The sequence below is a fragment of the Salinibacillus aidingensis genome (assembly GCF_039522525.1).
GTDB classification, from domain to species: Bacteria; Bacillota; Bacilli; order Bacillales; family Alkalibacillaceae; genus Salinibacillus; species Salinibacillus aidingensis.
On the sequence record NZ_BAAADO010000002.1, the window covers coordinates 230,686 to 646,633 of the forward strand.

At 41.3% G+C, this 415,948-nt stretch carries 362 protein-coding genes and 7 pseudogenes; 113 read left to right on the forward strand and 256 right to left on the reverse strand.

Going from position 1 to position 415,948, the window contains the following annotated elements; genetic code table 11:
- Nucleotides 1–45 precede the first annotated feature (45 nt).
- The 6 genes from ABD006_RS04820 to ABD006_RS04845 form a co-directional block, all read right to left on the reverse strand.
- Entirely contained in the window at nt 46–1,407 is a 1,362-nt protein-coding gene (locus tag ABD006_RS04820) for an APC family permease (protein WP_343838237.1), read from the reverse strand.
- Entirely contained in the window at nt 1,408–2,325 is a 918-nt protein-coding gene (locus ABD006_RS04825; protein ID WP_343838238.1) for an acetamidase/formamidase family protein, read from the reverse strand.
- A gap of 80 nt (nt 2,326–2,405) precedes the next feature.
- Complete coding sequence (locus ABD006_RS04830; protein ID WP_343838240.1) at nt 2,406–3,761, reverse strand: hypothetical protein; 1,356 nt, start codon at nt 3,759–3,761, stop codon at nt 2,406–2,408.
- Complete coding sequence (locus ABD006_RS04835) at nt 3,754–4,458, reverse strand: response regulator transcription factor (protein WP_343838242.1); 705 nt, start codon at nt 4,456–4,458, stop codon at nt 3,754–3,756. The genes ABD006_RS04830 and ABD006_RS04835 overlap by 8 nt, the downstream gene beginning before the upstream one ends.
- Nucleotides 4,455–5,198: a sensor histidine kinase gene (locus tag ABD006_RS04840; RefSeq protein WP_343838244.1), complete on the reverse strand. Its 744-nt coding sequence runs from the start codon at nt 5,196–5,198 to the stop codon at nt 4,455–4,457. The genes ABD006_RS04835 and ABD006_RS04840 overlap by 4 nt, the downstream gene beginning before the upstream one ends.
- 725 nt (nt 5,199–5,923) lie before the next feature.
- On the reverse strand, nt 5,924–7,348 hold the full coding sequence (locus ABD006_RS04845) for an amidase (RefSeq protein WP_343838247.1): 1,425 nt from the start codon (nt 7,346–7,348) through the stop codon (nt 5,924–5,926).
- Between the two features lie 503 nt (nt 7,349–7,851).
- On the opposite strand from ABD006_RS04845, the gene ABD006_RS04850 reads away from it, so the two are divergent.
- A complete protein-coding gene (locus tag ABD006_RS04850) occupies nt 7,852–8,187 on the forward strand; it encodes a hypothetical protein (protein ID WP_343838249.1) in 336 nt (111 codons plus the stop codon).
- Between the two features lie 345 nt (nt 8,188–8,532).
- Nucleotides 8,533–8,811, forward strand: coding sequence for a hypothetical protein (locus tag ABD006_RS04855; RefSeq protein ID WP_343838250.1), 279 nt, complete (start codon nt 8,533–8,535; stop codon nt 8,809–8,811).
- Between the two features lie 391 nt (nt 8,812–9,202).
- Here the strand turns inward: ABD006_RS04855 and ABD006_RS04860 are convergent, their stop codons facing one another.
- The 3 genes from ABD006_RS04860 to ABD006_RS04870 form a co-directional block, all read right to left on the reverse strand.
- Nucleotides 9,203–9,862 (reverse strand): restriction endonuclease, encoded by a 660-nt coding sequence (locus ABD006_RS04860; RefSeq protein WP_343838254.1) that lies wholly within the window; start codon nt 9,860–9,862, stop codon nt 9,203–9,205.
- Between the two features lie 118 nt (nt 9,863–9,980).
- Complete coding sequence (locus tag ABD006_RS04865; RefSeq protein WP_343838257.1) at nt 9,981–12,737, reverse strand: hypothetical protein; 2,757 nt, start codon at nt 12,735–12,737, stop codon at nt 9,981–9,983.
- 82 nt (nt 12,738–12,819) lie between these two features.
- Complete coding sequence (locus tag ABD006_RS04870; RefSeq protein ID WP_343838260.1) at nt 12,820–13,014, reverse strand: hypothetical protein; 195 nt, start codon at nt 13,012–13,014, stop codon at nt 12,820–12,822.
- A 709-nt stretch (nt 13,015–13,723) separates the two neighbouring features.
- Between ABD006_RS04870 and ABD006_RS04875 the strand changes: the two genes are divergently transcribed.
- Together ABD006_RS04875 and ABD006_RS04880 are read left to right on the forward strand one after the other, a co-directional pair.
- Nucleotides 13,724–14,269: a competence protein ComK gene (locus ABD006_RS04875; protein WP_343838262.1), complete on the forward strand. Its 546-nt coding sequence runs from the start codon at nt 13,724–13,726 to the stop codon at nt 14,267–14,269.
- Complete coding sequence (locus ABD006_RS04880; RefSeq protein ID WP_343838265.1) at nt 14,247–15,065, forward strand: DnaD domain-containing protein; 819 nt, start codon at nt 14,247–14,249, stop codon at nt 15,063–15,065. Before ABD006_RS04875 ends, ABD006_RS04880 begins: the two co-directional genes overlap by 23 nt.
- On the opposite strand, the gene ABD006_RS04885 is transcribed toward ABD006_RS04880, so the two are convergent.
- The 24 genes from ABD006_RS04885 to ABD006_RS05000 all read right to left on the reverse strand — a co-directional run bounded on the left by ABD006_RS04885 (nt 15,060) and on the right by ABD006_RS05000 (nt 38,612).
- Nucleotides 15,060–15,527, reverse strand: coding sequence for a transposase (locus ABD006_RS04885; RefSeq protein ID WP_343838268.1), 468 nt, complete (start codon nt 15,525–15,527; stop codon nt 15,060–15,062). The genes ABD006_RS04880 and ABD006_RS04885 overlap by 6 nt on opposite strands.
- A 313-nt stretch (nt 15,528–15,840) precedes the next feature.
- Nucleotides 15,841–16,101 (reverse strand): hypothetical protein, encoded by a 261-nt coding sequence (locus ABD006_RS04890; RefSeq protein WP_343838271.1) that lies wholly within the window; start codon nt 16,099–16,101, stop codon nt 15,841–15,843.
- Nucleotides 16,102–16,226: 125 nt separating this feature from the next.
- Nucleotides 16,227–16,745 (reverse strand): hypothetical protein, encoded by a 519-nt coding sequence (locus tag ABD006_RS04895; RefSeq protein WP_343838274.1) that lies wholly within the window; start codon nt 16,743–16,745, stop codon nt 16,227–16,229.
- A gap of 73 nt (nt 16,746–16,818) precedes the next feature.
- Nucleotides 16,819–17,286, reverse strand: coding sequence for a RipA family octameric membrane protein (locus ABD006_RS04900; RefSeq protein ID WP_343838277.1), 468 nt, complete (start codon nt 17,284–17,286; stop codon nt 16,819–16,821).
- Nucleotides 17,287–17,362: 76 nt separating this feature from the next.
- Nucleotides 17,363–17,776: a TIR domain-containing protein gene (locus ABD006_RS04905; protein WP_343838279.1), complete on the reverse strand. Its 414-nt coding sequence runs from the start codon at nt 17,774–17,776 to the stop codon at nt 17,363–17,365.
- A gap of 635 nt (nt 17,777–18,411) precedes the next feature.
- Nucleotides 18,412–19,794, reverse strand: coding sequence for a sugar phosphate nucleotidyltransferase (locus ABD006_RS04910; protein ID WP_343838281.1), 1,383 nt, complete (start codon nt 19,792–19,794; stop codon nt 18,412–18,414).
- A 21-nt stretch (nt 19,795–19,815) separates the two neighbouring features.
- Nucleotides 19,816–20,634: a sulfotransferase domain-containing protein gene (locus tag ABD006_RS04915; protein WP_343838284.1), complete on the reverse strand. Its 819-nt coding sequence runs from the start codon at nt 20,632–20,634 to the stop codon at nt 19,816–19,818.
- Nucleotides 20,635–20,642: 8 nt separating this feature from the next.
- Nucleotides 20,643–22,133, reverse strand: coding sequence for an oligosaccharide flippase family protein (locus ABD006_RS04920; protein WP_343838286.1), 1,491 nt, complete (start codon nt 22,131–22,133; stop codon nt 20,643–20,645).
- A gap of 16 nt (nt 22,134–22,149) precedes the next feature.
- Complete coding sequence (locus ABD006_RS04925; protein WP_343838289.1) at nt 22,150–23,190, reverse strand: glycosyltransferase; 1,041 nt, start codon at nt 23,188–23,190, stop codon at nt 22,150–22,152.
- Nucleotides 23,191–23,273: 83 nt separating this feature from the next.
- On the reverse strand, nt 23,274–24,164 hold the full coding sequence (locus ABD006_RS04930) for a sulfotransferase domain-containing protein (protein ID WP_343838291.1): 891 nt from the start codon (nt 24,162–24,164) through the stop codon (nt 23,274–23,276).
- A gap of 210 nt (nt 24,165–24,374) precedes the next feature.
- The gene (locus tag ABD006_RS04935; protein ID WP_343838293.1) at nt 24,375–24,917 is read right to left on the reverse strand and encodes a transposase; all 543 of its coding nucleotides are present in this window, start codon (nt 24,915–24,917) and stop codon (nt 24,375–24,377) included.
- A 102-nt stretch (nt 24,918–25,019) separates the two neighbouring features.
- Nucleotides 25,020–25,514, reverse strand: coding sequence for a helix-turn-helix domain-containing protein (locus ABD006_RS04940; protein ID WP_343838295.1), 495 nt, complete (start codon nt 25,512–25,514; stop codon nt 25,020–25,022).
- A gap of 158 nt (nt 25,515–25,672) precedes the next feature.
- The gene (locus ABD006_RS04945) at nt 25,673–26,980 is read right to left on the reverse strand and encodes a hypothetical protein (RefSeq protein ID WP_343838297.1); all 1,308 of its coding nucleotides are present in this window, start codon (nt 26,978–26,980) and stop codon (nt 25,673–25,675) included.
- Nucleotides 26,981–27,163: 183 nt separating this feature from the next.
- Nucleotides 27,164–28,402: a glycosyltransferase family 4 protein gene (locus ABD006_RS04950; protein ID WP_343838300.1), complete on the reverse strand. Its 1,239-nt coding sequence runs from the start codon at nt 28,400–28,402 to the stop codon at nt 27,164–27,166.
- Nucleotides 28,403–28,422: 20 nt separating this feature from the next.
- On the reverse strand, nt 28,423–29,541 hold the full coding sequence (locus ABD006_RS04955) for a glycosyltransferase family 4 protein (protein WP_343838302.1): 1,119 nt from the start codon (nt 29,539–29,541) through the stop codon (nt 28,423–28,425).
- A 14-nt stretch (nt 29,542–29,555) separates the two neighbouring features.
- A complete protein-coding gene (locus ABD006_RS04960; protein WP_343838304.1) occupies nt 29,556–30,497 on the reverse strand; it encodes a glycosyltransferase in 942 nt (313 codons plus the stop codon).
- 31 nt (nt 30,498–30,528) lie between these two features.
- Entirely contained in the window at nt 30,529–31,575 is a 1,047-nt protein-coding gene (gene gmd, locus ABD006_RS04965) for a GDP-mannose 4,6-dehydratase (protein ID WP_343838306.1), read from the reverse strand.
- An 11-nt stretch (nt 31,576–31,586) separates the two neighbouring features.
- Nucleotides 31,587–32,537, reverse strand: a complete 951-nt coding sequence (gene fcl, locus ABD006_RS04970) for a GDP-L-fucose synthase (protein WP_343838308.1) — start codon at nt 32,535–32,537, stop codon at nt 31,587–31,589.
- Between the two features lie 11 nt (nt 32,538–32,548).
- Nucleotides 32,549–33,196 (reverse strand): sugar transferase, encoded by a 648-nt coding sequence (locus ABD006_RS04975; protein ID WP_343839012.1) that lies wholly within the window; start codon nt 33,194–33,196, stop codon nt 32,549–32,551.
- A 78-nt stretch (nt 33,197–33,274) separates the two neighbouring features.
- Nucleotides 33,275–34,600, reverse strand: a complete 1,326-nt coding sequence (locus tag ABD006_RS04980; RefSeq protein ID WP_343838311.1) for a UDP-glucose dehydrogenase family protein — start codon at nt 34,598–34,600, stop codon at nt 33,275–33,277.
- 24 nt (nt 34,601–34,624) lie between these two features.
- Nucleotides 34,625–35,503: a UTP--glucose-1-phosphate uridylyltransferase GalU gene (gene galU / locus ABD006_RS04985; protein WP_343838313.1), complete on the reverse strand. Its 879-nt coding sequence runs from the start codon at nt 35,501–35,503 to the stop codon at nt 34,625–34,627.
- 549 nt (nt 35,504–36,052) lie between these two features.
- Nucleotides 36,053–36,826 (reverse strand): tyrosine-protein phosphatase, encoded by a 774-nt coding sequence (locus tag ABD006_RS04990; protein ID WP_343838315.1) that lies wholly within the window; start codon nt 36,824–36,826, stop codon nt 36,053–36,055.
- A 345-nt stretch (nt 36,827–37,171) separates the two neighbouring features.
- A complete protein-coding gene (locus ABD006_RS04995) occupies nt 37,172–37,867 on the reverse strand; it encodes a CpsD/CapB family tyrosine-protein kinase (protein WP_343838318.1) in 696 nt (231 codons plus the stop codon).
- Nucleotides 37,857–38,612: a YveK family protein gene (locus tag ABD006_RS05000; protein WP_343838320.1), complete on the reverse strand. Its 756-nt coding sequence runs from the start codon at nt 38,610–38,612 to the stop codon at nt 37,857–37,859. The genes ABD006_RS04995 and ABD006_RS05000 overlap by 11 nt, the downstream gene beginning before the upstream one ends.
- A 1,136-nt stretch (nt 38,613–39,748) precedes the next feature.
- Between ABD006_RS05000 and ABD006_RS05005 the strand changes: the two genes are divergently transcribed.
- Entirely contained in the window at nt 39,749–41,401 is a 1,653-nt protein-coding gene (locus ABD006_RS05005; protein ID WP_343838323.1) for an aryl-sulfate sulfotransferase, read from the forward strand.
- A gap of 298 nt (nt 41,402–41,699) precedes the next feature.
- Here ABD006_RS05005 and ABD006_RS05010 read toward each other — a convergent pair whose 3' ends face one another.
- From ABD006_RS05010 to ABD006_RS05035, 6 genes are all read right to left on the reverse strand, one after another.
- Nucleotides 41,700–42,692 carry a tagatose 1,6-diphosphate aldolase gene (locus ABD006_RS05010; protein WP_343838325.1) on the reverse strand — a complete coding sequence of 331 codons (993 nt, stop codon included), beginning with the start codon at nt 42,690–42,692 and terminating at the stop codon, nt 41,700–41,702.
- 46 nt (nt 42,693–42,738) lie between these two features.
- Nucleotides 42,739–43,599 carry a Cof-type HAD-IIB family hydrolase gene (locus ABD006_RS05015; RefSeq protein ID WP_343838327.1) on the reverse strand — a complete coding sequence of 287 codons (861 nt, stop codon included), beginning with the start codon at nt 43,597–43,599 and terminating at the stop codon, nt 42,739–42,741.
- A 26-nt stretch (nt 43,600–43,625) separates the two neighbouring features.
- Nucleotides 43,626–44,096 (reverse strand): PTS sugar transporter subunit IIA, encoded by a 471-nt coding sequence (locus tag ABD006_RS05020; protein WP_343838329.1) that lies wholly within the window; start codon nt 44,094–44,096, stop codon nt 43,626–43,628.
- Nucleotides 44,086–45,513: a PTS fructose transporter subunit IIC gene (locus ABD006_RS05025; RefSeq protein ID WP_343838331.1), complete on the reverse strand. Its 1,428-nt coding sequence runs from the start codon at nt 45,511–45,513 to the stop codon at nt 44,086–44,088. The genes ABD006_RS05020 and ABD006_RS05025 overlap by 11 nt, the downstream gene beginning before the upstream one ends.
- A complete protein-coding gene (pfkB, locus tag ABD006_RS05030) occupies nt 45,506–46,444 on the reverse strand; it encodes a 1-phosphofructokinase (protein ID WP_343838333.1) in 939 nt (312 codons plus the stop codon). Before pfkB ends, ABD006_RS05025 begins: the two co-directional genes overlap by 8 nt.
- Nucleotides 46,445–46,603: 159 nt before the next feature.
- Entirely contained in the window at nt 46,604–47,383 is a 780-nt protein-coding gene (locus tag ABD006_RS05035) for a MurR/RpiR family transcriptional regulator (RefSeq protein WP_343838336.1), read from the reverse strand.
- A 697-nt stretch (nt 47,384–48,080) separates the two neighbouring features.
- On the opposite strand from ABD006_RS05035, the gene ABD006_RS05040 reads away from it, so the two are divergent.
- The 7 genes from ABD006_RS05040 (at nt 48,081) to ABD006_RS05070 (ending at nt 54,431) form a co-directional block, all read left to right on the forward strand.
- The gene (locus ABD006_RS05040) at nt 48,081–48,764 is read left to right on the forward strand and encodes a Crp/Fnr family transcriptional regulator (protein WP_343838339.1); all 684 of its coding nucleotides are present in this window, start codon (nt 48,081–48,083) and stop codon (nt 48,762–48,764) included.
- A gap of 15 nt (nt 48,765–48,779) precedes the next feature.
- On the forward strand, nt 48,780–49,526 hold the full coding sequence (locus tag ABD006_RS05045; protein ID WP_343838341.1) for a nucleoside phosphorylase: 747 nt from the start codon (nt 48,780–48,782) through the stop codon (nt 49,524–49,526).
- 21 nt (nt 49,527–49,547) lie between these two features.
- A complete protein-coding gene (locus ABD006_RS05050; RefSeq protein ID WP_343838343.1) occupies nt 49,548–50,150 on the forward strand; it encodes an ECF transporter S component in 603 nt (200 codons plus the stop codon).
- Nucleotides 50,151–50,162: 12 nt separating this feature from the next.
- Complete coding sequence (locus ABD006_RS05055) at nt 50,163–50,939, forward strand: energy-coupling factor transporter transmembrane component T family protein (protein WP_343838345.1); 777 nt, start codon at nt 50,163–50,165, stop codon at nt 50,937–50,939.
- On the forward strand, nt 50,927–51,784 hold the full coding sequence (locus tag ABD006_RS05060; RefSeq protein WP_343838347.1) for an energy-coupling factor ABC transporter ATP-binding protein: 858 nt from the start codon (nt 50,927–50,929) through the stop codon (nt 51,782–51,784). The genes ABD006_RS05055 and ABD006_RS05060 overlap by 13 nt, the downstream gene beginning before the upstream one ends.
- Nucleotides 51,765–52,586 carry an energy-coupling factor ABC transporter ATP-binding protein gene (locus ABD006_RS05065; protein WP_343838349.1) on the forward strand — a complete coding sequence of 274 codons (822 nt, stop codon included), beginning with the start codon at nt 51,765–51,767 and terminating at the stop codon, nt 52,584–52,586. Before ABD006_RS05060 ends, ABD006_RS05065 begins: the two co-directional genes overlap by 20 nt.
- A gap of 966 nt (nt 52,587–53,552) precedes the next feature.
- Nucleotides 53,553–54,431: a peptidylprolyl isomerase gene (locus ABD006_RS05070; protein WP_343838351.1), complete on the forward strand. Its 879-nt coding sequence runs from the start codon at nt 53,553–53,555 to the stop codon at nt 54,429–54,431.
- A 252-nt stretch (nt 54,432–54,683) separates the two neighbouring features.
- Here ABD006_RS05070 and ABD006_RS05075 read toward each other — a convergent pair whose 3' ends face one another.
- The 9 genes from ABD006_RS05075 to ABD006_RS05115 form a co-directional block, all read right to left on the reverse strand.
- On the reverse strand, nt 54,684–56,258 hold the full coding sequence (locus ABD006_RS05075; protein WP_343838353.1) for a phospholipid carrier-dependent glycosyltransferase: 1,575 nt from the start codon (nt 56,256–56,258) through the stop codon (nt 54,684–54,686).
- Nucleotides 56,259–56,297: 39 nt separating this feature from the next.
- A complete protein-coding gene (locus tag ABD006_RS05080; RefSeq protein ID WP_343838355.1) occupies nt 56,298–56,708 on the reverse strand; it encodes a GtrA family protein in 411 nt (136 codons plus the stop codon).
- On the reverse strand, nt 56,689–57,654 hold the full coding sequence (locus ABD006_RS05085) for a glycosyltransferase family 2 protein (RefSeq protein ID WP_343838357.1): 966 nt from the start codon (nt 57,652–57,654) through the stop codon (nt 56,689–56,691). The genes ABD006_RS05080 and ABD006_RS05085 overlap by 20 nt, the downstream gene beginning before the upstream one ends.
- Nucleotides 57,655–57,899: 245 nt before the next feature.
- Entirely contained in the window at nt 57,900–59,474 is a 1,575-nt protein-coding gene (locus ABD006_RS05090; RefSeq protein WP_343838360.1) for an LTA synthase family protein, read from the reverse strand.
- The gene (locus tag ABD006_RS05095; protein WP_343838362.1) at nt 59,458–59,763 is read right to left on the reverse strand and encodes a hypothetical protein; all 306 of its coding nucleotides are present in this window, start codon (nt 59,761–59,763) and stop codon (nt 59,458–59,460) included. The genes ABD006_RS05090 and ABD006_RS05095 overlap by 17 nt, the downstream gene beginning before the upstream one ends.
- A gap of 889 nt (nt 59,764–60,652) precedes the next feature.
- Nucleotides 60,653–61,396 carry a hypothetical protein gene (locus ABD006_RS05100; protein ID WP_343838365.1) on the reverse strand — a complete coding sequence of 248 codons (744 nt, stop codon included), beginning with the start codon at nt 61,394–61,396 and terminating at the stop codon, nt 60,653–60,655.
- A 355-nt stretch (nt 61,397–61,751) separates the two neighbouring features.
- Nucleotides 61,752–62,807: a glycosyltransferase family 4 protein gene (locus tag ABD006_RS05105; RefSeq protein WP_343838368.1), complete on the reverse strand. Its 1,056-nt coding sequence runs from the start codon at nt 62,805–62,807 to the stop codon at nt 61,752–61,754.
- A gap of 620 nt (nt 62,808–63,427) precedes the next feature.
- Nucleotides 63,428–64,888, reverse strand: a complete 1,461-nt coding sequence (murJ, locus tag ABD006_RS05110) for a murein biosynthesis integral membrane protein MurJ (RefSeq protein WP_343838370.1) — start codon at nt 64,886–64,888, stop codon at nt 63,428–63,430.
- 45 nt (nt 64,889–64,933) lie between these two features.
- Complete coding sequence (locus ABD006_RS05115; RefSeq protein ID WP_343838372.1) at nt 64,934–66,127, reverse strand: polysaccharide pyruvyl transferase family protein; 1,194 nt, start codon at nt 66,125–66,127, stop codon at nt 64,934–64,936.
- A gap of 249 nt (nt 66,128–66,376) precedes the next feature.
- Between ABD006_RS05115 and secA2 the strand changes: the two genes are divergently transcribed.
- Both secA2 and ABD006_RS05125 read left to right on the forward strand, forming a co-directional pair.
- Nucleotides 66,377–68,740, forward strand: a complete 2,364-nt coding sequence (gene secA2 / locus ABD006_RS05120; RefSeq protein WP_343838374.1) for an accessory Sec system translocase SecA2 — start codon at nt 66,377–66,379, stop codon at nt 68,738–68,740.
- 13 nt (nt 68,741–68,753) lie between these two features.
- Nucleotides 68,754–69,635, forward strand: a complete 882-nt coding sequence (locus ABD006_RS05125; protein WP_343838376.1) for an accessory Sec system S-layer assembly protein — start codon at nt 68,754–68,756, stop codon at nt 69,633–69,635.
- Nucleotides 69,636–69,812: 177 nt separating this feature from the next.
- On the opposite strand, the gene ABD006_RS05130 is transcribed toward ABD006_RS05125, so the two are convergent.
- The 3 genes from ABD006_RS05130 to ABD006_RS05140 all read right to left on the reverse strand — a co-directional run bounded on the left by ABD006_RS05130 (nt 69,813) and on the right by ABD006_RS05140 (nt 75,547).
- Nucleotides 69,813–71,648 (reverse strand): SH3 domain-containing protein, encoded by a 1,836-nt coding sequence (locus tag ABD006_RS05130; RefSeq protein ID WP_343838378.1) that lies wholly within the window; start codon nt 71,646–71,648, stop codon nt 69,813–69,815.
- A 136-nt stretch (nt 71,649–71,784) separates the two neighbouring features.
- On the reverse strand, nt 71,785–73,917 hold the full coding sequence (locus ABD006_RS05135; RefSeq protein ID WP_343838381.1) for a S8 family serine peptidase: 2,133 nt from the start codon (nt 73,915–73,917) through the stop codon (nt 71,785–71,787).
- A gap of 211 nt (nt 73,918–74,128) precedes the next feature.
- A complete protein-coding gene (locus tag ABD006_RS05140; protein ID WP_343838383.1) occupies nt 74,129–75,547 on the reverse strand; it encodes an S-layer homology domain-containing protein in 1,419 nt (472 codons plus the stop codon).
- A 149-nt stretch (nt 75,548–75,696) separates the two neighbouring features.
- On the opposite strand from ABD006_RS05140, the gene ABD006_RS05145 reads away from it, so the two are divergent.
- Nucleotides 75,697–77,766: a glycosyl hydrolase family 18 protein gene (locus ABD006_RS05145; RefSeq protein ID WP_343838386.1), complete on the forward strand. Its 2,070-nt coding sequence runs from the start codon at nt 75,697–75,699 to the stop codon at nt 77,764–77,766.
- A 118-nt stretch (nt 77,767–77,884) separates the two neighbouring features.
- Here ABD006_RS05145 and ABD006_RS05150 read toward each other — a convergent pair whose 3' ends face one another.
- On the reverse strand, nt 77,885–79,639 hold the full coding sequence (locus ABD006_RS05150) for a phosphodiester glycosidase family protein (RefSeq protein WP_343838388.1): 1,755 nt from the start codon (nt 79,637–79,639) through the stop codon (nt 77,885–77,887).
- A gap of 170 nt (nt 79,640–79,809) precedes the next feature.
- Here ABD006_RS05150 and ABD006_RS17970 point away from each other — a divergent pair.
- Both ABD006_RS17970 and ABD006_RS05155 read left to right on the forward strand, forming a co-directional pair.
- Nucleotides 79,810–79,878: pseudogene (locus ABD006_RS17970) on the forward strand (SEC-C metal-binding domain-containing protein); the annotation flags it as partial.
- Nucleotides 79,879–80,793, forward strand: coding sequence for a cyclin family protein (locus tag ABD006_RS05155; protein ID WP_343838390.1), 915 nt, complete (start codon nt 79,879–79,881; stop codon nt 80,791–80,793).
- Between the two features lie 99 nt (nt 80,794–80,892).
- Here the strand turns inward: ABD006_RS05155 and ABD006_RS05160 are convergent.
- Nucleotides 80,893–81,939: pseudogene (locus ABD006_RS05160) on the reverse strand (ISL3 family transposase).
- Nucleotides 81,940–82,315: 376 nt separating this feature from the next.
- On the opposite strand from ABD006_RS05160, the gene ABD006_RS05165 reads away from it, so the two are divergent.
- Entirely contained in the window at nt 82,316–82,561 is a 246-nt protein-coding gene (locus tag ABD006_RS05165; RefSeq protein WP_343838392.1) for a hypothetical protein, read from the forward strand.
- Nucleotides 82,562–82,666: 105 nt separating this feature from the next.
- Here the strand turns inward: ABD006_RS05165 and ABD006_RS05170 are convergent, their stop codons facing one another.
- Nucleotides 82,667–83,992 (reverse strand): nucleotide sugar dehydrogenase, encoded by a 1,326-nt coding sequence (locus ABD006_RS05170; protein ID WP_343838394.1) that lies wholly within the window; start codon nt 83,990–83,992, stop codon nt 82,667–82,669.
- A gap of 71 nt (nt 83,993–84,063) precedes the next feature.
- Nucleotides 84,064–85,410 (reverse strand): glycosyltransferase, encoded by a 1,347-nt coding sequence (locus ABD006_RS05175; protein WP_343838396.1) that lies wholly within the window; start codon nt 85,408–85,410, stop codon nt 84,064–84,066.
- Nucleotides 85,411–85,633: 223 nt separating this feature from the next.
- Here ABD006_RS05175 and ABD006_RS05180 point away from each other — a divergent pair, with 223 nt between their 5' ends.
- The gene (locus ABD006_RS05180; protein ID WP_343838398.1) at nt 85,634–86,578 is read left to right on the forward strand and encodes a hypothetical protein; all 945 of its coding nucleotides are present in this window, start codon (nt 85,634–85,636) and stop codon (nt 86,576–86,578) included.
- A 798-nt stretch (nt 86,579–87,376) separates the two neighbouring features.
- On the opposite strand, the gene ABD006_RS05185 is transcribed toward ABD006_RS05180, so the two are convergent.
- The 3 genes from ABD006_RS05185 to ABD006_RS05195 all read right to left on the reverse strand — a co-directional run bounded on the left by ABD006_RS05185 (nt 87,377) and on the right by ABD006_RS05195 (nt 90,049).
- Nucleotides 87,377–87,973, reverse strand: coding sequence for a hypothetical protein (locus tag ABD006_RS05185; RefSeq protein WP_343838401.1), 597 nt, complete (start codon nt 87,971–87,973; stop codon nt 87,377–87,379).
- 136 nt (nt 87,974–88,109) lie between these two features.
- Entirely contained in the window at nt 88,110–88,943 is an 834-nt protein-coding gene (locus tag ABD006_RS05190) for a hypothetical protein (protein WP_343838403.1), read from the reverse strand.
- A 467-nt stretch (nt 88,944–89,410) separates the two neighbouring features.
- On the reverse strand, nt 89,411–90,049 hold the full coding sequence (locus ABD006_RS05195; RefSeq protein ID WP_343838405.1) for a hypothetical protein: 639 nt from the start codon (nt 90,047–90,049) through the stop codon (nt 89,411–89,413).
- A gap of 149 nt (nt 90,050–90,198) precedes the next feature.
- On the opposite strand from ABD006_RS05195, the gene ABD006_RS05200 reads away from it, so the two are divergent.
- Nucleotides 90,199–91,302, forward strand: a complete 1,104-nt coding sequence (locus tag ABD006_RS05200; RefSeq protein WP_343838407.1) for an integrase core domain-containing protein — start codon at nt 90,199–90,201, stop codon at nt 91,300–91,302.
- Nucleotides 91,303–91,656: 354 nt separating this feature from the next.
- Here the strand turns inward: ABD006_RS05200 and ABD006_RS05205 are convergent, their stop codons facing one another.
- Nucleotides 91,657–94,263, reverse strand: coding sequence for an S-layer homology domain-containing protein (locus ABD006_RS05205; protein WP_343838409.1), 2,607 nt, complete (start codon nt 94,261–94,263; stop codon nt 91,657–91,659).
- A 756-nt stretch (nt 94,264–95,019) separates the two neighbouring features.
- Between ABD006_RS05205 and ABD006_RS05210 the strand changes: the two genes are divergently transcribed.
- The 7 genes from ABD006_RS05210 to ABD006_RS05240 are packed head-to-tail and all read left to right on the forward strand — an operon-like array spanning nt 95,020 to nt 100,971.
- Nucleotides 95,020–95,901 carry a decaprenyl-phosphate phosphoribosyltransferase gene (locus ABD006_RS05210; protein ID WP_343838411.1) on the forward strand — a complete coding sequence of 294 codons (882 nt, stop codon included), beginning with the start codon at nt 95,020–95,022 and terminating at the stop codon, nt 95,899–95,901.
- A 27-nt stretch (nt 95,902–95,928) separates the two neighbouring features.
- On the forward strand, nt 95,929–97,287 hold the full coding sequence (locus tag ABD006_RS05215; protein ID WP_343838413.1) for an FAD-binding oxidoreductase: 1,359 nt from the start codon (nt 95,929–95,931) through the stop codon (nt 97,285–97,287).
- Nucleotides 97,288–97,331: 44 nt separating this feature from the next.
- On the forward strand, nt 97,332–98,075 hold the full coding sequence (locus tag ABD006_RS05220; RefSeq protein WP_343838415.1) for an SDR family oxidoreductase: 744 nt from the start codon (nt 97,332–97,334) through the stop codon (nt 98,073–98,075).
- Nucleotides 98,075–99,052: a lysylphosphatidylglycerol synthase transmembrane domain-containing protein gene (locus ABD006_RS05225; RefSeq protein WP_343838416.1), complete on the forward strand. Its 978-nt coding sequence runs from the start codon at nt 98,075–98,077 to the stop codon at nt 99,050–99,052. The genes ABD006_RS05220 and ABD006_RS05225 overlap by 1 nt, the downstream gene beginning before the upstream one ends.
- A gap of 24 nt (nt 99,053–99,076) precedes the next feature.
- Nucleotides 99,077–99,499: a divergent PAP2 family protein gene (locus ABD006_RS05230; RefSeq protein ID WP_343838417.1), complete on the forward strand. Its 423-nt coding sequence runs from the start codon at nt 99,077–99,079 to the stop codon at nt 99,497–99,499.
- On the forward strand, nt 99,500–100,003 hold the full coding sequence (locus ABD006_RS05235; protein ID WP_343838418.1) for a hypothetical protein: 504 nt from the start codon (nt 99,500–99,502) through the stop codon (nt 100,001–100,003).
- Nucleotides 99,952–100,971: a hypothetical protein gene (locus ABD006_RS05240; RefSeq protein ID WP_343838420.1), complete on the forward strand. Its 1,020-nt coding sequence runs from the start codon at nt 99,952–99,954 to the stop codon at nt 100,969–100,971. The genes ABD006_RS05235 and ABD006_RS05240 overlap by 52 nt, the downstream gene beginning before the upstream one ends.
- A 92-nt stretch (nt 100,972–101,063) precedes the next feature.
- On the opposite strand, the gene cysQ is transcribed toward ABD006_RS05240, so the two are convergent.
- The 8 genes from cysQ to ABD006_RS05280 form a co-directional block, all read right to left on the reverse strand.
- Nucleotides 101,064–101,861: a 3'(2'),5'-bisphosphate nucleotidase CysQ gene (gene cysQ / locus ABD006_RS05245; protein WP_343838422.1), complete on the reverse strand. Its 798-nt coding sequence runs from the start codon at nt 101,859–101,861 to the stop codon at nt 101,064–101,066.
- 97 nt (nt 101,862–101,958) lie between these two features.
- On the reverse strand, nt 101,959–102,558 hold the full coding sequence (gene cysC / locus ABD006_RS05250; RefSeq protein WP_343838424.1) for an adenylyl-sulfate kinase: 600 nt from the start codon (nt 102,556–102,558) through the stop codon (nt 101,959–101,961).
- Between the two features lie 12 nt (nt 102,559–102,570).
- On the reverse strand, nt 102,571–104,349 hold the full coding sequence (locus tag ABD006_RS05255) for an SLC13 family permease (protein ID WP_343838426.1): 1,779 nt from the start codon (nt 104,347–104,349) through the stop codon (nt 102,571–102,573).
- Nucleotides 104,350–104,364: 15 nt separating this feature from the next.
- A complete protein-coding gene (gene sat / locus ABD006_RS05260; RefSeq protein WP_343838428.1) occupies nt 104,365–105,513 on the reverse strand; it encodes a sulfate adenylyltransferase in 1,149 nt (382 codons plus the stop codon).
- 72 nt (nt 105,514–105,585) lie between these two features.
- Nucleotides 105,586–106,056, reverse strand: coding sequence for a PssE/Cps14G family polysaccharide biosynthesis glycosyltransferase (pssE, locus tag ABD006_RS05265; RefSeq protein ID WP_343839015.1), 471 nt, complete (start codon nt 106,054–106,056; stop codon nt 105,586–105,588).
- Between the two features lie 5 nt (nt 106,057–106,061).
- A complete protein-coding gene (gene pssD, locus ABD006_RS05270; RefSeq protein ID WP_343838430.1) occupies nt 106,062–106,535 on the reverse strand; it encodes a PssD/Cps14F family polysaccharide biosynthesis glycosyltransferase in 474 nt (157 codons plus the stop codon).
- Nucleotides 106,532–107,641: a glycosyltransferase gene (locus ABD006_RS05275; RefSeq protein WP_343838432.1), complete on the reverse strand. Its 1,110-nt coding sequence runs from the start codon at nt 107,639–107,641 to the stop codon at nt 106,532–106,534. The genes pssD and ABD006_RS05275 overlap by 4 nt, the downstream gene beginning before the upstream one ends.
- A 48-nt stretch (nt 107,642–107,689) precedes the next feature.
- Nucleotides 107,690–108,577 (reverse strand): PIG-L deacetylase family protein, encoded by an 888-nt coding sequence (locus ABD006_RS05280; RefSeq protein WP_343838434.1) that lies wholly within the window; start codon nt 108,575–108,577, stop codon nt 107,690–107,692.
- Between the two features lie 197 nt (nt 108,578–108,774).
- Between ABD006_RS05280 and ABD006_RS05285 the strand changes: the two genes are divergently transcribed.
- Nucleotides 108,775–109,590 (forward strand): sulfotransferase domain-containing protein, encoded by an 816-nt coding sequence (locus ABD006_RS05285; RefSeq protein ID WP_343838436.1) that lies wholly within the window; start codon nt 108,775–108,777, stop codon nt 109,588–109,590.
- A gap of 109 nt (nt 109,591–109,699) precedes the next feature.
- Here ABD006_RS05285 and ABD006_RS05290 read toward each other — a convergent pair whose 3' ends face one another.
- From ABD006_RS05290 to ABD006_RS05330, 9 genes are all read right to left on the reverse strand, one after another.
- A complete protein-coding gene (locus tag ABD006_RS05290; RefSeq protein ID WP_343838438.1) occupies nt 109,700–110,692 on the reverse strand; it encodes a sulfotransferase family protein in 993 nt (330 codons plus the stop codon).
- A 39-nt stretch (nt 110,693–110,731) separates the two neighbouring features.
- On the reverse strand, nt 110,732–111,961 hold the full coding sequence (locus ABD006_RS05295; RefSeq protein ID WP_343838440.1) for a flippase: 1,230 nt from the start codon (nt 111,959–111,961) through the stop codon (nt 110,732–110,734).
- A 205-nt stretch (nt 111,962–112,166) separates the two neighbouring features.
- Nucleotides 112,167–113,462 carry a UDP-glucose dehydrogenase family protein gene (locus ABD006_RS05300; protein WP_343838442.1) on the reverse strand — a complete coding sequence of 432 codons (1,296 nt, stop codon included), beginning with the start codon at nt 113,460–113,462 and terminating at the stop codon, nt 112,167–112,169.
- Nucleotides 113,463–113,487: 25 nt separating this feature from the next.
- Nucleotides 113,488–114,366: a UTP--glucose-1-phosphate uridylyltransferase GalU gene (gene galU, locus ABD006_RS05305; protein ID WP_343838443.1), complete on the reverse strand. Its 879-nt coding sequence runs from the start codon at nt 114,364–114,366 to the stop codon at nt 113,488–113,490.
- Between the two features lie 187 nt (nt 114,367–114,553).
- On the reverse strand, nt 114,554–115,906 hold the full coding sequence (locus ABD006_RS05310) for an O-antigen ligase family protein (RefSeq protein ID WP_343838445.1): 1,353 nt from the start codon (nt 115,904–115,906) through the stop codon (nt 114,554–114,556).
- A gap of 240 nt (nt 115,907–116,146) precedes the next feature.
- Nucleotides 116,147–117,253: a glycosyltransferase family 4 protein gene (locus tag ABD006_RS05315; RefSeq protein WP_343838447.1), complete on the reverse strand. Its 1,107-nt coding sequence runs from the start codon at nt 117,251–117,253 to the stop codon at nt 116,147–116,149.
- Between the two features lie 809 nt (nt 117,254–118,062).
- Entirely contained in the window at nt 118,063–121,134 is a 3,072-nt protein-coding gene (locus tag ABD006_RS05320; protein ID WP_343838449.1) for an efflux RND transporter permease subunit, read from the reverse strand.
- Nucleotides 121,135–121,998, reverse strand: coding sequence for an efflux RND transporter periplasmic adaptor subunit (locus ABD006_RS05325; RefSeq protein ID WP_343838451.1), 864 nt, complete (start codon nt 121,996–121,998; stop codon nt 121,135–121,137).
- A 280-nt stretch (nt 121,999–122,278) separates the two neighbouring features.
- Nucleotides 122,279–122,800, reverse strand: coding sequence for a competence protein ComK (locus ABD006_RS05330; RefSeq protein ID WP_343838453.1), 522 nt, complete (start codon nt 122,798–122,800; stop codon nt 122,279–122,281).
- A 223-nt stretch (nt 122,801–123,023) separates the two neighbouring features.
- Between ABD006_RS05330 and ABD006_RS05335 the strand changes: the two genes are divergently transcribed.
- The gene (locus ABD006_RS05335; protein WP_343838455.1) at nt 123,024–123,521 is read left to right on the forward strand and encodes a hypothetical protein; all 498 of its coding nucleotides are present in this window, start codon (nt 123,024–123,026) and stop codon (nt 123,519–123,521) included.
- Nucleotides 123,522–124,028: 507 nt separating this feature from the next.
- Here ABD006_RS05335 and fabZ read toward each other — a convergent pair.
- The 7 genes and pseudogenes from fabZ to spoIIID form a co-directional block, all read right to left on the reverse strand.
- On the reverse strand, nt 124,029–124,451 hold the full coding sequence (gene fabZ, locus ABD006_RS05340; protein WP_343839017.1) for a 3-hydroxyacyl-ACP dehydratase FabZ: 423 nt from the start codon (nt 124,449–124,451) through the stop codon (nt 124,029–124,031).
- A gap of 122 nt (nt 124,452–124,573) precedes the next feature.
- On the reverse strand, nt 124,574–124,738 hold the full coding sequence (locus ABD006_RS18040) for a DNA-directed RNA polymerase subunit beta (RefSeq protein ID WP_464758802.1): 165 nt from the start codon (nt 124,736–124,738) through the stop codon (nt 124,574–124,576).
- Between the two features lie 21 nt (nt 124,739–124,759).
- A pseudogene (locus ABD006_RS18045) lies at nt 124,760–124,906 on the reverse strand (hypothetical protein); the annotation flags it as partial.
- 51 nt (nt 124,907–124,957) lie between these two features.
- The gene (locus tag ABD006_RS05350) at nt 124,958–125,767 is read right to left on the reverse strand and encodes a flagellar hook-basal body protein (RefSeq protein ID WP_343838459.1); all 810 of its coding nucleotides are present in this window, start codon (nt 125,765–125,767) and stop codon (nt 124,958–124,960) included.
- Between the two features lie 13 nt (nt 125,768–125,780).
- A complete protein-coding gene (locus ABD006_RS05355) occupies nt 125,781–126,608 on the reverse strand; it encodes a flagellar hook-basal body protein (RefSeq protein ID WP_343838461.1) in 828 nt (275 codons plus the stop codon).
- Nucleotides 126,609–126,637: 29 nt separating this feature from the next.
- Entirely contained in the window at nt 126,638–127,636 is a 999-nt protein-coding gene (gene mreB, locus ABD006_RS05360; RefSeq protein ID WP_343838463.1) for a rod shape-determining protein, read from the reverse strand.
- A 777-nt stretch (nt 127,637–128,413) separates the two neighbouring features.
- Nucleotides 128,414–128,680 (reverse strand): sporulation transcriptional regulator SpoIIID, encoded by a 267-nt coding sequence (gene spoIIID / locus ABD006_RS05365; protein WP_044162357.1) that lies wholly within the window; start codon nt 128,678–128,680, stop codon nt 128,414–128,416.
- 494 nt (nt 128,681–129,174) lie between these two features.
- Here spoIIID and ABD006_RS05370 point away from each other — a divergent pair, with 494 nt between their 5' ends.
- Nucleotides 129,175–130,839, forward strand: a complete 1,665-nt coding sequence (locus ABD006_RS05370) for an SLC13 family permease (RefSeq protein WP_343838467.1) — start codon at nt 129,175–129,177, stop codon at nt 130,837–130,839.
- Nucleotides 130,840–131,179: 340 nt separating this feature from the next.
- Here the strand turns inward: ABD006_RS05370 and ABD006_RS05375 are convergent, their stop codons facing one another.
- From ABD006_RS05375 to ABD006_RS17975, 36 genes are all read right to left on the reverse strand, one after another.
- Nucleotides 131,180–132,403, reverse strand: a complete 1,224-nt coding sequence (locus ABD006_RS05375; protein WP_343838468.1) for an MFS transporter — start codon at nt 132,401–132,403, stop codon at nt 131,180–131,182.
- 244 nt (nt 132,404–132,647) lie between these two features.
- A complete protein-coding gene (gene spoIIQ / locus ABD006_RS05380; RefSeq protein ID WP_343838469.1) occupies nt 132,648–133,622 on the reverse strand; it encodes a stage II sporulation protein SpoIIQ in 975 nt (324 codons plus the stop codon).
- Between the two features lie 172 nt (nt 133,623–133,794).
- The gene (gene spoIID / locus ABD006_RS05385) at nt 133,795–134,820 is read right to left on the reverse strand and encodes a stage II sporulation protein D (RefSeq protein ID WP_343838470.1); all 1,026 of its coding nucleotides are present in this window, start codon (nt 134,818–134,820) and stop codon (nt 133,795–133,797) included.
- 266 nt (nt 134,821–135,086) lie between these two features.
- Nucleotides 135,087–137,453: a polyprenyl synthetase family protein gene (locus tag ABD006_RS05390; RefSeq protein WP_343838472.1), complete on the reverse strand. Its 2,367-nt coding sequence runs from the start codon at nt 137,451–137,453 to the stop codon at nt 135,087–135,089.
- Nucleotides 137,454–138,059: 606 nt separating this feature from the next.
- Complete coding sequence (gene murA / locus ABD006_RS05395; RefSeq protein ID WP_343838474.1) at nt 138,060–139,382, reverse strand: UDP-N-acetylglucosamine 1-carboxyvinyltransferase; 1,323 nt, start codon at nt 139,380–139,382, stop codon at nt 138,060–138,062.
- A 33-nt stretch (nt 139,383–139,415) separates the two neighbouring features.
- A complete protein-coding gene (locus ABD006_RS05400; RefSeq protein WP_343838476.1) occupies nt 139,416–140,153 on the reverse strand; it encodes a YwmB family TATA-box binding protein in 738 nt (245 codons plus the stop codon).
- Between the two features lie 225 nt (nt 140,154–140,378).
- Nucleotides 140,379–140,609, reverse strand: a complete 231-nt coding sequence (locus tag ABD006_RS05405) for a DUF1146 family protein (protein WP_425542186.1) — start codon at nt 140,607–140,609, stop codon at nt 140,379–140,381.
- A gap of 70 nt (nt 140,610–140,679) precedes the next feature.
- Entirely contained in the window at nt 140,680–142,149 is a 1,470-nt protein-coding gene (gene nuoN / locus ABD006_RS05410) for an NADH-quinone oxidoreductase subunit NuoN (RefSeq protein WP_343838478.1), read from the reverse strand.
- Nucleotides 142,150–142,152: 3 nt separating this feature from the next.
- Nucleotides 142,153–143,628: a complex I subunit 4 family protein gene (locus ABD006_RS05415; RefSeq protein WP_343838480.1), complete on the reverse strand. Its 1,476-nt coding sequence runs from the start codon at nt 143,626–143,628 to the stop codon at nt 142,153–142,155.
- Nucleotides 143,629–143,631: 3 nt separating this feature from the next.
- On the reverse strand, nt 143,632–145,551 hold the full coding sequence (nuoL, locus tag ABD006_RS05420) for an NADH-quinone oxidoreductase subunit L (RefSeq protein WP_425542187.1): 1,920 nt from the start codon (nt 145,549–145,551) through the stop codon (nt 143,632–143,634).
- A 134-nt stretch (nt 145,552–145,685) separates the two neighbouring features.
- Entirely contained in the window at nt 145,686–146,000 is a 315-nt protein-coding gene (nuoK, locus tag ABD006_RS05425) for an NADH-quinone oxidoreductase subunit NuoK (protein WP_343838484.1), read from the reverse strand.
- Nucleotides 145,997–146,503: an NADH-quinone oxidoreductase subunit J gene (locus ABD006_RS05430; protein ID WP_343838486.1), complete on the reverse strand. Its 507-nt coding sequence runs from the start codon at nt 146,501–146,503 to the stop codon at nt 145,997–145,999. The genes nuoK and ABD006_RS05430 overlap by 4 nt, the downstream gene beginning before the upstream one ends.
- A gap of 2 nt (nt 146,504–146,505) precedes the next feature.
- Complete coding sequence (gene nuoI / locus ABD006_RS05435) at nt 146,506–146,919, reverse strand: NADH-quinone oxidoreductase subunit NuoI (RefSeq protein ID WP_343838488.1); 414 nt, start codon at nt 146,917–146,919, stop codon at nt 146,506–146,508.
- A 220-nt stretch (nt 146,920–147,139) separates the two neighbouring features.
- The gene (gene nuoH, locus ABD006_RS05440) at nt 147,140–148,147 is read right to left on the reverse strand and encodes an NADH-quinone oxidoreductase subunit NuoH (protein WP_425542188.1); all 1,008 of its coding nucleotides are present in this window, start codon (nt 148,145–148,147) and stop codon (nt 147,140–147,142) included.
- On the reverse strand, nt 148,147–149,247 hold the full coding sequence (locus tag ABD006_RS05445; protein WP_343838490.1) for an NADH-quinone oxidoreductase subunit D: 1,101 nt from the start codon (nt 149,245–149,247) through the stop codon (nt 148,147–148,149). Before ABD006_RS05445 ends, nuoH begins: the two co-directional genes overlap by 1 nt.
- A 3-nt stretch (nt 149,248–149,250) precedes the next feature.
- Nucleotides 149,251–149,997, reverse strand: coding sequence for an NADH-quinone oxidoreductase subunit C (locus ABD006_RS05450; RefSeq protein WP_343838492.1), 747 nt, complete (start codon nt 149,995–149,997; stop codon nt 149,251–149,253).
- On the reverse strand, nt 149,994–150,512 hold the full coding sequence (locus tag ABD006_RS05455) for a NuoB/complex I 20 kDa subunit family protein (RefSeq protein ID WP_343838494.1): 519 nt from the start codon (nt 150,510–150,512) through the stop codon (nt 149,994–149,996). The genes ABD006_RS05450 and ABD006_RS05455 overlap by 4 nt, the downstream gene beginning before the upstream one ends.
- On the reverse strand, nt 150,503–150,877 hold the full coding sequence (locus ABD006_RS05460; protein WP_343838496.1) for an NADH-quinone oxidoreductase subunit A: 375 nt from the start codon (nt 150,875–150,877) through the stop codon (nt 150,503–150,505). Before ABD006_RS05460 ends, ABD006_RS05455 begins: the two co-directional genes overlap by 10 nt.
- 703 nt (nt 150,878–151,580) lie before the next feature.
- Nucleotides 151,581–151,985: a F0F1 ATP synthase subunit epsilon gene (locus ABD006_RS05465; RefSeq protein ID WP_044162387.1), complete on the reverse strand. Its 405-nt coding sequence runs from the start codon at nt 151,983–151,985 to the stop codon at nt 151,581–151,583.
- A gap of 45 nt (nt 151,986–152,030) precedes the next feature.
- On the reverse strand, nt 152,031–153,446 hold the full coding sequence (gene atpD / locus ABD006_RS05470; RefSeq protein ID WP_343838498.1) for a F0F1 ATP synthase subunit beta: 1,416 nt from the start codon (nt 153,444–153,446) through the stop codon (nt 152,031–152,033).
- Nucleotides 153,447–153,474: 28 nt separating this feature from the next.
- A complete protein-coding gene (atpG, locus tag ABD006_RS05475) occupies nt 153,475–154,335 on the reverse strand; it encodes an ATP synthase F1 subunit gamma (RefSeq protein WP_343838500.1) in 861 nt (286 codons plus the stop codon).
- Between the two features lie 44 nt (nt 154,336–154,379).
- The gene (atpA, locus tag ABD006_RS05480; protein ID WP_343838502.1) at nt 154,380–155,888 is read right to left on the reverse strand and encodes a F0F1 ATP synthase subunit alpha; all 1,509 of its coding nucleotides are present in this window, start codon (nt 155,886–155,888) and stop codon (nt 154,380–154,382) included.
- 17 nt (nt 155,889–155,905) lie between these two features.
- Nucleotides 155,906–156,451 (reverse strand): F0F1 ATP synthase subunit delta, encoded by a 546-nt coding sequence (locus tag ABD006_RS05485; RefSeq protein ID WP_343838504.1) that lies wholly within the window; start codon nt 156,449–156,451, stop codon nt 155,906–155,908.
- A complete protein-coding gene (locus ABD006_RS05490) occupies nt 156,444–156,971 on the reverse strand; it encodes a F0F1 ATP synthase subunit B (protein WP_044162397.1) in 528 nt (175 codons plus the stop codon). The genes ABD006_RS05485 and ABD006_RS05490 overlap by 8 nt, the downstream gene beginning before the upstream one ends.
- A gap of 447 nt (nt 156,972–157,418) precedes the next feature.
- Nucleotides 157,419–157,628 (reverse strand): F0F1 ATP synthase subunit C, encoded by a 210-nt coding sequence (atpE, locus tag ABD006_RS05495; protein WP_343838522.1) that lies wholly within the window; start codon nt 157,626–157,628, stop codon nt 157,419–157,421.
- A 48-nt stretch (nt 157,629–157,676) separates the two neighbouring features.
- Nucleotides 157,677–158,399, reverse strand: coding sequence for a F0F1 ATP synthase subunit A (gene atpB / locus ABD006_RS05500; protein WP_343838523.1), 723 nt, complete (start codon nt 158,397–158,399; stop codon nt 157,677–157,679).
- A 10-nt stretch (nt 158,400–158,409) separates the two neighbouring features.
- A complete protein-coding gene (locus ABD006_RS05505; RefSeq protein WP_044162400.1) occupies nt 158,410–158,790 on the reverse strand; it encodes an ATP synthase subunit I in 381 nt (126 codons plus the stop codon).
- 1 nt (nt 158,791) lies between these two features.
- The gene (locus ABD006_RS05510) at nt 158,792–159,010 is read right to left on the reverse strand and encodes an AtpZ/AtpI family protein (protein ID WP_343838524.1); all 219 of its coding nucleotides are present in this window, start codon (nt 159,008–159,010) and stop codon (nt 158,792–158,794) included.
- A gap of 107 nt (nt 159,011–159,117) precedes the next feature.
- Complete coding sequence (locus ABD006_RS05515; RefSeq protein ID WP_343838525.1) at nt 159,118–161,412, reverse strand: S8 family serine peptidase; 2,295 nt, start codon at nt 161,410–161,412, stop codon at nt 159,118–159,120.
- 281 nt (nt 161,413–161,693) lie between these two features.
- Complete coding sequence (gene wecB, locus ABD006_RS05520; protein ID WP_343838526.1) at nt 161,694–162,812, reverse strand: non-hydrolyzing UDP-N-acetylglucosamine 2-epimerase; 1,119 nt, start codon at nt 162,810–162,812, stop codon at nt 161,694–161,696.
- A gap of 28 nt (nt 162,813–162,840) precedes the next feature.
- Nucleotides 162,841–163,470, reverse strand: a complete 630-nt coding sequence (gene upp, locus ABD006_RS05525; RefSeq protein WP_343838527.1) for a uracil phosphoribosyltransferase — start codon at nt 163,468–163,470, stop codon at nt 162,841–162,843.
- A 329-nt stretch (nt 163,471–163,799) separates the two neighbouring features.
- Nucleotides 163,800–165,038 (reverse strand): serine hydroxymethyltransferase, encoded by a 1,239-nt coding sequence (locus ABD006_RS05530; protein WP_343838528.1) that lies wholly within the window; start codon nt 165,036–165,038, stop codon nt 163,800–163,802.
- Nucleotides 165,039–165,076: 38 nt separating this feature from the next.
- Nucleotides 165,077–165,214 carry a hypothetical protein gene (locus ABD006_RS05535; protein ID WP_343838529.1) on the reverse strand — a complete coding sequence of 46 codons (138 nt, stop codon included), beginning with the start codon at nt 165,212–165,214 and terminating at the stop codon, nt 165,077–165,079.
- A gap of 133 nt (nt 165,215–165,347) precedes the next feature.
- The gene (locus tag ABD006_RS05540) at nt 165,348–165,917 is read right to left on the reverse strand and encodes a TIGR01440 family protein (RefSeq protein WP_343838530.1); all 570 of its coding nucleotides are present in this window, start codon (nt 165,915–165,917) and stop codon (nt 165,348–165,350) included.
- 82 nt (nt 165,918–165,999) lie between these two features.
- Nucleotides 166,000–166,440: a ribose 5-phosphate isomerase B gene (gene rpiB, locus ABD006_RS05545; RefSeq protein ID WP_343838531.1), complete on the reverse strand. Its 441-nt coding sequence runs from the start codon at nt 166,438–166,440 to the stop codon at nt 166,000–166,002.
- 18 nt (nt 166,441–166,458) lie between these two features.
- Nucleotides 166,459–167,007 (reverse strand): hypothetical protein, encoded by a 549-nt coding sequence (locus ABD006_RS17975; RefSeq protein ID WP_425542189.1) that lies wholly within the window; start codon nt 167,005–167,007, stop codon nt 166,459–166,461.
- Nucleotides 167,008–167,104: 97 nt separating this feature from the next.
- Between ABD006_RS17975 and ABD006_RS05550 the strand changes: the two are divergent.
- Nucleotides 167,105–167,249 (forward strand): annotated as a pseudogene (locus ABD006_RS05550) (methyl-accepting chemotaxis protein); the annotation flags it as partial.
- On the opposite strand, the gene ABD006_RS05555 reads toward ABD006_RS05550, so the two are convergent.
- Nucleotides 167,225–167,749, reverse strand: a complete 525-nt coding sequence (locus tag ABD006_RS05555) for a HAMP domain-containing protein (protein WP_343838532.1) — start codon at nt 167,747–167,749, stop codon at nt 167,225–167,227. The pseudogene ABD006_RS05550 and the gene ABD006_RS05555 sit on opposite strands and share 25 nt — an antisense overlap.
- 27 nt (nt 167,750–167,776) lie before the next feature.
- On the reverse strand, nt 167,777–168,367 hold the full coding sequence (locus tag ABD006_RS05560) for a low molecular weight protein arginine phosphatase (protein ID WP_343838533.1): 591 nt from the start codon (nt 168,365–168,367) through the stop codon (nt 167,777–167,779).
- Between the two features lie 80 nt (nt 168,368–168,447).
- Between ABD006_RS05560 and ABD006_RS05565 the strand changes: the two genes are divergently transcribed.
- A complete protein-coding gene (locus ABD006_RS05565; RefSeq protein ID WP_343838534.1) occupies nt 168,448–168,630 on the forward strand; it encodes a hypothetical protein in 183 nt (60 codons plus the stop codon).
- A gap of 277 nt (nt 168,631–168,907) precedes the next feature.
- On the opposite strand, the gene ABD006_RS05570 is transcribed toward ABD006_RS05565, so the two are convergent.
- From ABD006_RS05570 to ABD006_RS05685, 24 genes and pseudogenes are all read right to left on the reverse strand, one after another.
- Entirely contained in the window at nt 168,908–169,453 is a 546-nt protein-coding gene (locus tag ABD006_RS05570; protein WP_343839022.1) for a manganese efflux pump MntP, read from the reverse strand.
- 75 nt (nt 169,454–169,528) lie between these two features.
- Nucleotides 169,529–170,575, reverse strand: coding sequence for an L-threonylcarbamoyladenylate synthase (locus ABD006_RS05575; protein WP_343838535.1), 1,047 nt, complete (start codon nt 170,573–170,575; stop codon nt 169,529–169,531).
- A gap of 269 nt (nt 170,576–170,844) precedes the next feature.
- Nucleotides 170,845–171,288, reverse strand: coding sequence for a GNAT family N-acetyltransferase (locus ABD006_RS05580; protein WP_343838536.1), 444 nt, complete (start codon nt 171,286–171,288; stop codon nt 170,845–170,847).
- Nucleotides 171,289–171,349: 61 nt separating this feature from the next.
- The gene (gene spoIIR, locus ABD006_RS05585) at nt 171,350–171,973 is read right to left on the reverse strand and encodes a stage II sporulation protein R (RefSeq protein WP_343838537.1); all 624 of its coding nucleotides are present in this window, start codon (nt 171,971–171,973) and stop codon (nt 171,350–171,352) included.
- A 121-nt stretch (nt 171,974–172,094) separates the two neighbouring features.
- Entirely contained in the window at nt 172,095–172,970 is an 876-nt protein-coding gene (prmC, locus tag ABD006_RS05590) for a peptide chain release factor N(5)-glutamine methyltransferase (RefSeq protein WP_343838538.1), read from the reverse strand.
- Nucleotides 172,963–174,033 (reverse strand): peptide chain release factor 1, encoded by a 1,071-nt coding sequence (prfA, locus tag ABD006_RS05595; protein ID WP_343838539.1) that lies wholly within the window; start codon nt 174,031–174,033, stop codon nt 172,963–172,965. The genes prmC and prfA overlap by 8 nt, the downstream gene beginning before the upstream one ends.
- Before the next feature lie 550 nt (nt 174,034–174,583).
- On the reverse strand, nt 174,584–175,201 hold the full coding sequence (locus ABD006_RS05600; RefSeq protein ID WP_343838540.1) for a thymidine kinase: 618 nt from the start codon (nt 175,199–175,201) through the stop codon (nt 174,584–174,586).
- A 414-nt stretch (nt 175,202–175,615) separates the two neighbouring features.
- Nucleotides 175,616–175,861, reverse strand: a complete 246-nt coding sequence (locus tag ABD006_RS05605; protein ID WP_044162427.1) for a type B 50S ribosomal protein L31 — start codon at nt 175,859–175,861, stop codon at nt 175,616–175,618.
- 278 nt (nt 175,862–176,139) lie between these two features.
- Nucleotides 176,140–177,420 (reverse strand): transcription termination factor Rho, encoded by a 1,281-nt coding sequence (gene rho / locus ABD006_RS05610; protein WP_343838613.1) that lies wholly within the window; start codon nt 177,418–177,420, stop codon nt 176,140–176,142.
- A gap of 639 nt (nt 177,421–178,059) precedes the next feature.
- Nucleotides 178,060–179,031 carry a class II fructose-bisphosphatase gene (gene glpX, locus ABD006_RS05615; RefSeq protein WP_343838614.1) on the reverse strand — a complete coding sequence of 324 codons (972 nt, stop codon included), beginning with the start codon at nt 179,029–179,031 and terminating at the stop codon, nt 178,060–178,062.
- Between the two features lie 77 nt (nt 179,032–179,108).
- Nucleotides 179,109–180,395 carry a UDP-N-acetylglucosamine 1-carboxyvinyltransferase gene (locus ABD006_RS05620; RefSeq protein ID WP_343838615.1) on the reverse strand — a complete coding sequence of 429 codons (1,287 nt, stop codon included), beginning with the start codon at nt 180,393–180,395 and terminating at the stop codon, nt 179,109–179,111.
- Between the two features lie 105 nt (nt 180,396–180,500).
- A complete protein-coding gene (gene fsa, locus ABD006_RS05625; protein ID WP_343838616.1) occupies nt 180,501–181,142 on the reverse strand; it encodes a fructose-6-phosphate aldolase in 642 nt (213 codons plus the stop codon).
- 94 nt (nt 181,143–181,236) lie between these two features.
- Nucleotides 181,237–181,587 (reverse strand): annotated as a pseudogene (locus tag ABD006_RS05630) (class II fructose-bisphosphate aldolase); the annotation flags it as partial.
- Nucleotides 181,588–181,765: 178 nt separating this feature from the next.
- Complete coding sequence (locus ABD006_RS05635) at nt 181,766–182,131, reverse strand: response regulator (protein ID WP_343838617.1); 366 nt, start codon at nt 182,129–182,131, stop codon at nt 181,766–181,768.
- Between the two features lie 225 nt (nt 182,132–182,356).
- The gene (gene pyrG / locus ABD006_RS05640) at nt 182,357–183,958 is read right to left on the reverse strand and encodes a CTP synthase (RefSeq protein WP_343838618.1); all 1,602 of its coding nucleotides are present in this window, start codon (nt 183,956–183,958) and stop codon (nt 182,357–182,359) included.
- 273 nt (nt 183,959–184,231) lie between these two features.
- A complete protein-coding gene (gene rpoE / locus ABD006_RS05645) occupies nt 184,232–184,741 on the reverse strand; it encodes a DNA-directed RNA polymerase subunit delta (protein ID WP_343838619.1) in 510 nt (169 codons plus the stop codon).
- A 522-nt stretch (nt 184,742–185,263) separates the two neighbouring features.
- Nucleotides 185,264–188,509 (reverse strand): fused isobutyryl-CoA mutase/GTPase IcmF, encoded by a 3,246-nt coding sequence (gene icmF, locus ABD006_RS05650; protein WP_343838620.1) that lies wholly within the window; start codon nt 188,507–188,509, stop codon nt 185,264–185,266.
- A 23-nt stretch (nt 188,510–188,532) separates the two neighbouring features.
- On the reverse strand, nt 188,533–189,156 hold the full coding sequence (locus ABD006_RS05655) for a TetR/AcrR family transcriptional regulator (RefSeq protein WP_343838621.1): 624 nt from the start codon (nt 189,154–189,156) through the stop codon (nt 188,533–188,535).
- A 5-nt stretch (nt 189,157–189,161) separates the two neighbouring features.
- Nucleotides 189,162–190,100, reverse strand: a complete 939-nt coding sequence (gene meaB, locus ABD006_RS05660; RefSeq protein WP_343838622.1) for a methylmalonyl Co-A mutase-associated GTPase MeaB — start codon at nt 190,098–190,100, stop codon at nt 189,162–189,164.
- A gap of 13 nt (nt 190,101–190,113) precedes the next feature.
- Complete coding sequence (locus tag ABD006_RS05665; protein ID WP_343838623.1) at nt 190,114–191,256, reverse strand: acyl-CoA dehydrogenase; 1,143 nt, start codon at nt 191,254–191,256, stop codon at nt 190,114–190,116.
- A gap of 242 nt (nt 191,257–191,498) precedes the next feature.
- Nucleotides 191,499–192,641 carry an acyl-CoA dehydrogenase gene (locus tag ABD006_RS05670; RefSeq protein WP_343839024.1) on the reverse strand — a complete coding sequence of 381 codons (1,143 nt, stop codon included), beginning with the start codon at nt 192,639–192,641 and terminating at the stop codon, nt 191,499–191,501.
- 13 nt (nt 192,642–192,654) lie between these two features.
- The gene (locus ABD006_RS05675) at nt 192,655–193,509 is read right to left on the reverse strand and encodes a 3-hydroxybutyryl-CoA dehydrogenase (RefSeq protein ID WP_343838624.1); all 855 of its coding nucleotides are present in this window, start codon (nt 193,507–193,509) and stop codon (nt 192,655–192,657) included.
- Nucleotides 193,510–193,623: 114 nt separating this feature from the next.
- Nucleotides 193,624–194,811 (reverse strand): acetyl-CoA C-acetyltransferase, encoded by a 1,188-nt coding sequence (locus ABD006_RS05680; RefSeq protein ID WP_343838625.1) that lies wholly within the window; start codon nt 194,809–194,811, stop codon nt 193,624–193,626.
- A gap of 193 nt (nt 194,812–195,004) precedes the next feature.
- Complete coding sequence (locus ABD006_RS05685; RefSeq protein WP_343838626.1) at nt 195,005–197,146, reverse strand: (Fe-S)-binding protein; 2,142 nt, start codon at nt 197,144–197,146, stop codon at nt 195,005–195,007.
- A gap of 186 nt (nt 197,147–197,332) precedes the next feature.
- Here ABD006_RS05685 and ABD006_RS05690 point away from each other — a divergent pair, with 186 nt between their 5' ends.
- A complete protein-coding gene (locus ABD006_RS05690; protein WP_343839045.1) occupies nt 197,333–197,506 on the forward strand; it encodes a hypothetical protein in 174 nt (57 codons plus the stop codon).
- A complete protein-coding gene (cls, locus tag ABD006_RS05695; RefSeq protein ID WP_343839025.1) occupies nt 197,457–198,533 on the forward strand; it encodes a cardiolipin synthase in 1,077 nt (358 codons plus the stop codon). The genes ABD006_RS05690 and cls overlap by 50 nt, the downstream gene beginning before the upstream one ends.
- Nucleotides 198,534–198,938: 405 nt before the next feature.
- Here the strand turns inward: cls and argS are convergent, their stop codons facing one another.
- Entirely contained in the window at nt 198,939–200,612 is a 1,674-nt protein-coding gene (gene argS / locus ABD006_RS05700) for an arginine--tRNA ligase (RefSeq protein WP_343838627.1), read from the reverse strand.
- A 5-nt stretch (nt 200,613–200,617) separates the two neighbouring features.
- Complete coding sequence (locus tag ABD006_RS05705; RefSeq protein WP_343838628.1) at nt 200,618–201,034, reverse strand: YwiB family protein; 417 nt, start codon at nt 201,032–201,034, stop codon at nt 200,618–200,620.
- A 426-nt stretch (nt 201,035–201,460) separates the two neighbouring features.
- On the opposite strand from ABD006_RS05705, the gene ABD006_RS05710 reads away from it, so the two are divergent.
- Nucleotides 201,461–203,515 (forward strand): transglycosylase domain-containing protein, encoded by a 2,055-nt coding sequence (locus ABD006_RS05710; RefSeq protein ID WP_343838629.1) that lies wholly within the window; start codon nt 201,461–201,463, stop codon nt 203,513–203,515.
- A 213-nt stretch (nt 203,516–203,728) separates the two neighbouring features.
- Here the strand turns inward: ABD006_RS05710 and ABD006_RS05715 are convergent, their stop codons facing one another.
- From ABD006_RS05715 to ABD006_RS05730, 4 genes are all read right to left on the reverse strand, one after another.
- Nucleotides 203,729–204,259, reverse strand: a complete 531-nt coding sequence (locus ABD006_RS05715; RefSeq protein WP_425542195.1) for a YwhD family protein — start codon at nt 204,257–204,259, stop codon at nt 203,729–203,731.
- Between the two features lie 163 nt (nt 204,260–204,422).
- The gene (locus ABD006_RS05720) at nt 204,423–206,477 is read right to left on the reverse strand and encodes an ABC transporter permease subunit (protein WP_343838631.1); all 2,055 of its coding nucleotides are present in this window, start codon (nt 206,475–206,477) and stop codon (nt 204,423–204,425) included.
- Between the two features lie 310 nt (nt 206,478–206,787).
- Nucleotides 206,788–207,288, reverse strand: coding sequence for a YwgA family protein (locus tag ABD006_RS05725; protein ID WP_343839027.1), 501 nt, complete (start codon nt 207,286–207,288; stop codon nt 206,788–206,790).
- Nucleotides 207,289–207,300: 12 nt separating this feature from the next.
- On the reverse strand, nt 207,301–208,596 hold the full coding sequence (locus ABD006_RS05730; RefSeq protein WP_343838632.1) for an HD domain-containing protein: 1,296 nt from the start codon (nt 208,594–208,596) through the stop codon (nt 207,301–207,303).
- Between the two features lie 488 nt (nt 208,597–209,084).
- Between ABD006_RS05730 and ABD006_RS05735 the strand changes: the two genes are divergently transcribed.
- The 3 genes and pseudogenes from ABD006_RS05735 to ABD006_RS05745 all read left to right on the forward strand — a co-directional run bounded on the left by ABD006_RS05735 (nt 209,085) and on the right by ABD006_RS05745 (nt 211,466).
- Entirely contained in the window at nt 209,085–209,912 is an 828-nt protein-coding gene (locus tag ABD006_RS05735; RefSeq protein ID WP_343838633.1) for a lipoate--protein ligase family protein, read from the forward strand.
- The gene (locus tag ABD006_RS05740; protein WP_343838635.1) at nt 209,909–210,049 is read left to right on the forward strand and encodes a hypothetical protein; all 141 of its coding nucleotides are present in this window, start codon (nt 209,909–209,911) and stop codon (nt 210,047–210,049) included. The genes ABD006_RS05735 and ABD006_RS05740 overlap by 4 nt, the downstream gene beginning before the upstream one ends.
- A 295-nt stretch (nt 210,050–210,344) precedes the next feature.
- Nucleotides 210,345–211,466, forward strand: a pseudogene (locus tag ABD006_RS05745) (IS4 family transposase).
- Nucleotides 211,467–211,903: 437 nt separating this feature from the next.
- On the opposite strand, the gene pta reads toward ABD006_RS05745, so the two are convergent.
- A complete protein-coding gene (pta, locus tag ABD006_RS05750) occupies nt 211,904–212,878 on the reverse strand; it encodes a phosphate acetyltransferase (protein WP_343838637.1) in 975 nt (324 codons plus the stop codon).
- A gap of 256 nt (nt 212,879–213,134) precedes the next feature.
- Between pta and hemQ the strand changes: the two genes are divergently transcribed.
- From hemQ to ABD006_RS05770, 4 genes are all read left to right on the forward strand, one after another.
- A complete protein-coding gene (hemQ, locus tag ABD006_RS05755; RefSeq protein ID WP_343838639.1) occupies nt 213,135–213,881 on the forward strand; it encodes a hydrogen peroxide-dependent heme synthase in 747 nt (248 codons plus the stop codon).
- Between the two features lie 363 nt (nt 213,882–214,244).
- Nucleotides 214,245–214,667, forward strand: a complete 423-nt coding sequence (locus tag ABD006_RS05760) for a cell wall hydrolase (protein WP_343839029.1) — start codon at nt 214,245–214,247, stop codon at nt 214,665–214,667.
- A 17-nt stretch (nt 214,668–214,684) separates the two neighbouring features.
- Nucleotides 214,685–215,263 carry a spore coat protein GerQ gene (gene gerQ / locus ABD006_RS05765; RefSeq protein WP_343838641.1) on the forward strand — a complete coding sequence of 193 codons (579 nt, stop codon included), beginning with the start codon at nt 214,685–214,687 and terminating at the stop codon, nt 215,261–215,263.
- A 216-nt stretch (nt 215,264–215,479) separates the two neighbouring features.
- Entirely contained in the window at nt 215,480–215,725 is a 246-nt protein-coding gene (locus tag ABD006_RS05770) for a hypothetical protein (protein ID WP_343838643.1), read from the forward strand.
- Between the two features lie 8 nt (nt 215,726–215,733).
- On the opposite strand, the gene ABD006_RS05775 is transcribed toward ABD006_RS05770, so the two are convergent.
- The 4 genes from ABD006_RS05775 to ABD006_RS05790 all read right to left on the reverse strand — a co-directional run bounded on the left by ABD006_RS05775 (nt 215,734) and on the right by ABD006_RS05790 (nt 218,090).
- On the reverse strand, nt 215,734–216,102 hold the full coding sequence (locus ABD006_RS05775; protein ID WP_343838645.1) for a DUF423 domain-containing protein: 369 nt from the start codon (nt 216,100–216,102) through the stop codon (nt 215,734–215,736).
- Nucleotides 216,103–216,135: 33 nt separating this feature from the next.
- Nucleotides 216,136–216,444: a YwdI family protein gene (locus ABD006_RS05780; RefSeq protein WP_343838647.1), complete on the reverse strand. Its 309-nt coding sequence runs from the start codon at nt 216,442–216,444 to the stop codon at nt 216,136–216,138.
- 140 nt (nt 216,445–216,584) lie between these two features.
- Nucleotides 216,585–217,244: an amino acid ABC transporter permease gene (locus ABD006_RS05785; RefSeq protein WP_343838649.1), complete on the reverse strand. Its 660-nt coding sequence runs from the start codon at nt 217,242–217,244 to the stop codon at nt 216,585–216,587.
- A 57-nt stretch (nt 217,245–217,301) separates the two neighbouring features.
- Nucleotides 217,302–218,090: a basic amino acid ABC transporter substrate-binding protein gene (locus tag ABD006_RS05790; protein ID WP_343838651.1), complete on the reverse strand. Its 789-nt coding sequence runs from the start codon at nt 218,088–218,090 to the stop codon at nt 217,302–217,304.
- 475 nt (nt 218,091–218,565) lie between these two features.
- Between ABD006_RS05790 and ABD006_RS05795 the strand changes: the two genes are divergently transcribed.
- The 5 genes from ABD006_RS05795 to ABD006_RS05815 all read left to right on the forward strand — a co-directional run bounded on the left by ABD006_RS05795 (nt 218,566) and on the right by ABD006_RS05815 (nt 223,499).
- Entirely contained in the window at nt 218,566–219,741 is a 1,176-nt protein-coding gene (locus ABD006_RS05795) for a CaiB/BaiF CoA transferase family protein (RefSeq protein ID WP_343838676.1), read from the forward strand.
- Nucleotides 219,742–219,755: 14 nt separating this feature from the next.
- Nucleotides 219,756–220,955, forward strand: a complete 1,200-nt coding sequence (locus ABD006_RS05800) for an acyl-CoA dehydrogenase family protein (RefSeq protein WP_343838677.1) — start codon at nt 219,756–219,758, stop codon at nt 220,953–220,955.
- A gap of 13 nt (nt 220,956–220,968) precedes the next feature.
- On the forward strand, nt 220,969–222,417 hold the full coding sequence (locus tag ABD006_RS05805) for an NAD-dependent succinate-semialdehyde dehydrogenase (protein WP_343838679.1): 1,449 nt from the start codon (nt 220,969–220,971) through the stop codon (nt 222,415–222,417).
- A 249-nt stretch (nt 222,418–222,666) separates the two neighbouring features.
- A complete protein-coding gene (locus ABD006_RS05810) occupies nt 222,667–222,936 on the forward strand; it encodes a hypothetical protein (protein ID WP_343838681.1) in 270 nt (89 codons plus the stop codon).
- Between the two features lie 74 nt (nt 222,937–223,010).
- Nucleotides 223,011–223,499: a hypothetical protein gene (locus tag ABD006_RS05815; protein ID WP_343838683.1), complete on the forward strand. Its 489-nt coding sequence runs from the start codon at nt 223,011–223,013 to the stop codon at nt 223,497–223,499.
- Between the two features lie 169 nt (nt 223,500–223,668).
- Here ABD006_RS05815 and ABD006_RS05820 read toward each other — a convergent pair whose 3' ends face one another.
- From ABD006_RS05820 to ABD006_RS05845, 6 genes are all read right to left on the reverse strand, one after another.
- A complete protein-coding gene (locus ABD006_RS05820) occupies nt 223,669–223,983 on the reverse strand; it encodes a DUF3870 domain-containing protein (protein ID WP_343838684.1) in 315 nt (104 codons plus the stop codon).
- 314 nt (nt 223,984–224,297) lie between these two features.
- Complete coding sequence (locus ABD006_RS05825; protein WP_343838685.1) at nt 224,298–225,485, reverse strand: saccharopine dehydrogenase family protein; 1,188 nt, start codon at nt 225,483–225,485, stop codon at nt 224,298–224,300.
- Nucleotides 225,486–225,521: 36 nt separating this feature from the next.
- Nucleotides 225,522–227,024, reverse strand: a complete 1,503-nt coding sequence (locus ABD006_RS05830) for an aldehyde dehydrogenase family protein (RefSeq protein WP_343838687.1) — start codon at nt 227,022–227,024, stop codon at nt 225,522–225,524.
- Nucleotides 227,025–227,038: 14 nt separating this feature from the next.
- Nucleotides 227,039–228,709: a thiamine pyrophosphate-dependent enzyme gene (locus ABD006_RS05835; protein ID WP_343838689.1), complete on the reverse strand. Its 1,671-nt coding sequence runs from the start codon at nt 228,707–228,709 to the stop codon at nt 227,039–227,041.
- A complete protein-coding gene (locus ABD006_RS05840) occupies nt 228,709–229,884 on the reverse strand; it encodes an LL-diaminopimelate aminotransferase (protein WP_343838690.1) in 1,176 nt (391 codons plus the stop codon). Before ABD006_RS05840 ends, ABD006_RS05835 begins: the two co-directional genes overlap by 1 nt.
- An 83-nt stretch (nt 229,885–229,967) precedes the next feature.
- Nucleotides 229,968–231,551, reverse strand: a complete 1,584-nt coding sequence (locus ABD006_RS05845) for a Na+/H+ antiporter NhaC family protein (RefSeq protein WP_343838692.1) — start codon at nt 231,549–231,551, stop codon at nt 229,968–229,970.
- 190 nt (nt 231,552–231,741) lie between these two features.
- Here ABD006_RS05845 and ABD006_RS05850 point away from each other — a divergent pair, with 190 nt between their 5' ends.
- A complete protein-coding gene (locus ABD006_RS05850; RefSeq protein WP_343838694.1) occupies nt 231,742–232,026 on the forward strand; it encodes a hypothetical protein in 285 nt (94 codons plus the stop codon).
- Nucleotides 232,027–232,170: 144 nt separating this feature from the next.
- Here the strand turns inward: ABD006_RS05850 and ABD006_RS05855 are convergent, their stop codons facing one another.
- Together ABD006_RS05855 and ABD006_RS05860 are read right to left on the reverse strand one after the other, a co-directional pair.
- Nucleotides 232,171–233,568: a Na+/H+ antiporter NhaC family protein gene (locus tag ABD006_RS05855; RefSeq protein WP_343838696.1), complete on the reverse strand. Its 1,398-nt coding sequence runs from the start codon at nt 233,566–233,568 to the stop codon at nt 232,171–232,173.
- Nucleotides 233,569–233,742: 174 nt separating this feature from the next.
- Nucleotides 233,743–233,892 (reverse strand): hypothetical protein, encoded by a 150-nt coding sequence (locus ABD006_RS05860; protein ID WP_162038886.1) that lies wholly within the window; start codon nt 233,890–233,892, stop codon nt 233,743–233,745.
- Nucleotides 233,893–234,199: 307 nt separating this feature from the next.
- Between ABD006_RS05860 and ABD006_RS05865 the strand changes: the two genes are divergently transcribed.
- The 3 genes from ABD006_RS05865 to ABD006_RS05875 all read left to right on the forward strand — a co-directional run bounded on the left by ABD006_RS05865 (nt 234,200) and on the right by ABD006_RS05875 (nt 238,706).
- Complete coding sequence (locus ABD006_RS05865; protein WP_343838702.1) at nt 234,200–236,290, forward strand: peptidase M6; 2,091 nt, start codon at nt 234,200–234,202, stop codon at nt 236,288–236,290.
- 131 nt (nt 236,291–236,421) lie between these two features.
- On the forward strand, nt 236,422–237,291 hold the full coding sequence (locus ABD006_RS05870) for a fructosamine kinase family protein (protein ID WP_343838704.1): 870 nt from the start codon (nt 236,422–236,424) through the stop codon (nt 237,289–237,291).
- Nucleotides 237,292–237,350: 59 nt separating this feature from the next.
- Nucleotides 237,351–238,706, forward strand: a complete 1,356-nt coding sequence (locus tag ABD006_RS05875) for a YjiH family protein (RefSeq protein WP_343838706.1) — start codon at nt 237,351–237,353, stop codon at nt 238,704–238,706.
- A 465-nt stretch (nt 238,707–239,171) separates the two neighbouring features.
- Here the strand turns inward: ABD006_RS05875 and ABD006_RS05880 are convergent, their stop codons facing one another.
- The 6 genes from ABD006_RS05880 to ABD006_RS05905 all read right to left on the reverse strand — a co-directional run bounded on the left by ABD006_RS05880 (nt 239,172) and on the right by ABD006_RS05905 (nt 245,413).
- Nucleotides 239,172–240,413, reverse strand: a complete 1,242-nt coding sequence (locus ABD006_RS05880) for an aminopeptidase (RefSeq protein WP_343838708.1) — start codon at nt 240,411–240,413, stop codon at nt 239,172–239,174.
- A 52-nt stretch (nt 240,414–240,465) separates the two neighbouring features.
- Nucleotides 240,466–240,918 carry an OsmC family protein gene (locus ABD006_RS05885; protein WP_343838710.1) on the reverse strand — a complete coding sequence of 151 codons (453 nt, stop codon included), beginning with the start codon at nt 240,916–240,918 and terminating at the stop codon, nt 240,466–240,468.
- A gap of 98 nt (nt 240,919–241,016) precedes the next feature.
- The gene (locus ABD006_RS05890) at nt 241,017–241,373 is read right to left on the reverse strand and encodes a DUF488 domain-containing protein (RefSeq protein WP_343838712.1); all 357 of its coding nucleotides are present in this window, start codon (nt 241,371–241,373) and stop codon (nt 241,017–241,019) included.
- Between the two features lie 120 nt (nt 241,374–241,493).
- On the reverse strand, nt 241,494–242,594 hold the full coding sequence (locus ABD006_RS05895; RefSeq protein WP_343838714.1) for a PRK06851 family protein: 1,101 nt from the start codon (nt 242,592–242,594) through the stop codon (nt 241,494–241,496).
- 66 nt (nt 242,595–242,660) lie between these two features.
- On the reverse strand, nt 242,661–243,479 hold the full coding sequence (locus ABD006_RS05900) for a TerC family protein (RefSeq protein WP_343838716.1): 819 nt from the start codon (nt 243,477–243,479) through the stop codon (nt 242,661–242,663).
- Between the two features lie 266 nt (nt 243,480–243,745).
- A complete protein-coding gene (locus ABD006_RS05905; RefSeq protein ID WP_343838718.1) occupies nt 243,746–245,413 on the reverse strand; it encodes an acyl-CoA dehydrogenase family protein in 1,668 nt (555 codons plus the stop codon).
- Between the two features lie 516 nt (nt 245,414–245,929).
- Here ABD006_RS05905 and ehuB point away from each other — a divergent pair.
- From ehuB to ehuA, 4 genes are all read left to right on the forward strand, one after another.
- Nucleotides 245,930–246,859: an ectoine/hydroxyectoine ABC transporter substrate-binding protein EhuB gene (gene ehuB, locus ABD006_RS05910; protein WP_343838720.1), complete on the forward strand. Its 930-nt coding sequence runs from the start codon at nt 245,930–245,932 to the stop codon at nt 246,857–246,859.
- A 73-nt stretch (nt 246,860–246,932) separates the two neighbouring features.
- A complete protein-coding gene (ehuC, locus tag ABD006_RS05915) occupies nt 246,933–247,595 on the forward strand; it encodes an ectoine/hydroxyectoine ABC transporter permease subunit EhuC (protein WP_343839031.1) in 663 nt (220 codons plus the stop codon).
- Nucleotides 247,592–248,317: an ectoine/hydroxyectoine ABC transporter permease subunit EhuD gene (gene ehuD / locus ABD006_RS05920; protein WP_343838721.1), complete on the forward strand. Its 726-nt coding sequence runs from the start codon at nt 247,592–247,594 to the stop codon at nt 248,315–248,317. Before ehuC ends, ehuD begins: the two co-directional genes overlap by 4 nt.
- Nucleotides 248,310–249,092, forward strand: a complete 783-nt coding sequence (gene ehuA, locus ABD006_RS05925) for an ectoine/hydroxyectoine ABC transporter ATP-binding protein EhuA (protein ID WP_343838723.1) — start codon at nt 248,310–248,312, stop codon at nt 249,090–249,092. The genes ehuD and ehuA overlap by 8 nt, the downstream gene beginning before the upstream one ends.
- Before the next feature lie 55 nt (nt 249,093–249,147).
- On the opposite strand, the pseudogene ABD006_RS05930 reads toward ehuA, so the two are convergent.
- Nucleotides 249,148–249,279, reverse strand: a pseudogene (locus tag ABD006_RS05930) (multicopper oxidase domain-containing protein); the annotation flags it as partial.
- A gap of 127 nt (nt 249,280–249,406) precedes the next feature.
- Here ABD006_RS05930 and ABD006_RS05935 point away from each other — a divergent pair.
- Both ABD006_RS05935 and ABD006_RS05940 read left to right on the forward strand, forming a co-directional pair.
- A complete protein-coding gene (locus tag ABD006_RS05935) occupies nt 249,407–249,589 on the forward strand; it encodes an SE1832 family protein (RefSeq protein WP_343838725.1) in 183 nt (60 codons plus the stop codon).
- Nucleotides 249,590–250,181: 592 nt separating this feature from the next.
- Nucleotides 250,182–251,864: an EAL domain-containing protein gene (locus ABD006_RS05940; RefSeq protein WP_343838727.1), complete on the forward strand. Its 1,683-nt coding sequence runs from the start codon at nt 250,182–250,184 to the stop codon at nt 251,862–251,864.
- 44 nt (nt 251,865–251,908) lie between these two features.
- Here ABD006_RS05940 and ABD006_RS05945 read toward each other — a convergent pair whose 3' ends face one another.
- From ABD006_RS05945 to ABD006_RS05975, 7 genes are all read right to left on the reverse strand, one after another.
- Nucleotides 251,909–252,088, reverse strand: a complete 180-nt coding sequence (locus ABD006_RS05945; protein WP_343838729.1) for a hypothetical protein — start codon at nt 252,086–252,088, stop codon at nt 251,909–251,911.
- Between the two features lie 58 nt (nt 252,089–252,146).
- Nucleotides 252,147–252,608, reverse strand: a complete 462-nt coding sequence (locus tag ABD006_RS05950; protein WP_343838730.1) for a DUF6884 domain-containing protein — start codon at nt 252,606–252,608, stop codon at nt 252,147–252,149.
- Nucleotides 252,609–252,702: 94 nt separating this feature from the next.
- Entirely contained in the window at nt 252,703–253,896 is a 1,194-nt protein-coding gene (gene nagZ, locus ABD006_RS05955) for a beta-N-acetylhexosaminidase (RefSeq protein ID WP_343838732.1), read from the reverse strand.
- Between the two features lie 76 nt (nt 253,897–253,972).
- Complete coding sequence (locus tag ABD006_RS05960; RefSeq protein WP_343838734.1) at nt 253,973–254,497, reverse strand: acyl-CoA thioesterase; 525 nt, start codon at nt 254,495–254,497, stop codon at nt 253,973–253,975.
- Between the two features lie 257 nt (nt 254,498–254,754).
- Entirely contained in the window at nt 254,755–255,582 is an 828-nt protein-coding gene (locus ABD006_RS05965; RefSeq protein ID WP_343838736.1) for an STAS domain-containing protein, read from the reverse strand.
- A 299-nt stretch (nt 255,583–255,881) separates the two neighbouring features.
- Complete coding sequence (locus tag ABD006_RS05970; protein ID WP_343838738.1) at nt 255,882–256,838, reverse strand: L-threonine 3-dehydrogenase; 957 nt, start codon at nt 256,836–256,838, stop codon at nt 255,882–255,884.
- 175 nt (nt 256,839–257,013) lie between these two features.
- Nucleotides 257,014–258,210 (reverse strand): glycine C-acetyltransferase, encoded by a 1,197-nt coding sequence (locus ABD006_RS05975; protein WP_343838739.1) that lies wholly within the window; start codon nt 258,208–258,210, stop codon nt 257,014–257,016.
- Nucleotides 258,211–258,482: 272 nt separating this feature from the next.
- Between ABD006_RS05975 and ABD006_RS05980 the strand changes: the two genes are divergently transcribed.
- The 3 genes from ABD006_RS05980 (at nt 258,483) to ABD006_RS05990 (ending at nt 261,543) form a co-directional block, all read left to right on the forward strand.
- Nucleotides 258,483–258,725, forward strand: a complete 243-nt coding sequence (locus ABD006_RS05980) for a stage VI sporulation protein F (RefSeq protein WP_343838742.1) — start codon at nt 258,483–258,485, stop codon at nt 258,723–258,725.
- A 191-nt stretch (nt 258,726–258,916) separates the two neighbouring features.
- Nucleotides 258,917–259,603 (forward strand): CPBP family intramembrane glutamic endopeptidase, encoded by a 687-nt coding sequence (locus ABD006_RS05985; RefSeq protein WP_343838744.1) that lies wholly within the window; start codon nt 258,917–258,919, stop codon nt 259,601–259,603.
- A gap of 407 nt (nt 259,604–260,010) precedes the next feature.
- The gene (locus ABD006_RS05990) at nt 260,011–261,543 is read left to right on the forward strand and encodes an FAD-dependent oxidoreductase (RefSeq protein WP_343838746.1); all 1,533 of its coding nucleotides are present in this window, start codon (nt 260,011–260,013) and stop codon (nt 261,541–261,543) included.
- Nucleotides 261,544–261,633: 90 nt separating this feature from the next.
- Here the strand turns inward: ABD006_RS05990 and ABD006_RS05995 are convergent, their stop codons facing one another.
- On the reverse strand, nt 261,634–262,494 hold the full coding sequence (locus ABD006_RS05995) for a DUF421 domain-containing protein (protein WP_343838748.1): 861 nt from the start codon (nt 262,492–262,494) through the stop codon (nt 261,634–261,636).
- A gap of 76 nt (nt 262,495–262,570) precedes the next feature.
- Here ABD006_RS05995 and ABD006_RS06000 point away from each other — a divergent pair, with 76 nt between their 5' ends.
- The gene (locus ABD006_RS06000; RefSeq protein WP_343838749.1) at nt 262,571–262,924 is read left to right on the forward strand and encodes a DUF4363 family protein; all 354 of its coding nucleotides are present in this window, start codon (nt 262,571–262,573) and stop codon (nt 262,922–262,924) included.
- Nucleotides 262,925–262,993: 69 nt separating this feature from the next.
- Here ABD006_RS06000 and ABD006_RS06005 read toward each other — a convergent pair whose 3' ends face one another.
- The 3 genes from ABD006_RS06005 to ABD006_RS06015 form a co-directional block, all read right to left on the reverse strand.
- Nucleotides 262,994–263,200, reverse strand: coding sequence for a DUF1657 domain-containing protein (locus tag ABD006_RS06005; RefSeq protein WP_343838751.1), 207 nt, complete (start codon nt 263,198–263,200; stop codon nt 262,994–262,996).
- Nucleotides 263,201–263,297: 97 nt separating this feature from the next.
- Complete coding sequence (locus tag ABD006_RS06010; protein ID WP_343838753.1) at nt 263,298–264,194, reverse strand: NAD(P)/FAD-dependent oxidoreductase; 897 nt, start codon at nt 264,192–264,194, stop codon at nt 263,298–263,300.
- 84 nt (nt 264,195–264,278) lie between these two features.
- Nucleotides 264,279–264,479, reverse strand: a complete 201-nt coding sequence (locus tag ABD006_RS06015; protein ID WP_044162557.1) for a cold-shock protein — start codon at nt 264,477–264,479, stop codon at nt 264,279–264,281.
- 249 nt (nt 264,480–264,728) lie between these two features.
- On the opposite strand from ABD006_RS06015, the gene ABD006_RS06020 reads away from it, so the two are divergent.
- The gene (locus ABD006_RS06020; protein WP_343838756.1) at nt 264,729–265,622 is read left to right on the forward strand and encodes an FtsZ/tubulin family protein; all 894 of its coding nucleotides are present in this window, start codon (nt 264,729–264,731) and stop codon (nt 265,620–265,622) included.
- Between the two features lie 67 nt (nt 265,623–265,689).
- On the opposite strand, the gene ABD006_RS06025 is transcribed toward ABD006_RS06020, so the two are convergent.
- Nucleotides 265,690–267,927 carry a S8 family serine peptidase gene (locus tag ABD006_RS06025; RefSeq protein ID WP_343838758.1) on the reverse strand — a complete coding sequence of 746 codons (2,238 nt, stop codon included), beginning with the start codon at nt 267,925–267,927 and terminating at the stop codon, nt 265,690–265,692.
- 196 nt (nt 267,928–268,123) lie between these two features.
- On the opposite strand from ABD006_RS06025, the gene ABD006_RS06030 reads away from it, so the two are divergent.
- From ABD006_RS06030 to ABD006_RS06040, 3 genes are all read left to right on the forward strand, one after another.
- A complete protein-coding gene (locus ABD006_RS06030) occupies nt 268,124–269,017 on the forward strand; it encodes an SGNH/GDSL hydrolase family protein (RefSeq protein ID WP_343838760.1) in 894 nt (297 codons plus the stop codon).
- A 93-nt stretch (nt 269,018–269,110) separates the two neighbouring features.
- The gene (locus tag ABD006_RS06035) at nt 269,111–269,728 is read left to right on the forward strand and encodes a YpmS family protein (protein ID WP_343838762.1); all 618 of its coding nucleotides are present in this window, start codon (nt 269,111–269,113) and stop codon (nt 269,726–269,728) included.
- A gap of 260 nt (nt 269,729–269,988) precedes the next feature.
- Nucleotides 269,989–270,159, forward strand: coding sequence for a hypothetical protein (locus ABD006_RS06040; RefSeq protein ID WP_162038889.1), 171 nt, complete (start codon nt 269,989–269,991; stop codon nt 270,157–270,159).
- Nucleotides 270,160–270,243: 84 nt separating this feature from the next.
- Here ABD006_RS06040 and cysK read toward each other — a convergent pair whose 3' ends face one another.
- Nucleotides 270,244–271,173 carry a cysteine synthase A gene (gene cysK / locus ABD006_RS06045; RefSeq protein ID WP_343838765.1) on the reverse strand — a complete coding sequence of 310 codons (930 nt, stop codon included), beginning with the start codon at nt 271,171–271,173 and terminating at the stop codon, nt 270,244–270,246.
- 210 nt (nt 271,174–271,383) lie between these two features.
- Here cysK and ABD006_RS06050 point away from each other — a divergent pair, with 210 nt between their 5' ends.
- Nucleotides 271,384–272,559 (forward strand): MFS transporter, encoded by a 1,176-nt coding sequence (locus tag ABD006_RS06050; RefSeq protein ID WP_343838767.1) that lies wholly within the window; start codon nt 271,384–271,386, stop codon nt 272,557–272,559.
- A 59-nt stretch (nt 272,560–272,618) separates the two neighbouring features.
- Complete coding sequence (locus tag ABD006_RS06055; RefSeq protein WP_343838769.1) at nt 272,619–274,097, forward strand: amidase family protein; 1,479 nt, start codon at nt 272,619–272,621, stop codon at nt 274,095–274,097.
- Between the two features lie 264 nt (nt 274,098–274,361).
- Here the strand turns inward: ABD006_RS06055 and ltaE are convergent, their stop codons facing one another.
- Entirely contained in the window at nt 274,362–275,381 is a 1,020-nt protein-coding gene (ltaE, locus tag ABD006_RS06060) for a low-specificity L-threonine aldolase (protein WP_343838771.1), read from the reverse strand.
- Between the two features lie 130 nt (nt 275,382–275,511).
- Here ltaE and ABD006_RS06065 point away from each other — a divergent pair, with 130 nt between their 5' ends.
- Nucleotides 275,512–275,691 carry an H-type small acid-soluble spore protein gene (locus ABD006_RS06065; RefSeq protein ID WP_343838773.1) on the forward strand — a complete coding sequence of 60 codons (180 nt, stop codon included), beginning with the start codon at nt 275,512–275,514 and terminating at the stop codon, nt 275,689–275,691.
- Nucleotides 275,692–275,729: 38 nt separating this feature from the next.
- Here ABD006_RS06065 and ABD006_RS06070 read toward each other — a convergent pair whose 3' ends face one another.
- From ABD006_RS06070 to ABD006_RS06100, 8 genes are all read right to left on the reverse strand, one after another.
- Complete coding sequence (locus ABD006_RS06070) at nt 275,730–276,062, reverse strand: DUF2680 domain-containing protein (protein ID WP_343838775.1); 333 nt, start codon at nt 276,060–276,062, stop codon at nt 275,730–275,732.
- A 75-nt stretch (nt 276,063–276,137) separates the two neighbouring features.
- Complete coding sequence (locus ABD006_RS17980) at nt 276,138–276,224, reverse strand: BBE domain-containing protein (protein ID WP_425542196.1); 87 nt, start codon at nt 276,222–276,224, stop codon at nt 276,138–276,140.
- A complete protein-coding gene (locus ABD006_RS06075) occupies nt 276,217–277,506 on the reverse strand; it encodes an FAD-binding oxidoreductase (RefSeq protein ID WP_343838777.1) in 1,290 nt (429 codons plus the stop codon). The genes ABD006_RS17980 and ABD006_RS06075 overlap by 8 nt, the downstream gene beginning before the upstream one ends.
- Nucleotides 277,507–277,938: 432 nt before the next feature.
- Nucleotides 277,939–279,504, reverse strand: coding sequence for a BCCT family transporter (locus ABD006_RS06080; protein WP_343838779.1), 1,566 nt, complete (start codon nt 279,502–279,504; stop codon nt 277,939–277,941).
- A 532-nt stretch (nt 279,505–280,036) separates the two neighbouring features.
- The gene (helD, locus tag ABD006_RS06085) at nt 280,037–282,376 is read right to left on the reverse strand and encodes an RNA polymerase recycling motor HelD (protein WP_343838781.1); all 2,340 of its coding nucleotides are present in this window, start codon (nt 282,374–282,376) and stop codon (nt 280,037–280,039) included.
- A gap of 69 nt (nt 282,377–282,445) precedes the next feature.
- The gene (locus tag ABD006_RS06090) at nt 282,446–283,960 is read right to left on the reverse strand and encodes an amidase family protein (RefSeq protein ID WP_343838783.1); all 1,515 of its coding nucleotides are present in this window, start codon (nt 283,958–283,960) and stop codon (nt 282,446–282,448) included.
- 130 nt (nt 283,961–284,090) lie between these two features.
- A complete protein-coding gene (locus ABD006_RS06095) occupies nt 284,091–285,740 on the reverse strand; it encodes a peptide ABC transporter substrate-binding protein (protein ID WP_343838785.1) in 1,650 nt (549 codons plus the stop codon).
- A gap of 83 nt (nt 285,741–285,823) precedes the next feature.
- Nucleotides 285,824–286,753, reverse strand: coding sequence for a fumarylacetoacetate hydrolase family protein (locus ABD006_RS06100; RefSeq protein WP_425542191.1), 930 nt, complete (start codon nt 286,751–286,753; stop codon nt 285,824–285,826).
- Nucleotides 286,754–286,950: 197 nt separating this feature from the next.
- Between ABD006_RS06100 and ABD006_RS06105 the strand changes: the two genes are divergently transcribed.
- Nucleotides 286,951–287,442, forward strand: coding sequence for a CarD family transcriptional regulator (locus ABD006_RS06105; protein ID WP_343838789.1), 492 nt, complete (start codon nt 286,951–286,953; stop codon nt 287,440–287,442).
- Nucleotides 287,443–287,646: 204 nt separating this feature from the next.
- On the opposite strand, the gene ABD006_RS06110 is transcribed toward ABD006_RS06105, so the two are convergent.
- The 5 genes from ABD006_RS06110 to ABD006_RS06130 all read right to left on the reverse strand — a co-directional run bounded on the left by ABD006_RS06110 (nt 287,647) and on the right by ABD006_RS06130 (nt 293,397).
- Nucleotides 287,647–288,813, reverse strand: coding sequence for a M24 family metallopeptidase (locus ABD006_RS06110; RefSeq protein WP_425542192.1), 1,167 nt, complete (start codon nt 288,811–288,813; stop codon nt 287,647–287,649).
- Between the two features lie 49 nt (nt 288,814–288,862).
- On the reverse strand, nt 288,863–289,849 hold the full coding sequence (locus ABD006_RS06115; protein WP_343838791.1) for a cyclodeaminase: 987 nt from the start codon (nt 289,847–289,849) through the stop codon (nt 288,863–288,865).
- Nucleotides 289,846–290,898, reverse strand: a complete 1,053-nt coding sequence (locus ABD006_RS06120; protein ID WP_343838793.1) for a pyridoxal-phosphate dependent enzyme — start codon at nt 290,896–290,898, stop codon at nt 289,846–289,848. The genes ABD006_RS06115 and ABD006_RS06120 overlap by 4 nt, the downstream gene beginning before the upstream one ends.
- Nucleotides 290,899–290,980: 82 nt before the next feature.
- Nucleotides 290,981–292,333 carry an MATE family efflux transporter gene (locus ABD006_RS06125; RefSeq protein WP_343838795.1) on the reverse strand — a complete coding sequence of 451 codons (1,353 nt, stop codon included), beginning with the start codon at nt 292,331–292,333 and terminating at the stop codon, nt 290,981–290,983.
- 128 nt (nt 292,334–292,461) lie between these two features.
- Nucleotides 292,462–293,397, reverse strand: coding sequence for a 1,4-dihydroxy-2-naphthoate polyprenyltransferase (locus ABD006_RS06130; protein WP_343838797.1), 936 nt, complete (start codon nt 293,395–293,397; stop codon nt 292,462–292,464).
- Between the two features lie 175 nt (nt 293,398–293,572).
- Between ABD006_RS06130 and ABD006_RS06135 the strand changes: the two genes are divergently transcribed.
- From ABD006_RS06135 to ABD006_RS06145, 3 genes are all read left to right on the forward strand, one after another.
- A complete protein-coding gene (locus tag ABD006_RS06135; protein ID WP_343838799.1) occupies nt 293,573–294,964 on the forward strand; it encodes a hypothetical protein in 1,392 nt (463 codons plus the stop codon).
- 259 nt (nt 294,965–295,223) lie between these two features.
- Nucleotides 295,224–297,332: a metallophosphoesterase family protein gene (locus ABD006_RS06140; protein ID WP_343838801.1), complete on the forward strand. Its 2,109-nt coding sequence runs from the start codon at nt 295,224–295,226 to the stop codon at nt 297,330–297,332.
- A gap of 23 nt (nt 297,333–297,355) precedes the next feature.
- Nucleotides 297,356–297,694 carry a CZB domain-containing protein gene (locus ABD006_RS06145; RefSeq protein WP_343838803.1) on the forward strand — a complete coding sequence of 113 codons (339 nt, stop codon included), beginning with the start codon at nt 297,356–297,358 and terminating at the stop codon, nt 297,692–297,694.
- Between the two features lie 13 nt (nt 297,695–297,707).
- On the opposite strand, the gene ABD006_RS06150 is transcribed toward ABD006_RS06145, so the two are convergent.
- The 4 genes from ABD006_RS06150 to ABD006_RS06165 form a co-directional block, all read right to left on the reverse strand.
- Nucleotides 297,708–298,433, reverse strand: a complete 726-nt coding sequence (locus ABD006_RS06150) for an alpha/beta fold hydrolase (protein WP_343838806.1) — start codon at nt 298,431–298,433, stop codon at nt 297,708–297,710.
- Between the two features lie 4 nt (nt 298,434–298,437).
- The gene (locus ABD006_RS06155) at nt 298,438–298,977 is read right to left on the reverse strand and encodes a hypothetical protein (RefSeq protein WP_343838808.1); all 540 of its coding nucleotides are present in this window, start codon (nt 298,975–298,977) and stop codon (nt 298,438–298,440) included.
- Nucleotides 298,978–299,147: 170 nt separating this feature from the next.
- Nucleotides 299,148–300,041, reverse strand: coding sequence for a formyltetrahydrofolate deformylase (gene purU / locus ABD006_RS06160; RefSeq protein WP_343838810.1), 894 nt, complete (start codon nt 300,039–300,041; stop codon nt 299,148–299,150).
- Nucleotides 300,042–300,114: 73 nt separating this feature from the next.
- Nucleotides 300,115–302,292, reverse strand: a complete 2,178-nt coding sequence (locus ABD006_RS06165; RefSeq protein ID WP_343838812.1) for a type IA DNA topoisomerase — start codon at nt 302,290–302,292, stop codon at nt 300,115–300,117.
- 268 nt (nt 302,293–302,560) lie between these two features.
- Between ABD006_RS06165 and ABD006_RS06170 the strand changes: the two genes are divergently transcribed.
- A complete protein-coding gene (locus tag ABD006_RS06170) occupies nt 302,561–303,766 on the forward strand; it encodes an MDR family MFS transporter (protein WP_343838814.1) in 1,206 nt (401 codons plus the stop codon).
- Between the two features lie 192 nt (nt 303,767–303,958).
- Nucleotides 303,959–304,390 (forward strand): flavoprotein, encoded by a 432-nt coding sequence (locus ABD006_RS06175; protein ID WP_343838816.1) that lies wholly within the window; start codon nt 303,959–303,961, stop codon nt 304,388–304,390.
- Between the two features lie 86 nt (nt 304,391–304,476).
- On the opposite strand, the gene ABD006_RS06180 is transcribed toward ABD006_RS06175, so the two are convergent.
- The 6 genes from ABD006_RS06180 to ABD006_RS06205 all read right to left on the reverse strand — a co-directional run bounded on the left by ABD006_RS06180 (nt 304,477) and on the right by ABD006_RS06205 (nt 311,818).
- Nucleotides 304,477–305,874 carry a sigma-54-dependent transcriptional regulator gene (locus ABD006_RS06180; protein WP_343838820.1) on the reverse strand — a complete coding sequence of 466 codons (1,398 nt, stop codon included), beginning with the start codon at nt 305,872–305,874 and terminating at the stop codon, nt 304,477–304,479.
- A 3-nt stretch (nt 305,875–305,877) separates the two neighbouring features.
- Nucleotides 305,878–308,025, reverse strand: coding sequence for an ATP-binding protein (locus tag ABD006_RS06185; RefSeq protein ID WP_343838821.1), 2,148 nt, complete (start codon nt 308,023–308,025; stop codon nt 305,878–305,880).
- A gap of 420 nt (nt 308,026–308,445) precedes the next feature.
- A complete protein-coding gene (locus ABD006_RS06190) occupies nt 308,446–309,381 on the reverse strand; it encodes a glycine betaine ABC transporter substrate-binding protein (RefSeq protein WP_343838823.1) in 936 nt (311 codons plus the stop codon).
- A gap of 41 nt (nt 309,382–309,422) precedes the next feature.
- Nucleotides 309,423–310,163, reverse strand: a complete 741-nt coding sequence (locus ABD006_RS06195; protein ID WP_343838825.1) for an ABC transporter permease — start codon at nt 310,161–310,163, stop codon at nt 309,423–309,425.
- A gap of 14 nt (nt 310,164–310,177) precedes the next feature.
- The gene (locus ABD006_RS06200; protein WP_343838827.1) at nt 310,178–311,149 is read right to left on the reverse strand and encodes an ABC transporter ATP-binding protein; all 972 of its coding nucleotides are present in this window, start codon (nt 311,147–311,149) and stop codon (nt 310,178–310,180) included.
- A gap of 3 nt (nt 311,150–311,152) precedes the next feature.
- Nucleotides 311,153–311,818 carry an ABC transporter permease gene (locus ABD006_RS06205; protein ID WP_343838829.1) on the reverse strand — a complete coding sequence of 222 codons (666 nt, stop codon included), beginning with the start codon at nt 311,816–311,818 and terminating at the stop codon, nt 311,153–311,155.
- A 486-nt stretch (nt 311,819–312,304) separates the two neighbouring features.
- On the opposite strand from ABD006_RS06205, the gene ectA reads away from it, so the two are divergent.
- The 3 genes from ectA to ABD006_RS06220 all read left to right on the forward strand — a co-directional run bounded on the left by ectA (nt 312,305) and on the right by ABD006_RS06220 (nt 314,623).
- Nucleotides 312,305–312,808 carry a diaminobutyrate acetyltransferase gene (gene ectA, locus ABD006_RS06210; protein ID WP_343838831.1) on the forward strand — a complete coding sequence of 168 codons (504 nt, stop codon included), beginning with the start codon at nt 312,305–312,307 and terminating at the stop codon, nt 312,806–312,808.
- Nucleotides 312,809–312,935: 127 nt separating this feature from the next.
- The gene (gene ectB, locus ABD006_RS06215) at nt 312,936–314,213 is read left to right on the forward strand and encodes a diaminobutyrate--2-oxoglutarate transaminase (protein ID WP_343838833.1); all 1,278 of its coding nucleotides are present in this window, start codon (nt 312,936–312,938) and stop codon (nt 314,211–314,213) included.
- A 20-nt stretch (nt 314,214–314,233) separates the two neighbouring features.
- Nucleotides 314,234–314,623, forward strand: a complete 390-nt coding sequence (locus ABD006_RS06220) for an ectoine synthase (RefSeq protein ID WP_343838835.1) — start codon at nt 314,234–314,236, stop codon at nt 314,621–314,623.
- Between the two features lie 86 nt (nt 314,624–314,709).
- On the opposite strand, the gene ABD006_RS06225 is transcribed toward ABD006_RS06220, so the two are convergent.
- From ABD006_RS06225 to ABD006_RS06240, 4 genes are all read right to left on the reverse strand, one after another.
- The gene (locus ABD006_RS06225) at nt 314,710–316,323 is read right to left on the reverse strand and encodes a hypothetical protein (protein WP_343838837.1); all 1,614 of its coding nucleotides are present in this window, start codon (nt 316,321–316,323) and stop codon (nt 314,710–314,712) included.
- 5 nt (nt 316,324–316,328) lie between these two features.
- A complete protein-coding gene (locus tag ABD006_RS06230; protein WP_343838839.1) occupies nt 316,329–317,141 on the reverse strand; it encodes an ABC transporter ATP-binding protein in 813 nt (270 codons plus the stop codon).
- 357 nt (nt 317,142–317,498) lie between these two features.
- Entirely contained in the window at nt 317,499–318,728 is a 1,230-nt protein-coding gene (locus tag ABD006_RS06235; protein WP_343838841.1) for an ABC transporter permease, read from the reverse strand.
- Nucleotide 318,729: 1 nt separating this feature from the next.
- Nucleotides 318,730–319,668 (reverse strand): ABC transporter ATP-binding protein, encoded by a 939-nt coding sequence (locus ABD006_RS06240; protein ID WP_343839035.1) that lies wholly within the window; start codon nt 319,666–319,668, stop codon nt 318,730–318,732.
- A 237-nt stretch (nt 319,669–319,905) separates the two neighbouring features.
- Between ABD006_RS06240 and zwf the strand changes: the two genes are divergently transcribed.
- Nucleotides 319,906–321,396 (forward strand): glucose-6-phosphate dehydrogenase, encoded by a 1,491-nt coding sequence (gene zwf, locus ABD006_RS06245; RefSeq protein ID WP_425542197.1) that lies wholly within the window; start codon nt 319,906–319,908, stop codon nt 321,394–321,396.
- A gap of 165 nt (nt 321,397–321,561) precedes the next feature.
- Here the strand turns inward: zwf and gndA are convergent, their stop codons facing one another.
- On the reverse strand, nt 321,562–322,977 hold the full coding sequence (gene gndA / locus ABD006_RS06250; protein WP_343838845.1) for an NADP-dependent phosphogluconate dehydrogenase: 1,416 nt from the start codon (nt 322,975–322,977) through the stop codon (nt 321,562–321,564).
- A 285-nt stretch (nt 322,978–323,262) separates the two neighbouring features.
- Between gndA and ABD006_RS06255 the strand changes: the two genes are divergently transcribed.
- The 7 genes from ABD006_RS06255 (at nt 323,263) to ABD006_RS06285 (ending at nt 335,744) form a co-directional block, all read left to right on the forward strand.
- On the forward strand, nt 323,263–324,264 hold the full coding sequence (locus tag ABD006_RS06255; protein ID WP_343838847.1) for a TAXI family TRAP transporter solute-binding subunit: 1,002 nt from the start codon (nt 323,263–323,265) through the stop codon (nt 324,262–324,264).
- A 180-nt stretch (nt 324,265–324,444) separates the two neighbouring features.
- The gene (locus tag ABD006_RS06260; RefSeq protein WP_343839037.1) at nt 324,445–326,412 is read left to right on the forward strand and encodes a TRAP transporter permease; all 1,968 of its coding nucleotides are present in this window, start codon (nt 324,445–324,447) and stop codon (nt 326,410–326,412) included.
- A gap of 426 nt (nt 326,413–326,838) precedes the next feature.
- A complete protein-coding gene (gene pepT / locus ABD006_RS06265; RefSeq protein ID WP_343838849.1) occupies nt 326,839–328,071 on the forward strand; it encodes a peptidase T in 1,233 nt (410 codons plus the stop codon).
- 341 nt (nt 328,072–328,412) lie between these two features.
- The gene (locus tag ABD006_RS06270) at nt 328,413–331,670 is read left to right on the forward strand and encodes an SNF2 helicase associated domain-containing protein (RefSeq protein WP_343838851.1); all 3,258 of its coding nucleotides are present in this window, start codon (nt 328,413–328,415) and stop codon (nt 331,668–331,670) included.
- A 472-nt stretch (nt 331,671–332,142) separates the two neighbouring features.
- Nucleotides 332,143–333,657, forward strand: a complete 1,515-nt coding sequence (locus ABD006_RS06275; RefSeq protein WP_343838853.1) for a glycine betaine uptake BCCT transporter — start codon at nt 332,143–332,145, stop codon at nt 333,655–333,657.
- Nucleotides 333,658–333,795: 138 nt separating this feature from the next.
- Nucleotides 333,796–334,806 (forward strand): LLM class flavin-dependent oxidoreductase, encoded by a 1,011-nt coding sequence (locus ABD006_RS06280; RefSeq protein ID WP_343838855.1) that lies wholly within the window; start codon nt 333,796–333,798, stop codon nt 334,804–334,806.
- Between the two features lie 644 nt (nt 334,807–335,450).
- Nucleotides 335,451–335,744, forward strand: coding sequence for a hypothetical protein (locus ABD006_RS06285; RefSeq protein WP_343838857.1), 294 nt, complete (start codon nt 335,451–335,453; stop codon nt 335,742–335,744).
- 598 nt (nt 335,745–336,342) lie between these two features.
- Here the strand turns inward: ABD006_RS06285 and rlmN are convergent.
- Nucleotides 336,343–337,422, reverse strand: a complete 1,080-nt coding sequence (gene rlmN / locus ABD006_RS06290; protein ID WP_343838859.1) for a dual-specificity RNA methyltransferase RlmN — start codon at nt 337,420–337,422, stop codon at nt 336,343–336,345.
- A gap of 352 nt (nt 337,423–337,774) precedes the next feature.
- On the opposite strand from rlmN, the gene ABD006_RS06295 reads away from it, so the two are divergent.
- Together ABD006_RS06295 and ABD006_RS06300 are read left to right on the forward strand one after the other, a co-directional pair.
- Nucleotides 337,775–339,517, forward strand: a complete 1,743-nt coding sequence (locus tag ABD006_RS06295; RefSeq protein ID WP_343838861.1) for a BCCT family transporter — start codon at nt 337,775–337,777, stop codon at nt 339,515–339,517.
- Nucleotides 339,518–339,813: 296 nt separating this feature from the next.
- Complete coding sequence (locus tag ABD006_RS06300; RefSeq protein ID WP_343838863.1) at nt 339,814–341,304, forward strand: peptide MFS transporter; 1,491 nt, start codon at nt 339,814–339,816, stop codon at nt 341,302–341,304.
- 162 nt (nt 341,305–341,466) lie between these two features.
- Here ABD006_RS06300 and ABD006_RS06305 read toward each other — a convergent pair whose 3' ends face one another.
- Nucleotides 341,467–342,987 carry a methyl-accepting chemotaxis protein gene (locus tag ABD006_RS06305; protein WP_343838865.1) on the reverse strand — a complete coding sequence of 507 codons (1,521 nt, stop codon included), beginning with the start codon at nt 342,985–342,987 and terminating at the stop codon, nt 341,467–341,469.
- A 207-nt stretch (nt 342,988–343,194) separates the two neighbouring features.
- On the opposite strand from ABD006_RS06305, the gene ABD006_RS06310 reads away from it, so the two are divergent.
- Nucleotides 343,195–344,691, forward strand: coding sequence for a potassium/proton antiporter (locus ABD006_RS06310; protein ID WP_343838867.1), 1,497 nt, complete (start codon nt 343,195–343,197; stop codon nt 344,689–344,691).
- A gap of 100 nt (nt 344,692–344,791) precedes the next feature.
- Here ABD006_RS06310 and ABD006_RS06315 read toward each other — a convergent pair whose 3' ends face one another.
- Both ABD006_RS06315 and ABD006_RS06320 read right to left on the reverse strand, forming a co-directional pair.
- On the reverse strand, nt 344,792–345,568 hold the full coding sequence (locus ABD006_RS06315) for a hypothetical protein (RefSeq protein ID WP_343838869.1): 777 nt from the start codon (nt 345,566–345,568) through the stop codon (nt 344,792–344,794).
- A 75-nt stretch (nt 345,569–345,643) separates the two neighbouring features.
- Nucleotides 345,644–346,261, reverse strand: a complete 618-nt coding sequence (locus ABD006_RS06320; RefSeq protein WP_343838871.1) for an NUDIX hydrolase — start codon at nt 346,259–346,261, stop codon at nt 345,644–345,646.
- 184 nt (nt 346,262–346,445) lie between these two features.
- Here ABD006_RS06320 and ABD006_RS06325 point away from each other — a divergent pair, with 184 nt between their 5' ends.
- Nucleotides 346,446–347,612, forward strand: a complete 1,167-nt coding sequence (locus ABD006_RS06325) for an MFS transporter (protein ID WP_343838873.1) — start codon at nt 346,446–346,448, stop codon at nt 347,610–347,612.
- Between the two features lie 61 nt (nt 347,613–347,673).
- On the opposite strand, the gene ABD006_RS06330 is transcribed toward ABD006_RS06325, so the two are convergent.
- The 18 genes from ABD006_RS06330 to ABD006_RS06415 all read right to left on the reverse strand — a co-directional run bounded on the left by ABD006_RS06330 (nt 347,674) and on the right by ABD006_RS06415 (nt 366,376).
- The gene (locus ABD006_RS06330; protein WP_343838875.1) at nt 347,674–348,171 is read right to left on the reverse strand and encodes an immunoglobulin-like domain-containing protein; all 498 of its coding nucleotides are present in this window, start codon (nt 348,169–348,171) and stop codon (nt 347,674–347,676) included.
- 109 nt (nt 348,172–348,280) lie between these two features.
- Complete coding sequence (locus ABD006_RS06335; RefSeq protein WP_343838877.1) at nt 348,281–348,574, reverse strand: hypothetical protein; 294 nt, start codon at nt 348,572–348,574, stop codon at nt 348,281–348,283.
- Nucleotides 348,575–348,630: 56 nt separating this feature from the next.
- Nucleotides 348,631–348,798: a hypothetical protein gene (locus ABD006_RS06340; protein ID WP_343838879.1), complete on the reverse strand. Its 168-nt coding sequence runs from the start codon at nt 348,796–348,798 to the stop codon at nt 348,631–348,633.
- A gap of 599 nt (nt 348,799–349,397) precedes the next feature.
- Nucleotides 349,398–349,523, reverse strand: a complete 126-nt coding sequence (locus ABD006_RS06345; protein WP_343838881.1) for a hypothetical protein — start codon at nt 349,521–349,523, stop codon at nt 349,398–349,400.
- A 128-nt stretch (nt 349,524–349,651) separates the two neighbouring features.
- Nucleotides 349,652–350,182, reverse strand: coding sequence for an AAA family ATPase (locus ABD006_RS06350; protein ID WP_343838883.1), 531 nt, complete (start codon nt 350,180–350,182; stop codon nt 349,652–349,654).
- Between the two features lie 239 nt (nt 350,183–350,421).
- Nucleotides 350,422–351,738: a S1C family serine protease gene (locus ABD006_RS06355; protein ID WP_343838886.1), complete on the reverse strand. Its 1,317-nt coding sequence runs from the start codon at nt 351,736–351,738 to the stop codon at nt 350,422–350,424.
- A 149-nt stretch (nt 351,739–351,887) separates the two neighbouring features.
- Nucleotides 351,888–352,631 (reverse strand): YfjL-like protein, encoded by a 744-nt coding sequence (locus tag ABD006_RS06360; RefSeq protein ID WP_343838888.1) that lies wholly within the window; start codon nt 352,629–352,631, stop codon nt 351,888–351,890.
- Nucleotides 352,628–353,215: a hypothetical protein gene (locus ABD006_RS06365; RefSeq protein WP_343838890.1), complete on the reverse strand. Its 588-nt coding sequence runs from the start codon at nt 353,213–353,215 to the stop codon at nt 352,628–352,630. The genes ABD006_RS06360 and ABD006_RS06365 overlap by 4 nt, the downstream gene beginning before the upstream one ends.
- Entirely contained in the window at nt 353,208–353,699 is a 492-nt protein-coding gene (locus ABD006_RS06370) for an RNA polymerase sigma factor (RefSeq protein WP_343838892.1), read from the reverse strand. The genes ABD006_RS06365 and ABD006_RS06370 overlap by 8 nt, the downstream gene beginning before the upstream one ends.
- 448 nt (nt 353,700–354,147) lie before the next feature.
- Nucleotides 354,148–354,873 carry an alpha/beta fold hydrolase gene (locus tag ABD006_RS06375; RefSeq protein WP_343838894.1) on the reverse strand — a complete coding sequence of 242 codons (726 nt, stop codon included), beginning with the start codon at nt 354,871–354,873 and terminating at the stop codon, nt 354,148–354,150.
- A 740-nt stretch (nt 354,874–355,613) separates the two neighbouring features.
- Nucleotides 355,614–356,702 (reverse strand): NAD(P)/FAD-dependent oxidoreductase, encoded by a 1,089-nt coding sequence (locus tag ABD006_RS06380; protein WP_343838896.1) that lies wholly within the window; start codon nt 356,700–356,702, stop codon nt 355,614–355,616.
- A gap of 96 nt (nt 356,703–356,798) precedes the next feature.
- Nucleotides 356,799–358,208 carry a HAMP domain-containing sensor histidine kinase gene (locus ABD006_RS06385; protein ID WP_343838898.1) on the reverse strand — a complete coding sequence of 470 codons (1,410 nt, stop codon included), beginning with the start codon at nt 358,206–358,208 and terminating at the stop codon, nt 356,799–356,801.
- Nucleotides 358,198–358,878 carry a response regulator transcription factor gene (locus tag ABD006_RS06390; RefSeq protein WP_343838900.1) on the reverse strand — a complete coding sequence of 227 codons (681 nt, stop codon included), beginning with the start codon at nt 358,876–358,878 and terminating at the stop codon, nt 358,198–358,200. Before ABD006_RS06390 ends, ABD006_RS06385 begins: the two co-directional genes overlap by 11 nt.
- An 81-nt stretch (nt 358,879–358,959) precedes the next feature.
- Nucleotides 358,960–359,511 carry an O-acetyl-ADP-ribose deacetylase gene (locus ABD006_RS06395; protein WP_343838902.1) on the reverse strand — a complete coding sequence of 184 codons (552 nt, stop codon included), beginning with the start codon at nt 359,509–359,511 and terminating at the stop codon, nt 358,960–358,962.
- Nucleotides 359,512–359,838: 327 nt separating this feature from the next.
- On the reverse strand, nt 359,839–361,131 hold the full coding sequence (locus ABD006_RS06400) for a homoserine dehydrogenase (protein WP_343838904.1): 1,293 nt from the start codon (nt 361,129–361,131) through the stop codon (nt 359,839–359,841).
- Between the two features lie 291 nt (nt 361,132–361,422).
- Nucleotides 361,423–363,231 carry a cation:proton antiporter gene (locus ABD006_RS06405; RefSeq protein WP_343838906.1) on the reverse strand — a complete coding sequence of 603 codons (1,809 nt, stop codon included), beginning with the start codon at nt 363,229–363,231 and terminating at the stop codon, nt 361,423–361,425.
- A 249-nt stretch (nt 363,232–363,480) separates the two neighbouring features.
- Nucleotides 363,481–364,647, reverse strand: a complete 1,167-nt coding sequence (locus ABD006_RS06410) for a TraB/GumN family protein (RefSeq protein ID WP_343838908.1) — start codon at nt 364,645–364,647, stop codon at nt 363,481–363,483.
- 397 nt (nt 364,648–365,044) lie between these two features.
- The gene (locus ABD006_RS06415) at nt 365,045–366,376 is read right to left on the reverse strand and encodes a S8 family peptidase (protein ID WP_343838910.1); all 1,332 of its coding nucleotides are present in this window, start codon (nt 366,374–366,376) and stop codon (nt 365,045–365,047) included.
- 244 nt (nt 366,377–366,620) lie between these two features.
- Here ABD006_RS06415 and ABD006_RS06420 point away from each other — a divergent pair, with 244 nt between their 5' ends.
- Both ABD006_RS06420 and ABD006_RS06425 read left to right on the forward strand, forming a co-directional pair.
- Complete coding sequence (locus ABD006_RS06420; RefSeq protein WP_343838912.1) at nt 366,621–366,914, forward strand: AbrB/MazE/SpoVT family DNA-binding domain-containing protein; 294 nt, start codon at nt 366,621–366,623, stop codon at nt 366,912–366,914.
- Nucleotides 366,907–367,317 carry a type II toxin-antitoxin system VapC family toxin gene (locus tag ABD006_RS06425; protein WP_343838914.1) on the forward strand — a complete coding sequence of 137 codons (411 nt, stop codon included), beginning with the start codon at nt 366,907–366,909 and terminating at the stop codon, nt 367,315–367,317. The genes ABD006_RS06420 and ABD006_RS06425 overlap by 8 nt, the downstream gene beginning before the upstream one ends.
- Before the next feature lie 226 nt (nt 367,318–367,543).
- On the opposite strand, the gene brnQ is transcribed toward ABD006_RS06425, so the two are convergent.
- Both brnQ and ABD006_RS06435 read right to left on the reverse strand, forming a co-directional pair.
- Nucleotides 367,544–368,878, reverse strand: coding sequence for a branched-chain amino acid transport system II carrier protein (brnQ, locus tag ABD006_RS06430; RefSeq protein WP_343838916.1), 1,335 nt, complete (start codon nt 368,876–368,878; stop codon nt 367,544–367,546).
- A gap of 123 nt (nt 368,879–369,001) precedes the next feature.
- Nucleotides 369,002–369,730 (reverse strand): GNAT family N-acetyltransferase, encoded by a 729-nt coding sequence (locus ABD006_RS06435; protein WP_343838918.1) that lies wholly within the window; start codon nt 369,728–369,730, stop codon nt 369,002–369,004.
- Nucleotides 369,731–369,900: 170 nt separating this feature from the next.
- Here ABD006_RS06435 and ABD006_RS06440 point away from each other — a divergent pair, with 170 nt between their 5' ends.
- From ABD006_RS06440 to ABD006_RS06450, 3 genes are all read left to right on the forward strand, one after another.
- On the forward strand, nt 369,901–371,481 hold the full coding sequence (locus ABD006_RS06440; RefSeq protein WP_343838920.1) for a Na+/H+ antiporter: 1,581 nt from the start codon (nt 369,901–369,903) through the stop codon (nt 371,479–371,481).
- Nucleotides 371,482–371,728: 247 nt separating this feature from the next.
- On the forward strand, nt 371,729–372,637 hold the full coding sequence (metA, locus tag ABD006_RS06445; protein ID WP_343838922.1) for a homoserine O-acetyltransferase MetA: 909 nt from the start codon (nt 371,729–371,731) through the stop codon (nt 372,635–372,637).
- Between the two features lie 194 nt (nt 372,638–372,831).
- On the forward strand, nt 372,832–373,074 hold the full coding sequence (locus ABD006_RS06450; RefSeq protein WP_343838924.1) for a hypothetical protein: 243 nt from the start codon (nt 372,832–372,834) through the stop codon (nt 373,072–373,074).
- 238 nt (nt 373,075–373,312) lie between these two features.
- Here the strand turns inward: ABD006_RS06450 and ABD006_RS06460 are convergent, their stop codons facing one another.
- Nucleotides 373,313–373,996 carry an HAD family hydrolase gene (locus ABD006_RS06460; protein ID WP_343839039.1) on the reverse strand — a complete coding sequence of 228 codons (684 nt, stop codon included), beginning with the start codon at nt 373,994–373,996 and terminating at the stop codon, nt 373,313–373,315.
- Between the two features lie 438 nt (nt 373,997–374,434).
- Here ABD006_RS06460 and ABD006_RS06465 point away from each other — a divergent pair, with 438 nt between their 5' ends.
- The 3 genes from ABD006_RS06465 to ABD006_RS06475 are packed head-to-tail and all read left to right on the forward strand — an operon-like array spanning nt 374,435 to nt 378,047.
- The gene (locus ABD006_RS06465; RefSeq protein WP_343839041.1) at nt 374,435–375,109 is read left to right on the forward strand and encodes a GntR family transcriptional regulator; all 675 of its coding nucleotides are present in this window, start codon (nt 374,435–374,437) and stop codon (nt 375,107–375,109) included.
- Entirely contained in the window at nt 375,102–376,646 is a 1,545-nt protein-coding gene (gntK, locus tag ABD006_RS06470; protein WP_343838926.1) for a gluconokinase, read from the forward strand. Before ABD006_RS06465 ends, gntK begins: the two co-directional genes overlap by 8 nt.
- Before the next feature lie 39 nt (nt 376,647–376,685).
- Nucleotides 376,686–378,047, forward strand: a complete 1,362-nt coding sequence (locus ABD006_RS06475; RefSeq protein WP_343838928.1) for a gluconate:H+ symporter — start codon at nt 376,686–376,688, stop codon at nt 378,045–378,047.
- Nucleotides 378,048–378,245: 198 nt separating this feature from the next.
- Here ABD006_RS06475 and ABD006_RS06480 read toward each other — a convergent pair whose 3' ends face one another.
- From ABD006_RS06480 to ABD006_RS06495, 4 genes are all read right to left on the reverse strand, one after another.
- On the reverse strand, nt 378,246–379,913 hold the full coding sequence (locus tag ABD006_RS06480) for a ribonuclease J (protein WP_343838930.1): 1,668 nt from the start codon (nt 379,911–379,913) through the stop codon (nt 378,246–378,248).
- A gap of 238 nt (nt 379,914–380,151) precedes the next feature.
- Nucleotides 380,152–381,060 (reverse strand): VOC family protein, encoded by a 909-nt coding sequence (locus tag ABD006_RS06485; protein WP_425542198.1) that lies wholly within the window; start codon nt 381,058–381,060, stop codon nt 380,152–380,154.
- 72 nt (nt 381,061–381,132) lie between these two features.
- Nucleotides 381,133–381,750 (reverse strand): TVP38/TMEM64 family protein, encoded by a 618-nt coding sequence (locus ABD006_RS06490; protein ID WP_343838934.1) that lies wholly within the window; start codon nt 381,748–381,750, stop codon nt 381,133–381,135.
- Between the two features lie 77 nt (nt 381,751–381,827).
- Nucleotides 381,828–382,871, reverse strand: coding sequence for a tellurite resistance/C4-dicarboxylate transporter family protein (locus tag ABD006_RS06495; protein ID WP_343838936.1), 1,044 nt, complete (start codon nt 382,869–382,871; stop codon nt 381,828–381,830).
- Between the two features lie 313 nt (nt 382,872–383,184).
- On the opposite strand from ABD006_RS06495, the gene ABD006_RS06500 reads away from it, so the two are divergent.
- From ABD006_RS06500 to ABD006_RS06510, 3 genes are all read left to right on the forward strand, one after another.
- Complete coding sequence (locus ABD006_RS06500) at nt 383,185–383,397, forward strand: hypothetical protein (RefSeq protein ID WP_343838938.1); 213 nt, start codon at nt 383,185–383,187, stop codon at nt 383,395–383,397.
- Nucleotides 383,398–383,538: 141 nt separating this feature from the next.
- Nucleotides 383,539–384,474, forward strand: coding sequence for a Na/Pi symporter (locus ABD006_RS06505; RefSeq protein ID WP_343838940.1), 936 nt, complete (start codon nt 383,539–383,541; stop codon nt 384,472–384,474).
- Nucleotides 384,475–385,776: 1,302 nt separating this feature from the next.
- On the forward strand, nt 385,777–387,426 hold the full coding sequence (locus ABD006_RS06510; protein WP_343838942.1) for a BCCT family transporter: 1,650 nt from the start codon (nt 385,777–385,779) through the stop codon (nt 387,424–387,426).
- 556 nt (nt 387,427–387,982) lie between these two features.
- On the opposite strand, the gene ABD006_RS06515 is transcribed toward ABD006_RS06510, so the two are convergent.
- Nucleotides 387,983–389,521 carry a malate:quinone oxidoreductase gene (locus ABD006_RS06515; protein ID WP_343838944.1) on the reverse strand — a complete coding sequence of 513 codons (1,539 nt, stop codon included), beginning with the start codon at nt 389,519–389,521 and terminating at the stop codon, nt 387,983–387,985.
- Between the two features lie 198 nt (nt 389,522–389,719).
- Complete coding sequence (locus ABD006_RS06520; RefSeq protein ID WP_343838946.1) at nt 389,720–390,607, reverse strand: LysR family transcriptional regulator; 888 nt, start codon at nt 390,605–390,607, stop codon at nt 389,720–389,722.
- A 149-nt stretch (nt 390,608–390,756) separates the two neighbouring features.
- Here ABD006_RS06520 and ABD006_RS06525 point away from each other — a divergent pair, with 149 nt between their 5' ends.
- On the forward strand, nt 390,757–392,934 hold the full coding sequence (locus ABD006_RS06525) for a malate synthase G (protein ID WP_343838948.1): 2,178 nt from the start codon (nt 390,757–390,759) through the stop codon (nt 392,932–392,934).
- 460 nt (nt 392,935–393,394) lie between these two features.
- Here ABD006_RS06525 and ABD006_RS06530 read toward each other — a convergent pair whose 3' ends face one another.
- Complete coding sequence (locus ABD006_RS06530; protein WP_343838950.1) at nt 393,395–394,789, reverse strand: amidase; 1,395 nt, start codon at nt 394,787–394,789, stop codon at nt 393,395–393,397.
- A complete protein-coding gene (locus ABD006_RS06535) occupies nt 394,786–394,971 on the reverse strand; it encodes a hypothetical protein (protein WP_343838952.1) in 186 nt (61 codons plus the stop codon). The genes ABD006_RS06530 and ABD006_RS06535 overlap by 4 nt, the downstream gene beginning before the upstream one ends.
- Nucleotides 394,972–395,121: 150 nt before the next feature.
- On the opposite strand from ABD006_RS06535, the gene ABD006_RS06540 reads away from it, so the two are divergent.
- Both ABD006_RS06540 and ABD006_RS06545 read left to right on the forward strand, forming a co-directional pair.
- Nucleotides 395,122–397,179, forward strand: coding sequence for a catalase (locus ABD006_RS06540; RefSeq protein ID WP_343838954.1), 2,058 nt, complete (start codon nt 395,122–395,124; stop codon nt 397,177–397,179).
- 177 nt (nt 397,180–397,356) lie between these two features.
- Entirely contained in the window at nt 397,357–399,429 is a 2,073-nt protein-coding gene (locus ABD006_RS06545; protein WP_343838956.1) for a catalase, read from the forward strand.
- 124 nt (nt 399,430–399,553) lie between these two features.
- Here ABD006_RS06545 and ABD006_RS06550 read toward each other — a convergent pair whose 3' ends face one another.
- From ABD006_RS06550 to ABD006_RS06575, 6 genes are all read right to left on the reverse strand, one after another.
- Nucleotides 399,554–400,276 (reverse strand): amino acid ABC transporter ATP-binding protein, encoded by a 723-nt coding sequence (locus ABD006_RS06550; protein WP_343839043.1) that lies wholly within the window; start codon nt 400,274–400,276, stop codon nt 399,554–399,556.
- 2 nt (nt 400,277–400,278) lie between these two features.
- A complete protein-coding gene (locus tag ABD006_RS06555) occupies nt 400,279–400,944 on the reverse strand; it encodes an amino acid ABC transporter permease (protein ID WP_343838958.1) in 666 nt (221 codons plus the stop codon).
- A gap of 73 nt (nt 400,945–401,017) precedes the next feature.
- Nucleotides 401,018–401,839 carry a transporter substrate-binding domain-containing protein gene (locus tag ABD006_RS06560; protein WP_343838960.1) on the reverse strand — a complete coding sequence of 274 codons (822 nt, stop codon included), beginning with the start codon at nt 401,837–401,839 and terminating at the stop codon, nt 401,018–401,020.
- Between the two features lie 267 nt (nt 401,840–402,106).
- Nucleotides 402,107–402,784 (reverse strand): Na-translocating system protein MpsC family protein, encoded by a 678-nt coding sequence (locus ABD006_RS06565; protein ID WP_343838961.1) that lies wholly within the window; start codon nt 402,782–402,784, stop codon nt 402,107–402,109.
- Between the two features lie 95 nt (nt 402,785–402,879).
- Nucleotides 402,880–403,572, reverse strand: coding sequence for a Na-translocating system protein MpsC family protein (locus ABD006_RS06570; RefSeq protein WP_343838962.1), 693 nt, complete (start codon nt 403,570–403,572; stop codon nt 402,880–402,882).
- A gap of 299 nt (nt 403,573–403,871) precedes the next feature.
- Nucleotides 403,872–404,894 carry a PAS domain S-box protein gene (locus tag ABD006_RS06575; RefSeq protein WP_343838964.1) on the reverse strand — a complete coding sequence of 341 codons (1,023 nt, stop codon included), beginning with the start codon at nt 404,892–404,894 and terminating at the stop codon, nt 403,872–403,874.
- 551 nt (nt 404,895–405,445) lie between these two features.
- Between ABD006_RS06575 and ABD006_RS06580 the strand changes: the two genes are divergently transcribed.
- From ABD006_RS06580 to ABD006_RS06595, 4 genes are all read left to right on the forward strand, one after another.
- Nucleotides 405,446–406,594 (forward strand): PLL family lectin, encoded by a 1,149-nt coding sequence (locus tag ABD006_RS06580; RefSeq protein ID WP_343838966.1) that lies wholly within the window; start codon nt 405,446–405,448, stop codon nt 406,592–406,594.
- 105 nt (nt 406,595–406,699) lie between these two features.
- Entirely contained in the window at nt 406,700–407,257 is a 558-nt protein-coding gene (locus tag ABD006_RS06585) for a PadR family transcriptional regulator (RefSeq protein WP_343838968.1), read from the forward strand.
- On the forward strand, nt 407,257–407,742 hold the full coding sequence (locus ABD006_RS06590) for a DUF4188 domain-containing protein (protein WP_343838970.1): 486 nt from the start codon (nt 407,257–407,259) through the stop codon (nt 407,740–407,742). The genes ABD006_RS06585 and ABD006_RS06590 overlap by 1 nt, the downstream gene beginning before the upstream one ends.
- Nucleotides 407,743–408,206: 464 nt before the next feature.
- Entirely contained in the window at nt 408,207–409,028 is an 822-nt protein-coding gene (locus ABD006_RS06595) for an alpha/beta fold hydrolase (RefSeq protein ID WP_343838972.1), read from the forward strand.
- 394 nt (nt 409,029–409,422) lie between these two features.
- Here the strand turns inward: ABD006_RS06595 and ABD006_RS06600 are convergent, their stop codons facing one another.
- Entirely contained in the window at nt 409,423–409,602 is a 180-nt protein-coding gene (locus ABD006_RS06600; protein WP_343839047.1) for a hypothetical protein, read from the reverse strand.
- On the opposite strand from ABD006_RS06600, the gene ABD006_RS06605 reads away from it, so the two are divergent.
- The 6 genes from ABD006_RS06605 (at nt 409,538) to ABD006_RS06630 (ending at nt 413,298) form a co-directional block, all read left to right on the forward strand.
- Complete coding sequence (locus tag ABD006_RS06605) at nt 409,538–409,897, forward strand: DUF454 family protein (protein WP_343838974.1); 360 nt, start codon at nt 409,538–409,540, stop codon at nt 409,895–409,897. The two genes, ABD006_RS06600 and ABD006_RS06605, sit on opposite strands and share 65 nt — an antisense overlap.
- A 254-nt stretch (nt 409,898–410,151) precedes the next feature.
- Nucleotides 410,152–410,661 carry a sigma-70 family RNA polymerase sigma factor gene (locus tag ABD006_RS06610; RefSeq protein WP_343838976.1) on the forward strand — a complete coding sequence of 170 codons (510 nt, stop codon included), beginning with the start codon at nt 410,152–410,154 and terminating at the stop codon, nt 410,659–410,661.
- Between the two features lie 207 nt (nt 410,662–410,868).
- On the forward strand, nt 410,869–411,120 hold the full coding sequence (locus ABD006_RS06615; protein ID WP_343838978.1) for a helix-turn-helix domain-containing protein: 252 nt from the start codon (nt 410,869–410,871) through the stop codon (nt 411,118–411,120).
- Between the two features lie 107 nt (nt 411,121–411,227).
- The gene (locus ABD006_RS06620; protein WP_343838980.1) at nt 411,228–411,725 is read left to right on the forward strand and encodes a competence protein ComK; all 498 of its coding nucleotides are present in this window, start codon (nt 411,228–411,230) and stop codon (nt 411,723–411,725) included.
- 278 nt (nt 411,726–412,003) lie between these two features.
- Entirely contained in the window at nt 412,004–412,867 is an 864-nt protein-coding gene (locus ABD006_RS06625; RefSeq protein ID WP_343838981.1) for a helix-turn-helix transcriptional regulator, read from the forward strand.
- Nucleotides 412,868–412,920: 53 nt separating this feature from the next.
- Nucleotides 412,921–413,298, forward strand: coding sequence for a VOC family protein (locus ABD006_RS06630; protein ID WP_343838983.1), 378 nt, complete (start codon nt 412,921–412,923; stop codon nt 413,296–413,298).
- Nucleotides 413,299–413,591: 293 nt separating this feature from the next.
- Here ABD006_RS06630 and ABD006_RS06635 read toward each other — a convergent pair whose 3' ends face one another.
- The 3 genes from ABD006_RS06635 to ABD006_RS06645 all read right to left on the reverse strand — a co-directional run bounded on the left by ABD006_RS06635 (nt 413,592) and on the right by ABD006_RS06645 (nt 415,835).
- Nucleotides 413,592–414,185, reverse strand: coding sequence for a hypothetical protein (locus ABD006_RS06635; RefSeq protein WP_343838985.1), 594 nt, complete (start codon nt 414,183–414,185; stop codon nt 413,592–413,594).
- Between the two features lie 348 nt (nt 414,186–414,533).
- On the reverse strand, nt 414,534–415,094 hold the full coding sequence (locus ABD006_RS06640) for a hypothetical protein (protein WP_343838987.1): 561 nt from the start codon (nt 415,092–415,094) through the stop codon (nt 414,534–414,536).
- Nucleotides 415,095–415,271: 177 nt separating this feature from the next.
- Nucleotides 415,272–415,835, reverse strand: coding sequence for a toll/interleukin-1 receptor domain-containing protein (locus tag ABD006_RS06645; protein ID WP_343838989.1), 564 nt, complete (start codon nt 415,833–415,835; stop codon nt 415,272–415,274).
- Nucleotides 415,836–415,948 lie beyond the last annotated feature (113 nt).

A 415,948-nucleotide genomic window follows, 5' to 3' on the forward strand; every position in this document is an offset into this window, starting at 1 on the left:
AGAAGTGGTACCAGATACCGATCATACCGGGCAGACCTACAAATTTTACTCTTCCAAGTCCAAAGAAGTATCTTTCCTGGTAACCTTGAGTATGATTAGATATACAATACCAAAAGCTAACCATATAAATCCTAATTTTTTAGATAACGGATCCAAATTCAACCATACATACCCAATAATAGCGAACCCAATTAGAGGTAATACCAAGTGTTTAACATAGTTTTTACTCTTCTGCTTTTTCACGAAATAAATAATGACCGAAACGTGTAAAAATAAAAATGCAGAGAGTGCTCCAAAGTTTACAACAGAAGCTAAAGCACCAATCTTTGAAGCAAAGAATGTCGTTACTATTAAAGATATAGCTGCCACAACTAATGTACTTGCATATGGAGTCTTGAACTTTGGATGAATCTTTGATAAAAACTTCGGCAGTTTACGGTCTCTGGCCATACTATATAGAATACGTGAAATTGCTGCCTGTGCAACTAAGGCATCCGCAATACCCCATGCGAGAGCCGTTGCAAGGATCGTCATCCATTTCATCCATGTACCACCAGCAATTTCTGCAATTTGATAGAAGGCTACATCTACATTTTCAAACGTCGTATAATCTGGCCAAATAAGGGCTGCCACCCAGGTTTGGATAATAAATAGAGTTCCGACCACTAATAATGAAAAGATAATCGCTCTACCTACAGCCTTGCTACCACCTTTTGATTCTTCAGCTAAGGTAGAAATAGCATCAAAGCCAAGGAAGCTTAATACTGCAACGGAAACAGCACCCATCACCATACTCATACTAAAGTTGTCTTCATTATAAAGTGGCTTAAATGTGAACTCCGCTCCATTTACCCCCTGGATGATAGCTGTAACTCCTACTGCAACAAAAATAGCCAATACAATTAATTCTAATACAACAATAATTTTATTTGCTCTTGCAGTAAATTCAATTCCTAATACATTTATGACTGTATTTATACCGATAAAGATAACTAACCATAAAAGTAACGGTATTTCAGGAACGATATCATTTAGAGCTGCGGCACTTACCAAATACAGCAAAGCAGGAACAAAGATATAATCCAATAAGATGAGCCAACCCGCAATGAACCCGGCTGATTCATTAATTCCTCTCTGAGCATATGAATATACAGATCCTGCTATCGGGAAAGCTTCAGACATCCTTGCATAACTGAGTGCGGTGAAAATCATACCAACCATACCAATCAGGTAAGCAAGTGCCACCATACCATTTGAGCCTTGAGCAACCTCACCGTAAATTCCAAAAGGTGCTATTGGAACCATAAAAACAAGACCATATATTAATAGATCCCAAAAGGTTAATGAGCGTTTTAATTCTTGTTTGTAACCAGTACTGGGTTGATTGTTTGTGGATATTTCAGCCATTTACTTTTCCCCTCTTCCAAACAGTATAATATCATAAGCTTCTAAGATTGTTTTAGGTACAAAAAATCTTGCTGTTTTTAGCGGGTCCACAATTTGACTGATTTGAGATTGACCAGCAGCACTCATTAGCATAGTAATTTCTGATAAGGATAGATTCGTATGCGGCTGTAATAAGTCAATCATTTCTTCAACCGCCTGATCTGCAGCATCATCCAATGATTCCTTTGATACTAAGTAAGCGATTCCTTCCTCATTTTCAAGTAAAGGGTAATTTAAGCTATATCCCTTGATAACATCTACAGTAACGGTTACTTTAGCTGGAATTTCAATACCAGACACCCCTACTTCACCATCTCCCATTGCCGCATGCAAATCACCTAAGGCCAAGAGAGCACCCTTTTGAAATACAGGGAAGTTTAACGTTGCTCCAGTAGTGACTAAAGTTGTATCCATATTACCTCCGTGTGCTCCAGGGGTACCGTTGTTGACTGCATCACCTTCAGGGGCAACACCGATTACTCCGATCATGGGGTTTAAGTCTAATTCAAGCTTCTCATCAAAAATCGCTTTATTATTTTTTACAGGGATAATTTTGACACCAAAGTTTTTAATCCTATGCCCCATAACACCGAGTTCCGGACCAACAACCATGACCCCTTTATCTCCCAGTTCAATATTCTCAATCTTTACTTGCAAAATATCTCCTGGTTCTGCCTCTTCTACATATATAGGCCCTGTAGCCGGATTAATCTGGTTCCAATCAATTGAATTAAATTCCGTCTTCTCTGATTGGATTTGATTTTGGAAACAGTCAAAGGTATTAATTTCAACCTGTGAACCAGACTTTACCGTTAAAGCAGGTTCGTTTTCTTTATCCATAGCATACACGTAGGATTCCTCAAACAACTTCTGTGACATATTTATTCCCTCCTAACAATGATTTGAGAACTATTTTACTAGGTTTCTGTTCTTTTTATTTACAAAATTTTATCATTATTTTATAAAATTTTATTTGTTTTCTGATTATTTAGTTTAATAAATACAACCCAAATCATGGATGTAACGATAACAACTATAGGAGAGACCAGCCATATGTCTGAGATCCATTTGGATAATAAAATGCTAAAACCTATCATCAGGGATGTTGTATAAAAGTAAAGTTTTAAATGGGATCGTCTTTTTACATTCATTAAAAACATAGGGATACCAACAGAAGAGTAAAAAGCAATAGCCAATGAAATCCACTCACCTGTGATTTTATAGGTAAACATGACCAGAACCCCGGAGAGGAATGTAACCATCATTCCAAAAAAGTATCCCATCCTTAACAGACGATAAGCAGTCCAATTGTACGTACGACTTTTCAGGATAAACAGGAATATACTTATTATTGAATATAGCTGTGTACTTACACCAAGCGTAATCGATGCTAAAAAAAGGATTGTTAGTAAGCTTAGAAAAGGACCATTCATCTGACTAATTATGGTGAAGAAGGAAAAAACCCCCTTAGAACCAGAAACTGCAAATAAATAAACAGAAAGGACAAAAAATAATAGCAATAAAGCACTCCAGGAAAAAATAGATAATTTTAATGCAGTTAATCTGTGATTTGATTTAATCGATTGAATGGATCGCCAGAAATAAAAACTGGTACACACTTGTCCAAATATAGTCATGATTATCGTGAAGGTGATAAGAGTTATATCAATAAAACTCCCATCAAGAATACTCGCAAAGTTACGGTTAATATGTTCATATACATTCTCTATACCCGTGCGCATATAAACCGTTAATCCAATAAAGACTCCAATAATATAAATACAGAAAAATATCTTTGAGCCAATATAACGTACTCCATAATAACCACCTAAGCCAAAATAGCTAAAAACAAAACTCAGGAATAATAGAAATCCCACTAACAAACTGGTCTTAAAAACCTCATCAAAAAGAAAACCTAATATGGATAGCTCAACTAAGAGTGAAATGAAATTAGATAGCCCAAAAACAATAAGAATATACAAACTGAAATCATTTGTCACATTCTTATCAGTCAAACTAAGAACTTTTTTGTTATTCTCATTTTCAGTAACTTTCACCAATAAGAAGTAAATGGCACATGCACTAATAACAAAAGCAAAAAAACTGGACAATTGAATTTGATTCGTTATATAAATTGGTAGATAGAACACTCCCCCAGTCACGAATTGAATAATTAGCGCATAACTTCCCTCACTTAAACCCGCATCACGATTAAATAAAATATAATGATTTACGCTTTGATGTTCACCAATTTTTTCTATATAAACAATAAGAAGTCCAAAAGCGATAAACAATATAAAATACCAATCAATCATATTTATTCTCCTTAAACTGACTAGGTGTCATCCCTTCTATTTTTTTAAATAGATTGCTGAAATGATTTTGACTGGAAAAACCAACTCTTTCTGCTACTTCAAAAAGTGTCCATTCCGGTTTCTTCAGGATAAATTGTTTCGCTTTCTGAATACGATAATAGTTGAGATACTCTGTAAAATGAATACCTGCTTCTTCTGTGAACTTTTTACTTAAATATGCTGGTGTTACATAAACCCGCTTTGCTATATCGGGGAGTTGTAATTTTTGATTGTAGTCCTCCCGAACAATGTCCAATACTTTATTAATGGTTTCTGATTTTGTTTCAATATCAGGATTACTCTCTAAAAAATGATCGATAACTTGAAAAAACTCACTTTCAATAACAGGCTTAACCAAATAATCCATTACTTCTAACCGTATGGCTTTTTGGGCATAGGAAAAATCCTGATAGGCTGTAATAAGAACAATGCTCGTTTTAATCTCGCATTTTCTAATATACTCACATAGATCAAGTCCAGACTGACCTGGTAAATGAATATCAATTAAAGAAAGCGGAATTTTCGTTTCCTTAAAAATCTGTTTTGCTTCAACTGCATCTTCAGCGGTATAGATTTCCCAATCTGGATATTTGTTTTTTATTAAAAATGACAGTTGTTCAATTTCCAAAGGCTCATCATCAACAACTAAAACATTCATATTCTTCCCTCCGGTGTATAGGGCCAAATAGCTTTTACTTCTGTTCCTTTTTCACTCTTTTTCAGTGATACTTCTGTATACAAATCAAATATTAATTCAAACCTTTTTCTCACATTTTCCAGGCCCATCCCTGTGTTACGGTGATGTTCTGGTTCTGAGTCGCCATTATCAACAACTTTTAAAATTACCCAATCTCCGTGCCTTTTCAGTTTTATCACCAATTGTTTCGTTCCTCTTTTTTTATCAAGCCCATGTTTAAATGCATTTTCAACAAAAGTTTGGAGTGTGTATGGGGGAAGTATACTGTCATAAGCTGCCTGTTCAATCTGATATTCAATATCTAATTTGCTTCCATAACGCATTTTCTGCATGGCCAGATAATTTTTGGTATGATTAATTTCACTTTCAAAGCTAACCAGGGATTCCTTATTTTTACTTTGATATTTTAAAAATGTAGAGAATTTTTCCATCGAAAAAATCAGATCATTATTTCGCTCGAGTCGGGCAAGAGACATCATCGTATTGAGACTATTTAATAAAAAATGGGGTCTGATTTGCTGACTTAACTGAATATATTCCATCTGTTGCACCTGTTTTTCAAGTTGTATTTGTTTATTTTCCATTTGTAAGTAATCAAATTCCTGCTCCAATAATTTTAGAATAGTAAGCACCACCAATGAAACGACTGAAGCTAATAAACATAGAAATATAATGATAGAAAAAATAAGCCCATCATTCATCATTATCAATTCCTTTTCTTGATTAGAATCGCTTAAAACTATCTATAATGAGAACATTTTATCATATAGCCATGGAGAGGTTCCTGTTATTCTAACCTGAAATATTAAGGAAAAATAAGGTTTCTATCAGAGAAGATAATTTAATGAAGAAGAAAAACGAGATACACTACAATTAAGTAAAAAATGGAGAGTAACTAAACTAGAAGAATCTTATCCTATTTCTTTTGTTATATTTGGAGCAGATCTCAATGAAGCAACAACAAGTTGAACGGAAAGGGCTGCAAATTTATTGGATATTACAGTCCCAAAAGTTATAAACCACGCAACAATTACCGGTGCCATTGAAATTGGTCGCCATCCAGGTCTATTACCCCTTACATTTCTTTCTTCTAAAAAATATTTGAAGATAAAGGACTCCTTGCCCTTGACCTGGTTAAGCGACTATATATTAAAAAAAGCGAATCCCATAAATCATTAGTTTTGATTTACGGGATTTATTTACTAAAGTAGGTCAGACTCGTTCATATAAAGTGAAACTTCCATCAGTGAGGTTTTCCATCGCCCACTGATGGTTAGTTGAACTTATCAGGAATTTACTGGCCATTTATCCCCCGCTCCTAGTCTTGTTGTGTGATCCTAAAGACCTGAAGTGGGGGATTACGGACAGTTAATGCGTGATAAAGTATTGACGGAGTTGAACGAAGAAAACTAGAAACCGGGACAGCTCACCTGTCCCCCTGTCCCAACAACCCAGGCACCCGATCTCCCAACGGTTTCATCTGCTCAACTGCATACCCTACATTCAACAGCCGGCTTTCACTAAACTCCGGCCCCATAATCTGTAAACCTACCGGCAATTGCCCATTAAATCCACACGGAACGGACAATGCTGGAATTCCACTAAGATTGGCCGGGCCTGTCAGACGAATAAAGTTGCTTAGTAAATCCACATTTTCCCCGTTCAGATCAACGAGGTCTTCCCCTATATTATTAGGCATGACGGGTAAGGTCGGTGAAATCAGCACGTCTACCTTTGTGAATATTTCCCTAAATTCCTCGATCAGCTGTTCTCTTACTCTTTGCGCCTGGGCATATGCAGTTGAGGAAGGAAAGGCACCTGATAGGAGAAATCCTTGAATATCTTCTCCAAAGTCTTCTGGTCTGCTTAATATACTGTTCATATGAATAACGGAAGCTTCGGATACATTGAACGTAAACATGGCCGATTGTGCATCCTTAAGAGCTGGGATGTTAACTTCCTCTACTCTTGCTCCCTGATCGACAAGAGCCTGAATTGCTGCTCGGGTGGATTTTTCAATATTGGAATCGATGTTGTTGAAAAAGAAATCTTCATTGACCCCAATGACTAAGTCTTTCACATCGCCAGTTATCTTATCTAAGTAGTTTTCGACAGGTGTGTCTGCGGAGGCTGGGTCTTTTTCATCGTGTCCAGCGACAATTTCCAGTAAACCAGCTGCATCTTTGACTGTTTTCGTCATTGGTCCGACATGATCCTGCGTCCATGACAAAGGATACACGCCATGTGCACTCACTCTTCCACGGGTAGGTTTTAAACCGACAATCCCGCAAGCTGCTGATGGAATGCGTACCGAACCAGCTGTATCTGTTCCAATCGAAGCCATACTTGCACCAACGGCAACAGAAGCCCCGGAACCACCACTCGAACCTCCAGGAATTTTGTTAAGGTCCCACGGATTTCTTACGCCCCCATAATGCGGGTTATTACTGGTAATGCTCATCGCATATTCGTGCATATTTAACTTTCCGGTAAAAATCACCCCTGCCTCTCTAAGTTTAGAGACAATGGCTGCATCATATCGGGGAACAAAATCTTTATGTATTTTCGAACCCATCGTCGTTACTTTGTCTTTAAAGTAAATATTATCTTTCAACCCCATTGGAATCCCATGATACATTCCACGGTAATTTCCATTCAATATTTCCTCTTCTGCCTTTTCTGCAGATTCTTCCGCCTCTTTACGATAAATATCTAAGTACGCATTCGTTTTTCCCTGACTCGCTTCCGCACGGTCCAATACCACCTTTGTCAATTCGACAGGTGAAAGTGCCTTCGCTTTCATGAGAGCTGCTAATTCCTCTACTGATTTTGTAAATAGTTCATTTGTCAATGTGATACCCCCATCGTATTTGCTTACCAAAATTGGTATTATTCAGTCTTTTCTGTTCATGGTTATTATAGGCTTTGCGTAACAGGGGTTGTCAAATGAAGTGGCTGGTTGTGAGGTTTTGAAGGGTGGTGTAACTGCTAAACAAAAGTAACTGTTTCTGCCAGATAAGATTGAATACTTGATGGAGCAGCAGAGGTCGACGACAATGACTTGTATATGATTATTAAGCGGTGATTCTGTAAATAATATCTTCTGCCCAGCATCTCTTATAGACAAATGACCAAGTATGTCTTTAACAAAAGGACAATAGTGATCTAAGTGAAGATTTGTTATTAATACCTGATATCACTTATATAAATAGTAACGAGTATAGGGCGTGACTACATGTATTCCGGTTTGATTTAGCTATTTTAAAAAGAAATTGCCAATAAAAGAAGGATTATTCATTGTGTATGTTAAATTGTGTAATTGTTAGTTTAAAAAAACTGATAGGATGGTGAAACATGAGAGTTGGTGATATCTATGTTTTTTATGACCATGATGAAACGTATAAAAAAGTAAAAATAATTAATGTTAGAGGTTATGAACAAATAGAGATGACGGGAATCCAAGAGAAATACGTTGAGGCAGATGTGGTAGACTTTGAATATACAGACTCTAGTACTAGGAAAAAATACGGAAGTGAATTATATCAATCAAAGCGATTTAGAAAAATTGATAGGGAGCCTCATTGTTGGAGTTGTAAAGACAATCTGAATGAAAAAACTGATCATATTTGCCCCACTTGTGGCTGGATTGTTTGCCCTAACGATGGGGGTTGTAAGTGTGATAAACCATAAATCCATAAACCATTGTGATATTAAAGAAATATATTGAATGTTGCAATGTTTATAATCAAGCCCAAGAGGATTATACCCTTGATCCTCATTAATAAACAAACAGAGTCAATTAATGTAGAAGTTCATAAATTATTTAAAAGACTCTGGTAAATTCTTTTGTGGAGAAGATTGGTACTCAGAAATTAAATCAGTTTCGTTTTAAGCTAGTACAAAAACTTGATAACCAAAGTGTTTAGAAATTGAAAAACGAACAGGGATTACAGGAGGAGAAGCTAATAAGTTTTCTTTCATAAGGATATGTCACAGAAGGGGAAAAAGCATGCAGTAAAGCATCATGACCTAACCATGATGAATAAAATTTGGGGCTCACCTGTACTTTGCAGGAAAGCTCCTCATGTACGTCCTTATCTTGAAATCATACGCATAATGGGGTTATTAACTTCTACTGAATTAACTTTAATTGAAAAATACGCGCGTTTTGCAGAAGTACCATTTCAAAACAAGAAAAAAATATATGCGAATCAAATTTTGAAACTTTTAAAAGAAAAAGAACCCCGGGAGCAAATCTTATTTAAGGAAGTTGAGATGATGGGTTTTCAGTGTAAAGCACCTCCTGCAGCGTGAGTATTACTCTGATACCCTATATAACATTCCTTTAAGTTGGTAAAACAAGCTTTTTAAATTCTCTCGTTATTTCAATTTTTCATCCTCCAATAACTAAGGCGCTGAAATCAATCGTCGCAGCTTTCAATTACACTTTCACTTTTGTAAACAAATTAGAGATTTGCCCTCAAGGGTACTACGAATCTTGTAATTAAAAATCTATTTACGATTTTCCAATAATTGGCGAATATCAAAAACATTAATGTATTTTTTCAATTTTTTCTAACCGCCTCCGTCCGTCCAATAATAAACCCAGTTATATTATTCTCATTAATTTCAACACGTACCTGTTCCAGAATTTGGCCAACTCTGATCTCGTTTTACTAGTTTTGTAAAAACATTCGTTTAACAATCACAGGGCTTTTCCCTTTTTCTCGTTCTGCCACTTTACAATATTGTTTTTCACCCAATTCAATTCATAACAGAGCATTTGGTAGTCATCTGCTTGCCTCAAAGCGTCTTTAGTATAGCCGGAAGTGGTTATAAATCGTGATAGTACACATCCCTGATTGCGCTTGGCGGAATGTAGTTCTCTTATTTGGCTTACAGTAATTTGATTTCCTGAGCCTATATAATGTTTGATTTGAATAGCTTCAGCCTCATGGTGTTTATTATAGATGATTAGATCTACACCACCGTCAGCTCCCTCTTTCGTTTCTTTTGGTTTATATCCTTTGGCCTTAAAGTAAAGAAAGCATAATCTTTCAAATTCTCGCCATGACAATTCTTCTAAACCAGAACATATTATATACTTATCTTCTCGCAGCCGATTTGGTGAAATATTATTTAACTTTTTGTTCTTGCCCTTCTTTTTACCTGAACTACTTTTTTTACTTTTTTTGTCTGGCAGAATAGAATATATAATTCTCTCTATTACAGGTGCTGCAATTATCAGACTAAGTAATATGTAGAAATTAGTACTTTTGAAAACAATCCAGTATAAAAATAAACTAACTAATAGAAATAATGATGCAACGGTATTAGAAATTGTCTTTTTATCTTTTTTAGTCACTTATTAACATCCTTTGCCTATTAATCACACTTTTATGGTTATTCATATCTAAGTTATAGAAGGTATTGGCTTTTCTTAGTTCTTATACATAAATCGTATTATAGTATCCGGAATGATATTAGTCTTCCAATTGGTATTTCTGCAGATATTCCTTTCCTTTCTCTCGAATAACATAATTATTGTCTACACTAGCTTTTTGCATCATTAGTTTGGTTATTTTTGGATTAATGACTATTAGCTGATCAAAGTCATTAATAATAGTATTCTTTATATAACCACTATCAAAATCCATAATTTTTGATAACTGAGTTAAAATTGTTTTTTCCGTATTAATAGTTATCATTTGTAGTAATGCTTTAGTGGCGAAGAATCTCACATCATGATTTTTGTCATTACTCATGGATAATACGAACTGCAAGGTCATAAATAAAATATCTTTGTCTATTTTTTCTGCGTACTCATCATTCATTAAATTATTAACCGCTTTTAATGCTTCAATCTTTTCAAAGTCGTCCAGCTCAGTATATCTACTTATGACATAAAACATTGCTCTAAAGTCTACAACTCCACACAGTACCTCCAAAAGCAAATAATTAAATTCAAGCGTAGTAGCTGTATATCTATCAATAAAATCGTTTTTTACATTTTTAACAACTTCCCTATTGTTCACTATCCTTTTATATAGATTATCTTTAATAGCTATGTCATTTTTATATTTTGCGATAAATACAATTAATTGAATTGCGCTTATTTTATCTGAGATTAGTTGTTTTTTATTAAGTAATGTTTCTAACGCAGTCTCAATAATTAAATTTGCTAAGTCCCCTGCTATCTCTAACTTATTGTGATTTATTATATTTAATATCGTCTTATAGGGATCAGAACCGAAGCCTGCATATAGTCCATTTTGACCTTGAGTGTTATTACGTTCTTTTATTTCTTCAATATAATCCAGTATGTGTTTCTCATCATATCCAGAGGAGTCTGTCATTGTTTCTATCTGATAAACTTTTTTACTGTGATCAGGTAGATATTTCATTACATTTTGGTGTAAATCATCACATAACTCTGGTTTAGTGCGGCTAATGGTTATTACTGCATCCAATAATTTATGAACTTTATCACGCTTATCTTCATCCTTTATGATATCGTTAACTAACAATATGATCTGCTTTGAGTTTTGATCACTTACATATTTAAGACCCATACTTGCTAGTAAATCAAATATATCATCGTAAAATCTGTACACTTTTTTTGTTATTGCATTAATACATGTTTCAGCAACTTTATTATTATCCATTCTTAGATGATTGGCCTTTAAGGCTTCAAAAATATGATTACCATTAACAAATACCCGATTTTCTTCCTCAATCCAATCATTGACCATATTTAAAATTTCTCTTTGTATATTTGCATAATCATAATCTGAGAAAAAATAACCCAGGTGCTTAAATGCTTCCAAAGTAGAAATCATTCTCTGGTGCTTTATTGGTTTAGTTTTTGAAAATTCATATATATCTAATGCATCATTTGAGTTCATTTTCCCAAAAACATCATTAAAGGTATTGATATAGCTATTTATTTGCTTTTTGTTCCCTCTGTATATAGCCATCTTCAGTAATAAGACACGGAATTGCCATTCTTCATATTTTTCACTGAGATAAAAAGCAATGCTTTCTAATCTGTCGACTGTAATCAGAATATGTGTAAGTGAACCATTATAAATGGCAATTGCAAAAATACTTGCTACTAATTCAGCAAAGATGTCAATATGATTGCCAAAAGTCACACTGTAAGGAGATTGAGTCCTTTCTTTAATTCTTTGCTTATCAAGCTCTTGATATAAGCTATTTGTGAAACGGTCAAGAATAGGATAAAAAAGTGGTTCACTCATCCCATCTATCTCTTTTTGTGCATCATTTTGTAGAGAATATTGATTCCTCTCTTCACCATAACTTCCTTGAACATTTCTAAGATCAATTAATATATCCTGGATTAACCATTTCGGCAAAGAGTATTCTTTGGCTTTATTTAATGCATCTTTTAAATGTTTTAGACAGCTGGATAAATCATCCTGCCAGTAACTCTGTATTGATTTCCAGCGTAACTTTACAACCTTATGTAAATTACTGCTTTGTTGATTTTCAAGATAGTCAAATAGCAAGGATGTATTAAACTCCCTTATGCTTCGTTTACCAAATACCAGATGTAAAAAGTCCTCACTATAATCATCTAATTCATTTGTTTTTTTTATATCACTTTTAAAGTTAGACATCTGATTTACTATAAAATTCTTTGATTTGTCCAAACCTTTTAGTATACTCTTATTCATTGATTCATCCGCTTGAAATCCGGCTTCAATTTTTACGTCTTCATAATCATCGAATTCTGGATCTATCAGACGGTTTTTGGTGTATAGTTTATATATTTTCACAATATCATTAATCAGACTGTCATAGCCTGTCGCAACAAAGTCAGTAAAATTTTCTACTACATAAAACCGATAACCTTTAGCTCCCATCAGTTCATTTTGAATTTGGGTAGGCGTCTTTTCTTTTTCATTACAAAATAAATATATTGACTTCTTTGATTTTGCCTTTGCACGATTAATTTCATTTACGACAGCTTGCGTAACATCATCTTTATTATCAATAAGAAAGATACACACATCACTGTCATCAATTTCATATAAATATTCCTGTTCAGCAGAAAGAGTAGATCCTTGACGATTTTTTTCAAATAAATATACATTTGCTAATCCTGTTTCTTCTATAAGTTGTTTTAATTTTTCCCTTACTTCATCATATTTCGGAATACCACATTGTGAACTTATAAACACTTTTATTTTATCTGTGACTTCAGTATCAACCATCATTCTCACCTTTTTTAAAAAAATTATTTCGCTCTTTTCTTTCTATCTGCAGCCGACTCTATATGCTTATCTTCCACATTATACTTCATAAATCAAAATACTCACTTGCGTCCTTTTCATGCTCTCCATTTAATATAGGAAAATAATTGTTACACTTATCTATTTCACTAATAAACTGATTTACTTTTGATAAAAAATCATTATCTACTTCAAACCCTTTCCCAATTGCTAAAAACATAGGTCCTTCCAACCAATTGAATTTCAGTAGTGAGTCAATCATATACCTTACCAGTTATTTTGAACACCATTTTCAGAACAGTATATTTTGTGATTCTTTAATTTTTTGTAGATAATGTTTCAGGAGTTAGTGTTAAAATCCTTACCTCTTAAATATAATCAAAGATTCTAATAATAAGTATATTTCTACAAATTTCCGCAAAATCCTTCCCAAAATTTGTATTATTAATCCTTCCTACTATCATTCCTTTCTTCACAATCAATCCCTGTTAATCCCCACCACCTTGTTTATTGCGACCTACAGGTCGCTTGGGACAATGTACCTGTCCCCATGTCCCGCAAAAAAACTCCGTCTTAATTCCAAACGTGCTGTGTCTTGTCTTTATCTCCCAATAGATAATTTAGAAAAAAGGGAGATCGTTTTGACGGATCAGGAATTACAGTTGGTGATTGGTAGATTTCTACGCAGGAGGAGAATGGAAATGGAAAAGGAAATCAATGTTCATTCTATAGAGGAGATCGCTTATCAAGCGTGGATTCATGACAAAAGTTTAGGGAGAATGGAACGGGGAGAGACGATGCCTTACGTATTCAATCTATTCATCTTTCTAAAACCCTGCATATCCCATGGGAATTACTTGATGAGATCAAGAAGAACATGAATTAACCCCATTCTCCTCCTCTTATCCTCCGCACCAGCCTCGAGTTTCGATTTGTTTAACCCCAATTTCCCCACAAAAGGAGTGTCCCCAATGACTGAAATTCTGAGCAACTACCGCATTACCCCCTCCACCATCGCCTTACTGCCCGCCAGACATTTTGACTATGACACCATCGTATTAGAAAAAGGCCGCGAACTTTATATAAGAAAAACCCCCTTGCAGCTAATCAAGAGGGCCTGTCTGGAGGCTGGGTCATCTTATGATGGGAGGAGGCAGTACATTATGTATCAAACGAGCTTCCGTCACAAGGTCCCCATTCCTATTTATCCCGACCAGCAAATTTATGCCTTTCCGACTCATTCCCCTAACGACTTCAACTGCCAATGGATTTTTTATCCCCACATTGACTCGCTTATCTCCAATCACACCGCTTCGAAAAAAATCCATCCATCAATCATCCGATTTAGAAACGGGGATGAACTTCCACTTAAGGAATCTTTTTACCTGCTCGAAAAACAAATCCAGCGAACGGCGATCTGTATGCTGCGCTATCAATCCGCTATTCAAAATCAATTCCCATCCAAAAATGATAGAAACGAAAGGACGATCCATAATGAATTATATTCAAGAGATTAATGCTTTTTATACGTTAGGCGTAACCAATCCTGTCTCAAATTCTGCCGTGAGTCTTTGGCATGCGTTAATGCACATTAACAATCTGACAAGATGGAGGAAAACATTTACGGTCGCTGCTACGGTTTTAAAAACGAAATCCGGGTTAAAGGATAGTGCGTTTAAGCGGGCGCGAAAGGAACTGGTGGACAAAGGGTACATTCACGTCCGATCCCGGGGAGGAAATCAGGCTCCGGAATATCAAATGGTCAGCCTGTTGGCCATTATGGACCACAGCGCGAACCCCAAAGCCGACCACACGATGGACCAGAGTACTGACCAGAGTTTGAACCACAGTGCGGACCCATTAATAAAAGAAAGAAAGACGAAAGAAAACCAAACCAATCCTACAACAACAAATGCAAAAACTGCATCCGTGATTTTCTTTGAGGAAAATGCAGGTGAACTGCCTACCTATATTCAACATGATGTCCAGGAATGGGCTCAGTCTGTTGGTGATGAACTGGTTATCCAAGCTATAAAAAGAGCCTTAGAGCGAAATAAGGCGAACTGGGGGTATGTGAAGAGTATTTTAAAAAGCTGGGAGAAAAAAGGGATTACCAGTGTTGAAGAAGCAGAGGGAGAGGAACAGACTTATCAAAAGCAAAGGTCCAAACCGCGAGTTTCACGGAAAAGAGAAGTGCTGCCGGAGTGGTTTGAAGTGGAGAAGGAGAAAGAAAAGCAGCCTTTAGCTAAGAAAAGTCGTAAGGAGATTGAGGATGAGAAGCAGGAGCTTGCGGGGTTACTGGCTAAGCTATAGATCGTACCCTGTACTCCGCTCCCGATCTACATAATCGAAATAACTGCTCCACTTATAATCATTCAATTCCGATACCATGTTGGCTCGGAGCGGGTTTAAGTGAATATATTTATTTACCTCTAATTCGTACTCTACATTATGTAAATATTCAGAAGCATATCGGCTTTCGAACACATGACCTGTGAATTTATATTTTTTGTTGAAGTATTTGGCATAATTGAGGTGAACCTGCTGAAGGATTCTTCCGGGATGATGTTCATGTGGCTGCATCTGGAGGTGAACATGATTGGTCATAAGGCAGTAGGCATGGAGTGTAAAAGGTTTGGTTTGTTTTACCTCTTCTAAAATCCTTAAGTACTCCAGGAAATCATCGTCCTCATGAAATAAAGTCGTCCTCCTTACTCCACGAGTGGTTATATGCAAATTCGCACCAGGAAACCAGATCCTTTTCTGTCTTCCCAATCTAGCAACCTCCCATGACTGATTTTCAAAACGGTGACGTGATATCTATGTTTCTATCTTATCCAAGAACCCGGTGCTAACTCAAACTAGTAAAATTTAAAATTCTCAGTGGGTAAAAAAACATATTCCAGAGTATTAAAACGATATTTTATCAATCACAAGACACTCAAAATAGAAGTTTGAACTAATTCAATACAAAAAAATAAACTTGCAGGAATTATCCCACAAGCCCTTTCTATCCACCACATAGGGACAAACACCCCTAATTGTCCATTTGTGGTACCGGGTACGGATATCACGCCGCCAATAGTAGTTATTGTTGACAAAAACGGTCAAACTTTGGGTTAATGGCAAAGTTCTGTGTTTTCGATCCATATGAAAAAGTATGTTCAAGTGTAGAAATCATGTCATTATCCACTAAAGTTTGTAATGCATCCCTTACGATTGGCTCACTGTACCCATCTATAGCAGCTGTTGTGATAATTTGATTGATTGACGTTATACGATTTTTGCTAATCACTTTACATAATAAATCAAATAGACCTTTATCAATGTCCTTAATCGAATTATTCACTTAATGTCACTCCTTTTTATCTTCATTACTTTTATTAAATTTATTTTAGATCATTGTTAATACCCAAAGTAGACAAAAATAGTGTAACAACTCCTATCCTAGTAAGAGAAGTAATCTTATATTACCTAATAATATAGTCTTGGTGGTGTACCTTTGCTTTGAACAACCTGCCTAACGTATCCTTTCCATTTCTCCATTATTTGGAGAAATTCAGCACCTTCTAAATAATCCTGTGTATCTTCATTTAAATCAAATTCTGGTAAATAAGTTCCAGTCACACCTTTCTCTCTTAAAATTAGTATGGGAAGTCCTAATTGAAAGGCCATAGCTGGCTCAATATGAGAATACGGGCTAGTCATCCAGACATTTGAAATATCTTTCGAGTCTTGTCCTTCTAGATCAGGCGAATACTTAAACGATCCGTTATTTATGTAATATCGTCTATAAGCAATTGTAATAATTCCATTAGATTCTAGCATTAACCTTCTAATTGCTGTCAGCGGTGCATCCATATCGTAATCTGTAACACCGAGAGTTCTTGGTTCAAGACCACTACTCTTCAAATATTGCTTAATTTCTTCCACAAATTTCTCTTGAACTATTTGATGTGGTTTAGGATAACTTAAAAATACCGAAGTACCCAAAAATATCGCTCCTTATTGTACAATCCGCCTTTTAAGCAATGATTTAAATTGGAATATTATTAAGATAAATCAATTACCAAATTGAAAAAACCTCAAATAAATAATAAAGGGCTATTATTAAATAAGGAAAACCAAGATAAATTGGCACTTTTTGTTCAATCTGAGTTAAACGTGTATAATTTTCTCCGTTTCCTCGTTTAAGGTGATTCCATTCCTCATAAAAACAACAGTAAGGAAGCTGTTTTTCAACCTCATGAATAACTTTAAATCGGCCTGTGTTCAATTGTTTATACGACTTTATATGTACGTACCACGTATAGCATAGTAAACCGCCTAACAAAGAAATAATTAGTATCATTGTGTTTGGAAAGTTATTTTTAATAAAAAGTGATACTATAGCCAATAATCCTGAAAGAACGGTAATATAAAACTTATTTGTGTTCCCTCTTTGCACAGTTGTGTTATCTGTTAGTTGAACATATAACTTATACTGTTCTAGCAAATGTTCTTTATAATTATCACCGTACTCTTCTTCATTCACAAACAACACCTCTTAAATTAAAGTCAAATTAGATAAAATCACTAGCATACTAGTGTTTTATCTAACATACTTTTATTTATCCCAGTTCTTTTATAGCATCAATTATTGATTTTGACTGCCATTTAACAATACTGTCCGCATTATCCTTTACACGTTTTGAAGTCCTTTCTGATGCCCAAGGTTCTACAGCAATAATAGGTTTTGGTACAATAAATTCTGTTTTGCAAATGTCAATCTCTTTATCAATCCACTTGCTGTGACTGGAATAAACACCAGCCAGTATTATAACCACACCGCTAGGACTGACTTTCTTTTTAATTGCTTCATAAAGTTCTTTTTCATTCTTAGCATTATGAATTGGATCATTTTTAGGAACAGAGTAATTTTTATATAAAAAATTATCATCCTTATCAAGCAATTCAATTAAACCATCATATGCATCTGAATATGTCCATGAATGGCTGATAAAAAGATTGTAAGTTTTAGGCATACTAAAAACCCCCTCTGTGTTTTATTTACATATATTAGATAAAAGATGACAAAAATCCTGCAAAATAGCTAAATTAATTCCAAAGAAGATAGCTGTTTCTAGAATTCAGATAATTTATACTTTAGAATAGAAGGCATTCTGTGTTTATGGCAAACTAAAAATGTAGTCTTTGGCAGTTAATTTATGTAGTTCCCAAAAGGGGGGTATATAAATAAAAAACCACTTGCCAACCTCTCAAAATAACTTTAAACTCCTCGTTGGACCAACAACGTTCGACAGGAGGTTATTAAGGAGATGTTAGCAGTGGCTAAAATTGATTATATCAGACATGAGGTAAATCAAAAAGGAGAAACATATGCCAGCGTAGGTGGGAAAATGGGGATTAACCCACACAGTAAATAATTATGCAGAGAGCAAGAGATACATAACCTACATCTGTGTTCACTTTTCTAAACTCAACATTGTGACCAGTTAAAGATTCTTGTGAAAAATCCATAGCTAAAAGAACTGCAAATAATCATTCTCAAGTCTTCACCATATTGCTGAAACAATTCCCGTATTATTGCAATACTTCTGAAAGCATGGCCAAATCCGTAATCAGAAATATAAAAAGCAACAGTTTTCATAAGGATCACCTATGAAATAACTGTTGCTTTTGATTTTTGAAAATGGGCAATAACATCTTCCCATTCGAAATATATACGATTAAAGTCATCATTACTAATACCTGCACCTGTTTGAACTTCTATAAATTCGAGTTCAGAAATAGCTCGTACACCATGTTTTTTACCGGCAGGAAGGTGAATAACATCTCCAGCTTTTACTCTGGTGATCTGGTCATCAAGGGCTAGTTCTCCTTCACCTTTTACAATGGTCCAGACTTCATCTCTTAAATTATGGTAATGGTAGCTGGAATTCTTTCCTTCTTCTATACAAATTCGTTTGGTTACCATCTCTTGTTCATCATCGTATTTCGTATAGTCCAATGTTCTTGACCATCCCCAAATCCGTTCTTCATACATAGGTGGCTGATCAAAATCCTTTATAAGATCCTTAACTTTTGGACTGGATGCTTTGTCGCTAACTAATATGCCATCAGGACTTGCAGCTACTACTAAGTCTTTGCCACCCAGCACTGTAACCGGGATATCCAGTTCATTAATTAAATGAGTATTTACCGAATCCTCACTTACAACACCTTTTCCAATTTGAGTTGTCGCCATTTCTTCGGTTAATGTATTCCATGTACCCAAGTCTTTCCAATAGCCATCATAAGGAAGTGCAACAATGCTATTAGCCTTTTCAACCACTTCATAATCAAAGCTTATTTTAGGTAGATCATTATATTGATCTTTTAGCGATGTGTATTCAGTAGGCAACCCTTTCTCTTTTAATACATCCATCAGATACCCAAGTTTGAATGCAAATACACCACAGTTCCATAACGCATTTTCATTTATTAATGATTCTGCTCTTTCCTCTGTTGGTTTTTCTGTAAAATGGCTAACTTCTACTACCCCATCACTGTTATTCATTTTAGGAACTATATAACCGTATTTTGTAGAAGGATAGGTAGGTTTTACACCAATAAGTCCCAAATCAGCATTAGAAGTGTTAAGTGCATTATCCAAATCTTTCACTCTATTAAAAAAATCATCCTGCACAAATGGGTCTACTGGCAAGACGACTACTGTTTCATCTTCGTTAACTTCTTCAACTGAATATAAATATGATGTTGCTAATGCAATGGCTGGAAAGGTATCTCTTCGGTTTGGTTCAGTTAGCACTGGAACATCCAAGCCTAATTGGTTATGAATCATTTCACGTTGTAGTTTTGATGTCGCTATCATAGAAGAATCTGATAATCCTACAGATTTCAACTGCTCCCATACACGTTCAACCATTGATTGCTTATTACTCTGACTTTCTAATATTCTTAGAAATTGCTTTGATCGTGTATCGTTGGATAGTGGCCACAGTCTTTTTCCTGATCCTCCTGAAAGAAGTAATAATCTCATACTATACCTCCGTTAATAATTCTATTGAATATAACCTAACTTTTTAAGAAGATTACTATATTGTGACTCAAGTATTTCTATCTGTTTTTTTGTCAAATAGTCATTCCACTGACCCTTCTTACCAGATCGAAAGAATTTTATATTTTGGTTTGTATTCTTTAACTCTTCAGCTTTATTCTGAACTTCTACTTCACTTTTTTGTAAATTATCAAAAGAACTTTTCTCTATTGCCATGGTTAATTCCGATTTATTTACATTTAAATCTAAAAAATCACATACCTTAATCATTTCTGAATATATATCTTCTAACATATCTTCATATTTAATTAAGAGGAAGTTTGAATTTCCCTTAGAAGCTCCTAGCCAACTTCCGACGTTTTCACCCCATGTTCCATAATTATCGATATCTCCGGCTAAAAACTGATTATAAAAATCGTTAAACTCTATTGAGGTATTTTTCCTTTTTTGTACATACTGATAGTACGATATGATTACATCCCTAACATCTCTTACAATGTATACTACCTTATTACTTTTATATTTCGTGAATTTAGGCCTAAAATAACTGTGAGTTTTAAAAATATTAATATCATTATTACGTTTAATTTCATTGTTTTTTCGTTTATAAATATCAACTATAAAATCTTCTATATTAGCAAAATCAATCCTCTGTTTACTATAGATTAAATTTGCTAATAAAAATCTCATCCACGTATTTCCCGACTTTGGATAAGATGCTATAAATATGTCGTTTTCCTTCACTTCAAAACCTGTATCGTGATCAATCAATCTTGGCATTATTGATTTAGATAAATAGTTTTTTATACTTTTTTTAAACATATGACCAGCTATTTTCCTTTCTTTAATTTACTTAGAATTTTATTACGCAAAAATGTCTTATCACTAATACTTAAGAACCACCATTCTACTACAGTTACTAGTAATGAAAAGAATAACACCAAAATAAATTGAACTAGAAATGTTATACTCAAATATATTTGGGTAATTAAAAATAATACAAATAGTGCCATTACACTAATTTGAAATTTTGAAATAGGTTTAAACAAAAGTGTTTTTTTTATTTGAAATAATTGAATTATATTAATAACAACCATGGCCATAAATGTCGCAAGTGCTGCACCCACAATATCTAAGTCCATATAATAAATGAAAATGGTATTGGCAATAATATTAATAATGATTGTTGAAGATGTATTCATAAACTCATATTTTGTATTGCCAGTCATAAGTAATGTTGCACCAGTTGGTCCTGCCCAAGAAGAGACAAATTTAATGAAAACTAATAAAGTAAGCACCAAACTAATAGATGAATTAAGATATTGCTCACCATATAATAGTTTAATAATAAGAGGACCAAAGGAGATTGCGAAAATCGCAAAGACAAAATTTAAAAATGTCACTATCTTCACCATAAAGAAATATGACAACTTGATATCTTCATAATTTTTATTTTTATATGATTCAGAAATCATTGGCATTAGTGCATTTTGCATTGAATTTTGTACTACAGAAATAACTTCAACTATAGCTACAATAGCTACATATTGACCAACAACCGTGGCATTATCAAAAAATCCAAGCATCAAACGATCTAACTGGTGATTAAAAAAATAACCCATACTAATTATTGTTGTCTCGGCACCTAAAATAAGCATACCCTTATTGGGAAAAGCAATGGCTGGTAGTTTTCTTATTCTAATTCCATTAAATAAATCCAGTTTTGTAGATTTTATAACTATATATATAAATTGAAAAAACACCACTGTAGTATAAATATATATAACATGTAATAATTTCAATTCAATTACTGTAGTTAAAACTAATAAAATTATAAATTTAAAAAATCCCTCTATTAGTTGTGTATAAAAAACATCTCTTAGGTTCCTTTTTGCTCTATGCAATGAAACTAGGAAGTTTGATACAATAGATACACCAATAATAATTGAAAAGTACTTTAATACTATTTCTAGTTGAGGTTCATCAAAAACATTATTTGCTATTGTAGATGATAATAAAACTACTAATAATGGAATTGAAATTGCAAAAACTAAATTAATCAATATATATTGTGATATTTTTTTATATTGTTCATTATTTACCTTCCCTGAAAAGTCCTTTTGAGCATTTAAACCTAGCCCAAACATTCCTATTTTTTGTGAGAAGTTTTTTACAGTTTGTGCTAAGGAGAATATTCCAAAGTTACTTGGACCTAGGGTTCGTGCTAATAGTACCGATACTAAAAAATTTGATACCCTTTGTAATATATTAATTATAAAATATATACCGCTATTACGTGCTAATTGTTTCTTTTGAGGCATAATATCTTCCTCATATTCATAATATTTTATTATACAATTGTTTATGTTTTTCTAAGAATAATGAAGGCTCTAGATTTTTTTTATACCTTTTTGTCTCAATAGATTGTTGCCAATTTTCTTGGGAGAATTTTTTAATTCTGAAAGATAAATCAGCTGGATCTTCACTTTTAAAAGTATATCCTAGGTTGAATGAATTAATTAAAAATCCTAGATTACCTTCATCTGGCCCTATTATAGGTATATCCCTGTAAACCGCTTCAGTCATTGGACCACTATTACCAGTAAAATCACTTTTATAAGGAAGAACTAATAAATCAGATACTACAATGTTTCTAACAAAATCTTTATTAGCAATAAAATCCAATTCTAATCGACAATCTATGTTATACTGCCTTATTTTTTTTTGTATATATTCTTTAGAGAAAAATTCTTCTTTTCCTACAATATTTAACTTTATTGTTTTTTTTAATGAATCATCTAAATACTTAAAAGCCTCAAGGAGTAAATCCAATCCTTTTTCCTTACGAGTACCGCCTAAAATTGAAACAACAAGCTTATTTAAATCAATGTTATACTCTTTTCGGATAACTTGCTTAGACTCGACTTCAAAATCATTAAAAACTGGATAATCTATAACAATTACATTTTTTATTTTATTCTCTAAAAGTTTTTGTTTTATAAATTTTGAGTGTACTATTATATATTCTAAGTTTTTTGAAAAAAGTTTTAACAGAAACATCTTTTTTCGAGTTTGTGGGTAGTGATGTAAGGTACCAACTATCTTTACCTTTTTATTACCAAAACTAAATGGTCCTATTGTATATAAATTATCCAAATATAGAAGATGTAGAACATCCCCATTATTTATTTTATTTAAGCTTTTTTTAAGGAAATCTCTTCTCTCTTTTATATATCTTTTTATATTTTTTCTATTCGAAGAAAACCTTAATTCATGAGATATATTATTAACATTATCCAATTCATTTAATGTATCCATATATAATTTATGGTGACCACTATAAACATTATCAGCAATCCAAATAGTTCTATTGGTCATATTTAATCTTCCTCATATAAATTTTCAATTTATTTATCTATAATTTAATAATTTCAGTATTTATATCAAAATTCCAACACTGCCTAAACCTTCCAATGACTAAGGTTTATTTTTAAAAGCTTTTCTAGGTTATTTAAATCTTCCTCATAAACACTATAAAGTTTACTTTTGATTTCAAAACTTAGTTCTGGTTTCTTTTCAGAAAATATCCTTTTTAAAACAAGTTCATCAATGCCTCTAAATAAAATTTTTGACAAATTTATTATTGGTCCCGACCTTTGAGTTAACCGAGTATTAGTTTTATTATATTTATATATAATTTTATTTTTTATTTTATTTATTCTTAAACGATTTAGGTTATACATCCCCATATTAGGTTTCTTAGTTAAAGAATTAGGTATATAAGTTTTATTCTGTATTCCTAAAAAATTATATACTCTCTTCAAAGTATTGATAGAATCCATTTTAATATCTTCATCAAACATAACCAATATTTGATTTTTATTAAAATACTTTAAATATAGATCAATATGTTTATAATAATAACCGTATTCTATAATATCCTTAGCTGATTGATATTTCTTGCTTAAAGACCCATTTAATATACTTTTTATTCCTTCTTCCAAAGGTGTTATTGGTAAAAAGCCCATTCTCATATAATGATAGTATGCAGATATAGTTCTGTTTACAGGATTACGTAATACAACTATTAATTTAATATTTTCTGAATAACCCCTGATTCTTTTAGGACATTCCTCTTTAGCTAAATAGTTAGGTCTTTTTATACCTTTTATCGGTGCATTACTATTTTCTATAATAGTTTCTAACTTTTTTAACCCTTCCATGTGATAGTCTGGGTTTTCAAATACAGAGATTTCATCTTGAGGCATATAAACCTCAGGATGTTCTTCCAAACACCTATGAATAAAAGTAGATGCTGACTTTTGTGCACCTATTATCATAAAATCCAGCATGATAAGTGCTCCTTAAATAAAATATTTAAATATGGTTCCTTTTATTGTGACGCCATAACTCTATTAACTTTTTAAATAATATTTTGGCTCTTCGTCATATTCTGTGAACTCGCACATTTCAGGCCTTTCCATAGGTCAGTAGAATCCCTTCTGCGCTTACCAACCATTCAGTTGATGGAGCGCAAGGGTCAAGCGCTTTTGTCTTGATCCTTAAGCGACATCAACTACGCTTTTGGAAGCCGAAGAAGGATGTAACTCTTTGTTACTCTGAGAGCATTCTAGCTTTACTCTAATTCGAAAATGTTCTGGGTTTCTAAATCCGTAAGAAATCCGTTTTCTATTTTTGATTTTATGATTCGTTCCTTCTGTTTTGGCATTTGTATAAGGTAACCGAAAATATTCTAGGATATGAATCTTCCATGTAGCCAACGTTTTTGTATACTCATGAAATGCTAAGAAAGGGCTCATCCTTGCTTGCTCAATCCAAGTATTTAAAAATGCTTTAGCCTCCTCATATGTTGACTGTTCATAGAAGTCATAAAACCATTCTTTTAAGTAATAAGCATGAGCGATTTCTGGTGATTCCTCATGGTATTCTTCCAGCTTTTGATGTTGTTTTTCGGTTAGACGACAAAGGCGCTTTAATAAGGCAAATCTACCCTTTTTAAGTCCTTTAATCTGGGCATTATGAGCTTTTCTGACTTGATCAAAGGCGTGATTCACTTTTTGAACTACATGATTCTTATCAATCACGATTGGGACACCTGTATATAACTATTTGTCAGCTTTATGGAATAGCCGCCACATGTGCATAACAAGGGTTTTTAAACTATGTCTTTCAACATTTCAATAATCTCAAGAGCTGATTGATAGTAGAGCTGATTGATAGTCACGGTCTGCGCCCATTTCATGGACGTTACCCGTTATAATACCTGTCACAACAGTTTCGTAACGGTGAACTTTTCGAACGGCAAATTCATCGATGCCAACTACACTAGAAGTTTGTTCATCTTGTAATTCATTCTTTGCCATTTTGTAATAGATACGTTCGATTGTTTTGTAGCTCATCGCCAATTGACGGCTCACATAACTAATCGTTGTATCACGACATTGTTCAAATATGTGCTCCTGCAATCGATAGGTTTGATGGCTTCCAGATTGTACAGATGATAAAGGTTCACTAAACACTTCCTTGCAGTTTTGACAACGCGATCGTTTGACATGAATGAGTAGATGCAAATTTTTATGAAATAGATTCATATTCCTTACTCTTCGTAGACGTTTGTCGTGTCGTTTAAGGTTTGAAAAACCGCAGTGAATGCATCGATTTGGTGATTCGATCGTTTCCACCTCTAGTAGTATTCTTTTTTTGAATGGTCTGTTTTTAAAATCATAAATTCCGGCAATCCTAGTGGTAAACTTATATTAGCTTTCACTCGCTATTTCCTCCAGTTCATTGATTGGTCCCCATGAAATGAATTGCCAAGAAATAGCGAGTTTTTTCATGTTTATTGTATATTTTTCACAGAAAGTGACGATGAATCAATATTTTTTTGTTCACCTACACTTCCTTTTATAATGTGATGTACAATATTAAAGATTATAAATAATACAGATACGATTAATACTGGTCTAACTAAACTAAGGGGTGTATATAAATACCACCTGGGTACAGAAAATATAATTGTGACCGTAACAATTTTCAGATAGTGATTATTACGGGAACCTAGCTTGTTCAGGATAATTACAACTATTACTGAGATAAGAATAACCCCTAACCACCCAAGCCAAAAATAAAAATGAGAAGGTATTAATCCACCACCGTGATTGTAAAAATAATGTTCCTTAACATAGTGGGTAACATCACCCATATCATTACTTGCTCCTAAAAATATATGACTTAAAAACATAAAAAAGGAGTTAATTTTATCATTAATAGTTACTAGAAGCTCAGCGGCAACATGTGTCGCTGATGCATGATAAGCATAAACTGGTGTATTGAAAACAAAAAAGTTATTTACTAAATTAGTGGCAACACCTATAAGATTAATTGATTCTAACGAGTATTGTTGTCTGTAAACATCAATTAAACTATTAAGAAATATCCCAATACTCCCTCCTAATAAAATTAATTTTACAGATAATCTTTCTAACAAAAATAACATTAAAAATAGTATCATAAGTTGAAGTGATGTTATCCTACCCCCGTAATAAAAATCTTGCAAGATGAATAGAAACATTATCCCAATTAATAAATACCTTCTTATAGATGACTTCCCTGAAAAGAAATATGCAACTAAAAACATAATGGTTGAGTATTCATACATAGGTGTGATGCTTATAGTATATGTTGAAAAATCACCTCTATTAATACCGAATAGAAAAATGTATATTAAGACTAATAATAATCCATAAAATATAATAATGTTATCTCTCGGGATAATTCTAAAGTTATCTATATTTGCTATCCTAGATTTAAAAAATAAAGATACTATACTAGTAAATATTAATAACACTCTTATTGTTAATCCATAAATTTCTGTTGTTTTTATTTCTTCAGTTGGTACACCAAGATTCCCCCCAATAAAGTATTCTCCTACAACGATACTATAATTACAGTAGAAAATGAAGAAAGCAACAATAAACAATGGAACATTTTTTCTGCATTTATACAAAAAAATAAATGAGAAAGTCAAGGATAAGGCAGCTGATATTCTATTTGTTATAATTGTTATATCTAAATACATTGCATAAGTGGTTACAGCGAAAAAGACAATTAATTTGAATGCTAAGCTTGTGTAGTTACTTTTCTTCATAGTATTCTCCTTTAATTTATAACCCATATGAATTATAGACCATCAAATTATTATCTATTTTGGTGGTACTTCTCTAGATATCTGACTAATTTCACAGTATTCTCAGTATAAATATTAACTTTTGAGAATCCACCCACCTCCGGGTTATCAACTAATATAGAGTAATATTACTTGCATACAAATTTATAAATTTTTTAATATTTTCTTATATTTAGTAATTGATAATTCCTTTGTTAAATAAGTTTCAAGATATCTCCGGCCTCTTAAGCCAATTTCACTTCGTTTATTTTTGTTCAGTTTATAAAAGTAGGTTATTTTTTCAACAATTTCATTATATTTATGTGGTTCTACTACTACCCCACTTCTACTTTTGGTTATAAGCCTTTCTGCTTCACTACCCTCTTCAATAACTCCTAAGATAGGTTTTCCAACAGCCATAACCCCATATATTTTACTTGGGACAGATACCCCTTTTATCCCCTTTTGATTAACAACAAGATGAAGATCACCAACATTTAAAGAATACTTAATAAAATCTTTCGGTTGATAAGGTAAAAACATTACATTTTCTAATCTATGATTATTAACATATTCCTCAAGTTCCTTCTTTTTAGCTCCATCACCTATAAATAGAAAGATAATATCCTTTTGAGTGAACTGTTCAGCTACTGAAATAATATTTTCCAAGTCATAATACAATCCAATGTTACCGGAATACATTACAACGAATTTATTTCTTAACCCATACTTTTCTTTGAATTTTTCAATTTCATCAGTATTTTCAGGTAGAGGAGTAACTTCATTTTCATTTATCCAGTTATTAATAACTGTATAATTGGGTACATTCCCTTTTTTGAATCTATTCTTTAAGGTTTCTACCATATCATTTCCAACTAACACTATTTGGTCAGCATACTTACAATTAAGTTTATCTAGCTTTATCGCAAACTTATAAATTAGTTTGTTATTTGTGTAATTAACTGCTTCTGCCTGCTCCGGATTAAAATCCTGAATGTTATAGAGATGCTTCTTTCTTTTGAAGAACTTTCCTATTGTTCCGATTAATCCTCCTAGAATAGGAGGTTGTGATATAGTATATATAATATCAATATTCTTTTCCCTAATAAGTGCTATTAACGCAAAAATAAAATAAGAAGTGATATATTTTATTCGGCTCCATTTTGAAGTTTTCTTAACTGATGGTAATTTGATTCTTATAACCTTTATACCATTCTCCAGATATTCTACTTCGTATCTCTTTTTTGTTTGAACAGTTTCACCAGCATATCCTGGTTGTGCTGCAATAACTGTAATGTCGAAATCTTCAATTAAATCAAAACACAACTCTGTCATTAGTTGCCCAGTTGAAGCTAGATCAGGATAAAAATAATTAACAACGAATGCAATTCTTTTTTTTGGCATGTTCCTCTTCCTTATAAAACTTATATTTGTTGAAAAGTCTTTATTAGTGAATCTATATACTTTTCCTCTGTATAATAATGTTCATAAATATCCCGGCTACTCTTCCCTAATTTCAATTGCTCATTTTTATCATTATACAATTTTTTTATAGCTTCCTTTAAATCCTTAACACTAGGTTGAATTATATAACCACAACCTGCTATCAATTCAGCTATTATTCCTTTATTAGTTGAAATTATAGGTAATCCTGCTGCCATACCTTCTATGATTGACATTGGCTGACCTTCAACTTTATATTTAGTTGGTAAAACCATAACATCAGCACCCAAAAACAAATCTTTCTTTTCATCACCTTTTTTTATTCCACAATAGGTTATATACTTATCAACTTTTTTATTTTCTATATATTGTAGTACTTCATTAAAATCTTCTTTGTTAAAAATACTGCCAGCTAAATTTAATTGAAGATTATAGCCTTCATTTATTAATTCAGTAGTAGCCTTAATTAGATCAATATACCCTTTTTCTTCCATTAAATTACTTAAATAAAGAATGGAAAAAAAGTCCTTGTTTGGTTTTGAATGAATTTCATCCGTTTTAATAAAGTTAAATGGAATACCATTTGAAACAACTTTTACTTTTTGCACTAAACCTTTATAGTTTTTTGATAATTTTTTGCCTAAGACTATGCCAATGTCTACTTTTTTTAAAGTATATGAAATAAATTTATTAAGAAAACCATTTGTTTCATCAATTACATTTGCTAAATTATTTCCATGTAAATGTGTGATCACTTTGCAGTTACCAAATAATTTACACAAAAAAATTATTATACAGTCTCTAAAAAGACCTAGTTTTGTTTGTGATATTGATAAATATATAATAGAATTCCTATAAAGTAGTGATGACATAAAAGCGCGAAAGATATTTGCCATATCCATTATTGTTTTAGAAAGAGTAAAAACCCCAGCATTATCTGTTGTGTGTTTACTTGTATCTATTTTTCTAACATTAAACAGGTCATGTAGTTCATTAGATTTGTATAATGATTCTAAGGCAATACTTTCTCCATGTATTGGAGGAGGCAAAGGCCCAATAAAAATCAGTTTTTTTTTCTTTTTTAAATTTTCCTTGGACAAAGTATCACTTCTCTTTATATAAGACGTATTTTTTTCATTATAGTTTTTATTAATTTATAAATTCCTATTTTCTTTAAAGCTCTTCCAATGTAATTATAGAAGCTTAGATTATACTTTTTTCTAAAATTATTTATTATCTCAGGATCTAATTTTACTCTTTCAAGATTACCTTCGTATTCCTCTGCTAAGTTTACTTGATACTTGCTTTTACCAATAGAACCGTGTGTAGCATCATTATCAAAGCCAATATTAACTACAAATGATTGTCTTGGATAAACTGTTAATTTATTTAATTTAAATTGATTATAGCACCATCTAATAGCCCATGAATCAATAATACCTTTTATCTGATCATCAAGCATTGGTGATAGATCATTACCAGCATAATTAAATAATCTTCTTGACTTACCATTATTTTTAAATTCATGATAATCTTTAATATCCCAATCTATTAGTTTCCATCTATCCTTCCATGTTCCCCATCCCCAAGAACTCGCTCTTGGAGAAACATAGATATTTGATTGATAAGAATCTGGAAAACTAAGGTTAGGTGTATAACCAGATATAGACCATATATCATTATCAAACTTATAAAAGTTTAAAGCTTCATTTATGAAAGTTAAAAAGTTCTTTGATGTTAACAAGTCATCTTCTAACACAATTACTTTATCGTAATTTTTAAATACTTTAGTAACACCATTAATTACTGAATTGGCTAAACCTTGGTTTTCTTCATAACAGTAAATGTATACAGATTTAAAACCCTTAATATCATTAATAATATTTCTAACTTCCTCTACCTTTTTCAAGTCTTCATGTTTCTTTGGTCCATCAGAATAAATATATAATTCACTTTCTTGTGCCAGATTATTATTTTTTAATGCTTCTAATGTCTTCAATGTGTTTTCTGGTCTGTTATATACAAATAAAATAATTGGTGCCCACGAATTATTCATATTGAAATACCTCATTTTTAGTGGATAAGGTTCAGCTTCTGTAATCACTATTATTCATATCAGCCTCGACCATAATCTTAACTAATTCCTCAAATGAAGTCTTGGTTGGATTCCATTTTAAGTTATTCTTTGCTTTAGTAGGATCTCCCAACAATTGCTCAACTTCAGCAGGACGAAAAAAGTCAGGATGAACTCCTACCATAATATCACCGGTGGCCTTGTTCACACCAACTTCTTCAACACCTTCACCTTTCCATTCAATTTCAATTCCCGCATATTTAAATGCCAATGTAGCAAATTCACGTACTGTATGCATTTCACCAGTAGCAATAACAAAATCTTCAGGTGTATCATGCTGTAAAATCAACCACATACACTCTACATAGTCCTTTGCGTAACCCCAATCACGTTTAGCATCTAAATTACCAAGATAAAGCTTATCTTGTTTACCTTGTGCAATCCGAGCAGCTGCTAAACTAATCTTACGTGTAACAAAAGTCTCCCCACGTCGTTCAGATTCATGGTTAAATAAAATGCCATTAACTGCAAACATCCCATATGATTCACGATAATTTTTTGTAATCCAATAACCATACTGTTTCGCAACAGCATAAGGAGATCGTGGATAAAATGGTGTTGTTTCACTTTGAGGCACTTCCTGAACTTTACCGTACAATTCAGAAGTTGAAGCTTGATAAATTCTCGTCTTTTTCTCTAAACCAAGGATTCTAACAGCTTCTAGAATCCTAAGTGTTCCTATTCCATCTACATCAGCTGTGTACTCAGGAGTCTCAAACGAAACTTTAACGTGAGACATAGCTGCTAAATTATAAATTTCATCCGGCTTTATTTCATTAATAAGTCGAATCACATTTGAAGTATCCGTCAAATCTCCATAATGAATATAAAAGTTTTCTGTTGATTTTAATTCCTCAATATATAAATGTTCTATTCTTTCTGTATTAAAAGTTGAGCTTCTCCTAATAATACCATGCACTTCATACCCTTTATCCAATAGAAATTCAGCTAAGAAAGACCCATCCTGTCCCGTGACTCCTGTGATTAATGCTTTCTTCATATTAACCTCCATTACTTAGTAACTCTTGTCCCATTTTCTATATTATTTAAAAACCAATCATAGGTACTCTTCAATCCTTCATCTAAGGAGATTGATGCTTCCCAACCAGTATTACTGAGCTTGGTAACATCAACTAACTTCCTAGGCGTACCATCTGGCTTGTCTGTATTAAAGACAATTTCACCTTCATATCCAACTACAGATTTTATCTTTTCTGCTAATTCCTTTATAGGTAAGTCCTTCCCTACACCTATATTCACGAATTGATTCTCTTCATAATGATTCATTAGATAAACAGTAGCATCTGCTAAATCATATGAATGTAAGAATTCTCTTTTAGGATTTCCCGTGCCCCAGACTTCGACTGTGTGTTTTGAATTGATTTTAGCTTCATGAAACTTTCTTATTAAAGCAGGAAGAACATGCGAAGTCTCTAAATCAAAATTATCATTAGGACCATATAAATTTGTCGGCATCACGGAAATATAGTTAGTCCCATATTGGCGATTATAAGCTTCACACATTTTTATTCCTGCAATTTTAGCAATTGCATAAGGTTCATTTGTTGGTTCTAATTCACCTGTTAACAGCGAATCTTCATTCATAGGCTGTGGCGCATATTTCGGATAAATACATGTACTGCCAAGGAAGAGCAGTTTCTTTACATTATTTTGGTAGGAAGCGTCTATTACGTTCGTTTGTATCATAATATTGTCACGAATGAAATCAGCAGGATACTCATTATTTGCGACAATCCCTCCAACTTTTGCTGCAGCCATAAATACGTATTCAGGCTTTTCTTCTGCAAAAAACTGATCAACCTGAGTTCTGTCTGTTAAATCCAGCTCTTTACTGGTTCTATATATAATGTTTGTATACCCTTTTTCCTTAAGTTTCCTTACTATAGCTGATCCAACTAAACCTCTATGGCCAGCAACATAAATTTTAGAATCTAAGTCCATTTATTTCACCTCTAGTATGCGTCTTTTGAACCGAATAACACTAAAAATGTCCTAAGTATTAATTTCATATCCAACCAAAAGCTTCTATTTTTAATATATTGTAAATCTAGCCGAACCCACTCTTCAAAACTCAAATTACTTCTACCACTAACTTGCCAATAACAAGTAAGTCCTGGTCGAACAGACAATCGTTGCCTTTCATAACTGGTATATTCCTTAACCTCATCTACAAGTGGCGGTCTCGGGCCCACAAGAGTCATTTCACCTTTTAATACATTAAATAATTGCGGTAACTCATCAATACTTGTCCTTCTGATGAATCTGCCAATTCTTGTGACTCTGGGATCTTCCTTAATTTTAAACACAGGCCCTGTCGCTTCGTTTTGTTCAATTAATTTTTCCTTCAACTCTTCTGCATTAGAAACCATTGAACGAAATTTATACATATAAAAACTTGTCTCATCTTTACCTATTCTTTTCTGCTTAAAAATAACCGGTCCTTTAGAATCCTCAATCTTTATTAATAAAGAAACCATCAAAAATAATGGAGATAATATAATAATACCAAAAATCGAACCCAGAATATCTATGGCTCGTTTAAAGAATAAATAAGAAGTTTTATTATTCGTCTGAATCTGTTCATGAATCGAATATTGAATCCTTTTCTCTGCGATTTCTTCCTTTGACTTCGATACTTCCAAGGACCATTCACCTACTTTCCCATCAAGTGAATTAACTTATACATAAGTGCCTGTCTGTACCATTTCAACAGCTGGTCTCCCAACAGAATGATACTCAACCCCACACTCTTTCATTTGATCAAGCGAAAATACATTTCGGCCATCAATCACTAAGGGATACTTCATAGCTTTAAAGATATCCAGATTTATCTTCTTAATTTCATCCCATTCGGTCAAAATTAAAGCTGCATCACTATCTCCAATCGCATCCTCTAAACGATCGGCATACTCAACATTAGAATTAAGGATTGTTTTCGCATTCTCCATCGCAATCCGATCATAAGCCACAACTTCTGCACCTTGCTCAATCAACTTTTCCGTAACAATAATCGATGCAGCCTCTCGCATATCATCCGTATTCGGCTTAAATGCAAGTCCTAAAACAGCAATTTTCTTCCCTTCAATCGAACCAACACGCTCATTCAACTTATCTAAAAGGAGTGACTGCTGTTGTTTATTTACGTCCACTACACCTTTTAACAGCTTGAAATCATACTCAACATTTCCAGCTATTTGAATGAGTGCTTTTGTATCTTTCGGAAAACAGGATCCACCATAACCAATCCCTGCATTAAGGAATTGAGGTCCAATGCGCTTATCCTGCCCCATTCCTTTTGCTACATCTTCCACATTGGCACCGACACGGTCACAGATGTTGGCAATTTCGTTGATGAAGCTGATTTTGGTTGCGAGAAATGCGTTGGATGCATACTTAATCATTTCTGCACTGCGGATATCTGTTTTGTAGATGGGTACACCAAAGGGTTCATTGATTTTTTCTAACGTAGCAGCTGCTTCTTCACTGTCACTGCCGATCACGATTCGATCACCTTCAAAGGAATCCTTAATGGCAGAACCTTCACGAAGAAACTCTGGATTGGATACAACCTCTATTTTGACGTTGTTGTCCAGATTTTTATTGAGAAGGTCTCTTAGTCTATCATTTGTACCAACTGGAACCGTACTTTTCGTTACAACAATCACATCATTCGTTACGGTTTCCGCGATTTGCACAGCAACATTTTTCACAAAGGATAAGTCAGCCGAGCCATCCTCCTTTTCAGGTGTGCCAACTGCAATATATATTACATCTGCACTTTTAAAAGCATCTTGATGATTGGTTGTGAAATCCAGTCGATTCGCATCCATGTTTTTCTGCATTAGTTCATCAAGACCAGGTTCATAAATTGGGGAAATCCCCATCTTTATTTTTGCTACCTTTTCTTCATCAATATCCACACATGTTACATGGTGGCCGATTTCAGACAAAGTAACGCCTGTCACCAATCCAACGTAGCCTGTTCCCACTACGGCTATATTCATGTCTTTGACCTCCAAGTTTATCGATTAAACATTTGCTTTCTCTGATGCCAGCGTCTGGATAATTTCTTTTACCTCATCGCCAATTTCTTCATTCTGCAGCGCAAACTCGATACTGGTTCTGATAAACCCAAGTTTCTCCCCAACATCATACCGCTTCCCCTCAAAATCGTAAGCATAAACAAACTGATGCTCATTCAGCTGCTTAATCGCATCGGTCAGTTGAATCTCACCGCCTGCACCTTTTTCATGCTTATCCAGGAATGGGAAGATCTGCGGGGTTAGGATATAACGTCCCATGATCGCCAAGTTTGATGGCGCGGTTCCTGGCTCAGGTTTTTCCACAAGGTCATTCACCTGATAACGGCGGCCTTCAATCGTATTCGGATCCACAATTCCATAACGATGGGTCTCGTCATTCGCTACCTGCTGCACACCCACAACAGAGCTTTCGGTTTCTTCATACTGCTCAATCAACTGACGGAGGGCTGGTGTGTCGGCTTGTACGATATCATCCCCGAGCAATACCGCAAACGGCTCATTTCCGATGAATTTCCGTGCGCACCAGACCGCATGGCCCAACCCCAGAGGCTCCTTCTGACGGATATAGTGGATATCCACCTGTGCGGGCTGCTTCGTTTTTTCCAGCAGCTCGTACTTGCCTTTTTTCATCAGGTTATCCTCTAATTCGAAGTTGTTGTCGAAATGGTCCTCAATTGCGCGTTTGCCTTTTCCGGTTACGATGATGATATCTTCAATGCCTGATTTCACCGCCTCTTCCACTATGTACTGAATGGTCGGCTTATCTACAATCGGCAGCATTTCTTTCGGCATCGCTTTTGTCGCTGGCAGGAAGCGTGTGCCCAGACCAGCTGCAGGAATAATCGCTTTTTTGACAGTCTTCATCTCGTCTATCCCCTTCCAGATTTTGATTAAATGGTTCACGGAAAACCACATGATGATCATGGCCTTTCGTTGACCATTTATTTCCTCTATATATCTATTCGTCTAATTTTGTGGAAAATTGGGCATCGAACCCGAACCTCACACCATTCCCTTGCGTCGGGCGCTAAGGTGAGGATTTGCTTCACCCACAGAATGGCCGAGTGCCTCCGTTGATAGGGGTAAGGAGACATTACCCGCTTAATGATGGTTTCTTCATTCGTTATGAATCGTAAGTGTTACCATATCCAAATATCCAAAAGAAAAGGATACCCAGGCACGAACAACACACACTCAGGGTGTATGCTGACGGTTGGGTATCCTCGATCAAGCTCATATAGACATAAGGGCTTGCGCTTTTTAGGCAACTCAAAAACCACCTTGAATCGCAGGCAAAACTTTTCCGCTCGAATCCCGTATTCTCCCCAAACGCCTGCTTCTCTGGTGTTAAGTGTCTATATATGGTTTTGGAATGGTATGACGCTAACTTTTTCTCTTTATCTATTTATCTCTTTATTTTTTTAATAGGCCAAAGAATTTTTTCTGTGTGATTCGGTGCGGCTGATCCCCAACAACCGCCTGGCCATCCATTAATCTCTCTGTATTTTCCATTAACTGAAAAACCATTTCATTGCCGAATGTCTTTTTAATCTGCTCGTAAGCTTCCAGTAAGTGAAATCCTCGTGATGTGGTGTTATGAGCATCGGAGGCGACGAAATGGGTCAGGTTTGCTTCTAGAATGTCTTTTGTGAATTTCTGGATCTTTTTGCCGAATTTGCCGGTTGCACTGGCTGCGGTTACCTGAGTGAGTGCGCCGCTTTTGACGAGACTGTATAGCTGATCCGGTTTCTGTATAAGGGCGGAATTCCGCTCAGGATGCACAATCACCGGTGTGTAGCCGGCCACTTGCATATCAAAGAATAATTGGTTGGTATAGTGCGGTACATGATTGGATGGAAGTTCGACAAAGACATATTTACTGGCAGCATTTAATGGCAGGATTTCATTTCTCTCTAATCGTTCCACCATATCCCCATTGATCCTCGTCTCATGCCCGGGGACTATGGTAACTGGTATATTTTCATCCTCAAGTGCTTCGTTTAATGCTTGTACAGCTTCTTCCACTTCATGTCCGGTATTATTATATCTCCCGTCCAGATGATGCGGAGTTGCGACAATGGTGTAAATCCCATCTTTCGCAGCGGTCTGGGCCATTTTCATGCTCTCAGCCACCGATTTCGACCCATCATCGAGATTGGGGAGAATGTGACAATGAATGTCAATCATACACGTTCCCCCTTTCCATTCCAAAACTAAACGTACATTTTAATGAACAGGTACTATTTTACCACCGGTTTCCATAATTTGAAAGGGGAGAAAATTCTGTTGTTTTGTATAAAACGATTGTTTTGTGTCGTTTGTTGTTTTATTTTAACTCTGAATTTAGCGAAAATCATCTCTGAATTCGCGATTTTGATGGATTGTCATAAAACTGTATGAGATTTCCTCCTGATTTAGAATGGAAAAATTAAGATTTTTTCTAAGGCTTATTGTATTTTTTAGAGTGAGAGAATAGTACTAATGAATAAAAAAACCACAGCCTAACGCTTGGATAGGTTATGGTTTTACGTGTTATTTGTTTCCGTAATAGTAATAATAGTTGCTTTCTTTGACTTCCCGGTCGTTTAGGACAACCCCTAAAATTCTCGCCTGTACCTGCTCAAGCTGCTCTTTTGATTTTTCTGCTGCCTCATGTTCAGTTATTTTGCTTCTTACCACAAGCAGCACACCGTCACATTCCTTGGCGAGAATCGATGGATCGGTCACAGCCAATACCGGGGGTGTGTCAAAAATGACGATATCATAGGCTTCCTTCGCTTCTGCTATATATTGCTGCATCCGCTTCGAGCTTAAAATCTCGGACGGGTTGGGCGGAATCGGTCCACAGGTAGCGACATCCAGATTGGGCACTTCCGTCTGTGAGGTTGTCGATTCCAGATCCGCATCTCCGATTAAATAGTTGCTCAATCCGGTAGTGTTATCCACCTGGAACGTGTAGTGCACAGTCGGCTTCCTCAGGTCTGCATCCACTAAAAGGACCTTTTTCCCCTGCTGTGCAAAGACAACAGCCACATTCGCGGTCGTCAGGGATTTTCCTTCCGATGGACCGGATGACGTCACCACGAGTGTCTCGAGGTCACGATCCACCGAGGCGAACTGTAAATTGGTTCGGATGGAACGATATTGCTCGGATATCGGTGACTTCGGATTTTTATGGGCAATAATTTGTCTGATTCGTTCGCTGAATCGTTTCTTTTTACGCGCCAAAGGTTCCACCACGCTTTCTGTCCATTCGCAGGTTTGGTGTTCGTTTGCCTGCCGGCCGAATGTCGCTGTCGGAAATTTGAGCAACAACACCTAATACGGGCAGCTCCAGTGTTCTTTCTACATCTTCTTCGGTCTTGATGGTGTTGTCCAGGTATTCAAGTAAGAAGGCCAGTCCAACACCGATCATGGCGCCAAGCACCAGGGCAATGGCGATGTTTAACATTGGATTCGGTTTGACCGGCTGTGGGTCGGCTTTTATTTGGGCTTCCGATAAAATCTGGACGTTATCCACGTTTAAGAGCACGGGCACCTGATCCTGAAAGACGGATACAATCGTGTTTGCCAGCTGTACAGCTCGATCCGGGTCAGGATCCTGCACAACCACATTCACGACCTGCGAGTTTTCCGCACTGTTCACCTGAATCTTCTGCTCCAGTGCATCGACGGACATGTCCAGGTTTAACTCACTAACTACATTATCCAGAATCGCCGGACTTTTAATGATGACATTATAGGTATTGATAATCTCCACATTGGTCCGAATATCATTAACGTTATATTCTCCCTGTGGATTTTCGGTCTGCTGATTGACAATAAATTGGGATGAAGACTGATAAATCGGTGTAAGAAAATAATAGCTGATAATAGCCGCAATAAATGCAGCGCTGAACGTTATGGATAAAATTAAAAGTGCACGCTTTTTTAACGTCTGATAAATTTCCTTCAATGATATGGTTTCTTCCATTTTAGTGGTTCGCACCTCCGTAATGCGTACTGTGATCTATGTTTATTGGATTTTTTGATAGAGTTTTTTGTTGCATTGTCTAGCGAAAATCTCTGAAACTAAACATTATTACTATATCATTTGGGCTGGTGCCTGTCACCACCCGAATTTTGTCGAATAATCTTGCTGGGCAGCTCCCTCTTTATTTCGGGGACTGTCCCTCGGTTAATTAACGCATTAACGCTTTAAAGCATATGGGGACAGTCCCAAGATAAAGACGTAATGAAAAAGCACATTGAGCTTGTGCGCTTTCATTACGTCTTTATCCATACAATTGATACATACCTCATAAATATTCACACATAATGAAATGGGCATTTAACCCTTCCTCACTCTGCACCCCTGACGACAAGCGTCTAAGGTCGAGAGTCTGATCTCCACCCACAGCACAGCCGAGTAGCTCCATTGATAAAGGTAAGGAGGTATCACCTAAGAAACTCATTTTTATGTAAATATTTTTGGGAAATTTATTATATTATGTATTAATTGCGGATAAATTGCGAGGTTTCTGTCTCCCTTTGTCTTCTTTTGTATTATAACAAGGGGACAAAGGCTTGTCATCGGCCAATAATCTCATGTGCAGGAAATGTATGGAGCATTATCCAGGGGGGAGTGGCTTTTTTAGCGGGGCTTAGGTTGGAGATGGGGAGTTTATAGGAACGGGGAGATCGGTATCGGGCGGGATGGGGCTGGTATCCGTTGGTTTTAGGGTTTTATCGGTCGGCGGATCTGGCATCGGTCGATTTTTGGTTTCTATCAACCTGTTTTGATTTAGTTTCAATTAAATTGGGCTTTTTATCAACTGATTCGGGGCCGGCATCCGCCGGCTTTAACTTTCTATCAATCACTGGAGCTGGCATCAGTCAGTTTGTATATTTTATCAATCAATAAGCGCTCTTTATCAATCAACTCGCCTCTGTTATCCGTCAACCTGAGCTTATTTCAATCATCAGTCCCGACCTCGAGATAAAATCCATATATTTACCTACCATTTTTTCCTTTCCTAATATATAATCCCTTGTCCATGAATGGTATAATACGATTGACTTACGGTTTAAAACAAAAAGTGTAAATTAGATTAATAGAGGGAGAGAGTTATGAAAAAGAGTATAATTTTTATTGTTGGTGTGATTATAGCTGCTGGGGTTGTGTTTTGGATTATGGACCGGGACAATCCGGCACAGGAGGCGACTACCCAGGCGGAGAATTATGAGTACCCGCCTACGGTTGCGAAGGATTTGCTGGACGAGCAGGAAAAGCTGGAGGAGACGATTTTGCAGGAAAGTGAAGGTAGCACGTTTGCAGAGCCTTATGTGAAGCTGGATCCTTACAATCGTTCTCCATTATCCGCGCTGGCGATTTTTTCGACCGAGGAGCCTGCTCAGGTTTCGGTAACAGTTGAGGGAGAAACGGATGATGCGGATATTTCCAATACGTTTGATGGCTACAAGACCTATCACGAAATTCCAATTTTAGGGCTGTATCCTGATGCTGAAAACACAGTTCATCTTACCGTAACCACGGAATCAGGGGAAACTTCTGAGAAAACCTTGAATTTAGAGACCGATCCGCTGCCGGATTACATTCCTACCATTAAGGTGGAGGAAGTGCAGAAGGAAAAAATGGATCTGGCGGACACGAGTTTGACGTTTGCGATTCCTAGTACGAAATATCCCTATGCTTTTGATGCAAATGGGGACATCCGCTGGTACGGTTCTGGCTACAACAGCCACGTGCTGAAGGAATTGGAGAATGGGAATCTTCTCTATTTAGGTAAGGAAGACAATAGCGGCAATGCGTATAACCGCTTATTTGAGACGAATTTTATCGGGAAGCTGTTTAATGCCTTTAAGATTAGCGAGGAGGCGGCCCAGGCGGAGCAGGATGGCATGGAGTCCACGCTGATCCACCACGATATCGCGGAGCTTCCGAGCGGGAATTTACTTTTAACCGTGAATGACGGAAAAGGCAATTATATGGAAGACACGATGATCGAGATCGACCGCAAAACCGGTGAAGTGGTTAAGGTTATTGATCTGAAGGCGCTCGTTCCGGAAGAGATGTACACGGACTACGACAGCACGCCGAAAAAGGATGGGCTGACGGACTGGTTCCACCAGAATTCGGTCGTCTATGATGAAAGTGATGACAGCATAATTATTTCCGGGCGTAACTCGGATACAGTGATGAAAATCGATTACGAGACGAACGAGATTAAGTGGATTCTGGCTGACTCTGAGGGTTGGACAGGCGATTATGCGGATTTAGTTGTGGAAGGCGTTGGTGAGGATTTCAAATATCCAGCCGGCCAGCATGATGCAACGATTATGCCGGACTTCGATAACAATCCGGATACGATAGATCTGCTCATCTATGATAATAACACCGTTGTCACCCGCGGAAATGAGGATCTGTCGAAGGATTACAGCGCCGGCGTTCAGTACCGGATTAATGAGAAGGAAAAGACCGCTGAGATTATCTGGTCCTATGGTGAGGAGCGCGGTGAAGAGCTGTTCACGAATATCGTCGGTAGCGCGAAATATATGGAGGACACCGGCAACCGTCTGCTTGGCTTCGGGCACGTTGCTAAAGGCGAGCGGAGTCATATTATTGAAGTGACTGATGATCAGGATGCTGAGGTTGTGTTTGAGGCAGTGATGTCAGACTTTCCTCAGGGCGCCTGGGTGTATCGCGGTGTGCGGTATGAGCTTTATCCAGGTGGCTGGGAGAAGAATTTTTCGGTTAAATAGTTTTTGGTGGTGGGACGGAGGGACAGGTACGTTGTCCCGATTTTAAATAGTCAGGTTGGACAGGATACTTACTTCCCTACTGTTCCACCTACTTCCCATAAGTATCACAACGAATCATTGATAGATTAGATCAGAATCAACCGATTGAGTTTATAAATTTACTCTACCCGAGCGATACTGCTTTAAAGGACAGTATCGCTCGGGTAGTTTTTGTTACGACCCAACAATTTTTTGAGAAAAAGGGCTAAGCGACCCTGGATTATACAGGTTCGCTTAGCCTTTCATAAATTTATTTAATCTACACTAAAACTGTGTCCCATGGGGTGGCTGTTTCTTCAATGGCCTTGGTTACTTTTTTAAGGTTTTGAACACCTGTAGATTGAAGCCATTCATAATATCTGTCTTTCCCATCTTTTGCAAATGGCTGGACGCCTTCTTTCCAAATGGCCCTTCCACATAGACAGCCATTAAAGGCAGATCCTGAGTCTTTAGCAAAATGCAGGGTATCAATAAACTGTTCATTTGTAACCCCACCACTTAAGTAAATAAACGGTAGCCTACTTCTTTCTGAGCATTTCCTGTAGTAAAACCCTGCTTCCTGCGCTGTAAATACCGGTTCGTAATTTTCGTACTGCTCGTTACCTTCAATATGGAAAACCTGAACGGGTACTTCTACTTTTAATAAATCAATACCATATTCCTCTTTTGAGAATTCTTCCATGAAATATTCAACAATTTGTGGTTTTCGCTTGGCAAATTCGACACCTTTTGAATCAAGTCCATCAGCACTGTATGATACAGGCTCCAGAATAAACAGCACATCATTTTCCTTACATTCATCGCCCACTCGTTTAATTAGAGTTTTCTTTATATTATTATATTTTTCTTCTTCTTCCGTGTCATAATAGACCAATAGCTTGATTGCATCTGCTCCTGAATTAGCCAAATCCTGAACGGCATAAAAGTCTACTAAGTTGGGAAGTCGACCTTTTTCTGACGTATCGTAGCCCGTTTTTTCGTAGGCCATAATGAGTCCTCTTGAGTCCTCCAGTTTCTCAGCCGCCTTCCAACCATATTCAGGATCCAAAAGTAGGGATGAAGATTGATTGCCCAGGACTTCACTTACTCCTACTTTAAAGTTCGTAAGTCCATCTCCATATGAAATGTTTTCATTGAAGGACTTAATCATTTTTCCCAATGAACCGCGCTGGTCCATAGCAGTTGCCAGTACAATATGGTTATGATTGGAGATTGCATCTAATCCTCTTTTTTTACCTGGTGTTAATTTCATTGATTTATCCTCCTCATTTGCATGATGCGCGTACCATGCTCCAAAATTATTCATTATCTAGAAAGCTATGAATAACCCTGGCGACGCCGTTCTGATCATTCGATATGGCAATATAATCTGCTTCTTTCTTGACATAATCCTTTGCATTTTCCATCGCATAACTATGGGAAACAGCCTTGAACATGGAAATGTCGTTTCCGCTGTCACCTATTGCAATAGAATTGTCTAAACTCATGTTCAGCACCTGTGCCAGGTATTTAAGCGCATTTCCTTTTGAGGCTCTAGGGTGCTCTAGCTCAAAATTGTATGGTGATGAGGAAACAAGCGTTACGTCCTTTTCCCCTGCAAAATGATTCCATCCATTTATCCTTTTTTTATCCAGGAAAGAAAAGGCCAGTATGTTGTAAACTTTCTGTTTATCCTGGTACACCTTTTCATTGCTTTCCATGAATACATAACCGGTTTGTCCTACTTGTTTCTCATACGCTTGCTCCATAGATTCCATTTCTATTTTTGAACTGTGAATTTCCAGTTCTTTCAACTCGCTCTTAAGAATCTCTCTCCCTTGAACAGGGGTATAAATCCCGCTTTCACAAAACATTTCATAATAAAAGTTTTGCTGATTCAACCAGTCTGCAATTCTTCTGGTTTGGGCCTCTGGCATTGATTCTGAGAGAATATTAGTTCCAGCAGGAGAGTGGATGGTAGCTCCATTAGCCCCAATTGTGTATAAAGATAGATCGATGTCATCCAGGATCTTCTTAACATCGAATTGCGCTCTACCTGTAGCAATGACAACCTCATGTCCAAGCTTCAGTGCTTTTTTTATTGCCGCAATGTTTTCCTTACTAATTTGATGGTGACTGTTAATCAACGTACCATCCATATCAATCGCTATGATACCCATACTGGGATGACCTCCATCTTTACCTGTTAATTCATATGCTCGTTTAAAAAACCATTGATAATATCATAGATCTCATCCGAACTCTTGGCTTCTGATAATTCTGATCGAACATCGTCATGAATAAGCATTTTGGAAATAGCAGATAATACTTTTAAGTGTGTAGAACCGCCTTCTTCGTCAGGGATCAGCAAGGAAATAAAAAACTTCGCAGGTTCACCGTCCATTGAATCCCATTCAATCCCATTATCATTAACCAAAATCACAATTCCAGCCTTTTTGATAGAATAATCCTTTGTATGGGGGATAGCAAAACCATTATAAAAACCAGTTGTGCTTTCCTCCTCACGTTGAATAAGTCCCTTCACAACAGCTTCTTTATCTGTTGCAATCCCCTGCTTAATAGCAAGGGACGCAATTTGTTCAAACACTTCCGCCTGTGAATTTAAATCAGTGTTATATTGGATTAATTCTTTATCTAATAATTGATTATGCTGCATCTTCAACACCTACTTCATTTTTTAAGTAAGAACGTTTCTTGTAAGCCCCGTAAATAAAGGCAGCTACTAAAGATCCGATTAAAATCGCTACAACCCATAAGATTGCGTTAGTAACAACAGGTAATACCAAGAATCCTCCGTGTGGTGCCGGTACTTGTACGTTAAACAGGTAAGTTAGAATTGCCGAGATAGATGAACCGACCATTAAAATAGGAATGACTACAAGCGGGTTCTTAGCTGCAAATGGTATAGCTCCTTCAGTAATATGCGTCGAACCTAAAATAAAGTTTAGAATACCAGCGTTTCTCTCTTGCTCATTAAAATATTTTCTGAAGAATACGGTTGCAAATGCGATGATCAATGGTGGTGCAATACATGCGGCTGATACACCTGCCATGAAATAGAAGTTTCCGTCTGACAGCAATGCTGTACCTGTAAGATAAGCAGCCTTATTCACTGGTCCACCCATGTCAAATGCACTCATACATCCAACTATTAAGCCTAAAAGAATCGGGTTGGAATCCTGGAAGTTTGAAAGAAAATTCATCATACCTTCGTTTATGGTTGTCATTGGTCCTACAATAATTTTCATCGCTCCACCGGTTAATAATATCCCGATAAGCGGATACAAGAAGATTGCTTTTAACCCTTCTAAAGATTGTGGCAGCGATTTAAAGAGTTTCATCAATAAGACAACAATGTAACCTGCGATAAAGCCGGCAGCAATTCCGCCTAAAAAGCCTGCTCCACCATCATTAGCAATTACACCGCCAACAAAACCAGCAATCATACCTGGCCTTTGTGCGATCGATTGAGCAATGAATGCAGCTAAAATTGGAACCATAAGTCCAAAGGCCACACCACCTGTACTATTCAGAAATGCTGCGAACTCATTATATTGTTCGTGATCTGGATTAGCTGAGTGAATCCCAAATAAGAAGGATAAAGCTATCAGCACACCACCACCAACAACAAATGGAAGCATGTGGGAAACACCGTTCATTAAGTGTTTATAAATGGTTCGGCCTACACCTGATCCTCCTTCAGATGATTCCTCCTCTGCAGCATCAGAACTTGAACTACTTCCATTTCCCTTGTAAGGGAGTGCCTTTCCATCGATAATTTGCTGAATTAAATTTTCAGCATCTTTAATCCCTTGTCCTACCGACACATCGATGGTTGGCTTTCCAACGAATCTGCCTGCATTTACGTCTTTATCTGCAGCAATGATGACACCATCAGCTTCTTGAATCTCAGCTTTGGTTAACTCATTTTCAACACCTACCTGGCCGTGTGTTTCAACCTTGATTTCTACACCTAATTTTTCGGCAGCTTTTTTTAGTGCCTCTTCAGCCATAAATGTATGTGCAATTCCTGTTGGACAGCCTGTGGCACCGACAATTTTAATCTTACTCATGTTTGATTCCCCCTTTTACATTTTCTTCTATTTTAATTTTTTGAACTAGCTCATTCAGGTCGCTTAAATCACTAAGTCCTTTTGAAAAAGCAGTTGAAGCTCCTGCTGCCGATGCATAGGTTAATGCTTTTCCAATAGAGAACCCTGCCTGTAACTTCTGAACAAACATTGCAAGCATTGTATCTCCTGCACACGCTGTATTTACAACGCTCCCATTTACGGATGAGACTTTTACTAAATGGTCATGATCGATATATACTGCACCCTCTTCTCCCAAGCTGATCAATACACGCTGGGATCCTTTATCTAAAAGGTCATAGCCTAATTCAATAACCTCTTCATCTGTTATCGAATCACGGTTATATAATTTTGCCAGCTCCTCTCGATTTGGTTTGATCAGGTATGGATGATAAGGGAGACAGTTTAATAGATTTTTTGAACTAATATCTAAGACTAGGTGTATTCCTTTTTGATCGGAAACCTTTGCAATTTCTTCATAAATGGCTTCATCAACGCCCTGTGGCGCGCTCCCTGATACAAAAAGTATTGAATGGTCCGGTAATTGTTCGATTTTTTGCTTGATTTGATAAATGCTTTTCTGCTCTACCTCCGGGCCTCTATTCACAATTTTATATTCCTCATCATCATTATGAACGAAAATGTTCACACGGGTGATTCCGTCTATTTCTACAAAATCTGTATGAATGCCTAAACGTTTTAACTCATCTTTAATATAAGACCCGGTAAATCCCGCAACAAAACCTAATGCAGTGCTATCAACACCTAACTTTTTAAGCATAATAGATACATTAATTCCCTTTCCATTAGCCTGATAGTCTTCATCATAGGTTCGATTGACCTGATTGGGTTTAAAATTCTCTGTTGCAACAAATAAATCAATCGCCGGATTTAACGTACAAGTATATATCATCCAACCACCTCCTTTATCTTGATTTCATTATCGCACATAATTTAATGTAAAGGTTTTCAGGATGTGTAAAAGGGTTTTCATATATTCAATTCTTTAGGTTTATATAAAAAGAAAACCCAGGAAAGCCTCTATGGAGGACAAATTCCCGGGCAAATATCTCTACGTCATACGAATCACATAGGCATCCAAAATAATTCTTGAGATAACCTGTAACGGAAGTCTCGAGCGAACTTCATAGTCAGGAAAATAGGAGTGAGAATCTTTATAACCTAAAAAGAATAATTCCGATAAAGAAGCTAGGCTAGAGTCCATTTTTGCTGTTAAAGTGATAGTACTTATGTTATTAATGCGTAAATTTTTACAAGCTTCTACTAATTCCTTTGTTTCCCCACTTAATGAAATAAAAATTGCCAGTTCCCTCTGTTTGAGCTTTTTTGACTTTAATCGAATAATATTTGGGTCATTATGCATCTCGCAGTTCTTTTCTAATAGCTGGAGTTTTGTGGTCATTTCGGAAGCTATCATCTCTGAAAAGCCTCTTGCGAAAACATAAATTTTATCAGCATCCTGTATTTTTTGTATCGCATCCTCTATCATGCCGATCGATTGCATTTGAATGGTCTTTACCACTTCATGTTCATTCTTAAAAATTGCCTGTTTGATTTCCATGTCTATATCCTTTAACTCTGATGGTTCATCATCCGGGGTAGAGAGCTTTTCGTGAATGCTGTATTTAAAGGATGTATAGCCATTATACCCAAGCTTTTTCATCAAGCGGACGATTGTAGCTGTTGAGACATTTGCTTTTTCACTTAAATTTACGATAGACATTTTAGAAGTTTCCGTTAAATGGTCATAAATATATTTCAACAAAAACCGTTCAGATTCACTTAACGTCTGGTACTTGTCAGGTGAAATATCAAAAATCATGTCGCTCATAGAAACCCCTGCCTTCTTTTTGAATTCGTTTGTATAGTTCAATAGTAGCATATTTTGGGGTAATGGTGTTCGTACCAAGTGATAGCTGTGTGGTGGCCCCCCCCTATAGAAAGTTAGTCTAGAAGAGCATTTGACAAACCCCCAAGATTCTAAAGAATGGCCGGTTAGAGGGAAGAAGATTATCTCTGCATAAATGTAAGGTATTAAAAATTGAGCGTTTTTTTATTGAATCAAGCGCTTCTTCTTCCATTCTGTCCTATTTAAAAATTTTTCTGTCCGGTTTCAAAATTAATTCGTCCTGTTTATAAAAAGATTAAGCCCTATTTATTGTGATTAAGCCTAAAATGTATTTTATTGATCCCATAGCTCTTTATTAAGCCTGAAATATATTTATTAATCCAAATCTCTACTAATTAAACCTTTAATACATCTATCAATCCACTTTTCTACTAATTAAACCTTAAAAGGGACATGGGACCTGTCCCTCTGTCCCCCCGAAGGAGAATAGCGCCCCTGGGCATACCTGCTCCACTGGGGTGGTGCCTGTCACCGCCCGGATTTTGTCGAATGGGGAGACATTTTTCTCGAAATGGGTTATGATTTAACTGAAATTTCTTTAAATTAGCAATCCTGGGTGGACAGATGTCCTGTCCTCTATTGATCGAATCCTATAAAATAAAAGAAGGAAGTTGATGGGATGGAGAAACTGACAGAGCTGATAGAGGAATATAATCATGTACATGAAATGGTGAAAGAGTGCCCCTATCGATTCCTGAAGAAAATGTCTGTGGATCAAATCAGTCAGGGAGATATTGTTATTTATCAGGGCGATTCAATCCAGCGTTTTTATATCATTGTTGAGGGGACGGCGAAGATTTACGTCACCTCCGAAAACGGCAGGACGTATTCACAGGCGATATATCAGAAAGGGGATTTTATTGGGGAGATTGAAATTTTTGACCAGTATTCTTCTGTTTCAAATGTGAAAGCGTTAACAGATTTAACGTTGATCAGCATCGATAGAAAAGATTTTCTTGAGTGGATGAGTGTAGATCATCATATGAGTTTTTATTTCAACCGGCGTCTGGCGAAATATTTATATAACCTTGCGATGAAGGCGGGGGTCGATAGTCTCTATCCGCTCAAGTATCGTCTTTGTGATTTTATATTAAAGGAAATGGTCCCCTATCAGCGTAATCATTATATTGTGAGAGTCAGCAAGAGCCAGATGAGTGAACTGCACGCGGTTACGTTAAGAAGTGTGAATCGGGTCCTGCGGGAGTTAGCTGAAAAGAACGTCATTAAGTTCAAGGAAGATGGAATTATTGTTCCCCATCCTCAACTTCTGAGTGATGAAAAGGAAAATAGTTTGCTGGAATAGAAAGGGAGATTATTTATGGGCACTGAAATGCAGCCACACCTTCAATTAACCGAAGAAATTCAGGCAAAATATGCATTGCTCCCGGGGGATCCAAAGAGGGTCGATCAGGTCAAAAAGCATTTTCATAACGTGAAAGAATTGGCTTTTAACCGTGAGTATAAAAGCATCATTGGAGAATATAAGGGCATTCCCGTTCTGGTTGTTTCGACGGGGATCGGCGGGCCGTCAGCCGGGATTGCGGTGGAGGAATTGGCCAATATTGGGGTAACCACGCTCATCCGGGTTGGGAGCAGCGGATCGATGCAGAACCACATTCATTTAGGTGACCTAATTGTTGCTACAGGGGCCGTTCGTGATGAGGGTACAACCAATGCCTATATTGAAGCCGGCTTTCCTGCTGTAGCGGATGATCAGCTGGTTTCTGCAATCCGTGCTGCCGCTTCCAAAAAGAATATCCCCTATCATACAGGGATTGTCCGAAGTCATGATAGTTTTTATACCGATAAGGAAGAACAAATAGAGGACTACTGGTCTAGACGAAGAGTCCTCGGCTCCGATATGGAAACCTCCACATTGTTTGTCGTCGGAGCTTTGCGAGGAATAAGGACGGCATCAATTTTAAATGTCGTGGTTCCGTCAAAAGGGAATCTTCAGTCCGGAATCAATGACCTTGTTGATGGGGAAAGCCTGCCAATCCAAGGTGAAAGATATTCCATTCAGGTGGCATTAGAGGCTATTGCTTCTATTCACAATACATTTTAATTTTTAAGGGAGGAACTGGAAATGAGTAAAACGAGTATGTGGTCTTTCAAGCTCTCAACAGCCGCGATTGCTTTAATTCCTGCAGCCATCGGGATTAACTACTTAGGGAAATTATTTGCGGGATTGTTAAAGCTGCCTCTGTGGCTCGACTCGATCGGGACCGTTTTAGCAAGTATGCTGGCAGGACCTATTATTGGTGCTTTATCAGGAATCATTAACAATATTATTTATGGAATCACCGTAGATCCTATTTCCACAGTATACGCCATTACCAGTGGTGCCATCGGTCTGATTGTCGGGGTTATGGCTTATAAGGGCTGGCTGAAAAATGTAAAAACCGCGATTGTCATTGGTTTTGTCGTAGGGATTGCAGCGGCGATCATCTCAACCCCTCTGAATATCATTTTCTGGGGCGGTCAGACCGGCAACGTGTGGGGAGATGCTTTTTATGCCTTCTTAGTATCCAATAACGTCCCGGTATGGCTCGCTTCGTTTGGGGACAGTTTCGTTGTCGATGTTCCTGACAAAATCGCATCCGTCATTATCAGTTATTTCATATTTAAAGGCCTTCCAAAGAACTTCAACACGATTTTCCGCAGCAGTGACAAAATTGAACAACTATAGAGGATGATTCTGATGAGCACAATGACCCTGTACGTAGACAGAAATTCCATTTTACACAATACACATCCGCTAACAAAGCTTTTGTATGTGATGGTGAGCATTGCCATCACATACATCATTCCTGAGGTGACGTTTGTTTTTACCGTTGCCATGATTACATTGATTTTGCTTATTTTAGGAAAGGTTTTTCGCAAAATTGTTCCGATATTAGGCTTAAGTATTATTTTAATTATTTCCATCATTATTGTTCAGGGCTTTTTTCACCCGGAAAATCAAACGGAGCTCTTTTCCCTCGGGTTTCTCACTTTTTATCAGGAAGGATTGAGCTACGCAGCCTTGCTGACGTTGCGGGTGATGAACATGGTGATGTCATTTGGCATTTTAATTTTAACAACCCGGCATGATGAACTGGTGGAAGCGCTGATTAAAAAAGGGCTCTCGCCTAAAATCGGCTATGTTTTGCTGTCCGTTCTGCAGCTGATTCCGCAAATGCGTGCCACCATGGGAAAAATCACGGATGCCCAGCGTTCAAGAGGTATGGAAACAGAAGGAAATCTGCTCGTACGTATGAAAGCCTTCTTTCCGCTAATTGGCCCCGTCGTGCTCAACTCGCTGAACGTGACACGGGAGCGGGCGATTGCACTCGAAGTCAGAGGGTTTAATGCCAATCGTCAAAGGTCCTTTTTAAACGTATCAAAGGAATACCGCTACCAGAAATTGGTTCAGATTCTATTATGGACGGCACTGATAGCAGCCATTGTTTGGAGGATTGTGACATGGGGATCATAAGCGTTGAAAATTTAAAATATAAATATCCGGACACTGATAAGCTCGTGTTAAATGATCTTTCCTTTGATGTGGAACAGGGCGAGTATATCGGTCTGATTGGAAAAAATACAGCTGGGAAGTCCACCCTTTGTTTTGCACTGGCCGGTCTTGTCCCCCACTTTTTTAACGGAGCTTACGGCGGAAAAGTTTTGATCAATGAACTGGAAGTCAGGCAGCATGAAATCGGCGAAATTTCCTCGCATGTCGGGCTGGTATTCGAAAATCCCTTCTCCCAAATGACCGGATCAAAATATACCGTGTACGAGGAAATCGCTTTTGGACTGGAAAATATGGGCTTAGACAGAGAGACGATGATTCATAGAATTGATGAAAGCCTGGAGCTGCTTGACATTACCGGCATTCAGGACAAAAATCCTTTTGACCTGTCGGGCGGACAAATGCAGCGGGTCGCCATTGCCAGTGTGATCGCCATGAAACCCGATATTCTCATTCTCGACGAACCAACATCCCAACTGGACCCTCAAGGAACAGATGAAGTATTTAAAGTGATCGAAAACCTGAGGAAGGAAGGCATCACGATTATTATGGCCGAGCATAAAATCGATAAAATGGCCGGCTATGCAGATAAAATTCTATTCATGCACGACGGCAAATTGATCGATTACAGCAGCCCGGGCGAGGTCTTCTCCCGTGACGATCTGGAGGACTACGGAATGACTGCTCCTGCAGTAACGAGAATCAGTAAATCTCTGGGCATTCAAAATAAACAAAACGGACTGTATCCTGTTACACTCAAGGAACTGTCCCGGGAAATTGGTGATACCTATGAACTCCATCGAAATTAAAAATCTATCTTTTTCCTATACAGCTGGAAATGATGTTTTGAAAGGCATCGATTTGACGCTGAATGGAGCAGCCACCGCTATTGTGGGACAAAATGGTGCGGGCAAATCCACGTTTGTCAAATTGCTTAAAGGGCTGATTGTTCCCACAGAGGGCGAGATCGTCCTTAATGGAAAAAACACTAAGGATTATACCGTAGCCAGCCTAGCGAAGGAAATTGGACTCGTCTTCCAAAATCCAAATGACCAGGTCTTTAAAAATACCGTCATCAGCGAAGTCATGTTCGGACCACTGAATATCGGGATGGATGAGCAGGACGCCAGGGAGAAGTCTATGGAGGCACTGCGGAAAGTTAAACTGGACGAATACGTGGACACGAATCCCTACGATTTAAGCCTGTCCGAACGAAAAATGATCGCCATCGCCTCCATCTTGGCCATGGACCCCAATATTGTTATATTTGATGAACCGACCATGGGACAGGACCATGAAGGAAAGGAAACGCTGAAGGAAATCATTTATGAGCTCCGTAATCAGGGAAAGCTCGTCCTCTGCATCCTTCATGACATGGACTTTGCCGCCGAGGTTTTTGAGCGGACGATTGTATTTAATCAGGGGCGGGTTCAGATTGAGGGCCCGACCCGGGATATTTTCAAACAGAAAGACATCCTGCATCAGGCTTACCTGGAACAGCCTATTGTTGCACAGATTGCTGAAGTGCTCGGGGTGGCAGGGAGTTATGTGACGGAAAAGGAGGTGGTTAGTGCTGCTGGTGCCTGTCACGACCCGAATTTTGTCGAATAATCTTTTGTGTGGCTCCCGCGGGACGGAGGGACAGGTTCCTTGTCCCGGTCTAATGGGACGAGGACGACTCCCCACTTGGTTGACAGGTGGGGGTTTTTATTTTCGGTGTATGGCGTTGCACGGCGGTGGATTGAGCGTGTAATTTAATAATTAAGCCGATTTTCCTTGAATTAAGCGTCCGTGACCGTTATCTGTCCTATTTTAAAAATAATTCATCCTGTTTTCAAATTAATTCATCCTGTTTTCAAATTAATTAAACTTGCTTTTATATAATTAAACCAAAAATTTTATGATCAATCCGCTTTCCTTTTAATTAAACCATAGAGAATTGAGCTGTTTTGTACGGAATCGGTCCGTTCACACGCGTATTAAGCCTGCCTGAAAACATCAAACGCGCAAAAAATCTTTCTTCAAACACCTTCTTACCAGTGTTGAAAGCTGGATCCCGGGATGGGACAAGGGACCTGTCCCCGTGTCCCCCCGTGCTATTCGTCGGATTTCTGAAAATTATATAGAGGTAGTGTAATTTTTTTGGACATCATCCTGACACATTCACCTTGTAAAGTGAGTTTTGTAAGAGATTAAAACATCAAAATAATTCTGTGTTCTAAAGAGGTGATGATAATAAAAGAGCAACTATGTTAATTGGATGGAAAAAGCGAATAGCTAACAAAGGGTTAGATCATTTATTCTTACTGAATTCCCTGATTTACTCAATATAACGAAGAACCATAAGGGTTTTTACCAACTTCATCACACATATATCAAGATTGATTTTGACTTTAACCGCACAACACAAATTTATAAGGTGAAAGTTGACCGAGTTAAGTGGTTACCTCTTAGGAAAATTTTAAATGGTAGATAATAAAACGATTTAATGTAATTTAATTTAATAGAGATAGTCAATGAATGATTTAACTCTGACATCATGAACAAATAAACGTATTAAGAGAGGAGAAAAACATGATGACAAAACCAAAAATGATATATTGGGGTATCGGTTCTATTGTTGCCCTGCTTCTTTTAATTTGGGGCTTTTCATACAACTCATCAACAAAATATGTTGCGGAAATTGATGACACAAAAATTAGTGAACAGGAATTAAATGATGTATTGGTGTCTCAATATGGAGCAGAAGTATTAGATTCATTAGTCACACAAAAAGTAATTGAGATGGAAATTGAAAAGCAAGGTGTGGAAGTATCTCAAGAAAAAATCGATGCTGAAATGGCGAATTATCAGGAATATTATGGTGGTGAGGAAGCCTTTCAGTCCTTACTGGAGGAAAACGGAATCAAGCAGTCAACCATTGAACAAGATATTGAAACGTATCTTGCAACCAATAAATTAGTTGCTGAAGGAATTACCATTACAGATGAAGAACTGCAAACTTATTTTAATGAAAACAAAGACCAGTATAATCAACAAGAAGAAGTGCATGCCAGTCATATTTTAGTAGATGACAAGGAAACTGCAGAAGAAGTAATTGATAAGCTGGAAGCAGGTGAAGAATTTACAAGTTTAGCAAAAGAGTATTCAACAGATGAAGCGAGTCGTGAATCAGGTGGGGACTTAGGAACCTTTGGCAAAGGAGAGATGGTTCAAGCATTTGAAGATGCTGCTTTTTCAATGGAAGTTGGACAAATCAGTGATCCTGTGGAAACGGAAAATGGTTTTCATGTTATTCGGGTAGAGGAAAAATTTGAAGCAAAAGAAGCAAAATTTGAAGAGGTAAAAGAAAAAGTAAGAGAGGATTTAATGGCTACTAGAGTGAACAACGAATATTCGACATGGTTAGAAGAAGTGAAGTCTAAATATGACATTACTACTTCATTAGATGTTTAATCCCCCATTAAACCGCATTAATTCATCAATATATGGTGACTTAATGCGGTTTTTTTATATGAAGTGTGCCATTGATGTGAATTGTAAATTAGGCTGAGCCTCCAAAACTCGCTACAAGTGAGTGGCTAACTCTTACCTGGCAGGTATCCCACCCGCTATATGTCACGACCTTGCTCGGTCGCTCTGCCTGTCACACCGAATTTTGTCGAATAATCTTAGACAGGAGGACAAGGGACCTGTCCCCGTCCCACATTACTGTAAATAATACACGTCTGTATAGGCGTAGGAGCTAAGCTTTTTGTAGCTTATAATTTGTGGAAGCTTATTTACGATATCCTTTACGATAGGGGCTGCTTCTCCATGAACATATAGAACAAATTCGTCGTAATCCGTATTTTGATAAAGGGGATTGAGCTTACTTTTATCATAGAAAGTTACGGTTTTATAGTTCGATAATTCTACGTAGCTTGCCGGGATTTTCCATACCCTGTCGAATATTACTATGCTGTCTTTATCACTGTATTTCTCCGCCAGTTCAATGGCCTCCTCACTTTGAAGCCTTAAATATTCAAAATTGGTTGTATTTACATATCCATTTATCGAAATCAGAACCAGGGCCGCACTAACGATAAACACAGGAGCTCTTTTCGAAAAGTACTGGATGGCATGGTAGAGTAGTGCTGTAAACGTTAATATGATGATGGGGTAAATTGGCTGCATGTATCTTTCTGCTGAATAAACAGCAATTTTTGCAATCAGCAGGAAATACAGGGAACACGTCGTCAACAGATAGACGATATTCCAGATGGATGGCCGATCGAGCACGCTTTGCCTGTCATGGTCAGTCTTCACTATTTTCCGCTTGCGAAGACTTATCATAATCAGCAGGATCCCGATTGCGAACACAGCTATGAGCAGGACGCCTCCGAATAGGGTATTACTGATAATACGCCAAAACCCCTGAATGGAACCCAGATAATCACCCATATTCATTAGGTTTTCCATGGACTCCTGGCCCCGGCTTTCCCCGCCAAAAATATGATCATAAACAGAAGGGAAGATCCCGAGGACAGCAAGAATCGTCAGGATATAGGTTCCAACGTACATCAGCAAGTGCTTGATTTGTTTTTTATACAATAAATAGAATACAAATAATGCACAGACGAAAAAGGTGAAAACGATAAAATAATAATGGGTTAAAGCCCCGCCCAGAGACACCAGGAACAGAGATAGAAAAAATCTGCTGTTGCTGGGGGTTACGTCCTTCATAAACTTAACATGAACATAGGATATCAATAAGCAGAAAAACATCGTCATAATGTACATACGGATAAACATCATGTCCGACATAATTCCCGGATTCACAGCCCAGAACAAGCTGGTCAGGTAAGCTGCTTTTCTGCTGTTTGTAATAAGCATTGAAAACTTATACAGCAGTAAAATAATCAGTGCATTAAAGAAAATATTTATACTAATCCCAATATATTTGGTGAATTCCCCCGGCATAAAGGAACTGATCGTATGAAAGATTGTATAATAAAATGGGGGATGTACATCCTCGGCCTGGTTTTTCCATACATTTTGATAATTGAACCTTGTCTCCCCTGATGGAGTCAGAAAGCTTTCCTGGTGCTTGCCGTATAATTCGTAGGTCTCTCCCGGTTTAATATTAATATAATCGGTTCCGTTCGACAGGCTGTATGTAAGAAGTTCATCCAGATGGTAGTTTATTTTCTGTGTCGACAGGAATAAGGTTATAACCGTAGAAAGCAGGATCATCGCAATCATCAATATATGATGTCTGCTGAATTTCGTTTTCGTTCCCATTTCCAAAACTCCATTTCTATACAAAAAAGATGGTTGATGTCATTCAACTTCTCTTTCCTTTTTTGAAAATACGTGCCATTTGCTTGTGATATAGTTGAAAATCACCACGACGACGTTCGCAATAATTTTCGTTAACAGATCATCTAAATAGAAAAACTCAATTAGAACATACATCACTGCCAGGTCCACGAGCAGGCTGAGTAGACGGTAAAATACAAACAGGAAAAAGCTCTTAAGCGTCTGAATCAGCTTCGTGTAGCGGGCATTGAATACATATTTTTTATTTGTGTAATAAGCAAACAAGACCGAAGCAATCCAGGCAATTACGGTTGCAGTCTTGTAATCAAAAGCCAGGACCTTCGTCAGGAAAATATATGTTAATATGTTGACAAGCGTCGTTAATACCCCAAAAATTGCGTATTTAGAAACTTCATGATTGATGATCTTCATGGATAACAAATTCCTTTTCCCCATTATATTCCTGCACGAGGTACACAGGCCTCTGCTTCGTTTCATTAAAAATTCGGCCTAAATATTCTCCGATGACGCCGAGAGAAAGAAGCTGAATACCGCCAAGAAACAGAATGACGCTCATTAATGAAGGATACCCGGATACAGGTTCACCAAAAAAGATGGTCTTGAAAATAATGACAAACATATAGATGAAAGCCCCAATGGAAATGAAAAATCCTAAATAGGAGGAAAGCTTTAATGGATATGTAGTAAAGGACGTGATCCCCTCTATTGCCAGGTTCATTAATTTTTTATAATTCCATTTGGTTTCTCCGGCCGCACGGGGATCCCTTGTAAACAGGATTTCCTTTTTCTTAAACCCAAGCCAGCTAAATAATCCTTTGGTGTATCTCTGAGACTCCCGGATTTGGCGGAGGGCATTGATACAGCGTCGGTCCAGTAAGCGAAAATCTCCCGTGTCCTCCTGAATGGGTATCGTGGTTGTTTTTTTCAAGAGACGGTAAAACGCTTTGGAAGTCGCTTTTTTCAGCCAGGATTCACCCTGACGATCCCTTCGTTTGGCATAGACGTCATCGTAGCCCTGTTCCCAATAATAAATCATCTCAGCAATTAATTCAGGCGGGTCCTGTAAATCAGCATCTATAATGACAACTGCATCGCCTTTCGCGTAGTCAAAGCCTGCCAGCATCGCCACTTCCTTCCCAAAATTCCGGGACAGGTCTACATAGGATACCCTCTGATCCGTCTCCCTTAATTGTTTAATAATCTCCAGAGTCTGATCCGTGCTTCCATCGTTCACAAATAATAGTTCAAAACGATAGTTACGAATCCCATTAATGACTTCATTGATTCTGCTGTAAAACTGCTTAATCACGATTTCTTCATTATAAGCCGGTACCATAACGGTTATCAGCTTTTCCATATCTGATCACCTCTATCAGTATGCCTCATTAAACATTCCTCCTGAAGATTCTCCTGAGAACGTTTAATGCTTCCATACCAGTATTAACATAAAACAGAGGAAATAGAGCACTCCGATTTGTGTACAATTTATTCTTTATCATGAAACGACTCATGCTGTCAAAATAAAAACCATTTCGGAAAAAAGACTGATTCGATTTCACGTAGCGAATCAGTCTGTATGAAAAAACATGCAAAAGTAAAACCCTATTCTTCTTTCTTTTCTTTCACCTGCTCTTCTTCTGCCTGCTTTAATAGCTCCAAATAATCATCCTGCAAAATGTTTTGATTATAGAAACGGGAATTTACCGCCAGCTGATCGTTCACATGCTTTCTTCCATATTGCTCAAACAATGTCTGTTTGTCTGAAAATAAATTCGTTCCAAGTCCCAGCCTGTCTCCTTCAATGTTCACTCCGATACTGGCCAGAATCGTCGGATACATATCAAGCAGGGAGAATGTGCGATTTTTTGGTTGAACAGGTTTAGTTGTTGTATTTAAAAAGGCATTATAAATCGTTCGCTGATACTCTTTATTGAGGTGAGCAGGAAAGAAACCTCCCCCCTGCATACTCAGATGATCTCCAAGAATCACCAGCGTTGTATTTTCATAAAAGTCCTGCCCTTTTAGCCACGTCACAAATTCCTGCACCTGTTTGGAGGAGTAGGCATAGACATTTTCGTACTGAGTGTCATATTTGTTGCCCGCTCCTTCTTCCAGATAACCGTCTGTGAAATGAGTGTTTGCAGTCAAAAACGTGAAGTTAAAGGGCTGTTCTCCCTGGGCTAAGGTACTGATTTCCTCTTTGGCCCATTTAAATAAGTCCGAATCATCAAAGCCCCACCACACTTTTTCACTTGCCGTCATTTTTCCTTCATGAATAGCCGTATTGACATCAAATACTTTATAGTCGCCATGACTTTTGTAATAATTTTTGCGGCCACCAAATTTGGCATTCGATCCAAACATGGCGGATAACTGGTACCCTTCTTGTTTTAATATATCCCCTAACGCATATGCGCCTGGCATGAAGTCATCGGAGTAACGATACCGGTTTTGACCTACCGGAATTTTTAAGGGAAGTCCAGAAGTTGTTGAAAAAAGGGAGGCTACCGTCCAATCGGTCCCTTGAGTCGGTAAAGGGCCACCTATTTTACCTGTATTTGAAAAATTGATATTTTCCCTTGCGATTTGCTCAAGCTCAGGGATGACTGTATATGGCCAGCCTCCCCCACTCTCCCGGTCAATGAAGGAGTTTTCCATGGACTCCAGGTACAAAATAATAAGGCTCCGTTTTTCTTCCGGGAATGTGATAGATACATCCGTGCCACTTACATAATGATCCTCGATGAAGGTGGATTCAGCATTTAACTGATCTAGGTATTCATCCACTCCAAGCATCTTATAGCATGCAAACAATGCTATAGCCAGCGTAAATAATGCATAAATAAGTCTTAGTCTTCTTAAAGGGAAAATGTGAATATTAAGCTTTTTCTTTCGGATGCTGATTTCTATACGATTCTCCCGTTTTTTGAACTTGATCAATGGCAGAATCAGGAACAATAATATGATTAGAAATGGGATGATACCCTGTTGAATGCCGGTAATAAACACATCATTGGACGTACCCTCTAATCCACTTGTGAGGTAAAAAAGCATTTCATCAATGCCCTGTTCCGGAAAGCTCTGCCTGATATATATCGCTGTTGCCAGTACCAATGCAGTAGTCGCTAATAAAATATAGGTTAATACGGTTATGATGGCTTTAATGATTCTTTTCATCGGCAACTTTCACTTTCACATTCATTTTGATATTTAATTCAACAATTCGATACAATACGGCAATGACTACTGCAATAAACATCGCCAGGATACTGTACTTCATCGTAAATGAAATGCTGAACAACAGGGAATTTCTTTCAAATATAAAAATTAAAATTCCATAGCAAATGGCATTGGTGATTACCATAAATAAGGCCAGGTTACTGAAGAATTCAAACCATGTCAGATCACGCTTCTTCAATTTTGAATAAATCAATAGCCCTATGATTGAAGGCATAATTAATGCCATTACTTCATTAAACGTCACACACCTTCACCCCACAACGTTATTTGACAATCTTCACAAAAGATTTACATAAGCTTAACAAACTATCCTTATTATTACATAAATTCCAGGAAACTCAAAACGGAATTTTGTGGGGGGGAGCGGGGGTGGTCGGGGGTGGTGCTTTCCGTGGGTGGTGCCTCCCGGGGTGGTGCCTGTCACGCCCCGAATTTTGTCGAATTTTCTGCGAGCGGTCACGGATTGAGCCTGTCATTTTATAATTATGCCGATTTCCCCGGAATTGAGCGTCCGAGAGCGTTATCTGTCTTTTTCTGAAAATAATTAATCCTATTTTGAAAATAATTCGTCCAGTTTTATAATTAATTAAACTTGATTTTATATAATTAAGCCAAAAATTTTATAATTAATCCGTTTTTCTATTAATTAAACCCCAGGATAGAGAATTGAGCGGTTTTGTACGGAATCGGTCCGTTTCCAAAAGTATTAAGCCCGACAATATCGAACCCAACAAAAAATACCGCTTCCAACACCTTTTACCAGTGTTGAAAGCGGTACCCCATTACATTTCAATGATTTTTTGTTTATTACATCCGGTTTTGTGCTGTGTATGTAACTTATAAGTTCAGTAGACTCCATAGGGCGTCTGCAACAGATGTAATTTTCCATTCCAACCGATCGCTTCAAAGGTCTGTTTATCTAATCTTTGAAGCACACTAGACTTTCTAGTATTCCCCAATCCAAATATTTCTATATCCACCCATTATATTACAACATCCGATACAAAATTTCAACTAGTTTAATAATTTAATAACTTTTTGTAAGTAACTGGCGAAAGCGTATGCTCCCCCTGCTATTTTGATTGTAAGCAGAGAATACATAGCGTAAATTTCCTTTAGTTCGTTATATATTCACTAATTTTATCAGGCAGAATTTCTGTATCCCTCGGGTGCCAGTACCAAGTTTCGTGGTCATAATTAATTGAATAGGTATTTACAAGCGGCTGGTCTATATAGAGAACCATTTGATGGCGGTCGACTGGTCCCTCTGAATGGTTCGGTGCAAAATCGGTTCTTCTTTCGCCCTTATCCAGCAGGCTGATTAGTGTCTGAATGTCCTTTTGACTGGTAAGCTGGTTCAAAAGTTCAGGCTCCCCTGGAGATTTCTCCTGATAAAATTCCACTTTGCTAATTTTGCCTTTATCCACATCCTTAAAACTCCGGGAAATGTCAGTCTCAGATTTATCCGCCTGATACAGCTGGTAGCCATTTACCTCGTTCGAATCTTTAATGGCAGCAAAGTCAGGCAGATTTTTTACTGCAAATATTTCTGTCCCCTTATCCTGGAACGCAGCATCCCCGTTTTTGACCTGATACTGGGGATTCGACACATTATCCGCTACTTTAAACTCCACTTCACCGATTTTTTCCCCAATCATGGATGGATCTGCGATGACGCTGGAATGCAGGCCGGTGTACTGGGTGTCGTTTATTTTAATAAAATCTACCCAGTCGATAACGACGTGTTCGTTTGTGCCACCTGCACCGTTACCTGCTTCTCCTCCTATTCCGGTTCCGCAGGCCGTTAAGCTGAAGACCGCTGATACCAGGATGAACAGAATCATTAATCTTTTGTTCACTTGTGTTGCCCCCTTTATTATACAGTCGTTCGTTTCAGCACAAACGTTTCAGCCTTTTTCATTTTGGAATCGATCGCCGCTTAATACATCCGTAAACTTTAAAGTCTTTAAATACGATTATTGATAATAATAGAAGATTTCTTTCTCGATTAAGATATTCGATTCGTCATAAGGGTGGAAATTTTCGCAGCAGATTCTGTGAGATGATATCTAGGAGATTGTCTTAGAGCTGTAAACATCAGTGACTGAAAGAAGTATGAGTTCAAAGACTCCCAATCACGTCGCCCAACCTCAGAAAGTGCAGATCATCAACAAAAAAGAGCCAACCTAATGGTCAGCTCTCTATCCAAATAATCTATTGATCTACTCGCTTTTTACCGGCTACGAAATTCAACACCGGCCGGTAATTCTGACTCACCATCCCGGTAATTTCAACCGTAAGCTCAATCAGAACAGCTAATGCTAACAATATCATCATCGAGCCCCACATTGTACTGCGGGTGAAGATAATCGCGGCGATACTAAAGATCCCACTCAGGCCATAGATCATTAGGACTGCCTTCCTGTGACTGTACCCCAAGCGGATGAGGCAGTGATGCAGGTGGGACTTATCTGGCGCACTCAATGGCTTACCCTGTACCATACGGCGGATGATGGCAAAGGTTGTATCGACCAGTGGCACACCTAAAATGATGATCGGCACAATAATGGAGAAAAAGGTTAAATTTTTAAATAATCCCATAATCGATAGAATACCAATCATGTAACCCAGAAAGTACGAACCCGTATCCCCAAGGAAAATTTTTGCCGGATGGAAATTGTAGAACAGGAATCCAAGCGTACTTCCCAATAATAATAATCCAAGTGCTGCAACAAAAATACTTCCCATGGATAGCGCCATGCCGGAAATCGTAATCAGGGCAATGGCTGAGACGCCTGATGCCAGGCCATCCAGTCCGTCAATCAGGTTAATCGCATTCGTGATGGCGACAATCCAAATGATCGAAATCGGAATGCCCCAAAAGCCAAATTCAATTTTTGGACCAAATGGAACGGTAATAAAGTCAATTTGAATGCCGCTGAATACAACAGTAAACGCAGCCAGCAGATGACCGGCGAACTTAATTCCTGCTGAGAGTTGAAAGAGGTCATCCAATACTCCAATGGTAACGATGATGGTTGCCCCGATCATCACCGGCCATATATGAACGCCTTCTGGAGAAAGGATGAGGACTCCCAATAGGAAACTAGCATATATCGCCAATCCTCCCATACGAGGCATCACTTTTTTATGAACTTTTCTTTCATTTGGCTGGTCAACAGCATTTAGTTTTATCGCTAATTTTTTTACAAGGGGTGTTAATACAATCGAAATAGCCAGACATATTAAAACGGCAGCGATATATAGCATTGGGATCCTCCTTTGCGATGTCTAAGGCGTGTATTTTGTTCAATGTCCACATTCACTCATAAAGTCTACGAAACTGGCATAATGTTTATGCCGGTTGCTGATTAAAGATTTTTCATTTTCTTTCCATACAGATACTTACTTCTTCGCGCACAATGAAAACTCTCGTAAATTTAGACGTTATGAAAATCAAAATGGTTTCAATTTATTTTAAGTTTTTCTTTCAAATTCATCTTTTAAACTCACAGTCTATTTGTCCTTTAATAAAGATACTATATATTTAATGGAAATACAATACATTTATCCGTTTGCAATATAATTGTAGAATTTATGTAAAATTGATTTAGGAATGAAACCAAGAGCAATGATAAACTTGAGAATATTTTCTTAAGACTTCCCTCATACGGTTAATCCGGCTTTAATAATGTATGGCCAATGACCATTTAAAGCGTCTTTTACCACACCATATCTAATGAACACACTATATAGACTCTTCAGACACGGTATGCGCTTCTTACCAGACATTCTTACCACATTATAACAAAAGAATGCAGCTTACGAATTCTATGGTAAATCACACAAGAAGGTTTACAAAAGCCCCCCACAACTCATTTGTGAAAGGCTCAGCTTCTAAATCGATAAAATCCTGCTATAATAAAAATCAGCGTAACACCACCACCTGCCAGCAATGAAAAAACAGGTGCCGAAATAGGAATCCATCCACTTAATATGATAAAAAATGTTGAGATACACAGAAATGGAAGCAATTTGCCCATCTCGCGCCAACTACTGACCACTAACCCAAGTTTTCTTTTCGCTAAAATCACTAATAAGAGCAGATTAACCATGGTAGCAATAACCGTCCCAATGGCAATCGCCTTGGCTTCATATTGATCGATAAGCAGCCAGATAACCAGAATGTTGACTCCGAATACGGAAATTACATTAAGCAGAATCGGAATCCAGGAATTTTCCATTGCATAAAAGAATCTGGTCACATACGTGTTCAGGGCCAGACTTAATACTGATAATGAAAAAATCTGCAATAACGGGTAGGTCCGTTCCGTGGAATTCATGCTAAAATTCCCGTACTGAAATATAAATCGGATGATGTCCTCTGCGTACATAAAAATAAAAATAGAGGCTGGAATCAACAGTATAAAGAGCATGCGAAAGCCTTTCTGATAGGCCCGCTTAACTTTATCAAAATCGTTTTCTCCAACTGCTTTGGATAACATTGGATAGACGATGGTTGTCACACTTGTCATTAGCACAGCCTGAGGGAATTGAGTCATTTTTGAGGCGTAATTCATTGCTGAGATGACGCCTTCTTCTAAATGAGAAGCAAACATACGCTGTATCAGGAAATAAAACTGAATAGTCGCTCCTCCAAACATAATCGGAAGGGCAAGCTTTACGAATCTTTTCATTTCCGGGAGCGCGTATAGTCGAAACTTTATCGGAGCCAGCTTTTTTTGAAGTACAAAATAAAGCAAGAATGAAAACATAAGAATTGAACCTATTAAGGCTCCTAATCCATAAGCGTACTCCCCCATAATGAAAGTTAACCCTGCTCCCAGGATTAAAAAGACTGCATTAAATATGAGAGCACCAAATGTACTGATCCGATAATGATCATTCACATTATGTATACCGCTTAAAATCATCGCCATCGTTAAGAAAAAAGTAGCCGGAGCCATCCACCTGAAAAGTTCACTTGTCAGACGAACGGCCTCACCTGACATTCCAGAAAAAAATACATTCATCCAAAATTCCGGAAAAAGGAAAAATACAAGGGTAGCGCTCCCCATTAATAAAGCCAGTCCGGAAAAAATCGTTTGAACAAATGTATCTTTTCGTTCTTTCTCAAGTTTTGTATAAACAGAAATAAAGGCGGTTGTGATCGCTCCGCCTACAACAATATATAAAAAGTTTGGAATGGTAAAGGCGGAGATAATACTGTCCGCGTGTGAGGTGGTTCCATATTGATAGCCAATGACGACTTCCCGTGCAAACCCCAGAAGCCGTGAGATGATATTAATCACCGCAACAGCCCCTAATATTTTCAGAAAACGCGAATGCAATGTACTCGCCTCTTTTCTGGGTGACTAATGGTGTTTCCTATCCTTTTAATCATTCTCCCTGGCATAAGTCAAATCCTGTTCATTCTGGTGGAACTGCTGTTTTACCAGCTCCATACCTTGGTAAGCCATCCCTTTCATATGTTCTGATATTTGTTCAAAACGTTTTTGGGTTTCCTCCCAATTCTGAGCCATATGATGATAAGATTCATAGAAGAAAGACGGTTGTTGATTCAGATCTCCAATCTCAATGGTGTATTCGGTACAATCCATCATTTCCATAAGGTCGTACACTTTATGATGATAGGATACTGAAATAACCGGCGTATTAGATACTAAAGCAAGTATAAGTGAATGGAGTCTTGTCCCAATCACAACATCCTGCTGACTGGCAAATTCTACAATTTCACCATGAGTCATGGCCTGATCACATGTAGAAGTTCTGTCTGAATACTTCATTTTCTTCTGTATATCCTTTGTCACCATCATGTCCTGAGGATATTTAGTTGAAAAGAAATTTATAACAGCATTTGGATACCTGCTCAGCATCATATCCAGGTTTGCAGCCATCCCTTCCACATAATCCACGTACATATTCGTATTTTCCTCTGGCCAGTAAGTGCTGTTATAAAAGGGAACAGCTGTTACTCCAAATCGGATTTTATCCCCTTTCACAGAAGGTTTCTCTATATTCTCAGGGATCGGAACCTGAAAGGCCGGATCGCCAATGACATATACAGGGGATTTAACACCAATGGAGATAAGCAGTTCCTTCGACTTCGGGTCACGAACTGTAACAAGATCTGAAAGGTGTGCCAGTGATTTTAATAATTTCTTTCCCGTGCGTGTAATAATCGGACCAGCGCCAACTCCATATAATACAACGGGAGTCTTTGCTAACTTCGCTATCCATCCATACATCCCATATAAAAATGGTTCTCGTCCATATAAATCCATAAAAATACCGCCGCCGCCAACCAAAAGCAAATCGATTTTTCGAATGGTTTTCCAATTGCGAACCAGCGTATGAAAAAGTGTAGTAAACCCATTTGTCTTTTTGAAATAAAGCTTTGTTGATTGAACGCCATACTTCCTGCTTGTATATTCAGGCTGATTGGAAAATACAATAATATTCTTCCGTTCAATATTATGGGTCTTCTCTAATAAAACGAGAATTCCTTCTAAGATGGATTCGTCACCTTGATTGTTATTACCATAATTCCCCACAATACCAATTACCATGTTATTTTCAATCCTTTTCAGGGCTTATCTCCCCTATACTCAATGAAATTCATTTATATCATGAATGCCGACCGTTTACAACCGATAACCGACCATCAGATAATACATTTTCATTCTATCATTTTAACATGAAGCCCTTGCATAATAAACAACAATATTAGACAGTTTCCCACATTTTCCTTATGATTGGCTATTTCATTCATGTTATAATATTTTTTAGCATAATCCATAATTAAGGAGATTAAACGTATGAGCGTTCTTAATAAACAACCATTTACTAAAGACGATCGTAATATAAAAGGATATAAAAAAACGGTAGAAAAAATCAATTCGCTTGAAAGCCACTTTGAACAATTCACTGATGCCCAGCTTAGATCGAAAACAGATGAATTTAAAAAGGAACTTACGAATGGAAAAACTCTTCACGACATAGCCCCACAGGCCTTTGCAGTTGTACGTGAGGCTTCTAAACGTGTGCTTGGATTACGCCACTATGATGTACAGCTACTGGCAGGTCTGACACTTCTTGACGGGAAAGTGGCGGAAATGGCAACCGGTGAAGGGAAAACTCTTGTAGGCTCCCTGCCAAGCTATCTAGTTGCCTTGGAACAAAAAGGAGTTCACGTAATTACTGTAAACGAGTATTTGGCAAGCCGTGACAAAGAACTCATTGGCCCAATCCATGAATTTCTTGGGCTAAACGTTGGCTTGAATGTACCTATGATGGGTTCAGAGGAAAAAAAAGAGGCCTATAACTGTGACATTACATATGGTGTAGGAACAGAATTTGGCTTTGATTATTTACGTGACAATATGGTGCGTTCCCTGGATCAAAAAGTACAACGCCCTTATCATTACGCTATTGTTGACGAAATTGACAGTGTGCTCATTGATGAAGCAAGAACTCCATTAATCATTGCCGGAAAAGACAAGCCTATACAGAACCTTTATGGAGTATGTGCGAAGGTGATTAAAACACTGAAGCAAGATGAAGACTTTACCGTTGATCGTGAATTAAAGGTTGTTAACTTTACTGACCAGGGACTGAATAAATGCGAGAAGATCTTCAGTATTAATAACTTGTTTGATCTTGAACACAGCTCCCTTTTCCATGCCCTTCTGCAGGCGTTACGTGCCCGAATGCTATTTGAGCGTGATGTCGACTACATTGTGGAAGAGGATGAAGTAAAGCTGGTGGATATGAATACCGGTCGTGTCATGGAAGGGCGCAGTCTTAGTGATGGACTTCATCAGGCGATTGAGGCTAAAGAAGGCGTACCAAATACAGACGAAAACAAAACGCAGGCTTCCATTACCATTCAGAATTATTACCGCATGTACCCAACATTAAGCGGAATGACAGGTACGGCTAAGACAGAGGAGACCGAGTTCAAAAGTGTCTATAACATGGAAGTTGTACAGGTACCTCCAAACAAGCCTAATATTCGTGTGGATCTGCCCGATATGGTTTATTTAACCAAAGAGCAGAAATACGCCCAGCTTGTGAAGGAAGTCAAAAAACGTCATGATAAAGGACAACCTGTATTGATTGGGACCAGAACGATTGTCCAATCTGAACAAATTGCGGATTATTTGAATGAAGCGAATTTGGACTTTGAATTACTTAATGCAAAAAGTGTTGAGCAGGAAGCCAAATTGATTTCCATGGCCGGGCAAAAGGATCAAATTACCATTGCTACCAATATGGCAGGTCGAGGTACAGACATCATGCTTGGGGACGGTGTCGCTGAACTTGGCGGGCTCCATGTAATTGGAACGGAACGAAACGAAGCAAGACGTATCGATAACCAACTGAAAGGCCGTTCAGCACGTCAAGGAGATCCAGGATCAACTCAATTTATTATATCTCTTGAGGATAATCTTTTCATACGCTATGCTTCAGACGAGCTCGAAAGACTTCGGCCAAAGCTGAAATCAGATGAAACAGGCCTTGTCACGAACAAAGGCATTCCTAAGTTTGTAGAAACAGCTCAAAAGATTAGTGAGGGCGTTCACTTCTCGCATCGTGAATTTAACCTTAAACTGGAAGATATTATTAATGACCAAAGTAAAATTATTTATCAGTTTAGGGACTCTCTGCTGGATGCAGAAAGCCCCCTTCAATTTTTACTGGAGCAGACAAAGAATACTCCTAATGATATCATTGCTCATTTTTGTTCCGAGGAAATTGTACCTGAGGAGTGGAATTTAGTAGAGTTGGAGGATTCCCTGAACCATATTCTGTTGCCAACCCTGTCATTCGAAGGGCAGAATTTTGAAACACGGCAAGATGTAGAATCCTTTGTTAAACCCTATATTCAGGGGCATATTGATACCCTTCAGCATTTTGAAAATAAGCAGGATGTGCAAAACACAATACGGAACATTGCATTATATGTCATCGATACTTTATGGAAACGTCAATTGGATGCGATGAACCAACTGAAGGAAGGGATTGGGATTCGTCACTATCAACAAGAGGATCCATTCCGTATCTTCCAAAATGAGGGTTATGATATGTTTGAGGCGATGTATAACGACTTATATTATGAACTTTGCAGCCAAATGAAGAAGTTCTTCCAGAATATTTTAGAAAAGGAACAGAATAACTAAGGGGGATGCGTTCATGTTTGGAAGAAAGAAAAAGAAAGCGGAAGAAAGTCAGACTGTTACAGAAGATATGCTTCAGGACAATCAGGTTGATGATTCTGTCGAAGGGATTGAAACCGAATTGTCCATCCCTGACGAATGGAACATGCGAAATGAAGATCGTTATGTCTATGCCTTCCATAATACTGTGAGCCCTAAATTGAAAAAGAATCAAATCTCTGTTTACGGAATAGAACTAAAGCCATTAATGAATGATGGATATAGTGTGAATACCTTAATTCGGAGTACAGTAAAGAAGCCGATCTCATTTGGGAATACAAACATTTTACTACTGGATCCTGACAAAAATGTCGTTGCACGTAAAGAATTTGATATGAGTAAATTGGGAACCTTACCCCCTAATTCTGCTCGACCACTTAAATTCACCTTCCGGAAAGAGGATCTCGTAAATAAAGTAGATCTATCTGACAATGATGACTGGGCGATAGCTTTTGAATTAAAGAAAAAGCATCAGCTGGATCTTCCGGATTCATGGGAAAACAAGATTCCCGATGAGACAAAAGCAGGGCTTGAGAAAATCGTGGCCAACGCTTCCCCATTAAAGCCAGGTGAAGTGAACTTTATGGGAATCAGTGCAAATCAGACCGATCAAAAGGATTTGTCCGTAACAGTCCTGATTCGTAATGGTTCAGAGAAAAATATCAGCTTTCAGCAAATCCCATTAGCATTTAAAGATGGCAGTAATGAGGTCATTGCCAAAGGGACCTTTAAACTGGAGGACTTTGAGGTTAAGGCAAACACGAGTAAACCATGGACCTTTATCTTTCCATCATCCATGATTCAAACAGAAGAGCTGGATTTATCCAAATGGCAGGTGTTTCCTGTTAATAATCAATAAACCATACCTGGGGACTGTCCCTCACCACTTTAGAGAACTAAAGCAGCGGGAGACACGAAGTCTTGTGGAGAAGCAATCTCTGCAAGGCTTTTTTGTTTAATCATTCTTAATGAACGCTACAAAACTATTTCAAAGCACAAAAAACTGCACCACCTAAGTGATGCAGCTTGTCCAATCTTATAGTTCTTTAATAAAGTCTCCGTGAACCCAGGCTGGTTCGCCATTATAAATAATTTTGTACCAGTCCCCATCCTTAACAAGGTTTCCTTCATCGTTTAGTACTCCAAATACTACTTCCTTGTTTCCAAGAGAACCGACTACGGTGCCTTCAGGTTTTACCCTAACATTTAAGGAGGTGTCGATTTTTATGGTTTGCAGCAGATTGGTAAAGTCAACATATTTTCCTGATACCCAGCCTGTCTGATTGGCTGTTTTCACCTTATACCATCCGCCATTTTCACCTATGACTTCTAATTTTGTACCCTTGCTTAAGGTTGTGATAATGGTTTCGTATGGCGCTTTACGTATACGTAGGTCAGATGTTGATGTTTTTCCTAATGCACCTCTTAAAGTATGATCAATCTGATAGGCTGCTTCTCCTGTTGGCTTTCTTGATGCAGAAGGCTGATTTTTATATTTTGGTACTTCAAACTGGAGTGCTACGTTTTTATGAAGGTCATCATTTTCAAACATGTTCTCCAGATTCTTAGCTTGAATGACTGCCCACATGACGTGAGTAGCATATTGATGATCGCCAGGGTCTCTTGGATTCCATTTCATCTTGTATAATGTATCCTGACCTTGTCCAATGTACCCATTATTAATAAATGCTGCCCCACCAATGATAGCCTCTTCAGGTGTGAACCATCCTTCTTTGTAAGCATGCTCGGAGCCACATTTTATTGGACAGGAATCAAACGCCCTAATTCCGAATACATTGTACGTTGTTTTCTCAGTGACTTCTTTCCCATCTACTTTTGAAACTGGATATCCAGAAGCTAATGCAGAGGTTCCATTCCCTGTTTCATGTAATGCGTGGGCAATTAAGTATAATTCATTTATACTATACTTCTTTGCTGCTTCTATAAATGCATCTGCCGTACCCTCAAGGCTTCCTTTTCCAGCAAGTATTTTGTTATTGATCTCTTCTGCTGACAATCCAGAGGTTCCAGAAAGAACTAAAAATTGATAGTATGCACTGGTTCCTTTTTCAAAGTTTGCTGGATTTGCATAGTATTTTACTAATTCTTCACTAGCTAAAAATTGACCTGCTCCATCTACTTTTGGGGTCTTTTGCATTTGTCTGTTCATAACATCGGAGAAATTTATATCGTAATTCGTTGTTTTATGTGCATTCGGTACCGTGTTATTGTCATCAGGTACAGTTCCATACTCTTCTATTAAATCCAGGGATGTCATGGTTTTATAGAGAAATGTTGCAAACTGGCCCCTGGTGATTGTTTCGCCTGGTCTAAAATCATCTAATTGATTTGTTATCCCATATTGAGCAAGAATCTTTACATTTACTTTATGATCTTTATAGACATTTTTTAAGTTAATCCCAGGATTGGTTCCATTATCCTGTAGATCAAAGGCTTTGACAATCGTAGTCGCCATTTGCTGTCGGGTTAGTTTATCAGTTGGGCCAAACACTCCATGATTCCCTTTAAAAACACCTGGTGTGACTCCGGCAATTTGTTTGGCGTACATACTATCCATGTCTACATCCTCATAGTATTTGTTAAGTACAGCCTGAATTTCTTCGCTAGTATTAGCCTGAATTTCTTTTGCATTTGTGTTCTTAAGAGCTTCATAAAAGAGTACTGCACCGTGCCGACGAATTAATTTTTCCTTATATCCAAATGTACCATCGCCTTTGCCATTGATGACCCCGATATCTGTCAGTTTCATTATAGCTGGATAATGGGAATCTTCTGGACTCACATCTGAATATCTACTGGTTCCATCTGCATGTACAATGAAAGGAAAAAGTACGAGAATGAACATCATCATTAAAGTTATTAAGATTTTTTGGTTCAACCTAATTTCCACTTGTTGTTCCCCTCCCTTCCTGTAAGTCTCTATTACAATATTAAACTAGTTATCCGACAAAATATAGGGTATTTTTTCATGATTTCTTTAAAAATTCTTATTTTTGCTGCTGAATATAATTATAGAGAAAAACAGAGAAATGTTCCCTGCTAACTTTTAGAGAAGGTCTGAAGGTATTGTCTTCATAACCTTTTGTTATCCCGTTTGCTGCCAAGGTATTGATGACGTCATAAGCAAAATAATCCTTCGATACATCAGAAAAGTCCTGTTCCATGGAACCTGTTAAATCGTAAGCATTAACTACGATAGCTGCCATTTGTGCACGGGTAAGATTATCTTTAGGATTAAATTCACCCTTTAAATTTCCATGTACAATACCTAGTTCGGACGCTTTTGCTATCGCTTTATATCCATATGTGTCCGGATCTACATCCTTATACCCGGGATTCTGAACAACTGCATTTTCAAAGTCTATTCCTTTTTCCTTCAAAATCATCTGAATAGCCTGAAGTCTGGTTACCTTAGCCTCAGGCTTGAATGTACCGTTTGAAAATCCACGGATAATTCCTCTATCATGTAATAGCTTGATAGGTTCGACGTAGCGGTCTACATCAGGGAAAACACTCTTGACATCTTGATTTTTTGCCGCATTTGCTGTTCCGGTTATTTCTATCTCATAAGGCTGACTGGACCAGTGATCATAGAAATCATGGACTTTCAGGAAGTACGTTCCCTTTTCAGCCTGAAATTGATATTGTTCCCCTTCTCCAATATGCCCTTGATCCATTTTATAGCGTTTACCGTTATCATCATATACCGTTCCCACTAGATTAAGAGTAGTAGAATGATTATGAATGTTGATTTCCACAGTTGACGAGGAATCTACTTTAAAACTATACCAGTCCTGATCCATAGGATGGTCTACCTTTTGTTTCTCTGAGGAATTGATACTCTTAGCGTCTGCTTGTGTATCCGGGGCATCCTGTGTCCAATCAGGTAAATTGACAGCTAATGACTTATAGCCATTCACAATCCCATAACCATTTACATTTTCCCACTCTTCCCCGGATTCCGCACCAGCTTCAAGCGCCCACTCAATTTCATAGTTTTTCCAGGAAGGGTGTTCGGCCTTTATGAGACCTGCTAAGGCACTGACCATTGGGGCGGAAAATGACGTACCAGCGGCTGTTGCATATCCTCCTTCATAGTAGGTACTAAAAATATTCACTCCTGGAGCTGTTATATCAACATAATTACCATAATTAGAGAAATCAGCTTTACGGTCGTTTTGATCGATGGCCGAAACACTGATGACACCTGGATATGACGCCGGATATTGGGGCGTGATTACATTGTCATTACCGGCCGCAGCCACAAGTACGATTCCAGCATCATATGCGGCCTTAATCGCCTTTTTCTCTATTAAGCTAGGCTGAGTTGAAGAATAACTCATATTTATGACATCAGCACCCTGTTGCATGGCATAATGAATCCCCTCAACAATGTGCTCTATGCTTAACGTTCCTTTTTGATTTCCGACTTTAACGGGAAGAATTTTGGACTGAAAATCCAGTCCAGTCATTCCCTGTCTGTCTGCATTTGCAGCAATAATCCCGGCAATAAAAGTTCCGTGGAAGTGGTCATCATCAGGTAAGGAATCATTATTGACAAAGTCAAAGCCTGGTAATACGCGCCCTTTTAAATCAGGATGGTTTTTGTTTATCCCTGTGTCGAGTACTGCAATTGTTACATCTGAGGAACCTTTTGTCATCTCCCATGCCTCAGACATATCCATGCGATTTGCATACCATTGCTTGGAATAATAAGGATCTGCAGGAACATAAGAGCTTGTTCTTATATAGACAGGTTCAGCAATAGAAACATCAGGGTCCTGATTGATTTCCCGCAGTTTTTTATAAAAATCTTTGCTTTCTGGTACACGGACTACAATAAATTCGTTATTTTTTAAAATTTTATAGGATTCAACGAGAGTAACCCCGTATTTCTTAGGGTTAAACGCTAAATTATCTAAATTATTGACGACTTCTATAATGATTCTCCGGTCATGAACGGTATTTACATCCACTTCTTTTTCAGCTACGTCTATATTATTCTGTTTCGTTAAGGGCTGCTGTTCTTCCAAGGGGGCTGCAAATAGACGAGAAGGAAATAACATCATGGCAATGAGAAATAATAGCGATATTCTTCTGATTGTTTTATTCTGTCTCATTTTGGCTATCTCCCTTTGTGTATGTCTTTTGTTTGTTGTCACATGCACTTTCTTAGCCGATACATTTTTATTGAACAATTATAAGATTAAAAAAAGAACGAGTCTTAACCCGTTCTTTTCAGTTCTACTCATCCCTTACTAAGTTTATTATACGGATTTCGACAAATTCCGCAATGGGAGTTTAAGGGATTTATAAGATTCGTCTATCAGCTTAGAAATCTACCATTGTACGATAGATAAAGATAGCAAATTGTGACCTTGTAATATCTTCATTCGGACGGAATGGATCGGCAACGGTTATGTCATTTTGATAAATTTTATTTACCGCTTCAGAATTCCAAATTTTGCCTTGATCCTTGAATGTATGAGTTTCAGTTGGTTCGCTATAATAAGAATCGAAAGCCTCTGTCATGACCTGGGCCATCTGAGAGCGTGTTAAATACTCATTTGGACGAAGCTCTCCACCGCCACCGAGAAACTTATGGTATTCAACTTCTCTTAGCTGCTCATAATAATCGTTTGTTTTCTTTACATCATCAGAAATCATTTCATAACTATCCGGCGCGGAAAGATTTAAAATATTATCCAGGATAACCGCAACATGCTCACGTCTTAATTTATCTTTGGAGCCAAAGCTGCCATCCTGATATCCTTGCACATAGTCATTCATTGCGGCAAAGGCAAGTGCCGCTGCACGTTTGTCATCAATCGGATCACTGAACATGAGGTCCTTGCTTTCCTTGTTCAAATAGGCTGAGGCTACCTGACCCGTATCCTCTGCACTTTCCACCTTATAGTACACATAATCGTTATCGATATCGTTTAATTCTTGTGGTTCCCCTTTGATTGTTAAAGGTGTATACGGCCAGAGCTTTTTGTCGGGATTACCGTCATATTCTCCTTTATAAAAGCTGACTGACCCATCTCGCTCATCAATATAGACAATATCTCCCTGTTCATACATTTGCTGACTCGGTGTAACTGTCTCTGTTACATAGCTTTTGCCTTCAGGGAAATGCATCCGGTTATCCCCGTCTTCATAATTGATATCAAACTTAGGAAAATCAAAGTATACATAGTCTGGTGACTCATCCCAGAAAATTAATGAAGCACCTTCTATACGTTTATAGACACCAAACTGGTAAGTGTCACCTGAATTGACATTGGGGTCATTGCCACGTGACAGCCCATTATAGGCCGCTATGGCAAAATACCAATTTTCAAGGATATGACGGCTTCCATTATTTATTTTTGGTGTATCCAAATCCCATTTATTATCTAAAACCTTAGCGCCTACCTCAATATTATACCTAATGTCAGTCTTAAGTTTTTCTTCATTAACGGAAAAATCAATGTTGCCTGGTGTTACTTGCATAATCCCAATCCCGCCGTCAGTTGAAATATAAGGTGACCCATCCTCGTTAAACTGCTTATATCCTGTTTCCTCGTAGGCAATCGCCTTTAAAATTTCTGGCGGAATATCATACTCACGGGCAATATCTGAAATGATTTCTTTCTTTTCCTTAATAGATAGATTACCAGCTTCATAATTTTCTGGTACTAAAGTCAATACTGAAATCGCTGTCAATGTCATAATTAACGTTACTAAAAATGCTTTAAACTTTTTCAAATTTATCCTCTCCCCTATGTAAATCTTCCTGATTCTATTATACGGTTTTCTGCCGGAAATGAAAATAATAGAAAATACTCATTCGTTTAAATTCGACATGGACGTGACATACTAAAATGAACATGGTTACCATGATGGAGTGATATTCAATGGAATTTGTTCACTACAGATTAAAGGAAACCGAACATGGGTATGAAATTTATCTCTATGTAGATCCCAATGATAGTGAGTTTGCCAGAGAATTGGGCGACAGACCTGATGAAATGAAGGAAGACCTAAAGGAAAGAGTACATCAGTTTATTAAAAAAAGAATGCGTGGCGTCCGGATCGTAACGGCCAATATTATGATTGGAACAACCCTTTTAATGGCTGTGCCTTTACAGGACGTAAGTGCGCATGATGCGTCTTTTAATATGTCTTATTTATATTTTGGTAGTACACAGCAAAACATACAATCGGTTGAACAGACAAATGGAAATCTAGACGTGATTGCACCTTCCTACTTTGATTTAAATACGGACGGATCCTTGGCGATCACCAGTAAATTTGATAAAACCTTTGTGGATGAAATGCACAAACGTGGCATTCGTGTCGTTCCATTCGTAAGCAACCACTGGGATCGTGAAGTAGGAAGAGCTGCTCTTGAAAACCGAGAACTCCTGTCTGATCAGATCGCAAATTTTATTATTGAAAACCAGTTAGACGGGGTAAACGTAGATATCGAAAATGTAACAGATGCAGACCGTGATCACTATACCGATTTTGTGCGACTGCTTCGGGAGAAATTACCGGTTGATAAGGAAATCTCCGTAGCTGTTGCAGCCAATCCCAATCAGTGGACAAAGGGCTGGCACGGCTCCTATGATAACGAAGAATTAGCTAAATATGCAGATTATTTGATGGTGATGGCTTATGATGAGCATTTCCAGGGTGGTGATCCAGGACCAGTAGCGAGTATATCCTGGGTGGAAAAGACCATCCAGACGATGATTAACGGAGATAACGTCCCCTCAGAAAAAATTGTATTAGGACTCCCATTCTTCGGACGCTACTGGAATGATGCCGAAAGTACTGGGGGATATGGGGCATCGAACACACAAGTGGAAATGCTGATTTCGAAATATAATGGTGCGGTCACCTTTGATGAACAAAGTCAATCCCCTAAAGCCACGTTTACTATTAAAGCGAGCGATCCAGCTACTACAATAGCGGGAAGAACATTGAAACCTGGAAATTATGAGGTCTGGTACGAAAATAATGAATCCATTCATGCGAAAATCGATCTTGTCCATAAATATAACCTCAAGGGTACAGGATCCTGGAGTTTAGGTCAGGAAAACACGTCTGTATGGAATAACTATGGCATGTGGCTGTCAGACCATGAGCATACGCCAGATAACAGCCCGGATGTTCAAACTGCCGACCAGACCAAAGATTTATTACCCTTTAAGGATACCCGGACGCATTGGGCTCATGATGAAATTCTATATACGTATCAAAAGGACTGGTTTCAAGGGCGGACTGACACAACGTTTGCACCAAACGATGGGTTAACCAGAGCTCAGGCCGCAGCACTGTTTGTAAAAATTTTTGATTTAAAGCCTATTGAACCCCTTGGGAATACAGCAACCTTTACAGATGTGGGGACTGATTACTGGGCCTGGGAGGTCATTGAAATCGTTCAGCAGCATGGGGTGTTTAAAGGACGTTTAGATGGTACGTTTCAACCTCGTTCAGAATTAACAAGAGAGCAAATGGCTGCTGTTCTGGATAATGTTCTATCCGATGTTTATGACCCGGCTAAAGCAAATGAACATGTTTCCTTTCGAGATGTCTCCGAGGACAATGGGTTTTATAATGCTATCGTAAATATGAAACAACAGGGCATCTTTGAAGGTTCTCAGGATGGAACATTCAGACCTGGAGACTCTGTCACAAGAGCGCAAATGGCCGTTGTGCTGACGAATTCTGCTGATAAAATTCATGAAGTCAAAGGTGATTCTCTGTTTAATCAAAACCTAAGATCAGGGAACCAGGGGGCTGATGTTACCCTCCTCCAGATTTATTTAAAGCGGATAGGTTTTTTAGGGAATGTAACAAGTACATTTAACCAGGAAACAGAGGATGCCGTCCGTACCTTCCAGCAGAAATATGGTCTGAGTGTAGATGGAATTTCAGGTCCTGTAACAGCAAATAAATTATTAGACGTCCTGAAGTGATGAGAAAATGCTTGAATGATTAAAGAATCATGGCGGAATCATGTCCTTAACATAGAACAGTCATGATTCCGCCATCCATATTTCTATTTAATTTTTCTATAAAACTAAAAAATCCCAGTCACTCCTTAACTGCCTGATAGGAAAGATACAGAAAAGTAGCAAACTGTCCACGGGTGACAGCCTCCCGCGGCCGATAATTATTAAGCTGATTGGTAATGCCTAAATCTGCTAAAATTTGTACATTTTCTTTATGACTCTTGCCGACATTGCCTAAGTTGATGTCTACATGAGAAGCTTGATATTTTTCAAGGTCAAAGGCATTAACAAGGGTGGATGCCATTTGTTGTCTCGTTAAGGACTGACCTGGTAAGAATTCTCCATCTCTCCCTTTGAAGATTCCATTTTTGTCAACTGCATGAATAAACTCGGCGTATGGATGATCTGTGCTGATATCCTTAAACATTGACGTTTCTTTGGTTAGTTCCTCTGTTTTCAAATCCAGTGCTCTGGTAAACATAATAGCCGCATGAGCACGGGTGAGGCTTTTGCCAGGGCCGAATGAACCATCTTCATAGCCCTTAATCCCTTTATCAGATATCCAATGAACACCTTCATAATGCGTGTCCCCTGGTGATATGTCCCGATAATATAATGATTGTGCTGCCGGTTCTGTTGATATTCCCATTAATATGGTAGAAACCCCTCGTTCAGATCCACCGGAAGGAGAATTCACCACACTTATCTTTTCATCACCTAGTTGTCGTACGGCCATGGTAGTGGATCCACCTCCATCCAGATTCAAAGCATATTCAGCACCTAAATCTACTAAATACCTGGCAAATTCTGATAGATTCATCCCCCGGCTGTATCCTGGCTGGCGGCCATCTACGGTGACAAAAAAGACCTTTTCGCCTGTAGCATCAATCGCAACGGCTGTTCTTGGTGCCACTAATGAAGCACGATAGCTATCCGGATTCATACTTAAAGAGACTTCCCCATCCTTCACAAGTCTTGGCCCGCTTGCCAGCATAAATTCTGAGTGCATCCATTCACTATTTATATCAATGGATAGATTAATAGAATCACCAGCTTCCAAGTTTGAAAGAATTGTTCTTCCGTCTCCATTACCTGAAAGGACAAAGCCATTTTCAGGAATGGCTACATCCGTCTGATCCCCTTTTTTATAAATGGCCACAACCTCTCCGTTATATGTCTCCCCAAACTGTAAATCGGGTGCAGCAGTTGTTTTAATCACAACTTCTCTTCCATATGGATTGGTGTCGGCATAGCCATTATGATAGCTTGATGTATATAAAATGAGATTATCTTTTTTTCTTTCTTTATTATGGCTGGTGATTTCATATGTATGCCCCTGATGTTCAAACATCAAATCAAGATCATACTCTGCGATTTTAGCTTGTCCATTTTTATCGATTCCAAAAGCAATGGATTCGTTTACATAGGCTTCATTTGATTCACCCACTTTGCCCGCGCTAATCAGGCGATTATCTTTGGAAATCAGATTCATGGGTTCTCCGTTACGGGTGTAATAAAAACCCCCATTAATCGCACCCGCAACCTGATGTCCATCCTGATGATATTTCATGGCCTGTGACGTTGTTTCCTGCAATGTGGTTAAAGATGATGGATAGCCAACCTCTACATTCGTATATGTATCACTTAAGTCTATTTCCATGACACGCATGGAATTAGGAGAATCCTGTTGACCTACCTGTAATTCCTGATAGTAAGTTCCACTTGATACCTGGTACTCATCCTTTACCGTTGATGCCTGTATATGTATGGCATGAAATGTAAATCCTAAAATTAACAGACAACATATTAGAAGTCTTAACCTGTTCGCTCTTTTCACTATATGCCTCTCCCCTATTACTTATAGTCCTAGACTTATTTTAACAAAAATATCGACAATTTTTTATATTATTTTTAAAATAAACATAGTTAAAACTTGATGTACTTGAAACACAGGATACTTTAAAGCATAATAAACAAGTGATAAATTGAAACGCGAGGTGCCATAATATGAGCAAGATTCAAAGAAATGAACCCTGTCCATGCGGGAACGGCAAAAAATATAAGAAGTGCTGCGGTATGTTCCAGAGCGATGAAGTGAGCCTGATTAATGAAGAACTGACTCACTTGCATCAGAAGTTCATTTCCTTTTCACAAGACCATTATCAGGAAAAAATTGATAAACTCGTGGAATCCTATCTGAGTCCGGAACTAAAGAAACATAGCGACCTGGCTGATATCTTTAGAATGGGGGTTACAATCTGGATTCTCATAAACGTGTCTTCATTTGAAAATCATCGTACTTTATTAAATCTCTTTCTGGAGCAACAGGATGCACCATTACATCCTCAAACGTATAAGAGAATGGAAAACTGGATAAGTCGACAGCCATCTGTCTATAAAATCTTGAGTACTAATAAAGAAACCCATTATGTAACTATCGAGGATTTAAGAGACCATAAGACTTATTCCATTCGTTACTATGAAGGGAATGAATTTATCGAGGGAAGTGTGCTGATTGGTACACTGGTTCCGTTTATCGAGGCTCAGAACTTCCTTTACAGCATGATTAAGTTATATCCACAAGATGAGGAAAGTGTGCCACAGCTATTGCAGGAATATACGGAAAAGGATGGCGGTTTAGCCGAACATTTCCCTGCCTTTTTAAACGACGCTCTCCTGCTTGGTCACGACGGGGGTGAAACAAACCCACAGTATGAAGAAGTGGTCCAAATATTTGCCGATCACATGGTCGATAAGGAGATGAGTGATGAAGTTATCCTAAAAGGGATTTCTCTTTGGAATCAATACAGCCAGAAGGAACATCCATCTTTGAAAAAGCCGGAATCATACGCAGCAGCTTTAGAGTATTATGTGCAGAAGGTTGTATTGAAGAATGAAACGGTTACGCAATCTCAAATTGCCGAGGAATATGGTGTGCCTCATGGGTCGGTGTCTAATAATTATCGGAAATTGTCTAATGTGTTGGCGTGATTGATAAAGGGATGATTACTTGGGGGCCTTATCATCGGCAGGTAGCATACGAATTACAAGTTCCTAAGTCAAATACTGGGGTGAGCACATCGCTCACTCCTAATTTATGCGATCCGAAATGTTATATTTTGACTGATGATGTAATAACACATTTATTCTGAAGCGGCTAAATAGTCTAAAACCAAATGCATTTCTTTTAATCCAACAGGGGCCAATTGCTTCGCTGTTTCAAACCACAAGCATAAAGCTTTCTTTAAGCTCTGTTTAATTCACTTGATTTTTCCCTGTAGTAATTTATGTACCATAACTGCTTGTCGGTTAAGTTCTCATAATGCTTATAAAACACGTGTTGCATTCGTTTACACTTCTTACGATCGTAATCATCAAACTCAATTTGCACCTTCCGTCGAACTCTTTCTAAAGCCCAATAGATATACCGACAAAAGTGAAATCGATCAGCTACTACAATTGGTCGTCCCAGGGCTTGATCAACAGCTGCTTTGAAGGAATGACTCATATCCATGACGACGAACTCAACGTTATCTCCATGTTCTCGTACATAGGCCATTAGTGTCTCTTTTTTTGTGGTCTTTCTAAATCTCTAATGGCTTTCTTTCAACCGAATCGGCAATAACGGTTTGTTACTTTTCGCCACTTGCATCTCCCTTATATTCATCTATCGCAATAACCTAAGGTAACTTCTTTGTTTCACTTAACATCGAAGCACTAACCTGATCAAAACGGCGCATAACCGTTGTAGGAGAGGTGTCGAAGCGATCTGCGGCATCCTTAAAGTTCTTACCATTGATTAACTCACTACCTATCGCCTGGTTAAACTATAGAGACTGCCTATGATAACGCTCCACAATCGAATTATCTTCATAAAACCGTTTACCGCAGTTTTCATTTTCACAAACATACCGACGTTTTTGGTAAAATAAGACTGTTCGTCTACCAAAAATATGATTATGTTTAATCTTTTGTACACGGTAATCATGGACTCGATCCGTAACTTGTCTACAACACGGACATTGGTGAGGTACACGCTCCAACTCCACATGAAGTTGATAGTACGCGGCTTTCTCGAATGTTGGTAATGATAAACTCTCCTAATCCTGGTAAAGAAAAATTAGAATGCAATTGCACGCATCTCCTTTTTGTGGTTGTTTATTGGTCTAAACAAAGTCTAACAAAATTAGGAGATTGCGTGTTTTCTTATGCCCCGAAAAGTTATCAGAAAATTGTCGGCACCCCAACATATATTTTAGAGCCAATTTAAAAGTCTGTAGATTTGGGTGTCTACAGGCTTTTTTGTACAAGTTTTCTTCAATACCCACTTAGTTATATAAAACCTAGAGACGAGCAATCCCAATGTTTGAAAAAGAAGCCCTGCAGAGATTGATCTCCACAAGACTTCCATACATTCCAATTTAGTTCCTTAGAGCGGCGGGGGAACTGACCCCTATATTTAATTTTGCAAATTTGATTAGGCATGAATAATAGCTGCTAATATACCAGGAAAATGGCTACCAATAAATACAAACCATTTAATATTATTCCTGTAATCCCCATCCAAATCATGGAATCAGTACTTCTATTAAACCTTGAAAGTCCGATTGTTGATATTATTAAGCCTGTAAATGGAACAATAACAATAAATGATAAAAATATAGATATAATTCCTAGCGAGAAACCTATTGCACATAATTTATTTACACTTTTATTAGTTGTGTACTCCATGTTTATACCCTTTCTTTTTCACTTTTAACACGAGGAAAGTCCTCCCTTTATGGAGAACACGAAGTCCCTCTAAATGCGGACATTGCCACACTTTCAAAATTCGACAAAATTCGGGTGGTGACAGGCACCGTAACTACAATTTATAATATACTGCCTTTTCTTCTTTCATATTAAGTGCGTTTTTTGTATCGAATATTATATTGGAGAACTTTTTAATTCTATCCAGGTCGAATGTTGAGTGATCTGTTAAGATAATGACTACATCGTAATTACGTAATTGTCTATAGTTTACGTCTTTTACATTGTATGTCTTACTGGCTGACTTTAGAGTTGTGACGTAAGGATCAAAGATATCAACCTGGCCATTATATTCTTCCAGCGTATTTACTAGGTTAAAAATAGGAGATTCTCTTACGTCAGAAATATCCTTCTTATACGTTGCACCTAAAATAGCAATTTTACTATTATTCATCGTAACATCTATATCATTTAAGATACGCATTAGCTTGTTGACAGTATAATCATTCATTTGACTATTTATTTCACCAGCAGTGTTGATAAGTCTTGTATTCACACTATAGTCCTTTGCTTTATAAGTTAAATAGTAAGGGTCTACCGGAATACAGTGGCCACCAATACCAGCAGTTGGATAAAATGCCATGAAGCCGAATGGTTTTGTTTTAGCTGCATCAATTACTTCCCAAACATCAATGTTCATCTTTTCACTGACTTCTGCTAACTCATTAGCTAATGCAATATTTACGAAACGGAATGTATTTTCAAATACTTTTGCCATCTCTGCAACTTTTGTAGATTCTACTACGTGTGTAAGCCCACTAATAAACAGTTCTGCAACTATACCACAATGTTCTGTATGCCCACCAATTACTCTTGGTGTGTTACGTAAGTCGTATACTTTATTAGAAGGGTCAATTCTCTCTGGGGAATAAGCAACAAAGATATCATGACCAACCTCAAAACCTTTTTCTTCTAGTTTATTCACAACATATTCTTCTGTTGTTCCCGGGTAAGTTGTACTTTCAAGAATAACTAAACTACCAGGCCTTACATTTTCAGTAACGTCATTCATTGCAGATTCAATAAACCTCAAGTCTGGCTGCTTATGTTCATCTATAGGTGTGGGTACACATATCGTAATGACATCTACAGTATTCAATTGTGAAGCATCTGCTGTTGCTTTTACCATTCCGCTTTTTACTAATTTACTTAATTCAGACGTTTCTACGTCATCAATATAGCTAATTCCATTGTTAATATTATTAACTTTAGACTCATCTTTATCAAATCCAACTACATTAAATCCATAAGATGCCCGGTGTATTACGTTTGGAAGCCCTACATAGCCTAATCCTATAACACCAACTACAGCCGTCTTTTCTTCAATTTTATCCTTCAGACGATTAAAATAAGCTAATTTATTTGTCATTAAAGTTGACAATGATATTCCTCCAATTTCAAATTAATTATCTGTTGGTTTCTCTATTCATTTAAGACTTCATATACTACTAATTACCTTGTTCCCCAGTTATCTGCTTTTATGGTTAATAATGAAAATACTCGTACTGGGAAAAGGATTAGCATATGCATTAATGCAAAAAATGGTGAGAGTAAATAAACTAACGGATTTCTAAATACATAGTAAATTCCACCAGCCAATGATGATAATGTTAGATAAGCCATAGAATATATTAGGAGAAGATATAGTGCAGTTGTAGATCCAGTTAACAAGGAAACCAAACTGGAAATTCCAAAGATTAGCCACACGAATCCTTCTGCTAATACCCAAAACAGAACGTTTGGTCTCTTCCAGGCAAATTTTAATGTCTCTAACGTATATAAATAAAAGGATTTATTCCATCTAACTTGCTGCTTAAAGAACTTACCTGTTTTTTCCGGTACATCGGTAATACATAGTGCGGTGCTTTGATATTTAGTTTTACCACCATTTTCTAAGGACAGCATGGTTAAGCATCTGTCATCCCCTGCATCCATTTTGATCCCCATCGCAGTTCCTTCTGCAAAACGATCTAAATTATTTAATATAAAGTTCTTTCGATGCATTGATAACGCACCAGAACATACTAATACAGAGTTCGTCACTGATTGTGCACCTCTACCAATTCGAAATGCACTGGTATAAAGGATATCTTGTAATCTAGTAATTAAGCTATCTTTACTATTCCTTGGGTTAATATGACCAACCACAGATGTTACTTTTTTATCTCTAAAAGGTTTTAACAGTTCTCTTACTGCATCTGGATAAATATATCCATCTGAATCACTAAGCATTAAGATATCGCCTTCTGCTCGCTTGAATGCCCAGGTTTGAGCAGCCCTCTTACCCTGATTCTTAGTAAAGCGATGCGCGGTGATTTTAGGTAAATGTGAGTCAGGCTTTTTTTCATTTATAGCTTTAAATTCTTCAGACATTTTTACCGCTGTTTCATACGCTTCAATACTATCACTACCATCATCAATAAAAATTATTTCGTGGACAGGATAGTCTTGATTTACAAGGCATTCAATCGACTTCTTAACACTTTCGGTACCTTCGTTGAAACTAGGTAATACGACAGAAACTTTATGATCAGAAAGTGGATCTTTCTTTACTGATTTATAGAAAAAAGAAATCACAACCTTTAATAAGAAATAGATGAATGATATAGAAGTAAGAAGTCCTATATAATAATCAAAGTCCTTAACAAGGTTGTGATCAATAACTAGTGTCATTAAATATATACAAAGCAAAAATATTGTAATTGCTATTGTCTTTCCTAAAAAACTATCCATAAATAGATTTTGAGTGCTTCCTAGCTGATTGGCAGTTGCATTTGATTTTCGATAATCAAATTGCATTCTATCTCCCCTTTTTTAATATGAACTTCTTTGGTGTCACAAGGATTAATTTTAGTACAAAGGAACTATAAAATCATCAAGTAATTTTTGCTAAAGAAATACATACTAGGATAGGAAAATTCTATTAAAAAATATATACATTTATACGGTATATTGGTAAAATAATGTTAGGCTACCTTGCATTGCTAGCCTATACTTATTTTATAGAAGGGATTAAAACAACATGAAAAAAAACTTTTTTATTACAATCCTATCTTTTATTTTGTCAGTTGTTTCTTTAACCTCATTCGAAAGCGTTTCAGCACAATCAATTGTAAGTCTGTCTTCGATTGATAAGAATAATGAGATAATGAAAGAAAATCAATTACTAGCAACAGAAAATTATCGAACGTGGGTTTGGAATACAAAAGAAGTTATTTACGATAGAGAAGTCTTTCTTCATAACCTATTAAAAGAAAACGTAAATCGCATTTACCTGCAAATAAATCGGGATATTTCAATGCATGATTATCGACGTTTTGTACAATCAGCAACAAATCATGGTATTTCCGTCTATGCATTAGAAGGATCACCCAAATGGTTGGATAACAATAACAATCGGAACTTACTTTTTAAAAAATGGATTAAAAAATACCAGCAACGTGCTCTTCAATCACAACAATTTGAGGGAATTCACCTTGATGTCGAACCTTATTTAAATGATATTTGGGACATAAATCAAAATAAGGCCATAGAAAAATATCAAAATATCTTACATCAATATAAATTTTTCACTGAGCGATTAGACATCAATTTTGATGTGGACATACCATTTTGGTTTGATGGAAGGTTTTATAAATCTGACAAATATGGTGAGGGGCGTCTAAGTGATTGGGTTATTCAAAATACCGATGGCGTAACGATTATGGCTTATCGTAACTTTTCTGAGGGTAACAATGGTATTATTAAGCTCGTTTCGAACGAGTTAGACTTTGCAGAAAGCATTAACAAAAAAGTCGTTATTGGTGTTGAAACTAAACAATCAGGAATTCCATACTTATCCTTTTATAATTCAGGACATGAATTGATGTATAATGTATTTAACGAGGTAACCAACCATTATATGAATATGTCAAGTTTTGATGGTTTTGCTATTCATAGTTATGAGGGTTTACAGGCATTGGAATAATAATCCTAAATAAAATTTTTTATACATAAGTGGTGAGCATTTAGCTCACCACTTATGTATAAAAAACGTTTTTTCTTCAAAATCCCATAATGATTTTCCCAATAGTTATTTATACTCGTTCTTTCTTTTCTCACTTACTATGCTGAAAGGAGACCACAAATATCTCGTGACACAATCAATCTTATAGAGCGTGTATATAAGGAAAATCCATTACTATCGTCCGAAACGATTCATGAAAAACTAAAACTTTTAGGTTTAAAAAATCCTCCAGCACCGCAAAATACTTCCCAGATACCAGTAAGCCGCCTACTCAAAAACAAATACAGTCATGGAAAACATTTTTGAATAATCATCGAAGTGAAATTTGAGCGGCTAACTTTTTAACGATTCCTACATTAAAGCTTGACGTTCTTGATGTGATTATCCAACACAAAACCATTCATTTGCTGTAACAAAAAATCCAAATGCTGAATGACTGAAGCAACAATTTCGTAATGCTACTCCTTTTGATTGTTTATAGCAAACTAAAAATGTAGTCTTTGGAGTTAATTTATGTAGTTACCGAATGAGGGGGCTATAAAACGATAGAAAAGAATACTGTCCTTTCTGCCATGTAAACTTGCAAGGTGATCCAATACCAGAAGAACAACAGCATCACTACGAATCAACACACTTTAGTAGAAAAATCGGCATTTCCAGTATAGAAGAGGATTGGATAGTTAGATGACAGTGTCCTGATTGTGGATGGGAATGGTAGCGCGCGTAATATCCAGTTTTAGGCTTCCAAATTTAAAAACCTTATTTACTTTTCTTTGTCCAAACAATATTGTGCATATTTTCTTTCCTAAGTTGACCACCATGTGAAATAGTGTCATCATGTCTATCCATTTCGGCTAATAATTCATATACATCATCTTCATTAATATTTAAATGCTCAGCAACAGTTTTAGTTTTTGCAACCATTGAGATATTAATGAACTTTAAAGCTTTTTCTTTTAATTTATCTTTTCTACTTACATCATGGTTACCGCCATCGTTATTTATGTTTCCATTATCATCTACCAAATCAGAAAGCGTTTTTAACTTTTCGGAATATTCGTCTTTAAACGCCTGAAATTCATTTAACAACTCAATATTAGATTCACCAATATCCCTCTTACTCTTCTGTAAAATATGGTCTATGTAAACTGCTGCAATTGGTATTAACACACCAACTATTGCCCCAGCCCACTGTCCAATAGCACTAACTGCATCCCAACTAGTTTCGAGGTTCGGAGAGTATGTTATTCTAAACCCAAGAATATATAATACAGACATTAATATCGCTATTACTAAAGTAAGCCAAAAATAAACTGACTTAACCACTTTCATAATAATTTTCTTTATATTGTTCATTTAATCACCACACAGGTTTAAGAGTATCCTCATTATATTTTAATAATTACAGGAAGTAACTTTCCCAATTTAAAAGTTTAATAGATAGATGATCCCAGTTTGTTAATTGGTCAAATCACCCCAGTAATTTTCATTATTACACTTGCCATAAGTACAAGTGTGCCACATCTATTTTGTTATTTATATCAAGAGCTTCACTTGGAATTAGATAAGCCTTTTCACCATAGGTAACTTCATAATCACAGGAAAGACATTCTTTTTCATTTTCGTTCAATCCATATGGTCTCTCGATTAATAAATAACCCTTTTCGATTTTGAAGGTCGAATTTGTAATCCTATATCTAACACTTCGTTTTAACCTTATTTCATTAGATATATCTAGAAGGTTATTGTCACCCAAATCATCTACAAACAACGTAATATTGGCTTTTATATCATCATAATAAGTTCTTCTTATTGACTCCCAGTATAAACTTGTACTCATTGACGGTTTCACGAACTCTAGTATTAATGAATAGATTAATTCCAGACCTAGTTTTGTGATTATTAATTGAAATTTAGTTTTTTTATTAATGTAAGAACAAGTTATTTCATTGTTCTTTATAATAATCGAGTTCTTTGAATGAACCGAAGCATTTCTTAACAATTTTAAGATTCTAAATAGCTGACTTAAAATAAGTTCATCATCATTAGTTTTAGGCAGCCTTTTATGTCGTTGCCTAAATGATTTACCATCTAGTTCCGGATAAAGTAAATCAACTTTTGCATCTAAAATACTAAAAAAGAGCATTATTCCTAAATGGACGTTATCAGAAATGTTTGCAGTATTTACATAAACTACTTCCGAGTCTGACATTAGTAGTGAAGTTGTATTCCCTTCGTATGTAACGGTTCGTGTCTCTGGTGTATGAATGCGGGTATTCGTCCTTTCAAGAAACGATACTGTTTGTTTTATAAAATCATCAATCATATTTTATCACCACTTCCCTTGAGACGATAATTGTTATTTTTAAATACGCACTTTATTAATATTTACTCACCAAAAACCACCCATTCTTTAGTTGCTCCCTATTATAGTAAAACCGCTCATTATCCTCATGCCTCGTCACTATTCCGACTGCTGCTTCAACAATGGCTTGTCCAGCCCAGTTTCCCATTCCATTGTCGGCGCATATCTTGGGTAATAATCTGCTCTTCCTTCTGCAACTAAACAAAACTTGAGAGAACTTCCTGATGAAACAACTTCTACCGTTCCATGCTTTGCTTCTAATTTTTTAATAAATGCTGAGACCTGCTCGCAACGATACGTGTAACCTCATTGTCTTCAACAATAGGCAATCGTTCACACTAATGTCTATTAATTTTTCCTCACTCGTTATGGAGACTTTAGAAGCATTCACTAGCTTATATAAACTGGAAAAAATGTTCTATAACCAATTAGCTATCTATCGTTGTGCTATAATCCAAATTCTCAATAGATTGTATTAATCCATTCACTTGTTTCTCTACTTGCATTGCTTGCTCCATGACTTTTTCCATTTCACCTACTACCTCATCAGTTGCTCTAAATCCATTTGGTTTGATGGAAGCGACATTTGATTCGTGTTCTAGGGTGTATTCTAACGACTGCACCATATCAAATAATCTTACATGAAGTCCTCGCTTTAATTCTTGAATAAGTAATTTATTCGTTAGTTCTACACCTTCCTCTTCATACTGTTCCTTTATTTCATCCATTGCAACTGAGACTGACTCAGACATAAATGGACTATCTGGCTCTAGTTCTTCAACGTTTCTTCTAAACCAGATGGAGTAGAGATTCTTGTTAAATGTAGCAAACACAGAATGGAACATATTAATACTTAGAATCGATGGCAATTCCTCGTCACCTGTCCAACCGTATTCCTTTATTTCATCCTTTAAGGTTTCCTTCATTACTTTCTCAATGTCACCCTTTAGACTCTTAGGTACTTTACCAAAACCTAGTTCTTGTCCGATTTTATTTATATGATCCTCCAACCAATCAGCTAAATCATCGAAGTCCATGATATCTTGTAATTCAAATCCATAACTCATCAAAGAATCTCCTTTATACGTTCTACTATTCTTTCATTATATCATTGTGAGAGAAACTATAGAAACCAAGAATCAGATGGTTTGAGCAGCGTTGTTAAATTCTTTAAAATAAGCTAAAATAATATTCAAAAAATGCGGAGTGATGTCGAATGTTTAATCTTAATGGCAAAGCTTTGTATCAATACCTTAAAGATTGGTTACGTTATTTACTAGATTTCTTTAGACTCTGTTTAACATCAAATTATAAACTTAGAATGGAAGTAATTGCACTAAGAAGCCAATTATCTCTTTACGAACATCACTATGAAACTCATAATCTACCGAAACCTAAATCATCTCCTGCCTTTAGACAGCTTTGGGTCTTGCTTTCAAAGTATTTACCAGACTGGAAATCAATCCAACGCATGTTTAAACCGGATACGATTATAAAATGGCATCGTACAGCTTTTTCCGTTTATTGGGCAAAAAAATCACAGAAAAAAGGAAGACCACAAATATCTCGTGACACAATAAATCTTATAGAACGCGTACATAAGGAAAATCCGTTACTATCACCTGAAAAGATTCATGAAAAACTAAAAATTTTAGGTTTGAAAAGTCCTCCAGCACCGAACACTATTGCAAAATACTTCCCAGATACCCGCAAATCGCCTACTCAAAAACAAATACAATCATGGAAAACATTTTTGAATAATCATCAGAGTGAAATTTGGGGGACTGACTTTTTGACGATTCCTACTTTAAAGTTTGAGGTTCTTTATGTGTTAGTGATTATCCATCATAAAACACGCAAAATCATTCATTATGCTGTAACAAAAAATCCAAATGCTGAATGGCTGAAGCAACAATTTCGTAATGCTACTCCTTTTGATCAAAAACCAAAATACTTAATACATGACAATGATCCTGTCTTTCGTTCAAAGGAATTTCAAGCATTTCTAAGAGCTTCTGGAATTCAATCAAAAGGAACTTCCTTCCATTCACCGTGGCAAAATCCCTATGCAGAAAGAGTGAATGGTACGTTGCGACGAGAACTGCTTGATCATATTATTCCATTAAACGAAAACCATCTGGAGCGTTTATTAAAGGAATACATTGATCAATATTACAATACAGAACGCACACACCAAGGAATCAACGATAAAACACCAGTTCCATCACCTGAATATATACCTATAGATGCGGAGAATATAAAATTAAAAGCAACTCCTATACTGAATGGACTTTACCATAAGTATAATAGAGTTGCTTAAATTGCCAGCACAGCCTAATTGAATATTTTAACTATCCAAGCCTTTTTAAAAACCGGAATTTAAAAGGCTTATTTGTCATGCCATTTTTTATATTTTGCCTTCCTTAATGAAGGCCTCATACGAAACGTTTCTGGAGATTTCCCCTTCTTTTACCGTATTTCAGCATTAAACTTTTACTAATTTGGTAGATTACTAACTACTTTTAGTTACGGATGGACTTTTTGAAGGCGACAGGGATAGGTGTCATCTTATAGATGGATAAATTCTATCTAACTATCATATAACAAAATAAGCAAGGAGATTAACTTCCCCCTGCTTATTACAAACTATTATTTCATGTGAAATAATTTATATTTATTTTTCTACTGAAACAGAATCTCCAGCTTTAACATTGTAATCATTTGTATCTTTAAGAGAATCAGCCAATCCATCATCATCAGATACATCAACAATTTTAGCAGAAAGGTCATTTCCATCTACTACATTTGTCCAGTTTGATTCCGAAGGTGTAACTGTAAGAACTAACTCATTACCAGATGCTTCAGCTGACACTGTATCAGGTATAGAACCACTACCATCCCAGTCAATTGTATCGTTAGTTGATTCAAGAGTTAAATCACTTACATCAAAAGTAGTGTCATCTACACTTTCACTAAACGTGAGTTTAAGTATATTAGATGATACTAGCTCAGCACCTTGAAGTGTTGCAGGAGTGTTGTCAGAAACTAAAACTGAATCTGATGTTGCTGTTACTACATTCCCATCAGCATCTTCTACGCCAGAAACTGAAAGAATGGCATTTGTTCCTGAAGAATCTCCAATATTTACACTGCCCTCTGGCAATTCAATAACAACTACGTGCTTATTAGAACTATCATCTTTAATGTAGATGTCTGCATTGCTTGGTAATGCATCACCATCTAATTTATAGTTTGATAAATTAAGAGCAGATGTTGTATCTAGCTCTACACCAGAACCATCAACTTTATAAGCAATTTCAAATGTATTTGGAGTTGTTCCTGTAACAGTTGCGTTTAACTCAGGTTCCTCTGATTCTTCAGCATCAACGCTTACACTAGTAGTTGCTAATGCATTTTTGTTATTTTCAACTAAGTCAGCAACTGCTCCACTTTCTAAACGGAAAGTGTATGTTCCTGCCTCAAAAGCATTACCAGAAGAAAGTTCTACATCAACTTTTGTATTATCATCTTCGTTTGAAGAAATAGATAAACCTGAAACATTTATACCATCACGGCGTACAACAAATTGTGAATTCTCTTCTACAGTTACACCTTCGCTAAATTCTAATGTAATCGTCTTGTTATCATCAGATACACTTGCACCAGATACTGTTGGAGCAACTGTATCTTTTGTCATTGTAACATCGTGAGAAGATGCATCATTTTTGTTTCCATAAACATCAACTAAACCATCATCAGCAAATACAAGAGATAAATCTTGACTTGTATCATTTCCATAAAGGTCAGCTGACGTGAAGTCAATATCAAATGATTTTCCAGTAGTATCACCAGGAGTAACTCTTACTTTATCAGGAGCAAATGCTGCTCCGTCTTTCATAACTGTTAGAGCACTTCCAAGGTCAGTTTTTGCATCAGCGCTTATGGAACCCAATTTTTTATTAAATACAATTCTTAAGGAGTCTGAATCGACTTGTTCTATGGAGCTAACATCAAGAGCAGATGTGTCTTTTGTAAATGTCACAGAACCATTATAAGATTCTAAGTAATTACTATTATAGTCGGTCGCTCCAGCAATATATAGAGTAGCATTTGAACCAGTTTCTACAGATGCAGGTCTATCAAATGTTAATTCAGTAATTGGTGCTGTTGCAGTGTCAAATGAAACAGGCTTACCATTTACACGTAATACTTCTGGTGTACCGTCAATAGCTTCAGAAAGTTTTACCGTGACTTTATCTGTTGATGCATCATATGATACTTCAGATACTTCTGGTGAAGTTACATCATCTACATTAATGTTATTAATAAATGGTGCAATTGAATCACCTGAAGTTGTTTTAACTGTATCATTAACTGTTACAGTATATTTCCCATCAAAAAACTCTGTACCGTCAGCATTAGTTATTGTGAGTGTTTTTTCGTCCTCACTTAATTTTCCTTCTAAATTAGAAAACGTAATAGATTCAGCTTCAGCGTCACCTTCAATTGAAATAGCAGAAGATAGTAAGGAATAATCATCACTTGCTGCATCAGTAAAAAGTGTATCTCCGTCTACCGCTTGGTTAAACTGAACTTCAATTTGCTTAGCGTTAATCGCACTTACACTCTCAACTTTTGGTTCAGCGTTAAGTACTTGATTAGTCTGATATAAGAAAGTAGCAAATTGTCCACGAGTTACTTCTTCGTCTGGACGGAAATCATCTAATTGGTTAGTGATTCCTAGGTTTGCTAGAATTTGTACACTGGTTTTATGAGTTGGGTGTACATTCTCAAGGTTAACATCTACATCTGCTCCATTGTCTTCAAGACCAAATGCGTTAACGATTGTAGACGCCATTTGTTCACGAGTTAGAGCACGATCTGGTGAGAATTCGTCGTTGCTGTTACCTTTGAATACACCTTGCTCTCCTGCACCAGCAATGTAATCTGCGTAAGTGTGGTCTGAAGAAACATCAGAGAAATAGTCACTTACATCAGATGCGCTTGGCAGATTGTTTTCATAGCCTAGTACTTTAGCGAAAAAGATTGCTGCATGCTCACGAGTTACGGAATCTTTTACACCGTAAGATCCATCCTCATAACCTTGGATCCCTTTTTCTACAACATACTGCACACCATCATAGTGAGAGTCACCTGGTTGAACATCAGTGAATTCACTTGCGTCTGTTGCCGCAGATGCTACAGGAGCGATTGCTGCAACTGCAGCTGTTGCCGCGATGGATGAGGCAGCAAACTTGCGATAAGTCTTTTTGTTTGACATGTAATGTAATCCTCCCTTTAATTACTTGATTTAGTCTATTTGGACCTAGACTACTTTCTATTCAGTTTAGTATGTAAGTCTAGGAAAATAGCTTTCCTAACCTAGAAATAATTGGTTCTTAAAATAGTATAGAGATTAGTAGAATATTTGTCAACAATAATCACCAATAAATCCAATTTCCTGCAAAGTTGGCTGTTTGAAAGGCGAACCTCTTTTCTAGGACAATTACTATTGTACTAGATTTCAGTTTATTTTCAAGTGTAACAATGTGGTAAATTTACTGGTAATATCACCTCCGATAGGTTTTTTTTACCAAATGGAATTAAATTCACCGTAAGTCCGGGGTTATGTGCATGATACACAAATTTTATTTATGAAATGTGCTGTTACTTTCCATTCCTCCTCTCACTCTCTAATGGTTAACTGAAACCTGTATTATGATGCCGGCATTAGTTAAACCTCCTACACAGAACCAAACGCCTTCTGTCGGAAAAGAATCAAAATTACACATAACAAGGTATAGTGAACCATGCTTTCAGTCCACTATACCTGTAGAATCTCAGATGTGTATTTTACTGTTAATGGCATTACGTCTTTTACCACCTGTTCAAACTAATAATATAATGGGAGAAATAAGCAAGGATATATGATTTTTTCACTAATACTAACTTATTAGGTCATCCCCACCATTATGATAACTACAAATATATTCTTATGTGCTATAATAAATGGCGAAATTTGTTTTAAAATGGGGAGATGTCTTTGAAATCAACGTCAACCATATACCTAATCTGGAAACAGCTGAGACCACAGCAATGGTCCAAAAACGTGCTTTTATTTTCAGCATTACTCTTTGCTCAGGAGTATGGGAACATAAATGCTCTCCTTCTATCGGTATTCAGTTTTTTTGCGTATAGTTTAACAGCGAGCAGTATCTATATCTTTAATGATTATAAAGACATTGAGTCGGATCGCAATCATCCTGTAAAGAGATACCGGCCCATGGCTTCCGGTTTACTGAAGCCTAAGCTTGCTTTGGGTATTGGGGCGGTACTGCTACTCGGCTCACTCAGTACTTCTTTTATTGTAAATCCGATTTTCTTCCTTATATTAATCGTCTATTTTGTCACAAATATAATGTACAGCCTGTACCTTAAACATGTGGTTATTATAGATATGATGATCATTGCCTTTGGTTTTGTATTAAGGGCTATTGGCGGGGCTGTAATTATTGAGGTTCCCTTTACACCATGGTTCTTATTATGTGCGATGCTTCTGTCCCTGTTTCTTGCTATCGGAAAACGCCGGCATGAGCTGGTGTTATCCATGGAGGAAAACAAGTCCCATCGTAAGGTTCTGGAGAATTACTCTTTGCCCTTTTTAGACCAGTTAATTAGTATTGTTTCATCTGCGACCATTGTAAGCTATGCAGTTTTTACATTTACATCCAGAAACTCTCCTTATTTAATGTGGACAATCCCCTTTGTGATCTATGGGATTTTTCGCTATCTTTATTTAATCCATATTAAGAAACTGGGAGGTGCACCGGAGAAAATCTTATTAGAAGACAAGCATATTCTAGCCACAGTTATTTTATATACCATGAGTGTGATTGTTATTCTTACTTATTTTTCATAACGTAATGAGAGAAAGGACTTGATGAAGGTGACAAAACCAGTAAAGAAGAAGATATCAGGCTGGGGGAATTATCCGGTTGAATCATGCTTTGTATACCGTCCGGAAAATGAAACAGATATTCACGATATTATAGAAGGCACTCAGGATTTTTCTCACATTGCTTACGGTCTTGGCCGCAGCTATGCAGATACAGCTCTTAATAAGGACCAGGGGGTTATTCGCCTGGAGCAGCTTAATCATTTTCTGCATTTTGATGAGGATCAGAGGCTTCTCACCTGTGAAGCTGGTGTTACATTGAGTGATATTATTGATGTATTTTTGCCCAGGGGCTATTTTCTTCCTGTTACCCCGGGCACAAAACTGGTTACGGTCGGAGGGGCGATTGCCAATGACGTCCATGGGAAAAATCATCATGTGGATGGCTGCTTTTCTGAATTTGTGACCTCTTTTGACTTATTAACCGGAAGTGGAGAGGTTATGACGTGTAGCCGTGAAGAGAATTCGGAAGTGTTTTGGGCAACGGTCGGTGGCATTGGATTAACAGGGATCATCCTTCGTGCCACGATTAGCCTCATACCCGTCGAAAGTGCCTTTATTAATGTGACCTATGAGAAGGCAGGCCATTTAGATGAGGCTTTCGATAAGTTTATCGAAAATGATCAAAACTATAAGTACTCCGTCGCCTGGATTGACTGCCTAAGTTCAGGCTCATCCCTTGGCCGTTCCGTGTTAATGCGCGGCGATCACGCCAAACAAAGCGACTTGCCGATGAACGTGCAGGATCCTTATGCCTTACCCAATAAGTTTCCATTAAAAATGCCGGTTCATGCACCGGGAATGGCTCTTAATTACTGGAGCATATCCGCATTTAATCAACTTTATTATTCCTCATTTAAAGATGAATCTAAGCTGGAGGATTTAACATCGTTCTTCCACCCATTGGATGCGATAGATGATTGGAATAAGCTATATGGAAGAAACGGGTTTGTTCAATATCAGGCTGTCTTTCCTAAAGACCAGCAGCCTAAGGAAGGAATCCGCAAGCTGCTTGAACGGTTAAGCTCGGACAAACGCTCATCCTTTTTAGCGGTTTTGAAGAGTTCCGGACAAGCTAATCATGGAATGCTGTCCTTCCCGATGGAGGGATATACGTTAGCGTTGGATATTCCGAACAAAAAAGGACTGTTTCCTTTCTTAAAAGAATTGGATGAAATTGTTCTTGCCCACGGTGGGCGTGTATATCTGGCTAAGGATGCCAGCCTGGATGAGGAGACCTTTAAGCAAATGTATCCACGCTGGGAGGAATTCCTGAACGTTAAACAGCAAGTGGATCCTAAAGGGGTTTTTCGTTCGTCTATGAGTCGCAGGTTAGGACTTACCGATTAATCCTCTACAAATCCACTTCAACATTAAGATAGGAGGTTGCGTATATGCGCACAATTTTAATATTAGGTGCTACATCAACGATTGCACAGGCTACTGTTCGCAAATTAGCAGCTCGCAGCAACATGAACTTTGTACTGACGGCAAGAAATACAGAGGAGTTAAAACCCTTAAAACAGGACTTGGAAATCCGCTATTCAGCATCCGTTATTTTGAAGTCCTTTGATGCCTTGAATTTTGATCAGCACGAAACCTTTTTTTCTGAGGTTATTGAGGAGGCTGGGGATATTCACGGAGTGGTCCTCATGTATGGGGCAATGACTGATCAAAAGCAAGCAGAAAACGACTTTTCAGCAGCCCGCAATATGATTGATGTGAATTATACATCCGCGGTTTCAATTCTTAACATAGCAGCGAACTATTTTGAGGAAATGAAGCGTGGGTTTATCTGTGCTGTTTCTTCTGTAGCCGGGGATCGGGGACGGAAGAGCAATTATATCTATGGATCAACAAAGGCTGGATTGAGTGTATATCTGCAGGGATTGCGCAACCGTCTCCATGCATCAGGAGTACAAGTACTGACCGTTAAGCCGGGGATGGTGGATACGAAGATGACTTATGGTGTTGTCGAAAACTCTAAGCTGCTCGCTGATCCGAACAAAGTGGCTACTGATATTCAAAATGGACTGGTTAAACGAAGGGATGTTGTTTATACCCCATGGTTCTGGTTTATCATCATGGGTATTATTAAGCTGATTCCGGAAATAATCTTTAAACGGACCGATATATAATGAAAGAATCCGTGAATCAGCCTTTATCTAATCTGGTCTCCAAGCTTATCCTAGGTGTAATCGCGGGGATTATCGTGACGGCTGCTTTTCTGTTCTTCACCGATTTGCAACAGGTCACCAGTCATATTCGTGCCATTCCTGTTGGGTATTTGCTCACAGCTTTTCTCTTAACATTAGGAAGTTACTTGTTACGACTGTGTAAATGGCATCTTTTTTTCAAGTGGTCAGGTTATTCTATCCCCTTGAAATATAATACAACGGTGTTTTTTATTGGCCTGATGATGTCCATAACTCCAGGGAAGGCAGGAGAACTGATTAAATCTTATTTATTACAGCAAAAAGCCGATGTTCCTTACCCAGTGTCGATTTCAATTGTCTTTTTTGATCGATTGACAGACCTTATCGCGATGGCGGCCCTGCTTGGAATCGGCTTGTTTGCGTATCCCTTTGGCGCCACTTCTTTTCTTATTTTTGTTGTGCTCTTAATTTTTTTCTTTGTCGTGGTACGCAGGGAAGGTTTTATTAAGCAAACCATCAATCTGTTGACGAAGCCGGATAAGCTGCGCCGCTTCAGAAAGAGTCTATTAAACTTCTACCAGCAGGTTTATTATCTGCTGCGCTTTCCTCTGTTAAGCTCAAGCTTTTTTATCAGCTTTCTGGCCTGGCTGCTGGAATGCATCAGTTTATATGTTGTAGTAGCCGCCTTCTCACAGGAGTTCTCGCTGGTTCAAAGCATCCTGACCTTCAGTCTCGGGACACTGGCAGGTGCTCTATCGATGATTCCGGGCGGATTGGGAGCGGCAGAAGGAAGTATTACAGGGCTTCTCATCTATTTTGGTATTACCGGTAGTCTGGCCGTGAGTATCGCCCTGATTATCCGATTTGTGACTTTATGGTTTGGTGTAGGTATTGGTATCATTGTCTTTTTCGCATCTGATACCTTCAAATCATTGCGATCGAAAAAAGAGAGTTCATGATGTTTCAATAAGGAGAGAGTTCATATGCCGTATTTTTTAGCACCCTTTGCCGGTTGGCTGGCTTCCGGTTCTCTGAAATTCTTAATCCATTATTTTAAATTTGGAAAAGATGCCCGGCAGCATACCGGTAATGGTGGCTTCCCAAGTACACACACAGCAACGGTTTCTTCCACTGCCTTTTTAATTGGTCTGGGGGAAGGATTTCTCTCCCCTGTTTTCGGATTGGCTGTGACCGTATTATTTATCGTCATTCTTGATGCAACAGGCCTTAGAATTGCCGTTGGAAAACAGGCATTCATTATCAATCGCCTCCATTCAGATGATAGTGGAAAGAAGCTGCGTGAGCGAATGGGTCACAGCCTTACAGAAATTATCGGCGGATTAGTGGTTGGTCTACTGGTCAGTCTTATCCTTTATTACGTATTTCAATGGTGGGGGTGGATGTAGTTGGGGATACAGCTAAAATCAATATTTACAAAAACAAATACAAGTATGCTGGCTATCTATCTCCTGCTGAGCCTTTTTATTCTTAGCCAATCCTACTTGAATCAGGATGGCTATGTCAGCTCAGATTCTGCGCATTATCTGCAAATGGCACTGAATTTATTACACGGAAATGGAATGACTACACCTTCCTATGTTCCGGATATAAGTACATATTTTGCTACCTGGCCGGTGGGTTATCCCGTGCTTATTGCAGGGATATCTTTCCTGACAGGAATCAGTGTGTTTTGGGCTTCCAAGCTTGTAAATCTTATTATGCTGGGTCTTTCGTTTGTGTTAATCAAACGTTTGTTTAAGGCCCGTGCGCCAGTTGTCGTCATGATTTTTTTCATTAGTACATTTACTGTGGATTTTTCCTACACCTGGTCAGAGGTCCCTTTTTTCTTTGGGATGATTTGGCGATTCACTTTGTGGAAACCCAACAGTATAAGTACGGCATCCATATGATGCTTGCCGCTCTTTTTATGTTTCTAATGCGCTATATTGGACTGATCGGTGCCGGAATTGTCGGTTTATTAGGCTTCTATTATCTGTTTAAAAAGCAATGGCGGAACATGGTGATTTGCTGGTTTGCCGGATCTATTCCACTAGTGCTCGCTGGTTTATATCTATTAAAAAATTATGCAGACACAGGTTTAATGACCGGGATGGAGCGTGTTCCATCCATCGAGACTCCTGCTGAATTTCTATACATGCTTTATGAAGGGATTATGGGCGAAATGAACATTTTCTCCACTGATTCCAATATATTTATGCAGGAAAGTCTGATTTTCGTTCTTCTGTCAGTATTTATCTTTATTCGCTGGAAGCATATCAAGTCCTTATTTCAAATTCAGCAGTACCATATTCCTTTTCTGTTCTTATTTACAGGAATGGTTTACTTTATCGTGATTGTTTATATGAGATGGAGTGCTTATTTCGATCCGTTGGGGTTCAGACTCTTAGCTCCAACAACACTAATGGTCTGGTTATTTTTAGTCGGATGGATCGCTCAGGTGAAGGAAGAAGCATGGAGAAGATGGCGCAGTACCCTTATTGTGATACTTGGAGCAGCCTGTCTGTTTAATATTGGTTACAAAAGCTTTACTTCTCTTCAGGATGCGACTCCAACCTATCAGGAAACCATATCTGAGGTTGAAGAAATGTACAATAATCTCCCTGAAGACAGCATCGTTGCGTTTGAAAATATTCACGCCCGATATGTCCGGCCCGATCTTCAGTATATAAAGGTTCATTTTAGACCTTATTTTGCCGAGGATGAAACCTATAAACATTTTATGAATCGTATCACTCCCAACCATGCACAGGGAGTATATTTTGCTGTACCTACTTTCAAAGAGTACCGATTTCATCAGAGTTTTGTGGAGTTGATGGAAAATGCGGAAGCTAGGGAAGACTTTATTAAAGTTGAATAATGGACATCTATAAAAAGCCCAGACCATTTCATATGGTTTGGGCTTTGTTTGATAAAACACTTTTTAAATTTAAGGAAGGTAAATAAATCCTCTTACCTATAAACCAAAAACCAGCCATTCTTCAAATTCTCGCGATTATAATAAAACCGCTCTTCATCTTCATGTCGAATGACCTTACCACCGGCTGCTTCCACAATGGCCTGTCCTGCCCCTGTATCCCATTCCATCGTTGGGGCGTAGCGTGGATAATAATCAGCCTTCCCTTCAGCTACGAGGCAAAATTTCAGGGAGCTTCCCGCTGACACAACATCCACAGTTTTGTTGTCCTCTTTGAGAGAATCAATGAAAGCTTCTGTATCCTCGGACATATGGGAGCGGCTGGCGACAACATGGGTGACATCTGAATAGGTTGTAAGCGGGAGCTGCTGACTCTTTTGAATCAGATCCTCTTCGCTCTGTAATTCTGTCTTGGAAACGTCCTCCAGCTTATAGCCGCCAAGATCCTTCTTACCAAAGTAAAGCGTATCCAGTGCAGGTGCATAAATCACACCCATAGTCGGATATTTCCCTTCAATAAGGGCAATATTGACGGTGAACTCGCCATTTTTCTTAATGAATTCCTTCGTTCCATCCAGGGGGTCCACCAGCCAAAACTGCTTCCAGTCCTTTCTTTCCTGATAGGGAATTTCCGCGCCCTCTTCACTTAAGATTGGAATTTCAGGATAGGCAGCTTCCAACCCATTCACAATTGTCTGGTGGGAGCGTTGGTCAGCAATGGTTAGAGGGGAATCATCGTCCTTCACCTCTACCGTATATTCCTGCTCATAAACATCCATAATTTCCTGTCCTGCTTTTAGGGAAATGCGTGTTAACTGCAGTAAATCAGCCATTTTGAATCATCCTTTCTCTTTGGCGGGGACGGGGACGGAGGGACAGGTTCCTCGTCCCGCTGATGGGTGGGACAGGGAACCTGTCCCCCTGTCCCACTTAGAGATAGCCATTCTCTTTCAGGTAGTCTACAATCTGCTGCACGGATTCTTCCAGGGACTGCTGATCGGTTTCGACAGTGATTTCCGGATTCCCTGGTTCTTCATACGGAGCATCAATTCCAGTGAATCCTTTGATTTCTCCTGCTCGTGCCTTTTTATAGAGTCCCTTTGGATCACGGGCTTCGCAGGCTTCTACACTGGCCTTCACAAATACTTCAATAAATTCACCATCATCAAGCAGTTCCCTCACAGCATCCCTGTCCTCACGGTAAGGAGAAATGAATGCTGTCAGTGTAAACAGGCCTGCATCAACCATCAGCTTGGCTACCTCACCGATGCGGCGGATGTTCTCTTTACGGTCCTCAGGGCTGAAGCCGAGGTTTTTATTTAACCCATGACGAACGTTATCCCCGTCTAATCGATAGGTGTGAACGCCTTGTTTATACAATTCCTTCTCCAGTTCAACAGATACCGTGGACTTCCCGGACCCGGATAGTCCGGTAAACCATAACACCGCACTCTTATGTCCATTCAGCTTCTGTCGTTCTTCCTTTGTAACCTTTGAATCATGCCAGACAATGTTTTCTGATTTTGCCATTGTTTTAACCTCCTAAAACCATACAAAATTTACAATACTTACGGTCGTAAGCATCACGATAATACTTAATGGTGCACCTATCTTTATATAATCGATAAACCGGTAGCCTCCCGGTCCATAGACAATCGTATTCGTCTGATAGCCAATGGGCGTGATGAAGCTGGCTGAGGCTGAAATGGCAACGGTGACCGCAAATCCCATCGGATCTACCTGTAGTTTGTCCGCCATTTCCAGGCCAATTCCAACCATTAACACCGCGGCAGCACTGTTTGTAATTAATTCGGTAAAAATATTGGTGAGTAAGTAAAGAACGAGAATGATTCCAAAAAATCCGAGAGGCTGTCCTATTGCCATAAGCTTGTCCGCGATAAGCTGCGCCAGGTCTGTTTTTGTCATCGCCACCCCTATGCCAAAAGAACTGGCAATGATCAGCAGCACATTAAATTGGACGTATCCTTTTGCTTCCTCTGGTGTAATAATCCTTGTGACTAAAAAGATAAAGACCGCAAGTGCCATGGCCTTGAACATGGATACAACACCAAGGGCCACCAACACAATCATCGCAAGTAATACGGTAATAGAGAACCAGCCTTTTTTCGGATCCTCACTTAGGGATTTCGGTGTATCCAAAGAGGAAACCACATAAAAATCATTCGACTGATGATAGTTCTGAATAAAATCAGGACCAGCAAGCAGTAATAAGGTGTCTCCTGGTTTTAAGACAATTTCCCCGATTTTGCTGTGAATCCGCTCGTTGTTACGGTGAACCGCAATCACCCCTGCGTCATATTTGGAGCGGAAGCGGGATTGCTTAATGGATTTGGACAATAATGATGATTGATGGGACACCACCACTTCCACCAACTGTGAGGTTCCATCCCGTAAATCATCAATTTCGATATTGGTTCCTGTTTCAATGTACAGGCCTTTTTTCTTCTGCAATTCAGCAAGTGTCGAAATCAGTCCGGCGAAAATGAGACGGTCCCCAGCCTGAATCACCGTTGTGGAACGCACAGGTGATATATGATCCTTGCCGCGAATAATTTCTATTAAGTATAAGCCTTCAAGCTCCCTTAGTCCGGCCTGCTGAACACTGCGGTTGATATTAGGGAAATCCTGTCCGACCACAAGCTCAGCAATGTATTCTCTGGATTCCTCCTGTACCTGCTGTTGAATCCCTTTATGCTCCGGTAGTAGTTTATGTCCTACCGTCATGAGGTAGATAATACCTATAAGTGCAATGGGCACACCAACAACAGCTAACTGAAAGAAGGAAAACCCTTCAAGCCCTCTGTTCAGCAGTTCCCCGTGAACAACAAGGTTAGTCGAAGTTCCCATTAGCGTAATCGTTCCGCCTAAAATGGTGACATAGGATAAGGGAATTAAAAATTTTGAAGGGGCAATTTTGTGTTCATCACACCATTTTTTGATTAATGGGGTAAACGTCACAACAATGGGTGTATTGTTTAAAAAAGCAGAGAAAAAAGATGATGGAACGAGCAGACGCAGCATCGATCCGTTTTTGGTTTTGCTCCGGTTGAGCCATGATTTCATAAACTGATCAACTAGGCCGCTTTTCTGCACCGCACCTGCCACAATAAACAGTAAAGCAATCGTCAGCATACCTTGATTGGCAAAGCCTGATAATGCCTCCTGTGTATCCAGTATTCCTGTGATTAAGAAAATAACCAGAACAGAAAAAATCACCATGTCAGGACGGGCTACTTCAAAAAGCAGCCCTGCCAACATGGCCACAACCATGACCAGAACAAATATCATTTCAAAAGTCATGCATACGTGCCCCTTTTATTCTTTCATCCCTTTAATCAATACCTCAGCAACTTCCGGACGAGAGAATTCTTTTGGTGGCTTTTCTCCATTGCGAAGCAATCCGCGAACCTTTGTACCACTTAGATGGACATGATTCTCTTTATCATGTGGGCAGGTTTTTGCCGTTGCCATGTTTTCACATTTCGTGCAGTAGAAGGCATGCTCAAATTTGAAAATGGTAATGCCCAGCTCATCTTCAAATTGGCTGATAAACTCCTGAGCTTCATAAGTGCCATAATAATCGCCTACACCAGCGTGATCACGGCCGACAATGAAGTGGGTACAGCCATAGTTTTTACGGACAATCGCATGCAGGATTGCTTCTTTAGGCCCGGCATAGCGCATCGCTGCAGGATAAATGACCAGGCGTGTACGATCTTCAGGGTAGTAGTTTTTCAAAATCACCTGATAGCTTTCCATACGTACATCAGCTGGAATATCATCAGATTTGGTTTCCCCTACCAGCGGGTTAAGCAGCAGACCATCCACGGCTTCCAGTGCACACTTTTGAATATATTCGTGAGCTCTGTGTACAGGGTTACGGGTCTGGAAGCCAACAACCGTATTCCAGCCAAGATCGGCAAACATTTGACGGGTCTCACTTGGATCCATATAGAAGTTGGTGAAACTACCATGATCTGGGCGATTTAACAAGGTAACCGGACCTGCTAAGTATACATCGCCACGCTCGTACAGCTTTTTCACTCCCGCATGCTCTTCATCAGTGGTGCCGTATACGTTTTGTGCCTCCCGCTTTTTATCGTACGTATACTTTTCCTCCAGCTGGAGAGTGCCGTATATGTAACCATCCTCCCCTTTAAGGGCGATTTTTTCGCTTGTCTGGAAGGATTCTGCTTCCTCTGTGCTTACGGATAGCGTGATCGGGATACTCCAGACGGTTCCATCAGCTAAACGAGTATTTTCGACAACACTTTCATAGTCTTTGGAGCCCATAAAACCTGTGAGAGGACTGAACCCTCCAATTCCAATTAACTCCAGGTCAGAAATGGCCCAGGGAGAAAGTGTTAACGTCTTGAGTGACTCTGCCTCTTTTAAAGCCTCTTCTCTTTCCTTTCCTTCCAATTCACGATTTACAAGTACGCCTCCATGTGCTTCTATTGTCATGGTTTTACCTCCTCTAAATACTCTGAGTTCATCAGTTTTACAAACTAAAGAATATTATATCATGTATTGTAACTAGTTTTCCTCAATAAAATCATGCAAAATCTTCAGCATCCGGTCCTTCCCGGAATGAAACGGCTTCGGCTCAAAATGCTCCGCCTGTTCAATCACATCCTCCAGGCTTTCCCCTTCACTCCAGCTCAGGATATGTCCCTGCTTCTCAAACACATCCACAAGCTCCAGCTGGTGATCATCATTATGCTCTCCGTATTTCTGCAGGCGGGCGGCAGCGATAACTTTTTTGCCTTTCTTCAGACCTGTCGTCACAGATCCAGTCCCTGCGTGAGTAATAATCAATCGGGCCTGCTCAAATAATCTTTCCATTTCATCATAGCTCATAAATGGAATCAGCTTCATATGTTCACTGCTATATCTTGTATTCCCATTCTGAACGATAATCTCATCATCCACCAGACCGGATTGCTTAAGTCGTTCCATCTCATCGAGGAGTCTGGTAAAGGGAAGTTCATGGGTTCCTAAAATCACAAAAATCAATAGATTGACCCCCCGTAGACGGCATTCGGATAAACGTCCTTCATGGATTCCCACTGGACAATAAATAAGTCCGCAATGGGGTAAACCATTTTTCCTGCCATCGTTGGACTGGACGATTTAGCAAAGCTTTCGATAAATACAACCTTTTTGCGAAACAGCTTTGCGATGTAACACATTGGCACCGCTGTATGCACACCGGTTGTAATAATGATGTCAGGCCGTTCGCGGAGAAAAATAAACAAGGACTTTATAATGTTATAAGAAAATTTAAATATGTAGCGAAACGGATAATTTCGTGCCCCATAGACCAAAAACGACATCGGATACTTTTCTCCGAGCTGTTTCGTGATGGCTGATTTCTCCGTTACGATATGATAATCATATTGTTTAAACAGGGACTCTAATTGTAATAATTGGGTTAAGTGGCCCCCTATGGATGAAATAAGAAGCAGCTTTTTCTTCTTTTTCATTGTGCTTTTCCTCCTATGCGGTCATATATGTCCATAAGGTTATCAAGCAGTTTTTCCTGGTCATTTTCCCAGGCTTTTCTTTCACCGTTTTCGATCAGTGTAGCGCGTAATTCCTCGCTATTCATTACCTTTTCGACGGCGTCAGCCAGGGATGCGGCATTCTTCGGCTCAAACGGCACCCCTGCATCCTGCAAGAGGTAGGTTAAGCCCCCGACATCGCTCCCCACAACAGGAGTGTGACAGGACATGGCTTCCAGGGCTACTAATCCAAAGCCTTCCATATGGGATGGAAGCACAAATACATCAGCTGCCGCCATCCAAGTGGCAACCTCGGCCTGATCTTTAGGCGGATGGATATGGACCTCCTTCATAGCTTCCTCATGAATCTTGTGCTTCATTTCATTCATGAATTCCTCATTTTTCACCGGCCCCATTAAGTGCAGCTCCAGATGAGGATTAGTTTGTTTCAGGCTTTTATAGGCCTCAAGCAGCTCCAGTAAACCTTTTTGCTTTATGAGGTTCCCGACAAACAATAAGGAAAATTTCTCCTGGGAGAGTCCAACTGCATCCTTTGCCTGGCCTTTATCCATCGGCTGGAATACCTGACGATTGACCCCCATATTGATGACGGCTGTTTTGTTCTCATCCACTTCAAAGGTTTCTGTAATATCCCTGCGCAGATTTTCTCCAACCGCAACTACATAGTCAGCCTCCTGTAAAATCTGCTTGGTTTTCTTAAAGAAGAAACCGCCTTTTTTGGACATTTTATCAATATCCCCGCCATGTGCCGTTACGACAATTTTCGTGCCAAACCTTTTCTTGAACCATAATGCAAAGAGCCCACTCGGGAATACATAGTGGGCATGCACGAGGTCATAACGACGTCCTTTGGTCAGGAAAACGAGGAGGATACGGATGAGCCATAACAAGTATTTCTTAAGGACAAATGGTTTGCCCATCCGCGGATCATGTACAGCGACAACATCAAGATCCATCCCTCTGTCTTTAATGGCTTCCACCTGGTTTTTGACGAAGATGCCGAATGTTTGACTAATCTTTCCCGGATACATGTTACTTAGAACTAAAACTCTTTTTTCTTTACCCATCTTTTGCTCGGTCCTCCAAGAAATACATAATGCTTGATTGATCCTATATTAATTCAAGCGCTTCTGATATATTTGCTTTTTTAATTTGTAATTTTGATATACTGCCCATAGCAAAGTAGCTGTCCGGTTTGCCTGTTTAAATAATTTCGTATAATCATATCCTTCTTCTTTTAAACGCGAAAACTGTCGGTAGTATGAAGAGGAATCTAATTCCAAAAAGCCTTCAACCGCTGTTATGCTAGCAGTTGCCGCTAATTCTGTTTTTATATAATTCAGTTCGATAAATCCATCGAATGCAATCGCCTGAGAACTGAAAACATCGATGGCCTGCTTTTTATATTTTAGCGTATCGGAAATATCAATAATACAATTAATTTCATCAGGCGGGATGGGGCAATTAATTTCGTAAAGCCGAACCATACATGAATAATTCATTTGTCGTAAAGTATCAGATAGAATCTCACCGGTAGCTACATGGTCAGGATGTGCATCGACAAATGGGGTACAATAGATTAAGTCTGGCTGAATTTTTTCAATTATAGATTTTAATTTCTCCTGAGATTCATTATTACTTTTGACCTTTCCGTCTGGTAAATCCATATAATACACATCTTTAAACCCAATAATCCCCTGCACCTGGTTAATCTCATTTTTTCTTGCAGCTGTTAATTCTGTTTTATCTAAATCACTGACACTGTTTGATCCATCTGTTACGAATACACAGTAGACCTCAGCACCTGTTTGAGTATGTTTATGCAAAGTACCACCCGCACCGATTGTCTCATCATCCATATGAGGGGCTAAAACAAGAACTTTTCGAGCTTTCCCTACTTCTGTTAAAGGCCTGGATGCCTGATAGTGGCGCTTTAGAACAAAACGGGTAATCGGTGTAAGAATGGGCTTGCTTATATTTATAATGAATTCTTTTATACTCAACGTGCTACTCTCCTTAATACATTTATTTGTATTTATTTGCTCAGTTAACCGGATTATACAGACTTGTTATGGAATGCACCTTAACATGTTTATTATACCAGTTTTACGAACAATGAAAATCCATATGTACATTATGTTCCTTCACATATATTTTTTTGATACAATAAAGTGGAATAACGATGTAAGGAGTTAAATCCATGAAAAACCTATTAAGAAAAATTTATCATATCCCCCGAAATATAGAAAGACAAAAGTTAAATAAGCAGGCCACAATTAATCCAAGTCCGTTATTCGTTTTAGGGAACCAGAAAAGTGGTACCTCTGCCATAGGTGCTTTATTAGCTGAGCTCACCAATAAGTCGGTTACCATTGATTTAGTAGGAATTTACGAGCCTAACCAAACAAAATTACATAAACAAGAAATTACCTTCCCTGAGTTTGTGAAAAAAAATAAATATGATTTCTCCAAAGAGATTATTAAGGAGCCTTCTTTAACTTTTCTGTATGATGACATCAAATCCTATTTTGAAACAAATACAAATGTCTTTATTGTCAGAGACCCCCGCGATAATCTAAGAAGCATTTTAAACCGCGTCGATCTGCCTGGTAATGTGGAAGACTTGGCAGAGACATTTCCGACTGAATGGAAAAAGGCCCCTGTCAACTGGAAGCGTGTCATTGACAGCAGATGGCTGGGAATGCCGGGAGATAATTATATCGAATGGATGGCTTATCGCTGGTTAAAGTGCATCGAAATTTATGAGCAAAACAAGGAAGATTTCATTTTAATTAAGTATGAGGATTTCATAGCTGACAAGGAAGGTTCGATAAAAAAATTAGCTGAACAGCTGGATTTACCGGTTCTCAACGACATTTCCAGCAAGGTGGACATACAATATCAGCCTGCAGGGAATCGAAAGGTAAATAAGAAGGAATTCTTCGGAGAGAAAAACCTCAAGCGTATTGAGGATATATGCGGTACCAAAATGAAAGAATATGGATATGAATTTTGATTTCTGATATATATGAAAAGACCTAAGTCGTTTTTATGACTTAGGTCTTCCATTTATCATCACATGGATATGTGCCTTGGGGAGTGGTGCTTCTCCCTGGGCACATCCTTTAGTTCTCTAAAGCAGTTGGGGACTGACCCCAGGTATACCCCATATTCTCCATGAGCTCCCTGCAGTACTGTTCCACGACTTGCTGTTGTTCTTCACTTAAGTTTTTCTTCCACTTTCCAATTGAGCTTGGATTCACCGGTTTATATAAATTGGTATGGTGTGAAAGACGGGTATCCTTTAACTGATCCACACCTTCTACGTGATGCAGCATGGATTCTTCAAATTCAATTCCAAGAAATTCACAAACCTGTCTGAGAACAGGCTCCGGATTACGGACCAGCTCTTCATAGTAAACTTCCATATAACGATTGGATCCAACTTTCTTCCCGAATTTCTGAGCCGTATTTATACTATTAATCCACCGTTGACTGGCTCCCTCTGCATCCTGATAAAGACCTGCCTTGATGTAGGAGCTGACTACATCTCTGGCGTCACGAATCATATGAATAAATTGACTATCAGGGAAAACCTTATCGATAAGCTTTAGGGAGAAGGTGTTTATGGGAGTCTTGTCTCCCCATCTCGTAAAAGTTTCTTTATTTTCCCGCCCGTAAAAGCTGTAAAAACTATGGATGAGAAACTCTAAATTACGATTTTTCCTCTCAATTTTAATGGCTTCCTTATAGAATTCACGAATATCCATGCCCCAGCGCGGAAACCCATGATGACGTTCAAACACCGCACAAAAGACCCCACAAAGGTCTTCCCATTCCATATAGCGGTACATTTTATATTTTCGAATGGCCTCGCCCAGCACAAAGCTTTCCGGTGGTATGACAATTTCATCCTTCTGGGAGAGCATGCTGCGAAACAGTGTATTCCCTGATCGCCCGGATCCAACAATAAAGAATGGATTAAAGTGTTCACTATGATTGATTTTGTGCGATCTCTTCAGGATATTTTTCAGATCGGTTGACCAATCGTACATCGTATACAAAGAAGGATGATTTCCGTAATGCTTTTTGACTGTCTTTTGAATCCTGCTTTTCATACTGTTTTCCCCTTTAACATTGTTAAATTAGGTTCTATATTAAAAGAATTTATAAACCTTTACCTGGAATCTTCTTGAGACGACAATATAGCCAATGGTATTTGTCAGCATAATGGCTATCATACTCGCAAAAGCTGCTCCATTCATCCCGTATTCAGGGATTAACAAGTAGTTTAAGACGACGTTTACTGCAGCCGCTACAAAGTTTGCATACATTTGAAACTTAGGTTTTCCAGTCATGGACAGCATAATCCATACGCTGCCTACTGCTACGTTAAAGAATTGTGCAATGTTCCGTAATAACAGAGCGAATTGACCTTCAACAACTTCCTCTCCGAATACCCATAAGACGAAATCGTCAAAGATGTATAACAGACAGAAATAGGCAAAGGCAAATAAAGCCAGAATTCTCGTTGATTTAATGTAAATAGACCTTAATTCATCCATTTTCTCCTGGTGAAACAGGTTGGAGATTCTTGGCGCAAATACAGTGTTAAACACAAATAGAAACAGAGAAATGGTACTGGAGATCTGAAAGGTGATCTGGTATATCCCCACTTCTTTACTGGTTGCCATATTTCCCAGCATAATAATATCCACTTTATTAATGATGGTTGACATCAACGTAGCAAAAATCAAGGGAAAGGAATATTTTAAATATCCCCAGTCCTTATGAATCCCCTGAAACTTATCCCTCTGATGAAAAATATATATGATATTCGCGATAATAAAGGAAATGTAAACAGCAATGGCTATACTGTATTCGTTTTGTCCGATAAAAAAATAACATGCGACAACGAATGCCACCCGTAGCAGAATAGCTACAAAGCCATTAATGAAATAGTATTCCTTAATTTTACCTTCTGACCGGTATAAGGCAAAAAACAGTTGCTCTGCTGAGGCTAACCATATAAGAGGTAAGGTGAACCAAATATAGGGTTCATTGATAATAAAACCGGCGATTAATGACAAGCCAAAAGCCATTATAAAGTTTACAAGAAAACTAAAGGAAACATGTTTAAATTTATTTTTGGGAATGGAGTACATTAATCCATTGTCAAGTCCGGCCTTTGCCGGAATCATTAATAACGTAACAATTGTAAATGCATATGTATAAACGCCAAAGGTTTCAACCCCATACAAACGGGTACATAGTAATGAGAAGAGCATCGTAAATACTAAATAAGATATTCTCCCAAAAAACGATTCCATTAATTTTTTCAGAAAGGTACTTTGCTTAAATTGATTGATCATTGTTTTAACGGACATCTTACTCCTCCATTACCTTCACCTATTCGGAAACTCATGCCTGATGGTGCTGCTTTGCTCTATATCATTCGAATACGTAACTATCATATAAGGGGTGCATTTATTATAAATAATGCCTGTTTATAAATCAATTTCTTTTACATTGAACAAAATGAAAGCTCCTTTCATCAAAGACAAAAGGAACTTTCACCTTGGAATATCATTTTTATGGTCGTCCAATGGAATAATACTCAAGTCCCGCTTCTTTCACCTTATTAAGAGCAAAACAATTCCGACCATCAAATAAGACCGGCTGATTAAGGTTTTGTTTATATTTTTCCATTGGATACTCTTTGATTTCCTTCCAATCCGTTAAAATAACCGCAAAATCAGCAGACTTTACTGCTTCATCGATACTATCCATGTAGGCAACATCTTTTGGTAAGACTTTTTTCGCGTTTTCCATGGCTACGGGATCGTATGCTTGAATGTTAACCCCTCGTTCAACCAGATCCTTAGATAAAGGAATCGATGGTGCTTCCCGCATGTCATCCGTATTCGGTTTAAATGACAGCCCTAATAGAGCTACCGTTTTGCCCGACAGGTCTCCAAACCTTTGCAGCATTTTGTCTATAATCACTTTCTTCTGCTGCTCATTGACTTCCACCACACTTTGGAGGATTGGCATTTCATAATCCACATTGCGACCAATCGAAACCAGTGCGTTGGTATCTTTAGGGAAGCATGATCCCCCGTAACCGATGCCTGCATTCAGGAAGCTGTTGCCGATACGCTTATCCATACCTATTCCTTCTGCCACGTTTTCTACATTGGCACCCATTCTGTCACAGAGATTGGCGATTTCATTGATAAAGCTGATTTTCGTGGCCAAGAAGGCATTCGCAGCATATTTAATCATTTCTGCACTGCGTAAATCGGTTTTCACAATCGGAATATTAAAAGGCTTATTGACGTCTTCAATTGCCTTTAATGCTTCCTCATTATCCGAGCCAATTACAATCCTGTCACCATTAAACGTATCAAAAACCGCTGAGCCCTGACGAAGGAATTCAGGGTTGGATACTATTTCAATGGAGATATTCTGAGTCAGGTTTTCAGTAATTCTGTTTTTAATATGTTCATTAGTTCCAATCGGCACCGTACTTTTTGTTACTACAATAGCATCATTTTTCAAGTGCTTAGCAATGCTGTCACAAGCTGCATTTATAAAGGTTAAATCTGCTGAGCCATCCTCTGCCTGAGGGGTACCCACGCCAATATAAACCGCTTCTTTTGCTTCTAAACCTTCCTCATAGTCTGTTGTAAACCGTACCGTCTCTTTGGCAATGTTCTTCTCCAAAAGTTCTTCTAAGCCATTTTCATAAATAGGTGACTTTCCATTTTTTAAGGCCTCAATTTTATTTTCATCAATGTCAATACAGGTTACCTGATGTCCTATTTCAGCAAGACACACACCGGTGACCAGACCAACATAACCTGTACCAATCACAGCTATATTCATGTGAAAAACCTTCCCTTATTGAAATTCAAAAATCATTTAGTTTCTGTTTTAAATAGTCTGCTACATCTTCTTTTAAGTCATTACGTGACAATGCAAAATCAATCGACGCTTTCATAAAGCCTAATTTATTTCCAATATCATAACGTTTCCCTGAGAAATTATACGCCAGTACCTTCTGACTTTCGTTAAGAATCTGAATGGCATCTGTCAATTGAACCTCATTCCCTTTGCCAGGAGGAAGGTCTTCCAAAATATCAAAAATTTCAGGTGTCAGGATATATCTCCCCATAATCGCTAAATTTGAAGGGGCTTCCTCAACAGGGGGCTTTTCCACAAAGGATTTTACACCAATGGTATTGGGACCTAAATCTTCCCCATCCAGAGGTTCAACAACCCCATATTTGGATACTTCTTCATCGGATACACCCTGAACTCCTACAATGGAAGATTGATGCTGATCAAACGTTTGTATAAGCTGTTTTAAACATGGAGTATCCGCCTGCACAATGTCATCACCCAATAAGACAGCAAAAGGCTCATCACCAACAAACCTGCTGGCAACAGAAATCGCATGTCCAAGTCCTTTTGGTTCCTTTTGTCTTATGTAATGGATGTTGGCCAAATTTGAAATGGACCGAACCATTTCAAGCATTTCCGTCTTCCCTTTTTGCTCGAGCTTTTCTTCAAGCTCATAAGAAATATCAAAATGATCCTCGATCGCCCGTTTTCCTCTTCCGGACACAATAATTATATCTTCAATTCCTGATTCTACAGCCTCTTCCACAATGTATTGAATCGTTGGTTTATCCACAATAGGCAGCATTTCTTTCGGCTGCGCCTTTGTTGCTGGTAAAAATCGCGTGCCTAGTCCTGCTGCTGGTATAATTGCTTTACGAACTTTCATTTCAAAGCTCCTTTTATTGTTTTCATACTTATTTTCATTCGGCATACTTCCATTTTGATTTTATCATAACCGGTTAAATATAGGCAATTTTACTTTTGGCCTATAAAATGAAACTTCTGTAACATTCATTTTTCAAAATGTATATAGGGCGTAGCCACATAAGTAGATACGCCCCTTTCTCAATAATTTATTTATTTACCTCTTCTTTCATTTCGTCTTTTGGAGCATTCTTATACTTATCTGTGTATACATACAGAAAACTTAACAGTAATGCCAGATAATATCCTGAAGCCGGTGCGGAAAGAATATGACCAGCCGCAAAGGCAATACCTAACCCTAATCCTGCTCCAATCCCAAAAATCATTGTCGTCCGATTTAAAAGGGCGAATTTGCTTTTCCATATATTCCGTAAGATTATAAACCCAATAAATATGAAGGGGGCAAATAAAGTAATGAGTCCGACCACACCAAAGTTGAAAAAGTAATCAAAAAAGTCCATCTCAACCAATTTTGGCATACGCCCCATACCAAATACCTTTTGCATCATGGGTGCATCATCGTAATGCTCCCACTGATTGGCCAGATAATCCCCTCTGCCACTTAGTAACACCTTCCTCACTTCTTCCGCTGATGGCTGTTTCTCAATATTTTCCTTTTCCTGATCTAACCCCTGTTTTTCCGGATTATTAAATTGAAATAAATCAAGAACTTTCGTATCTAAATTATTACCGATGGCTGTATTTGGAATCATAAAGACTGAAAAAACAGCCAGGACACTGACTAAAACAAGATTATGCCATTTTTTTCTGTTCTTGATAAAATCAATCAGGGTGATAACCAAGACCGTTGCCAATACAATTAACATGGCTATTAAACCTACTTTTGTGCCAATGGTAAGCATCGACCATAAAATAAAAAATAAAAAAGGCAACATTATCATTTTTCTCGTTAATACTTTGGAGCTTATAAAATAAAGAAGAATGATTCCAAGTCCCATGGCTAAAATGGCACTTAATTCATTAGCTGAAAAAAACCATCCTGAATGACCTGCTTTAGCCAGGGCATTATAGCTTCGTTTTCCTGTGTCTGTCAGTTCAGCAATTACCATTACAGCACCTATCATGGACAGGGCTATGGAAACATATTTCTGGATGATACGCTGCCAATCTTCTCTTTCGCTAAATGCTTTGAAAATATACGTATAAATCATGACCATCAAAATAACATAAGTGGTTTTAATGATATACTCAATTTCAACTGTTAAGGAAAACTCCTGTCTAAACATGAAGGTAGTAATCAAATTAATGAGCATTAGGAAACCTAAAATAAAGATATAGATCATAGCCTTCTTTTTATGTTTCAAACCAGGTTTAAAAAGTATATAAATAAAACCGATCAGCATAGCTAATGCACGTATTGGTGTGGATAATGGTAAGCCTATAAAAGCTAATAGATCTAATATTGGCTGAAATAAAATAAATATTATAAAAAATAATTCAATTTTTCGATGTATATCAGAATTTTTCTCCAGGATACTCATTATTATGCCCCTCCGCTAATTCTATCTTGTTGTTACGTCTGTTTACGCTGTTTTCATCATTATACAATGGGATAATGACGTTTACTAATGTTTTATTATCCAATATCCCCATAAAATTATGACAATAATTTATTGTAAGATTTGCATATATTCCAGTCAATAATTATCTTGAAAATTAATGTATTTGTAATATGCGGGAAAGTGACAGCTGTTCATGCGACCAGGTAAACAGGAAGTGATTTAGGGCTTTTGCTCCACATCTTTTTCTCTTTGGTAAGTCTTCTCTTTTGCTAACAGCTTCCACAGCATTTTCGTTACAGGCTTTTTCCCTTTTCCCACAATCCCAACAATCTCCGCAAAAATATGAATCAAAATCAGCAATGCGAACATCACCAAGTAAGACACGGTTAAATTCGTTGCCAGCGAAAACAGAATCGCAAGCCCGCCAAACAGCACACTGAATCCATACAAAATCAGGACAGTGGTGCGATGGCTGAATCCGGCGGCAAGAAGCTGATAGTGAACGTGTTTTTTGTCGGGCATCATGATTGGTTCTTTATTGACCATTCTGCGGACAATGGCGAACAGGGTATCCAAAATCGGAACACCCAGCACGATGATAGGAATAATAAAGCTGAATAAGGCAATATTTTTAAATAACCCTAACATAGATATGACTGCGACGGAATATCCAAGAAACAGGGATCCGGTGTCCCCCATATAAATTTTTGCCGGATGAAAATTGTGGAACAGGAAGCCCAGATTACTGCCAATCAGTGACACACAGATATAAACGACGATTAAACGATAATCAATAATCGCCATCACCAAAATGCTTGATATGGCAATCGTGGACACGCCGGCTGCGAGCCCATCCAATCCGTCAATGAGATTAATCGCATTGGTGACGCCTACAATCCAGAGAATTGTAAGCGGAATGCTGAAATAGCCGAGTTCAATGACACCGAAAACCGGCAGTGTGATCTTTTCAATAATAATCCCGTCCGAAATCAGGACCACAGCTGCCAGCAGCTGACCTGAAAGCTTAATGATCGGCCGGATCTGATATTTATCATCAATCATCCCTGTAACAACGACAATTAATGAGCCAAGAGTAATGGCGGACATCTGCGGATGATCCGGAAATATATAGAGCATTCCGAGAACCGTTCCCAGATATATACTAAGCCCCCCTAGTCTTGGGGTGACGCTTGTGTGTATTTTTCGATGATTGGGTACGTCCATAACACCCATTTTCAACGCCAATTTTTTGATCGGATAGGTTAACAACAGGCTTGAAATCAGTGCTATGAAGAAAGCGACAATTAATTCGGTTAGATTAAACATATTATCCCTGCTTTTACGTAAATTCACTCTAATTATCTTACCATAATTTGTCGAGTTTGTGACCAATCTTACCCTTAGTATTAAGTAACAGGGGTGCTTTTATAAGGGGAATGGGGAATCGACAAAAACTGTTATTTTGGGTGGGGTGGCGGATTGATTCGCGGGGTTGCGGGTTAATTTCATTGGTTTTGGATGGATTTGGTTGTTTGGGGATATTCGCAGGTGTTGCGGATTAATTCATCTGTTTGGGGATTAATTCCGATAAATGTAGATTAATTTATTTAAAATCGTAATTATTTCTGAAATGGGTTGAATTATTTTTAAAAGTGGAGGGATTATTTGTAAAATAATCCGGGATGGGGTGGATCAATTGGAAGTATCTCGAATGAATTCAGCAGTTTTCAGACGATAATGCTCTATCTAGGTTTAATTCCCACAACTCTGGATCAATGAACCCTTCTGCGGACTTATCATTAACTTTCTGGATCAATCCTTCAACTTTTGGATTAATCTCTTTCAAAATCGGATTAATTAATTTTAAATTTGGAGGAATTACTTTTAAAACGCGCTTAATCCACGAGTAGCTGGATTAATAATGATAACAATGGATTAATTCCAAATCCACAGGCATAATTCCCCTGTCTCGGCTTATTCTCCCCAAAAGCCGCTGCTCCAAATCATATCCATCAGGCATTACCTGGTACCTCGCTCGAATTTTTATTAAAACAAAAAAGTCTTGCAGAGATATTCTCCACAAGACTTTTTTTAATTTACTTTAGTTCTCTAAAGCGGTGAGGGACAGTCCCTATTTATTTTTCCTTACTAAACCACCCGACAACTTTCCGGGAAAAGTCGTCAAAATAGGTGTAGACGACTGGAATCAGTAACAACGTAAAGATTGCTGAAACTGTAAGTCCAAAGATGATCACAATTGCCAGTGGCTGCTGGGATTCTGAGCCTTCGCCGAGACCCAGTGCCAGTGGGATCATCCCGAGCACAGTTGTTAGGGTCGTCATGAGAATCGGGCGCATTCGGCTTGGGCCTGCGTTCAGGATGGCCTCATACCGCTCCTGGCCGCGATTTCTCAGGATGTTGATATAGTCGACCAGCACAATGGCGTTGTTGACGACGATCCCGGCGAGCATGATGAACCCAATGAAGGCCGGTATGCTTAGCGGCGTCTGGGTGACATACAGTCCGACGATAACCCCGACAATGGTGGCTGGCAGTGAGAACATAATGACAAATGGGTGCAGGAAGTTCTCAAACTGCACGGCCATGACCGCGTAAACCAGGAATATTGAGAAGATTAAGGCTAAGCTTAATTGCCCAAAGGATTCAGCCATATCCTGCGCCTGGCCTCCAACCGAGTAGGAGTAGCCTTCAGGGAATTTCATGGTGTCGAGTTTTTCTTCCACATCGGTCATGATGCTTCCCAGATCTCTGTCGACAATATCACTGCTGATGCTTATCTGACGCTGCTGGTTTTGACGGCTAATGGTGCTTGGTCCCTGAATCTGTTCCAGTTCAGCTACCGTTGAGAGCGGAATGAGTGCTCCTGTCTGAGTCTGAATCGGTAAGGTTTCCAGGTCCTCTATTGTCGTGCGCTGATCTTCAGGCAGCATCACTCTTACGTCCAATTCACTTCCGCCGGTTCGATATCTGGATGCGATTTGGCCGGTGAAGCCCATCTGCACCTGGCTCATAACCTGCTGGTAGCTTAAGCCGTACTGTGCGGCCCGCTCTCGGTCCACATTTACATTCACCTGTGGACTTCCTTCTGATGCTGAGGATTCAGGGTTGTGTATGCCTTCAATATCCTCCATCAAATAGACCACCTGATCGCCCAATTCTTTAAGGACATCATAATCCGGTCCGGAAATTTGCAACTGGACAGGTGAGCCTAAGCCGCCCATGCTGCCTCCCATGGCACTTACGGTGATTTCGGCACCAGGAATTTTTTGCAGGCCTTCATCCATTTGGGTAACGACTTCCGTGGTGGTTACATCCCGATCCTCCTGAGGGACGAGCTGAATCATGTAGCTGGCCTGATTGGACGATCCGCCGCCACCAACCATGCCGCCTGATCCTCCCACGGTGACAAAGTTGGTTTCGATGACATCCTCATAGTTACTGAGCTTTTCATCAACTTGATCCGCTATTCCTTCGGTTGATTCCAAATGTGTTCCTGTTGGTGTGTTGACGTTAATCTGAATTTGGCCCTGGTCCGATTGAGGGATGAACTCAGCCCCAATCATCGGAATTAAGGCCAGGCTTAAAGCAATCGCGGCAATCGTGCCAAATACGGTTGTTTTCCGGTGGCCGAGCACAAATTTCAGAACCCGCCGGTACCCATCATTAATTTTTCCTAATACTTTATCAAACCAGTACCGTCTGCCTTCCTCCTGCATTGATTTTGTCAGCAGCTTGGAGGCAAGCATTGGAATCAGGGTCACGGAAACGACAAGCGACGCCAGCAGTGCAAAGGAAATGGTTAACGCCAGCGGGACGAACATTTCCGCCGCGATGCCTTCCACAAAGATGATTGGCAGGAAGACGACAATCGTTGTAGTTGTCGAGGCAATGACCGCTGGTGCGAGTTCAGATGCCCCCCGCTTGGCTGCTTCTTTCAATGTATGACCCCGCTGCCGGTACGAGACGATATTTTCCAAGATGACGATGGATGAATCGACCATCATCCCGATTCCGAGCGCGAGTCCACCCATGGTCAGAACGTTTACGGTTTCACCTGTAAAGTACATGAGTGAAAATGTTGAAATAATCGCAATTGGAATCGAAAGTCCGATAACAAGTGTTGCCCGGAAGCTTTTCAGGAATAAAAGTAAAACAAGTGCTGAGAAAACTGCTCCCATCAGCATGTTGCGGACAACGGAATCGATGGACATTTTAATAAAGGTTGAATTATCAAAAACAACATCCAGATTGACTCCATCCGGAAGCTCTCCCTGCATATCTTCAACGGCAGCATGCATGGTGTCGGCAACCTCTACCGTATTTCCATCGGTTTTCTTCAGAATGGACAGAACGACAGACGATTTATTATTGACGTAGGAAACCGAGCTTTGATCCTTAGTTTCCCGACTCACATTCGCTATGTCCTCTAAATGGAGGGTTGCCCCATTTGGAGTTTGAACAATCGTTTGTTTGATATCTTCAAGGGACGCATAATCGCCCTGAATACGGATTTGCAGGTCCTGATCCCCTTTGGCAATCACACCGGCCGAGCCTGACTGGTTTGCCGCTCCAATTGCCTGCATAATGCTCTGGGTATTTAACCCATATTGGGCGAGCTTAGCCTGCTTCAGCTCCACCTGAATTTCATCGGTGGTTCCGCCTTCTACTGTTACAGATGCAACCCCGTCCTGTCTTTCAAAATAAGGAACAAGATCATCGTCGGCAATGTTTTGCAGTTCTTTTACGTTATCTCCGGTTAAACCGACCCACATGACCGGCATTTGCTGCGGATCAAAGCGGAGCACATTCGGTTCACCCGCTGTTTCCGGGAGCATGCCCTGCACCGAGGACACCTGCTCCCGAACCCGCAGTAAGGCCGAGTCCAAATCCGCTCCTGTGTTAAACATCATCACCACAAGGGATGACCCCTGGGAAGACTGGGATTGAACCGTATCAATGCCCTCAATGGAGCTTACGGCTGATTCGATTGGTCTTGAGACGAGCTCCTCCACATCTTCCGGAGCAGCTCCTTCATATGTAGTCGCAACAACCGCAATCGGCAATTCGATATCCGGAAAAAGGTCAATGGTTAAATTACGAAGGGACATAATTCCGAGTGCTATGATAGCTGCTACGATCATAACAACGCCAACGGGACGGCGTACTGAAGTATTTACGAGTTTCACTTACTCTTCCCCCTTCATAACTTCCACTTTACCACCATCAGTCAGAGTCAGCTGTCCTTTGGTTACAACCTCTGCCCCTTTCTTGATATCTCCTTTGATGGCTGTGGACTCCGTTTGTGCCCCGAGCACTTCAACCTCTGTATAGTGGGCGGTATTATCCTTAATGACATAAACGTAGCTGGCGTTGTTTTCTTCCACAATCGCCGCTGTCGGGACAATCAGAGCATCCGAAATTTTCTCCTCAGGAATCGTGATTTCCGCAACCATCCCCGGCTTTATTTTATGATCTTCATTTTCAAAGGAAGCTGAGACTGGATAAAGTCCGGTATCATCGGTCTTAACCGCAATGCTTTCAACCGTTGCTGTTACATCCTTTTCGAGTGTGGAGAAATTCAGTGTAACTTCCTGGTCCTCTTTAAATAAATCCAGCTGTTCCTCGGTCACCTGCATACCTGCGTTCAGCGAATCCAAATCAATAATGGATGCTACCGGATTCTGATTGGAAACGAGGGAGTCCTCATTCATCGTCAAATCCTGCACAATCCCGGCAATGGGCGCTTCAATAGCGAGATTCCCCGGTGACGTACGGGCCAGTACCTCATCTTCTTCCACTTCATCGCCATTTTCCACATTCAGCTCAGAGATTTCCCCTGCATTTGTTGGAATCACCTGTGCCATGCGATCAGCTGTCACACGGCCAAAAAATGTCTGCTCAATTGTCAGGGAGCCCTTCTCAACCTGAGCCGTTTCCACAGGCGTAATCAGCTCCTCCTCTTCCTCATCCGCCTGATCGGATTCATTTGTACAGGCTGTCATCAGAAAAGCAGCTGCAAGTAAAACAACCATACCCTTTTTCCACTTCATGACACGTCTCTCCTTTTATGTATCAGATTCTCTAAAATTTATTCGCGATTTATATGTATTACACAGTCCTTAACAATACCAGTATTTTGTACGTATTTAAAGCAAATGGGTTTCATCTTTTTTCCGGTAGGATTCGTTTGTCTATGTGGGATTATACATTGTGGTGCCTGTCACGACCCGGAATTTGTCGAATAATCGCTATGATAGGCATAATTAAAAGCCTCTCGCTTAAGTGAATCAACGAAAGGCTTATCCTCAATCTTTATCTATATGGATCTTATTAACTAGAGGCCTGATCTCTATTCTTCTCTTCTTCGTCATCCTGAACACTGGACCACAGAATGTCCCGGGATAATGCGGCGATCACCGTTGCAGTCACATACATTTGCCGCCTGAAGGTAAAAAATGAAGTATCAATCACTGCTGTTGTACGGTTCGAGAAGACGAGATTGGTTTTATCATTGTTATCATTGGATTTGAGGTACTCTTCGATGTGGTAAAAGGAAAACCAGCTGCAGTTGAACTCCTTTGGTGATTTATTGGGAAAAAAGAATGCTCCCATACCTGGATTGACCGGGATCGGAAGTTTGATATTCGTATTCAGAATATACTCGACCGATTTTCGTCTGCCATCTAGGGATGCACCACCCTCCAGGCAAGCTTTTTCGAGAATCTGCTTTACTGATTTTGTACAAAAAATTTCTCTGCCGGTTTCAATAATTCTGCTTTGATAATCAGGCCCAGAATGAGGAATAATCGCCATCGTTTTCCGATTCACCCGATATGTATCCGTTACATCCATGAAACCTCCTCCTATTCAGAAAAAATGTAGTATGCAGGACAATTGTACTACAAAATCTTCCAAAAGTTAATAAATTTTACAAAATTTTCGTAAAATTTCGTCTGAAAATGTCAAAATATATCTTTTAGCTAAGGATTTAACTCATTTTTCCGATCATACCAAATAACACCTACATGTAAATTCATAAATAATGTCTCCCAAATGAAGAACGCTATATGTAAGCATGGCTTTTCCTGTTTCTTATATTTTGACATATTTTTATAAATTTAAGGAAAAGCTACGCATGATTAACTTTTCATTGAAGGAGGAAATGGATATGTCACAAAAATGGTTATGGAAATTGGGTCTTTCTTTCATGGCCTTTTCCCTTGCAGCAGGCTGTGCTCAAGAGGATAACAACGAACCTGCTGAGGAAGAAACACCAATGGAAGAAGAGGAAAACGGCGGCACTGAGAATGGTAATCAGGGCACAGGAACAGAAAATAGTGGTACTGAGAATGGAACTGAAAATAACGGTACCGACAATGGCAATGGCGAAAATGGTACAGAAGATGACATGCTTCCAGACGAGGAAGAAACGAATGAAAATGGAACTACTGAAAATGGAACTACCGAAAATGGCGGCGAAACTGGCGAAAATGGTACCAACGGCAATGGTGAAGGTTTAAACGAAGGTAATGATGCAGATTTAACCGGAGATGAGGAAGAAGAAGATAAATAAAAATTAAGCTCGAAACCCGTGTCAGCTGATGCGGGTTTTGTGCTGAAAGTTAGGTTCTGCGCTTGACGGTCGTGCTGGCCAGTGAGTGTGCGGTGTTGCTTGTATGGTTTAGGTTAGCAGGAGATTTGCTGAATTAATGAGTTTCTGGATTAAATTCTCAGGTTTAGGATTAATGGACGATGTTTAAGATTAATGAACGGTTTTATGGAATGATTGTCTTTATATTGGCTTGATTGTTTAAGCATCAGATTATTCCTTTCCAAAACCGGATGGATTCTTTTTAAAATTGGACGAATTATTTTAAAATGCGCTCAATTCCGGCTGCGCTGGCTCATTCAAAAGTATAAGGACCCATTCATAAATTTTCAGACGAATAAACTCTATACAGTACTAATTCCCACAACTCCGGATCAATCCCAGCCTGCCAGAAATCGTCCCCGGAAATCTGCCCAAAACACCAAAAAACTACCCCAGCACCAGGAGGTAGTTTCCATTAACCTTCACTATTTACTTCTCAATCGCAAATGTAATTTCTGCTTCACAGGCGACTTCACCGTCTACGGTTGCGGTGCCTTTGCCTTTTCCGATGGGGCCTTTTACCCGGGTGATGTCAACCTCGAGTCTGAGAACGTCGCCGGGTTTGACCTGGCGTTTGAAACGGCATTTATCGATTCCTGCAAGAAAGCCGATCTTGCCCTGATTTTCTTCCTTTTGCAGGATGGATGTGGCGCCTACCTGTGCCATGGCTTCGACGATAAGGACGCCGGGCATGACTGGGTAATCCGGGAAGTGGCCCTGGAAAAAGGGCTCGTTTGCGGATACATTTTTGATCCCGACTGCTTTCTCGCCTGGTGCGACTTCTTCAATTTTATCAACCAGCAAAAATGGGTAGCGGTGCGGGATGACTTCTTTAATTTGACTGTTGTCCATCTCCATCAACTGAACCTCCTTCAGCTTTCCATTGAACATTTTTATGTATGTGAATCACTCTTATCATACCAGAAAATTTCCTCAAACAGAAAAATGGACTTTATCAATGAAAGTCCATCTGGTTATTCCGTCTTGACGATATCAATTATATGCTGCCATGTGGATGGGTCCAAAACATCTGTGGGTTTTCCTTCGCCGATGATGCCATAGCCAACCATTAATCCCCCGGCTAAGGCGATCACGCTCAGAATGGTGATTACGATAATGCGTGCCCATAAGGGGAAAATTCGTTTGCGTGGTTTTTTCGGCTTTTTTTCGGCTTTCTGCGATTTTTGCTTTTTTTGCTCGGCACGTTTGGTTTGTTTTTCTTCTTTCCGGGCTGACCGTTTGCGTTTTCGTGCTTCCTCTTTTGTTTGTGCACGGCTTTTCTTTTGCTCTGTCACCATAGATGAAGCTCCTCGTTCATTTTAAAGATTTATTTGTAATTCACAGGCTGATGAACCAGCTTAGCTCCGGAGCTGATTAATTAGGCCGGCCATCTGATCGCCCATCGAGATGGATTGTGAATTCATTTGGTAAGCTCGCTGCATTTCCAGCATATTGGTCATTTCCTCGCCCATATCCACATTGGACGATTCAAGTGCGCCTACGTGCAGGCCTGGGTCTGGTGCCACTGCGGTCATGCCGGCTGCCGGAACGTTATCCGGAATCCGATACCGATTACCGCCTGCAGTTTCAAGAGAGCGTGGACGATCAATCTCCATCACTTCAAGGGAGGCCTCAACTTGTTGTTGTTCCCCTCTTCTCACCAGAATATTTCCGTTATCTTGAATAGAAATCTCATCCATGTCGCTTTGAAGCACAATCGGCCCATTTTCACCGATCACAGGATTTCCCTGAGCGGTAACCAGGGAGACCTGCTGATTGTTATTGATCGGCTGCAGATAGAAGTTTCCCGCTCGCGTATATTGCGTTTCCGCGGCGCCATTTTCCGTTACCTGCACCTGGAAAAAGTGCTTTTCTCCGCTGAGGGCTACATCCAGAGGACGCTCTGTCTGGGTAATGGTTCCGGCATCCATTCGTACTTTGGTATGCCCCAGCTTAGCACCTGTCCCCTGGCGAAGGCCTTCAGGGGTCTGTCTTGGTGCTTCCCCGTCAATACCGTTTTGATTGATCTGCTGATGAAGCAGGGAGGAAAAATTGGCGGTCCTTGCTTTATATCCTGTTGTACTGGAATTAGACAGATTATGTCCGATTAGATTTAACTTTTGCTGAAGCTGCCCCATCGTTGTGGCTGCAAGATATGAACTACGCATTTAAAATCCTCCTTTAGCGAAGACGCCCGATTTGATTGACGGCCATGTCCATGCTTTTATCATATGCTTTTAATACCTGCTGATTGGCCTCAAAGTTCCGGTAGGTCTGCAGCATTTCCGTCCTCGTCTGCGTGGTATCCACGTTCGACCGTTCAATCATGCCCTGGCGAACTTCAAACGTTACTCCGCCTGCATTACGGGCATTCACCGGTGCTTCACCGTCTTCCTCAAGGTTGTACAGGTCGTTATTTCCTTTAGTAAAATCCTGTGCGGCATTCGGGTGATAAACAATGCCCAGTGGGGTCACTCCGCCATTTGCCTGAATTTCACCGTTTCGGGTTACATTAAACTCATCATTATTGACCTGAATCTGGTTCCCGCCTTCATCAAGAACGTAATGTCCGCTGTTGGTCACGAGAAAACCGTTCGCGTCAATGGTGAAGTTCCCATTTCGGGTATAGCTTGTACCCCCGTCCTGATTCTGAATGGTGTAAAACAGGGAACCCGTGTCATCCGGCATTTGTCCGTTCCAGATGGCCAAATCTGTGGACATGCCTGTTTCCTTTAAATCCCCTTGTCCAAAATCAGGAATCGTCTCCTGCATATAGACACCTGTATTTAAACTCCCAATCAGCTTATTATTCGGGATGTTCACGGAATGATGAACAGGGAGCTGTTTGGAATCGGTCCGTTCAATTAACATTTCAGGAAAAGCCCGCATCGTGGTCTGATCGGCTTTATATCCCGGGGTTAGCGCATTGGCCATATTATTTGAAAGCACATCCTGACGACTCTGCTGTGTCATCATCCCTGATGCTGCTGTATAAAATCCTCTTAACATTATTTCAGCCTCCTGGTGGCAAGTCCATGTTAATTTTTCACATTGGGCAGTTTTTCGATTTGTTCGAGCATAAGGCCTGTCCCTTTTGCCACGCAGAACATTGGCTCCTCGGCAATGATGACAGGTACTTTTAATTCTTCGGATAGGAGCTGATCAAGCCCATTCAATAGTGCTCCTCCACCGGTCAAAATAGCTCCGCGGTCAATGATATCAGCGGAAAGCTCAGGCGGTGTCCGCTCCAGTACAGTTCGCGCAGCTTGTACAATAAGGGAAACCGATTCTTCCAGGGCATCATTGATTTCTTTTGAGTTCACCGTAATCGTGCGTGGCAGCCCTGTGACAAGGTCCCGTCCGCGGATGTCCATTTCCTCATAACGGTTGTCCGGAAATACGGTGGCTACATTAATTTTAATATCTTCTGCTGTACGGTCGCCGATTAACAGCTTGTACTTCCGTTTAATGTGCTGAATGATTTCATTATCAAACGTATCTCCGGCCATTTTTATGGAGGAGGCGGTGACAATATCTCCCATGGACAATACAGCTATGTCCGTCGTTCCACCGCCTATGTCCAATACTAAGTTGCCGCTTGGCTGAAAAATGTCCATGCCTGCACCAATGGCAGCCACTTTCGGTTCTTCTTCAAGATAGACTTTTTTGCCGCCGCTCTTTTCAGCAGCCTCTTTAATCGCCTTCTGTTCGACCTTGGTAATGTTGGTCGGGCAGCAAACTAAAATTCGTGGTTTGGACAGGAAGCCTCTCACATTGATTTTTTCAATAAAATACCTTAACATGGCTTCCGTCACGTCAAAATCAGCAATGACGCCGTCTTTTAACGGTCGAATCGCAATTATATTTCCTGGAGTACGTCCAATCATACGTCGGGCAGCTTCCCCAACTTCCAAAACTTTTCCTGTGTTTCGATCCATGGCAACAACTGCCGGCTCATTTAAAACAATTCCTTTGCCTTTAACATGAATGAGTACATTAGCTGTTCCTAGATCGATGCCAATATCCCGTGAAAACATGAACCATTCGTCCTCCCTGCGTAGCTTTCTATATTACATTTCACCTATTATCCGCAATCGTACTACTCTATTTCTACATTTTAACATAAAAATTGTCATATCGTCTCACATTTTTTCGAAAAAAATATATTCAATATCCGTTGACTGGTGCATGAAGATGCGGATGCAGTGGCGGACTTTTCCTGGTATAGATAAAACTGTCATATTCGGTGCTGCGTCGCTGTACAGGTGCTGTCGTGGCAGAGAGATTTTATGTAACATATGTATTCGTTTTGCGACGTTTATTCTAGCTATGTCCAGGTTCTGCTGCGGCTGCTGGTTCGCTGATTAAAGATAAGCCCGATTATGTTTTCGAACGACCTGGCTCATGTCCATTAAGTATTTCGGGAGAACGCGGCTTGGGGCTGTTCGCTTTGGAATGAGTTCTCTTCGTGGCTGTTTGTAATAGGTGAGCTGGGTTGCTGGAAGCTTTGTTTCGAAGGCATTTGCAGTGGTTTTGTCGTGATGTTTTCATCTTGTTGTTTTTGATATGTTGAGGCTTCGTGCTGTTCTCTTTGGTGTGATTCTACGGTGTTATTTTTTGAATGATTATAGTGGGATTTAAATAACCGATTTTCTCCCATATTGAATGACTTTTAATTTTGAGATTGAATGGAATGTTGTTATTCCATTTAAAATATACTGGATGTCAGATTAGCATTTGGAAGCTGGATCTGCCTGAAAATCTTTTATGGATCGGATGAATGGTTGTTCATCATAAGGAAATAAAAATGACAATTAAACCGGCTCCTTTTTGTCCTCATCATTGTACTTCTGCTTTGTTGCGGCTCCACCACGCAGATGTCGAATCGACTTATGGTAGGTTAATATTTCCTTCACTTCCTTCCAAAGCTCGGGATTGATTTCCGGAAGCCGCTCGGTCAAATCTTTATGGACCGTACTCTTGGAAACCCCAAACTCCTTTGCGATTACGCGGACCGTCTTCCTTGTCTCCACGATATATTTCCCTATCTTGATTGTACGCTCTTTGATGTAATCGTGCACACCACTCGCCTCCCTGAGTTGGATCTCTTAAAGGCGTGAAATGAGACAAGGTGATTTTTCCGGGATACCTGTAGTAAATTTGATTGCCATCCAGAAGTCCGTTTCCTATTCCCTCTAATCCTCTAGCTGCGTCACACACTTTCCCACCTCAAACCTTTCTTTGAACTTGTTTGTAACATTTTATTAACGAAACTGTGCGAATATGCTTAAAATTCAAGTAGGACAAGGTGTTTGTTGGTTTTTTTAAAGGGAGGGACCGGGATTCTTGGGATTCTGAGCTAAGTATTTCGAGGATTAGGCGGGCTTGGGCTGGCGTTTCCGGGATTGAGCTGAGCTCTTTGGGATAGAGCTAAACTCCTCCATAATTATCCAAATAGTTTTTCCTTTAAAATTTTGAAAATTTTTGATAACGTTTGCAGTAATCGAAGTTTTCTCTTCTTTCAAACAACTGCTTTTCTAGCTGGTACTATTTATACGACAAAGGAGATGATGCTATGATGACAGCTGCATGGAACTGGTTATGGGATATGCATAACCAGGCCAAGGATTTGCTGCGTTTTTTTGCCAGGCCCTCTTCATCGAGTCTCGGGTCTGAAGGTACGAATCCAAACACGATTCGGCGCGAGAACAATCGGGGAAATGGAAATAACAATGGAAATGGGGACCGGCTATTTAAACCCGGACAGATGATTGGTCTGATTCTCGGCCCTGCACTGTTCTTTTTAACGTTACAGTTTTTCCATCCGGATGGCTTGTCCGATGCCGGCGTTGCGGTTCTGGCCAGTACGATATGGATTGCGATCTGGTGGATTACGGAGGCTGTGCCCATTCCTGTTACCTCCTTATTACCGATTGTCCTTTTTCCACTCACTGGCGGTCTTGATATCGGGGCGACGACCTCTTCCTATGGGGACGACACGATTTTCCTATTTATGGGAGGCTTTATGATTGCCCTGGCTATGGAAAAATGGAATCTGCACCGGCGGATTGCCCTATCTATCATTTCCGTCATTGGCACAAATTCAGAGCGGATTATTCTTGGGTTTATGGTGGCTACCGGATTTTTATCGATGTGGATTTCCAATACGGCAACCTCTATGATGATGGTTCCAATTGGGCTTGCGATTATTTATCAGGTGGCCGAACAATTAAAAGATGACCATTCGATTGATACCTCTCAAGAAAACTTCGGATTTGGCAAGGCGCTGATGCTGGGGATTGCTTATTCCGCTTCTGTGGGAGGAATTGCGACCTTAATCGGAACTCCGCCTAACACTGCACTGGCGGGTGTGATTAATAATATGTACGATATTGAGATCACCTTTGCCGGCTGGATGCTTTTCGGGGTTCCTATTGCGTGGATTTTTATTTTCATTATCTGGTATTATCTTGTGAAAGTATCCTACCCTCTTAAATTTAAGCATTTGCCTGGCGGACGAGAAGTAATTAAGAATGAAAAAGAGAAATTAGGCAGCGCCTCTTTTGAGGAGAAAGGAGTTATGGTCATTTTCGTTCTGGCCGCTTTTGCGTGGATCAGCCGTTCGTTTTTGCTTACTCAAATCAATGAAAATATTAATGATGCGATCATTGCGATTACAGCTGCGGTGATTCTATTTATCATTCCGTCCAAAAATCGGAAAGGCGATTATCTGCTGGACTGGAATACCGCTGTGAAGCTTCCATGGGGAATTCTGCTGCTATTTGGCGGCGGTCTCGCCATCGCAAGCGGATTCAGCAGCTCCGGACTTTCCGAATGGATTGGAAGTCAGTTAAGCGTGCTGGATGGAATCAATATTTTCCTTATCCTGTTAGCTGTAGCAGCCATGGTTATTTTCCTGACCGAGGTAACCTCCAACACAGCGACTGCCAATATGATGTATCCAATTATGGCTTCACTGGCCGTTGCTCTGGGGATACACCCTTATGCCGTTATGATCGCTGCCGCCGTTGCAGCTTCAAGTGCCTTTATGCTGCCGGTTGCTACACCTCCAAATGCGGTCGTGTTCGGTTCAGGGTACTTACGGATTCCTGATATGGCTAAAGCAGGATTTGCCCTGAACATCATCGGTGTGCTCCTCGTTGCCCTTGCCATTTACTTCTGGCTGCCGGTAGTCTGGGGCATTGATTTAACCGAAATCCCGGCAAGCATGAAAAATTAATAACAAAGGCGGAAGCGCCCGTTTAGCGACGTACGGACTGGACTGAGCCGGAGGAGATAAAGGAAACACGACGAACAGCGTGAGTCGATGTTGACTTATCGGACGGAGGGGAAGGAAGTCACGCTAGTCGCCGGGCGCTGGAGCCGGACGTGGTCACTCAGGATTTCTTATCCACAAAACCGTTTACTTTATCATTTTCGTGGCCGTAAATAAACTGCACCTCAATATGAGCCTGATCCATTCATTGAGGTGCAGTTTTCTTTTTCAAAATCCGCTTCTGCAGGTTATTGGCTTCGGTTTTAGAAGATAGATGCTTTACGGTTATCCATTGACGTTAGTACTATTTCTTTCCGCTGCATTTTGCTTCCTTTTCCTGACAACGGTAAACCGGCTTAATGTATAAAGCACAGGAATACAGCTTAGCGTAATCACAATCCCTGTCCAGCCCATCGCATTCCATAATGGCCCCAAAGCTTGAGCTTCCGAGCGAAACGCCGACATAATAGAATACGAGATAAAGACTGGAGGCACTCCCTTTATGATGGGTGACCTCAAATCCCACTGATGAGGCGGTAATGGAGTGGGCGGTGAAAAAGCCCAGACAGGTGATACAAAGCCCTATCGCGATCATCCATACCGTGGGTGCCAGGGTCATCAGAATCCCCAGTGACATAACGACAATTCCCGCTGCCCGAACGATTAAAATGCCAAATCGCCCTGAAAGCCAGCCGGCAACAGGAGAGCCGACAACTCCGAGTCCATAAGCTAAAAACAGATAGGATATGGCTTCTAAGGACAACGAAAACGGCGGACCTTCCAAATGAAACGGCAAATACGTCCATATCCCGGTAAACGAAAGCTGGATAACAACTCCGATTCCAAAGATCCACAGCAGTCCCGGGTTTTTTAAGTGATACAGAAAGCCTTTCATATCCCGGGAAAAGGTTAATTGGCTGGGTGTAAAAAAACGCGAGTGAGGCAGCATAAATAAAACCGCCACTAACACCACAAACCCCAATCCGCCTAATAGATAAAAAGCCATTTCCCAGGATAAATGGTCCGAAACATAGCCTGTCATTACGCGTCCGACCATCCCTCCAAGCGCATTGCTGGATATATATAGTGCAGTTGCCAGAGGGAGGCTGCTTTTGTCAATCTCCTCCATCAAATAAGCCAACGCGGCAGCAGGAAGCCCGGCTAATGCAAAGCCTTGTAAAAAACGAAAAATCAGGAATAATAAAAAGGAGTCTGATAAAGGAATCAACAGAAAAGGGATCGCTGCCCCTGCCAGTGATAATTTTATAAACATCGTACGCCCATTACGGTCCGATAGAAATCCGAGTACAATTAATCCGATAATCAGTCCAATGATGGTCAGGGACACGGAAAGGGACGAGACGGATACCGAGACATCGAATTCCCGTACAAATAAAGGCAATAGCGGCTGGGTGGAATACATAGCCGCAAAAACAAAAAAAGACGAAACAGCCAGGCTGATGGTAATCAGCCAAAATTGAGAATCCTTTACTGTATATGCGTGCTGGTTGTTTGTTTGCTTTTTCATTTTATGTAGTCTCAACACCCCTTCACTCGATGAATTCGTCTGATCGGCCGGACTTCATTTTATGGCCAATGAGTTGATTTTATCATAAAGTGAAACTTCCATCAGTGGGGGTCTCCATCCCCACTTAGTCTTGTTGGGGTAACTTCAGGACTTGAAGTGGGGGTACTACGGCCAGTTCATGCGTGATAAAAGGGATGAGCCAAAAAAAAGACTGCCTCACTGAGACAGTCTTTTTTATCATTCCTTATGCAGTTGCGGAGGATGCAGAAGATTCAGGCTGTACATCAGTGGAGTCATCTTCTTCACCGTCTGAACCGTTGTCTTCATCACCTGAGTCTCCCTGGTCATCGGTGTTTTCTTCCTGACCAGAAGTTTCTTCATCAGATGCTTCGTCATCGGTTGCTCCGTCTTCAGAAGCTCCATCCTCAGATGCTCCATCTTCTTCGGTGCCATCCTCTTCATTTCCGTCTTCCTGATCTCCATCTTCTTCATTTCCGTCTGAAGGAAGTTTAATTTCACTTAAAGATTTGTTGAAATACTCTTCCGGATCCACGCGGGTTCCGTCTTTACGCAATTCAAAATGTACATGAATACCATTGGCTTGTCCATAAAGGTTTTGACCAGCAGTTCCAATTACGTCTCCCTGCTCAACTTTTGCTCCAGAATCCACGGTTACATCTTCAAGACTTGCATAGTTGGTCGTTACTCCATTTTCGTGAGTTAACTCAACAACCATACCCAGCAACGGATCGTCTTTAACGTCGGTAACCTTACCACTCAATGCAGCTGTTACATCAAATGGCTCTTCATTCGTGGATGCGATATCAATTCCTTTACTTTGGTAATACTTATTATTGTAAAGGACGAGTGCCTGTTCCTGCTCCTTTTCTGATGCATTGTAGTCGTAGAATTTCGTTACAATCTCGGTTTCCTTTGCATTGGCTACAGGCATCATAACTTGCTCATCTTGCTCGATGACTGGAACTGAATCGCCTTCAGGACGTTCACCAACCTGGTCTGTGTTTTCAGAGTCTAGCTGGTCTGTCTGGTCCTGAGCTTCTTCCTCTGGTAAATCAATCGCTGCATTTTGATACCAGAGAACTCCAGTTAAAACCAATGCTGCAAAAGTTAAATAAACTGCTGGATAAAACCACTTTTTGCGTACTAACTTCCTCCATCCGGAATTTTTTGAGTTAGGATTCTTTCCTTCCTCATTCATTTTATCACCACCTCAGCAACCATTCTGAGCAGATTGAGGAAGATATATACCTTATTTTCAAATTTTTTTACACTTATTTTTCGACAAAGTGGATTTTTTTATGCGTTTTTTATAAAAAAAGTTTATATCGGGTGTGGCTACCCAAAACAAAAAACGGACCCGCTAAGGCCCGCTATTCGTTCAACACCATCACACGTTCAGCGTTGGATTCAATTTGGGAAATTTTTGTTCCTTTATAGTAATGTTTAATAATATCTTTATACGTATTGCCTTCCTTAGCCATGCCGTTTGCGCCGTATTGGCTCATGCCGACGCCGTGACCGTAGCCTTTCGTGGTGAAAATGAGGTGCTCATTTTTATGCTGGATTTTAAAGTCGCTGGATCGGAGGCCTAAAGCTTCCCGGACTTCACGGCCAGTGAAATTTTTACCGGCAATTTTAATGGATTCGACTCTGTTGCTGCTGGTACGTTTGATATCCTTTAAAACCGGATTGGAGCTGAAGTTGATTCCCAGTGCTTTTTCAGCTTCTTTAATGGTCACGATTTTCTGATCTTCAAATTTAGGGGACTGCTGATCCCACGGGCTTTCTACACTGACTAAATAAGGGACTGGGTTTTGCCAGTAATCCTCGGCGTTTTCGGTATGGCCGTTGCTGGTTGAAAAAAAGGAAGGGGTAATTGGATTGCCCTTATACGTAATAATTTCGCCTCGGGTGGCATTGACGGCCTTCTTGATCTTCTGCATTTTCCAGGTGAAATCCCCCTTCCATTGCTCCTTCAGTTCGGCCTCGCTCTTATAAACCTGATGCTGAACCGTGTCTGTGATGGGCTCCTGCTTTTGATTCTCTTCTTTATTCAGCACATACTTCACAATATATGTTCTGGCTGCGAGCGCCTGTGCTTTGAGTGCCTCGAGCTCAAATTCAGCAGGCATTTCGGAGGCTACAACTCCCGCGACGTATTTCTCCAGTGGTACATTATCGACCGTTTCTTCCTGTGAGCGGAAAACGGAGACAACGTAGGAATCCTCTTCCGCGGTTGCCTGTTCATCTGGTGAATCTTTTGCTGCTGTCGTTTTCACCTGATAGTTATCGTTGGTTCCCGCACCGATAAAGGGGGTCACAATAGCGGTCGGAATAATAACAACGATGGCAATCATGACAAGTGCGGCGAATATACTGACCTTTTTGATGTTCACTGCATACGGCCTCCTTTCTCAATCTACTAAAATATTTATTCGTGAGGCCGATTTAATAGAACTAAAAAATGAGGAATTGTGTATCTATGGAATAGTAAAGGGAAACTTCCATCAGTGGGGGTTTTCTCCATCCCCCACTTAGTCTTGTTGGGCTATCCTCAAGACTTGAAGTGGGGGTATTACGGCCAGTTCATGCGTGCTAAAAAAATAGACAGGCCCAAAATAGACCTGTCCATCACTTGCTATATTCTCTTCGTATATTCGGATTAATGATCGCGGTTTACAAAATAGGTTAACAGCTGCTTTAAAAATGCGGTATTCCGGGGGACTTCCTGCAAGGCGTCCATGGCCTCACAATAATGATCCCACATTGCTTTTCTGGCACCTTCTACTCCTAAGATGGATACAAAGTTTGAATGGTTGTTCTCAGCGTCGATGCCGGTATTTTTCCCGATTCGCTGCTGATCTCCTTCCACATCCAGCAAATCATCTTTAATCTGGAAGGTAATCCCGAAATGGCGGGAGAATTTTTTCAGTGCACTGATCTCGCTTTCTCCTGCCTGGGCGAGCATGGCTGGAAGGACGAGGGCAACCTCAAATCCAAGACCGGTTTTATAAAAGGAGATGGTATTCATTTCGTCCAGTGTCAGATTTTTTCCTTTAGCGTTAAGATCCATCACCTGACCCTTACACATTTCCTCGGTTGATTTTGTTGAATAGTGAATGACCTTAAGAACGGTGTCGGCGTCAAATGCATCAAGCTTCGTTTCCTCCCTGACCGCCCGCTGCGTCATAAAGAGAGCCGTTAATTCCGCAATACTTGTACGATATACCTGATGCAGGGTCGGCTTCCCTCTGCGGGTCGTTGCATTGTCCTGGGATGGAAGATCATCAAAAATCAGGGAAGCGGTATGCATGTATTCCAAGGATTTGATCAATGGCTCAATTTCTGAACTTTTCAGGCCATATCCATGCACACCCATCATCCAGGTCACAATCGGCCGGAGCCGTTTCCCGTCCCCACTCAGACTGTAATTAGCCGCATCTATAATGGGATCTTGTGGTAATGCATCCTCTTCAGGCATCGTTAACATTTGATTAATCCGGGGATGAATTTTCTCAATGCTTTTGAAAAATTCCTCCTGTTCCCTGCTGCTGTTTCTTAAATCAGCAATCAGCTGATCTCTGATTAATTTATCTAAAAATGCCACATCGTCCACTTTATGACTTATCTTTTGTACCAGGTTGTTGAGCTTCGGAATCCCTGAGGCAAATCGATTCATTAATTCATTATATTTTTCTGTACCAAACTGTGCTCTTAACCGTTTCAGACCATTGATTGCTCGTCCCAGGATGACTTCACATGTTTTTGGGTCTGAGTGATAAATGTTGTGAATCAGGTTATGGGTAACGGCCCAGTATAATTCAAATGGATTGATCAGGTCGGGGCGTTCTTTATGGTGCTTTAAATAATAGGTATATGGAGTTACCGTACCCTCTTTCAGGTCACTGTACATGTCTCTCAGATCATCTGAAAGCTGGTTGTATATGCCGTAATAAAAGGTGTACTGGTCCAGGCCTTCCGTATTTTCACCACTGGTTATCGCATGGATCATTAAACGGGATGAAGCCGATTTAAGTATGACAGGAATGAAGATATCCTCGTTGGTATAGCGGCCATTGAGCAAATCCTTATTCCGGTCTTCCTCCTGTGCTTGGAAAAACACATACGCCTGTTCCAAAAAGTTGTTTTTCGTGCTTTCGGTCTGATGATTTTTGATATATTCAAAGGCTTTTTTCAGTTCTGAATGAGCAAATTGAACCAAATGTCTGTTCTTCCCTTGCCACTTGCCTAAAGCTGGTACCGATCCTGTTACCAAGGTTGTCCGAATGATTTCGGAATAGCGTTTTGCCTCTTCTTCTGATAAAACCTTGCTGTCCAGTAAATCATCAATAAATGGATAGGTCAGACCATAAGCGTAGCCAAGCCTGACAGCTGTATCAAGAGTCCGGGAAAGCTCCTCGGGCGACATCCCCTCCCCCTTTTCCTCCAGCTCATTAATCATCACGCCGGTAATGATTTTAATGAGTTTTAGCTGGGCTTTTTCAGCATCCATTTCTTCGGGGATTACTGAGGAGATTGTCTTCAGTTTCTCGATAAACCAGATCATCGTTGACTCAAACTGGTATTTCTGTGCAATCCGGTACAGCCAGGCAATATTAAATTGCTCAGCATCCAGATCACTTTCTTTTCGTTGGGAAATTTGCTTTTTCAGATGCTCCACGACATTCCGAACCTTTATGCGAGTACCTGCCGAACTTAAGTCCTTGCCCATATCCCTAAGGTAAATATAGGAGACACTCCGCTCTAAATAGTCATCGAGCTTCCCTTTCTGTTCCAGCCATTTAACATAATGGTTATAGCTTTCAGGCTTTTTTCTATGTGATGAAAATAAGGAGAAAAGGGAATGACGATGACGTCGGTGATGACTCCAGGATTTCAGATCTGTTATCAGCGGCGGGATATGCGTCTTCTGGTGGATCTGATCATATAATATATTAAAATAGTCAGCTGCTTTTTCCTCTGCCAGCCAATAGCAAGTATCCGTATTTACGACAATCTCCTCATTCATATAAACATAACCTCAATCTAACGTTTCTATATTTTGTATGAATCATCATACATTTGTAGTACGTCTATATTATCATTCCATATGTCATTTTTCTACAAAATTCGGGAGGTTCATGGGAGATTGATCGATTATTTTGTGATGCGGATCTGGCTGTGTGTTGGGGGGGTGGCGGGGATGTGATGATTGATCCGAAATTATGTGAATTATGCCTGTTTTAGCGGGATTGGTCTCAGTTGGTGATAATTGAGCGGAATTCAATCTTTTTAAGCCCGCATAACCGCTTTTCACGCCTATTTTCAATTCTTTTAATCCATTTCTGAAATGATTTAATCCTATTTTCGTAGTTTTCTGTCCGCTTTTGATATAATTAAGCGGATTTTTATGGAATGAATCCGGCCCACTCCTGATTCAGCATATATTGTCTGTTTTAATCCGGCTTATCTTTAATTGAGCCGGAAAATCCAGGTTTAAGCCAACTTTGCCATTATTCATCCAAAACTCCGGTAATTGAACCTCCTCCGCTATATGCATAAACAAGGGCTCAAAAAAACAGACGAATTGGAAAATCCAACCCGTCTGTTCTCACTTCATCCTATTCCATTCTACTTATAATGAGCTGATTTGGTCATCGGCTTCTGTCATAACTTCTTCTTCCTCTTGTTCTTCAGAGGCATCTCTTACCCGGATAATATCTGCACCCAGTTGTTTCAGCTTACCTACAATGTTTACGTATCCACGGTCCAGATGTTTTAATTCGGTCACACGTGTATAACCGTCAGCTACTAATCCGGCTATGATTAAAGCTGCGGCTGCTCGCAGGTCGGTTGCTGTAACTTCAGCTCCCTGCAGGTCAACTGGACCTTCAACGATTGCGCTTCTGCCTTCGATACGAATATTTCCGTTGATACGTCCGAATTCCTCGACATGCATAAAGCGGTTCTCGAATACCGTTTCACTAATCACACTTGTGCCTTCTGCTTTCATCGCGAGTGTCATAATCTGTGGCTGCATGTCAGTAGGGAATCCAGGGTATGGCAGCGTTTTTACATTGACCGACTTAAGTTCTTCAGGACCTATTACGCGGAGCCCCTCTTCTTCCTCTTCAATAATGACCCCCATCTCTTCCAGTTTTGATATGGTTGAGGTCAAATGATCGGCGACTGCGCCTTTAATATAAACATTTCCACGTGTGATGGCAGCTGCAGCCATAAACGTTCCGGCTTCAATTCGGTCCGGAATAGTTGTGTGTTCAGTTCCCTTAAGAGAGTCTACACCTTCAATTTTGATCGTTTCTGTTCCGGCACCAATGACTTTAGCACCCATCTTATTTAAGAAATTGGCCAGGTCTACAATTTCCGGTTCTCTGGCGCAGTTTTCCAGTATTGTTTTTCCTTCAGCCAGTGCGGCTGCCATCATAACATTCTCTGTGGCGCCTACACTTGGGACGTCTAAATATATTTTTGCACCTTTTAATCGACCGTCTGTATATGCTTCAACAAAACCATTTCCAACATGTACTTTGGCTCCCATTGCTTCAAAGCCTTTCAAATGCTGGTCAATGGGTCTGGAGCCAATTGCACAGCCACCCGGCATTGCTACCTTCGCGTGGCCATAGCGTGCAAGAAGAGGACCTAAAACAAGGACAGATGCGCGCATTTTTCTGACGTATTCAAGTGGTGCTTCTGTTGTTAAAGGTCTTGCTGAATCTATAACGAGTGTATGATCATGAGATAATACATTCACATTCATGTTTCGAATCACTTCACTCATGGTTTCCACATCAGCGAGTGCTGGTACTTCATGAATCACACTTTTTCCTTCACTTGCCATTATACTTGCTGCAATGACGGGCAGGACAGCATTTTTAGCACCGGAGACCTTCACGGTACCCTTAAGCTGCCTCCCACCACTTACGATGATTTTATCCAATACTTTCCCCTCCGCGTCCTCATTTTCACTATATTAATATTCAGTTACAAGGATTGGCGTTCCTATGATGACATTCGATCCATGCGCCAAACCATTTCGTACAGCCATTTGAACATTCATTTTTTCTCTCTGTGATATAGGTATTTCATCTATTGTCCATTTGTGAATATATCCTGATACGGTTTCAAAATTTTTTTCATTCAACGTTTTTAGCTTATCCATGTTCGTCTGTTCCTGAAATTTATCAACCAAATAATTACTTTTAATATTATCACTAGTTTGTGCCCTCATACAAGTGAAAATCGCAGGTATTTTGTCGAATAATTGCAAAACTTGCTGGTTTAATGTTTGTTTTACCATTTTTTCGACATTTTCGTCCCACTTTTTTCCTTTTAGTATATATTTAAATTCAGCTGTAGCAGAATTTTTCTGGTGCACTATGGATAACTGTTCGGTAAAGCCGCCCATTTTATTATGGTTGTTTATTATAATTTTTTCGGCCTGGTTATCCAGCCTTTGAACATCAACGGACGCATCAGGGAATTGACGGTTTAAAATCTGTTCCACACTTTTGGATTTCAGCTTTACCTTATCACGCATCAGGACCTGCCACTCTAAAAGCTCTAATTGCTCATTCTGAAAAAATGAATAGATCTCATTTAATGGTTGCAGATTATGGGACGCCTTAGCCTCGGGGGCAGTCAGATTGAGGTTCATAAAGAAAATTAATAGACTAATAGATATGATTGCTTTTTTATAGATTTTATTCATTAGAAATCCCTCTCCCGTACTTTTTAGTCTTCATTATGGGCAATTGGGAGAAGGTTTAAACGTTGGGAAGTGATTTTTGTGCGGGGGTGATGACTTCGGCGAAAAGCTCGCGTAAAATGACATCTATTTGCCTGGATTCTGTGCCTATTTGCCAGGATTGGAGATTTAAGCCTATAAATAAAAATAGCAGAAGATCAAGCGTCCTCTGCTATTTCCATTGTACCTTTAAAATAAATAGATTAAATCCTGTGCCCAGGAAAGGATATCAAGGAAGAAGTTACTGGCTGTTGTCCCGATGGTTATGCAGACAAGTATGAATAGGATTCGAGCTTCCATGACCTTGCCTTTTTTGAAAAACTGTTCAATCCGCAGTCCCTCGAGAACCTTCCATGTAAGAACAAAAAATACAATATGTGAAACTAAGCCTGTTAGTGCTGTTATTCCGATTGATTCCATGATTTCGACCCTCCTACATTGTCTCTATTTACTTTGCAATAGAAAGGCGGGCGATGTCAATTCGATTGGATTATGAAAAGAAATTCAAGGCTAAAAACGGGAAGATTCCCAGTCCAATAGTGCCAATCAGACAAAGGAGCAAAGGAGTCCATTGCAGCACCGTAATTCGCGGCCTCTCTTCCTCCTGAGGTCTGCGGATAAACATCTGGACGAATATATTGAAATAATAAATATAGGATATCACCGTCATAAGTGCCATCATTCCGGCTAACAGATATTGGGCGGGGTTTGCGATAACCGCTCCTATAAAAATATTCAGCTTCCCAACAAACCCGGCTGTACCCGGAATTCCAGCAAGTGAAGCAAGGAAAATGGTCATCACCACAGCTAATTCGGGAGATTTTTTATATAAACCTGTGAAAATGGATAAATCCTCTGATTCTTTCTGCTGTTCCAGTATGTATACCACCATAAATGCTCCTATCGTCATAAACACATAGGCCAGCAGGTAAAACCAGATATTTTCCAGGGACATCGGCGTTAACGATACAAGCGGAATCAGAATATAACCGGCGTGACCGATGCTTGAATAAGCGAGAAGCCGCTTCATGTTTCTCTGTCTGAGGGCAATGATATTTCCCACCACCATCGTTAAAATCGAAACGGTGGCGACAAACCCAAACATCGCTTCAAACAGTGCCTCATTTTCCGCGGCCACCCCAATTGAATGGAAAAGGTCCCAAAAGAGGCGAATGATAATCATAAACCCCGCTGCCTTGGAAATGACACTTAAAAACGCACTGACAGGAGTGGCGGCACCCTGATATACATCTGGGGTCCACATATGAAAAGGAACGGTGGAAATTTTAAAGCCGAGTCCAATAAACAGAATGATAAAACCTATGAGGGCAACCGGCTCCCCGCTTCCGAGTGAACCGGACATTTCCCGGGAAATATCGACAAGTTTGGTTGATCCTGATACTCCGTAGACGTAGCTCATGCCGAAAAGCGTAAAAGCTGTCGCAATTCCTCCATTTATCACATATTTCAGCGCTCCTTCATTGGAGTGAGCATGCTGTTTCCGCAGCCCGACCATAATGTAGGAGGATAAGGACAGCAGCTCAAGTCCTACAAAAAGAGTGATCAGGTCGGCACTGGAAGCCATCATCATGGTTCCCAGTAATCCCGCCAAAAGTAAGTAGACATATTCGCCTCTGTCTTCAATTTCCTGATGAGCGGTTCTTGATAGAATCATGAGGAAAATCAGAAAACTGCCCAGCAGCAGGATGAATTTAAAGTAAAAGGAAAACGAATCAAAGATATACGTATCATAGAGAATCGACACATCCTGATGCCCAGCCTGAAACCCTAAGAAGAGGATCGAAATTCCAATACTGATGATGGCAAGCCAAGGCAAATGCCCCTTCCACTGTTTTTTTCCAAACAAATCAATCAGGGACAGCAGAATTCCCGCAATTAAAATGGTAAACTCTGGTGCCATCATTCCCCATTCAAAGCTTCGTAATGTTTGTAAATCCATGACTTATCCCCCTATCCCCATAAGTATGGTTTCAAGTGTCTGCTGGATGGTCAGTGCAATCGAGTTCGGAAATACGCCGATACCAATGATACACAGAAGCAAAGTCGCTGCTGAGAGCCCTTCATCCATGTTTAAGTCTTTAAGATTTCCAAAGGTATTTCGATAGCTTCCGAATGTCATATTTAATATGGCTCTAAGGAAATAGACCACGGTCATGATTAATCCGAGTGTTCCTATTACTCCAACTACAGGCATCGTTTCAAAGATTCCGATAAAAACGGTAAATTCACTGACAAAGCCGCTCATTCCAGGCAGTCCAAAGCCTGCTAACGCGGCTGCCAGGAAAAATCCTGCGAGCAGCGGGGTTAATCGGGCAAGGCCGCTCAGTCGTTCCAAACGGGTCGTCTGCGTTCGCACGAGCAAAATCCCTACAAGCAGGAAAAATAATGCAGAAATTAACCCATGCGATACGGCCTGGAAAATCGCTCCCTGAATTCCCGCCTCATTAAGGGCAGCCACCCCGAGGAGAATCAGGCCCATATGGGAAATACTCGAATACGCAAGCACCGCCCGTAACTCATCCTGCACAAAGGCCAGAAAAGCTCCGTACAATAGATTTATTAATCCCAGAATGGCGATCACCGGAGCCAGTTTTCCAAAAGCTTCCGGAAAGAACGCTACCCCGAATTTAATCAGTCCATAAGCTCCGATTTTTAACAATACCCCTGCATGAATCATCACCAGAGCCGGCGGTGCGTGGACATGGACCTTAACCATCCAGGAATGAAGCGGGAAAATGGGCAGTTTGACACCAAAAGCAAGCAATAACGTGATAGCAATCCCCAGCTGAAGACCTTCCTGTTCCCCGCGGCTGAAGTATTCCGCTACGACTGAAAAATTCGTGTTTCCAGCATTCACAAATATAACGGCTATCGCCAGCAGAAGCAGCATGGATCCCAAACCGTTATAAATGATATAGCGAAAGGCTGCTTCCTCCCGATCCGTGCCGCCCCATTTGCCGATTAAAAAAAACATCGGAATAAGGGTAATTTCGAAAAATACGAAGAAAAGGATCAGGTTATCAGCGGAAAACACTCCGAGAATTCCCATTTCCAGAATAAACATGAGGATAAAAAAACATTTTACGTCTTTGTCAATCAGCCACCGTGCTGATAGGATAGCAAGTAACGAAACCACCGTGGTCAGCAAAATCAATACCACACTAAACCCGTCTGCTGCCAGTTCATAATTCAGGATTAACGTCCGCTCAACCACCTGAAAAGTTATCCATGAAACCTGCTCTGTCAGGCTATTTCCGGCCTGAAACTGAACAAATACCAGTATGGAAAGGAGGAGAGGAACAAAGCTTGCCATTAATGCCAATACGTGAGTGCGTTGCTGATCAACCGAATTTCTCGTAAACAGAAAAGCCAGAATCCCAATGACAGGGGAAAATACAAGCAAGGTAAGGATACCCATCTCTTAAAATCCCCCTTTCATCATGTATACAGCCACAAAAACAACCATTCCCAAAAAAGCAACCGCTGTGTAAGTCTGTGTCTGTCCTGTTTGTGATTTAGAACCTGATTTACTTAACGTAGTCACCAGTTCCCGGAAAAAGGAAACCAGGAACCCAACTCCATATCGTTCAACGTAAACGAACATCCGGCCAAGCCATCCTGCACCCTTAACAAAGGAGGCGTCATAAAATTCATCAATGTAGTATTTGCGGGTCAATAAGTTGTACGTTCCCGCCATGGATGACTTCCATGCTTCCTGATTCATCTGTTTCTTTATATAAATCATGTAAGCGAGCAGGATTCCTCCCAACGATACCAGGGTAGCTGCAACCATAACCCATACGGAACTTCTATGATGGGTTTCAGCTAAAGCAGGGCTTTCCCGCAACAACCAGTCTCCCAGAAAGGAACCGAACCAGCTTGTATTGAAAAAACCTGAAGCCACCGCGAAAACAGTCAGAATCACCATCGGAAGTTTCATCATAAATGGGATGGGGCGCACCTGATCGATTGGCTCCCTGCTTTCCCCATGAAATACGAGAAAATATAAACGGAACATATATAGAGACGTTAAGAATGCCGCAATCAGTGCAATTACCCACAGCCCGTACTGTCCATCCGCCCAGACTGCCGATAAAATTTCCTCTTTGCTGAAAAATCCGGAGAAAAGCGGGAAGCCGCTTATGGCCAGAGCACCAATCGCAAAGGTGATACTCGTGAGCTTTAAGCGATGATGAAGACCTCCCATTCTTTTAATGTTTTGGGTATGAACCGCATGAATCACCGCGCCTGCAGCCAGGAATAACAACGCTTTAAAGAAGGCATGAGTAAATAAATGGAATACACCTGCTGTATAGCCTAACGTCCCCATCGCCAGCATCATAAAGCCAAGCTGGGAAATGGTTGAATAGGCCAGCACCTGCTTTATATCATTCTGAACAAGTCCGATTGTCGCCGCATAAATCGCTGTAAATCCTCCGACGACGGCCACTACGATCAGAGCGGTTGTACTGGCCATATAAAGAGGATACATCACAGCAACAAGATAAACCCCTGCGGCGACCATGGTTGCTGCGTGAATCAATGCGGAAACCGGCGTTGGCCCCTCCATCGCATCGGGAAGCCAGGTATGCAACGGAAACTGACCTGATTTTCCAATCGCACCGATAAAAATAAGAATTCCAATCAGGGTAAGCATTCCCCCATCCACCTGACCACCAGAAATCGCGGTAAATATAGCTTCAAACTGGAGACTTCCCGTTTGCCAGAAAATCAGGATGAGTCCGATTAACAGTCCCATATCCCCGATGCGAGTCATAATAAAAGCCTTTTTAGCCGCCTGCTTAGCCCTGTTTTTATAGAAATAAAAGCCGATTAACAGAAAGGAACCGAGCCCGACAAGCTCCCAAAACATGTAAAACTGCAGTAAGTTTGGAGATAAAACAAGTCCGAGCATGGCAGCGGTAAAAAGACTTAAATAGGCGAAAAAGGTCGTCAGCCGCTTATCGTTTTCCATATAACCTATCGAATAAATATGTATACACAAACTGATAAAAGCAACTAAAATCAGCATGAGGCCGTTTAAAGGGTTAAGCAGTGTTCCAAATGAAATCTGAGTGGAACCAATCACAAGCCATGTCCACTCCTGAAGAGCTGTTCCTGTATCCAGCAGCTGAATGAACACAAGAGCAGCTAAAAGAAAGGCCAAAACGGATGACAGTACAGCGATGTAGCCACCTATGTTTTTCATCTTGTCCCTGAAAACGATGAGCAGAATAAACGTAAGCAAAGGTATTATTGGGATCAGCCATGTGAATTCGATCATTTCTAAAATCCCTTCCTTCTGGATAAAGTGAAACTTCCACTGTGGGGGGTTCTCCATCCCCCATTGATGGTTAGCTGAACTTATCAGAATTCATTGACCGTTTATCCCCCACTTTGTCTTACTGATTTACCCTCAACTTGAACTGGGGGTAGGTCAGTTCATGCGTGATAAAGAATTCCTTAACCTGTCTGTCAGCCTTTCAAATCATTTCCGTCATCGATGTTGACACTATGTTTTCTGCGGTACCATGCAATTAAAATAGCCATGCCGACAGCAACCTCAGCGGCGGCAATCGTAATGGAAAACAATGAGAAAACCTGACCCGTAATATCCGGATGGGCCCCGTACTTACTAAAAGCGACCAGGTTTACGTTTACAGCGTTCAGCATGAGCTCAATACAAATAAGAACAATAATCGTATTCCGTTTCGTTAATGCGCCAAACAGACCGATACAGAATAAAATCAGGGCAAGAATAAGAAAGGGCTGCAAAGGGATTGAACTCATTGGTCTTCCCCCTCTCTTCTTCGTGTCAATACGACGGCACCCATGAGAGCAACCAGCAGAACGATGGAAACCAGTTCAAACGGAATGACGTAATGGCTGAAAATACTTTCCCCGACTTTCCGGGTGTTGTCTGCATGCAGCGTCTCTGCCCCCGGTCCAAAATAAAGATTACGGATGCCCGCATATACAGTGAAGAAAAAGATGATTACCCCAAGACCGGCTAATGCTGCCCTGATTCGGCTGGAGACTCTATCCTCCTCTGCCTTGTGATCGGTCAGCATAATGCCAAACGTCAATAAAATCGTAATTGCACCTGAGTAAATGAGGATTTGCACTACAGCAACAAACTCAGCAGACAGCAAAACGTAAATACCTGCCAGACTGACAAAGGTAAGAACAACAGATAACAGCATATGCACGACCTTCTTCAGGTTAATCATGAGGATCCCACCAAGGATGGCTGTACCTGAAAGGATTAAAAAGGCGAGAAATTCCCCATTCATGGTCAATTCTCCTCCCGAATATTTGTATCATTTTCATCCAGCCATTGAAGGTCCTTGAAGTGTTCATCTCTTGAGTAATCCGCCAGTTCAAAATTATTGGTCATCACAATCGCCTCAGTCGGACAGACCTCTGTACAAAGATCACACAGGATACAAATTTCAAAATTAATATCATACGTTTCAATAATTTTTCCTTTGCGATCCGGGTCCGGATGCTTTTTCCCAGTCAGCTGAATGCAGTCAGTCGGACAGATGTTCACACACTGGTTACAGACAATGCATTTTTCCGGATAGAACTTCTGAATCCCCCGAAATCGATCAGGCATGGGGATCGGTTCATCCGGATAGGAGTAGCTCAAATTTTCTTTGGACATATGACGAATCGTATGAGCTAAGCCTTTTGCTAAACCTTTCATGATTCCACCACCTTTAAAAATGTTAAGGATGTTTTTGCACATACCTTATGATACTCTAGCTTACCGCAGTTGAAATACACTTCGCTTTCCGCGGGTGAGCGGTGAGCCTCCTCGCTGCGCTGCGGGGGCTCACCTGTCTCACTCTTCCCGCAGGAGTCTACGTGTATTTCAACTGCTTGTATAGATGTAACCATTGAGTTCAGTTAAATATTAAACACTTTTAAAAGAATAATTCTTTTAAGATAGCAGATAGGAATATATTGGCCATGGCTGCGGGCAATAGTATCTTCCAGCCGAATTCCATGAGCTGATCAGCACGCAGGCGGGGCCAGGTTGCGCGGATCCACATAAATACGTACACAACGATGCTGAACTTAATGCCGAACCAGATAAAGTCGGGGATAAAACCAAGTCCCGGGATGGGATTCCAACCTCCGAGAAATAACACGGTTATCAGCGCTGACATCGCAAATAAGTAGACATATTCGGAGAGCATGAAAAACGCAAAACGAAAGCCCGAATACTCCACATGATAGCCGGCAATTAATTCAGATTCCGCCTCGGGTAAATCAAATGGAATGCGGTTAAGCTCAGCCGTTGCAGAAATAAAAAAGATGATAAATCCGATTGGCTGTAACAGGATATAAGGAACATATTGCTGCTGCTCAACGATTTCAACCAGATTGAGACTGCCAGCAAACAGAACCACTCCGATAAGGGACATCAGAAGCGGGATCTCATAGGAAATCATTTGAGCGGCTGAGCGCATACCTCCCATTAAGGCATACTTGTTATTAGAGGCCCAGCCTGCTGTCAGCATTCCCAAAGTTGATATTCCGGATATGGCAATAAAATAAAGAAGACCTACCCCAAAATCGGCGAAGAGAATCGATTCGGTAAAAGGGATGGCTGCTAGAACCATAAACGAAGGAACAAAGGCTATCACCGGGGCCAACCAGAAGAGTGCCCGGTCTGCCTGTTTCGGCCGTGTATCCTCTTTAATTAAAAGCTTCAAAACGTCAGCTACAGTTTGCAGGAGTCCGAACCTTCCCCCTGTACGATTGGGGCCATAGCGCAGCTGCATATAGCCAAGCACTTTTCTTTCAGCTAAAATGGCATAGGTGACAAAGCCCAGGACAATGGACAATAAAGGCATAGTGATGAGGATAAAAGTAAATAGATTCGAGCTTGCCGGTTCGCTTGCCAGTAATTCATTCATCCATTTCATCAGCCATCCACCTCCCCCAGCACAATATCAACGCCACCCAAAATAGCGATTAAATTGGCCATATTTTCTCCTTCCAGCAATTTGGGCAGGATCTGCAGATTGTAAAAGGAAGGCCTGCGAAACTTCAGCCGGTAAGGTGTTTTCTTCCCATCACTCGCAATATAGCAGCCGATCTCCCCCCGCGGAGATTCAATACGAACATAGACTTCACCCTTGGGCGGCTTAATAATCCGTGGGACTTTCCCCATTGTTTTCCCACCTTCAGGGAACTGATCAACCGCCTGCTCTAAGATTTTCAGGGATTCCTCCATTTCAGACATACGGCATAAGTAGCGGGACCAGGCATCCCCTGTTTCACCCACAGGGACATGAAAGTCAAACCGGTCATAAATCGAATAAGGCTGCTCTTTTCGCAGATCGTAAGGAATCCCTGTACAGCGGAGATTTGCTCCGCTTAAGGAATATTGAATAGCTTCCTCCTGTGTATACTGGCCCACTCCTTTAACACGGTTCAGAAAGATTTCATTGCCTGTAACCAGTTCATGATATCCCTTCACCTGTTCTCTCATGTAAGGAATAAAATCCCGTACTTTGTCAATCCATCCATCAGGAGCATCCCACTTCACTCCGCCAATCCGCATGTAGTTGAACGTAAGACGAGCTCCACAAAGTTCGTTTAGTAGATTTATAATCATTTCCCTCTCCCGAAATGCATACAAAAATGGACTTGTTGTTCCAATGTCCATTAAATAGGTGCCATACCATACGAGGTGGCTGGCGATCCGTCCCAGCTCCATGGCAATGACACGTAAATATTCCGCACGTTCCGGCACTTCCAGATCCATAAGCGTCTCAACTGCATGACAGATCACATAGTTATTTGTCATGGCTGACAGGTAATCCATCCGGTCTGTATAGGGAATAATTTGCGTATACTGCAGATCCTCGGCCAGTTTTTCCGTACCTCTATGTAAATAACCAATGACAGGTGTAGCTTCCTTAATGATTTCTCCATCCACTTTCACGACCAGGCGAAACACCCCATGGGTACTGGGATGCTGCGGGCCAACATTTAACAGCATTTCCTCGGTACGAATCATTCGCTACACCTCCACATCATACGGTTCATAATCCTTGCGAAGAGGATAGCCCTCCCAGTCCTCCCCGAGCATAATCCGTTTCAAATCGGGATGATCCTCAAAGGTAATCCCAAGCAAATCGTAGGCCTCATTTTCCGGCCAGTTCGCCCCCTTCCACAGGGGAACCAGAGATGGAATCACAGGATTGTCCCGGTCAAGCTTTACCTTTAAAGCCACAGACTGTTTTTTTGTCATGGAGTATAAATATACGTAGATTTCCATATGACTTTCATAATCAATTCCGTGTAAATCTGACAAAAATTGAAACTGGAGTTCTTCATGATCTCTAAGGAGTTTGGCAATGGAAAAGTAGCTCTTTGGGGTCGCTGTGATGGTAGGAAGTTCTTTGGATGAACGATTGACGAACGCTTCTTCGATGGAATCGTCCCCGAGGCTGTTTTTTATCATTTTTACATAGTGGTCTAATAATGGCTGATTAGGTGATGGTTCCTGCTTTTCGGGCGGCTGATCTTTTTTCGTGCGTTTTTTCCGTGGACGTTTCGGTTTTTCAGACTTGGAGGTGGTTTCTGATGAATCGGCTTTAGGCGGGCGGTCTGAAGATTGGTTGATTTCATCTGATTCTGCAGTGGGTGCATCTTCCTGGTTTGTGGGTGCTTGTTTCTGATTTTCATGTTCCTTTGGTTTTGCTTCTTCTGATTTTGAACTTATGTCCTCATTTTGTTGTGGTTTGTTTTCATTTTCCTCTGTCATGTATTTGTCACCCGCTTTCCGGTTTTTGCTTCATAGCGGATTTTTTCCTGCAGCTTATTGATCCCGTAAATGAGTGCTGCCGGATTCGGCGGACAGCCAGGAATATAAACATCGACGGGAACGACCTGGTCGACACCTTTGACGACTGAGTAGGAATAAACATAAGGTCCTCCTGCCGTTGCACAGGATCCCATGGCAATGACCCATTTGGGCTCAGGCATCTGATCATAGAGTCTGCGAATAATCGGGGCCATTTTTTTCGTTACCGTACCTGAAACAATCATGCAGTCGGAATGTCTGGGTGATGAACGGAATATGGATCCAAACCGGTCTAAATCATAATGGGAGGCACCGACGCCCATCATCTCAATCGCGCAGCAGGCCAGGCCAAACTGAACTGGCCAGAGCGAGTTGCTTCGTGCCCAGGATTTAAGCTGCTCAAGCGTCATAAAAAAGACATTCCGTTGCATTTCCTCCCGTTCCTGCACTGAAATATCCTCAAGATTCATTTCCATTTAAGCACTCCCTTTTTCCATGCGTAAACTAATCCGAGAAACAGAACGACAATAAAAATCAGCATCTCAATCAGGGCAAAAATCCCCAGTTGTTCATAGGCCACAGCCCATGGATATAAAAAAACCGTCTCCACATCAAATAACACAAACATTAATGCGATCAAATAGTAGCTGACATTAAATCGGACCCTCGCATCCTGAAAAGGTTCAATTCCACTTTCATAGATTTTCCGTTTGGCTTTTGTCGGTTCATGCGGCCGCAACAGTCTTCCTGCTGTTAAGGCCACAATCGGGAGCATAACAGCGATCAGCATAAATACTACAATCATCGTATAGCTGTTCTGATAGACATGAAGAGAGTCCATGGCTTCACCTCTCTTAATCTATTTTCGGAATAATCGAAAATTTTTGTAATCGCTTTCATTGTAGCACTATAACCTGAAATTGTCGATAGCGCAGGGGTTATAGACATGTTCATTTGTTATATTTGTATGCCTTGGGGATCGGGGTCATGCAGGAAAATTGAATGGCGGGGAGATTTGGGAATATGGGTTTAGGGGCATTTGGATTAATTTTAATTAGGCTGGTTTTGGGATAATTCTGGGTGGTTTGGCTTAATTACGGCTGGATTGGATCAATTAGCTATTTACAGGTTTAATTGATTTTTTTAGGGCGATATCTGCCATTTCAGGTTTAAATACTCTCCATCCGGATTAATCTTTTTCAAATCAGGTTTAATTATTTTCCATTCTGGTCGAATTATTTCCAAAATAGGTTTAATTCCGGTGGGGAGCGGATTAATAATTGCTTTTATAAAATAATTAATTTCTTACAGGATTAATTCCAATTGTTTTGGATCTGATCAATTCCCGACCCCGGGGATTGATTCCGCCTGACTAAGATTAATCCCGCATGCCTGGATCAATTCTACCCTTCCCGGATTAATCCCCCATGCATAAGACCAATTCTCCACTTTTCGGCTTAGTCTCAACTGCAAGCCCATCCCTGAATAAACAACAAAAACCGGAATCCCCATCAATAATGAGAATTCCGGTTTTCATTAAACTTTTATTTTCCTGTTCCTGCGATATCCAGACGATTGATCGCGCGTTGCAGGGCTAACTGGGCGCGCTTGAAGTCGATATCGTCTTGTTTGGCATTGAGACGGCGTTCGGCACGTTCTTTGGCTTTGCGTGCCCGTTCAACATCGATGTCACCTGGTTTTTCAGCGGATTGGGCTAAAATGGTGACATTGTCAGGGCGGACTTCCAGGAAGCCACCGCTGACGGCGAGTTCATCCTCGTCTCCTTCTTTTTTTAAACGTACAGAGCTGATGGTTAATGGCGCAACGAGGGGAATGTGCCCTGGCAGGATCCCAAGTTCGCCATTTTCTGCTTTACAGCTAACCATTTCGTACGCATTTTCCAATACAGGGCCATCAGGAGTGACAACACTCACTGTCACTGTTTTCATGGTTAACCCCTCCTTGGGCTTCTAATTAGAAAGTTTGCACTTCCCCTAAGACTCTATTTGTTCAGCTTTTTCAACAACTTCCTCGATGCGTCCAACCAGACGGAAGGCATCTTCCGGAATGTCGTCATATTTACCATCAAGAATTTCCTTGAAGCCACGAACGGTTTCTTCAACTGGAACATAGGATCCTGGCTGACCAGTGAACTGTTCAGCCACGTGGAAATTCTGAGATAGGAAGAATTGAATACGACGGGCACGGGCAACGGTAAGTTTATCCTCATCGCTTAATTCATCCATACCTAAGATGGCAATAATATCCTGAAGCTCTCGATATTTCTGCAGAGTACTTTGAACGTTACGTGCTACTTCATAGTGCTCTTCACCTACTACGTTAGGGTCAAGGGCACGGGAAGTTGAAGCAAGCGGGTCCACAGCTGGGTAAATACCCATCTCTGATAAGGAACGCTCTAGGTTTGTTGTCGCATCCAAGTGAGCGAAAACGGTCGCTGGTGCCGGGTCTGTATAGTCATCGGCAGGAACGTATACAGCCTGAATGGATGTGATAGAACCTTTGTCGGTTGATGTAATACGCTCTTGCAATTGACCCATATCCGTTGCAAGGGTTGGCTGATAACCAACGGCAGATGGCATACGTCCAAGTAACGCGGATACCTCTGAACCAGCCTGTGTAAAACGGAAAATGTTATCGATAAACAACAGTACGTCCTGGCCTTCTACATCACGGAAGTATTCAGCCATTGTCAGACCTGTCAGGGCTACACGCATACGGGCACCTGGTGGTTCGTTCATTTGTCCGAATACCATGGCTGTTTTGGAAATAACTCCGGAATCTTTCATTTCAAAGTAAAGGTCGTTACCTTCACGGGTACGCTCTCCAACACCGGTAAATACGGAAATACCTCCATGCTCCTGGGCAATGTTGTTAATGAGCTCCTGAATCAATACGGTTTTACCAACACCGGCACCACCGAACAGACCAATCTTACCACCTTTTGTATAAGGAGCAAGCAAGTCTACAACTTTAATTCCGGTTTCAAGAATTTCAGTTCCTGTTGACAGGTTCTCAAACTCAGGAGATGGACGATGGATTGGATTACGATCCACTTCTTCGCCAATTTCATCTTCTAAGTCAATTTTATCGCCTAATACGTTAAATACACGTCCAAGGGTTTCATCACCAACCGGAACGGAAATCGGCGCGCCCGTATCCTGAACTTCCATTCCACGTACAAGACCTTCTGTACCTGACATGGCAATGGCACGAACGGTGTCGTCACCTAAATGCAAAGCAACTTCCAATGTAAGATCAATATCAACGCTTGAGTCATCCTGCGCTTCATGCTTAACGACTAAAGCATTATAGATTTCAGGCAGGTTGTCGGAATCAAACTTCACGTCTACTACCGGACCTGTTACCTGAGTGATATATCCTTTGCTCATCCTTTTCCCTCCTTACTGCATTCATGTCCTATTCTAGAGCTGATGCTCCACCAACAATTTCGGAAATCTCCTGAGTGATGGCTGCCTGACGTAAACGGTTATACGTTAAGCTTAAGTCATCAATCATATCGTTCGCATTATCGGTAGCATTCTTCATAGCCGTCATACGTGCGGCATGCTCACTTGCTTTACTGTCTAAAATCGCACCGTATACCAGACTTTCAGCATACTGCGGCAGTAAAACATTTAAAATATCTTCCTGATTAGGCTCGTATTCGTAAGAGCTTGAAGTCTTCTGATTCCCACTGTCTAAATCTGTTAATGGAAGCAATTTCTTTTCGGTCACTTTCTGGGAAATTATGCTTTCAAAATGATTGTAGATCATATAAATTTCGTCAACTTCTTCATTAACGAACAGATTTACCGTCTCGGTCGCCAGTTCTTTAATGTCGGCAAAGTCCGGCTGGTCGTCGATACCTACAACCTCTTTCGCGACAGGCATGTTCCGTTTTCTGCAGAACTCCCGGGCCATTTTTCCGATAGCAATGACCGTATATTCATCTTTTGACTTGTGCTTCGAAAGGTTGTTATTTAATTCCCGAAGTACGTTACTGTTAAAAGCACCTGCCAGACCACGATCTGCCGTAATGACAACGTAGCCGGTCTTTTTCACATCTCTGGACGTCAACATTGGATGATTGGCGTCAGAGTCACCAGAGGCAATGCTGGCTACAACCTCCTGAATCTTTTCCATATAGGGAACAAATGACTTGGCATTTTGTTCAGCACGGTTCAGCTTGGCTGTAGAAACCATTTCCATTGCACTCGTGATTTTTTTCATATTTTTCGTTGAATTAATTCTGCCTTTTATGTCATTAAGGGATGCCACACCATTTCACCACCTTTTTCTGGACTAGCCATTATGCAAATCACTTATTCGGATACAACAAACGTTTTCTTGAAGCTTTCAATCGCATTGTTGAAGTCTTCTTTTTCTGGCAATTGACCTGTTGAACGAATATGCTCCAGAATTTCGGTTGCATTTTTATCCATCCAGTCGAACAATTCGGATTCAAAGCGCTGCACGTCTTCAACTGGGATGTAATCGAGATATCCATTGGTCAATGCGTAAATAATGGACACCTGCTTTTCAACCGGCTGTGGCTGGTGAAGTCCCTGCTTCAGCATTTCAACGGTTCTTGAACCACGGTTCAGTTTATCCTGTGTTGCTTTATCCAGGTCGGAACCAAACTGAGCGAATGATTCAAGCTCACGGAAGGAAGCAAGGTCAAGACGGAGTGTACCGGCAACCTTCTTCATCGCTTTAATTTGGGCGTCCCCACCAACTCGGGATACGGAAAGACCTGCGTTAACCGCCGGACGTACACCGGAGTTAAATAGATCCGTCTCTAAGAAAATCTGTCCATCTGTAATGGAGATTACGTTGGTCGGAATGTATGCAGAAATGTCTCCCGCCTGAGTTTCAACGAAAGGAAGTGCGGTTAAGGATCCGCCACCTTTGTCATCACTAAGCTTTGCTGCACGCTCAAGCAGACGTGAGTGAATATAGAAAACATCTCCCGGGAATGCTTCACGGCCTGGTGGGCGGCGAAGTAACAGGGAAAGTTCACGATATGCAGCTGCCTGCTTGGATAAGTCGTCATAAACTACTAATACGTGCTTTCCGTTATACATGAACTCTTCACCCATAGATACTCCCGCATATGGAGCCAGGTATAAGAGTGGTGCCGGGTCGGATGCACCAGCGGAAACAACAATGGTGTAATCAAGCGCACCATTTTGGCGAAGGGTTTCCACTACCCCACGTACGGTTGATTCCTTTTGTCCGATGGCTACATAAATACAAATCATATCCTGATCCTTCTGGTTAATGATTGTATCTAATGCAATCGCTGTTTTACCGGTTTGACGGTCACCGATCACAAGCTCACGCTGACCACGGCCAATTGGAATCATAGAGTCAATAACCTTCAGACCTGTCTGTAATGGTTCATCAACAGATTTACGATCCATTACCCCAGGTGCAGGTGATTCAATTGGGCGAGTTTTACCTGTTTCAATATCCCCTAAACCATCGATTGGCTGGCCTAGAGGGTTTACAACGCGGCCTTTAAGCTCCTCCCCGACAGGAACCTGCATAATACGGCCTGTACGGCGAACTTCACTGCCTTCACGAATTTCTGTGAAAGGTCCAAGGATGACAATACCAACGTTGTTTTCTTCAAGGTTCTGTGCCATACCCATTACACCATTGGAGAACTCAACAAGCTCACCGGACATGACATTATCAAGACCATGAACACGTGCGATACCGTCACCAACTGTAATAACAGTACCTACATCATTTACTTCTATATCAGATTCATAATTTTCGATTTGCTGTTTGATCAGCGCACTGATTTCTTCAGCATTGATGCTCATCCACTTTCACCCCTATCTTATTTGTTTGCAGAAACCAGCTCACGTTCGATACGCTCTAACTTTCTACTTATCGTACCATCATAGATGCGATTCCCTATTTTGAGCTTCACACCGCCAATAAGGGATGGGTCTACGATATTGGTAATATATAGAGAGTTTTTTCCCAGCTTCTCTGCAAACACTTTTTCTAATGACTGCTTTTCTTCATCCGATAATGCACGAACGGAATATACATCGGCTTCAGCTACTCCCCGAGATTCGTTCGTCATCGATATGAAGGCTCTTGTCATCGCTGGTATTTCCGTTTCACGATGTCTTTCTGTCATAATAAATAAAGTGTTCAATAATTCCTTTGAAACATCTTTAAAAGCATCCTTCAGAAGAGCTTTCTTCTTTTCAATAGAAATGCTTGGAGAACTCAGGAATGTTGTTAAGTCCTGACTTTCGTTAAAAACGGTCTGTACCGCCTGAACTTCGGTTAAAAGCTGATCGAGTGCTAATTTCTCTTGTCCTAGTTCAAAAAGGGCTACGGCATAACGATTGGCAACAACTGAATCACTCATCGTTATCTCCTACCTCTTTTAAATATTCATTGATAAGCTCCTCCTGATCCTTCTCAGAAAGCTCTTTTTCAATAACCTTGCTTGCAATTCTTACGGACAAGGACGCCACTTGATCCTGAAGGGCTGTAATAGCTTTATCTTTCTCCTGCTCGATTTCCTGACGAGCGGTTTCTTTCATACGGTCTGCTTCACTGCGAGCAGCGCTAATAATGGATTGTTCCTGTTCCTTCGCCGTTTGCTTAGCATCTTCAATAATCTTCTGAGCATCCTGTCTGGTGCTCTTAATGTTTTCTTTTGCCTCAGCTGCTAAGCGTTCTGCTTCCTGGCGATTTTGTTCTGCCGTATCGATTTCACTTGCAATATGATCCTCACGCTCTTTCATTACGTTCATTAATGGACCCCATGCAAATTTCTTCAAAAGATATAGCAGAATAGTGAACGTTAGTAAGGAAACAATAATATCTCCACCATTAAAGCTGAACCCACTAGCGTTTAATACGAGAACGCTTGTATCTAACACGCCACACACTCCTTTCGCCAAAACATTTGATATCGGCTTTTCAATCGTCGAACTTGTTTATGAAGCTAGGACAACACCTAATGTTGGATATGCTGCCATTAAGATAGTGCATATAACCCGCTCCGGAAATATACTTCGCTAATGTCATTTGCTGTTTTCCTTATAGCAGATGACCTAGCTTCTTACACTACAAGTTCAGATGGCGAAAAGCTTTTTTCATGCAATTATGGAGGCTAAGCTCCAGGTTAAGGGTTAAACAATCGTTTGTTTGTGAAACGAATAAGCCTGGAGTTTCAGGCCTCCGGTTTTTTCTGAGATTTTACAGTTGATGTTGTCTGATTGGCTCCAAGCCGTCATAAGCATAATCCGCTCCGTGGCCAAAAGCACGCCACTCCGCGTATTCTGCTTATGCGGTCGGAGCTAAGCGGGGCCCTTCCACTTTTAAACCTACATTACCATAAATGCGATTACGACGGCGATGATTGGGAGTGCTTCGACCAATGCTACACCGATGAACATGGTTGTTTGAAGGGCACCGCGGAGTTCTGGTTGACGTGCGATTCCTTCTACTGTACGACTTACGATAAGACCGTTACCAATACCTGCTCCTAATGCTCCTAAACCTACTGCAATTGCTGCTGCTAAAGCTCCTGACATTTGAAATTCCTCCTCATATTTTCGAAATTAGATTTTTTCAATATAACATTAATGGTCCTGACTCACTTTGTGGGACATATAGACCATTGTCAACATTGTAAAGATAAATGCCTGAATTGCTCCTATAAAGATACTGAAGCCTTGCCAAGCTAACATTGGAATAATACCACCTAAGAATCCAACGGCTCCAGTTGTCATGAGTCCTGCCAGCAGAGTTAAAAGAATCTCCCCTGCATAAATGTTACCAAACAGACGAAGACCTAACGTCAACGTGTTGGCAAATTCCTCAATAATGTTAAAAGGTAACATTAGTGGGAGTGGTTCGAAATAGCTCTTTCCATACTTTTTCGCACCTAATGTTTTCACACCATAATAATGGGTTAAAACAATAATCAAAACAGAAAGTGACAATGTAATGCCTGGATCAGATGTTGGGGATTTCCACCATAAATCATGATCAATGGTAATCAGCATGATAACCCCTAAAATATTCGAAACGAAGATGTATGTAATCAACGTCATCCCCAGGGGTAAAAACTGTTTACCCGTCTTCCAATCCATGTTGTCACCAATGATTCCTTTAACAAAATCAATTAACCATTCCATAAAGTTCTGCAGACCGGTCGGTTTTCGCTTTAAATTCCGACTGGCTAAAATTCCTATAATAAATACGATCGTTGCGGCAATCAGCATCATCACCACATTGGAAAGGTTAAAGTCCAGCCATGAAATACCAAATAAATCCTGGTATATCGGTGCCTCGTGATCCAAAATTTTCACCTCACTTCCTAGGGTTTAAATCTTTTAGATGTAGTGCATAATCTATGATAATGACAAAGTAAGATGTCATTAATCCCAATACAACGGGTATTACCTGGAAATATTGCGGGTAGCGGATGGTTATGACCACCGCGAGTGCTGCACTTGCAAAGCGTGAAAACGTCCCGATTGCCCGGGAAGTTACGTTTTTGGATGCAGCATGTCCAACCTGATTAACCTTGCGTTGTATCAGCCAGAGGTTAAAAAAGCTTAAAGAGGAGCCTAAGATCAGGCTTAAAAATATTTTGGGATAAGGCGAAAATCCCCACCCAAGAACAAAGAGGGCCAGTATATAGAGCATCCATTTTCGTTGTCGATTGACCATCACCTTGTATTGCTGCATGTCAGTTATCTCCTGTGTATTTATTGACTAAGTTAATTGTGCCATAAACCCCTGCACCCAAGCCAATAAAAAGTCCAATAATCAGAAAAGTCGGTGATGTTCCAAGCTTCTGGTCAATCCATCTGCCAAAAAAAATGCCCACCAGCGTACTCCCTGACAAACAGGAAACAATCGCACTTGTCAACGCAAAGGCATGAAAAGGCTTTTGATCCTTACCCATGAGGCCACCTCCATGGGTTATTCATTCAAATTCCTTTATGTGAAAACCCTATCATACACCTAGATTAGCATACAATAGTCCCCTTTTTGTGTCAATAATATCACAATTTAAAATTCGGATGGGTGCTGTAAAAGTTGAAAATCTGTCACAATTGAACTGTATTTTTGGCCGTTTAACACCTTGACAAGTGCAAGATAATGATCTTCCCCTACTTCTTTTCTTGGGATAATCCCGTCGATCATCCCCGCTTCTACATCTTTTTCCCGAACAATGGTTTTTATATAGCGCAGAGTTTCCGGATCATAAAGATCAATCGTTAACTGATCCGCACCATCAGGCAGATACATCCGGTATTTTAGCTGATTTTGTTCAAATGGTGAGACTGACAGCTCCAATCCATCAATTTTGGGATAGTCGGCCGTTTTATTGACAAATAAGTAGGGCAGCTTTCTGGGTTTGTTTTCATTATATAGGGTCAGCCAGCCTTGATGCATTCCTTTTTCTAAATTTCCAGAATGTACCCGAAGATTTATGCTGATTTTCTTTTTCTCGCCCGGCTTTAAATAAAAGGTCTGCGGAACATCCCACGTTACCCCCTCTGAATCATCCGGAATCTCAAATCGGAACTTTCTCTTTTGATCTGATCGGTTTTCAATCATCATATTTACCGTTTTCGTTTCATTTCTTTTCGTAACTTTTCCAAACGTAAGCCGGCTTCCATGGATGAGAACTTCCGGGTTAATGCTTTTTTCCGGCTGAATTTCCCCCATCCCCTGTGCAATGGGAGCATATAAGCCCCCCTCTTCATTTTTGAAGGGGATTGCGGTTGAGAGAACAGCTGCCTTCATCCTTTCCGGACTCCAATCCGGATGGGCCTCTTTAATCAGGGCAAGAACCCCCGTAACAAACGGGGCCGCCATACTCGTACCCTGCAGCTCCTGATAGCCCCCGGGAACTGTACTTGCAATGTTTACCCCAGGAGCGAGCACTTCCGGTTTAATATCCCAATTGGCGACAACCGGACCTTTAGAGCTGAAGGAGGCCAGTTTATCCTCCATATGCTTGTAGGAGGTACGAAGCCACAAATCTTTTTCCGCTTTTTCCAGCAGCCATTTCCCATTCTTTTTTGAAACGGCAGCAACCGGAATCGATGGCGGCACGGTCAAGCCACCTTCCAGCTTTCCTTTTTCATTATTATAAATAATCGCTGCGACGGCTCCTGCTTCTTCTGCCTTCTGTACTTTTTCCGTAAAGGGAATGTCACCTCGTTCAAAGAGCACGATTTTTCCTTCTGCATTCTCAACGGGCTCTTTGCCTAAGCCTCCATCCACCAATTTATAGGGTTTTTGAAGATTCCATTCAGGCGCACCCATCATTGGGGTTAAGCCAATTGCTTTATCATCCAGTGGCGCGGTTACATAAGGTATTTTCATTTCTGTAATGGATGCTCCTACAGATAGAGCCTTGACGGATGTGGCAGGTGATGAAACCGTCCAGTTTTCAGGGCCGGAGTTTCCATTGGCAATCACCACCGCTACCCCTTGATCAATCGCTTGATTAACAGCCATACTTGTCGGCCAGTCCGGACTATTAACGGTGCTTCCGAGAGACAGATTAATGATATCCATGCCATCTTCTACCGCCCGCTCTATAGCCGCAATAATCCCAACGGACGAACCCACACCACCCGGGCCGAGCGCGCGGTAGGCATAGATGTCCGCATCCGGTGCCACACCCTTCATCTCCCCATTAGCGGCAATAATACCCGACACATGGGAGCCGTGTAATGTCGGCGGACCTTGGGTTGGGAGGGTTTCCATCGGGTCCTCATCAAATTCCACGACGTCATAGCCGCCGTGATAATTTGCTTTCAAATCCGGATGTTCGTAGGCGATACCAGTATCAATCACACCGACCTTGATGCCTTCCCCGGTATATTCGGAATCTACCGGGCGGTCAGGGGGCTCTATGGCATCAGCGTTTTGCGGACTTTGGTTTTGTTTCGCAGGTGATTCGGAAGCTTTTTCTGCTTCAGAACGGTCTGATTGTTCTCCTTTCTCTGTCTGCTGATTGGATTGCAATGACGGCTGGGGAACTTCATATTTTTGTGCCGGAAACACATGCTGGATAAAATCTTCCTTGTCAATACCATAAACATCCTTCGCTTCCCCTTTAATCGCCAGGGCGTTAAGCAGCGTATCATACACATGTACAACTTCCACGAATGGATGATAGTCTTCTATGTAATCCTTCCATTTATAGGGATCCCCCTCCACTTCAACAATAACTGAAACCTCCTCCTCCAGAGCGGTAACCTTATTTTGGGGATTCATGGGCATGAAAATGGCTGCTGTGACGATGAAAAGAATAATGGTCGTATGAGTGATGGCTTTAATGTTCATTGTTGATACGCTCCCACTTTTTTCTTATTAGTTTTTGCTGTGGGGCCGGGGATTATTCAGATGGTTGCGGTGGGGTATGGCCTGGATTTCGGAATTTAGCCGGGAGAGGCGGTTTTTCGGCCTGGATTTCCGGAATTAAGCCACACTTCCTGTTATTATGCCAACCCACCGGTATTTAAGCCACATCAATCCAGACACAATATAAATTTTCTCAAACCAAAACAAAAACCTGACCCTCCAAAGAGTCAGGTTATACAAAAGCAGTCAGGTCTATCTAATTTTCACTTCTCATTAAAGTGGGATATAATTGCGTCTGCGATTCTTCCGGAGGCCTGTCCGTCACCATATGGATTGGAGGCGCGGGCCATCCGTGCGTGGGCTGCTTCATCCGAAAGCAGTTCATCGGCCATGGTGAAAATCGCCTCTTCCTCCGTGCCTGCGAGTTTCAATGTGCCGGCTTCCACGCCTTCAGGTCTTTCGGTTGTGTCCCTGAGAACGAGGACCGGCACACCGAGGGACGGTGCTTCCTCCTGGACCCCTCCTGAATCGGTCAGGATAAAGTGACTTCTGGCGGCAAAATTATGAAAATCCAGGACCTCGAGAGGTTCGATGAGGTCAATACGGTCATGATCTCCCAGAATTTCCTTTGCCGTCTGCTGAACGACAGGATTCAGATGAACAGGATAGATGACCTGGATATCCTCATGCTTGTCAGTCAAACGTTTGATTGAACGAAACATCTGCTCCATTTTTCCACCCAAATTTTCCCGGCGATGGGCCGTCACCAGTACCAGTCGTTTTCCTTCCGCCTTTTTTAATCCCTCGTGTTTATAATCAGGCCGGACCGTTGTTTTTAAAGCATCAATGGCCGTATTTCCTGTGACGAAAATCTGTTTCCGCTGTTTTCCTTCCTGAAGCAGGTTCTGCTCAGCCTGATGGGTCGGTGCAAAATGCAGATCGGCCATAACTCCTGTTAGCTGACGGTTCATTTCTTCCGGGAAAGGAGAATATTTATTCCAGGTGCGCAGGCCTGCCTCCACATGACCAACCGGAATCTGATTATAATAGGCGGCCAGGCTTGCTGTGAAGGTGGTTGTCGTATCCCCATGGACCAAAACCATGTCAGGCGCGGTTTCCTTCATAACTTGATCGAGACCTTCAAGAGCCCTCGTTGTTATTTCAACCAGTGTCTGCCGCTGTTTCATAATATTCAAATCAAAATCTGGTTCAATTCCGAAAAGGCCCAGGACCTGATCCAGCATTTCCCGGTGCTGGGCAGTAACGGTTACAATGGGTTCAAATTGCTTGTTGCGCTTTTTCAATTCTAAAACCAAGGGTGCCATTTTGATAGCTTCAGGTCTGGTTCCAAAAATCGTCATTACTCGAAGGCGCCTGTTCACTTCTCCCCACTCCCTAACTTTCAAAAAATTACTTCGTGCCGTATAAGCGGTCTCCGGCATCCCCAAGACCTGGAATTATGTAGCCTTTTTCATTTAACTTTTCGTCGAGTGCAGCCAGGTAAATATCAATATCCGGATGCGCTTCTTTCACTGCCTCAACGCCTTCAGGTGCTGCGATCAGACACATGAGACGGATCTGCTTTGCGCCACGTTTTTTCAGGGAATGAATCGCTTCAATCGCTGAACCACCTGTCGCAAGCATTGGGTCAATCACAATCAGTTCGCGCTCTTCAATATCAGATGGTAATTTTACATAGTATTCCACAGGCTGGAGTGTTTCCGGATCACGATATAAGCCAACATGTCCTACTTTCGCGGCTGGAATCAGCTGTAAAATTCCATCGGTCATGCCTAAACCTGCACGTAAAATCGGAATAAGTCCAAGCTTCTTACCCGCTAATACTTTTGATGTTGCCGTCTCCACAGGGGTATCAATGGTGACCTCCTGAAGGGGCAGATCCCGTGTGATTTCAAAAGCCATCAGCGTGGCAACCTCATCAACAAGCTCTCTGAATTCTTTGGTTCCCGTACTTTTATCACGAATAAATGTTAATTTGTGCTGAATCAATGGATGGTCAAATACGTACACTTTTCCCATGAGCCGAACTCTCCTTTATTAAAAGATATATCCTACAAATTGTACTGAAATAAAATCGTCGTTTCAACCGAATCACGGATTTCTGAAAAGTTTCATAATTGTGCCGGCATAATCGTTACAGCTGGCGGGCTATTCTCTGTTGCTGACTGCCGGGATCAGCGGATCATCCCAAAATCCCTCACAAAAAAGACTGGCATCTATCGTCCTTTGCCAGTCTTTCTCTATTCAGCTGCCGGGCATGCTCTGCCCCGGAATCAGCCTCAGCCACAGGTCGCCAGGTCACGGGCTGAGAACGTCCCGCTTTTCCGTGACAGGCCGGCAAAACAAATCTACTCCTCATACAGCGGATATTTCGCTGTTAAGGCTGCTACACGTTGTTTTGCTTCCTTCAGCTTCTCTTCGTCTTCTGTATTTTTTAACGTCAGTGCGATGACAGCCGCAATTTCATCCATCGCCTCCACATCAAAGCCGCGGGTGGTGACGGCTGCGGTTCCAATCCGAATACCACTGGTTACAAATGGGCTTTCCGGATCAAATGGAATCGTATTTTTATTAGCCGTAATTCCTACTTCATCAAGGGCTTTTTCTGCTGTTTTTCCGGTAAGTTCAAGTGGGCGCAGATCGAGCAATAGTAAATGGTTGTCTGTACCACCAGAAACGACTCGGACCCCTTCATTCGTCAGGGATTCACCCAGACGTTTGGCGTTGTCAATGATTTGCTGTGCATACTCCTTAAAGCCTGGCTCAAGCGCCTCTTTTAACGCAACAGCCTTGGCAGCAATAATATGCATGAGTGGTCCGCCCTGAATGCCAGGGAAAACGGATTTATCCAGTTTCTTCGCGAATTCCTCCTGGCAGAGAACCATTCCGCCCCGCGGTCCCCGAAGAGTTTTATGGGTGGTTGTTGTGACAAAATGGGCCTGTGGAACCGGATTAGGATGAAGACCTGTGGCGACAAGTCCGGCAATATGGGCCATGTCGACCATTAAGTATGCGCCAACTTCATCGGCAATTTCCCGGAATTTTGCAAAGTCGATTTCCCGTGGATAGGCACTGGCTCCAGCCACAATAAGCTTTGGCTGTACCTCTTTTGCTTTCGCTAAAACAGCCTCGTAATCAATTTGTTCGCTGTCCTCATCCACCCCATAGTCTACAAAGTTGTAAAGGGTTCCGCTAAAGTTAACTGGACTGCCGTGGGTTAAGTGACCCCCATGGTTTAAGTTCATGCCTAACACGGTGTCTCCTGGTTCAAGAACCGTGAAGTAGACGGCCATATTTGCCTGGGCACCGGAGTGAGGCTGTACGTTGACATGGTCCGCACCGAACAGCTTCTTCGCGCGGTCACGGGCTAAATTTTCGGCAACATCGACATACTCACAGCCTCCGTAATAGCGGCGACCTGGGTAGCCCTCTGCATATTTGTTGGTCATGACGGATCCTGCTGCTTCCATCACGGCTTCCGAGACAAAATTTTCCGATGCAATCAGTTCAATTTTATCCTGCTGTCGCTTTTTTTCCTTCTCAATCGCTTCCAAGATTTCCGGATCTACGTTTTGTAAATGCTCCACAGCTTTCTCCTCCTCACATGATTAATCACATGTATGGTTTAATGAGTCTTGTTCTGATAAAGTGAAACTTCCATCAGTGGGGGGTCTCCATCCCCCATGATTTGGCCAGCTGCGGCTCCCAGGTCAAGGCGGATATAAGCCAAAGCCATTCCGTGGCCAAGCCCATGCCACTCCATGTCTTCGTCTTATCCCGCATGATCTAACCGGTCGCCTCCGCTTTTCTTGTTAGTTGAACTTATCAGGGATTTACTGGCCGTTTATCCCCCACTTATTTTTGTTGGTTTACCCTCAAGCCTTGAAGTGGGGGTATTACGGCCAGTTAATACGTGATAAAGAATAAACCGCCCGCTCGCCTCCGATTAGTTTTGGACGGGTATAGGCGGCTGTAACATGGGCTTCCCCAAGGGTTTTCCGGCTTAACCGCACCGGGACAGCTACAGGCTTTAAGTGCATACCAATAAACGTATCCCCAATATCCATTCCTGCATGGGCCGTGATGGATTCGACCAATACAGGCTGCTCCATATGCTGATACGCATAGGCTGCCATCGATCCGCCTGCCTTTGGTACGGGTACAGCAGACACTTCAGTGAGTGCGTATTTTTCCATCGCCTTCTGCTCCACAACCAGGGAACGATTTAAATGTTCACAGCATTGAAACGCCAGGTGGATACCGCTCTCTTTTTGCAGCCTCTGCATTTCCTGAAAAATAACGCTGGCAATCTCTTCGCTGCCTGAGGTCCCGATTCTTTCCCCGGCAACTTCACTGGTCGAACAGCCCAGGACAAACAGCTGACCTGGCTGTAAATACTCACTTCTGCGCCAATCGTCAACCAGTTCCTTGAGATGACTTTTGATTTCTGTCTGTAAATCAGTCATAGTCCATCACCTGATTCCGCGAAAAGACGGGGCAGCCTGAGCTTGGCGCATGCCCTGTCTCTTCCGTAATTTTGTTAAAAACTTACTTATTCTCGTACTCCGTGATTTTTCCGATGCGGTTTTCATGGCGGCCGCCTTCAAATTCGGTCTCCAGCCATGCTTTTACAATCTCTTTTGCCAATCCAGATCCAATTACACGCTCTCCCATGGCAATCACGTTGGCATTGTTGTGCGCCTTTGTCATTTTCGCACTGAATACATCGTGAACAAGAGCACAGCGGATTCCTTTTACTTTGTTGGCAGAGATGGTCATGCCGATGCCTGTTCCGCAAATTAAAATCCCTAAATCATAGTCTCCAGCTGCAACCTTTTCCGCGGCCGGGATTCCATAGTCAGGATAATCAACGGAGCCTTCACAGTCACAGCCCATATCGTCATACTCTATATTCATTTCCTGCAAAAGACCTGCAATTTCCTGGCGCAGATTGACACCACCGTGATCGGATGCGAGTACAATTTTCATAGCGGTCAGCTCCTTTCTCTATTTTTCGAATTTATGAATTTGCCTATTCAGCTGCTGCGCCTGCTGTTCCAATTGGGCAGCCATTTGACTGATTTCTTCAATAACGGCATTCTGCTCCTGAATCGAAGCACTTACTTCTTCCGTACCAGCCGTCGTTTCCTCGGCAATTGCTGCAACTTCTTGAGATTCCTTTGATGTTGCTTCCATTGTTTCTAGTTGTTTATCCATCAGGTCAGAAATATGTCCGACAGCATCTGCCACCTCGTTGACCGAGGACGATACGTTGGCAATAGCGACGTTGGATTCTTCCCCTTTAGAAGCTTCCTGTCTGGCATAGCTGACCTGACCTTGGATCCGCTCTACCACTAATGTAATAATCTTTTCAACCTCTGTCGCATTATTCTCCAGACGTTCCACCGCTTCCAAAGAGTTTTCCTGGTCTTTAGAGATATTCTGCACACTTGTAACGAGCTTTCCGATAATCCCTTTAGACTGGTCAAGCGTCTCCAGCATCCCCTGTGACAGGGAATGGGAATGCTTAGCCTTTTCCTGGACCTCTCTGGCCAATCTTGTTGCTTCCTCTACTGAATCTGCCGTTTGTAAAATCGATGACGAAGAGTTTTCGGCACCTGAGGCAATCTCCGTGATAGTCTGGGACGGGGAAATTGCTGAACAGACCAATCTTTTAGCCTTAAATGCCTCGATTGAAGCGGCCAGAGCCGGGGAGCATGGCCAGGGCTTTGCGGTTGTCGCCGAAGAAGTTCGTAAGCTGGCGGATGAAAGCTCAAATGCTGTGCAGAATATTTCCGGATTTATTACCAATACTCAAAAGGATGTCAGCAGTGTAAATGGACGTCGCCTGCTGTTCCGCATTCATAGCCGATTCCCTGATGGCGCCCACGGACTGAATGGTCTGATCAAAATTTTTCTCTATATTCGTTATGATACCACGCAAACTGGCCAGCATGGTATTAAATGCTACCCCAAGTGAACGAATTTCATCATCCGATTTTGACACATCGGCATCCTCTGCAATATTGCCGCTCGCTGCTTCTGTGGCAGCATCCTTTAGTTTCAACAATGGTTTAATAATCAGGCCCGCTGCAAAATAAGCCAAAATCCCTGACCAGAAAATCCCGAGCAGTAATACCAGGATTGTATAAACTGCCTCCGATACTCCTAAAAACGATTGCAAAAAGTCACTTAGTACATAAATAAAGAAGGCGCTCGTCCCGTATGTAATAAGAGCTAAAACCGTTATGAAAATGACAAGCTTTACCCTCAAGCTAAAACGGTGCTTTTCTGTCATTCTCGTCTCCCCCTGTTTCCCGATTCCCTACTTATTTCCATTGTCCAACTTTTTTACAAGAAGTTCAATATATTTTTCGAGTTCTTCCAGGGTTTTTCGATAAACGTTCACATCTCCGCCAAATGGATCCTGAATATCCTGACTGTCCATCTGTTTTTCCAGATGATCGATTTTTTCCTGAATTTCTTCTACTTCTTCAGAGAATGCCTGGTTGCTGGAGGATTTGAGAAGTGCTCGATGACTCTCGAGGGTTGCATACGCCTCCTTAAGCTCCTGCCAGATTTTCTGCTGGCTGTCATCCACATATTCCTTTAAAGTAAATACCTTTTCCTCAGCTGCTGGATACTGCATGATGATAGATTGCTTATGATTGGCCGTCATGGTCAGGATCACATCCGACCACTCAACGAGATCGGGAGTCAGGGGCTGGGATTGATGATTAAGCCGGATTCCTTTTTGCGCAAGGATTTCCTCTGTCTGCGGAGATGCAGGTGCTCCCTGTCCGGCAAAAAGACCCGCCGACTTCACTTCAGCATCTTTATATTTATGCTTTAAAAGTGCTTCTGCCATTGGACTTCGACACGTGTTTCCCGTACAGACAAACAGTATATGATTCATGCTGGTACCCCCTCATTTCTTCTTAGCCAAAATATATCATTAAACAGGGAGAGCTGTCACTTTTCGGGTGGATATGGGAGATGGTATGGATAAGTGTTGGTGAGCCTGCCGGAGTATGGTGTGGAGCGGATTGGGCGGGGCGTGGTGGCTTAATCCCGGGGGTGAGCGGATTGATTCCGATTTTTTCCGCTCAAATCCCGGGACGTGCGCCGATAAAAGTGATTGTTAGCTCAATAAATAATATTCCGGATGAATACCTGTAAAATCGGATTAATTCTTATGACATTGGACGAATCATTTTTAAAACAGGATTAATTATTTCCGGAATTGGATTAATTATTTCGAAAACAGGCTTAATCCCGAGCTTGAGCGGATTGATTTTGGATAAAATAGACGAATTTTATAAAAATCGGATCAATTCCACAATTTCAGGACGGATCACCACGGATCACGCTCCACAATTTCAGGCCGAATCACGTTCCATTCCGCCGCCCTCGATCTCAGCAACAGCCTCAGTCGCAACAGCTCCGAATTTACCACTTACAATAACAGCTGTATCCCAAACGCACAGAGGATGCTTCCGCCGAGCACTTCACTGTAGGAGCCAAGCAGACTGGACGCTTTCCGGGCGAGAATAAAGCCGAGCCAGGTGAGCACCATGCTGAAAAAGCCGAACAAAAACAGGGCTACAACGGTCCGGACGCCGAACATGCCCAGACTCAGTCCCACAGAAAAGCTGTCCAGGCTGACGGTGAGAGCAAACAGGAATAAGCCTAACCCTCTTACTAAGTAGGTATTGTTCTGCTCTGAAAAGGAATGGATAAACATTTGGATGCCTAATACAATGAGGAGGATTCCCCCCACATAGATGGCGAAAGATCCGAATTTTTCCGATAAAATATTTCCAAGTACGATCCCGAAAAACGGCATGAAAATATGGAAAATTCCAATTAATATTCCTATAAAAGCGATTTTCCGCAGGCGGAGATTGAGCATTCCCATTCCTAAACTGACTGAAAATGCATCCATTCCGACTGCAATGGCCATTAATGATAAGGTCAGCCATTCTCCGATTACATATGAAATCATGTGAACCCTCCTCGGACATGCTACCTCCAATATATGCGGGGAGGGTTCGGTTTAGACTAGCTGTTTAAAGTCTCACTTTATGATTTTCGTTGCTGCTTTTTCCAGCCGGTTCATCACGGCAACACCTACTCCCTTTTTCGGAAAGGTTTCCCCAAGGATTATATCCACAGAGGAGTCGTTAAAGAATCGCAGGCAATCGTATATTTTATGGGCCACTTCATGCAAATTTTCCTGTGATCCACAGCTTCTGACCGTGGCGCCCTGATACTGATCGGTGTGCTCCTCACTGGCAATGAGACCGACCGTGTGTCCCTCTTTATTCAGGCGATTGATTTCCTGCTGCACTTCATCAACTCCACCCTCAACTAACCAAAAAGGGGCATCCGGGGCATAATGGGTATATTTCATCCCGGGTGCTTTGGGTTGTTCTTTTTCATTTTTAAAATCGGTGGCTGTTTTGACCGGACCAATGACTGCCTCAAGGTCCTCCTTTGTAGCGCCTCCCGGACGAAGGATAACGGCGGTCTCTCCTGTACAATCCACAACCGTTGATTCCACCCCTACTCCAGTTGCTCCCCCGTCTACAACTCCGTAAATTTTTCCGGTTAAATCATCTAATACATGCTTGGCAGTCGTAGGACTTGGCCGGCCGGATTGGTTGGCACTTGGCGCAGCAACCGGAAGCGCGCAGGCCTTAAGCAGCGCCTGGGCTACAGGATGATCCGGCATCCTGATCCCTACTGTGGATAAACCGGCCGTTACATTTTCCGCGGCTGATCCATTACTCTTTAAAATAATCGTTAATGGACCCGGCCAGAATGCATCCATAAGTTTGCGTGCCTGATCGGGAATGTTTTCAGCTACCGTTTCCACCTGCTCACGGGTGGCAATATGGACGATTAACGGGTTATCCCCAGGCCGGCCCTTGGCTTGAAAAATTTTATCCACAGCTTCCGGAGTTGTCGCATCCGCCCCCAATCCATAAACAGTTTCAGTCGGAAAAGCTACCGCCTCCTGACTCTGGATAGCCGCAGCTGCTTCCCGAATGTTTTCGTTTGTTTCCTGAATTTCTTCTTGCTGAACGTTCCAGTATTTTGTCTCGTATGGTCTGTCTGTCATTTCCGGCACTCCCAGATGAATTTTTTCTGTACTCTATTATGGGCTTGTTGAGGGGGCGTTGGCAAGTCAAGTGAAATCTAACGATTGAAGCGGAATGGTTTTGGATTTTTTAAAAGAATATGTTTCGAACTCTACTCCCCTTCCCGAAACACTTCCATCCACTTTTCCACAGATGCTCCTTTACAGACTTAAAACAACCCTCCTTATCCACAAGGGAAGGAGGGTTATGCACAGGTTATTCACGTTATACACAAGTTTTGCACAATTTATCAAGGGGTTTTATCCACATTTGTGGATGATGTCACGGGGGTCATCCACCATTCTCCCTCTTCACTCGGTTTATCCACAGAAATCGGGGGCTTGCCGGTGATTTTTTCGAATCCCCAAGTTTCAAACAGGGTATCTGTTGATAAACGGTGACTGAAGACCATGAGCTGCTGGTAGCCATTTTCAGCTGCTTCGTCTTTGATCCAGTCAATGAGCGTAAGTAATAGACTTGCCTGCAGCTGCTCGGTAAAATACAAGGTTCGCAGCTGGCCGATTCCCTTTTCTTTGGGAACGATCGCATAAAATCCTCTGCGGCCGCCGTTTATTTCTATAAATCTACCATGGGTAAGCAGCTCGTGGCGGTTCGTCTGGCTTGTCCAATGGTCACCAAAAAACGTTTCGACCGTTGTGGCATCATATTTGCTTGCTGGTACTATGTTTAACATAAAAATCACTCCCGCATCTTCATTTCTAGTATTACTCTATGAAAATGGGGAGTAAATTATGTCAGGAAAATAGATTTTTTATCCAGTCTACAATATTATGGAACCAGTCGATGACAAAAAATTTAACTTCGACCTTTTGTTCATCCGGTGTTGGAGTGGCTGATTCTTCCTCGGCGGATGCTACTGTTGTCCCATTTGAAAAGTCGAGAAAACAGAGGGGCGGAAACAGTACGCACCACCAGTTGTCTCCCTTTCCATCACCAATGGTAATTAACAATGCTTCGTAGGTTCCGGCCGGATAGACCTTGCCCCCATACAGTTTGCTCGGGAATTGGACATCGCCAAATTTTAAATCAAATGTTTGTTTAATGTCGTTTTGCTCAAGAACCGTGCCTACAATCTTTTCTATTTCCGGGAGTTTTGATTGAATCAGTTCACGCGCGCCTTCAATATCGTTCAGCTCGTTCACCCATTTCGTAATTTCTGCATTGACCTGATTGCGGATTTCATGCTTTACTTCCTGGTCCTTCTCGCTGTTGGAATGAGCCAATATTCGAAGGCGAATGGATTCGTCCGGGATCACCTGGTATTGTTCTCCCTGATTCCCATCAGCATTTCCGTACCCTATCATTGGATTATAAAAAAATATAAATGCACTTACAAAGATAAAAATCAACTTCTTCATGACTCTTCTGCCCCCTTAACCTTGCGTTCTGGTCACAAGTATGGGCAGCAATCTAGCATTTTATACATCCAATATAAAAATTTTTAGTTTGATAGATTCTGTTTCTATTCTCATCTATCTATCAGACCCATGAATAGACGATTCGATCCTTCTGATTAATATCCTGAACGACTTTTGGCTCAACATTCGGGAAGGTGGATTGGAGCAGATTCTTTACAGCCCCGCCCTGTTTGTCACCAATTTCAAAGGCGACCAGGGCACTGTCTGCCACGACTTTCGGAAGCTGCTCGATGATTCTTTTATAGGCGGCCAATCCGTTATCCTCGGCAAACAGCGCCAATCCGGGATCATGCAAACGGACTACATCGTCCAGGCTTGCTTCATCTTCCGGCGGTATGTAGGGAGGATTGGAAATAATAACTTCTGCCTTTTGCCCGGCATTTATGAATGGTGTTAAAAAATCACCCTTTAAAAATTCAACATCAGCTTCAAGTTCTTGCGCATTTTGCCTGGCCACATTTAAAGCATCCGCTGAGATATCCACACCCTGTACCTGCAGGGATGGATGCTCCTTTTTCAGAGTGATGGCAATAATTCCAGAGCCTGTTCCCACATCGATAACCTTTACAGGCTGCTTGTCCTTAAATTCCTGAGCAATCTGTCCGAGAGCAAGCTGGACGAGCTCCTCGGTTTCCGGACGGGGGATGAGAACAGCCGGGCTTACGGTAAAATTCCGCCCGTAAAAATGGGCATAGCCTGTCAAATGCTGAACCGGCGTACCGTTTTCCACATGTTGATAAATCTGTTTGATAAATGTGTCCTGAACGGCCTGTGGAAAGTCATCCCGCATCGCTGCCAGGAGCTGGGCTTTTGACATCGACATAAGATCCATTAGCAGCAAATCGGCTACGCCTTCTTCACGGTTATGCTCTTTTAAAAAAAGGGAAGCCCAGCGGCGGGCCTCCCAAAGGTTTGAAAATGCTGTCACATTAATCACCGATTTCTTCAAGTCTGTTGGTCTGCTCTTCAATAATGAGTGCTTCCGTAATTTCATCAAGGTTTCCTTGTAAAACCTGATCGAGCTTTTGAATGGTTAAGCCTATACGATGATCTGTCACACGGGACTGCGGGAAATTGTATGTACGGATACGCTCAGAGCGATCCCCGGAACCAACGGCAGATTTACGTGTTTCATCAATTTCTTCCTGTGCTTCCTGTTGGAATTTTTCATAAACACGGGCGCGGAGAACCTTCATGGCCTTCTCCTTGTTTTTAATCTGGGATTTTTCATCCTGACAGGACACCACAATGCCTGTTGGTTCGTGGGTAAGACGGACAGCTGACATGGTCGTGTTTACACTTTGCCCGCCTGGACCACTGGATGCAAACGTATCGACACGAATATCCTTTTCATTAATATCCACTTCAACTTCTTCCGCTTCCGGCAATGCGGCTACCGTTGCAGTCGACGTATGAATACGTCCCCCGGATTCTGTCTCCGGAACACGCTGAACACGATGGGCTCCATTTTCAAATTTTAATTTGGAATAGGCACCGTTTCCGTTTACCATAAAAATAATTTCTTTAAAGCCGCCAACATCTGATTCATGGGACTCAATCACATCAATTTTCCAGCCCTTGGATTCCGCATAACGGGAATACATACGGAATAAGTCTCCCGCAAACAATGCAGCTTCATCACCGCCGGCAGCACCACGAACCTCCATAATGACGTTTTTCTCATCATTTGGATCTTTAGGGATGAGCAGAACTTTCATCGTTTCTTCAAGTTCCTCCTGCTCGGTGGTCAATTCGGAAATTTCCTCCTTGACCATATCCTGCATATCATCATCTAACTGATCATCAAGCATTGCTTTCGCATCAGTCAGCTCATCCTTCACCTCTTTATAACGGCGGTACTTTTCCACAATTTCCTGGAGATCTGCCTGTTCTTTGGAATACTCTCTTAATTTCTTTGTATCATTAATAACTTCAGGATCACTTAGCATTTCATTTAGTTTGTCATAACGATCTTCAATGGATTGTAGCTTCTCTAACATGTTCTCCACCTCTACTTTTCATAAACCATACTTATTATATTATAGGATATGTACAATGGTCAAAATTGGGATGGAGGCAAATAGGGGATGAACGGCTGCTGAAGGAGCTATAAGCGGGGGAATCAACCATAAAATAAGTCTAAAATATTATGAATTCATCCGGCCTGTTTTCAAATATTGAAAAAGAGGCCGGGATATCACTCATTCGCTTCACCTAAACCGAATAACAGGATATCCTAGCGGAGGAAAGATACGTAGACTCCTGGTCGGTTAAAAGCGGCACGTCCTGTGCCAACACCGACACTAGAACGTCCTGTTCGTCGTGGGAGGAGGGCCTAGGTGAGACCCCGCAGTGCGATAGCGCGAGGAGGCTCACCAGCCGCCCACGGCAAAGAAGACACTACGAAAACGACCTTAGGGAGTTTGAGTAGATGTCGCACTTGTGCCCTTGGGTGAAAGCGAAGTATATTTCCGTAGCGGAGGCCAACACCTATCAACAGTTCAGATTTATTCTTAGCGAGAGCACTTTCGTCACAGCCTCTACTCTGAATTATTTAACGGTTGTTTTTTTTAGCTTGTCCACGATTTCCGGTCTGTTTGGCACTTCATGATGGTGTCGGCAGCGGGGCTCATAGGATTCGGATGCTCCGACTAAAATAACAGGATCATCATAAGAAGCCGGTCTGCCATCAATTAATCGCTGAGTTCTGCTTGCTGGTGAGCCGCACACAGGGCAAATGGCGTTCAATTTCGTTACGGATTCGCTTAAAGCCATTAAATCAGGAACCGGTCCAAAAGGCTCACCGCGAAAATCCAAATCGAGGCCCGCTACGATGACACGGTAGCCCTGTTCCGCTAAGTCCTGACTGACAGCAACGACCTGCTCATCATAGAACTGGACTTCATCGATGCCAATGACGTCATCATTTTCATTAATGTGATCATAAATGTTACTGGAGTGTTCGATGGGTCTGGCAATAATAGAATTTCCGTTGTGGGAAACCACCGATTCATCCGAATAACGATTATCTATGACAGGCTTAAATACCTTCACCTTTAAATGACCGTATGTAGCACGGCGAACCCGTCTTATGAGCTCCTCAGATTTTCCGGAAAACATGCTCCCGCATATAACCTCTACCCAGCCGCTTTGCTTCATGATATTCACTGAAGCCTCTCCCCTTTCCATGCATCATTGCTTATCTCAATCGTTACATATTGATGTTCAAGATTCGATGTTTTTTCAATTTAGCTTTTTGTTGAAGCAGGATTAGTGGTCATTCCTACAGCAGTGGATCCTGTAGAACCATGGCAATGATAAGAAAAATAAAAAGATAATATGAATGGCAAATAATCAAAGCTAAGAATTGATGATTTTCTTCCTTAGTTTATACGAATTTGACGAATAAAAAAACAGGCAAATTTAAGCAAGTTTGCCTGTTTTTTTAACTGTACTGCCCTTTCCTTTAAGGGAGAAAAACATAAATAGATTTGCTTTTAAAGAGGAAAAATCGGCTAATCAGCCGATTTTTTTCTCTTATGTCGAGCTAAAGGCCGATACAGCCGCCTTCGCTTTTCTTTCTTACTTAAGATTATATTTTTTCTTAAAGCGGTCTACACGTCCGCCTACTTTGTCGGCTTTTTGCTTACCAGTGTAGAATGGGTGGGATGCAGAGCTGATTTCCACGCGAATGAGTGGGTAAGTGTTGCCATCTTCCCATTCAATGGTTTCATCAGATGATTGAGTTGATCCGCTCAAGAATTTGTAATCTGAACTTGTATCAAGAAATACAACTTTTCTGTATTCTGGATGAATTCCGTTTTTCATGCTTTTCCACTCCTTTTTGCCCTGAATCCTTTGGAAACAGAGTAATTGTCGAAAATCGCAGTTAGACGATTTTAGTTTGAATTTAAGCTCACATGAACAGATTATACCAAGCTGATATTCTTTTTGCAACCATGATTAGAATCGGTCAATTAAATTTAAAATGGCTGCTTAAGCTTAAGAACAATACCACATGTGCCTGTTATATAATAAAGTTTCCCAATGCTGTTATACAAATGCACCCACATCAGGCCTGTGCATAAAAACTTCACGCTATCAAATCAGACCCGCTTCACTTTCCCTTTCATTTCTTTCTCCATCATTTGGAAGAATTCTTCGTTCGTTTTGGAACCTCTTAACCTTCTCAGGAAGCGTTCCAGGAAATCAGGGGAATCCTGCATCGTTTTATGGATGGCCCACATTTTCTCAATATGTGATTTCGGTAATAGCAGTTCTTCTTTTCGTGTACCGGATTTGGCAATATCGATCGCCGGGAAGATTCTCCGCTGAGCCAGACTACGATCAAGGTGTAACTCCATGTTTCCTGTTCCTTTGAATTCCTCATAAATGACATCATCCATACGTGAGCCTGTATCCACCAGGGCAGTGGCTAAAATTGTTACACTGCCACCTTCTTCAATGTTCCGGGCGGCTCCGAAAAATCGTTTAGGGCGGTGGAAGGCTGCCGGGTCAATACCCCCGGATAAGGTTCGTCCACTTGGAGGAATGACCAGGTTATAGGCACGGGCCAGTCTTGTAATACTATCCATAAGGACGACCACATCTTTTTTGTTTTCCACTAAACGCATGGCACGTTCCAGCACAAGCTCTGACACTTTAATATGGTTATCCGGCAGTTCATCAAACGTTGAGCTTACAACATCTACATCATCATGTACGGACCGTTCAATATCGGTCACTTCCTCTGGACGCTCATCAACAAGCAGGATGATTAGCTTCGTGTCCGGATGGTTGACCGAAATACTGTTAGCGATTTCCTTTAAGAGCATCGTTTTCCCTGCTTTTGGCGGGGCCACAATCAATCCCCGCTGTCCATAACCGACAGGGGCCATGATGTCCATAATTCTGGTTGAGAGATTGTTCGGTTTGGTTTCAAGCTGCATTAAACGATCTGGGTATAAAGGAGTTAAGGCTGGGAAGTGAACCCGTTCTTTTGCTGTCTCAGGGTCCTCGCCGTTAACTGCATCAACATGGAGGAGTCCGTAGTAGCGTTCATTCTCTTTTGGTGGTCTTACTTTTCCTGAAACTTTATCCCCATTTCTTAAATCAAAGCGCCGAATCTGTGAGGCTGAAATGTAAATATCCTCTGCACTCGGTGAATAATTGATCGGTCGCAGGAATCCAAATCCTTCTGAAGGGATGACTTCCAGAATTCCGTCCATAAACAGAAATCCGTCTTTTTCAGCCTGTGCTTTTAAAATAGCAAAAATTAATTCTCGTTTTGTTAATTTACTGTAATACGAGATTTTAAAATTTCTCGCCTGTGTATATAATTCTTTTAATGTCATTGTTTCTAGTTGTCCAATTGTAATCGTTGACACAATATCACCACTTTTGCTTTCTATTAATTAAACTTATTTAAAATATAACAATATGAAACCATTAAATAGGAAATCCTTCTGGAGAGAAGAATATGAAGTGATTCTGTTCTGAAGTCACTTTGAACAGGGGGATCTATTATAAAACATTATCATTTTAACCTTATTTGTATAATTTATTCAATACAAAATGTGAAATTCCTTTATTTTGTTTGAACTTATACTTAATCTGAAGAACAATTAGTATAAGTGCTTAACCTGCCGCAGTTGAAATACACTTCGCTTTCCGCGGGTGAGCCTCCTCGCTCCGCTGCGGGGTCTCACCTGTCTCACTTTTCCCGCAGGAGTCTACGTGTATTTCAACTGCTAGTGAAGTTATTGTTATTTTAATAAGAATATTTTTTATTTAGATACCAGGCTTTAAGTTATCTGGATTAGTCAGAGATCTTCCCCTATAGCTGCTATAGCTACTGAATAGGCGATAATGGTCAAAACGCGAGCAAAAGTTAACTAAATCTCCTTCGATACTCAAATAAAGGAATGCATTTATGGATTAAAACTGACCGTTCATAAATACCCCAAAAAACCTTCATATGAGAAGTGCTAAGCAGGATGTTCTCTGCTTAGCACTTTTTCTATTTGTTAGCTATCTTTCATCACAAGGTTTGGTTTTTTCTGCAGGCTGTGATTGCCGTCGATGAATCGTACTGTTCCCGATTTTGCCCGCATGACGACGGTTTCGGTTGTTCCTTTGGAGCCCTTAAACTGCACGCCTTTCAAAAGCTCGCCGTCTGTAACCCCTGTGGCTGTGAAGATGGCATCGTCTCCGCCACAGAGATCCTCCATGGTGAGTACGCGGCTTACGTCATCGATGCCCATCTTCAAACAGCGTTGGTATTCTTCGTCATTCTGTGGAACTAACTTCCCTTGAAGCTCACCGCCTAAACATTTTAAGCCAACAGCTGCTAAGACACCTTCAGGGGCGCCGCCGATTCCAAGCAGCATGTCGACACCTGTATGATCAAAGGCTGTATTAATGGCTGCGGCAACATCGCCGGCTGGAATCAGCTTAATACGGGCTCCGGCCTCTCGAATATCCTCAATAATGCGGCTGTGACGTTCACGGTGCAGTACCGTTACGACCACATCTTCCACATCTTTATTTTTCGCTTTTGCCACAGCTTCCAGATTATCTTTTACCGGAGCATTAATATCAATTTTTCCTACCGCTTCAGGGCCTACTGCGATTTTATCCATATACATATCCGGAGCATGCAGCATTTTGCCCCGATCCGTAACAGCTAAAACGGCTAAGGCATTCCAGACACCTAAGGCAACAATATCGGTTCCTTCCAGTGGATCCACCGCAATGTCCACTTCCGGACCATCGCCACTGCCCAATCTTTCACCGATGTAAAGCATGGGAGCTTCATCTCTTTCTCCCTCTCCAATGACGACTCTTCCTTTCATCGGGATGGTATCAAAAACCTTTCGCATGGCTGTTGTCGCTGCATCATCAGCCTCTTCCTTCTTTCCTTTTCCCATCCATCTGGCAGAGGCTAATGCCGCCGCCTCTGTTACCCGAACGAGTTCCATTGTTAAACTTCTTTCCATGGTTAGTTCCTCCCCTGATTTTCTCTATCTCTTTATCTTTTTATATTTTCTCTCATATCCCATGGAAAACAATGTCATTACGAATTCTGGAATTGTTCAGCTTCTTCCTCCGTCATATTTTCACGCCATACATTTGCACCCAGCTGTTTTAATTTTCCTGTCAGGTCTTCATAGCCTCTGTCAATATGCTCCAGCCCGGCAATTTCCGTGATTCCCTCTGCCACGAGGCCTGCAGCCACAAGTGCCGCTCCAGCCCTGAGATCAGTTGCTTTTACTTTAGCACCTTCCAGCTGTACGGGCCCGGCTACAACAGCTGAACTTCCCTCAACCTTTATATCTGCATTCATGCGCCGCAGTTCATCAATATGCTTCAGGCGTGACTGGTAAATTGTATCCGTTACAATCCCAGTTCCATCTGCCTGAGTAAGCAGGGTTGTAAACGGCTGCTGCAAATCTGTCGGGAACCCCGGATAAACCAGCGTTTTGATATCAACACTTTTCATTCTCTTATTGCCACGAACAATTAATTGATCCTCAACAACATCAATAATGACTCCCATCTCCTGCAGTTTCGCAATAATGGACTCCAGGTGTGTCGGGATGACATTATCAATCAGAACCTCTTCACCAATCGCTGCCGCAATAATCGTATAGGTTCCTGCTTCAATACGGTCAGGAATAATCGTATGCTGACAGCCGCTCAGGTGATCGACCCCTTCTATTCGGATCACATCGGTTCCTGCTCCTTTAATCTTTGCACCCATACTGGTTAAAAGCGTGGCCACATCAATAATTTCCGGCTCTTTAGCTGCGTTTTCAATCACAGTTTTTCCTTTTGCCTTTACAGCAGCAAGCATAATATTGATGGTTGCGCCAACACTAACCACATCTAAATAAATTCTTGCCCCTCTTAATTCATCCGCTCGAAGGTAAATCGCTCCCTGCTCATTGGTCACCTTAGCTCCCAGGGCTTCAAATCCTTTAATGTGCTGATCAATCGGGCGGGGACCCAGATTACAGCCACCAGGAAGACCGATAACTGCTTTTTTAAAACGCCCCAGCATGGCACCCATGAAATAATAGGAAGCACGGAGCTTTTTCACCTTCCCATTCGGCAAAGGCATGGAAATCATAGCTGAAGGATCAACGGTAATATCCTGTCCGGACTGATCCACCTTACCGCCGATTTCTTCAAGCAGGTTTCGTAAAATTTGTATATCCGATATATACGGAAGTCCCTCTATAGTGACGGGGGACTCAGCCAGAATGGTAGCAGGAATCAGCGCAACAGCACTGTTTTTCGCTCCGCTGATTCGCACCTCACCTTTGAGAGACTTCCCGCCCTCCACTAACAATTTTTCCATCTTGATTACGCTCCTCTAACAACTACCAAAAGTTGTAAATGGTTGTATCTATACTTCCCTATAGATTTTATACAATTATTTTTTACCATATCATAAGATTTATGCTTACTTCTGTTGATTCCAATCATTAAGAAATTTCTCAATTCCCTGATCGGTTAATGGGTGCTTCACTAAACTTTTCAGAACCTTCAAAGGGACAGTGGCAATATGAGCACCGTTTGCGGCTGCTTCTGTCACGTGCATAGGATGGCGTATGGATGCTGCAATAATTTCTGTGTGGATATCGTGGATGTTGAAAATGTTAGAAATCTGGGCGATTAAATCAATGCCATTGTGGCCAATGTCATCAAGCCGCCCGAGAAACGGAGATACATATGTAGCGCCTGCACGCGCTGCCAGTAATGCCTGATTTGCGGAGAATACTAAGGTTACGTTGGTCTTGATATGCTTATCACTTAGAGTTTTAACGGCTTTTAGTCCTTCAAGAGTCATTGGAACCTTAATGGTTATATTCGGTGCAATGGCTGCGAGTTCCTCTGCTTCTTTTAACATTCCGTCCGCATCCTCGGAAATGACCTCTGCACTGACAGAGCCGTCAACCTCAGCAGTGATTTCCTTTAAACGATTATGAAAGGAGACACCCTCTTTAGCCACAAGGCTCGGGTTGGTCGTTACCCCTGCTAATACTCCGAGTGCTTTTGCTTCCCGAATCTCCTCTATACTTGCAGAATCGACAAAAAACTTCATGATATTCCCTCCCCTTTAATTTCAGTCATGCATGAAAAGGAAACCATCCCTCAGACGGCTTCCTTTTATAAATGTTATGACTTGTTTGATGAACCAAAGTTTCCTCTAAAGGATAATGAGAGCCGTCGATCATAACGGAGGTGAAGCCCGCCTGAATGGCTTCAGCACATTTCTCAAAACTGGATCCGTGATCAAGATGAATCGCGATAGGTACAGTTGAGCCATAGGAGTCCATCAATGATTTAACGATAGAAACCGCAACATTAAACCCACCCATGTAACGCGCTGCACCCTCAGATACACCTAAAATAGCAGGAGACTTTTCTTCTTCAGCTGCCTGTAAAATCCCTTGTGCATATTCAAGGTTATTCAAGTTAAACTGCCCGACTGCATATCCGTTGTCTTTCGCCTTGTTAAGCATTTCTTTCATGGATACTAACGGCATGACAGAGCCTCCTTTTACACATACGAGCTGTCTTTGAGATAATCCTGACATCCTTACTTTATGTAAATCTTATCACTTTTATAGCATATCAAGACAGACTACCATGTGCAACAAAAGGAGCGCCAACCGCTGTCGACAAAAACGTTCATAAAATGAGTGTTTTAGCCGAATGGACTTCCTAGGAGACATGTTGCTTTAACAGGCTTTTTACTTCAGCTACATCAAAGGGCTTCTCCAAAAATTTCTTTACATTCGATGGGGTTTCCTTTAAATCGGTCTCCTGAATGGAAAAACCACTCATTATACAAACCCCTGTTTCCTCACCGAAGCGTTTTTCCAGTTCTTCAGCAACTTGCCTCCCATTCATTAGAGGCATATTATAATCCACAAAAACAAACGCAGGCTGTCCGGTTTCACATTCCTTCAGCATTTCCTGGCCGTTCTCAAATTCCTTCACCTCATAGCCTGCATCTAAAATAATTTCTTTTAATAATAATCGTATGCCCATTTGGTCATCTACAATGTACATCATTTTTCCTTCCATTAACATCACCCTATGTATAACGTATTTAAACCGTTCACAACACACACACCTTTACATTTCGATATAATCAGAAAAATTCCTCTATATTTTTTACATAATTGGTGATTTTTGAAAGTTTTTGCAGGATGAGAATTGGAAATATGAAAGGGTTAAGTTGAATGCTAACAAAAAAGGCTGATACCAAAAGTGCCCACATGACACTTTCAGATCAGCCTTTGTGCATGGTTAATTTTTATGATTCAGGGATTCTTTGACAAAGTCACGGAACAATGGCTGCGGCTTTGTTGGTCTGGATTTAAATTCAGGATGGAACTGGGAAGCCACAAACCATGGATGATTTTTTAATTCAATAATTTCCACTAAACGACCATCAGGGCTTGTCCCGGAAAATACAAATCCGTTTTCCTCCATTTGCTGGCGGAATTGATTGTTAAATTCATAACGGTGACGATGGCGCTCATAAACGACCTCATCCTGATAGGCTTCGTAGGCTTTCGTTCCTTTTTCCAGCTTACATGGATAAACACCGAGACGAAGGGTTCCGCCTAAATCATCAATGTCTTTTTGTTCAGGTAGCAGGTCAATCACAGGTGCTTTGGTATCAGGTTTAAACTCTGATGAATGTGCGTCCTTCATTCCTAATACGTGACGGGCAAATTCGACGGAAGCAAGCTGCATACCTAAGCAGATTCCAAGGAAAGGAATGTGATGTTCTCTTGCGTATTTGGCCGTGGTAATCTTTCCTTCAATGCCCCGGTCACCAAAACCGCCTGGAACAAGAATTCCGTCTGCCCCCTTTAAAACTTCGGCAACATTTTCTTCATGAACATCCTCGGCATTGATCCATTTAATATCGATGTCTGAATTATAGGTATAGCCGGCATGCTTAAGCGCCTCAACGACGGATAAATACGCATCCTGCAATTCAACATATTTACCAACCAGTGCAATCGTTACGGTTTCCGTCAGGTTTTTTACATTGTCGACAAGCTTATGCCAGTCAGTCATATCAGCGGATTCACAGGATAATCCAAAGTGGTCACAGGTAAGTTCATCCAGCTGCTGTTCTTTAAGCTCCAGAGGAATTTCATACAGCACGTCACAGTCCTTTAACTCAATAACCGCTTTTTTATTGATGTCACAGAACAACGCAATTTTATCCTTCATTCCCTGACTGATTTCCTGCTCTGTTCTTAAGACAATGGCATCCGGCTGAATCCCAAGTGAACGGAGCTCCTTCACGGAATGCTGGGTCGGCTTTGTCTTCAGTTCGCCTGCTGCCTTAATGTAAGGTACGAGTGTACAATGGATGTACATCACATTGTCTTTACCGATATCGCTTTTGATCTGGCGGATCGCTTCTAAAAACGGAAGAGATTCAATGTCGCCAACTGTTCCTCCGATTTCGGTAATGACCACATCGGCATTGGTTTCTTTCCCGGCACGGAGAACCCGATCCTTGATTTCATTCGTAATATGAGGAATAACCTGAACGGTGCCTCCCAGATATTCTCCTTTACGCTCTTTGCGGATAACAGAAGAATACACCTTTCCTGTCGTTACGTTGCTGTATTTATTTAAATTAATGTCGATAAAACGTTCATAATGCCCGAGGTCCAAGTCTGTTTCTGCACCATCTTCGGTAACAAAAACCTCGCCATGCTGGTAAGGGCTCATGGTTCCGGGGTCCACATTGAGATAAGGATCAAATTTCTGAATGGTTACGCTCAGTCCCCGATTTTTTAACAATCTGCCCAGTGATGCAGCTGTAATTCCTTTTCCTAATGAGGAAACAACCCCACCCGTTACAAAGATGTATTTTGTCATTTTCTACCCCTCTTCCATTTCTAAAGCTAAATAGTATAAGTGAAAATTATAGCTGATTCCTAATTGACTAAAAATATGTACGGCCTTAGTTTGACCGATTTAAGTAAATATAACCAAAAGAATACGCGGGTTGTCCCGATTCTTTATAGAGCTTATCATTCTCTATATAAAATACGAAAAGCGCCCCCGACTTATCATCGGGAGCGCTTCAATCCGTTCTAAAGAGCCCAAATAAAATTCTATCCATTTCTTTCAGGAAAGTCAATACTGTTTTTAATCTTCATCTTTATTATCACTGGAGGAGGTGTCTTCACCTTTTTCATCATCAAAGCCCTCATCCAGGTCTTCATCTAAATCTTCATCCAGATCCAGATCCTCATCAAGATCGGCTAAATCATCTTCTATGTTATCTTCCGGGTCATCCTCAGGGGGCGCTTCAGGCAATTCTTCTTTTGGTTCTTCTTTTTTCTTCTTCTTTTTCTTTTTCTTCTTTTTGCCACCTGTATGATGAACATCATCATCAATCTGATCAACTGGGTACCAGCGCTTGGCTCCCCACATATTAGAGCCCACTGTCAGGAATCGTCCATCTATGTTTAATTCAGCATAAAACTGGGAGATATTTTCTTCTTTTTGCTCAGTGGTAAACCCTTTTGCTTCAGCTACCAGGTTATATAGTTCATTGAATTCCATTGCCCGTTTTTCTTCAGCTAATATTTCAATGGCTACATTTAACATTGACATTTCTTCTAATTCTTCTTGAGTGTATGTTTCCAAGCCCATGACCAGCACTCCCTTTTCTATCATTTGCTAACCTAACAACGCTTCACACTTCATGTTTTCCGGTTTTAACCATAGTATACATTATATACAAAAAAATAGCATTTATGCTACTAACTTTCAAGTGATGAGGCGAGATTAAGGTTTGAAAATGGTAGTGTTATATTTTTCATCCTGCAATATAGAGGATAAACGATGAACTCCTGGAGGCGATGATGGCGGGAGAATAAAGGCAACAGGAATCCGCCATCATCGCCTCCATCGGTTCATGCCATCAATGATTATGAATGGATGTAATATCTCTACGTTTTATAGTTTGTTATGATGTCTTCCATTTTATATTCTGCCATTCCAGAATTTCTTTGTCTAGCTGCGGGGCCCAGTCGCCTCCGCTTTTCTGCCTGTCCAGCTGCGGCTCCTAGGCCCAAGCAGTCATAAGCATAACCCCCTACGTGGCCAAAACCACGCCACTCCGGGGGTTATGCTTATGCTGTCGGGCCTGAACAGTCGCCTCCGCTTTTCTGCCTACATATTCCTTCTATATTGGCCTCCTACTTGGTAGAGGGCGTTGGTGATTTGGCCCAGGCTGGCGTGTTTTACGGTTTCCATAAGTTCGGCGAAAATGTTTCCGTTTTCTGCTGCTGTTTTTTTCAGTCGATCAAGTGCTTCTTCTGTTTTGTCTTTGTGCTGGTTCTGGAACTGGCGGAGATGTTTAATTTGCTGATCTTTTTCTTCCTTAGACGCACGGGCAAGCTCCATGGAGTTAATATCGTCTTCGGATACAGGGTTTGGATTCAGATAGGTATTGACACCTACAATTGGCAGCTCTCCTGAATGCTTCTGACCCTCGTAATAAAGGGATTCCTCCTGGATTTTTCCACGCTGATACTGACGCTCCATCGCTCCCAGTACTCCGCCTCGGTCATTGATTCGTTCAAATTCCTGAAGAACCACTTCCTCCACCATGTCCGTGAGCTGCTCAATAATGAAGGAGCCCTGGATGGAGTTTTCATTTTTCGTTAAACCAAACTCTTTATTAATAATCATTTGAATGGCCATTGCACGGCGCACAGAATCCTCTGTCGGTGTCGTAATGGCCTCATCATAGGCGTTCGTATGCAGGGAGTTCGTATTATCCTGAATAGCAATTAACGCCTGCAGGGTTGTGCGAATATCATTAAAATCGATTTCCTGAGCATGGAGAGAGCGCCCGGAAGTCTGAATATGATATTTCAGTTTTTGACTTCGCTCATTGGCTCCATACTTTTCCTTCATCACAATGGACCAGATTCTTCTTGCCACCCGGCCAATCACGGAATATTCCGGATCAAGCCCGTTGGAAAAGAAGAACGATAGATTTGGCGCAAAGTCATTGATATCCATCCCCCGGCTCAAATAGTACTCCACGTAGGTGAAGCCATTGGCAAGCGTAAAGGCCAGCTGTGTAATTGGGTTTGCGCCTGCTTCGGCAATGTGATAGCCGGAAATGGACACAGAATAATAGTTTCGCACGTCTTTATCAATAAAATACTGCTGAATATCCCCCATCATACGAAGGGCAAATTCCGTAGAAAAGATACACGTATTCTGTCCCTGGTCTTCCTTTAAAATGTCAGCCTGAACCGTACCTCTTACGACCGATAAGGTTTTCGCTTTAATGTTTTCATATTCGGATGCATCCGGCTCCCGGCCCTGCTCTTCCTTAAACTTTTTCACCTGCTGGTCAATTGCCGTATTAAAGAACATCGCTAATATAATAGGGGCCGGGCCGTTAATCGTCATTGAAACTGAGGTGGTCGGATCACATAAATCAAAGCCATCATACAGCTTCTTCATGTCCTCCAGTGTACAGACATTAACCCCGCTTTCACCAACCTTTCCGTAAATATCCGGACGTTCATCAGGGTCCTCACCATATAACGTCACGGAATCAAACGCCGTACTTAACCGTTTGGCAGGTTCATCTTTGGATAAATAATGAAAGCGGCGGTTCGTCCGTTCCGGAGTTCCTTCCCCTGCAAACTGACGGGTTGGGTCCTCTCCCTTTCGCTTAAACGGGAATACTCCTGCCGTAAATGGAAAGGCTCCGGGTACGTTCTCCTTCAGCATCCAGAGCAGACGATCCCCCCAGTCGTTATAGGCAGGAAGGGCCACTTTAGGAACCTTTAATCCCGACAGACTCTCCGTTTTCAGATCCATCGTAATTTCTTTGTTGCGTACTTTATACGTTATTTGATCCTGATTATACTGCTCTTTCAGTTCATCCCAGTTTTCCAGCATTTCCGTATTTTCATGATCAAGCTGTTTTTCGTACTCTTCAATGGTCTGATGGAGCTCTTTTACGACCGAGCCCTCTTTGATATCCTCGGCAGCTCCTTTTAGCTGATAGAGCTTTCGTGCGGCCTCTGCCTGCTGTTCCGCCTTTTTATGATAGCCCCTGACCGTTTGGGCTATATCCCGTAAATATTGCTTCCGCTCATTCGGAATAATGAGGTTCTGCTTTTCCACATACTTTGTTTTTTCCAGTGAAGTTGTCACATCCCATTGGTAGTCTTCGTTCAGTTTATCAATTAATGCACGAAAGAGGGTATTGGTCCCCTGATCATTGAACTGACTGGCAATGGTCCCGTACACTGGCATGGTTTCCGGACTTTGGTCGAATAGCATATGACTGCGCTGATACTGTTTGCGAACCTGACGCAGGGCATCCTCTGATCCCTTCTGCTCAAACTTGTTAATGACGATAAAGTCGGCAAAATCAATCATATCAATTTTTTCAAGCTGGGAAGGAGCACCAAATTCACTGGTCATCACGTACATAGATAGGTTGGTTACATCGGTAACGGCCGCATCTCCCTGGCCGATGCCACTTGTTTCTACAATAATAAAGTCATATCCGGCGGCTTTGACCACTTCAATCGCGTCGTGTATCGAATGGGACAGCTCTGTTCGGGACCCCCGGGTTGCAAGCGAGCGCATGTAAATACGGTCATTGAAGATGGCATTCATCCGAATCCGGTCCCCAAGCAATGCTCCACCTGTTTTCTTTTTTGTTGGATCAATGGATAAAATGGCCAGCTTTTTTTCCGGAATTTCATTTAAAAACCGACGAATCAGTTCATCTGTTAATGAGCTTTTGCCTGCTCCGCCTGTACCTGTTATTCCCATTACAGGAACCGTATCGAGGTTATCCCTGGTCGCCTGCTCTAAAAGGGCGGCTGTTTCTTCCTTGTGATTCGTCTGATTTTCAACATAGGTAATCATTTTCGCGACGACCTTGGGCTCTCCAGCTTTAAGACCATCAATATCCACTTCAGGCTGTGTACTCTGGACGGCCTGATCACATTCTTCCAACATGGTGTTAATCATTCCCTGCAGTCCAAGCTCCCGGCCGTTTTCCGGTGAAAAGATGCCCGCTACACCATACTCATGAAGCTCTTCTATTTCCCGCGGGATGATCACACCACCGCCACCTCCATAAACACGAATGTGGCCGGCTCCTTTTTCCCTCAACAAATCCACCATATATTTAAAATACTCCACATGTCCGCCCTGATAGGAGGAAATCGCAATTCCGTTTGCATCCTCCTGAACAGCTGCATTGACGACTTCTTCCACAGAACGGTTGTGGCCAAGATGAACGACTTCCGCTCCACTTGCCTGTAAAATCCGGCGCATAATATTAATCGATGCATCGTGACCATCGAACAAGCTGGAAGCGGTTACAAAACGTATTGGATTTTTCGGCTTATAAACCTCTGTTTTCCCCATCTGTTGTCTCCTCCCTTGCTTTTTTACGATGAACGTTCCGGTAAGTTCAGTGATTGAAACAGAAGGTCAATCTGCTTATCCGTATATTCTTCAATGGTAAACTCCTTCTGCATGAGCCACCGGCGGAATCCCCACATCTGTCCGTGAACAAAAATATTGTTCGCCACAAGCTTCAGGTCCTTTTCCGCTATGGAATAGGGCAGGCTGTTCCCGATTACAACCTCAAGCATATGCACCATGTCCCGTTCCTTCTGCAGCACATACTCCTGAGCGTCTCTGGATAAGGCTTTTACCTCCTGATACATCACCAGCACCTCATCCTGCATCTCATCCATCAGCCTGAAATAAGAGCGTACCGCATCACTTAAGCAGTCCACACTTTTCTTTTCCATATCGAGCACCTGCCCCATCCGTTCTTTTACCCGTTCATAAATATAATCACAGACCAGGAAAAGGACGTCCTCTTTTTTCCGAATATATTCATAGAGGGTTCCGATACTAAAGCCCGAAGCTTCAGCAATTTCTCTCGTTGTTGTACGGTGAAACCCCTTTGCTTTAAACAGGGTCACAGCCCCCTTCACCATCTGATTCCGGCGTTTTTCAATTAAAAACTGGTCTTTAATCGAGGTGGGCACATTTTTTACCATCCTATTCACCCCCTGTACGTTCGTTTCCATTCTGAGAGCCACTGTTCGGCTATTTGATAGGGATCCTCCATTTGCTGAAGCTCCTGCCGTTTGGCCTCATCTGCTTCAATAAATTCGGCAACGTCCTTCCACAATTCCTCACGTATCAGCTCATAGACCTCAAAGCTGAGCTGCTCCTGTCTCTTTTGTTTTCCTTCTTCGGTTTCTGTTAAATACGTTTCATGGGCCCGGCACTTTTCCCAAAGCTTTTCGATGCCTTTATTTTCCGTTGAAATCGTCTCAACGATCGGCGCCTTCCAGCCATCAGGATCCATGATGTGCAGAAAATCCTTTAGTTGACCCCGGAGTTTTCCCACTCCATCCAGGTCTGCTTTGTTAATGATAAATAAATCGGCAATTTCCATAATGCCTGCTTTAAAAATCTGCAGGACATCGCCACTGTTCGGTGTAAGAACCACAGCGGTTGTATCCACAACCTTCATAATATCAAGCTCAGATTGGCCCACGCCTACTGTTTCAACAATGACATAATCAAAACCGTATGCGTCACACACACGTATGGCATCCTTCGTTGAGCGGGCAAGCCCACCGAGACTCCCTCTTGTTGCCATACTGCGAATAAATACACCCGGGTCGGTAAAATGGTGATGCATGCGCACACGATCACCGAGCAATGCCCCACCGCTGAACGGACTCGTCGGATCAACGGCAATGACCGCAACCGTCAAGTCCTGTTCCCTTATATGAGTAACCAGTCGATCGACTAACGAGCTTTTACCTGCACCAGGAGAGCCGGTAATCCCGATGTAATAGGACTGTTTTTTGAGGGAAGCAATATCACTCAGAAGAGACAGCTTCTCCTGGTCATCATTTTCCACCATGGAAATCGCTCTCGCTAACGCCCGCTGATCCTGTTTCTGTATCCGTTCAGCCAGTGAATGCATCGAATCTTCCTTTCTATTCTTTCGTAACCATCCTGCCTATGACAAGACGCTGAATTTCATTGGTTCCTTCATAGATTTGCGTAATTTTCGCATCCCGCATATAGCGTTCCACCGGGTAATCCTTTGTAAATCCGTAACCGCCAAAGACTTGAACAGCCTCAACGGTGGATTTCATCGCTGTGTCTCCGGCAAACAGCTTAGCCATGGCAGACGCCTTCGCATAAGGGAGTCCTTCTGATTCAAGGTACGCAGCCTGGTAGGTCAGAAGTCTTGAAGCCTCCACCTCTGTTGCCATGTCTGCCAGTTTAAAAGAAATCCCCTGATTCTTAGCGATTGGCTTGCCAAATTGCTCTCTTTCCTTGGCATAGTCCGTAGCGGCATCCAGTGCGCCCTGGGCAATTCCTACTGCCTGAGCGGCAATCCCGTTTCGGCCGCCATCAAGGGTCATCATGGCAATCTTAAAACCCTCTCCCTCTTCTCCAAGCAGGTTTTCCTTTGGCACTTTACAATTTTCAAAGATTAATTCTGTTGTAGGAGACGAACGAATTCCCAGCTTCTTTTCCTTCTTTCCAAATGAAAAGCCTGGTGTACCTTTTTCGACAATAAAGGCGCTTACTCCTTTGTGACGTGCATCCGGATCTGTTTTGGCAAACACGACGTAAATGTCTGCAACCCCGCCATTGGTGATCCATACCTTATTTCCGTTTAAAACATAGTGATCCCCTTCATCTGTAGCAGTGGTACGCATGGATGCAACGTCTGAACCTGCGCCCGGCTCGGATAATGCGTAGGCACCCAGCTTTTTCCCGGAGGCAAGCTGCTGCAGATAATGCTTTTTCTGCTCTTCATTTCCATACTTATAGATCGGCCAGCTTGCCAGTGAAATATGAGCGGACAGGGTCACACCCGTGGAGGCACAGACTCTGGAAAGCTCCTCAATTGCAATCACGTAGCTTACAAAGTCGGCTCCAATTCCTCCGTATTCTTCCGGCCAGGGAATTCCGGTTAACCCCAGTTCTGCCATCTTATCAAAAATTTCACGGTCAAAGCGTTCTTCTTCATCCCGCTCGGCTGCAGTTGGCTCTACATCGTTTTTTGCGAAATCCCGGACCATTTTTCGGAGCATTTCCTGTTCTTCGGTTAATTGAAAGTTCATGCGATTTCCTCCCCTTGTTAATCTTAATTTTGATGCTAATCCCGCCGCAGTTGAAATACACTTCGCTTTCCGCGGGTGAGCGGTGAGCCTCCTCGCTACGCTGCGGGGTCTCACCTGCCTCACTATTCCCGCAGGAGTCTACGTGTATTTCAACTACTTGTATAGTTTGTCATCATCTATAATTAGTTTGAAAAAATACATTTAAGCAACAAACTTGTTTAACGACAATCAATTTACTTATGTCAAATTCCCAGTAAATGTTTGCTTATGACTTTATGCTGGATTTCATTGGTTCCTTCGTAGATTTCTGTGACTTTGGCATCCCGGAATAGGCGTTCTGCCGGGTAATCCTTTGTGTATCCATAGCCGCCAAAGATCTGGACGGCTTCTATGGCTGCCTGTCTGGCGGTTTTGGAGGCATACATTTTTGCCATGGAGGCTTCCTTTCCACAGGGTAAGCCTTTAGATTGGAGGCTTGCGGCGTAATAGGTTAGTTGTCTGGCCGCTTCTGCCTGAGTCGCCATGTCAGCCAGTTTAAAAGAGACGCCCTGATGCCTGGCAATGGGTTTGCCGAACTGATGTCTTTCCTTTGCATAGTCTGTGGCGTGTTTTACGGCTGCCTCTGTAATGCCAAGTGCCTGAGCTGCAATACCGATCCGCCCACGGTCCAGATTTGCCATGGCGATTTTAAAGCCTTCTCCTTCTTCCCCCAGACGGTTTTCCTCGGGAACCTCACACTGATCAAAGGTAAGGGTGACTGTGTTTGAGCCGTGCAGCCCCATTTTCCTTTCCTTTTTCCCAACAATCAGTCCCTTCGCATCCTTTTCCACAATAAAGGCTGTGACTCCCTTTGCGCCTTTTTCCGGACTTGTGCGGGCAAACACCACATAAGTATCAGCTTCCCCTCCATTGGTGATAAACACCTTGGAGCCCGTAATAAAATAGTTATCTCCTTTTTTCTCAGCCTTTGTCTTTAACCGGGCAGCATCTGAACCGGCCCCGGGTTCTGTCAAAGCAAAGGCTCCTAAAAATTCACCGGATGCAAGCTTTGGAACGTACCTTTGCTTCTGCTCTTCGGTTCCGAAGTAGAGAATCGGATTGGTTCCCACTGATGTATGAACGGATAAAATCACTCCCAGAGCCGCATTTTCCCTGGCCAGTTCATGAATCGCAATAATGTAGGAGGTGAAGTCAAAACCAGAGCCTCCATACTTTTCGGGTATGGGAATCCCCATCAGCCCCAGCTCTCCCATTTTCTGTACAAGCACCCGGGGGAACCGGTCCTCCTCTTCCATACGCTTAACAGCTGTTGCTACCTCCCGCTGAGCAAAGTCACGAACCATTTTCTGCATCATTTCCTGTTCTTCTGTTAATTGTAAATTCATGTCGTCACCACCGTTAATTGTCATACACGTAAAAGCCCCGGCCGGTTTTTCTGCCTAACCAGCCCGCTTTTACATATTTTCTCAGCAGCGGACATGGACGATATTTGCTGTCTCCAAAGCCCTCATAAAGGACCTCCATTATATACAGACATGTATCGAGGCCGATAAAATCCGCCAGAGTGAGCGGTCCCATCGGATGATTCATCCCCAGCTTCATCACTTCATCTACCGATTCAGGTGTGGCTACCCCCTCATAGACGGTAAAAATCGCTTCATTAATCATCGGCATCAAAACCCGATTGGAAACAAACCCTGGATAGTCATTCACTTCCACAGGGGTTTTGCTAAGGGCTTTTGTGGTTTGATCAATCGTTTGATAGGTTTCATCCGACGTTGCCAGTCCGCGGATCACCTCGACCAGTGGCATAACTGGTACAGGGTTCATAAAGTGCATGCCAATCACCTGCTCCGGGCGATTCGTAGCCGCGGCAATTTCTGTAATCGGCAGGGATGAAGTGTTGGAAGCTAAAATGGTATGCTCCGGTGTGACTTCATCCAGTTCACGGAACACCTTCGTTTTGACATCCATATTTTCCACGACCGCTTCCACAACGAGATCACAGTCGCCGGCATCTTTTAAAGAGGTTGTGGTGGTCAGCTGGTTAAGCACAGACGTCTTATCCTGCTCCGTGATCCGCTCCTTTTTTACGGAACGGGACAGATTTTTATCAATCGTCTCGATCCCTTTGTTCAAGGCATCCTCGGAAATATCATTCAGTTTCACCTGAAAATTGGATTGGGCAAAAACCTGGGCGATGCCTGCCCCCATTTGCCCCGCACCAATGACCATAATTTTATTGGGCTGCATAGAGTTTCCTCCTTTGAACTTGGTTAATAGATTTATATTTTATTTGCTGACTTAGCACCTAACTAACGCTTCCATTATCCTGACAGAGCCAGAACTGTTTAGCCTGCCTGAAAGCTAGGACTTCGGTACATCTACAAGCACGGCATCTCCCTGGCCGCCTCCGGAACAGATGGCTGCGATACCAAGTCCGCCGCCACGCCGCTTTAATTCATAGATTAAGGTTAATAGAATCCGGGCACCACTGGCTCCGATTGGGTGTCCAAGGGCGACAGCGCCACCATTGACGTTGACTTTTTCCGGATCCACATCGGCAATTTTTCCACTGGCAAGGGCGACGGCAGCAAAGGCCTCATTGATTTCGAACAGATCAATATCCTCCAGGGTTTTGCCTGATTTTTTCAGTAAGGAGTTAATGACTAATCCAGGTGTCTGCGGGAAATTTTCGGTTTCCACAGCGACCTCATCATGAGCCAGAATCGTTGCCATTGGGGTATATCCTTCCTGTTTCGCTCGTTCATCCGACATGAGCAGCATCGCACCTGCTCCATCGTTGACGCCCGGGGCATTTCCGGCTGTGATGGTTCCATCTTTATCGAAGGCTGGCTTCAGTTTGCTAAGTTTTTCTACGGAGGTGTCTTTTCTTGGAGCTTCATCGGTGTCCACAACGACAGGTTCACCCTCGCGCTGCGGAATTTCTACGGGGACAATTTCCTCTGCAAGCTTTCCTGCTTCTATCGCCTGGGTAGCTCGCTGGTGACTGCGGTAGGCCCATTCATCCTGGGCTTCACGAGTGAGCCCGTATTCCTGTGCGGTTTTATTGCCATACGTGCCCATGTGAACTCCGGCGAATGAGCAGGTTAATCCATCATGAACCATCATGTCGACAACCTTCTGATCCCCCATTCGCATGCCAAATCTCGCCTTTGGTAAAAAGTAAGGGGCCTGGCTCATGCTTTCCATACCACCGGCTACGATGACCTCTTCATCTCCTGCTCGAATGATCTGGTCTGCTAACGTTACACTGCGGAGACCTGAGGCGCACACTTTGTTAATGGTTTCCGTTTTAACATCCCAGGGAAGGCCTGCTTCTCTGGCTGCCTGACGTGAAGGAATCTGACCCTGTCCTCCCTGAAGTACGCTTCCCATAATGACCTCATCAACGTTTCCCGGCGAAAAGTCGGCTTTTTCAAGTGCAGCCTTAATCGCTGTTCCTCCCAGTTTTGAGGCTGTAAGTGAACTTAAAGCGCCACCTAATTTGCCAAAGGGTGTTCTTGACCCTGACACAATGACGGTTTTTCTCATTTATAAATCCTCCCCCTTAAGTCAATTTGTTAACGTTTTCATAATAGGTTGATTGAACGCTCGCTCAATCAGTATTCAAAAGGCAGGGCCATCCCTGCTTTCGCCTCTCTTTCAAGAGGCACATTCAGGTGATGACCACTGCTTTCACTCCCTGGTTGCATCCTTTACGAATCTTATGTTTTCTTTGCTTCCATTATGAAGCGGTTTTTTCCTCTTTTTCGTCTCCGAAAATGGACTTGGCTAACACTTCAGCTACATCCATTGTGCTTACGTCATCTTCCACTTCTTTTGCCTTCGTACCGTCGCTTAACATCGTCAGACAGAATGGACATGCACTTGCGATGGTATTTGGATCGGTTTCAAGCGCCTGTTCCGTGCGGGCGACATTGACGCGATTTCCGGTTTTCTCTTCTGTCCACATAAGTCCTCCACCGGCACCACAGCACATGGAATTCTCTCTGCTGCGTTCCATTTCCACAACCGTTACACCAGGGATGGCTTTAAGAACGTCACGTGGTTCTTCATAAACCTCATTGTAGCGTCCTAAGTAACAGGAGTCGTGGTAGGTAATACGCTCTTTTACCTCATGTTCAGGGGTTAAGCGTCCTTCTTCCACAAGCTTTGCCAAAAATTCGGTATGATGGTAAACCTCGGCCTCCAAACCGAAATCCGGATATTCATTTTTAAAGACGTTGTATGCGTGAGGGTCTGTCGTTACAATCTTTTTCACGCCATTTTTCTCGAAATCCTTAATGTTTTTCTCTGCAAGCTCCTGGAATAAAAATTCATTCCCCAGACGACGGGCTGTGTCTCCGGAGTTACGCTCTTTGTTACCAAGAATTGCGAATTTCACACCAGCCTTATTCATAAGACGGGCAAAATCCTGGACAATCTTTTGACTGCGGTTGTCGTAGGATCCCATAGCACCAACCCAGAAAAGGTATTCGAAGTCTTCATCTTCCTTCTTAAGCTCTTTTACAGTTGGCACATAAAGATTTTCATCCGCTTCACGCCAGTTCTGACGCTCCTTCTTGGATAGTCCCCAAGGGTTACCCTGACGCTCAATATTCATCATGGCACGCTGAGCATCCGGATCCATTTTTCCTTCTGTTAATACCAGATATCGACGAAGATCAATGATTTTATCCACATGCTCGTTCATCACCGGGCAGGCATCCTCACAGTTACGGCAGGTTGTGCAAGCCCAGAGTTCTTCTTCAGTGATGACATCGCCAATCAGGTTCGTTGATTCCATGGCTTCGATTGTTGCGGCAGCCTCATCCTGGCCGCTGTAGCCTTCTTTTGCCATTTTCGCCAGCTGATTTCCTTCTGTTCCAGCGAATGCATAGGATGGAACCCATGGTGATTTCCCCGTAACCACTGCACCTTTTTCTGTAAGATGGTCTCTTAATTTTACAATCAGGTCCATTGGTGAGAGCATTTTCCCAGTGCCGGCAGCTGGACAAACGTTTGTACAACGTCCGCATTCCACGCAGGCATAAAAATCAATCATCTGAAGCTGATCGAAATCTTCAATTTTTCCAACACCAAAGGAAACGTCTTCTTCGTCTTCTTCATCAATATTAAAGTCGATTTTGGACAGCTTCCCTGGTGGGTCATTACGACTCAGGAACACATTTGTCGGTGCTGCCAACAGATGTGCGTGCTTGGATTGCGGCACGTATACCAGGAATGACAGCAGTGCGATTAAATGGATCCACCAGGATACAAAGAACACAACCGCTGCTGCTGTTGGGCTCATCCAGGCAAATGCTGCGGCTATGCCTGATGCAACAGGTTCAGTCCATGTAAGCTCCTCGCCATGCCAGACAATCTCCATTCCATTTCCAAGTAATACGGACAGCATTAAAGTTCCAATAAAAATGAGTACGAGTCCTGCTTTAAAGCCTCTCTTCAGGCGGACAAGCTTTTCAATATAACGGCGATAAAACGCCCAGATAACGGCAATCAGAATCATTAACGTTACAAGCTCCTGGAAAAAGGTAAAGCCAGGATACAAAAATCCAAGCGGTAAATGAGACCCTGTTGCCAGTCCCTTCCAGATAAAATCAATGGCCCCAAACTGAACGAGAAGGAAGCCGTAAAACATCATAACGTGTATAGTCCCTGACTTTTTATCCTTCAGCAGCTTCTTCTGACCAAACACATTCACCATGACTTTGTTGATGCGTTCCTTCCAGGCCTTGTCAATTTCCACTTTCCTGCCCATCTTGATATAGGCAATTCGGGTGCGAACCACCTGAACAAATAACCCTAATGCGTAAACGGTTACAGCTAAAAATAAAATCCAATTGATGACTTCCAGTGTATTCATCCTCTGCCCCCCAGTCCTATTCTTACAGGTTGTAATTTTGGTTCCATATTTTTTGGAAACGAACTAATTTTCAGACTCTTATAGTACTACTTTAAATTATGAATGAACATTCAGTCAATACCCTGAGAAAATTTATTTTGGTTTAGCCTGTTTCTTTTGCGAGAATAATATAGTGGAGAAAGGAGAATGGACAACATTGATATTTATACTCGTAAGCTTTGTATTTATATTCCTTCTATTTTTTATCTGGCTGGACCTTTATTTGGGTCAAAAAAGTCATTACAAGCATTCACAGTCGCTTTCGTTTCCCCTGTCCAGCGCCCAGGTAAAGCTTTTCCAATCGGGACACTCTTTATATGATGATATGTTCCGCGCGATTAAGGATGCAAAAAAGGAGATTTATCTTCAGTTTTATATAGTGAAACGTGATGAAGTGGGTGAAAAGCTCCTGGCCCTGCTGGAGGATAAAGCACAGGAAGGGATTACCGTGAAACTCTTAGTTGATCGTCTCGGCGGCTACCAATTTGGACGGTCCACCCTTAATCGGCTGCGAAATGCAGGTGTTCACTTCGCTTTCAGTTCAAAACCGGGATTTCCTTATTTACTTTATAAATTGAACCGGCGAAATCACCGGAAAATTGTCGTCATTGATGGGAGTCTTGCCTACACTGGGGGATTCAACGTCGGTCGCGAGTATGTAAGCAAGGATACCAATTTTAATAATTGGCGGGATTATCATTTGAAATTATACGGGAAGGCCGCCCAGCATCTGCAAAAGGTTTTTCAGGCGGACTGGCAGGAAAATGCAGGTCCTTTGGAGGTCTATGAGTTCGAGTTAAAAGACGAGAATCAGGAAGTCAAAATCATGGCAACAGACGGACGTGACCTTGAAAGCACATTTTTTCAATTCCTGAATGCCGCCCGCGAGGAAGTGATGATCGGATCTCCTTATTTTATTCCGAGCAAAACGCTCCTTAGCGGGATCAAGGCTGCACTTAACAAGGGAGTATCCATTAAAATTCTCGTACCGATGAAGGCTGATCATCCACTTGTAAAAGAGGGTGGCATCTCCTATTTGTTTGACCTGAAAAAGGCCGGTGCAGAAGTGCGTTTGTTCGATCAGGGCTTTTATCACGGAAAATTATTTGTAGTGGATGACAAATTGTGTGAAATCGGGACCTCAAACTTTGACCGGCGCAGTCTGTTCCTGAATAAAGAAGTCAATGCGATTCTATATGACCGAAGCTTTATTGAGGAGGTTCGGAGCAAATATATGGAGGACTTTAAAGCAAGTGTGGAGCTCAGTAAAAATTGGTACAGGCAGCTCAGCTGGACGACAAGAAGAGTGAAGATTCCGCTCGCAAGGCTGATGCGGCGATGGCTGTGATGGCTGAGGTGCTGGCATGGGATTGAGCTAAAAAATGACCGATCATGCCACGCTCACGTGCACACCCACAACCAGGCCAGAGCTTAAACTCATATAAAAGAGGCTGGGACATAACTAATTCGCTTGGTAATAAACCGAATGATAGGATGCTTTAGCGGAGGAAATATACGTAGACTCCTGCGGAAGGAAGGCCTAGGTCAGACCCCGCAGTGCGATAGCGCGAGGAGGCTTACCAGCCGCCCGCGGCAAAGAAGACACTATGAAAACGACCTTTGGGAGTTTGAATAGATGTCGCACTTGTGCCCTTGGGTGAAAGCGAAGTATATTTCCGGAGCGGTGGTTCCTACACCTATTCGGATTTACCTTTAGCAAAAACACTTATGTCCCAGCCTCTTTTGTCATGTATTACATCTTCTCCGGTGCGTGCACACCGATCAGCTTCAAGGCATTAGCCAGGGTGATGCGTACGGCTTCAATCAAAGCAAGGCGGGCTTTGCTGAGCTCCATTTGATCGGAGTTGATGACTTTTTCTGCATTATAAAAGCTGTGCAGGTCGGATGCCAAATCATAGATGTACTGGGTTACCCGGTGTGGGGTACGTTTCACCGCTGAATCTCCAACAATCTGCGGGAATTCTCCCAACCGCTTCAGCAGGTCAATTTCTTTTTCCGATTGCAGCAGGCTTAAATCTGCTTCTGCATTTGGTTCGAGGCCTCTTTCTTCAGCCTGGCGCAGCATGCTGCAAATCCGGGCATGAGCATATTGAACGTAGTAAACCGGGTTTTCATTTGACTCGGATGTCGCCAGATCCATGTCGAAGTCCAGATGCGTGTCGTTCGAGCGCATAACGAAGAAATAACGTACGGCATCAAGACCTACTTCCTCGGCCAGCTCCACCATCGTAACTGCTTTTCCGGTACGCTTGCTCATTTTGACGATTTCGCCGTCCTGAATCAGGTTGACCATTTGAATTATGGAAACCTCAAGCTGTTCCGGATTATAGCCGAGCGCTTCAATAGCAGCTTTCATCCTTGGAATATACCCGTGGTGATCCGCGCCCCAGACATTGATGAGCGTATCAAAGCCGCGGTCGAATTTATTCTGGTGATAGGCAATGTCAGGTGTTAAATACGTATAATTGCCGTCCTTTTTCACCAGTACACGGTCCTTATCGTCGTTGAATTCCGTTGTCTTAAACCAGACCGCACCATCCTTTTCATACAAATAGTCATTTTCTTTAAGATAGTCCAAGGTCTGCTGTACTTTTCCTTCTTCATAAAGGGACGTTTCAGAGAACCAGTTATCAAACGGAACACGGTAATCCTCCAGGTCCTTTTTGATGCGATCCAGCAGGAAGTCGAGTCCGTACTGTCTGCAGAATTGAACACGGGCCTCCTCTGACTCCTGAACCCATTTTTCACCGTATTCCTTTGCCATTTTTTCGCCAAGCTCCACGATATCCTTGCCATGGTAGCCATCTTCCGGCATGTCAAAATCAGTATGACCGAGCGCCTGCATATAGCGTGCTTCCACGGATTTTGCCAAATTGTTCATCTGGTTGCCGGCATCATTAATATAATATTCCCTTTGGACATCATAGCCTGCTTTTTCCATAATGTTCGCCAGGGAATCTCCAAATACGGCTCCGCGGGCATGCCCTAAGTGAAGAGTTCCTGTTGGGTTGGCCGATACAAATTCAATCTGGACCTTTTCTCCCTCACCCGTATTTGTTTTTCCGTAGTCTTCCTGATCCTTCAGAATGGTTAGAATTAAGTCGGTTAAATAGGCTGTATCCAGGAAGAAGTTGATAAATCCGGGCCCGGCAATTTCAATATTTTTAATCGACGCTTTTGACTGGTCAAAATTCGCTACGATGTCCTCGGCAATTTGACGGGGGGCCTTTTTCGCGATACGTGCAAGCTGCATCGCCATGTTTGTGGCATAATCTCCGTGTGCCTTTTCTTTCGGTGTTTCAAGAACGACTTCCGGCAGCTGATCCTCTGTTGCAAGGCCGGCCTTCACAACTGCCTGAGCAATTTCTGCTTTTAGTTTCTGTTCGGTTTTTTCGACAATATTCATTTCCTTTACTCCCTTTCATATGTAAGCGTCAGTTTATGTCTTTGGGGTTCCTGCTGATTGAGGCTTAACGAATACGAGATCAAGAGCCTGCCCTCATCTCCGTTCCCGCTTCTGGAAAAATCAATCTGGTTCGTTTTCGTTTCCATATGCATCGTCCCATATGGATGATAATACGTGCTTTCGGTTGCACGGTTTTCCCTGAAGATCTGGTTCATTTTCACAGTGCCCTTACGTTTGATGGTCACTTTATCCGAGGTGATGGTCGTCATATTTTTGACACTGTTCCCATCCTCGTCCTTCTCATTAAAAATTAAAACCAGGGAATCTCCATTGTCATAGCATTTTCCTCTGCCCGTCACATCCATTTGCTCCCGGGCGTTATCATCGGTTATGTCCGTTTTTACTGTTACTTTAACACTCATGGGTTCTGTAGCCAAGATGAATCTCTCCGATCCGTGATGTAGGTCTATCCTATTATAAAGATTTCCGTTCAATTTCTCAAATCCCCCTCATCTGCATACCAGTTCATGCGTAAGAACAAAGGCGGAAGCACCCGTTTAGCGACGTACGGACTGGATTGAGCCGTAGGAGATAAAGGAAACACGACGAACCTTGTGAGTCGATGTTGACTTATCGGACGGAGGTGAAGGAAGTCTCGCTAGTCGCTGGGCGCTGGAGCCGGACGTGGCCTCTCCTGTCTTTATTATCCACAAAGCATTTATTTTATAATTTACTAGAACATAAAAAATTGTCGCACGGGCTGTCATTTTATCGTTTAAAAATATGGTGCTGTTTCCATACTGTTAATAGACTTGCATCTGTGTAACAAAACGAAAGGTGGAACTCGTATGGAACAACGGCGCCGGCGCACCAGAACCAGAAAACGTAAGCAATGGATTATTTATAGTGTTATCAGTGCATTTATGCTTTTTTTACTGGGAATCGGTAGTGTTTTTCTTTTCAGTTATCTTCAGGGGCCTCCCTCTCTGACCAGCCAGCAAAACACGGTCCTCTATTCTGCAGATGAGGAAGTGATTGGAGTCAAACACGGGAATCAAAGTCGTTATTGGGTACCTCTGGAAGAAGTGTCCCCTGATTTAAAACAGGCGTTTCTGACCACCGAGGATGACGAGTTTTATGACCATTTCGGATTTGATTTTACACGTATTTTCGCAGCTATTGGCAAAAACATTATCAATATGGACAAGGTTGAAGGAGCCAGCACCATTACCCAGCAATACGCGAGAAATCTGTTTTTAACCCATGAAAAATCCTGGAGTCGGAAAATAAAGGAAGCATTGTATGCACTCCGGCTTGAAATGTTCTATGACAAGGATAAAATTCTCGAAGGCTATTTAAATACGATTTATTTTGGGCACGGAAACTACGGTGTCGAGGCTGCCAGTCGTTTTTATTTTGATAAACACGCAAATGAGCTGACTGTAGCTGAAGCGGCGATGCTTGCAGGTATTCCTAAGGGGCCCTCTTATTATTCACCCATTCGTCATCCGGAAAATGCCAGGGAAAGGCAGGAAACGATTTTGCATCTGATGGCTAAAAAGGGAGACATCACTCAGAACGAACTCGATAAAGCCCTGCAGGAAAAACTCGCTTTTGCCGAGGAGGATGAACGGGAAGGAAAGCAAATTGCCCCTTATTTTCAGGACGCCGTTATGAATGAAGCCAGCCAATTGCTGAGTATATCCAGAAAGGAGCTTAAAACCGGCGGCTATAAAATTTATACAACCTTAAATAAGGACATGCAGAAAAGTCTAAAACAGACATCTGTGCAGGAAATTGATGAGGCCTCCAAAATCCAGGTGGGCGCTTTAAGTCTGGATCCAAAAACTGGCGGTATTCAGGCACTTGTAGGCGGCCGTGATTTTGAGGAAAGCCAGTATAACCGGGCATTACAGGCGAAACGGATGGCCGGCTCGACCTTTAAACCTTTTTTATATTATGGTGCCCTGGAAAAGGGGGCCACGCCGGGAACCCCGCTGGAAAGTGAGCCGACAAAGTTTAAATTGGCCAATGGAAAGGTCTATGCGCCAACCAACTATAATAATTATTATGCAAATGACGAAATTACTTTGGCACAGGCATTGGCCCTTTCCGATAATATTTATGCGGTCAAAACCCATATGTATTATAAACCGGAAACGTTAGTGGAGAATGCTCGGAAGTTTGGGATTCAAAGTGAGCTGCCCGCGGTTCCTGCCCTCGCGTTAGGTTCTGCCTCTGTATCGGTTCTGGAGATGGCCCGGGGGTATGGAATGCTGGCTAATGGGGGAAAAGCTGTGCATCCACATACCATTACCAAAATTACGGATTCATCCGGTACGGTTTTATATAAGCGAGACAAGCCGTCAGCTAAACAGGTCCTTGATCCCAATACATCCTTTGTGCTTACAGATTTAATGACCGGAATGTTTGACACGTCGCTCAATGACTACAGCCGTGTCACCGGTGCAGCCATTAAAGACCAACTCACCAGGGAGTATGCAGGGAAAACCGGCTCCACAGATAAAGACAGCTGGATGATCGGCTTCAGCCCTCAAGTAGTGACAGCCGTCTGGACCGGCTATGACAATAATAAAGACATTACGAAAGTCGAGGAATACCGGTATGCACGGAACATCTGGGCGGATCATATGGAAACCATTCACAAGGATCTGCCTGAGCGTGAATTTAAACCGCCTGAGGGAGTCACAGCCGTAGCCATGGATCCCCACACTGGAAAACTCGCACATTCAGGCTGCGACGACCGGCGTGTAACGTATTTTCTTGAAGGAACAGAGCCAAAAAACTATTGTACGGTCCACGTACCAAATCCGGAAGAGACCGATGAAAATAAACAAAGAAAGAAAGACGGCCGCTCGATTTGGGACTGGATTGGATTTTAGGGCGTTTGATTGCGGGATTGGATGAATTCCCTTGAATAGAACGCAAAAATAATTCCATAGAAAAAGGGGCGGCATAAACGCCGCCCCTTTTTCTTGTCCTAGTAAACATGTAAAACCCATGTGCCCTTATTTTACAAACTTCCAAACTCAAGCACAAGATATTCATAAAACGTTCACAATTCTTTCATAATTTCCCAATGTTGAATCCGGATTTTATTCACTGGTGCCATCAAAGGCATTCTTTAACTCATCCCTAGAGTTTTCCCACATTTCCGGATTAAATTCACGGAGAAATTTTTCTAAAATACCTTTAGATTTCTCATCCATATGATCGATAACAACCCGGCCTTTCAGGGATTTATCCATATGATTCACATGCTCCGGCAACAGCTTATAACCTCTGCGGATTTCTCTGTCCACCACCAGTTCACTGGCAGCCAGACCATAATAGTAGGCGCCGCTCTCACTGCGTTCAACCGTTGTCCAGGCAATCCAATAGAGTTTTCCATTTGGCACTTCATTGCGATCAGATAAAAATTTAATCCGTTTTTCCACTTTACTTCTCGCGTGCATAGCCCCCATATCAACAAAGGCTTCCTCTTCATTTGGGTCTACTATAATCGGTGACATATTTTCAAGACTAATCGCTCCACCCCCGCTATAGCCAGGGTGACCGTCAATGGGATCATCTTTCATAATCGTAAATTGCTGTGTTTTCTTTGGTTCCTTTTCGTTGGACACGATGTAAACCTCCTTTAATTAAAACTCAGGAAAAGTTTGTCTTTTATTCTAACATATCACAACTGTGCAAAACATGATAAAGAGAAACTTCCATCTGTGCGGGTTTTGCAGCCAGTTAATGCCTAATAAACGACTCTGATACAAGGATAGACAGTATGCCAGGATTTTAAGCAAAATGATCATGATTCCTCACCCGTGTAAAATCCTCAGGTTCTGGCTTAAGCTTCGTCGGCCGCACATCCTTTTTGAACTGCCTGTCTTTTTTCCGCTTCCACTTATAGATAACCCCCACTTTTGCCTGCTGGACCTCTTTGACTCCCTGAATGATGAATTGCATGGCAAAAATCGCGAGCATAAATGCAAGAAGAGGAAAAAGGACAATCCAGTAATGTCCGCTTGAAAGCGACATTTTTGCTGAGCCGAGTAAACCGGACCACTCATAAGTAATCGATCTTGGCGGGTCACCGACGAGACCAAAGCTTCTATTGGTTCCGCCGAAGAAAAAGTCAAAAACGCCGAGATGCATAAAAATGAGTAAAACCTGAATGAACTGCTGACCAAACAAAATGGTTAACCTTGGACCCAGATGAGGCAGAATGTGCTTTTTCAGGATATGAAGCTTACCTCCACCCAGCACTCTGGCACTGGTGATAAATTCCTGCTGCAGCACCCCTTTGATTTCCCGGCCGGACAAGACCGCTGTCAGGGGAACGACCAGAATCGTCAGGATCAGAATTTCGAACATGATCCGTTCTGTAAAGGAATATTGAAATCCCATTGCTGTCTCTATCAGTATCGGCCGAAGCAGGATGTAAGCAATGATACTTAGTGGGAGAAAATGTATGGAGTCGACGATTTTTTCCACCCACTTCTGTCCTCTTGGCTTTAAGCTGAATGCATAAAAGATTCCGGCAAAGAATCCAATCCCAACCCTTAACAGAGCAATGAGCAGCGCAAAGAATAACGTATATTTCGCTCCAATCACAAGCTGATCAAACATACTGAACCCCAATGAGTCCGTGCCAAGTAAATATGGCTCTGGAGGGGAATGAGGGGGTGCACTGATTAATTCACCATCTTCCCCATAAAAGAGCCTGGTCTGATCGATATGGTTATCCGTACCAGCAGAATAAATGACGCTATACGTGATGGCACCAATGAAAAACAGACTTCCAATAGCAAACTTCGGATTTTTCATATGGATAAAAAACAGCTTCAAAGGCGTCCAGACTGCATTCCACGGCTTACGGATCCGCAGAATGCTCCTGCCTGCTTCTCCTGCCAGATCCGCCAGCCATTTCACAGGCTGAAAACGCCCCCTTCCTGACCTTTTTCTGACAATCACCTGGCCATATACCCGCTCCTCATCCAGCCATAAATCAACCCCCTGGAAGAAAAGAAAAAACGGGGTGAATACGAGAATGAGAGAAACTGCAATAACCATCGGCTGCAGACTCTCTGTCATATAATACGTGATTCCGTTAATATTATAGATTCGCTCCACGATAAATAGACTGGACAGGGTTCCCCAGACGATGACCTTGGCATGACGGAATGTACTCGGGGTAATATTTTTCAGAATATGCTGAAGCACGATCACTTTTTGCTTCAGTCCCTTGCTTTTCGCAAAGGTGACATATTCCTTAAGGTACTCCTCTTCTATTAACAGCAGAATGATTTTAAACAGGGCGACCATAGGTATGATGGCCAGTGTAATCATAGGACCTGTAAATACCTTCTCATCCATATATGTAGCTACCCGAAACAGGCGTACATCGGTCGCCTGATAAACCCAGATCACCATCATTTGAAGGAGTATGGCAACGACAAGATCCGGTACCGATTCAAAAATATCAAGTATGCGTTTCAAAGGATTCAATAGAATTTTAGGCAGAAAATTTGCGGTAAATGCTAACAGAAACGCAAGAACAAATCCTAATAATAAAGCACCGACCAGCACCTGCATGGAGTAAACAAAGGGCTCCCATAACGTTTCCAATAATGGAAAGGGCTTTTGTGGGCGCCCATACATGTACACCCAGGAATCAGGGTTGAAAAAATCCACGATAAATGGCCACAGCGTCTGCACATATTCTCCTATATGAAATAGTCCGCCCGCATCAGGCTGCTGTGCCTCCATAAACCTCTTCGGCATGATACTGACACAGAGAATTCCAAAAATCCCTAATATGTAGTAAACAATCGGTTTTAAAAATTTCATGGCGACTCCTTTATTCAAATATCATTTTAGCTTCATCCGACCCGCAGTTAGCAGGCACAGCATGACCTCAAGTGCATTTATCAAGTATAAATAACCAGTATAAAGTGAAACTTCCATCAGTGGGAGTATTACGGCCGGTTAATGCGTGATAAAAGTACTGATTAAATTTTCACTGTCTATGGCAATATTACATAATGATCAGAATTATGTAAATATTAAATACAAATGCACAGGAATTCCCCGTTTTTGGCAGATAAACAAAAAACACCATCCATCCCGCCCGGATAAATGGTGCTTGCCAGTATCATACTTAGTGCTTCACATTCATTTCCGCAATGAATTCCCAAGCTCTCTCAAGCTCTTCCCGTGTATAATTCTGCTTCTTTTTTACTGTAAATACTTTATCCTCGATTTCTTCCTTGGGCCGATTGTCAAAATACAGCATGGTGGCAATCAACTCCAGAAATCTTGAGCTCATCCCCTTCATCTTTTCAATCCACTGATCCATATCCGGCATGTTGATGTTGTAATGAGTCAGGAATTTCTGCCCTTCTTCAGTAATGGAATAACGATATTGATAAAAACCTTTTTTCTTCTCTTTTTCTTCCTCTAAAAACCCTAGATTAATAAGCTCCTGAACGCGTAATGTCAACTCTTCTGAGTAGGGACCATAGAAGTGGAACTGATAGCGTTCGGAAAATGGATAATCACATTTTTTTAAAATATAAATCATCTTCTGCAGTTTTTTTCTTCCGATGAGTTCGTGACACTCCGAAAAAAACGAAACTAGTTTTGCATGATCCTGTAACACAAACGTCATCTCCTATCCTTCTAAAATCTCCAAAATCCGTCTCTTGATCGGACTATGATCTGATAATCCCTCAATAAAGTCTGAAGGGAAGTAAAGCTTATGATCTGTGCGTTTTTTCCCTGAAATCGCCTCGACAATATCCGAATGCCTGGAAAGCTCCTTTAACTCATCGTTTTGCATTAATAAATGAATCGGCAGACGCTCCTCATCCTCTCCCGGACGATAAAAGTCATAGGGTAAATCAGACGAGGAATCCACTTCCAGATAATAATCCGGGTCAATGCCCGCTTCGGTAAAGAGCTGATGCAGCTCCATAAATTGCTCAAACTGGTGGTTCGGATTGAATTCAATATACTTAAATAAATGACGATTGACGAAACGATTGCATAAATCACTCAGTATCGGATCATTCTCCTCTTTCCAGATCTGAAAGTAATAAAAAACAATCGATTCATCCAATTTTAAATAGTCCTCCAGCGTCGGGTTCCCTTTAAAAAAGGATAAAAAATGTGAAGGGGCCAGTTTAAAGTCATAGTTATTTTCATATAAATAACGGGCGCGATGTAAAATTTTGGTCAAAATAACCTCAGAGCTTCTCGTAACCGGATGGAAATAGACCTGCCAGTACATTTGATAGCGACTCATGATGTAATCCTCGACCGCATGCATACCGGTCGCTTTAATAACAACCTGATCATCCAGCGGGCGCATCACTCGTAATATTCGCTCCATATCAAAGTGCCCATAGCTCACCCCTGTAAAATAAGCATCACGCTGAAGGTAGTCCATTCGATCCGCATCAATCTGGCTGGAAATCAGACTGACCACAAGCTTGTTCGAATAGGTTTTTCCAATGACATCGGCTACATCCTGTGGAAAATCAGGATGGACACGCTTCAAAATGGTATTTACATTCGTATCGCCCAGGATAATCTCCCGGGTAAAATCCTCATGATCCAGATCAAATACTTTTTCAAAGGTGTGGGAAAACGGACCATGTCCCAGATCGTGCAAAAGTCCTGCTGTTAAACACAAGAGCCGCTCCTCTTCATTCCAGTCCGGGTGTTCCTTGAAGTTTTCCAAAATCCGCCTGACAATCTCGTACACCCCGAGGGAATGATTAAACCTGCTGTGCTCGGCACCATGAAAGGTATAAAAGGAGGTCCCTAATTGTTTAATCCGTCTTAACCGCTGAAACTCCGGAGTTCCGATTAAATCCCAGATCACCCGGTCCCGTACGTGCACATACCGGTGAACCGGATCCTTAAACACCTTCTCTTCGGTTAATTGTTCATTACGATATTCCATTTTTTCCAACCCTTCTTAAACCTGCCTATTTTGCGCAAAATATACATAAAGTGAGACTTCAATCAGTGGGCCACTGATTGTAAGCGTTACGTATCAGGCCTTTAACGAGCTGTTCAGCCCCACCTTCTTATACGAATGCTGAGCGACAGAATGACAGCCCGTCCATTCGTAAAAAAACCGACGTCTTTACTGAAATCAATACTCAGTAAATGACGTTTAACTCCTTCCATTATATAAAAACTGTCGTAAAAAAACACCACTTGACATTTAAATGGGTGAATTTTTCATGTCGAATTATCTTTACGGGAAAGCAGAGGCGAATGCTCAGGTCCTGTGAGATAGGAAGAAGACAGCGAGTGGCAGGAAGAGGACCAGGGGATTGCTTTGGTCTTTTTCTGCTCAGACGGGTCAGGCGCAATCACGGCAGCAGATGTGGTATAATAGTCAAGGCTAAACAAGTCTAATGTATTTAGTAAAGGAGAAGCCTCATGGAGAATCTTCATCCATTATTACACTTCGACAAAATTCGGTTTATTGATCAATCGATGAATATAGAAACTCCGGCGATGCAGTCCTTTGCCACAGACGATGCCCTTTGCCTTTCGATAAGTAATGGACTGTCCCCGCATGTGGCCCGACTGTGGGTTCATGATCAAACGATTGTATTAGGAATTCCGGACAGCCGTCTCCCCCATATAAATGAGGGAATTTCTTACTTGCAAAAGGCAGGCTACCGTGTAGTGGTCCGCAATTCAGGAGGCCTTGCAGTAGTGCTGGATCAGGGGGTCCTCAACCTGTCCTTTCTGTTTCCGGATGGTAAGCAGCTTGGCATTCATGATGGCTATAAAGCGATGGTATCCTTTATCCAATTTTTATTTGCTGATGAGGACGCTTCGTTTGACGTTTATGAAGTGGAAGGCTCCTATTGTCCCGGCGAGTATGACATGAGCGTGAACGGACAGAAGTTTGCCGGCATTTCCCAGCGACGGGTCAAAAATGGTACAGCTGTGCAAATTTATATGTGTATTGAGGGTTCCGGTTCTGAGCGGGCTGAGGTTGTAAGAAAATTTTATTCGGAAGCCCTTCAGGAGGAGGATGCAAGCTATGACTATCCTGTCATCAGACCGGAAACGATGGCATCTTTAAATGAGCTGTTGGGAACATCCATGACTGTATCGGACGTTCGGGATAAAATTTTATCTAAGTTAGAAGAAATCTCAACGTCGATAACGACCGATCCTCTTAACGGCCAGGAGCTTGAATGGTTTGAAAAGCGTTTGAAGCAGATGAGAGCAAGGAATGAAAAGGTTTTATGATGTTCGTTGAGGCGGACATCTTTTTTGATTACCTGGTTTTTGGTGATGTCGGGATTCAATCTGGGTTGGGATTTGATCGGATTTGGATCGGATTGGACTTTATCGGAATTGGATTAAATGAGCTTTATTTGGCTTAATTGTTATTTTTATGGATTGATTGCTGATATTTTGAATTGATTCTTCCGATTTTGGAATATTTATCCTGAATAAGGAGCAATTCTCTCCAATCCGGACGAATCATCCTCGAAACCGAATTAATTATTTTTACTCAACTTTCGCACCAAGAAATCTGTAGTGAAATCAATACGTGTAGGTGCTTATAGAACTGACATATCATGCTTGACTTTAGTTCAGACATGAAAAAAACACCTCAACGTTGGTATAGTTGATTTGATGAGAATCACATACGATACAGATGAGGTGTCCGCCTATATGATAGCGAAAAACAACTCGAATAATCAACTGCCAAATGAAATAAAATCGACATTCAAAGAATTAAATGTATTGAAGCACTTGCGTAATGCATGCATAACAAAGTCTTTCGGTTTTTCTTGTGCTTCCAGCTAATCTTTTGCCTGATCTTTGAAAACAAAAACTGGTTTCGGACACTTGAAAGTAGGAAAGCTGCGGATGTTCCAGTCAAAGATACCGTATATCGTTTCCTGAACCAATCATCATTCAATTGGCGTCGCTTTCTACTTTCACTTGTCGCTTATACGATTGGGAAGGTCTCAAAGCTAACACGCCATAATCGTCCAAAGGTGTTCATCTTAGATGATTCACCCTATGATCGGAACCGAAACAAACATGTAGAGCTTCTGGCTCGCTGCTTTGATATGCATCACAGAAAATGCGTTTCTACAAAGGTTTTCGCATGTTGATACTGGGCCTGGGCTGGTCTGATGGTGCTACATTCCTGCCAGTTGATATTTCATTATTAAGTTCAGAGAAAAAAGCAGGATAAACGATATATCTGAAAACATTGATAAACGCAACTCCGGTTACAAGCGTCGACAAGAAGCTTTACAGACAGCACCGGAACAGATTCCGGGTATGACTAAACGTGCAATGAACGCAGGCATCGATGCCTCTTATGTTCTCATGGATACATGGTTTACCCAGCAGCCTCTCATCAAAGAACTGACAGAACAAGGCCGGACGTGATTGGCATGGTCATGAAATTAAAGCAGCGTTATCTCGTAAACGGTAAACGCTTTAGCCTCGATGAGTTGTATCGCCTGGCAAAGCCTACTGATGGGAAAAAGAGCAGTCACACAACCATTGTGTTTGCAAGGTACATTGTATTGTCATGGCAAAATCGTTGCAGTTACAGTTGACCGCATACTGGGCGGTATGTTTTATAAATTATGTGATGAAGTTAATGACCTCGATTGGGTTGTGGCTTTACAGCAGTTAATCGAGCTTCTTAAAGATACCCTAAAAAGGACGAATAAGAAAATGCAGCAACTCATCAAAAGTCAACTACAACAATGGATTGCGGATCTGTCCAATTATATCAAGGTATACCTGCCTATTTCAGTCTGCGAAAGTTGAGTTTTTATAAAAGGATGAATTATTTCTAAAATGCGCTTAATCCTATCAGCGACTTGCTCAATTCAGCACATAACCGATGGATAACAATATTTAGGGATGAATCAACAACAAACCAGGATTAATTTCTATGATTGCAGCTTAATTCTGCATCTTTTGGCATTATTTGCTCAAACTCGGATTAGTCCATCACATTTCGAAATAAATTATGTGACTATAGCATCATTTTACCTTTTCCGGCTTAATCCACTCAAATTCAGATCAATCCCCAGCAGCCCGGACCAATTCCCAATCTTTCAGACATGTTCCCGCTCAGTGACCTGCAACTACTCTCCTTCTTTCCCGGAACATAGACAAACAGACAGACACATAAAATTAGCCAGGCGCTCAACTCTAGCACCTGGCTTTTAACATCCTTTATTCAAGAAATAGCGAACCGTTTACTCAAGGGATTGTGCGGCTGTAATCATGGAAAGCTTATAAACATCATCAACGCTGCAGCCTCTGGAAAGGTCGTTTACCGGCTGGTTGAGCCCTTGCAAAATTGGACCGACTGCGTCAAAGTTTCCTAAACGCTGGGCAATTTTGTAGCCAATGTTTCCTGCTTCAAGACTTGGGAAAATGAAGGTGTTTGCATCGCCCTGAATAGGAGAATCCGGTGCTTTTTTCTGTGCAACAGATGGAACAAAGGCTGCGTCAAATTGGAATTCTCCATCGATAACGAGCTCACCGTTTTTCTCTTTCGCCATTTCAATCGCCTGCTCGACTTTTTCTGTTTCCTCTGATTTCGCTGATCCTTTTGTTGAAAAGCTTAACATTGCCACACGTGGGTCAATATTAAACAGATTTGCGGTTTCTGCACTTTCCACCGCAATCTCGGCTAAGTCTTCGTCATTTGGAGCGATGTTAATCGCACAGTCAGCAAATACATATTTTTCTTCATCGCGGACCATGATGAACACACCAGAAGTTTTCTTCACACCTGGCTTTGTTTTAATAATTTGCAGGGCTGGACGAACGGTGTCAGCTGTGGAATGGGCAGCACCACTGACAAGTCCATGGGCTTCATTCATATAAACCAGCATGGTCCCAAAGTAATTTTCGTCCTGCAGGATTTTACGGGCATCCTCTTCTGTGGCTTTTCCTTTTCTTCTCTCTACAAAGGCCTGTACCATCTCGTCAAAACGGTCATAGGAAGCAGGATTGATGACTTCACACTGATCAACTTGAGCCCCTAAATCGCCCGCTTTCTGTTTCACTTCCGCTTCATCTCCAATTAGTACAGGAGTGACAAGTTTGTCTTCTGAAAGCTTGCTGGCCGCTTCCACAACACGCTCATCAGATGCTTCAGGAAGCACGATTTTTATATCTTTATTATGTAATTTTTGTTTTAGATCTGTAAATAAATCACTCATGATTATTCCTCCTAAATTTTCATCTGTTATATATTCTACACCACTTTCTGTATTATTGAAAGGGACACGGGGACAGGTTCCTTGTCCCCGTGCCCCGCCCTCTCGTCCCACCTATCTTTCCTCACACTGAATCTTTTCATTCGATTTGCAACAGAATTGTCGATTTTACGGGAGCATCTGTTTGCAGGTAGAGGTTACAATTATGGTATAGTATACTCGAAATGAAAAACTTGAACGTTTAAAAGGAGCGATATACATGGCTGAAGCAGTTGAAACATTAGATGGCTGGTATTGCCTTCACGATTTCCGCACCATCAATTGGGCAGAGTGGAAAAAAGCAGGCTCCGATGTCCGGAAAGAAGCTATGGAGGAACTGAAAAACTTATACGCACAATGGGATGAAATCGACGAAAACAAAAATGGCAGCTACGGCGTTTACTCCATCGTCGGTCAAAAGGCGGATCTTTTATTCATGCATCTGAGACCTGCAATGGATGAACTAAATGAGCTGGAGACTGCCTTTAATAAAACAAAATTCGCTGAGTTTACTGAACCTGTTTATTCCTATGTATCTGTTGTTGAAATGTCCACTTACATGGCTAAGGACAAGGACCCTGAAACAGATCCGGCGATTCAGTCCAGACTCAAGCCGATCCTTCCAAAAGGCTGGGAGTATGTATGCTTCTATCCAATGGACAAGCGTCGTGAAGTCCATGATAACTGGTACAGTCTTCCTATGGAGGAACGGAGCAAGCTCATGTATGAACATGGGATGACCGGCCGCAAATACGCTGGCAAGGTGCGTCAGATTGTAACAGGCTCCATTGGTTTTGATGACTGGGAATGGGGCGTAACCTTATTTGCCAAAGACGTTCTTCAATTTAAAAAGCTGGTTTATGAAATGCGTTTTGATGAAGTAAGTGCACGGTTTGCCGAGTTCGGTTCCTTTTATATCGGAAAGCGTAAAACCTATGAGGATATCGTGCCTTTATTAGAAGTTTAATAAAAGATTGTGTCCCCTGTCAGCGGTGAATGCTGGCAGGGGATTTTTATTTGTCCAGTTCCATCTCCTAGGTCAAGGCGGATATAAGCAGGGGCCTCCGCTTTTCTATTGTCCAGCTCGGGCTCCCAGGCCCAAGCGGTCATAAGCTGAATCTCCTCCGCTTTTCTTTGTCCCTAAAAACTTCACACATATCCTCATTTTATGCCGCATATAAATTTAGAGAAAAAGAAAGCAAATCCTGTAACCCTCACCCATTTTATTACATAGACTGAGGTGAAACGTCTAGTAGGATAAAAGTCTAACAGGAACCCCTGCTGGCTAATTTTAATTAATGTACATCACAGAAGAAGTGAGGTGAAGGATTTGGCAGTCATTCCTTTTACTGCAGCAGGACAGAAGCTGTTAGCCCGGCTGATGCGTGCAGAGGCCGAGGGTGATGGTAAGTTAGGGATGTTAATGGTAGGAAACACCGGTGTCAATCGGGTTCGTGCCGATTGCCTGGATTTCAAAGACGTTCGGAACCTCAGGGAAATGGTTTTTCAATCCCCGGGAGGCTTCGAGGCTACACAAAAGAGCTACTTCTACCAGCGAGCCAGAGCTAAGGATCTGGATTTAGCTCTGAAAATTTTACGTGGGCGCAGGGAGCATCCTGCAACCAATTCACTATGGTTTTTTCGGCCTGCAGGAAGCTGTCCCGCACAGTGGTTTGGGCAGTGGAATACAGGCAGATATAAATCTCATTGTTTCTTTGCTCCAACACAATCAGAATGTCCTAACATATTTTAGAAAGGAGAGTCTAAATAATGGCGGAAGAACAACCATCATTCGGAATGTCCCCTAACGGAGGTCAAGGTCAGCAAGGTCAGGGACCACAACAGCAGGCGCCATTTAATGCTGCACCAAGCGCACCATTTCAAGGAGGTCAGCAGGGACCTGGTTTTCAGGGAGGTATGCAGCCTCAGCAAGGACCTGGCTTCCAGGGAGGTATGCCATCTGGAGGTATGATGCCAGAGGGAATGGGTCCTGGTATGCAAGGTGGAATGCCTGGTATGATGCAAGGACAAATGGGCCAAATGGGTCAAATGCCGCCATCAGGAGGTCAGATGGCAGGAGCACCTGGAAATGGAATTCCATTAGAAGAACAGTCCTACATTGAAAATATCCTTCGTTTAAACAGAGGAAAAATGGCGACCGTTTACATGACGTTTGAAAATAATGAACAGTGGAATGCAAAGGTATTTAAGGGCATTATAGAAGCAGCCGGTCGTGACCATATCGTTCTAAGCGATCCGGAAACAGGCAGACGTTACCTCCTGTTAATGATTTACCTGGATTATGTAACCTTTGATGAAGAATTGAACTACCAATACCCTTATGGATAACAAAGCGGGAAATGAAAATCCCTTGTCACAGCATAGTTAAGACAAGGGATTTTACTTTACGGCCTTAAGGGACGAGTAGAATATCAGTTAATCACGCATGAACTGGCCGTAATATCCCCACTTCAAGTCTTGAGGGTAACCCAACAAGACTTAGTGGGGATGGAGAAAACTCCCACTGATGGAGGTTTCACTTTATTGTTTGAAAGGAAGTTCAGGATGAGACATAAATCAGAAAAGTACTTTAAATATCAATATCTTTCTATAATTGCCTGTATTCTGCTGGCTGTTTTAGCCATTTGGCAGCAGATACAGATTCTATACCTGCTGTCCTTCTACGCTCTCACCTTAAGTTTTATTTTTGATGGTCTGGGTCATTATATCCGCAATGAACAAGCTGATTTTTACCAGCAGCTGATTCGTGCGTTACTCATTTTTCTTCTGACGACTCTATTTTACTTTTAACCAGCCTTTTAAACATACTTGATAATCGCATAGCCTAATAGAATCCAGCCAATCAGAAATGATACGCCTCCAAGTGGTGTAATCATCGCAAACAGAGTTACACCTGTCGTGGAGTAAATGTAAAGGCTCCCTGAAAATAAAAGGATACCAATAAAGAAAAACCAGCCGGCGCTTTGTAAAGGACCCTGGCTCAGTTTCATCCCGACCAGAGCAGTAATGAACAGCGCCATCGTATGAAACATCTGATACGTAACAGCTTTATCCCATGTATTCAGCATTTTTTCACTTAGTTTTCCTTCCAGGCCGTGTGCCCCAAAGGCCCCAAGCGCAACAGCTAGAAATCCATTAATAGCCCCTAAAATAAGAAATAGTTTCATTCGTGATCCTCCCCTTATGTATTGCGATTCCCATTAAAAGTCAAAGATAGAGTCCCCATTAGCACCATCATGATCAATCGTTGTCTGACGCTGGCCAGTTGACGGAGATGGTGAAGGGGTTGAAGTCTGCTGAGTAGCTGAGCTTTCAGGTACGGACTCCTGAGTGAGCTTTCGCATCACCTCGGTTTCACTTGTGGATGTTTCTTCATCTATAAACAAATCCGTCAGAACCCGGACGGATTTAATATGCTCCTTCATTTTCCCCGGATCATGAGCATTTTCCATTGCCTGATGCACTTCATTCAACATTTTCTTTAATACTTTTCGATCTGAGACAGGCATGCGGCCTCCTCCTTTATGTACATAGTGTCTGTTATTATAACATGATTCGGACGCAGGATGCAGGCTTCTGCTGTTTGCGAGGTTCCGTTACGTAAAAAAGTCCCAGGGATCACAACCCTGAGACTTCTTCCGTACACATTTTATGAAAATTGCACCCATTTTCTTTCTACAACCTGCAGGACATAGGACAGGCCTAAGACGATGATTAAATAGATGATTGCTACGGTAATGTAAGGCTCCCAGACCACATAATGCTGGCCTACTGCTGCATCGCCCCAGTACATCAATTCTTTGGCTGCGATAACGGAAGCGAGAGAAGATTCCTTAATCAGCGTAATAAACTCATTGCCAAGCGGCGGAACCATCCGGCGAACAGCCTGAGGAAGAATGACGTGCCTCATGGTCTGAGCCTTTGACATGCCCAGTGACCTTGATGCTTCCGTCTGTCCCTTGTCAATGGACTGGATCCCTGCTCTGAAAATTTCCGCCACATAAGCCGATGAATTCAGGCTCAGCGTGACTACAGCCGAGGCCACTGCTGTGCCATCCGGATAAATGGCCGGCATAACGGCAAAGTGGAAAATAAACAGCTGAACCAATACAGGTGTCCCACGCAGACAGTTGATGTAAGCCAGAAAAGGAAAGCGAATCAGCTTGTTTGGAGCCATTCTCCCTAAGGCAATAAATAAACCGATTAGAACGCCTAAGAAAATACCAGCTAGTGAAATTCCGAGTGTCAGTAATGTCCCATCAAGGAAAAAAGGTAAATATTCCCCGATAATATCCCATCTAATGTCCATGCTAATGATCCTCCTTGGGTGCTTGCTTTAGCGCTTTAAAGCGTGTGGGGACAGTCCCTAAAATTTATCAGGCTTCTGTCCAAACCATTCTTTATAAATCTCGTCGTAGGTTCCGTTTTCCATAACGGTTTCCATGGCCTGATTGATTTCGTCTACTAAATCACTGCCTTTTGGAAACATAAATCCGTAATACTCTGATTCAAAGGCGTTCTTATCCTTAACAATTTTAATCTCAGCATCAGGATTGTTCTTGAGATATTCTTGTGCAACCGCATTGTCTACGATCACGGCATCCACATCATTCTGCTGCATTGCCATAATGGCCAGTGGAACCTGATCATACTGGTGGATCTGGTCTGAATTTTTACCAAAGATTTTCTGAGCGGCTTCTGCTCCTGTGGTAGAAATTTGTACACCTACATTTTTATCTTTTAAATCTTCAACACTGCTAATCTGTGAATCTTCCGGAACCAGGATTAATTGAGTCGATTCAAAGTACGGCTTGGAAAAATCGTACGTTTCCTTTCGTTCATCCGTGATGGTGATTCCGGCCACCCCTAAATCCGCTTTTTCATTTACGATATTCTGCAGCATTGTTTCCCAGCCGACGTTATCAAAGTTTGCTTTATATCCTGCCTCTTTCAGTACCGCTGTGGCAAAGTCAACATCGAATCCAGTCACTTCGCCTTTGTCCATAAATTCAAATGGCGCGAAGGCTGCATCAGTTGCGATGGTCAGTTCTTTCAATTCTTCTCCACTTGAAGTGTTTGAAGGGGTATCTTCCCCTCCACAGGCTGTTAATAGAATTAAAGATATACCCATAATAAGTGCGACGATCTTTTTCATAGCTTCCATCCCCTTAGTGTTTTGATTTTTGTATATTTATTCATTATATTTTATTATTATACATTTCACTGAATATTTGTAAAGGGGAATTGAATAAAAAATAGAAATAAATGTTTACTTGCTATTCCATCCTTTAACGATGATCATATCCGCTTCGGCAACCATTCCCTTGAAAGCGTTTTACATTTACTGTTTACAAACTTTTCTTAATATTATAAAATAAAGTCAGGTTAAAGCTTGCTGAAACTTTATGCCAAAGTTCTGACCGCAAGCCAACAACCAGATTGTTTATAAAAATGAATGAAAATATAACTGTTTAGTCTGTTCCCAATCCACACCGGAATTGGTCCAGCAGATGAAATGCCAGTTACAATTCTTATCCCGATAAGATTGTGCTGGCATTTTTTAATGGACAACGCGCACGCTTTAGCGCTTTAAAGCATGTGGGGACAGTCCCGAAAAAGGAGGAGAGGCATTGGATGGAATTCGTGTTTTGGATTTATCGAGGGTACTGGCTGGTCCATTTTGTTCGATGATTTTAGGGGATCTTGGGGCTGAGGTGATTAAGGTGGAAGCTCCGGGTGGCAGTGATGAGACGAGACGCTGGGGGCCGCCGTTTAAAAACGGGGTGAGTGCCTACTATTTATGTGCCAATCGCAATAAGAAGAGTGTCACTATTGATCTCAAATCGGCCAAAGGAAAAGAAATCATTGAAAGGCTTGTTCAAAACAGTGATGTAGTGATTCACAATTTTAAAACGGGAACGATGGAGCGGCTTGGGCTCAGTTACGAGGAGCTAAGCAGCATCAACCCGGGCATCATCTATTGTTCCATTACTGGCTTTGGTGAGACAGGGCCGTATAAAACCCACCCTGGCTATGATTTCATTATTCAGGCGATGAGCGGGCTGATGAGCATTACCGGAACCGAGGAATCCGGCCCGCAAAAGGTCGGAGTGGCCATGACCGATGTGTTAACCGGGCTGTATGCCTGTATCGGAATCCAATCCGCCCTGCTGGAACGTCAGCAATCCGGGCAAGGCCAGAAACTCGATCTATCCTTATATGAATCTGCTGTCAGTTCACTCGTAAATATTGCAAGCAACTACTTAATGTCGGGGAATCTTCCAGCCAAACTCGGCAACCACCACGCCAACATTGTTCCCTATCAGACGTTCCGCACAAGTGATGGGGAAATGGTGATTGCAGTTGGAAATGACCGTCAGTTTCAGGCCTTATGCACGATTATTAATCAGCCTGACCTCGCTCACAATCCAAATTTTAAAACCAATCCGGATCGGGTGGAACATCGCGAGGAACTCACGGCTATATTACAGGCGGAATTGGAAAAGCAGCCTACATCCTACTGGCAGGAGCAATGTCATGCCCATAACATTCCCGTGGGTCCTATACAGAATATGGAAGAAATCAGAAACGATCCACAGCTTAACGCCCGAAACTTTTTTCAAACCATTAAACATCCAAAAGCTGGTGCAATGGATATCCTGGGCAGTCCGCTTCACCTTTGCCGGACACCGCCAAAAGTCAGAAGCCATCCACCGGAGCCCGGCGAGCATAATGATGAAATCTTCACATCAATCGGATTGTCACCGTTCGAAATACAGGAATACAAAAATAATCATTGGATATAAAGGAGTCGATACGTATGAATTTTGAATTTAGCGAAGAGCAGAATCTATTAAGAGAAACGGTACGAAACTTTGTTGATAGCGAGATTAACCCCTACATGCAAAAGTGGGAAGAGGAAGGAAAATATGATGAAGGAATTAACCGGAGACTTGGAGAACTGGGTCTTATGGGTGTATGTATTCCGGAACAATACGGCGGCAGCGGAATGGATTATAACTCGCTTGCCATTGTATGTGAAGAGCTCGAGCGCGGGGATACCGCCTTCCGTACAGCTGTATCCGTTCATACCGGACTTAACAGTATGACCCTTCTTCAATGGGGAAATGAAGAACAAAAACAGAAATACCTCACCCCTCAGGCAAAAGGAGAAAAAATCGGGGCCTTTGGACTGACTGAACCTGGAGCCGGCTCGGATGTAGCCTCCATGCAGACAACAGCCAGGAAGGACGGGGATGACTACATTTTATCCGGCCAGAAAACCTGGATTTCCCTATGCGATGTAGCCGATCACTTCCTTGTTTTTGCCTACACAGATAAAGATAAGAAGCATCATGGCATTTCCGCATTTATCGTAGAACGAACGATGCCGGGCTTCTCTTCAAAAGCGATTAAAGGCAAGCACGGAATCCGGGCTGGAAATACCGGGGAGATTTTCTTTGATGACGTAAGAGTACCAAAAGAAAATCTGCTTGGTGAAGAAGGAGAAGGATTTAAAATTGCAATGTCAGCCCTTGATAATGGCCGCTTTACGGTAGCAGCCGGTGCCTGTGGGTTAACGATGGCCAGTCTTGAAGCGAGCGTGAAGTATTGTCATGAACGGAAAACCTTTGGAAAAGAAATCGGGAAGCATCAGCTCGTACAGCAGATGATTGCCAAAATGGAAGCAGGATTGCAAATGAGCCGTCTGCTTGTTTACAGGGCCGGTGAACTTAAGAATCAGGGGAAACGTAATACGCGGGAAACGTCTTTAGCCAAGTGGCAGGCGTGTGATATTGCCAACCAATCGGCCGATGATGCCGTGCAGATCCACGGTGCCTATGGCTATTCAAACGAGTATCCGGTCGAACGCTACTTGCGGAATTCCAAAGCACCCGTCATCTATGAAGGTACACGCGAGATTCATACCATTATGCAGGCAGAATATGTATTAGGGTACAGGAAGGATAAACCACTTAACAAAATGTTACCTGCCTGGAAGCCAGATTCTGAAAATTAAGGGAGAGATGCAAATGGTCCATTTTGACTCAGCCATCCATAGCATTTTTATTGATGGAGAATGGCGCAGTGCCGTATCAAATCAGACTGAGCCTGTATATAATCCGGCTACACTTAAGACAATTACAGAGGTTGCCTATGGCGGACAGAAGGAAACCAATGAAGCTGTGCAGGCAGCTAAAAGAGCGTTTGCCGATTGGTCCCGGCTTTCTCCACGCAAGCGTTCCAATATTCTTTATAAAGCATCGGAATACATGCTGGAGGACGTCGATCGGCTGGGAACCATTTTAACGATGGAACAGGGAAAGCCCTTAAAAGAGGCAAAGGGTGAGGTGAAAGGAGCCGCCGGTTTTCTCCGCTGGTACGCAGAAGAGGCCAACCGGGTTTACGGAGAATGGATTCCTTCCTCCAATACCCGCAACAGGCTGCTTGTCATCCCGCAGCCCGTGGGCGTTGTCGGAGCGATTACTCCATGGAATTTTCCAGCTTCTATGATTACGAGAAAAATTGGTCCTGCTTTAGCTGCAGGCTGTACCGTTATCCTTAAACCTGCTCCGGAGACACCGCTGTCAGCCATTGAAATTATAAAGATTATGGAAAAGGCCGGTATGCCAAAAGGTGTGGTCAACCTCGTTACCGGAAATGCCGAGGAAATCGGACAGGAGTTTTTATCGAATAAGGACGTCCGGATGATTACCTTCACAGGCTCTACGGCAGTCGGAAAATACTTAATGAGAGAAAGCGCCGAGCATGTCAAAAAGGTCTCCCTGGAACTTGGAGGTCACGCACCGATTATCGTATTTGATGACGCCGATTTAGATGTAGCTGCGGAGCTTACATTAGGCAGCAAATTCCGTAACAGCGGCCAGACGTGTATTTGCGCCAACCGTGTCTACGTTCAGCGCTCCATCTGGGAACCATTCCAGCAAAAGCTGATCGAAAAGATTAAAGAGCTGCAGCCCGGAAATGGCTTAGAGGACGGAACCACGATGGGACCTTTAATTAATCAGCAGGCAGTTGAAAAGGTGAAAGACCATTACGATGACGCTACCTCCAAAGGAGCAGAGGTTCTTTATACCGGAAAGACCCAAAAGGACGACTTACAGGGCTACTTTTATCCACCAACCGTATTAGGCAATGTCAATGATGATATGAAGGTGATGAACGAAGAAACCTTTGGACCAATCATACCGATCCAGCCATTTGATGAAGAGGAAACTGCCATTAACTGGGCCAATGATACGGACTACGGATTAGCAGCCTATATTTTCACAGAAGGCTATCGCCGCTCCGTACGTGTATCCGAACAGCTGGATTATGGAATTGTTGGAATCAATGAAGTCTTCCCTGCCCGGGCAGAAGCACCATTCGGTGGGGTCAAACAATCAGGAATCGGCAAGGAAGGCGGACATTATGGAATTGAGGAGTTTGTGGAGCATAAGTATATTGCTTCTTCGGTATAAGGTGAGGCTTCCATCAGCGGGGGTATTACGATAAACGGAAAACGGGTGCAGGGATTTTTACATCCAGCACCCGTTTTTCTTTTCGTTTGTTACACATTTTCTGCTGTAGTCGCTCACTATTTATCGAAAATATTTTAAGATATGAAGGAATTGGGTTACAGTTAAACGAAAGGAAAAAAGAGATAATGATAGAGGATCATTCATACAGATGAAAATCGCTCTCATATTCAAACCAGGGAGATGACCGTCTTGCATATTTATTTGCTGCTTATCATTGTTTTTGTCAGTACTGTTGTTTTCTATCTCATCCTACTCTTTTTCCCGGAAAAGAAACACTATAAATATATCATTCCCTCCATTCTAATTCTATTTGGGATTTGTGCATGGGTATATGTCTGGTCCGGAAAAGGATGGCTGGCATCTGCTATTTACGGAACTGCCGCTCTAATTGTTGGGGCTATTTTGTCTGTGATTGCCGTGCTTTTCGATTTATATGATAAAAAGAGGCGTTATCATTAAGACAAAGTTGACGATCTGAGGACGGCTAAGAATCATAGATTCTCTGGGTGCAAAAAAGGGGGGCAATAATAAAAGTGAAGCATTTGTTTTTTGTAATCATCTTATCCCTGCTGCTTACAGGCTGCAACCAACAAGCGAACTTTGATACGACCTACTTACTGGAAAGTGATGAAATTATGATCACAGCCCGCACCTACCAGGATGGAAAGCGTGTGACGAATATTGGTTATCAGGGAAGATTAACGACTAAAGAAGACATCGAATCCTTTTCCAATCTGGTCAGCGGAATGAACTTTACAGAGATATCTTCCAATCAAGCAGGGAAGATCACTACAAGCAATACATCCGATTCATTAACAGTCGGGACAAAAACAGCTGATCAAACAAAGAAGGAAAACTTGACGATTCTAACCTTTTACAAAGACGGCACCATCCTTGGTATTGAATTCGAAAACGGTACAGGAGAGCATTTCTACCAGGTAAAACCTAAAGATAAGTCTCTATACAGGAAAATCCATAAATGGTACGAAAAAAATAAGGAAAACACTCTTAAAATCCAATAATTCCCCATCATCCTGTCGTTCACACAAACGTCGTAACCAAAACCTGTTTTTAAAATACTTAAGACCGACTCAGGATAGTCGATCTTTTTTCTGTTGCTGCTTTTCTGATTGTGAAAGGTTTTAAAGAATCCTCGCCATTTCCGCTGAATATGTTAGTAATGAATCCCTTTCATCCTTTTACTGCTGATTGCTCATATTGCTTCGCCAGGTCCTTGAGTGCTGAAGCAACGGCATTTCCTGCTTTCCCTAAATAATGCTTTTTTACTTCCTCCACCGGTTCTTCAACGCCATCCTTCAGACTGTAACCCTTAAGAAGTCTTTGGACAAACTCCCGGCCATGCGCTGTGGCTAATGTACAGCCAGCCTCCACAATAACCCCGTATTTTTTGTCCACCTCTGCGGTGATCGTTAGAGTCTCATACATATTCTGAGCTGCCATTCCACCCGGAAGTCTGGCATGACCTGCGACGAAGAATGTATTCATATGCCTTCACCTCAATTTGCTGTTTTTCTGTCATGTTTCCATCTATATCTATGTAAAATTTCGTCATTGGGCGGAGAAGTCCTGCTTTTTTATGAAGGACGATTCTGTTTTATTTGATTGTTATATTGGCCTTCATCGCCACTATGAAGGCCACATCCACAGTATTCAAACATGATTATATCCTTCACAGAGATCAACCCGCTTCAAAAATATCCCATAAAGTGAAACTTCCATCAGTGGGGGTATGACGGCCAGTTAATGCGTGATAAAAAATGGGGTCTGCCCCGTATTCACAGCCCCATTTCCCTATAAAACTATTTTATCATCGATTCATTCTTCGCCTTATCAGTCAATGGCTTCATCGCCTCATGAATATTCACATTACGCTTTGCCATTTCTTCCATATAAACATCACCGGGGACAATGTTTTCCGGTGGATGGACGCCCCGTTTGGTGATGGTCCCGCTGCCGATCATCTGAGCAACAACGGAAATGGTATTCGCGGTCGCTCTGGCCATGGCGGTAACATTGCTCGAACGGTCCTTAAACGTACTCATTTCATATTGATAAAGCGTCCGTCTCCCATCCTTCTTCCCTTCGACCATGACCCGGAGCAGAACAGCATCATCTTTATCTTTAAGGTCCACAATTGGATCGAGCAGTTTTAGCAGGATGTCTCTTGGGGTTACCTTTGTTCCCTTTACATCCACCGTATAATCGTTTCTCGTTAAATTCAAATCAACCAGAAGTTTAAATTTCTGTGCATGACCCGGATATCGAATGGTTTTATATTCCAATGTGTCTAAATGAGGATAGGACTTAGGCAATGTTGAGGTTCCGCCTGACGTATGAAAGGCTTCCAGCGGACCAAATTTATTAAAATGAATCGTTTCGACCTCCGTTAGAGCGGGGACCTCCTGTGGCTGTCCGTTGCGAATGATCAGAGCTTTATCCGTATAGTGATCCATTAACCCCTCCATGGAAAAAACATGATTATATTCAAGAGGCGGCTCAGGCTGAACAGGAATACCACCTACAAAAATACGGATGGACTCAGGCTCATCAAGCTTACTGTATCCGTGACCTGATAGAATATTAATCATTCCGGGGGCAACACCTAAATCAGGGATCACCGTAACCCCTGCAGTTTGGGCATCTTCTTTTAACTGCAGTACCTTATCCGTAATATGACCAATATGCCCTCCCAGGTCTACACTGTGCACTCCAGCTTCAATTGCGGTTTTGGCCACAATCTCATTAAAGCTGTAAAATAAGGCATTAATCACCACATCATATTCTCGCATAAATGCTTTTAACTGTTCCTGATTGCCGGCATCTACCTGATAGGGTTTCAGTTTTTTAGATTTCAGCTGTTCACATACCTGACTGGCACGCGCTTTGTCTACATCCGCAAGTCCAATAAAGTCTACACCATGACTATGAGCAAGGTCCCTTGCCGCTTCCTTTCCCATTAATCCGGCTCCTAGTACACCTATTTTCATAGATATTACCTCCTTGTTTGTCTATTGTGGACCTGTTTATTCCGTATCGATCTGGGCCCTTTGTAATTTTCCGCTGTAATCGACATAGACGGCCTTCCATTCAGTAAAGACATCGAGGGCAGCCACACCCGAATCACGATGCCCGTTTCCTGTTCCTTTCGTTCCTCCAAAAGGCAGATGGATTTCCGCGCCCGTTGTACCGGCGTTCACATAGACAATCCCCGTATCCAGATCACGCTGGGCCGCAAAGACACGATTGGCATTTTGTGTGAAAATGGAACTCGAAAGTCCAAATTCGACACCATTATTGACTTCTATAGCCTCCTCAAAGCTTTTGACAGGAATGAGGGAAACGACGGGACCGAAAATTTCCTCCTGACTGATTCTCATATCCGGAGTAGCATCGGTAAACAATGTCGGGGCAAAATAGTGACCATCCTTATACTGGTTCTGTTCCAGCACATATCCGCCTTTAATAAGCTTAGCGCCTTCCTCCTGGCCAATCTGAATATATTTACGAATCTTTTCCAGTCCCTGAGCGTTAATAATCGGTCCCACTTTTACTGATTCATCCAGCCCATCACCAATGGTCAGGCTTTCCATTTCTTTAATTAACCGCTCTTCCAATTCGTCTTTTACCTTTTCATGGACGATGACACGGCTGCAGGCTGTACACCTCTGTCCGCTCGTTCCAAATGCACTCCATAAAATGCCTTCCACAGCCAGGTTCAGGTCTGCATCATCCATGACGATAACCGCGTTTTTTCCACCCATTTCAAGGGACACTTTCTTGAGCCTCTGTCCGCACTTACTCGCAATCGAACGACCGATATCATTTGAGCCTGTAAACGATATAACTCGAATATCGTCGTGGGCAACCATGGCCTCCCCTACTTCGGAACCTGTACCGAAGACCACATTAAGAACGCCGTCCGGCAAGCCTGCTTCTTCAAAAATTTTCGCGAGCTCATAGGCCATCAGCGGGGTTTCGGTTGCCGGCTTCCATATAACGGTATTTCCTGCCACGATTGCCGGGAAGGACTTCCATGTGGCTATGGCAATCGGGAAGTTCCATGGGGTAATAATGCCCACAACCCCAACAGGTGCACGAACGCTCATAGCAAACTTATCGCCCAGCTCGGATGGAGTCGTGTGCCCAAATAACCGGCGTCCTTCTCCTGCCATATAAAAGGCCATATCAATCCCTTCCTGAACTTCTCCCCTTGCTTCTTCAAGAACTTTTCCATTTTCCATTGTTAAAATGGTTGATAATTTCTCCTTCCGTTCCTTCATCAGCTGACCGACACGCAATAAAATCTCCGCCCGCTGGGGACCAGGGACGAGTGCCCACTTTTTCTGAGCATCACGGGCGATTTTTACCGCATCCTCTACATCTTCCTTTGTGGATAAAGGCACTTGAGCAATGGGTTTTCCATTCGCAGGGTTGATCACATCACGATAGGTTTTACGGTCATCGGACACCCATTTTCCGTTTATATAATTTTTTAATTGCTCCTCCTGAATGAAAGTCTGTGTCATGAAATCATCCTCCTTTATTTGTTATAAGTGATTGATTGCTCACGAATTTGCTGAATGGTTTTTCCCACCGAAATCTGCTCAGCATCACACTTTATGTCAATTACAGCCGGTTTTTCCTGGCTTAACGCCTTTGATAGAGCTGCTTTAAATTCTGTTCCCCCCTTCACCACTATCCCAATCGCTCCCATGGACTCTGCATAGCGGGCAAAATCAGCATCTGATAAGGAGGTGCCCATCACTCTACCGGGATGATGAATTTCCTGATGCATGCGGATCGTTCCATACGACTGATTGTTAAAAACGAGAGCAATGACAGGAATCCGGTATCTCACGGCTGTCTCCATCTCCTGCATCGTCATCATAAACCCACCATCACCTGACAAGGAAATAACCGGGCGATCGGGATGAGCGAGCTTTGCCCCTAAGGCAGCTGGCATGCCATAGCCCATGGCACCTGACGTTGGACCAATGTAGGTATTTTTCTGTCTGAAGGGATAATAGGCATGCAGCCAGCCGGCAAAATTTCCAGCGTCATTCGAAATCATGGCACCCTGAGGTAAGTCCTCGATCAAACTGGAATAAACCTGTTGATAGATAGAGCTGTCTTGAGATGCATGAATGTTTGCAGCTTGCTCATAGGCAGTACGACGCTGAACAGACCAATCTTTCCACTCTTCATTTCCTTTTATCATCTGCAGTCCCTTTAAGGCTTCCTTCGCATCAGCGACAACCCCAATATCCGGAGTAAACACCTTTCCAATGGTTTCTGCATCGATATCGATATGAATCAGCCGCTGACGGGGTTGTGGAAATTGATAATTTTGTGTAGTCACCTCTGATAATCTGCTGCCCAGAACAAACAAAACATCCGCTTCCTGCAGGGTCTTTTTAATCTCCGGGTGGGTTCCAAGCCCTAAATGCCCCATAAACTGTTCATGGTGATGGGGAAAAACATCGTGTCTGCGAAAGGCTGTGAGCACAGGTAAACCGGCTTGCTCGACAAACGATAAAAAGTCATCCTCTGCCCGGGCAGCTTTTACTCCTCCACCGGCAATGATTAGCGGCCGTTCTGCCCCCTTTAAAAGCTTCTCTATCTCTTGAATCTCGCTATCTGCCGGCTTCGGTTTCGGCTTTATTACTTTAGGACCAAAATTCATAACCGCCTTTTCCTTGAGAATATCCTCGGGCAAGGAGATGATTACAGGACCAGGTCTTCCTGTCTGAGCCACTCGAAAGGCACGCTGAACCAGCTCCGGCACCCGTTTTGCCTCGTTGATTTCCACTGCCCATTTTGCTGTATAGCGGAACATTTCCTGAAGGTTGACCTCCTGAAAACCCTCACGCTCCCGGACCTCCCTGGACACCTGGCCAATAAACACAACCATAGGGGTGGAATCCTGATAAGCCGTATGCACACCAATCGACAAGTTGGATGCCCCGACTCCCCGTGTGGCCATCACAACCCCTGGCTTCCCGGATGCCTTTGCATAGCCCTCCGCCATGAAGGAAGCACCCCCCTCATGTCTCGCTGAATACAGAGCGATGTCCGGTTCATCGTAAATCCCATCCAATAAAGGCAGGTAGCTTTCCCCCGGGACACAAAACACTTTGGAGATCTCCTCTATTTTCAGACACTCCACAATTCCCTCAGCTCCGGTCATCAGGGAGGCCTGTGTTTTTTCCATTATGAATCCCCTCCCATGTGCAGTTTTTCTATTCTTTTTACCGCTTCATTTAAACGTTCATCAGGTACAGATAATGAAATCCTGAAATATCCCTCACCCGCCGATCCAAATGCATTCCCTGGTGTTACAATGACCCCCAATTCGGTTAAAAGTCTGTCTGCAAATTCCATTGATGAATAGCCTTGGGGAACGGGAGCCCAGATAAAGAAGGTTCCTCTGGGCTTTGAAGCATGAATACCAATGGATGTCAGAGCATTCAGCATCCTGTCCCGCCGTTGCTGATAAATGGCGTTATGCTCTGAAACGGCGGACAAATCGCTGGTTAACGCAGCGACGGCAGCCTTTTGAACAGGGATGAACTGACTCGTATCCACATTGCTTTTATACGTGGCTAAAGCCTTGATCATCTCCCTGTTCCCGACTACATAGCCGATACGCCAGCCCGTCATATTAAAGCTTTTGGACAGGGAGCCAAATTCCACAGCATATTCCTTAGCCCCGGGAACCTCCATCATGCTTGGTGCCTGATAGCCGTCAAAAGTGGTGAGACTGTAGGCAGCATCGTGCGCAATTGCAAGCTGGTACTTTTCAGCATATGTAACCGCTTTCAAAAAAGTGCTTTTCTGAACCGTTGCCGCTGTAGGATTTCCTGGATAATTCAGGAGCATCAATTTTGAGTCCTGTAACGCTTCATCTGATAATTCTTCAAAAACAGGCTCCCCGTTCTGTTCAGCATTTAAAGGCAAGTCGATGGCATTTCCCCCAGCAAGATGCACCGCCGACCGATAGACAGGATATCCGGGATTCGGTACCAGTACCTTTTCACCCTGGTTAATGACAGCCGGTATAAAATGAGCAATTCCTTCCTTTGAGCCGACTAAGGCAAGCACCTCTTCATCCGGATCCAGCTTCACCCCATACTGCTTTTGATAAAAATGAGCGACTGCCTGCCGAAATTCATCAGTGCCTGTGTAAGAGGAATAACGATGGTTTTCCGGCTTCTGCACCTCATTGACTAACGTATCGATAATAAAGGATGGTGTCGGTAAATCCGGTGCACCGATTCCTAAATCAATGATGTCCTTTCCCTCTTTTTCCAGCTGCTTTTTCCTTTTTTGAATCCGGGAAAATAAGTACGGAGGCAATGCTTTTATTTTTTCTGACACGAAGTCCATGCTTCCTTCCCCCTTCCCCTTCAAATATATGACGGATGAAATTTCAATATGAATGAACGTACAGATGCACCGGTACAGGCTATTTAATCCACAGCAGTCCCATCATTAACGGGGACTTCCTCGGGTCTCTGCAGCAGAAAATAAAACACCAGCAGACCAATTAGGACTGTGCCCAGACCCATCCAGGTATTGTTCGTTAAGCCAAAAACCATGTAGCCGGCGAAAGTAATGACAGCCGCTGACAGGGCATACGGTATTTGCGTCATCACATGGTCAATATGGTGACAGCTGGAACCTGTAGCCGAAAGTATAGTCGTATCTGAAATGGGTGAACAGTGGTCTCCAAAAACGGCTCCCGCCAGAACCGCCGCAAGCATCGGCATAATGAGTGAAACATCGGTAGCGGAGGCAATCTGACCGGCAATCGGCAGCAGTATACCAAAGGATCCCCAGGACGTACCCGTGGAAAAGGCAATAAAACCTGCGATGACAAACAGAATGCCCGGTAAAAAGGCCGCATTTAAATTCGCCCCTTCTACAAGTCCGGCTAAATACGTTCCCGTGCCTAACTGGTCGATTAAGGTAACGATGGACCACGCCAAGATCAGAATCATAATACTGGATATCATGGATTTCGTTCCCTCTTTCAGACCGAGCAAGAAGTGGGAAGCGTTCATTTCCCTGTGCTTTGACTGCTGAGCGAAGAATAAGGCAAACGTTAGAATTAAACCACTGGCACCCCCAATAATTAGCGATAAGGTAACATCGGCATTCCCAAAAATGTTCACCAGCGTCTTCGCTTCTTCGGTTGCCAGGTAACCCGTCCAGACCATCGCCCCAACAGTCGCCACAAACAGAACGATAATCGGCAGCATTAAATCACGTACTTTTCCTTGTTCACTGGAAGGAAGCTTACTTTCCGTATCAATTTGATCCTTAAACTCCGGATTAACAACCTCACCAGTTTGTACGGCTCTCTCCTCATGCTTTTTCATCGGTCCAAAATCCACTTTACGCAGGGCAATAACCAGCACAACACCGAGAGCTGCCCAAACATATAAATTCATGGGAATCATTTGCATAAACGCATTAAAAGCACTAATTTCCGTCAGACCTTCAGCAGCAAATACCGTCCCCAATATCCCTATAATGTACGCACCCCAGCTTGATACCGGAGAAACAACACAAACGGGAGCAGCCGTAGAATCAATAATATAGGAAAGCTTGGCTCGGGAAATCTTATGCTGGTCGGCCATTGGTCGTGAAACCTGCCCAACCGTTAAACTGTTAAAGTAATCGTCAATAAAGATAATAACCCCAAAAATCATCGTCATAATCTGCGCCCCAACCCTGGACCGCACACGACGAATCATCCAGGTCCCAAACGCCCGTGAACCACCCATCATGCTGACAAACGCAGTCAGAATTCCAAGCATTAAAATAAACAGTAAAATATAAACATTCCACGTGTTTAACGATCCACCGTCAACAAATACCCCCTTAAACGATTCCCAGATTGCTGAAACCGTTCCCTTAAATTGAAACCCTGATAAAAGAATCCCGGCAGAAAGAATCCCGATTCCCAGCGAAATTAACACCCTTCTTGTTAACAGCACCATAACAATGGCAATAATCGGCGGAATCAGGGAATAAACCGTCTCCTCCACATTCATCCCTCCCTCGGTTTTTCAGCATTCACTTATTTAAATGCTTTGTTGCTGTTTTTCACCTCCCTGGTAAAGATATTTATTTTCAAATTATTCATACTATTCTATAAACTATCTTCAAACCCTTTTTTATTGGGGAAATTTATTTTCAGATGAGGTTCCGGGTTTTATAGATGGGGGTTCGTTAATATTGGATGCTGGTGGGTGGCATTTTGGGGATGAGGATGAATGGGGGCTGGTGGGAATCGGTCGATTTGATGGATTTATCAATCGGGAACCAGATTATATCCATCAATTTCAATGGTTTATCAACCAGCAGGTGAGGGCGTTCGTTTTTATCGATCAATTTGGTGCTGGTATCCGTCGGTTTATGGCTGGTATCGGTGGTTTTCTTCATTTATCCGTTTATTTGCCGTTGGTTTCATTCGATTTTCGGCATTTATCAATCCTGGTGGAGCTTATCCACCAATCTTGAGCATTTATCAATCAATTCCCATGATTTATCCACCAAATTCGAGCACCTATCCACCAATCGCACGCACAAATCCGCCCCCGCCACAAGGATCCCATCTCTGAACACTTCAATAAAAAAGGCCCTGCTTCAGCAGGACCCTAGCCCCTATAAATCAAACAAAAAGGGAGCGGCGAAAAACAGCACTGCCGCCACTCCTGCGGCAATTAAAGCGGGTTTTAATTTAAATTTTGCATATTGCATCGGATTTAAATCCAGAATCCCTGAGGTCGTGTTGGTGTCGTCACTTAATGGGGAGGCAAACGCACCAAATGTACCGCTGGCGAAAACGGCGCCGATGACAAAGGCTAAGTCTGTGCCGGAAACCAAAGCCAGAGAAACACCGACTGGCATCAGGATTCCCCAGGTTCCCCATGAGGAGCCGATAAAATAGGAAAGTCCGCAGCCCACAACAAACAGAAGCCCACCGACAAGTGATGGTGGAATCCAGGATAAGGAGGAGGATACAATATCCGCAAAGTTCAACGCCTCTGATCCGACGCTTAACGCCCAGACGAGTGTAAGTAAAACAATGACGTTCATCATGTCATTGCCGCCATCAATAAAATTTTGCATGATGGCCTTCAGTTTAAAATCCTTTAGCAATAGCAGGAACAGCCAGACGATCGTAAATAACAGCCCCAGTACCATGGCATCCAGAACATTCGCCTCAAGCAGCACTTCTAGCCCTCTTGAGCCGCTTTCCAGGCCAAGCATGTACATAAAAAAGAAGGTAGATACGATAATGCTGATCAGCGGCAGAATAAGATTCAATGGTTTGGCCGGAAGATCCTTGGCAACGGACGGATGACAATCGACCCAATCGTCATGCTGCTCCTTATCCTCGTCCACCTTTTCCGGCTTGTCGATATTATGAAAAAAGGCAAAATATACCCCTGTGGCCAGCATCGCGAACGCAAAAAAGTTAAACGGAATACTGTTCAGAAATAAACTGTAGGCATCCTCCTGCACATCGGATGAATGTATGGAAAGCTCAATTACCGATGTCATGTAGCCCACAAAGGCTGTGGCAACAGGGATTAATACAATCAACGGGGATGCTGTTGTTTCAATAATAAAGCCGAGCTCCTCCTTGGTCATTTTCACCTTTTTCCGCATTGCCTTCATCACCGGCGCAATCGTAACGATACGAAAGCTCGGCGCACTAAAGGTTCCCAGTGCAGATGCCCACGTAAGGAAAATGGCACTTTTCTTCCCCTTCACTTTATCGGAGGCTGCTTTCACAAAGCCTTTAATCCCCCCGGACATTTTCATAACGCCCACCAAGGCGGAGAAAAGATATAGAAAGATGATGATTTTTAAATTATTGGGATCAGTCAGACTTTCAATGACAAATTTCAGTGTTTCGGTTAACCCGTTTAGCCAGTGAGGCTCCGATAGATAACCCGCAGTCAGAACGCCCAGAAATAAACTCGGAACCACCTGTTTGGTCCAAATTGCAAAAATAATGACTACCACAAAAGGCAAAACCGCTAACCATTCCATATGCATTTTCCTTTCTATCGAAGCATCGTCTCCTGTTAGCTTATGTGAATAGGCTACAGTTATACAGAACCGTGGTGCTGAAGCTGATTGTGCTTATCACGGTGGTTTCAGGATATTTGGGGAATGCAGGAAAAAAATACACCTTGCTATAAAAACAAGGTGCTCCCGTATGTATCAGTTTACCTGATACTGGTCAAATTCATTTTCCTCCAGGTACTTTAAATATACCCAAAATAGAAAGTCCTTTTCCTGTTGTTTAAGGTTACGGTTTAACTGTTCCTCAAACTCCTTAACAAGAAATTGGAAATTTGTGATGGTATTCATGTCCTTCCCCCTTACAAAAATACCCATATTTTCATTATACTATGTTTTTTTCTAAATGTTGATAAAAATCATCATAATTTTCAAAATTTTATTTGAAAAAATTCCATTTTATGTCCGTCTTTTTCGAAATCAGTACAAATTCCTTATATTCTCCCGCTGATTTAGTACTATTTACCTGGTTATATATGCGAAATAAGTCGTGAATATAAGTTGAATTTACCATTCAAAATCTTGTGAAAATTTGAAATGATAGAAAACGTAATAGATTTAATTTTTTTACTATAATAGATAAATAGGAGGAGAATGGATGAAGAAAAAAGCAGTTTCCTTATTATCCGTGGGTGCCTTAACGCTCGGATTACTGGCACCAACAGCAGCAGCACAGACCACATCTGATTCTGAAGTTGCATCCAAGTATCAGAACTTTGATACGGAGAGGTATACGGACCGGGTAGATGTGGATGGTTACTTGGACAAATTGGCAAATGATGAAGAATTCCAGAAGAAAGCAAAGAAGAAGATTAAGGAGAACGCTGAAGACGTCAACTTCAATGAAGCAGAAGGTGAAGAGTCAGAAAGCTCCGATGGAAACTTCACTTATAATGGTGGAACCAAGCAATTTTTAGATTACGAGCTTGGGTTTAAAGAGTTTACCCTTAGAAGTGAAGGAGATCATGTTGAAATCTGGGTCGCCAATGATTTATCTTATCCTGATGATCGACCGGATCCTGTTGTCACCCAGGAGCAGGTAGACAAGCTTGCTGAAGAATTCGACAGTAACATTTATCCAACTGACACAGGATTTTTTGGTACACCAGATAGTCATGATGGAACAAATGCTTTACTCGAGGACTTAGGAATTGTTCCAGAAAACTACTATAAAGGAGACGGCGATAAAATCATTATGCTGGTGGATAACGTTAAGGATGAAAACTATTATGATCCTACTTATCCATTCTTCGTAGCCGGCTTCTACTGGGGTACGCTTGAACAATATACGGACCGTAACATCATTACCATTGATACCAACAATTGGGAGGAGCGTCTGGAAAGCACGTTCTATGGTACGACTATCCATGAACTGCAGCACTTAATCCATGACGACAACGACAGTGATGAAACCACATGGGTAAACGAAGGCATGTCCACCTTCTCTGAATTCCTCGGTGGTTATGGTTTAGATACGGGATCGATTAATTTCCTGCTTGATCATCCGGAAAACTCCTTAACAGCTTGGGATGAACATGTAAATGCAGAAACGGGTCCGGAAACGATTGCGGACTATGCACTTGTTCAGCTATGGACTCTTTATAACTATGAGCAGTTTGGACAGGAATTCATACGTGAAGTGGCAACAAGTCCAACAAATAGTATTGACAGCTATAATGAAGCACTGGAAAACAACGGCATTAACATGGACTTCCAGGATGTTTACAAGCGCTTCTCATCTGCCCTGTTACTTGATGACGATAAGCGTAAAGGCGGAATTTACGGCTTTGAGAATATTGACTTAAAAGATATTCCTGTAAGCGGCCAGGACGAGCCACGTGGAAAAACGGTAGACTTTGAGTCAGCTAAAGTTTATGAAAAAGAAGGTGTCCCTGCCTGGGGTGGAGACTATAAGAAGCTTGATTTCGATCAAAAAATTGATACGATTGAGTTTTCCGGACAGGACTTCTTTGAAACCAAATGGCAATCAGTTGACGATCCACTGGGCTCCGGTAACCAGGTATTCTGGGGCAATGAAGGTAATGAAGCTGACCACAACATGATTCTTGAGGCAGATTTAAGCAATGTCTCCGATGCTACGTTAACCTTTGACAACTATATCGATATTGAAGAGCAGTGGGACTTCGGTATGGTTCAGGTTTCAACGGACGGCGGTCAGACTTGGACTTCCCTTGAAAATGAAAATACACGCTCTGATGTGGTAGACAATGGGTATCCAAAAATCAAGGACAATGTTCCAGGGTTTACAGGTACGTATGAAGGCTGGAAAAAGGAAACCTTTGACCTCAGTGAGTATGCCGGACAGGAAGTGCTCGTTTCCTTCCGTTATCTAACCGATTGGGGAACCAATAATTCCGGATGGTTCGTTGACAATATCGAAATTCCGGAAATTGGCCTATCCTATGACGGTTCCAGCGTGGACGAAATGCAATCCTTAAGTGAAGTTCAACAGGAATATGTTGAATATGGGGTATCCTTCATTAACAAGAAGGAAAACGGCAATTACAAGGTTATCCACGTCGATCCATTCAATGTAACCGAAGAAGATGCACTTAAGCTTCGTCAGCTGTTCAGAAAGGGAGAAAACTATATGCATACGTACTATGCAGCTCCACAGGACAGCCTGGATTCGGTTAATTTTGAGTATGAAGTGAAGTTTAAGAAATAACGAAAGAGTATATTCACAAAATAAATAAATATTGCGAAAAGGGTATCTTTTTAAGGTACCCTTTTTCTTTTGCCATGAGCTTGCTAGAATGAATAAAGACTTTTGCAGATGATCGATGGGAGGAATTTTTTATGGAGCAATTTTTCGCTGAGATTCTTCAGGACCATAATCTGCCGGGGGCTGTGCGCGGCAGCAAACCGATTTCGGGCGGTTCCATCAATCATGCCTATCGTGTGGAAACGGATAAGGACAGCTATTTTATTAAAACCAATACCGGTATTCCTGCTCACTTTTTTGAGGTGGAAGCAATTGGTCTGGAACACATAGAAAACTCCCGGACGATTGCAGTGCCTCATGTTTATGGGTATAACCGGCCGGGAAAGGGAGAAACCGGTTATCTTATTCTGGACTGGATTGAGGGAAACCCTTCTCCTTCAACTGCTGAAGAGCTCGGGCGTTCTTTGGCCGGCATGCACAAAACAAAGGGTGAAGCATACGGGTTTAAACAGGATTCCTTTATCGGTGCCCTCCCTCAGCCCAATGATTTGTTTGCAGATTGGTTGACCTATTACCGGGACCGTCGTCTGAAGCCCCAATTCGAACAGGGCCTGGAAACAGGGAGAATGTCCGGTTCCAGAAAAAAGAAAATGGAAGTCCTGCTTGAGAATCTGGACAACTGGATCCCGGAAAACCCAGGATCATCCCTGCTCCACGGGGATTTGTGGGGTGGAAACTGGATGACAGGTCCTAAGGGGACGCCCTATGTAATCGATCCGTCTGTTTTATATGGCGATCATTTATTTGAAATGGCCTTTACTGAAGTGTTCGGAGGCTTTTCCGCTGATTTTTACCAAGCCTATCAGGAAGTCCTTCCCCTCCCTGACTACTATGTGGACGTAAAGCCACTGTATCAGCTATACTATTTACTTGTGCATTTAAATCTATTTGGAGAAGGCTACGGGGGAAGTGTGGATAGAATTTTAAACCGCTATATCGGGTAAACTGTAGGTGCGAGTTATATTTTTCCATTTTTTGTGCGTGAAGAAAGGTCTGTTCTATAATGAAACATTATTCTTTGATTGATCATTTGAAATTTATTGTGCCGTCGTTGCTTGGAATCTTTCTATTTATGATTCCTTTTTCTTATAAGGATCAAGTGACGATTCCTATCGCTATTCTTGCCAGCTGGCTGCAGAATCAGATAGGGGATTATCTGACCGGTATTATGACGTTTATCATTGTACTGACTGCATTTATGACACTCCTGTACAGATGGATTTTAAAAAGGAATCCAGAGGCCCTATCCTTTTCGCCCTTTTTCATAGGTTTATTCCATGTCACTACGTTTTGGGCCGCTGTGCGGGTTGTGGGTGCTGTTCTTGCACTGTTAACATATTTCCAGGTCGGACCTGAAGCCATTTATTCCGAAAATACAGGAGGCATGCTGCTAGGCGATTTGCTTCATATTCTGTTTTCGGTATTTCTATTTGCCGGACTGCTTTTGCCCTTATTATTAAACTTTGGATTGCTGGAACTGTTTGGTACGGTTTTAGAAAAGGTGATGCGCCCGCTATTTACCCTGCCAGGGAGGTCTTCAATCGATAATCTCGCATCCTGGCTGGGTGACGGAACCATTGGGGTGTTACTGACAAGTAAACAGTATGAGCAGGGGTACTACACAAAGAGAGAAGCGGCGGTTATTGGCACCACCTTCTCCGTGGTATCCATTACGTTCTGTATTGTTGTCATCGAACAGGTAAATTTAGAACACCGGTTTATCCCTTTTTATTTAACCGTTTTAGCTGCCGGGCTGGTTTCCGGGATTATTATGCCCCGTATTCCACCGCTATCACGTTTTAAAAATCAATACAATAACGGTGAAGAGCAAGTGCGTGAAAAGGAAAACGTTGGGAAGGAAAAATCCAGATGGCGCTCTGGCTACGAAAAGGCTCTGGATAAGGCTTCTAAGAGCAAAGGGCTTCCCCATTATGTAAAAGAGGGCAGTCAAAATGTGCTGGATATGTGGATGGGCGTGGCACCCATTGTCATGACATTCGGTACGCTTGCCCTGGTGTTAGCGACCTACACTCCTGTGTTCAGCTGGCTCGGATACCCGTTCATCCCAATCCTCGAGCTCATGCAGCTGCCAGAAGCCGAGGCTGCATCCGAAACTCTTTTAATTGGTTTTGCCGATATGTTTCTGCCGGCCATACTGATTGAATCGGTTTCCAGTGAATTGACCCGCTTTGTGATCGCCTGTCTGTCGGTTTCCCAGCTGATTTATATGTCAGAGGTTGGCGGTCTGATTTTAGGTTCAAAAATTCCCGTTCGTTTTATCCATCTGATTGTGATCTTTCTGCTTCGTACGGTCATCTCACTGCCAATTATTGTGGCGATCGGGCATTTGATTTTTTGATTGGACTGGGGAGTTTGATGCGGGGGATATTTTTGGATTTGGAAGCGTGGGATTAGTCCTGAGATCTGGGAAATAAGCCGCTTTGCATAGAATTCGTCCAGTTCAATGATTTTTAAGAAAAAACTCTGCTTATTGAGCCTGTTTTAAAAATAATTGATCCAGTTTTAAAACTTTTCTGTCGTATTTTAAAAATAATTAAGCCGATTTTTACTTTATTCGTCCTGTTTACAAAGAAATGAGCGTAAAGTAACGGAATTCTACCTTTCATACCATAATTGCCTATGAAAGCTAACCATTCGTCCAGTTACACCTGTATTCATCCAAAAAAATCCTTATTAAGCCCATTTTCAGCTTTATTGACCCAGCAGACTAAAATAATGCCGTTTTAGATATAACCCGGCCAACAAAATCACTGCAACCAGCGCCATTACGCAAAAAAGCTGCCCATAACGGCAGCTTTTTTCATTACCCCAAATCGATCGCCCATTCTCCATTTCGGAAAATCGGCTCTGTTTTTCCGTCCTTCGTTACAGCATCAATATCCAGCTCTGCTGAACCAATCATAAAGTCCTCATGATTCAGGCTGGTGTTGACTCCGCGTTCTTTCAATTCTTCCTGTGACATTTCCGCTCCACCTTCAATATTGGTTGGATAGGCCTCACCCAGAGCAATGTGGCAGGAAGCATTCTCATCAAAGAGTGTATTAAAGAACACCAGGTTTGACTGGGAAATTGGAGAGGAATGCGGCACCAGAGCCACTTCACCTAAACGTTTCGAGCCTTCATCTGTTTCCAGCAATTGTTCTAAGACGTCCTGGCCTGCTTCAGCCTTGTAGTCTACTACTTTTCCATCTTTAAAGGTAAGCGTGAAGTTTTCAATTAAATGACCATTATAATTCAACGGCTTGGTGCTGGTTACCGTTCCGTTTACACCCTCGCGATGGGGCATGGTGAAAACTTCCTCTGTTGGGATGTTTGGATTAAAAGCGGCGCCTGTTTCAGCTACGGCTGATCCTCCATGCCAAACGTGGTTTTCCGGCAACTCTATCGTTAAATCGGTTCCAGGGGCTTTATAGATAAGTTTCTTATACTGCTTGTCATTAAGAACCTCTCTGGCACGACGGAGCGTTTCGTTATGGGCGTTCCATGCTTCAATTGGATCTTCATGGTCAACACGTGTAATACTGAAAATCTGTTCCCACAACTTTTCAGTGCCCTCCTCTACATCATCCTGAGGGTAAACCTTCTTGACCCACCCTTCAGTCGGAATCGCAACGATGGACCACTGAATACGATCGTTCATCATGTAATCGCGGTATTCGGTCAAGGCCTGGCCTGCCGCCTTGTTTGCAGCAGCCGGTTTCTTGGGATCAATCCCTTTTAATAGTTCCGGATTGGGAGCGTAAACCTGAAGAATGGCTCCTCCATTTTTTACGTGTTCGGTCATTTTCTGTACACGCCAGTCGGGAAAACCTTCCAGGACTCTCATAGGCTCATTCTCGTAGCTTAATCGGGTCAGCACTTCATCGTTCCATTGCACCTGTACATTTTCGGCTCCGGCAGCATAGGCCTCCTCTACAACCTTATGTACAAAATCAGCCCCTTCAATGGGAGCATTAATAATCAGTGCCTGTTCTTTTTGAATATTTACTCCTGTTTGAATGGCAAGCTTTGCGTATTTTCTTAAAACGTTCTCGGATGGTTTCATTTATTTTCTCTCCTTTTTATTTTCTATTATTCTTATTCCACACTTTCACCCTTCAGTCCTTTTGAATCGTTAATGAAGGTTGGAGTTCAAGCTCTACATTTCCTTTAATGGCTCGGGAAATCATACAGCTTGTTTCCGCTTTTTCAGCTAGCTTCCTGAGCTTATCCAAATCCTTATCTGTAGCATGTGCCTGCAGACTTACAGTTGGTTTATGAATAATCTTTTTATAGGTGAATACGCCATTTGTGACATCCACAATGCCCTCTGATTCCATATCCATTTCATGCAAGGGTAAGTCTGCCCGCTCAATCATAGCGGCTAAAGTGATAATATAGCAGGTTGCTGCTGCCCCCAACAGCATTTCATCAGGATTTGTCCCCTCTCCAGGTCCATCCATTTCATGCGGGATGGAGATTTTCGTCTTTAGGTTGCCAGCATCTATTTGCCCTACATTGTTTCTGCCTCCAGGCCAGTCCGCTTTTAAATGAAATGTGTGTTCTGCCATCATTGATTCACTCCTTTATATAAGTTGAGACTGTTTTGGTGCTGCTCGAGCGATTGCAATTGACTTACAGCCGGTTCATCCTTCAGGCACACGACTCCCTATTCCTCTTCCAGGTATTCCTTCAGAACTTGAACATGATTATGTACAGGGTCCTTTGCTGCGTATAGCAATGTTACCTTTTCCTGCTCTGCTAATTCCCGCACATAGGCAACAGCTTTTATTTTTTCAGGGTGGGTGGCTAATTCCTTTTGAAACTCTGTTTTGAATTGCCCAAACTTGTCCGGATCATGTCCAAACCATTTTCGTAAGTCGGTGCTGGGAGTGATGTCCTTCAGCCACTCGTCCAGCTGTGCCTTCTGTTTGGATACGCCTCGTGGCCAGACACGATCGACCAGGACTCGCCTTCCATCGCCTTCCTCTGCTGCTTCATAAATTCGTTTTACCTCAATCGCCATTTTTACCCCTTCTTTTCCTTTTCTCTATCATCAGTATATTTTTATGCAATTGGAAATGTAAAGAAAAATCCATCAACAGGATGGGGCCCACTGATGGATCTTTCACTATATGATTCCTGTTTAAGAGGTAAAATGCTGCTCCCACGCTTTGATTTCCCGTTCCAATTCAGCCTGTTTTTGTTCAATGATCGTAAAGTCAACCGCATCGATATAGTAGGATTCCAATTGGTTTCGGAATCGATTGCTGTCCTTCAGTTTTGCGGTTGCCTGCTTCATTTTTTCCTGATATTGCTGTGACAGAGCTGTTATTTCATTCTCATATTTTTCATCCGTACCTGGCTGGATGATTTCCTCATACATATCCACAATTTCATCCCCTTCCCTGGAAGGAAAATGCTCATGTGGACTGGTGCTGTCAAAAATAGCAACGCCAAGCTCCCGGAAAATCAGCATATCCAGGCTATTTGGATCAAAGCCGCAATGATAAACCTCCACTTCAAAGCCTCTGTCTTCTCCCTCGGCGGCCAGCTGTTTCAGCATAGTTGATTTACCGGTACCCGGACGTCCTTTGATAAACAAGCGCTGCAGGATGTCTTCGGTTAAATTCTGAATAAAATCTTTCGGCCCTTCCGGAGTGGCAGCCCCGAGAAACCGGTGAAGCTGAGATCCGCTTTTATCAAGGGTGTCCTCATCGAATATTTCTGTTGTGAGACGGTCTGTTAAATTCCGTGCTTTCTCCGGACTAAGGTTTTTAATATAAATACGTTCCCAATCATCATGTATGCGCAGGGCCTCTTCCATTAAGCTATAAGCATCATCATAACAAGCCTTTATTTGTTTCTTCACCTGAAAAATCTCCTCTTTGTACTTGCGCAACTGCACCGAGTCCCAGGCATCACCCAAATTGACATATTCATCGATCACTCCGGGATATTTAGGTTCTATCACATGAGGCGCCGTACCATCGACAATGCCCAGCTTTAAGTCAGGGATAATCACCCCATCGATGGAGCCATAGTCTGCAGAACAGTGAATATATTCAAGATCATACGCAGAACCCCAGGCCTCCCCGATTTTTTTCATTAGGGTGGACTTCCCTGTACCCGGGCCACCTTTAAGAATATAAATACGTTCCAATCGATTCAGGGTTTCATCAAACAGATTATAAAAGCCCTTAGCCGTATTTCCACTTGCATAATAGTTATAAATTCGCTTACCCAAAAAATCACCTCTTTATGATTTTGGCCACAGAATAATCTATGCAAGTGGAGTGAAATAGGTGAATGCCTATTCTTCTAATTGTTCGGTAAGCTCTTCAACATTTTCATCATCTTCCTGATCCTCATTCTTGCCACCCAGGAACCAACCGGCTACAAGAATGGCCACTAAAACAATATAGAAGGTGAGCTTCCAGCCTGTGGAATGTGGAAAATGCTCATCAATAATACCCACATTTTCATGTCCTAACGTAATAACGGCCAATTTCACACCGACCCAGCCTACAACAATAAAGGCTGCTGTTTCCAGCCCCGGACGCTGGTGCAGCAGTTTGACAAAGAAGGAGGCGGCAAATCTCATAATGATTACACCGATTAAACCTCCGGCGAGGACCACAGTAAACTGTCCTGCATCCATTCCGCCAATTTCTCCAAGGGCGGTTTCAGGAAGAGCGACAGCAAGAGCGACAGCAGCCAGGATAGAATCTACCGCAAAGGCAATATCGGCCAGTTCAACTTTAAGGACTGTCATCCAGAAACCAGACCCTTCCTCAGCTGTTCCTGCTTCTCCCTCTTCGTTCTCATCCTGTTCATCCTGTTTTTTCACATATTTCTTAAACAAATGATTTAAGGCAAGAAATAGTAAATACGCTGCACCGATCGCCTGTACCTGCCATACATCAGCTATAAAGGAAATTAAAAATAGCGAACCTGCTCTTAAAATAAATGCTCCCAATAAACCGTAAAACAGGGCCTTCTTTCTTTCTTTTTCCGGCAGATGCTTCACCATAATCGCCAGTACCAAAGCATTATCTGCCGCTAAAATTCCTTCTAGTGCAATGAGCACAAGTAATACCCATCCATATTCCAATAGTAATGCCTGCTCCATAACCTACTCTCCTTTTTTCTGAATCATGATCTGCCATCTTTTTAAGTACAAAAAAGAGCCTTCACCAAACTGGTAAAGGCCCAAAAAAAGACCTTTACGAATAGTGTACCCGTAAAGGTCTCGCTAACAACTTTTGTTGCCAATAAAGCCGGAGAAAAAAATTTTTTCTCGAAATGACGACTTTATTGAGAAGCTACTCCCCTTTAATCAAACGCTCTTTTATTGTGCATACTTTATAGTACCGGCATTCCTGTTAATTGTCAACGTTAAACGTTCAGTTTCATTTTCTGCGGATTCATGATTTCATCAAAGTGTTCAACCGCTATCCTTTCATCATCCAGCCCCTGATAATGAAACAAGCCATCCATAAATAAGGCAGCTATCTTTTGATCCCGATCTGTTTGTGACCGTTTCAGAGCATGGGTGGCCAGGTAAATATCTGTCATAAATCTGGCAATTCTCCGGCTGTGGTAGGTTTGCACCGATTCATTCTTACCCTGAATATAGGCAATCATATTCTTTAATTCCTGCAGAGAATGTCCTATTCGTTCTTTATATTTCTCTTCTGCCTGCACATTAGATAAATGATGCTCCACTTCTCGTATAAATATTTCGTGTACCCGGTATTTATGCATTAATCGCAAAACTTCCAGGGACAAAATATTGTCTGTTCCTTCCCAAACGGTAAGAACCTGGGCATCCCTCAGCAGACGAGGTGTAACAAAATCCTCAATATAGCCATTTCCACCATGAAGCTCAATCGACTCATGGCTAAAGTCAATCGCCTCTTTTGCTGTACGAGCCTTCAACAGTGCAATCAGCAGGCGATTCATGGCCACTTCTTCTTCGGTCCTGCTGCCTCGGTCCCGCATCACCTGATCAAAGAGCTCAATGGATTCAAATAAGGCGGATAATTGAACTTCAAACCTTGACTGAAGATTCGCCAGGGTTTCCTGAACCATAGGGTACTGAATGATTTTCTGACCAAAAGCCTCCCGCTCATCTGCATATGCATAGCCTTCCTTCAGAGCACGCTTCATAATCCCGAGTGAAGCTGTTGCGTTACATACCCTTGATAAATTCAGGGCTTCCATCATATAGTAAAAGCCCTGATCCGGTTCGCCAACCAGGTACGCTTCCGAACCTTCCAATTCAATTTCAGCGGAAGGCACCGCACGTACACCGAGCTTATCCTTTAACCGGCGTACTTTTATATGATTCGTTCGGCCATTGTCTCTTTTCCACGGGACCAGAAACAGACTGAGACCCTTTGTACCGGCCTTGCTTTCTTCCGTTCGTGCAAGCACAGCTGCGACTCCGCACTGTCCGGAATTGGACGCAAAATACTTTTCTCCATATAATCGGTAATGATCCCCATCTCTGACTGCCTTCACTTCATTCGCGCCCACATCCGATCCGCCCTGCCGTTCCGTTAAAAAGGTTGCTCCTTCATATAATTCCTCATTTCCGGTTGAAAGCACGTGGGGAAGAAACCTCCTTTTTAAGTCCTCATCTGCATACTCATCAATCAGGTAGGCCACTGCCATTGTAAGCGTGACTGGACAGTAAAATCCCGGTTCCACCTGGGAAAGCAAGTAGCCCTGGGCATAAGAATACAAATAATTTCCCTTTCGGCCTAAATCAGGGATTGGCTTGTGAACATATCCAACAATACCTGTGTTATAGGTATCCTCGACTGTTTTTTTATAGCCTTCATTCACCCAGATTTCAGAAACATCCTCCCCATAGCGATTGTATTTGATTAGTCTGGGCTGACCTTCCCGATCTGTGTGTACGGCTCTCGGATCAAATTCCTGATAACACTTATGATAAAACTCTTCCAATTCTTTTTCTGCATACTGATATAGCTCAGGGTCCAGCTTTTCCTTAAGTATTTTCAACAATAAATACTCCTGTTGATGAAAATCTTTCATTTCATCCACCCTCTCCTCTTTATATCCGTTTTAATAAAATTTTCTGAATATTTAAATTATAGCATTTCCTTATGAATTTTTTAAGGTTCCAGCTCCGAAAACTTCCAATCTTAATTTTTTCTTTCATGGCAGCATTTTTGTAGGACAAATTGCATAGATTTGTAATGACCTAATATTCAGATTATTTGGAATAACAGACTATTCCGCAACTTAAAGAAGTAATACTCAGCATACTCAAGCTTAACTCGTCTCAGTTGTTTATCTCCAAATATTTACTAATTAATAAAGTTATATCCAATTTGAAGAAACAAAACCTTGAGTATAAAGTAATTTATATAGGCGAAAAACGACTGCATCTACAATTTGCCAGCGCACTTTATGCTCACTTCTGGAGGTGGTACATAAACATTTGCAAGTCGCAAATTAGTAGATTGGCAGTACAGCAACAGGCACTATTCATTATAGAAACATTTAAAAGTTTATTTAAAAAATCTTTTGGGAGGGGTCAATAGACCAATGAAAAAACTATTATCAATTTTTGCTTTAGTACTGACTGTATTCTTAATAACAGCATGTGGGTCATCTAGTGAAACTGATGGAGACACAAGCGGTGATAATGGAAATAGTGGTGAACAATCCAGTGATGAAGGTTCAGGAGAAGCCAGTGGCAAACTTGCTGAACTAAGAGAAGCTGGCGTTGTAAAAATTGGTTTTGCGAACGAAAAGCCATACGCTTATCAGGATGAAAATGGTGAACTTAAAGGGGAAGCCGTTGCGATTGCAAAGGCTGTTTTTAAAGAGTTAGGTGTTGATGAAGTAGATGGTCAGTTAGCTGATTTCAGTCAATTAATCGCAGGTGTGCAGGCTGGTAAGTTTGATGTTGCTACAGCTGGTATGGCGATTACACCTGAACGTTGTAAGCAGGCAGACTTTGGTGAGCCTGAAATCCAATATGGTGAAGGTTTGATTGTTCAAGAAGGGAACCCATTAGATCTTCATAGCTACTCAGATATTGCAGATAACCCAGATGTAACGGTTTCTGTAATGTCCGGTGCTACTGAAATTGGTTTCCTGAAAGAAATGGGAGTAAGTGAAGATCAAATTAGTGAAGCTCCGGATATTCCGGCAACGTTCGCAGCCGTTCAATCCGGAAGAGCAGATGCAACGACTGGTACGGAAATGACCATTAAAATGGCATTAGAATCTTCTGATCAGGATGCACTTGAGTTCGTTGAAGACTTTGAACAGCCTGATATAGAAGGCGTGCCAAGCTATGGTGCTGCCGTATTCCATCAAGACAATGACGATTTGAGAGAAGCTTACAACGAAGTACTTCAACAAAAGAAAGAAGACGGTGAAATATTAGATCTCATTACACCATCTGGTTTCAGTGAACGTAACCTCGTACCTAATGATCTAACCACCGAAGAATTATGCCAGGGATAATGGGGAAATAAAATTACTTTAACAGACCCCCTATTCAGGGGGTCTGTTTTCTAATAGGAAAGGGTGAAAAGCGATTAGTACCATAATTGAAATTTTTGATGTTTTACTTCGTGGAATTAACATCACTATCACTGTACTGCTTGCATCGGCCGTATTATCCTTTATCATCGCCTTTCTCGCCGGGTTCGGCCGAATTGCCAAGAACCCCATCATTCGCAAGTTTACAGGATTTTATATAGAAGTATTTCGTGGTACTTCTTTAATTGTTCAGTTATTCTGGTTTTACTATGCTTTACCAGGTTTATTTGGAATTGATTTAGGTACAGATTTCTGGGCAGCAGTCGTAGCCATATCTATGAACTACGGCGCTTATATGTCTGAAGTCGTTCGAGGATCTATTCTTTCTGTATCCGATGGTCAGAAGGAAGCAGCGACTGCCCTTAATATGTCCAGATTTCAACGTATGAGATTGGTTATCTTACCTCAGGCCGTACGTATGATGCTACCGGAATTCGGTAACTACCTTATTCAAATGCTGAAGGCAACTTCACTTGTCTCTCTCATCGGTTTAACCGATATTTTATACCACGGCGATATATTCAGAAGTACAAATCTATCGCTGGCACCTACAGTTTACCTTTTAATTCTCGTCTTTTACTTTATTTTAGCCCTTCCTCTAATCTGGTTAACACGTTGGGCAGAAAAGCAATCATCGAAGGGAGTGGCTACTGAATGACTTGGAGCTGGAATTATGTCTGGGAATCACTCCCATTAATTTTTGAGGGAATGTGGATTACACTGGGACTGACCATTGGCTGTTTTGCCTTTGCCATGCTCTTTGGGTTTGTATGGACTTTTCTACGACGCATACCATGGACGTCTGTTCAAAAGCTTGTAGGATTTCTATTGGAGTTTATCCGATCCACGCCTCCACTCGTACAGCTATTCTTTCTATTTTATGCATGGCCGATGGTACCTTACGTTGGGGTAACACTTGATCCAATATCCTGTGCAATTTTGGGATTAGGCGGACACTTTAGTACGTATATTTCAGAGATTTACCGGTCTGGCATTGAGTCCGTTGATAAAGGACAATGGGAGGCTGCAAAAGCATTAAATCTATCAACAGGTAAAAAATGGACAAAAATTATCTTACCACAGGCGATACCTCCAACCATTCCAATGTTAGGGAATTACCTCATTATTATGTTTAAAGAGGTTCCATTAACAGCCACAATTGGAGTTACCGGTATGCTTCATGCTGCTGAATCCTTTGGAGCCCAGACGTTTGCATACGTAGAGCCCTTAACACTAGTGGCGTTGTTCTTCCTTGCTATGAGTTATCCATCAGCTGTTCTCATAAGGAAGCTGGAGAAGAAATTTAACCGTCGCTTTGATAAAAAGAATCCGACTGGTACGAATAATAATATGGATAAAGGAGTGGCAGTAAATGGCTGATCCCATTGTACGATATAAAGATGTTCATAAATCATTTGGCGAGGTTGAAGTATTAAAGGGCATTGACCTTGATATTGCCCCTGCCGAAAAAATTGCATTGATTGGTCCAAGTGGTTCCGGAAAAACCACGATTATTCGAATGCTTATGACCCTTGAGGAGCCTACTTCCGGAGTTATTGAGGTCGATGGACGCCCGCTTTGGCATATGGAAAAGGAAGGAGAACTTGTCCCTGCGAATGAAAAGCATTTGCGTGAGGTTCGAGGAGACATCGGAATGGTGTTTCAGCACTTCAATCTCTTTCCACACATGTCTATTTTAGATAACTGTATGGTTGCTCCTGTTCATGTAAAAGGAGAGCCAAAGGATGAGGCCAGACAGCGTTCCATTGAAATGCTGGAGAAAGTTGGTCTGGGAGATAAACTGGATAACTATCCAAGCCAGTTATCCGGCGGACAAAAGCAGCGTGTCGCAATGGCCAGAGCACTTGTTATGCGTCCAAAGGTGATGCTATTTGACGAGGTAACCTCTGCTCTTGACCCTGAGCTTGTAGGAGAGGTTCTGGAGGTTATCCGGGACATTGCAAAGGAAGGGGAAATGGCCATGATACTCGTTACACACGAAATGGAATTTGCCCGTGACATTGCTGATCGTGTTCTGTTCCTTGATGAAGGGACGATTGCAGAAGAGGGATCTCCTGAAGAAGTACTGGAAAATTCCAAGAGTGAACGTTTACAGTCCTTCCTCAGTCGTTTCCGTTCTTCATCACCATCTTAATAAGAACGTTATAAAAGGGATGCCAGCTGTCTGCTGATCCCTTTTATATTCTAATCTATTCCGTTACTTCAATTAATCCCTTAGCACCCTTAGTTGCGTGATTGAATTGGTGAGTTACGAATGGGAAGGTTCCTTCTTCGGTTACCGTAAATTCTACGACTGCTCCTCCACTGGCTGGAAGCATGACAAACGCTCATCTATGTCCGAATTGTGAATAAATGATCTGAAGTACAGATAACCCTTTCCCTCGCTTCCTCCTTTGTATCATGGTAAACTCTAAGAAAATGAATTTTTAAAGGGGATGAGAGAAAATCATGGCAACAAAAAAGGAAATTGAACAGGAGATTGAACAGCTTAAAATGGATTACATACGCATTCAGGGTGATTTAGATAAGCTGGAGGCTACAGGCGGAAGAGTTTCTCCACTCGAAAAAACCCTGGAACGAATGGAACAGCAGCTGGCCGATCTGAGAAAACAACTGGAAGATGCAAAATAATAGAATGAAGAGTTCATTGCAACTATGCAATGAACTTTTTATATTTTATAGATTAGAATATATAAAGTGAAACTTCCGTCAGTGGGGGGCTCCATCCCCCACTGATGGTTAGTTGAACTTATCAGGAGTTTACTGGCCGTTTCCCCCCACACTTAGTCTTGTTAAGGTACCCTCAAGAATTGAAGTGGGGATTACGGCCAATTAATACGTGATAAAGCTGATGGCTGTGGATAAGATTTCAGAAAGAGGTTATTCCGCATTTGTGCTATAACCGACATCATTCGCCATTAATTTACATTTTTCCAAGACTATTCGATCACCCTACCGTAGCCCATATCTCCTATTCCCCATCAGATAGCCTTTATAGAATTTTCTTTAAAAAATAAACATGATATGATGAAACCGAATGCAACATTTTCCGACAGAGTTAAAATAAGGATGACATCCCTTTTATTCTCACTAGATTTCATCAGGTTTAAAGTGAATCTTCCATCAGTGGGAGGATTACGCCAGTTAATGCGAGATAAACTGGCTTTTTCCCTAAATCTGCTGACGGGATAGCGCCAGTCATTACACGATAAAGGTGGTACATATGTCAAACCAGGAAAATCATTATATGTTCTTTAATGAAGAGGAGATGTTTCAGCTTTTTACATCTTTATTCGATATTGTATTTTTAATGAAATATGAACCACCTGATCAATTCCGCTATCTAAAAGTAAGCCAAACAGCGAAAAAGCTGGCCATGCTTCATGATGAAGATATTGGGAGAACGATAAGAGAGATCTTTCACCAATCCGTGGCTGACCACTTGATCGGATATTATCAACAAGCTGTTACGACAAATAAAAAAATAACCTTTCGTGATCGTATGAATATTAATTCAGAAAATCGCTATGGGGAAACCATATTAATTCCGTTTACTTACGAGAATGTGACCTATGTGATTGGGCTTACCCGTGACATTACACATGTGGTCAATTTAGAAAACAATCAGGGAAATGATCCGATTACGGGACTTCCTTTTGTTGACAACTTTATAGAGCGGTTAGAGACTACACAGCACACGAAAAAGTTTGAGGGGTCCGTATGGTACCTGTTTTACATTGGTATTAATCAGCTGTCCTTTGTTCAGTATTCGAACCAGAACGTGGAGACCGATCTGCTAAAGGAAATCACCAATCGGCTGCAGCGCTTCCTGAAAAATGAGGACCAGCTTAGCCGGGCTTCAGGAAATGAGTTCATCATCGCCGTCCGATCCACTAGTCATAATAAGTCTGAACAGCTTGCCAGCCAGATATATGAAGCCATTCAGCATCCCTATCAAACCGAAGAATTCGAAGTTGTTGTTCAGCCTTCCATCGGTGTTGCTAAAATGTCACCTGAGGACTACAATGTACAGCAGACGGTTACCGATGCCTTTCATGGAATGCTTCAGGCCAAATCAATAAAGGATCGGCAAATCTTTATTACATTCGCCCAGACTCATATTGAAAGCAATTTACGGCAGAAAACCCTGGAGCAGGATCTGGCCTATGCTCTCCAGCACAACGAACTGGAAATATACTATCAGCCAAAGCTTGATATTCGGAGTAATGAGTTCAGTCTTGAGGCCCTGCTGAGATGGAATCATGCTAAATATGGACTGATCCCCCCAAATGAGTTTATCCCGATCGCCGAAGAAAACCATTCGATTCAATCCATTGGGCGCTGGGTGCTGAAACAGGTCTGTCAGGATATGCATTTACTAAAGAAGGTTATACCAAATATTCGTGTTGCTGTTAATATATCTCCTGTACAGTTGAACGAATCAGCCTTTGTTGATTATATAAAAGAAACCGTTGCCGGATATCAAACGAACCCTGAAGACATTGAGTTGGAGATTACAGAAAATGATCTGTTGAACCTGGATGCAGCACAAAAACAATTTGAAGAGTTATCAGATGCAGGTTTTTCGATTGTGCTCGATGATTTCGGGACGAACTATTCTTCCTTAAATTACCTGAAGGAGCTTTCGGTGCAAAAAATTAAAATTGATAAATCCTTTATTATGAATATGGATTACCATCAAAAAGACCAGCAGATTGTGCAAATGATCATTAAGCTGGCCAAAAACCTGGAATTGGAGGTTACAGCGGAAGGGGTCGAAAAAAGAAAGCATATCGACATGCTTTCAAAAATGGATTGTACGGAAATTCAGGGATATTACCTGAGCAAACCCCTTCCTCTTCAGGAAATCATAAAGAAATTAGAGAGTAAGCAAATGGAACTGTGAAAAAATAGTGGGTATGCCTGTTATTTCGGCATACCCACTTTTGTTTACCTTTTATCTGTTCCTCTTATTCCTTTCCCTTTTCTTCCCTGTTTGGAATTCCGGTTAAATCCCTTCATTGGGTCTTCATCCGTATATTCCGCAGAGAACTCCATATCAGGGGTACTCTCCGCCGGTGTCTGGTTCGTTTTCTTTGCAGCTTCATAAGCCGTTTTTCGTTTTGTCATGGGATACCCTCCTTTTTACGATTTAGTTTTTGATAAATCGCAAAAAGGATACGTAACGTTACAGCATCCTTTTATTGTTAATAGCATCCTTCAGGCTCTTCTGCATAGCCCCAATTCCCTTTGAGCCGTGTAAAGGATAGTGTAAAGAAGCCTGAGGAAAAAGCTGCTCCATAATCGGCTTAAACTTTTTCCCGCCCAGCATCACGACCCTTTTTGCATCTGAAAGGCCCTTTTCACTAAGCTGCTGGCTCATGCGTTCTACAGATATGACATCAGGATTCTTTTTCATACTGAAGGACAAATTATAGGTTTCCGGAACAAACTCATCGGGATTCAGAATTCCATATTTAGGCGAAATAATAACCCAATGAACATTGATCATTTCTACATACTGCTGCAGCAATCGATGAAAGGTTCCTGTATAGGCCTCACAAGCCTTCACACTGCCAAGCTCCGGCTTATGGTCCCAGATTTTCGGTTTCCCGGAAGGAATGACATATAGCTCATTCAAATTCTCCAATACTTTCCCCTGCTTTCCTTAAAACAGTCTCTTTTATTATATCAGACATGTTTTCTCCTGATATTCCTTATCTCCCTAACGATTATTTTAAAGTTCAGTTGCTTGCTTCCATGTTTATCAAGAGCTCTTTAATTTTCTGGTTGATCTGGCTTATATCAGCCCGGGAATGCTGATCATTATGGATATTGAACTGACGCTTTTTATCTAGTATCCGATAAACACTTTCGTTAATGCGTTGTTCGGATAAATCCCCTGTCTTTACCGCCTGCTTCAGTTTTTTGAAGGTTTCCGCGACATTTTCCTTTTGATGAGCGATTAACAGGATATCACTACCTGCTTTTACCGATTGTACAGCTGCATCAGCCACTGTATATTGATTGGTGATTGCCTTCATCGTTAAATCATCCGTGATTACCAGGCCTTCAAATCCCATTTGATTACGAAGCAACCCCTGAATCATCCTCTTAGATAGAGAAGCCGGATACTTATTATCAATGTTGGGTACGGATAGATGTGCCATCATTACAGCATCGGCATTCCGCTTAATCGCTGCTTTAAAAGGCTTAAGCTCTAAATCCTGAAGCTCCTCTAATGATTTGCTTACGACCGGAAGTTCCTCATGGGAGTCAAGGGATGTATCCCCATGTCCCGGAAAATGCTTTACAACCGGAATTACTCCCGTGGCCCGTATACCGTTCATTACAGCCAACCCGTGCTTTGTTACTTTTTCTGCTGTGGAGCCAAACGCCCTTCTCCCGATAATTGGATTTTCCGGATTCGTATTAATATCAAGAACAGGGGCAAAATCCATATTAAAGCCGAGGGGCTGAATCTGATTAGCCAGCATATTTCCGTATTGAAAGGACAGCTCCGGCTGATCCACTTCACCTACTTCCCTGGCATCAGGAAGGGCTTTCAACTCATCAGGGACCCTGCTTATTTCCCCACCTTCTTCATCAATCCCCAAAAATAGAGGAATTTGTCCCTTATTCTTATGCTTTATATGATTTAACAGCTTTGTAGTCTGCTCTACATCGAGGAGATTTTCTTTAAATAGAATGAGTCCCCCTACGTGATAGTCCTCAATATAAGCCTTCACTTCCCCGTTCAAACGGGTCCCCTCAAAGCCGACAAGCAGCATCTGACCAATTTTCTCGTCCAGACTGAGGGACTCAATCTGCCGTTCAATATCATCAGGATGTTCTTTTGGATCGCTGCTCCCAATTGTATAAGGGAAAATAATCATGACAATAAAAATAAAAGCATACAGCCACGCTTTTTTAAGCATTACAACACCTCGGTTGAATGTAATAAGGGTTATTCCTGTTGTTTCTCAGTTTAATCATACTCGTACAATAGAGACGTTATGCTCTGAACCATGGCAAATCTGTTCCAAATTTTTCTGCCATATCCTTGGAATCCTTTTTTCTTCCCTTCCGATAATCCGCCCGTTTTTCCGCACCCTGATGGAGCCACTGTTCCTCTTCTGTTTCCGGATAAACCTGCGGGACAGGGGCAGGCTTACTATTTTCATCAATGGCTACCATTGTAAGGAATGCCGTTGCACAAATATTTCGCTCCCCCGTAAGAAGATTCTCCGTTACAGCCTTTACGAATACTTCCATAGACGTTTTGTGTGTATAAGTGACAAAAGCTTCCAGACAAATGGTATCCCCCTCATGTACAGGGGTAAGAAAATCCACTGAATCCGTAGAAGCCGTCACAACCGTTTTTCTGGCATGACGTGATGCGGCAATAGCTGAAACATCATCAATATAAGCCATGAGCTTCCCGCCAAAAAGTGTTCCATGAGCATTCGTGTCTGGAGGGAGCACATGCGAAGTTTTCACTGTTAACGAATGTTTACAAGGTTTTTTTTCATTTTCCATTATTGCTTTCCTCTCTTCCTTTATTCAATCTTTCCTAATTCTTAGTTTTCCTGTTTCTATTAAATTCATCCATAACGGGGTGAATGATAAAGTGAAACTTCCATCAGTGGGGGGCTCCATCCCCCCACTTAGTCTTGTTGGGTTACCCTCAAAACTTGAAGTGGGGGTATTACGGCCAGTTAATACGTGATAAACTAATTTATATCAAAGAAGTAGGCGGATGGTCAAAAAGAGCAGCTTGCCTGTTTGGCAGCTGCTCATTGAGAAAATTCACTCATATATTCACTTAATGTTTGCTGTAAGGTTGCTTTGGTTTCGACGTCCAGTTTTCCGAAATTCATAAATTTACGGACCAGTTCCGGACGAATGCCTGTAAGCAATGGTTTACATCCCATCATCTTAACCCCATCAATTACCTTTAAAATTTGACTGATGGTATCTTCCTCCATATCCACGACTCCGGAAAAGTCCATAATTAACGTTCCAATACGGACTTTGCCAATTTCCATCAATACCTGCTCTTCGATAATGCTGGCCCGGTTATAATCAATGGTTCCAATTAAGGGAAGAACGCTTATGGTGGAGGTAATCGGAATAAGTGGAACTGATAATTTTTCTACCAGCCGCTTATGTTTCTCAATCAGTTCATCCTTATACCTTGAATAGCTTATAAAAAAGGCGTTCAAAAACTCATCCATTTGATCATTAATTTGTTTTTCCTGCGTATAGAAGTGATCAATCGTCGCCTCTTTATTATGCTTCTGATCATATTGATACAGGAAAAACCACAACGTTCTTCGGATTGCATTTACCCATTCCAGCTTAAAAGCTACGGTTAAAGAGTGCTTGGCCCAGGCTATGCCTTCCTGTCTGGCAAATGCCACAACCTCTTCGTGCTGCTCTTCAACAATATATAACACTAGTTTATGAGCATTATTAATTAAATTAATATTACCGATGCGATGAATTTCATCAATTTTATCCCGTACATTGACCGCTTCTTCCAGCAAATACTCTTCAAATTGATCACGATTATTGACTAAAAAGCTTTTCATATCCTGTCCTTCTTGAAAATTCAATTCCAAAGAACATCGCTCCCTTAGCTACTAAGTAAGTTAAAATAAAATGATTAAAAAATGCCTATGTATAAAAAAAAGGTATAATTAGTATAGCAAATTTCTAATATTTAGTCATCGTGTTTTCTATATATACAGTTACAATCATGCAAATAGGGGTTGTAAAGTTGTATCTGCTCATTCGTATACGTGGCATGGCCAATTTCTACGTAAAATAGCATATCAACCAAACAGTGGGCTGATATGCTATTTCCACTTTCATCGTATTCCTCGGGTATACTACATTTATTTTTTCATATCCAGGATTATTACGCTTCGTTTGTTGCTTTTAAAGAAATTTTCTCAAGCATATCCTTCGTCATCGTTTGTAAATCATAGTTTGGCTTAAAGCCCCATTCGTCCTTCGCTGCACGGCAGTCAATGGAGTCCGGCCAGCTTTCGGCTATAGCCTGACGGGCGGGATCTACATCATAGGTCAACTGAAAGTCAGGGATATGATGTCTGATTGCTTCAGCAAAATCCTCTGGTGCAGCGCTTATGGCCGATACATTAAACGCATTTCGGTGGACCAGGCGGCTGCTGTCGGCTTCCATCAGTTGAATAATCGCCTGAATCGCATCTGGCATATACATCATATCCATATACGTTCCGGCTCCAATATAGGAAGTGTAGGCTCTTTTTTCCTTTGCTTCATAATACATTTCTACAGCATAATCAGTTGTTCCGCCTCCAGGCTTGGTAACATACGAAATTAGGCCGGGAAAGCGAAGGCCACGGGTATCCACCCCGAATTTTTCATAATAATAGTCACACAATAGTTCTCCGGAAACTTTATTGACTCCATACATCGTGTTCGGGCGCTGGATGGTATCCTGAGGGGTTTGATCCTTTGGGGTTCCCGGACCAAAGGCACCTATCGAACTCGGCGTAAAGAATTGGGTGTTCATTTCCCGCGCCACCTCCAACGCGTTCACAAGCCCTCCCATATTAATGTTCCAGGCCAGCTGTGGGTTCGCTTCTGCTTTTGCTGACAAAAGAGCTGCCAAGTGGATAACGGTGTCCACATTGTATTCCTTCGCTAAGGAAGCAAAATGTCCAGCATTCTGAACGTCTAATATTTCAAAAGGACCGGAATGAACGACCTCACAATCCTGTTTACGAACGTCCGTCGCAACAACAGAAGCATCTCCATATTCCTGCCGAAGCTTCATGACTAACTCAGAGCCAATTTGCCCCAGCGCTCCGGTAACCAATATTTTTTTCATTGTCGTTCCCCCTGCTTCTCCTCGTTGTTTCATAATAAAGTGAAACTTCCATCAGTGGAGGGGTTCTCCATCCCCCACTGATGGTTAGTTGAACTTATCAGGAATTTACTAGCCGATTACCCCTCACCTGCACATTTCGTTTCAGGAATGCTTAAAGGCAGGGGATTACAGCTTGTTAACGTGATAAAATTCCCAATTCTTTACCAATCTTCTCATACACCCCAAGTGCCTGATCGAGCATCTCTTTTGTATGAGCCGCTGTAGGCATATTTCGAACTCTTCCTGTACCTCTTGGAACGGTAGGGAATACAATCGATTTGGCGTAAACCCCTTCTTCAATCAGCCGTTTACTGAATGTCTGCGTTGTATTTTCATCACCAATGATGACCGGCGTAATCGGTGTCTCACTATGACCAATATCATAACCGAGCTGCTTCAGACCATTTTTGAGATACTCACTGTTCTCCCACATTTTCTGCTGAAGCTCCTCACTCTCCATAATCAAATCAATGGCTTTAATCGTTGCAGCCGCATCTGCCGGGGTCACTGCTGTGGAGAATAAAAATGGACGGGAGCGAACCTTCAGCCAGTCAATGAGATTTTGTTTCCCGGCTACATAACCGCCAATAACGCCAATTGCCTTTGACAGCGTCCCCATTTGGAAATCAACTTTATCCTGAAGACCAAAGTGTTTAACCGTTCCTGCTCCCTTTCCAAGCACACCGGATCCGTGAGCATCATCCACATAAGTCATAAGGTCAAACTCTTCGGCAATTTCTACAATTTCAGGAAGTCTGGCTACATCTCCATCCATGGAAAATACCCCGTCGGTTATAACCATAACTTTATTATATTGACCGGATTCCACCGCTTCCTTCGCTTTCGCACGAAGATCATCCATATCCGAGTGATTAAAACGAATAATTTTGGCACGTGATAACCGGCAGCCATCAATAATCGAGGCATGATTTAATTCATCGGATAAAATCGCATCATTTTTGTCCATAACAGCAGAAATGGCTGCCATGTTGCAGTTAAAGCCTGACTGATAGGATATCGCGGCTTCGGTTCCTTTAAATTGTGCCAGCTTTCTCTCCAGTTCATTATGCAAATCCAGCGTCCCGTTAATTGTACGTACGGCACCTGCTCCCACACCATGGGATTTAACGGCCTGAACGGCTTCATCCTTTAAACGCTCATCCGTTGCCAATCCTAAATAATTGTTGGATGAAAGATTGACAAGTTCCTTTCCATTGATGGTAATGACAGGCCCATTGGCTCCTTCTACCGTATCAATCTCGTTGTACAATCCCTTTGTTTTTAAGTCTGCTAAATGTTCATCTAAAAAGTGCTGCAGCTTTTGACTCGTCATCATATCCCTCCTCAGCATTTTCCTGTATATACATTTGTCTATATGATGTGTACATTATGTTTAAGTTAAAGCTTGCTATTACAATTTTATTATAGCATATATTTTATCTATGTTCATTTCAAAAGGACAACAAAATTCTACATATTTCCTTTTTGCAACTAGTACACCTTCATCATTTTTTGCCATACTCCGGCAGCCGTCTATGCTCAAATGAAAATCTTGAATAGGATGATAATGGACAATGGATGATTACGTGCTAAGGAGGGAAGCAGATGGATCGAGGCTTTTTCCAGAACGTAGAGAAATCTACCGGTGTAAAGCAGGATGACATTATGAGACTCGTAAAATCCGTGCAAAGTGCAGATTTAAGTAATGAAAGAACCGTACGAAAATTGATTCACCAGGTATCCAAAATGGCCAACAAACCAGTATCTAAGAAAACAGAAGATCAATTGGTGCGTTCCATTATGAATAAACAGATTCCGAGCATGAATGATTTGAAGAAAAAATTTTAAGGCAACGGATTCGTGGGAGATTTCCTTCATGATCTCCCACTTTTCATTTGTTTGATGAATGGATCCCTGACAAGCTGCTGTGTGGTCTGAGATTCATAGTTCATAGATTCTGTACATTCCGCTCAAGAACTGGGGAAAAATCCCCGCCATGCCTTTCCATTTTTGCTATACTAAACCCAGGTGATAAAGCTATGAAGCGAAAACATGTATTTACCCTTATATTCTTATCCCTCATCAGTTGTTTTCTGATGTTCATGATTGAGCAGGTCTTTAAAGCAACATACGTGCCGAAATCATCGGCCAAAATATTTCTGTTTTTATTCGCCCCTCTGCTGGTCATTCGGTTGATCTGGAAGCAGCGTATCCTGGTTTTTCTAAATCTAAAGGAAATCGACTGGAATCGCTTAAAAGGCGGATTCGGACTGGGAATTGCTGCATTTATTATTGTTTTATTGAGCTTTATTCTGCTTAAAGACTATATCAATATGGACGGAATTACAGGGGATTTAAGATCACGATTGAACATTACACTTGAGACGTATATTTTTGTAGCGATTTACATTACATTTGGCAACTCATTGCTGGAGGAGTTCTTTTTCCGGGGATTTATCTTCTTAAAGCTATACCAGGCGAATTACAAAACGTTTGCCTATTTATTCTCTTCTTCCCTTTTTGCTATTTATCATATGGCAATCTTTGCGACGTGGTTCAATATTTGGCTTATCCTGCTTGCCATCGTCGGACTTTTTACCATTGGAATCATTTTTTGCTGGTTAAACACAAAGTCCAACAATTTTTTAAACTCCTGGATTCTGCACATTTTAGCTGATATTGCTGTGGTTTCGCTTGGATTTTACTTATTTCAGACAACATCATAATTTTATTTTCAGAGAACGGATGCCTCCGTTCTCTTTTTCTTTGTTATGTGATAAACATGACTAATTCGCATGGTCATAAACTGGACGATAGGATACCTTAGCGGAGGAAATATACGTAGACTCCAGCGGGAGGAAGGCCTAGGTGAGACCCCGCAGTGCGATAGCATGAGGAGGATCACCAGCCGCCCCGGCAAAGAAGACACTACGAAAATGACCAAAGGGAGTTTGAGTAGGTGTCGCACTTGTACCCCCTGGGTGAAAGCGAAGTATATTTCCGGAGCGGCGGTTCTACACCCACGCCTCGCTGACCTGATCGATCAGTTGCCTCCGCTTTTCTTTTCCGTATGGTTTTGCTTTATTTGGAAAAATTAGTATTAGTGCTATGAATTGTAAAGGAGGAAAAGTCTATGAAAAACCAAATGCCTTCCTTTCCGGAGCCTTTCTGGAGAGATTCTGTTGAATTTGATCGTTATGACTCTCTTGATAAGGATACAGAGGCCGATGTTGTCATAGTTGGCGGAGGGATAACCGGGATTACAGCAGGCTACTTACTGCAAAAAGAGGGTATGAATGTCGTTATTCTTGAGGCCAGCAACATTTTAAATGGGACCACCGGACATACAACAGCAAAAATAACGGCTCAGCACGATATCATTTACGATGAGTTGATTAATCATTTCGGTCTGGAGAAGGCCCACGACTATTATGAAGCGAATATGAGAGCCAAAACATTCATCGAGGACATAATTAAAGAGCACGATATTGATTGTGATTATAAAGAACAGGACGCCATCATCTATTCTACGTCTGATCAGACACAAATGAATTTGGAAACCGAATGGAAAGCCTATGAACAGCTTGGGATTGAACGGGATTTTCTCGATGATGTTCCCCTCCCTATTGATGTAAAAGGGGCTCTCGTTATGAAATACCAGGCTCAATTCCATCCATTAAAATACTTAAAGCACCTGGTGGATGATTTTCTTCAGAATGGCGGAACCATTTACGAAAAAACCACCGCCGTGGATGTACAGGAAGAGGCTCGCCCTAAAGTCATTACGAGGCCAGGACATAAGGTAGCTGCCCAATATGTCATCTCTGCTTCCCACTTTCCTTTTTACGACTTCAAAGGGGGCTATTTTTCCAGAATGTATGCCAGCCGTTCCTATGTGCTCGGAATTAAAGCAAACAAGGAATTCCCCGGCGGCATGTATCTCAGTGCCGATCAGCCCACCCGCTCATTAAGATCCGCTTCTTATAACGGCGAGGAAATGATTATTGTAGGGGGTGAAGGACATAAGACCGGTCATGGCACCAATACGATGAAGCATTATGAAGCTCTGCAGGATTTTGCCAACAGAACGTTCGGCATTCAGGAGTTTCTGTATCGCTGGTCTGCCCAGGATTTGACCACATTGGATAAAGTTCCTTACATTGGGCGATTCAAAAGCAATGAACCAAACATCCTGATTGCCACCGGATTCCGCAAATGGGGCATGACGACAAGTACTGCAGCCGCTCAACTTTTAACAGATATTATTTTAAAGAAGGATAATCCTTCTGAAGAGCTTTACCGCCCATCACGATTTAATGCAGATCCAAGCCTTCGCAAATTTGTCGGTCAAAATCTGGATGTAGCCGGTCATTTTGTAAAAGGAAAAGTCGGAATGACATCGAAATCCATTGATGACCTTAATCCTGAGGAAGGTGCTGTCGTTAAAGTGGACGGGGAAAGAGCCGGAGCCTATAAAGATAAAAATGGAAAGCTGTATGTTGTCAATACAACCTGCACCCATATGGGCTGTGAGCTGGAATGGAATAACGGTGAGCACACCTGGGACTGCCCATGTCATGGTTCCCGTTTTTCCATTGAAGGGGATGTAATCGAAGGCCCTGCTGAACGGCCATTAAGTCAGATTGATGTGGAAGATGGTTCTTAAAAGCTGCTGATACCCACTTTCCCACCAGCGTGGATAATTGGTCCTGCAATAAAACGAACCCATAAGCTAAGCAAAGCTTATGGGTTCGTTTCATTTTAACAGCGGATTTAAATCATTAATTAACTGCTGCAGCTGCTGAGATTGTTCATAATAAAGCTGTTTCGTTTCCTTATCTTTGGTCTGTAAAGCAAAGCCTTCGAGGTCCGCCTGAATTTTTCTCAGCTGGGCAGCGAGCAATGGTTTCTGTTGAATTTGCTGATCATCCGTATCATCTACATATAAGTCAACATAAACATTTCCCTTTGAATCAATTTGAGCCAGAAAGACATCCGAAAAGTTTTGAGCTCCCTGCTTGTTAATCTCTCCCAGCAGCCATTCTTTCGTATAGCCGTATTCCTTTAACTTCTTTTCAATTAATTTACCGTCGATAATAACGATTTGCGGCCGGTGCTCTTCTTCTACCATCATGCCCATTGTTTGTGGGGTCAAAGGCTGCATCCCACTCTTCATCATGACACTTACCTTTCCGTCTGTCTCAAGAACGGCCAGCTCGACATCAGATACTTTAAAAGCATTTTTCTCCCTCAGCTTGATTAGCAAATCATCAAACGTAAAACGGACCTTCTTTAAGTTTTCTTCCAGTATCTTACCATTTTCTACTAAAACCGTTGGCGATCCTTCCACAATATCCCGAAAAGCTAAGGATTTAAGGGCTATGTAGGAAATGATAAATAAGAAAATCGTTAAATAGATAAGCGCCAGAATTCCATTTGTAATTTTGACCGCTTCGTTAATCGCAATCGTTGCAGAAATACTTCCTATTGTGATTCCTACAACATAATCAAAGAAGGTAAATTGAGAAATCTGTTTTTTGCCCATAATTCGCGCCAATATTAATAACACAGTAAAAGCAATAAAGGTCCGTACCAATATTAATAAAAGGTCCGGCATGTGAAAACCCTCCTATCCATACATATTTTCTCCATTTCAAGAGAAAATATGAGCAGAAATGTCAGAAAGGAAGTGAATGATGGTTAAAAAGCTGATTTACATGACGTTAATTCTATGTATTATAACAGGCTGCTCGGCTACACAGGAAACAACTAAGAAATTTAATGAATATTTGAACCAGCTGGAAATGTCTATCCAAACAAACGATTGGAAACAGGCAAATAAGCAGGTGAAAAAGGTAAAAAAACAACATGATAAAGAATTATGGAAGATGCAATTGCTTGGAGAAGACCGAATTTATGATAACATTCAACTTTCAATTAGTCATCTTAAAGCTGCGGTAAAAGCCGAGAATAAAAAAGAAATTATAAAGCAAACGGAAACAATCAGATTCTATGTTACAGAAATTTTTGGAAAACAAAAGGATTGACGTTTATTTTATAATTTCCTAAACAGTTAAAAAACCCTTGCCAGCAAATACTGACAAGGGTTTTTTTACTTAAAATCCTTTATATTCAGGCTCTTCCTGTTCAATTTGCTGCACGCGGGGCTCAAGGGTCTGAATTAAGGATTGCGTTTGCTGAGCCGCGTTATTATATACCTGCTTTGCTTGTTGGTCCTGTGTTTGAAGTGCGAATTGTTCCAGGCTTGCCTGTGCACTTTTCAGGCCTGCTACCGTCTGTTTTACCTGGGCTGATACAGTCATTCGCATTCCCTCCCTTCAAATAGGCGGTACATCTTTATTATCTGCTCCATTACGCTCCTTATAAATGGGGATTTTTGTTACTTTAAGAAAATTCAGCTCAGCTTTCCTTAAGCAAGGTTTTATGCATCCAGATGGCTGCCTGTGACCCCTCTCCCATCGCAATCGTGACCTGTTCCGAATGGGCGACCACATCTCCCGCGGCCCAGACATTGGGTACACTTGTCATTTTCGTGCGGGGATTGACAACAATATGGCGATTCTCCAGCCGCTCTGCTCCCAGCTGTTTTCCAATATCGGATCTCACTTCATTCCCTCCAAATGCGATAAATCCTTTTTCGGCTTTAATCTCCTGACCATTGTCCAATTTAACCCCACCAAATTGATTTCCGTCTGCCAGCACGTCTGTTATGGACATCTCATAATAGGAAATACGTTGTTTCTCAAGCTGCTTCCTTTTTACATCATCCACATCTGTGCGTTCGTGATTGACATAGATCAAATCATCGGTCCAGTAAGATAGGGTTAAAGCCATATTTGCGCCAGGATTTCCAGAGCCTAAAACCATGGTCCTTTTATTCCGAATCTCATGACCATCACAGTCCGGACAGACATAAATACTTTTTCCGAGACATGGATAAATGGCTTCAAAAGGAGGGAAACGATCCATTACACCTGTCGCTATTAATAACAGCTTCCCCTTATATTCTTCACCCTCTTTTGATTGCAAAAGGAAATAATTCTTTTCATTATGAGCGACTTCAATCTGATCACCAGCAAAATGTACTCCCAGATCACGTGCTTGTTGCTGTCCAATCTCCCGCAGATATGGACCACTGACTCCATCCGGATAGCCCAGTATATTGTGATAGCTTCTGCATAACGTCGATCTTCCGTGGTTCGAATCGATGACTAAGACATTGTGTTCATATCGGCCTAACTGTATAGCAGCCTGAAGACCTGCTATACCTCCACCAAGGATAATGGCATCATACATATACGGATCACTTCCTATGGCTCAAACATATTTAGTAGAAAAAGAAAGGTTCTAACGATTCGCTCGTTAGAACCTCTGTTTACGTTACTCCTTTGTAACGTTTGCGGCTTGTGGACCCTTTTGGCCCTGCTCTACATCAAAAGAAACGGTTTGACCCTCTTCCAAGGTCTTAAAACCCTCTTCCTGTATTGCAGAATAATGAACGAATACATCGTCCTGACCTTCCACTTCAATAAATCCATAGCCTTTTTCTGAATTAAACCATTTTACTGTTCCTGTTGCCATTTCGATCCTCCTGAATAAAGCTTTACTTATGTGATACTCATCAATATCACTACATTTATAATATGTGTAAAAATCCAAAATCCATACAAATTCCCTGAAAAAAACACAAAAGTAGTCACGACTTTATGACAGTGGATGACATCATTTTCAGAGCTTGTCCAGTATAATGGACATAACACGGCTTGAAACATCAGGAGTCTTTAAAGATCAGCAAACCGGAAAAAAAGACAAAGTGGTGAGCAAAATATGGTGAACAATGTAAAGATTTACAAGCTAAAGCATAATGAGTTTGAAACGGATTATTATCAATATGCCCCTCATATGAATCAGGACGATTTCTGCTTTTATCAATTTGTCGGCGGTAATCCCAACCAGACGGAGCAGTTAATTGATCAGCTGCACACAATCAAGAATGAAAAAGCAATGTTAGTCGGAATTTTCCGCTTTCCCTTTCAATTTGAAGGGAAAAAGCGCTTTGAAACAGCCATAGATCAGTACTATCATATGAAGGAAATTTGCGATTCCGTTGCCTTTTTCCACGGAGAGGGTATGCTTGATATGATTCATTCTGACACGACTGTGGTTGAGGCAAACAACTACTTCAGTTCGCTGGAGGATGAACTTGTGGATGCTCTAGAGAACATGGTAAGTGTACCTGGCGAAATGAACATCGATGTCCAGGATATTAAGCATTTTATTAAACAAAATGATGGACCCTTATTTTTGCACACCATAGAATCTGATTCCTTTGATCAGCCCTTAAAAAATATGATTTCAGCCCCTTATCTGCCGGATAATTATGCCGACGGAAAGCAGATGATTCTAAATATCGGTTATACTCGAGAAGTGGATATGGAAGCCTATCGTCAAATCAATCTTCGCCTTCACGATATGTTTCATAAGGCTGACTTAGTTAAATTAGGCTCCTATTTTATTGACAGGCCCGGGAAGAAATTTAAAATTACGCTGCTTGTCAATGGCATTGAGGATCCCTTTCCTCAACCGGAGCATTTTTCCAAAACCTCTTCAAAGGCTTTAAAGTTTAAGAAAAAATGGGAGAATTTATTTAAAAGAAGCCGGGAAGGAAGAGCATCCCAGTCAAAATCAGCCCACACCTCTTTCTCCCAGGAGCGCCATCCTTAGTCATGTGGAGAAATATAATTTTTGGTTTACAAATTTTTTAACGAGTTCCTGCACAGGAGCTCGTTTCTTATTGAAGTGCCTGTATTTTTGCACGAATTTCTATAGGAATGACTCCGTATCCACCTAAAAACACAACCTTACTTTCGTTAAGGTTTAAAAGCCATTCCTTTAATGGAACACTTAGGTTGTTTTTTGGATTTGCTAATAATATAGGATTCTGGGACATTGCAGCCAGAGGTGATCCGGACAAAGCATCAATAAAACTGGTACCACTCGCAAAAAAGACCTTTGATAAGTCAAAGTCATGAGTATACCTTTTTACAATTTCCACACTGGTTTGATAACGATCTGGACCCGCAACCCTTTCAATATCCTTTACTCCCATTTGTTTTAATTGTTGAGCTACATTTGAAGACACAACACCTTCTCCTCCAATGATGGTTACTTTTGTAATTTCTGCATTCTTTATAAAACGAGAAACTTCATCAGGCAATGTATCATATCGGGTTAACAAAATAGGTATTTGCTTCATTCCCGCATACGAAGCAATGGATAAGGGGTCTGGAGACGTTTCTTTACCCGTAACTAAAAATACTTCTGACACTTCCTGATTTATATGAGAAGCAACATCTACAGCTGTTCCGTATCTCGAGGTTCCATAAATACGATGGACTTCATACCCCTGCCCTTTCAAATGGGATTCAATCGATTTTGAAACTGCACCCTCACCTCCTAATAAGTAAATCTTTTGCGGGTTCAGTCTTTTGATCTCTGTCTTTATAATGTTCGGGATTTCAGTTGACTTTGTTAATAATAAAGGAGCATTATACTGTTTTGCGATAACACTGCCCGTTAAAGCATCGATTGGTATATCACCTCGTCCTAAACATACTACTGTTGATCCTTTTCCCCAGCCATACCTGGATATTTTTACACCCGTTTCATATCTTGTTGCCCCATGAAGACTTAATCCATAAGCTGTTTGAATGAGGCCGTATCCATAATTTGTATCCCTACCTGGTTCACCAAGGTCTAAAACATTTGTATTTAACATTTTGCGGATATCACTACTCGAAAGGTCTGGATTTGCTTGTTTTATCAAAGCTAAATTAGCTGCTACATACGGAGTGGCCATAGATGTCCCACTCATTGTCCGATACGTGTTATTGAGATATGTGCTATATATTGATTGTCCAGGCGCCGCAACTTCTGCAGTGTTGCCAACGGAAGAAAAACCAGCTCGTGTATTCGCATTTGTTGTTGCCATTACCGCAATTACTGATGGGTAACGAGCTGGATAAGCTATAGTATCACTAGTTGCTGCTCCTTCATTTCCTGCAGCTGCACAAATAAGAATTCCTTGGTCATTCGCCTTATCCACAACCATTTTTAGAGAACGAGACGCATATTCAGCACCAAGACTTAAATTAATAATATCCATTTCATTTGCAATCGCCCAGTCTATAGCAGATATCACATCAGATTCATACCCATCCCCATTGGAATCTAAAACCTTTAAACTATAAATAGTAGCATTATGGGCTAATCCTACAGAACCTATTTGATTATTTTCAGCTCCAATAATTCCCGCAACGTGAGTTCCGTGACCGTTCTCATCAAAATACTGTTCCGGACTTCCTATAAAGGAGTGACCACCAGCAATATTGAGATCTTCGTGTGGATAAATGCCTGAATCGATAACGGCAATATCGACACCTTCACCTGTATAATTAGACTGCCAGGCTAAATGCCCGTTAACCTTTTCTATTCCCCAATCCTCTTGCTGTGCCGCTGCTTTTACAACCTGGTCTTTTTCAACTGAAATAATTCCTGTTTGCTCATTAGCCAGTCTTTTTACCTCCTCTTCAGGTAACACAGCTGTAATAACAGGAATAGATCTTGCTTCATTTAGAACAACACCATCCACATTTTCAATTGCCTCTTCATCAGGTTCATTTTGAAAAAGAACATTGACAATTGTCCCTTCTTGAGTGGATAATATTTCACCGGTATCGGTATCAATCTTGGCATGATATCCTAATACTGATCCATCATTTGTTTTTGCTTTATAAGTAATTTCATATTGATTATTGGTATTTGTATGAGATTGACTGACAGAATTGCCCCCTGTACTGCTAAGATTCATATACTTATGATTGCTTTGAACCACTTTCTGTTGCCATTGTTGAAAGCTTCTGTCATTCTCAACCTTATTCAGAATGTGATGAAATGACCATTGATTTGTTTCATTATTTACACATGCCGCTAAAATCAAGAAAAGAAGCAGTATAAGTATTTTTCGCACAGAATATCACCTTTAATAATTTTTTCGTATTTAGCTTACCCAAGAAACTCCTTCATACTAGACAAAAAAATAATGAATATAATACAAAATAGATGCGTTACGATTAAACTTTAACGAAATGAATCTGTTTCTTCTTAAATAAAATTGGGAAACGTATAAAGAGAATTAAACCAGTTCATTGACAGGTGTGGATGATATGAGAAAAATACTAGTGACGGTTTTCATGCTGTTATTGGTTGTCGCAATCGGCTTTGTGATCTATCCGCCAGGCAGCGGGGATTTCCAGTCAAACGGAAACCTGTCGCAGAATAGAGAGCCTGGAGCGGAACAGTATGAATCAGAGTCAACCATAAAAAATGAAGAAGATACTATTTCCGATAAGGTATCACAAACGGTAACGGATGTCGTCGAAAAAACGATTGACTTTTTTGTACCTAAAACGCTAAAAATTGCAGCGATTGGGGATTCTCTCACACAAGGCGTTGGTGATGAAACGGAAAATGAGGGATATGTAGGGGTATTAAGAAATCGCCTGCAAAATAGTAATGTTGACGAGCTGGTTATTGATAATTATGGAAAAAGAGGGAACCGAACGGATCAGCTGCTTACCCGTTTAAAAGAAAATGAGGATATAATCAGCTCAGTAAAAAATTCGGATGTTGTCCTGATCACCATTGGGGCAAATGATATCATGAAAATTGTAAAGCAGAACTTCACCTCGTTATCCTATGAAATGTTCAGAGAAGAACAGCCCGCTTATCAGAAACGTCTAAAGGAGATTTTTGAGACCATTCGCCAATATAACAGCGAAGCACACATTATGCTTGTTGGTTTATTCAACCCCTTTGCACAGTACTTTGAAGATATCCCTGAATTAGATAAAATCATTATGGACTATAACTTTATTGGGCAGCAGGTCGTGGCGGATTACAGTCCGGCTACCTTCATACCCATAAAGGATCTATTCATTAACTCAGATAAAAACCTCTTTGCCGACGATCACTTTCACCCGAATTCACAAGGTTACGAGTTAATGGGTGAGAGGATTTTATACTACGTCAAGCAAGTGTATGAAATTGAACAGAATTGAATAATAACCGCTTTATTACTTTAAATATGATGTCCTGCAGATATATTTATTACCTGAAGCAGGCGGAAATGATTGGGGATTGGAGAATCGTTTATGTTTAAGTCGAAAAATAAATGGAAAACCTTGTTTTTCGGAATAGCCGGAATCAATCTGTTGATTCTAATCTGGCTGATTTTATTAATCTTTCTGCCGATCGCTGGGGAAACAAATCCTTTTACAGACAAAAAGGAAGTGGACAAAGGAGATGCTGAATTTACTATATCTTCCACTAAAGAAAATCTAAATAAATTAGTCAATACCTATTTAGATGAATTATCCAAGCATACAGATATTGAATACAGCGTAAATATTGAGGACAGTGTTCAGCTCATTGGTACCATTAAAGTGTTTGACCAGCAAGTCCCATTAACGGCCCGATTTGATCCAATTGTTCAAAATAATGGGGACCTCATGCTCAGGCTCCATTCAATTTCACTGGGAAGGCTCGAGCTGCCAAACAAACGTGTGCTGGATTATGTAAAAGATAACTATCCGATGCCCGAATGGGTTAACGTAAATCCCGGTGATGAAACCATTTACGCAGCTATTACGGAGATGGAAATGAAAAGTAACTTTAATATAGAGGTAACCAGCTTTAATCTGAAAAGCAATCATCTTGCATTCAGAATCAGGGTGCCAAATAAAGCCTTTGATCTAAGCAAAGCCTTTTAGCAGAACAAAGGCGTAAGCGCCCGTTTAGCGACGTACGGACTGGACTGAGCCGCAGGAGACAAAGGAAGCACGACGAAACTTTGTTGAGTCGATGTTGACTTATTGTACGGAGGTGAAGTCTCGCTAGTCGCTGGGCGCTGGAGCCGGACGTGGCCTTTCCAGCGGAAGCACCTTTAGAAGAAAAACTTACTATTATCGTTTGTATCGTTTTTGTTCATAATAACCCTAGATTTCCGGTTTTTCTGAAAGGAGGCTTATTTATGCGACTGCCACAGGCTATGGCCTATACAACGATTGCCATGCAAAAGCTGGGCTATACTCGACGGGAAATGGAGAGCATTACCAATACGATGCTGGAACAATATGAAATTTACGGGGAAGATGAAGCTGAACAATTAGCCGATCAGATATTATTTGAGGACAAGCATTAGACCGCTTGCCCTCTTTTTATGAGTTTTTCGCATAGGTTGTTGTTAGGTCTTTGAAATAGGCTCCGATTTACACTAGTGCAATGTTTATTCATCAAAAAGATCACTTGATAAGTATCTTTCCCCTGTGTCCGGCGCAATGGCTACGATAACGTCGTCAGGAGTCTTCCGCTTAGCTACTTCCAGAGCGGCATAGCATGAAGCACCGGCTGATGCACCAACTAAAATTCCTTCCTCTCTGGCTAACTTTCTCGTGATGTCATACGCCTGTTCATCTTCAATCTGAAAAATTTCGTCATAGACCTCTTCATTCAGTGTATCCGGAATAAAGCCCGGGCTGGTTCCAACCAATTTATGCTTTCCTGGCTTGCCTCCTGACAGAACTGGAGAGCCTGCGGGTTCAGCAACGTGGATGGTCAGATCCTTATAATATTTTTTCAGTTCCTCCCCTGTACCGGTTATTGTTCCTCCTGTACCTGCTGTCGCTACAAACGCTGTAAGAGGTTTATTTAATTCCTTCATATCATTGATAATTTCCACAGCGGTCGTATGGCGATGAGCATCAGGATTAGCCATGTTTTCAAATTGAAGCGGAATAAAGCTATCCGGAATTTCCTTTTGGAGCTCCTCAGCTTTCCTGATTGCTCCAGGCATTTTTTCCGCGCTTGGTGTCAGCACAATTTCTGCACCATAAGCCTTCATTAGCTTAATTCGTTCTTTTGTTGCCGAGTCAGGCATCACTAAAATAGCACGGTACCCACTGGCAGCTGCATTCATAGCCAAACCAATGCCTGTGTTTCCGCTGGTAGGCTCAATGATTGTGGACCCTTCCTTCAGGTAACCCTCTTCCTCTGCCTTTACGATCATATTATAGGCAGCCCGGTCCTTAACACTCCCACTTGGGTTAAACATTTCAAGCTTAACGTAGACCTGTGCACCATCCTTGGGTGAAAGCTTATTTAATTTGACTAACGGTGTATTTCCGATTAACTCAGACATATTATTAACGACGGTCATGTGAAAATCCCTTCCTTTTTGCTTCATTCGTGTGTGTTTTTGATTTTATCATATTTGGGTACATTATCGAATACAGAAAGAATTGGTGCAACTTCATTCCCTTTTTAATCATATTTCGTTATGATATATATTTAGATACACGAAATAATTGGAAGGAAGGGATCTGTCATCTCAGATATAGAAAAAATAACAAAGAGAAATTTAGCGATCATGTGGTTTGCCAACTTCTTTATTGCTGGCAGTATGACGATGGTTATCCCGTTTTTATCTTTATATATTGAAACCTTTGGAAATTTCTCCGATAAATATGTGCAAAACTGGTCCGGATGGGTATTTGCCATTACCTTTATGACGGCCTTTATCTTTTCACCCATCTGGGGAAGGTTTGGTGATTACTACGGACGAAAGAAATTCTTAATTATTGCGGGCATTGGGCTCAGTATCAGTGTATTTTTAATGGGCTTTGTTACGAATGTGATTCAACTCTTCTTTCTGCGTATGTTTATGGGATTATTCTCAGGCTTTATATCCACGGCCCAGGCTCTTATTTCCACTCAGACACCAAAAAAAGATGCAGGAAGAGTGCTCGGTACTCTGCAAACCGGAAACGTTACCGGAACCCTGCTTGGCCCTCTTTTGGGCGGAGTGATTGCAGATACCTTTGGCTATTCCATGACCTTTCTTGTCACATCCGTCCCTCTGATTCTCGCATCCGTATTAGTGATCTTTGGGGTGAAAGAATATAAACTGGAGTCAAAAGAGGAAACCGAAACCAAGTATTCAAGAAAGGAAGTTATTCAGCATATATGGCGATCCCCTGTTTTATTAATGGTGATGTTTATTTCCATCATTGTTCAGGTCGCGCATTTTAGTATACAGCCCATCCTGTCATTATATGTTGGGGAATTGCACGGACCTGCGAATTTAGCCTTTTTCTCCGGGCTTGCCTTCTCTATTACGGGATTGGGAAATTTACTGATGGCCAGAAGATGGGGCCGGTTAGCGGACCGGTTTAACCATGAAAAAATTCTTGTCTTACTGTTGTTCTGTGCTGCAATTGTCTACTTTCCCGGAGGATTTGTGACAAGTATCTGGCAGCTGGTCATTATCCGCTTTTTGCTGGGGATTACGTTAGGGGGAATTATCCCGGTGCGGGTCGCGTTTATTCGTCAGGCTGCACCTATTTCCATTCAGGGGGAAGTATTAGGCTATAACACGAGTCTCCGTTTTCTCGGTAATATGTTGGGGCCTCTTTTAGGGGGACTCATCTCCGGTTATTTCGGAATCTCATCCGTCTTTTTCGTATCCAGTACACTGCTGTTTTTGGCAGGTGTTTCATTTTTCATCACGCTGCAAAGACATCCTGATCCAGTGAATCAATACTAATGAATTCCTGCAGAACGCTGGAGCTGGGCATGGACATTATAAGAAAGGAAAGATGCCATTTGTTTAATAAGAGGTTGAAAGAAATCGCAGACCATCAATTACTGGAAGCTACCATTGATCAGATTCAGCATGCACTCGAAAATGAACGAATCACATCCAAAGAGCTTGTTTTGATGTATTTGTATCGCATTCAGCGTTATGATCAGGATGGTGTAAAACTGAATTCTATTTTGGAAATCAATCCTGAAGCTATTCATCTCGCCGAAGCACTCGATACAGAAAGAAAAAATAAAGGAAAAAGAAGCTCATTACATGGAATTCCGATTCTGTTAAAGGACAACATAGATACCCATGACAAGCTGCATACCAGCGCCGGCTCCCTTACCTTAAAGGATCACACTGCCAATAAGGACTCTTTTGTTGCCAAACAGCTCAAGCAGGCAGGGGCCATCATATTAGGAAAAGCTAATATGACGGAATGGGCAAACTTCATGACAGACGGAATGCCCAATGGCTACAGCTCCAGGGGTGGCCAGGTGCTGAATCCTTATGGCCCGGGAGAGCTTGACGTTGGGGGATCAAGCAGTGGCTCAGGGGCGGCAGTGGCGGCCAACCTGGTCACGGCAGCTATCGGAACAGAAACATCCGGCTCGATATTAAGTCCGGCAAGCTCAAACTCGGTTGTAGGGGTAAAACCAACTGTAGGGCTAATCAGCAGAGCAGGAATTATTCCCATTTCCCACAGTCAGGATACAGCCGGACCTATAGCAAGAACCGTAAAGGATGCTGCGATTGTACTAAGTGCCATTGCCGGAGTGGATGACGAAGACCCGATAACGAACACCAATCTTCATCCAACTGTGGATTATGTATCCTTTTTAGAAAAAGAGGGGCTGGAAGGGACCACCATAGGTATTGCCCGTGATCCTTATTTTGGATTACTGGATGAGGAAGAAAAAGAAACAATGGAGAAAGCCCTGACTGTGTTAAAAGAACATGGAGCAGAGCTTGTGGATGATGTCAAAATGCCTTCCCAGGATGAAGATTGGGATATGAATACGCTGATCTATGAATTTAAAAACGGAATTAATACCTATCTTCAACAGACAGAAAACCATGTTCCCGTAAAATCGTTAGAAGACGTGATCCAGTTTAATGAGAAGCATGAGGGTCGTATGCTTAAATATGGACAGACCTTATTAACCAGCAGTGAAGAAACGAGCGGAAATCTCACAGAATCGGCCTATTTAAAAAGTCTGGAAAAGGATGTCTATATGTCCCGGGATAAAGGAATAGATGCGGTCATGAAGGAGAACGAACTAGACGCCATTCTGTTCCCAAACAATGTCGGTGCCGCCATACCTGCAAAGGCAGGATATCCATCGATTACAGTTCCGGGCGGATATACACGCAGTGGAAAGCCTCTGGGCATTACATTAACAGGAAAAGCCTTTGATGAGGGGAAATTATTAAAAATGGCCTATGGATTTGAACAGGCAACTCAATTGCGGAAACCACCGGAATTAAAAGATTCATGATAAAGTGAAACTTCCATCAGTGGGGGGGTTCTCCATCCCCCCCACTGATGGTTAGTTGAACTTATCAGGTATTTACTGGCCGTTTATCCCCCACTTAGTCTTGTTGGGGTACCCTCAGGTATTACGGCCAGTTAATGCGTGATAAATCCTTAAATACACCCCTTTAAAATGGACCCCAAAATTCAGCTTTTGGGGTCTGTTTTATGTGGGTTATAGGACTCAGCAGATATATCCTTAAAAAATATCAAATCCTTTAAGCTTGCTCTAAATGATTCCCTTTATTAACTTCAATACTGTCTCTATATCCTCACTGGTTACATCCAAATGTGTCACGAGACGAATAGAATCCGGCCCAATGGCACCGGCCAATACACCCTTTTCCTTTAGACGTTCAACAAATTCAGACGCTGTATATGGTGTGCCCTTTACATTTAACACAATAATGTTCGTTTCCACATCATTTTCAACGGTTAACCCATCCAAGCGGTCCAATCCTTCTGCCAGTTTTTTTGCATTTTTATGATCCTCTGTTAACCGATCCACCATGTCCGTTAATGCAACAATCCCGGGCGCAGCAATAATCCCTGCCTGACGCAGGCCCCCGCCCAGCCGTTTTCTCCATTTTCTGGCGCGCTGAATAAAGTCCTTAGAACCAGCGATGATTGAACCAACCGGCGCTCCCAGTCCTTTCGACAGGCAAAATTGTACAGTGTCTGTATAACTTGCATAGGTTTGAACCGATATCCCTGATGCCACAGAGGCATTAAACAATCTCGCCCCATCTAAATGAACGGGTACCTGATTTCTCCGGGCAACTTCATAGATTTCCTTCATATTTTCAAACGGAAGGATGGTTCCACCTGATTGATTGTGGGTATTTTCGAGACCAATCATCCCTGTTTCAGGAAAATGAATATCATCCGGCCGAATTGCCGCCTCCAAGTCTTCCGGATTCATTGCACCCTTCGTTCCCTTAATGGGACGTGGCTGCACCCCGGCAAGGGCAGAAATAGCCGCACCTTCAAACTTATAAATATGCGCATCCTCTTCCAGGATTATTTCCTGTCCTGGTTTGGTATGCGTAAGTACGGCCAACTGATTCCCCTGCGTACCACTTGTAACAAATAGTGCAGCTTCCTTGCCGGTTACTTCAGCAGCTTTAGCCTCCAGTTCTTTAATCGTCGGGTCTTCTTCATACACATCATCCCCAACCTCTGCTTCCAGGCTTGCCTGGCGCATTTTATCTGTTGGTTTTGTTACGGTATCGCTTCGTAAATCGATCATTGTCCAGTCCTCCCTTAACCTCATCATACTATAGCCATCAAATGGTGAGAAAGAAAATCCGCTCTGTATAATTAAGAAAAAATTCCAAAACCTAAAATTGGCAGGAACATCGATAAGAGGAGGTAGGAAAATGGACCGTCAGCGAGCACAGGAAATTGTAGACGCACCAAAATTAATTAATGTTACCCATAATGGAACACCTGTTTATATTCAGCATGTAGATGAACATAGTGATATGGCTCGCATTTATCCTTTAGATTCACCCAATAAAGAAGAGGATGTTCCACTAAAAAGTCTGAAAGAGCATTAAAAAGAAGGGCTGTACCCCGCTAGGTACAGCCCTTCTTTTTAATCTTCTTCATCTTTCTTGTGTTTTTTATCCTTCCAATATGGGACATAACCGTTTTCCTTGAGTTTTTCCTGATGCTCTTTCATATGCTCCAGTTTCTTTTCCGCTTTTTCCTCGCTTAAAACCCCAAACTCTACATATTTGCTGACCAATTGTTCATGCAGTTTGAACATTTGACTATGCAGAGCCTCAAGCTCCTGCTGTTGAGCATCATTGAGTTCGATGTCTTCCAGATTGGTCTCCATTTGATCGTGATCCTCAGCACTGATAACAGGAGCCGAAAGACCGAGAGTGAGCATGAAAGCAAAGCATAAGGCGATCCATTTTTTCATATGTATATCCTCCTTCGCATCGTGATTCTGTCATAGTTTGTGAGCAAAAGTGGAAAATATACATATTTTTTAAGATTAAGATTGCGGGGAAATGTTGTGATTATGACGGAATACATTTTCAGGATCGTATTGCTGTTTTATCTCTTTTAGCCGGTTAAAAATTCAGCCCATAGGCACGCTTGGTAATCGAGTCCCCTAATCCTATCCCATTTAAGTAGGATGCGTTCAGATGAGAGTAGGGCAATAGCTCATGATAGACCGATTCCACCCAATTTTTTAATACTTCTGCATCCATATCCGGCATGACCATAGCATCGATGAATAGTACAAAGGCAGCATCACGTACAGCAAATGCAGTTTCATCAACAGGTACCCGATTCATTTCACCATTCAGGGCCCATAATTGCACTAAGATGCTTGAAGAAGGAGCCTGATCTAATTTTGTCAGAATTTTATTTATGACACGATCATCCAGCGAGGAAAAATAAAGGGAGGTTCCATATACAGGGATATTGCTTTCCACCATGGCATCGAGCTTGGATTGCAGCTCTGTGTAAGGGAAAACACCCGATTGATCAACAACCGGCTTGGTAATGTTGCGGAGAGGCATTAGGACAGATTCTCCCTCCTCAGGGTCGCCTGCATACATGCCGGTAAGTGAAATGACTTTTCGATGATGCAAAAAGTCCGGTAAAAATGGAGCCGGGGGCAGCTGCATGGCTGTAATATTAAAGGATACTTCATCGGGGGCATCTTTTATATACGCCTGAGCTTTACGTAATACCTCACCTGCATCTTTAAAGTCATACATGACATCCAAACCTAAAATATTCGGGCCTATTTCATGAAGTTTAAGCGCAAACTGAGTCACAATTCCAAAATTACCGCCCCCTCCGCGAAGGGCCCAAAACAAATCCTGATGATGCTTAGAACTGACCTCCAGCAATTTGCCATCTGCTGTTACAATACGCGCACTCAAAAGATTATCACTCGTCAATCCATATTTGCCTCTCAGATATCCTAATCCTCCCCCAAGAGCCAGGCCCCCAATTCCAGTCTGGGATACTGTACCCGTTGGAGTAGCCAGCCCATACTTCTGAGTTTCCATATCAATATCCCGCAGTATGGCTCCACCTTCGACATATGCAATTTTCCGGTCAGTGTCAACGTCGACATTCCTCATTTCGGATAAATCAATCATTAATCCATGATCACATACAGCTGTCCCTGCTACGTGGTGGCCTCCACCCCTCACGGAAATGGTTAAGATCTCTGTCCTTGCAAATGTAACAGCAGCCCTTACATCCTCTTCCGTAAGACAGACGGCAATAGCCTTTGGATACCGTTCGATTCCGCCATTAAAGACCTTTCTCCTCTCATTGTATTCATGGTGTTCAGGCAGTAACAGCCTGCCCTTCAGTTTTTTACTAAGAACATACGACATTGCAATCATCCTTTATAACGAATTTAATATATTGATTATACCAGTTTCAAAAGCAAAGGGGTATATGGATTTTGAACTTTCAAAATATTTTTGCATAAAAAACAAGGCACGCTCATGAAGAGAATGCCTTGTTTTTTTATTATCGAGCGGCGGCTATAGGACCTAAACGGTCGCCTTCGCTTTTCTTTGTCCAGCTGCGGCTCCTAGGTCAAGGCGGATATAAGTCAAAGCCATTCCGTGGCCAAATGCATGCCACTCCATGTCTTCGTCTTATCCCGCATGACCTGATCAGTCGCCTTCGCTTTTCTTTGTCCAGCTGCGGCTCCCAGGCCCAAGCGGTCATAAGCAGAATATCCTACATGGCCAAAAGGCGGCCACTCCGGATATTCTGCTTATGCCGTCGGACCTAAACGGTCGCCTTCGCTTTTCGTATTAACTTGCGGCTTTTTCTGCTTCTTCTTTATCTGCAGCATCTGCAGCTGCCTGTTCTTTTTCGCTCCACATCATTTTGGCCACTTTTACAGACGTCCATACAGGAGGCAGTAAGAGCAGGGAAACCGGAACAGCAGTTACTACGATAAAGTTTTGTAATGCTGAAATACTTCCCTCACCGATGGTTAAGAGAACAACCGTCAGGATACCGAACATGACCGCCCAAAATACACGGATCCATCTGGCTGGGCTGTCAGAGCCGGTAATGGTAACGGCAACGGTATAAGACATGGTGTCAACCGTTGTAGCAACAAATACGACCGTAACCAATAGGAAACCTAAAGCTAAAATGAATCCCATTGGCAGCTGATCCATGATGGCCATTACAGTTGCCGGCATTCCACCTTCATTAAAGGCTTCAGAAATAGAGCCTGGATTATTGAGCTCCTGGAATAAACCAGTACCTCCAACAACCGTAAACCATAAGTTACTGACGAGTGGGGCAATGACAGAAACAGCCACAATTAAATCACGGATCGTTCTTCCGCGGGATATTTTACTGATAAAGATAGCCATCATTGGTCCATATCCCAGGAACCAACCCCAGAAGAAAATGGTCCAGTAACCCAGCCATTCCTGATCGGCCCGGTACATGGACATTTCAAAGAAGTGCTGTAACTGAAAGGCCTGAGCACCAATAAAGGAATCAATAATAAACATTCCTGGCCCTACTAATAGAATGGCAATTCCTAAGACAAGAACCATAATAACATTGATACGACTTAATAACTGAATTCCTTTATCTACACCTGTTGCGGCTGAAATCGCAGATATGGTCACAAGTCCTGCCATAATAATAATATTTGTTGTCAATGTATTTGGAATCCCAAATAAATCATTTAATCCATAGCCAGCCTGTAATCCAAGAAAACCAATTGGACCCATTGTACCGGCAGCCACTGCGATAATGGATACGATATCCGCCGTAGATCCAATGACACTTTTACCAAAGATTTTCTCACCAAATAATGGGTATAAAATTGTACGAGGTTTTAGTGGATATCCTTTATGATAATGTGCATACATGAGGACGATTGTTGCTAAAGTTCCCAATGTTGCCCATGCCAGGAATCCCCAATGCATAAAGCTCTGCGCCAGAGCCGGGAGCACGGACTCAGAGGGTGTCATTCCTTCTGATGCAAACAATGGCGGAGTGGACATGAAGTGTTGTATAGGTCCGGATGCAGCCCAAAACACACCACCACTAGCGAGTAAAGTACATAATATCATAGCAACCCAACGGAAATAACTGTTTTCTGGTTTGTCTTTTTTACCAAGTTTTAAACTTCCATATTTGGAAACAGCTAAGCCAATCCCTACAAAGAAAATAGCCAGCAATAAAATTTGCCAATAAGCACCAAAGTATTTTGCTGACCAATTAAACGAACTTGTCACCCATCGGCCAACCATATCCATATCAATTAAAGAAAATATAACAAATAGTCCTAAAAATCCACCACTGACGATCATCGTGGTCCAGTCCGTTTTCGGTTTGAACGATTTCATTCTTTTCCTCCTAAAGTAAAATACACAGTTTATTTTTCATCATGCTTCTAATCTTTCGTTCTTATTCATTTTTCTAGTATAGTTTTTCGAATGAAATCGTTTATGGGACTGATTTACAAACGGCTTTTTTACGAATAATTAAATGCCTAAAGTAGTCGTCTTGGATACTTACACCTACCCTGTTTTTGTTTTATCAGAGCCCTGTTTGAAAGGGGCATGTTATGATTTACCCAAATTGAAAGCTCTTAAAACATCTTTTTAGAATTATAGGGAGAAAATTTATGTGCGTCAACACTCATTTTGTTTCAAATCCTTCCAATTCTTCTCATATGGATATAAAGAGGGGATGTGTTGTTAAGTATATCTTTTATTGCTATGGTATAGCGTCATATGCTCCCGGATAAAGCAGATTTGTCCATTTATCATGGATTTCAGCTTTGTTCAGAAGAGATACCCCCGACCTTTTTCCCTTACCGCAAGTCTAAAAGTAAGAAGTCAAAAGTCAGCTGGTTATGACTTTTGACTTCTTTGTCTAATCTTTTACCACTTCATATTTATCTTTTGGAACTTCATGAATAAATGTGCATGGCGCTCCAGCTGACATCATCACCAGTTCATGCATGGCCCGAGTGCATGCAGTATAGAAAAGATTCCGCTCCAGTTCATCCTGGTAAACATGTTCAGAAGCATTATAAAGAATCACTGCATCAAATTCGATTCCTTTTGCCAGATAGGTCGGTACAATGACAATGCCTTTTTCAAATGTGGTGGTTTCTTCATCAATTAACGAAACAGAAAGCTGTTCCTGCAATTGATGATAGGCTTTTTCAGCTTCCTGCATGGAATGACAAATGACCGCTATCGTTTCATGCCCTCTCGATTGCAGCTCCTGAATCGTATTCTTAATGGAGGCGGACAGATGCCCTTCCTCAGAAACGATTTTAAGAAGAGGCACTTTACCGTCCCTGTTGAAGGCTTGGATCCGGTCGCCTCCCTCAACGATATGCCGGGTAAATTCCACAATCGGCTTTGTTGAGCGATAGCTCTTCATTAATGTAATTTTCTCCATTTTCTCCTCATGAGAGGCATCAATAACTGTATCCCCCAATAAGGCATGAGCATAAATAGCCTGATTCACATCGCCTAACACGGTCATCTGGCTGCTTGGAAATTTATCCTTTAAATAAGCAAATTGAAAAGGAGAATAATCCTGAGCCTCATCAATAAAGACATGACGTATCCCCCGATCTTTCATGGACCCCAGTAAATGGTCATGAACATATAAGTACGGGGTAACCTCCTCCCATGAGAGAAACTTCCGGCTCAGATTTTCAATACTTTGTCCACTGATAACTCCCCATTCTCTCGGAAGATTTTCCTGGTTGAAGTCATAATGGGACCATTCCTGATAAAATTTCAGATAGGTCAGACGTACATTAACAAACTGCAGCCTTTTTATTTTTCTCCTTAGTGGATTCATCCGCCTGCGGACAACCCATTTACGCAGCTTTTGTTCTTCTCTTTCGTAATCATCAAAGGTTTCATCATTAAAGTTTTTCTGCTGATCCAGCTCCTGGAATGCCTGGGCATAATCCTCTTTGTCCAGCAGCTCGATTTCAGATAAAACCCAATCCTTTTGCCGCTCTGTTTTTTCAACTTCAGCGAGCTTTTCCAGAATCCAATCACAAACCTCATCCATCCGATGGGCAATAGTAACGTGGGAATCAAGGCTGTAAAAATAATGATAAATCTCATCCTTTGAGACAAGCACCCTGCCTTTAAAGGTTATATTGCGAAACTGAATCCCTTCTGCCGACAAGGCGTCGAGGAAGTTATCCAGAAGCTGTTTAAACGTTAAACTGGATTTAAAGTGAATCGCAGCCATTTTCTCCTCATATTGTCCGTCAAATCGACGGGTTAAATATCGTTCCATCTGCTCGAACGGGGTTTCGATCTTGAAGGATTCCCTCAACCGTTTTTCTAAGTATTCCTGGAAGGTCGTCTGTTTCATATTTGCTTCCCCAAGCTCAGGCAATACATTAGCCACATAGCTGTTAAACAGAGGGTTGGGGGAGAATAGTAAAATGTTTTCCGATGTCAGGGACTGACGATGGCGATACAATAAGTAAGCCACCCGCTGTAAGGCTGCAGATGTTTTTCCACTTCCCGCCACCCCCTGGACGATCAGAATTTTATTATTTTCATTACGGATAATCTGGTTCTGCTCCTTTTGAATCGTCGCCACAATACTTTCCATCGTTTCACTGGCATTTTGGCCAAGCACGGACTGCAGCAGGTGATCTCCAATGGTTATCCCTGTATTAAACATTCCTTCCAGCTTGCCATTTCGAATAATGAACTGGCGTTTAAGCTTGATTTCGCCTTCAATCGTCCCCTCAACTGTTTCATATTCCGCCCTGCCTGGGGGATAATCGTAATACATGCTTGAAATAGGCGCCCGCCAGTCATAGATTAAAAAGTTTTCCTCATTGGCATCCATTAATGATGAAATACCAATGTAAATCTGATCGGTCTCTTTTTCCCCATCCTCTAAAAAATCGATCCGGCCAAAATAGGGATTATCCTTCAGTTTATCAAGGGTCTTCAGCCTTTCACTCCACTGTCCGTGGCTTCGTTCTCTTTCTGAAAGGAGCTCGGCCTGCTGTTTAATACTCGCCTGGGTCTCAATGACATCATCAGGCTCATCAAGATTGACCGTCACATCCTCCCAGAAGTTCTTCCTCAGCTCAAGAACACGATCCTTTACTTCACCAACATTTGTTTTCAGCTTTTGTATGACTTTATCGATCTCTTTTTGAACGTTTCTAATCCGATGTTCTTCGGCTAATCGCTCCTGATTTTGCTCATCCACGTAATCACTACCTTACATGATCTTATGTTTTCTACTTCTCATTCTATTATGGTATGGCCTGTTCTATTTCTATACAGAATAGCTGTGTTTTGCTGCAGATTTTTCCTGTTGTTTGTTCACTTTTAACCAATGCTCCGTCTGTTCTAATTGACCGGCCAGTTCCAATAATAAATCTTCCCGACCTCTCGCTGCAATAAACTGAACTCCAAGTGGCAGATTATGGTCTGTTTTGTGCAGGGGAATGGACATGGCGGGCTGCCCTGTCAAATTGGCCAGCTGTGTAAAAGGGGTTCGTTTCAGGCTGTCCTCCATGATCTGATCAATGATCCTGACCTTTTTTAATACTTTCCCTAAATGCAGGGAACTGGCTATGCGGATAAGTCGTTTCTCGGACGGCTTCGTATCAAGCTCACCAATCCGCGCCGGTTTAAAGGCTGTCGTCGGTGTCATATATAAGTCATACTCTTCATGGAAGCTCTCCATCTTAATGGCTGCCTGATCCCACTCCCGCATGCTCAGCACATAGTCTTCAATTGATCCGGCTTTACCGAGCATCCCAAGCAGCCAGGTTTCAGGCTCAACATCAGATGGTTTTGCCTTCCTTCCCAGTACGTCCTGCAGATCATGTAAAGTAGCGGAGACTTCCCCGAAATACATCGTAAAATAACTTTTGGCCAGTGCCCGTCCATTTACACCAGGCTCTTTTTCTTCCACAATATGACCCATATCCTCCAGTAACCGTGCCGTTTTTTCCACCGCTTCTATACAGTCCTGTTCAACCTCTGTACCTATTGGTGATTGAGTGGAATAGGCAATTTTCAGCGGGCGGCTTTCCAAGGCTTGTACAATGTCTAAATAGCTTCCGTCAAAGGGCGGAGCGTGAAAGGCACCTGCTTTTTCGTAAACCCGTAATTCATCCAGCATGGCCGCACTATCCCGTACCGTTTTGGATAAAACATGATCTACGGAAGCCCCTTGCCAGTTCCGGCCCACATTAGGTCCAACAGGAGTTCTTCCTCTGCTCGGCTTCAAACCAAAAAGACCGGTATAGGCAGAAGGAATGCGAATCGACCCTCCCCCATCATTGGCTCCGGCTATCGGGACCATACCTGAAGCTACTGCAGCTGCTGAACCTCCACTTGATCCTCCAGGAGTATAATCAGGATTCCACGGATTTCTTGTGGGACCATAATGCTTCGGTTCAGTGATTCCCATCAGTGCAAACTCCGGTACATTGGTTTGTCCTAAAAAAGACACCCCTGTTTCCCTTAGTTTTTTAACAAAGTTTGAATCCTGTTTTGCCCGGTAATTGTTAAATGCTTTGGAGCCTGCTGTAATCGGTTCACCCTCGATCTCCTGGGTGATATTCTTCAAAAGCATCGGCACACCTGCAAACGTTCCAGTAACCGGCTGCTGACTTTGTTTTTTTGCCTGATCGTACATTTTATGAATAACCGCATTCAGTTGTGGATTGTGCTGCTCAATCCGTTTTATTGCCTCTTCTGTCAGTTCTTCCGGCTTTACTTCCTTTTTCTGAACCAGCTTTGCCAGTCCAAGTCCATCATAATCTTCATAATGAAACATACCAGCCACCACACTCCCATAAACAAAGTCTATTTATCAGTTTATTCGCGATAGGCTGGTGTTTTCCTTTTTCCTTACAACAAAAAAGAGAGCACATACCAGGTATATGCTCTCTCCCTCAATAGCCTATTTATTCCATATAGGCCCATTTATATTCATATTCTGCACCAAAGTCATTTCGAATGACACCCTTCAGATCAGGGTTGGTTAATTGTGCTTTGCCCTGCTGGTATAATGGAGCAATTACGGCATCTTCAAATACAATTTTTTCAGCCTCAAGCAACGCTTCGAAACGTTTAACCGGCTGCTGAGCTAATTCTGTAACACTGCTTTGAACTAACTGATCATATTCAGAATTCGAATAGCCTGTTTCGTTATTTCCTCCATCAGTCAGCCACAGGTTCAGCCAGCCATATGGATCAAGATAATCGGCCCCCCAGGATGAAATAGCCATATCATAGTTCATATTGGAGGTTAGATCCAGCTGCTGTTCAAACGGCACCTGCTTCAGAGTAACCTTAAGTCCAGGAAGGTTTTGCTGTAATTGGTTCTGGATATATTCGTTAATGGTTTTACCGGTTTCTGTATCACCGGATAAGAACTCAAGCTCAACGGTATCCTTTCCAATTTCTTTAAGTCCTTTTTCCCAATACTCCAAAGCTTTTTCTTTATCGAAGCTAACCATATCTCCATTGATTTCACGAAAATCTTTTCCTGTTTCGGGATGGAAGGAAAAGTTCTTTGGAACCGCACCTGTGGCAGCAATCGCTCCATTATTCATAATTTCATTCACCATAGCCTCTTTGTTGATGGCATAGCTAATGGCTTTTCGAATATTAACATTCTGGAGAGATTCTTTTTCCGTCTGGTTAAATTTAATAAAGGTTAACACAGGTTCTGTAACTGTGGAAAACTCGTCCTCGGACCTATACATATCAACAAGATCAGAGGTAAGATTCACACGGTCCAGTTCACCTTTATTATATAAATCCACAGCACTTTGCGGGTCCTTCATGACATCAAATGTGATTTTTTCCAGCTGAACAGTGTCAGCATCCCAGTAGTCCGGGTTCTTTTTAAGAGTCCATGAGGTTGAAGTGCTTTCCCAGTCTTCAAGGATAAAAGGACCACTTGCCAATAATGTATCAGAGCTTGTCCCATAACTGTCACCCTGCTCTTTAACAAACTCTTCGTTTAACGGCAGGAATGTACCAAATGTCGTTAATGATTCAAAGTATGGAGCAGGATTTTCCAGGTTGACTTTTAACGTATAGTCATCCACTGCTTCAACACCAAGCTTCTCGGGTTTCATGTCGCCCTCACTGATGGCTGTTGCGTTTTTAATCACTCCACTCATCATATAAGGGCCATATTCTGAACCTGTCTCAGGATCAACCGCCCGCTGCCATGCATAAACAAAATCATGAGCTGTGACAGGATCTCCATTTGACCAGACAGCATCCTCACGTAAATCAAATGTCCATGTCAGTCCATCTTTACTTTTCTCGTGAGTTTTGGCGATTCCTTCCTTAATTTCACCATCCTTACCCAAACGATATAGACCTTCCGTTGTTGCACTTAAGAATTGAAAGGCATATTCGTCTGTTGCCATCGATGAATCCATAGTAGGAATGGTGTCCCCATTACTTAGATGTAAGACCTGATTATTGTCTTCACCTTCTCCTGATTCCTCAGCATTATCATTACCGCCACAGGCTGCCAAAAAGGCTGTCAGCAATATAGCCATGGCTAACAACAATGTCTTCTTAGATGATCTCATGCTGCTTCCTCCTTGCTGGTTTCTAGTTGTAGAGTTAAAAGCTACAAAGAAAATTATACATTTTCATCTGTTTCTTTGCATTATTATTGCCTTACATCATTCTCTAAAATTCCAATTTTCTCAATCTCAATCTTTATTTGATCTCCATTTTCAAGAAATTGGGGCGGGTCCATAGCAAAGCCGACGCCATCCGGTGTGCCTGTTAAAATCACATCACCAGGCTGTAAAGTAATTAAACTTGAAATAAATTCAATTAAATAGGGAATATTAAAAATAAAGTGACGGGTGTTGGAGTACTGCCTCTGCTCTCCATTGACAGTGGTCTTAATTGTCAGGTCGTGGGGGTCCGGCACTTCATCAGCAGTTACCATCCAAGGGCCAATGGGTGTACTATGATCCAACGTTTTTCCCTGCAGCCATTGAGGGGTCCGCTTTTGCAGATCTCTTGCCGATACATCATTTCCGACTGTATATCCTGCAACATAATCCAAAGCCTTATCCCGGGAGACCTGGGACGCTTCTTTACCGATGATCAGAGCAAGCTCACCTTCATAGTCCAGCTTATTCGTTTTAGAGGATTTTTGAATCTGATCTTCCGGCCCAATCATAGCATTTGAGAATTTAGCAAAAAGCACGGGGAAATCAGGAATCTCACTTTTCATTTCCGAGACATGGTTCCGATAATTTTTTCCAACACATATCACTTTAGCTCCCTGCTTCAGAGGTGCCTTTAATGTGACCAGATTTCGGTCCAGCATCACACTGTCTTCCTGGTGTTCTATGGCGTGAGAAACGGCCTCCTTCGTTCGATCAAAAGCTGCCTTTCCCAGAGCAAGATAATCATTGACTGAAGCAGGCACAAGCTGGTCCGCTGACGATGCAGAGGCTTCGTTATATGTAAGGAACGACCGATAGGCTTCATTCACATCAATGACCTTGTTATCGTACAACACTCCTGTCCGAATCTGACCAAACGTATTTTCAGGCTCATAGAAAACAATTCTCAAAATCATTCCTCCCTTAACTCATTTTGTACATACCCTAGCCTATGCGGTCATGGATGTCAATCATTGTTAGAATCTTTAGACAAGCAGCGATTTTTTATCATAAATTTGTTGACATCATAATAGTATGGTGGTAAAATATAAAATTTTACTGTTAGGAAATTTTATGTTATAATATAACTATGAATGAACCTGGGGGTGTCCTATTGTTTACAATTGGTGATAAAATTTTTTACCCAATGCATGGCGCTGGTGTTATTGAAGGCATTGAAGAAAAGGAGTTCAGAGGAGAGAAAAAGCTCTATTACATCATGAAGATCCCCACTCAAAATATGAATGTCATGATTCCTAAAGGGAATGAGGATAAGCTTAAATTACGTAAGATTGTAGATTCAGATAAGCTTGAGGAAATGCAAACGGCTTTGACAACAGACGATGATGATTTAAACGTTCATCCAAACCAGAGACATCGAGTCTATATGGAGAAAATAAAAAGCGGTGACATAGTTGAAGAAGCTAAAGTGATCAGAGATTTAACCAGAATCAGCAGAAACAAAACACTCGGAACTGCTGACAAAAATATGCTGACAAACGCACAGCAGGTATTAATCAGTGAGCTTGTAATGGTGAAGAATATAGACGAAAACAAAGCACATCAGTACCTGGATGAAGTCATGAAACAGGGCTTTGGAGCATAAAGTGAAACTTCCATCAGTGGGGGTTTTCTCCATCCCCCACTGATGGTTAGTTGAACTTATCAGGTTTTTACTGGCCGTTTATCCCCCACTTAGTCTTGTTGGGTTACCCTCAAAACTTGAAGTGGGGGGTATTACGGCCAGTTAATACGTGATAAATCCTGAAAAAATATGATTAATGGAGCTGTCTCGATATAGAGACAGCTCTTATTTTTCAAACAGATCTCTCGAGAAATTGGCAAAAGTCTCAATTCCACTATCCGTTACGGCAAAAGATTCGCTAATCTCAATGCCAAAATCCTCATACCATATACCCGGAATAAGATGGAAGGTCATATTCGGCCGCAGAATGGTTTTGTCTCCCGCTCTCAGGCTTGCTGTATGTTCCCCCCAGTCAGGCGGATAGCTCAGCCCCATGGAATATCCTATTCGGGAATCTTTTATAAAGCCATATTGGGCAACGGTTGTACGCCAGACCTCCTCGATTTCCTCACACGTCACACCCGGCTTAATAAAGGCCAGCGTTTCCTCAATCCCTTCATTTACAACTTTGGCGGTATCCTTTGCCTTCTGACTCGCCTCACCAATGACCAGGGTTCTTGCCAAAGGCGCATGATACCTTTTATAACAGCCGGCAAGTTCTATAATGACATAGTCGCCATTTCCATATGATTTATCGGACCAGGTGATGTGAGGGGAAGAGGTGCTTTCCCCGGAAGGAAGCAGGGGAACGATGGAAGGATAATCCCCGCCGAATTCATGGGTTCCCCAAATTTGCGTATAGAAAATATTGGCCACAACCTCGTTTTCTCTTACCCCTTCTTTAATTTGTTCAACGGCGGTTTTCATTGCTTTTTCCACCAGTTTTCCGGCTCTTTTCATATAACTGATTTCTGTATCGCTCTTAATAAGTCTCACATAATTCACCAGTAAAGAGGCATCCTTAAATGTTGCCTGGGGGAGACCTTTTTGCAGCTGCTCAAATGCCTTAGCCGTAAAATAATAGTTTTCCTTTTCCACTGCGATCACACAGTTTCCAAATCCTTTTTCCGTTAAAATACGTGCAATTTCATCCATGGGGTGTTTGGTAATGGCATGCACATAGTCGTCCGTATAGGAAAAAATATTTTCGTGATCGATCCAGGTCGTTGTTTTGGCTGAATTCGCATCCTGTTTCCTGCCAATCCACAGAGGCTGATCTTCATCAAGGATAACCACGAGCATCTGATGAACGTAAAAGGACCAGGCATCATACCCTGACAAATAATTCATATTGGACGGATTGGTTACGAGTAATACATCCATTCCTTCCAGCGCCATCCTTTCCTTCGTCTTTTTCATTCGTTCTTTATATTCCATAATCGGGAACATCACATCAGATCCCTCCCTTATGTTTTTCTCAGGCAGTCATTGCTTTGGAGGGTTATGCATTGGTGATTTCGAGCCCTTTTGAATAACGCTCCAGCTCGTCATAGGCTGATAGAGCGATTGCTGTATCCTGTACGCCTGTTCCGGTGAGGTCACAAATGGTGATTTCATTATCTGAAGTTCGCCCGGATTTATGACCTGTAATAACCTGACCAAGCTCGGTTATCTCCGTTTGATCTGTAATCACACCCTCATCCTTTGCATGATGAAGCTCCCCAAGCCGCACACACTGACTTTTGACATCACAAAAAATCCGGTCTGCATGGGAAAACACATCTGCGGCAATTTCCTGTTTGTGTTCTGCATCCGATCCCATGGCGGTAATATGAAGGCCGGGATGAAGCCAGTCAGACTGGATTAATGGATGCTCCGCCGGGGTTGTTGTGACAACTGTATCACTGCTTTTTACAACCTCTTCCATAGTCGGACAAACCTTTACCTCTACATTAAGTTTCTTTTTCATATCCTCTTTAAAGGAAATGGCTTTCTCCTGATTTCTCCCGTAAACCTGTAATTTTTTGAAGCTGCGTACCTGTGCCAGTGCCTCAATTTGAAAACGGGCCTGGTTTCCAACACCGATCACACCAGCTGTATCAATCATTTCCTTTGCAAAATACTTTGCACTAATGGCACCCGCTGCAGCTGTCCGCACATCGGTTAAGTAGCCATTATCCAATAAAATCGCCTGTGGCCGTCCTGTTTCCGTGCTTAATAAAATCATCATGCCACTTCCACTCGGGAGTCCTAGTTTCGGGTTATCAAAGAAACCAGATGACATTTTAATGGCAAATTTGCCGTACCCTGGAATATAGGCTGTTTTCAAATCCACTTCTCCATTATTTTCAGGAATATCAATCCGCATAATCGGTGGCATTCCGACCTCTTTGGTAACCAGACTGGCAAACCCGTCCTCAATAATTTTGATGACATCCTCGTTTACGTTCACCGTATTTCGGAGCTCGTTTTCGGTATAAATTTTCATAAACACGCCCCCTTTTTATCCTCCAATGGCTGATCCTGCTCCTCTCTTAAGGCGCTGATGTCACCGTTTTTCCCACTAACTATTAGCACAATGGATTCTCCGGGCTGCTCCAGTTTTTCCTCCAATAAAGCAGCGGTACCCACAGCCGCAGCACCTTCAACCATAACCTGCTCTTTGAATACCATATGAGACATTCCTCTTCTTATTTCAGGTTCGGTTAACAGATGCAGATCATCCATCACCTCTCTTACCATTCTCAGGGTATATTGATTATGAGCACCAATTCCACCTAAGAGACTGTCTGCCAGCGTGTCTGTTTCCGCAACATCAACCGGATAGCCCTTTTTCAGACTCTCACTCATAGCCGACGCTCCTTTGATGGATACCCCGGAGATTCGAACGTCTGGATCAACACTTTTTATGGCCGCTCCTATCCCCGCTAATAATCCACCTCCTGACAAAGGAATGATACAATGATCCACCTGGGGCAAATCGTTAAGCAATTCCAGGCCGATCGTTCCCTGACCCGCAATCACTTCCTGATCATCAAATGGCGGAACGATGGTCATACCGTATTTACTTTCCAATTCCCGGCAGCGCTCACCAGCATCATCCTGACTATCTCCCGCAATCTCCAATTCCGCACCAAACTGGGCTAATGCATCGATTTTTTCCTGTGGGACCCGATTGGAAACACATACAACTGCTTTTAGGCCTAATGCTTTCGCCACATAGGAGACCGCCAACCCATGATTTCCTGTTGAAAAGGTGGTCACGCCCTTGCTCTGCTCCTCTTTTGAGAGGGAAAGGATTTTGTTCGCCGCCCCTCTTAGTTTAAATGCACCTATGGCATTTGCCGTTTCAAGTTTGAAATAGACCTTTTTATTCGTGAGGTTTGAAAGAATCGTGGATGGAATAAGCGGGGTTTTTTGAACAAAGGGCTGAATTCTTTGTCTGGCCTGCCAGATTTTTTTCGGTATCTTAGGTTCAGACTGCACCAAAGCCTCATCTCCCTCCTTCTGGTAAGCGATAACCTTTTTAAAGACCATATGAGCATAAATTCTATTTCATTCACACATAAATGAAAAAATCCTCCCTTTTTCAGATTAGAGAGGATTTATCACGATATATTTAGTTCTCATTTTTATTTTCTTTAAATAGCTCCTTCTTTCTCCATCCGCCAAACTGAAAATACAGAAAGGCAAACAGACTGCTGATGACAAAGCTGATCCCCATCCCCAGCGCAATTCCATGGTCTCCGAATAGGGATGAAAACAAATACGTAAGCGGATAACGCAATACCCAGAACGACAGAATATTTAACACGAGCACCTGATACATCGCTCCCGATGCCCGCACAATACCATTCAGAATAAAATTAATTCCCAGAAATGGATAGAAAAAGGCAACCGTCTTTAAGTAATCACTGCCAAACTGGACAGCCTCTTCCTCCTGAATGAAAAGACGTATACCGAAATCCGCCAGCCAGACAAGCAGAAAGGCAATCATAAGCATGAAGCCCAGGTTATAGAAAAACCCGTATTTTGCAATTTGATTGACTCGCTTCCACTTATTTACACCAATGTTTTGACCGGCCATACTGTTCACAGCGGTCCCCAGCGCCTGTGCCGGCAGCATAAGTACACTATCCAGTCGCTGGGCCGCACTGAATCCTGCAACCACGCCTTCTCCAAAGGATGTAACGACACTCATGATCGCTGCAACGCCGGCGGAAATGACAGACATCTGCAGCCCTGAGGGAATCCCTAAATGCAGAATAAGCGTAACTTCCTGCTTCTTCGGGATCCTCGGCACGGTAAAAGGAATCCGGTTATATTTAAGTACAAAATATAATCCGTATAATAGCGCAAATCCTTGAGAACAGACGGTAGCTAAGGCTGCCCCGCTAACCCCTAAATCCAAAACAGCAATAAACAAAGGATCCAGGAGGGTGTTTAAAATAACAGCCATCATCACAAAACGAAGCGGAGTCCGGCTATCCCCAACCGCACGCAGGGCCGTTCCGATAAAGTTGTAGCCTAATAGGAACAAAAATCCCAATGATGTGATTTGCAAATAGGCTTTGGCTTCCGTCATCATCCCATCTGGTGTTCCCATCAGCGACAATATCCATTCAGCAAAAAGAAACCCAATCAATCCCAGGAAAAGAGACATCACCGTCAGAACGACCACAAAGGCGTTCACATAACTTTTTAAACCCTCTTCATCGTTTCGTCCTTTCTGCTGGGACAAGACGGTTAGCGTAGCATTATTAATGCCAATAACAAATGATAAAATCGTAAAAATAATCGTACTGGAAACCGCTACCGCTCCAAGTGCATTTGCCCCCAGTAAATTACCCACCCAAAGACTATCAATAAACTGATAGGAGGTCTGGAGCAGATTGGTAAAAATAATCGGGGTTGAAAAAAACAATAGCTGCTTTAAAATATTCCCTTGAGTAAAATCCTGCTGGTTACTCATAAAAAGACTCCTTTAGACCAACGTCCTTCTTATTATATAAATAAAATTGCTATTATCATCAAATTTAGCATAAGTGCTAACTAGTATCCATTCGAAGACAAGAAAAAAACGCCTGTGTATTAAGGCGTTCAATCAAGAGTACTGATAAATAATCCGACACTCAGCAATAATCCGAAGATCGTATTCGTCTGAGCCGTCGCTTTCATCGCCGGCATCATTTGTACCGGAAGCTTTTTATCAATAAATTCACGATAGGCTTTTAACGGTTTAGGCAGGCTGAGAAGGACAACCAGCGGCCATGGAGTAAGGATTCCCGCAATCACTAAGCCGATAATCCATAAATAGGCAATCGCAAACAAAATGCCTAGGAAAATCACTGCTTTTTTATGCCCAAGCAAAATCGCGAGCGTTTTTCTCCCGGATTTCTCGTCCCCTTCACGATCTCGTATATTATTGGCCATATTAATCGCCCCGACTAAAATAGCAACAGGAATGGAAATAAGTACACTCTCACCATTCACATAACCGGTTTGAATAAAAAAGGAAATGATAATAAATGCTGACCCCATACATAGCCCTGCCAGCAGTTCACCTAAAGGCGTTGAAGAAATCGGTAAAGGACCACCTGTATATAAGTAGCCAATTCCCATACCGATTAATCCGACAACAGCCAGCCACCAGGAGCTTGACATACAAATGTAAACCCCCAGTAACAGTGCAATCCCATAGGAACCTACAGCCATTCGTAATACCGATTCAGGCCTGAAGCCATCTCGTACAATTGCTCCCCCAATTCCTACAGATTCCTCGTTATCAAGACCACGTTTGAAATCATAATATTCATTAAACATGTTTGTAGCAATTTGTATAAAAAGACAGGATAAGAGCATCGCCATAAACAATGGCACAGACAAGTCACCGTAATGCATGGCCAAAACCGTACCAATTAAAACCGGTACGAAGGATGCGGTTAACGTGTGAGGACGGGTGAGCTGCCACAATATTTTCCCGGTACTTTGCTTAGCAGCGTGTCCGTCATCTATAAATTGAGATTTTGGATTCATTCCGCTTCTCTCCTTAAACAGTTTTCTACAATTTATATAATATCACATCTTTGACAAATTTTTGTCCTATTCCATTCGTTAAATTTATCCTTTTATTTTCAGCTCAGAAAAATTTCCGGTTCGTTTCCAGGAGGGAAAATATGTTATAGTATAGGAAAGCGAAGGAGGTATTTACATGTCCGAACAAACGGTCTCGATTCAGCACCAGAAACAATCGCACGAACTGGAAGTACGACGCATGGCGCTATATCAACAGAGTAAAATTGTAGAAGCTAATGACGATGAAACGACCTATTTTTTATTTTTCTATAAAGACCACTATCTTACCTATGTAAAATCACCGCAAGTAAAACCGGATTCCTTTGCCGACCGGGCCTTTACTTCAGGTATTGTATGTTCCGCCCAGCACCCCTTAACAGTAGCCTTCCTTTCATCCGAAAAATCGTTTCGTAAGCATTCCTTTGAGCAATTATTCAGGAAAATGGAACAAAAACATACGCCCTATGAAGCAGGTTTAATCGCAGCATTTTTTGATTCCTTTATAGAAAAAGAAGAGCTGGTTTCCTACTTTAAGGAATTATTTTACCGCTACCGCCGAAATGGGCAGACCTACCTAAGCTATCGAATCATCCGGATGCTCTTAGATGTACATCCAGACCATACATGGGTTCAGGACTTTGCCAAAAAGTTGGAGTTCCAAGCCTATGCCGAGTGGTATAATCACCCCGATAGTGACCTGTTTCAAAAAGATCCTTTATTTGCCGAAAAGGTATACTTCCACAATCTTCAGGATGACTCATATTTTGAAGCCCTCTCCACGCTTCTTAAGCAGGAGGACCGTCTGACTGACCTGCTGGCGATCACCATTTATAAGTTTTCGAAAAACCCGACAGAACCTCACTATCATAAGCTTTACTCTATGCTCGATGAATACTTAACCAAGGAACAAGTAGCAGATGTATTACAATCTCTTCTTGATTCAACTGGCGATTTCAAACCGATCACCCAGGACCTGATAAAGCTTTCCAGTGCATTAAGCAAGCCTCATAAAATGATTGATATGATTACCAATCATGCTCTGACCATTCCTGAAACAGAGGTTCCACTCGTTGAATCTGTGCTGGATCAGATCCATGTTCAATCCCGTGAAATAGATGTTAATAAATTTAATCAGCTCCTCCCCTCCCTCTATCAGTCTGATTCAATACGCCTGGAAAAATTATTAAATAAATGTGTCAATCAGCTTCTCCTGGATCATGATATATCCTATGTGGCAGAATGGGCTGAGCCCTTTAAAAGCACACACCCGGAGTTACCCATTTTACGTAAAATTGATCAAATGCTTGAGATAGAGAATGATCCCGACCAACAGCAGCTTTTAGGTGAATTATACTTTCAATTTGAACATTTCCAGCAGGCCATTGAATGCTTCAGCTTTGAAATGGAATTAAAGGAAGATGACCCTAAACCGGTCAGATGGCTATCAAAAGTTTATCAGGAGATGGGTATGCAGGACGAATCGAAAGCCTACCAGCAGCTTTACAAAAACATTCAAAAAAACGCTTAGGCATCATTTAAACGGCACCCGAAATAATCTGCCTGTCCAGGCACGACATACACACACTTCCCAATAGATGAATAGGCTATCCCATAGCTTTTATTAGTGGAACCTAATTCCCACTATTTATCACGTATTAACTGGCCGTAATACCCCCACTTCAAGTTTTGAGGGTAACCTAACAAGACTAAGTGGGGGATGGAGAAAACCCCCACTGATGGAAGTTTCACTTTATTGACAGTCTTTCATCTATTGGAGTTGATGGCATATGTTTCCTATCCCCAAACTTTTATCAGGTCCTGTGCTTAGAAGGATTTCACCGGAAGGAGCGTACATCTGGTTAGCTGCAAGTAAGCCCTATTTCATCGATGGCGAGGTTTATCGAATTAAGGAAAATCCACAGGCTGATATACAGGATGATCCTCATCAATATGAGTACCTGAATGTATCCACAGGACATGACATGATTCAGGCTGGAGAACATGTGTATATCTCACTAATAAAACTCACTCCCAAACAGGGATCTTTTCCTGTTGATCAGCTGTTAGGCTATAATTTATTTTTCCAATATCAGGGTGAACGTGTGGATTTAGGGGACCTGAATCTCCTTTCTGACAGTAATCCTCATTCAATCGTTTACGGGACATTAAAACTTCCCACCTTTTTTATACCTGGAAGAAAACAGACGAATATTCTTTATGGATCCTGTCGCAAGCCACACGGAGAGGGACAGGATACCTTTACCAGTGCAGATTTAGCCATCCAGCAGCATCATCTTCATCTGGATCAGCGACCAGGCTCCCTGTTTTTAATGGGCGATCAGATTTATGCGGATGATATTGCAGATCCAGTATTTGCTATGGTTACAAAATGGGTGAAGCGATTATTTGGAGACAACGAAGACCTGACAGATATTGATCCCCGCCTGAAACAGGAGCCCCTGCAATCATCGATCAACAAAATACATGCAAGACAATATATTTCAGAACAATTCTGCCAGTTCACTTCCAATCATGCACACAATCACCTGATGTCATTCCCAGAATATGCGGTAAAGTATCTACTTCACTTCGGTCCCCAATTATGGGAGACCTCAGAAATTCCAGCCTTTGTAGACCTGATGAAACAAGATGCTTATTATTTCATTTATGGTGAAAATGAAGAAAATCAGGATGAACGAATGGATGAATTTGAAGAGCATCAATTGCGGTATCAGCAGCAGTTAAATCACATGGAGTCCTATCTTAAGGCTCTTCCACTGGTCAGACGTGTGCTGGCAAACACACCAACTTATATGATTTTTGATGATCATGATATTACCGATGATTGGAATCTCTCCCAGGAATGGAGAACAGCGGTTTATGAAGCACCACTTGGCCGGCATGTGGTAGCTAATGGACTCTCGGCTTACTTTTTATTTCAAGGCTGGGGCAATCAGCCGGATTCATTTGATAATCGTTTTATTGATACTTTATCAAAGCATCTACATTCCCTCTCTCCGGATTCACCAGTGTATGCAATCTGGATTGAACATCTATGGCGCTTTCATTCCTGGCATTTTACAGCACCAACGAAACCGGTCAGTTTATTTTTAGATACACGGACCATGCGTGGCTATGATCTGACACCAAAGCCCGTGCAAATTGGAAATCTATTAGAGGAAAGTATACCTCCTCCCCATTTGATAGGCAAAAGGGGCTGGAAACGAATAAATCATACTCTGTATTCAAGTAGCTGGGAAAAAGGGGATCCTTTGATTATTGTATCTGCTACGCCTGTCTACGGAATCGGTCTTATAGAAACGTTTTTACAGGATTATGTCTATCCGCTGAAAGCTTTAGGGGTGCAGATCCGCTATCAGCTCGATTATGAGGCCTGGAAATATAACCATGCCGGATTTTCACTTCTCATGGACCAGATTTTATCCTGGAATCCAAAGCCTTGTATCATCTTATCAGGGGATGTGCATTATGGTGCGTCCGTCAAGTCAATCGTGACAAAAAAGAATCACCAGAACCTGCCCATCTATCAATTCACCAGTAGTCCCATTCATAATATGAGCTTTTCCGGAGTATGGGGACTCCTGCTGAGAAGTGCCGTCTGGTTTAATGCGTATAAGCGAAAACGAAAAGCCATTTATCGAACCTGTGATGAGCACAACCGCCTTCATACAGGTGAAAACCAGCCGCCTGACAGCCGTAGCAGTGAGAAATGGCGCGAGGAAATTCATTATTTAAGGACAAATAAAGCATCTTTAATGGAGACAGATAATAATATCGGCCTCATTTCAATCCGGAATAAATCTATTCAGAATAAATTATTAAAATATGACGGCAAATTGTCAAAGGAAGTTCATTATTCTTTAAATCCCGATTAATCCGTTCACAGCGGCTAATCAGGGTGACCGAAACGGAGCATAGATTACTGGAGTGGTGGCTTTACAATCAAATACTGGGCTATCAAACTGAAAATATCGAGGGCAGCCTGCTTGCTCACAGCTGTGCATTAGGAACATGGATGAGGAAGTATGAAAATAATCCTGAAGTCAAATTGCTGTCTTCCTTTAAAAAGGCCAAAAACCTGCACGAAAAATACCATCAAAAGCTGGAACAGATTCAGTCACACATCCAGAATCAGAAGACCGAGGAGGCCTATCAGCAATTATTGGATGTAAAGAATACATCGAGTCGTTTGGAACAATCTCTTAAGACATTGGAGACAGAACTGCTCAAAGTTTAAAAAAGAGAACGGACTAAATGTTCGTTCTCTCTCTATGTACTCTACCAATGAATTCTCTAACTAAACGGTTGTAAATATCAGGCTGATCGATGTTTGCCGTGTGACCTGCATTAGGGATAAGACCAACTTCTATATGAGTGTTTTGTCTTTTCATATTAGCAGCCGCTTCTGCCTCATGTAATTCCTCGCTTCCATTTAAAACAAGTGCAGGCACTGCTATGCTCCTTATCTCATCAGCAGATAACGATGGATAGATATAGGTCATCGAATATAACACTTTCTCCAGTGTATCCTTCCATTTATCTCCATGCAGATCCTTAAAATGCCGCACAAGTTCATCATCACGATCTTCAATGTTACGAAAATAGTGATACTGCTGTTCCATAGCTCCAGTCATCTCCTCGGGTATCTCTGGAGAGTACCCCGTTAACACAATTCCTTTTACAGACTCAGGAGATCTTAGAGCCGTATGAACAGCTAAGGAAGCTCCGAGGGAAAGGCCGATAATATAACCTTCTCCTCGCTCTTTAATATAAGAAATCACCCATTGAAGCGCATGCTTAAAGTACTCTTTATCAGCCTTCTCTGTTGAATAACCATGCCCTGGTAAATCAACAGCTTCCACGTTCATATCTTTAAAAGCTGACAGCTGCTTTGCAAAATGCGTTTGACCCGTTCCCATGAAGCCATGTAAAAAATAAACCTTGTCGATAAAAACCCCTCCCTCCGTTAAAATCATGAAATCACTCCAAAGGCTGCTGTAAAATTTCACTCATCAGCTTATTTGCAGTAGAAAGCGCTTCTGAGCGATTCCCGGCAGGAGCAGTAATCATCATACCATCCTTACTGCTCCATCTTGAACCTGATTCCCGCTGATCGTGAATCGTCAAGGCAAGTTCACCAAGCTGCTGGTTTAAAAAGATGGTTCCAAGAAAATATAATGAAGGATAATTCTCATCTTCTTTTATTACTGTATACTTCACACCGTCACCGCGATCTTTAATATCAAACTGTATCCCCACTTCCCCGGCATTCTCAGGAGGGATGTTTTGGCCATCAATCAGGATTGTGCCCCTAAACGTTCTGTTTCCAAATAAACGATTTTGAATTTCTCCATCAAGTTTTATCGTAACTGGCTCCTCCATTCCCATATTTTCACTGCCTAATTGATAGCGAACTCCTTCAAAGGTATGGGTATATGGTTTGGGATAGATATACCATAACGTAAACAAAAGCACTGCTGTCACCAGTATCATAGCGGTCCATAAACCCTTTTTTCTCAAGTTATCCCCCCACGACTTTCTGCGAGTAAAATGAAAGCTTCTTAGTAAGTTATCTAAGTAATAACATTTAAACTATATTTCTATATATTTCGACATAATTACAGTCATAGCCTTCAATGTTTGAAAAGATTTATAGCTTTCAGGCTTCTTGAAGCGGATGCCATTTTCTTTTAAAAAACAATCGTCTTATTTTCATGGACAAGAATTCGATCCTCTAAGTGCCACTTCACAGCCCTGGTTAACACACTTCGCTCAATGGAAGCACCAATTTTCTTTAAATCCTGAACGTGGTCGCGATGATTAACCCTCATCACATCCTGTTCAATAATAGGGCCTTCATCTAAATCATTCGTTACATAGTGTGAGGTCGCTCCAATAAGTTTGACTCCCCGCTCATAAGCACGCTCATATGGCTTTGCTCCCACAAAGGCCGGCAAAAAGGAATGATGAATATTAATAATTTTACGCTCATATGCCTGGACAAAATCCGACGTTAAAATCTGCATATATCTGGCCAGTACAATCAGGTCAATCTGGTATTCCTTCAGAAGCTGCAGTTGTTGCTCCTCTGATTCCTGCCGGGTTTCTCGCGTTGCCGGTATGTAATAAAAGGGGATATTCAAGGACTCTACAACGCCCCGAGCCTCTTCATGATTACTTATGACTAAGGCAATTTCTGTCATCATATCTCCTGATTGCCATTCCCAGAGAAGCTCACGGAGACAATGCAGCTGTTTGGATACAAAAATCGCCGTTCTTTTTAACTCCTGGACGAGACTTAAATCCCAATTCATTGAAAATTTATCCGCAATCGTATGGAACTGGCTTTTTAATTCCTCTTTTCGATTCGCTAAATCAGGACACTCAAACTCAATCCGGATAAAAAAGGTTCCTCCCTCAGGGTTTGTTGAATGCTGATTTGAATCCATAATGTTCGCGTTAAATTTATACAAAAATTGAGATACAGCCGCGACAATTCCCGGCTGATCCGGACAGCTAATCAGCAGCCTTCCCCTGTCTTTCTGATTTTCCTTATATTGATGCAGCTGTTCTTGAACTTCCATTGTTTCTGACTCCTTTTTATGAATTTATGAATTATACGATCTGAGAACTAAACGGTCGCCTTCGCTTTTCTACCTACTTAAATTCCATTTTCCATGAAAAGTATTTTTTATCAGGGTCTTTTTCGTATTTTAGGTAGGCGCTGAATTTTTTGCCTTTTTTGCTGGTCAGGCCTTTTACGTGGGCGCGGCCGTTTTTGAGTAAAGATTTGACCATCGTTTTGGTGGGCTTCTTTTTCATGCTGGCCAGGTACTTATCATTTTTCCAGATAGCGAATGAGCAGCCCTTTCCCTTTTTCCAGTTGCTGCAGCTGAAGGCCACGTATGAATCGACGACATTTTCGCCGCACACCGGACATTTTCCAAGGACTTCATTGCTATTTTTCGATGACTTGATCTCATTGATGGTAATGTCTTCAGCCTGCTTGATTTTTTCGACCGAGTCAGATGTGAAGGAAAATACCAGGTCTAAAAACTGGTCCTTTTTTACCCTGTTTTTCTCAATATCTGATAGAGTTTTTTCCAATCGTCCTGTGAACTCCAAATCAAACAGCTCCGGGATAGGGAAGGATTCTACAAGTCTCTTTCCTAACGGAGTACAGATCAGATTTTTCTTATCAGCTTTAATATATCCGATATCCTTCAGCTTTTTGATCGTTTCTGCCCTGGTGGCCGGAGTTCCGATACTGAAACCAGCCAAAATACTGCCCAGCATTTCCTCATCGCTCGAGTCCTCGCCTGCATCTTCTTCCTCTTTATAGCTCTTCCCACAGGTCTCCATCACTTTAAGGAGTGTTTTTTCCGTATGACGTTTTGGCGGTTTGGTCATATGGGAGGAAACCTTTGCGTCCACCACAGAAACCTGGTCATTCAGATTTACCTTTGGCAGGATGACATCTTTGGATTGAATATGGTCAACCTTTTTCCAACCTTCAACAATCTGGACCTTACCCTTCGTTAAAAAGTACCCGTTTACATCCTCTGCATCCACTTTCGTTTTTAACAGCGTCTGTTCTGATTCAGCAATCGGCATAAATTGCATAATAAAACGATTTTTAATGGCTGTATAAACGATTTCCTGATCCCGGGTCAGCTGTTTCGGCTTCATGTATGTAGGAATAATTGCGCTATGGCTTTCTACCTTTTGATTATTAAAGACACGCTTTGATTTTTTAAAGGTAATTTCATCTTTATAAGGGAGATTCTCTGAATGGACTTTTAATACCTTGGCTGTTTTTCCAACCAGACTTTCATCCAGGGCGATACTGGACGTCCTAGGATAAGTAATCAATTTTTTCTCATATAAAGATTGGGCCACTTTCAAAACTTTATCACTGGACCAGCCCTTAAATTTATTTGTAATAAATCCCTGCAAGTTTGATAGATTAAATAAATAAGGAGGGAACTCTTTTTTCCTTTCCACCTGCTTGTCGATGACGTTTGCATCCTTGTTCGTGACCGCATCCTGAATCCGGGTTAAAACGTTCTGATCATTGAACTTTTCCTGTTTCTCTTCAATGTACGTTCCTTCATACGTTTCTCCATCCTTCGTTTTGAAGGCTGCCGTAAGTTTAAAATACTCTTCCGGCTTAAACTGCTCAATTTCCTTATCCCTGTCATAAATAATTTTTAACGTTGGCAGTAAAACGCGCCCGATATTGAGTGCCTTCCCTTTCCCCTTTTGATATTTCAACGTGGCTACAGATGTAAGGTTGATTCCAATCACCCAATCTGCCCACTGTCTGCTCATACCTGCATCTAGTAAAGGACGCAATTCCTGGTTGGGCCTGAGCCGGTTCATTCCTTCTTTTACTCCCTCTGGCGTCCATTCATTCAGCAGCAACCGATAGACCTGCTTTTTCGGCTTCTGTTTATAGATTATACTGTCCCCGATCAACTGCCCTTCACGGTCATAATCACAGGCAGAGATAATCGCTTCTACATCTGTTCGTTTCATTAACTGATGAACAGTTTTGAGCTGCTTTTGCACACCCCAGTCCGGCTTGGAGCGGTCTTTTGGGTTGCTTTTCACTTTATACTGGAAACTGGACGGAATAAACGGGAAGTTGTCCATTTTCCAGCGGGCCATTTTGGAGTCATAATCTTTGGCATCATAGAGCTCAAGCAAATGTCCAAAAGCCCAGGTGATAAGGAAATTGTCCCCTTCATAATAGCCATCCTTTTTGCCTTTAACGTTTAGTGCATCGGCAATGTTCTTCGCTACGGACGGTTTTTCCGCTAAAATCAATTGCATCCTCTTTCACTCCATCCCAAGTTGCGTTTCACACATTTCCTTCATTGTATAGCTAAATTATATTCCCGTCTAATTCAATAAATAGATTAATATGAAGCTTAAGTACCCAAAGAAATCAATGATGCGTTTATAAAATCCTGTTTTTCTTCATGATCATAGAGGCATCTCAAAATTTTGGTAAATAGCGAAAAAGATTGCATTTCCCTTTAAATTCTATTAATATTCTCTAGTACTCATTTATTTTACAACCAGAAAAGGTCGGATAATTATGCCTAAGCACATCTGGATTCTTATTATCGGGATGGCCATTAATGTCACTGGGGCTTCTTTTATATGGCCCCTAAATACAATCTATATGCACAATGAATTAGGGAAATCTCTGGCCTTTGCAGGGATTATTTTAATGCTTAATCAGGGATTTGCCATTTTGGGGAATCTGATTGGCGGTACTCTTTTTGATAAAATCGGCGGCTATAAAACCATCATGCTCGGAATTTCAATTTCCATGCTTTCTGCGACCGTGCTCGCTTTCTACAACAGCATCGTTCCGTATATGATTCTATTAATGACGATTGGATTAGGCTCCGGAATGGTGAAGCCTTCCATGTTTGCCTTTGCAAGCTCTGCATGGCCAGAAGGAGGGAGGCGTGCGTTTAATGCCATATACGTGGCACAAAACCTTGGTGTAGCACTCGGGGCTTCCCTTGGCGGTTTTTTTGCCAGCATCTCCTTTTCGCTTATATTTGTCGCAAATGCGGTGACGTTTCTCCTTTTCTTTATCATCGTTTTATTTAAATTTAAGCCCATTGAACAAAAAATGGACAATGTCGCCTACACAGGCGGGATGGATTATCAGGAAGATAAAGGAAAAGACAAAGCGTCCTTCCGTGCGTTAATGATTCTGGGGATTGGCTTTTTTATAAGCTGGATTGCCTACGTTCAGTGGCAGTCCACCATTTCTTCCTATACTCAGGAGCTGGGAATATCCGTAAGTAACTACAGTACACTGTGGACGATAAATGGTGTATTAATTATTGCTGCCCAGCCCCTCGTAAAATTGATTGGTAAGTGGATTCCCTCTCCAAGAGTTCATATTTATATTGGGAATACGATCTTTCTGTTTTCCTTTATCTATATTCTATTTGCCGAATCCTTTGCCTCGTTCGTAACCGGTATGATTATATTGACATTAGGTGAAGTTTTAGTCTGGCCAGCGGTCCCAACTTTAGCGGATCAACTGGCTCCAAAAGGAAAATCCGGTTATTACCAGGGGCTGATTAATAGTATTGCCACAGGCGGCCGTATGTTAGGGCCTGTACTCGGAGGATTAGTCGTGGATCATTCAAATATTCATTATTTATTCTATGGATTGATCTTCCTGCTAATGGTTCCGTATCTAACTACTTATTTATACGACCGGGGCCTGTTGAAGCAAAAAACGGTGTCATCACAAGCGGAGCAGCATTTATCTTAAGCCACTTATTAATGAAAAAAATCGAACAGCCAATCAAATCCACGCGGTTGATTGGCTGTTTTTTGTTACAAGCAAAAGGCCGTGTCTCAGACTATATTTTTTAAAAAATAATGGAATATTATGTTAATATTAAACTGAGAATCTTATGCTGAGCGGACAAAATCTAAGGCAGGATATAGGAGGACTATTATTATGGACAATTTTTCATTTCGCAAGTTTCTTCAAACATATTTAGAGGTTTGGAGAAATTCGTCTTTAACTGACATAAAGGAAATGATTTCTAAAGATTATCAAGCCAGAGAGATTTCAAATGGTGAATTGGCAGACTTCGGTTATAAAGAGGCGATAACAGGCTGGGAACAAGGGTTTACATATGCCAAACAGGAAGGTCATAAATGGGACGTAAATGCAGTATCGATCATTCCTTTACGTCAAGATGAAGTAATGGCCATTTTATCGGCGACACTCATTATGAATGGAAAAAAATTAGATAATGTCAGCTTATTCTTTCAGACATTTAAGAGGAATGAAAACAATGATTGGAAGTTGATTAGAAGTTATATAGAAGCTGGAGTTCCTAATGAAAATTTAAAGAAGTTACAATTCAACGAAAAGGGCTTTTGAGCAATAAAATAAAACGCTTGGATGATGTGAGATCCAAGCGCTTTTCTTTGCCCATGTCTGCTATTCAATAAACGTCTACTTCTCTCTTAATCCCTGTCCAAATCAATATTGTACTTCCTGATTTTATACAATAGACTTTGTCTGGAAATATCCAATCGTTCAGCGGCCCGCGCCTGATTGCCATGCTCGGCCCTTAGTGCTTCTTCTATTGCATGAACCTCCACCTGCTCAATATGGTCGGGCAAGGAGAAGTCCTCATCAATGGAAAGGTTGATACCCTCTTCGTCCCCATGAGTATCCCCTTCAAAATACTCAATCACTTCATAAGGAAAATCGTCCAGTTTTAATTCGCCATCTGTTGTTAAAACGACCGCTCTGGCTATTGCGTTTTGCAGCTCACGGATATTTCCCGGCCATGGATATTTGCACAGCTTCTGCACCAGGGAATCTGAGATTGAGTAAGAACGCTGATAATCCTTCTCATATTCTGACAGGAATTGCTGGATCAGTCCGGGAATGTCCTCTGTCCGTTCTTTTAGCGGCGGAAGTTTCAGCCCTATGATGTTTAATCGATAATACAGGTCCTCCCGAAATTCTCCAGCCTGAACCATGTCCCATAAATTGCGGTTTGTTGCAGCAATTAAACGTACATCTGATGAGACTTCTTTTCCGCTACCTAATGGAGTAAAGGTTTTATCCTGGGTGAACTGCAGGAGCTTGGCTTGCAGATCAATTGATATTTCCCCAATTTCATCCAGAAACAATGTCCCTTTATCCGCTGTTAGGCATAGTCCCTTTTTCGATGTATCTGCTCCGGTAAACGCGCCTTTTTCATAGCCAAATAATTCACTCTCCAGCAGATTGGATGGAATGGCGGCGCAGTTTACTTTAACAAAGGGACCATCCTTCCTGCGACTTTCCTGATGAATGGCTCTTGCACATCGCGATTTTCCGGTTCCACTCTCCCCTTCCATGAGCACGGTCACATCCTGTGGAGCCACCCGTTCAATCAAGTCAAACACGTCAATCATACTTCTACTTCTGGTAACCATCCCCTGGAGCTGAAATTTATTTTCGACAGCGGCCTTGAGCTCCCTGTTTTCATAGTGAAGATCCTGCCATTCAATCGCCCGTTCAATGACCACCTTTAATTCCTCTGCCTTCATAGGCTTGGTTAAATAATCAAAAGCCCCCATTTTCATCGCTTTTACCGCATCTCCTATATCTCCATAGGCTGTACAGACAATAATCGGGATGTCCTCATACTGCGGCTTCCAGCTTTCCAGTAATTTTAAACCTGTTGTATCGGGCAATAATATATCTAACAGAATAATATCAATTTCTCTTTTATTGATTTTGTGAGCAGCCTCTTCACCACTGGCAGCCTCAACTACCTGATATCCTGTTTTTTCTAATGTCATGGTGGAAAGTCGACGGAATTTCTCGTTATCTTCTACAAATAAAATGGTTTTTGGCTTACTCAATCGTCATTCCCCTTCCTCGTTTGACCCCTTATTTATAGGCTTTAAATAAATGAGCATCGTTGTTCCGACGCCTGTTTCACTCTCTACTTCCATGTAACCGCCGTGGTTATTAATAATATCATGCGTGATGGATAATCCCAGCCCTGTACCTTCCTGCTTGGTTGAATAAAAAGGATTAAAAATACGCTTCATTTTAGACTGGGATATTCCCACTCCATCATCCATCACTTCAAGCACATATTGCTGGTCCACTTTTTCAATCGCAACTTGGATTTTTCCCTGCTGATCAACCGCATCCATAGAATTTAAGAACACATTTAAAAGGGCCTGTGTTATCTGGTTGCGATCTCCCTTAACAAATGCCTGTTCTTCAGGGAAGATAGTATTTATTTCAATTTTCTTCTGTTTCATCTGGTGAGATAGTAGATGGAGAATTTCATTAACTAATTCTGTCAAATCAAAGATGCTTTCTTCTTTCTTCGTTTCCCGGCTGAATTGCAGAAAGCTTTTCACCAGTTCGTTCATACGGTCCGTTTCATCCTGAATATCGTTCAGCGCTTCCTTAATCGTTTCAGGACCCTTTCCTTTAAAGGAATAGCCCTCTTCCAGTTCCTTAAATTCCGACTCTATTAAATCACTGGCCATTTGTATCGTACCCAGAGGATTTTTCACTTCATGGGCGAGGCCTGCTGTCATCTGACCTATGGCTGCCAGTTGTTCTGATCTCTGGATATGCTGTTCCAGCTGCCTCACTTTGGTGATATCCCAGAAGGTCGTCACAACCCCAATCACCTGTCCCTTTTCATCTAACAGAGGAGAGCTGAACCGCCTTAAAACAAGCTTGCGCCCATATAGATTTCTGTATATATACTCATCTTCTATTCCTTCAAAGTCAGATGAGGCATTTTTACAAGTCTCAAAATGTTCCTTTAAGGGGACAGGCAAAGCAGAAATCGACTTTCCTTTTAGCCTTTTATGTTTACGATTTAATAGCTGTTTCGCTTTGTCATTTACAGATGTCACATTACCCAGCGGATCCATGGTAATGACACCAAAAGGAAAGGATCCCAGAATAAGCTGAAGATAGCGTTCCTTTTCCTTCAGGCTGGTGGCCATGTAATTTAAGGCCTTCGATAAGGTTTTTACCTCGTCTTTTTCCTGCAGCAGATTGAATTTCCATTTTCCACCCTGAACATATTGATTGGCTTCTTCTGTTAATGCGTTAATCGGTTTAATCACCCATCTCACACTAAAATACAAAAGGATGGTAACAGCTATCGTTAATACAACAAGTCCCATAATTAATGAAAATGTTAAATTTTTTGTCGCGGCATTTACATGATCAACAGGGATTGTCGTTACAGATAAAAAAGGAAGATGATCCACGGGACTGTAGGCAATCAGCACATCCTCCTGCAGCACAGATTCATAGCGAATGCCTGTCCTGCCTGAATATCCCTCTTCCACAGCGGGAGATGTCAGGCGTAATCCCATACTTTTATTATCGTTTGTATCTATGAGTACCGATCCATCCTGATCAAGGAGAAAGCTCCTTCCATCCTGTCCCACAATATTCTGTTTGCTGTTTTTTTGCAGGAAATCCGGACTCACCTGTGCAATGAATCCGCTGTGAACCTCTCCATGTTCCTCTGACTGTATCGGAACGGCTATGAAAATACCAGGTACTCTATCATTTTTCGTCACAATCGTTGACGAAAAGGAAGAACGTCTCCATTTCAGTTCATCCAGTATGGGTTGAAGTTTTGGAGGAAGGATATCCATTCCCTCCTGATTAGTGGGGGCCTGATGGAGGATTCGTCCGTCCTGGCTGACTAAATAAATCTGCTGAAAAAAAGCATCATTGACGGCTAAATCTGTGATTGCAGAACGGGTCCATTCCGATGCATGATTCGTCAATCGATCGGTTACTGATATATTTTCAAGCAGCTTCTTTTTATATTCAAATAAATTCGTAGTCTGATTGGAAAGATTTTTGGTCACTTGTATCGCCTGATTTTCTGTCTGATTATCCATGATACCCTTTGAAGACATCACACCTAAATACATGATTACAAATAATGGAATCATAATCAGAAACAGGCCTAAAACGATAAATCTTTTAGTCAATCTTGCTGGGAGAATCTTTTTCATCGTCTGTAAACACCCTTCAAAATAGATAAAGTGAAACTTCCATCAGTGAGGGGGTTCTCCATCCCCCACTGATGGTTAGTTGAACTTATCAGGAATTTACTGGCCGTTTATCCCCCACTTACTCTTGTTGGGGTACCTTCAAGACTTGATGTGGGGGTATTACGGCCAGTTAATGCGTGACAAAGTGAAACTTCCATCGTTGGGGGTTCTTTATCCCCGGCGGATGGCCAACGAAACTTATCAGGCCATTTACGAGCTGTTTATCCCCCCCCCTACCTTTACTGTTTGTTTTACATAAAGGTAGACTATTACAGCTTTATTCGTGATAAATAGGTACAGGTATTATTATATCTAAGTTGGGAAGGAATTCAAAAAAGCGAAGGCAACGTATGGTCACCTCCGCTTTTAAAAATCCTCCACTTATTCTTCTATTAATCCATTTTCAACTAACCAGCTTCTTGCTACATCTGTCTCGCTTTCTTCATCGATATCCACACGATAATTCAAATCCATCATCGTTTCTGAGTCAAGATTTTCAGCAAGCGGTTTTAGCAGCTCTTCCAATTCAGGGTACTTGGCTAATGAGTCCTCATGAACCGTAATGGCTGCATGGTAAGCCGGGAAGAAGTTTTTGTCGTCTTCAAGCGTTACCAGATCAAATGCCTTAATGCGGCTATCGGTCATAAATCCGGTAGCAACATCAACCTGGCCATCTCTTAGTGCCTGATAGAACAGACCAGAATCCATTTTCTTCAAATTACTGGATGGAACCTCAAACCCATAAGTTTTCTGAACCCCTTTAATACCATCAGGGCGTGTCGCGAATTCAGCATTTGTTCCTATAAGTAATTCATCCGGATTTTCATTCATATATTCAGCCAAATCGCTGATTGTCTTGATGCCTAATTCGTCTGAATCATCCTGTCTCATCATTAATGTATACGTATTGTTAACATCGGCCGGATTTAACCAGACAATTCCATTTTTCTTATCAATTTCTTTTACAGCTTCATAGGCCTGATCAGCATCTGCTATTGGATCCTGGTCATTATAAGTTACCAGACTTGTACCGGTGTATTCCCAATAAAGGTCAACCTGTTGATTTTCCAGGGCCGTACGGACAACCTGACTGGCCATATTATTTTTCTCTTCAACTTCATAGCCGTTTTCTTTTAAGTAAATGGAAAGAATTTTAGATAGAACGAACTGCTCGGTAAAGTTTTTTGCTCCAATGACAAGCTTTTTCTCTCCATCTCCAGAACCTTCATTACCGGATGATTCCTCAGAACCGCCACCGCCACATGCGGCAACAAATACTAAAGAAAGCACTAATAAGAATGATAAAACCTTTTTCATGTTGATATCCTCCTCTAAAAAATTTTTCCCTTTATTTGTCATCAATCTGCTTCAACAGATTGGCGCACACCTTTTGATATAACAAAACCTTCAATAATACGCAGAGTCAGATCTGCAAATAGTGCCAATAAGGTGACAGGAACAGCTCCTGAAAGCAAGTAAATATTGTCCCTCATCATAATCCCTGTAAAGATCCAGTCACCTAATCCACCTCCGCCGACTAAATAAGCAAGTGCAGCTGTACCAATATTTAAAACGACAGCTGTACGGATACCAGCAAAAATGGAAAAGGCTGCATTCGGCAACTCAATTTTAAAAAGAATCTGATAGGGTTTGTACCCCATCCCCCGGGCAGCGTCCAACAGTTCGGGTTTAATTGAATCTATTCCCGCTACGGTATTACGAAGAATGGGCAGTAATGAATAAAGAAATAAGGCAAATACAGCCGGCTTAAAGCCAATACCCATCCACGTCATGGCCAAAGCCAGGATCGCCAAACTCGGAATCGTCTGACCCAGATTCGCCGTATTCATAATCAGCCATTGTACTTTTTTAAATTTAGGCCTGGTGACCAGAATTCCCAATGGGACAGATAATGCAATCGCCAGTGATGAGGACAGCAGCACCATCTTTAAATGCTGTTGGAATAAAAACCAGAAACCTTCTGGATCATCAAAGATCAATTGATAATATCCTGATCGATAACTCCAAACAAAAAATAGTACCGTTAGTATGGATAGCAAAGCCTTGAGCAGGGTTGCGAGGAGTTTTTTTCTATTCATTGGTTTCCCTCCTCTTACATTATTTTTTCATGTAAATAGTTTTCGATATCCTGGATGGTTAAAGCTCCGATTTGATTGTCTCCGGATTGTACGACTAATTGTTCCGCTTCCTGGTTTAACAGGATAGAAAGGGCATCCTTCAGGTTTGTATGAATAGGCACTGTTTTCTGTTGCTTGTTCGTTTCATCTGCCTGATTCAAATGCTGTTCATTCACAAGGTCCTGAATATGATGCAGGCTTAAACTTTTCAGAGCACGATCCTTCCCGACAAACTTTCTTACAAAATCATTGGTCGGATGGGCGAGGATCTCATCGGGTGCATCGTACTGCATCAATTGCCCTTCCCGGAATATGGCAACCTTATCTCCCATCTTAATGGCCTCATCAATATCGTGACTTACAAACAGGATGGTTTTCTGGACCTCCTCCTGAATTTGTAAAAACTCATTTTGAATATGAGACCGGATGATTGGATCCAAGGCACCAAATGGTTCATCCATTAACATTACCGGTGGATCAGCGGCCATCGCACGAATGATTCCGATTCTCTGCTGCTGACCACCTGACAGTTCATGAGGATACCTCTTTCGAAACTGGTCAGGATTTAATCCAACTAAATCCATTAAATAGTTAAACCGATCCTTTTTCTTCTTACGGTCCCAGCCGAGCAGATCAGGTACGGCCATAACATTCTGCTCAATCGTCATATTTGGAAAAAGCCCATTATGCTGAATGACGTAACCAATGTTTCTTCTCAGCTCAATAGGGTTTAACTCATTCACACTGTTTCCATTTACGGAAATCGTACCTTCCGAAATGGACTCCAGGCGATTGACCATACGGAGGGTCGTTGTCTTTCCGCAGCCTGAAGGTCCCAGAAAGACAACAATATTTCCTTCAGGTACATGAAAACTGATATCATCAACAGCTTTAATGTCGTCATTAAATACTTTTGTTACGTGATTAAAGTCAATCAATCTATTCACTCCTTACGATTTCAGATCTTCTTCAAGACCTTTAGGTGTCATTTTCTTCTGAAACAATCCGAGCAGCATATCAACGACAATCGCCATAATCGAAATCGCAATCGCTCCCGCCATTACGATGGTAGAATTTGTTCTCGCTATTCCCTGATTGATTAATACACCGAGGCCACCAGCACCAATAAATGCTGCGATGGCTCCAATCCCTATATTCATAATGACGGCCTGTCTTACCCCTGCCATAATAACGGGAAGTGCATTGGGGATTTCCACTTTGCGTAATTTTTGTATGGTGTTCATTCCCATCCCCTTCGCAGCATCTTTAATATGTGGATCTACGTTTTTAATGGCCACATAGGTGTTTCGGATAATCGGCAATTGGGAATATAAAATAAGCGCGATAACCGCTGGAACAAAGCCAATCCCCTGATCAATCAAAGAGAGAATCGGAATCATAATGCCAAATAAAGCAATACTAGGTATGGTCATAATGACATTCGCCATCTGCAAGACAGTTTCAGCTAAATAATCGTTCGTTGTTAAATAGATCCCCAACGGCACACCAATAGCAATGGCAATCACAACAGAAAGCCCCACTAATTGCATATGCTCCAGCGTATACGTCCAAATTAGAGTCTGATTGTTAATCATGTAATCCCATAATTCCTGCATGTCTCATTCACACCCCTTTTCACTCCACCTAACCAATTATGCAAAAATCATGCCAAGATATGATTAAAAAATGAATTCCTACGATGAAAGCCTATTAATATAGGAAAATAAAAATATAACTCTATCAAGTTCAAGAAGGAAGATCAAAAGGACAAAATCTTACTTTGTAAAAATAATAAACAGTTTGTTAAAAAATTTTTACGCGGGGACTGTCCCCACTTGCTTTAAAGCGCTAAAGCAAGAATTTTATGCATTCTGCCTCTTTGTTATTCTTCTGAAGCCATATTTCTAATAATCGTTAGAAATATTAACAATACATAAGCAATTTTAATAATCGTCCATGTGAACTCGATTCATCCTTTCAAAGCATAAATAAACCACTCGAATCACACTTAAACTAATTTGAAGAAAATTTCTGTCATCTTTATGATAATAAATGTATTGAAAATTACGTAAACGAAGGGAGCAGTTATTATTAATAGTCAAATGGTTCTTACGCCATCGAAGCAATCGGATTCCATTACGTTCGAAAAACCCGATGTGACAGATGGCTCTGCGATGTGGGAATTAGTAAACGATTCCAGCCTCGATCAGAACTCACCCTATAAGTACATTATGATGTGTGAGTATTTTGCCGACACATGTGTGGTCGCAAAAGAAAATGATAAGTTAGCAGGCTTTGTTACCGCATTTATCCCTCCAGAGAAGCCAGATGTTGTGTTTGTTTGGCAAATTGGGGTTGATTCTTCCCAGCAAGGAAAGGGAATTGCATCCAGATTGTTAAATGAATTAATTCAGCGTGAGGCGTGCGAGGATGTCCGCTACGTTGAAGCAACCGTAACGCCTTCAAACAGAGCATCACAATCCTTATTCCGAGGTTTGGCTCGCAAGCATAATACAGATTGCAAAGTCTCGGAATGCTTCACAGAAGATTTATTCCCAACGGATGATCACGAGGAAGAGCTGGCCTTCAGAATTGGCCCACTTTAGTAAGATGCTTACTCCTCGGTAGTTAATAATGACTGAAAACGTGTGATTGATATATAGAGAAATACTGGAAGTAAAGTCATTTTTAAAAGACCTATCCATTAGGTAAAAAAATGAAGGAGGAAAAAGTTTGAGTCATACTGATATGGAAATTTTTGAAAAGTACGAATCCGTGGTACGCAGTTACTGCCGCAGCTTTCCTACTGTGTTCACAAAAGCCAAAGGCCACAAAATCTGGGATGAACAGGGTCGTGAATACATCGATTTCTTCTCAGGTGCAGGCGCTCTGAACTATGGTCATAATGACGAAAAGATGAAGAAAAAGCTTATTGAGTATATCGAACAGGACGGCATCACTCACTCCCTGGATAAAGCTACGAACACAAAAGCGGAATTTATCCAAAAGTTTAATGACGTGATTTTAAAGCCAAGAAACCTGGAGTATAAAATGATGTTTCCGGGCCCTACAGGAACAAACAGCGTGGAAAGTGCACTTAAGCTGGCTCGTAAAGTAACGGGCCGAACCGATATCATAAGCTTTACCAACGGATTTCACGGAATGACCATCGGCTCGCTTTCCGTAACAGGAAATGCTGCCAAACGAAAAGGGGCAGGGGTTCCGTTACAGAATGCGGTAACGATGCCATACGATAATTATGTTTCAGACAATTACGATACATTAGATTACCTTGAGCGTTTCCTTGAAGATGGCGGAAGTGGTGTGGATATTCCTGCCGCTATGATAGTGGAAACCGTACAAGGTGAGGGCGGAATTAACGCAGCCCGTTTAGAATGGCTAAAGCGGATCGAAGCCATCTGTAAGCGCTGGGATATTCTGCTGATTGTGGATGATATTCAGGCAGGAGTCGGAAGAACAGGCACATTCTTCAGCTTTGAGCCTGCGGGTATCAAACCGGACATCGTCTGTCTGTCCAAATCTCTCAGTGGCTACGGGGTTCCATTTGCCATCACCCTGTTCCGGCCGGAGCTGGATGTGTGGAATCCAGGTGAACATAACGGAACCTTCAGAGGGAATAATCATGCGTTTGTAACCGCAGCCGCTGCCCTTGACTACTGGAAGGATGACAAATTTGAAAAAGAAATCCAGCGAAAAGGAAAAATGGTTGAGGAATTCCTTACTCAACTGAATAATAAGTTTCCTGAGCTTAAAGGAGAAGTACGCGGACGCGGCCTTATGGCTGGTATTGCCTGTGGCGTAGATGGCCTTGCTTCCAAAGTGGCTGAAGAGGCCTTTAAGCACGGTCTAATTATGGAAACGTCCGGTCCTGAGGATGAAGTCTTTAAACTATTCCCAGCTATGAATATTGATGATGACGCCCTCAAAAAAGGGTTTGACATCATAGAACAAAGTGTTAAAACACTCGTTAAAGAACCAATTATGAATTAAAACCAGGGGAGGAAGTTAACATGAAAGTAGTAAAATTAGAAGATGTTCTAGGCACTGAAAATGATGTGGACGGAGGCAATTGGGTAAGTCGCCGCTTAATTAACAAAAAGGATAACATGGGGTATTCCGTCAATGATACGATTATCAAAGCGGGCACAGAAACCCATATCTGGTATCAAAATCACCTGGAAGCCGTTTATTGCATTGAAGGTGAAGGGGAAGTTGTGACTTTGAAGGATAATAAAGTATGGCCAATTAAAGCCGGTACGCTTTATGCCCTTGATGAACATGATGAGCATTTGCTCCGCGCTTATGAAGGCGGCGATATGCGCATGGTTTGTGTATTCAACCCACCATTAACCGGTAAAGAGGTCCATGATGAAAATGGCGTTTATCCGGTAATGGAGTAAACGTAAAGATCCCCACTTTGTTTACAAAAGCCACGACTCTTGCCTACTATAGGCAAGAGGTCGTGGCTTATTTTATATAGTAAAACTTATCGAACGATCTTCCTCCAAGCGACTAAATTGCCCAGCATGAGAATCACGATATATCCGAGCACTCCGTAGGCCAGGTTCAATACGAATAAGTGGATGACCCAAAAGCCACCAAGAAGAATGATAAAAGGCAGTGTAGTCCAGCCTTCGCTTTGCTGAGCGACTTCAAAGGATTCAGAAAAAGGCAATGTACCTCTGATCATCGTAAAACATAAAGCCACATATAAACACGTGCTTAAAAAAATAGCAAGTAAGTCTTCCAAAATACTTCCGCCATAGATCCAGAGAAAGACAGCACCAACGAATAGAAAAATAGGCACATAAAGTTTAACGATAAATGCTTTTAACATCCCTTTATATAAATATTTATAATCCTCAACAGGCATTGTTCGATATATCCAGGCCCCTTTATACGTACCGGAATATTTCAGCATAATGACGGCTGTAGGAATCATAATGGAGCCAAAATAAAGGGAAAGATAAAAATTACCGGAAGCGACCTCTTCTAAACTTTTATTCTGAAATTCGTTAAATAAAAAGATAAACGGAAAGACCAGAGATAATCCTAATGAAGGATAAACCTTCAGCCGAAATTCTCGTTCCTTACTTAGCATCAGGCTTGCAAAACGGAAAAAGGCTCTCTCCTGCTTCGTATAACAGATGAGTTTCAGGAGTGTGCTGTAACTCCATTTCCTTTTTCGCTGCTTTTGGCCACCGTGATCGGACAGCTTTTGCAGATGGTTCTCAAATACGGGCATCAGCTTAACATAAATGATAAGCGCAATAACAGGTACAACAAAGGCCAATGCTGAATAAAAGAAGAGTAGTGGACCACCAGCAGAACCAAGCCAGACTTCAAAGGGAGCTGCAAACCAAATTGGCGGGAAAAAGATATGCCACCAATCAGGTGAAAAGCTGACTTCCAAATCAACAAACTCAAAGGCCCGGATTAAAATCTGATAGCCAACAATTAGTGAGATGCTAAGACCTATTTGTACGTAATTAATAATATCCTTTAATTTCTCCCCATCAAAAAACCTCAAAACGAAAAAATACAGAAAGCTCGTCATCACAACAACAAATATATCGACCAACACAACGGCTAACAATAACAGGAAAGCAAATAGGATTCCTTTCGTGAATAGACTTACGATCAGCGGAATACCAACCATTGCAAACGTAATAAAAAACAAATAAATAATAATATGCAGGGCTTTGGCTGTACTGATTGTCTTACGATTAACAGGTCTGGTAGACAAAATTGTACGATCCCGCACATCCAGCAATACGGTTGAGAAGTCAGATATCATCGACGTCATGACAATGAACATCATTAGCCCAAACAACATACTCATCTGAAATAGATACTGATTGCCCATTACAATAAAAGGAATAAGAAAAAGACCGTAAAAAGCATATAGTCCTAATGACTTTAAAAAATGGTTTTGATCTTTCTTCTTAGCATTTGATTGATCAAAAATCGTCGGTACCCTTCTTTGGTCCATTGTGAGCTTAACCTGAAGAATACTTCTTAATAAAGGATATTGAACCCCCATTTTTTCAAACACCCATTTGAAACGGTTCAGAAATTTTAGTGTAGGAAATTCCTTCATCCTTATCACATCTCCTGAACAATGGAAACAAATTGTTCAGCCATATCCTTATGCTCATCAAACCCGGTCAGTTGGTTAAAAATCTCTTCCAATGTTCCCTCTTGGTTTTTCTGTTTTAATTCTTCAAAGCTTCCATCAGCTACAATCCGACCTTCATTTAAAAGGATAATACGGTTGCTGATTTTCTCTACCACATCCATAATATGTGAGGAGTAAAAAATCGTTTTTCCCTGCGCAGCAAGCTGTGCCAAAACCTCCTTAAAAACCATGACACTGTTGGCATCTAACCCGCCAATCGGTTCATCCAGAAATAATAGATCAGGATTATGCAGGAGACTGGAAATAATCAACGTCTTTTGCTTCATCCCTTTGGAAAAGGATGATATTCGACTATGATAAACGTCTTCCAGCCCAAATAGACTCATAAGCTTTTGAGCCTTCTGATCCACACTATCAGAATCCACTCCATACAGTTCACCAATAAAAGTGAGATATTCATGTGCGGTTAAATTATCATAGAGGTCGGCAACTTCAGGCACATACCCTACCCTGCGCTTATATTCCACCGGTTCATTTGCGATATCACTGCCAAAAATCTCAACCTGACCTGAATAATTCTGTTCAAGCCCGAGCATAATTTTTACGGTTGTACTTTTTCCTGCCCCATTAGGTCCGATATATCCAATAATCTGTCCTTTATAAACGGATAAATCAATCCCATTTAAAACCTGATTCACTCCATAGGATTTTTCCAGATTTTTTATCGATAGTATGGGTTGGTTTGTTGAGAGAATAATAGCCACCTTCTTCTTCCACATTTTAGTTGATTCTATCGTAACACAGAATTCCGATAGTTCTCACTATTTATTTGTTGTTCACACAGAATGCTTGCCTCAACTTACCAGCTGTTAAAAATAGTCCCTATAAAGTGGTACTTCCATCAGTGGGGGGTTTTTCCATTCCCCACTGATGGTTAGTTGAACTTATCAGGAATTTACTGGCCGTTTATCCCCCACTTAGTCTTGTTGGGGTAACCTCAAGACTAAGTGGGGGTTTTACAGCCAGTTAATGCGTGATAAATAAGAGCACCCAGACTAAAAACTGAGTGCTCCCTAATCTAAGCCATGCTGTTTTTCCAGTGGTCCTTAGTATCGAACGATTTTACCAGCGTGCTCCTATTGGCGAATCCATTTCCAAATTTCTTTAGGAGTGGCATCCTTTCCATACATAAGAATACCTGTTTTAAAGATTTTCCCTGCCAATTTCATAAATACCCAAATACTCACGATTAAAATGGCGATTGCGATAATGATCTCTATCCACGGCCATTCCTCAAGCATCGCTAATCTGACTAACAGAACGCCTGGTGTCGTGATAGGAAAATAGGTTCCGACCTGAGCAATAATTCCACTTGGGTCAGACATAATCGGACCGATAAATATCGCCGGCAAAAATGGAAGCATAAACAGCATTCCCTGGAAGTTACTCGTGCTGTTCATATCTTCAACAGTTGCACCAATACTTACAAAGATGGAGGCAAACAGAAGATATCCGGCAATCGCAATAAATATTAGTAAAAATAGCTCCGGGACCAGTAAGTATTCAAGAAATGGTATATCCACTCTCCAGGCGAGAAACGGAAGAATAAGAACCATCCATGCTGCGACCTGTGTGATTCCCAATGCAAAATAACCGTAAATTTTTCCCTGCATGAGCTCTTCCGGTGTTAAGGATGATAGGACTATTTCAGCCACTTTCTCTTTTTTCTCCTGAGAGGCACTCTGGAAAATCATCATTCCTGTGATTAAAATCGAGAATAAAATGACACCTGCAAAAGCAACCGGAACCACTCGTTCCAGCAGCTCCTCCTGACTTTGCCCTTCGTTTTCTGAAGCCTGAGTTTGACTGGCTGATTCCGGCGTCACAGGTTCAAAGGTAATCCCGCTGGCTGCTATTTGTGCCTGTTCGCTGGTTAAACCCATGTCCGCAAGCTTCTGAGCCAATAAGGGATGCTCTAAAATATTGGCTTGAAAAACTGCATTTTCATTTAAATCCTTACTCATATACACATGAACCGAGCCGCTTTTCAATACGTCCTCCGTTAACATGATGTATGCTGTATTTTCTTCATTTTCCAATTCCTGAATGATTTCTTCCTCTGACTTAAAGGCATCGATTTCCTGCCAGTTTTCTGTCTGTTCTTCCGGGAGCTGATTTTTAAGCTCACTCCACACTCCAAGCTCATCATATATATGAATTTGCGGACCTGCTTCTTCTGCTTCATCATTATCAAACAATAGAGGCAAATTAAAAAACACTAAAAACAACAGCGGAGTTAAAAATAATGAAATAATAAAGGACTTATTCTTCATATTGCGTTTATATTCCCACTTCGCTACCTTCATACTATTCCGCATCGCTGGATATACCTCCTTCTTCCATGAGATTCTTACCTGTGGCAATATCTACAAAAATTTCATGTAAGGAAACACGATCGATCCTGAGCTCCTGAATTTCCAAGTTATCCGGTAATTGCTTCAGCCACGTTGGGATATGTACATTCTGAGCTAAATAAAGCGTGCTTACATTGTCGTTCTGTTCCACTCGTTGCACTTGTGTCATACCCTCTAATTCCTCCCGGTTATGAGAACCGAGAATGGTACATTTAAAGTTGGCATATTCCTTTTTCACCTCATCAATGGTACCGTAAATGATTTTTTGGCCCCGATGAATTAAAAATAATCGGTCGCACAATTGCTCAACCAGATTCATCTGATGAGAGGATAATAAAATGGCCGTTCCATTTTGAGCCAATTCCTTGATTTCATCCTTAAAAACTTCCTGACTGACTGGATCTAAACCAGAAAACGGTTCGTCTAAGATAAGCAATTCCGGCTCGTGAATAATGGAGGCAATAAACTGAACCTTCTGCCCCATCCCTTTCGATAATTCCTCAATGGAAACCTGATCCTTTCCTTCCAATCCAAACTTTTTCAGATATTCCAGCGCTCGCTGCTTTGCTTTCTTTAAAGGATAATCCTTTAATTCCGCAAAATACAAAAGAATGTCCATGACCTTCACATTTTTATATAAACCCCGCTCTTCAGGTAAATAGCCGATTTTATGCCTCGGAATTTCCTTGGAGGTATGGTTATGAAATTCAACAGACCCTTCATCAGGATACATAATCCCCATAATGCTGCGAATGGTCGTTGTTTTCCCCGCTCCATTTGGCCCTAATATAGCCATGATTTCTCCCTTTTTCACATGAAAGGAAATATCACGAATGATTCTTGTATCCTTGAAGGACTTCCCAAGACGGTCGACTGTTAATACTGTTTCCACATGTTTCACCCTTTCCAATGTTTTAACGTTGCCAATCATGCATACGTTTCAGCAGCTTAATGGTTTCAAAATATTCCTGTATATAACAGTAAAGTTTAATCAATCCAATAAATTGATATCCCTTATAAAGTGATTTATACTTTTTGAAGGAATTCACTAAAATTACAGATTTCTGGTCATGCTATGAGTAGAACCCAGCATGGCCTGAAGATATTTTTAACAAAGGTGAGGATTGCATTGACAAACAGGAACGAAACATCGTGTACAATTGTTATTTTCGGTGCGACAGGGGACTTAGCCAAACGCAAGCTATTTCCTTCCATATATAATTTATTTGCAAAAGGTGAATTAGGTCCGAATTTTGCTGTGATTGGAGCAGCGAGACGGAATTGGAGTCATGAGACACTTCGGGAAAATGTAAAAAAATCTCTGGATGAGTCCAAGACGGAAATCAATGAAGACCATCTTGATGATTTTCTGGCTCACTTCCATTACATATCTTTAGATGTTACAAGCAAGGAATCGTATCAGAATTTAAACCGTCTCATTAACGATCTTGAGGGCGAATTTAACATTCCTTGTAATCGAATGTTTTATTTAGCTATGGCTCCACAATTTTTCGGTCCCATCGCTTCCTATTTGAAATCTGAAGGACTTACCAATGAAACCGGCTGGAACCGATTAATGATTGAAAAGCCGTTTGGTCACGACCTCCCTTCAGCCCGACAGTTAAATAATGAAATTCGTGAAGCCTTTCGAGAGGATGAAATCTACCGTATTGACCATTATTTAGGAAAAGAAATGGTGCAGAACATTGAAGTCATTCGTTTTGCAAATGCCATTTTCGAACCTCTATGGAACAATCGGCACATCTCCAATATTCAGATTACCTCCAGTGAAACCCTGGGAGTGGAAGAACGCGGCGGCTACTATGATAAGTCCGGGGCCTTACGGGATATGGTTCAGAATCATATGCTGCAAATGGTGGCCCTTCTCGCTATGGAGCCTCCAATCCGCTTGACAACAGAGGAGATTCGAAGCGAAAAAATAAAAGCGTTACGCGCATTACGACCGGTTTCAGGTGATCAGGTCGATGAATACTTTGTCAGAGGTCAATATGGCCCTGGAAACGTCAAGGGGAATGAGGTTCCAGGCTATCGGAGCGAGCCTAACGTGGATCCGGATTCCAATACCGAAACATTTGTTGCGGGTAAATTATTAATTGACAACTTCCGATGGGCCGGCGTTCCGTTTTACATTAGGACAGGCAAGAGAATGGCCGAGAAGTCGACGAAGATTGCCATCCAGTTCAAGGAAATGCCAATGAACTTATATTACAAAACCGATGAGGACGTTCACCCGAACCTGCTGGTGATCCATATCCAGCCGGAAGAGGGAATTTCTCTTATTTTAAATGGTGAGAAGCTTGATCTTTCCGGTCAAACTACTCCGGTTAAGCTGGACTATGCGCATACTTCAACGGATAAGTTAAACACACCTGAAGCGTATGAAAAACTGTTAAATGATGCGATTAAAGGAGACGCTACAAACTTTACCCATTGGGATGAGGTGGCGCTGTCATGGAAGTATGTAGATGAAATCTTTAATGCATGGCAGCAAAAAAAGGCTGCTCAATTTCCAAACTATGAAGCCGGATCTCTGGGACCAAAGGAATCAGAGCATCTCCTGGCTCAGGACGGCTTTCACTGGTGGCCATTGGATTGGTAAATCTAAAGTCGGTTATAAGAATAGCCCTCATGGAATGGTATTTCTGCCATGCCATGAGGGCTTTTATATGGGCCATTTATGATTCGTCCAAAGATATAAGAATTAAGAGCTTTTTAGGAATTGATCCAGATAACTTCGAATGAATCGCATTTTCTGTTTTACGTTCTATTTTTCCTGCCAATCTGTATGGAAGGTTCCTTCTTTGTCAATTCGCTGATAGGTGTGTGACCCGAAATAATCACGCTGGGCCTGCAGCAAATTGGCAGGCAGGGTCTCTGTGCGATAGCTGTCATAATAAGACAGGGCACCTGAAAATGCCGGCACTGGAAGACCTTGTTGAACGGCGATGGAAATCACCTTCCGCAACGACGTCTGGTAGGATTCCACAACCTCTTTAAAGTAAGAGTCAAGGATCAGATTATCCAATTGCGGGTTACGGTCATAGGCTTCTTTAATGTTCTGGAGGAATCCTGCTCTGATGATACAGCCCTCTCTCCATAGCATGGCAATTTCTCCAAAGTTCAGGTTCCAGTCATACTCCTCTGAAGCTGCCTTTAATTGATCAAACCCTTGAGCATAGGAGCAGATTTTACTCATATATAAGGCCTGGCGGACAGCTTCCACAAGCTCGTTTTTATCAATATTCAAGTCCTGAACACGATCCGGACCCTGCAGTACTTTACTTGCGGCGACGCGCTCTTCCTTCCGCGCAGAGATAAAGCGTGCGAAAACAGACTCCGTGATGGCCGGCAGAGAAACTCCTAAATCCAGCGCACTTTGACTTGTCCATTTTCCGGTTCCCTTTTGTCCGGCGGTATCAAGAATCATATCGACTAATGAGTTCCCTGTTTCCTCGTCAATCTTGGTGAAAATATCAGCTGTAATTTCAATCAAATAACTGTCCAGTTCACCCTTGTTCCACTCGGAGAATATGTCATGCAGTTCTTCATTGGATAGCTGCAATGTATGTTTAAGAAAGAAATAGGCTTCAGAAATCAACTGCATATCCCCATATTCAATGCCATTATGCACCATCTTCACGTAATGGCCGGCTCCATCCGGTCCAACATACGAAACACATGGATCCCCGTCTTCCTGAGCTGCAATATCCTTCAACATGGAAGACACTTTCTCATAGGCTTTCTTGTCTCCTCCCGGCATCAGGGAAGGACCAATACGTGCCCCTTCTGATCCCCCGGACACACCGACACCCAGGAAGTGGATGCCCCTGCTGGCTAAATACTTATTTCTTCGTACAGTATTTTCAAAATATGTATTACCACCATCCATTAAAATGTCACCGGCATCCAAATGAGGCAGCAATGAGTCAATGGCTTTATCGGTTATATCTCCGGCCGGAACCATTAGTATGATCTTTCTCGGTAATTCCAGCATTTCTATAAATTGTTCTAAATGACTCGTTCCTTCCATATTTATATTTGGATTTTCTTCCATGACTTTAGTAATGGTTTCTTCAGATATGTCATATAATGCTACTGAATACCCTTTACTTTCAAAATTTAAGGCCAAGTTCTTCCCCATAACTCCGGCACCAACAACACCTATATGCTGTTTTGACATGATGTTCATCCTTTCTAACAGTAATCTCTCTTTATTTTATAGTATGGAAGGCAATATGTGAAATTATGTCTTTGCGAAATTTGTTCATTATATAAAATGATTTGATTTTTTAAAAGAATATTAACCATAATAAAGATTTTTATGTTAAAATAAAATACAGTTGAAGTAGTACATGCTTTTTTACATACTTCATGATGTGAACGTTCTCAATGGATTTTAGTCTGATTTTGATAGAGAATTAGCCTTCATTGAGAATGATATAAAAAAATTTAAGGGGGATTTCAGATGAAAAAGACTATCACTCTAGTAATCTTTTCCATCATGGCACTAGTCCTTGCTGCATGTGGCGGCGGTGGCGATGCTAATATCGCTATTGGACCTGCTGGAAGTGGAACACAGGCAGCTGCATCCGTAATTCTTGAAGGTGCCGGACTGAAAGAAGATGAGCATTACAAGGCTTATGAAGAAGGCTTTGGCGATGCTAAGGATGGATTGCAGGATGGAAACATTGACGTTTCACTGGGGTTATTAGGCTTACCAGCCGGAAGTGTAAATGACCTCCAGGCGACATCAGGGGACGCTAAGCTTCTTAGCCTGTCGGATGAAACCATTAGTTATGTAGAGGAAAATCTGGGTTATTTAGAATACACCATTCCAGCTGGATCCTATGACTTTCAGGATGAGGATGTAAAAACAGTGACAGCTTATGCTGTTTTAGTTGGAAACACAGATACAATCGATAACGAACTCGCTTATGAATTGGCAAAAATCTCCGTAGAAAATGCAGATGATAACACCCACGCTCAATCCGACCACACTACATTAGAGAATGCCTTAAATGGATCACAGGGTCTTCCCATTCACCCTGGGGCTAAAAAATATTATGAAGAACAAGGGTTGACGGTTGAATCTGAAGAAGCGGAAGTAAGCGCTACAGCAGAAAGCCGTAAAGAAGAATTTGTTTTAGGTACAGGAAGCTCAGGTGGTACGTACTACCCACTTGGCGGTGAAATGGCAACCATTTGGAGCCAGAACATTGATGGGGTAAACGTGACAGCCACAGAAACCGGGGCATCCGTTGAAAACCTTGCCAGCATTGGTCAAGGAAATATGGATCTTGGTATGACTGTACACGTACCAGCACAGGACGCTTACAATGGGGAAGGCGAATTTGAAGGTGAGCCTGTTGAAAACTTTGCCTTTATCGGCCATATTTACCCAGAAGTTATGCAGATTATTACTCGCGAAGAAACCGGAATTAATAGTTTAGAGGAATTAGCTGAGTAATCAACATAGGCGGAAACGCCGAAAAATTGATAGAACGATAAACTGGTGGGGACCTGACACAGCGTGTCCGGTCCCCCTTTATTCGAGTTAATTTTGTTAAAGGTGGTGAAAGGTGTGGCGAAAAACAACAATAAGAATCACACAAAAAACAACAAAGAAGACGAGCGTCTCACATCGGAAATCACTGACGAAAACGGTGAGCAATTATCCGAGCAAGAACTATTAGAGAAATACGATAAAGAAAGTAATTATCGAAAAAACATTGGGAAATGGGCCTGGATTGTTACGTTCCTCGGGGTCTATTTAACGGTATTCCATTTATACACAGGCTTTTATGGAACCTTACAATCACAGATTCAGGGTGCCGTCCACGTCGGTACAGCACTTGGGGTTATCTTTTTACTCTATCCAGTTAAAAAAGGATTGCATAAAAATGGAATCCCATGGTATGACGTCGTTTTAGCATTTACAGCGATTTTCGTAGGCTACTATAAAATTATTCAGTTTGATGCTATTTTAGATGCACGTGTTCACGGGTACTCATCACTTGATATAATCATTTCAATTTTAGGGGTACTCCTCTTATTAGAAGCAACCAGAAGATGTGTTGGTCTTCCGATTGTCATCGTTGCTTCCGTTACAATTCTATATGCGCTCTTCGGAAATTTAATTCCTGCCAATATGCTATCACACGCTGGCTTTTCGTTTGAAAAAGTATTTACGGATTTATGGTTCAGAGAAAATGCGGTATTTGGTATTCCTGTACAGGTATCGGCGAAATTTATCTTTCTTTTCCTATTATTCGGGGTTTTATTAGTCCACACAGGTATTGGACAGTTCTTTAATGATATTGCCTATGCACTTACAGGCCGTTTTACAGGTGGTACAGCTAAAGCAGCTGTTGCAGCCAGTGCCATGCAGGGGATGGTATCAGGAAGTTCCATTGCAAATACGGTAGCTTCAGGATCCTTTACCATTCCAATGATGAAAAAGGCCAAATTCAAACCTGAGTTTGCCGCTGCCGCTGAGGCTTCGGCTTCAACCGGCGGACAACTGATGCCACCGATAATGGGGGCTGCTGCCTTTATTATGATTGAATATACCGGCACAGACTATGCAACCATTATGCTGGCTGCATTAATTCCATCTCTGCTTTATTTTTCCGGCATTTTTATGGGCGCACACTTTGAGGCGAAAAAGCAGGGAATTGTAGGGATGCCCAAGGATCAGCTGCCAAGTGCGAAAAAACTGCTGTTATCCAAGGGCTTCATGCTCCTGCCACTGGTAGCTATCATCGGAACTCTGTTTGCAGGTTATACACCTCAAAGAGCAGCCTTAATGGGAATCCTCGTTGCATTCCTTGCCAGCTTTGTACGGAAAGATACACGAATGTCCTTCAAGAAAATTATCTTTGTACTTGAGCAGGGAACTCGTGTAGCGCTTCCTGTTATTGCGGCAGTTGGTACAGCCGGTATTATTGCCGGGGTTGTTGGAATGACAGGATTAGGAAGTAAGATTGCTTCCGGCATTATTGCCCTGTCACAGGGAATTCTGCCACTGGCCCTGTTATTTACGATGATTGCCTGTATTATTTTGGGTATGGGGCTGCCGACAACAGCGAACTATGTTGTTACCGCAACCGTAGCAGCACCTGCCTTAATTAACGGATTTGGTGTTGATATGCTGTCCGCTCACTTATTTGTGTTCTACTTTGGTATTGTGGCAGATATCACTCCGCCTGTTTGTCTTGCAGCTTATGCAGGTGCAGGGATTGCACGAGCCAATCCGTTCAAAGCCGGAACTACAGCCGTCCGACTGGCGATTGCAGCCTTTATCATTCCATATATCTTTGTGTTCAATCCTATTCTCGTTCAATCGGGTGATTACACGACGCTTGAACTGATCCTGGCTGTCATTACAGCTCTTATCGGTATGATGGGTGTAAGCAGCTCGGTTATGGGCTACTTCAAACGCAAAGCTTTTGCCTGGGAGCGTATCGTCTTAGTCGCTGCAGGTCTTATGTTAATTTCACCAAATCACTATGTGGATATTTTAGGATTTGTTTTAATTGCCGTTGTCTGGCTCTTCCAATCTCGCCGGGAAGATGATATGCCAAAACAAGGACCTGGCCAGCCATTACAGGCATAAATATAACGAGACTGGGACATAACTAATTTGCTTGGTCATTAACCGAATGATAGGTAACTAAGCGGAGGAAATATACGTAGACTCCTGGTCGGTTAAAAGCGGCACGTCCTGTGCCAACACCGACACCAGAACGTCCTGTTCGTCGTGGGAGGAAGGCCTAGGTGAGACCCCGCAGCGCGATAGCGTGAGGAGGCTCAACAGCCGCCCACGGCAAAGAAGACACTACGAAAACGACCGTAGGGAGTTTGAGTAGATGTCGCACTTGTGCTCTTGGGTGAAAGCGAAGTATATTTCCATAGCGGTGGTTCCTGCACCTATCATAATTCGGATTTCCCTTTAGCAAAAACATTTTTGTCCCGGCCTCGTTTTCTTTTTTACTCTTAAAGGTTTATGCTACTATTAGATTAAAAATTAGAGGTGAGTATGATGAAGCAGGATATCATAAAACGATTTACGTCCTATGTCCAAGTGGATACGCAATCAAATGAGAACAACGAGGAATGCCCTTCCACACCCGGCCAGCTAACCTTGGCCAATCAGCTTGTAGAAGAATTAAAAGAAATCGGAATGAAGGAGGTTACGATTGACGAAAACGGATATGTGATGGCTACCCTTCCTTCCAACACAGACAAAGAGGTCAACACCATTGGATTTTTAGCTCACGTCGATACCGCAACCGATTTTACCGGTAAAAATGTTAAGCCACAGCTTGTAGAAAATTATGATGGTGAGGACATTCAATTAAATGAAGACTTACATATCGTCCTGTCACCTGAAGAATATCCAAATCTCACTAACTACAAAGGTCACACCCTGGTAACAACGGATGGTACCACTCTTCTTGGTGCAGACAACAAAGCTGGTGTAACAGAAATTATGACCGCCATGGATTATCTTATTCAGCATCCGGAAATCAAACACGGCCCCATCAGAGTAGCCTTTACGCCTGATGAAGAAATTGGCCGGGGACCGCATAAATTTGACGTGGAACGATTCAATGCATCCTGTGCTTATACAGTAGATGGTGGTCCATTAGGAGAGCTTCAATATGAAAGCTTTAATGCCGCAGCTGCCAAAATTACGGTAAATGGAAACAATGTTCATCCAGGTACAGCCAAAGGTAAAATGGTGAACTCCATGAAAATAGCGATGGAACTGCATCAGCAATTACCAGTACAAGAAGCGCCCGAACATACGGAAAACTATGAGGGATTCTATCATCTGCTCTCCTTTGAAGGGGATGTAGAGCAGAGCAGCCTGGCTTATATCATCCGTGATCATGATAAAGATAAATTTGAGGCACGCAAACAGACCGTCAGACAGATTGTATCCAACTTACAGCAGAAATACGGTGAGGACACCATTATTCTTGAAATGAAAGATCAATACTATAACATGCGGGATAAAATCGAACCTGTAAAAGAAATTGTGGACATCGCCTATGAAGCGATGGAAAATCTCGAAATAAAACCTGTCGTGGAACCGATTCGCGGTGGTACAGATGGATCGCAGCTTTCCTATAAGGGACTGCCAACCCCGAATCTGTTTACAGGCGGCGAAAACTTCCATGGAAAATATGAGTTTGCATCCGTGGACCATATGATAAAAGCAACAGAAACCATTATTGAGATTGCCCGGTTGTTTGAGGAAAAGGCCTAGCAACCTGACAACAAAGAGGTTTAATAGAGGTCTATCCTTTACCATTAAATTTGTATATGGAATCAGAAAGCATATCAGCCCGAATGAGCTGGTATGCTTTTTTAACACGCATGAACTGGCCGTAATACCCCCACTTCAAGTCTTGAGGGTACCCCAACAAGACTGAGTGGGGGATGGAGACCCCCCACTGATGGAAGTTTCACTTTATGATGTCTGCTCAGTCAGAAGATGAATCATCTTTCTCCTATCTATGATAAAATAGATAAAATGGATACTAGATAGTATATTTTATAAGAAATAGTAGAATCATGGAAATAAAAGCAATAAGGATGAAAAATATGATGGACTTAAACAAGGGAAAGTTTACCCAGTCTATTTATAGAAGAGGACTGCAATATTATAATCAGGGCCGTGTTGGTCAATTCACTCATTATGCTGAAGAACACAGATGGCGTACAGCCGTTTTTGGCACGGAAGTTTATGACGTGGAAATCCAATTTACGGAAAATGGGATCTCCTATTTTTGTGAGTGCCCTGCTCATGAAACCTATCATTCCTGCAAACATACCGTTGCAGCCTTTTTAGAGCTGGCTGATGTGATTCAAGATCCAATTGATAGAGAAGCCCTTCATCAGTTCCTTGGACAATTTGAAAGTGACATTTCGTTCAGAAGAAGAAGAATTAGCCGTCAAAGGCCTGATCCGGCTACAGAAATGATTAAACTGTTCTCGGATTATATTGAAACATCCGATACGACAAACGAGCCATCCATTATTGCCAGACCGTTAAAATGCGAATATATATTAAAAACACATCAAAGAATCTGGGACTCTCCCCTGCTTACGGTTGAAATGAAAATAGGTGAACAGAGAACTTATGTAGTCAAGAAAATCCGTGAGCTGCTCAGCCATATTCAACAGCAAAAAGAGCTTATTTTTACAAAGAAATTCACCTATGATCCTAAAATTCATTATTTCGAGCAGGAAGACCAGGAGATTATCCAGCTATTAATGGAAATCTACACAAGTGAAAGCTTCTATCAGGGGTCCCGGAATTTACAATACGGCTACATTGATCCAAGAGAAATGGTCATTCCTCCCCTGCACGCAGACCGTCTGCTACAAATGCTGCAGCATCGGGATTGTCATTTTAAAGGCGAAACAGGGACCTATACAGGATTTTATCGTTCAGATGAGGAGCTTCCCTTTACCTTTGAGCTTGACCAAAACCAGCAGGCAAGCGGGTACAACCTTGACTTACACTTCCTGAACTCTGCTGTCATTTTAAACGATTATCAATTTGTTCTTTCCGAGAATATTTTCTATAAGGTTGATCAAAAACAGCTCGGGATTTTAAATGAAATGGGCAAAATTGTAAACATGACGCATAACCGGACATTACCTATTAAAAAGGAGCAAATAGAATCCTTCTTATCTCACGTTATGCCCAGCCTGAATCAAATTGGTGATCTTCAGATTAAAGAACAAATCTCAAACGACATTATCCAGCCGCCTCTGCAGGCAAAGCTGTATCTTGATATTGATGAGGAACACCTTACCGCCCGGCTTGAATATCATTATGATGACTATACCTTCTTTCCGTTCGGCAATTATAAGGATGAACGGCAGGAATCCAATCAGATTTTAATTCGCGACATGGAAAAAGAGCAGGAAGTGATGAGCATCATCGAAAGCGCGCCTTTTAAATATAACGGAAATGAACTGTACATTGATGAGGAAGATGAGATCTTTTCCTTTCTTTATGATGTACTCCCTAAGCTTGAGGACAAAATCGCGATTTATACAACCAATCAAATCAAACAAATGATGCTGGAGGAAAGACAATATCCTGATATCCAGATTGATCTGGATGCAAATGAAAACTTCCTGGAAATTAACTTTGATTTTGAAGATATTCATCCTGATGAAATTCAGCATATCTTTCAGTCCATTACGGAGAAAAAGCGATATTACCGCCTGCCAAATGGTACTTTTGTGCCACTTGAAGATGATGCCTTCACCCCGATTTCCAAGCTTATGAATGAGCTGAATATTGATCCCGAAAATATGGATGAAGGTCAAATCACCGTACCTGCTTATCGGGGGATGCAGGTTGAGAAATACATGAACAAGGAAATTGGGGCCAAATACAATAAGGCCTTCCGCCAGTTATTGCGGGATATTAAAACCCCGGATGAAAGTGAATATCCGTTGCCTGAGAGTTTAAATGCCGACTTACGTGAGTATCAGAACGTTGGTTATCAATGGCTGAAGGGCCTGAGCCATTATCGCTTTGGCGGAATTTTAGCGGATGATATGGGGCTGGGGAAAACACTTCAAGCTATCGCCTTTCTTTTATCCGACTGGGAGGAGAAGCAATCGGACAACCAGCCGGCTCTCGTGGTCGCACCCGCCTCCCTCGTCTATAACTGGAAAAGCGAGTTTACCAAGTTTGCTCCACAGCTAAATGTGGTTGTCGTGAGTGGTACCAGAGATGAGCGAAGAGGGAAACTGGAAAAGGCCACAGAAGCGGACGTCCTTGTGACTTCCTACCCTTCGTTAAGACAGGATATTGAAGTCTACCAGCCTCTGACCTTTTCAACGATGATTCTGGACGAGGCCCAGGCGATTAAAAACCATTTAACCAAAACGGCTAAAGCTGTAAAATCCATCGTTGCTACGAAGCGTTTTGCCCTTAGCGGAACACCGATTGAAAATTCGCTGGATGAGCTGTGGTCAATTTTTGATTGTCTGATGCCCGGATTTTTCCCAAATAAAAAGACCTTTAATACACTGCCGCAGGAGCAAATATCCAGAATGAGCAGACCCTTTATCCTGCGCCGTCTGAAGCAGGATGTATTAAAAGAACTGCCGGACAAAATCGAAACGGTTCATACCTCCGAATTAACAAAAGAGCAAAAACAGCTTTACCTCGGTTATTTAGAACAAATTCAGGGGGAAGCAGCCAATGCCATTGCTGCAGAAGGATTTCAAAAGAACCGGATGAAGATTCTGGCCGGTCTAACAAGGCTGCGTCAGCTGTGCTGCCATCCATCCCTGTTTATTGAAGATTATCAGGGTGAATCAGGCAAGCTCAATCAGCTGCTGGAAATCGTCGAAAATGCCCGGGAAAACAATCAGCGAATGCTTATCTTTTCCCAGTTCTCAAGCATGCTGCAAATCATTCAGCAGAAGCTTACCGATGCTGGAATGGATGCCTTTTATTTAGATGGACAAACACCTTCCAGAGAACGGGTGGAAATGGCCGAGCGGTTTAACCAGGGAGAGAAGGAAATTTTCTTAATCTCACTTAAAGCAGGTGGAACAGGCCTAAACCTTACAGGCGCAGACACCGTCATCTTATATGATTTATGGTGGAATCCGGCCATTGAAGAGCAGGCAGCCGGCCGCGCCCACCGCATCGGACAGAAAAAGGTCGTCCAGGTATTCCGTCTGATTACAGAAGGAACCATTGAAGAAAAAATCTACTCCCTGCAGCAGAAAAAACGGGAACTGATTGAAAATGTCATACAGCCGGGAGAAACGATGTTTAAGAGTCTTAGTGAAGAGGAAATTAAGGAATTGCTTAGTATGAATTAAGCAGCCATAAATTCAGTTATAGAAGTACACAGAAAAAATGCTCAGATTTACTGGGCATTTTTTCTGTGTACTGAAATTAAATTATGAATGTCCTTTAATATTTTAATTCATTCGATTTCATGGTTGGTTCAGAGTCCTTTTGATTGTGAATCAACTGTGATGCGGCTTCTCATGGCGGGTTCAGAGCTGCCTTGTCCCTGAATATGCCGTGACTCCCCCTCTCACGGCGGATTCAGACCACCCTCAACCACGAAACCACCGTGACTCACCCTCTCTCGGCGGATTCAGCACCATCCCACCCACGAATTAACTATGAATCCCACTCACTCTTAACCATATTAAGATACACCCTCTCCAAGCAGCCTAATAACTACTTGATTCACTTTGTTTCTTTCCCATACATATTTCCCCCTCAAAGGAAAAAAATATATAAATGATTCTTCACCATTTTTCCTGGAAAGGGGCACAAAGAATGAAACAGAACTATACGGTTTTTTATACATCCCTGGCGATTCTTGCCGTCCTGGTTTTGATCGGGATTATCATTCCAACAACCACTGAACAATTAACTGCAAGTATTCAGACCTTTATTTCGAATACTTTTGGATGGTACTACTTAATTATGGTCACCATACTTTTAATTATTTGCTTATATTTATTAATCAGTCCCATCGGAAGAATTAAACTGGGCAAACAGGATGAAAAACCGGAATTCTCAAGACCTACCTGGATCGCTATGTTATTTAGTGCCGGCATGGGGATAGGGCTTGTGTTTTACGGCACATCAGAACCGATTAGTCACTATGCCATCAGCTCTCCAACGGGCGAAATTGGTACAGAGCAGGCAATTAAAGATTCGTTGCGTTTCACCTTTTTTCATTGGGGAGTTCATGCGTGGAGTGTTTATGCCATTGTAGCGCTGGCCATTGCCTACTTTCATTTCAGACATGATCGTCTGGGGCTGATCAGTGCTACCCTAAGACCGATTCTCGGTGATCGCGTGGAAGGTCCGACCGGAAAAGCGATCGATGTATTTGCTGTATTGGCAACTGTGGTCGGAGTGGCAACCTCGCTTGGTTTTGGTGCTGCGCAAATCAACGGTGGACTTTCATACCTGTTTGGAATTCCGGCAAACTTTTGGGTTCAATTCCTCATCATTGTCATTGTCACGGTATTATTTATGATTTCCGCCTGGTCCGGTTTAGGGAAGGGCATTAAGATTTTAAGTAATGCCAATATGGGACTTGCGGCTGCTCTTTTTGTTCTGACATTCATTTTTGGGCCATCATTACTGATCTTAAACCTGTTTACCAATACCGTTGGAAGTTATGTACAAACTCTTCCTCAAATGAGTTTCAGGATTGCCCCGCTGAACCCGGATATTCGAGGCTGGATTAATGGCTGGACCATATTTTACTGGGCATGGTGGATCGCGTGGTCTCCTTTTGTCGGAATTTTTATCGCACGAGTTTCAAGAGGCCGCAGTATCCGGGAGTTTGTTTTTTCCGTATTGCTCATTCCTTCTGTTGTAGTGTTTTTATGGTTTTCGACGTTTGGCAGTTCAGCCATCTCCCTTGAACATAATGGCATTGCTAAAATTTCAGAATTAGCAACAGAAGAGTCATTGTTTGGCGTTTTTAACGAGTTTCCCTGGAGTATGGTCCTTTCGATCACCGCTATTCTTTTAATCAGTACTTTTTTCATTACATCTGCCGACTCTGGTACGTACGTATTGGGCATGATGACAACGAATGGCTCCCTGTCCCCGAATATCAGAATCAAGCTGACCTGGGGGATTATGCTGTCAGCAACAGCCCTTGTCCTGCTTTATTCAGGAGGATTGCAGGCTTTGGAAAATATGATGATTATCGCCGCACTCCCCTTTTCCATTATTATGGGCTTAATGACCGCCAGCCTGGTGAAGTCATTGTATAAAGAGTCTAAGGAACTGGGAATCGGACGGGTGAAAAAACGGAAAAAATCCTGACGAATGCTTTGCTCTGTCACTTAGATGTTCTCCTGTTTGTTTCCACTTTTTTACATCCTAAGTGAATCACAACTTTAGACAATAGCAGGAAAAAGAAGCTATACTAGAATACAAAGATCAAAACAGGAGTGTGCACAAATGTCTAAAGTTAAGTGCTTTAAAAATATACCCTTATCCATTCTCGACCTGGCTCCGATTACGGAAGAAGGAACCGCCCGGGAATCCATTAAAAACAGTGTAGAGTTGGCCAAGCGTGCGGAAAAGTGGGGCTTTCACCGCTATTGGCTGGCTGAGCATCATAATATGCCCGGGATTGCCAGTTCCGCCACATCCGTTCTTATGGGACATATCGCCGGAGCAACGGAATCCATACGTGTTGGTTCTGGAGGTGTCATGCTCCCGAACCATGCTCCGCTCGTTATTGCAGAGCAGTTCGGGACCCTCGAATCTATTTATCCCGGAAGAATCGATTTGGGACTGGGCCGGGCACCAGGCACAGATCAGGCCACAAGCTATGCCCTTAGACGTACTTTGAACAGCAGCCCTGAAGAATTCCCTCAGCAGGTGGCAGAGCTGCAGCATTATTTTAAAGGGACACCTACCGCCCGGGTCAAAGCCTATCCCGGACAAGGACTAAATATTCCTATCTGGCTGCTGGGCTCCAGCGGCTTCAGCGCCCGGTTGTCCGCACAAATGGGATTGCCATTTTCCTTTGCGAGTCATTTTTCACCGGATTATACCTTACCGGCTCTTAAAATATATCGGGAAAACTTTAAGCCTTCTGATGAATGGAAGGAGCCATACGCTATGGTTGGGGTAAATGTGATTGCAGCCGATACGGAGGAAAGAGCAAAATGGCTGGCAACCTCACAACAGCAGCAATTCCTTAGCTTAGGCAGAGGTGAAGCGACCCCATTAAAAGCACCTGTGGAGGATATTCATGCTGTGGCTTCAAGCTATGAGCAGGCAGCCCTGCAAAAGTCCCTGGATCCACGCACCACGATTGTAGGAACGAAAGAAACCGTGCAGAAAAAGCTTCAAAACTTCTTAGAGGAAACGAATGCAGATGAAATCATCATTAACTCTCAGATCTATTATCAGGAGGATCGTTTGCGTTCTTATGAAATCGTTGCGGAGTTAATGGAATAATGATTGCTTGATAAAACTAAATAAATCTTTAGAAGAGCCTATCAAATGATTGTGTTTGATAGGCTTTTTTATGGATGGCTCCTTTATGGATAGTTCCTTTTTGAAGAATATCGATGGTAAAATTAGGGGTCTCAGTAGATTCAATGGCTTTATGAGTGCGAATCAGCCGTGATATGATCGCTCTCATTGTTTCATACCTCTTTGACTCTGAGTCTGCCATGACACAGCCTATCTCGGTTGATTCGTTCCTCTCATGACTCTCAATCTACCGTGACATCCCCTCTCTCAGCCGGCTTATTCGATCCCTTATTTCCAATCAACCATGACTTTCAACACACACGTCCTGAGAAAGAACTCCATAACACTGCTCTTAAACAAACGGGGGGGCAATAGCTGAACAAGGCGATCAACATTTGGTCGTCTTTATTTTATCCGATAAATATTTGGAATATCATGTTAACATTAACTTAGGAGATATTGAGCTAACGGGGTAGATTTGTTCAATAAGAAATCACAAAAGGAATGAGCATTTACTGTGAAGTAAGATTAGACATATTAATGTCTAATAAAAGTAATCCAAAAAATGAGATGAAGCACATTAGTATGATTACATGACATAAATAAAAATATATGGAGGTATAGTTATGTGGTTAATATTAGGGATTATTGCAATAGTAATAACTATTATAAATCTTTATATGTATTCAGCAGGAAAGGATTATAAGCTTGCTATGGCGATGGGATTATCATTTACAGCATTAACACTTTGTGCAGAATACAGTCTTGTATCTCGGTGGGTAAAAGTGGAAGATTGGGCAGCTTTATCGGATGTAGTACCTGGTATGGAAAGGGCATTATGGTTTTTGACAATTGTTTCTATCTTACTAAATATAGCACCTATACTTTTAGAACTAAAAGGTAAGAAGTCCGCAAGATAAAAAGAATTAAATCATTGAAAAATATAAAAAGATGTTCTTAAACAAACGGAGGCTACTATTCAATAAACATCGCTCTTTTACTACGATAGGGAGAGAATAAATTGAAAGCCAATTATAAGCTATTATCAGTCTTATGCATAAGTCTATCTCTTATCTTTTTTATTAGCCCTATTTTTTTGTACTGGTTTATTCACGGAGATTATGAAAGATACATTTGGATAATCAATGGTCCATTTCCTTTTAGCCATTTTGGTGGAGGACCATTTCAACTCATGATGGGGATAGGTTTAGTATTATCAGGGTTAATCTTTCTAATATTTTCATTTGTGTTTTTTAGACGAAATAAAAAAAGTGATGGCTATTGAGCTAACGAGGTGCGTTAGTTTAATAAGAAGTTCCCATAATAAAGGGACTTAGAAAAAATTCTAAGTCCCTTTTTTGATGTGATTTATAATGTGAATTTAGTGTAAGTACCTTTGTGCATTGCATTGTGATCTAAAACGCGATTTAACGTTTTGCACCTCACAACGAACCCGTTTTGAATAGCCAGGCACTTTTCTCTCATTCAAGTCTCAAAGAAACGACGCTTAAACCAGCTTTACACCCGTTCCTTCACTTTTTTATTTTTCTTAATTTGTTTACTCCGCAGCTGGCCACAGGCTGCATCAATATCTGTGCCCTGTTCTGCACGCACGCCGCAGTTGATTCCATTTTCCAGCAGAATGGCATAAAAGTTTTTAATGTCTTCAGCAGTACTTCGCTGATACTGGTTATGCTCGCTGACCGGATTATAAGGAATCAGGTTTACATAGGATAAGTGGCGTTTGTCTTTCAGCAGGCTGACGAGCTCCTCTGCTTCCTGTTGATGATCGTTTACATCGTGGAGCATAATGTACTCAAACGTTATACGACGGTTGGTTTTCTCCAGATAATAATCGATCGCATCCATCAATTTTTCAACCGGAAAGGCACGGTTGATTTTCATGATTTGTGTTCTTAATTCATTGTTCGGAGCGTGCAGGGATATCGCTAAGTTAACCTGCATTCCCAGATCGGCAAACTCATAAATTTTATGGGCAAGGCCACTGGTTGAAACGGTGATATGGCGGGCACCAATGGACAAGCCATTCTGATCGTTTACTACACGTAAAAAGTCAACCAGATTATCAAAGTTATCAAATGGTTCACCAATACCCATAACGACAATATGACTGACACGTTCACCTTTCTCCTGCTCATCCAGGTGATGCTGTACGTTCATGATCTGCTCCACAATTTCACCGCTTGATAAGTCCCTGTTTTTCCTCAGAATTCCACTGGCACAGAACGTACAGCCAATATTACAGCCGACCTGCGTGGTTACACAAACGGACAATCCGTAATGATGCTGCATTAAAACCGTTTCAATTAAATTCCCATCCTGCAGTTTGAACAGAAATTTAACCGTACCATCTGTGGACTGCTGTTTAATTTCCACATCCAGAGTCTGTATGACAAAATGCTCTTTTAAAAGTTCTGTGCATTCTTTATTCAAATTTTTCATATCTTCAAATTGCGTGACTCTTTTTTTATATAACCAATCCCAAACCTGCTGAGCACGGAACTTCTTTTGGCCATGATCCACGAGCCATTCCATCAGCTGGTCAAAGGTTAAACCGTAAATGGATTCCTTTGTCATGTTAACCCTCATTTCCAAGCATTAGAGTTCTTTTCCTATCTTACTGGAAAATCGGCTATGTATCAAATATAACCAGGCAATTTCATCAGGTTATTTGCGTGCTGTTATTCCACTTCTTCACGGCTCGACTTACAAAATTTTAAACATGGTGGAATTGCTTTTCGATTATTCATGATAAACAGATAATTTGGAGATAATTCTTGTTATGCCATTTATTTTCCTTCATAATATAAAAGCGTAGTGTATCTATGAATCTTGTACACTACAAAAATCGACAATATTCGGGTGGTGACAGGCACCAGCCCAAATGAAGGGAGGATGTGTGTAGACTTAAAACACACATATGGTAAACATGAATAAACAACATTACACCTACAGAAGGGATAAGCCATCAACGGTATTTTATATTTCGTCTATTCTGGTAGCTATCTTTGTCCTTTGGGGAGCGCTATCACCAGGTTCACTCAGCAATGTGGCAAATGAGGCACTTGGATGGATGATTACAAACTTTGGCTGGTTCTATATGCTGATTACGGCCTTTTTCGTACTTTTTGTAATTTTCCTGGCGATTAGTCCTTATGGAAAATTACGTTTAGGCAAGCCGGACGATCGACCGGAGTATTCCTGGTTCTCGTGGATTGGTATGTTATTTGCTGCGGGAATTGGGGTAGGATTTGTTTTCTGGGGAGTTGCTGAACCTGTTCTTTACTACTTAGAACCACCTGTCGGGTACACTCCGGAAACTAGAGAGTCTGCGATAGCAGGACTTCGATACGGATCCTACCACTGGGCACTGCATCCATGGGCGATTTTTTCCATTGTTGGTTTAACTCTTGCCTATGTACAATATCGAAAAGGAAAGCCCGCATTAATCAGTTCTGCCTTCTATCCTATTCTGGGAGACAGAATTAATGGCTGGGCCGGTAAAACGATCGATATTCTTGCCGTATTAGCTACAAGTACTGGGGTAGCGACAACATTCGGTTTAAGTGCGATGCAAATCACAGGTGGACTTTCTCACCTCACAGACATTCCAAACAATGTCTGGACACAAATTGTGATTATTGCCATTGTTACATTCCTATTTATGTTTTCAGCTGCCAAAGGTGTGAATAAAGGAATTAAAAGATTAAGTAATATAAACTTAGGTGTTGCAGGCCTTTTCTTCCTCTTTGTTTTAATCGTTGGACCTACTCTATTTATTGCGGAGAGCTTCGTAACGACACTTGGGGGATACATTTCCAACGTGATTCCAATGAGCTTAACGCTTACACCATTTTCAGAAAGCGAATGGCTTGGCACAAACACGATCTTTTTCTGGGCATGGCATATTTCATGGGCACCATTTATGGGGCTTTTCATCGCCCGTATTTCACGGGGACGTACGATCCGTGAGTTCATGGCAGGCGTACTGATCGTTCCATCGCTATTAGCCCTAATCTGGTTCTCTACTTTTGGAGGAACTGCCCTAAATCTTGAAATGTATGGCCCAGGTGGCATTGCTGAGCTTGTCACAGGGAAGGTTGAACTAGCTCTATTCGCAACCTTAGCCGAGCTGCCATTAAGCACAATTACAAGTATATTAGCCGTACTATTAATTCTGATTTTCTTCATTACTTCCGCCGATTCCGCATCATATGTACTCGGTGCTATGACATCACGGGGAAGTTTAAATCCAAGCATGGGCGTGAAACTAGTCTGGGGCTTATTAATTGCCGGAACTGCCAGTGTATTACTATTAAGTGGTGGTGGCGGACTCACGGCTCTTCAAACAGCCTCGATTATTACAGCACTTCCTTTTGCTTTCATTATGCTGGTTATGATCATATCTATACTGATTACATTTAATCAGGACCATCAAAACGTACAAGCGAAGAAACGTAAACGACAGTTAAAATCGATGAAAAAGGAATTTAAAGAAGAATTCTATGATGATATGAAAGATGATGTGTATGATGAAGTAAAAGAAGAGGTTTACGACGATGTGAAGGAAGAAGTTTATGACGAAATTAAAGAAGAGGTAAAAGAAGAGCTTATTGAGGAACTTGACCTGAACGAACAATCAAACACCAATGATACAAAGAACAAAGAATAAAGTAAAACGAACCATCAGCGGAGTTTTTTCCATCCCCACTGATGGTTCGTTTTACTTATCTGGAAGGCGGTCATAACTTGACCGCCTTTTTTGATGCTTCCATGGCTTCAGGGCTCAAAAAGATTCATAAGGTCCAAATCTTAAAAATATTTTAAAGGGTGATACTATTCAATATTTTTACTATATTAAAATATCTAATATATTAATTATTAGTACATTTTTCCTCTATTTAAAAATGTTTTGACAACTCCCTAATGATAAAAGTATTATATTAATATATCAGGGAGGTAAAAAATATGTCAGAAATATCTAAACAGGAAATTGTAGATAGTGTTCCTCAAAAGGGATTCTTCGGACATCCTAAAGGGTTATTCACACTATTCTTTACCGAATTCTGGGAACGTTTCTCCTACTACGGAATGAGAGCGATTCTTCTTTATTATATGTATTATGGGGTTACCCAAGGTGGTTTAGGATTGAATCGAACCACAGCATTATCCATTATGTCCATTTACGGATCATTGGTCTATATGTCAGGAATTATTGGAGGATGGCTTGCCGACCGTATTTTCGGAACCAGGAAGGCCATTTTTTATGGGGGAATCCTGATTATGCTCGGACATATTGCCTTGGCTATACCTGGAAGCGTCGCACTGTTCTTCGTTTCTATGGTTCTTATCGTGCTTGGTACAGGACTATTGAAGCCTAACGTATCCAGTGTTGTTGGGGATATTTACAGTGAAAAAGATGAACGTCGCGATGCCGGATTCAGTATTTTCTATATGGGAATTAACTTAGGTGCCGTTCTGGCTCCATGGATTACCGGATCCCTAATGGACTATAGCTTCCACTTAGGATTCAGTATGGCCGCTATTGGAATGTTTATTGGACTTATTCTATTTATGATTACAGGAAAAGGATTTCTTGGTTTAGCGGGTACACAGGTTGCCAATCCGTTATCCGGGGAAGAGAAGAAAAAAGTTTACACGGCTATCGGTACAGGAGTAGTTCTTATTGCTATTCTTTGTGCGATTGCCATTCCAACCGGTTATTTAACTATTGATGCCTTTGTTGCTCTGGTAGGTGTTCTGGGCATTCTGCTTCCGATTATTTACTTTACCAGGATGTATCGAAGCCCAAATACCACAAGTGTTGAGCGTTCACGTTTAATTGCCTATATCCCGCTATTTATTGCGTCCGTTATGTTCTGGGCAATTCAGGAGCAGGGATCTACCATTCTTGCTAACTATGCCGACCAGCGAACACAGCTGAATTTCTTAGGAATTGAACTTGAGCCTGCATGGTTCCAGTCATTGAATCCTATGTTTATTATTGTGTTGGCACCTGTATTTGCCTGGATGTGGGTGAAATTAGGAAATCGTCAGCCAAGCATTCCAAAGAAATTCTCTCTTGGTCTATTATTTGCCGGTTTATCCTTCATCGTCATCCTTATCCCAGGTTACATGGCTGGTACAGATTCACTCGTTAACCCTATGTGGCTTGTACTAAGTTACTTTATTGTTGTACTTGGTGAGCTTTGTTTGTCTCCTGTAGGATTATCAGCGACAACAAAACTGGCACCACGAGCTTTCTCAGCACAAACGATGAGCTTATGGTTCCTTTCCAATGCAGCAGCGCAGGCCATCAATGCTCAAGTCGTAAAATTCTATACTGCGGAAAATGAAATTCTTTACTTCGGTACAATTGGTGGAGTGGCGATTGTTTTAAGTATCATTCTTTTCGCCTTCTCTCCAAAAATTCAAACCTTTATGAAAGGTGTTCATTAATCAAAAAACAGAAGCACCGTTATCAGGTTATAGCGCTTTTGTTTTAATACGATGAAAAAAACCTCCTGCTTTTATTAAGCAGGAGGTTTTTTTATGGATAGGAAATGATTAAATGGCCCATTTGCTGATTGGAAATTAAAGAGACCACGTCCACCCTTGTTTTTAATCATGAAGTTTTTCCGTTTGTGTGATTAATCCTTTCAGTTCATGTGTGACCTGGTCCAGTGTATCAATTAAGTCTGAAAGGAATTCAACGGAGGATAACTGAGTTCCTGATGATTCTGCAACTTCCTGGGCACGATCTGATGCAGTCTGTGCGAAGGAAGCCATTTCCTGTATGGCAGAGGATGCCTGCTCCGTAGCTGTAGATACCTCTTCAGCAGATGCAGAAATTTCCTTTATCTGACTGGCAACGTCCTCTACTGATGTATGGATTTGATTAAATATTGCTCCTGTCTTGTGCACAACTTCCAGTCCCTCTTTAACTTCCGTAGTCACCTGATCCATCGCTTCAGATGACGTTTTTGTATCTTTTTGAATGGCATGAACGAGTTCGGTAATTTTGCCAGCTGATGTGCCTGATTGTTCTGCAAGCTTTCGTACCTCATCCGCTACCACAGCAAAGCCCTTTCCATGTTCTCCGGCTCTTGCTGCTTCAATGGCTGCATTTAAGGCTAATAGATTCGTCTGGTCGGCAATATCCGTAATGATTTCCACAATTTCTTCAATTTCTTTTGATCGGTGGCTTAAGGCTTGTACACTGTCAGAGGATGTATGCACTCTCTGATTAATATCGTTCATCTGCTGGACCGTTCTCTGTATCATTCCGTTTCCTTCACTGACTTTATCTGTTGTATGTTTTGCCCCGGCTGATACCTGAGAGGAGGTCTGAGCAATCTGTTCAATCCCGGATGCAACCTCCTGTATAACCTGTGAACTGTCCATGGTTTGCTCCCGTTGAGTATCTGCTTCACTGGATATTTCCTGAATACTGGCCACCATTTCTTTAAGTGCAGTTTGATTGGATGTCGCATTTTCTTTGAGTTCAGCTGATGACCGGGTTATTTTTTCTGAGTTCGTGGACAACTGATCTATAATCTCACTCAGGATTTGATTTTTTTGTTCCTTTTCGTCCAGATCAGCTATTAACTTCCGCTTTAATCGTGTCTGCCAGATTATAGCACCTGAAGTCCCTATTAAAAATACAGCATGAATGACAATCATCGAAAGCGGGTATGCCTCCGTTCCAAAAACATACTCACTAATAAAGAAAAAGCCTGCTAAATGCTGCACAGCAAACACAGCAGTCATAATGGTGATTAAACGGATGCTTTCATAGTAGCCGATCATGGCCACGACCATAAAAATCGAAAAGTGATATTCAATCATGCCTTCTCCACCAGCGATCATGGAAATACTGCTAAATGTAATTGTAAGTGTGTTAAAGAGTGGCAACTGGGAATGATTTTTTTGTTTACGAAATAAAAGGACAGAAACAACGAATAAAATGACCGGGATAACTAAAATGGCATTTGTAACCATTGGTATTTGGTTCGCTGCTTCATATCCCCAGGCTTCTGATACGTTCAATACCCGATGTAAAAAGTGAACGATGAATGATGCAATTAAGACGACAGCTGATAAAACTAAAATAGCCTGATTCTTTGCCTTATCCAATAACATATACCAACACCCCGTACTATATTTATCCCATTAAAGGATTTTATAAATTATGACTATAGTACCACTATATGACAAATTATGTCTACTTTTGATAAATGAAATAGAATAATCTTATTCCACAAAGGCTATTTTTGGTGTTCTCATTCCATTATCGGTAAAATAATAAATGAGTCATTTATGGAACTTTGACAGGAAGGATTTTTCCTCATGCAAATCACCGTTGAATCAATCATTTTTTTATTTTCCTTAATGCTAATTATTGGCGTCTTAACAACAAAATTCTCATCTCGTTTAGGTTTACCCTCTCTTGTTCTGTTCCTGTTTGCAGGAATGCTGTTAAACCAGTTTTTTTATTTTAAAAATGTAGAATTAACCCAGTTTATTGGAATTCTGGCCCTTATTATTATCCTGTTTGAAGGGGGTACCCAAACCAAATGGGATCATATTCGCCCTGTCCTAGGTGGTGCCGGTACATTGGCAACAGCCGGCGTTTTAGTCACCAGCTTCGTCACAGGACTGGCGGCGATGTATATTTTAAACCTCTCTTTACTGGAAGGGCTTCTCTTTGGTTCCATTGTCGGGTCAACAGACGCTGCTGCGGTATTTTCCGTGCTTGGTAATAAAAATATTAAACGGAAGCTTACCGCAACATTAGAAGCTGAGTCAGGCTCCAACGACCCGATGGCGGTATTTTTAACCATTGCTTTCATTGAATTAATTCAAATTCCTGACCGGTCCATCTGGCTGGCAGTAGGTGACTTCTTCTTACAAATGGGGCTTGGGCTCTTATTCGGGTTAATTCTGGGTAAAATCAGCTTAACCGTGATTAATAATATTAAGCTCGACGTCTCGGGGATGTATCCTATCCTCGCTGTGGGAAGTGCGATTTTCACCTATGGACTGACTGATGTCTTTGGCGGAAGCGGGTTTCTTGCTGTCTATGTAATGGCTGTTTTTATCGGGAACAGTGATTTAATGTATCGCTTTTCGATTGTGCGTTTTAATGAAGGGTTTGCCTGGATGATGCAGATCATTATGTTTATCTTCCTGGGTCTCCTTGTATTCCCGGGTCAGTTAGTTGATGTCATCTGGGAAGGAATTTTATTAGCTCTGATTCTCATGTTTATAGCTCGACCATTGGCAATTTTTCTCTGTATGCTATTCTTTAAATACAATGTGAAAGAACAGCTGTTTATTTCCTGGGCCGGGCTAAAAGGTGCCGTTCCGATTGTCCTGGCAACCTATCCGATCATTACCGGGGTAGAAAATGCTCAGTTAATCTTTAATGCCGTCTTTTTCGTTGTCCTGTTTTCCGCTTTAATTCAGGGAAGTACCCTTTCCCCGCTGGCAAACAAACTAAGGCTTACACGTGATGATGATGACTTTGATACGTCAAGTCTGGATATGATCAATTTAGGCAATACAGATTCGGAAATCATTAAGCTGATTGTCACTCACAAGTCACCATCTGTTGACAAATCCTTAATCGAAATCACTCTGCCCCACGATACACTCATTATCGGAATCGTAAGGGATGAAACGTTGATTACTCCAACCGGAAATTCCATTATTAAATCCGGGGACACGCTGTATGTACTTAGTCATAAGAAGAGCAGGGAAGAAGCCAAGCAGGTTTTACTAGGAAAAAAGGAAAAGAAGGCTCAGCAAAAGCCGCGTAAAGAGAAGAAAAAGCGAGGAAAGTAATCGTACTGATCATTAGTATAGAAAAGGAGGCACAGCCTGCACTCCTGAACATTAGATGATTTGTTTTTATGGCACCAAAACTGTGTATTCCAGCGGACGACTATTTCTCCCTGGTTGCCTCATCGGAAGAATTACGCTTCTCCTCTTTGCTATCTGTTATCGTCCAGAGGGTAAGAGGCTTATCGTCCCCTGTCAGCAACTTATAAAAATAGGAAGCTGTATGGTTATACCCATTTTCCACTTTCTCTGCCAAATAACTGGCCCTTTCATATAGAATCGATCGAAAATGATCTAATTGCATTAAGGCCTTTTCCGTAAGGGCTTCCTGATTTTCTAAACGATCCACAACATCCTTTTGCTTCTGATCCTGCTCTGACATCTGCTGAGCCATCTTCTGCTGTTCACTGGCCACTTCCTTAAGCTGTTCAACCATTTGATGCTTAGCTGATGCATAGGTATCCAATTGCTCCGACAAACCCTGATGATTCTGAGCCAATTCCGCCAGCTGCTGCAAAACCTTTTGACTGTTCCCGTGACCCGTATCTGCACGTTTCAGTAACTCTTCAAACTGCTGTTCCATATGCTGGAGCTCTTCCACGGTCTGCTGCTGAAATGCTTCGTTGGATTTCCGGTCTTCCTTTAACTCCTGTATATCACTGTCCAGACCTTTCCATTGCTGTAAATGGGCCTGGTTTTGTTGTTCGTGCTGTACTTTTATCTGTTTTAAAGAGTGCAATATGGATTCATTCGCCATCTTTTGCTCTTCCATAAGCTCCGAGAGATAATCACGGCGTAAATAGGTCTGGTTAGGCTCATGAAGTTCACCTTGATTTTTATAGACACCCGGATTTCCGGACTGATTCATATACAACCCCATTGATATCACATCCCTTGTTGAAATGCTGTTTTATTATATGCATTTTGTCTCATTTCGGGACGTTCAATTGGAAAATCAGCGACGAATCAGTTCAATAAAATGGGATAGTATTTTTGCCGTCAGTCCCCATATCACTTTTTGATCATAAACGTAAAAATACTCATCTATTTTACTCGTCCGCCACTTATAATTTTTACCCCCTGTGATTAACTCAAAGGGAAAACCTTCTTCCGGCTTAACCTTCACATCTACGTGATAAACATCAGGTTCATTTTCCATAAAAAAGGTCAGCGGTACCATAAATACCTCCTCCACCTCTTCAGGATTCGGGTTCAGGTTGTCTAAGGACTCAATCCATCCGGCATGGGCATATACAATCATTCCAAATGGAGAGACCATGTAATCAAGCGGATACACATCCTTAATTTCTGATTGACCAATCCCCAGCTCCTCCGTCGTTTCCCGAATCGCCGCAGCCTGTTCAGAATCATCGGTTTTATCAATTCTGCCCCCGGGAAAACAAATTTCACCAGGCTGCCGGTTTAGCTGATGAGAGCGGACTTCAAAGAGGATATAAATATCGTCATCTTTACGAATAAGAGGCAGTAAAACAGAGGATTTCGAAAAACGTTCATTACCTAAAACAGAAGGCTCATGCTGCTGCACCTTTTTTAAAATATCTCCAGAATTCATACATTCACCCCAACATGTTATCCTTTCATATAACTATAGCAGAAAATATTAGGGGATGACAGAAAAGCGGAAGGACCCCGGGAGCTGCACTGATGAACACAGAATAGGAAAGGCATTCACATTCGCATTTTAAAACGATTTGAATTATCATAAAAGGACAATCATCGTCATAGGAGTGACCGACTTGGAAACCAAAAAAGCACTGCCAATCCTGTTTGCTGTCATGTTTTTTGTGATGGTGGGCTTTGGCATTATCATACCTGTTTTACCCTTTTACGCAGAAGAATTAGGAGCATCCCCTACAGAACTGGGACTGCTTATGGCGGTGTATTCGTTGATGCAGCTGCTCTTTGCACCAATGTGGGGACGTATTTCGGATCGGATTGGCCGAAAACCCGTGATCATGGTGGGCATTTTGGGACTGTCCCTATCCTTCTTCTTTATGGCTTTATCGAGTCAGTTATGGATGCTGTTTGCTGCCAGGATCATAGGAGGGTTTTTGTCTTCAGCTAACATGCCTACCGTTATGGCTTATGTAGCTGATATTACCTCAGAGGATGATCGGGGCAAAGGCATGGGGATCATTGGAGCCTCTGTTGGACTTGGCTTCATTTTCGGTCCGGCAATTGGAGGAATTTTTTCCGAATCAAGCCTGACGATTCCGTTTTATTTGGCGGGAGCCTCCTCATTGCTCACCTTCTTTTTTGTTCTGTTTGTACTTAAAGAATCCATTCACCATAGCGAGGAAAGTGCAGGAGCTCGAAAACGCCTATCTTTACTCAAAGTACTGACAGGTCCACTGTCCATTCTGTTTATTCTTCAATTGATTATGACTTTATCGCTGGCCGGATTAGAAGCAACGTTTGCCTATTTTGCGGCAGAAACAGCCGGACTCGGTACTGTGGATTTAGGCTATATTTTTATGATTATGGGCCTTGCCGGAGCCATCGTTCAGGGTGGGTTAGTCGGAAAGATGACGAAGCGCTTCGGGGAGGGGGTTGTGATTCAAATCGGAGCGGCTGTCTCTGCAATTGGATTTTTCCTTATATTATTCGTAAAGGATTTTTTCACAGCTACCTTGTTTCTGACGATTTTTGCATTGGGAAATGGAGTGATTCGTCCAAGTGTCTCATCTCTGTTAACAAAACAATCGGAAATGGGACACGGCAATACAACAGGAGTACTGTCATCGATGGATTCCCTGGGGCGAATGATCGGCCCTCCTCTGGGCGGACTGCTCTATTCCGTTTCCATAGGTCTGCCGTATATATCCGGCATCCTTTTATCCATTATTGCTTTTGTCTTGTATCGCCGCTATTCGCACGTTCAGGCAAATACGGCTCGAGTATAAAGTGAAACTTCCAGCAGTGGTGGGGGTACGGACAGTTCATGCGTGATAAACAGTCCATTGTTCAATTCTCCTCCACTTGAAAAGAGCGTGCCAAAGCAATCTCTTTTCCATCCACTGCAGGACACAGCAGCGTTTTTACGAGCCGATAAGTTCCAGGCGGGAGGTTGATATCCAGACGTTTAAGTGAAAAGGTCTGGTCTTCCTGACTGTCTGGTTCTAATAATAATCCCAGATTATGAAAGTCAGGGTGATTTATAAATATCTCATCCGGATAAACAACACGATACCATTTATCCTGATGCAGCCGCTCTATACTGTAATAGGTCCCATATTTGCACTTCTTATTCGTATCATTTTCAATGGAGATCTTTATTTCATCTGGTGATTTCGTAAAAGTACTTTTGCTAAATGAGAGGGTTAATCCATCAGACGATGACTCTATATCCTGCATAGGAACCGGGCCATCCGAAGTGTGGATGGAGTCACCTGCTCCGCATGAACTGAGAAAAATAAACGCAAAAGAAAACAAACCCATGAATAACAGTAATCTGATATTCATCTTTTGACCTCCTTATCCAGTTTCCCCTCATCTTTAGCATATAAAGATAAAAGAGATGACACATTGATAGAGGTCAATTTTGTTTCATTTCTCCCAGCTATTTAAACCCTTATTTTATGATTACCTCGTCCGTAATTTCACCATCACCAAATGTCCAGACTCTGTATTTCGTACCCGTTCCCTTTTTTACAATTAGAACATATTCCCTGAAGAACTCTCCCCACCCACCTAAATGATCAATACTTTCTACGGATGTTATTTCAGGGTTATGATCCAATACTTCCTGTTTGACGTTGTACAGCTTGATTTGGATCAACAGCAAAATACACAGATAGCCGGCGATGATTATTGAAGCCGGTATCAAAATGAGTTTGAACCAAAACTTTTTATTGAATCGTTTCATATTTATCCCCCCATTCAGCCTTTGATATCCTTTGTTTCTGGATATTCACGCCTTATTTAACTTTTTCTTCTTTCCACTCTACCTATAATTAAGTGAGCAGTGAAGAAAAATAAAAAATAGATGATAAATTTTGCTATCAGATTCTCGACCTGAATGATATCTATTAATACTGTAGCAATCACAGCAACTATCCCAAATACAAAGGCGATTAACAACATAAACATAAAAAATCCCTTTCTCCATCAGACTTTCTTCTGGGGCAAACCATCCACTCTTAAAGTGAGTAACTTATCTATAATTTTTTATTTCTATCATTCTTGAATAAGCCAATGATTACAATAATAAATCCGAAGTTTATTACGAAACTGAATTCGGCTAAAATATAGATCTGCAAAATAAGAGTAGAGACTCCCGACTATTAAATATACAGGCAACGAGTAATTCAAATATATGAAAAATAGTCCTGTATAAGAGAAATAACCTACCCCAGCTTGTTGCTGCTACAGGCGTATATTCGAAAAAAAGCTAATGATAAAGAAAGAATTAGTGCAGATAGAACAGAAACCTCTCTTATTTTAGCAAGACCAGTCCATAAGTGGAAAATCTATTATTTGTCACCATTATCTTTCTTCCATTTATACGGTACTTTAGACCAATTATAGATTAGAATAAATAAGAACATTATAAAACTTATACCTAGATTATCGATCCACATAATCTCTTTATCAAAAATAAGCTGCCAAATCATTGATACTGCAAAAAATAATAAAGGAAATTTTATGATTTCCCTGAACATATTGGTGCCCCCTTGCACTTAAAAAAATTACATAGCCCTTGTTGTATTCATCTGCTTCTTATCCATATTGTTCTGGATAAAATTGGTGTAATAGCACCGAATACAGCAAATACTTATTAAAGACAAGCCACCCGTTAACTTTAACTTATTCATACAGCATCCTCCCTATTATTACTTCTAATATGTAACTCTACTTCAACGTTAGTCCAAACAGAAATAGGGCAACAGTCAATTCAATCGTTCTTAAACTCTTGCCCCCGTTTGTTGAATAACATATATATTTAAAGAAAATTTAACTTTTTCCTTACAGTATCAACAATCGCATTAACACTAACATTCTCTGTCTCTATGTACTCTCCAAAATTGTAATCATTATATGCTTTTAAACACTTATCAGTTTGTTTAAAACACCAATTTCCTTCTTCTTCTCCACGTCCCCTCAACCTATCATAAATAGTCTCCTTACTTGCTGTTAAACAGAAGTGGTATGTATTGCTATCAATGCTGTTAAAGCCATTAAATATATAGTTAAAGTATTCGGGCTTTCTAATAGTCATAGGTACAATTAAGTTAACGTTATATTTTGATATTATAAATCTTGCTACCTTAACTGTTATCTCTTTCCATAGTTGTAAGTCTTGAAAATCTCCTGTTTCTGCTTCAAGTCGTTTTATTTCTTCAGGTAAAACATTTCTTAACATATAGCCTACTTCTTCAGGGTCATATAACATACTATTTTCAATAACTTTAAGAAGTTCATTAGATATTGTAGTTTTTCCCACTCCAAAAGCACCGTTTATCATTACTATCATTATTTATTATCAACTCCAGTCGAAATAGTTTATCTTTTTTCTAAGGTATTTTTCTTCAACTCTACTGCCCTTTAGTTCAACATCAATCTTTCCCGTAATTTTAACATATATATCCAATTATTGTTGTAAAATTTTGAAATACCTTCTTGTCATATACCTATAATTTTATCCCGGAGATCACATAAAAAAATAACGTCTGGATATCCAGACGTTTAAAATAGGGGGGTCAATGTTATTTTTTATTGCTGTTCATTACTTGTTAGTGTCAGATCAACTTTCTGCATCTCTCCTCCTCTGTTCACTTCTATTGTGACCTCATCGCCAATGGAATGCTCGGAATAGAGGTACTTGCGCAGATCACCGACATCGGTAATTTTCTCTCCATCGACAGCTACAATGATATCTTCTTTTTGCAATCCGGCTTTGGCTGCAGGTGTGTTCGGTTGTACGCCGGCAATAATGACACCCTGATTAACCTCGATGGATTCTTTCTGCCGATAAACAGATGGGATTTCATTTACATTTAACAGCTTCACGCCTAAGTATGGACGCTCTACCTTGCCATTCTTCATGAGTTCATCCACAATCGATTGAACTTTGTTACTTGGAATGGCAAAGCCTAAGCCTTCAACGTTTTGATTGGAGATTTTCAAGCTGTTGATTCCGACCAGTTTTCCATTGCTGTCGATTAGGGCTCCACCGCTGTTTCCAGGGTTAATGGCCGCGTCGGTCTGGATCACTTCTAAATCCCATTCACCCGCTGAAGTGTTTACCGTAATACTGCGGTCAACGGCACTGACAATTCCTTGAGTCACCGTTCTGGAAAGCTCTAAGCCAAGCGGGTTTCCAATCGCAATTACCTGTTCACCTGTTTGGAGGGAGTCTGAGTCGCCAAATGACAGAGGTTTAATATCAAATTCTCCAGATATTTTTAATACTGCGGTATCTGTTAAAGCGTCTCTTCCTACCAGTTCTGCTGTTTTCGTTTTGTCATTGTGTAAGGTGACCTCAATCTCATTGGCTCCTTCCACTACGTGATTGTTGGTGACAATGTAAGCCGCATTGTCCGTCACCTTGTAAATCACCCCAGAGCCTGTTCCTGTTTTTTGCTGCTGGGCATTTTGCAGAAATGGATGGTTTTGTTTGGAAATATTGACCACTCCAACAATTGCTTCAGAGGCCTGATCAACAATGTCGGTTACGGATGATCCAGTTGCATTTATCTGCTGCACATTCGGTGAGGCAGAAGCCGAAGTACTTTCACTGGATCCAGCCGCTTCCTCTTGTACGGCCTCCTGATTATTGCCAGTGATCCACTGTTCAAGACCATCTACCTGTGTAACTGCAGTTAATGTTAAAACAGAGCCGATCATTCCGGCTGATACCGTCATAAGCATACTTTTCAGCCTTGAGCCTCTTTTCGGCTTTTCTTTATTTGGTTGATTTACTGATTGCTGTTCTGGTGGTTGTTCAGCTTTTTCCTGTTCACCTTCTGTTGATTCTTGTTCACTATTCTGTTCGAGCTTCTGTTCCTGATCTTTTTCGTGTTCATCCATCATGCCTGATCACCTCTTTATATCGTAATGATGAATTGGTTTATCTTTCTATACTTTTACTATAAAGCGCGAATGTGTCAGACAGATGTCAGAGACAAAATTTTTCACATTAAAAAAGGAGCAGGCTGAGGTTAACTGCTCCTTAAAATCTATTCTAAATTCTGATTATGCTCCTCAACATCACTTCCATCAATGGGTTCACCTTTGATTATTTTTACGGAATATTTAAGATATCCACGTGTTTCAGCTTTTGCCCCTTCCCTGTCAAAGCCACTTCCGTTAAACAACACAGACGTATATTCATAGCCATTTTCATTCAGAATACGCTCAATCTTTCGGGCTGCATTGTAAAAATCCTTTTTGGCCTGCTCGGTTGAATCCAGCTGCACAAAAACATCCATCGGTTTTTCCAGGTTTAAACTTTTACTCCAAGTTACATCTTCTTTAAAGGTCCCTTTTAACACCTCTATTTGAACTCCGACGTTTTTAATAGAGTCAATCCGGCTGGACAGCAATGTTGTCAGTTCGTTTTCCGCCTGCCGAGTTAACTGCTTCCCTAATGACTGGTCCAAATGCTCGTAATAATAACCATCCCACTGGACTCTCGGGTTCAAAAAGCCCCTGACTTTAAATGAGTAATCCCTGGCTTTCCCCTCTTTATCGGCCGTCCCAATTTCTGTAACAGGATATACATATTCGCTAAATTTAAAACTATAAGATCCTTCTTTGATTCGAAACTCTTTCTCCGGATAGGTTTCGGTCAAATAGTCTTCAAGAACTTGGCGGGACACGTATTGACTGAGGGGATTTCCGTTAAAGAGATTGTAGGCATAGAGGACAATTCCGACTAACAGCACCAGCAAAATGCTCCATAATAGTTTTTTCTTATTCATGAGCCATTCTCCTTTGCCCGCAGCTTTCTGGTTAAAAGTCCGATAACACTTCCAATCAAAGCAAATACATAGTGAATGATCGATACCAAAATGGCCATTTGAAAAATATCAAATCCATACGTAAACAGAGATACCTGGGGATCAATATGCCCCTCCATATAATCGGATATCCCTTCAACTATGGACCAGATAAAGATGGGGATAAACGAAAAGTAGAAAGACATTTTCATATCGGAATAAAACAGATACACCAAAAAACCTAAAAGTGTGTACCAGAGAATGAATTCATAGCTGTCATTCAGCAAGGATGTCTGAATCGCCAGCAGAAACGACAGTGCGACAAAGATAATCTGGTACAGAGAAAGCTTACGATGAATCTTTTTAAACACCTTATCCCGCTCTATTTCTGTGGTTGTTGGAATTTCTTCTTTTTCCAATGGGTTCTGGATGGTTTGAGCGAGTTTCCGGTATTCTTCATTTTCCTCCATCTGCTTCTCCAGCCATTCGGTTGTCTCTTTACTCAGCAGCCCTTCCTGATAAAAGGGGAGCAGGTCAATCACGATATGCCGAACATCGTTATCCATAATTATCATCCAATTCCTTTTTAATTTTGAGCTTAGCCCGATGGAAAATAATGCGCGTATAGTTTTCACTTTTATCCACTAAGGCCGCAATTTCTTTAAAAGATAATTCACCATATACGCGTAAGGTGACAATTTCCTTTGGCAGCTCCTCCAACTGATGAATCGCTTCAATCAGACTGTTTTGTGCTTCCTTTTCTATCAGCCTGGCCTCTGGGGTATCCGTGTCCCACTCTTCTCTGGGGAGCTTTTTTAGTAGATGATCCTGATACGTTTTACTGCGATAAAAATTCTTCAACCGATTCTTGGCAATCGCAAATAGCCAGGTCTGAACTGTTGACTCCTTGGAAAAGGTATGAGCGTTTTTCATCGCCTGAAAGAAAACCTCCTGCGTCAAGTCCTCAGCCACCTGCCGATTACTAGTCTTCACGTAAAAAAACGCATATATATTCGGATAGATATCTTTGTAAAGCTCCTCCAGCTCCATAATGCTACTCCTTATCAAAAAGACCTGACAGAAAAATTATAGAATATATTCCCTTTCACTACATTCGTAACATGAACAACCGATTTGTTACAGAAATATTTCCGGTGACTGTCCCTCATTGCTTTAAAGCACTAAAATATAGAGGCTGAACAGCTATAGGGTGGGTGTTACTAAGAGGAGTTATTAAAAGCAGAATTTAAGTAAGGGTTAAAATCTCATGATCTCACTTAACATATACATATACTCATTCAAGTATGTTAGCAATATTCATCGGTTTTCGATGGTAATCTTTTTCAGATATTCCTCTTGTTAGGTTTGCTTGATCAATGATCACACCTGTTAACGCAAAAAATTAAATTGCTCTTAAATAAAGCATTATGCTCTTAATCAAAACAAAAAACCATTCTCCAACTTCTGAAGAACAGCTTCATTACATAAGGAAGAATATTTACTTTTTAACCTCACTAATAAATCTTTCTAATATTTTCGTATAGATATCTGGTTGTTCTGTATGAACCAAGTGTGATGCAAAAGGAACGATAGATACGTGAACGTCATCTTTTATTGAGGGATATAATAATGCACCTTTTGTTTCAGCCTCTTTCTCTTCACCAACTATATACAGAATAGGAGAATCAATTCCATCCAAATCTTTTGTTTCTTCAAATGGGTACCAATTTTCATCTTTAACAAACTTGAGGGACTCTTTCCAGTTAGACTTATGTAAATGATCAAAGTAACTTACCACTTCATCATTTTGTAATAATTGAGCCTGGTGTTCAATATCTTCTTTAAGGAGTTCCAACCAATTATCTGGTCTTTCAGGTATAACACCTGAAATCGCTAAACTTTTTACTTTATAAGGAAACCTTTTTGCAAAAAACAATCCTACTAAAGCTCCTAATGAACACCCTGCAATATGTGCAGATTCCACTCCTAAATGGATAAGGGTTTCGGCTATATCTTCTGCCGAGTCCTCAAAAAAATTGGAAAAGTCACCTTCTACTGATTTTCCATGGCCACGCAAATCAGGAAGAACAACTTTATATTTATCTTTAAAATGTTCTCTCTGATATTCGAAATCCGTCAAACCAGTTTGCAATCCAGTATGAAGAAATACAATAGGTTCTCCATCCCCAAAAACTTCAGTATGTAAAATCAAAATAATCCCCACTCTTCCTATTTATTGCTATTAAATTCAATTTTAACATAATATTATGAAAATTACCCCCAAAAATAAAAGACCATTAATGATACTCTTATGTCTTAAAAGAGAAAATAAATGTTATTCCTATTTTGCACAAATTTGGAGATCCTTACGGGAAATCAGCTATAACTTCTGTACAGGCAATACTTAAAACTTCCTTTTGATCTTAAAATATCGTTTTAAAATCAATATTAGAAACAAACTCTAATAATCTGTTCATCTATGACTAAAATACCGATAAACTCCCAATTCAATACAAATACATGTTATACTCAGTATAATAATAGACTGGCTTCGCATGAGGGGTGGCGCACCGATTCACCTTTTTGGATATTTCCAAGAAGGGAGGTGATGCCTATGGACACGACAAATGTCTTAACGCTTATGATATCCTTTGGGATGTTAGTTGCGTTCATGATGTCTGACCATAAAAAATAACCCCTCATGTGCTTGATGGGCAATTGAGGGATTATTTTCACTCCTGCGCCGCCCCTCTTGTTGGGGTTCGGTCTATTGTGCCGTAGACGTTACTGCGTCTACGGTTTTATATTATATGAACTTCTATTTTTAGTATACCTGATTTTGGTCAAAAAGAAAATGAAATTAGTTCCTTTTTAAAGAGTCAATGTCTCACTGAATTCTCACTGAATAGTCGAGAGATCTTTTCCCTCAACCTCTTCTAACCATTTGATGTCCCCTATCAATCCTTAATCTTTATATTCCCTGATATAACGCGTATCCACCCAATTTTTCAAATGCCAGGCCAATCGCCCGGTAATCAAATGTTCCTTATAATTTAAAAATCCTTCTTTATCACCCAGTGACATCATGGACAAACCATTTTTCTGCGGCGTGTACAGTTCTCCTTCTCCTGTCTCAAAAAATCCTTTTAAGTTCTTGAAAAGGATGGGTCCCTGTTTAACGGCAGACACTGCACCCTCGTCAATATTTGAATCGTTCTCGAGTGATACACAATCTCCTGCTCCAAACATAAAGGGGTATTTTTTAACCTGAAGTGTATCCTCAACCTTTAAATAACCTTGATCGTCTACAGGTAATTTTGATGTGCTAAATAACCCAGGAGCTTTTGGGCCCGTTAACCAAAGCAACTTATCAAAATAGATCTCGTTATGTAACGATGTCATGATTTTATGATGTTTTACACTGGTGACTTCTTCATTTTTTATAAGGTTTATATCTTTTTGAACAACGATTTTCTCTATTTTATCTGATATCTTATGACTCTTATCCTGAAGTAACCGGTCCGGACTTATGAGCGTTACGGGAGTGTTCACATAATTCTTTTTTCGCCAGGTCTGTAATGACAAGCTGATTTCAATCGCCGCAGCACCACCGCCGACGATGACGACTTTATCTGTTTGGCGACATTCATTTATCGCATCGACAAAATGATAATTAGGTTTTATCCGATAGGCATATTCGACGACTCCCGGAAGATCTGTACCAGCTGTTAATGAACCTATATTAAAAGAAATAGCATCAAAAGAAAGAACATCTCCGGTTGATGTTAAGACCATCTTCTGCTTGGGATCAATGGAAGTAACCGCTCCCTGCACCCAATTAATCTTACTGTTTTTGGCTAAAGTTTCTACATTAATGCTAATTTCACTTTTATCAAGCAGCCCTTCCGCATATGCGCCAAACTTACCTGAAAAGTACTGAAACTGCGAAGGTGAAATGACTGTGACGTCTGCATCGGCTATAGGATGATCTTTTAGTTTTTTAATGACGTGCAAATGTGCGTGTCCGCCACCCACGAGCAATAATTTTTTCATACCTGCATCCTCTTTTAATCGTTATTTATCATTCCTATGTAAACCATGGTAAATCATTAAAAAAAAGCAGTCCAATTTTTACATTGATTGGACTGCTTATTTCTCTTTAGGTAATGTAAAGCGAAAAGTCGTCCCTGATTCTGAGCTGCTTAATAGCTCTAAGTCACCGTCCATCGCTTGGGCGATCATTTTACTAAACGGAAGCCCCAGCCCCAGTCCGCCTACTTTATACTTTTTCCCTTCTCCCCGATAAAAGCGTTCAAAAATAAAAGCCTGTTCCTCCTCGGGGATGCCTGTTCCTGTATCCTGTACATCAATGTGAACACATTCAGGCTCTTCTTTAACCGAAACGCTAATCTGACCGGTTGCCTCCATCGCCTGGTTCGCATTGTTGAGCAGGTTGGTAATAATCTGCTGAAAACGGACAGAATCCACTCGCACCTGCAGTTCCTGTTCGGGCAGTGAGATGGAAATGTCCGGACGCTGATCATCCTGAGTCATTTCCCACTGATGAATCGTTTCCTGAACCAGCTTATGAACAGAATGGGTTTCAAACGTCATCGGCACTGCATTAGCCACGAAGGAGTTAAAAGCCAATAAGTCCTCCACCATCTTTTTCATTTTTGTGGTCTCTTTTAATGATATATCCAGAAATTCCTTCGCTTCCTCCCCGCTTACCACATCATCCTTCACCGCCTGCAGCAAGCCGCTGACAGAGGTGATCGGAGTTTTTAATTCATGGGTAACTCCGGCCAGTAATTCCGAGCGGAGCCCTTCCAGTTTTTGCAGCTGCTGTGACATCTCTTTAAAGGAATGCACAAGCTCGTATACTTCCTCTTCCCGCGCCTCAGAGGGCAGCTGAATATTATAGTTACCCTCCTGCACCTGCCTTGCTGCCTTTGCAACATCCTTAATCGGCCTGGATAACCTTTTTGACAGGAAGTAAATCGCGGCCCAGCCCATGAGAGCCAATACAGCAATGATAATGAACAGCTGCTGATACTCCTGATTGACGTGGTACAGGTTATCCTCTGTTTCCATGACGACCACCCAGCCAAATAACACAGAGCCTACTTGGATGGGCTGTTTAACGAGGTACAGACTGCCCCCTTCATCTGTGGTTAACTTCTGCACCTGTTTTTCATTATTTAATACAGTTGGATTGATCCGTTGTTCATACGGACTCTGCGGGCGGTTGCTTGAAAGAATCACACCCTCAGTGTTCACAATATAGATGTAAGGATTGCTCTCCATATTGGAAAACTGGCCCCGTTCCTCTAAAAATTTGCGCACATCTTCCTCGGGACGAACAGGCTCATCATTCACAAAACGATTCGAAATTTCCTGAGCCATAAAATTCATGATATTAATCCGGCTTTCAAAAGTCTGGTGCCTGATCCAAATCGCGGAAATCACCGCAACCACAAGCAGTCCGACAGCAAGTGTATAAAGATAGCGGGTTGTCCAGTACCGCTGTAGAGGGATTCGCTTTTTGTTATTTTTCATAAACACTTAACTGATACCCCAATCCCCGCAGTGTACGGATTTCTCCTTCATCATCAGGCCAGTCTTTTAAAGCCTTCCTCAGGCGTTTAATGGCTAAATCAACCGCGCGATCACTGCCATCATAATCAAATCCCCACACCTGTTCAATCAACTGCTCCCTTGTAAACGTCTTGTTCGGATGCTCGGCCAGAAAAAGCAGCAGGGATAAATCCCGAGGCCGCAGCGCAATTTCCTCGTCCTGCAGCCAGACCCGATGTGCATCAAGGTCAATTTTCAGCTGTCCAAACTGCTGGACGGTGGAATCCTGAGCCTCTGTCCGGCGGAGAACGGCTTTGACACGGGCAACCACCTCATCACCGACAAAAGGCTTCGAAATATAATCATCCGCCCCCTCGTTTAACCCTGTCAGCCGATCATTGACCTCACCTAATGCCGTTAACATAATAACCGGACAGCTGCTTTTTTCCCGGATTTCCTTTAAAATCTCCCATCCGTCTTTTTCAGGCAGCATAATATCCAGGAGCGCCAATGAGGGATTGAACCGGGCAAACGTGTCCAGAACCTCGTCCCCGCTATAGACCTGTTCCGTATCAAACCCGGCCTTTTGTAAATACGCCCGCAAAACCTGACTTATAGGATATTCATCTTCAACAATTAAAATCCGAGTCATTCCGTATCATCTCCAAAGTAACGCACGATTTCTCTAATCCTATCATGGAAAGATGTCAGACAGATGTCAAATATAACGGAGTTAAACGGAAATAACCCGCTTTAGGGCTTGACTGTAAACCTCGTAATCCTGCTCCGAAAATAAGGTCATAACCACTTTGCCAAAATGATGATTCTGTAAAAATTCAGTGATTGTCTGCAGCGCAACCTGAGCCGCCTTTTCAATTGGATAACCATAAACTCCCGTTGAAATCGATGGGAAAGAAATACTGCTAAGATTCTTTTCTTTCGCAAGCTCGAGGGAACTCAGATAGCAATTCGCCAGGAGTCCAGGTTCACTTCCGCTGTTATTCCATACCGGACCAACTGTATGAATTACATAGCTGGCCGGCAGCTGATAGCCTTTGGTGAGTACTGCTTCTCCAGTCGGTAAATATTCGTTATGTAAAAGCTCTTTCCTGATTTGTTTGCATTCCTTAAGAAGTTCCGGCCCGGCCGCACGGTGTATGGCACCATCCACACCACCGCCACCTAAGAGAGAGCCATTCGCCGCATTAACAATGGCATCGGTTTGCTGTCTGGTAATATCACCTGTCATCAGCTCCAGTTGATTTCCGTTAATTTCCGTACGCATGCAATCGCCTCCTTCCCTCTATCATATAATAAAGTTCGATTTCTATCATTTGGAGTGGTGTTAGCTTTGGATTCTGCTGTATTATCGTTGTGGTTTTGTTCAGTTTGGAAGTTATTTTGTTTAAAATTAATCGCAATTTTAAATAATTAAGCAGATGGTTGATTTTTGATTTTTCATGCCGGCAAAACTGCAATTGATCCCTGTTTCGAAAATTTTTTATCCTGTTTTGAAAATTATTTAACAATAATTAAGCCAAACCACTGAGCCATTCCCCCATTGAAACCCACAAAAAAACCACCCCTCAAGAGAGGAATGGCCTATACAATATTATTCATTCGTCTCCACACGATAATAACTCTTAATCGTGTCGATATGCTCCAGCCCGTCGAATTCCTTTAATACCTTGTGGATGCTGCTCTTGGATGACTGATGGGTTACAATAATCAGTTCAGCTTTATGTTCCAGCTCATGCGGTTTTTGAATAACCTGCTCGATGCTGACTTCATAAGCGGCAAGCCTCTTAGTAATTTGAGCCAAAACACCGCTTTGGTCATCAACAACCAGACGTAAAAAGTACTTGGCAAAAATTTCGTCATCCGTTTTGAGCTTTTTCTCCCGGTATGGGGCAACCATTCCCCGTCCACTGACACCGAGCTTCATATTTTTTACAACTGTAACCAAATCAGAGACAATAGCATTGGCAGTTGGCAACTCGCCCGCGCCAGGTCCATAAAACATCGTCTCGCCGACCGCTTCTCCATATACGTACACCGCATTAAAGACACCATTTACTGACGCAAGTGGATGAGAATCTTTGATCATTGCAGGCTCTACACTGACTTCAATCCGTTCATCATCCTGCTTGGCAATGCCGATTAATTTAATTACATAGCCTAGATCCTGGGCATATTTAATATCATTCAAAGTGACGTCTTCCATCCCTTTACATTCGACTTCATCTAAATTCATCCCGACATGAAAGCCTAACGTACTTAGAATGGACATCTTGCGTGCGGCATCCAGACCGCCCACATCAGAAATCGGGTTCGCCTCGGCATATCCGAGATCCTGAGCTTCTTTTAAGGCAGATTCATAGGATTCATCCTCCTGGCTCATTTTGGTCAGCATGTAATTGGATGTCCCATTCACAATGCCCATCATTTTTGTAATCCGATCGGAGGAAAAGCCTTCTACCAGAGCCCTGAGAATCGGAATTCCGCCCGCGACACTGGCTTCATAAAACAGGTCACAGCCATGCTTAGCTGCCGTTTCCAGAAGCTCACCTCCATGAACCGCCATCAGATCTTTATTGGCCGTCACCACATGCTTTCCCTGCTCAAGGGCAGCGAGTACATATTCTCTTGTCTGGTCCACGCCACCCATGACTTCTACAATGACATCAACGTCCGGATCCTGAAGAACCGTATAGGGATCCTCTGTTAATAAATCCTGATCAATATCAATGGTCCTTTTCTTTTCACGATTCTGGACTAAAATACGTCCGATTCCAATCTCCATTCCGGTCTGTTTTACGAGATCATCCTGATGACCTTCAATCAGACGATAAACACCTGTGCCAACTGTTCCCATACCCATTAAGCCAATTTTTACCTTATTCATGGTCTGCCTCTGCCTCCCCGAATTCGTCTTTTAGAATCTATCACTTAAATGAATCTCAGTCCTTCATAAGAGAACAATCGTATATATATAATGGACATTATAATGGCTATGGATTGGTTTTTCAATGGGATTTGTATACAAAATTTTAAACATTTTTATTTGGAATTTTATCGTCAATACAAAGTAAAGTGAAACTTCCATCAGTGGGGGATTACGGCCATTTAATGCGTGATAAAGCCCATGCTCAACCCTATCATTCCTGAGCATGGGCAACTAAAACTCGTTTTCATTTTATTCTGTCTCTTCCTTACTCAGCACCACCAGCTGATCTCCTTGTTCAACCGTAATTTTCTCCTTTAAAGTAATGAAGGTAAGTTCTTCATTTTCCCTCCTGATAAACAGCCAGTTGCCTTCCACAGGTACGGACAGGTCTTCCTTTTTCATTGTCTGCTTTTCTTCTACTTCCAGATCAACCGTCTGAAAGGTGTACCCCTCTCGTATTTTTCGATTCAGCACTTCAAATGCTTCATCTTCTCCAAACAGGATATTCGGTTTATGGGCAGGTGGAATATCTTTTTGTTCGGCCCCGCGCCCTTTAGAAGGCAAGGTGAATGTATGCTGATAGCCAAATTCCGGAATAAAGGACTGACAGACAAGGGCATTATACGCAGGGTCCTCCGTCAGCGATAAGATGTACTCATAAGGAGTTAAATCTACTTCATATTTCATGTGTTCGGATAAAATTTCGCCATAATAAACATCAATATCGTACTCCTGTGCTTTTATATAGTGATGAAAAGTGTGATCCACAATCAGAACAGGAATTTCCATCTTTTTTAGATGTTTGGCAAAAGCAAAGGAAAACTCACTTGCTCCTACCAATAAAACTCCAGGTACATCGTTATTGGCCAAATCCAGCTTTTTAGCCAGAGGTCCCAGGCTGAATCCATGAACACATACTGTTATAAACACCAGCGCAAAGGTCAGAGCTGTCAGGATCGCCGCATCTTCAAACCCATCTTCTAAAAGAATAGAAGCAAAATAGCTGGAAACGGTTAAAGCCACAATTCCTCTCGGTGCAATCCAGCCAATCAACGTTTTTTCTTTAATCGTTAACTCAGTTCCAATTGTCGATAGCCAGATGGACAAGGGTCTTACCACAAACAGCATAATGGCTACATAGCCAAGGATAGGCAGCGTAAAAATCTGGCCAATGGTTTCTCTTGATAAAGAAGAGGTTAAAAGAATAAAGATGGTTGACGTTAAAATGACCGATATGTTTTCAATAAAATGACCAATATTTCCAATCGATGACACATACTTTTGTTTTCTGGCGATCGTAAGACCCATAACGGTAACGGACAGCATTCCCGTTTCATGCTCAATCATTTCACCAAGGCTAAAGCAGAGGAGAACGAAAGAGAGAATAATGGGTGATTTTAAATATTCCGGAAATAGTCCTTTTCCTGCCAGCACACTTACCAGGATACCGAGAACATAGCCAATCAGACCTGCAACCAGTGCTCCTAAAAAGAACGTAAGCAGATAACCCAGGCCTGCTTCTGCCGAGCCAATCACCTTAATGACCTCATAGGCAAACAGAGCCAGCAGAGGGCCAATCGGGTCAATAATGATTCCTTCCCACTTCAGGACAGCAGCCACCCTCGGGTCTAATTTGGCCTGACGTAGCAAAGGAATAATTACCGTAGGACCGGTCACAATGAACAAACCACCGATAACAAAAGAAACGGCCCAGCTTAATCCGGCAATATAGTGAGCAGCCACAGCCCCTGCAATCCAGGCTAAAAACGCTCCCAGGGTTACCACTCGAAAAACGGATTTTGAGATGTTTTTAACCTCACGAATATCAAGACTTGAACTGCCCTCAAACAATACAATGGCAACCGCAAGTGACACAATCGGACTGTATAAATCCCCAAGGGCCTGTTCCGGATTAACCAGAAGGAAGACAGGTCCAATGATAAGTCCTGCAATCGACATGATCACAATCGATGGCCATTGAATGCGCCACGCCAGCCACTGAGAGAAAATTCCTAAAGCGATTATGACGACAATACTTAATAAGACCATGTTTTCCATTTATCCCACCACTTTTTACCAGGATTGTTGACGATTCTGATTTATAGTTTGTCCGATAAATGGCGATTCAATGATTAATAATGATGATTTCGAGACAGACGTGACCTCGCCTGATTATTTTCCCAAAATACTCTTTTTTATATTCCCGGACAGACAAAAAATCCCCTCGCCATAGTGGTTGAGGGGATTTTATTTGTTTTCAATTTTTGTCCTTCAAAAATGATCTGCTTAGGCCTTTGTATCCTTTTTTTATAAATTCTCAAAGAACAGCCGTACAACGTCAGCACCGCCAATAAACGTTCCTAACGAGCTTCCAATGTTGGCCAGCACAACAACCAGTAAAATCCGGGTAACTTTGTTGTTCCAGAATCCTTTCACGTGAAAAACATCCTCTGACAGGTTTTCAAAATCCCGCACGTTCGGACGACGGAGAAAGGCTTGGACAATCCCTGCAATAAATCCTGCTGCAACCAGAGGATTTAATGATGTAATCGGTGCTGCGACAAAAGCGGATAGAACGGTGAGTGGATGGGCAAAGGCAACAGCTGTGCCAATCGCTGAAAAGCTGCCGTTCCATAACACCCAGCTAAGAGTCTGCTGCATACCTGCCGATGGATTCGTCGCAAATGTATAGGCGATTATACTTAAAATGAGAATGGGTACGGCCCATGCTATGATTTTTGGAGCCTTTGATTTCGGTGGACGTTCTGAAAGCTTGTCCAGATCATGATCACGATGCAGCTCTTCTGTGATGCCTGGTACATGGGCAGCACCTAACACCGCAACAATCTTTTCCCCTGGTGCATTTTTGATTTTTTCAGCCAGGTATTGATCCCGTTCATCAATTAACGGTTTTTTCAGCTTTGGAAAATACTCGGTAAACTCCTTAAGCATGGAATTCAGCATATCCTGGGACTTCATTTTTTCGAGCTCTTCCTCAGAGATGGTTTCTCGGCTGAAAATACTTCCGACTACCTCTGTCAGCAGCATAAACTTCCCTTTAAGGCCAATGTTTCCCCATACTCTTGAAAAGGTAACCTGAATATTCCGATCGGCCAGAACCAAGTCAGCTCCGATCTCCTCCGCTGATTCCATTCCTTGTATCATTTCCTGTCCCGCATTGATGCCAAACTGCTTGGCCATCCGCTTCTGGAAGGAGGAGATGGCTAAATTCATTAACAGTAACGTCGCTTTTCGTTCTTTAATGACTTTGAATATATCCATGTCCTGCCACTTGCTATCCTTTTTGATGGACTGATAGCGCTGTTCATCCAACTCTATACAAACGGAATCCGGCTGTTCCGCTTCAATCACTTCTTTTACCTGTTCTGCACTTTGTTTGGAAACATGAGCGGTTCCAATTAGGATGATTTCCTTTCCATCCATCTCGAGCCGTGTAATATTTTCTTCAGACATATGTAACCTTCCCTTTACAGAAACTGAGTTCAGTATCTTTTTATTGAAAACCTTATTTCATCATACAATAATAAGCGAAAATAGGAAAATGGAGAATCAATGGCGTTTTATCTCCTTTTTCTTTTTTATAATTTCTGCAAAAAATGGGGAATCCCTCTATCGTATTTTGATGTATATAAGAAGAGTTCCTTCCTGTTTTTAGAAGAATTACGCCGAAATTTATAGATTAAAACCTGTTATACTCATATTCAGCATAAATCCCCTTATTTAATCCGACTTCCCTTTATATGAGCCAAAATTATATCATTCAATCCACTTCAGCAATTATTAATCTACTTCTCCTCCAGCATCAAAACAAGGAGGGAGTGCCTGACGACTCCCTCCCTCTCTACACTTTTCAGGATTCCGGAATCGCATTTTCCGCATTTATATAACCGGCGCCATAGACATTAGGATCCCGATTATCCCAGTGCGTCGTATTCGTCTTTAACAATTCCTTCACTTGATCCGGTGTTAAACCAGGATTATTTTGAAGCATCAGGCTGACCACTCCTGCACAAATCGGCGTGGCCATCGAGGTGCCTGACAACGTAAAATAATTTTCTCCTACACGGTTGGATGGTTGCAGCTTATCTAAATAGGAGTTTGGGGAGCGGAGAGAAATAATATCGGCTCCAGGGGCTACTATATCAGGCTTCTCCTCACCATAGATAGTCGGGCCTCTGCTGGAAAAACTGGCTATTTCATCATCACTCCGGGTATTTGCTGTATTGCGGTCATCCAGGGCTCCAACGGTAATGACCCGATCGCTAATGCCTGGACTCGAAATCGTCTGGCGGTCCGGTCCGCTGTTGCCGGCCGCGACCACAACAGTAATTCCTTTTCTCCACGCCTCTTCCACCATTTGTACCATGGGATCCTGATCTTCATTTCCGTAATCCTGTGCAGATGTACCAAGTGACATACTCATAACATCAATTTTGCTATCAGGGTTCATTTCATTATATGAAATACACCAATCAATTCCATCCATAATCGTATCAAGCGAACCTGACCCCATACTATCCAGAACTTTCACACCTGCTAAGCTTGCTTCCGGTGCCGGCCCCCTGTACTGAGATGAGGATGCAGAACCATTTCCGGCAGCATCGCCTGCACAGTGGGTCCCGTGACCATTATCGTCATAGGGATCTGACTCATCATTAACAAAATCAACGAAATCTGTAATTCGCCCTGATAAATCCTGATGAGGGTAAATACCTGTATCTACAATGGCAATTTTTGTACCCTTTCCTGTCAGCTGTGAACCATTCCGCACAACATTTCTGGCATTTGCAGATTCCACCGCAACATCCAGCAGTGCATGCACCCGTTTATTTTTATAGACCTTTTTAATATGCTTACAGCTGGTCAGCATCTCTTCTAAACTATTAGGGGTAACATCCGCGGAACAGCAGGATATTCGGGAAAAATACTTATTCACTTTATTCTTCCCATGTCGGTTTGCAATTTTCTTTACCTCATGACACCCTGCATCATAAGCATCAGGATCAAACTGGATAATGACCGGCAGTTTCTTTGATCGCTTGAGCCGGTTCTCAAAAGCCTGATGCAAAAAGCAAGGCGTATATTTAAAAGGTTTATATAGATGAATTAATTCTTCACGTAAAGGCCGTTCCATTTTATTGGCATACTGACGCACCATTTGAATCATCGAATAGCCAAACACTCTTATCCCTCCTCTTCTTGTTTCATTAATAAACTATGAGAGAATAAGAGATTTGGAGTGCATGATTGTCCCTTAATAGAGAAAGATAGGCAAGAACAAAGGCGGAAGTGCCCGTTTCTCCAACTGCGGCTCCCAGGTCCAAGCGGTTGTAAGCATGCCTTTTCAGACTATAGTGATTTCGCTTCTATTGATTAGTAAGTTGCAAAGATATAATGTAATACTTATAATTAATGTAATACTTATTTTGATTGTAAGAGGTGAGGTTCAATTGGAATTAATAAGTGGGAAAATGACAAGTAAAGGACAAATCACTATACCAAAAGAACTAAGAGACCAGTTGGGTGTAGATGAAGGGGATCAAGTTAAGTTTTTAATTGAAGACGATGAAGTACGAATCAAACCGGTTAAGAAAAAATTATTAAGTCAGGCCATAGGAAAAATAACTTCTGAAGAGGAAATTGATCTTGAAAAAATGAGAAAAGTTGCTCATAAGAAAGCATCTGAACACATTTTGTCAGAGGATATCGAACATGAGTAAATATTTAGTCGATACAAACGTCCTTATAAGATTGCTCGTGAAGGATGACCCGGTTAAATTTAGCACGATTGTAAAACTTGCTGAGAAGGTTGAAAAAAATGAATTAACTTTAGTCATTCCAACTGTGGTAATTGCTGAATGCTGCTGGCTGCTTAAGTCTTTTTATAAGCTGGAAAAACATAAAATAACCGAATATTTGTTAGATATTATTGAATCAGAAAATGTAGAACCAGAGGAAGACCACATTATCAATGCTTTGAAAATATACTCGGTTAAAAATGTTGATTTTGCTGACGCCTTAATTGCTAGTAAATCCACTAATAACCTCGCTATCTTAACCTGGAATCAAAAGGATTTTAAAAAACTTCAATGTGAATATTACACTCCAGATGAATTATTATAAATAGCTACGGTTTATATTTCTAAATAACAAAGCGAGGGTTAATCCCTCGCTTTTCTATTGTCCTGCTACGGCTCCTAGGTCAAGGCGGATATAAGCCAAAGCCATTCCGTGGCCAAAGTCATGCCGCTCCAGGTGTTCGTCTTATCCCGCATGACCTAAAACAGTCGCCTTCGTTTTTCTCTGTCCAGCTGCGGCTCCCAGGCCTAACCGGTCGCCTTCGCTTTTCCTACTCCATATACGGCTGTTTTCGAATGTTGAATAACACTCCTGCTCCATGAATGATAAGTGCGATTAGTGCTCCCGCCACACTTGGCAGAACCCAGCCTGCACCATATTCAAACAGAGGCAGATAGGATAAAAGATTTTTTATGCTTACCATCTTTAAGCCTGCTGCTGCCAGACCATCATAAAGACTGATGAGACCTGCTCCAATAATAGCACCTGAAAATACAATTCGAGGCATGGCTTTTATCGAGTTCATAATGGATAAAATGATTATCACAATAGCTATCGGGTAAATCATTGTCAACACAGGTAATGAAACCGCAATGAGCTGGGTTAATCCCAGATTTGCCATGGTAAAACTGAATAAACAAATAATCGCAATAACCACTTTGTATGGAATCTTTTCAAATCGTTCATTTATAAACTCCCCACAGGCCGAGACAAGCCCAATGGACGTGGTTAAACAAGCAAAGGTAATCACAAGTGCTAAAATGACCATCCCTGTGGGTCCGAAGAAAAGGGACGTAACATTTGTAAGGATCGAACCTCCATTATCCTGGACGCCTGTTGCACTTACACTTGTCGCTCCGATAAAGGCCAAAGAAAGATAAACAAAGGACAGTCCTACTCCTGCGATAAGCCCCGCCTTAACTGTGTAGGACCGTATGTTTGAAACATCAGTAATTCCTTTGTCTTTAATCCGATTAATAACGACCAAGCCAAATACCAGAGCGGCAATGGCATCCATCGTTAGATATCCCTCAAGAAAACCGCTTGAAAAAGCCTTATCTAAATATTTTCCGGTTGCCTCACCCACAGGTCCCGGCGGTGAAGCGAAACCTCGAATCGCAACCAGGACAATTAACAGCAATAATAATGGTGTAATCATTTTCCCGATTCGATCTACAAGCTTAGCCGGATTGAGAGCTAATAAATAGGTTAAGCTGAAAAACACAAAGGTCGATATAAATAAAATAAGCGAGCTGTTTTCAGATAAGAAAGGCAGGACTCCCACTTCATAGGCAACCGTAGCCGTACGCGGAATGCCGAAAAACGGCCCAATAGCCAAATAAATCACAAATGGAAATACAACCTGAAAAAACGGATGAACTCTTTGTGAGAGCCTGTCTAGGTTGCCGGCCATGGAAACGGTAATAATCGCAACAAGCGGAAGGCCAACACCAGTTACAAGAAAGCCTGATATCGCCGGCCACAGGGACTCACCTGCCTGCTGACCCAGTAAAGGAGGAAAAATGATATTTCCCGCACCTAAAAATAAAGCTAACATAAAAAATCCTAAGGCAAATACTTCTCTGGTTGCCAGGGTCTGTTTCATGATGATCCTCCCATGATGAAATTTTGTATGTCGAATACGAACGTTTCATGTCGATTCAAAAGATTACTAACCTAATATACAAAACTTTTAGAAAACTGTAAATGTATTTTTTATAAAATATAGTTATCCGTTGGTCGTTTCTATATCTATTCGATAAATCCCCTTACGATCCCGCAGGCGACAGCAGTTTTTCAGAAAAATCGTGATCATAGCCTCATTATGAATGTCCGTACTTCCCACATATTTTTTGGCACCAAACGTTCGGAGGATTTCTAAAGCACCTTTATGCAGTTCCTTACCAACTCCCTGAGACCTTTTATCAGGAACCACACCAAAATAAAACAGTCTTCCCTCATCCTTGGTTCCCATCTCAATGTGAGGAATCGCAATCCCTAAATAATCATGATCTTTCGTAAAATAATAGCAATGGTCCTTCCAATTTGGGCCTAATTCCTTTTTTACCGAATCCAGCACCTCATCCATATTTTCCTGGAGATCATTTTTATTAGCGGAGCCACTTCTGCACAAACCATATAATCGCTTGTATTCATCCTCACTGATTTTCCCATCAGAAAGACAGGCATACGATATCTCATTATGAATCCTCGGCAATCCTTCAAGGTCTCTTGTGTACTCCACAATTGTAGAAACCTTTTGAAAAGGGTTATTCAGCAGCCATTCCTCATAGGCTTCATCCATCAGCAACGATAGAAAGCCGGCCCGTTCCTCCTTCCACTGCTGTAAAATCTGTGACAATTGCTCTTTGTATTGCGCTTGATCAATATTACCCTTTTGAATTTGATCAACCAGCCAATATTTTTTCTCATTTTTAATCACGTTAAATAGACGCAATGGCTACGCTCCTTTACTTTTTCTCAAAAAGAGTATAACACGCAGGACATAAAGATTCAGAGTTTTTTAACCGTACTCCATGTACATCCCTATGAAATCTTTTTAATAATTTGGGAAACATAACAAGATGATGAAAATGCAGATAACCGTAATAAAGGAGGAACAGCCTCATGCATGGACTCGATTTACATCATATATTTGAGCTTGGTCTCATTCTCATCATGATTGCAGCCGGCATTACAGCGATTGCTAAAAAGTTTGAAAGGCCCTATCCAATTGCACTCGTGATTGTTGGGACCATCATCGGTCTTTTTCATATCCCGATTCTCGAGCCACTTATTGAATTAATTACTGAAGGAGAAATCTTTAATTTTGTCATTCTTACTCTCTTTTTACCTGCATTATTAGGGGAAGCCGCATTGAAGCTGCCTTTTTCCCATTTAGAAGAAAATAAAAATCCTATTTTGGCTTTAGCCTTTGGTGGAACGCTTTTATCCTTTATTGTGATTGGCTTTTTATCTTTATGGCTTATGGACATCTCCATTCCCGCTGCATTTGTGTTTGCAGCTGTTTTAAGTGCGACAGATCCGGTCAGTGTTTTATCTATTTTTAAAAGTGTGGGTGTTCATAAACGGCTGTCTACCGTCATTGAGGGAGAAAGCTTAATAAATGACGGTCTGGCTGTTGTGTTATTTAACATATCCGCCTTTTCCCTGTTAACCTATCTGGATCTTGGCTTTGAAGGGTTAGGTTTAGGTGTCTGGGAATTTGTAAAAGTGGTTTCACTCGGGTTGATTATTGGCGGAGCGCTCGGGTATGGATTTTCCAAAATAACGAAGTACTTCGATGATTATCCGTTAGAAATTATTTTCAGCATTATTCTTTTTTATGGAGCATATTTGCTCGCAGAAACCTTTCATGCATCAGGGGTCATTGCTGTTGTGGTTTCCGCCCTTGTTCTGGGGAATTATGGGACAAAAATTGGCATGAGCCCGACTACCAGATTAAATATTAATAACTTCTGGGACGTCGCGGCACTACTGGCCAACTCCCTTGTTTTTTTAATGGTCGGATTAGAAATCACAAGAATAAATGTAGCAGATAAATGGTGGATGATTTTCCTTGCTATTCTCATTGTCCTCATCGCCAGAAGTGTTGCCGTATATGGCAGTCTCTTGTTCATAAGTAATTTCCCCAACCCCTGGAAGCACATTCTCAATTGGGGCGGTTTACGAGGATCCATATCCATTGCGCTTGTTTTAAGTCTTCCAAGAGATTTTGCCGGCCGTGACGAAATTTTAATTATGGCCTTCAGCGTGGTTCTATTTTCATTAGTGATACAGGGACTAACCATTAAACCGCTCATATCTCTTCTGGGTGTAAAGGAAAAAGAAAAGGGCTATGAGGATTATCGAAAACTCATTGCAAGAGGCCACCGCTATGAAACCGCGATTGATGAAGTCGAGAAGGTAAAAAATAAACTGTTAATCAGTGAAACGGTCGCCAAAGAGCTCGTCGATTACTATGAGCAGAATCTCGAGGAATTACAGGATAAAATCAAGGAGCTTTTTGAAAAATACCCAAACCTGAAAGAACAGCAAAGAAATGTGTTACAGCGCCATTCCCTCTATGCACAGCACGAGGTGATTGACCACTTACTAAGTGAAGGGATCATCACCAGCGAAATTGCCGAGGAGGAGGAAGAGTTGATTACGAATAAACTGGTGGAACTTGAGGAGGAAAATGAATGATGGGTTTCGCGTGTACAAGATAAAAAATATACTCGTGAAGGCCATTTTACCCGCGTGCCTGGGGGTGGGTGGCCTTCATCCATTAAATAAACGAAATTTCCCCATTTGACTTAGCCCAAAAGTATTCTAAAACACACAAAAACCCCAACAGAATGGCCTTTTATAATTTTCCGAATTTTATACAATGAAATATTCTGCGCTATCCTTTAGAATATATATACATGAATTACATAAAAGGGGGAACAACATGCCAATTAATATACCAAAGCAGCTGCCAGCACGTGGTATCCTTGAAGAGGAAAACATTTTCGTCATGGATCTGGAACGAGCTCACACGCAGGACATTCGTCCGCTTAAAATTGTAATTATGAATCTCATGCCGGATAAGGAACGAACTGAAACTCAGCTTCTCCGTTTATTGGGGAACTCACCCTTGCAGGTATCCATCACCTTCCTTCATACAGCTACACATAAATCAAAAAACGTTGAGGCATCGCATCTAAATCAGTTTTATAACACCTTTGATAATATTAAGGACAAAAAATTTGATGGCATGATTATTACAGGCGCACCTATTGAACAACTGCCTTTTGAAGAGGTGGATTACTGGGAAGAGCTGACGGAAATTATGGAATGGTCGAAAACGCATGTTACCTCTGTCTTACACATTTGCTGGGGTGCACAGGCTGCTCTTTATTATCACTATGGAATCGGAAAATTTGAGCTGCCTAAGAAATGTACCGGCGTCTACCGGCATTACGTTCAAAATCCAACTGTAGAACTGGTGCGGGGCTTTGACGAGGAATTTCTGGCTCCTCATTCCAGATATACCAGTACGTCTTTAGAGGAAGTTGAAGCATCAGACGACTTACTCACACTGTCTGTTTCTGAACATAACGAACCTTTTCTCATCTTATCAAAGGATGAAAAGCATGTGATGATTACCGGTCACTTAGAATATGACGCACGCACACTCGGCGATGAATACAAACGGGATACGAAGCGGGGCTTAGAGGCCGATATTCCTGAAAACTACTATCCCGGAGATGACCCAAACCAAAAACCCCTCCATCGCTGGCGATCACACGCCCACCTGCTGTTTACAAACTGGCTCAATTATTATGTCTATCAGGAAACGCCTTTTGAATGGGATTGAAAGGGGTTAACTGGATTTTCCAGGGAGTTGGGTTATGAGGACTCCACGATTCATGGAGCATTGAATTGTTATACAATTTGATGCTCTTCTTTCTTTTATATCCGTTAATTAATTGTATTGAGGACAGATAGTTCAATATATGGACATTATGAACTTTTGTTCCTTAGTCCCACCAAAAAGAACTTAAAAATGTTATGGGTAACAAAGTTAGAGTAGTCGGTAGTCGATCTGGATTACACATTTTGTTAGAGGTAAAAACCAATATGAGTGAAGAGGAATTAATTGAAACTGCCATGACAAATGAAGTTAAAGTCTATCCAACATCAAAATATTGGATTGATGTACGTAATACTGAACACCCTATAATTTTACTTGGTTTTGGGGGATTGAGTGAAGAAGAAATTTATGATGGTATAATTAGACTAAATAAAGCTTAGTTCAATTAATACGAAAGATTTCTTGCTACCCCTTAAGGTACATCTTGAAGTGGCCAATTCATTTTTATACAAAATTAGACGCAAACCATTTTATTCAGGGTTTGTGCCCTGTTGCTGAGATGTTATTGATTTACTTGTAAAGGTAAAGTGATCGTTTACTTTTATTGTTTATCTTCACAATCTATAATGGTGGGTAATACACAGAGGTTTACCTTCACCTTTTATAAATATTTCAAATTCACCACGCTTTGTTTTGACAAGTTTTCTTTCCCATCACAGCTAAAGGTACCTCTTCCAAACCTTCCACTATGAAATCTGCTTTAACATTTTCCCATTGATGGTCTTTTTTCCAAACAGCTTTCATTCCTACATTTTGAGCGGCCTTTATATCTTTATCTGGATGGTCGCCAACATATATACTCTCGGCAGGAGAAACATTTAATTTTTCTAAGGCTTTAAAAAATATTTGTGGTTCAGGCTTTTTCATTCCTTCCCATCCGGATATAAGGATTGTGTGAAAGTATTTCTCAATGCCTAAAGCCTTAATATTATCCAGTTGGAATTGCCCTTTACCATTCGTAATCATTCCAAGAATAATATTACTATTCGTTAATTTATCTAGTGTACTAATGAGATTGGAGAAAGGAACACAACTTTTCTTAAATTGATTGATATAGTCTTGAAGTAAGTCTTCCCACGTCAGACCTGTGATGTCAAATTCATCCACTAATTGTTGGTAAACTTTATCCTTCCAAACTTGACCCCTGTCATCAAGTTCAGTAAATCTTGTTATGTAATTATCCTTTGGAATATGATTTAGCCATTTATTTAGTCGTTGGTATTGCTTTTCAATAAAAAATTTTACTGAGGCATCTCGGTTTAATAAAGTTCCATCTAAGTCAAACACAACAGCTTTTATAATATTTATCCACTCCCCCAAAAGTTCTCTATGATTACTTGTTTATTTAAGTAAATTTACAATGAAAATAAGATGGAATCCAGTAATTGCTTATTAAACTAAACTGCTTCTGTTGAAGAACATTGTCCAGCTTATTTTACCATAAAATTTCAAATCATCCTTTGATCAACATGATGAGGACCATTTTACCGGAATATAGCCTGTATTAGGGTCTTCATTCGTATTATGAAGGACACCCTCCAGCATTTCCTTCTTCATTTGGCCTTCATACCGAATATTCGACAAAATTCGGGTGGTGACAGGCACCAAAAAAGAAAGGGTTTACATTTCGTAATGCTCGTGCTAATATACTTGTATACAAGTTAAACAAGTATTGCACTTGAAAGAGGGTGGATTTATTTGAAAGCGTTCTATCCTGAGCAAAGACTTGGCTCTTCTTCAATGGGGGAGAGAGTTGCCGCTGATCTGAGAATGCGCATTATCTCCAATGATATTGAAAAAGAGACCCTATTATCTGAAAACCAATTATCCAAAGAATATCAGGTTAGCCGATCACCTATTAGGGATGCACTAAAGCTGCTTGAGAAAGAAGATTTAATTGAACTGAAAAAAATGGGTGCTGAAGTCATCGGGATAACCGAGAAGGACATCGAGGAAATCTATGATGTAAGACTGATGATTGAATCCTTTGTCTTTCGCAGAATCCTAAATAAAGACAATCAGCAGCTCATTCTTGAATTGCAGAAGATATTAGAGATGATGAAAATTGCGATTAAATATAAAGATGCCACTGAATTTACCTTTAAGGATATAGAGTTTCACGAAACCATTATCACATCGATTCAGCACAGGCATATCGGCATTCTCTGGGCAAATTTGAAACCGGTTGTAGAATGTCTGGTGTTACTGGATATGAGACATCGTATGCAGGAAAACTACGAGGATTTTGAACGGGTCATTGCCAATCACGAACTGTTCATTCAGGCCATCGAGAAAAAGGATGAACAATTGGTTGAAGAAGCCTTCTACAAGAACTTTAATGATGTTCAGAAGCAGTCAGAAGGGCTATGGCACAACCCGGAATACTTAAAGAGAGCGAGTGACTACCATGAATAAACCACAGTATATGCTTGGCGTAGATATTGGTACCACAAGTACGAAAGCGGTTTTATATCAAAAATCAGGTGAAATAATCGCTGAAGAAAACAATGGCTACGAACTATATACGCCTGATATCAATACGGCGGAACAGGACCCGGAAGAAATTTTTCAGGCCGTTCTGCTCTCCATTGGAAATGTAATGAAAAAGTCCAGGATAAATCCTGAATACCTTTCTTTTATTTCCTTTAGCAGCGCCATGCACAGTTTAATTGCCATTGATGAAAATGATCAGCCGTTAACACAGTGCATCACCTGGGCGGATAACAGAAGCTCCAAATGGGCTAAAAAAATTAAGGAAGACATGAACGGACACGACATTTACCGAAGAACCGGAACACCTATCCACCCCATGTCACCTTTAAGCAAGATTACCTGGATAGAACATGACAAACCAGAGCTCGCGAAAAAGACGAAAAAATATATCGGGATTAAGGAATATGTTTTTTATAAATTGTTCAACGATTACGCCGTTGACTACTCCCTCGCTTCCGCCATGGGGCTGTTTAACCTTAAGAGGCTTTCCTGGGACGAAGAGGCGTTAAAAGTGGCCGGGATTTCAGCGGACAAGCTTTCCCGCCTGGTATCCACAAAGGAAATCTTTACCGGCTGTAATGAATCCTATGCGGAACAGATGGGAATTTTACCAGAAACCCTGTTTATCATCGGTGCCAGTGATGGAGTCCTATCCAATATTGGAGTAAACGCCATTAAGGAAGGGGAAGTGGCGGTTACCATCGGGACAAGTGGTGCGATTCGAACCGTTATTCCAAAGCCTCACACGGATCCAAAAGGACGTACCTTCTGCTATGCACTGACCGAGGATCATTGGGTGATTGGCGGGCCAGTCAATAATGGCGGGATTGTCTTCCGATGGATACGGGATGAATTAGCCGACAGTGAAGTGGAGACAGCCAAACGCTTAGGCATTGATCCTTATGATGTCCTTACTGAAATTGCAGAAAGGGTAAAGCCTGGATCCAACGGGCTGGTTTTCCACCCCTTCCTGTCCGGAGAAAGGGCACCGCTATGGAATTCTAATGTGCGCGGATCCTTTATCGGACTTACCTTAAATCATAAAAAAGAGCACATGGTCCGTGCCGCTTTGGAAGGCGTCATTTACAACCTTTATACCGTGTTCCTGGCCTTAACCGAAGCAATGGACACACCTGTAACAGCCATCAAGGCAACAGGAGGCTTTGCCAAATCCGAATTATGGCGGCAAATGCTTGCGGATGTATTTGATCAGAATGTTGTCATTCCGGAAAGCTATGAATCATCCTGTCTGGGAGCCTGCTTATTAGGTCTCTACGCACTTAATGAAATTGATTCCTTTAATGTCGTTGAGGATTACATTGGTTCTACTCACCAGCACGAGCCAAATCCTGATCACGTTAAAGAATATCGAAAACTGATGCCTACGTTTATCAATATCTCCCGCTCTCTGACCAACGTGTATGAACAGATTGCGGACTATCAATCAGAACTGGATTAGAAACAGACATATAAACAACCAAGATGGGAGAGAGGAAACATGTTTGAAAATATTTTTCCACTAATTATCGTCGCATTAGGAGTAGGGGTTTTATTACTTCTTATCACCAAGCTGCAAATCAATACGTTTATTTCCTTAATTATCACGGCATTTCTTGTTGCTCTGGCTCTGGGAATGCCCCTTGATGAAATTGTGTCATCGATCGAATCGGGGATGGGCGCAACACTCGGCAGTATCGCTTTAATCTTTGGCTTTGGTGCAATCCTGGGCCGATTAGTCGCTGATGCAGGTGGTGCCCAGCGCATTGCGATTACCTTAATTGACAAGTTTGGAGAGAAACGAATTCAGTGGGCAGTTGTAATCGCTTCCTTTATTATTGGTATTGCGCTATTCTTTGAAGTTGGACTCGTTCTATTAATTCCTATTGTTTATCAAATTGCTAAAGAACTTAAAGTATCACCTTTATATCTAGGAATTCCAATGACAGCTGCATTATCGGTGACTCACGGATTTTTACCACCACACCCGGGCCCAACCGTTATTGCACAGCAGTATGAAGCAAATATTGGAATGGTATTAATTTATGGTATTATTATCGCGATTCCTACAGTAATTATCGCAGGACCTTTATTCACAAAACTGGCACAGAAAATTACACCAGACTCCTTTAATAAAACTGGAGACATGACAGCTATTGGAGAATCAAAATCCTTTAAAATTGAAAATACACCTGGCTTTGGTATCAGTGTCTTAACTTCCTTATTCCCAGTTATTTTAATGGCGCTTACAACCATTGTTGATTTAGTACAGGATCTTGGAAACGTTTCAGATAATCTATTGTTTGATATTATTCATCTCATTGGTCAGCCAACAGCAGCATTACTCATTTCCGTACTCTTAGCGATCTATACAATGGGAGTACAGCGAAACATTCCAATGAAGCAAGTCATGACTTCAGCCGAAGAATCCATCCGTGCCATCGGTATGATGCTCCTGATCATTGGTGGTGGCGGTGTACTGAAACAAGTACTCATTGATGGCGGAGTTGGCGATGCCGTAGCTAATCTATTTGCCGACACCCAAATGTCACCATTAGTTCTTGCCTGGCTGATTGCCGCTATCCTGAGAATTGCGCTTGGTTCGGCAACTGTCGCAGCGTTAACAACAGCCGGTCTGGTTATCCCGCTCATGCAGGGAAGCGCTGTGGATCCAGCCTTGATGGTTCTTGCAACTGGTGCCGGAAGCTTAATCGCCTCTCACGTAAACGACGCAGGCTTCTGGATGTTCAAGGAATTCTTCGGTTTAAGTGTAAAAGAAACCTTTGCCACCTGGACATTCTTAGAAACCATCATTTCCGTTGTCGGACTTGTCGGTGTGTTAGTCATTAATATGTTTGTATAAAGAAATTCACAAAGGAATTCACACTAAATTCACATTTAAAAGGGACTTAGGAATTTTTCTAAGTCCCTTTAGCATGGTTTTCCTTTTTCAACTAACACTCCCTTTACTTTAAGTACACAACTTCACAATCAACTAACAAATGTAATATCTTGTGAATCCCAAGTGCCGTGTGACAGACTGACCCCAAATATTTATAATTTAAATATCCATCAATATCGGAACAATCATTGGTTCTTTCTTCGTATGTTGTTTTACATATTTAGCAAGAGACCTTTTTACCCGTTTTTTTATGAGATTCCATGATCCTCTATCTGTATCACGCAGCTCGTTAATGGTTTCTTTTGTAATTCGATTCATTCCCTTTCTAAGCTCTGTGAAGTTTTGATCGACGAATCCACGGGAAATAAATTCGGGATCTGAGAGTAGTTTTTTATCGTGTTTATTTATTGGGATAATCGCCATGAGCATTCCTTCCTCTGAAATTTGTTTACGGTCTCTTAATACAAATTCCATATCTCCTACATCTACTCCATCCACATAAGTGTCACCGCTCGGGATGTTTCTCGTGCTGCGGGCAATGGAATGCTCAATATCGACAACATCCCCATTTTTCAAAATAAAGGTGTTGCCTTTTTCAATCCCTACCGATTCTGCGAGCATTCGGTGATGATGTAGCATTCGGTGTTCACCATGAATGGGTATGAAGTATTTTGGCTTCATCAAGGTTAGCATGAGTCGTAAATCTTCTTGATAGCCATGACCTGAAACGTGCATGCCTGAGCTGCTTCCTGAACCATAAATCACATGGGCTCCAAGTTTATAGAGGTTGTCGACAATACTGGTTACATTCTTTTCATTCCCTGGGATCGGACCGGCGGCAAGGATGACCGTATCCTCGGGTAAGATCTCTACATCGCGAAAGTTACCAGTGGACAGGCGACTAAGGGCTGCCAGGGCCTCTCCTTGGCTCCCAGTGCATAAAATAGTTACCCTTTCTGGAGGCAACTCATCAATATCACGAGCTTCAATTAACATCCATTTTGGAATAACTAAATAGCCGCGGTCCATCGCAACCTTTACAACATTCATCATCGACCGACCTAGTAAAGCTAGTTTTCGATTGGTTTTCTCAGCAGCATCGACAACCTGTTGGATCCGACTAATATTGGAAGCGAACGTGGATACAATGACTTTTCGTTTTGCTTGTGTAAATATCTGTTCTAAATTTTTCCCTACCATTTGTTCAGAAGGTGTATAGCCTGGTCGCTCAGCATTGGTGCTTTCGGACAATAGAAGCAGAACCCCTTTGTTGCCGATGTTAGCCATTTTGTGAATATCTGGTCGTTCATTGTTCGCAGGGGTCAAATCAAATTTGAAGTCCCCCGTATGTACGATCGTTCCTTCTGGCATGTTAAAGACAATCCCTAAACAATCCGGAATGCTATGGTTCACTTTGAAAAAGCTTATCTCCATGTCGCCAATTTGAACTTCTGAATCGGAATGGATTTCAATTAATTCACTTTCTCGTAAAAGCCGATGTTCCTTTAATTTGATTTCAACAAGCCCCAGTGTGAACCGTGTCGCATACACGGGCACATTTATGGTTTTCAAGAAAAAAGGGACTCCTCCAATGTGATCCTCATGCCCGTGTGTAAGTATTAGCGCACGCACTCGGCTCTGATTTTCTATAATGTAAGACATATCCGGTATAATTAAATCAATGCCTAATAACGTCTCATCAGGAAACTTATTCCCACAATCAATCAGTACAATATCGTTGCCATATTCGATGGCGTACATATTTTTCCCAATTTCATTTAATCCACCAAGAGCATAAACGGACAATGAATTCCGATTTGTTCCCATATTAATCCCTCCCAGTTCTAATATGGGTTAGTATGCCCTTGATTTATAGTATTTATCGGAGAATATAGCAAAAATAACTATCTTGAAGAAAGCAAAAAACAAGAGGCTGTCCCTTGTTTTTTGCTTTTAGTTGTATCGAATTTGAATTCTTCTCAAATCATTTACCGCGGGACGAAGACTAACTCCATTAATAGTACTCCCTATATTAGTATCAATCATTTTCGAAGTAGGAGAATGATTACTTACCTTGATATGCTTCTACTAATTTTTCTATATCAAATTTTTTCATTTGGAGAAAGGCTTTTGTTAATCGATCCATCTGTTCGTCCGTCGCATTTGCCATCATTTCTCCCATCACTACTGGCCAGACTTGCCAGGAGACTCCATACTTATCTTTTAACCAACCACATTGTTCAGCTTCTGGATCTGAGGATAGTTTTTCGAAGTAATAATCGATCTCCTCTTGATTTTCACATCGAACTAACAACGAAATAGCTTCATTAAAATTAAAGTCATGTTGATGCGCACTGTCCATTGCGGTGAACCATTGATTCTCAAGCATAAAGTCTGTGTACATCATTGTCCCTTCTTTGTCTGGTTCCATGCCAGCAGGATAACGAGCCATCTCCCCTCGTTTTGAATCGTTGAAAATAGACAGATAAAAGTCACTGGCTTCTTCTGCCTTTCCGCAAACATCTTGAACAAACAACATGGAAGGTACAATAAATGGTCGTTCCTCGCCATCTGGGTTCGTGAGGATTAACTGCCATGTCAACCCGTACTTATCCTGTATCCATCCATAGCGTTTACTAAATGGGTATTCTTGAAGTGGCATTAACGGTGTGCCGCCTTGAGAGAGTTTTTCCCAGAGCTGGTCTAAATTTTCCCTGGCATTCTCGTCTCTTGAAGGATCAAAATTAACAAAAAAAGAAATCGATGGGGTGAATTGAAAATGTGGGCCTCCATTGATGGCCATGAATGAATAACCTGCAATATCAAATGAAACGACATCGCTATTTCCAGATGGGGTGTTACGTACTGTTGTGTTATTGGTGATGTCTGAATTGGGAAATATGGATGTATAAAATTCCGCAGCTTCTTGTGCTTCCTGGTTAAACCATAGATGGGGAACGATTTTTTGATTTATCACGAAATTCCCTCCTTTCTAATTATGATTATACATTAATTAACCTAACACCGTAATCATGGAGGGATTAATCTAAAACTGCAGGAGCTCATACAAATAATTCATCCCATATAAGGGAACCAGTGTATACAGTGTTAACGTAATCGGCTTACACAGAAGAAAATAAAAGATGAATTTCTTCAGCGTCATTTTGGTGAGTCCGGCAATCAGACAGATAAAATCATCAGGAAAGCCGGGAAATACCATGGAAATGGCAAAGAACCGCTCAAACCGTTTTCCCTCATTGACCCATCCAATATATTTTTCATACGTCTCATCCTTAACAAAATAACGGGCAAAGGCTCGACCATATTTTCTGGCAAGCCAGAAGTTTGCCAGTGACCCCAAAAAGATCCCCACAACATTTAAAACAGACCCGAGGCCAATTCCAAATAACATCACACCGACAACCGTTGTCACATTGCCCGGCAGCACGGGAATAACCACCTGAATAAAGGTTAGTGCCAGAAAAAGAAGCGGTGCGACACTGCCAAATCCTGAGATCCAATCCCGCACCCTTTCCGGATTTCCAAAAAAGTCACTTTTAATCACGAAAATTCCAATCCCGATAATGATGGCAAACCCGATCACACTAAATATCTGAACGATAGGCTTCTGATACTTTTTCAAGAAAATCTTTAATCGATTCATATGTATCTCTTTCTAATGGATAGTTTTATCTAATATTTTATGGGACTTATCTATCTGCTGTCCACTCATTGCACAGGTCACCAGCTAAAATGGGTCCGCATACGTCCATAGAGACGATGGAGCATTCCTGCAAAAACAATGATCCATGCGCTAATGGCAATATACACAAAAAATCCGGGGATAACCGTTAAAAAGGAAACTTCAATAGCCTGCGATAATTGAAAGGTACTTGTTGTGTACATAGAAAGCGGGAACACCATCCCCCAGTATTGCGGATCATATTTTAACGGGTCCCGATGATAGAAATGCTTCCAGATCATGAGAATAAACAATAAGGGAATCCACCATGTGCCAGTAATCCAGAAGAACAAGGTAAATCCCTTTAAAAAGGGCGTAATCTCATCAAGCAGGGCCCATTCGTTCGCATGAAGAATAAGAGTTGATCCCGCCAGTGTTGTAATGGCAACTGCCCCCATATTGATCCAATAAGGAGGTGAAAGAGAATCATACCTGAAGTCCACAAACGTAAATCGGTAGAAAATCAGGGTAATAATATTTAAATATAGCATACACCCTAAAAAATACATGCATAACGTAAAAAACAGAAGGATGTCCCGTCCATCTTCAATACTTGGCGAAAGAAGGGTCCCTAAGATGGAAAGGGATTGGGTGGCCACCGTAGCAATCAGCCAGGCCCCATTAATGCCCTTGGCGATGGACGGCTTATTTTTTCGTATAGTTACGGCTGTAAAGAAGTTATACATAATGACGACCCATAAAACAATAGCAAAAATCCATAAGTAGATAGCCACCGAAGAAAGCCCGGCAACTACAACCAGCTGACTTCCAAAGACGTTGGTCCCTGCCACTAAAGTAAAAAACCCCGGACCAAGAGTATGGCTCATCATATCGGCTTTGAATTTTGGAAAATAATAAATCACTCTTAATAATGTAAGGATCCATAAAACCACATAGGCTCCGGTATTAATATAAAGCAAGGTTTTAGAAATCCAGACCATTTCGAGCAAAAAGGAACCGATGGATAGGGCTCCTGTTGCCATAATAAAGGCAAAATAACCGGGAAACAGATTTTCTGCAAGCTTTTTTAAAAACGAAAGCATATAGAAACCACCTAATACACAAATTTCATCATTTGGAATTATATCACATTGCATCACGGAACCCTATTTCTGCCTAAAACAGCATCCATGGAATTTATTTAAAAAACGTAAACGTACGTACTGCCCTTACCGCTCATTTTCCTCAACCCTACCCACCTTATTCGATTGTGGCAGCTCATAACAGGATGACTCCCACTCCTTTTAAAATCTATTAGATTTACTAGTTTTCTGCGCAATTCTATTTTTTCTCTTATACCTGACCCAAGCATGTCCCTTGTATTTTCATATAGTGATGACTAAAGGGGGTGAAACTGTGATCGATGTTCTTCTTTATACCTTAGTTGCAGGTTTGTTTATGTATGAGGTCTATGTCATAAGAATGGCCATGCATCGTCAAAATCAAAAAGTACTGAATACCTTTACCAACGGGACCAGTACTCAGCCTGAGCCCGAAAATGTCAAGGCACGTCCTGCTCCGAAGCCTGTTTTTGCTGTGCAGGAGTCTGCCAGGCGCATAAAGGATTAAATAGAAATAAAGAAAATTAAATCACTCCTTTCTCATTATAGAGTAGGAATCTCCTGGTCCTACTCTATCTATTTCACAGCGATCCTATTTACGCTTCACCTCCTTTTTCTTTTTTACAAGCCAAAGAAAGAAGGTGAGAAATTGATTCAGACCTTGCTATTTATCCTGACATTAGGTGTATTTTTATTAGGAATGTATCTGGTAAGAACTGGTCTTTTCAACATGTCAGCCGATAAACTGAAAACTTGGCTTGCAAAACTGACCGATTCTCCATGGAAGGGACCCCTGCTGGGGACCGTGGTAACAGCCATACTGCAGAGCAGCTCTGCCGTATCCATTATTGTCGTCGGTCTTGTCGCAAGAAATATGCTTACCTTCAGTCAATCGATTGGAATTATCCTCGGTGCAAATATCGGGAACACCGTTACAACAGAGATCATAGCTCTGGACATTAACGCCATGATTATCCCTATGGCAGCAATCGGAGCCATTTTCCTGCTCATAAAAAGAGACACGATAAGGAACACCGGCCTGGCTTTACTCGGATTATCGGCCGTATTTGGTGCCATCTGGAACTTCAAAATGCTTGCAGCTCCAATTACAGAAATGGCATTCATAGATCAGTTATTCCTGTCCCTGGACAACAATCGCCTGTATGCTGTGTTAACCGGAGCCATTCTGACAGCTGTCATTCAATCCAGTACAGCGACAACAGGAATTACGATGGGCTTCATTGCTGCAGGGGTTTTGAATCTTGATACAGCTGTCGCCATTGTATTAGGGGCCAATATTGGAACCTGTATTGACGCATGGCTTGCCTCTATAGCAGGGGGAAGAGAAGCAAGACTTACCGCCTGGTCCCATATCTGGATAAACGTTTTCGGAGTCATCGCGTTCTTCCCATTCATCGGAGTTCTTGCCCATGTGGGTACAATGCTGGCCACACAGCCGGATGTACAGGTCGCCCACATCAGCGCACTCTTTAACGTTTTAAGCTCCCTGATTGCCCTGCCATTTGTTAACCAGCTGGCCAATATGATCACGAAAATCCATGGACGAAAACAGACCGCGGCATAGCTTGCTCAAAAAGTGGGACATCCCCTATATGAGGGGATGTCTCTTTCAACTCTATTTTCTCTCTTTCCATCCTCTTCCTTCGTCTCAGGAAGGAGGTATACGATGATTTCATTTCTGTCATTCCTTCTATTTTCAGGAGGATTGCTGTATGGAGTCTATCTGCTTAGATATGGTCTTCATCCCCTGACGTTTTATTCTTTTAAAACATGGCCTCGAACAAATACACCTTACAAATCTCCTCTTTAGCACAATGATTACACTCCTCGCCATCGCCATCAGTGCAATAACCACTATTTTGACAGTGTTCCTGTTTGTGATGGATTATGACTCTGTAAGATTGGAGTTTCCCTTGAGTGCATTCCCCTTTATCGGGGGCTGGATAGGCTATAATTTGGGAGAGACTTTCAGAATAAGCGATTTGTAATTAAATGGACATTTGAATGAAATGCGACTGCTATGACTATGTTTATTCCAATATGTAATTGATGATATTTTAAAAAGGAGTGCTATGCATGACATGCCGCACTCCTTTCTGTGTGATTGAATCCTTCTGTATGCTGCCGAACTACGATCACCGTCATCATAAAGGCTCTATGAATCATCTTTTCTTACCCTTACCGTTTTTACCCGCCTTCCTATGACCTCCTCCACACTGATTATTTTAAAATTTCGTCCACTCTTGACACATCTTCTCCATTCATCATCAATTCCTCAATTAAAGTACCTGAAGGGGTCTTCTCTAAAAGCATACAAAGTTCACGGGACATTCTGCCTCTCCTTTATCTGAGTTACTATATGCTATTCTATGTCGATAGATTTTGTTTGTGTGTTTGTTGATAGATAGTAGAAATCGATCCTGTCATTGCTTTCTCGTCTATAAGATTCATGATTGATCTGCCTTTAATCTATAACAACTACCTACATGCTGTTATCTTACTTTTAAGTATATATTTGCCATAAATGGGGCTATATTAGGCGATTGAAGAGATTTTTTCTTAAGTCAAAACAATTATTTTCAGAGGTTGAACCCTGATCGCCCCTTTAGAATTCAGGAGGGCCCAAAACCCCATGGTTACGCTATTTTGCTCAGGTATTCACAATTTAAATCTGCAAAAAGTCTTTTGGTTTAAATAAAGGAATCCGTCGAAATAAGTCTATATTTTCCGATATAACAATATATTTTTAACTATATTGGCCATTTACGCACAAATAGCCATATTCATCTATTTTCCGCATTTGTCTTTATGCCTGTTTATTCGTTATCTTTCTAAGGTTGAACATTTACATTATAAGGAGGCAACTATGTCTGAACAACAAAGGAGACAAAAAGGATTACGTTCATTTAGAGAAGCTTTAAAGACTCCTGTTTTTATTATATCACTGGTATTAGCCGTTTTATTTGTTGTAATCGGCATTACATTGCCTGATTTCGGTAAATATATGGATGCAACGTTTAATTGGATGGCAACAAACCTTGGCTGGTCATTTATTTTAGGAGCCAGCGCATTCGTTATCGCTGCTATTGCTTTAATTATCAGTCCGCTTGGTCAAATCAGGCTTGGAGATGATGATGAAGAACCTATGTATTCGACCGGTGCCTGGTTTGCCATGTTATTTAGTGCAGGAATGGGGATTGGACTTCTTTTCTGGGGAGTCTCAGAGCCGATAAACCATTATGACTGGCCCCCATACGGTGAAGGAGGAACAGCTGATGCTGTGCATATGGCATTACAGTATTCCTTTTTCCATTGGGGTATTCACCCATGGGCCATTTACGCCGTGGTAGCCTGTTCTCTTGCCTACTTCAGCTATCGTAAGGGACTGCCAATGATGCTAAGCTCAACCTTAGAACCACTGATTGGACGCGACAAAATAAATGGACCGATTGGAAACACCGTGAACATTATTGGAGTTCTGGCCACATTGCTGGGAATCTCCACTTCACTTGGTTTAGGTGTTATGCAAATTGGTCAGGGGCTTGAGAATCTGTTCGGCATTCCAAATACGACCGGATTATGGCTCATTATTGTGGTCGTAGTTACTGCCCTGGCAATCTTATCAACCACATCGGGCATTGATAAAGGGATTAAATGGTTAAGTCAAATTAACCTGAGTGTCGCCGGATTGCTCATGGTATTTATCCTGATCTTAGGACCAACTGTATTCATTTTAAATGCCATTACTCATTCAACCGGAAGCTACCTGCAGAATTTCCTTCAGATGTCATTTGGAATCGATGCAGCAGGAGAAGGCGCGGAAGGCTGGTATAACAGCTGGACCATTTTCTATTGGGCCTGGTGGATTGCGTGGGCACCATTTGTTGGTTCCTTTATCGCCCGGGTCTCCAGAGGGCGCACGATCCGCAGCTTTTCCATCGGTGTCTTACTCGTTCCAACAGCCGTAAGTATGGTCTGGTTCGGTGTATTCGGCGGTGCGGCTCTATGGGGACAGCATTTTGGAGAATTTAATATCCTGGATGCGGTTAAAATCGACGAAGCCCAAGGATTCTTTGCCTTATTATCAGAGTTTCCTTTCTCAGGCTTGCTGATTGCCATTGCCATGATTTCAGTAGCCGTCTTTTTCGTAACTTCTTCAGACTCTGGAACCTATGTTATTGGAATGCTGACATCAAAAGGAAACCCTCAGCCTCCAATCGGCTTAAGGGTTACATGGGGCGTACTGGAAGGAGCCTTTGCTGCGGTTCTGCTTCTTGCCGGGGGCTTAAGCTCACTGCAGACCGCTTCTGTTCTAGGCGGATTTCCATTTATGATAATCATGTTCTTCATGATCTACGCCCTGGTTAAATCCCTGCTAAAAGAGTCCAAAGAAGGATCACTCCCTGTGGAAAGAAGAAGAATCTTCAATGCTCTTGGGGATCTACAGGACGAGAAGAAAATACAGCAGGATATTATTAATGAAGATGAAATTGATGATGAGGACCGAGTATCATAAATTCCCATAAATATATATGTGAATTATAACGCAGCAACTGTGCGTCAACACATCCATTCCATTATGAACAAAAGCTCTCACTGAGTGTCAGTGGGAGCTTTTATCTCTCTTTTTCATACTAGTGATAACAGCTATTTCAAACGCTTTAGTAGCTGAACAAATTTGAAAGTTAATACTAATATTTATAATTGCAATACGCCTTACAAATACCTGCTTCGTTAATTGAATAACTCACGGGCCAGTAATGGTTCCTGTACTCTTATCTTCTCTTTATAAGGAAGACATTATCGTTGGATTAGCACCGTACCAAGTTTGGTGATCATTATGCACTGTATATGGTCGAATCCAGCTAACACCAAATTGAAACATTTGACATTAGTGTCCCTCCTTCTATGCAAAATAGCTTTGAATGGCTACTAATTAATTAAACAGAAAGAGGAGCTAATCCTGCTTGATTAATTCCTCTTTCTTCTTGAGTCATCAACGACTCTTCTTGTATCCTATTCTCATCTAATACATCTAATAGTCTTTTATTAAATTTATCATCTTTATTAGTTTAATTCGCCATATACGCTTCTGTTCTTTCAAGATGAAGAGCCTCATTTGCTGTAGACCGAACCTCACGCAGCAGCTCAGGGTTGTCCATTAAGGATTCCCCATAGGACGGGATCATTTCTTTTATTTTTGGCTCCCATTCCTCCAGCTGCTCAGGGAAACATTTTTGAATGACCTCAAGCATGACGTGAACAGCCGTGGATGCACCTGGGGAAGCTCCAAGCAATGCAGCAATGGAACCATCTTCGGCACTGACGACCTCGGTACCAAATTGAAGAGTTCCTTTTCCTTTTTCCTCCGTATCCTTGATGACTTGTACACGCTGGCCGGCGACGACCAAATCCCAATCATCAGACTGAGCATCCGGGATAAACTCTCTTAGCTCTTCCATACGTCTTTCTTTCGTTAACAGCACCTGCTGAATCAGGTACTTGGTTAACGGGAAGTTTTTCACACCTGCAGCCAGCATAGTAAATAAATTGTGCGGTTTGATCGACGTGAAGAGATCCAGCAATGAACCCGTTTTCAAAAACTTTGGCGAAAAGCCGGCAAAGGGTCCAAATAAAAGGGATCTCTTGTTGTCTATAAATCTGGTATCCAGGTGCGGAACCGACATGGGAGGTGCCCCAACCTTTGCTTTGCCATAGACTTTGGCATAATGCCTGTCTATCACATCAGGATTGTTACACACCATAAACAGACCGCTTACAGGGAAGCCGCCAATTCCCTTGCCCTCTGGAATGCCGGATTTTTGCAGTAAATGGAGACTTCCTCCTCCACCTCCAACAAAAATGAATTTTGCTGTATGATGCTCCACATTGCCGTTATTGTGGTTTTTTACCTTAAGCTCCCATCGGCCGTCCTGGGTACGCTTTATATCTTTGACACTATGTCCGTAATTCACTTCAACCCCTTGAGTCTCTAAGTGGTTAAATAATTTACGGGTCAGGGCTCCAAAATTCACATCCGTTCCCGAATCCATTTTGGTTGCCGCTATCGGCTCATCGGCTGTACGGTCATCCATAATCACCGGAATCCAATCCTTTAATTTTTCCGGGTCATCAGAAAATTCCATGCCCTCAAATAACGGATTTTTTGACAGCGCTTTAAAACGTTTCTTCAAAAAGGATACATTCTGCTCTCCATGCACCAAACTCATATGTGGGAGGGGCTGAATAAATTCCTGTGGATGCTGAATCCGATTCTGGTTGACAAGATAAGACCAGAACTGTTTGGATACCTGAAACTGTTCATTAATTTTTATGGCTTTCCGAATGTCAATCGATCCATCTGCTTGTTCCGGGGTGTAGTTCAGCTCACAGAGGGCAGAGTGTCCGGTTCCTGCATTGTTCCACTCATTGGAGCTTTCCTCTCCGGACTTGCTGAGCTTCTCAAAAACTTTAATATTCCAATCTGTCTCTAATTCTTTTAACAATGAGCCCAAAGTCGCACTCATAATTCCTGCACCAATTAAGATTACGTCTGTGCTAGTTTGTTGATTACTCATTTTTACCTTCCTTATCACTAAGATTGTAATCATGAAATCGTTATTCTCGTTAGGTATAACTAATTGTTATTCTACCTATAACCATATCATATTTTAGTATAATTATTAATACAATTTTTCTTATTCTCTGATAATTACGGAATCCGAGAACACCCGTTTAATCAGACGATAAGTGTATGTAACAGCACAAATAATGGGTGTTCCAGAATTATTACGTGCAGAAAAGTAAAGCTATGAATCAACCACCCGTTCAGACATGTGAATAAATTCCCGTACCGAAAAAGGCAGATACCGATTTTTACTCCAAATCATCCCCAATCCAAGATGCAGAGGGGATTCCTCCAGAGGAATTGTTCTGATTGCAGGATGAGAGATGTCTTCACAGATCTTCTTCGGCAGCAGGGCAATTCCCAATTTGGAGCTGACCATCTCCAGCATAAATTCCTTTTGTGAGCTTTCACAAACAATGGACGGAGAGAATTGATGCCGGGAGCATTCTTCAATAATATGATCATACAGGGAAAAGTCATTTCGATACAAAATAAAGGATTCGTCCTTAAGGTCACCGAAATACACATTTTCCTGCCTGACTAGAGGATTTTCGTGATGAACGACGAGCATGAGGGGATCCTTGACGATTTCCATTTTCTCAAACTCCTGGTTATTGTCAGGCAGGTTACACACCAGTCCGATATCAAGCGATCCTTCCTTCACTCCCTGTTTAATCGCCTTCGTACCCACCTCTCTTAACGTAAGGTCGATCAAAGGATATAGTTCTTTAAACCGGCTGATTAGCTTGGCAAAAAAGGCAGCCCCGACGATTGGTGGAATGCCAATACGTATTTCTCCCTTTTTTAATTCCATAATATCGGTTAGTTCAGCTGTCAGGTTATTAAAGGATTCCAGCACGTGCTTGGCATTCATGAACACCGCCTTTCCTGCATCCGTTAAGTAAACCTGCCTGGCTGCACGGTAAAACAAAGGCACCCCTAACTCACCCTCTAAATTTTTAATCGCTTTACTGAGGGACGGCTGGGAGACATGCAGGCTGGCAGCGGCTTTGGTAAAACTGGATTGCCTGGCTACCTCAGAAAAGTATTCCAACTGACGAATATCCATGTTCACCCCCCTTCCTATAGCTTATTGGAATAATACGTATTCAAAATATGTATTTTTGTTATAGGCTATCTGTATTATAAGATATAAATAACAGAATAAAAAGAATTGTCCTTCAATTTTGAAATGATAATTTTAAGGAGGCGAAGTGTGTGGGGAACTATGTGACAACCGGGAATTATAAGGTTGCTGAGGAATTGTATGAATTTATAAATCAGGAGGTTCTGCCCGGGACTGGTTTGGATCAGGATACGTTCTGGACAGACGTTGAACGTGTGATTGGTGAATTAATGCCCGAGAACCAGCGGCTGCTGGAGCATCGGGAAAAATTGCAGAAGGAGATTTCCCAGTGGCATAAAGAAAATAAGGGGAATTTTAACTTTGCTCAATACAAAGCATTTTTGGAAGAGATTGGGTACTTGGAGCCTGAAGTGAGTGATTTCAAGGTGACCACGCAAAACGTTGACGATGAAGTCACCATACAGGCAGGTCCGCAGCTGGTCGTGCCGGTGAATAATGCACGTTATGCCTTAAACGCTGCCAATGCCCGCTGGGGAAGCCTGTATGATGCCCTTTATGGATCAGACATCATCAGTGAGGAGGACGGAGCGGAAAAAACCGGCGCCTACAATCCGATTCGGGGGCAAAAGGTCATTGCCTATGCCAGGGAATTTCTCGATCAGGCTGTACCTTTAGCTAATCATTCTCACAAAGAAGCAACTGGCTATAAGATTTCTAATGGCCAATTATCTGTTTCTCTTGAAAATGGCGAAACTGCCAATCTTATGAACCCTGAACAGCTCATTGGCTACACAGGAAAAACAGATGAAGCATCCAGCATTTTGTTAAAAAATAATGATTTGCATATTGAAATTCAGATTGATAAAAACGACTCTATCGGGAGAACGGATCTGGCCGGTGTGAAGGATGTTTATATTGAGTCCGCCATTACAACCATTATGGACTGTGAGGATTCAGTCACAGCCGTAGATGTAGAAGACAAAGTACTCGTGTATAAAAACTGGCTGGGACTTACAAAAGGAGACTTAACATCCACTTTCTCCAAAAACGGAAAAACCATCACCAGATCCCTAAACCCTGACCGTGAGTATACGTCAGTGAATGGAGAAACCGTTACCCTGCACGGTCGCTCACTGATGTTCGTTCGAAACGTCGGGCATTTAATGACAACCAGTGCCGTTCTTAATGAAAAGGGCCAGGAAGTTCCTGAGGGGATTTTAGATTGCATCATTACAAGTCTGATTGCCAAGCACGACCTATTACAGACAGGGTCCTATCGAAACTCTTCTGAAGGCTCGGTCTATATTGTGAAGCCTAAAATGCACGGTTCAAAGGAAGTCGCTTTTTCCAATCAAATGTTTGAAAAAGTGGAAGACATGCTTGGTTTAGAACGAAACACCTTGAAAATCGGGGTTATGGATGAGGAACGCCGCACAACCCTCAACCTGAAGAATTGCATCAAAGAGGTTAAAGACCGAATTGTATTTATTAATACCGGTTTTTTAGATCGAACAGGCGATGAAATTCATACCTCAATGGAAGCAGGGCCAATGGTGCGTAAAAATGACATGAAATCACTAACCTGGCTCCAGAGTTATGAAAAGGCCAATGTCAGTGTTGGTCTGGCATGTGGATTACAGGGGCATGCCCAAATTGGAAAAGGAATGTGGGCCATGCCGGAGCTCATGAAGGATATGATAGAAAAGAAAATCGGCCAGCTTGAAGCAGGTGCCAATACGGCGTGGGTGCCATCCCCAACCGCTGCTACTCTGCATGCCCTTCATTATCATCAGGTTGATGTAAAAGCGGTTCAGGCGCAGCTGATCAATAAGAATGAGGATTACACCGATGACATCCTTACGATACCTATTGCCGAAAAACCCGACTGGACTCAGGACGAAATCCAGGAAGAGCTGAACAACAATGCTCAAGGTATTCTTGGTTATGTCGTTCGCTGGGTCGACCAGGGCATTGGCTGCTCAACGGTTCCGGATATTAATGACATTGGGCTCATGGAGGACCGTGCAACACTACGAATATCAAGTCAGCATATGGCGAACTGGCTCCACCATGGAATTTGTACGGAGGAGCAGGTCGTAGAAACCCTGAAACGAATGTCCAAAATCGTGGATGAGCAAAACGCAGGGGATCCTAACTATCAGCCAATGTACAATAACTTTGATCAGTCCGTTGCATTTCAGGCGGCTAAAGATCTCGTCCTTAAAGGTTATGATCAGCCAAACGGATATACGGAACCGATTTTGCACAAGCGCCGGTTAGAAGTGAAATCAAAAGTGACGGCAAACTAATCATTCTATAAGCTAAAACCATTGAACTCACATTGGGGCTGGGATATAAGTGTTTTCGCTAAAGGTAAATCCGAATAGGTGTAGGAACCACCGCTCCGGAAATATACTTCGCTTTCACCTAAGGGCACAAGTGCGACATCTACTCAAACTCCCTAAAGGTCGTTTTCGTAGTGTCTTCTTTGCCGCGGGCGGCTGGTAAGCCTCCTCCCGCGAAGAACAGGACGTTCAAGTGTCGGCGTTGGTACAGGACGTACCGCTTTTAGCCGACCAGGAGTCTACGTATATTTCCTCCGCTAAAGTGCCCTATATTCGGTTTATTACCAAGAACATTAGTTATGTCCCACCCTCTTTTTTATAATACAGAATTTTTTACTGAAATATTGCGGAGTACCAATCAGGAAAGGTCGCTACCACCTATGTTCTTACCGGCACAACCAATGAGGACATGAACCTGTGCGTCTCATGCCCTCGCTAATTTGATACTTAATGGATTGATCTTCTCCCACATACTTCCTACCTGCAGCAGCAGAGATTCCGAAAGATGATTTCCCATAAATTGCATACCAGCCGGAAGACCTCTCGAATTGAATCCCATAGGTACCGACAAACCGGGGATCCCCGTTAGATTTACAGGCGCGGTAAAAGGTAAACATTCTTTCACAACATGTAAGTTCTGATCGAGCCAGTTTTCACGAAATGCCGGGGTTCGAATCGGTATCGTGGGGCCAAGCATAATATCCACTTCCTTAAAGGCCTCTTGAATACCTTTAACCATCCTTCTCCTGGCTTGCTGGGCTTTGACATATTGCGGCGAATTCGTCAGTGAGCCCGCCAAAAAGAACGATCGGATATCTGCGGAATAGAGCTCTGAGTGGGTCTGCAACCACTCATGATGGAGAGCGGATGCTTCACCTGTTACAGTCAAATAACCGGCAAATGTAGACATAGAAAGCTCCGGAACCTCAATTTCCCTTACTTCAGCCCCTAAATGCTGGAGAGCTTTTATAGCATTTTGAAAAAGCTTTTCCACTTCCGGGTCCAATCCCTCAAGATAATAGGCAGGAACACCGATTGTAATGCCGTTCATTTCTTTGTTCAGATTTTCTGTATAATCAGGAATCTCCACCTTAAGACTTGCAGGATCATTGGGATCATACCCCGCCATATGATTTAGCATGAGCGCTAAATCTGATACGGAGCGCGCCATAGGTCCCGCCGTATCCAATGACCAGGCTGTCGGGAACACTCCATATGTGCTGACTAGCCCATACGTCGGCTTTAACCCGTATACACCACACATCGAAGCGGGCAAACGAATGGAGCCAAATGTATCCGTTCCAGTAGCTACCGTTGCAAGTCCTGCCGCTAAGGATGTTGTCCCGCCACTGCTTGAACCGCCGGGCATGTATTTACGATTCCAGGGATTTCGGGTCGTACCAAAGAACGGATTGGTGCCTGTTGAACCGGCTGCAAGTTCATGCATGTTTTGCTTTCCCAGCATAATTCCGCCTGCTCCCAGCAGTTTATCCACTGCTGTTGCATTTTTTTCAGGGACGGAATGGGCAAAGAGTCCGGATCCTACTGTTGTCCGTATTCCTTTTGTATCATAATTATCTTTTATCCCCATCGGAATTCCGTGAAGAGGTCCCTTATACTCTCCACGCATAATTTCGTCTTCCGCTTCTTTCGCCTGCTGAAGGGCTAAATCGGGAAGCGGGGTAATATAGGTATGGAGATCGGAATCAAACGTTTGGATACGATTTAAAAAATGCGTTGTCAGTTCCACAGGAGAAAGTTGCTTTGATTTGATGAACGAAGCAAGTTCCGATGCTGTCAGGAAGGCTGGATCTGTCATCGTATCACCTCCTTATCTACCACTGTTACAGGTACTTCCATATTTAAGTGCGGAAACACATGCAGAGATGTCTGGGCCTGATTCATCGTCAAAAGCAGGTTTTGGATATAAGGAATGTCAGTCGTATACACGGGCAGCCCCTGTACGTATAATCCCTGTCTGATAAAGGCTTCATCAATCATCCGATATACCTCCTTTGTGCGGGTATAATACCCTATGAAAGGGTAACGCTAATGTGCAAAGCCATAATATGTAATTTTGTTCTAATTCCAGAACAGGTTACATAGATATGTATATGGCTAAGAAAATTCAACGTTAGGATGGGTGATTACATGGATAATAAGTCATCAAGACACCACAATCCAGCTGGTCAAAATCCTAAACAGGAGCAGTTGGATCAGTACCGCAGACAAAACACCGGAAAGCCAATGACAACAAATCAAAAAAGGAAGATATCAAATGATTCAGATATTTTAACAGCCGGTGAACGCGGTCCTTCCTTACATCAAGATTGGCATTATTTTGAAAAAATGACTCATTTCGTGCAGGAAGAGGAACCGGAAAGAACGGTTCATGCAAGAGGTTACAGTGCCTATGGGGAGTTTGAATGCTATCAGTCGATGAGGCACGTGACAAAGGCCGGATTTTTACAGGAACCCGGAAAAAAGACTCCGTTGACAATTCGTTTTTCTACCGTACAAGGACCTAGAGGGTCTTATGATACGGCAAGAGATTTACGTTGTCAGGGCGTTAAGTTTTATACTGAAGAAGGAAATTATGATTTGACAACCATTGATATGCCTGTATTAATTAATCAGGACCCCATGAAATTTCCGGATGCGATGCACGCATACCAATCCAAGCCGGATGATGATATCCCGACAGCTACAGGTGCACATGACTATTTTTGGGATTATGTAGCTAACAATCCAGAATCCCTCCATATGGTGGAATGGATTATGTCCGGCCGGGGTATTTTAAGAAGTTACCGAATGATGGAATCCTGGTCCATTAATACTTATTTATTTGTGAATGAAGAAGGAAGAGCTACCTTCGTCCGGTTTGTGTGGAAACCGGTTCTCGGCGTGCATCCTCTGCTTCAGGATGAGGCCATCAAGCTTGGGGGAATTGACCCGGACTATCACCGGAAGGATTTGCGAGAGGCCATTAGCCGTGGAGATTATCCTGAATATGAATTAGGTGTCCAGCTCGTTCCGATGGAGGATGAATTCAAATACGATTTTGATATTCTCGATCCTTCAAAGTTTTGGCCAGAAGAGTTAATCCCCGTTCATATTGTCGGGAAGATGACTTTAAATAGAAACATTAATAATTACCATACCGAATCAGAACAAGTGGCCTTTAACCCAGCAAATGTCGTTCCGGGCATTGATTTCTCCAATGATCCCGTGCTGCAGGGAAGGTTAATTGCTTATCATGCTGCACAATTACATCGAATTGGAACGAACTTTCAGGAATTACCGATCAATAAACCGATTTGTCCATTTCACAATAATCAGCGACGAGGCCCTATGAGATATCGAATCGATGTGGATGAGGTCAACTATCATAGAAATTCGCTGGCCAACAACACCCCATACACAACGCCCCCAGAAGAAGGCGGTTATACACATTATCCTAAGAAGGTTGACGGAGTCGTTATACGAAACCGAAGCGAATCGTTCAACGACTACTTTTCACAACCGAGGATCTTCTGGAACAGTCTGACGCCTGTGGAGAAACAGCATACCATAGATGCGTTCAGCTATCAGCTCGGTAAAGTAGAAAGCGAATCTGTCCGCCAGCAGAATGTGAATTTACTTGTTAATGTAGATAAGGATCTGGCTTGCACAGTTGCTGATAATATCGGGGTAGAGCGTCCAAGCGGCACCCATGTTCCCGTTTCAACCAGCTATCCTTCTCTCAGCCTGGAAAATACACCAAAATATGCCGCTACCCTAAAAGTTGGCGTCATCATTGGAGACGGGTTCAACGGTCAGGAAGTCACCAATACGCTGAACTTCCTGCAGAACAATCATGTTTACATTGAAGTTATAAGCAACAAACTTGGTAACGTTACAGGCGCCGATGGTACACAAATTAAGGTGAATCAAACCTTTATGACTGCCAGCCCTTATCTATATGACACGATTTATGTTGTCGGTGGTGATATGGGCAATCAGACCAAATTTATGCAGGACGTTACCGATTATGTTCACAACGCCTATAAGCATTACAAACCAATCGGTGTGGCCACCACCGGACAGAACTTTATTCAAACCTCACAAAACAACAACCTGGCAGGTGTCGTATTTGCAGCGAATAATCCTAACTTTGCTGAGGACTATCTGGCAGCTATCGCCCAGCAGCGATTCTGGAATCGAACCTAATATTCCGTGCTTCTGTCAGTAACCCAAAGATCAAGCGTAAATAGAGTACAGGTGATGCATCGAATGGTGTATCACCTGTTTTTTAATGAGAACAGACAATTGCGACAAAAAGGTTCTACACCATGAAATTTTTGAATATCTATATAGAGATAAAATACTGACAGGATGGGGGATTACATGGATAAGGATAAGTCATCAAGAAACCCAAAAAAAGGTTACAATAACAGCAAGGATAAGCAGCTGGAACAATACCGTGAAAAAAACACGGGGCCAGAGGAGAAAATGACCGATGATAACGGTGTAAAGGTTTCTAATGACCAGACGACATTAAGGGCAGGTCGGCGCGGTCCATTATTGTTTGAAGACTATCATTTTTATAAAAAGCAATCCTATTTTAATCGGGAACGTATACCTGAAAAAGTTGTTCATGCCAGAGGATTCGGAGTATATGGGGAATTTGAAACCTACCAGTCCCTGAGACATCTTACGGCGGCCAAATTTCTGCAGGAGCCTGGCTGCAAAACACCTGTATTTGTTCGTTTTTCCAACTTCACAGGTAACAGGGGCTCTAAGGATACAGCTATTGATATTCGAGGGTTTGCAACCAAGTTTTATACACAGGAAGGAAATTATGATATGCTGGCCCTCCAATTTCCGGTTTTCATTTTGGCAGATTCAATGAAATTTATGGATCTGACACATGCAGCGAAACCACATCCTAAAGTTCACATACCACAGGCTTCGATTGCACACGACAGCTTCTGGGATTATGTTGCCAATAATCAGGAATCAGCCCATATGGTCATGTGGTTAATGTCCATGCGGGGGCGGCCAAGAAGCTGGCGTATGATGGCAGGCTGGCCCATCAATACATTCCGATTCGTCAATGAACAAGGAAAGTCAACGTTTGTACGATTTAAATGGACGCCAAAGCTTGGTGTGCATTCCTTACTCCTCGATGAAGCTAACATCATCGGGGGAGTTGATCCGGACTTTCATCGCCGCGATATCACTTTAGCCATTGAGAGCGGACACTTTCCTGAATATGAACTCGGGGTTCAGCTTATTGCCGAAGAAGATGAATTTAAATATGATTTTGATGTTTTAGATGATACAAAACTATGGCCGGAAGAAGTCGTTCCTGTTCAACCGATTGGAAAAATGACATTGAATCGGCTTGTAGATAATTTCTTTGCAGAGGAGGAACAGTCTGCATTTGATCCGGCCAATCTTGTTCCAGGAATAGATTTCACCAATGATCCTGCTCTCCAGGGTCGGGCCTTTGCTTATCGGGACACGGAATTATACCGCCATCACTCTTCTAACTTTGAAAATCTCCCTGTTAACAAACCTATTGCAGAAAAGAACTTTAATCTCCGTAAAGGGCGTATGAAGCACCGGATTGATGTAGACTCCGTTGATTATCATAATAATTCTTTAGCTGGCAATACGCCATCTGAAGCTTCCTTCCAGGAGGGTGGATATGTTAATTATCCTGGCAAGGTAGAGGGACACGTTACAAGAGAACTCCCAAGTGATTCGTTTTATGATTTCTTTTCACAGCCAAGAATTTTTTGGAACAGCCTGTCCCCGATTGAAAAACAGGACTTACTGGAGACCTTTGTTTATCACCTTGGAAGAGTCGAGAGTAAGTCAGTCAGGCAGCAAAATGTTGAAATGTGGGCAAACGTCGATCGGGAAATGGCATGTATTATTGCTGATAAAATTGGAGTTGAACGACCTAAGAATTCACATGTACCAGTAGAAACCAGTTATCCATCCCTTAGTCAGATGAATACCCCATTTTACGCCTATACCCAAAGAGTTGCTGTCTTAATTGGAGATGGCTTTAATGGCGCAGAAGTTACATCAACCTTAAACATGTTGAAACAGAATGGTGTTCTGTTTGAAGTGATTAGCGACAGCCTCGGTACTGTTACAGGAACAGATGGCACAACGCTTCATGTAGAAAAGACATTTATCACGACATATCCTGTTGTATATGATTCCATCTATATTGTTGGCGGGCGGTTTGAAAACCAGGCAAAACTAAACCAGGATATTATGGATTTTGTTAAAGAAGCCTACAAACATTACAAACCGATTGGTGTTGCATCCACCGGTCAGCCTTATATTCGAACATCTAAAAACAACAACCTTGCAGGGATCGTCTTTGCAGAAAACAACCCGAATTTCGGTCATGACTTTATATCTGCCATCGCCCAGCAGCGATTCTGGAATCGGACATAAAAGGAATCTGCCATACATTCCTTTGACGACCATTTCATAAAAGATCTTTTGAATCATAAAAAAAGCTTAGGGGAGCCTATCATCATTTAAACTCCTCTAAGCTTTTTGTGTGTACGTCATTGATTTATAAAACTTTGGATAAAAAGGCCTGGGTTCGTTCGTTTTGCGGATTGTCAAAAAGCTCTTTCGGTGTGCCCTGTTCCACAATAAACCCTTCATCCATAAAGATGACCCGATCGGCAACCTCCTTGGCAAATCCCATCTCATGGGTCACGATGGTCATCGTCATGCCTTCCTCAGCCATATCCTTCATAACCTGCAGCACCTCTCCGACCATTTCCGGGTCCAGGGCCGAGGTAGGCTCATCAAACAGCATGATGTGTGGTTCCATAGCTAAAGCACGAGCCATGGCTACCCTTTGTTTTTGTCCACCCGATAAGTTGTCCGGATATACATCGGCCTTATCTACTAAGCCTACCTTTTCAAGCAGCTGTGTTCCTAATTCTTTGGCTTCGGTTTCGGATTTGCCCTTTAAACGTTTAGGTCCAAGGATCACGTTTTCCATCACCGTCATGTGAGGAAAGAGATTAAATTGCTGGAAAACCATTCCCAGTCTTTGGCGCAATTCATTAATGTTCGTATCAGGAGCGGTCAGATTATCTCCTTCAATATAAATATTCCCATCTGTTGGTTCCTCTAACAGGTTCATACAGCGCAGAAGTGTACTTTTTCCTGAACCAGACGGACCAATGACACAGACGACCTCCTGTTCATGAACATCGATATTGATATCCCTCAGCACCTCTAATTTTCCAAAGGACTTTTTTAAGTTATTGACTTCAATCATCTTCATGCTACGTCCAATCTCCTTTCAAGCCAGCGGGAGAACAGGCTTAACGAATAAATAATCACGAAATAAAGAACTCCTACAGCAAATAAGATTTCAAAGGCATGGAAATTCGCTGCGTAAATGGATTGGCCGGATAATGTCAGCTCAGCTAACCCAATAGCAGAAAGGAGTGAAGTATCTTTAATACTTACGATAAATTGGTTAACAAAGGCGGGAATCATGCGACGTACGGCCTGGGGTAAAATAATGAGACGCATGGTTTGGCTATAAGAAAAGCCAATGGTTCTTCCGGCTTCCATCTGCCCTTTATCGATAGAGTTGATTCCTGCACGGAAAATTTCAACTAAGTAGGCTGCAGCATTTACTGTAATCGCAATGACACCAGCAGCAAACGCGGTCAGACTGATATCAATAACACTTGGTAAGCCGAAGTAAATAAACAGGATCTGAACAAGAAGCGGGGTTCCTCGAATAATATCAACAAACACTATTGAGATTGTACGCAGGATTTTACTCTTGGTAATACTGAATATGCCTAGTACAAGTCCAATAAACATAGCGAGAATCAGGGAAATGACGGTGACCTCTATTGTCACTCCCATTCCTTTTAATAGAGTGGGTAATCCTTCAAGAATAATATTAATGGTTTCCATAGTTTCTGGCATCCCTCTTTCTTTTTAGAAAAGGTGTGACAAGCCGCGCCACACCTTTGGATTGGATAAGTATGTTTACAAATCGTTACTCGGAAAAGTATTGGTTATATAGTTCATCAAACTCGCCGCTGTCTTTTAGCTCCTGAAGGCCCGTATTGATTTTTTCCACAAGTCCTTCACTGCCTTTGGAAATGGCGATTCCGTAATCTTCACTTGGATACTTATCGCCCACTAGCCGAAACTGGGATTCATCGCCATCCTGTTTAATCTTATAGGCAACACTTGGGTAATCATTAATCAGTGCATCTGCATTCCCATTTTCCAACTCCATGTACATGGTCGCATCATCCTGGAGTTTTGTAACCTCACTATTGTATTGTTCAGCCAGCTCGTTTGCCAGCTTTAAGCTGGATGTTCCTTGTTTGGCAACGATCGTTTTTCCTTGCAGGTCCTCTTCGCTTTCAATGGCACTATCCTTTAACGTCACTAAGGATAAACCTGATTCAAAATATGGATCCGAGAAGTTCACCACTTCTAAGCGATCCTCCCTTATACCAATCGCTGACACGGCTGCATCCACCTGGTTGGCCTGAAGCGCCGGGATAATTCCATCAAACTTCATAATCTTCCAATTCACGCTTAAATTTGCTTTCTCGGCAACGGCTTCAACCAATTCCACATCAAAGCCTGTCAGCTCTTCATCAACTTTATATTCAAATGGTGGATAATCCTGTACCACCGCAACCGTGATCTCTTCCTTTGCATTACCTGAATCACCTGAGTCTGCTGAAGCTTCATTATTGGCTTCATCCGATCCACATCCTGCCAGAGCGAATGCAATGATCCCTACTAGAGTCATCATTACAAGCTTTTTAAGGAATGTGTCTTTCTTTTGCTGTTTTTTCATTAAAAATTAGCCTCCTGAAATTTTTTTGAAACGACATCTCTTATTCTATCGATATATTGAATCGTTTCCAAACGAGATTAAAATGGGTTTATCAGGATATAGTTATATATTTTTTGACTATTCCTATTAATTAGAGAAATTTATAGAAATCCTCATAGAGAGTTTAATATACTGTCATATGCTCGAAAAAATCGGGGACTGTCCCTCACTGCTTTAGAGAACTAAAGCGAACCCAACCAAAAAATGACTCCCCATCCAATGCGGGAGTCATTTGCCTAATACAAAAACCATATAACATTTATCCTCTTTGAAATCCCAATCTACAAAGATATCCTTCACATCACGATCAAACAGTTCCTTAAGCCTTCCGTACTTATGAAAGTATTCCTTTTCCAAAGCATCCTTTGTAATTAACAGTTCATCCTTAAAGCCCTTATCCACAAGTGCTTTCTCTATCGGGATGAGGATACCGGCACGCTCAACCAGATAAATGTAAGGAGAAAGTGCATGTATATATATTTTGGCGGGCACCTTCTGAACCAGCTCACTAATCCTTACCACTTCATTTTCCAATTCTGATTGATTGACCGCAGGCTTACTCCCCTCATCTAAAGGCTCACTTAAAACAAACAAAATCACACCCGAATTGTTAGGAAAGTTCCAATCATGGTAATACTCCTCCACTTCACATTTACAGGATACTTTCACAATTCCAATTAATTCTTTTATAATCGTATCTATGATGACGGTTCTTGCCTTTTCCACATAATTCTGCTGGCCTTCACTCAGCAAAACGTCCTCCATGGGGGAAACAAACCCGCGAATATAAATGGCGATATACTTATTGGAAATAATCGTCTGACATGACTTCGGTCCCCTGCCAAAATTTTTCCTTAATAGCTTACTCGTATGACTGCTAATCTCATTTAACGTATCCTGATCCAACCAAACCACCCTTTACGTTGGCATATTATGGTTTAGTATGCCCGATTAAGCTTGAATTCAAAAGTACCAGCCGCTTTTCTTAGCACAAATATCCATTACACCAGACAGAAAAATAAATAGCATTCCTCATACTCGTAGTTCCATATCATATAAATATCCTCAATTCCCCTGCCAATCACTGCTTCAAAGCGCTTACGGTTACGACGGTACACCTTCTTTATTTCCTCCGACTGCTGATGGAGAATATCTGAATATCCCTCCGAAAACAATAATTTTTCAATGGGCAGCAGGGCATCCTGGCACCTGACAGCTATGATCTTATGGCTGAGCTTCTGAACATCGATGTTGGCCGGAGCCTGATGTACATCCTTGCTTATATCCATAATCTGATTCATGAGCTTCTCCTTTAAACCTGGAGCGGTATGACGATTGGTCCAGCCTGATGCGTCATTCTGAAATAAAATGATACCCGTATCCGTCGCGAAATTCCAGTCACTATGATAGGAGCTGAAGGATATTTCAAGAAGGTCGTACATCTCTTTGTTAAATTCCTCATAGATTTTTTCCATAATCGAATATCGAAACTGATAGGCCAATGTCTGGGAATCCTTCTCCATTAACGCCTTCTCAGCTGCAGTAATAAAACCACTCACATGGATAACCATCATATCTGATCGAAAGGTGGCAAAACAATGCTCAGGCCCCTTTCCATACCAGCGCTTTACGATTTTACTGAAAGTACTATTAATCTGTAGGAGGTCTTCCTGGGGTAAACCAACATTATTCATTCACTCATTCCTCCTTCTCGTACTATAGTTCTAAAGCCGCATTACCCTTTTCCCATTCCTACTATGCGGGTGGGAGACTTTTATTTTCTGAATAAACAAAAAATGGCCTAACTTCTTTATCAAAAGAAGTTAGGCCATGGACAGACTTACTATGTAAAATAGGTTCTCCCATTTACCGCTAACAAATGAATTCTATACGTGGTTTGTAATTATACTTGCATAACAATATGTACTAATGACAGTAAGACATTAGTCACTCCAATAATAGCATGATTCCTATCCTGATTCAATATATACTTTTAGCCGTCAATTAAATTTATAATCTGTTCTATGAGTTCCTGTTTATCATAGGAATTCTGCCTGTCTTTCTCCAAAATAAGTACATCCTCAAGTGTTTTTTTAATATAGTTTAAGTCCTGATCAATCACTTTGAAATATTCTTCCTTTACGTTCCCGTTTCTGATTAAGTCTATAAACCCTTTTATCCGCACCACAGGCTCCTTCATTTCCTTTGCCAGTCCCATGGCAATCAGAACGGATAAATCGAACATATTGCTACTGTCATAAACCCCGCGAATAATAAAATGGGTCATTCTTTTGTTGTTATAAATCGTCGGAAGCACCTGAATTTGCGTGTTCACGGTCTCCCCGTTCTGTTTCACAAGCTTCTGGTGAAAAGGCTTCGTCACCAGTCCGCTCCTGGCCTCTTCAATTTTTGACTTCATATGTTCAATGTCAGCGGTCGGAATCATTGTGAAAACATTTATGCCTGCCACGGCCTCTTTACTCAAAGCACCGATTGTTCTTAAAGCTACTAAATTAACATGTTTTATTCTCTCATGATCAATGACCAGAATGCCAAAAGGGGACTGCTCCACGAATCGATGATAATAAGCTTCTCTGTCTGTTTCCTTTTTGCCCGGGTCATCCTGTTCCCTTTTCAGAATGATATACCTCCCAATCAGCAGATCCTCGGAAAATATCGGGATCGATACAATCTTAATCTCCATTGAATCTGTGAAGTCTCTTCTGATTATATCCGTCTGAACGGTCTGAACCGAATCCTTAAAAAAATGATGGATCGGCACGGATTGGTTAGGGATGAGATCATAAAGATTCATCACCTCTAATTCACTGGTCGAGTATCCTGTCAACTCCTCACACCACGGACTTCCATACACAATATCATGGCTTGTATTAATGATAAAAAAAGGATCCTGATCTTCAGAAATGATTGTAAAACTGCTATCCAGCCGGGATTGTATGTATTCATCAAGTAATTCAGCTTCACTTTTTTGCATGATCCGTTTCCTATTAGGCATGTGCCACCCTCCTTTGCCGAAAATAAAAAACGCCAAAATAAGGGCAGAACAAATTCCACCTCTTATTTTGGCGTATATTTTAAGCATGACTTACTTAAAATCATTACCTTATTATTCATTTTATAAAAAAATTACTTTAACCTGCTAAAATCTATTTTCAATAACGAACGCTTTTCATGACATTTCCTCAATTCAGGCCAGGGCCTACATTCCCTCGTCCCGACTCTTATTATACCGATTATGGAAGCGATTTTCAAACCTCATCGCAAGCGCTTGTGCAGGCAAACGAACGTTCTTCCCCCTTTTCTTTTCATTCCTGATTGCCTATTTTTTACTGGACGTATCCAATTTATTCCTCCACGCATACCCTAATGAAAAAGTGGAGGTATGTTTATGTATCGAAATCAATATGACGGTAGTCCCGTCCATTCGTTTGTGTATGATTACAGCTACCCAAATGCAGCTTTTCGCCAGCAGGTCACAACTCAGCAGGTTCTTCAGAGCTCCGTTCTCAGCATAGTCAGTTATATACACAACTTCAGCAGGCAGGCATGAACCGACAGCTCGTGGAATATGCTTTTTACTTTACAGTGAACTATACCCTTAATCAGGCCAATACAAACCAGTCCGCCAGTCAAATCTATCAGCAGCTGCAACGACAGGTACCGTGGTTCTCCTTATTATTTACACAATCAAATATTCCGCAAAATGTGATGAACCGCATATTCACCCGGGTTATTGAGATCACCCTGCAAATCATCAGCGGAGGACAGCCTGGGCAACCGGGACAGCCTGGGCAGGGATGGTCCGGCTGGGAGAGCTTAGGAGGTACCCTGACCTCAGCCCCAAGCGTCTCCTCCTGGCAAAACAACCGCTTGGATGTGTTTGCCCGGGGTACAGATCAGTCCCTTTACCATATCTGGTGGAACGGCTCAACCTGGAGCAACTGGGAAAACCTTGGAGGCACCTTAACCTCAAGCCCAGCAGCCGTCTCCTGGGGACCGAATCGGATTGATGTGTTTGTGCGCGGTACTGACAATTCCCTCTATCATAAATGGTGGAATGGCAGCCGCTGGAGTGACTGGGAGAATCTCGGCGGTACCCTGACCAGTGCACCTGCCGTTTCCTCCCGCAGAAACAATCAGCTTGACGTATTCGTCCGAGGCACAGGCAATCGTCTTTATGAAAGAACATGGAACGGCTCACGCTGGGAGGACTGGGAAGACCTGGGTGGTACCCTAACTTCTGAGCCTGCCGCTGTTTCCTGGGGACCCAACCGAATCGACATCTTTGCCAGAGGTCAAAATAACAACCTGATTCACAGATGGTGGAACGGCAGCACATGGAGCAATTGGGAAAGCCTTGGCGGAACCTTAACCAGTGCCCCAGCCGTCTCCTCCAGACGCCCAAATCGATTGGAGGTCTTTGTTCGTGGCAGCGGGAATCAGCTCTTCCGTCTAGCGTGGAATGGCTCACGCTGGAGATCCTGGCAAAACCTTGGCGGCACCCTGACTTCCGCCCCAGCAGCCGTTTCCTGGGGACCGCCAGAGGTCAAAATCAGAACCTTATTCATCTGTGGCGGGGACAATAGAAAAATAGCTGGAAGCGTCCATTTGTCCTCAGCGGCTCTCGGGCCGAAGTGGACTTCACCAAAATTCCCATTATGGCTAAACGAAACGCAGGTGTCCATTGTCTTGTGAATGACCTGCGTGTTTAATAAATTTTTTATAATTTTCTTGCAATTTCATGATGTATTGGGTACTATATATCTAAATGATATATAACTTTCAGATAGGTGATAAACAATGAAAACTTATAACCATACAACCTACGCCATATTAGGGATTTTAACAACAGACTGCAAATCTGGTTACGCCATCAAACAGTTTATGGATCAAAGTCTGACTCATTTTTGGAAAATCAGCTATGGACAAATCTATCCAACCTTGAAGTTCATTGTCCAGGAGGAATTGGCAGAGGTCCGTACCTCATCCACTCCCGGAAAACCGGACAGAAAGGAGTACTTCCTCACCTCCAAAGGCATGGAAGCTTTAAAAAAATGGCTGGAGGAACCCGTGGAACAGCTGCCTGCTGAACGAAATGAAATGCTGCTCAAACTGTTTTTTGGCCGCTACCAAACGGGTGATCAAACTATCTCTCTTTTAGAAAAGTACAAACAAAAGCTGGAGGAGCGTTACCAGATTTATATATCTATTGAGCAGGGCATTAAGGATCATAACGAGCGAGAGGAGGATGCCATGTACTGGTTGCTTACGTTGGATTATGGAAAACGAATGACCGCCGCGGCGATTGACTGGTGCGATGATACGCTTGAAAATTTTATAACGAAGGAGGGGCAATGATGTCCAAACCAATTCTTACGGGGCGTTATATGACGGAAAATACAGAGGATATGGTTGTATTTATCATTGGAATGAGAGTCAATAAGCGACTTGCCATACATAAGTGGCTGCCGGTCTTTACCGCTATGCCCGGAATGATTCGGGAGCTTTATGAAAACAAGGATGACCTGGGGTTTTTATCAATGGAAAGCTATATCGGACTTCGAACAACATCCATGATCCAATATTGGCGCTCCATGGAAGACCTGCTCGCCTACGCAAAAAATGAGAAGCATCTGACTGCATGGAAAAAATTCAATCAAAAGGTGGGGAGCAATAGCGCAGTAGGAATCTACCACGAAACCTATTCGATAAAAAAAGGGAGCTATGAAGCAATTTATAACAATATGCCTCATTACGGCTTAGGAAAGGTGCTCGAGCCTGTACCGATTACACCTGAGCGGAACTCAGCCAAGAAGAGGCTTAGGGAGTATGAGGTGCGTTGAATTTATTTGTATTAAATATCCTTTCTAAAGTATCCCGGGTACCGAATGAAGGATAAAATTTTACATTATGTTAACCTAGTTGTCCTTCATCACCTAAATGAAAGACAGATTTGAGGGTTCTCTCGTGTGAAGTGTCTTTCATTCATTTATTGAAGGACACTTCCTCCATTAATAGAGGATTAATGTCCTTCAAGAAACCCATGGATGTCCAACACCAAGCACAATAACCAAAACGATTTAAAAACGCTCAGTTTTATACCACGTTCTCTCCTGTCTAAAAGTGGTTCAATTCCAGGCAGATGGAATATATGATTAACAGGAGCCAAAGTTGGGAGTCAATGAGTAAGGATTTTATCTATCTTTGAATGTAAAGGTTAGTTAGTAGCAGTCGAGTTCAAGTATTAAAAATGAATAATTGAGTAAGCTAAAGAAGTAAAACTTAAAATATTGAGGTGAGTTCTTTAATGCAGATAACTGAAAACATTGTACAAGCAGGAAAATACAAAATGTTTTATCGATCAGCAGGTACTGGAGATCAAACCATATTATTATTGCATGGTATACCAACAAATTCTTTTCTATGGGTTCATGTCATCCCACAACTTGCACAAGACTATACTGTGATTGCTCCAGATTTAGTTGGCTATGGGGCTTCTGACCGTTCTACGAATGAAGAATTAACTTTACCAATGCAAGCAAATCATATTGTCACACTTTTAGATGCACTAGGCATTCCATCTGTTCATGTGGTCGGTCATGACTTAGGTGGAGGGATTGCTCAAATATTGGCAGTAAATTACACTGAGAGAATTGAGAGCTTTATGGTGGTTGACGGGGTTGCCTTCAGTAACTGGCCACTTCCAAAAGTAGTAGCACTTCGTTATCCTACAGCGCCTGAATTTGAACCGTCCTTATATTTTATAGAAAAGATGTTAAGGGAAGGGCTTTTCCATCAAGAATTATTGACCCCTGAACTATTAAATGGATTTTCACAGCCGTTTAATCATCCAAACGGCCCTCAAGAATTATTAGAAGCATCCCTTGCATTAAATCATCATCAAACTGAAGATATAGTACCTGATCTACAAAGGTTAAATAAACCAGCTACCTTTTTATATGGCCAATATGACCGTTATCTTCCACCTTATTGGGGGAATCGCTTAAAGGAAACAGTACCAAACTCCACTTTTAATATCTTACCGGAATGCAGTCATTATTCGATGTGTGATAATCCGTTACTCGTTTCACAGGAAATCATGAATCATATAAATAAGATATTAGCTTAATTCTTTTGCTAAAGTCTAGGTTAAAGTTTTAAAAAAGCCGAAATATATCAGGGCCTTTTACTGCAGAGTACAACGATAATATTCAATAATCTTAAACCTAATTCTTCGATGATATTTAAGGAGGATTAGGCTTTTTAAATTTAAAATTACTTTTATCTATTGGTAAACACATTGACATAAGTGGTAAATCCGGGGCAAGACTGGTGAAAAACACGGCAGAAATGGTACATTGTTGTAGCTGTAACAATGACCATTATCATTTCACATCAGAATAAAAGTCATAAACTACCACTTATTTTGATCGCATTTCCTTTGATTTTTAAGCTGCTTTCTTTGTACAATCATGAAAGCAGAATCATCCTGCAGTGATATTTTTGATACACAAATCATAGATTTACCATATGAAATCATCAGGTAAAGTCAGGTGATTAATCATAAAAACCATTAAAAGCTTTCTTTTCGTTGTTTTAGGTTTTCTTTCATTTGGAATCGGTGTCGCCGGCGTCGTCATGCCTGTACTGCCAGGCGGACCCTTTTTCTTATTTGCCGCCTTTTGTTTTGCCAGAAGTTCCAAACGAGTGGAAAACTGGTTTAAGGGCACTTCCTTCTACATGGAATATGTGGTGCGAATCCGGGAAAATAGAGGGATGACGAGAAAAGAAAAAATTCGTATTAACGTTATTGCCGATGCCTTTATTCTATTTTCCGTCGTATATGTGGATATCCTGCTTGTGAGAATCACCATGATTGTCCTTTGTATCATTAAACATTATTACTTTATCAAGGAGATCCCAACCATTACCCCGGAAGAGGCAAAAACCATTCGAGCTGCACTGCGTAAGCGGCAAATGACAAAACATACAGGCTGAATAAGCAAAGGTACCCGGTACTCAGGTAAGACATTTGTCTATTTGAGTGCCGGGTATATTAATCCTACTTAAACTTAACAATCCTGCTTCTCTCTTTAAGAACCACAGCCCATTCATCAACTTCCCCGCTTCAAACCTTAAGTTTCACCACCCAAACTTCAACTTCCACAAACTGACCCTTATTCCAAAAAGCTTTACACTAACCCTACCGCGGAATAATCCAATAGAGGCGCCTTTATAGAAAAGAGGCTGTCGTGCCCGTTCAAGAGGAATTTAGTCACGTGTTAGAGGAGTATGAGCGAATTATTTTTCATTTCATCCATAAGTATGGCATTCGTGATCCTGAGAATGAATTTTATCAGGAGGGTGTCATTGCGTTATGGAAGGCTTACAAAGACTATAATCCTGCGAAAGGAAAGTTTTCCACCTATGCGTACTTTTTAATTCAAAAGACGTTTCTTACCTTAATTCGCAAATCCAATCGCCAGGCTGAGAAGGATCAATATTATATAGAGGTTAAATCCAAGGACTTGCATGAGGTTGCAGAGGAACTGGATACAGGCTTTGACCCGTATCTGTATGAGCAAATAAAACAGGTACTGACCGACAATCAGATGAAATGGTTTCAGCGATTTGTGCTGGAGGATCTATCAATTAAAGAGATTGCCGAAAAGGAAAAGGTCACAATCGATGCAGTGAAAAATTGGGGAAGGTTAGCAAAGCCCAAGGTGAGAGAGCTGCTGCAGAGTGAGAATATTCGATAAGGGAAGGTACCCAGTGCTCAAAAAGGACTATTGTCTGTTTGGAGTATCGGGTACCTTGTTTTTATCCCCCTGCATTCTCTTAAAACAACTCCGTGCACCCGGTAAACCTGGATGAACACAAATTATGCACAGATTCATAAAACGGCATGTACGCCGTGGCGATCTCTCCGCCTCAACTAGATAATAGGTTGAGAAAGGGAGATTCTGGTGAAAAGAAGAGAATTTCGTCGTGTATTTGGTTATTATATGAGGCAGGCCAGAGAAAATCGTGATTTTACGGTTGATCATCTGGCTCATGAGGCAAACGTTGATCGCAGAACGATTCAGAGGATTGAAAGTGGTGAAACAAGTCCTAAGCACGAAACAGTGTTTAACCTGGCGTATGCTTTGCAGATTGATATAAATGAAATTCACCATCAGATTATAAGGGATTCCAAACATTCTCCCCCACTGGAATAGGAGTCTTCTGGAATGTCTACTCGTGAGATCCACCCCCATATCCCTAACTACTAGCAACTCACTCTACACATGTGTTCTCCCTTATCCCCACAAAAGGAGCGTCCCCTATGACGAACATTTTAAATGATTACAGCATCAACCCCTCCACCATGGCCCTATTACCCGCCAGACATTTCGAGTACGATACCCTTGTATTGGAGAAGGACCAAGAGTTTTATGTAAGAAAAACCCCCTTGCAGCTAATCAAGAATGCCTGCCTGGAAGCAAGATCTTCCTATGATGGCCGGCGGGAGTACATCATGTATAAAACCAATTTCCGGCATAAAGTCCCCATCCCTGTAAATCCTTCCCTTCAAATTTACGCCTTCCCCACTCGCTCTCCTCAAGACTTTAATTGTAAGTGGATTTTCTTCCAGCATATTCAGTCGCTTCAACACGCGCCTTCCATAAAATCATCCAATGAGAAATCTATTATTACGTTTAAGAATGGGCAAACGCTTGGGATGGGTGAATCTTATTATTTGCTGGAGAGGCAGGTGCAAAGGACGGGGAGTTGTGTGTTGATAATGCGTGAGGGAATGAATCAACCTGTTGCAACATCATAACCAGTGTTTCATTTTAATTATAAGAAAAGCAATACATGTATCCCTCTTCAAATAAGTTTTAATTAAGTAAGTTATGTATCACGACTATTATCTATAATATTAATGAACATATTTTTTAATTAAATAAATGGAGAATCATAGTCAAAGATTCAATTCTATCATTTATTAATACTTATGATACGGTTCATCTAAATGCATTGGTAATATATATGAACATACTTGAAAATCCATTATTATGTATAATGATAATATGGAATATACTTGGGAGTTGTTATTATATGACAAATGAAGATTCTGCCAACTTCGTATTACATGCAAAAAGTGACCAGTTTTACTGGGAAGGAAATGGTCAACTGTCCATTAAAACATTCCTTAATGGTAAAGCCCATTATAAGACTAACAAAGGTTTCTTTGCTGTTGAAGAGAGTAGATACCTACTCCTCAATGAAGGTGCATACACAATTTCAATTGAAGAACCTAAAGTTGTAGAGTCTTTTTGTCTTTTCTTTAAAGATGGGTTTGCAGAAGAAGTCCTCCATTCCTTAAAAGAAACAAATGAGCGTCTTCTAAGCGATCCGTTTAAGGATACAAGTTCAATTGGTTTTTTTGAAAAAACCTATCATAAAAACAATATTCTTTCTTATCAATTGGAATATTTCATGCAGATATTACCCAGTCTTGATATTGATTCTGTTGGTTATGAGGAACAATTCCATAAGATAATGTGTTCTATTTTAAATGAACACATAAATACATATACAGAAATCGAATCATTACATTCAATTCGTAATTCTACACGTGAAGAATTATATAGAAGGGTAAGTATAGCACACGATTATATTAGATCTTATTTTAAACAACCTATAAAACTAGAAGAAGTTGCTAAAGTTGCTTGTTTATCACCTAACCATTTATTAAGAACTTACTCTCAAATTTACGGTAGAACGCCCCATCAGCATATTTCAGTATTTAGAATACAAAAGGCAAAACAATTACTAGCAGAATTAGACCATAATATGACCGATATAACCTTTGAACTTGGATTTCAAAACCCTGTATCCTTTAGTAAAATGTTTAAGCAACATGTTGGTTTATCTCCTAAAGAATATCGAAAAAAAGTGAGATTGGATAAGAAATTATAAGGGAGATTCTTTATTCTTATTAGGAATAAGAAATTTGAAGGGAGAAATGTTTTATGGATACTACAATGATTAAGAATGTTGGGCAAATTGGAATACCTGTAAAAGATATAAATAGGGCGCTGGATTTTTATAAAGATAAACTAGGACTTTCTCTATTATTTAACACGGATAGTATGGCATTTTTTGAATGCAATGGCCTGCGGCTCATGTTAACACTTCCAGAAAAAGAGGAATTTGCTCATTCAAGTTCGGTCATTTATTTTCAAGTAAATAATATTAAAGATACTTATGAGCGCTTAGTAGGTAAAGAAGTTACTTTTATCGATGAACCACATGTGGTAACGAAAATGGGGCAAACTGAAACATGGATGGTATTTTTTAAAGATACAGAAGATAATACTCATGCATTGATGAGTGAAGTACAAGTTTAAGAAAACCAAAAGGAGACCGTCTAAATCACACGAACTGTCTCCTTCAATTTAAATTAGACTTTTTAATACTTCTTTATCCAGAATTAATTCTACTCTCTGCTTTACCACTATTTGTGGTACGGTTCACCGTACCGGTTTTTAGGGTAAAAAAGACTTCATATTAATACCATAAAATAAGGGTAGCAGTCGATTATGGCCGCTACCCTGTCAAAGGTACATAGTTTATTCTAATTTTTTAGGGTAGTTCGCACTTTTTGCCTAATATACCAAGCAGTTCAGATTTCCCAAATTATTTAGAATGATATTTTTTTCATATTAGATAATATTTTATCAAACCTACTATCCGCCTTAGCTAAACCATTATAATATATCATTAATTTGTCTTTAATTTCATTATCTGTTTCTATACCTACTAAACCATCAATATATTCGAAAATAACACCAGAATAAAATTCAATGTTTTTTACTTCCCTAAAGAATTCAGAGTCTGATTGAGAAGCAAGTAATAATAAATCTTTCGTTTTCCCTTCTAACTTTTTTGCTGCATTTTTGATTTCATCGATTTCTTGGGAAAAAGATTTAGGATTTAATGATTTTATATGGTTATATACTTGATTTATTAGAGGTAAAAGCTCTGTAAATACATAATTTGCATTTTCATACTTTGCCCTATAGTATATCTTTCTTTGATAACTTATTGTCCACATAACGCCAATCAGTGTCAATGAACCACCAATAATTGCACCTACTGCACTTATTACTCCAGAAATAATGGTTTCTCCCCAACTCAGAATGATACCAAAAACCCAAATAAATAAAAAAGTATCGAAAATTAGAATAGAAAATAACAAAATATAAAGAATTAATTTTTGTTTCTTATCATCCATAAAATTATGTCCTTTTCCCATTTTTAGAATCCCTCAAATCCAAATAAAACGAGTGTTTAGGTATTCTTTTATATTTTATAAAGTTTGGTTACGAAGGATATGCGCTGTTTTTTATAAAATTGAAGTCTATGATCCCCACCGTTAAATGTGTGTCTTCCTTTATTTTGTAACTGCATTTGTGACATGTAATTAAAACTATAAATTAATCCTTAAGTATTTTATTTATTTGCTTTGCCGCGTATATTCCCAACGTAAATAATCGTTCTTGTCCTAGATGCTTTGCTACTATACCATTTGAACTAACTTTTTGCTCTACGTGAGCTCCACCTTGTTTATTCGCATACCCTTTTATAACATCCTTTTTAATATAACATGTGATTCAATTTTACCTTCAACTGCATCATCTTCCAATGCTGTTACATCCAATTCATAATTATTTTTCCCACATGAGTCACATGTGAATGTAAGTAAATCTTTTTCAGGAGTTACCCTTAATGCCATCGTTTTATTAGCTCTAGTATTATTGTTAAAATTGCAAAACTTACATTGAATATATTTGGGGTACACGAAATCACTTTCAATAATTATGATAGGCTGTTTTATCCATTCACTTATAGTTAAATCTTTCTTATTTTCATCAAACATGTCATAAGGATCTAGCAATTTATATCCATCTATTTCCTTGAATTCTTTCACACTATTAAATTTTAATTCCTCATCAAAATAAGAAAAGAGGGGTGGGTTATCACAGAATAATATTCTTAACTGAGTTGCCAAAACACTATAGAATTGATTAAAATTTTCTTCTTGAATCAGTTGTAGGGATTTAAGAATTATTTGTCTAGAATCATATAATGTATCTTTCATACCAGTTTTGGATCGTCTAATATTAAAGGATAATAAGTCCATATGTCAGTACCCCCTTATTGTTAAAACCAAATTATAACAACATTCTTCTTTATCTACCTTATTTAGTTGCTGCTCGTCGTAATAACTATGAATATATACCGCCTTGGATATTCCTTTACCTATTATGTAATGATTAACTTTGAAGCGTAACTTTCTCTCTAAACCAGTATTCATCCGCTAAATAATCTTATCTTCCTCTTTTGACATTGAAACTACCTGAAAAATATGTTCTACTATTTCATCAACAGTAAACTTCTCCGTACTTAGAGCAAATTTATCAACTAAATAAGGATTATATCGACGTACCTGTTCAACCGACACATCATGCCATATCGGCAATATAATTATTTTCTTTTCATTAATTTCTCGGTTTAAAAAGCTCTTAAATTCGTATTCAGACCATCCACTCTTAATGAAATTAGACGATAGGAAGACTACAACAAATCTTGAATTTAAAATTTCCATATTCATCATGTCAGTTTGACTTTGTCCTATTTTAAAAACCTTAACGTCCTCAAAAACTTTGAGCCCTTTCTCACTTAGCTTTTCAGACAGCTCAGTAACAAAGACTTCCTTATCCAGACTTGAATGAGATAAAAATACGTCAAATTCTATAATCTCTTTTTCATGTGCGGTATGCTTAACATCTATAGCCAGTTCATTTATCTTTTCTGATACTTCCGATAACCTGTTCATATAATTACCATTCGTGTTTGTTTGAGATTTAATAGCTTTCATCATTTTTTCGTATTCCCGTTGTTTATGGCAAACTAAAAATGTAGTCTTTGGCAGTTAATTTATGTAGTTCCCAAAAGGGAGTTATATAAATAAAAAACCACTTGCCAACCTCTCAA

Coding starts and splice junctions, on each gene's coding strand:
- ABD006_RS06555 (WP_343838958.1), bottom strand. CDS start 400,944: ATGCCAGAAACTATGGAAACCATTAATATTATTCTTGAAGGATTACCC.
- ABD006_RS06515 (WP_343838944.1), bottom strand. CDS start 389,521: ATGATTACAATCTTAGTGATAAGGAAGGTAAAAATGAGTAATCAACAA.
- ABD006_RS05390 (WP_343838472.1), bottom strand. CDS start 137,453: ATGAATGAGGAGATTGTCGTAAATACGGATACTTGCTATTGGCTGGCA.
- brnQ (WP_343838916.1), bottom strand. CDS start 368,878: ATGAAACAGACCCTGGCAACCAGAGAAGTATTTGCCTTAGGATTTTTT.
- ABD006_RS06040 (WP_162038889.1), top strand. CDS start 269,989: ATGCGACTGCCACAGGCTATGGCCTATACAACGATTGCCATGCAAAAG.
- ABD006_RS04820 (WP_343838237.1), bottom strand. CDS start 1,407: ATGGCTGAAATATCCACAAACAATCAACCCAGTACTGGTTACAAACAA.
- ABD006_RS06405 (WP_343838906.1), bottom strand. CDS start 363,231: ATGGAAAACATGGTCTTATTAAGTATTGTCGTCATAATCGCTTTAGGA.
- ABD006_RS06330 (WP_343838875.1), bottom strand. CDS start 348,171: ATGAATATCAGATTACTGTTATTCATGGGTTTGTTTTCTTTTGCGTTT.
- ABD006_RS05685 (WP_343838626.1), bottom strand. CDS start 197,146: ATGAATACACTGGAAGTCATCAATTGGATTTTATTTTTAGCTGTAACC.
- ABD006_RS06550 (WP_343839043.1), bottom strand. CDS start 400,276: ATGATTGAAGTCAATAACTTAAAAAAGTCCTTTGGAAAATTAGAGGTG.
- ABD006_RS05535 (WP_343838529.1), bottom strand. CDS start 165,214: ATGGAGTGGCATGGGCTTGGCCACGGAATGGCTTTGGCTTATATCCGC.
- cysQ (WP_343838422.1), bottom strand. CDS start 101,861: ATGGCTGATTTACTGCAGTTAACACGCATTTCCCTAAAAGCAGGACAG.
- ABD006_RS05080 (WP_343838355.1), bottom strand. CDS start 56,708: ATGAAGATCATCAATCATGAAGTTTCTAAATACGCAATTTTTGGGGTA.
- ABD006_RS05875 (WP_343838706.1), top strand. CDS start 237,351: ATGAAACATTATTCTTTGATTGATCATTTGAAATTTATTGTGCCGTCG.
- ABD006_RS06120 (WP_343838793.1), bottom strand. CDS start 290,898: ATGGTCTTTAAAAAGGTTATCGCTTACCAGAAGGAGGGAGATGAGGCT.
- ABD006_RS04930 (WP_343838291.1), bottom strand. CDS start 24,164: ATGCTGGATTTTATGATAATAGGTGCACAAAAGTCAGCATCTACTTTT.
- ABD006_RS05415 (WP_343838480.1), bottom strand. CDS start 143,628: ATGGGTATCCTTACCTTGCTTGTATTTTCCCCTGTCATTGGGATTCTG.
- ABD006_RS04960 (WP_343838304.1), bottom strand. CDS start 30,497: ATGAATAATTCGTGGGCACCAATTATTTTATTTGTATATAACAGACCA.
- ABD006_RS06235 (WP_343838841.1), bottom strand. CDS start 318,728: ATGAAGGTAGCGAAGTGGGAATATAAACGCAATATGAAGAATAAGTCC.
- ABD006_RS05800 (WP_343838677.1), top strand. CDS start 219,756: ATGAATTTTGAATTTAGCGAAGAGCAGAATCTATTAAGAGAAACGGTA.
- ABD006_RS05805 (WP_343838679.1), top strand. CDS start 220,969: ATGGTCCATTTTGACTCAGCCATCCATAGCATTTTTATTGATGGAGAA.
- mreB (WP_343838463.1), bottom strand. CDS start 127,636: ATGTTTTCACGGGATATTGGCATCGATCTAGGAACAGCTAATGTACTC.
- hemQ (WP_343838639.1), top strand. CDS start 213,135: ATGGCTGAAGCAGTTGAAACATTAGATGGCTGGTATTGCCTTCACGAT.
- ABD006_RS06185 (WP_343838821.1), bottom strand. CDS start 308,025: ATGAAAAAGATTCTCCCAGCAAGATTGACTAAAAGATTTATCGTTTTA.
- ABD006_RS06580 (WP_343838966.1), top strand. CDS start 405,446: ATGAACCGACAGCTCGTGGAATATGCTTTTTACTTTACAGTGAACTAT.
- ABD006_RS05455 (WP_343838494.1), bottom strand. CDS start 150,512: ATGGAAATGAATCTTGAGGATATTTCAGTGCAGGAACGGGAGGAAATG.
- ABD006_RS05635 (WP_343838617.1), bottom strand. CDS start 182,131: ATGGAAGGAAAAATGATGTACATTGTAGATGACCAAATGGGCATACGA.
- ABD006_RS05885 (WP_343838710.1), bottom strand. CDS start 240,918: ATGGCAGAACACACATTTCATTTAAAAGCGGACTGGCCTGGAGGCAGA.
- ABD006_RS05065 (WP_343838349.1), top strand. CDS start 51,765: ATGAACTCCATCGAAATTAAAAATCTATCTTTTTCCTATACAGCTGGA.
- ABD006_RS06230 (WP_343838839.1), bottom strand. CDS start 317,141: ATGTGGAAGAAGAAGGTGGCTATTATTCTCTCAACAAACCAACCCATA.
- galU (WP_343838443.1), bottom strand. CDS start 114,366: ATGAAAGTTCGTAAAGCAATTATACCAGCAGCAGGACTAGGCACGCGA.
- ABD006_RS05175 (WP_343838396.1), bottom strand. CDS start 85,410: ATGCAATTTGATTATCGAAAATCAAATGCAACTGCCAATCAGCTAGGA.
- glpX (WP_343838614.1), bottom strand. CDS start 179,031: ATGGAAAGAAGTTTAACAATGGAACTCGTTCGGGTAACAGAGGCGGCG.
- ABD006_RS05050 (WP_343838343.1), top strand. CDS start 49,548: ATGAGTAAAACGAGTATGTGGTCTTTCAAGCTCTCAACAGCCGCGATT.
- ABD006_RS05515 (WP_343838525.1), bottom strand. CDS start 161,412: ATGAACATTAAAGCCATCACTCATACGACCATTATTCTTTTCATCGTC.
- ABD006_RS06080 (WP_343838779.1), bottom strand. CDS start 279,504: ATGAAATCGTTCAAACCGAAAACGGACTGGACCACGATGATCGTCAGT.
- ehuB (WP_343838720.1), top strand. CDS start 245,930: ATGAAAAAACTATTATCAATTTTTGCTTTAGTACTGACTGTATTCTTA.
- ABD006_RS05890 (WP_343838712.1), bottom strand. CDS start 241,373: ATGGCGATTGAGGTAAAACGAATTTATGAAGCAGCAGAGGAAGGCGAT.
- ABD006_RS05045 (WP_343838341.1), top strand. CDS start 48,780: ATGGGCACTGAAATGCAGCCACACCTTCAATTAACCGAAGAAATTCAG.
- ABD006_RS06350 (WP_343838883.1), bottom strand. CDS start 350,182: ATGATAGTAATGATAAACGGTGCTTTTGGAGTGGGAAAAACTACAATA.
- ABD006_RS05935 (WP_343838725.1), top strand. CDS start 249,407: ATGGCAACAAAAAAGGAAATTGAACAGGAGATTGAACAGCTTAAAATG.
- ABD006_RS05130 (WP_343838378.1), bottom strand. CDS start 71,648: ATGATGATGTTCATTCTCGTACTTTTTCCTTTCATTGTACATGCAGAT.
- ABD006_RS04875 (WP_343838262.1), top strand. CDS start 13,724: ATGACTGAAATTCTGAGCAACTACCGCATTACCCCCTCCACCATCGCC.
- ABD006_RS05025 (WP_343838331.1), bottom strand. CDS start 45,513: ATGAGTAAGATTAAAATTGTCGGTGCCACAGGCTGTCCAACAGGAATT.
- ABD006_RS06315 (WP_343838869.1), bottom strand. CDS start 345,568: ATGGGGTTGTATATGAATCAGTCCGGAAATCCGGGTGTCTATAAAAAT.
- ABD006_RS06305 (WP_343838865.1), bottom strand. CDS start 342,987: ATGTTATTGGATAAGGCAAAGAATCAGGCTATTTTAGTTTTATCAGCT.
- ABD006_RS06075 (WP_343838777.1), bottom strand. CDS start 277,506: ATGTCGTATGTTCTTAGTAAAAAACTGAAGGGCAGGCTGTTACTGCCT.
- ABD006_RS05020 (WP_343838329.1), bottom strand. CDS start 44,096: ATGCAGCATAATCAATTATTAGATAAAGAATTAATCCAATATAACACT.
- ABD006_RS05945 (WP_343838729.1), bottom strand. CDS start 252,088: ATGACAAAACGAAAAACGGCTTATGAAGCTGCAAAGAAAACGAACCAG.
- ABD006_RS05040 (WP_343838339.1), top strand. CDS start 48,081: ATGGAGAAACTGACAGAGCTGATAGAGGAATATAATCATGTACATGAA.
- ABD006_RS06370 (WP_343838892.1), bottom strand. CDS start 353,699: ATGGAGCTGGAGGAGCTTTACAAAGATATCTATCCGAATATATATGCG.
- ABD006_RS06400 (WP_343838904.1), bottom strand. CDS start 361,131: ATGAATAAGGTAAAAATTGGCTTAATGGGTATGGGAACAGTTGGCACA.
- prfA (WP_343838539.1), bottom strand. CDS start 174,033: ATGTTAGAGAAGCTACAATCCATTGAAGATCGTTATGACAAACTAAAT.
- metA (WP_343838922.1), top strand. CDS start 371,729: ATGCCAATTAATATACCAAAGCAGCTGCCAGCACGTGGTATCCTTGAA.
- ABD006_RS06520 (WP_343838946.1), bottom strand. CDS start 390,607: ATGGATATTCGTCAGTTGGAATACTTTTCTGAGGTAGCCAGGCAATCC.
- pepT (WP_343838849.1), top strand. CDS start 326,839: ATGAAGCAGGATATCATAAAACGATTTACGTCCTATGTCCAAGTGGAT.
- ABD006_RS05675 (WP_343838624.1), bottom strand. CDS start 193,509: ATGCAGCCCAATAAAATTATGGTCATTGGTGCGGGGCAAATGGGGGCA.
- ABD006_RS05705 (WP_343838628.1), bottom strand. CDS start 201,034: ATGAGTGTTAAAGTAACAGTAAAAACGGACATAACCGATGATAACGCC.
- ABD006_RS06535 (WP_343838952.1), bottom strand. CDS start 394,971: ATGATTGATGAAGCCTTTATCAGACAGGGATTATACGTACAGGGGCTG.
- ABD006_RS05995 (WP_343838748.1), bottom strand. CDS start 262,494: ATGCCGGACCTTTTATTAATATTGGTACGGACCTTTATTGCTTTTACT.
- ABD006_RS04905 (WP_343838279.1), bottom strand. CDS start 17,776: ATGCCTAAAACTTACAATCTTTTTATCAGCCATTCATGGACATATTCA.
- spoIIR (WP_343838537.1), bottom strand. CDS start 171,973: ATGAAGAAGTTGATTTTTATCTTTGTAAGTGCATTTATATTTTTTTAT.
- ABD006_RS05070 (WP_343838351.1), top strand. CDS start 53,553: ATGACAAAACCAAAAATGATATATTGGGGTATCGGTTCTATTGTTGCC.
- ABD006_RS05310 (WP_343838445.1), bottom strand. CDS start 115,906: ATGAGTATCCTGGAGAAAAATTCTGATATACATCGAAAAATTGAATTA.
- ABD006_RS06135 (WP_343838799.1), top strand. CDS start 293,573: ATGTCCGAACAAACGGTCTCGATTCAGCACCAGAAACAATCGCACGAA.
- ABD006_RS05400 (WP_343838476.1), bottom strand. CDS start 140,153: ATGAATAAAATCTATAAAAAAGCAATCATATCTATTAGTCTATTAATT.
- ABD006_RS05335 (WP_343838455.1), top strand. CDS start 123,024: ATGGCTTTTCCTGTTTCTTATATTTTGACATATTTTTATAAATTTAAG.
- ABD006_RS04840 (WP_343838244.1), bottom strand. CDS start 5,198: ATGAATGATGGGCTTATTTTTTCTATCATTATATTTCTATGTTTATTA.
- ABD006_RS05575 (WP_343838535.1), bottom strand. CDS start 170,575: ATGACAGACAGACCATACGAGACAAAATACTGGAACGTTCAGCAAGAA.
- ABD006_RS05690 (WP_343839045.1), top strand. CDS start 197,333: ATGGACAACATTGATATTTATACTCGTAAGCTTTGTATTTATATTCCT.
- ltaE (WP_343838771.1), bottom strand. CDS start 275,381: ATGATCGATTTACGAAGCGATACCGTAACAAAACCAACAGATAAAATG.
- ABD006_RS05165 (WP_343838392.1), top strand. CDS start 82,316: ATGGCTACCAATAAATACAAACCATTTAATATTATTCCTGTAATCCCC.
- ABD006_RS05060 (WP_343838347.1), top strand. CDS start 50,927: ATGGGGATCATAAGCGTTGAAAATTTAAAATATAAATATCCGGACACT.
- ectA (WP_343838831.1), top strand. CDS start 312,305: ATGGTTCTTACGCCATCGAAGCAATCGGATTCCATTACGTTCGAAAAA.
- ABD006_RS05865 (WP_343838702.1), top strand. CDS start 234,200: ATGAAGAAAAAAGCAGTTTCCTTATTATCCGTGGGTGCCTTAACGCTC.
- ABD006_RS06005 (WP_343838751.1), bottom strand. CDS start 263,200: ATGACTGTATCAGCCCAGGTAAAACAGACGGTAGCAGGCCTGAAAAGT.
- ABD006_RS05835 (WP_343838689.1), bottom strand. CDS start 228,709: ATGGAAAAAACACAGGCCTCCCTGATGACCGGAGCTGAGGGAATTGTG.
- ABD006_RS05315 (WP_343838447.1), bottom strand. CDS start 117,253: ATGTTTAATCTAACCGAATTAATTGTCGCTTTCTTCATAGCACTGATT.
- ABD006_RS04945 (WP_343838297.1), bottom strand. CDS start 26,980: ATGAAGAAAAGTAACTACACAAGCTTAGCATTCAAATTAATTGTCTTT.
- ABD006_RS05055 (WP_343838345.1), top strand. CDS start 50,163: ATGAGCACAATGACCCTGTACGTAGACAGAAATTCCATTTTACACAAT.
- ABD006_RS05870 (WP_343838704.1), top strand. CDS start 236,422: ATGGAGCAATTTTTCGCTGAGATTCTTCAGGACCATAATCTGCCGGGG.
- ABD006_RS05200 (WP_343838407.1), top strand. CDS start 90,199: ATGTTTAATCTTAATGGCAAAGCTTTGTATCAATACCTTAAAGATTGG.
- ABD006_RS06050 (WP_343838767.1), top strand. CDS start 271,384: ATGTGGTTTGCCAACTTCTTTATTGCTGGCAGTATGACGATGGTTATC.
- ABD006_RS06360 (WP_343838888.1), bottom strand. CDS start 352,631: ATGAATAAGAAAAAACTATTATGGAGCATTTTGCTGGTGCTGTTAGTC.
- spoIIQ (WP_343838469.1), bottom strand. CDS start 133,622: ATGAATGAGGAAGGAAAGAATCCTAACTCAAAAAATTCCGGATGGAGG.
- ABD006_RS05015 (WP_343838327.1), bottom strand. CDS start 43,599: ATGGGTATCATAGCGATTGATATGGATGGTACGTTGATTAACAGTCAC.
- gntK (WP_343838926.1), top strand. CDS start 375,102: ATGAATAAACCACAGTATATGCTTGGCGTAGATATTGGTACCACAAGT.
- ABD006_RS04980 (WP_343838311.1), bottom strand. CDS start 34,600: ATGAATATAGCCGTAGTGGGAACAGGCTACGTTGGATTGGTGACAGGC.
- ABD006_RS05275 (WP_343838432.1), bottom strand. CDS start 107,641: ATGGGTAAAGAAAAAAGAGTTTTAGTTCTAAGTAACATGTATCCGGGA.
- ABD006_RS04835 (WP_343838242.1), bottom strand. CDS start 4,458: ATGAATGTTTTAGTTGTTGATGATGAGCCTTTGGAAATTGAACAACTG.
- icmF (WP_343838620.1), bottom strand. CDS start 188,509: ATGGGGAAAACAGAGGTTTATAAGCCGAAAAATCCAATACGTTTTGTA.
- galU (WP_343838313.1), bottom strand. CDS start 35,503: ATGAAGACTGTCAAAAAAGCGATTATTCCTGCAGCTGGTCTGGGCACA.
- ABD006_RS05820 (WP_343838684.1), bottom strand. CDS start 223,983: ATGAATACATTCTTCGTCGCAGGTCATGCCAGACTTCCGGGTGGAATG.
- ABD006_RS05970 (WP_343838738.1), bottom strand. CDS start 256,838: ATGAAAAAAATATTGGTTACCGGAGCGCTGGGGCAAATTGGCTCTGAG.
- ABD006_RS05405 (WP_425542186.1), bottom strand. CDS start 140,609: ATGGAATCAATCGGAATAACAGCACTAACAGGCTTAGTTTCACATATT.
- ABD006_RS05290 (WP_343838438.1), bottom strand. CDS start 110,692: ATGAAAAGCAGGATTCAAAAGACAGTCAAAAAGCATTACGGAAATCAT.
- ABD006_RS06495 (WP_343838936.1), bottom strand. CDS start 382,871: ATGCTTTCGTTTTTAAAAAAGCTTGCAGAAAATCTGTTTCCCGGTTAT.
- ABD006_RS06560 (WP_343838960.1), bottom strand. CDS start 401,839: ATGAAAAAACAGCAAAAGAAAGACACATTCCTTAAAAAGCTTGTAATG.
- pfkB (WP_343838333.1), bottom strand. CDS start 46,444: ATGATATATACTTGTACGTTAAATCCGGCGATTGATTTATTTGTTGCA.
- ABD006_RS05295 (WP_343838440.1), bottom strand. CDS start 111,961: ATGTCCGTTAAAACAATGATCAATCAATTTAAGCAAAGTACCTTTCTG.
- ABD006_RS06545 (WP_343838956.1), top strand. CDS start 397,357: ATGGATAAGGATAAGTCATCAAGAAACCCAAAAAAAGGTTACAATAAC.
- ABD006_RS05285 (WP_343838436.1), top strand. CDS start 108,775: ATGAAAAACCTATTAAGAAAAATTTATCATATCCCCCGAAATATAGAA.
- ABD006_RS06475 (WP_343838928.1), top strand. CDS start 376,686: ATGTTTGAAAATATTTTTCCACTAATTATCGTCGCATTAGGAGTAGGG.
- ABD006_RS06070 (WP_343838775.1), bottom strand. CDS start 276,062: ATGAAAAAATGGATCGCCTTATGCTTTGCTTTCATGCTCACTCTCGGT.
- pyrG (WP_343838618.1), bottom strand. CDS start 183,958: ATGACAAAATACATCTTTGTAACGGGTGGGGTTGTTTCCTCATTAGGA.
- ABD006_RS06175 (WP_343838816.1), top strand. CDS start 303,959: ATGGACAATTTTTCATTTCGCAAGTTTCTTCAAACATATTTAGAGGTT.
- ABD006_RS06345 (WP_343838881.1), bottom strand. CDS start 349,523: ATGAATAAGTTAAAGTTAACGGGTGGCTTGTCTTTAATAAGTATTTGC.
- ABD006_RS05605 (WP_044162427.1), bottom strand. CDS start 175,861: ATGAAAAACGGAATTCATCCAGAATACAGAAAAGTTGTATTTCTTGAT.
- ABD006_RS05830 (WP_343838687.1), bottom strand. CDS start 227,024: ATGACACAGACTTTCATTCAGGAGGAGCAATTAAAAAATTATATAAAC.
- ABD006_RS05735 (WP_343838633.1), top strand. CDS start 209,085: ATGGAGAATCTTCATCCATTATTACACTTCGACAAAATTCGGTTTATT.
- ehuD (WP_343838721.1), top strand. CDS start 247,592: ATGACTTGGAGCTGGAATTATGTCTGGGAATCACTCCCATTAATTTTT.
- ABD006_RS06585 (WP_343838968.1), top strand. CDS start 406,700: ATGAAAACTTATAACCATACAACCTACGCCATATTAGGGATTTTAACA.
- ABD006_RS05010 (WP_343838325.1), bottom strand. CDS start 42,692: ATGAAATTAACACCAGGTAAAAAAAGAGGATTAGATGCAATCTCCAAT.
- ABD006_RS06280 (WP_343838855.1), top strand. CDS start 333,796: ATGTCTAAAGTTAAGTGCTTTAAAAATATACCCTTATCCATTCTCGAC.
- ABD006_RS06510 (WP_343838942.1), top strand. CDS start 385,777: ATGTCTGAACAACAAAGGAGACAAAAAGGATTACGTTCATTTAGAGAA.
- nuoN (WP_343838478.1), bottom strand. CDS start 142,149: ATGGATTTACAAACATTACGAAGCTTTGAATGGGGAATGATGGCACCA.
- argS (WP_343838627.1), bottom strand. CDS start 200,612: ATGAATATTGTCGAAAAAACCGAACAGAAACTAAAAGCAGAAATTGCT.
- ABD006_RS05840 (WP_343838690.1), bottom strand. CDS start 229,884: ATGGACTTCGTGTCAGAAAAAATAAAAGCATTGCCTCCGTACTTATTT.
- ABD006_RS05940 (WP_343838727.1), top strand. CDS start 250,182: ATGTCAAACCAGGAAAATCATTATATGTTCTTTAATGAAGAGGAGATG.
- ABD006_RS06320 (WP_343838871.1), bottom strand. CDS start 346,261: ATGAATTCTGGAGATATTTTAAAAAAGGTGCAGCAGCATGAGCCTTCT.
- ABD006_RS06225 (WP_343838837.1), bottom strand. CDS start 316,323: ATGAAGGAATTTCCTACACTAAAATTTCTGAACCGTTTCAAATGGGTG.
- ABD006_RS05960 (WP_343838734.1), bottom strand. CDS start 254,497: ATGGAAAATGAAAAAAAACCTTGTAAACATTCGTTAACAGTGAAAACT.
- fsa (WP_343838616.1), bottom strand. CDS start 181,142: ATGAAGTTTTTTGTCGATTCTGCAAGTATAGAGGAGATTCGGGAAGCA.
- ABD006_RS06170 (WP_343838814.1), top strand. CDS start 302,561: ATGCCTAAGCACATCTGGATTCTTATTATCGGGATGGCCATTAATGTC.
- purU (WP_343838810.1), bottom strand. CDS start 300,041: ATGGAAGTTCAAGAACAGCTGCATCAATATAAGGAAAATCAGAAAGAC.
- ABD006_RS05710 (WP_343838629.1), top strand. CDS start 201,461: ATGGAACAACGGCGCCGGCGCACCAGAACCAGAAAACGTAAGCAATGG.
- ABD006_RS05620 (WP_343838615.1), bottom strand. CDS start 180,395: ATGGAAAAATTGTTAGTGGAGGGCGGGAAGTCTCTCAAAGGTGAGGTG.
- ABD006_RS06275 (WP_343838853.1), top strand. CDS start 332,143: ATGAAACAGAACTATACGGTTTTTTATACATCCCTGGCGATTCTTGCC.
- ABD006_RS06220 (WP_343838835.1), top strand. CDS start 314,234: ATGAAAGTAGTAAAATTAGAAGATGTTCTAGGCACTGAAAATGATGTG.
- ABD006_RS06205 (WP_343838829.1), bottom strand. CDS start 311,818: ATGCAGGAATTATGGGATTACATGATTAACAATCAGACTCTAATTTGG.
- ABD006_RS05125 (WP_343838376.1), top strand. CDS start 68,754: ATGTTTGGAAGAAAGAAAAAGAAAGCGGAAGAAAGTCAGACTGTTACA.
- ABD006_RS05775 (WP_343838645.1), bottom strand. CDS start 216,102: ATGAAACTATTTCTTATTTTAGGGGCTATTAATGGATTTCTAGCTGTT.
- ABD006_RS05325 (WP_343838451.1), bottom strand. CDS start 121,998: ATGAAGTGGAAAAAGGGTATGGTTGTTTTACTTGCAGCTGCTTTTCTG.
- ABD006_RS05485 (WP_343838504.1), bottom strand. CDS start 156,451: ATGAGTGATTCAGTTGTTGCCAATCGTTATGCCGTAGCCCTTTTTGAA.
- ABD006_RS05540 (WP_343838530.1), bottom strand. CDS start 165,917: ATGACTGATTTACAGACAGAAATCAAAAGTCATCTCAAGGAACTGGTT.
- ABD006_RS05465 (WP_044162387.1), bottom strand. CDS start 151,985: ATGAAAACAGTGACAGTGAGTGTTGTCACTCCTGATGGCCCTGTATTG.
- ABD006_RS06410 (WP_343838908.1), bottom strand. CDS start 364,647: ATGTCTGAAGAAAATATTACACGGCTCGAGATGGATGGAAAGGAAATC.
- ABD006_RS06000 (WP_343838749.1), top strand. CDS start 262,571: ATGATGGTTAAAAAGCTGATTTACATGACGTTAATTCTATGTATTATA.
- ABD006_RS05460 (WP_343838496.1), bottom strand. CDS start 150,877: ATGGACTCTCTTCATGTCTATCAGAACAGCTATACGATGATTGTAGTA.
- ABD006_RS06115 (WP_343838791.1), bottom strand. CDS start 289,849: ATGAAAATTTATACCGAAAACGAGCTCCGAAATACGGTGAACGTAAAC.
- ABD006_RS06480 (WP_343838930.1), bottom strand. CDS start 379,913: ATGGGAACAAATCGGAATTCATTGTCCGTTTATGCTCTTGGTGGATTA.
- ABD006_RS05985 (WP_343838744.1), top strand. CDS start 258,917: ATGAAGCGAAAACATGTATTTACCCTTATATTCTTATCCCTCATCAGT.
- ABD006_RS06620 (WP_343838980.1), top strand. CDS start 411,228: ATGACGAACATTTTAAATGATTACAGCATCAACCCCTCCACCATGGCC.
- ABD006_RS06130 (WP_343838797.1), bottom strand. CDS start 293,397: ATGAATCCAAAATCTCAATTTATAGATGACGGACACGCTGCTAAGCAA.
- ABD006_RS05905 (WP_343838718.1), bottom strand. CDS start 245,413: ATGAAAGATTTTCATCAACAGGAGTATTTATTGTTGAAAATACTTAAG.
- rlmN (WP_343838859.1), bottom strand. CDS start 337,422: ATGACAAAGGAATCCATTTACGGTTTAACCTTTGACCAGCTGATGGAA.
- ABD006_RS05155 (WP_343838390.1), top strand. CDS start 79,879: ATGTTCCAGAGCGATGAAGTGAGCCTGATTAATGAAGAACTGACTCAC.
- ABD006_RS06195 (WP_343838825.1), bottom strand. CDS start 310,163: ATGAATAGAAAAAAACTCCTCGCAACCCTGCTCAAGGCTTTGCTATCC.
- ABD006_RS04915 (WP_343838284.1), bottom strand. CDS start 20,634: ATGTTTAAAAAAAGTATAAAAAACTATTTATCTAAATCAATAATGCCA.
- ABD006_RS06595 (WP_343838972.1), top strand. CDS start 408,207: ATGCAGATAACTGAAAACATTGTACAAGCAGGAAAATACAAAATGTTT.
- cysC (WP_343838424.1), bottom strand. CDS start 102,558: ATGGCAAAATCAGAAAACATTGTCTGGCATGATTCAAAGGTTACAAAG.
- ABD006_RS04825 (WP_343838238.1), bottom strand. CDS start 2,325: ATGTCACAGAAGTTGTTTGAGGAATCCTACGTGTATGCTATGGATAAA.
- ABD006_RS05220 (WP_343838415.1), top strand. CDS start 97,332: ATGCGCACAATTTTAATATTAGGTGCTACATCAACGATTGCACAGGCT.
- sat (WP_343838428.1), bottom strand. CDS start 105,513: ATGACAATAGAAGCACATGGAGGCGTACTTGTAAATCGTGAATTGGAA.
- ABD006_RS05980 (WP_343838742.1), top strand. CDS start 258,483: ATGGATCGAGGCTTTTTCCAGAACGTAGAGAAATCTACCGGTGTAAAG.
- ABD006_RS05680 (WP_343838625.1), bottom strand. CDS start 194,811: ATGAGAAAAACCGTCATTGTGTCAGGGTCAAGAACACCCTTTGGCAAA.
- ABD006_RS06590 (WP_343838970.1), top strand. CDS start 407,257: ATGTCCAAACCAATTCTTACGGGGCGTTATATGACGGAAAATACAGAG.
- ABD006_RS06640 (WP_343838987.1), bottom strand. CDS start 415,094: ATGGACTTATTATCCTTTAATATTAGACGATCCAAAACTGGTATGAAA.
- ABD006_RS05190 (WP_343838403.1), bottom strand. CDS start 88,943: ATGATTGATGATTTTATAAAACAAACAGTATCGTTTCTTGAAAGGACG.
- gerQ (WP_343838641.1), top strand. CDS start 214,685: ATGGCGGAAGAACAACCATCATTCGGAATGTCCCCTAACGGAGGTCAA.
- secA2 (WP_343838374.1), top strand. CDS start 66,377: ATGAGCGTTCTTAATAAACAACCATTTACTAAAGACGATCGTAATATA.
- ABD006_RS04865 (WP_343838257.1), bottom strand. CDS start 12,737: ATGATGGTTGATACTGAAGTCACAGATAAAATAAAAGTGTTTATAAGT.
- ABD006_RS05075 (WP_343838353.1), bottom strand. CDS start 56,258: ATGGGAACGAAAACGAAATTCAGCAGACATCATATATTGATGATTGCG.
- ABD006_RS05505 (WP_044162400.1), bottom strand. CDS start 158,790: ATGCAGCAATACAAGGTGATGGTCAATCGACAACGAAAATGGATGCTC.
- ABD006_RS06090 (WP_343838783.1), bottom strand. CDS start 283,960: ATGTTTCATTATGAAGATTATGATGGACTTGGACTGGCAAAGCTGGTT.
- ABD006_RS05790 (WP_343838651.1), bottom strand. CDS start 218,090: ATGAAAAAGATCGTCGCACTTATTATGGGTATATCTTTAATTCTATTA.
- ABD006_RS05300 (WP_343838442.1), bottom strand. CDS start 113,462: ATGAATATAGCTGTGATTGGTACAGGTTATGTTGGTCTGGTCACCGGT.
- gmd (WP_343838306.1), bottom strand. CDS start 31,575: ATGAAGAAAGCATTAATCACAGGAGTCACGGGACAGGATGGGTCTTTC.
- ABD006_RS04880 (WP_343838265.1), top strand. CDS start 14,247: ATGAATTATATTCAAGAGATTAATGCTTTTTATACGTTAGGCGTAACC.
- ABD006_RS06465 (WP_343839041.1), top strand. CDS start 374,435: ATGGGGGAGAGAGTTGCCGCTGATCTGAGAATGCGCATTATCTCCAAT.
- ABD006_RS05990 (WP_343838746.1), top strand. CDS start 260,011: ATGAAAAACCAAATGCCTTCCTTTCCGGAGCCTTTCTGGAGAGATTCT.
- atpD (WP_343838498.1), bottom strand. CDS start 153,446: ATGAGCAAAGGATATATCACTCAGGTAACAGGTCCGGTAGTAGACGTG.
- ABD006_RS05230 (WP_343838417.1), top strand. CDS start 99,077: ATGCCGTATTTTTTAGCACCCTTTGCCGGTTGGCTGGCTTCCGGTTCT.
- ABD006_RS06035 (WP_343838762.1), top strand. CDS start 269,111: ATGTTTAAGTCGAAAAATAAATGGAAAACCTTGTTTTTCGGAATAGCC.
- ABD006_RS05825 (WP_343838685.1), bottom strand. CDS start 225,485: ATGAAAATAGGTGTACTAGGAGCCGGATTAATGGGAAAGGAAGCGGCA.
- ABD006_RS06300 (WP_343838863.1), top strand. CDS start 339,814: ATGTCAGAAATATCTAAACAGGAAATTGTAGATAGTGTTCCTCAAAAG.
- ABD006_RS04925 (WP_343838289.1), bottom strand. CDS start 23,190: ATGACCAATAGAACTATTTGGATTGCTGATAATGTTTATAGTGGTCAC.
- ABD006_RS05225 (WP_343838416.1), top strand. CDS start 98,075: ATGAAAGAATCCGTGAATCAGCCTTTATCTAATCTGGTCTCCAAGCTT.
- ABD006_RS06630 (WP_343838983.1), top strand. CDS start 412,921: ATGGATACTACAATGATTAAGAATGTTGGGCAAATTGGAATACCTGTA.
- meaB (WP_343838622.1), bottom strand. CDS start 190,100: ATGCATTCACTGGCTGAACGGATACAGAAACAGGATCAGCGGGCGTTA.
- ABD006_RS06570 (WP_343838962.1), bottom strand. CDS start 403,572: ATGAATAATGTTGGTTTACCCCAGGAAGACCTCCTACAGATTAATAGT.
- ABD006_RS05350 (WP_343838459.1), bottom strand. CDS start 125,767: ATGCGTAGTTCATATCTTGCAGCCACAACGATGGGGCAGCTTCAGCAA.
- ABD006_RS05185 (WP_343838401.1), bottom strand. CDS start 87,973: ATGAACAATATAAAGAAAATTATTATGAAAGTGGTTAAGTCAGTTTAT.
- ABD006_RS05445 (WP_343838490.1), bottom strand. CDS start 149,247: ATGATTCGTACCGAGGAAATGCTGTTAAATGTTGGCCCGCAGCATCCC.
- ABD006_RS06530 (WP_343838950.1), bottom strand. CDS start 394,789: ATGACAGATCCAGCCTTCCTGACAGCATCGGAACTTGCTTCGTTCATC.
- ABD006_RS06255 (WP_343838847.1), top strand. CDS start 323,263: ATGAAAAAGACTATCACTCTAGTAATCTTTTCCATCATGGCACTAGTC.
- ABD006_RS04830 (WP_343838240.1), bottom strand. CDS start 3,761: ATGATTGATTGGTATTTTATATTGTTTATCGCTTTTGGACTTCTTATT.
- ABD006_RS06395 (WP_343838902.1), bottom strand. CDS start 359,511: ATGCGTACGGAAATTAACGGAAATCAACTGGAGCTGATGACAGGTGAT.
- ABD006_RS06450 (WP_343838924.1), top strand. CDS start 372,832: ATGGGTAACAAAGTTAGAGTAGTCGGTAGTCGATCTGGATTACACATT.
- ABD006_RS05210 (WP_343838411.1), top strand. CDS start 95,020: ATGTCTTTGAAATCAACGTCAACCATATACCTAATCTGGAAACAGCTG.
- nuoI (WP_343838488.1), bottom strand. CDS start 146,919: ATGAAAGGTTTAGCAAAAGGCTTAGCTCATACGATTCGTCATATGTCC.
- cysK (WP_343838765.1), bottom strand. CDS start 271,173: ATGACCGTCGTTAATAATATGTCTGAGTTAATCGGAAATACACCGTTA.
- ABD006_RS05180 (WP_343838398.1), top strand. CDS start 85,634: ATGAAAAAAAACTTTTTTATTACAATCCTATCTTTTATTTTGTCAGTT.
- ABD006_RS06270 (WP_343838851.1), top strand. CDS start 328,413: ATGGACTTAAACAAGGGAAAGTTTACCCAGTCTATTTATAGAAGAGGA.
- ABD006_RS05450 (WP_343838492.1), bottom strand. CDS start 149,997: ATGACAGAGGAAAATGAAAACAAACCACAACAAAATGAGGACATAAGT.
- ABD006_RS05580 (WP_343838536.1), bottom strand. CDS start 171,288: ATGTTAAACATAGTACCAGCAAGCAAATATGATGCCACAACGGTCGAA.
- ABD006_RS04950 (WP_343838300.1), bottom strand. CDS start 28,402: ATGCCAAAAAAAAGAATTGCATTCGTTGTTAATTATTTTTATCCTGAT.
- ABD006_RS06605 (WP_343838974.1), top strand. CDS start 409,538: ATGCCTGTACTGCCAGGCGGACCCTTTTTCTTATTTGCCGCCTTTTGT.
- ABD006_RS05670 (WP_343839024.1), bottom strand. CDS start 192,641: ATGAATTTACAATTAACAGAAGAACAGGAAATGATGCAGAAAATGGTT.
- atpA (WP_343838502.1), bottom strand. CDS start 155,888: ATGAGCATCAATGCTGAAGAAATCAGTGCGCTGATCAAACAGCAAATC.
- ABD006_RS06100 (WP_425542191.1), bottom strand. CDS start 286,753: ATGATTTTGAGAATTGTTTTCTATGAGCCTGAAAATACGTTTGGTCAG.
- nuoH (WP_425542188.1), bottom strand. CDS start 148,147: ATGAAATGGATGAATGAATTACTGGCAAGCGAACCGGCAAGCTCGAAT.
- ABD006_RS06440 (WP_343838920.1), top strand. CDS start 369,901: ATGCATGGACTCGATTTACATCATATATTTGAGCTTGGTCTCATTCTC.
- ABD006_RS05555 (WP_343838532.1), bottom strand. CDS start 167,749: ATGACAGAAAAGCACCGTTTTAGCTTGAGGGTAAAGCTTGTCATTTTC.
- ABD006_RS06540 (WP_343838954.1), top strand. CDS start 395,122: ATGGATAATAAGTCATCAAGACACCACAATCCAGCTGGTCAAAATCCT.
- ABD006_RS06385 (WP_343838898.1), bottom strand. CDS start 358,208: ATGAAAAATAACAAAAAGCGAATCCCTCTACAGCGGTACTGGACAACC.
- ABD006_RS05255 (WP_343838426.1), bottom strand. CDS start 104,349: ATGACTTTTGAAATGATATTTGTTCTGGTCATGGTTGTGGCCATGTTG.
- ABD006_RS06190 (WP_343838823.1), bottom strand. CDS start 309,381: ATGAAAAAGGTTTTATCATTCTTATTAGTGCTTTCTTTAGTATTTGTT.
- ABD006_RS04920 (WP_343838286.1), bottom strand. CDS start 22,133: ATGCCTCAAAAGAAACAATTAGCACGTAATAGCGGTATATATTTTATA.
- pssD (WP_343838430.1), bottom strand. CDS start 106,535: ATGAAAAAGAAGAAAAAGCTGCTTCTTATTTCATCCATAGGGGGCCAC.
- ehuA (WP_343838723.1), top strand. CDS start 248,310: ATGGCTGATCCCATTGTACGATATAAAGATGTTCATAAATCATTTGGC.
- rpoE (WP_343838619.1), bottom strand. CDS start 184,741: ATGGGCTTGGAAACATACACTCAAGAAGAATTAGAAGAAATGTCAATG.
- upp (WP_343838527.1), bottom strand. CDS start 163,470: ATGGGAAAAGTGTACGTATTTGACCATCCATTGATTCAGCACAAATTA.
- ABD006_RS05780 (WP_343838647.1), bottom strand. CDS start 216,444: ATGCCTGTCTCAGATCGAAAAGTATTAAAGAAAATGTTGAATGAAGTG.
- ABD006_RS06380 (WP_343838896.1), bottom strand. CDS start 356,702: ATGAAAAAATTATTGCTCGTGGGTGGCGGACACGCACATTTGCACGTC.
- ABD006_RS05510 (WP_343838524.1), bottom strand. CDS start 159,010: ATGGGTAAGGATCAAAAGCCTTTTCATGCCTTTGCGTTGACAAGTGCG.
- ABD006_RS05655 (WP_343838621.1), bottom strand. CDS start 189,156: ATGGTAAAAAATGTGCCCACCTCGATTAAAGACCAGTTTTTAATTGAA.
- ABD006_RS05195 (WP_343838405.1), bottom strand. CDS start 90,049: ATGAGTTATGGATTTGAATTACAAGATATCATGGACTTCGATGATTTA.
- ABD006_RS06295 (WP_343838861.1), top strand. CDS start 337,775: ATGAATAAACAACATTACACCTACAGAAGGGATAAGCCATCAACGGTA.
- ABD006_RS05105 (WP_343838368.1), bottom strand. CDS start 62,807: ATGCTATATATCGCTGCCGTTTTAATATGTCTGGCTATTTCGATTGTA.
- ABD006_RS06625 (WP_343838981.1), top strand. CDS start 412,004: ATGACAAATGAAGATTCTGCCAACTTCGTATTACATGCAAAAAGTGAC.
- ABD006_RS06635 (WP_343838985.1), bottom strand. CDS start 414,185: ATGGATGATAAGAAACAAAAATTAATTCTTTATATTTTGTTATTTTCT.
- ABD006_RS05880 (WP_343838708.1), bottom strand. CDS start 240,413: ATGAAACCATCCGAGAACGTTTTAAGAAAATACGCAAAGCTTGCCATT.
- ABD006_RS05095 (WP_343838362.1), bottom strand. CDS start 59,763: ATGGCATTAATTATGCCTTCAATCATAGGGCTATTGATTTATTCAAAA.
- ABD006_RS04870 (WP_343838260.1), bottom strand. CDS start 13,014: ATGATTGACTCACTACTGAAATTCAATTGGTTGGAAGGACCTATGTTT.
- ABD006_RS05370 (WP_343838467.1), top strand. CDS start 129,175: ATGATGACAGCTGCATGGAACTGGTTATGGGATATGCATAACCAGGCC.
- ABD006_RS06490 (WP_343838934.1), bottom strand. CDS start 381,750: ATGAATCGATTAAAGATTTTCTTGAAAAAGTATCAGAAGCCTATCGTT.
- ABD006_RS06310 (WP_343838867.1), top strand. CDS start 343,195: ATGCAAATCACCGTTGAATCAATCATTTTTTTATTTTCCTTAATGCTA.
- ABD006_RS05770 (WP_343838643.1), top strand. CDS start 215,480: ATGAGACATAAATCAGAAAAGTACTTTAAATATCAATATCTTTCTATA.
- nuoK (WP_343838484.1), bottom strand. CDS start 146,000: ATGAGTTCAATCCCTTTGCAGCCCTTTCTTATTCTTGCCCTGATTTTA.
- ABD006_RS06030 (WP_343838760.1), top strand. CDS start 268,124: ATGAGAAAAATACTAGTGACGGTTTTCATGCTGTTATTGGTTGTCGCA.
- fcl (WP_343838308.1), bottom strand. CDS start 32,537: ATGGACTTAGATTCTAAAATTTATGTTGCTGGCCATAGAGGTTTAGTT.
- ABD006_RS05115 (WP_343838372.1), bottom strand. CDS start 66,127: ATGGTAATTGGTATTGTGGGGAATTATGGTAATAACAATCAAGGTGAC.
- ABD006_RS05565 (WP_343838534.1), top strand. CDS start 168,448: ATGGTATGGATAAGTGTTGGTGAGCCTGCCGGAGTATGGTGTGGAGCG.
- nagZ (WP_343838732.1), bottom strand. CDS start 253,896: ATGCTTAAAAAAGCGTGGCTGTATGCTTTTATTTTTATTGTCATGATT.
- ABD006_RS05205 (WP_343838409.1), bottom strand. CDS start 94,263: ATGTCAAACAAAAAGACTTATCGCAAGTTTGCTGCCTCATCCATCGCG.
- ABD006_RS06355 (WP_343838886.1), bottom strand. CDS start 351,738: ATGGATGAACACGAAAAAGATCAGGAACAGAAGCTCGAACAGAATAGT.
- ABD006_RS05135 (WP_343838381.1), bottom strand. CDS start 73,917: ATGAGACAGAATAAAACAATCAGAAGAATATCGCTATTATTTCTCATT.
- ABD006_RS05000 (WP_343838320.1), bottom strand. CDS start 38,612: ATGGAAGAAACCATATCATTGAAGGAAATTTATCAGACGTTAAAAAAG.
- ABD006_RS06095 (WP_343838785.1), bottom strand. CDS start 285,740: ATGAGATCATCTAAGAAGACATTGTTGTTAGCCATGGCTATATTGCTG.
- ABD006_RS06150 (WP_343838806.1), bottom strand. CDS start 298,433: ATGATTTTAACGGAGGGAGGGGTTTTTATCGACAAGGTTTATTTTTTA.
- ABD006_RS06390 (WP_343838900.1), bottom strand. CDS start 358,878: ATGACTCGGATTTTAATTGTTGAAGATGAATATCCTATAAGTCAGGTT.
- ABD006_RS05005 (WP_343838323.1), top strand. CDS start 39,749: ATGAAAAAGAGTATAATTTTTATTGTTGGTGTGATTATAGCTGCTGGG.
- ABD006_RS06365 (WP_343838890.1), bottom strand. CDS start 353,215: ATGGATAACGATGTTCGGCATATCGTGATTGACCTGCTCCCCTTTTAT.
- ABD006_RS05900 (WP_343838716.1), bottom strand. CDS start 243,479: ATGGAGCAGGCATTACTATTGGAATATGGATGGGTATTACTTGTGCTC.
- ABD006_RS06065 (WP_343838773.1), top strand. CDS start 275,512: ATGGACCGTCAGCGAGCACAGGAAATTGTAGACGCACCAAAATTAATT.
- ABD006_RS05430 (WP_343838486.1), bottom strand. CDS start 146,503: ATGAATGGGGAATTTCTCGCCTTTTTAATCCTTTCAGGTACAGCCATC.
- ABD006_RS06015 (WP_044162557.1), bottom strand. CDS start 264,479: ATGGCAACAGGAACAGTAAAATGGTTTAATTCAGAAAAAGGCTATGGA.
- ABD006_RS06335 (WP_343838877.1), bottom strand. CDS start 348,574: ATGAAACGATTCAATAAAAAGTTTTGGTTCAAACTCATTTTGATACCG.
- ABD006_RS06165 (WP_343838812.1), bottom strand. CDS start 302,292: ATGCAATTGATTTTAGCGGAAAAACCGTCCGTAGCGAAGAACATTGCC.
- ABD006_RS04910 (WP_343838281.1), bottom strand. CDS start 19,794: ATGAGATTATTACTTCTTTCAGGAGGATCAGGAAAAAGACTGTGGCCA.
- ABD006_RS04990 (WP_343838315.1), bottom strand. CDS start 36,826: ATGATTGACATTCATTGTCACATTCTCCCCAATCTCGATGATGGGTCG.
- atpE (WP_343838522.1), bottom strand. CDS start 157,628: ATGTCAGGAGCTTTAGCAGCAGCAATTGCAGTAGGTTTAGGAGCATTA.
- ABD006_RS06645 (WP_343838989.1), bottom strand. CDS start 415,835: ATGATGAAAGCTATTAAATCTCAAACAAACACGAATGGTAATTATATG.
- ABD006_RS05855 (WP_343838696.1), bottom strand. CDS start 233,568: ATGGAATGGTTAGCGGTTTTGCCTTTTGTGGTAGTCATTATTTTTGCA.
- ABD006_RS06285 (WP_343838857.1), top strand. CDS start 335,451: ATGTGGTTAATATTAGGGATTATTGCAATAGTAATAACTATTATAAAT.
- ABD006_RS05145 (WP_343838386.1), top strand. CDS start 75,697: ATGGAATTTGTTCACTACAGATTAAAGGAAACCGAACATGGGTATGAA.
- ABD006_RS05730 (WP_343838632.1), bottom strand. CDS start 208,596: ATGGAATATCGTAATGAACAATTAACCGAAGAGAAGGTGTTTAAGGAT.
- ABD006_RS06125 (WP_343838795.1), bottom strand. CDS start 292,333: ATGAGTAACCAGCAGGATTTTACTCAAGGGAATATTTTAAAGCAGCTA.
- ABD006_RS04855 (WP_343838250.1), top strand. CDS start 8,533: ATGATGAATAAAATTTGGGGCTCACCTGTACTTTGCAGGAAAGCTCCT.
- ABD006_RS06140 (WP_343838801.1), top strand. CDS start 295,224: ATGTTTCCTATCCCCAAACTTTTATCAGGTCCTGTGCTTAGAAGGATT.
- ABD006_RS05085 (WP_343838357.1), bottom strand. CDS start 57,654: ATGGAAAAGCTGATAACCGTTATGGTACCGGCTTATAATGAAGAAATC.
- rpiB (WP_343838531.1), bottom strand. CDS start 166,440: ATGAAAATTGTACTCGCATCCGATCACGGTGGTGTCAATCTGCGCCAG.
- ABD006_RS05860 (WP_162038886.1), bottom strand. CDS start 233,892: ATGAATACCATCACAAATTTCCAATTTCTTGTTAAGGAGTTTGAGGAA.
- pta (WP_343838637.1), bottom strand. CDS start 212,878: ATGAGTGATTTATTTACAGATCTAAAACAAAAATTACATAATAAAGAT.
- fabZ (WP_343839017.1), bottom strand. CDS start 124,451: ATGGACAACAGTCAAATTAAAGAAGTCATCCCGCACCGCTACCCATTT.
- ABD006_RS06010 (WP_343838753.1), bottom strand. CDS start 264,194: ATGTATGATGCCATTATCCTTGGTGGAGGTATAGCAGGTCTTCAGGCT.
- ABD006_RS05375 (WP_343838468.1), bottom strand. CDS start 132,403: ATGAAAAAGCAAACAAACAACCAGCACGCATATACAGTAAAGGATTCT.
- ABD006_RS05560 (WP_343838533.1), bottom strand. CDS start 168,367: ATGAATCATATACTGTTTGTCTGTACGGGAAACACGTGTCGAAGTCCA.
- ABD006_RS05975 (WP_343838739.1), bottom strand. CDS start 258,210: ATGACGAGTCAAAAGCTGCAGCACTTTTTAGATGAACATTTAGCAGAC.
- ABD006_RS06425 (WP_343838914.1), top strand. CDS start 366,907: ATGAGTAAATATTTAGTCGATACAAACGTCCTTATAAGATTGCTCGTG.
- ABD006_RS06340 (WP_343838879.1), bottom strand. CDS start 348,798: ATGTTTATGTTGTTAATCGCCTTTGTATTTGGGATAGTTGCTGTGATT.
- ABD006_RS05035 (WP_343838336.1), bottom strand. CDS start 47,383: ATGAGCGACATGATTTTTGATATTTCACCTGACAAGTACCAGACGTTA.
- ABD006_RS05785 (WP_343838649.1), bottom strand. CDS start 217,244: ATGGACATTAGATGGGATATTATCGGGGAATATTTACCTTTTTTCCTT.
- ABD006_RS05720 (WP_343838631.1), bottom strand. CDS start 206,477: ATGAAATTTTTAAAACCGATTGTTTACTACATATTAGGGATTTTTGGA.
- nuoL (WP_425542187.1), bottom strand. CDS start 145,551: ATGGAGAACCCCCCACAGTGGAAGTTTCACTTTATCCAGAAGGAAGGG.
- ABD006_RS06575 (WP_343838964.1), bottom strand. CDS start 404,894: ATGCCTAATAGGAAACGGATCATGCAAAAAAGTGAAGCTGAATTACTT.
- ABD006_RS05665 (WP_343838623.1), bottom strand. CDS start 191,256: ATGAACTTTCAATTAACCGAAGAACAGGAAATGCTCCGAAAAATGGTC.
- gndA (WP_343838845.1), bottom strand. CDS start 322,977: ATGTCAAAACAGCATATAGGTGTTGTTGGTGCCGGAGTTATGGGGAAG.
- ABD006_RS05330 (WP_343838453.1), bottom strand. CDS start 122,800: ATGGATGTAACGGATACATATCGGGTGAATCGGAAAACGATGGCGATT.
- ABD006_RS05090 (WP_343838360.1), bottom strand. CDS start 59,474: ATGAAAAGAATCATTAAAGCCATCATAACCGTATTAACCTATATTTTA.
- ABD006_RS05740 (WP_343838635.1), top strand. CDS start 209,909: ATGATGTTCGTTGAGGCGGACATCTTTTTTGATTACCTGGTTTTTGGT.
- ABD006_RS05355 (WP_343838461.1), bottom strand. CDS start 126,608: ATGTTAAGAGGATTTTATACAGCAGCATCAGGGATGATGACACAGCAG.
- ABD006_RS04850 (WP_343838249.1), top strand. CDS start 7,852: ATGAGAGTTGGTGATATCTATGTTTTTTATGACCATGATGAAACGTAT.